374 protein-coding genes, 7 tRNA genes, 8 pseudogenes and 2 riboswitches (2 of these 391 only partly in view) are annotated in these 461373 nt (G+C 49.1%); of the genes and pseudogenes, 174 read left to right on the forward strand and 215 right to left on the reverse strand.

Going from position 1 to position 461373, the window contains the following annotated elements; all coding sequences use genetic code 11:
* On the forward strand, nucleotides 1-784 hold the 3' portion of the coding sequence (locus FCL45_RS07225; protein WP_176360005.1) for an IS1595 family transposase. Its footprint begins 164 nt before the window's first position; only the last 784 of its 948 coding nucleotides appear in the window; its start codon lies off the left edge, out of view; it ends in the stop codon at nucleotides 782-784.
* Nucleotides 785-990: 206 nt separating this feature from the next.
* Here FCL45_RS07225 and FCL45_RS07230 read toward each other — a convergent pair whose 3' ends face one another.
* From FCL45_RS07230 to pyk, 3 genes are all read right to left on the reverse strand, one after another.
* On the reverse strand, nucleotides 991-2541 hold the full coding sequence (locus FCL45_RS07230; protein ID WP_176360008.1) for a transposase: 1551 nt from the start codon (nucleotides 2539-2541) through the stop codon (nucleotides 991-993).
* 158 nt (nucleotides 2542-2699) lie between these two features.
* Nucleotides 2700-3050 (reverse strand): hypothetical protein, encoded by a 351-nt coding sequence (locus FCL45_RS07235; RefSeq protein WP_136799617.1) that lies wholly within the window; start codon nucleotides 3048-3050, stop codon nucleotides 2700-2702.
* Nucleotides 3051-4178: 1128 nt separating this feature from the next.
* Nucleotides 4179-5594: a pyruvate kinase gene (gene pyk, locus FCL45_RS07240; RefSeq protein ID WP_136799616.1), complete on the reverse strand. Its 1416-nt coding sequence runs from the start codon at nucleotides 5592-5594 to the stop codon at nucleotides 4179-4181.
* Between the two features lie 975 nt (nucleotides 5595-6569).
* On the opposite strand from pyk, the gene FCL45_RS07245 reads away from it, so the two are divergent.
* Both FCL45_RS07245 and FCL45_RS07250 read left to right on the forward strand, forming a co-directional pair.
* The gene (locus tag FCL45_RS07245) at nucleotides 6570-7619 is read left to right on the forward strand and encodes a glycosyltransferase family 4 protein (RefSeq protein ID WP_136799615.1); all 1050 of its coding nucleotides are present in this window, start codon (nucleotides 6570-6572) and stop codon (nucleotides 7617-7619) included.
* A 23-nt stretch (nucleotides 7620-7642) separates the two neighbouring features.
* A complete protein-coding gene (locus FCL45_RS07250; RefSeq protein ID WP_136799614.1) occupies nucleotides 7643-9820 on the forward strand; it encodes an amylo-alpha-1,6-glucosidase in 2178 nt (725 codons plus the stop codon).
* Nucleotides 9821-10123: 303 nt separating this feature from the next.
* On the opposite strand, the gene FCL45_RS07255 is transcribed toward FCL45_RS07250, so the two are convergent.
* The 3 genes from FCL45_RS07255 to FCL45_RS07265 all read right to left on the reverse strand — a co-directional run bounded on the left by FCL45_RS07255 (nucleotide 10124) and on the right by FCL45_RS07265 (nucleotide 14358).
* Nucleotides 10124-11332, reverse strand: coding sequence for a mechanosensitive ion channel domain-containing protein (locus FCL45_RS07255; protein ID WP_167495904.1), 1209 nt, complete (start codon nucleotides 11330-11332; stop codon nucleotides 10124-10126).
* Nucleotides 11333-11841: 509 nt separating this feature from the next.
* The gene (locus tag FCL45_RS07260; RefSeq protein ID WP_136799612.1) at nucleotides 11842-13224 is read right to left on the reverse strand and encodes a trimethylamine methyltransferase family protein; all 1383 of its coding nucleotides are present in this window, start codon (nucleotides 13222-13224) and stop codon (nucleotides 11842-11844) included.
* 177 nt (nucleotides 13225-13401) lie between these two features.
* A complete protein-coding gene (locus FCL45_RS07265) occupies nucleotides 13402-14358 on the reverse strand; it encodes a hypothetical protein (RefSeq protein WP_136799611.1) in 957 nt (318 codons plus the stop codon).
* Between the two features lie 182 nt (nucleotides 14359-14540).
* Here FCL45_RS07265 and FCL45_RS07270 point away from each other — a divergent pair, with 182 nt between their 5' ends.
* Entirely contained in the window at nucleotides 14541-15062 is a 522-nt protein-coding gene (locus FCL45_RS07270; protein ID WP_136799610.1) for a type 1 glutamine amidotransferase domain-containing protein, read from the forward strand.
* Between the two features lie 118 nt (nucleotides 15063-15180).
* Here the strand turns inward: FCL45_RS07270 and allE are convergent, their stop codons facing one another.
* From allE to FCL45_RS07305, 7 genes are all read right to left on the reverse strand, one after another.
* Nucleotides 15181-15960 (reverse strand): (S)-ureidoglycine aminohydrolase, encoded by a 780-nt coding sequence (gene allE / locus FCL45_RS07275; RefSeq protein ID WP_136799609.1) that lies wholly within the window; start codon nucleotides 15958-15960, stop codon nucleotides 15181-15183.
* Between the two features lie 16 nt (nucleotides 15961-15976).
* The gene (gene ilvC / locus FCL45_RS07280; protein WP_136799608.1) at nucleotides 15977-16972 is read right to left on the reverse strand and encodes a ketol-acid reductoisomerase; all 996 of its coding nucleotides are present in this window, start codon (nucleotides 16970-16972) and stop codon (nucleotides 15977-15979) included.
* 132 nt (nucleotides 16973-17104) lie between these two features.
* Entirely contained in the window at nucleotides 17105-18343 is a 1239-nt protein-coding gene (locus FCL45_RS07285; RefSeq protein WP_136799607.1) for a Zn-dependent hydrolase, read from the reverse strand.
* Between the two features lie 76 nt (nucleotides 18344-18419).
* Entirely contained in the window at nucleotides 18420-19148 is a 729-nt protein-coding gene (locus FCL45_RS07290; protein ID WP_136799606.1) for an amino acid ABC transporter ATP-binding protein, read from the reverse strand.
* Entirely contained in the window at nucleotides 19139-19783 is a 645-nt protein-coding gene (locus tag FCL45_RS07295; protein ID WP_136799619.1) for an amino acid ABC transporter permease, read from the reverse strand. The genes FCL45_RS07290 and FCL45_RS07295 overlap by 10 nt, the downstream gene beginning before the upstream one ends.
* Complete coding sequence (locus tag FCL45_RS07300) at nucleotides 19783-20451, reverse strand: amino acid ABC transporter permease (protein WP_136799605.1); 669 nt, start codon at nucleotides 20449-20451, stop codon at nucleotides 19783-19785. Before FCL45_RS07300 ends, FCL45_RS07295 begins: the two co-directional genes overlap by 1 nt.
* A gap of 58 nt (nucleotides 20452-20509) precedes the next feature.
* Complete coding sequence (locus tag FCL45_RS07305; protein WP_136799604.1) at nucleotides 20510-21310, reverse strand: transporter substrate-binding domain-containing protein; 801 nt, start codon at nucleotides 21308-21310, stop codon at nucleotides 20510-20512.
* 500 nt (nucleotides 21311-21810) lie between these two features.
* Here FCL45_RS07305 and FCL45_RS07310 point away from each other — a divergent pair, with 500 nt between their 5' ends.
* Entirely contained in the window at nucleotides 21811-22554 is a 744-nt protein-coding gene (locus tag FCL45_RS07310) for a FadR/GntR family transcriptional regulator (protein WP_167495902.1), read from the forward strand.
* Between the two features lie 164 nt (nucleotides 22555-22718).
* Here the strand turns inward: FCL45_RS07310 and FCL45_RS07315 are convergent, their stop codons facing one another.
* Nucleotides 22719-24080, reverse strand: coding sequence for a DNA recombination protein RmuC (locus tag FCL45_RS07315; protein WP_136799602.1), 1362 nt, complete (start codon nucleotides 24078-24080; stop codon nucleotides 22719-22721).
* Between the two features lie 325 nt (nucleotides 24081-24405).
* On the opposite strand from FCL45_RS07315, the gene FCL45_RS07320 reads away from it, so the two are divergent.
* On the forward strand, nucleotides 24406-25041 hold the full coding sequence (locus FCL45_RS07320) for an arylesterase (protein WP_136799601.1): 636 nt from the start codon (nucleotides 24406-24408) through the stop codon (nucleotides 25039-25041).
* A 263-nt stretch (nucleotides 25042-25304) separates the two neighbouring features.
* Nucleotides 25305-25745, forward strand: a complete 441-nt coding sequence (locus FCL45_RS07325) for a hypothetical protein (RefSeq protein WP_136799600.1) — start codon at nucleotides 25305-25307, stop codon at nucleotides 25743-25745.
* Between the two features lie 343 nt (nucleotides 25746-26088).
* Here FCL45_RS07325 and FCL45_RS07330 read toward each other — a convergent pair whose 3' ends face one another.
* Both FCL45_RS07330 and FCL45_RS07335 read right to left on the reverse strand, forming a co-directional pair.
* The gene (locus FCL45_RS07330) at nucleotides 26089-26415 is read right to left on the reverse strand and encodes a hypothetical protein (protein ID WP_136799599.1); all 327 of its coding nucleotides are present in this window, start codon (nucleotides 26413-26415) and stop codon (nucleotides 26089-26091) included.
* Between the two features lie 154 nt (nucleotides 26416-26569).
* Nucleotides 26570-26776 carry a hypothetical protein gene (locus FCL45_RS07335; protein ID WP_136799598.1) on the reverse strand — a complete coding sequence of 69 codons (207 nt, stop codon included), beginning with the start codon at nucleotides 26774-26776 and terminating at the stop codon, nucleotides 26570-26572.
* 392 nt (nucleotides 26777-27168) lie between these two features.
* On the opposite strand from FCL45_RS07335, the gene FCL45_RS24810 reads away from it, so the two are divergent.
* Nucleotides 27169-27294 (forward strand): hypothetical protein, encoded by a 126-nt coding sequence (locus tag FCL45_RS24810; RefSeq protein ID WP_267314011.1) that lies wholly within the window; start codon nucleotides 27169-27171, stop codon nucleotides 27292-27294.
* Nucleotides 27295-27457: 163 nt separating this feature from the next.
* Here FCL45_RS24810 and FCL45_RS07340 read toward each other — a convergent pair whose 3' ends face one another.
* The 5 genes from FCL45_RS07340 to FCL45_RS07360 all read right to left on the reverse strand — a co-directional run bounded on the left by FCL45_RS07340 (nucleotide 27458) and on the right by FCL45_RS07360 (nucleotide 31706).
* Entirely contained in the window at nucleotides 27458-27775 is a 318-nt protein-coding gene (locus FCL45_RS07340; RefSeq protein ID WP_136799597.1) for a DUF190 domain-containing protein, read from the reverse strand.
* Between the two features lie 133 nt (nucleotides 27776-27908).
* Entirely contained in the window at nucleotides 27909-28391 is a 483-nt protein-coding gene (locus FCL45_RS07345; protein WP_167495901.1) for a MarR family winged helix-turn-helix transcriptional regulator, read from the reverse strand.
* A 508-nt stretch (nucleotides 28392-28899) separates the two neighbouring features.
* Nucleotides 28900-30183, reverse strand: a complete 1284-nt coding sequence (locus FCL45_RS07350; protein WP_136799595.1) for a TRAP transporter large permease — start codon at nucleotides 30181-30183, stop codon at nucleotides 28900-28902.
* Nucleotides 30183-30656, reverse strand: coding sequence for a TRAP transporter small permease (locus tag FCL45_RS07355; protein ID WP_136799594.1), 474 nt, complete (start codon nucleotides 30654-30656; stop codon nucleotides 30183-30185). The genes FCL45_RS07350 and FCL45_RS07355 overlap by 1 nt, the downstream gene beginning before the upstream one ends.
* A gap of 24 nt (nucleotides 30657-30680) precedes the next feature.
* Nucleotides 30681-31706: a DctP family TRAP transporter solute-binding subunit gene (locus FCL45_RS07360; protein WP_136799593.1), complete on the reverse strand. Its 1026-nt coding sequence runs from the start codon at nucleotides 31704-31706 to the stop codon at nucleotides 30681-30683.
* A 290-nt stretch (nucleotides 31707-31996) separates the two neighbouring features.
* A riboswitch (FMN riboswitch) is annotated at nucleotides 31997-32143 on the forward strand.
* A gap of 114 nt (nucleotides 32144-32257) precedes the next feature.
* On the opposite strand from FCL45_RS07360, the gene ribB reads away from it, so the two are divergent.
* Nucleotides 32258-32908: a 3,4-dihydroxy-2-butanone-4-phosphate synthase gene (gene ribB / locus FCL45_RS07365; RefSeq protein ID WP_167495900.1), complete on the forward strand. Its 651-nt coding sequence runs from the start codon at nucleotides 32258-32260 to the stop codon at nucleotides 32906-32908.
* Between the two features lie 457 nt (nucleotides 32909-33365).
* On the opposite strand, the gene FCL45_RS07370 is transcribed toward ribB, so the two are convergent.
* The 4 genes from FCL45_RS07370 to clpS all read right to left on the reverse strand — a co-directional run bounded on the left by FCL45_RS07370 (nucleotide 33366) and on the right by clpS (nucleotide 38747).
* Nucleotides 33366-33710 (reverse strand): histidine triad nucleotide-binding protein, encoded by a 345-nt coding sequence (locus FCL45_RS07370; protein ID WP_136799592.1) that lies wholly within the window; start codon nucleotides 33708-33710, stop codon nucleotides 33366-33368.
* The gene (locus FCL45_RS07375) at nucleotides 33707-35947 is read right to left on the reverse strand and encodes a cation:proton antiporter (protein ID WP_136799591.1); all 2241 of its coding nucleotides are present in this window, start codon (nucleotides 35945-35947) and stop codon (nucleotides 33707-33709) included. Before FCL45_RS07375 ends, FCL45_RS07370 begins: the two co-directional genes overlap by 4 nt.
* Nucleotides 35948-36130: 183 nt before the next feature.
* Nucleotides 36131-38392 carry an ATP-dependent Clp protease ATP-binding subunit ClpA gene (clpA, locus tag FCL45_RS07380; protein WP_136799590.1) on the reverse strand — a complete coding sequence of 754 codons (2262 nt, stop codon included), beginning with the start codon at nucleotides 38390-38392 and terminating at the stop codon, nucleotides 36131-36133.
* A gap of 40 nt (nucleotides 38393-38432) precedes the next feature.
* Nucleotides 38433-38747, reverse strand: a complete 315-nt coding sequence (clpS, locus tag FCL45_RS07385; RefSeq protein ID WP_136799589.1) for an ATP-dependent Clp protease adapter ClpS — start codon at nucleotides 38745-38747, stop codon at nucleotides 38433-38435.
* A gap of 518 nt (nucleotides 38748-39265) precedes the next feature.
* Between clpS and FCL45_RS07390 the strand changes: the two genes are divergently transcribed.
* Entirely contained in the window at nucleotides 39266-40150 is an 885-nt protein-coding gene (locus tag FCL45_RS07390; protein ID WP_136799588.1) for a DUF2971 domain-containing protein, read from the forward strand.
* Between the two features lie 179 nt (nucleotides 40151-40329).
* Here FCL45_RS07390 and holA read toward each other — a convergent pair whose 3' ends face one another.
* Nucleotides 40330-41694: a DNA polymerase III subunit delta gene (holA, locus tag FCL45_RS07395; RefSeq protein WP_136799587.1), complete on the reverse strand. Its 1365-nt coding sequence runs from the start codon at nucleotides 41692-41694 to the stop codon at nucleotides 40330-40332.
* Nucleotides 41695-42072: 378 nt separating this feature from the next.
* Here holA and corA point away from each other — a divergent pair, with 378 nt between their 5' ends.
* Nucleotides 42073-43137, forward strand: a complete 1065-nt coding sequence (gene corA / locus FCL45_RS07400; protein WP_136799586.1) for a magnesium/cobalt transporter CorA — start codon at nucleotides 42073-42075, stop codon at nucleotides 43135-43137.
* Between the two features lie 154 nt (nucleotides 43138-43291).
* On the opposite strand, the gene FCL45_RS24815 is transcribed toward corA, so the two are convergent.
* From FCL45_RS24815 to ilvD, 10 genes are all read right to left on the reverse strand, one after another.
* On the reverse strand, nucleotides 43292-43468 hold the full coding sequence (locus tag FCL45_RS24815; RefSeq protein WP_338031724.1) for a hypothetical protein: 177 nt from the start codon (nucleotides 43466-43468) through the stop codon (nucleotides 43292-43294).
* A 9-nt stretch (nucleotides 43469-43477) separates the two neighbouring features.
* Nucleotides 43478-44932, reverse strand: a complete 1455-nt coding sequence (locus FCL45_RS07405) for an IS4 family transposase (RefSeq protein ID WP_217907577.1) — start codon at nucleotides 44930-44932, stop codon at nucleotides 43478-43480.
* Nucleotides 44933-45016: 84 nt separating this feature from the next.
* Nucleotides 45017-47176 (reverse strand): mechanosensitive ion channel family protein, encoded by a 2160-nt coding sequence (locus FCL45_RS07410; protein ID WP_136797441.1) that lies wholly within the window; start codon nucleotides 47174-47176, stop codon nucleotides 45017-45019.
* A 292-nt stretch (nucleotides 47177-47468) separates the two neighbouring features.
* Nucleotides 47469-48218 carry a rhodanese-like domain-containing protein gene (locus FCL45_RS07415; protein WP_136797439.1) on the reverse strand — a complete coding sequence of 250 codons (750 nt, stop codon included), beginning with the start codon at nucleotides 48216-48218 and terminating at the stop codon, nucleotides 47469-47471.
* A 3-nt stretch (nucleotides 48219-48221) separates the two neighbouring features.
* Nucleotides 48222-48794, reverse strand: a complete 573-nt coding sequence (locus tag FCL45_RS07420) for a rhodanese-like domain-containing protein (RefSeq protein ID WP_136797438.1) — start codon at nucleotides 48792-48794, stop codon at nucleotides 48222-48224.
* A gap of 163 nt (nucleotides 48795-48957) precedes the next feature.
* Nucleotides 48958-49548: a manganese efflux pump MntP gene (locus tag FCL45_RS07425; RefSeq protein ID WP_136797436.1), complete on the reverse strand. Its 591-nt coding sequence runs from the start codon at nucleotides 49546-49548 to the stop codon at nucleotides 48958-48960.
* A gap of 28 nt (nucleotides 49549-49576) precedes the next feature.
* The gene (locus FCL45_RS07430) at nucleotides 49577-50629 is read right to left on the reverse strand and encodes a 2-oxoacid:ferredoxin oxidoreductase subunit beta (protein WP_136797435.1); all 1053 of its coding nucleotides are present in this window, start codon (nucleotides 50627-50629) and stop codon (nucleotides 49577-49579) included.
* On the reverse strand, nucleotides 50626-52503 hold the full coding sequence (locus tag FCL45_RS07435; protein WP_136797433.1) for a 2-oxoacid:acceptor oxidoreductase subunit alpha: 1878 nt from the start codon (nucleotides 52501-52503) through the stop codon (nucleotides 50626-50628). The genes FCL45_RS07430 and FCL45_RS07435 overlap by 4 nt, the downstream gene beginning before the upstream one ends.
* Before the next feature lie 16 nt (nucleotides 52504-52519).
* Entirely contained in the window at nucleotides 52520-54292 is a 1773-nt protein-coding gene (locus tag FCL45_RS07440) for an FAD-dependent oxidoreductase (RefSeq protein WP_136797432.1), read from the reverse strand.
* A 283-nt stretch (nucleotides 54293-54575) separates the two neighbouring features.
* On the reverse strand, nucleotides 54576-56414 hold the full coding sequence (gene ilvD / locus FCL45_RS07445; protein ID WP_136797430.1) for a dihydroxy-acid dehydratase: 1839 nt from the start codon (nucleotides 56412-56414) through the stop codon (nucleotides 54576-54578).
* 146 nt (nucleotides 56415-56560) lie between these two features.
* Between ilvD and FCL45_RS07450 the strand changes: the two genes are divergently transcribed.
* The 6 genes from FCL45_RS07450 to FCL45_RS07475 all read left to right on the forward strand — a co-directional run bounded on the left by FCL45_RS07450 (nucleotide 56561) and on the right by FCL45_RS07475 (nucleotide 63710).
* Nucleotides 56561-57736, forward strand: a complete 1176-nt coding sequence (locus tag FCL45_RS07450) for a type IV pilus twitching motility protein PilT (protein ID WP_136797428.1) — start codon at nucleotides 56561-56563, stop codon at nucleotides 57734-57736.
* An 80-nt stretch (nucleotides 57737-57816) separates the two neighbouring features.
* A complete protein-coding gene (locus FCL45_RS07455) occupies nucleotides 57817-58521 on the forward strand; it encodes a zinc ribbon domain-containing protein (RefSeq protein WP_136797426.1) in 705 nt (234 codons plus the stop codon).
* Between the two features lie 353 nt (nucleotides 58522-58874).
* Nucleotides 58875-60503 carry a DEAD/DEAH box helicase gene (locus FCL45_RS07460; RefSeq protein ID WP_228721453.1) on the forward strand — a complete coding sequence of 543 codons (1629 nt, stop codon included), beginning with the start codon at nucleotides 58875-58877 and terminating at the stop codon, nucleotides 60501-60503.
* A 29-nt stretch (nucleotides 60504-60532) separates the two neighbouring features.
* Nucleotides 60533-61063, forward strand: a complete 531-nt coding sequence (locus tag FCL45_RS07465; protein ID WP_136797424.1) for a rhodanese-like domain-containing protein — start codon at nucleotides 60533-60535, stop codon at nucleotides 61061-61063.
* Nucleotides 61064-61548: 485 nt separating this feature from the next.
* Nucleotides 61549-63285: a 30S ribosomal protein S1 gene (locus FCL45_RS07470; protein WP_136797423.1), complete on the forward strand. Its 1737-nt coding sequence runs from the start codon at nucleotides 61549-61551 to the stop codon at nucleotides 63283-63285.
* 140 nt (nucleotides 63286-63425) lie between these two features.
* Nucleotides 63426-63710, forward strand: coding sequence for an HU family DNA-binding protein (locus FCL45_RS07475; RefSeq protein ID WP_136797421.1), 285 nt, complete (start codon nucleotides 63426-63428; stop codon nucleotides 63708-63710).
* Here the strand turns inward: FCL45_RS07475 and FCL45_RS07480 are convergent.
* Nucleotides 63691-64302: an L-threonylcarbamoyladenylate synthase gene (locus FCL45_RS07480; protein ID WP_136797419.1), complete on the reverse strand. Its 612-nt coding sequence runs from the start codon at nucleotides 64300-64302 to the stop codon at nucleotides 63691-63693. The two genes, FCL45_RS07475 and FCL45_RS07480, sit on opposite strands and share 20 nt — an antisense overlap.
* A gap of 270 nt (nucleotides 64303-64572) precedes the next feature.
* Here FCL45_RS07480 and guaB point away from each other — a divergent pair, with 270 nt between their 5' ends.
* The 14 genes from guaB to FCL45_RS07550 all read left to right on the forward strand — a co-directional run bounded on the left by guaB (nucleotide 64573) and on the right by FCL45_RS07550 (nucleotide 79087).
* Complete coding sequence (gene guaB, locus FCL45_RS07485; protein ID WP_136797418.1) at nucleotides 64573-66036, forward strand: IMP dehydrogenase; 1464 nt, start codon at nucleotides 64573-64575, stop codon at nucleotides 66034-66036.
* A gap of 59 nt (nucleotides 66037-66095) precedes the next feature.
* On the forward strand, nucleotides 66096-67646 hold the full coding sequence (gene guaA / locus FCL45_RS07490) for a glutamine-hydrolyzing GMP synthase (RefSeq protein WP_136797416.1): 1551 nt from the start codon (nucleotides 66096-66098) through the stop codon (nucleotides 67644-67646).
* Nucleotides 67647-67677: 31 nt separating this feature from the next.
* Nucleotides 67678-68442 (forward strand): LabA-like NYN domain-containing protein, encoded by a 765-nt coding sequence (locus FCL45_RS07495; protein ID WP_136797414.1) that lies wholly within the window; start codon nucleotides 67678-67680, stop codon nucleotides 68440-68442.
* 151 nt (nucleotides 68443-68593) lie between these two features.
* Nucleotides 68594-69424 (forward strand): mechanosensitive ion channel family protein, encoded by an 831-nt coding sequence (locus FCL45_RS07500; RefSeq protein WP_136797412.1) that lies wholly within the window; start codon nucleotides 68594-68596, stop codon nucleotides 69422-69424.
* Between the two features lie 59 nt (nucleotides 69425-69483).
* Entirely contained in the window at nucleotides 69484-70500 is a 1017-nt protein-coding gene (gene glk / locus FCL45_RS07505) for a glucokinase (protein WP_228721493.1), read from the forward strand.
* 16 nt (nucleotides 70501-70516) lie between these two features.
* Nucleotides 70517-71593, forward strand: coding sequence for a phosphotransferase enzyme family protein (locus FCL45_RS07510; RefSeq protein ID WP_136797409.1), 1077 nt, complete (start codon nucleotides 70517-70519; stop codon nucleotides 71591-71593).
* A gap of 378 nt (nucleotides 71594-71971) precedes the next feature.
* Complete coding sequence (locus FCL45_RS07515) at nucleotides 71972-73441, forward strand: M28 family peptidase (protein ID WP_136797408.1); 1470 nt, start codon at nucleotides 71972-71974, stop codon at nucleotides 73439-73441.
* Nucleotides 73442-73823: 382 nt separating this feature from the next.
* On the forward strand, nucleotides 73824-74942 hold the full coding sequence (gene tgt / locus FCL45_RS07520) for a tRNA guanosine(34) transglycosylase Tgt (protein WP_136797406.1): 1119 nt from the start codon (nucleotides 73824-73826) through the stop codon (nucleotides 74940-74942).
* Between the two features lie 118 nt (nucleotides 74943-75060).
* Complete coding sequence (gene yajC, locus FCL45_RS07525; RefSeq protein WP_136797404.1) at nucleotides 75061-75426, forward strand: preprotein translocase subunit YajC; 366 nt, start codon at nucleotides 75061-75063, stop codon at nucleotides 75424-75426.
* A gap of 149 nt (nucleotides 75427-75575) precedes the next feature.
* The gene (gene sixA, locus FCL45_RS07530; protein ID WP_136797402.1) at nucleotides 75576-76037 is read left to right on the forward strand and encodes a phosphohistidine phosphatase SixA; all 462 of its coding nucleotides are present in this window, start codon (nucleotides 75576-75578) and stop codon (nucleotides 76035-76037) included.
* A gap of 179 nt (nucleotides 76038-76216) precedes the next feature.
* Nucleotides 76217-76936, forward strand: a complete 720-nt coding sequence (rnhA, locus tag FCL45_RS07535) for a ribonuclease HI (protein ID WP_136797400.1) — start codon at nucleotides 76217-76219, stop codon at nucleotides 76934-76936.
* A gap of 33 nt (nucleotides 76937-76969) precedes the next feature.
* Nucleotides 76970-77254 carry a transcriptional regulator gene (locus tag FCL45_RS07540; RefSeq protein WP_136797399.1) on the forward strand — a complete coding sequence of 95 codons (285 nt, stop codon included), beginning with the start codon at nucleotides 76970-76972 and terminating at the stop codon, nucleotides 77252-77254.
* Between the two features lie 276 nt (nucleotides 77255-77530).
* A complete protein-coding gene (locus FCL45_RS07545; RefSeq protein WP_136797397.1) occupies nucleotides 77531-77950 on the forward strand; it encodes a VOC family protein in 420 nt (139 codons plus the stop codon).
* 234 nt (nucleotides 77951-78184) lie between these two features.
* Nucleotides 78185-79087, forward strand: coding sequence for a DMT family transporter (locus tag FCL45_RS07550; protein ID WP_136797396.1), 903 nt, complete (start codon nucleotides 78185-78187; stop codon nucleotides 79085-79087).
* Nucleotides 79088-79179: 92 nt separating this feature from the next.
* On the opposite strand, the gene FCL45_RS07555 is transcribed toward FCL45_RS07550, so the two are convergent.
* Both FCL45_RS07555 and FCL45_RS07560 read right to left on the reverse strand, forming a co-directional pair.
* On the reverse strand, nucleotides 79180-79485 hold the full coding sequence (locus FCL45_RS07555) for an AzlD family protein (protein WP_136797394.1): 306 nt from the start codon (nucleotides 79483-79485) through the stop codon (nucleotides 79180-79182).
* Nucleotides 79478-80242, reverse strand: a complete 765-nt coding sequence (locus tag FCL45_RS07560) for an AzlC family ABC transporter permease (protein ID WP_136797392.1) — start codon at nucleotides 80240-80242, stop codon at nucleotides 79478-79480. Before FCL45_RS07560 ends, FCL45_RS07555 begins: the two co-directional genes overlap by 8 nt.
* A 131-nt stretch (nucleotides 80243-80373) precedes the next feature.
* Between FCL45_RS07560 and FCL45_RS07565 the strand changes: the two genes are divergently transcribed.
* Nucleotides 80374-81453, forward strand: coding sequence for an MBL fold metallo-hydrolase (locus tag FCL45_RS07565; RefSeq protein WP_136797390.1), 1080 nt, complete (start codon nucleotides 80374-80376; stop codon nucleotides 81451-81453).
* 369 nt (nucleotides 81454-81822) lie between these two features.
* Complete coding sequence (locus FCL45_RS07570) at nucleotides 81823-82089, forward strand: VF530 family protein (RefSeq protein ID WP_136797389.1); 267 nt, start codon at nucleotides 81823-81825, stop codon at nucleotides 82087-82089.
* Nucleotides 82090-82125: 36 nt separating this feature from the next.
* Here FCL45_RS07570 and dbpA read toward each other — a convergent pair whose 3' ends face one another.
* Complete coding sequence (gene dbpA, locus FCL45_RS07575) at nucleotides 82126-83565, reverse strand: ATP-dependent RNA helicase DbpA (RefSeq protein WP_136797387.1); 1440 nt, start codon at nucleotides 83563-83565, stop codon at nucleotides 82126-82128.
* Nucleotides 83566-84286: 721 nt separating this feature from the next.
* Here dbpA and FCL45_RS07580 point away from each other — a divergent pair.
* Nucleotides 84287-85423 carry an ABC transporter substrate-binding protein gene (locus FCL45_RS07580; RefSeq protein ID WP_228721454.1) on the forward strand — a complete coding sequence of 379 codons (1137 nt, stop codon included), beginning with the start codon at nucleotides 84287-84289 and terminating at the stop codon, nucleotides 85421-85423.
* A gap of 4 nt (nucleotides 85424-85427) precedes the next feature.
* Nucleotides 85428-87575, forward strand: coding sequence for a hybrid sensor histidine kinase/response regulator (locus tag FCL45_RS07585; protein WP_136797383.1), 2148 nt, complete (start codon nucleotides 85428-85430; stop codon nucleotides 87573-87575).
* 6 nt (nucleotides 87576-87581) lie between these two features.
* On the opposite strand, the gene FCL45_RS07590 is transcribed toward FCL45_RS07585, so the two are convergent.
* Nucleotides 87582-88523, reverse strand: coding sequence for a LysR family transcriptional regulator (locus tag FCL45_RS07590; protein ID WP_136797381.1), 942 nt, complete (start codon nucleotides 88521-88523; stop codon nucleotides 87582-87584).
* A gap of 130 nt (nucleotides 88524-88653) precedes the next feature.
* Here FCL45_RS07590 and FCL45_RS07595 point away from each other — a divergent pair, with 130 nt between their 5' ends.
* On the forward strand, nucleotides 88654-89352 hold the full coding sequence (locus FCL45_RS07595) for a 5'-methylthioadenosine/adenosylhomocysteine nucleosidase (protein WP_136797379.1): 699 nt from the start codon (nucleotides 88654-88656) through the stop codon (nucleotides 89350-89352).
* An 8-nt stretch (nucleotides 89353-89360) separates the two neighbouring features.
* Nucleotides 89361-89840, forward strand: a complete 480-nt coding sequence (locus FCL45_RS07600; RefSeq protein ID WP_136797378.1) for an S-ribosylhomocysteine lyase — start codon at nucleotides 89361-89363, stop codon at nucleotides 89838-89840.
* 80 nt (nucleotides 89841-89920) lie between these two features.
* Here FCL45_RS07600 and FCL45_RS07605 read toward each other — a convergent pair whose 3' ends face one another.
* The 6 genes from FCL45_RS07605 to FCL45_RS07630 form a co-directional block, all read right to left on the reverse strand.
* Entirely contained in the window at nucleotides 89921-91429 is a 1509-nt protein-coding gene (locus FCL45_RS07605) for a tripartite tricarboxylate transporter permease (RefSeq protein ID WP_136797376.1), read from the reverse strand.
* A gap of 45 nt (nucleotides 91430-91474) precedes the next feature.
* Nucleotides 91475-91894: a tripartite tricarboxylate transporter TctB family protein gene (locus tag FCL45_RS07610; RefSeq protein ID WP_136797374.1), complete on the reverse strand. Its 420-nt coding sequence runs from the start codon at nucleotides 91892-91894 to the stop codon at nucleotides 91475-91477.
* A 110-nt stretch (nucleotides 91895-92004) separates the two neighbouring features.
* On the reverse strand, nucleotides 92005-92964 hold the full coding sequence (locus FCL45_RS07615; RefSeq protein ID WP_136797372.1) for a tripartite tricarboxylate transporter substrate binding protein: 960 nt from the start codon (nucleotides 92962-92964) through the stop codon (nucleotides 92005-92007).
* Nucleotides 92965-93042: 78 nt separating this feature from the next.
* Entirely contained in the window at nucleotides 93043-94479 is a 1437-nt protein-coding gene (locus FCL45_RS07620) for an aryl-sulfate sulfotransferase (protein WP_136797371.1), read from the reverse strand.
* Between the two features lie 39 nt (nucleotides 94480-94518).
* Nucleotides 94519-95241, reverse strand: a complete 723-nt coding sequence (locus FCL45_RS07625; RefSeq protein ID WP_136797369.1) for a FadR/GntR family transcriptional regulator — start codon at nucleotides 95239-95241, stop codon at nucleotides 94519-94521.
* Between the two features lie 207 nt (nucleotides 95242-95448).
* Nucleotides 95449-96360, reverse strand: a complete 912-nt coding sequence (locus tag FCL45_RS07630) for a DMT family transporter (protein WP_136797367.1) — start codon at nucleotides 96358-96360, stop codon at nucleotides 95449-95451.
* Nucleotides 96361-96920: 560 nt separating this feature from the next.
* Here FCL45_RS07630 and FCL45_RS07635 point away from each other — a divergent pair.
* The 8 genes from FCL45_RS07635 to hydG all read left to right on the forward strand — a co-directional run bounded on the left by FCL45_RS07635 (nucleotide 96921) and on the right by hydG (nucleotide 106975).
* On the forward strand, nucleotides 96921-97229 hold the full coding sequence (locus FCL45_RS07635; protein ID WP_136797365.1) for a hypothetical protein: 309 nt from the start codon (nucleotides 96921-96923) through the stop codon (nucleotides 97227-97229).
* Nucleotides 97230-97679: 450 nt separating this feature from the next.
* The gene (locus FCL45_RS07640) at nucleotides 97680-99038 is read left to right on the forward strand and encodes a rhamnogalacturonan lyase family protein (RefSeq protein ID WP_136797364.1); all 1359 of its coding nucleotides are present in this window, start codon (nucleotides 97680-97682) and stop codon (nucleotides 99036-99038) included.
* 383 nt (nucleotides 99039-99421) lie between these two features.
* Complete coding sequence (gene fdhF / locus FCL45_RS07645) at nucleotides 99422-101482, forward strand: formate dehydrogenase subunit alpha (RefSeq protein WP_136797362.1); 2061 nt, start codon at nucleotides 99422-99424, stop codon at nucleotides 101480-101482.
* 19 nt (nucleotides 101483-101501) lie between these two features.
* Nucleotides 101502-102110 (forward strand): 4Fe-4S dicluster domain-containing protein, encoded by a 609-nt coding sequence (locus tag FCL45_RS07650; RefSeq protein ID WP_136797360.1) that lies wholly within the window; start codon nucleotides 101502-101504, stop codon nucleotides 102108-102110.
* An 80-nt stretch (nucleotides 102111-102190) separates the two neighbouring features.
* Nucleotides 102191-103570, forward strand: coding sequence for a [FeFe] hydrogenase, group A (locus tag FCL45_RS07655; RefSeq protein WP_136797358.1), 1380 nt, complete (start codon nucleotides 102191-102193; stop codon nucleotides 103568-103570).
* Nucleotides 103567-104148 carry a 4Fe-4S dicluster domain-containing protein gene (locus tag FCL45_RS07660; RefSeq protein ID WP_136797356.1) on the forward strand — a complete coding sequence of 194 codons (582 nt, stop codon included), beginning with the start codon at nucleotides 103567-103569 and terminating at the stop codon, nucleotides 104146-104148. The genes FCL45_RS07655 and FCL45_RS07660 overlap by 4 nt, the downstream gene beginning before the upstream one ends.
* 9 nt (nucleotides 104149-104157) lie before the next feature.
* Nucleotides 104158-105540 (forward strand): sigma-54 interaction domain-containing protein, encoded by a 1383-nt coding sequence (locus tag FCL45_RS07665; RefSeq protein ID WP_136797354.1) that lies wholly within the window; start codon nucleotides 104158-104160, stop codon nucleotides 105538-105540.
* Between the two features lie 25 nt (nucleotides 105541-105565).
* Complete coding sequence (hydG, locus tag FCL45_RS07670) at nucleotides 105566-106975, forward strand: [FeFe] hydrogenase H-cluster radical SAM maturase HydG (protein ID WP_136797352.1); 1410 nt, start codon at nucleotides 105566-105568, stop codon at nucleotides 106973-106975.
* A gap of 94 nt (nucleotides 106976-107069) precedes the next feature.
* Here the strand turns inward: hydG and hydF are convergent, their stop codons facing one another.
* Genes hydF through hydE form a run of 3 tightly spaced genes read right to left on the reverse strand, consistent with a single transcriptional unit; the run spans nucleotide 107070 to nucleotide 110738 of the window.
* Nucleotides 107070-108290, reverse strand: coding sequence for a [FeFe] hydrogenase H-cluster maturation GTPase HydF (gene hydF, locus FCL45_RS07675; protein WP_136797350.1), 1221 nt, complete (start codon nucleotides 108288-108290; stop codon nucleotides 107070-107072).
* Nucleotides 108290-109645 carry a lyase family protein gene (locus FCL45_RS07680; RefSeq protein WP_136797349.1) on the reverse strand — a complete coding sequence of 452 codons (1356 nt, stop codon included), beginning with the start codon at nucleotides 109643-109645 and terminating at the stop codon, nucleotides 108290-108292. Before FCL45_RS07680 ends, hydF begins: the two co-directional genes overlap by 1 nt.
* Nucleotides 109646-109700: 55 nt before the next feature.
* Complete coding sequence (gene hydE, locus FCL45_RS07685) at nucleotides 109701-110738, reverse strand: [FeFe] hydrogenase H-cluster radical SAM maturase HydE (RefSeq protein WP_136797347.1); 1038 nt, start codon at nucleotides 110736-110738, stop codon at nucleotides 109701-109703.
* Nucleotides 110739-111304: 566 nt separating this feature from the next.
* Between hydE and FCL45_RS07690 the strand changes: the two genes are divergently transcribed.
* Nucleotides 111305-113320 carry an FAD-dependent oxidoreductase gene (locus FCL45_RS07690; protein WP_136797346.1) on the forward strand — a complete coding sequence of 672 codons (2016 nt, stop codon included), beginning with the start codon at nucleotides 111305-111307 and terminating at the stop codon, nucleotides 113318-113320.
* 17 nt (nucleotides 113321-113337) lie between these two features.
* Nucleotides 113338-115140, forward strand: coding sequence for a 2Fe-2S iron-sulfur cluster binding domain-containing protein (locus FCL45_RS07695; protein ID WP_136797344.1), 1803 nt, complete (start codon nucleotides 113338-113340; stop codon nucleotides 115138-115140).
* Nucleotides 115141-115283: 143 nt separating this feature from the next.
* Here FCL45_RS07695 and FCL45_RS07700 read toward each other — a convergent pair whose 3' ends face one another.
* Genes FCL45_RS07700 through FCL45_RS07710 form a run of 3 tightly spaced genes read right to left on the reverse strand, consistent with a single transcriptional unit; the run spans nucleotide 115284 to nucleotide 118422 of the window.
* The gene (locus tag FCL45_RS07700; RefSeq protein WP_136797342.1) at nucleotides 115284-116777 is read right to left on the reverse strand and encodes a PhnE/PtxC family ABC transporter permease; all 1494 of its coding nucleotides are present in this window, start codon (nucleotides 116775-116777) and stop codon (nucleotides 115284-115286) included.
* 2 nt (nucleotides 116778-116779) lie between these two features.
* A complete protein-coding gene (locus FCL45_RS07705) occupies nucleotides 116780-117478 on the reverse strand; it encodes a phosphonate ABC transporter ATP-binding protein (RefSeq protein WP_136797340.1) in 699 nt (232 codons plus the stop codon).
* A 59-nt stretch (nucleotides 117479-117537) separates the two neighbouring features.
* Nucleotides 117538-118422, reverse strand: a complete 885-nt coding sequence (locus FCL45_RS07710; RefSeq protein WP_136797339.1) for a putative selenate ABC transporter substrate-binding protein — start codon at nucleotides 118420-118422, stop codon at nucleotides 117538-117540.
* A 315-nt stretch (nucleotides 118423-118737) separates the two neighbouring features.
* Here FCL45_RS07710 and FCL45_RS07715 point away from each other — a divergent pair, with 315 nt between their 5' ends.
* The gene (locus tag FCL45_RS07715) at nucleotides 118738-118986 is read left to right on the forward strand and encodes a hypothetical protein (RefSeq protein ID WP_153305548.1); all 249 of its coding nucleotides are present in this window, start codon (nucleotides 118738-118740) and stop codon (nucleotides 118984-118986) included.
* 787 nt (nucleotides 118987-119773) lie between these two features.
* Nucleotides 119774-121057, forward strand: a complete 1284-nt coding sequence (locus FCL45_RS07720) for a cytochrome-c peroxidase (RefSeq protein WP_136797335.1) — start codon at nucleotides 119774-119776, stop codon at nucleotides 121055-121057.
* A 226-nt stretch (nucleotides 121058-121283) separates the two neighbouring features.
* Here the strand turns inward: FCL45_RS07720 and FCL45_RS07725 are convergent, their stop codons facing one another.
* Nucleotides 121284-121784 (reverse strand): Lrp/AsnC family transcriptional regulator, encoded by a 501-nt coding sequence (locus FCL45_RS07725; protein WP_136797333.1) that lies wholly within the window; start codon nucleotides 121782-121784, stop codon nucleotides 121284-121286.
* Between the two features lie 125 nt (nucleotides 121785-121909).
* Here FCL45_RS07725 and FCL45_RS07730 point away from each other — a divergent pair, with 125 nt between their 5' ends.
* Nucleotides 121910-122551, forward strand: coding sequence for a LysE family translocator (locus tag FCL45_RS07730; RefSeq protein ID WP_167495757.1), 642 nt, complete (start codon nucleotides 121910-121912; stop codon nucleotides 122549-122551).
* A 182-nt stretch (nucleotides 122552-122733) separates the two neighbouring features.
* Here FCL45_RS07730 and FCL45_RS07735 read toward each other — a convergent pair whose 3' ends face one another.
* Both FCL45_RS07735 and FCL45_RS07740 read right to left on the reverse strand, forming a co-directional pair.
* Nucleotides 122734-123264, reverse strand: coding sequence for a GNAT family N-acetyltransferase (locus FCL45_RS07735; protein WP_217907689.1), 531 nt, complete (start codon nucleotides 123262-123264; stop codon nucleotides 122734-122736).
* A gap of 242 nt (nucleotides 123265-123506) precedes the next feature.
* Nucleotides 123507-124100: a nicotinamide mononucleotide transporter gene (locus FCL45_RS07740; protein WP_136797330.1), complete on the reverse strand. Its 594-nt coding sequence runs from the start codon at nucleotides 124098-124100 to the stop codon at nucleotides 123507-123509.
* Between the two features lie 285 nt (nucleotides 124101-124385).
* Here FCL45_RS07740 and FCL45_RS07745 point away from each other — a divergent pair, with 285 nt between their 5' ends.
* Nucleotides 124386-124976 (forward strand): uracil-DNA glycosylase, encoded by a 591-nt coding sequence (locus FCL45_RS07745; protein ID WP_167495756.1) that lies wholly within the window; start codon nucleotides 124386-124388, stop codon nucleotides 124974-124976.
* On the opposite strand, the gene FCL45_RS07750 is transcribed toward FCL45_RS07745, so the two are convergent.
* The 6 genes from FCL45_RS07750 to FCL45_RS07775 form a co-directional block, all read right to left on the reverse strand.
* Nucleotides 124973-125611 (reverse strand): transglutaminase-like domain-containing protein, encoded by a 639-nt coding sequence (locus FCL45_RS07750; RefSeq protein ID WP_136797326.1) that lies wholly within the window; start codon nucleotides 125609-125611, stop codon nucleotides 124973-124975. The two genes, FCL45_RS07745 and FCL45_RS07750, sit on opposite strands and share 4 nt — an antisense overlap.
* Nucleotides 125608-126444 (reverse strand): M48 family metallopeptidase, encoded by an 837-nt coding sequence (locus tag FCL45_RS07755; RefSeq protein WP_136797324.1) that lies wholly within the window; start codon nucleotides 126442-126444, stop codon nucleotides 125608-125610. Before FCL45_RS07755 ends, FCL45_RS07750 begins: the two co-directional genes overlap by 4 nt.
* The gene (locus FCL45_RS07760; protein WP_136797322.1) at nucleotides 126441-126917 is read right to left on the reverse strand and encodes a YbjQ family protein; all 477 of its coding nucleotides are present in this window, start codon (nucleotides 126915-126917) and stop codon (nucleotides 126441-126443) included. The genes FCL45_RS07755 and FCL45_RS07760 overlap by 4 nt, the downstream gene beginning before the upstream one ends.
* 36 nt (nucleotides 126918-126953) lie before the next feature.
* On the reverse strand, nucleotides 126954-127268 hold the full coding sequence (locus FCL45_RS07765) for a YbjQ family protein (protein WP_136797320.1): 315 nt from the start codon (nucleotides 127266-127268) through the stop codon (nucleotides 126954-126956).
* A gap of 276 nt (nucleotides 127269-127544) precedes the next feature.
* Nucleotides 127545-128102, reverse strand: a complete 558-nt coding sequence (locus FCL45_RS07770; protein WP_136797318.1) for a hypothetical protein — start codon at nucleotides 128100-128102, stop codon at nucleotides 127545-127547.
* Between the two features lie 88 nt (nucleotides 128103-128190).
* Entirely contained in the window at nucleotides 128191-128769 is a 579-nt protein-coding gene (locus FCL45_RS07775) for a hypothetical protein (RefSeq protein ID WP_136797317.1), read from the reverse strand.
* A gap of 412 nt (nucleotides 128770-129181) precedes the next feature.
* On the opposite strand from FCL45_RS07775, the gene FCL45_RS25235 reads away from it, so the two are divergent.
* Nucleotides 129182-129274, forward strand: coding sequence for a PEP-CTERM sorting domain-containing protein (locus FCL45_RS25235; protein ID WP_136797450.1), 93 nt, complete (start codon nucleotides 129182-129184; stop codon nucleotides 129272-129274).
* Nucleotides 129275-129343: 69 nt separating this feature from the next.
* On the opposite strand, the gene FCL45_RS07785 is transcribed toward FCL45_RS25235, so the two are convergent.
* From FCL45_RS07785 to FCL45_RS07800, 4 genes are all read right to left on the reverse strand, one after another.
* A complete protein-coding gene (locus FCL45_RS07785; RefSeq protein ID WP_136797315.1) occupies nucleotides 129344-129988 on the reverse strand; it encodes a DNA-3-methyladenine glycosylase family protein in 645 nt (214 codons plus the stop codon).
* An 8-nt stretch (nucleotides 129989-129996) separates the two neighbouring features.
* Nucleotides 129997-130794 carry an alpha/beta hydrolase gene (locus FCL45_RS07790; protein ID WP_136797313.1) on the reverse strand — a complete coding sequence of 266 codons (798 nt, stop codon included), beginning with the start codon at nucleotides 130792-130794 and terminating at the stop codon, nucleotides 129997-129999.
* A gap of 287 nt (nucleotides 130795-131081) precedes the next feature.
* Complete coding sequence (locus FCL45_RS07795) at nucleotides 131082-131906, reverse strand: AraC family transcriptional regulator (protein ID WP_136797311.1); 825 nt, start codon at nucleotides 131904-131906, stop codon at nucleotides 131082-131084.
* Nucleotides 131907-132008: 102 nt separating this feature from the next.
* On the reverse strand, nucleotides 132009-132392 hold the full coding sequence (locus FCL45_RS07800; RefSeq protein ID WP_228721455.1) for a hypothetical protein: 384 nt from the start codon (nucleotides 132390-132392) through the stop codon (nucleotides 132009-132011).
* Between the two features lie 228 nt (nucleotides 132393-132620).
* Between FCL45_RS07800 and FCL45_RS07805 the strand changes: the two genes are divergently transcribed.
* Both FCL45_RS07805 and FCL45_RS07810 read left to right on the forward strand, forming a co-directional pair.
* A complete protein-coding gene (locus tag FCL45_RS07805) occupies nucleotides 132621-133178 on the forward strand; it encodes a hypothetical protein (protein WP_136797309.1) in 558 nt (185 codons plus the stop codon).
* A 223-nt stretch (nucleotides 133179-133401) separates the two neighbouring features.
* Entirely contained in the window at nucleotides 133402-134664 is a 1263-nt protein-coding gene (locus FCL45_RS07810) for an amidohydrolase family protein (RefSeq protein WP_136797307.1), read from the forward strand.
* A 172-nt stretch (nucleotides 134665-134836) separates the two neighbouring features.
* Here the strand turns inward: FCL45_RS07810 and FCL45_RS07815 are convergent, their stop codons facing one another.
* The gene (locus tag FCL45_RS07815) at nucleotides 134837-135451 is read right to left on the reverse strand and encodes an outer membrane protein (RefSeq protein WP_338031722.1); all 615 of its coding nucleotides are present in this window, start codon (nucleotides 135449-135451) and stop codon (nucleotides 134837-134839) included.
* Between the two features lie 411 nt (nucleotides 135452-135862).
* Here FCL45_RS07815 and FCL45_RS07820 point away from each other — a divergent pair, with 411 nt between their 5' ends.
* From FCL45_RS07820 to nrfA, 7 genes are all read left to right on the forward strand, one after another.
* On the forward strand, nucleotides 135863-138670 hold the full coding sequence (locus FCL45_RS07820) for a molybdopterin-containing oxidoreductase family protein (RefSeq protein WP_136797304.1): 2808 nt from the start codon (nucleotides 135863-135865) through the stop codon (nucleotides 138668-138670).
* A gap of 15 nt (nucleotides 138671-138685) precedes the next feature.
* Complete coding sequence (locus FCL45_RS07825) at nucleotides 138686-139297, forward strand: 4Fe-4S dicluster domain-containing protein (protein WP_136797303.1); 612 nt, start codon at nucleotides 138686-138688, stop codon at nucleotides 139295-139297.
* Between the two features lie 151 nt (nucleotides 139298-139448).
* Complete coding sequence (locus tag FCL45_RS07830; RefSeq protein WP_136797301.1) at nucleotides 139449-140840, forward strand: radical SAM protein; 1392 nt, start codon at nucleotides 139449-139451, stop codon at nucleotides 140838-140840.
* Between the two features lie 42 nt (nucleotides 140841-140882).
* Nucleotides 140883-141557 (forward strand): TorD/DmsD family molecular chaperone, encoded by a 675-nt coding sequence (locus tag FCL45_RS07835; protein WP_136797299.1) that lies wholly within the window; start codon nucleotides 140883-140885, stop codon nucleotides 141555-141557.
* Nucleotides 141558-141734 carry a hypothetical protein gene (locus FCL45_RS07840; RefSeq protein WP_217907690.1) on the forward strand — a complete coding sequence of 59 codons (177 nt, stop codon included), beginning with the start codon at nucleotides 141558-141560 and terminating at the stop codon, nucleotides 141732-141734.
* Nucleotides 141734-142582: a 4Fe-4S binding protein gene (locus FCL45_RS24335; RefSeq protein ID WP_217907691.1), complete on the forward strand. Its 849-nt coding sequence runs from the start codon at nucleotides 141734-141736 to the stop codon at nucleotides 142580-142582. The genes FCL45_RS07840 and FCL45_RS24335 overlap by 1 nt, the downstream gene beginning before the upstream one ends.
* A gap of 512 nt (nucleotides 142583-143094) precedes the next feature.
* Nucleotides 143095-144570: an ammonia-forming cytochrome c nitrite reductase gene (nrfA, locus tag FCL45_RS07845; RefSeq protein WP_228721456.1), complete on the forward strand. Its 1476-nt coding sequence runs from the start codon at nucleotides 143095-143097 to the stop codon at nucleotides 144568-144570.
* A gap of 112 nt (nucleotides 144571-144682) precedes the next feature.
* On the opposite strand, the gene FCL45_RS07850 is transcribed toward nrfA, so the two are convergent.
* Entirely contained in the window at nucleotides 144683-146059 is a 1377-nt protein-coding gene (locus FCL45_RS07850; RefSeq protein WP_176360009.1) for a sigma-54-dependent transcriptional regulator, read from the reverse strand.
* A gap of 112 nt (nucleotides 146060-146171) precedes the next feature.
* On the reverse strand, nucleotides 146172-147800 hold the full coding sequence (locus tag FCL45_RS07855; protein WP_136797293.1) for a gamma-glutamyltransferase family protein: 1629 nt from the start codon (nucleotides 147798-147800) through the stop codon (nucleotides 146172-146174).
* 597 nt (nucleotides 147801-148397) lie between these two features.
* Between FCL45_RS07855 and FCL45_RS07860 the strand changes: the two genes are divergently transcribed.
* From FCL45_RS07860 to FCL45_RS07890, 7 genes are all read left to right on the forward strand, one after another.
* Nucleotides 148398-150026 (forward strand): gamma-glutamyltransferase, encoded by a 1629-nt coding sequence (locus tag FCL45_RS07860; RefSeq protein ID WP_136797291.1) that lies wholly within the window; start codon nucleotides 148398-148400, stop codon nucleotides 150024-150026.
* Nucleotides 150027-150050: 24 nt separating this feature from the next.
* Nucleotides 150051-151592 (forward strand): ABC transporter substrate-binding protein, encoded by a 1542-nt coding sequence (locus FCL45_RS07865; RefSeq protein WP_136797290.1) that lies wholly within the window; start codon nucleotides 150051-150053, stop codon nucleotides 151590-151592.
* 2 nt (nucleotides 151593-151594) lie between these two features.
* A complete protein-coding gene (locus FCL45_RS07870) occupies nucleotides 151595-152539 on the forward strand; it encodes an ABC transporter permease (protein ID WP_136797288.1) in 945 nt (314 codons plus the stop codon).
* Between the two features lies 1 nt (nucleotide 152540).
* Nucleotides 152541-153398 (forward strand): ABC transporter permease, encoded by an 858-nt coding sequence (locus FCL45_RS07875; protein WP_136797286.1) that lies wholly within the window; start codon nucleotides 152541-152543, stop codon nucleotides 153396-153398.
* A 2-nt stretch (nucleotides 153399-153400) separates the two neighbouring features.
* A complete protein-coding gene (locus FCL45_RS07880; protein WP_136797285.1) occupies nucleotides 153401-154402 on the forward strand; it encodes an ABC transporter ATP-binding protein in 1002 nt (333 codons plus the stop codon).
* Nucleotides 154389-155399 carry an ABC transporter ATP-binding protein gene (locus FCL45_RS07885; RefSeq protein WP_136797283.1) on the forward strand — a complete coding sequence of 337 codons (1011 nt, stop codon included), beginning with the start codon at nucleotides 154389-154391 and terminating at the stop codon, nucleotides 155397-155399. Before FCL45_RS07880 ends, FCL45_RS07885 begins: the two co-directional genes overlap by 14 nt.
* A 124-nt stretch (nucleotides 155400-155523) precedes the next feature.
* Nucleotides 155524-157104 carry a KamA family radical SAM protein gene (locus FCL45_RS07890; protein WP_136797281.1) on the forward strand — a complete coding sequence of 527 codons (1581 nt, stop codon included), beginning with the start codon at nucleotides 155524-155526 and terminating at the stop codon, nucleotides 157102-157104.
* Between the two features lie 255 nt (nucleotides 157105-157359).
* On the opposite strand, the gene FCL45_RS07895 is transcribed toward FCL45_RS07890, so the two are convergent.
* The gene (locus FCL45_RS07895; RefSeq protein ID WP_136797279.1) at nucleotides 157360-157992 is read right to left on the reverse strand and encodes a class I SAM-dependent methyltransferase; all 633 of its coding nucleotides are present in this window, start codon (nucleotides 157990-157992) and stop codon (nucleotides 157360-157362) included.
* Nucleotides 157993-158520: 528 nt separating this feature from the next.
* Here FCL45_RS07895 and FCL45_RS07900 point away from each other — a divergent pair.
* Together FCL45_RS07900 and FCL45_RS07905 are read left to right on the forward strand one after the other, a co-directional pair.
* Nucleotides 158521-159213 (forward strand): outer membrane protein, encoded by a 693-nt coding sequence (locus FCL45_RS07900; protein ID WP_228721494.1) that lies wholly within the window; start codon nucleotides 158521-158523, stop codon nucleotides 159211-159213.
* A gap of 463 nt (nucleotides 159214-159676) precedes the next feature.
* On the forward strand, nucleotides 159677-160366 hold the full coding sequence (locus FCL45_RS07905) for a class I SAM-dependent methyltransferase (RefSeq protein ID WP_136797276.1): 690 nt from the start codon (nucleotides 159677-159679) through the stop codon (nucleotides 160364-160366).
* Nucleotides 160367-160497: 131 nt separating this feature from the next.
* On the opposite strand, the gene FCL45_RS07910 is transcribed toward FCL45_RS07905, so the two are convergent.
* The gene (locus FCL45_RS07910) at nucleotides 160498-161403 is read right to left on the reverse strand and encodes a transferrin-binding protein-like solute binding protein (protein ID WP_136797274.1); all 906 of its coding nucleotides are present in this window, start codon (nucleotides 161401-161403) and stop codon (nucleotides 160498-160500) included.
* Between the two features lie 644 nt (nucleotides 161404-162047).
* On the opposite strand from FCL45_RS07910, the gene FCL45_RS07915 reads away from it, so the two are divergent.
* Both FCL45_RS07915 and FCL45_RS07920 read left to right on the forward strand, forming a co-directional pair.
* Nucleotides 162048-163133 (forward strand): esterase/lipase family protein, encoded by a 1086-nt coding sequence (locus FCL45_RS07915; RefSeq protein WP_136797272.1) that lies wholly within the window; start codon nucleotides 162048-162050, stop codon nucleotides 163131-163133.
* A gap of 230 nt (nucleotides 163134-163363) precedes the next feature.
* Nucleotides 163364-164482: a hypothetical protein gene (locus FCL45_RS07920; RefSeq protein WP_136797270.1), complete on the forward strand. Its 1119-nt coding sequence runs from the start codon at nucleotides 163364-163366 to the stop codon at nucleotides 164480-164482.
* Nucleotides 164483-164567: 85 nt separating this feature from the next.
* Here the strand turns inward: FCL45_RS07920 and FCL45_RS07925 are convergent, their stop codons facing one another.
* From FCL45_RS07925 to FCL45_RS07935, 3 genes are all read right to left on the reverse strand, one after another.
* Entirely contained in the window at nucleotides 164568-166352 is a 1785-nt protein-coding gene (locus FCL45_RS07925; RefSeq protein ID WP_136797268.1) for an AMP-dependent synthetase/ligase, read from the reverse strand.
* Between the two features lie 539 nt (nucleotides 166353-166891).
* Nucleotides 166892-167911 (reverse strand): acyltransferase, encoded by a 1020-nt coding sequence (locus FCL45_RS07930; RefSeq protein WP_136797267.1) that lies wholly within the window; start codon nucleotides 167909-167911, stop codon nucleotides 166892-166894.
* Nucleotides 167908-168723 carry a MerR family transcriptional regulator gene (locus tag FCL45_RS07935; RefSeq protein WP_136797265.1) on the reverse strand — a complete coding sequence of 272 codons (816 nt, stop codon included), beginning with the start codon at nucleotides 168721-168723 and terminating at the stop codon, nucleotides 167908-167910. The genes FCL45_RS07930 and FCL45_RS07935 overlap by 4 nt, the downstream gene beginning before the upstream one ends.
* A 92-nt stretch (nucleotides 168724-168815) precedes the next feature.
* Here FCL45_RS07935 and FCL45_RS07940 point away from each other — a divergent pair, with 92 nt between their 5' ends.
* Nucleotides 168816-170195 carry an MATE family efflux transporter gene (locus FCL45_RS07940; protein ID WP_136797263.1) on the forward strand — a complete coding sequence of 460 codons (1380 nt, stop codon included), beginning with the start codon at nucleotides 168816-168818 and terminating at the stop codon, nucleotides 170193-170195.
* 179 nt (nucleotides 170196-170374) lie between these two features.
* Here FCL45_RS07940 and FCL45_RS07945 read toward each other — a convergent pair whose 3' ends face one another.
* A complete protein-coding gene (locus FCL45_RS07945) occupies nucleotides 170375-171799 on the reverse strand; it encodes a phosphatidylserine decarboxylase (protein ID WP_136797261.1) in 1425 nt (474 codons plus the stop codon).
* A 381-nt stretch (nucleotides 171800-172180) separates the two neighbouring features.
* On the opposite strand from FCL45_RS07945, the gene FCL45_RS07950 reads away from it, so the two are divergent.
* Nucleotides 172181-173092 carry a DMT family transporter gene (locus FCL45_RS07950; protein ID WP_136797259.1) on the forward strand — a complete coding sequence of 304 codons (912 nt, stop codon included), beginning with the start codon at nucleotides 172181-172183 and terminating at the stop codon, nucleotides 173090-173092.
* A 122-nt stretch (nucleotides 173093-173214) separates the two neighbouring features.
* Here the strand turns inward: FCL45_RS07950 and FCL45_RS07955 are convergent, their stop codons facing one another.
* From FCL45_RS07955 to FCL45_RS07995, 9 genes are all read right to left on the reverse strand, one after another.
* Nucleotides 173215-173991 (reverse strand): alpha/beta fold hydrolase, encoded by a 777-nt coding sequence (locus FCL45_RS07955; protein WP_136797258.1) that lies wholly within the window; start codon nucleotides 173989-173991, stop codon nucleotides 173215-173217.
* Between the two features lie 65 nt (nucleotides 173992-174056).
* The gene (locus FCL45_RS07960; protein ID WP_217907693.1) at nucleotides 174057-174911 is read right to left on the reverse strand and encodes an epoxyqueuosine reductase; all 855 of its coding nucleotides are present in this window, start codon (nucleotides 174909-174911) and stop codon (nucleotides 174057-174059) included.
* The gene (locus FCL45_RS07965; protein ID WP_136797256.1) at nucleotides 174911-176524 is read right to left on the reverse strand and encodes an acyl CoA:acetate/3-ketoacid CoA transferase; all 1614 of its coding nucleotides are present in this window, start codon (nucleotides 176522-176524) and stop codon (nucleotides 174911-174913) included. The genes FCL45_RS07960 and FCL45_RS07965 overlap by 1 nt, the downstream gene beginning before the upstream one ends.
* A 46-nt stretch (nucleotides 176525-176570) precedes the next feature.
* On the reverse strand, nucleotides 176571-177311 hold the full coding sequence (gene fabG, locus FCL45_RS07970) for a 3-oxoacyl-ACP reductase FabG (RefSeq protein ID WP_136797254.1): 741 nt from the start codon (nucleotides 177309-177311) through the stop codon (nucleotides 176571-176573).
* A 28-nt stretch (nucleotides 177312-177339) separates the two neighbouring features.
* On the reverse strand, nucleotides 177340-178662 hold the full coding sequence (locus FCL45_RS07975; protein WP_136797252.1) for a thiolase family protein: 1323 nt from the start codon (nucleotides 178660-178662) through the stop codon (nucleotides 177340-177342).
* A 182-nt stretch (nucleotides 178663-178844) separates the two neighbouring features.
* Nucleotides 178845-180398, reverse strand: coding sequence for a BCCT family transporter (locus FCL45_RS07980; RefSeq protein WP_136797250.1), 1554 nt, complete (start codon nucleotides 180396-180398; stop codon nucleotides 178845-178847).
* Between the two features lie 599 nt (nucleotides 180399-180997).
* Nucleotides 180998-181666: a response regulator gene (locus tag FCL45_RS07985; protein WP_136797248.1), complete on the reverse strand. Its 669-nt coding sequence runs from the start codon at nucleotides 181664-181666 to the stop codon at nucleotides 180998-181000.
* A 7-nt stretch (nucleotides 181667-181673) separates the two neighbouring features.
* Entirely contained in the window at nucleotides 181674-183161 is a 1488-nt protein-coding gene (locus FCL45_RS07990) for a PAS domain-containing sensor histidine kinase (protein ID WP_136797246.1), read from the reverse strand.
* 404 nt (nucleotides 183162-183565) lie between these two features.
* Nucleotides 183566-183967 (reverse strand): hypothetical protein, encoded by a 402-nt coding sequence (locus FCL45_RS07995; RefSeq protein WP_136797245.1) that lies wholly within the window; start codon nucleotides 183965-183967, stop codon nucleotides 183566-183568.
* A gap of 430 nt (nucleotides 183968-184397) precedes the next feature.
* Between FCL45_RS07995 and FCL45_RS08000 the strand changes: the two genes are divergently transcribed.
* Nucleotides 184398-185201, forward strand: coding sequence for a J domain-containing protein (locus FCL45_RS08000; RefSeq protein WP_136797243.1), 804 nt, complete (start codon nucleotides 184398-184400; stop codon nucleotides 185199-185201).
* A gap of 305 nt (nucleotides 185202-185506) precedes the next feature.
* On the opposite strand, the gene galU is transcribed toward FCL45_RS08000, so the two are convergent.
* Nucleotides 185507-186367 carry a UTP--glucose-1-phosphate uridylyltransferase GalU gene (gene galU / locus FCL45_RS08005; protein WP_136797241.1) on the reverse strand — a complete coding sequence of 287 codons (861 nt, stop codon included), beginning with the start codon at nucleotides 186365-186367 and terminating at the stop codon, nucleotides 185507-185509.
* A 448-nt stretch (nucleotides 186368-186815) separates the two neighbouring features.
* On the opposite strand from galU, the gene FCL45_RS08010 reads away from it, so the two are divergent.
* From FCL45_RS08010 to FCL45_RS08035, 6 genes are all read left to right on the forward strand, one after another.
* A complete protein-coding gene (locus FCL45_RS08010) occupies nucleotides 186816-188801 on the forward strand; it encodes a ferrous iron transporter B (protein ID WP_136797239.1) in 1986 nt (661 codons plus the stop codon).
* A 32-nt stretch (nucleotides 188802-188833) separates the two neighbouring features.
* Nucleotides 188834-189496, forward strand: coding sequence for a metal-dependent transcriptional regulator (locus FCL45_RS08015; protein WP_136797237.1), 663 nt, complete (start codon nucleotides 188834-188836; stop codon nucleotides 189494-189496).
* A 581-nt stretch (nucleotides 189497-190077) separates the two neighbouring features.
* A complete protein-coding gene (locus tag FCL45_RS08020; RefSeq protein WP_136797236.1) occupies nucleotides 190078-191292 on the forward strand; it encodes an NADP-dependent isocitrate dehydrogenase in 1215 nt (404 codons plus the stop codon).
* Nucleotides 191293-191485: 193 nt separating this feature from the next.
* Nucleotides 191486-193936, forward strand: a complete 2451-nt coding sequence (locus FCL45_RS08025) for a bifunctional aconitate hydratase 2/2-methylisocitrate dehydratase (protein ID WP_136797234.1) — start codon at nucleotides 191486-191488, stop codon at nucleotides 193934-193936.
* A gap of 307 nt (nucleotides 193937-194243) precedes the next feature.
* Nucleotides 194244-194405, forward strand: coding sequence for a hypothetical protein (locus tag FCL45_RS08030; protein ID WP_153305547.1), 162 nt, complete (start codon nucleotides 194244-194246; stop codon nucleotides 194403-194405).
* Nucleotides 194374-195945, forward strand: a complete 1572-nt coding sequence (locus tag FCL45_RS08035) for a BCCT family transporter (protein WP_136797232.1) — start codon at nucleotides 194374-194376, stop codon at nucleotides 195943-195945. Before FCL45_RS08030 ends, FCL45_RS08035 begins: the two co-directional genes overlap by 32 nt.
* 490 nt (nucleotides 195946-196435) lie before the next feature.
* On the opposite strand, the gene FCL45_RS08040 is transcribed toward FCL45_RS08035, so the two are convergent.
* The 11 genes from FCL45_RS08040 to FCL45_RS08090 form a co-directional block, all read right to left on the reverse strand.
* A complete protein-coding gene (locus FCL45_RS08040) occupies nucleotides 196436-197161 on the reverse strand; it encodes a 3'-5' exonuclease (RefSeq protein WP_136799977.1) in 726 nt (241 codons plus the stop codon).
* Between the two features lie 11 nt (nucleotides 197162-197172).
* Nucleotides 197173-199065 (reverse strand): DUF294 nucleotidyltransferase-like domain-containing protein, encoded by a 1893-nt coding sequence (locus tag FCL45_RS08045; protein WP_136799976.1) that lies wholly within the window; start codon nucleotides 199063-199065, stop codon nucleotides 197173-197175.
* A gap of 130 nt (nucleotides 199066-199195) precedes the next feature.
* Nucleotides 199196-201079 (reverse strand): alginate O-acetyltransferase AlgX-related protein, encoded by a 1884-nt coding sequence (locus FCL45_RS08050; protein WP_136799975.1) that lies wholly within the window; start codon nucleotides 201077-201079, stop codon nucleotides 199196-199198.
* Nucleotides 201080-201090: 11 nt separating this feature from the next.
* Complete coding sequence (locus tag FCL45_RS08055) at nucleotides 201091-202545, reverse strand: MBOAT family O-acyltransferase (protein WP_136799974.1); 1455 nt, start codon at nucleotides 202543-202545, stop codon at nucleotides 201091-201093.
* Between the two features lie 486 nt (nucleotides 202546-203031).
* On the reverse strand, nucleotides 203032-204486 hold the full coding sequence (locus FCL45_RS08060) for an IS4 family transposase (RefSeq protein ID WP_217907577.1): 1455 nt from the start codon (nucleotides 204484-204486) through the stop codon (nucleotides 203032-203034).
* Nucleotides 204487-204565: 79 nt separating this feature from the next.
* Nucleotides 204566-205408: a glycosyltransferase family 9 protein gene (locus FCL45_RS08065; protein ID WP_136799869.1), complete on the reverse strand. Its 843-nt coding sequence runs from the start codon at nucleotides 205406-205408 to the stop codon at nucleotides 204566-204568.
* On the reverse strand, nucleotides 205401-205796 hold the full coding sequence (locus tag FCL45_RS08070) for a DUF6165 family protein (RefSeq protein ID WP_136799870.1): 396 nt from the start codon (nucleotides 205794-205796) through the stop codon (nucleotides 205401-205403). Before FCL45_RS08070 ends, FCL45_RS08065 begins: the two co-directional genes overlap by 8 nt.
* Nucleotides 205797-206139: 343 nt before the next feature.
* Nucleotides 206140-207243, reverse strand: coding sequence for an OmpA family protein (locus FCL45_RS08075; protein WP_136799871.1), 1104 nt, complete (start codon nucleotides 207241-207243; stop codon nucleotides 206140-206142).
* 857 nt (nucleotides 207244-208100) lie between these two features.
* Nucleotides 208101-208589, reverse strand: a complete 489-nt coding sequence (locus FCL45_RS08080) for a hypothetical protein (RefSeq protein WP_136799872.1) — start codon at nucleotides 208587-208589, stop codon at nucleotides 208101-208103.
* Between the two features lie 169 nt (nucleotides 208590-208758).
* Nucleotides 208759-209193 carry a peptidoglycan-binding protein LysM gene (lysM, locus tag FCL45_RS08085; protein WP_136799873.1) on the reverse strand — a complete coding sequence of 145 codons (435 nt, stop codon included), beginning with the start codon at nucleotides 209191-209193 and terminating at the stop codon, nucleotides 208759-208761.
* Between the two features lie 68 nt (nucleotides 209194-209261).
* The gene (locus tag FCL45_RS08090) at nucleotides 209262-209969 is read right to left on the reverse strand and encodes a tellurite resistance TerB family protein (protein ID WP_217907694.1); all 708 of its coding nucleotides are present in this window, start codon (nucleotides 209967-209969) and stop codon (nucleotides 209262-209264) included.
* A gap of 782 nt (nucleotides 209970-210751) precedes the next feature.
* Between FCL45_RS08090 and FCL45_RS08095 the strand changes: the two genes are divergently transcribed.
* A complete protein-coding gene (locus FCL45_RS08095; protein ID WP_136799874.1) occupies nucleotides 210752-212041 on the forward strand; it encodes an alginate export family protein in 1290 nt (429 codons plus the stop codon).
* A gap of 128 nt (nucleotides 212042-212169) precedes the next feature.
* Here FCL45_RS08095 and FCL45_RS08100 read toward each other — a convergent pair whose 3' ends face one another.
* Both FCL45_RS08100 and FCL45_RS08105 read right to left on the reverse strand, forming a co-directional pair.
* A complete protein-coding gene (locus tag FCL45_RS08100; RefSeq protein ID WP_136799875.1) occupies nucleotides 212170-213330 on the reverse strand; it encodes an ABC transporter substrate-binding protein in 1161 nt (386 codons plus the stop codon).
* A 240-nt stretch (nucleotides 213331-213570) separates the two neighbouring features.
* Nucleotides 213571-215412 carry a sulfatase-like hydrolase/transferase gene (locus FCL45_RS08105; RefSeq protein ID WP_136799876.1) on the reverse strand — a complete coding sequence of 614 codons (1842 nt, stop codon included), beginning with the start codon at nucleotides 215410-215412 and terminating at the stop codon, nucleotides 213571-213573.
* 362 nt (nucleotides 215413-215774) lie between these two features.
* Here FCL45_RS08105 and FCL45_RS08110 point away from each other — a divergent pair, with 362 nt between their 5' ends.
* The 3 genes from FCL45_RS08110 to FCL45_RS08120 are packed head-to-tail and all read left to right on the forward strand — an operon-like array spanning nucleotide 215775 to nucleotide 219319.
* Entirely contained in the window at nucleotides 215775-216956 is a 1182-nt protein-coding gene (locus FCL45_RS08110) for a cell surface protein (protein WP_136799877.1), read from the forward strand.
* Nucleotides 216953-217858 carry a DUF6384 family protein gene (locus FCL45_RS08115; protein WP_136799878.1) on the forward strand — a complete coding sequence of 302 codons (906 nt, stop codon included), beginning with the start codon at nucleotides 216953-216955 and terminating at the stop codon, nucleotides 217856-217858. The genes FCL45_RS08110 and FCL45_RS08115 overlap by 4 nt, the downstream gene beginning before the upstream one ends.
* A 9-nt stretch (nucleotides 217859-217867) precedes the next feature.
* A complete protein-coding gene (locus FCL45_RS08120) occupies nucleotides 217868-219319 on the forward strand; it encodes a coiled-coil domain-containing protein (RefSeq protein ID WP_136799879.1) in 1452 nt (483 codons plus the stop codon).
* A gap of 75 nt (nucleotides 219320-219394) precedes the next feature.
* Here FCL45_RS08120 and FCL45_RS08125 read toward each other — a convergent pair.
* The 7 genes from FCL45_RS08125 to FCL45_RS08155 form a co-directional block, all read right to left on the reverse strand.
* Nucleotides 219395-219471: transfer RNA gene (locus tag FCL45_RS08125), tRNA-Met, on the reverse strand.
* 213 nt (nucleotides 219472-219684) lie between these two features.
* Entirely contained in the window at nucleotides 219685-220023 is a 339-nt protein-coding gene (locus FCL45_RS08130; RefSeq protein ID WP_136799880.1) for a TetR/AcrR family transcriptional regulator, read from the reverse strand.
* A 332-nt stretch (nucleotides 220024-220355) separates the two neighbouring features.
* Nucleotides 220356-220432, reverse strand: a tRNA-Met gene (locus tag FCL45_RS08135).
* Nucleotides 220433-221021: 589 nt separating this feature from the next.
* A tRNA-Met gene (locus FCL45_RS08140) sits at nucleotides 221022-221098 on the reverse strand.
* 64 nt (nucleotides 221099-221162) lie between these two features.
* Entirely contained in the window at nucleotides 221163-221609 is a 447-nt protein-coding gene (locus FCL45_RS08145) for an acyl-CoA thioesterase (RefSeq protein ID WP_136799881.1), read from the reverse strand.
* Nucleotides 221610-221615: 6 nt separating this feature from the next.
* Complete coding sequence (locus FCL45_RS08150) at nucleotides 221616-222833, reverse strand: cofactor-independent phosphoglycerate mutase (protein WP_136799882.1); 1218 nt, start codon at nucleotides 222831-222833, stop codon at nucleotides 221616-221618.
* 12 nt (nucleotides 222834-222845) lie between these two features.
* Nucleotides 222846-224150 carry a homoserine dehydrogenase gene (locus tag FCL45_RS08155; protein WP_136799883.1) on the reverse strand — a complete coding sequence of 435 codons (1305 nt, stop codon included), beginning with the start codon at nucleotides 224148-224150 and terminating at the stop codon, nucleotides 222846-222848.
* A gap of 390 nt (nucleotides 224151-224540) precedes the next feature.
* Here FCL45_RS08155 and FCL45_RS08160 point away from each other — a divergent pair, with 390 nt between their 5' ends.
* The 5 genes from FCL45_RS08160 (at nucleotide 224541) to FCL45_RS08180 (ending at nucleotide 231382) form a co-directional block, all read left to right on the forward strand.
* On the forward strand, nucleotides 224541-225221 hold the full coding sequence (locus FCL45_RS08160; protein ID WP_136799884.1) for an adenylate kinase: 681 nt from the start codon (nucleotides 224541-224543) through the stop codon (nucleotides 225219-225221).
* A gap of 282 nt (nucleotides 225222-225503) precedes the next feature.
* Nucleotides 225504-227063, forward strand: a complete 1560-nt coding sequence (gene cobA / locus FCL45_RS08165; RefSeq protein ID WP_136799885.1) for a uroporphyrinogen-III C-methyltransferase — start codon at nucleotides 225504-225506, stop codon at nucleotides 227061-227063.
* Between the two features lie 111 nt (nucleotides 227064-227174).
* On the forward strand, nucleotides 227175-227639 hold the full coding sequence (locus FCL45_RS08170; RefSeq protein ID WP_136799886.1) for a cereblon family protein: 465 nt from the start codon (nucleotides 227175-227177) through the stop codon (nucleotides 227637-227639).
* A 713-nt stretch (nucleotides 227640-228352) separates the two neighbouring features.
* On the forward strand, nucleotides 228353-229807 hold the full coding sequence (locus tag FCL45_RS08175; RefSeq protein ID WP_217907577.1) for an IS4 family transposase: 1455 nt from the start codon (nucleotides 228353-228355) through the stop codon (nucleotides 229805-229807).
* Between the two features lie 120 nt (nucleotides 229808-229927).
* The gene (locus FCL45_RS08180; RefSeq protein ID WP_217907577.1) at nucleotides 229928-231382 is read left to right on the forward strand and encodes an IS4 family transposase; all 1455 of its coding nucleotides are present in this window, start codon (nucleotides 229928-229930) and stop codon (nucleotides 231380-231382) included.
* A gap of 104 nt (nucleotides 231383-231486) precedes the next feature.
* Here FCL45_RS08180 and FCL45_RS08185 read toward each other — a convergent pair.
* The 4 genes and pseudogenes from FCL45_RS08185 to FCL45_RS08200 form a co-directional block, all read right to left on the reverse strand.
* A pseudogene (locus tag FCL45_RS08185) lies at nucleotides 231487-232492 on the reverse strand (IS110 family RNA-guided transposase).
* 159 nt (nucleotides 232493-232651) lie between these two features.
* On the reverse strand, nucleotides 232652-232927 hold the full coding sequence (locus tag FCL45_RS08190; protein ID WP_136799676.1) for a DDE-type integrase/transposase/recombinase: 276 nt from the start codon (nucleotides 232925-232927) through the stop codon (nucleotides 232652-232654).
* Complete coding sequence (locus tag FCL45_RS25240; RefSeq protein ID WP_136799675.1) at nucleotides 232890-233183, reverse strand: IS3 family transposase; 294 nt, start codon at nucleotides 233181-233183, stop codon at nucleotides 232890-232892. The genes FCL45_RS08190 and FCL45_RS25240 overlap by 38 nt, the downstream gene beginning before the upstream one ends.
* Nucleotides 233184-233423: 240 nt before the next feature.
* Entirely contained in the window at nucleotides 233424-233600 is a 177-nt protein-coding gene (locus tag FCL45_RS08200) for a transposase (RefSeq protein ID WP_136799674.1), read from the reverse strand.
* Between the two features lie 900 nt (nucleotides 233601-234500).
* Here FCL45_RS08200 and FCL45_RS08205 point away from each other — a divergent pair.
* Complete coding sequence (locus FCL45_RS08205) at nucleotides 234501-236153, forward strand: hypothetical protein (RefSeq protein WP_136799673.1); 1653 nt, start codon at nucleotides 234501-234503, stop codon at nucleotides 236151-236153.
* Between the two features lie 135 nt (nucleotides 236154-236288).
* Here FCL45_RS08205 and FCL45_RS08210 read toward each other — a convergent pair whose 3' ends face one another.
* Complete coding sequence (locus FCL45_RS08210) at nucleotides 236289-240458, reverse strand: DEAD/DEAH box helicase (protein WP_136799672.1); 4170 nt, start codon at nucleotides 240456-240458, stop codon at nucleotides 236289-236291.
* A gap of 362 nt (nucleotides 240459-240820) precedes the next feature.
* On the reverse strand, nucleotides 240821-242716 hold the full coding sequence (locus tag FCL45_RS08215) for a peptidylprolyl isomerase (protein WP_136799671.1): 1896 nt from the start codon (nucleotides 242714-242716) through the stop codon (nucleotides 240821-240823).
* Between the two features lie 547 nt (nucleotides 242717-243263).
* Here FCL45_RS08215 and FCL45_RS08220 point away from each other — a divergent pair.
* Entirely contained in the window at nucleotides 243264-243584 is a 321-nt protein-coding gene (locus FCL45_RS08220) for a TusE/DsrC/DsvC family sulfur relay protein (protein WP_136799670.1), read from the forward strand.
* A 202-nt stretch (nucleotides 243585-243786) separates the two neighbouring features.
* Here FCL45_RS08220 and FCL45_RS08225 read toward each other — a convergent pair whose 3' ends face one another.
* A complete protein-coding gene (locus tag FCL45_RS08225) occupies nucleotides 243787-244572 on the reverse strand; it encodes an ATP-grasp domain-containing protein (RefSeq protein ID WP_136799669.1) in 786 nt (261 codons plus the stop codon).
* A gap of 23 nt (nucleotides 244573-244595) precedes the next feature.
* Here FCL45_RS08225 and FCL45_RS08230 point away from each other — a divergent pair, with 23 nt between their 5' ends.
* The gene (locus FCL45_RS08230) at nucleotides 244596-244826 is read left to right on the forward strand and encodes a hypothetical protein (protein WP_176360011.1); all 231 of its coding nucleotides are present in this window, start codon (nucleotides 244596-244598) and stop codon (nucleotides 244824-244826) included.
* Between the two features lie 47 nt (nucleotides 244827-244873).
* Here FCL45_RS08230 and FCL45_RS08235 read toward each other — a convergent pair whose 3' ends face one another.
* A complete protein-coding gene (locus FCL45_RS08235) occupies nucleotides 244874-245290 on the reverse strand; it encodes a bactofilin family protein (protein ID WP_228721457.1) in 417 nt (138 codons plus the stop codon).
* 71 nt (nucleotides 245291-245361) lie between these two features.
* A complete protein-coding gene (locus FCL45_RS08240; protein WP_167495912.1) occupies nucleotides 245362-246360 on the reverse strand; it encodes a peptidoglycan DD-metalloendopeptidase family protein in 999 nt (332 codons plus the stop codon).
* 318 nt (nucleotides 246361-246678) lie between these two features.
* Between FCL45_RS08240 and FCL45_RS08245 the strand changes: the two genes are divergently transcribed.
* The 12 genes from FCL45_RS08245 (at nucleotide 246679) to FCL45_RS08300 (ending at nucleotide 262432) form a co-directional block, all read left to right on the forward strand.
* The gene (locus tag FCL45_RS08245) at nucleotides 246679-248517 is read left to right on the forward strand and encodes an ABC-F family ATP-binding cassette domain-containing protein (protein WP_136799665.1); all 1839 of its coding nucleotides are present in this window, start codon (nucleotides 246679-246681) and stop codon (nucleotides 248515-248517) included.
* Nucleotides 248518-249255 (forward strand): metallophosphoesterase family protein, encoded by a 738-nt coding sequence (locus FCL45_RS08250; protein WP_136799664.1) that lies wholly within the window; start codon nucleotides 248518-248520, stop codon nucleotides 249253-249255.
* Nucleotides 249256-249264: 9 nt separating this feature from the next.
* Nucleotides 249265-250623, forward strand: a complete 1359-nt coding sequence (locus FCL45_RS08255) for a protein kinase domain-containing protein (RefSeq protein ID WP_136799663.1) — start codon at nucleotides 249265-249267, stop codon at nucleotides 250621-250623.
* A 188-nt stretch (nucleotides 250624-250811) separates the two neighbouring features.
* Nucleotides 250812-252602 (forward strand): ATP-binding protein, encoded by a 1791-nt coding sequence (locus tag FCL45_RS08260; RefSeq protein WP_136799662.1) that lies wholly within the window; start codon nucleotides 250812-250814, stop codon nucleotides 252600-252602.
* A complete protein-coding gene (locus FCL45_RS08265) occupies nucleotides 252580-253992 on the forward strand; it encodes a sigma-54-dependent transcriptional regulator (protein ID WP_136799661.1) in 1413 nt (470 codons plus the stop codon). Before FCL45_RS08260 ends, FCL45_RS08265 begins: the two co-directional genes overlap by 23 nt.
* A gap of 456 nt (nucleotides 253993-254448) precedes the next feature.
* The gene (locus FCL45_RS08270; protein ID WP_136799660.1) at nucleotides 254449-255498 is read left to right on the forward strand and encodes a TRAP transporter substrate-binding protein; all 1050 of its coding nucleotides are present in this window, start codon (nucleotides 254449-254451) and stop codon (nucleotides 255496-255498) included.
* Nucleotides 255499-255624: 126 nt separating this feature from the next.
* Entirely contained in the window at nucleotides 255625-256029 is a 405-nt protein-coding gene (locus tag FCL45_RS08275) for a TRAP transporter small permease subunit (RefSeq protein WP_167495910.1), read from the forward strand.
* Nucleotides 256030-256095: 66 nt separating this feature from the next.
* Nucleotides 256096-257406 (forward strand): TRAP transporter large permease, encoded by a 1311-nt coding sequence (locus FCL45_RS08280; RefSeq protein WP_136799658.1) that lies wholly within the window; start codon nucleotides 256096-256098, stop codon nucleotides 257404-257406.
* A 339-nt stretch (nucleotides 257407-257745) separates the two neighbouring features.
* On the forward strand, nucleotides 257746-258993 hold the full coding sequence (gene dcuC, locus FCL45_RS08285; RefSeq protein ID WP_136799679.1) for a C4-dicarboxylate transporter DcuC: 1248 nt from the start codon (nucleotides 257746-257748) through the stop codon (nucleotides 258991-258993).
* Nucleotides 258994-259093: 100 nt separating this feature from the next.
* A complete protein-coding gene (locus FCL45_RS08290; protein WP_136799657.1) occupies nucleotides 259094-260398 on the forward strand; it encodes an amidohydrolase in 1305 nt (434 codons plus the stop codon).
* 40 nt (nucleotides 260399-260438) lie between these two features.
* Nucleotides 260439-261743, forward strand: a complete 1305-nt coding sequence (locus FCL45_RS08295) for a Zn-dependent hydrolase (RefSeq protein WP_136799656.1) — start codon at nucleotides 260439-260441, stop codon at nucleotides 261741-261743.
* The gene (locus FCL45_RS08300; RefSeq protein ID WP_136799655.1) at nucleotides 261740-262432 is read left to right on the forward strand and encodes an orotate phosphoribosyltransferase; all 693 of its coding nucleotides are present in this window, start codon (nucleotides 261740-261742) and stop codon (nucleotides 262430-262432) included. The genes FCL45_RS08295 and FCL45_RS08300 overlap by 4 nt, the downstream gene beginning before the upstream one ends.
* A gap of 135 nt (nucleotides 262433-262567) precedes the next feature.
* Here FCL45_RS08300 and ltaE read toward each other — a convergent pair whose 3' ends face one another.
* On the reverse strand, nucleotides 262568-263590 hold the full coding sequence (ltaE, locus tag FCL45_RS08305; protein WP_176360012.1) for a low-specificity L-threonine aldolase: 1023 nt from the start codon (nucleotides 263588-263590) through the stop codon (nucleotides 262568-262570).
* 98 nt (nucleotides 263591-263688) lie between these two features.
* Between ltaE and FCL45_RS08310 the strand changes: the two genes are divergently transcribed.
* Both FCL45_RS08310 and FCL45_RS08315 read left to right on the forward strand, forming a co-directional pair.
* Complete coding sequence (locus FCL45_RS08310) at nucleotides 263689-264636, forward strand: radical SAM protein (RefSeq protein ID WP_136799654.1); 948 nt, start codon at nucleotides 263689-263691, stop codon at nucleotides 264634-264636.
* Between the two features lie 777 nt (nucleotides 264637-265413).
* On the forward strand, nucleotides 265414-266322 hold the full coding sequence (locus tag FCL45_RS08315) for a DMT family transporter (RefSeq protein ID WP_228721458.1): 909 nt from the start codon (nucleotides 265414-265416) through the stop codon (nucleotides 266320-266322).
* A 295-nt stretch (nucleotides 266323-266617) separates the two neighbouring features.
* Here FCL45_RS08315 and FCL45_RS08320 read toward each other — a convergent pair whose 3' ends face one another.
* Nucleotides 266618-267070 (reverse strand): hypothetical protein, encoded by a 453-nt coding sequence (locus FCL45_RS08320; protein WP_136799653.1) that lies wholly within the window; start codon nucleotides 267068-267070, stop codon nucleotides 266618-266620.
* A 386-nt stretch (nucleotides 267071-267456) separates the two neighbouring features.
* Complete coding sequence (locus tag FCL45_RS08325; protein ID WP_167495909.1) at nucleotides 267457-268134, reverse strand: glycosyltransferase family 2 protein; 678 nt, start codon at nucleotides 268132-268134, stop codon at nucleotides 267457-267459.
* A 391-nt stretch (nucleotides 268135-268525) separates the two neighbouring features.
* Between FCL45_RS08325 and FCL45_RS08330 the strand changes: the two genes are divergently transcribed.
* Nucleotides 268526-269662 carry an IS4 family transposase gene (locus FCL45_RS08330; protein WP_176359988.1) on the forward strand — a complete coding sequence of 379 codons (1137 nt, stop codon included), beginning with the start codon at nucleotides 268526-268528 and terminating at the stop codon, nucleotides 269660-269662.
* Between the two features lie 617 nt (nucleotides 269663-270279).
* Entirely contained in the window at nucleotides 270280-271296 is a 1017-nt protein-coding gene (locus tag FCL45_RS08335) for a glycosyltransferase (protein WP_167495928.1), read from the forward strand.
* A gap of 116 nt (nucleotides 271297-271412) precedes the next feature.
* On the opposite strand, the gene FCL45_RS08340 is transcribed toward FCL45_RS08335, so the two are convergent.
* From FCL45_RS08340 to FCL45_RS08360, 5 genes are all read right to left on the reverse strand, one after another.
* Nucleotides 271413-272228: a glycosyltransferase family 32 protein gene (locus FCL45_RS08340; protein ID WP_136799904.1), complete on the reverse strand. Its 816-nt coding sequence runs from the start codon at nucleotides 272226-272228 to the stop codon at nucleotides 271413-271415.
* A 54-nt stretch (nucleotides 272229-272282) separates the two neighbouring features.
* Nucleotides 272283-273284: a glycosyltransferase family 2 protein gene (locus tag FCL45_RS08345; RefSeq protein WP_167495927.1), complete on the reverse strand. Its 1002-nt coding sequence runs from the start codon at nucleotides 273282-273284 to the stop codon at nucleotides 272283-272285.
* Between the two features lie 468 nt (nucleotides 273285-273752).
* On the reverse strand, nucleotides 273753-274130 hold the full coding sequence (locus FCL45_RS08350; protein WP_136799908.1) for an MGMT family protein: 378 nt from the start codon (nucleotides 274128-274130) through the stop codon (nucleotides 273753-273755).
* A gap of 77 nt (nucleotides 274131-274207) precedes the next feature.
* Nucleotides 274208-276217 (reverse strand): NAD-dependent DNA ligase LigA, encoded by a 2010-nt coding sequence (ligA, locus tag FCL45_RS08355; RefSeq protein WP_136799902.1) that lies wholly within the window; start codon nucleotides 276215-276217, stop codon nucleotides 274208-274210.
* A gap of 5 nt (nucleotides 276218-276222) precedes the next feature.
* Nucleotides 276223-276411 (reverse strand): tautomerase family protein, encoded by a 189-nt coding sequence (locus FCL45_RS08360; RefSeq protein WP_136799901.1) that lies wholly within the window; start codon nucleotides 276409-276411, stop codon nucleotides 276223-276225.
* 291 nt (nucleotides 276412-276702) lie between these two features.
* On the opposite strand from FCL45_RS08360, the gene galE reads away from it, so the two are divergent.
* The 9 genes from galE (at nucleotide 276703) to hypD (ending at nucleotide 288248) form a co-directional block, all read left to right on the forward strand.
* Complete coding sequence (gene galE, locus FCL45_RS08365; RefSeq protein ID WP_136799900.1) at nucleotides 276703-277716, forward strand: UDP-glucose 4-epimerase GalE; 1014 nt, start codon at nucleotides 276703-276705, stop codon at nucleotides 277714-277716.
* A gap of 819 nt (nucleotides 277717-278535) precedes the next feature.
* Nucleotides 278536-279003, forward strand: a complete 468-nt coding sequence (locus tag FCL45_RS08370) for a hydrogenase maturation protease (RefSeq protein ID WP_228721496.1) — start codon at nucleotides 278536-278538, stop codon at nucleotides 279001-279003.
* An 18-nt stretch (nucleotides 279004-279021) separates the two neighbouring features.
* Nucleotides 279022-280470, forward strand: coding sequence for a 4Fe-4S dicluster domain-containing protein (locus FCL45_RS24825; RefSeq protein WP_275942958.1), 1449 nt, complete (start codon nucleotides 279022-279024; stop codon nucleotides 280468-280470).
* 98 nt (nucleotides 280471-280568) lie between these two features.
* Nucleotides 280569-283616 (forward strand): FAD-dependent oxidoreductase, encoded by a 3048-nt coding sequence (locus FCL45_RS08380; RefSeq protein WP_153305575.1) that lies wholly within the window; start codon nucleotides 280569-280571, stop codon nucleotides 283614-283616.
* A 55-nt stretch (nucleotides 283617-283671) separates the two neighbouring features.
* Entirely contained in the window at nucleotides 283672-284091 is a 420-nt protein-coding gene (locus FCL45_RS08385; protein ID WP_153305574.1) for a hydrogenase iron-sulfur subunit, read from the forward strand.
* Between the two features lie 10 nt (nucleotides 284092-284101).
* On the forward strand, nucleotides 284102-285049 hold the full coding sequence (locus tag FCL45_RS08390) for an NADH-quinone oxidoreductase subunit B family protein (protein ID WP_136799897.1): 948 nt from the start codon (nucleotides 284102-284104) through the stop codon (nucleotides 285047-285049).
* A 1-nt stretch (nucleotide 285050) separates the two neighbouring features.
* Nucleotides 285051-286403 (forward strand): Ni/Fe hydrogenase subunit alpha, encoded by a 1353-nt coding sequence (locus tag FCL45_RS08395; protein WP_136799896.1) that lies wholly within the window; start codon nucleotides 285051-285053, stop codon nucleotides 286401-286403.
* Between the two features lie 348 nt (nucleotides 286404-286751).
* Nucleotides 286752-287009, forward strand: a complete 258-nt coding sequence (locus FCL45_RS08400) for a hypothetical protein (protein WP_136799894.1) — start codon at nucleotides 286752-286754, stop codon at nucleotides 287007-287009.
* 183 nt (nucleotides 287010-287192) lie between these two features.
* Complete coding sequence (gene hypD, locus FCL45_RS08405; protein ID WP_136799893.1) at nucleotides 287193-288248, forward strand: hydrogenase formation protein HypD; 1056 nt, start codon at nucleotides 287193-287195, stop codon at nucleotides 288246-288248.
* 150 nt (nucleotides 288249-288398) lie between these two features.
* Here hypD and FCL45_RS08410 read toward each other — a convergent pair whose 3' ends face one another.
* Nucleotides 288399-288728: a helix-turn-helix domain-containing protein gene (locus FCL45_RS08410; RefSeq protein ID WP_136799892.1), complete on the reverse strand. Its 330-nt coding sequence runs from the start codon at nucleotides 288726-288728 to the stop codon at nucleotides 288399-288401.
* A 646-nt stretch (nucleotides 288729-289374) separates the two neighbouring features.
* Here FCL45_RS08410 and FCL45_RS08415 point away from each other — a divergent pair.
* From FCL45_RS08415 to FCL45_RS08440, 6 genes are all read left to right on the forward strand, one after another.
* Nucleotides 289375-289836 carry a MauE/DoxX family redox-associated membrane protein gene (locus tag FCL45_RS08415; protein ID WP_136799891.1) on the forward strand — a complete coding sequence of 154 codons (462 nt, stop codon included), beginning with the start codon at nucleotides 289375-289377 and terminating at the stop codon, nucleotides 289834-289836.
* A complete protein-coding gene (locus FCL45_RS08420; RefSeq protein WP_136799890.1) occupies nucleotides 289833-290357 on the forward strand; it encodes a rhodanese-like domain-containing protein in 525 nt (174 codons plus the stop codon). The genes FCL45_RS08415 and FCL45_RS08420 overlap by 4 nt, the downstream gene beginning before the upstream one ends.
* A gap of 1558 nt (nucleotides 290358-291915) precedes the next feature.
* Nucleotides 291916-292782, forward strand: coding sequence for a DUF6159 family protein (locus FCL45_RS08425; protein ID WP_136799889.1), 867 nt, complete (start codon nucleotides 291916-291918; stop codon nucleotides 292780-292782).
* A 251-nt stretch (nucleotides 292783-293033) separates the two neighbouring features.
* Nucleotides 293034-294584, forward strand: a complete 1551-nt coding sequence (locus FCL45_RS08430; protein WP_176360014.1) for a transposase — start codon at nucleotides 293034-293036, stop codon at nucleotides 294582-294584.
* Nucleotides 294585-295274: 690 nt separating this feature from the next.
* Nucleotides 295275-296825 carry a transposase gene (locus FCL45_RS08435; protein ID WP_176360014.1) on the forward strand — a complete coding sequence of 517 codons (1551 nt, stop codon included), beginning with the start codon at nucleotides 295275-295277 and terminating at the stop codon, nucleotides 296823-296825.
* A gap of 214 nt (nucleotides 296826-297039) precedes the next feature.
* A complete protein-coding gene (locus FCL45_RS08440) occupies nucleotides 297040-297354 on the forward strand; it encodes a hypothetical protein (RefSeq protein WP_136800078.1) in 315 nt (104 codons plus the stop codon).
* Between the two features lie 249 nt (nucleotides 297355-297603).
* Here the strand turns inward: FCL45_RS08440 and FCL45_RS08445 are convergent, their stop codons facing one another.
* Both FCL45_RS08445 and FCL45_RS25070 read right to left on the reverse strand, forming a co-directional pair.
* On the reverse strand, nucleotides 297604-298656 hold the full coding sequence (locus tag FCL45_RS08445; protein WP_176360015.1) for an IS91 family transposase: 1053 nt from the start codon (nucleotides 298654-298656) through the stop codon (nucleotides 297604-297606).
* Nucleotides 298646-299562 (reverse strand): annotated as a pseudogene (locus FCL45_RS25070) (tyrosine-type recombinase/integrase). Before FCL45_RS25070 ends, FCL45_RS08445 begins: the two are co-directional and overlap by 11 nt.
* A 184-nt stretch (nucleotides 299563-299746) precedes the next feature.
* On the opposite strand from FCL45_RS25070, the gene FCL45_RS08460 reads away from it, so the two are divergent.
* From FCL45_RS08460 to FCL45_RS08495, 8 genes and pseudogenes are all read left to right on the forward strand, one after another.
* Nucleotides 299747-300100 (forward strand): hypothetical protein, encoded by a 354-nt coding sequence (locus FCL45_RS08460; RefSeq protein WP_136800072.1) that lies wholly within the window; start codon nucleotides 299747-299749, stop codon nucleotides 300098-300100.
* Between the two features lie 165 nt (nucleotides 300101-300265).
* Nucleotides 300266-301816 carry a transposase gene (locus FCL45_RS08465; RefSeq protein WP_176360014.1) on the forward strand — a complete coding sequence of 517 codons (1551 nt, stop codon included), beginning with the start codon at nucleotides 300266-300268 and terminating at the stop codon, nucleotides 301814-301816.
* A gap of 213 nt (nucleotides 301817-302029) precedes the next feature.
* Entirely contained in the window at nucleotides 302030-302461 is a 432-nt protein-coding gene (locus FCL45_RS08470) for a hypothetical protein (protein ID WP_136798145.1), read from the forward strand.
* A 468-nt stretch (nucleotides 302462-302929) separates the two neighbouring features.
* Entirely contained in the window at nucleotides 302930-303094 is a 165-nt protein-coding gene (locus FCL45_RS08475) for a YqaE/Pmp3 family membrane protein (protein WP_136798146.1), read from the forward strand.
* 178 nt (nucleotides 303095-303272) lie between these two features.
* Nucleotides 303273-303440, forward strand: a pseudogene (locus tag FCL45_RS25245) (YciI family protein); the annotation flags it as partial.
* 248 nt (nucleotides 303441-303688) lie between these two features.
* Nucleotides 303689-304126 carry a ribose 5-phosphate isomerase B gene (gene rpiB / locus FCL45_RS08485; protein ID WP_136798147.1) on the forward strand — a complete coding sequence of 146 codons (438 nt, stop codon included), beginning with the start codon at nucleotides 303689-303691 and terminating at the stop codon, nucleotides 304124-304126.
* Between the two features lie 493 nt (nucleotides 304127-304619).
* Complete coding sequence (locus FCL45_RS08490) at nucleotides 304620-305222, forward strand: glutathione S-transferase family protein (protein WP_136798148.1); 603 nt, start codon at nucleotides 304620-304622, stop codon at nucleotides 305220-305222.
* Between the two features lie 309 nt (nucleotides 305223-305531).
* A complete protein-coding gene (locus tag FCL45_RS08495; protein ID WP_136798149.1) occupies nucleotides 305532-305873 on the forward strand; it encodes an IscA/HesB family protein in 342 nt (113 codons plus the stop codon).
* A 129-nt stretch (nucleotides 305874-306002) separates the two neighbouring features.
* On the opposite strand, the gene FCL45_RS08500 is transcribed toward FCL45_RS08495, so the two are convergent.
* The 5 genes from FCL45_RS08500 to FCL45_RS08520 all read right to left on the reverse strand — a co-directional run bounded on the left by FCL45_RS08500 (nucleotide 306003) and on the right by FCL45_RS08520 (nucleotide 311486).
* Entirely contained in the window at nucleotides 306003-307070 is a 1068-nt protein-coding gene (locus tag FCL45_RS08500; protein WP_217907696.1) for an ion transporter, read from the reverse strand.
* Between the two features lie 73 nt (nucleotides 307071-307143).
* Nucleotides 307144-308208, reverse strand: a complete 1065-nt coding sequence (locus FCL45_RS08505) for an ABC transporter ATP-binding protein (protein ID WP_136798151.1) — start codon at nucleotides 308206-308208, stop codon at nucleotides 307144-307146.
* Between the two features lie 2 nt (nucleotides 308209-308210).
* Complete coding sequence (locus tag FCL45_RS08510) at nucleotides 308211-309851, reverse strand: ABC transporter permease (protein ID WP_136798152.1); 1641 nt, start codon at nucleotides 309849-309851, stop codon at nucleotides 308211-308213.
* Between the two features lie 11 nt (nucleotides 309852-309862).
* On the reverse strand, nucleotides 309863-310867 hold the full coding sequence (locus FCL45_RS08515) for an extracellular solute-binding protein (RefSeq protein WP_136798153.1): 1005 nt from the start codon (nucleotides 310865-310867) through the stop codon (nucleotides 309863-309865).
* Nucleotides 310868-311075: 208 nt separating this feature from the next.
* Entirely contained in the window at nucleotides 311076-311486 is a 411-nt protein-coding gene (locus tag FCL45_RS08520) for a DUF4345 domain-containing protein (protein WP_136798154.1), read from the reverse strand.
* Between the two features lie 254 nt (nucleotides 311487-311740).
* Here FCL45_RS08520 and FCL45_RS08525 point away from each other — a divergent pair, with 254 nt between their 5' ends.
* Complete coding sequence (locus tag FCL45_RS08525) at nucleotides 311741-312769, forward strand: threonine aldolase family protein (protein WP_136798155.1); 1029 nt, start codon at nucleotides 311741-311743, stop codon at nucleotides 312767-312769.
* Nucleotides 312770-312901: 132 nt separating this feature from the next.
* Nucleotides 312902-313357 (forward strand): MarR family winged helix-turn-helix transcriptional regulator, encoded by a 456-nt coding sequence (locus FCL45_RS08530; protein WP_217907698.1) that lies wholly within the window; start codon nucleotides 312902-312904, stop codon nucleotides 313355-313357.
* Nucleotides 313358-313549: 192 nt separating this feature from the next.
* Here the strand turns inward: FCL45_RS08530 and FCL45_RS08535 are convergent, their stop codons facing one another.
* Together FCL45_RS08535 and FCL45_RS08540 are read right to left on the reverse strand one after the other, a co-directional pair.
* Entirely contained in the window at nucleotides 313550-314014 is a 465-nt protein-coding gene (locus FCL45_RS08535) for a YbaK/EbsC family protein (RefSeq protein WP_136798156.1), read from the reverse strand.
* A 232-nt stretch (nucleotides 314015-314246) separates the two neighbouring features.
* On the reverse strand, nucleotides 314247-314966 hold the full coding sequence (locus FCL45_RS08540; protein WP_136798157.1) for a hypothetical protein: 720 nt from the start codon (nucleotides 314964-314966) through the stop codon (nucleotides 314247-314249).
* A gap of 184 nt (nucleotides 314967-315150) precedes the next feature.
* Here FCL45_RS08540 and FCL45_RS08545 point away from each other — a divergent pair, with 184 nt between their 5' ends.
* A complete protein-coding gene (locus FCL45_RS08545) occupies nucleotides 315151-315777 on the forward strand; it encodes an FmdE family protein (RefSeq protein WP_136798158.1) in 627 nt (208 codons plus the stop codon).
* A gap of 113 nt (nucleotides 315778-315890) precedes the next feature.
* Here the strand turns inward: FCL45_RS08545 and FCL45_RS08550 are convergent, their stop codons facing one another.
* The 3 genes from FCL45_RS08550 to aroC form a co-directional block, all read right to left on the reverse strand.
* Nucleotides 315891-317990: a chloride channel protein gene (locus FCL45_RS08550; protein ID WP_136798159.1), complete on the reverse strand. Its 2100-nt coding sequence runs from the start codon at nucleotides 317988-317990 to the stop codon at nucleotides 315891-315893.
* Complete coding sequence (locus tag FCL45_RS08555) at nucleotides 317987-318166, reverse strand: hypothetical protein (RefSeq protein WP_136798160.1); 180 nt, start codon at nucleotides 318164-318166, stop codon at nucleotides 317987-317989. The genes FCL45_RS08550 and FCL45_RS08555 overlap by 4 nt, the downstream gene beginning before the upstream one ends.
* Before the next feature lie 151 nt (nucleotides 318167-318317).
* Nucleotides 318318-319409 (reverse strand): chorismate synthase, encoded by a 1092-nt coding sequence (aroC, locus tag FCL45_RS08560; protein WP_136798161.1) that lies wholly within the window; start codon nucleotides 319407-319409, stop codon nucleotides 318318-318320.
* A gap of 406 nt (nucleotides 319410-319815) precedes the next feature.
* Here aroC and FCL45_RS08565 point away from each other — a divergent pair, with 406 nt between their 5' ends.
* The gene (locus FCL45_RS08565; RefSeq protein WP_136798162.1) at nucleotides 319816-320745 is read left to right on the forward strand and encodes a glucosaminidase domain-containing protein; all 930 of its coding nucleotides are present in this window, start codon (nucleotides 319816-319818) and stop codon (nucleotides 320743-320745) included.
* A 4-nt stretch (nucleotides 320746-320749) separates the two neighbouring features.
* Here FCL45_RS08565 and nudC read toward each other — a convergent pair whose 3' ends face one another.
* The 6 genes from nudC to FCL45_RS08595 all read right to left on the reverse strand — a co-directional run bounded on the left by nudC (nucleotide 320750) and on the right by FCL45_RS08595 (nucleotide 328843).
* The gene (gene nudC, locus FCL45_RS08570; RefSeq protein ID WP_228721461.1) at nucleotides 320750-321592 is read right to left on the reverse strand and encodes an NAD(+) diphosphatase; all 843 of its coding nucleotides are present in this window, start codon (nucleotides 321590-321592) and stop codon (nucleotides 320750-320752) included.
* 80 nt (nucleotides 321593-321672) lie between these two features.
* Nucleotides 321673-322527, reverse strand: a complete 855-nt coding sequence (locus FCL45_RS08575; protein ID WP_136798164.1) for a histidinol-phosphatase — start codon at nucleotides 322525-322527, stop codon at nucleotides 321673-321675.
* Between the two features lie 234 nt (nucleotides 322528-322761).
* Nucleotides 322762-323520 carry a phosphonate metabolism protein PhnP gene (phnP, locus tag FCL45_RS08580; protein WP_136798165.1) on the reverse strand — a complete coding sequence of 253 codons (759 nt, stop codon included), beginning with the start codon at nucleotides 323518-323520 and terminating at the stop codon, nucleotides 322762-322764.
* A gap of 74 nt (nucleotides 323521-323594) precedes the next feature.
* Nucleotides 323595-324932: a tetratricopeptide repeat protein gene (locus tag FCL45_RS08585; protein WP_136798166.1), complete on the reverse strand. Its 1338-nt coding sequence runs from the start codon at nucleotides 324930-324932 to the stop codon at nucleotides 323595-323597.
* A gap of 208 nt (nucleotides 324933-325140) precedes the next feature.
* A complete protein-coding gene (locus FCL45_RS08590; RefSeq protein ID WP_136798167.1) occupies nucleotides 325141-327414 on the reverse strand; it encodes a carboxyl transferase domain-containing protein in 2274 nt (757 codons plus the stop codon).
* A gap of 25 nt (nucleotides 327415-327439) precedes the next feature.
* Nucleotides 327440-328843 carry an ATP-binding protein gene (locus FCL45_RS08595; protein WP_136798168.1) on the reverse strand — a complete coding sequence of 468 codons (1404 nt, stop codon included), beginning with the start codon at nucleotides 328841-328843 and terminating at the stop codon, nucleotides 327440-327442.
* Nucleotides 328844-329269: 426 nt separating this feature from the next.
* Here FCL45_RS08595 and FCL45_RS08600 point away from each other — a divergent pair, with 426 nt between their 5' ends.
* The 4 genes from FCL45_RS08600 (at nucleotide 329270) to FCL45_RS08615 (ending at nucleotide 334415) form a co-directional block, all read left to right on the forward strand.
* Nucleotides 329270-330151 (forward strand): hemolysin family protein, encoded by an 882-nt coding sequence (locus FCL45_RS08600; protein ID WP_136798169.1) that lies wholly within the window; start codon nucleotides 329270-329272, stop codon nucleotides 330149-330151.
* Nucleotides 330148-331749, forward strand: coding sequence for an apolipoprotein N-acyltransferase (gene lnt, locus FCL45_RS08605; protein WP_136798170.1), 1602 nt, complete (start codon nucleotides 330148-330150; stop codon nucleotides 331747-331749). Before FCL45_RS08600 ends, lnt begins: the two co-directional genes overlap by 4 nt.
* 92 nt (nucleotides 331750-331841) lie before the next feature.
* Nucleotides 331842-332952 (forward strand): peptide chain release factor 2 gene (gene prfB, locus FCL45_RS08610; protein ID WP_136798171.1). Its coding sequence is split into 2 segments (ribosomal slippage): nucleotides 331842-331925 and nucleotides 331927-332952, totalling 1110 coding nucleotides; the frame shifts between segments, so codons are not numbered across the junction.
* A gap of 155 nt (nucleotides 332953-333107) precedes the next feature.
* Entirely contained in the window at nucleotides 333108-334415 is a 1308-nt protein-coding gene (locus FCL45_RS08615; protein WP_136798172.1) for a (Fe-S)-binding protein, read from the forward strand.
* Between the two features lie 180 nt (nucleotides 334416-334595).
* On the opposite strand, the gene FCL45_RS08620 is transcribed toward FCL45_RS08615, so the two are convergent.
* From FCL45_RS08620 to FCL45_RS08670, 11 genes are all read right to left on the reverse strand, one after another.
* Nucleotides 334596-334790, reverse strand: coding sequence for a hypothetical protein (locus FCL45_RS08620; RefSeq protein ID WP_136798173.1), 195 nt, complete (start codon nucleotides 334788-334790; stop codon nucleotides 334596-334598).
* A gap of 338 nt (nucleotides 334791-335128) precedes the next feature.
* Nucleotides 335129-336244, reverse strand: coding sequence for an alanine dehydrogenase (gene ald, locus FCL45_RS08625; RefSeq protein WP_136798174.1), 1116 nt, complete (start codon nucleotides 336242-336244; stop codon nucleotides 335129-335131).
* A 104-nt stretch (nucleotides 336245-336348) separates the two neighbouring features.
* Complete coding sequence (locus FCL45_RS08630; RefSeq protein ID WP_136798175.1) at nucleotides 336349-336792, reverse strand: Lrp/AsnC family transcriptional regulator; 444 nt, start codon at nucleotides 336790-336792, stop codon at nucleotides 336349-336351.
* A gap of 324 nt (nucleotides 336793-337116) precedes the next feature.
* Nucleotides 337117-337332, reverse strand: a complete 216-nt coding sequence (locus FCL45_RS08635) for a hypothetical protein (RefSeq protein WP_136798176.1) — start codon at nucleotides 337330-337332, stop codon at nucleotides 337117-337119.
* A 22-nt stretch (nucleotides 337333-337354) separates the two neighbouring features.
* Nucleotides 337355-338578: an NADH:ubiquinone reductase (Na(+)-transporting) subunit F gene (nqrF, locus tag FCL45_RS08640; RefSeq protein ID WP_136798177.1), complete on the reverse strand. Its 1224-nt coding sequence runs from the start codon at nucleotides 338576-338578 to the stop codon at nucleotides 337355-337357.
* A 134-nt stretch (nucleotides 338579-338712) separates the two neighbouring features.
* Nucleotides 338713-339324: an NADH:ubiquinone reductase (Na(+)-transporting) subunit E gene (nqrE, locus tag FCL45_RS08645; RefSeq protein ID WP_419176225.1), complete on the reverse strand. Its 612-nt coding sequence runs from the start codon at nucleotides 339322-339324 to the stop codon at nucleotides 338713-338715.
* Nucleotides 339321-339944, reverse strand: coding sequence for an NADH:ubiquinone reductase (Na(+)-transporting) subunit D (locus tag FCL45_RS08650; RefSeq protein WP_136798179.1), 624 nt, complete (start codon nucleotides 339942-339944; stop codon nucleotides 339321-339323). The genes nqrE and FCL45_RS08650 overlap by 4 nt, the downstream gene beginning before the upstream one ends.
* Nucleotides 339937-340719, reverse strand: coding sequence for a Na(+)-translocating NADH-quinone reductase subunit C (locus FCL45_RS08655; protein ID WP_136798180.1), 783 nt, complete (start codon nucleotides 340717-340719; stop codon nucleotides 339937-339939). The genes FCL45_RS08650 and FCL45_RS08655 overlap by 8 nt, the downstream gene beginning before the upstream one ends.
* Nucleotides 340712-341920: an NADH:ubiquinone reductase (Na(+)-transporting) subunit B gene (locus FCL45_RS08660; protein ID WP_136798181.1), complete on the reverse strand. Its 1209-nt coding sequence runs from the start codon at nucleotides 341918-341920 to the stop codon at nucleotides 340712-340714. The genes FCL45_RS08655 and FCL45_RS08660 overlap by 8 nt, the downstream gene beginning before the upstream one ends.
* Before the next feature lie 28 nt (nucleotides 341921-341948).
* The gene (locus FCL45_RS08665) at nucleotides 341949-343298 is read right to left on the reverse strand and encodes a Na(+)-translocating NADH-quinone reductase subunit A (RefSeq protein ID WP_136798182.1); all 1350 of its coding nucleotides are present in this window, start codon (nucleotides 343296-343298) and stop codon (nucleotides 341949-341951) included.
* 1 nt (nucleotide 343299) lies between these two features.
* Entirely contained in the window at nucleotides 343300-344304 is a 1005-nt protein-coding gene (locus FCL45_RS08670) for an FAD:protein FMN transferase (RefSeq protein ID WP_136798183.1), read from the reverse strand.
* Between the two features lie 379 nt (nucleotides 344305-344683).
* Between FCL45_RS08670 and FCL45_RS08675 the strand changes: the two genes are divergently transcribed.
* A complete protein-coding gene (locus FCL45_RS08675; RefSeq protein ID WP_136798184.1) occupies nucleotides 344684-347155 on the forward strand; it encodes an ATP-binding protein in 2472 nt (823 codons plus the stop codon).
* 343 nt (nucleotides 347156-347498) lie between these two features.
* On the forward strand, nucleotides 347499-347831 hold the full coding sequence (locus FCL45_RS08680) for a carboxymuconolactone decarboxylase family protein (RefSeq protein ID WP_136798185.1): 333 nt from the start codon (nucleotides 347499-347501) through the stop codon (nucleotides 347829-347831).
* A gap of 127 nt (nucleotides 347832-347958) precedes the next feature.
* Here FCL45_RS08680 and FCL45_RS08685 read toward each other — a convergent pair whose 3' ends face one another.
* From FCL45_RS08685 to FCL45_RS08695, 3 genes are read right to left on the reverse strand one after another with little or no spacing between them, the layout of a single operon-like run.
* Complete coding sequence (locus tag FCL45_RS08685) at nucleotides 347959-348609, reverse strand: TPM domain-containing protein (RefSeq protein WP_136798186.1); 651 nt, start codon at nucleotides 348607-348609, stop codon at nucleotides 347959-347961.
* Nucleotide 348610: 1 nt separating this feature from the next.
* Nucleotides 348611-349546 carry a TPM domain-containing protein gene (locus FCL45_RS08690; protein ID WP_228721462.1) on the reverse strand — a complete coding sequence of 312 codons (936 nt, stop codon included), beginning with the start codon at nucleotides 349544-349546 and terminating at the stop codon, nucleotides 348611-348613.
* Between the two features lie 25 nt (nucleotides 349547-349571).
* Nucleotides 349572-350183, reverse strand: a complete 612-nt coding sequence (locus tag FCL45_RS08695) for a LemA family protein (RefSeq protein ID WP_136798187.1) — start codon at nucleotides 350181-350183, stop codon at nucleotides 349572-349574.
* Nucleotides 350184-350388: 205 nt separating this feature from the next.
* Between FCL45_RS08695 and FCL45_RS08700 the strand changes: the two genes are divergently transcribed.
* From FCL45_RS08700 to FCL45_RS08725, 6 genes are all read left to right on the forward strand, one after another.
* Nucleotides 350389-350838, forward strand: coding sequence for a MarR family winged helix-turn-helix transcriptional regulator (locus tag FCL45_RS08700; RefSeq protein ID WP_136798188.1), 450 nt, complete (start codon nucleotides 350389-350391; stop codon nucleotides 350836-350838).
* On the forward strand, nucleotides 350835-351917 hold the full coding sequence (locus tag FCL45_RS08705; RefSeq protein WP_136798189.1) for an efflux RND transporter periplasmic adaptor subunit: 1083 nt from the start codon (nucleotides 350835-350837) through the stop codon (nucleotides 351915-351917). Before FCL45_RS08700 ends, FCL45_RS08705 begins: the two co-directional genes overlap by 4 nt.
* Nucleotides 351917-355030 (forward strand): efflux RND transporter permease subunit, encoded by a 3114-nt coding sequence (locus tag FCL45_RS08710; protein ID WP_136798190.1) that lies wholly within the window; start codon nucleotides 351917-351919, stop codon nucleotides 355028-355030. The genes FCL45_RS08705 and FCL45_RS08710 overlap by 1 nt, the downstream gene beginning before the upstream one ends.
* Complete coding sequence (locus FCL45_RS08715; RefSeq protein ID WP_136798191.1) at nucleotides 355017-356279, forward strand: TolC family protein; 1263 nt, start codon at nucleotides 355017-355019, stop codon at nucleotides 356277-356279. The genes FCL45_RS08710 and FCL45_RS08715 overlap by 14 nt, the downstream gene beginning before the upstream one ends.
* A gap of 376 nt (nucleotides 356280-356655) precedes the next feature.
* Entirely contained in the window at nucleotides 356656-357855 is a 1200-nt protein-coding gene (locus tag FCL45_RS08720; protein WP_136798192.1) for an MFS transporter, read from the forward strand.
* 336 nt (nucleotides 357856-358191) lie between these two features.
* Complete coding sequence (locus tag FCL45_RS08725) at nucleotides 358192-358689, forward strand: DUF2059 domain-containing protein (protein ID WP_136798193.1); 498 nt, start codon at nucleotides 358192-358194, stop codon at nucleotides 358687-358689.
* Between the two features lie 26 nt (nucleotides 358690-358715).
* Here the strand turns inward: FCL45_RS08725 and FCL45_RS08730 are convergent, their stop codons facing one another.
* On the reverse strand, nucleotides 358716-359975 hold the full coding sequence (locus tag FCL45_RS08730; protein ID WP_136798194.1) for an HD domain-containing phosphohydrolase: 1260 nt from the start codon (nucleotides 359973-359975) through the stop codon (nucleotides 358716-358718).
* Nucleotides 359976-360411: 436 nt separating this feature from the next.
* On the opposite strand from FCL45_RS08730, the gene FCL45_RS08735 reads away from it, so the two are divergent.
* Nucleotides 360412-361026 (forward strand): hypothetical protein, encoded by a 615-nt coding sequence (locus FCL45_RS08735; RefSeq protein ID WP_136798195.1) that lies wholly within the window; start codon nucleotides 360412-360414, stop codon nucleotides 361024-361026.
* 49 nt (nucleotides 361027-361075) lie between these two features.
* Here FCL45_RS08735 and FCL45_RS08740 read toward each other — a convergent pair whose 3' ends face one another.
* The 28 genes from FCL45_RS08740 to FCL45_RS08875 form a co-directional block, all read right to left on the reverse strand.
* The gene (locus tag FCL45_RS08740) at nucleotides 361076-361633 is read right to left on the reverse strand and encodes a DsbA family protein (protein ID WP_136798196.1); all 558 of its coding nucleotides are present in this window, start codon (nucleotides 361631-361633) and stop codon (nucleotides 361076-361078) included.
* Nucleotides 361634-361729: 96 nt separating this feature from the next.
* Nucleotides 361730-362050: a hypothetical protein gene (locus FCL45_RS08745; protein WP_136798197.1), complete on the reverse strand. Its 321-nt coding sequence runs from the start codon at nucleotides 362048-362050 to the stop codon at nucleotides 361730-361732.
* Between the two features lie 284 nt (nucleotides 362051-362334).
* A complete protein-coding gene (locus FCL45_RS08750) occupies nucleotides 362335-362511 on the reverse strand; it encodes an ankyrin (protein ID WP_136798198.1) in 177 nt (58 codons plus the stop codon).
* A 119-nt stretch (nucleotides 362512-362630) separates the two neighbouring features.
* A complete protein-coding gene (locus FCL45_RS08755; protein WP_136798199.1) occupies nucleotides 362631-362813 on the reverse strand; it encodes a hypothetical protein in 183 nt (60 codons plus the stop codon).
* A gap of 200 nt (nucleotides 362814-363013) precedes the next feature.
* A complete protein-coding gene (gene tsaA / locus FCL45_RS08760; RefSeq protein ID WP_228721463.1) occupies nucleotides 363014-363565 on the reverse strand; it encodes a tRNA (N6-threonylcarbamoyladenosine(37)-N6)-methyltransferase TrmO in 552 nt (183 codons plus the stop codon).
* Nucleotides 363566-363685: 120 nt separating this feature from the next.
* Nucleotides 363686-364960: a phosphopyruvate hydratase gene (gene eno / locus FCL45_RS08765; protein WP_136798200.1), complete on the reverse strand. Its 1275-nt coding sequence runs from the start codon at nucleotides 364958-364960 to the stop codon at nucleotides 363686-363688.
* Between the two features lie 339 nt (nucleotides 364961-365299).
* Complete coding sequence (locus FCL45_RS08770; RefSeq protein ID WP_136798201.1) at nucleotides 365300-366472, reverse strand: polysaccharide pyruvyl transferase family protein; 1173 nt, start codon at nucleotides 366470-366472, stop codon at nucleotides 365300-365302.
* Nucleotides 366473-366529: 57 nt separating this feature from the next.
* Nucleotides 366530-367510, reverse strand: a complete 981-nt coding sequence (locus tag FCL45_RS08775; protein WP_167495804.1) for an NAD-dependent epimerase/dehydratase family protein — start codon at nucleotides 367508-367510, stop codon at nucleotides 366530-366532.
* A gap of 62 nt (nucleotides 367511-367572) precedes the next feature.
* Nucleotides 367573-368745, reverse strand: a complete 1173-nt coding sequence (locus FCL45_RS08780; protein ID WP_136798203.1) for a glycosyltransferase family 4 protein — start codon at nucleotides 368743-368745, stop codon at nucleotides 367573-367575.
* Complete coding sequence (locus FCL45_RS08785; RefSeq protein ID WP_136798204.1) at nucleotides 368742-370400, reverse strand: glycerol-3-phosphate dehydrogenase/oxidase; 1659 nt, start codon at nucleotides 370398-370400, stop codon at nucleotides 368742-368744. The genes FCL45_RS08780 and FCL45_RS08785 overlap by 4 nt, the downstream gene beginning before the upstream one ends.
* Nucleotides 370401-370415: 15 nt before the next feature.
* Nucleotides 370416-371264 (reverse strand): hypothetical protein, encoded by an 849-nt coding sequence (locus tag FCL45_RS08790; RefSeq protein ID WP_136798205.1) that lies wholly within the window; start codon nucleotides 371262-371264, stop codon nucleotides 370416-370418.
* A 416-nt stretch (nucleotides 371265-371680) separates the two neighbouring features.
* Nucleotides 371681-373297, reverse strand: coding sequence for an N-acyl-D-amino-acid deacylase family protein (locus tag FCL45_RS08795; protein WP_136798206.1), 1617 nt, complete (start codon nucleotides 373295-373297; stop codon nucleotides 371681-371683).
* 31 nt (nucleotides 373298-373328) lie between these two features.
* Nucleotides 373329-374513: a YgeY family selenium metabolism-linked hydrolase gene (locus FCL45_RS08800; RefSeq protein WP_217907699.1), complete on the reverse strand. Its 1185-nt coding sequence runs from the start codon at nucleotides 374511-374513 to the stop codon at nucleotides 373329-373331.
* 11 nt (nucleotides 374514-374524) lie between these two features.
* Entirely contained in the window at nucleotides 374525-375994 is a 1470-nt protein-coding gene (locus FCL45_RS08805) for a pyridoxal-phosphate dependent enzyme (protein WP_136798208.1), read from the reverse strand.
* Nucleotides 375995-376016: 22 nt separating this feature from the next.
* Nucleotides 376017-377297: a threonine synthase gene (gene thrC, locus FCL45_RS08810; RefSeq protein ID WP_136798209.1), complete on the reverse strand. Its 1281-nt coding sequence runs from the start codon at nucleotides 377295-377297 to the stop codon at nucleotides 376017-376019.
* Between the two features lie 60 nt (nucleotides 377298-377357).
* Nucleotides 377358-377939 carry a GNAT family N-acetyltransferase gene (locus tag FCL45_RS08815; protein ID WP_217907700.1) on the reverse strand — a complete coding sequence of 194 codons (582 nt, stop codon included), beginning with the start codon at nucleotides 377937-377939 and terminating at the stop codon, nucleotides 377358-377360.
* A 62-nt stretch (nucleotides 377940-378001) separates the two neighbouring features.
* Complete coding sequence (locus FCL45_RS08820; protein WP_136798210.1) at nucleotides 378002-379033, reverse strand: TRAP transporter substrate-binding protein; 1032 nt, start codon at nucleotides 379031-379033, stop codon at nucleotides 378002-378004.
* Nucleotides 379034-379060: 27 nt separating this feature from the next.
* On the reverse strand, nucleotides 379061-380344 hold the full coding sequence (locus FCL45_RS08825) for a TRAP transporter large permease (RefSeq protein ID WP_136798211.1): 1284 nt from the start codon (nucleotides 380342-380344) through the stop codon (nucleotides 379061-379063).
* Nucleotides 380341-380883 (reverse strand): TRAP transporter small permease, encoded by a 543-nt coding sequence (locus FCL45_RS08830; RefSeq protein WP_136798212.1) that lies wholly within the window; start codon nucleotides 380881-380883, stop codon nucleotides 380341-380343. The genes FCL45_RS08825 and FCL45_RS08830 overlap by 4 nt, the downstream gene beginning before the upstream one ends.
* A 50-nt stretch (nucleotides 380884-380933) precedes the next feature.
* Nucleotides 380934-381629: a GntR family transcriptional regulator gene (locus FCL45_RS08835; protein ID WP_136798213.1), complete on the reverse strand. Its 696-nt coding sequence runs from the start codon at nucleotides 381627-381629 to the stop codon at nucleotides 380934-380936.
* Nucleotides 381630-382008: 379 nt separating this feature from the next.
* Nucleotides 382009-382614 carry a class I SAM-dependent methyltransferase gene (locus FCL45_RS08840; protein ID WP_136798214.1) on the reverse strand — a complete coding sequence of 202 codons (606 nt, stop codon included), beginning with the start codon at nucleotides 382612-382614 and terminating at the stop codon, nucleotides 382009-382011.
* 508 nt (nucleotides 382615-383122) lie between these two features.
* The gene (locus FCL45_RS08845) at nucleotides 383123-383794 is read right to left on the reverse strand and encodes a GntR family transcriptional regulator (RefSeq protein ID WP_136798215.1); all 672 of its coding nucleotides are present in this window, start codon (nucleotides 383792-383794) and stop codon (nucleotides 383123-383125) included.
* A 407-nt stretch (nucleotides 383795-384201) separates the two neighbouring features.
* Nucleotides 384202-385470, reverse strand: coding sequence for a dicarboxylate/amino acid:cation symporter (locus tag FCL45_RS08850; RefSeq protein WP_136798216.1), 1269 nt, complete (start codon nucleotides 385468-385470; stop codon nucleotides 384202-384204).
* A 153-nt stretch (nucleotides 385471-385623) separates the two neighbouring features.
* The gene (cuyA, locus tag FCL45_RS08855; protein WP_136798217.1) at nucleotides 385624-386622 is read right to left on the reverse strand and encodes a D-cysteate sulfo-lyase; all 999 of its coding nucleotides are present in this window, start codon (nucleotides 386620-386622) and stop codon (nucleotides 385624-385626) included.
* A gap of 27 nt (nucleotides 386623-386649) precedes the next feature.
* Nucleotides 386650-387033: a RidA family protein gene (locus tag FCL45_RS08860; protein ID WP_136798218.1), complete on the reverse strand. Its 384-nt coding sequence runs from the start codon at nucleotides 387031-387033 to the stop codon at nucleotides 386650-386652.
* Between the two features lie 768 nt (nucleotides 387034-387801).
* Nucleotides 387802-388410, reverse strand: a complete 609-nt coding sequence (locus tag FCL45_RS08865; RefSeq protein WP_136798219.1) for a universal stress protein — start codon at nucleotides 388408-388410, stop codon at nucleotides 387802-387804.
* Between the two features lie 164 nt (nucleotides 388411-388574).
* Nucleotides 388575-389960: a sigma-54 interaction domain-containing protein gene (locus FCL45_RS08870; RefSeq protein WP_167495805.1), complete on the reverse strand. Its 1386-nt coding sequence runs from the start codon at nucleotides 389958-389960 to the stop codon at nucleotides 388575-388577.
* 731 nt (nucleotides 389961-390691) lie between these two features.
* The gene (locus FCL45_RS08875) at nucleotides 390692-391399 is read right to left on the reverse strand and encodes a hypothetical protein (RefSeq protein WP_136798221.1); all 708 of its coding nucleotides are present in this window, start codon (nucleotides 391397-391399) and stop codon (nucleotides 390692-390694) included.
* A 1149-nt stretch (nucleotides 391400-392548) separates the two neighbouring features.
* Here FCL45_RS08875 and FCL45_RS08880 point away from each other — a divergent pair.
* Nucleotides 392549-394513 (forward strand): Clp1/GlmU family protein, encoded by a 1965-nt coding sequence (locus tag FCL45_RS08880; RefSeq protein ID WP_136798222.1) that lies wholly within the window; start codon nucleotides 392549-392551, stop codon nucleotides 394511-394513.
* A gap of 357 nt (nucleotides 394514-394870) precedes the next feature.
* Here the strand turns inward: FCL45_RS08880 and FCL45_RS08885 are convergent, their stop codons facing one another.
* From FCL45_RS08885 to FCL45_RS25250, 5 genes and pseudogenes are all read right to left on the reverse strand, one after another.
* On the reverse strand, nucleotides 394871-395116 hold the full coding sequence (locus tag FCL45_RS08885) for a hypothetical protein (protein ID WP_136798223.1): 246 nt from the start codon (nucleotides 395114-395116) through the stop codon (nucleotides 394871-394873).
* Between the two features lie 323 nt (nucleotides 395117-395439).
* Entirely contained in the window at nucleotides 395440-396837 is a 1398-nt protein-coding gene (pntB, locus tag FCL45_RS08890) for a Re/Si-specific NAD(P)(+) transhydrogenase subunit beta (protein WP_136798224.1), read from the reverse strand.
* Between the two features lie 10 nt (nucleotides 396838-396847).
* Nucleotides 396848-398401, reverse strand: coding sequence for a Re/Si-specific NAD(P)(+) transhydrogenase subunit alpha (locus FCL45_RS08895; RefSeq protein WP_136798225.1), 1554 nt, complete (start codon nucleotides 398399-398401; stop codon nucleotides 396848-396850).
* Between the two features lie 358 nt (nucleotides 398402-398759).
* On the reverse strand, nucleotides 398760-399917 hold the full coding sequence (gene cfa / locus FCL45_RS08900; RefSeq protein WP_136798226.1) for a cyclopropane fatty acyl phospholipid synthase: 1158 nt from the start codon (nucleotides 399915-399917) through the stop codon (nucleotides 398760-398762).
* Between the two features lie 423 nt (nucleotides 399918-400340).
* A pseudogene (locus tag FCL45_RS25250) lies at nucleotides 400341-400455 on the reverse strand (hypothetical protein); the annotation flags it as partial.
* A 464-nt stretch (nucleotides 400456-400919) separates the two neighbouring features.
* A riboswitch (cyclic di-GMP riboswitch) is annotated at nucleotides 400920-400993 on the forward strand.
* Nucleotides 400994-401238: 245 nt separating this feature from the next.
* On the opposite strand from FCL45_RS25250, the gene FCL45_RS08910 reads away from it, so the two are divergent.
* Both FCL45_RS08910 and FCL45_RS08915 read left to right on the forward strand, forming a co-directional pair.
* Nucleotides 401239-402885 carry a hypothetical protein gene (locus tag FCL45_RS08910; RefSeq protein WP_136798227.1) on the forward strand — a complete coding sequence of 549 codons (1647 nt, stop codon included), beginning with the start codon at nucleotides 401239-401241 and terminating at the stop codon, nucleotides 402883-402885.
* A gap of 668 nt (nucleotides 402886-403553) precedes the next feature.
* A complete protein-coding gene (locus tag FCL45_RS08915; protein ID WP_136798228.1) occupies nucleotides 403554-405725 on the forward strand; it encodes an aryl-sulfate sulfotransferase in 2172 nt (723 codons plus the stop codon).
* 841 nt (nucleotides 405726-406566) lie between these two features.
* On the opposite strand, the gene FCL45_RS24835 is transcribed toward FCL45_RS08915, so the two are convergent.
* The 4 genes from FCL45_RS24835 to FCL45_RS08935 form a co-directional block, all read right to left on the reverse strand.
* On the reverse strand, nucleotides 406567-407121 hold the full coding sequence (locus FCL45_RS24835) for a glycosyl hydrolase family 8 (protein WP_136798229.1): 555 nt from the start codon (nucleotides 407119-407121) through the stop codon (nucleotides 406567-406569).
* A complete protein-coding gene (locus FCL45_RS24840) occupies nucleotides 407121-407915 on the reverse strand; it encodes a glycosyl hydrolase family 8 (RefSeq protein ID WP_136798230.1) in 795 nt (264 codons plus the stop codon). The genes FCL45_RS24835 and FCL45_RS24840 overlap by 1 nt, the downstream gene beginning before the upstream one ends.
* Nucleotides 407916-408075: 160 nt before the next feature.
* Nucleotides 408076-411099, reverse strand: a complete 3024-nt coding sequence (locus FCL45_RS08930; protein ID WP_136798231.1) for a glycosyltransferase — start codon at nucleotides 411097-411099, stop codon at nucleotides 408076-408078.
* Nucleotides 411065-411385, reverse strand: coding sequence for a hypothetical protein (locus FCL45_RS08935; RefSeq protein ID WP_167495807.1), 321 nt, complete (start codon nucleotides 411383-411385; stop codon nucleotides 411065-411067). Before FCL45_RS08935 ends, FCL45_RS08930 begins: the two co-directional genes overlap by 35 nt.
* A 1074-nt stretch (nucleotides 411386-412459) precedes the next feature.
* On the opposite strand from FCL45_RS08935, the gene FCL45_RS08940 reads away from it, so the two are divergent.
* Entirely contained in the window at nucleotides 412460-413593 is a 1134-nt protein-coding gene (locus tag FCL45_RS08940) for a pyruvate flavodoxin/ferredoxin oxidoreductase (RefSeq protein WP_136798232.1), read from the forward strand.
* Nucleotides 413574-414887 carry a thiamine pyrophosphate-dependent enzyme gene (locus FCL45_RS08945; protein WP_136798233.1) on the forward strand — a complete coding sequence of 438 codons (1314 nt, stop codon included), beginning with the start codon at nucleotides 413574-413576 and terminating at the stop codon, nucleotides 414885-414887. Before FCL45_RS08940 ends, FCL45_RS08945 begins: the two co-directional genes overlap by 20 nt.
* A 22-nt stretch (nucleotides 414888-414909) precedes the next feature.
* Here FCL45_RS08945 and FCL45_RS08950 read toward each other — a convergent pair whose 3' ends face one another.
* From FCL45_RS08950 to FCL45_RS08965, 4 genes are all read right to left on the reverse strand, one after another.
* Nucleotides 414910-415929 (reverse strand): type I glyceraldehyde-3-phosphate dehydrogenase, encoded by a 1020-nt coding sequence (locus FCL45_RS08950; RefSeq protein ID WP_136798234.1) that lies wholly within the window; start codon nucleotides 415927-415929, stop codon nucleotides 414910-414912.
* A 255-nt stretch (nucleotides 415930-416184) separates the two neighbouring features.
* Nucleotides 416185-416685 carry a thiol peroxidase gene (gene tpx, locus FCL45_RS08955; protein ID WP_136798235.1) on the reverse strand — a complete coding sequence of 167 codons (501 nt, stop codon included), beginning with the start codon at nucleotides 416683-416685 and terminating at the stop codon, nucleotides 416185-416187.
* Nucleotides 416686-416881: 196 nt separating this feature from the next.
* A complete protein-coding gene (locus tag FCL45_RS08960; RefSeq protein ID WP_136798236.1) occupies nucleotides 416882-417814 on the reverse strand; it encodes a rhodanese-like domain-containing protein in 933 nt (310 codons plus the stop codon).
* Between the two features lie 144 nt (nucleotides 417815-417958).
* Entirely contained in the window at nucleotides 417959-418444 is a 486-nt protein-coding gene (locus tag FCL45_RS08965) for a DUF3465 domain-containing protein (protein ID WP_217907701.1), read from the reverse strand.
* A gap of 397 nt (nucleotides 418445-418841) precedes the next feature.
* Between FCL45_RS08965 and FCL45_RS08970 the strand changes: the two genes are divergently transcribed.
* The 5 genes from FCL45_RS08970 to FCL45_RS08990 all read left to right on the forward strand — a co-directional run bounded on the left by FCL45_RS08970 (nucleotide 418842) and on the right by FCL45_RS08990 (nucleotide 425147).
* Nucleotides 418842-419936, forward strand: a complete 1095-nt coding sequence (locus tag FCL45_RS08970) for a deoxyguanosinetriphosphate triphosphohydrolase (RefSeq protein WP_136798237.1) — start codon at nucleotides 418842-418844, stop codon at nucleotides 419934-419936.
* Between the two features lie 507 nt (nucleotides 419937-420443).
* Entirely contained in the window at nucleotides 420444-423113 is a 2670-nt protein-coding gene (locus tag FCL45_RS08975; protein ID WP_136798238.1) for a valine--tRNA ligase, read from the forward strand.
* A gap of 17 nt (nucleotides 423114-423130) precedes the next feature.
* Nucleotides 423131-423964 (forward strand): carboxylating nicotinate-nucleotide diphosphorylase, encoded by an 834-nt coding sequence (nadC, locus tag FCL45_RS08980; protein WP_136798239.1) that lies wholly within the window; start codon nucleotides 423131-423133, stop codon nucleotides 423962-423964.
* 165 nt (nucleotides 423965-424129) lie between these two features.
* Nucleotides 424130-424972: a hypothetical protein gene (locus FCL45_RS08985; protein WP_136798240.1), complete on the forward strand. Its 843-nt coding sequence runs from the start codon at nucleotides 424130-424132 to the stop codon at nucleotides 424970-424972.
* Between the two features lie 99 nt (nucleotides 424973-425071).
* Nucleotides 425072-425147, forward strand: a tRNA-Phe gene (locus tag FCL45_RS08990).
* A gap of 151 nt (nucleotides 425148-425298) precedes the next feature.
* Here the strand turns inward: FCL45_RS08990 and FCL45_RS08995 are convergent.
* From FCL45_RS08995 to FCL45_RS09010, 4 genes and pseudogenes are all read right to left on the reverse strand, one after another.
* Entirely contained in the window at nucleotides 425299-426474 is a 1176-nt protein-coding gene (locus FCL45_RS08995) for an ISL3 family transposase (protein WP_176360016.1), read from the reverse strand.
* A 676-nt stretch (nucleotides 426475-427150) separates the two neighbouring features.
* Nucleotides 427151-427708, reverse strand: coding sequence for a hypothetical protein (locus tag FCL45_RS09000; protein ID WP_136799471.1), 558 nt, complete (start codon nucleotides 427706-427708; stop codon nucleotides 427151-427153).
* 236 nt (nucleotides 427709-427944) lie between these two features.
* Nucleotides 427945-428640 (reverse strand): hypothetical protein, encoded by a 696-nt coding sequence (locus tag FCL45_RS09005; RefSeq protein ID WP_136799472.1) that lies wholly within the window; start codon nucleotides 428638-428640, stop codon nucleotides 427945-427947.
* A 96-nt stretch (nucleotides 428641-428736) separates the two neighbouring features.
* Nucleotides 428737-429666 (reverse strand): annotated as a pseudogene (locus FCL45_RS09010) (IS30 family transposase).
* A gap of 1301 nt (nucleotides 429667-430967) precedes the next feature.
* Between FCL45_RS09010 and FCL45_RS09015 the strand changes: the two are divergent.
* Together FCL45_RS09015 and FCL45_RS09020 are read left to right on the forward strand one after the other, a co-directional pair.
* Nucleotides 430968-431043: transfer RNA gene (locus FCL45_RS09015), tRNA-Phe, on the forward strand.
* Between the two features lie 1456 nt (nucleotides 431044-432499).
* A complete protein-coding gene (locus tag FCL45_RS09020; protein ID WP_167495890.1) occupies nucleotides 432500-435889 on the forward strand; it encodes a PAS domain S-box protein in 3390 nt (1129 codons plus the stop codon).
* 223 nt (nucleotides 435890-436112) lie between these two features.
* On the opposite strand, the gene FCL45_RS09025 is transcribed toward FCL45_RS09020, so the two are convergent.
* On the reverse strand, nucleotides 436113-436349 hold the full coding sequence (locus FCL45_RS09025; protein ID WP_136799474.1) for a hypothetical protein: 237 nt from the start codon (nucleotides 436347-436349) through the stop codon (nucleotides 436113-436115).
* Nucleotides 436350-436453: 104 nt separating this feature from the next.
* Between FCL45_RS09025 and FCL45_RS09030 the strand changes: the two genes are divergently transcribed.
* The 9 genes and pseudogenes from FCL45_RS09030 to FCL45_RS09070 all read left to right on the forward strand — a co-directional run bounded on the left by FCL45_RS09030 (nucleotide 436454) and on the right by FCL45_RS09070 (nucleotide 444389).
* Nucleotides 436454-436534: transfer RNA gene (locus FCL45_RS09030), tRNA-Ser, on the forward strand.
* 597 nt (nucleotides 436535-437131) lie between these two features.
* A pseudogene (locus FCL45_RS09035) lies at nucleotides 437132-437509 on the forward strand (RidA family protein); the annotation flags it as partial.
* Between the two features lie 63 nt (nucleotides 437510-437572).
* Complete coding sequence (gene cuyA / locus FCL45_RS09040) at nucleotides 437573-438571, forward strand: D-cysteate sulfo-lyase (RefSeq protein ID WP_136799475.1); 999 nt, start codon at nucleotides 437573-437575, stop codon at nucleotides 438569-438571.
* A gap of 139 nt (nucleotides 438572-438710) precedes the next feature.
* A complete protein-coding gene (locus tag FCL45_RS09045; protein WP_136799476.1) occupies nucleotides 438711-439706 on the forward strand; it encodes a TRAP transporter substrate-binding protein in 996 nt (331 codons plus the stop codon).
* 64 nt (nucleotides 439707-439770) lie between these two features.
* The gene (locus tag FCL45_RS09050; protein WP_136799477.1) at nucleotides 439771-440271 is read left to right on the forward strand and encodes a TRAP transporter small permease; all 501 of its coding nucleotides are present in this window, start codon (nucleotides 439771-439773) and stop codon (nucleotides 440269-440271) included.
* A gap of 13 nt (nucleotides 440272-440284) precedes the next feature.
* Nucleotides 440285-441568: a TRAP transporter large permease gene (locus tag FCL45_RS09055; RefSeq protein ID WP_136799478.1), complete on the forward strand. Its 1284-nt coding sequence runs from the start codon at nucleotides 440285-440287 to the stop codon at nucleotides 441566-441568.
* 76 nt (nucleotides 441569-441644) lie between these two features.
* Entirely contained in the window at nucleotides 441645-442892 is a 1248-nt protein-coding gene (locus tag FCL45_RS09060) for a hypothetical protein (protein ID WP_136799509.1), read from the forward strand.
* Between the two features lie 637 nt (nucleotides 442893-443529).
* Nucleotides 443530-444210: a GntR family transcriptional regulator gene (locus FCL45_RS09065; RefSeq protein ID WP_136799479.1), complete on the forward strand. Its 681-nt coding sequence runs from the start codon at nucleotides 443530-443532 to the stop codon at nucleotides 444208-444210.
* A 103-nt stretch (nucleotides 444211-444313) separates the two neighbouring features.
* Nucleotides 444314-444389: transfer RNA gene (locus tag FCL45_RS09070), tRNA-Phe, on the forward strand.
* Between the two features lie 208 nt (nucleotides 444390-444597).
* Here the strand turns inward: FCL45_RS09070 and FCL45_RS09075 are convergent.
* Nucleotides 444598-445638 (reverse strand): M20/M25/M40 family metallo-hydrolase, encoded by a 1041-nt coding sequence (locus FCL45_RS09075; RefSeq protein ID WP_136799480.1) that lies wholly within the window; start codon nucleotides 445636-445638, stop codon nucleotides 444598-444600.
* 800 nt (nucleotides 445639-446438) lie between these two features.
* Between FCL45_RS09075 and FCL45_RS09080 the strand changes: the two genes are divergently transcribed.
* Complete coding sequence (locus tag FCL45_RS09080) at nucleotides 446439-446597, forward strand: rubredoxin (protein ID WP_136799481.1); 159 nt, start codon at nucleotides 446439-446441, stop codon at nucleotides 446595-446597.
* A gap of 42 nt (nucleotides 446598-446639) precedes the next feature.
* Here the strand turns inward: FCL45_RS09080 and FCL45_RS09085 are convergent, their stop codons facing one another.
* Complete coding sequence (locus tag FCL45_RS09085) at nucleotides 446640-447683, reverse strand: sulfite oxidase (protein WP_136799482.1); 1044 nt, start codon at nucleotides 447681-447683, stop codon at nucleotides 446640-446642.
* Nucleotides 447684-447924: 241 nt separating this feature from the next.
* Nucleotides 447925-448824, reverse strand: a pseudogene (locus tag FCL45_RS09090) (IS3 family transposase); the annotation flags it as partial.
* Nucleotides 448825-448886: 62 nt separating this feature from the next.
* Between FCL45_RS09090 and FCL45_RS09095 the strand changes: the two are divergent.
* Nucleotides 448887-450047: an IS30 family transposase gene (locus tag FCL45_RS09095; RefSeq protein WP_136799483.1), complete on the forward strand. Its 1161-nt coding sequence runs from the start codon at nucleotides 448887-448889 to the stop codon at nucleotides 450045-450047.
* A gap of 12 nt (nucleotides 450048-450059) precedes the next feature.
* Here FCL45_RS09095 and FCL45_RS09100 read toward each other — a convergent pair.
* The 9 genes and pseudogenes from FCL45_RS09100 to ftsH all read right to left on the reverse strand — a co-directional run.
* Nucleotides 450060-450329 (reverse strand): annotated as a pseudogene (locus FCL45_RS09100) (transposase); the annotation flags it as partial.
* A gap of 117 nt (nucleotides 450330-450446) precedes the next feature.
* Nucleotides 450447-450893 carry a universal stress protein gene (locus FCL45_RS09105; RefSeq protein ID WP_136799485.1) on the reverse strand — a complete coding sequence of 149 codons (447 nt, stop codon included), beginning with the start codon at nucleotides 450891-450893 and terminating at the stop codon, nucleotides 450447-450449.
* 51 nt (nucleotides 450894-450944) lie between these two features.
* Nucleotides 450945-451907, reverse strand: a complete 963-nt coding sequence (gene hflC, locus FCL45_RS09110) for a protease modulator HflC (protein ID WP_136799486.1) — start codon at nucleotides 451905-451907, stop codon at nucleotides 450945-450947.
* A gap of 2 nt (nucleotides 451908-451909) precedes the next feature.
* A complete protein-coding gene (gene hflK / locus FCL45_RS09115) occupies nucleotides 451910-452950 on the reverse strand; it encodes an FtsH protease activity modulator HflK (RefSeq protein ID WP_136799487.1) in 1041 nt (346 codons plus the stop codon).
* A gap of 150 nt (nucleotides 452951-453100) precedes the next feature.
* A complete protein-coding gene (locus tag FCL45_RS09120) occupies nucleotides 453101-453430 on the reverse strand; it encodes a putative quinol monooxygenase (protein WP_228721465.1) in 330 nt (109 codons plus the stop codon).
* A gap of 50 nt (nucleotides 453431-453480) precedes the next feature.
* Entirely contained in the window at nucleotides 453481-453777 is a 297-nt protein-coding gene (locus FCL45_RS09125) for a sll1863 family stress response protein (RefSeq protein WP_136799489.1), read from the reverse strand.
* 590 nt (nucleotides 453778-454367) lie between these two features.
* Nucleotides 454368-454682 carry a chaperone modulator CbpM gene (locus FCL45_RS09130; RefSeq protein WP_136799490.1) on the reverse strand — a complete coding sequence of 105 codons (315 nt, stop codon included), beginning with the start codon at nucleotides 454680-454682 and terminating at the stop codon, nucleotides 454368-454370.
* Nucleotides 454669-455682, reverse strand: coding sequence for a DnaJ C-terminal domain-containing protein (locus FCL45_RS09135; RefSeq protein WP_136799491.1), 1014 nt, complete (start codon nucleotides 455680-455682; stop codon nucleotides 454669-454671). Before FCL45_RS09135 ends, FCL45_RS09130 begins: the two co-directional genes overlap by 14 nt.
* Nucleotides 455683-455876: 194 nt before the next feature.
* Nucleotides 455877-457778, reverse strand: a complete 1902-nt coding sequence (ftsH, locus tag FCL45_RS09140) for an ATP-dependent zinc metalloprotease FtsH (protein WP_136799492.1) — start codon at nucleotides 457776-457778, stop codon at nucleotides 455877-455879.
* Between the two features lie 597 nt (nucleotides 457779-458375).
* Here ftsH and clsB point away from each other — a divergent pair.
* Both clsB and FCL45_RS09150 read left to right on the forward strand, forming a co-directional pair.
* Nucleotides 458376-459563 carry a cardiolipin synthase ClsB gene (clsB, locus tag FCL45_RS09145; RefSeq protein ID WP_136799493.1) on the forward strand — a complete coding sequence of 396 codons (1188 nt, stop codon included), beginning with the start codon at nucleotides 458376-458378 and terminating at the stop codon, nucleotides 459561-459563.
* Between the two features lie 543 nt (nucleotides 459564-460106).
* On the forward strand, nucleotides 460107-460385 hold the full coding sequence (locus FCL45_RS09150; protein ID WP_136799494.1) for a hypothetical protein: 279 nt from the start codon (nucleotides 460107-460109) through the stop codon (nucleotides 460383-460385).
* 153 nt (nucleotides 460386-460538) lie between these two features.
* Here FCL45_RS09150 and FCL45_RS09155 read toward each other — a convergent pair whose 3' ends face one another.
* Nucleotides 460539-461373, reverse strand: partial view of a sigma-54 interaction domain-containing protein gene (locus tag FCL45_RS09155; RefSeq protein ID WP_136799495.1) — the 3' portion only. 647 nt of this gene lie beyond the right edge of the window; only the last 835 of its 1482 coding nucleotides appear in the window; the start codon falls outside the window, past its right edge; its stop codon occupies nucleotides 460539-460541.

A 461373-nucleotide genomic window follows, 5' to 3' on the forward strand; every position in this document is an offset into this window, starting at 1 on the left:
TCGGAATCTCTATCAGTGTCGCAACTGTCGTTTCCAATGCTCACTTACAAGCGACACTATATTTGCCTCCTCAAAACTGCCTCTTACTACTTGGTTCCTCGGGATTTTCTTTGTTACCCAATCGAAAGAGGGTATGTCAGCGCTCAATCTGCGACGATTACTTGGTATTTCAATCAATGCTGCTATGAAAATGAAGCACAAGCTCCAGCACGTTATGAAAGCAGCCGATGACAGTCTTGCCCTCAATGGCCTAGTTGAACTTGATGACGCATATTGGGGTGGTAAAAGATCCGGTGGTAAGCGTGGCCGGGGAGCCCCTGGCAAAACCCCATTTCTTGCTGCCATAGCCCGCAACGAAAAAGGCCATCCGATTCATATGAGAATGAGTAAAGTGAACTCCTTTTCCTCCCAGGAAGTTCGCAAGTGGTCGTTGAAGCATATCCACCACGAAAGCGTTGTAATTTCGGATGAGTTCGGCCCGTTACGAGGAGTTGCTGACAGCGTTGCTTTCCACGGCGCTATCAATACAAGTGAAATTTATCACAATCCCGACAACAAGATTTTCCATTGGATCAACACCATGATCGGCAATGTCAAAAGGGCCATACATGGTACATATCATGCTGTGAGTTCAAAGCATTTGCCAAGGTATTTGGCTGAATTCTGTTTTCGTTTCAACAACCGTTTTTATATGGGAGCCATGGTCGGCTCACTTATTCGATATTCCACAGTTACTAAGCCAATGCCTCAGCGTATTTTAAAGTTTGCTGAGGATGAGGGGTAATCAGATAATATTTTTGTCAAACATAACGAGCCTGTAGAAAAATGCAGTTCAAAATCCCGAAGATTCCCTCAACCGATTTCAGGAGGGTTCCAAAAATCTACTTTCCTAGCCGCCTATTTCGATTCCACTTGTTCTTTACCCTGCTCTATTTGCCCTCAGTCCATTTGTGAACCTTCTTGGGACTATTCTCCTCTACGATCTACCTGTCAGCTGCCTACTACCGCTCCATACGAGTGGATCTTTTTCAGGTTATGGACCATGCAGAACAGGTTCCACTGCGCATTCACTTTTCGTTTTCCTCGAAGACTGAATCGATCAAGTTTCATGGTTGACCGTATATGGCCAAAGGGTGGCTCACCAACAGCGAGTCGCATGCCATAGATTGCTCGACCAATGGTTGAATCAATCTTTCGTTTCATCTTCTCTGTGAATCGCTCATTACCGTTACGCTTTTTCCCCGGAAAGTAAGCTAGCTGGCGGGCCTCGGTTTTCTCTGGCTTGCGTAAACACTCACGTCGCAATTGACATGGGAGGCAGTCTCGCTTAGCTCCTTTGAACTTGTAGGCCTGATAATCTTTCACCTTGGCGTTGCAGCCATTGCGGTAGAGTTTCTTGCCGGCCGGACAAATAGCGTGGCTCAAATCATCAGCGAAAGTAAAATGTTCAGGCCGAAAGAGTCGCTTTCCACCGGCCCTGGTCGCAAAGTGATAAGCGGGGAGATCTTTATAGCGCTCCGCTGTGGCAAAGCGAGGATCTCGTTTGCGGAAACGAGTATCCGCAACATACCCATCTATATTCTCTGTATAGAGGTACTCGAGATTCTTCTCGGAATGATAACCGCTATCCGCTACAACTTTGGCCTTACCAAATACATCTTGGTCGCCTATCTGTTCCAAGTTAGACTGTATCGACTTCAGCGAAGGTACAAGGAGATTGGACTCACTGCCCTGCCCATAGGCTTCTGCTCCAACAATGACTTGGTGCTTCTTGTCCACTGAGGCAACACCGACATACCCCTGTATTACCCCTTTCGATGTGGCCATCTTGGCAGAGTCATTATCGGTAATGTTTGATTTAACCGGTTTGCCGCCACTGCCACGTCGGTCATCATGGTCTTTCAGCCAATCCCTTATCTTGGCAGCACTTTTTTGTAGTTTCTTCTTATATTTCTCTTCATGATCCCGAACTTCCGGCTCTATCTTCTCAAGATCCATGGACTTGTGACGGATGATCATTCTGTGCAGAGCTCGCTCTATCTTTTCAACCTTTTTGGTCAAATCGGCTTTGGTGCCACTCCATTCCTTAGAGGCATTGCTTGGGAGTTTGCAGCCATCAATAGCAAACATCTCTCGGCCAATAAGGTTCTGCTGGTCACAGATCAGCAGTACTTGAAGAAAGAGAGAGACAACCTCTTTGTCCATACTGGAGACGAAACTGGCAATTGTTGTGAAGTGGGGTCTGGTATTGGCTGAAAGGGCCATGAAAAGGATGTATTTCTCACAGCACTCGGAAATTGCACGACTAGAAGTAATACCTCGTGAATAGGCAAACAGGATAATCTTCAGCAAAATCCGTGGGTCATAGGCTGGGGCACCAGTTTCGTCGTTGGTGAACCTGGCATCAAAGATGGAAAGGTCGAGTTCGTGATCGACCAGATAGTTCAGGGTGTACTCGAAAGTCCCTTTTTGTATCTGCTCATTGAAGAATACTGGTATGAACATCCCCTGAGCGTATGAATACGGCTTGTATTTGGCCATGGCTTCCGACTTTCGGCAGGGTTAAGGGGTTGATTACCATCGAATGAAGCCAAATATAACTCTAAATGCCTGATTTTGCTATGACCAACACCTTTTTCTACAGGTTCAACGTGAAGTTCAGGGGCGCGCGCCTTTTGCGCGTCCCTTGAAACGGCTGGTTATGTGTATTTTTTTATTATTTTCACTATAACAACCAGTGCTGCCAATGACGTAATTTGCACTAACGGAACAAAGAAATATATAATTCCATCGTATTTATCTGGAACCTTGAAATATGCGAAATAATAGTATATTGGTACGGTAACGAACGCCACAACTACCCCTACCTGGCCTACAAGATCACTTGCAAGACCTCCATACAACTTCAATGCGCTACATACTGCTGGGATTATTAATGGAGCAACTACAATAGCAATAAAGAAGAAATTTACTCCTACATTTTCGATTACAACCCCAACGCTTAATGCTATGGCTATGGCTAGCAATATGATGGTTGTGTATTTCATCATTCATATTTCCAAATAACATATATAATTGAAGACACAACAAGTAATATATATATTGCCGTGGTTCTCTTAATTAATGATTTTGCATTATCTTTAATTTCAGAAATTGTTCTTTTTCCATATGCAACTTCGCTAATCAATGTCATTATTACCACTACAGGGTAAAGAATTATCAGAAATGCAATATATTTAATAATGAGAATCATATAATTAATATTAGATTATCCGTAATTTTATTTTATACACATTTCCAATACTCTAAGTACAGCATAAAATACATTCATTTACATAACGTGTAATATAGGACTACTCCCTTTTTGGGGATTTCTTCCTCATTTTCAATGAATACGACTACCACAACGGGTAGCTACCCGTTGTGGTATATTTCTTTTCAAATTGTGCGACAAACTGCTTATCTTGCTAAAATGTCACATTTTTATTGCATAGTAGGCGATTGATTTTCAAGTTGCAAGCGTTAATCAGGCAACTCCTGGGAGTTCCTATAATACGTAAATATCCGTGATATAGGAGTATGGGTATATTACGCAACTCCAATATTCGTTAGATGTGCCTAACCTTACATGTTGTGTACTACGATATCGTACAACTGCATTTAGTTGGTTTGTCAAATCGCCAGGGACATCAATTAGTGTTATGTCGAATAGTATGCAAAAAAAGATAAGTAAATTGGGTTTTGTCAGATTTTATAGACTAGGAGTTCCAATACGTTCAACAATGTCGCAAGAAGATTAGTTCTCGATAGTGAAACAGTATTGTTGAGCTGGAATTGAATTTTTCTTTTGAGGGCAGAAAGAGTCAGCATGCCCTTTTGCCACGCAAAACAGTACGCAGCGTAGCACGAGTTCTTTTTCTTTGACTCTCTCTCAATTCATCAGCATGTATTCTCTAAAATATTTGCCGATTCCTTCTAAAGCTCAGCTTCACGAATCAAGGCGTGAGAAGCAAGGAATTAGGGGGATGAGTAACAGCCTAAACCTAAAGAAGTGTTCCCTGAAACTCGATAAGATGAATCGATTTCAGGGGGGATTTGCCAATCTGCTACGCCTTACCTCACACCGTACCCCTCACTTTTTCAAGTCTAAGCTGAGGGGGGAATCAGAACCAATATTGTCAGCGGCATTTAAGTTTGAAGTTCGCGGCCGAGCTGATCTCGATATAGGTCGCTCCCTGGCGGGGACCGAAACTGCCGGCGAGGATGACGATCAGGTCGTCGTCGTGAAATCGGTTTTCCGCTATAAGGCGGCAGATTGACGACTGCAAGACATTGCCGTTGCCAAGATCCATGTGAATATAATCTGCATAGACCCCAAAGGATAAGGAGAGGCGGCGCATGACCCGCTGGTCGTAGACCTGGGCGTGGATGACGTTGGCCCCGCGATAGGCGGCAAGGGCGCGGATCGAGGTGCCGGTGAGAGAATCTGCCACAATCGCCTTGGTGTTGAGGCGAATAGCCGCCTTTACTGCCGATTTTGCCAGATACGCAGCGACTTTGTTCTGCTCGGTGTACCCCGCATCGATATAGCCCTTCCTCTTGCTCTCAACCTCGACTGCGATCTTGGCCATGGTGCGTACGGCCAGCTCGGGATATTTGCCGTTGGCGGTCTCGCCGGAGAGCATTAAGGCATCTGTATGGTCAAGGCAGGCGTTGGCTACATCCGAGACCTCTGCCCTGGTGGGACGGGGCGAATCGATCATGGAGTGCAGCATCTGTGTGGCGACGATAACCGGTTTGCGGCGCTCTATGCAGTCCAGGATTATGCCTTTTTGAATCAGCGGGATTTGCTCGGTCGGGATTTCAACGGCCAGGTCACCGCGGGCAATCATGACCCCATAGCAATGGTCGAGAATCTCGCAGAGGTTGTTGACACCTTCAGCGTTTTCAATTTTGGAAATTATTTTGATAGGAGAGTTGGTCTCATCGAGAATCTCCTGGACGGCCAGCACATCCTCTTTGTTGCGCACGAAGGAATGGGCGATGAAGTCGAGATCATTCTCTGCGGCAAAACGGATAAAACCCTTATCCTTTTCACTGAGGGCAGGAAGCTTTACATGTACTGCCGGTATATTGATACTTTTGCGCTCGCTGATTGTACCGTCATTCTCCACCGAGCAGTAGAGGTACTGGTCATCCTTTTCGAGCACAGCAAGGGCTATATGGCCATCATCGATAAGAATGGAACTGCCGACCGGGACATCTTTGACGAAGTTGTCGTACGAGACACAGATGATGTCGCCTGAGGATTTTTTATCCGGTGCCCCGGTAATGCGAACAGCATCACCGTACTTGACCGTTAGCGGCTCCTCGGCAAGGCAGGTTCTGATTTCAGGGCCTTTAGTGTCAAGCAGGATGCCGATTTTGTCGGAGACGGCCCTGGTATTTTTGATGACCTCTAGTGCATCCTCATGGCTCATGTGAGCCGTGTTGAGACGTACGACATTGATGCCGGCCTTGTAGAGGCCTTCGATAAAAGCGACGGAACAGTTGAGTGATGAGATGGTGGCTACAATCTTGGTGAGTCTGGGCATGGGGATCTCGCTGAATTAAAGATGTAAGAGAATGCACCGAGGGCCTGGGGCCAACAGCAGCCTACAGAGTTTGCCCAAAGTATCTTCGATTGCACCAAGGTTCAAGTAAAAGATCAGGGTGGTAAGAAAAATATTCAGATTTTCGATGGTTTAATAGATGTCTCGTTCTGTGGGGATGATGAGGTCACGATGAGCGCAACACTTCAGGGGAGAGCTGAAGCATGGAACATTATGATCTTCTTGATAATTAATCCATCCTGTGGAATTGCTGAAGATGTTGTGCACACATAGGCTGAAAGATTTTTTCTTGGATGCTCTGCGTGCCTGGTCACTGAAAATAGTCTGGGAAACTCAACTCTGCTACATTTTGACACATAGTTGCCGGTAACGGAACTGTGTCATGGCACATGCCACTCCTTTGGTCATTTCAATGCAGTAAATGCCATTCATCTGAAGTAACAATCTGAATAGGTATGGGAAATATGTTGAATTACATATTTGTGCCGGGCTGAATCGCCAGTGGCATATTGCTTGCTTAGAAAACTCTGGTAACCGAAAACACCAGAATTGAATTTGGTTAAGTAAGGGCGGGGGGAGAGGTTGGGATTTTGCGGCAAAGTCAAACCTCTTTATTGCAGCAAAATTCCGATTTTTCATCAGTTTAGTCGGTGTCAGGTTCAGGTCTTTGGATGCTAAATGAATCGTGGGTTATTTTGGTAACCAAAATACTCAAGAAGGTGACATCGCATGAGCTGTTCCCCGAGAGTATTCGAAGTCAGTGCTTATTTCTTTCAGGGCACATTGGTGGGCAACTTCCCAAATCATTACTCTTCCCATTACTCTCAATGAATTATTAACAGAAACTTCCCTGTGTTTCTGCAAAATGCGGCCGAGAAACGCGGACTGGATGTTGGATATGATAATGGTGTCTGTGTCCTTATTGCAGAATGAGTTGTAACCAGTGAGGGCCCAGCTATGAAAATTGCCCAGGTTGCTCCAATAACAGAAAGTGTGCCGCCGAAGCTCTACGGTGGAACAGAGCGGATAGTTTCATTTCTCACTGAAGAACTGGTACGACGAGGTCACGATGTAACTCTATTTGCCAGTGGCGATTCCCAGACCAAGGCACGCCTTTGCAGTTACCCAGACAAGGCCTGGAGGATTCAGCCCTGCTGCAGTGATGCCCTGGCCGTACAGATACTACAGCTTGAAAGAGTTTTTCGGGAGCTAGACCTGTATGACATTGTACATTTTCATACAGATTATTTGCAGTTTCCGTTTTTGAGGCGGCTCCCCGTAAACCATGTAACCACACTGCATGGGCGGCTGGATCTTCCGGAACATACCATGATTTTTAATGAATACAGGGAGGCACCTGTCGTATCAATCTCCAATAATCAGCGTAAAGCCCTGCCGATGGCAAACTGGCAGAAAACCGTTTACAACGGCATCGACGATTCCCTGCTGAACTTTAACCCGGAGTCTGGTTGCTATCTTGCATTTCTGGGCAGAATTACAGCGGACAAGGGTGTTGTCGAAGCTATTGAGATAGCAATGCGCAGCGGTGTGGAGCTAAAAATAGCGGCTAAGGTCGATCCAACGGATCAAGCATATTTCCACGAAAAAGTTCTTCCTCTCTTAGATCACCCTCTAATTAATTTCATAGGTGAAATTAACGAAATCGAAAAGTCAGATTTCCTTGGCAATGCAGCGGCTCTTCTCTTTCCTATAAAGTGGCCGGAGCCTTTTGGACTTGTCATGATAGAGGCACTTGCCTGCGGAACACCTGTGGTGGCTTTTAACCGCGGCTCTGTTCCGGAGATTTTGCAGAATTTTGTTACTGGATTCATCGTCAATTCTATTGAAGAGGCCATTGCCTCTGTTGGCAGGTTGCACCTTATCAGCAGATATCAGTGCCGTGATGTTTTTGAGAGGCGATTTCGTGCTACGGCCATGACAGATGAATATCTTGATGTATATCATCAACTCATTTCATCCCATGATGGTGCCTGTAATGCGGGTTAATCTCCAACAAAATACTGATAGCCATGGAAAAAAATATCGGGGAAGTTATTCAAATTAACGACAGCTGGTATGTCAAGGCGGGATCTTCAAGAACGGATCTGCAGACCAGGGTACTTAAGAATGGTGAATCTTTCGCGATTTTTGATCGATTCGGCGACATCCACCGCATAGGAGTAGGAGAGAAGGGTATCTTTCATCAAGGGACCCGGTACCTGTCTGCCCTTGAAATGCTGTTGAACCGACGGCGACCTATGCTTTTGAATTCTTCCGTTTCACATGACAACACACTGCTTTCCATTGACCTTACTACCCCTGATATGTACAGCGATGGCCAACTGTATCTGGGTAAAGGGAAATTGCATGTTTTCCGTTCGAAACTGCTTTGGAACGAGCAGTACTACGAACATATCCGTGTCATGAATTATGATGCACAGATGTGTTCTGTTGATCTCAGCTTTTCCGTTGGTGCTGACTATGCCGATATTTTTGAGATAAGGGGAATGAAGAGAGCGGCAAAAGGGGAGATCCAGCGCCCTGTGTGGGATGAGAGTATGATTAAACTCAGCTATATCGGGCTTGACCATGTTTTCTATCAGACACGAATACAGTTTGATCCAAAGCCCCAGGGCATCAGCGCAAGTAACACATTCTATTCCTTTAACCTGCATCCCTTCGAATCAGAAAGTATATATTTGCGGATATCATGCAGCAGAGAAAACAGTACCTTTCCTGGGTTCACTTTTTCACGGGCATATCAAGAGTGCAGGGAGAAAAGTCTGGCATCCCGTGCCGCTTTCGTGAGTGTTTATTCTTCAAATGAGCAGTGTAACGAGTGGGTCGAGAGGTCTTCTGCTGACCTTCGGCTTCTGATAACGGAAACAGGCCAGGGGCTTTACCCCTATGCAGGTGTCCCCTGGTTTTGTACGCCTTTCGGTAGAGACGGCCTGATTACCGCTCTTCAGTGCCTTTGGGTGTATCCGGAGCTGGCCAGGGGCGTATTGCAATACCTCGCTCAAAACCAAGCCACAGACTATTCACCTGAAAACGATGCGGAGCCGGGCAAGATATTGCATGAAAGCCGAAAGGGAGAGATGGCGGCTATGGGAGAAATCCCTTTTGCCCGTTACTATGGGAGTGTTGATTCAACACCTCTGTTTTTACTTCTGGCCGTCTACTATTATGACCGAACCGGTGACAGGGACTTTATGCTGGAGCTTTGGCCTCATCTTCTTGCTGCACTGGACTGGATCAGGGACTCTGGAGATATCGATGGTGACGGGTTTGTAGAATACCAGCGAAAAAGCGAACAGGGAATTCTTCAGCAGGGGTGGAAGGATTCCAATGATTCAATTTTCCATGAGGATGGTACTGATGTAACCGGGCCCATAGCGCTTTGCGAGGTGCAGGGTTATGTCTACGAGGCAAAGTTGAAGTTATCGGGCTTAGCTGCGGTCTTAGGGCAATCAGCGTTAGCTGAAAGCCTGCTCGATGAAGCGGTGCACTTAAAAAAGAAGTTTAATGAGAGTTTTTGGCTGGAAGATCTGAAGACATATGCCATTGCACTGGATGGCGATAAGAGGCCTTGCAGGGTGCGTTCCTCAAATGCCGGTCATGCCCTGTACAATGCGATCGCGGATGAGAAAAGTGCAGGCGCGCTGGTGGAAACCCTCTTGTCCCCGAACTCATTCAGCAACTGGGGGGTGCGAACCCTGGCTATGGGGGAAGCACGTTATAATCCGATGTCCTACCATAATGGATCTGTATGGCCCCATGACAATGCGCTTATCGCCATGGGGATGGCACGGTACGGCTTTAAAACAGAGGCATCGAAAATTTTCACAGCCATGTTCAATACCGCAATGTCCGTCGATCTGTTCCGTTTGCCGGAACTTTTTTGCGGATTTCATAGACGACATGGGCAAAATCCGACCTTATATCCCGTAGCCTGTTCACCACAGGCGTGGGCGAGTGGGGCTGTGTTCATGTTGCTGCAGGCCACCCTCGGACTCACATTTTTTCATGAGAAACCGCAGATACGATTTACCCGTCCCTTTTTACCTGACTCTCTCGATTCAGTTCACCTGTCGAACCTGAAGGTTTGTAATGGGGAAGTGGACCTTGTGATACGGCGAAACTATAACGAGGCCGGAATTCATGTAATACGGAAGACAGGTGACATTGAGATTGCAGTTATAATGTGAATATTTCAAAGTGCCAAACCCCGCATAGCAGGCTGGTGTCTGCTATTTGCGGCAGGCATCAGCCGGTTATCGGCTGTGTTATGGGATCTGATTACCCTTAATCTTCAGCTTGAAAAAAGGTTAGGTGATAGACCTGAGGTGCCAGGCGTGACCGATTGGCAAGCGACCAATCCCTGGAATAATTGTGAAATTGGCTTGTGGAGAAAAGCTTTTTAGCTTTAGGTTGTTACTCCTATCACCTTTCTCCTCACGCTCCTCTCCTTGAAGCTGAGCTGTAGTGGTAATCAGATTACAGAGACATGATTATTTCCCTCTTTTGATGATTTGCCGGATATAACGTTTTATTTCCCGAAGGCTTGAAGGCGTTGGCTCCGTACTATTCTGCAGGCGAAGGTACTCTGCTTCGTCTTGGCGCTGTTTGACTACAACGGCAATGCGATCAGCTACATCAGGGTATTTCTGCACCAGTTCTTTCATTATGTCGAAATTAATACGTATGAGGGTAACATCGGTCTGCGCTGTCCAATGGGTCGGGATAGGTTGGTCGGTGAACATGGATACCAGGCCGTAACTTTCTCCCGGGCCCAATTCCCCTATGATTATTTTTTTGTTGTTTACGAGCCTGGTGGAGACCTCTACCACCCCGCTGATAAGAACATCAAAGGCATCTACTTCGCCCTCGTCATATTGTATGACCGATCCCGTATCGTAATGTTTCTGATGGCTTACCACTGCTATTTTCTCTATTTCGTCATCCTCAAGGTTGGAGAAAATCGGCTGACTTTTAAGAGCCAGTTGAACAGTTGGAGGCTCTGCTACCGGAATTTCAGATTTCCTGATACGCATTTCGCTGGTTATGGTTGAGGGAGATATTCCCGCCTGCTGGAGGACATAATGTATCTCCCGGTACAGTTCCTCGCGCCCCCTGAACATGGATGGGTAGTTGGGGAATGATATCCAGCACATATACGTGTAGGGGACGGATGAGGCGTCTGTGAGTCGGACAACCGGTGCCGGATGCTTCAAGACATGTTTGCAGCGATAAAGTCCCTCAAGCAACAGTTGTTTGGCAAAACGGGGGTCAAGTTCCGCAGGAAGGTTGATAGTATACCATGGCCGGTATCGATGAAATTCATTGCCGCAGTTGGTAAACCCCTGTTTGGCCATCTTTGAATTCGGAATCACATTTGTTGTGTTATCCCAGCCTCTAAGCCAGGTGGCCCTCCAATTGATATCAACAACCATTCCTTCAGTACCGTCATTGAGCCGAATCCAGTCTCCAATGCGAAAGGCCCCTTCCACCCCCAAGGCAATACCGGAGAATAAATCCCCCAGTGTTTGTTGCAGGGCGAATCCCAGCAGTGCTGTTGCCAAACCGGTCGAAACCCATACACTGGTAAAGGAATATCCCTGCTGCCAGGAAAAAACTCCCAGGGTTACGAAAATTGAAGAACCGAAAATGACGCCACGCAGCAACCCTGATACCGTACTGGTCGTTTTTCCCTTGCTCATATATTTTTTCACAACGAAGGCATGAACAACAGCAGCAAGCTGCACGCCAACGATAAGAAAAAAGATAATAGTAAAAAATAAAGACGGCCATCTATCCTGAGCGAGCCCTGCAAACTTCGTAAACAAATGGTAGAAAAACGTATGGGCAATTAAAAAAGCCAGGGGTATGCAAAAAAAGTTGATAACCGGAACGAGAACAGGAAAAGAATCTTTAACAGGTTGTATGGGTGGGAATTTGATAACTGCTAAATAGCATAGTGTCAATACCGCCAGGATGATTGTCGTAATTGGTGCATATTCATAAAAGTGTAGCAGTATGGTAGTGGTGTTTTCCAGCATAGGATTAACCTTCTTTTCCCTGGAGTAAATGTGATAGGCAGAACAAAATGTAGGGTCGGATGGTGGATTTGAATAGAGCTAAAAGTGATGTAAACACCTCAGGGAACCATTTCTTCACCGCGTATTGCCTGAATAACTGTATCGTTCGGCTGCGGTTGGTAAAGCTTTTTTCAAGCAGCGCTGTTTATTGCATTTTGCCACAGACAGAATGAATCTACATTCTTTAAGGTGTGATCCGCAAGCCTGGGGTTGCCTTTTTCAGCAATCTCACGGATACCGGCAAGCGCATTGTCGTCAGCGGGAAAGTACAGAGGAAGAACTCCTGTGTTTTGGGGTCGTGCTTCAAAGAGCTTCCTGGAATAGCGTTCACGCTCACAGTCTTCCAGGAATTTTTCCTTACTGAAAAAGTTCAGGCTGCCTAGAGCACCCATGGCGTGTCGTACGATATGCACCCCATATTTGCGTAACGAATTGCGGCTCATTTCAGACTCGAAAATAGCCAGGGAAGACACTTCCGTCAAGCTGGTGCTGCCTCCGGTCTGGGCTGAGGGGTACCCGGTAATCCAGAGGTTGAGCCGTGCCAGAGCCGCATTGATGAGAGGCTGACAGGGAGAGCTGTAAGAAAGATTGCCACCTGTCTCCGTCACACTGGGGAGGCCTCCGTGAATGCACAAGACACCCGGGTTAACAGTCTGGGCGATAATCATCATAAAGAGCACCTGGGCATGAATCTGCGTCAGCAACGACTCCGGACTGCAGGCGCCGGATACGCCGGCAATAGTCTGGTCTATCAGCAGCAGGTTGTTGCCGGAGCGGGCACTGCGCAAAAATGGGTCCACCATGCTATTCATGGGCGCCAGGGAGGAAAGCAGGCTAGTGCCGTCGATCCAGTGTTCCTTGCCCGATAAAAATTGCACCTCGTCAGCGTTCATCGTGTTGGTGGTGATCATTTTCAGCCCTTGATAGTCTCGCTCCATCAACCGGGCTACCTCAAAAAGGGATATGCTCTTGTCGCAGGCAACCGGCAGGCTGAAAATGTTCACAATATCCTGCTGTTCAGCCACCAGGCGGGTGATCTGGTCGTACTCTTTGCGAGTGGCCGGGCGGAGTTCTTCGTCGGTGCTCCGTTTGAGAAAGGGTGATGTCGAACCTGTGCCAAAAGAGTTTCGACCAGGGTCTCCGGGCATTTCTCGGGGGACCAGCTCCAGGCAACGGTCGATGTAACTCCGTTTTATGGGGATAAACAGCGCTGTTTCATTTTCGAAATCAATGGCATCCGCTTCCAGGAGAATATCCATAAGAGTCTGGTTCCCTGAAATATTCATGCCGATTTCCGTCAAGACCTGTTTGGCGTTTTCGTCGATACGCTGATAGATCCTCTTCTCGGCTATCAGGTCGTCAATATCCTCCAGCCGTAATCGGGCTGATTCGAGAATTGTTTCATCGGTGACATGCTGCAGCATCTCCTGATAGAGGGCTTTTGCTTTGCTGAAATGAGTTTCCTGTTCCAGGACAATCCCTTTCGCCAGGATAGATTCCCCGTGTGGGCCCATGGTAATGCTCCTCAAGCCGAGGTGATGGTGCACCGGCTAGAGAGCTGGTCAGCGCTGGTCTGTTGCTGTAGTGCACTGAGAGAAGTTCTCCGCAATTGAAACGTTATTCGACTCATACCAGAATATACCCTCTGATGTCTGAGGGGAAATCAGGCTGGGTAGATAATCTGTACGCAACTATATCTGTTTTTCATACTGTAGGGGCAGCAGGCGAAGCAGCAGTGTGCCGAAGCGCATGATGGCCCATAAAAAAATGAGTGGCAGGAGTATGGTGTTCAAGACAAAAACCACGATAAGATCGACAATCTGGTCTATCAATTCCAGCGACATCTTCTTGAGCAGTTCGATCTTGTTTTTGGCTTCCAGCATGCGCTGCCCCTGACTCATGGTCTGGTTGACCAGCTCTTTGGTTTTGCTCCAGATTCCCTTTTCATCCTGCGGGCTTTCCCCTTCAGTCTCTTCTTGCTGCCCGCCCTCAGTGGGACCGAGCAGGTTATCGAGTTGCTGTGACTCAAGGTCGGCCACGGTACGGCCCAGCACTTCAACCGAGAGATCATGCTTTTCCTGCAAAAAGGTAACATAGACCTGTTCGTTGATATAGGCCATGGCTGGCACAGCGAAACGCAGCACCACTGCGGTGACCACCAGCACCACACCACTTCTGGTAAGCTGTGGCCTGTATTTCAATGGCAACCAGAGGCCCAGGAGCAGCACGATCAAAGCCAGTGCCAGAATGATCTGGACAGAGACAAAAGGTGTAATTTCAATAAGGAACTTCTGGGACCCAAGAGAGGTGAGGCTGACCAGCATCACCCAGGAGAAACGTTCAATGAGGTCGTTGATCGGGTCCAGGGCGGCGCCGAGGGCGAGTGAGACACCAACTCCGCCCGGTTCGAGCTGGAGCGTGCTCTCCTGAAAAACTGAGATCACCCCGTTAAAAGTGCGGGCCATGGCAAAGGAGGCGGCGGCACGCAGCAGGGCCTGATCCACATAATCGGTGGCAACACTGTCTACAGTCGTGAAGGCTCTGTTTTCAAAGAGGTAGCTGCGGGGCATCTCAAAGCAGGAACCTATCAAAACAAGCACCAGTAAGGCGGTCATCACAACTTTTCGATGCTTCGAAAGCGAGGCCATGGAACACTCCTTGATGGGGTATTGTAGCTGTTTTTATCGCATATGGCTAAATCTGCATTAGTATATCGAATTATGAAAGAATGTACAGTGCTTGCACCTTTTGAATAAGTACAGATACAGCCCCGGTTACAGTTCAGGATTGGTACATAGGTCGTCAAAACTCACAATAACAGGAGGCGGATATGGAGCTTAGCACAAAGAAGGTGGCGATATTGATTGAGGATATGTTCAATATCTACGAGTTCTGGTACCCGTATTACCGGCTGAAAGAGGCGGGAGTTGAGGTTGTTGTGGTTGGTTCCGGCAGAAAGAAGAGCTTTACCGGTAAGCCTGCCACGGAGATAAAAGCTGATGTGGCGGCGGTCGATGTCTCGGCTGATGAGTTTGACGGAGTGGTCATCCCGGGTGGTTATGCACCGGACATGATGCGGCGTTATCCTGCCATGGTGAAGCTGGTGGCAGATGCGGTCAATGCAGACAAGATGGTGGCCTCTATCTGTCATGCGGGCTGGATGCTCTGTTCGGCGAAGGTCCTGCAGGGCAGAAAGGTCACCTCGTATTTCGCCATTAAAGACGATATGATCCACGCCGGCGCCGATTGGGTGGATGAGGCGGTAGTTATTGATGGCAAACTGGTCACCAGCAGAACGCCGGATGACCTGCCGGTTTTTCTGCCGGCCATACTGGAGGTTCTGGGCCGATAACTTCTGGAGTTTTAGATTCTTTCTGTTGGTGTGAGCTGGGAGTGGGCCGACTTATCTTTTCCGAACACGCCGGCTGTCAGTATTCTGTCAGCCGGCGTGGTGCATGAAAAGGCCCGTATCAGAGGCTTTCGTCTCTGTTGCAATCTTTGGAATAGATGTATTCCATGCGATCAAGGCCGGTGCCGTAGCAGGCCTGTTTGCAAAACGGGGCAAACCAGATGAAGTCTTCTGCCTGGACGGGTATCCAGGTCTCATCGAGAAGATAGAGGCCCTGGCCGGTGTAGATATAGGCCCCGTGTTCCTGTACGTGGGTTTCTACGAAAGGATGGCATCCGCCGGGCAAAAATGCCAGGGTGTGGAAGTTCATATCGAAGCTTTCACCGGTCGGCAGCAGATCGCGCACCAGGACGTTTTCCATATCGTCATAATTGCTTTCATTGATCCTGTGGATGTTGCCTGTCACCGTCCAGGGGAGTTTCACTTCCGGGTCCGGATGGGGGGTGAAGCGCTGCTTGTAGAGCAGAATACGAACCTCGCCGTCACCTTTTGACTTAAAGTGAATCCCTGCTCCCGGAGGGGAGTAAATGTATCCGCCTGCGGTGAGGGTCTCGGTGGTGTCGCCCGATTTTACTTCAAGGCCGCCCATGCCATCGAGCACGAAGAGCAGGGTCTCGAGGCCTTCTTCAGCCCCGTAGGCCATGGTCGTCTCGCCTGTGGTGCTGACCGTGCCGATCATCTGTACGAAGCTTGCGCCAAGTTTTGGCGAAGCGAGTATGGTCATCTGGCAGTCCCTGATTCCGGGAATGACGTTGATTACTCGGCCTTCGGGGCTAATGACAGCGTACTTGCCCGGCTCCAGAACCGATCTGTTTTTTAGTAATCCCTTAGGGTATCCCATTTATTTTCTCCAAAAATCACTTACCGAATTTCTCGCGCCATATTTCGCCTGTCTGCTCCATGTCTGATTCTGCACAGGTGCGGCGCATTCTGTGCAGTGTCGGCATGCCGAGGGAGAATTCCTGCAGCCAGTTTCTGGCGAAAATACCATTTTCGGTTTCCTCGAAGATTTTCTCCATCTCTTCTTCATTAATAACCCGGGGGCCACTGTGACGCACGGCAAATTCACAGGTTCTGCTGGCGCGTGAGGTGAGGTAGGGCTCGATGCCTACCTCGTCGATATCATCGATGATAGAGCGAATGGAGCGGATGGCTTTGGCATAGGCAAAGGAGCGCGGGTAACCGTTCTTGACCATGATATTGTACATGGTGCGCATCAGGTGGATGGTGCCGCCGTAGAGTACCTGCTCTTCATAGTTGTCGCCTTCCGTTTCATTCTGGAAGGTCATAACCACTACTCCGACCCTGGTGGAGCCAACCGCCTTGGCGATGGCAAGGGCGGTTTCCTGGGCCTGGCCGCTGATGTTCTGGTCGACAGCGACACAGCCCCAGATGCCTGAGCCGTCTTTGTACTTCTGGCGGGTGACCGGGCCAGGACCATTTGGGACAAAGAGTACTACGTCCACATCCTTGGGTGGCTTGATTGTGCCGTAAAGTACCGCAAAACCGTGGGCGAAACTGAGGGTCTGGCCAGGGCGAAGGTGGGCGTGAATGGATTCGTAATAGACTGATGGCTGGGCCGGGTCTTGTAGCAGGATGTGTACCACGTCGGCTTTTTGAACTGCCTCTTCGATGGAGTAGACTTCAAAGCCATCGGCTTCAGCTTTGTCCCAGCTTGAATGGCGATGGCGATCTCCAGCACCGACGATTACCTTGATACCGCTTTCACGCATATTCATGCTCTGGGCGCGCCCCTGACTGCCGTAGCCGATAACGGCCACAACCTTGTCGGTAAGCAGTTCAAGGTTCACATCTTCATCACGATATATTTTTTCAAAATTTGTAGCGTTCATATCAACCTCATTTTTTATGCTTTTTGTGCTGTTGTGTTGATGGAGTCAACCTGCATCCATGTTGCTCCAGTATGGATGCCGGTGAGTGTAGTCGTGGAACAGGTTCCACAGGTTCTCGTGCTCATTGGTGTTTTAAGCGATCTCTTCTGTGGAGTTGCCGGTTTGCACAATCGCAGCCAGCAGTACATCGGTGCCTGCAGCGCAATCCTGCCATGAGGTGTTCTCAATCTCGGCATGGCTTCTGCCGTCAATAGAAGGAACAAATATCATGGCACTGGGCGTTTGCTGGTTGATGTAAATCGTGTCGTGGGAGGCGCCGGAAACCATATCGAGGGATTCCAGGCCGAGTTTGGCGGCGCTGTCATGGACGAGTTTGACCAGTTCAGGGTGAAACGGGGCCCGCTCAACTTCCCACAATTTGTTGATGGTAACTGTGCATCCGGCACTTTCGGCAATTTCGGCAAGGGCAGTTTCAACCTCGGTACATACCCGGTCGGTCTCATCTTCTTCCCAGCCCCGGATGTCGATGGTGAAATGTACTTTTCCGGCAATGACGTTTCGGGAGTTGGGGATGGGATGTACTTCGCCAACGGAGGCGACAACTTCATCGGCGTTACGACCGGCTTCGAAAATTCTGGCGTTCATCAGGGCGAAACAGTAGAGGGCGTCCTGTCGTGAGTCCATCGGGGTTGGGCCGACATGGTTGGTGACACCAGTTACTTCGATATCGTACCAGCGCAGGCAGACGATGCCTTTGGGAACTCCGATGGAGATACCTTTTTGCTCCAGCACCGGGCCCTGTTCGATATGGCATTCAAAATTGGCATGGATCGGACCGGGCTCAAAAGGTTCGGTACCTTTGTAGCCAATGCGCTCCAGTTCGTCACCAAGTCGCTTGCCTTCAAGGTCGGTGAGATCGTGCATTCTGGCAAGTGGCAGTTTGCCTGCGAAATATCCTGAGCCTGTGGTGCCGGGGGTGAATCTGCTGCCTTCCTCGTTGGTCCAGTTCACAACGATCAGGTCACGCTCAAGCTGGATACCGGCGTCTTTTAAGGCGCACATTACCTCGAGGCCGGCAATGATGCCGAGAATACCGTCGAAGCGTCCGCCCTGGGGTTGAGAGTCGCAATGGGAGCCGGTCATAATCGGCGGCAGTGAGCGCTGCTTGCCTGCCAGAGTGAAGAACATGTTACCCATCGGGTCGATATGTGTGGCAGCACCGGCCGCTTCAAACCACTGTTTGAGCTGGTTTCGGGCATCACGATCCTCGTCAGTGAGCGCGAGTCGCGTCACTCCGCCTCTGTCAGTTGCACCGAAGCGGGCGATTTCTGTCATGAATTGTTCTAAACGTGTTGGATTGCAGCGTATCATACTCTTTCGTCTGGTTAATTTTTGAGGGGTTTGAAAATTGTTACGGTGAGTCGGCGTGTATAAAATCCGCCGCCGCTCAGCTCACGGCACCGATAAAGGCGGCCAGCTCAGGGGTGGCCGGGCTGTTGAACAGTTCCTTGGGCGGACCGGCCTCGTGGACCCGTCCTTCATGCATGAAGATGAGCTTGTCGCCAACTTCGCGGGCAAAACGCATTTCATGGGTAACCATGATCAGTGTCATGCCGTCGCTGGCAAGTTTTCGTACGACCTCAAGCACTTCGCCGACCAGTTCCGGGTCGAGTGCTGAAGTGATTTCGTCGCAGAGCAGGACTTTGGGCTGCATGGCCAGCGATCTGGCTATCGCCACGCGCTGCTGCTGACCGCCTGAGAGTTGATCAGGGTAGGAATGGAATTTCTCAGCAAGACCAACCCGGTCCAGCATCTCTTCAGCTAGCGTTACTGCCTGCCTTGGATCAATTTTTTTTACCTGTACCGGTGAGAGCATGATGTTTTCTCCCACGGTGAGGTGGGGGAAGAGGTTGAATTGCTGAAAAACCATGCCCACCTTGAGGCGCAACGGCCGCAGGTCTTTTTCCAGGCCTGTGATGAGTTGGCCATCAACAAAGAGAGCCCCGCCATCGAGTTCTTCAAGGCCGTTCAAAATACGGAGGAAGGTGCTTTTTCCCGACCCGCTTCTACCGATAATAGCGACGACCTCGCCTTCGTTGACAGTAAGATCAACACCTTTGAGTACTTCCAGGTCGCCAAAATTTTTATGTATATCTTTGCTGATGATTAACGACATCCGATGCTCCTTTCGATATGTCTGGAATACACGGAAAGTGGAAAACAGAGCATGAAATAGCCCACGGCCACCAGTGAATAGACCAGTAGGGGCTGGAAGGTGGCGTTGGCGATCATGGAACCTGTTTTGGTGATTTCCATAAAGCCGATGATTGAAGTGACAGCGGTTCCTTTAACCACCTGCACGGAAAAACCGACAGTGGGCGGAATGGAAATGCGTAAGGCCTGGGGCAGAATGACAAACCGCATCTGCTGGTATCTCGACATGGCCAGGCTGTCGGCTGCTTCCCATTGCCCTGTTGTGATTGATTCAACAGAGCCTCTCCATATTTCGGCAAGATAGGCACTGGTAAAAAGGGTCAGCCCGATGGTTGCCGCCAGCAGGGGGGAGATGTCTGAGCCGAGCAGGCCAATACCGAAAAAGATGAGAAAGAGCTGCATGAGCAGCGGTGTTCCCTGGAAAAACTCAATATAGGCCTTGGACAAAATGCGAAGAAATTTGTTGTCTGAGATCCGTGCAAGCAGGGTGAGGAGCCCGACTATTCCACCAAGAACAAAGGCGATGAGAGAGAGCCCTGCCGTCCAGCCGAGACCGAGTAGCAGATGTTTGACAATGAGTGTTATTGGGAAATCAATCACGCTGGCCTCCGGTCAATGAAGGTGTTACCTATGAAATGTAAGAATTTTCGGATCAATATGGCCAGAATCAGGTACATGATGGTGCTGCAGAGGTAAATCTCAAAGGCCCGGAAGGTCATGGACTGAAGGAGGTTGGCGGAATAGGTGAGTTCCATTGCAGCAACCTGCGAACAGACCGATGAACCAAGCATGACGATGATGATCTGACTGCACAGTGCCGGCCAGACCGTTTTGAGCGCCGGTTTGAGCACGATAAAGCGAAAGGTCTGGTATTTACTGAGGGCAAGCGCTTTGGCGGCCTCTATCTGGCCGCTTGGGATAGCAAGGATTCCGGAACGTATGATTTCTGTTGAGTAGGCTCCGAGGTTAAGAGCCATGGCTATAAATGACGCTTCCCAGCCGCTGAGTTTAATGCCGAGTGCTGGCAGTCCGAAAAAGATGAAGTAGAGCTGAACGAGAAACGGGGTGTTACGGATGGATTCTACATAGATGGAGAAAATATGCTGAAGCAGGGGGAGTTTCCAGCCCCTTGAAACTGCCCCGAGAATACCGGTAGCCACGCCGACCAGTGATCCGAGAAAAGTGAGCAGCAAGGTCATTCCGGCTCCCTGGAGCAGCGGAAGCCAATTGGTGAAAACGGGCTCGAATGAAAATTGATAGGTCATGGTCGTCGTCCTGAATGGGGGGAGAGACCGGCCGGGCTACAGCCGGTCTCAATTCGTTTTACAGATCCGTAGGGAGTTCGTTATGGAGCCATTTCTCGGAGATAACATTCAGGGAACCGTCAGTTTTGGCAGCAGCAATGATGCCGTTAACTGCGGCCATGAGGCTTGGCTGCTCTTTGCCAATGCCCACATAGCACGGAGAATTTTTCATGACGAATTTGGTTACCAGCATTTTGGCAGGGTTCTTCTCGTTAAGAGAAGCGGCGACGACATTGCCGGTAGCTGTCAGATCTACCTGACCCATCTTGTAAGCGGCAATGGTAGAGGCATTGTCTTCAAAGCGTTTTATCTCAAGTGAAGCTGGTGCGACTTTGGTCAGTTCGAGATCTTCGATGGACCCGCGGGTTACAGCGATTACTTTTCCGGCTAAGTCCTCAGGGCCGCTGACATCCAGAGATTTGAGACCGAACACACCGTTAAAAAATGGAGCGTAAGCGTCTGAGAAATCGATAACCTTCGCACGATCCGGATTTTTGCCAAGAGAAGAGATAATTATGTCGACCTTGCCGGTTGTGAGATATGGGATGCGGTTGGTGCTGGTTACCGGTACGAGTTTAATATCTACACCAAGTTTTTCGGCGATGAGTCTGGCGGTGTCGATATCATAGCCCGCCGGTTTCATGTCTGAACCAACCGAACCAAATGGTGGAAAATCCTGTGGTACTGCTACTTTAAGTACTCCGGCAGCCTTGATCGCAGTGAGTTTGTCGTCGCTTGCCAGGGCAGGGCTGGTGATGAGAACGGCTGTGATAAATAGGGTGAGCAGGGTGAGAACGCCAGGCTTAATGCAGGTTTTCATGGAAGACTCCGATTGTGTGAGGTTTTGTGGTTGATGGCTGTGTTTTGTGTGGTGTGAATCTGGTCGGTCCGGACTGGTAGGGCCGGTTGGTCTGTTATGCACAAAATGGTGTAAAAAAAAGAAACTGTCAAGGAGATAATTTCCAATTATGTTGTAAAAATATATTGTTACAAAAACGTAAGCATATGAGCTTGTGCGTTAAGTGGCTGATTATGTGGGGCTCGAGGTGTGTGGAGAGGAGAGCGCTTGAGTAAGGCCAGAAAATACTATTACAAAAATGGAAAAAATAAAAGTGGACAGGATGTTGTGACTGTGTTTTTATGGGTCAATGTGGTCAGACCGGTTTGTGTTTTGTGTGTATTTTTGTTAGATATATTTCTTGAGTTGTGGTGAATGGTTTTTGTGAGTTGGTCGGGATACGTTGTCTGGGTGTTGGGTCTGTTGATCGGTCTGTGCTAGTGGGTCTGTGTGGTGAGATGCAGTGGGTGAAAGGAAGCACAATGAAGAGAAATACCAATCAGCGTGATGAAATGCAAAAATCAAAAAGCCATAAAGCAGTTGAAGCAATCCGTGAAATGATAGCCAGCCATGGTTGGTCGGAGGGGACAAAATTGCCGTCCCAGCGCGATCTTTCATTGGCGTTGGGATTCAGTCGTTCGACGATCCGTGAAGCGATAGCCACCATGGAGGCTGGCGGGCAACTGATTATAGAGCCGTCCAGAGGGGTGTTTCTGAGCAGGCGTGATCAGATAAAAATGGTTCAATCTCCTAAAGCGGAGTCGCTGCCGAAAGCGCAGTGGCTCGGGTTGGCAGGTCGGGAAACGCAGATGTACCAGTTCCGGCTCATGGTGGAACCTTCAGTGGCAGGATTGGTAGCGCAAAATGCCACCGATGTACAGTTGCGTGATTTACAGATCATGGTTGAGTCGATGGCCAAGGCTATGCAAGAGGGAAAGCTGGAGCAGTTCTCAGGGCTGGACTTCAATTTCCACGGGCAGATGCTCGAGGCCGCAAATAACTGTTTTTTTAATCTTTCGATCTCGCCGTTTCTCGATCTTTTCCATGAAAGCCAGAAGCTTCCTTTTCGTGCCAGTGAAGATCTTGGCGAAACCCTTGTGGAGCATGAGCGGATCATGGATGCGCTCTGGCGGCGGAGCCCGGAGGATGCATCTATCGCTATGCGGCAGCACGTAGAAGGGGTTGCGGCCAGAGCTGGTGTTGTGATACCGGGTAATAGTCGTTAAACGGTAGGATTCAGCTTAAGGTTTATGAGGGGTTGAGGAGAAAGGAGGGAGGGGCGAAACTACATCATGGCCGGTTTTCCCATTGCAGATTGATCTCAATGCTTATCCGTACAGCCCTGGTTTCCGCAAGGAGCGGCGGCAGTCACAAGTGGTGCTGGCTTTTCCTAATTTTTAACGGTTTCCTCCATTGCTGAAGCTGACAGTTCTGTTATAGAACGGGGCAATTCCTTTTTGACCTTCACACCCATTTCGGTCAGTTGCTGTGCCTGACTGACCAGGTTGCCGCGGCCCTGACAGAGCTTGTTCATGGCGCTGTCATGGGTATGGCGGCAGCTGTCCAGTTGTTTGCCGATTTTTTCCATATCTTCCACAAAGCCACGGAACTTATCGTAGAGGCTGCCGGCTTTTCTGGCGATCTCCTGTGAATTTCGGTTCTGGTGTTCATAGCGCCAGATGTTTTCTATGGTACGCAAAGTGGCCAGGAGAGTAGTGGGAGTGACAATGATGATCTTCTGCTTAAACGCCTCGGTGTAGAGGTTGTCATCGTGCTGGAAGGCGGCCACATAGGCGGCCTCCACCGGCATGAACATCAGTACGAAATCGAGAGAGCGCACTCCTTTAAGCTCTTCATACTTTTTACTGCCAAGCGTCTGGATATGGTTGCGAATGGCAACCGCCAGCTCTGCCATGGCGGTGGTCTGCTCGCTGCTGTCTTCCGAGGCGCAGTAGCGCTCCCAGGCCGAGAGGGAAACCTTGGAGTCGACGATGATATCCTTCTCATCCGGCAGATGGATGATCACATCCGGCTTGAACAGTTTGTTGCCCTCGTCCCGATAGCCGCGCTGAGTCTCGTACTCCACACCACGCCTGAGGCCGGACTGTTCCAGCACCCGCTCCAGAATCAGCTCTCCCCAGTTGCCCTGCAGCTTTTTATCACCTTTCAGGGCGCGGGTGAGATTGGTGGTCTCCTCGCTCATCTGTCTGTTCAGCTCCTGCAGTTGCTGCAGTTCTGTTTTAAGCGTGGCCCGCTCACGGGTATCGTTTAAATAGGTCTTCTGAATTTCACTTTTGAGTGAATCGAGCTGCAGATGGAAGGGCTTGAGCATCGACTCCAGCCGCTCTTTCGACTGGCTGGTAAAGGTGGAGTTTTTCTCTTCGAAAATCTCCTGGGCCAGCGAGGCAAACTGCAGCCGTAACTCTTTGCGGGCATCTTCGAGCAATGTCAGTTTTTCTGAAGAATTTCTTCGTTCGTTCCGAATGAGCGCGATCATCCGCGCTTCACGGATTTTTTGTCTGGTGGTGAGCTTTTCTAATTCCTCAACATGGGTGTTTGTTTCGTGGAGTTTTTTCTGGGTGCTGAAATATTTATCACGCAGATACCTGGCATTGTTTCGTGAGAGGATAAGCACCACCAAAAGTACCAGGGCCGGAATGAGAATAAGCAGAATCAGGATGAGAACCAACAGCGGAGCACTGGCAAGTAGCTGAGAAAGTTCTTGAAGTTGGGACGAAAGGGATTGAGTCATTGAGCTTGTGAGTATGGTTGGTTAATGCGAGTCGACAGGAGAAGGTATACAATTACCGGAAAACGAATGGAGATGTAACCTGTCATTTTTGATAAGCTTTTGCATAACAGGAACATAAAGGTTCAGGTATGGCAAGCAGGAAGTGGTTGCAGAAACGTGTTCTAATGAAGAAACGCATGGGACGGGCAAGAGAGCGGATAGATGCTTGATTATTTGAAATAACAACTGTTTTTCGTTATATCTCTATGCTCTTTCTGAATATATCAGCGCTCTATTCAGCATAGGCGCAAGCGGCGAAATCCAATGAAAGGTTCAGGGAATTTCCATGAAGAAAGGCATACTGGCAATCGTTCTGGTAATGGCCGGTTGGCTCGGCTACATCTTTATCGGCGGAGATGATGACTATAAAATTGTAAATATACCCGTTTCCGTATCCCGCATTGTCTGCTTTGGCGATAGTTTGACCGCCGGAGTCGGTGCTTCAAAAGGTCGTGATTATCCTGCCCGCCTGGCAGAGATGACCGGGATTGAAGTGATTAATTCCGGAGTGCCGGGGGATACAACGGCGGATGGTCTTGCTCGCCTGCAGCACGATGTGCTGGATTTAGAACCCAGTGTGGTGCTGATCACCCTGGGTGGCAATGATCTGAGAAAGCGGGTCGATATCGTCACAGTTGAAGCACATCTGACCTCTATTGTTGAGGAGATTCAAGGCACTGGGGCAATGGTGGTTCTTGGTGGGTTGCAGATACCACTCTACGGCAGAGAGTTTTCGACGATGTACGAATCCGTCGCCAGAAAGACCGGCGCGGTGCTCATCCCCAATATCTTCAAAGGAATTTTCAGTGATAGAAATCTGATGAGCGACTCGATTCATCCTAATGATGGCGGTTACGAGATTATGACCGGCTATTTTTATGAGGCGTTGCAGCCGTATCTTGACTTCGGCGGGGAATTTTGAATTGCCATGAATTGAGACAGGGGAGGGGGGGCGTACCTGATTTGAGGCTTCGGAAATAGAGCATGCCTGACGATAGCTCTACCGCATGAAATGCTGATGAGGATGAAAGCGATGGAGATGCTTGATGCCATTATTGGGTCGATCGGCAAAGGCTAACTGGTATGCAGAAAGAAGCAAGCTGACCGTAAACCGCGTTGGAAAGCGTACAGCAAAGGTCTTGAAAGACAGGTTGAAATACAACAAAACAGATGAGTTATTCCGTGATGAAGAAAATTATATTTTTCGTCTTACTGGCGGTTTCTCCGGTATATGCCGACGGATATGAGGTGCTACCGGAATCTGAGGCACACATAATACTCAATCAATGCTCCAGGGAAGTGCCGGTGATTGAAGGAACCTGGATGCCGCCATTGTCGGTAATAGAGGAGCTTGAGGCAAACCTCTACAAACTACAGGAATTGGAAGCTGTTGCTTGTTGCGGATATGGCAGGCTGGAGAAAAATCTGAACGAGTATTTTCGTCAATATACGGGAATAATCACGGGCGGTGAACGGTTGGTCTATATAAATGGCATGCCGGCCGACAGACAAAAGTCAAAACCGGTTACCGTAACAGTCTGTGACGGCGGGAAAAATTATTGGGGCGCGGTGTATGACCCGAAGATGAAAGAGTTTGACAAGCTTGCCTTCAATGGAGAAATCTAAGATTTTGTTGGAGCAGTGCATTTTTTGTCACAAAATAAGGTATTGAGAGAAAATTAAGCGGAGCCATATGGTTACTATCGAAGTCTCACAAGGTTCGCTTATCTGCATGCATTAATTTTCTTATGAGCGTCGAGCTTGGGGAAAAAGGCATAGTCCAGCCAGAACAGCCTCTGCAGATGCAATGCCTTCATAGTCATGGCGTGTTGAATCGACTGTATAGATTGCCTATGTGACACGGTATGAATGGTGATAATGCGAGGGATTATTTTTCCGGGTTGTTGCTGCCGTACTTTGGTTCAACTGGGGGATGTTGAGGTGGCTCTCTTGCCAATAGTTTCCGGTGCTAAAGGGATTGAAACGGCATCAGCCGCATCAGGCCGGCGAAAATGAACAGGGCTGAGGCGAGAACGAGTATTATACCGGCCAGGCATGGTCGTCGTTTGCGTACAAGGGTATTATCGGTTTCAAGAGTTGCAGCATGATTTTCCTGCTGAACCAAAGGGTGGTTGATGTATTCACCGAAGCCGTATGAAAAGATACCGGTGGCGATAAGGAGTGCGGCGCTGCGTATCTCTGCTGTCAACACCAGAACGAATGACTCAATGACGATCATAATGGCGATGGTCATTGCCACGACGGCAAGGTAGTAAAGTGGTGGATTCCGTTTCATGTTGTCCCCCAGCTTTTGTTGGCTTTCCTTAACAGGAACAAAAAGTACGGGTTATGGCAAGCAGTAAGTTATTCGTATAGCAGAATGAAATAGAGGTGCTGAGCGCTTTTGTTTGGAGGCATTCTTTGTTGTCCGACCTCGTTCAGACGGCATGTCACCAGGCCGATCCGGTTGATTCATCAAGTTTTGCAATAATTACTGTCATATCATCGATGAAGCTCATTGTGTTTGTGAAGTGTGAGTGGGGTTCAAAAACAGCATTCAGGATTCCCTGGAAGAGCAGGCTGCTTTTCACGAATAAGGGTTTTGACGCGACTGTTCCGGAACAATTCTCCTTCAATACTATGTCGGCAAATTCCATTGCCCGACCTCTCAATTCGTAGATATCGAAACCAAATTGCTCGATTCCTGATGATACAGAGTCAATGCTGATTTTTGCCGAGCTGTTATATCAAGAGCAAGGAAAACCAGCCTATTACTGTTTGCTGCTTTAGAACTTTCAATGTTGTCGATCACACCTTCAGCCAGATGTAAAACTGCGATTACTGCAAGAAGAGTACTGTGCGTCGTGGGAGAGAAGCATCTTGTGCGTATCCAGAGATGATTTCCCCATACCTGTGGCTTATAAAAAAAGGCGATTATAAAACGTGACTTTCCAGCAGGGGTAGAGTCGTTACCTGAGCCAATCCAGCTTGGCTTCCCGGTAGCGACAATGTTTTTCCGATTGGAATGAAGAACCACTGGGGCGAGCAATTGGACTTTTACGATCATGGCAACACCAAGCCCAAGGGCGGCGCAGCCGAAGGTCATTGGCATGTGGGCTTTGAAATTGTGACTGAGCCTGGGGCCGAGAATCGCGCCTATGACACTTCATGTTAATAATGCTACACCGTTGATATAAGGACCTATCATTACTTTTCCTAAAGTGAGACCATGCGTGCACTGACACACGGAGAAGAGAATGTGTCATGACTGACCGGAGCAGACCATGACAGCTTGAGCAATTAAGAGGAACAGTAATGTGGGAACAACCTGTGATGAATCAGATATCTAAGGTGTTGCCAAACTCTGCAGGGGTTTTTCGATAAAAAATGGAGAGCTGTTTTTTTCTTATAGCTGTGAACAGAAGTTCGCTTTCTTCGGGTGTGAGCACCAGATCGACCTGTATGGGGCGATCCTCCAGATCGAAAAAATTTTCGGAGTGATAGCGGCCATCACGTCCGAAACCTTCATGTCCGGATGAGAGGGTGGCACCGCGGATGCCGAGCTCTTTAGCTTTATCGATAATCCAGTGAGCCACCGATACCCCATCAAGCCCGCGACTCTGTTGGGTAAAAAATGTAACTATATATCCTTCCATAAAAACCATCCTGTGTGTGTAGAAGTGAATGAGATGTTGAGAAAACAACACGATTGCCTCAGAGCTAAAATCATTTCCCAGAGGTGACGGCTGTTCATTAACCTGACCCGGTATCGTCAGAACTCTGCAAGGATCAGGTGTGAGGGGAACGTATTTTTTGCAGGATGACGGTGTTGAGCTGCTGCATGACTGAGTACCATTGCTCGAAGGTTTCTTCGCCCAGGTCTTCGATCAAAGATGCAAACCAGTTGGCCAGTTCCGCACGTACGAAAACAACGTGTTCTTCGAAGTCAGGGCTGACCGACAGGAGGATTTCCCGCCGATTGTGGGGGTTGGGCTGGCGCACCACCAGGCTGTTTTCAACCATTCGCTCCACCAGCGCTGAGGCTGCGGACTTCGACAGGCGCATGAGTGCGGCAAAATCCTTCAATGCACAGGGGGCTATTGCCTTGAGCAACAGTGCAGCATGGATATGATTGCTATTGAGACTGGTAAATCTGTTGTCGCTGATGCGGGACTTGATGTCTTTGATAACCACCGAGGTGATGTAATGTCTCAGTAAACCGTCTGTTTCAACAATAACGGACACTTTGTCCATGAATTCTTCATTATGCATTTGTGCTGTCCTGATTGTTATCACCTTGAATGAAAACAGTTGCACCCATAATAAAGTTCTATTCATGGATAGTCAAACATTAAAACAGTCAAACATGTTAACTTTGTGTGGTGGCTATGCCGGTGGACATGTTGAGACGCCACAGGTTCACTCCGCCGTTAATACCAACCACGAGTTTTGGATTCGTCGCGAAGATGGAACTTAGAAGAGTATCCAGCTTTCCAGGCTGCGATATTCCTTCGCGTGCGGGGCATAAGATAACTGTGGTGTCGGCAGGAATCGTTGTGAAAAATGTTGGGTATTGAACACAAAGCATCAATCACGATGCCGGGGAGTATCGATTTCATCGAAAAAGCAGATTCTTTGAACCGGGTTCTAAAGGTAGACCAGTTCACCGGCAAATCAATGTGATTGGCAAGTCGTTTTTGAGGTAACTCTTGAGGTAACTACTGGAAAGATAGCAGCAGGTGGTGCAGCATCAAAAAAATGTGCTGACCACCTGTGTATTTTAGATTAATCCCAAAATTGTGGGAATAAACAGCGACAGCTGTGGGAACATAATAACCACCACCAGTGCGATGAGCATGGCAACAACCATCGGCCATACCGCCTTAAATGTCTCCTCAAGCCGGATATTGGCAAGTTGGGTGGTGACATACAGGTTTACGGCAACCGGTGGAGTGAACTGGCCGATAGCAAGGTTTAAGGTCATCACTACGCCGAACCAGACCGGGTCCCAGCCGAAGTGGGACATGATCGGCAGGAAGATCGGCATGAAGATATAGAAGATCGAGATCGCATCGATCAGCATACCACCGATGAAGATCAGCAATTGAATTGCGATCAACACCACCCACTCATTGTCGCTGACACCCATCAGCATGTTGGCCAAGCTATCGAGAATACCGATGGTGGAACCGGCCCAGGAGAAGAGTCCGGCAAAGGCGACGATCAGCATGACGATGGCGGAAGCCTGGCTGGCATCCACCAGAATCTGGTAGGCCGACTTTAAACTCAGGCTGCGATAGATGACAAAACCGAGCAGCAGACTATAAAACACCGCCACAACTGCAGCCTCGGTGGGGGTGAAGATACCGCCGTAGAGTCCGCCCAGAATAATCACCGGGGCGAGCAGACCCCAGAATGATTCCTTGAATGCCTGCCAGATTGATTCGTCCGTATCATCTCCCTCCTGTTCAGAGCCATACCCTTTTTTCCTGGCTATCCAGATGGCGGGGATCAGGAGAGATAGACCTGCGATGAATCCGGGAATCGCCCCGGCTGCAAAGAGAGCAGGTACTGAGGTGTTGGTGATGGCACCATAGATAATGAGCGCGATACTCGGTGGTACGATGATAGCTGTCGAGCCAGCCGAGGCAATGAGGGCCGCGCTGTAGCCTTTACTATATCCTTGCGCGTACATTGCCGGAATAAGGATGGCACCGATTGCTGCGGCATCGGCCGGGCCGGAGCCTGAAACACCGCCGAAGAAGACGCAGACACCGATCGCAACTATTGCCAGTCCACCTCTGCGCCTGCCGACCAGCAGATTGGCAAAGCGGATGATGCGCAGGGAGATGCCGCAACGTTCTAATATGAAACCTGCGAGGATAAAGAGCGGAATTGCCAGGAGCGGAAATTTGGCGATACCGGCAAAGAAGTTGGGAGCAATGACCGGGGTGCCCAGTTCTGCGGCCCAGATCACCAGAAAGGTCGGTACACCAATGGCAATTGCGATTGGTGCACCGAGCAGCAATAAGGCGAAAAAGCCTAGGAAAAGTAGTACGCCCATTACGCTGCCCTCCCACCTGTTTTGATTGTGGCCTCAATGATTCGCACCACGATCAGCACGCAACCTATCGGAATGCAGACAGTGTACATCCACTGGGGCAGACCGAGGGATTCCGAGGTGATCTCCAGCAGCCTCTCATCCAGCAGCTGCATATAGCCGAGATAGCCAAGGCTGGTGAATAACCCGATACCCAATGCAGCCATGAGCAGGTTGAGCGCTTTCTGCACAATCGGCGGAAATTTATCGAGGAAAAAGAGCATCCGCAGATGACTGCCTCGCCTGAACGCGGCGGAAGTGCCGAACAGGGTAAGCCACACCAGTGCGTTTACCTCAATCTCTTCGGTGAAAGCAAGGGGATAGTGGAAGACATAGCGGGTGACCACATTGGCGAAGGCCAGGCAGGCCATACAACAGAGAAGGGATGCGCCGAGCACCTCCTCGAGGTGCGCGGCGATCCAGCGAAACTTCAGCACAGCAAATTCTCCTTAATGGGTTGTCTATTCTGCAGCTTTGATAGCAGCTTCAGCTTTGACAACGAGATCTTCACCGATAACTTCGGTCCACTTCTCGTAGACTGCTGCTGTTTTGGCTCTGAACTGGTTGCGGGTGGCCGCGTCAAGCTCGGTGACTTCCATGCCGTTGGAACGAAGAGTCTCGAGTGCGCTCAGGTCCGGTGCGATTAGTCCTTTACGTACAATTCCACGCTGCTTCTCAGCCGCCTCGATTGCTGCCTGGCGGATGGTCTCCTGATCTTCCGGGGTAAAGCTGGCCATAACCTTGTTGTTCACGGTCAGCATGAGAGGGTCGATAACATAGCGCCAGATAGTGGCATACTGGTGAAACTGCCAGATTTTCACAGGGATTTCGATTGCTACAACCGGGTTTTCCTGACCATCGACCACGCCCTGCTGAAAAGCGACCTGGGCATCACCCCAGTTCATGTTGACCGGGTTTGCGCCCAACGCTTTCATGGTATCGATGAAGATGGGGGTGCCCACCACGCGGATTTTCATGCCTTCCATATCTTCCGGCTTGGTGATGGCATGCTTGGAGTTGGTGATTTCCCTGAAGCCGTTTTCACCCCAGGCCAATACACTAACACCTTTTTTGTGCAGCATCCCCTCAAGCTCGGCACCGACTTCACCCTGGGTGATAGCGTCGAGTGCGGCATAGTCAGGGAAAAAGAATGGCAGGTTAAAGAGGTTGAGCGGCTTAATGGTGGTGGACCAGTTGATGGTTGATGCGAAGCAGAAATCGGCCACACCCTGGCGGTGGAGCAGGAACTCGTTGGTCTGCTTGCCCGCCATCAGTGAAGATGAGGTATAGACCTTGATATTGATACGGCCATCGGTACGCTCACGGACGAGGTCGGCAAAGTGTGTGGCGCCCTCACCCCATGGCAGTTTGGGGCCCACGACCACGCTCATCTTGTACTCTTTTTTGTAAGAATCAGTGAACCCGAGAGTGGGCAGCAGCAGAGCAAGAATGGCAACGGTCAGAATGACAGGAATGCGCTTAAGCATGTTACCTCCGGTAATTTGTTAAGTATTAATAATCAAATAGTGAACAAAATATGGTAAAAACGATGACAGATCATCATAGATTAAAACTTGATTATGGTCAATATTTAGAGTGATTACAGCTAATGGTGCCACGCTGTGGCGCCTGGAGGCTTTGAATGTACTCTGTTGCTTGACTTTTTTTCCAAGTTGGGACAGTATGTGCTGGCCTGTTTTGAGTCGATGTTTAAGTAATTTCTTGATTACAGGTGGAAAATGGCGTGCATTGCATATGGTAAAAAAGGCAATGCGCAATCTATTCTCAGGGCGGGGTGAAATTCCCCACCGGCGGTAATTCCAGTCAGGAAGAGCCCGCGAGCGCCTGTGCTTCATTCACAGGGTCAGCAGATCTGGTGAGAATCCAGAGCCGACGGTTACAGTCCGGATGGGAGAGGATAGTGCAACAGTAAGTCCCGTGGCCTGGTAAGCAGGGGAGGTGCTGTTGTTTCGGTTATGTGTCCATGTAACCGCTCTGTACTCTTGTGTGCCCAGTTATTGGAAAAAGGAGAGTTATAATGAGTGATTCTTTGTTATCACAGTTCGGAAATTCGCATGAGCGGGTCGAGAAAGCGCTTGCAGCTTTACAGGCAGGTGAGGGTGTTCTGGTTGTCGACGATGAGGATCGGGAAAACGAGGGCGATCTGATCTATTCTGTAGAGAATCTGACCAACGAGCAGATGGCACTGATGATCCGTGAGTGCAGTGGTATTGTCTGTCTTTGTCTAACAGATGAAAAGATTCAGTCCCTGAATTTGTCGCCCATGGTTGTTTCTAACACCAGCGCAAATCAGACAGCGTTTACCGTTTCAATTGAGGCTAAAGAAGGTGTGACCACCGGTGTGTCCGCCGCTGACCGTGTGACCACCATCAAGACCGCCGCCGCAGTCGATGCCAAGCCGGAGGATCTCTGTCATCCCGGTCATGTCTTTCCGCTCAGGGCCCAGCCGGATGGTGTTCTGGCCCGCCGCGGCCATACCGAGGGAACCGTCGATCTGATGAAACTGGCGGGTCTGCAGCCAGCTGGCATTCTTTGCGAAGTGACCAATGTGGACGGCACCATGGCGCGACTACCGGAGATTGTAGAGTTTGGCAAGAAGCAGGATATGGTGGTGTTGACCATTGAAGATATAGTGGCGTTTAGGCAGCAACTGGCAAAAGCAGCCTAGTTCATCAGGTCATACGGCGCCATCTTCTTCAGTATTTTGGTATTGCGCATGGAAAAGCTATCGGAGTCTTCGCTTACCTGCGCAATACCAGAAACTTCGAATATGACGACGTTTGACCAGATGTCGAATCGTTTACTAGGGTTTTCTTTAGACTCAGTTTTAGAGCATGAGATAATCTACCGAAAGTCGTGAGCCAGAAAAATTAGCCGCCTTGGCCTGCTCCTGTGGAGCTGGTTTAGGCGGCTCTTTTAATTTTGAGGGTAGTGAATCGATAAAGCGAAATTGATGCCTATCGATTCAAATCTAAATAATTCGTCCAGGATCGGGACGTGGCAAAATTAGAGAATTCATTCAAGGTCGAGGCGCGTAAATAATTTTACCGGAGGCATACGTATTTGTATGTCGAGGATAAAATTAGTTACGCAACGCTGAGATTGAATGAATTATCAATTTTTGCTTATTTGGAGACTAGTGGACCTAACGGGGCACCGCCAAGAATATGCATATGCAGGTGGAAAACTTCCTGACCTGCAGGGGCGCCGTTGTTGATAATGGTGCGGTAACCGTCACCGATGCTTTCATCGGCGGCGATCTTCGCTGCAGTCCGCATCATCTTGCCAATCAGCGCATCCTCGGTCTCGCTCAGATCCGAGAGATTGATGATATGTTTCCTGGGCACGATCAGGATGTGTTGCGGAGCTTGAGGGGCGATATCCCGGAAGGCGACCATGTCATCATCTTCATAGATCTTATCTGCGGGAATATCTCCGGCGATAATTTTGCAAAACAGGCAGTCACTCATTTCTGGTCCTCCTGAGTGGATTGGGTTAGCGGGTTTCTGTTCACGTTAGTTGTACCCCCATTGTGCACCACGATCAAGGTCTTCTGTACCCGCGCAGCGACAGAATCCACCAATGATCCGAGAAACATACGCCGAAGCCCACTCCGTTCTTTGGCACTCATTACTACCAGGTCCGCATCTTCAGCGGCTTTGGCGATGACTTCGATTCGTGAATCGGTGGGAACTGCCTGAACCATGGCATTGATGGGTGGACTCTGCTCATTGAGCCAGCTCAATATACATTCCTCCATTGTCAGAATCTCTTTATCCTCTACGTCGGGAGGGAGCATGTACAACAGGTGCAGCCGGTTCGCTTCAGGCCATCGCTTTTTACCGGTTCCGGCCAGAGATTTAATAAAATGGTGGAGCAAGTCAAGCTCATCGAGGTCAGCCAGGGGGATGAGGGTCCTGGTCACTTTCAGCTCGCCGTAAAAGCGGACTACAGCCAGGGGGCAATCGACCTTTGGCACAATGAAGTCGAGCAGTTCGTGGAACTCATCCTGCATTGGCTGTGGAGTGGTGTCGAGAGGGTAGGCGAGCAGCAACGAGTGGGTAGGGTTGTATTGAACTCCGGCAATGATGCCTGCCGCCCGATCGGGACTGGGAACCAACTCAGAGGTTAACGGGTACCCCATGCTTTCCACCTCTTTTTCTTCTGTAATCAGCAACTCGTCATGAATCGGTTCATCTTCCGGGCTGACCCGTATCGACATGGGGAGTGCGTCGTGCTGATGGGCAAAAAGGGTGGCAATTCTTGCGAGGGCTCTACCTGTTGCCTGCTCTGTACTGTGAAAGAGTATGAAGCCTTTATGTTTTTCAGGGGGAATCAACTTGAATTCCCCCTGAATTCCCCAGATTGGAATACGTATTGTTTGTCCGAGGGCGCAGATTTTGCCATCTACTTCGCCAATAGCAGCCTTTTCGTGTGCTCTTGGAGAGACCCTGTCGATTCTGGCTTCCCCGGCCCTGGTCAGGGCAAAGCGTGAAGTTACCGGGCCTATCATCTCTGAGATGAATACACCGGTAAGAACTATCGGCGTGATTATTGCTGAATACGGCAGGAGGAGTTGATCGGAACTTAGCAGAAAGATCAGGCCGATCGCGACTCCGGCCTGGGGAAACATGGTAAGACCGAGATAACGGCGAACCGTTTCGGGGGCGTCAGAGATTACACCGCCGATATAGACGCCTGTGATCTTGCCGGTGACTGTGGCGAGAAAGTAGGTGATGCCCAGAATGCCAGCGGTTCGCAGTGAGTCAAAGTCAAGGTGAGTACCTGCCAGGGTGAAAAAGATTACGTATATCGGCGGTTCAAAGCGGTTGAGGGCACGGAAAACGCGGACATCGCGCTCGGCTTTATTGACCAGCAGGCAACCCGCCGACATACCGGCAAGCAGTGGTGAGAGGTGGAGCATCAGCGCGATCTCACCGCAGAGCAGGAGCACTGCAAGGCCGGCTGTAACCAGTTCACCGCCATCACGCATACGGTTCAGTATCAGCAGCAGCACAGTGCCGGAGAGGATGCCGAGTACCATGGAACCCAGGATCTCAACCAGGCTGGCAATAAATGAGGCCAGGATGGTTGTGTCAGCCTGACCAAGTACCTGATGGGCGATGGAAACCACCAACCCGAAAATAATAATGGCCAGTCCGTCATCGATGGCGACGATGGCCATAAGTGTCGAAGTGACCGGCCCCCGTGCCTTGATTTCCCGGATAACCATCAGGGTCGCGGCGGGTGCCGTGGCAACACCGATGGAGCCGAGCAGCAATGAAAGAATTATATAGTCGCGGGGAACCCAGCCTGCGATGGTGAAGCCGGTTAGTTGGATAGCTGAGTAGATAAACAGGCTCACCACGGTGAATGCAGCCAATGCTTCACAGATGCTGATCCACTTCAGGGAGCGGGTGAATTGCCTGATCGTTCTGAATTCAATATGCTCGCCGATACCGAAGGCGATCAGCATCAGGGCTATCTGGGTAAAATGCGAGAGGTCGTCACCTGTGGTGTCACTGGTGACCAGGTTGAAACCGGTGGGACCGAGTATGAGTCCGGCAATGATATAGCCGGTTACTGATGGCAGATGAAATCGCTGACACACCTTGCTGGCAGCCAAGCCCGAGGCAAGTAGGACCGCGAAGCAGAAGGTGACGGTGATCATAGGCAATATGCCCTGGCTGATATCCTTTTTCTTCACTCACTTTTAAAGTGGAGAATAGGGATGATTATTTCAGGAGTAGTATCAGTATGGGGAGGATAAGCCATACTGTCAACAGGTCGGTTACAACCGGAAGCTTAAAAAAGAAAACCCGTCGAATTCTGGGAAAAATGGAAGTCGACGGGTTTAAGAGAACATCACGCGGCATTTACTGCGGATGGTTTATTTTGTGTAGTGAAAAGTGAGTTTTTCATCTTTTAAATCGACGCTGGCCTCACCACCTCTGGAGAGCTGACCAAAGAGAATTTCCTCGGTGAGGACATCACCGATCTCTTTCATGATCAGGCGGCGCAACGGTCTGGCACCGAAGTTGGGGTCATATCCCTTCTTGGCCAGCCAGGTGCGGGCGCTGTCGCTTAAACGGATGCTCACTTTCTTTTCAGCAAGCTGCTCGCTGAGTTCTGCCATCAGTTTGTCGACAACCTTCTCGACCACTTCGTCGCCAAGCTTGGAGAAGCTGACGATGGAATCAAGCCTGTTTCGGAACTCCGGTGCGAAGAGGCGGTTTATTACTGTCGTGTCTTTGCCTCCTTCGCTGGTGACGAAACCGATGGACTTGGTTGCCATTTCACGGGCACCCGCATTGGTGGTCATAATGATTATCACATTCCTGAAATCCGCCTTTCTGCCGGAGTTGTCGGTGAGTGTGGAGTGATCCATCACCTGTAGCAGAATGGAGTAGATATCGGGGTGGGCTTTTTCGATCTCATCAAGCAGCAGCACCGAGTAGGGGTGCTTGCGAATGGCCTCGGTGAGCAGGCCGCCCTGGTCGAATCCGACATAGCCCGGAGGCGAGCCGATCAATCGTGCTACGGCATGCTTTTCCATGTACTCACTCATGTCGAAGCGCTCGAAATGTACGTTCAGCACCTGGGCGAGTTGTCTGGCCACCTCGGTCTTACCAACACCCGTGGGGCCGGCAAAGAGGAAGCTGCCGGTGGGTGAGTCCGGGTTGCCGAGACCGGCCCGGGAGCGTTTCACCGCTGCAACCACAGCCTCGATGGCTTCGTCCTGGCCGAAGATAACCTGACGAAGCTGTGGGGCGAGCTCTTTCAGGGAGCTGTAGTCGGAACTGGAGCCGCTCTTGGCCGGGATTCTGGCGATACGCGAGACTACCTTCTCGACATCGCCAACCTTGACCATGGAGTTCAGGCGGCCCTCAAGGCGGAACAGGGAGCCAACCTCATCCATGACGTCAATGGCCTTGTCCGGCAGGAAGCGCTCGTTGATGTAACGTTTGCTCAGCTCGGCCATGGACTTGATGGAGTTCTTCGAATACCTGATCTGGTGGTGCTTCTCATACTTACTCTGCAGACCGCGCAGAATAAGGATGGTGTCTTCAACAGATGGTTCCTCGATATCTATTTTCTGGAAGCGTCTGGAGAGAGCACGATCTTTTTCGATCTGATTCTTGTACTCCTCGTAGGTGGTGGAACCTATGCAACGCAGAATTCCAGCCTGCAGTGCAGGTTTCAGCAGGTTGGAGGCATCCATGGAGCCGCCGGAGGTGGCTCCGGCACCGACGATGGTGTGCATCTCATCGATAAAGAGAATGGCGTTTTGCTTATTCTCAATGGCAGAGACCACGCTTTTCAACCGTTTCTCGAAGTCACCACGATACTTGGTGCCGGCCACCAGGGTACCCATATCGAGCAGGTGAATCTCAACATCCTGCAGCAGGTCGGGAACCGCACCTTCTTTGCCTTCCTGCCTGGCAACCTTATCCTCATAGATGCGCAGTGCCAACCCCTCAGCCATGGCGGTTTTACCAACACCGGGTTCACCGACCAGGAGAGGGTTGTTCTTTTTGCGGCGGCAGAGCACCTGCATGATACGGCTGACCTCCATGTCGCGGCCGATCAGAGGATCAAGACGCCCCTCTTCTGCATAGCGGGCGAGATTGATGGTATATTCCTTGAGCGCTTTGTCTTCCTTGACGGCTTCCTTGGGCTCGTTACCCTCGGGGACGTGGGGGAGCGGCTCCTGCTGCAGACCGTCCGGAATTTCGTGGGAGATGAAGTTCACTACGGCCATGCGACCGACTCCCACTGAACTCAGGAAGAACACCGCGTGGGATTCTGCTTCAGAGAAGATGGAGACCAGCACATCGCCACTGTCCACCTCTTTTTTGCCGCAACTCTGTACATGAGCCACAGCCCTTTGCAGCACGCGGTTGAAAGCAAGAGTCTGGGTGGGCTCCTGCTGGCTTGACTGGGAAAGCGTTGGCACATCTCCCTGAAAGAATTTCTCAAGTCGTTCTTTCAGGGTGTCGATGGAACCACCGCATTCGTTGATTATATAACTAGCCAAATCATCATAAAGCAGACCGTAGAGCAGATGCTCCACAGTGACATATTCATGATGATGATTCTTTGCTTCACGTATGGAGCGAATCAATGATTTTTCTAATGTCTTACTCAGCATATCGTTCTTCTCTGTCCTGGGGGTTGGAACCCCTTATCCGTTACGCCTTTTCCATGGAGCAACGTAAGGGGAACTCGTTTTTTCGAGCCAGTTCATGGACGATGGCTATCTTGGTTTCACAGATTTCTCGGGTATAGATTCCTGCTATTCCGATGCCTTTCTCATGCACATTCAACATAATACGAGTGGCTTCTTCCTGGGACTTGTGAAAAATATTCTCCAAGATGGAAATCACAAACTCCATGGAGGTATAATCATCATTATGCAGTAATGCTTTGTAGAGTGGTGGCTCCGTTATTTCGATTCTGTCCTTGGTAACCACAGAACTCTGGCGGTCGTCGTTTCTTTCAGGCATGATTGCGGTTGGTGTTATGTTAGATATTTTATATTGTTACTAGGTAGCTCGTCCCTTCTTCACAATTACAGTAATTCATAACCGGACATTTTCAATGTACAGAGCAGCTGGTTTGTTTCAACCTCTGCCCCGGTAGAGAAATCCTTGTTTCGAGAACATTTTTGTCATGTTTCGCATTGCAAACTAGGCAGCTTGTGCAAAGAAAATCGGCATTTTCCTAATAGGTGATGATGAACATTTTGCTGGTGTTGACCAATTGGATCGATACTTCTTAATTTTACGTCATTTTTCTAAATGATTACAGTAAAATTAGCTGCCTGTGAAGAGTTCTGTCTGGTTTATTTTGCATCCCTTCGTCAAGGAGAACTAAAATGAACATAATATTGGTACAGTATTTGGCTGGTTGATACTGCTTAACCGTTTTGTATCAATATGTTGGAAGATGTGTCTGATGGCGGCTTCTTAAACGCCCAAAGGCCGGGAGAAATGTGTAATCAGTAAAGACGAGTGAAATTGATATGATACATAATATAACTTCCAAGTTGTATGCCGACGTACCTCAGGAAAGGCTTTACCATTATACCAGTTTCAGCGGATTACTGGGGATTGTCAAAAGCAGGTCACTTTGGACCAGTGATATCAGGTATATGAATGACTCTGCCGAGCTGAAGCACACGGCGGATCTGCTCAAGACCGAGGTTTCTCGTAGAATCACAGCCGGTCACGCTATGCCTGACCTGTTGAATCAGTTTCTCGACTGGGTCACCCACCGGATAACCAACGGCCATATGCTCTTTGCCGCTTCTTTTCGTTCCAACGGTAATCTTCTCAGCCAGTGGCGAGGATACAGCAGGCACGGCAAAGGGGTGAGTCTGGGTTTTAATCCGGAATACATTATGCGGTGTGCAGACCAGCAGGCGTTTCAGATCGGCAAGTGCATTTACAGTTGCGAGCAGCAGGAACTGTTGATCTGCCAGGTTGTTGATGCGGTGGAAGAACTGGCCGAAGAGCATGATGGCCGGTTGACCGAGCGGGATAGTGGAGGTAACCGCGTCTACAATCAAATTTTTGAGATGATCGAAAGTGACTTGTTACGGATTGCGGCAATTCTCAAGCATCCTTCATTTCGTGAAGAGGAAGAGTGGCGGATCGTGTCACCGGTGATAACCAATTATCACCAGGCGGCGGTCCAGTTTCGGGAAGGGGTCTCCATGCTGGTGCCCTACATCGAGTTCAGGCTGAGTTCAATGGGTAATGGTCCCATTGACCTGGAGCATCTCTTTCTCGGGCCAACCCCGAATATCGGCATCTCCATGAACTCCCTCACCATGTTTCTCTCCCAGAACGGTATTCAGCCGCAAAAGGGAATCTCATATTGCCAGATCCCTTTCAGGGGGAAGTAGTCTCAGCGGGGGCGCAATTCAATACCACCCACCTTATCCGGCACCGGTATTCTGGATATCAAGGTAGCGGTAGCAGTACTCTATGCGGGTGGAATACTCGGTGACTTGGCAGTTATATGCAGGGCAGGCGTTATCGACCCGGCAGGTCAGGAGGAAAGCTGAGAACGCGAATTGCTGAGTTAACCTCTTCTCTGTAACTTCAGCATAGTCAGAAGCATCTCTTCCAGCACAATATGTTGAGGGATCGGTGAGCCCTTGAGCCGGAACTCCGCCTCAAGCAGCAGGCTCAGCCACTGTTTTAGCTGGCCGCAGGAGAATTCCCCCGCTTTGGTGAAACTCATGAACAGCGCATAGGGGTGGCCGCCAAGCATATCGCTCCATTCGCCTTGTTCTTTTAAGGCAGGCAGGTAACTGCCCTGGAACTGTTTAGCGTTCATGCCGGAGTGCCAGGCTGGAGTAGGCTGGAGTTGCAGTGAGCGAAAGATAAGAAGTTTCCGTATATAGTTTCTGAGAGTAGCCAGGATGGCTAAACCGTGGGTACCGTTTTCCTGCAGGCGGTTAAGTATGGTGAGTGCTCGGCCGATCTGGCGCTTGCCAAAGGCGTCTGTGAGTTCGAAAAGAGCATCTTCCCGACTTCTGCCTACCATCTCTTCCAGGTCCTGGGCGACGATCTGCGGTCTGTCACCGACATAATGGGCGAGCTTTTCCATTTCGGTGACAGCGGCGACGGGGTGAAAGCCGACCCGCTCAAAAAAGATTTCCAAAGCCCGTGGCTCGATGGATTTGTTGAAATCGGCCAGGGTCTTGTTCATCATCTCCCGAATTACGTCTTTCTGTGCATCCTGGGCAGCTTTACTGGCCCCTGTGGCCACGGAGCAATCGATTACCAGACCTTCTTTCTTGATGAAAGTGTAGAACCGTTGACGTTTGTCGACTGTTTCAGCGCTGAGGATCAGCACGTTCTGATCAGGGATGCCCTTTGTGAAGGTGTCGATGTATCTCTCAGTTATGTTGCCGCCACCCTTTGGAAGTTTGCCGGTGCCCACAGCCTGCACGAGCAGAGAGTCAGCCCAGCCGAGATCTCCGGGTTTGGAGAAGCCAAACATCTTCTCCCATTGTGAGCCTGAAATTTCGGAAAACGGTTTCTGGCTTTCGAGATCTATGGAACCAAGACGGGCAAAGGCTCCAATATGTCGCATAGCTGGTGCGGTTTTTCCGGCATCACTATTCTGCTGAGCCTTATCCCAGATGGTGGAGGCGACTGTTTTACTGTGGAAAATCCGGGAATCGGAAACCCGGTAAACCTGACGCCCGGGAAGCAGGCTGAAACTGAGCAATTTGGCAAGTGTCTGTCCCTGATCCTCATGATCCCCATCGATTGGATGCACCGCTCCTCTGCCGTCTGCAGTCAGTGCTTCCTGTAACTGGTCCGCTGCTTCCTTGCAGAGATAGCGCTCGCCAAAGAGCAGGACAACAGAAAGTTCTGCGAGTTTACCCTCATCCTTGAGCAGGGCGGGAATTTCGTTACGTTTGATCAGGGGCATAACAGCATTGGTGAGCAGTGAAAATCGAACTTTTGAATTGTGGTTGTCGCTTAAGGCGAAATTGACCGGTTTGCAGCAAAATACCAGAGATGAAGGATTTGGTCACTCAAAGAGTGTTGAGTGAGAGAGGCGACCGATAGTTTGTGTCGGTTGAGCCTGGTGTTGCATGGGCATTGAGTATGGGGAAACAATAAATTGTGGATGTCGATGAAAATATACTATATTAATCGACAGAAAGAGGGTGATATGGCAGTGGCCAGTTGTTAAAGTCGCTTGCCTCGCGGCTTGGTAAACTCAGGTCTGCAAGCTCGATGAATCTAGGCATACTGAGATAACGTACTTCCTCTTTTTTTGAGAATAATCTTTGGGGAGAGAGCTATGGCCCGGTTTCTGAAAAGCAGAGACAAAGTGCTGGGGAAATCCCTGGACGATGTGGTGTTTATCGGCTCACAAAAGGTCGACAAACCGTTTATAAGTGTTGTCAGCTACTCCGCGCAGGAATTGACCGAGGCTGAATGCCATTCACCTCTCGATTGCGCAGCATACCTCGATTCAGACCATGTCACATGGATAAGCGTGTATGGCCTGCACGATACCTCCTTTATTCAGCAGTTTGCACGAGGGCTTAATCTCCACCCGCTGGTGCTTGAGGATGTTGTGAATACCGGTCAGCACCCCAAGATGGACGATTATGACGATACGATCTATCTGGTTCTCAAATCCCTCAGATTCAATCCGGAAACAGAGTCTGTATTAAGTGATCAGTACTCGATGATCATCGGTGCCAATGTTCTGGTAACCTTTCACGAACAGCCGATGGAGATGTTTAAGCCGATACGGGAACGGTTGCGAAAAGGCAAGGGGCGGACACGAAAGCGAGGGACTGATTACCTGGCGTATGTGCTGCTGGATACCATTGTCGATAACTATATTGTCACGATCGAAAACCTCGGCAGCCGAATTGAGGAGATCGATGATTCGATTTTCAAGGATTTCGATCAGGAAGTAGTAAGCACCATTACCAGATATAAGCGGGAAGTGAGTTACCTCCGTAAGACTATCAGGCCGGTGAAGGACCTTATTGGTCAGTTGATCAAGGTGGATTCCAATTTGATCAGCGAAGAGACGATGCCGTTTTTTAAGGATCTGCACGGCCTGACGATCCAGGCCGTTGAAGTTCTGGAAACCTATCGGGAGATGCTCAGCGATAGCCTGAATACCTACAATACCATCGTCAGCAACAGACTTAATGAGATCATGAAGGTTCTGACCATTTTCGCGGCTATCTTTATCCCCTTAACCTTCATAGCGGGGATTTACGGTACAAATTTCGAATACCTGCCTGAACTTCGGTATAAATACAGTTATTTTGTATTCTGGGGAGTTCTGGTGGCAGTTGCTGCATTAATGCTGCGATTCTTCAAGAAGAAAGGGTGGTTGTAAAAGGCGGGAGTATCTCTTTTTACCCGCGGGGGGTCACCACTGGCATAGCCGCCACCATGGGAGGCGGTTCTGTCAGTGTCTTCGCTGTTCCAAATCTGCAAGCAAATCAAAAAACAATCACCGCTTTCAACGGGCATCAGACGAACCGGGGTAATTAGATAGGGGTGGAACCGGTTTTGATATGCACATCCCGTTGTGGGAATGGGATCTCAATACCGTTTTCCTTAAATGATTTATCAATCGCCATATGAAGCTCGCTCCTGACATGTATTTTCATGTCAATATCTTTCAGGTGACAGAGCAGATCGAAATTCAGGGAACTGTCCCGAATGGCGCTAGTTTAAGCCTTTTTTTCATATCTGCTCCGATGCTGTATTTCGACCATTTCACTTCTAGGTTTGTTGAGTAACTGATAAGGTTTTGGTCTTCGCTTAAGACACCGCGGATCGCTTCGTCCAGGCCTGTCGAAAACTTTGCAACGAGCCACGACAAAGGATAAATCTGAGAGCATGTTTTGTCTTTCATTTGTGCTCAACCTAGAGGACCCCAACCGTGGTTCCCAACTTCTAATAGCCTGTAGACTTCCTTTGAAACTGATAGACCGGATATCAATGTCTACCAGCTGTGTCGCTTGTAACATTATGCGCCGGATGCAGTTGTACGCTATGAAGTACATTAAAATTTCTTTCTTTATCATTTCAGGCGATTGGCACCGGAGGATATCAAATCCCATCGTTGTCTTGATATCACGAAAGAAAAGTTCGACATCCCAACGCTTAAGGTATAACGCTGCAATTTCGTCTTTCAGGTACTGATCTTGATCGATTAGCGTGGTAACAATATGAAATTCTTTTGTTCTAAACCCTGATTGAGTCACCTTTACTTTGATTTGTCTCATAACGAGTTTGTCGGGAAGGTCCTCCCAGGTTTTCCGCGAATACGACACCATTTCCCTGTATACTGGTTTTTTCCATTCAATCAGTAGATCATCAGGAGCGAATTCTTTAATGCAGTTTTTCCTACCGACTGGTTTTCTACGAGCAAGTGTTATCACACTATCAACACAGCGTTTTTTCAGCTCGGCTAAATCGAAGTAACTACAAAAACCTTTATCACCAAGAAAGATATCACCAGCCTCAAAGGTGGACCACTGCTTACGGAACAATGGAAGTTCGTTACTCTTTTTATTACCGATGGCATAGCTGAGCATTGTTCCGGTTTGCAATGAAAAGTATGCGCATATTCGTGCTGAGGGGAAGCCGCATCCTGGTTTCTGGTTCGATGACTGTGGCCAAAGCTCTTGATTTTCTGCTGTATCCGCCATTGTAACACCTGTCCCATCAACAACAATTACCTGGCGATCATTTAATGAATGAGATGCACGTCGTGCTCCGGACCATTTAGCAGTATGTTGAAACACCTCAACAAGCAGATTTTCATCTAATTTCTTACGTGCACAGCAATATGAAGCGGTAGATGATGATGGAAGCCGAAGGCCGTGGTTAGATGCATATGATTGCAACTTTTTTACAGCTTCTCTACATCCACCGTCTGCATCAAGGACTTGGCCTAAGAAGGACCAAAAAGTGTTTTCCTTGGTAAACAAACGTCGTCTGCTCATCTTTCCCGAAGGATCCTGTTTGAGCAATTTCGTGGGAATGAATTGCCCAAAAATCTCTCCTATCTGTTTAAAAGAGTTCTGTCTGAGGGAAGTGATTTTTCGAGCAAATTTTTGTTGTTGGCTATGAGGTTTTCTACCTCGTTTGGGAAGGTGAAAACCGGGCAACATTGGCATGATTTGGTGTTGGTTTCGCATAGCAAATTATACCAATTTTTGCCAATATATTCAGTTGCTTTTCACCTATAAAACACGCTTAAACTAGCGCCATTCGGAACTGTCCCCGAATGCCTGGAACCAGGCTTTGGGGACAGGAGTTGAACCATCGGTTATAACCTGTGGATGTTTGTGCGCGATTTGCAGCAATAGTTTTTGCACCAACTCCGTGTCACTGCCATATGCGACGCCGACCGAGACCCTGAGCCTGCCCCGGTGATCATCAAACATCATATTTGTTACCTGGTTGGAGATAAGCTCCGAGTTCGGCACAATGACATCAGATCTGTCAAAAGTCTGGACGATTGTTGAGCGTATACTGATTTTTTTCACGTAACCTTCTGTAGAGCCTACCAGTATCCAGTCCCCTTTTTTTATAGGCTTTTCAAACATGAGGATCAGCCCTGAGATAAAATTGTTGACGATGTTTTGTAATCCAAAACCTATTCCAACCGAAAGGGCACCTACTACCACCGTAAGACCGGTTAACTTCACACCGGCTACTCCCAGCATGAGCAGGATAAGTGCGCCATAACAGATGTAACCTGTGATTGTGAGAATGGTATCCCGTGAGCTTTCAGAAAAATCTCCCGATTTCAAAAGCCTGTTCTCTGTCCTTGCCTTGATGTAGTCAATTGAAGGCCAGAAAAGAAGCAGGATCAGGAGAGCAATTGTCACGCGCAGGGGGGAGATCTGTATACCGGTCAGCTGGAAGCCATGAACAAAAATTTCCCGGAGCCGCTCGCTGTCGACATTGGTGATTCCCCATTGGTGCAGGGTGAGTATGGCGGCTCCAATAATGACATATATTTTCAGACCGATACTCAAAACCGTGCTGGTTTGTGTCTTTGGCGCGCTCCCTTTTTCTTCTCTGCCTTGGGAAGTACGAAAAAACACTCTCTGCCTGTTGAGGAACAGTATGAGAATATCGATTGAATCATATAAGATGAGCGAAAAGGCAAAAACGGCAAAAGTGGCACCCAGTATATAGGCGATATGGATAACAAGATTCTTGAATCCAAATACTTCCAGCACAAGGAGAATAAGAATAGCTGAATAGACCAGGTATTTTCCCTGCTGCCATATCCCGGGGAAAAGCTCTTTGCCAATTGCTTTGGTCTGTAATGATAAGGCGATCAACCAGAGGATGAAAATGCAGGATGATATCAGGTTGATGTTCGGAAGCTGCAGTTGACCGGCGGGATAGCTCGAAGAAAAGAGTGTCAGGAGTCCTGTGGCAACACCGAAGAACAATACGATGAGAGAGAACGAGCGATTGTCCGGGCCCTCGGAAACAGGAGTGTCCTGCTGTCGGAAACGGGCGTGTATGGCGTGAAACAGTGAATAGATGACAGAGGAGCAAAACACCAAGGTTATTGGCAGCGTCAGGTATGCATATACCAGAGAAGAAGGCTGAAAGCGGGAAAAGAGTATCACCGAGAGGCAAATGGCCAGATAGAGTACCCGGATAACGACACTATGCCGAACGTGAGCCTGGACGAGCAGACGCACCATGTTGTCCGGTTTACACTGCGTTGTTATAAAACTCCGTGCCTTCAGGATAAGTGCCGAAAGTAAAAAAAACGTTATGATTATGGCAGTATAAGCAAGTGAAAGATCCACCTTTTGTGGAACGATAGACGATCGCATTTCCGACTGAACCGCATCCGGAGTCATGCCGGAGGCCTGCAGCCAAAGAGGGTCATTACGGGTGTAGAGGTTTTGGCTCTGCTGCTCCCCGATATATTTGTCGAGTTGCTCGAGAGTTTTCTGGGTATTGAGCAGGGAAAAACGAAGTTGCGCCAGTTCGAGCTGCTTGTTCTGCTTGAGAACCTCAACCTCGGGTAGTGAATTGGCTGATGACGTGGAACCGCCGCCATTTTCCCCACCAAGCCCACCCAGAACTGAGTTGAGTTGGTTGATTTCGGATTCGGCATATTTGATCTGGTTTTTCAGGTTCGATACATAACCCCGCAATTGCTGTTTCTTTGCCAAAGTCCATTCAAGATGCGGACGGTTTGCAAGGATCTGGAGAATGGCCTGGATCTCATGGGTTCTTTCAATTTCCGCTTGCAGCGATGGGGTGATCGCGTTCTCAGCCCGGAGGTCGGATATGGTGAAGACAAGTGTGGATATGCTGCATAGAAAGAACAGAACGCTTAAGAACATGTAGTTTTCAAAATTCCGGTTTGTTATGGATTTCATATTCCGCAGCTATTAAAGTTTGAACAGGAACTCGGCGATTGTGCCGACCACAGTATGGCAGAGCGAAGCCTGATTGTATATTTTTTTGTTCAGCTCATTATTGCTGCTATGCCGATAAGTTTTAGGTAGCCGATGTGAACAAAAATTCCTACAGATACTTCTCTGTGCGAGTTTTTCATTCTACTGGAATAGTCGATTTTACGAGAAGCGAGAAACGAGAAGCGAAGGGTAAGGCTGCCCGGACGGAATGAGGGTTCCGTCCGGGCGAAAGGAGATAGCGATTCTGCTGAGGTTACGGCTTGATTATTTCGCAATCACAGGCCGGGTCTGTGATGTCGAGCAGCAGAAACTTGACATCATAGCCATGATTTTTCAGCTCCTCGTAGGCAAGGTCGGCTCTGGCGCCGGTGGAGCAATGAATAAATACTCTCTTGTCCTTGGGGATTGAGGCGAGTTTTTTGGGTATTTCATCCAGGGGGATGTTCACGGTGTTTTTGAATATTCCGAACTCGGCTATTTCTTCTTCGGTCCGGGCATCGATCACGAAGGTGTCGGGCAGCTTGCCGTCAACCGCCTGCTTGAATTCGGCAACGGATACTTCACCTTTACCAAGTTTGCGCACCCAGCTGATCTCGTTGGAGAAGATAGGCCCGGATTCGACTTCACCGCCTGCATCCACCCAGCCCTCATAGTTGCCTTTGACCATAGAAACATGCTTGAAGCCCTCATCTTTGAGATCTTCATAGGCATCCATGGCACTCTCTTCGCTGTCGCTGTAAAGAACCACCGGTGCGTTGCGGGGGATATCATCGATGCGTGATTCAAGTTCTTCATACGGAACGGTTACAGCCCTGGGGATTCGTCCATCGGCCGGGCTGCCGTCTTCGCGCAGATCGAGCAGGACGATATTGCCAGTTTTTACGAACTCATTTGATGCATAGAGCGGATACCCTTCCTCAGACCAGGCAGGTTCACCATCAAGGAATACTCGAATATTGTTGTAACCAAGTTTTTTCGCCAGACCGGCGTTTGCGGTGGACATGCCTCAGGTGGGGCCTCCGCAATAGAAAACCAGCAGTTTATCCTTGTCATCAGGGAGCACTTCCGCTTTTTTCTCTTTCAGTTTGGCGACGGGAATTGAAATTGCTCCAGGTATGTGGGCCTGGTGATAACGGGAGAGTGGACGGGCATCAACCAGGGTGAGAGGCGTCGCACTTGCCAGCAGCTCATGGATTTCATCGACCTTTATTTCGGTGACACCCTCAGGGAGTTTGGCAAGTTTGGGCTTGATAAGGGTCGCGAATTTATCTTCTCCCCGCTGTTCCCAGGTGATGATGGCCGCTTCACCCTTTTTCGCGAACTCGATTCCTTTGGTCTGGTCATCGAATCGCACCATCATGGTTTTGGCAGCGTCCCCCTTGCCAACCTGGATGGAAATAGTCTTCGCTTTATTCGATTTACCAACCACCGGTCCCTTGTAAACGTTCTGGGCCTGCTGTTGGGCTGCAGCAGGTTGCTTGGCACTGTCCGCAAAACTATTTGTCGGGCTAAGCCCAGACGAAACAAGTGCCAGTACAAATGCAGCTGCAACGAGCTTTGTGCTGATTGAGCTTCTCATTACTGTTCCTCCGAAAGGTTAATGTGCTGTTTATGCTGCCTTGTTTGGTGGAGATCAATAGCTATAAAAGAATATAATTAATTGATTAAGTAATGCAATGGGATAATGCCATAAAAAATCGGAATTTCGAAGGACTACCACGTTTGGATAAGGGAAATTATGGTCAGGAGAAGAGGAACGTTTCAAAAACACCTTGTTGGTGCAGGATGTTTAAGCCAATTCCCCAAAGTACGGCACCACCAAGGATCTCAGCCAGAACGCTTAATTTTTTAAAAGAAGCAACCTTTTTGCCAAGGTGCATGCCGGTTATGGTAAAAGCTGCAGCCACAATGCCGATGATGATTGCAGGGGTAACGATGTCTATCTCCAGCATGGACATGCTGAAGCCGACCGCCAGAGCGTCAATACTTGTTGCCACCGAAAGCATGACCATGGTTAGTCCGCGGGTGGAATCTTTTTTTTCTGCTTCGGTGTCTTTTTCGAAGTCGAATGCTTCGCGAAGCATATTGGTGCCCACTGCGGCAAGAAGACCGAAAGCTATCCAATGGGCCCAACTTTCCACGAAGTTGTGGATGGCGCTGCCGAGGGCCCAGCCGATAATCGGCATCATGGCCTGAAAGAGGCCAAAATGCCAGGAGAGTCGAAAAGTCTGTCTGGCGCTGATTGTTTTCAGACTGATACCGACAGCAATAGCCACCGCGAAGGCGTCCATGGCCAGGGCGATGGCTATTCCCAAAATACTTATTAATGACATGATATAAAATCTAAATTTTGCCCGGGCGTTATCTCAGGCTGTTATTAATTTTTTCTAATGCATCATTGCCGGGGCAGAGATCTTCCCTGGTGAGGCTGTTGAGCGGACGCGGGGTTGTCTCGATTATGTCGTGGGTATCCTTGCTCGCCGGATTGACATAAATGACTCCGGTAAGCACCCGACCACGTTCTTTTGCTTCTTCGAGCTTGTCTACAGAGCGGCGCTGGTCAGTAACATCGAACTCCTGTTCGAGCTTTTCAAGAAGCAGGGTAGAGCCGTCATGCATCACCACTGTCTGGGTGGCGCCCTCATCGTAACGGGTCAGGATTTCCCTCTGGAGCGGGATGAAATCAAAAGTACCTGTTGCCTCACTATGCTCACGAACATACTGATAGCTTTTGGTGGAGCGGTCAGTATTGTTGAATGTAACACAAGGGGAGATCACGTCAAGAAATGCCAGACCATTGTGGCTGATGGCCGCTTTAATCAGCGGTACAAGCTGTTGCTTGTCGCCGGAGAAGCTACGGGCGACAAAACTTGCGCCAAGCTGGATGGCAATTTCACACAGGTCTATTGATTCAAAGGGATTCGGTTTGCCTTTTTTTCCGGCGCTGCCCTTATCTGCGGTGGCTGAATCCTGGCCTTTGGTGAGACCGTAACAACCGTTGTTCATGCAGATATAGTTCATGTTCAGGTTACGCCTGAGGGCGTGGGCGAATTGACCCATGCCGATGGAGGCGGTGTCGCCGTCACCGGAAACACCTATATACAGTAAATCCCGGTTGGCCATATTGGCTCCGGTGGCAATGGAGGGCATGCGGCCGTGGACTGAGTTGAAGCCGTGTGACTTGCCAAGAAAATAGGCCGGAGTCTTTGAAGAACATCCTATACCGGAAAGCTTCGCCACCCTGTGCGGCTCTATGGCCATCTCGAAACAGGCCTGCACAATAGCGCTGGAAATAGAGTCATGACCGCAGCCTGCACAGAGAGTGGAAATCGCACCTTCATAGTCCCGCCGGTGATACCCTTTGCTGTTTTTCTGTTGCTCAGGGTGGCGAAAGGTCGGTCGGGTATAGCTCATACATTACCTCCGGTGGCGAGATGGGGAGAACTGTCTGTGCCGGTTCTGCCAGCCAGTTTTGCTTTCAGGCTTTCGGTTATAAAATCGGCAGTGATCGGCTTGCCGTCAAAGTTGAGAATAGAGACGAGCTTGTCCGGATGAAAGCCATATTCGGCGATGAGTAAAGTTCGCATCTGGGCGTCGCGGTTTTGTTCGATGACGAAAACGATTTCATGCTGGTCAATAAAATCCACAGCAGGCTGAGGGCAGGGGAATGATCGAAGACGCATGGTGTCGATGATGATCCTCTCTTCTGCCAGCCTGTCTATTGCCTCGTAGGCGGAATGGGTGGTGGTGCCGAAAAAAAGTGCACCGAGAGGGTTCCCCGCCTGGGCAGACGTGCTCCGAAACTTGATATGGGGCTCGGGCATCATGGTTTTTGCTGTCTGCCACTTTTTATCGAGCCTCAACATGGCGCGCTGATAGGCACCACTGTCTTCGGTATATGCCGCATACTCATCGTGGGAGGAGCCCCTGGTGAAGTATGATCCCCTGGTGGGGTGGGCGCCGGGGATGGTGCGATAGCAGATGCCGTCCCCATCAACGTCGAGGTAGCGTCCCCATCTCTCTCTGTTTCGTTCAAACTCATCCAGCTCTTCACCTGTTAAGGTTTTGCCACGGTCATACTCCCGGTTGTCATCCCAGACAAAAGGCCTGCTGATATGGTCGTTCATGCCCAGATCAAGATCACTCATGACAAGTACCGGAGTCTGCAGTCGCTCGGCAAGATCGAACGCATCGGCGGTAAGTTCAAAACACTCCGCCGGGTCGCAGGGAATGAGCAGCACGTTCTTGGTATCGCCATGAGAGGCGTAGGCGGTGGCGATAAAATCAGACTGCTGGGTTCTGGTCGGCATGCCGGTGCTCGGCCCTGTTCTCTGTACGTTCACTACCACTGCAGGTACCTCGGCAAAATAGGCCAGGCCGAGAAATTCAGCCATGAGTGATATGCCGGGGCCGGATGTGGCGGTGAAGGCCCGTGATCCGTTCCATGAGGCGCCGATAACCATGCCAAGAGCTGAGAGTTCATCTTCGGCCTGGAGAATGGCAACCTTTTTGCTGCCGTCCTCTTCGAGCCGGTGAATGTTGGAGAATCGCTCAAACGCCTCTATCACGGAGGTGGATGGGGTAATGGGATACCAACCGGCAACGGTGGCTCCGCCATAGAGTGCGCCGAGGGCGGCGGCGCTGTTGCCGTCTACCAGAATTGAGTCCTGCAGGATGTTTTCCCTGCGGGAAAGAGATAGTCGGCAGCTCTCGTTAAAATGCTTTTTCGCATAATCCCTGCCGATTTCAAGTGCCTGGATATTGGGCTCAGCCAGTTTCGGTTTCTTCCTGAACTGCTGGCCGATGGCGTCGGTGAGAACGGTGAATTCAATGTCGAGCAGGTGGGAGAGGGCACCTACATAGACAATGTTCTTCAGGAGTTGGCGCAGTTTTGGGTTGGTAAAGGCATCGTTAGTAAGCTGCGTGAGCGGAATGCCGATCTCGACGATGTCGTCTCTGTCGCACTCATCGAACAGCGGTCTGGTTGAATCATAGAAAAAGTATCCACCGGGCAGCAACTCGTTATAGTCCTGAACCAGAGTCTGGCCGTTGGTGGCCACCATCATGTCGACACCGCCGCGTCTGCCAAGGTTCCCCTTGTCGTTGACCCGCACTTCATACCAGGTGGGTAATCCCTGGATATTAGATGGGAAAATGTTTTTGGGGCTGACCGGAATGCCCATCCTGAAGATTGCCTTGGCAAAGAGGTTGTTGGCGCTTGCCGAACCGGAGCCGTTGACATTGGCGAAGCGGATTACGAAGTCATTAGTACTTTGTATTGGTTCCATAGATTTGAGATCTCTTTTATTCCGCCATTGGGGCCTGATAGACAAATTTAATCATCTCCCAGGATGATGTTGGGCAGCGTTCAGCACACAGGCCGCAGTGCAGGCAGACATTTTCGTCCTTGACCATCACCCGCCCGGTGGGCAGCTCAGAAGATACGTAAAGATCAGTTGTGCGGTTATTGGCCGGCACCAGCAGCCGCTGACGAAGATCATCTTCATCACCGTTTTCAATGAAGTTGATGCAGGTGACCGGGCATATATCGACACAGGCGTCGCATTCGATACAGGTCTCGGCATCGAAGACAGTCTGCACATCACAGTTGAGGCAGCGTTTGGCTTCCCTTTGGCCAAGATCATAGTCATAACCAAGTTCAACTTCGATCAGCCGGTCCTGTATCGATTTGACCTTCTCCACCATCGGAACGACCTGACGCTCGTCATCGGTGACGTGGCTTTCATAGAGCCAGTCATGGATACCCATCTTCTGGCCGACAAGGTTCACCTTGGGATGGGGACGGTCGAGCAGATTTGCTCCCTGACAGAAGAGATGAATGGATATCGCAGCCTCATGGCCGTGGGCCACAGCGGTGATGACATTTTGTGGGCCGAATGCTGCGTCGCCACCAAAGAACACTTGGGGCAGGGTGGATTGCATGGTGTGCTTATTGAGCACCGGCAATCCCCATTTGTCGAAGTCGATACCGATATCGCGCTCTATAAATGGAAAGGCGTTCTGCTGACCAACAGCGAGGATCACCTCATCGCACCCGATGAAAACCGGCTCATTGCCAATGGAGACCAGGCTTCTTTTACCGACTTCATCATATACTGGTTCAACCCGGTCGAAACGCATGCCGATTAATTTGCCATCTTCAACAACAAACTCCAGAGGTGAATGGTTCTCGATGATTTCCACATCTTCATGCTCGGCGTCTTCGACCTCCCATGGAGATGCCTTCATCTCATTCTTGGGGCTGCGGACAATGACTTTTACATCAGTGCCGCCGAGACGTCTGGCGGTACGACAACAGTCCATTGCTGTATTGCCACCGCCCAGCACAAGTACTTTGGGGCCTGCACTGGTAACATGGCGATAGAGCACAGAGGCAAGCCATTCGATGCCGAGGTGAATGGACTGATCTCCCTCGGCGCGGCCGGGCAGGTCGGGCAGGTCACGGCCGCGGGGGGCACCGGTGCCAATAAAGATGGCGTCATAATCTTTATCGAGAATCTCCTGGAGGTTGTCGATATATTGGTTGAAGAAGGTGTTCACTCCATAATCGAGGATGTAGTTGATTTCCTCATCAAGCACCTGCTCCGGCAATCTGAATGAGGGCACCTGGGTGCGGATAAATCCCCCGGCTTTAGCCTGATCATCATAGAGATCGATGGTATAGCCCAGCAGGATAAGGTCACGGGCTACGGTGAGCGAGGCGGGACCTGCACCAATCAAGGCAATCTTTTTGCCGTTTTTTTCTTCAGGGACTTTCGGAAGTCTATCGATAATGGCTCTTTTGTTATCGGCACAGACCCGTTTCAAACGGCAGATAGCCACGGGTTCCCCGTCCAACCTGCCGCGACGGCAGGCCGGTTCGCATGGACGATCGCAGACCCGGCCAAGAATTCCGGGGAATACGTTTGAGACCCAGTTCACCATATAGGCGTCCTCATAACGCTCGAAATCGATCAGTCGGATATATTCGGCACAGGCGGTATGGGCCGGACAGGCGTACTGGCAATCTATGACTTTATGAAAATACTCAGGATCTTGTAGATTTGTAGGCTTCACAATTGTTCCTCTGATATTTTGTGAGCGGTTCGGCATAGTAGGGGTGTGAATAATCCACCCATATCTATCCTATTATATTTGTTCGATGAGATCTAAAGAAAAGATAAGGTGTTGGAAGAGAACGGTTATTTTTATCATTTAGAGGTGGGACGTTGGACGTTGGACGTTGGACGTTGGATATGGGATGTGAGGAGTGAGGTTGGATGTGGGATGTGGTGAGGGGGAACGGCAGGCGCACTCAGGTGGCCTGCCGTTGTGAGTAATAGGAAAAGAGGAGTGTTTATTATTCGCCGGGGAGCTGGCGAACCGCCCCCTTGTCGGCCGAGGATGCGAGCATTGCATAGGCCCTCAAAGCCTTGGAGACAACGCGGTCACGCTTGCCCGGGCTAAACCCTGCGTCACCCTTGGCCTCTTCTTTGGCGCGGCGCTCAGCCAGAACATCGTCGGAGACATCCACATTGATTGTGCGGTTGGGGATGTCGATCTCGATGGTGTCGCCATCTTCAATCAGGGCGATGGTGCCACCTGCAGCGGCTTCCGGGCTGACATGACCGATGGAGAGGCCGGAGGTGCCGCCGGAGAAACGGCCGTCGGTGATCAGGGCACACTCAGCTCCGAGGTGAACCGATTTCAGGTAGGAGGTCGGGTAGAGCATCTCCTGCATGCCCGGCCCGCCCTTGGGGCCTTCATAGCGAATGATGACAGCATCTCCAGCCTTGATCCGACCGTCGAGAATTGCCTCGCAGGATTCGTCCTGGGACGCGAAAACCCTTGCAGTGCCTGTGAATTTGAGGATTGACTCATCAACGCCTGCCGTTTTGACGATGCAGCCGTTTTCAGCCATGTTGCCGAACAGCACGGCGAGTCCGCCATCCTTGCTGTGACAATTTTCAAGGTCTCTGATACAGCCGGCTGAACGATCGGTATCCGCTTCCTGGTACATGGTGGATTGGGACCCCATGACCAGATTCAGGCCAATCTGGGCCGGGGCAGCCTTGTACAGCTCTTTGGCTTCGTCGCTTACGGTTTCGCGCATCAGGTCGTGACTGTCGAGAATTGCTGACAGGCTCGGGCTGTCTATCCGGCTGACGCTGGTGTCGATGAGACCTGCCCGGTCGAGTTCACCAAGGATGGACATGATACCGCCCGCTCTGTGCACGTCCTCGATGTGATAGGAAGAAGACGGTGCAACCTTGGAAAGTACTGGTACTTTTCTGGAAAGTTTGTCTATGTCCTGCATGGTGAAGTCGACACCGGCCTCGTTGGCAATGGCCAGGAGGTGCAGGACAGTGTTGGTGGAACCACCCATGGCGATATCAAGGGCCATGGAATTCATAAAAGCGGCCTTGGAGGCGATTGAGCGTGGCAGCACAGATGCATCCTCGCGGTCGTACCAGGCATATGCCATCTCAACAATACGGTGTGCTGCCCTGGTAAAGAGGGTTTTACGTTTGGCGTGGGTGGCAACCACGGTGCCGTTGCCCGGCAGGGCCAGCCCCAGTGCTTCGTTGAGGCAGTTCATGGAGTTGGCGGTAAACATACCGGAGCAGGAACCGCAGGTAGGGCAGGCGCTGCGCTCCACCCGCTCGACATCGGCATCGCTTACGGTCTGGTCGGCAGCCATTACCATGGCATCCACCAGATCGTAGCGTTTGTCGCCGTCCACACCGGCTTCCATTGGTCCGCCGGAAACGAAGATGGCAGGGATGTTCAGACGCATGGCGGCCATCAGCATACCCGGGGTGATCTTGTCGCAGTTGCTGATGCAGACCAGGGCATCCACGGTGTGGGCGTTGCTCATGTACTCGACACTGTCGGCAATAAGATCGCGTGAGGGCAGGGAGTAGAGCATGCCGTCGTGGCCCATGGCAATACCGTCATCAATGGCAATGGTATTGAATTCGGCAGCAAAACAACCCTGATCCGCTATGATTTTTTTCATCTGCTGGCCAATCTCGTGCAGATGCACATGGCCCGGAACGAATTGGGTAAATGAATTGACGATGCCAATGATCGGTTTGCCGAAATGTTCTTCTTTCATGCCGTTGGCACGCCAGAGGCTTCTGGCACCTGCCATTCTACGGCCATGGGTTGTCGTCGCACTACGCAGTGGAATTGCCATTGGTTACACCTTCATTGTCCTGAGAAAGAAGCTGGAGTAGACCGCTTCGTTGGATAGTATTGGAAAAAATTGTTGAAATTCTTGTTACTTTGGACACAATATACTATGAAAATAGGGGCCATTGCACATTTTTTCAGGAGACAGTTATGAAAAAGACAGAAATCGATTATTGGATTACAGCGATGCTGGAATCCCACCCCAATGTCTCCGACTTGAACGTCACAGTCGGAAAAACATTGCAGGTTGAATCTGCCGGTAAACTGGTGCCTGTATCCGTGCAGCCCCCGGTAACAGAGTTAACTCCATTCCAGACGGAAACATTCGCCCTGAACCTGATCGGCAACAACCGTCGTTTGTTGCGGGATTTGCTGGAAAACGGTTCTTGCGATATGTCCTATTCCCTGGGGGATAGGGCTCGCTTCAGGGTGAACATCTTCACACAGAAGGGCTACTATACAACAATTCTTCGTAAATTGGAAACCCGGGTACCATCGATCGAGTCGATGCAGTTTCCGGATGCCTTCGGCAAAATGGCAGCAGAGTTAAACGGGCTGGTGCTCTTTACAGGTGCCACCGGTTCCGGTAAGACAACCTCGCTGGCCGCCCTGCTCGATCGAATCAACAATACCCGGCCTGTACATGTAGTTACTCTCGAAGACCCGATAGAATATGTGCATAGGCAGCGCAACGCTACCTTCAACCAGCGTGAACTCGGAAACGATTTCAGTACCTTCGCGACAGGAATGCGGGCGGCGCTTCGTCAGGCGCCGAAGGTCATCCTGGTTGGTGAGATGCGAGACAGGGACACCATGGAGATCGGCCTCACCGCAGCAGAGACAGGCCATCTGGTGTTCTCCACCCTGCATACCATCGATGCGGGTCAGACAATCAACCGTATCCTTGGTATGTTTGAACAGGAGGAGCAGCCACAGATTCGTCATCGACTGGTTGATACCATCCGCTGGGTTGTTGGTCAGCGTCTGCTTCCCAAGGTTGGTGGTGGCCGGGTTGCGGCCATGGAAATCCTCCGGACCAGCCTCCGTATAAAAGACCTGATTTTAAATGGCGCGTCAGAAGAGAAGACCTTTTACAACATTATCAAAGAAGGTGCCACGCTCGATATGCGTACTTTCGACCAGGATATCCTGGAGTTGTACAGCCGTGGCCTGATTACCGAAGAAACAGCCCTGACCTACTGCTCGCAGCGCAATGAGGTTACCCGCGGTCTCGACCGTCTGAAGGCGGAACGGGGTGAATCCACTTCTACCCTGGGTGGCTTGAAAATGGAAGAAGAGGAAGAAGAGCAAGGATTCTTCCGTTGATACTTTTCGGGACTGCTGTCTGCATTTTAAGATAATGTGAGAACTGAAATTCCTTGTAAAACAGATCGTGAGAGGGTGTCATGAATGTGAGCTGTCCCCATTGTGGAACACAACTGAAATTTAGCGATAAATTCCGGGCCAGCCTGGAAAAGCTGAAGCCGGAGCAGAAAGCACGTATCAAGTGCTCTCAGTGCGAGAAACCTTTCTCCATTGACCGATCCATCCTGGGAGCCCCAGCCGCGTCAAAGCAGGTAAGGCGAGGGCAACCCGGTACAGGTGGCAATGTAAAACCACCTGTACCGCCGGATGTGTCTTGGCTGCAGGATGGTGTGTTTGAGGAACAGGAGGTGGTTGAGGAGATTCCGCTGGCTCTCATCCTGATTCCCGAAGATGCGGGTCGGGATGTTGTCGTGAAGTCTGTGGAGGGGCTGGGATACCGGGCAGAAATCGTTACATCGGTTGACTTGGCCATGGAAAAGATGCAATTTGTTAACTACTCGAGTGTTCTTTTGCACACCGAGTTTGAGCCGCAGGGCTTACACGGCGGAACTTTCCATAAGTTCATGGCCAGGATGAGCATGCCCAAGAGGCGGTATATCTTTTATGCCCTGATTGGCAAGGATTTGAATACCCTGTACGATCTTGAAGCGCTTGCCTACTCAGCGAATATTGTCGTGAATGAACGGGATATTGAACATTTCGGTGTTATTCTCAGGAAAACCATACCGGAATATGAGATGCTGTTTGGGCCGATCATGGAAGAAACACGACTGGTTGGGCATTAAGGAGAGTTGACCAATCCCGGGGAATGCTGTAAAGACCATGCTGGTTGCAACCTGCCTGAATTATCGTTGTAATCGAAAAAAAATGGCTGCACTGCAGGAGAGCCTGTCACTACGTTGGCAGGAATCTCAGGCAGTAGTGGCGGGCTTAAAGAAACCGCCGGTGTTAAAGCCGCAATACACTAATTGACTCTGTTGCCGACTTTCCAGACGCTTATAAACAGAACTGAAGAGTTCTGATTTGCCCAACATCAGCTGTCTGCTCGAAAATACGCGCCAAGTCCATCACACTCAGATGACCTATTGAGTGGCTGACCCGAATCTCAGCAATTCCTATCGGGCGTGAGACAAATTTTATGCTAAGAGAATTTATGGCCCGTACCGGGCAGCGGTTACAGAAACTTGCCCGTGGCGGCTTTCTGGGCAGAAAAAAACAGAAGAAGGCTGAGGCTGCGACCGGCAAAAAGGAGACTCAGATATCAGTATCGCCGGATGCGGCTGCCACTCCGGTAGTGACAAACAGGGTTGAAAAAAACAATCCAGGCGGGCAGCCTGCTGGTTCCAAAAATGTTTCAGCCGAAGCTCAGAAACGACCGGCCAGAAAGCCAAAGCCGCGCTGGACACTCGATGAATTTGAAGTGCCCCCCGCGGAAGGCCTGTCCCGCTTCCATGATTTCAAGCTGCCGTTATCGGTGATGCACGGCATTGCCGACCAGAAGTTCGAGTACTGCACACCTATTCAGGCTAAGGCGCTGCCGAATGTGTTGGAAGGTAAGGACCTGATTGGTAAAGCCAACACCGGCACCGGCAAGAGTGCGGTATTCCTGATTGCGGTGTTCAGCCGCCTGCTGAAAGACAACAATCGTAAAAAGAAAAAAGGCACCCCGAGAGCGCTGGTCATTGCCCCGACCCGTGAGCTGGTGGTGCAGATCACCAAAGACGGCAGGAAACTCGGTCAATATACCGGTCTTCGTATCCATGCGGTTTACGGCGGTACCAATTATGCAGCCCAGATGGACACCCTGCGCGACAAGACGGTCGATGTCGTCGTTGCAACTCCGGGGCGTCTGCTCGATTTTGCCAACAAGAATGTCATCTCTCTTAAAGAGTGCAATATAATGGTGATCGATGAGGCGGACCGTATGCTGGATATGGGATTTATTCCCGATGTGCGCCGCATCATAGGTCGGATCCCCGCCAAGGAGGAGCGACAGACGCTGCTGTTTTCAGCGACTGTTTCCGATGATGTGCGCCGCCTTGCCTACCAGTGGTGCGTCAAGCCCGAGTATGTTGAGGCAGAGCAGGACCAGGTGAGCGTTGACAGCATCAGTCAGCGGGTTTACCTGTCGACCACCGAAGAGAAGTACATCATTCTGTATAATCTCATCAAGCAGAGACCGGATGACCGTATCATGGTTTTTGCCAATATGAAGAGCCAGGTGCGTAAACTGAGCGAGAGATTGCAGCGTGACGGTGTTGACTGTGTGGTTCTTTCCGGGGATGTTCCGCAGAATAAGCGCGAGAGCAGGCTGGAACGTTTTCGCGCCGGTAAAAGTAAAGTGCTGGTGGCCACAGATGTAGCAGGCAGGGGAATTCATATTGAAGGAATCAGTTACGTCGTGAATTTCACTCTGCCTTACGAACCTGAGGATTACGTACACCGCATTGGACGCACCGGCCGTGCCGGAGCTGAAGGGGTCGCCGTCAGTTTCGCATGTGAGGAGGGCGCATTTGTCCTGCCGGAAATTGAAGAGTATATCGAGCGGAGCCTCGAGTGCCAGGTGCCCCCGGAGGAGCTTCTGGTCCCTGTTCCTGCGAGGGCTGCGACAAGCAACGAAAGCAAAACTGGTAGCAAAACCGGTAGCAAAACTGGTGGCAAAACTGGTGGCAAAACTGGTAGCAGGAATGGTAGTCCTGGCGGACAAAGGCGCAGGCGTCCACAGAAAAAGAGGCTGCAGCATTCCGTTAAGCCGTCAGCACAATAAGTATATTATAAAGAGCAGGTTTGCAGTTTATGTTGGAATTACCAGGAGAAAAGAAGAAATCCCCACTGCCGAAAGTGTTATTTGTCCTCATGGTGGCAATACTGGTGGGGACTGTATGGTACTTTGCCGGTGGCGACGAGGCAACTGAAGAAGCAGTTGAGGAAGGTCAGCAGTTTTTTGTGCCCAGTGAGCCGGAATTTCTCTCCCTATTGCCAGCAGAGGCGTATGAGCTGATCCAGGAACGAAAGGCGGTAATTGTTGATGTCCGTTCCGAGGCTGAGCGAGCAGAGGTGAGTATTCCAGGGTCGATCTCGGTACCGCTTACCAAGTTGGCGGCCGGGGAGTTTGACCTGCCCAAAGAGCAGGCCCTGTTACTGGTGTGTTCTGTAGGGGGCCGCAGTTATGGTGCAGGACTTTATCTGATGCAGCAGGGATACCTGCAGGTGTATAACCTGCGGGGTGGAATCAATGCCTGGTCGAGGGAGGGACTCCCCCTGGTGACAAACATCGCTGACGGTGAGCCGGAAGTCGCTGAAAAAGAGCAACCTTCAGATAAATAGGTCGATTCGTTCAGGTGTCAGTTTGTGCATTGGGCCCTTGCGAATTCGATACCAGGTATTATCAGTTATGCAATGCCTTGAGAACAAAGATGTGAAATTGCGTGCGTACTGCGAACTCGCTCTAAGAGAGCCTGGTTGGGAAAAATAAAAAAAATGTTCCAGATTTTCTTAATCTTCTGAAACGCATAGCACATCTTCGCCGGAAATCGATCTTTTCCACTATTCACAGGCATTGCCGATATTTCGTATACTAGAATATCGCCTATTCGGGACTACCGGAAAAAGCACCGGGCAGGCCATTTTTTTTCCGCCCTGCAAGGAAGTGCTTGTGGTAAGGTAGATTTGTTGGTATAAAGTAGGGTTCAGGGTTAGAAGAGGTTGCCTTGCCCGAGGCGACTTAACTCATTAACGTGGCGATGAAAACGTCCCACACAACCACCTTAAACGCGTAGCCTTTTTTGGTCTACTGCAACGAGCAAATCCAAATGACAGAAGAATTGAAACAAGCAAACCAGGACAGTGGCGAAGAGTTAAGCTTTGCAGAACTCTTTGAGATGGAAGAAAACAGCACAGTTGTTGCTGTTGGTGATGTTGCCATTGGTACCATCATTGGTACCGAGGATGACTACTTTCTTGTCGACGTGGGTGACAAGGCAGAGAGCTACATCGCAAAGTCTGAGTTCCGCCTGGAAGAAGATCAGGAAGTAACCGTAGGCGACACCTTCGAGGTGTTTGTCGAGCGTCGTAAAGATGAAGGCGGTCTCCTGCTCTCCCGTGAAAAGGCTATTGCTATTAAGGTTTGGGAAGACATCGCCAAGATCCAGGAAGATGACGGAACCATCGAAGGTAAGATCGAGAGCCGTGTTAAGGGCGGTATGTCGGTCGATATCGGCGTTCCAGCCTTCCTGCCATACTCTCAGATTGATCTCCGTCCGGTCAAAGATCTGGATGCACTGATTGGAGAGTCTTACGAGTTTAAGATCCTCAAGTTTAACAAGAAGAGAAACAACGTTGTTATTTCTCGTCGTGCGATCCTTGAAGAAGAGCGTAACAAGTTGCGTGAAGAGATGCGTTCCAAGCTCGAGGAAGGCCAGATCATTTCCGGTGCGATCACCAATATCACCGATTACGGTCTGTTCATCGACATGGGCGGTATGGACGGTCTCTGTCACATCACCGACCTTTCCTGGGGCCGCGTTTCCCACCCAGCCAAGATGTACAAGGTTGGTCAGGAAGTTGAAGTTAAAGTACTCAAGTACGATAAAGATAACGATCGTGTATCCCTCGGTATCAAGCAGCTTCGCGAAGATCCGTGGGCTACCGTTGTGGACCGCTATCCGCTTCAGGAGAAAACCACCGGTAAAGTTGTATCCATTACCGATTACGGTGTCTTCGTCGAGTTGGAAGAAGGCGTTGAGGGTCTGATCCACGTTTCCGAGATGACCTGGTCCAAGAAGCCGCGTCACCCATCCAAGATGGTTTCTGTTGGCGACGAGGTAGAGGTAATGGTACTCAACATCGAGCCTGAGACCAAGCGTATCTCCCTCGGCATGAAGCAGCTCCAGCCGAACCCATGGGATCTGGTAACCGAGAACTACCCGGTTGGTTCCATCATCGAAGGAAAGATCAAGAACATCACCGACTTTGGTGTGTTCATCGGCATCGAGGAAGGCATCGACGGTCTTATCCACGTTTCCGACCTTTCCTGGACCGAGCGCATCAAGCATCCTTCCGAGAAGTATGCCAAGGGCGAGACCATTCAGGCAGTTGTTCTGAAGATCGATCGCGAGAACGAGAGATTCTCCCTCGGTGTTAAGCAACTGGTTCCTGATCCGTGGCAGGCAGCCTACAACAACTACCCATCCGGTACTGTTGTAGAAGGTGAGATCACCAACGTGACCGACTTCGGCGTATTCGTAAAACTCGAAGAAGGAATCGAGGGTCTGGTTCACGTATCCGAGCTGAGCAAGGATAAAGTGAAGACTCCGGTAGGTATGTATCAGGTTGGCGACACCCTGAAAGCTATCGTAATCAATGTTTCCTCTAAGGATCGTAAAATCGGTCTGTCCGTTAAGACCCTCGAGGGTGACGGAGAGAAAGCAGCAACTGAGTCTTATAGCAACAAAGCCGAGACTACCGGTGGCGATGCTGCACCGTCAACCTTCGGTGATCTTCTGAAGGCAGCTGCAGAGAGCGGTGGTACTGGAACTGAAGAAGAATAATCGTTCCGGTACGTTATATATCTCTTGTTGTACCAAGGTTGTTTTGCCGGGAACATTCCGGCAAAACAGCCTTTTTTTATACGCAATCAAAACCGGTACCTCCCATGGGGCGGTGACGGCTTACCATTGAAGATGGAAAGATGTTAAAAAAAGATATAGTCAATAAAGTGAGTGATCAGCTCACCATGCAGAAGCAGGACGTGGGCGTAGCTGTTGATATAATTCTCGAAACCATGGCTGAGGCGCTGCAGGACGAGCGTCGTATCGAGCTACGTGGTTATGGCAGCTTCTCTGTACGCCAGCGCAAGCCGCGCTGCACAAAGAACCCGCGCACCGGAAAGATGATGGACATTCCGGAGCGCAATACCCTGCATTTCACGATGAGCAAATCTCTCAAGGAAGCGCTCATCGAAGAAAAGGAGTAACGTCTCCTTTTCCTTCACGGAGGACCTCCGGAACCTCACCGGTCAGATCGATGACTGATGAGGGATCGGTATAGACAAGTCCTCCGTCTATCACCAGGTCGACCCTGTTGCCCAGCAGCAGGTCAATGTCATACGGGTCTGATAGTGGGGATTTTTCCCCGTCCGGCAGACTCGTATTGACGATGGGATTGCCGAGAGCCTGGATAAGCATTTGGCTTATCTGGTTGTCCGGAACACGTATACCTACAGTTTTCTGCTTGGTCACCATTACTTTTGGTACCACTTTCGTCCCGGGCAGAACAAACGTATATGGTCCAGGCAGACGTTTCTTCAGCAGTCTGTAGGCGGTATTCGACACATGGGCATAATTGCTGATATGTGTCAGGTCTGAACACATGAATGAGAATGGTTTTTGTTTCGGACGCTGTTTTATCTGCGCGACGCGTTTAATCGCCTTCTGATTAAAAATGTCGCAACCGATACCGTAGCCGGTGTCGGTGGGATAGCATACCACGGCACCGCTCTTAAGCTGTTCAACGACCCGGTTTATAAGCCTGGGTTGTGGGTTAAACGGGTTGATTTCAAGTAGCATATCAAATGTTCCTTTACTGGGTGCAGGAGTCTATACCCTGGTCACCCCCGGTCGCATGCCGGAGTATCTCCGGTGCAGTACACGAAAATTTACATGTTCTCTGCATAATGACTTATTATTACTCAGCAGAATGTTTTACCATTATATTCTAAAACACTGGGCAAAAAAAAGTCAGAGACGCAGGGAATGACGGGAAATTGTATCTTCCCGCAGAGCCTGAATACGTTTATGTTCTTTTTTTTATGTCACAAATCCTGACAAGGAGGGGCTATGTTACCAGATAATATTGAAACAGCACTCACATTCGATGATTTACTTCTTGTACCGTCTGCATCAGAGGTCCTTCCTAATGAAGTGTCGCTTGCGACACAACTCACAGATTCAATTAAATTGAATACACCGCTGGTCAGTTCCGCTATGGATACTGTAACCGAGCACCGCACTGCCATTGCAATGGCGCGGGAGGGTGGCATTGGTATCATCCATAAAAACATGAGCATCGAACAGCAGGTGCTTGAAGTCGAGCGGGTGAAAAAATCAGAGTCCGGCATGATCATCGATCCGATCACCGTCAATAAGAACCAGTCAGTACAGGAAGTTCAGGAGATCATGTCAATGTACAAGATTTCCGGTCTGCCTGTTCTGCACGAAGGCAAGTTGGTGGGAATCGTCACCAACCGCGACCTCCGCTTCGTCTCCGATGGCGACCTGAGAGTCTCTGATGTTATGACCAGCAAAAACCTGGTTACAGCCAAAGCCGGTATCACTCTTGAACATTCCAAGGCCTTGCTCCATGAGCATCGCATTGAAAAGCTGCTGGTTGTTGACGACGCAGGTGCCTTGAAAGGCCTGATCACCATCAAGGATCTTGAGAAGATCAAGAAATATCCGAACGCAGCCAAAGACAGCTACGGCAGACTTCTTGCCGGCGCGGCGCTTGGTGTGGGCGATAATATCGAGGCCCACGCAGAGGCCTTGATGAAGGTCGGTATCGATGTTGTGGTAATCGATTCAGCCCACGGTCACTCCAAAGGTGTCATTCGCGCTGTTGAGCGGGTACGCGGTACGTTCCCGAATCTCTCTATCATTGCCGGTAACGTGGCTACTGAAGAGGCCACTGCGGATTTGATCAAGGCTGGTGTAAACGCGGTAAAAGTAGGTGTTGGTCCTGGCTCCATCTGTACTACCCGCATCGTGGCCGGTATCGGTGTGCCGCAGATGACGGCTATCAGAAACTGTGTAAAAGCGGGCAGCAAACATGGCATTCCGATTATTGCCGATGGTGGCATCAAGCATTCAGGTGAGTTGGCCAAGGCTATTGGTGCCGGTGCAAGCAGTATTATGATCGGCTCCCTCTTTGCCGGTACCGATGAGACCCCGGGTGAAACTTTCCTCTATCAGGGCAGAACCTACAAAGGATATCGCGGTATGGGCTCTCTGGGCGCAATGAGTCAGGGCTCTTCCGACAGGTACTTCCAGTCTGAAGTAAGTTCCACGTCAAAGCTGGTTCCTGAAGGTATTGAAGGTAAAGTGCCGTATCGTGGCCCGATCATCTCGGTTATTTATCAGCTTCTCGGCGGTCTCCGTTCCGGCATGGGCTATGTCGGTGCAGCGACCATTAATGACCTGCAAACCAAAGCGAAATTTGTTCGTATCTCACCGGCTGGTCTGCGCGAGTCCCATGTTCATGATGTAATTATCACCAAGGAAGCGCCTAACTACCGCACCGCATAATACCGGGGGACGGCTTTTCCCGTCCTCCGGCAAAATTGTATCTGACTAAAGAGCATATTATGGATATCCACAGCGAAAAAATACTCATTCTGGACTTCGGTTCACAAACCACTCAGCTCATCGCCAGGCGGATCAGGGAGCAGAAGGTATACAGTGAGATTCACCCTTTCAATATCTCCATCGACAAAATACGTGAGCTGAAACCCACCGGTATTGTTCTGTCTGGTGGACCGTGCTCCGTATACGACGAAGACGCTCCGCACTGCGATTCCGAGGTGTTTGAGCTTGGTGTACCGATACTCGGTATCTGCTACGGGGCCCAGCTGATGGTTCAGCAGAACGGCGGTAAGGTCGAAAAGGCTGAAAAACGTGAGTTCGGTAAGGCCGATCTGCACGTAAGCTTCACTGAGGGGCTTTTCGCGGGTCTTGAGACCGGTGATTTCCCACATCAGGTCTGGATGAGCCATGGTGACCGCATCGAAGTGCTGCCTGAGGTTTTCGAAGTAACAGCTACCAGCGAGCATTCGCCCTATGCGGCAATCAGGCACACCCAGAAACCTTTCGTGGCTGTCCAGTTCCACCCTGAGGTGGCGCACACCCTGATCGGTAACGACGTACTGCGGAACTTTATCTTCGGTATCTGTGGTTGCTCCCCAAACTGGACCATGCACTCTTTCATCGAGGCCAATGTGGAGGCCATTCGCGAGAAGGTCGGTGATGGCCATGTCATCTGCGCTCTCTCCGGTGGTGTTGACTCTTCCGTTGTAGCGGCAATTATCCATAAGGCCATCGGTGATCAGCTGACCTGTATTTACGTCAATAACGGTCTGATGCGTACCGGTGAGTCTGAGTCCATCCTCAGATTTTTCAGGGAGAAGACCAAACTCAACGTAATCCAGGTTGATGCCACCGAGTTCTTCCTCAGCGAGCTGGATGGGGTACTCGATCCGGAGATCAAGCGTAAGCGCATCGGTCTCGGTTTTATAAAGATTTTCGAAGAAGAGGCCCATAAGATTGGTGAGGTACAGTATCTCGCCCAGGGAACGCTCTACCCTGATGTAATTGAGTCCGTTTCCTTCCGTGGTGAGGCTCCGATCAAGTCCCATCATAATGTTGGCGGCCTGCCGGATATCATGAAGCTTGACCTGATCGAACCACTCCGCGAACTGTTCAAGGACGAGGTTCGTGAACTCGGGCTTGAGCTTGGTCTGCCGGAAGAGGCGATTTATCGTCAGCCGTTCCCGGGGCCGGGCCTCGGTATCAGGATTATGGGTGAAGTTACCGGTGAGCGCCTGGACATTCTGCGTCAGGCTGATGTAATTGTGCTTGAGGAGATGCGCAAAGCTGGGCTGTACCGCAAGGTATGGCAGTCTTTTGCGGTACTGCTGCCGATTCAGACTGTCGGCGTTATGGGTGACGGTCGCACCTACGAGAACGTTGTTGCAATACGTGCCGTGGATTCCCGCGATGCCATGACCGCGGATTGGTCCAGATTACCGTACGATGTGCTGGGAGTAATTTCAAGCCGCATCATTAACGAGGTGCGCGGTGTGAACAGGGTATGTTACGATATCTCTTCGAAGCCTCCCGCCACTATCGAGTGGGAGTAATCAACACATCATTATCGTTGGGAAATAAAGAATGCTAAAAACTGGTATCTATGTCGATGCCGAGAATATCCGGCTCTGCGGCGGATACGGCATGCGCTACGATGTGCTTGTCGATCTCGCCCAGGCTGGTAATTCCGAATTGCTCAGGGCAAATTCCTACCTGGCTGAAGATGGTGAAAGAACTAAAGACGATCCTGAGTATCGTCAAAAGCTCTATCGCTATCATGATGTCATCAGGCAATGTGGATTCAAGGTCATCAAAAAATTCGTGAAGCACTTTGTGGATGATGAGGGCATTATCACCACCAAGGCCAATGCGGATATGGACCTCGCAATCGATGCTCTGTTGCAGGCAAGAAACCTCGACCGAATTATCCTGCTCACTGGTGATAGTGACTTCATCCGCCTGGTACTGGCCCTGCAGAATATGGGCTGTCGGGTGGAGGTGATAGGTTTCAAGTATGTCAGTCATGAGCTGAAAGAGGCCGCGGATTCATTTCTGTCTGGTTTTCTGGTGCCGGGGTTGCTGCCGATTCTAAACGGTGGGGCGGAAGAACGGCAGCGCGGTTTTCCCATGAACTATAATCCGGATCGTGGTTTTGGTTTCATGCGTTTTTACACCCTCACCGAAGAGGGTCTGATACCTGAGTCTGTATTTTTTCATTGTTCAAAAGCACCTGAGGTCAATGATAATCTCTTTATGGATTCTTCCAATATCTTCGAGTTTACAGTTGTGACCAATACTGATAACGGGGGCAGAACCGAAGCCTGGGATATTCGTCTTGCGGAAAGCTAAACAGCTTTTCTTTCCACAGATGTGGAGCAGTAAGCCAAAAGATAGAGCAAGCTGACAATTCAATTAGTCGTAAAGCAATTCATTGTATCTTGACGTTCCACCCCATTGCCGTGACCGGTTTTGGGGTGGCCCGTAACTAAAGGAGGATAGTATGGCTTTTGACTGGAGTTCGATTGATTTGGTTGCACTTGAGAAGCTCGCATTGAGCTGGGGAGGAAGAATCCTCTCTGCACTGGTGGTGCTGCTCATTGGTATGTGGCTGGCCAGAAAATTTGCCAACACTTTTGCCAGAGTTCTTGAAAGCCGGAAAATAGATATCACCCTCACCAAGTTTCTCAGCACCATCCTTTATTACATCATTCTGGTAGCGGTCATCATCGCTGCAGCTGCTCAAGTCGGTATAAATACCGCATCATTTCTGACCGTTGTCGGTGCCGCCTCCCTGGCAGTCGGTCTCGCCCTGAAAGATTCCCTGGGTAACTTCGCCTCCGGGGTAATGCTTATTCTCTTTCGACCATTCAGGGTGGGAGACTATGTAACAGTTGGCGGCGAGAGTGGAACTGTTGAAGAAATACATATATTTAACACCATTCTAAATACTCCGGACAACCAGAAAAAGATTATCCCCAATTCTCTGGTGAGCAGCAATACCATCACCAACGTTACCGCCAATTCAACCCGCCGAATAGATCTGCTGGTGGGAATCGGCTATGATGATGATATTAAGAAAGCCAAGGAAACTTTAGAGTCGATCCTGGCAGAAACTTCCGGTGTGTTGCCGGAACCGGAGCCGGTGGTGGCTGTTGCTGATCTTGGTGAATCATCTGTGGACCTCGTGGTGCGGCCATGGGTGAAGACTGATGAGTATTGGCGGGTTCGCTTCGAGATAACCGAAAAAATCAAACAGAGGTTTGATGAGCAGAACATCAGTATTCCGTATCCACAGAGGGATGTGCACATGCACGGGGTTGCGGAGGCCTGAGTAAAAAAATCGGTTGGTGTGCTGTACTGATTGTCGTAAAGGAGTTCGTTGTGACGGAGATGCTATTAGCTGTTGATATTGGTGGTACCAAATGTGAACTGGCTCTTTTCCCTTCAGGAAGCAGCCTCACGCCGGTCGCCCGAAAACGCTTTGCCAGTGCAGACTACCCGGATCTTGAAGAGATAGTCGCAGAGTTCCTGTCTGAAACAGGGGAGAAGCCAACCCATGCCTGTGTTGGTGTGGCCGGAGTGGTCAGTGATGGCTGCGGCAGAGTGACCAACCTCCCCTGGATAGTACATGAAGAAACTATACAGCAGCGTTTTGGTTTTCAAGCTGTTCAACTTATCAATGATCTCACCTCCGTCTGTGCGTCCCTGCCGATACTGGAAGGGGCCGATCTCATGGAGATTCAGGCTGGCCAACCGCAAGCTGGCCAGTTGATAGGAGTGGTTGCCCCGGGGACCGGCCTCGGTGAAGGGCTGCTGGTGCAAAAAGATGGTTTGTTCTTTCCCAGGGGATGTGAAGGTGGTCATGCCGACTTCGCCCCGGTGGATGAATTGCAGACTGAGCTGATGAAGTGGATGCTCGGCAGACGTCAAAGGGTCAGCTATGAGAGCCTCATCGCCGGGCCGGGAATACCAAACCTCTACGATTTTCTGCATGAGCAGCAAGGGATTCCCGAGCTGGCCGAGGTTCGGCAAGAGTTTGACTCCACCACAGATCGTACCCCGGTCATATTTCACCATGCCTTCAGTGAGCATCCCTGTCTGCTCTGCCGACAGACCATAGACCTCTTTTTAGAGATTCTGGGAGCTGAAGCCGGCAACCTGGCCTTGAAGCTCTATGCACGCGGTGGAATCTATATCGGTGGGGGAATTGTGCCGAGGATAGCTGACAAGGTATCTTTTGACGGTTTTCGCCAGGCATTTCAGGCCAAGGGGAAAATGGCCGAACTCATGGAAACGTTTCCGGTACAACTGATCCTGCGTAAGGATGCGGCACTGCTTGGGGTCGCTAAATATGGTCGTGAGATTATGATTGGTACACCAGTAAGAACCACCAGGCATTTTCATTAAGTTTTTCTCTAATAGTATGGCCTTAAAGCAAACATTTATCCCTGTTGAAGTATTGAACTCTTATGGTCTGGCCGATCGGGAAACGGTGGTCGTTCCATTGGGTAAGGGGAATATTAATGATACCTACCTCGTCTCTTTTTCAAGCGGAAAAGTTGTATTTCAACGAATTAACGCTGCCGTTTTCCCAGCTCCTGCAGCTATTGCCGCCAATTTCCAGTTTGTCTCAGGTCACATTCAAAAACAGATAAGAACAGCTCCTTTTGAGTATCAATGTGCAGAACTGATTCCCACTCTGGAAGGGGAGGGATGGTACATTGACCAAAAAGGGGAATGCTGGCGAGCACAGAATTATATTGAGCATGCCGTTCCGGAAAGCCGGCACCTGAATTATGGCAGTGCTGTGCAATTGGGCCAGGTGCTCGCTCGTTTTCATCTGCTCACAGAAGGACTGGATGTGACGGAACTTCACGAACCGATTCCTGGTTTTCACCGTACTCTTCGTTATCTCGAGAGTTTCGATACTGCCCTTGCTGAAGCGCAACCGGCTGATAGCGCCGCGCTTTCTGCATGTAGAGCATATGTAGAGCGATTTCGGAAGAGAGTTACGGTCCTGGAGCGAGAGCGTGCTTCAGGAAGGTTACCGATCAGGGTCATGCACGGTGATCCGAAGCTCGATAACGTCATCTGGAGAGAATCAGAACAGGCGAAAGGCCTTTTCGATCTGGATACTGTCGGCCCGGGACTGAGATTGTACGATCTCGGGGATTGCCTGAGATCCAGCTGCAATCTTATCGGTGAAGAAGCGTGTCAGCATGAGGTAACATTTTCTGCAGAAATTTTTCAGGCTGTGCTTGAGGGATACTTCAGTGCCGGAGACAACTTTTTAGGCGCTAACGAAAGAGAACTGATTGTTGATGCTGCACTCACGATCACTGTGGAACTGGGTGTTCGATTCCTGACAGATTATATTAGTGGTAATGTTTATTTCAAAACGACCAGAGATGGGCAAAACCTTGAGCGAGCGTTGGTGCAATTCAAACTGGCCGACTCCATGGAATCGCAGGAGAAGGAGCTTCGACGCATGATAGCCTGAGGATGCGTCCAGCGCAACATCCGCCCATCACAACCACCCCAGACATTAATCCAGATCAGTGCAACTCCATATAGAAACATATTTTGACCAGATAATTAGCCTAGCTAATACGTCAGTTATTTGTTAGGCTGCACCCTGTTATTCGTTTCGCATTCGCGAAACTTGAAGACGTGTTCACGTAATCCAGAAAATCCGTAGACTATCGTTCCGTAGACATTCTTAATCAGCAGGGGTTATTGGCTTTCCAGGTTCTGTGTTCTGTATTGTGCCCTGATTGTAGTAGGTGAATCGTGAGTTGGCTGATGTTCAAGGTATGTCGGTAGTGGAATGGAGCCGACATGAAACTCAACAAAGTTGGCATGGAAAAAGGAGAGAGTTATGCGTAAAAAGATGTATAAAGCTGTCCTGTTCGGAGCATTGATAACCTGTTGTGCTACGGCGCAGACTTCAAGTGCAGCAGTGGGTGTAGATTCGACTGATCTGCGTGAGCTGATAGAATCAACACAAATTATGGCGACCTTGTCTGACCTCAGTATAATAGGAGAGAGGTTGCCGGGAACAGCAGGTTACGATTCGGCCGCAGATTATATTGAAAATACCTTGTTGAGCTACGGCTATTCAGTGACCCAGCAGCCATTTACCTTTCAGTTCTGGGAAGAGTTGGCAGACCCGGTTTTGGAGAAAACTGCACCAACCGTAGTTAGCTATACCCCGTATGAAACCGATGGATTCGCAACCATGGAATACTCCGGAAGTGGTAATGTTGTAGAGCAGACGGTGATAAAAGCTGAGGTCTTTGGTTGTAATCCGGCGGATTTCGATTCAGCAGACTTTAATGGCAGCATCGCTTTGATCGAGCGCGGAGAGTGCACTTTTTTCCAGAAAGCGGCAAATGCTGAAGCGGCTGGGGCGGTAGCTGTGATTGTTTATAACGACGAAGCGCGCCAGGAAGCCTTTCTCGGTACTTTAGGTGGAGAGGGGATAACTGTTCCTGTGGTTGGAGCTGCCTACAGTGCCGGTCTGGAGTTACAGGAAGGAGGGACATTAGCATCGATTTACGTGGATGCAACTGTGACCAGTGTCGAAACATACAACATTATTGCTGAGACCCAGAGCGGACGTGATGATCGGGTGGTCGTGGTCGGCGCCCATCTCGATGGTGTCGCCGGGACTACTGCCATGAACGACAACGGGTCCGGCTCAGCTACAATTCTGGAAATCGCCAAGCAGATGAGTGCGCTCGGGGTCGAGCCGGTGAACAAAGTACGTTTCGCTTTCTGGAGCGCTGAAGAATCAGGCCTTATCGGTTCTACCTATTATGTCGACCACCTGACTGAGCGTGGCATTAAAGATATCGCCTTGAACCTCAACTTCGATATGCTGGCTTCACCGAACTATGTCAGGTTCGTCTATGATGGAGATGGTTCGGCAACTGAATTGGCTGGCCCGAACGGTTCTGCCAATATCGAAGCAGTGTTTGCAGACTATTTTGACTCCCAGCAAATCCCTTTTGAAGAGACTGCGTTTGATGGTCGATCAGATTATGGGCCGTTTATCGAAGCAGGAATACCGGCTGGTGGTCTCTTCACCGGTGCTGATGAAATCAAAACTGTGGAGCAGGCGGCAATTTATGATGGTGTTGCAGGTGAAATGCTCGATGCCAATTACCATACCCCGGCTGACAATTATGCCCAGCTCAATGAGGAAGTGTTAGATGTTATGGCAGATGCTGCGGCCCACACTGTGTTAACTTTCGCAATGACAAAATCCTCGGTAAATGGTACCGCGAAAGGTTCACCAGTAGCCAAGGAGAAGCTTACGTATAAAGGTCCCAAGGCCCAGAGATAATACCGATCCTGACACTCGTCATGTCTGAAAAACCAGGCCGGATTACACTGTGTAACCCGGCCTGGTTCATTCCCTGCTCGCATCAATTCCCCAAAAGTTCAGTTTTGCGTTAACTCGACATAGCCTTTAATCGTGATGATTGTGGTGTGCATAGGAATTTCAGGATGACCATCTCAGCAGATGGAGAGCTGGCAACTATCCCTTTCCAACAGGAAAAAGGTTTACGGCTACGATTCACTCCTGTATTATCAGGGGCTGTTTTGCGCCCGTCAGATGATATGAATTTTTATGAAAGTTCTCCCAGTTATCCCGTTTAGCCCGATGAATAATGCTGGCTAGCAGGTAATTTTAGCAATAAAAGCAGATTAGACGATATATAACCATGCAGACCCAGACTCCATTCACCCTGCACAACACCTCCAGTGAATGTGCAGCCCGCCGTGGCCACGTCACTACCAGACAGGGTACTATCCAAACTCCGGTTTTCATGCCGGTAGGCACCCAGGCCACAGTTAAGGCTGTCACCCCGGAAAACCTCTATGAAATGAATGCCGAGATTATCCTGGGCAATACCTATCATCTCTTTATCAGGCCGGGACATGAACTCATCGAACGGTTCGGTGGGTTGCATGGTTTTATGAACTGGAAAGGCTCGATCCTCACCGACAGCGGTGGTTTCCAGATATTCAGCTTGAAAGACCTGGCCACAATAACCGAAGAGGGTGCGTCTTTTCGTTCCCATCTTGACGGTTCAAAGCTGTTTCTCAGCCCGGAGGATGCAGTTCAGGTCCAGCAGAGTCTCGGTTCTGATATCATGATGTGCCTCGACACCTGCATTCCTTATCCGGCGACGAAGCAGGAAGTAATAGATTCCACGGCGCTCACCACCCGTTGGGCCGAACGGTGCCGCAAAGCGCATACCAAGCGTGAGCAGTTGCTGTTTGGCATCATTCAGGGTGGTATGCATGAAGAGTTGCGTAAAATGCACACCGAGCAGTTGATGGAAATAGGTTTCGACGGCTATGCTATCGGCGGCCTGAGTGTTGGTGAGGAACCGCAGGTGATGTACGACATCACTGAGGCCACCACCCCGCACATGCCCGACAATTATGCCCGTTATCTGATGGGGGTAGGTACCCCGAAAGATCTGGTTGAAGGTGTTTGGCGCGGCGTCGATATGTTCGACTGCGTTATGCCAACCAGAAATGCCAGGAATGGATATCTCTTTACCTCGACCGGCAGGGTCGTGATCAAGAATTCGCGATATCGTGATGATATGCGACCATTGGATGAGGCGTGTACGTGTTATACCTGCCGCAATTATTCCCGCGCATATCTCCGTCACCTGTTTGTCAGCCGGGAAATTTTAAGTTATCATTTGAATACCATTCATAATCTCCACTATTACCTCAACCTGATGGCCGGTATCCGAAAGTCGATTGAGGAGGACAACTTTGCCGCATTCCGCAAAGATTTTTATGGCAGGCTTGAGAGTGAATGAGTAGATTATTATAGTTTTTTTTAACAGAAGTATCCGGTATGTCTTGCGGTGTTCCCTTGATGAATACCAGCCGGATAACAATCATATTTCCTAATTCGATTCTCTGGAGGAAAGTATTATGACCAGTGTAGCATATGCGTCGGCTGCCGGCGGTGGAGCGGCTGGAGGTTTTGCCTCATTCATTCCGCTCATCCTTATATTTGTAGTTTTCTACTTTTTGCTTATCAGGCCACAGCAGAAACAGGCCAAGCAGCATCAGCAGTTCCTCTCTGATCTGAAAAAGAATAGCCGTGTCATGACCAAGGGTGGCATTCATGGCATTATCACAGATCTGAGCGACAATGTCATTACCCTGGAGATTGCCAGGGATGTGACCATCAAAGTTTCCCGCGATGCAATTGCAGGCGCGATCAACAAGGATGGTACCGCTGTGGCAAAAGATCCTAAAAAGAGCGGCAAAGAAGCTCCCAAATCCGGGGGCTGAGGCATCAGAGGCTGCTAAGGCTCTACAGGCTGTAGAATACGGTAGTAAAAACCGTTTTGTTCTTTATGAACAAAACGGTTTTTTTGTGTGAATATGATAGAATAAGGAACATAGGGGGTGTTTTTAACATTCTATTTTAAGGAGGCTCTATGGCCATTTACCTGGTGCAGCATGGTTTAGCTCTTTCCCAAGAAGAAGACCCGCAACGGGGGCTTGCCCAGGAGGGCATCGAGAAGGTGAGGCTTATAGCCGACGTGGCGGCGAACTACTCGGTGAAAGTCGATACAATATTTCATAGTGGCAAAGCAAGAGCGGAGCAGACTGCCCGGTTGATGGCAGCGGCTCTTGAACCATCAGGGGGCATTGTAGCACGAGCTGGACTTGCCCCAATGGACGACGTGGCGACGTTGGCCATGGAACTTGATCCGGCAAGCAATATTATGCTGGTGGGGCATTTGCCTTTTATGGAGCGTTTAACCTCATTGCTGACGACTGGTTCGGCAGCGTTTCGGGTGTTTAAGTTTCAGAATGGAGGCATTGTTTGCCTGGATCGGGACGCTGAGAATGAGAAGTGGTATGTCAAGTGGGCGTTGATGCCCAACGTAGGATAGACTCATCAGCCCAGGCGGGCCATCTTCTTCAGTATTTTGACCGTGGATATAGGTTGACTATTATCCACGGTCAAAAACTTCGAATATGTCGCCGCCTGAACAGATGAGTAATGGCAAACTTCTAACGTGAATTAATTATCGAAAATATATGGCCTTCACAAGGTCTGTTAAAATTATAAATGGCTAAACAGAAATTTTATGCAGTTGCGGTGGGCGGGAAGAAAACTATCTATACCGACTGGGCAACAACTGAAAAGCAGGTGAAAGGTGTTGGTGGGGCGAAGTATAAGAGTTTTCCCACCAGGCAGGAAGCAGAGGCTTGGTTAAAGAACCCGGTCTATGCGTCAAAAGGGAAAAGCGCTGCAAAGAATAATGGTGGCAAGCCAAGTGGAAAAGCGAAAACGTTGGTGCCCAAGAATATTCCTGCTAATGCAATAGTCATTTACACGGATGGTGGTGCGATCAACAATCCCGGCCCAGGCGGCTATGGTATCGTGATAACTGACGGTGACGCATGCAGGGAAATCTCTGGCGGTTATCGTTTGACCACCAACAATCGTATGGAGATGACTGCCTGCATTGTCGCCTTAAAAGAGGTGATTGGTGAGGGGCGGCCGATCGTGCTCTATTCCGACTCCAGCTATCTGGTTAATGGAATCGAAAAAGGCTGGGCCCGTGGTTGGAAACGGCGTGGCTGGAAGAAATCAGATGGCGCACCTGCCTTAAACCCCGATCTCTGGGCGGAGTTGCTCGATCTGCTCGATCAGGGCAAAGTTGAGTTGCGCTGGGTCAAAGGCCATGCGGGGAACGAACTGAACGAGCGTTGCGATCAACTGGCGGTTGCCGCGGCCCGTGGGACTGACCATCGTGTCGATAGAGGCTACGAACAGAGCATATAATGGTATTGGGAAGAGTCTGTAGGAGAGAATACTATGGGGGCCACATTACGGAAAAAAATAATCGAGTTGCTCGAAGAGGAGGAACTCGATGCTCTGGAATTGAGCGGTATACTTTCCATCCGTGAAAAGGAGGTGTATGAGCACCTCCCCCACATTGCTAAATCCCTGGCTGCATCTGGCAGAAAACTAGTAATCAGCCCCTATATATGCCTGGTGTGTAATTACTCCTTTGGTAAGCGGGATCGTTTCGACCGGCCGGGACGCTGCCCCAGATGCAAGGAAGGTCATATCCGGATGGCCACCTATTCTATAAAATGATCCCCGCTTAATGCTGAGCGATCTTCTTCTGTGTCTAATCGTATGCCATGATTCACTATCGGAGCCTGAGCTCTGGGCGTAGTATTTCCCCGTTAAGATCTGGAACCTGATAGCATCTGCACGCTATTTCCGGTAAACTCCCAGGCTTTTCTTGTAGGGAAGCCTGGACATTATTTTTGCGGCGCTACAGATCAATGGCAATACTATACAGACACCGGCTCCACAGAGGGCTACGCTTCATCCCCTGAATTACATATAAACAAAGGATTATGATTGATGAAATTTCTACACACAATGGTTCGGGTAAAAGACCTTGAGCAGTCAATTGACTTTTTTACCAATATACTTGGCTTGGTAGAAACCAAGAGAATGGATTTTGAAGAAGGACGTTTTACTCTTTTATATCTGGCAACCGCACCTGGTGAACCTGAAGTTGAGCTAACCTATAACTGGGATCAGGAAGAAACATACAGTGTGGGCAACAATTTCGGACACATAGCCTTCAGTGTTGAAAATATTTATGAATACTGTCAAATGCTGATGGACAAAGGTGTAACAATCCTCCGTCCACCACGGGATGGTCATATGGCCTTTATTCGTACCCCTGATCAGATTTCAATAGAGTTTCTGCAGGAGGGAGAGAAACTTCCTGTTCAGGAACCATGGGCATCCATGGAGAACCAGGGCAGTTGGTAGTTTCGATTTGAGCGCCTCGTCCATAAAGCATTTCGACACGGTGTTTCCGGTTGCCATGGGTGAATCTGAAACACCCTCTGAAATTCTATTCTTTATTTTCTGCTCAGTCCGAGTCGGGTGAACACCACTTTCCGGTCTGTTATCACGGGCTGTTCCTGGGGAATTCCGGGACGTTCGTCAACTTAAAAAGATCCTTGACCGACCTCTTTCCAGTGTAAATATTGGCAAAATATTATGTCGTCTTTTCTCGCCATTCCCGTCAGTGTACGGTTCATGCTCTGTTCCGCGCTCTTTTTTGCCCTTATGGGCGGTTGTGTAAAAGGAGCCAGTTTGAAAGGCATCCCGGTTCTGGAGATACTCGCCGCCCGGGCACTGATCTCTTCAGCCTTGAGCTATATCGATATTCGTCGAAAAAGGATCAGCCCCTGGGGAATCAACAAGCCCTTGCTCATCGCCAGAGGTGTGGTTGGAACCATGGCCCTGGTCTGTGTGTTTTATGCGGTAACAACGCTTCCCCTGGCTGAGGCTACACTGCTGCAATACCTTTATCCGGTATTTACCTCACTGCTTGCCTTTTTCTTTTTGAAAGAAAAAATTCTGAGATCCACCATAGTGTGTATACTTCTCAGCCTCACCGGGCTGTTGGTGATGGTTCAGCCGGGGTTTTCGTTGTTTGCGTCTTCAGTTGCTTCTGTAGCACTAAACCCCGCTGGAGTATCTGCAGCCATTCTTGGCTCTCTTGGTACGGGTATAGCCTACGTGTTGGTGCGAAAGCTCAGCAGCATAGAAGATCCTTCGGTTATCATTTTCTACTTTCCGTTTATCGCTCTGCCCGTTTCTTTTTTGCTGCTCGGCAATAACTTTGTCATGCCGCCTGATGCTGCAACATGGGCTCTCCTGCTACTGGTGGGAGTCTTTACCCAGATCGCACAGTACTGTCTGACCATGGCCATAAAAGGTGAGAAAGCTGCCAAAGCTACGGCATACTCCTATGCCCAGGTAATTTTCTCAGCACTGATCGGTTGGGCTTTTTTTATGGAGGTTCCGACCATCACCACTTTGCTTGGTGCTCTGTTTATTATTGGCGGTGCTCTGGTGAACCTTTGGGCGCCCTTGGACCGGGCGCCAAAGCTCTGATTGGGAGATACAAAAAACTGGGGAAGTGTGTTTGAAATGGTCAGAGGAAAATTGAAAGTGCGACTATTTTACTCCTGCCCCCTCACTGGCAGTTACGTTCCGAAATAGCGACTCACAGCCACAATCGTCACCCCAATCACCATCGAGGCAAAGATATTGCCTGTGCGCAGGCTGCAAAGAGCGGTGCAGGCGGTAGCTATCCAACCCCAGAAGCCTGCGGCGAATGCTGCGGGAACAATAAGGGAGAGCAGGATTGTGCCAGGCAGGGCGTCCATAAATCTTCTGAATTTTCCGGTTTTCGGTAAGCGTCCGGCCAGGAGCAAACCGCCCAGACGAAGACTGTAGGTCGCCACTGCTGCGGCCGCTATTACCGCATAGATCATAGCTGAATCAACCATTGTTCTTTTCTCCCTGGCTTTTCTGCTGGTGGCTGACAGGCATAATCGCGGTAAGCAAGGCTCCACCAATTCCACCAACCAGAATGTACCATTTACCGGGGATCAGCTTTTCGGCAATAAAGGCCAGCAACGCTGTTACAATCCAAGGCCAAAGATCCTGACGTCCGCGCCAAAAGCTGAAAACCAACGCGGTGAAAACTGCGACAAAGGCAAAGTCCAGGCCGAACTGTTCCGGGTTACTGATGACAGTTCCGAGCCTATGCCCGGCCATGGTTCCAGCGCACCATGCTCCCTGAACACAGATTCCACCACCCAGCAGGAACCAGACGGTTGTTAGTTCCTTTCTGCGGAATCTGGCCATGGTCATGGCCCAGTTTTCATCGGCGACTAGATGGATGAACACCATCTTCTCTTTGAGTGTTTTTTCTGCAAAGAGCGGTTCCAGCGAGGCGCCAACTAGCAGGTAGCGCATGTTAATTACCAGCACCGCCAGGGTGATCTCTGCGATAGGTAATGGCGGCAGCCACATATCGACCATCACGAACTGGGCCGATCCGGCGAATACCGAGAGGTTCATAACCAGAAGCTCAACCCAGCTTAATCCCTTTTTAGCTGCGATCAGGCCAAGCACACTTCCGTAGGCAGCAACGCTGGCCGCAACCACAAGGTTGGCGATAAATCCGGCCTTGAGCTGGGACGACAGGCTATCAGCCGCCTCTACCTGTTCTGTAATTGAAATATCAGTTGTTGTTTTCATGACTGTAACCATAACAAAGTAACTGCTTCCTAGTCTTGCACGATATTGCTCTTTTTACCCTCGATGGCTATCGTACGTAAAACCAACTCATTGCCGGCAATTGAAAATTATCGGAAACGAGAAATAGAATTATGATTAACTGGAAGGGCATTGCTGTTGTTGTTGCAACGCTGATTCTGCTTTCCGCCTGCCTGCTTGACCCCAGGCCATTTGACGAAGGTGCCTGGCGACAAAGCGTTGCCGGGATGCAGGTTGAGGATCTTTACAGCGAACACCAGCGTGATGGTGTGTTCTTTAACCCCTGGCTGGGAAGTACCCGGGGATTTGGTGGATTAATCCGTTGGCAGCTCTCAACGAAAGAAGAATATACCGATGAGGCGGAAGAGTACCTGCCAGAGTTGATACCGGAACTGCTTGACCGCATTGAACAACTTAAAGCTGATAAGGATTTTTTAGTCTGGATAGGACACGGCACGTTTCTCATCCGAATCGACTCCATCTACTTTCTCACCGATCCCATTCTCTCCGACAGGGCCTTGCTCCCTAAACGTAAAACCCGGCCTGCCATGAATATGGAAGAACTTGCCGGTCTGGATCTTCCCCTGCAGGTTATTATTTCCCATAATCACTACGACCATCTGGATGTCGGGACCATAAAGGCATTACCTGAACAGTCCCGTATTCACGTTCCCCTTGGCCTGCGGAGTTATGTGCAGAAATATCACAAGGGCGAAGTGGTTGAATATGACTGGTGGGATGAAAAGAAGTTCAACGGCTGGAGACTTACCAGCCTGCCAGCTCAGCACTGGTCAAGGCGAATAGGCCAGGGGCGTGATACGACTCTCTGGGCCAGTTTTATGATCGAGGCGGGCGGCAAGGTGATCTATTTGGGGGGTGATAGCGGCTATTTTATCGGTTTCCAGGAGTTCGGCAGGCTGTATCCAAAGATCGATTACGCCCTGATGCCGACCACCGCCTACCATCCCCGTTGGTTTATGCATTATCCCCATATGAATGTCGAAGAGGCGGTGGAAGCGTTTGAGGATCTTGGTGCAGACTATTTCATTCCGACCCAGTGGGGCACCTTCAGACTGGGGGATGAGCCACCGGGGCTGGCCATACAGGATCTACAGGACTTGATTGAAGAACGTAAGCTTGATGAAGCGCAATATCTTGTACCGAAGCTGGGGGAGATTGTGGAGCTGGAGTAACCGGGATTTTTCAGTTGCCAGAGGGACATTATGAAAAGTGATGTCTCAGGACCTACTCCGGCAGGTTGATGGTTTTTCGGCTCGAGTTTCCAGCTCAGCATGTATTTCATGGAGTTATCTTCTTAGGTAGTCATGATGCAGGATTATTATCTCGCATTGAGGGATGCAATCTCTCTGATTGAAGAAAGGGGGCAAACAATTCAATAGTCCGCTAATGGCTCTTCATCAGGGATGGATTTTCTCCCCAAAAGAAAGGTAGTGTTCAGAGCACGCCAAAGGCAATATTCCCTTGCTATATTGTCTCAGACACACTACAGGTCTGCTTTGCTATCAAGCTGATTCATCCTTTATCTCAAGTGGTACCCATAAATGACTGACAGACAAACGAAAGATCTCCTGCACGGAGTCACCCTGGAGCAGATTCTCAATGCCCTGGTGGCTGATTACGGTTGGGAAAAATTAGGAAAGTATATAAAGATCAAGTGCTTTACCACCAATCCTACGGTGAAATCAAGCCTCAAACTCCTGAGAAGAACTCCCTGGGCCCGGACCAAAGTTGAAAATCTTTACATATCCATGAAGAAGCGTGAAATACGTAAGAGTGGTGATGTGTGGAAAAGCGCGAAACACAACTGATCTGCCGGTTTTCACAGATCAGTTGTGATCAGATAGCTACATCTTTTTTGAGTTGAGTGCTATCGTTTCCCAGACATTGACTGGATTTACCTGTGTCGATTCTCCAAATACCCAGACGGGGAATGTCCGCCCTTTGATCCTGCCATGTTTGAGCAGTTTATGCGCTTTATCGATCACGCTGCTGTCAATTGCCACGTAACTCTGGCGGTCGTAGACATCTATTTTCCCCACATATTTTCCTGCTATTCCCTTTTGGCCGGTGAGTGCACCGAGGATATCGCCGGGCCGCATTTTGTGTTTTTTCCCCGCCTCTATGACAAGGGTGGAATTGGGTGGGGTGAGAGTGAAATTCTCGACTTCGGCCAATGAATCCACAGCCTCAAATCGGCGCACTTCGTGGCGGTACTCCTCTTCCACTTCACGCGCTTCACTATCTGTGAACAGGGTAACAGCAATACCTTCCTTGCCTGCACGACCTGTTCGGCCGATGCGATGGGTGTAGACCGCTCTGGTGAGGGGGACATCGTAATTGATCACCATCTCCAGCTCCTTGATATCAATACCTCGCGCCGCCACATCGGTGGCCACAAGAACTGAACAACTGTTATTGGCAAACTGGACCAGTACATCAGTTCGCTCAATCTGCTCCAGATCTCCGTGTAATGGCTGGGCATCAATGCCAGCATCATGGAGTTCTTCAGCGACATTCTGCGCTTCGATTTTGGTATTACAAAAAACCAGAGTATTGCCAGGATTGTGGTGAGCGATTGTCTTTATCAGTACAGAAAGCTTTTCGCTTTTGGGTACCTGGTAAAAGTATTCTGTAATCTTGTTCGCAGGTTCTGCTGAAACGGTTTGAATGCTGACCGCCTCATTCTGGATTGTGGCGCTCAGGTTCAAAATCTTCTTCGGATAGGTCGCTGAAAAGAGGAGTGTTTGTCTCTCTTCCGGCATTTTGGAGATAATCTCATCTATGTCGTCGATAAAACCCATGTCAAGCATACGGTCTGCTTCATCGAGTACCAGCGTATCCAGATCCTTGAGGGAAAGATTCTTTTTGCCGAGATGTTTCAATATCCGCCCCGGAGTTCCGACAATTATATGGGCCCCGTGCAGCAGTGAACCATACTGGGGACCAAAAGGGACACCTCCACATAAAGTGAGAATTTTCACATTATGGGTTGCACGTGCCAGCCGACGCAACTCTTTGGCAACCTGATCTGCAAGTTCCCGGGTTGGGCATAACACCAGAGACTGAACTCTGAATTTTGTAACGTCCAGTTTACTTATCAAGCCGATACCGAACGCAGCGGTTTTGCCACTGCCGGTCTTTGCCTGGGCAATTACATCGAGGTTATCGAGGATATGCGGGAGGCTTTCTGCCTGGACAGGTGTCATGGAATTAAAGCCAAGTTCCTGAAGGTTGTGGAGCATTGCAGCTGAAAGCGGCAAATGCGAAAAATCTGAGTCACTCATAGCAGTATTTTTTCCTAATACCTTAAAACGTTATGGTTGCGTTTCTGGCGAACTCTTACGAAACCCGTCGGAGAAAGCCACTGTGGCAAATCGTGCTGTATTGAGAACTAATGGTCTCGGACACGTAAACGAAAGGTAGTGCTGGTGTCATTTTGTATCTGCATCTCACCTACTCTAAATGATCAGAACCAGTATATAGTCCTGATGTTCCGGCACACTTTGAAGAGGCGCAACAGGTACGAGTGGTGAAGGCAGGCAGGATAGATATAGTATTCGGCCAATTACAGGGGCAAGCGTCGTAGCGCATGCGGCAGGATACCACTTAAACAGTCCCCTTAGTATAGTGATGTCTGAGAGATTTGTCCTGATCAAATTAGCATCAGGCCGTTATAAAACGTATGAATGGCATTTGGGAGCAGACGGGAATGTGTATAGAGGCCTGAAGTTCTGGTTTATAAAGTAGACCGGGAATGTGAAGCTGAAGGAGGGCATTGCATCAGTAAATCCTGCTTTTAGCAAAAAAAAGGTAATAAGAATTGGTTCTATGTAACTGTTTTCTTTAGTTAAACAAAAAAGCTGCAATTGTGGGTGAGAAGAATGTTTGATTTTTGTCAGGCTATATAGTTGATTACATTTAATCATTATCTCATAAGGATGCGGAAAATTGAAGCGAAGGGGTGCTCAGGGTATGCGGCAAGCCAGTACACCGGAACCGGTTTGCTTGATTGTATCAGCTGGGTTGTGGTCCATTGCCGGACGATGGACCATTCTCGTTTTGGTGTTGTGTATTCTGGCGGGCGGTTGTCGGGATGAGACACCAATAAAGGTGGGTTTTATCGCAGGGACCTCCGGGAAAGTTGCGGATCTTGGCATTTCAGGTCGTGACGCAGTTCAGATGCTGGTTGAAGAGTACAACCGTAACGGTGGTATAAACGGCCAGCGGCTGGATCTTGTCATCAAAGATGATCAGCAGGAACCTGAAATTGCAAGGAAATCGGTGCAGGAGTTGATCGATGAAGGAGTTGTGGCAATAATCGGGCCCATGACCAGCGATATGGCCATGGCGATTACCCCGGTACTGGATAAGCATCAAATCCCCGCAGTCAGCCCGACTGCTACCACCCAACACCTTTCAGGCCAGATCGACTACTTTTACAGAGTGAGCTCAACCACCCGGGAGTATGCAACCAAGAGTGCCGCCTATCACATACGTGCGACAGAGATACGGAAAATTGCCGTTGTTTTCGACAAGGATAATAGCTCGTTCACTGAAAACTGGTTGAATATTTTCAAACAGTACTTTGTTTCAAACGGTGGTGAAATAGTAGCTGAAATAGGTTTTGAAAAGCAACAGAAGAGATCGTTTATAGAAATTGCGCTTGAACTGCTGAGCCATAAAGCAGATGGAATTCTCATTATAGCCAATTCCATGGATTCTGCCTTGTTTTGCCAGCAGATCAGAAAAGTAGATACTGATATTCCGATATCGCTCTCTGATTGGGGAGCGACTGAACGACTACTCGAGCTGGGTGGTCGTGCCATCGAGGGGACACTGGTTGTTCAGACGTTCGATAGAATGTATTCGGGAGAGAAGTATCAGGCTTTCAGAAAAGAGTATTTCAACACCTTCAAAAGGGAGCCCGGCTTCCCCGGAGTATATGCGTATGACGCAGCCCAGGTGGTGTTTACTGCTCTCGAAAAACAGAAGAAGAACCATAGACTGAAAGAGACTCTTGATTCTATTGGGCAGTTTCCCGGGTTGCAAGGCGATATTCGTTTTGATGAGTTTGGAGACGTACAAAGATCAAAAGCTAACATCAGTGTAGTTCGGAACCGAAAATTTATCGTCTTGGATTGATTGCTTGAAAACTGTCACACCTCTCCACAAACATCTTTCGTTGAAGTTTGCAGTAGTTGCAATTCTACCTATTCTCATTACCAGCTGGCTTGTCCTGAACTTCCTCGTTCCAGAGATGAAGAGACAGATTGCTGGTCAGCATGAAAGCATGGCCCGTTCGGTAGCCAGTCAAATATCTGCCCATCTGCAGGGAGGTGAAAGGCAACTTCTTGCTCTCGCCGATTTCTTTGAAGAAAAAGATGAGTGGCACTCTCCGGATGTAACGCTTTTACTCGATTCCCAGTGCGGAAGCGGTGATCTTTTCGAAACCACGTATATTACATCAAACCCGGAGCAGACTATCTGCTACGTAGGGTTGGCTGACAAATCACCGGATATACGCCGATTAAAGAGAGATGATCTGCTGGGGATTGACCTTTCAGGGAGACAATTTGTTTTTAAAGAGGATGCGGCGAATAATCTGTTCTGGTCGGAAACATTCCTGTCGACGGTGAGTAACAGCCTGGCGGTGGCCCTGAAAGTCCCTTTCTCAGGACATTCCATCACAGGTGAAATCAGCTTGCTCAGATTTTCAGAATTGATCAGTAATCTGTCGGGGACCGGGGATACCGTAACCATTGTGCTTGATGGGAACGGTCGAATTGTTGCAGATTCAAACAAGGAGTCCTGGGGGCAACAGTTTGATCTCAGCAAGTTGCCTCAAGCCGGATCAGCTGGCAGTTCAAAATCTTCCATGTCATTTGAACTGCATGGTACACAGATGCTCGGAACCATGGTCAAGGTTCACCATTTAGAATGGAACGTTTTAGTATATCAGCCTCTGGCGAGTGCCCACAGTCCATTGATAACAGCGTATTTCGCGGTGGCCCTGGCTCTGGGATTTGCCCTGGCATTGGCGCTGGCCGTGGCCTATTTTCAGGCCATGGCGTTATCAAATACCTTTACGCAGTACGCTGAAGAAAAACAGAAAATTTTAGATGATCTGTTGCAGGCAAAGCAGGAGGCAGAGGCAGCCAGTGTTGCCAAATCTGAGTTTCTCGCAAATATGAGTCACGATCTGCGGACTCCGCTCAACGGTATTATGGGTATGCTTCAACTGATTGACCAGACCAATTTAACCCGTGAGCAGCATGAGTATATTCAGATTGCTTTAAAATCATCCAATCGTTTGACGGGGTTGCTGTCCGATATCCTGGATTTATCGCGGGTGGAAGCGGGTAAAATGCCTCTGAACCAGAAACCATTCGATCTGGCGCAGAGTGTCGGGCAGGTATGTGATCTTTTTCAGATCACCTTCAAGCAGATGGAGGTCGAACTTGCCAATTCGTTCCATCCGTCGATACCCCAGATGGTTCTTGGTGATGGTTCACGCCTCCAGCAAGTTCTCAATAATCTGTTGAGTAATGCCGCAAAATTCACGACAAGAGGCAGTGTGAAGCTGGAGGTCTATCCGTTGCCGTCTCATCAGCCAGGGCAGAGCCGGGTGCTGTTTACGGTTATTGATACCGGCATTGGTGTTGCCTCGGAAGAGATAGACCTCCTCTTCGAACCATTTCATCAGGGCGATGTTGACCGTATACGAAAATTTGGGGCAGGGCTGGGACTTGCCATCTGTAAACGGCTGGTAAAGTTGATGGGGGGAGACATCTTTTTCGAAAGTGAGCCAGGGGTAGGAACCACTGTCAGCTTCTGTGTAACATTTGGGGAATGTTTGTACCGGCAAAAGCCGTTGGCTGAACCGGAGGTCGATGTTCAGCACAGCCCTGTCTGTCTGGATATTCTTGTAGCGGAAGATGACCCCATCAACGCTACAACCGTGAAGTGGCTGCTGGAGAGGGACGGTTGCAAGGTTACCAGTGTGGAAAACGGCGTTGAGGCACTACAGGCTTTGGCTCACAACAGATTTGATGGTGTACTGCTGGACATCCAGAAGCCGGTTATGGATGGACTCGAAACCGTTCAGGCTATCCGCCAGGGTAAAGCAGGACATGAGAATAGAGGTATACCGGTAATTGCTCTCACCGCGTATGCCATGAAGGGAAATCAGGAGACTTTTCTCGATAAAGGGATGGACAGATACCTATCCAAGCCTGTTGATATTAAAAAATTACAGTCTGTCCTGCAGTGGGTGGCACATCGCAACCGGAACTGATCTACACTATTTGAGGCACTTCAGGCCGTTAAGATTGGTCAGCTTTTCTCGAAAATAGTCCTGGAAACACCGCTCGGTCAAGCTCAATTCCTTATTCTTCAGTCCGACGCAGGCTATGGTGTTGGTGAGTTTTTTTTTGGTGGGCCTTATCTGGACTATCGAACCCGTCTCCAACTGTTCGCTGACCAAATGACTGACGATGATACCCGCGCCCATACCTTCTTCTATGGCAGAAATGATGGTTCGGGCGCTGTCGGCGACAAGTATCAGTTTCAGTGCAGCTGGTTCACTTCCGTAGTGCAGATTGAACCAGCTGCGAAACAAGGCCAGGTCGGTTCTGTAACTGATAAAGCTCAGTTGGGTCAATTTTTCATATTTGCCATCGGCTACATTCTCTTCATAATATTCCTTTGAGCAGGCCAGGATGAACTCTTCATCGAGCAGAGGTTCTATTCTGTAGGTCTTCATTCTATCTGCGGTATCGAGAAAGATGGGCAGGATGTCTATATAGGCAAAACCCAGGTCACCGGTCGAGACCATCTTAAACAATGTTTGCGGGTCTGCCAGTTCCAGCTGAAAAGAAACCTCTTCATATTCCCTGCTAAAGGCAGCCAGGATTGTTGGGAAATAGGTCGTACCAAATTCCGATGGGGCACCGATTCGCAGCAAGCCGGAGGGGGTATCTTTTGATTTATCGAAATGCTTCACACCATTTTCAAGGGAAACCATGAAGCTCTTCACTATCTCATACAATTCACAGCCAGCAGTGGTCGGCACCAGTCGACGGTTTACCCGGGTAAAGAGTCTGGTCTGCAGTTCATCCTCGAGCTTTTTCAGGTGCTGGCTCACTCCCGACTGGGTGATGTTCAGGATTTTTGCCGCAGCTGTACTGCTCTGTTCGTTAAAGATGTGATAGAAAACTTTGAGTCTATTCAAGTCTGGCAGCATATGTGGTTTTCGGTAAGTTTGAGTGATCGAAACGGTAACAAAGATTAATTTTACTTACCACTCGTGGTTGGATTATGCTAGCACCGTTCTTTTTATCGTTGAGTAAAGTTATTAAAAAACAAGGTTGCAGATGAAAATAGGAATCGTGGCGGCAATGGAAGAGGAAGTAGCCTTATTGTCTGAAAAACTCAAAAAATCCTCTGAAATCAATATAGGGCGATTCAATTTCTGGAAGGGAGAGCTACAAGGAGTTGAAGTTGGAGTGACCCTTTGTGGAATCGGCAAGGTGAACGCGGCGGTGGGCACCACAATGCTGCTTGAAAAATTTATGCCTGATTATTTAATTAACATTGGAGTAGCCGGCGGATTCGCCAGCGAGCTTGAAATTGGTGATATTGTCATCTCCACAGAAGTTCGTCACTACGATGCGGATGCCACAGCCTTTGCATATGAAATGGGGCAGATTCCGAGAATGCCTTCGGCGTACAAGGCTGACAACAGGTTGATCGATCTGGCCAGCCAGGCCTGCAATACACTAGCTGATGTGGCTGTACATCACGGTTCGATTCTCTCTGGAGATAGCTTTATACATACTTCTGAGCAGATTGCGGAGATATCGACAAAGTTTCCTGGTGCAATGGCTGTGGAGATGGAAGGTGCAGCGGTGGCGCAAACGGGATTTCTGTTTGGTATCCCCTTTGTTCTTATCCGTTCTATTTCAGATAAGGTTCACGCCGACAACAACCCCTGCGCCTATTCGCAATCCATGCAGAGTGTTGCCGGCAACTCCGTTAACACCGTGCTCCATATGATCGAAAATATTCACTGATACGAGCAATGAAAAAGATAGAAAGTTTTAAGATAGATCACACCCGGCTGAAAAGAGGAATTTACGTCTCCCGAAGGGACCATGTGGGAAGTGAGGTGATTGCTACCTTTGACCTGCGCCTGAAAGAGCCGAATAACGAACCGGCACTTGAAGCGGCTGCCGCACACACCATAGAACATATCGGTGCCACGTTTTTACGAAACCATCCGGAATTTGCGGCCAGGATAATCTATTTCGGACCTATGGGATGTCTGACAGGGTTTTACCTGTTGCTCAGAGGGAACTACGCGTCACCGGATATCGTGCCGCTTATGACAGAACTCTTCAAAGCGATTGCAGAATTCGATGATGCCATTCCCGGGGCTACCCCGATAGAGTGTGGAAATTATCGACTGATGGATCTGGAGGGAGCCAGACGGGAAGGAAAGAAGTATCTCGAAGAGGTGCTTGAGCGGATCGGTGAGGAGAATCTGGTGTACCCGGCCTGACCTGCATGAGCAGATTTGAGATGCAGGGGAGCTGATCTCTGGCCCGGATTTCTTATGAGAAATCCGGGATAGTTTTAGAATTATGCTTCGGTCGCTTCACTTGGTCTTGTTCGCAGGCCAAACCAGAAAATAGAAAACAGTGCCAGCCCCAGGAATAGAAGGGCTACCGGATGTTCCAGCAGTACCCGGTAATTGCCGTCTATGATATTCAGTGATTGTGAGAGAGAAAGTTCGAATCGTTCACCAAGAAAAAAGGCGATTACGAAGACAATCACGGAAAAGCCCAGACTACCCATCAGAAAGCCGAGAACTGCAAAAATAAACATGACGGCAACACCAAACAATCCGCCGGTTGCCAGATAAACCCCGACCGTACAGAGCAGCAAGGCTGCAGGAAATATGATCGATTCCGGGGCCTTGATAACTCGTACCCAGAGCCTTAAACCGAATAGCCCGGAAATGAGATTGAGCACATTGGCCATAAGCAGAATACCGAACAGCCCATAGATGAGTTGGCCCTGCTCTTCGAAGAGCAAAGGACCAGGTTGTACACCATGTATCATCAACGCGCTGATGATGAGGGCTGCGGCGATATTGCCTGGTATTCCCAGGGTGAGCAGGGGGATCAGGTTGGCACCGGCCACTGCGCTGTTCGCGGATTCGGTTGCGGCTATGCCGTGAATGTTGCCTTTGCCAAAGCTCTCCGGTTCTTTCGAGGTTTGCTTTGCCGTGGCATAACTCATAAATGATGCTGCGGATGAATCCAGCCCGGGAATTGCCCCCAGCACGGTACCAATTATCGACCCCCGAAAAATTGTATAACGGCAGGCCCAGAATTCGCGCCAACTGACTCTCTTGTCTTCAGCTTTTTGCGATTTGGGGATGGTTATGGCGGAGCCGATCTTGCCCTGTATCATGGCAAGCCTGCGGAAAATTTCTGCCACAGCCAGCATACCGAGGGCGACAGATACCAGAGGCAGGCCGTCATATAACTCGAAATGGCCGAAGATAAATCGGGGAGTACTGTTCTCCGGGTCCAACCCGACTGTGGCGCAGAACAGCCCCAGAGCTGCGGCGGCGATGCCCTTGGCCATGGAATCGCCTACCAGCCCGGCGATAATCGAAAAGGCGAAAATCATCAGGGCGCACACTTCAATCGGGCCCATTTTCAAGGCGAGTGTGGCAATGATCGGTGCTACGGTAATGAGGACTATATCGCTGAAGGCATCACCGGTCACAGAAGAGTAGAGCGCCATCTTTGTTGCCTTTTCCGGCTTTCCCTGCTGGGTCATGGGGTAGCCGTCCAGGGTGGTGGCCGCTGCATCGGCGGTGCCCGGGGTGTTAATCAATATGGCAGGAATGGCTCCGCCAACCAGACCGCCCTTGCTGATGCCCATCAGGATTCCGATTGCGGCCAGGGGGTCGAGCACAAAGGTGAAGGGAATCGCAATCGCCATGGCCATAACAGGCCCGACACCGGGAATAGCGCCAACCAGTTGGCCGATTATGATTCCCAGCCAGACAAAACAGAAATTCTGCAGGGTAAGTGCATCGGCAAACCCTGCGAGTATAGTGCTAATATCAATCATTGATGGCCCGTATTTTTCATAGCATGTGATGGATAATGGTGGTTGTTACGGGAGCGGTCTCTTCAGTAAAAAATCTACGCAAAACCAAGTTAAAGAGGGAAGCACAATGATACCGATTGCAAGCCAGTGGTATCGGCGTTCCCCGGTAACGAGCATCAGCACAAGCATCAAAACAGGCGCACCAATAACAAATCCCAGCCGCGACATCAGCCAGAGCCCCAGAACGCCTATTCCGAGAAAGAGAAGTACCCGGGTCGTAATGCGCCAATCAATTTCAGCTTTTCCTTTAGGGAAAATGAGATGAATACAACCAGATACGACAATAATGATTGCAGCAATATTGGGCAGAGTTGCTGGCCGCAGCCAACCATAATCCGTGGTTTCGGTATGGTTGGGGATGACCCAGAAGAGCAGAGCAAGGCCGAGCAGGGCGGTCAAAATCCCGGATAATCGATTGAGCGTCATGGTGTTTCACTGTGTTGTGTCGGTGGAAAAATCAGTGAAGCGCGCTACTGGCAATATGCCGGAACTCTACACTGATTTTTCACCTGGAGTGAGCTGATGAGAAATGCAGGCTATTCCTTTTCTTTGTCTTTATTCACCAGGGCGAGAATATCGATTTCACCCTGCTGCAACATTTCCAGGGTTCCTTCAGGGCCGAGATTTCTGGCGGTGGCAGTCAAGGTGTTGAACAGGGCCTCCTTGACGCTGTCTGAGTTGACTGCGTCATCCAGCGCCTTGGCCAAAGCGTCTTTTATTTCAGTGGGCAATCCCTTGGGAGCTGCGATATAAAAATATGGTTCCAGGCTAAAGTTGTAGCCGCTTTCAATAAGGGTCTTTGCATCTGGCGCATATGAGTGCCGATCTTTACTGAGAGAAGCGATCATTTTTAAATCACCGCTCTTCACATATTTGATGTGGCCACCAGCGGGCAGGGCGATGGTGGTGTGTCCGCCCAGAACTGACTGGATCTGCTCGGCGCCGCTCTTATGGGTAACAAACTTGAATTTTACTCCAGCCTGTTCCGCTACGGGTTCCATTACCATCTGTTGTGGCTTGGCATCAAAAGCAACAGTGATGCCATCTTTTGACTCGGCTGCAAAGCTCAGCAGCTCTTCAAGGTTATTAAACGGGGCATCGCTTCGGGCCACCATGGCGATTTCGCCCCTCAGGATGGTGCCGATATAATCAAAGCTATCGATTTTGAATGGCAATTTGTCACCGCGATGAGCAAGGTTCAGCAGGACTGGCATGTTAACACCCAGGCCAATGGTCTGCCCGTCAGGCTTCTGCCGCATCAAAGTGGAAAGCATGGCGATTCCGCCACCACCGGGCTTATTTTCAACAACAACGTTCCAGCCGGTATTTTCCTCAATTTTGGCGGCAATCAGGCGCCCCATGATATCGGTTGAACCACCTGCGCCAAAACCAATTTGCAGTTTTACCGGATGCTTGGGGGACCACTCTTGGGCCTGTGCCATCAGGGGCATGAGCATCAAACAGGCGAGAGTGAAAAATGTCAGTGCTTTTTTCATGGTGTTCTCCTTAATTCGAGTAGGGGGAAGTTGTATATTTGGTTTCGCTCAATTCGAAAGAAATTGTAGAACCCGGGTCTACTCTGGGTCAGAGTCAGAGAGGACACAGAGCGCTGGTGAAGTCTGGTAGGGAACAACTCCGTCAACGCTGGTCTCAGATTTCGCTCCTCTCGGGCTCGCCCCTTTCAACCTGAAATCTTTCACATCCACAGGGACTATCTCCACCTGTTCAGGTACCTCGACCTGGGGAATGTAGTCGTAGGGGTAACGATAGGCCCTGTAGACCATGTTCATGTTGAAGCTTTTGCCCCAGTAGGGCGAAATATATTCCCAGACCAGTTCATGATCGGCGGTGATTTCGATCAACCGGCCGCCGCTCCCCTCGGTAATAAGGGTGTTGCCATTGGGAAGGCGCTGGGCTGAGCTGATAAAGGGGCTGTACAGGCGATTACTGTCGGTGGGATGAACCAGACTTGCTTCCTGGGGTGTATACTGCCAGACGATCTTCAAAGTGATCGGGTCAAATTCCAGAACCCGTGAGTAATCTCTCAGAACATTTTTGGTCCCGGTCGGGCTTGCCGGATGGCAGCTGCCATATCCGGCCCAGCCGCCATTATCATAGACGAGGATATTGCCTTCGCCCGGCAACCCTTTGGGGATCATGTGGGCGTGGTGCTGGCCGATAATCCATTCCAGGTCTTTCTCCGGGGTATGGTCATAGTAGGGGCCTACCTTCCAGACCACTTTGCCAGTCTCTTTACTGATGATGAAAATCAGGTTGGTTTCACGCCCATCGACAATGATATTGTCCGGGTGAAAACGTGTATCACCTGCTTCATACCATTTATTCGGTCCGAGCTGTGACATGGAGTTGAGATGCATCCAGTCACCCATGCCACCACCGCAGGGCCGCATGTTCGGATCGCGGGCCAGGGCATTTTTCGCATCTTCCCGAAAGCCGAATTCCTCGAAATGTTCGCTGCAGACCCACTCCCAGAGAATTTCTCCATCCCAGGAGATTTCATAGATGGTGTCATCAAGCAGGTTTTTGTCGCTTATGTTTTTGCAGACCAGGTTCTTGTGTCCAAGAATGAGGGTGTTGCCACCATCAACCTGGGCATCCATCTCCGGCACGTAGTAGCCGACTGGATTACCCTGGCGCTGGTAATCGTGATGCACCCTTGCCATCCACTGGGGTTGCTCGCCCGGGTCCTCGATATATTCGTACTCGTTGAACTTCCAGACCACGTTTCCGTCCCAGTCCACCTGGATCAGGTCGCGGTAATCCTGCATACCAAAGAGCGTGGAGCGTTCACCGGTGTGGCCAAGCATCTGGCCACCTTTCAGGAGTTTGTTGGGAAAACCGTGCAACCCTCTCCAGAGTTTTATTTCCCCGCCGTTCATGTCGATGACCAGGGCGCCAAGCTCTTTGGCTTGAAAGACGGTGTAGCCGTTAAAGCATTTATCGGGGTTATAGATGGTGGCACCGGTGGGGTATATACTTGGGTATGTCATTATGAAGCGGACTCCTTGCTTTATCTGTTACTGCAGATTCTATTGTTTCTTAACTGATTCCGTTTTGGTGATGAGCTCTTCGAGTGTGTCGAAATGTTGAACCATTACTGCCTCTGCTTTCTCACCGTCCCTGTTCTTGATATGTTCGAAGAATAACTGATTGTATTCGATATCAATTTTGGCAGTTTCAAGATCAGGTACTTTGCCGAGTACTTTCTGGAACACTTCGACCAGCGCTTCCATCAGACTGCTGATAAAGGGATTGTGACAGGCGTTGGCAATAAGGCGATGAAAGCGAATGGCCTTGGTCTGATCGGGGCAGCCTCGCTCGATGGAGACTCTGATATCCCTGATGCATTTTTCCATCTCTTCAAGATCTTTATCGGTTCGTTTTTCGGCGGCAAGTTTGGCGAGAACCGGCTCGAGAATTCTTCTGAATTCTGCAAGATCACGGGCTGTTATGCCTCCAAACTGGTACGAGTTGATGACTACATCAACCATTTTTTCCGATCCGGGCTCGGCAACAAAGCTGCCTCCAAATGCGCCACGTTTCTTGACAATCAGTCCTTCAGCTTCCATCTCACGTAAGGCTTCTCTGGCTGAGACCTTGCTCACGCTGTACTGCTGGGCAATTTCGGCCTCGGGTGGGAGCTTATCTCCGGGTTTGAAGTGACCATCCAGAATGGACTGTTTCAGAATGGCTTTGATCTGGTCGGAGACCCGCTCTTTGTGTATTTCAGCGCTTTGCAGTTTTTTGGCCATAGTGACCTCGATAGAAAAAACAAAAGTTAGTTTTTTAAAAGTTAGTTTTTTGTCAAAAGCTGAAATTTCCAGAGATTGAGTGTTTTGTCAAGCTGGAAAAAAATGATATTGGCACGCCTGAACCCAAGTTCGTTGCCAGTTCAGGCGAGATAGGATCCCCAGGAAAATTCAAATTCGCCAAGACTTGCCGGTTGAATCCTGTTTTGCCTAGCCTGGAGTAGGTATGGTGGCACTGCCTGGCTCAGATGAATCAACCGGCTGTTTATCTCTGCCGAGGTAAACAGACCAGATTCCTCCGGAGACAATAAGCAGCGCGCCGACCAGGGCAGAGGCGGCGGGAAGCTGCCCCCAGAAGAGCCAGCCCAAAAGGCCCGTGAACAGAACTCCGCTATAGCTGATTGGCGAGATAACCGTTGCCTTGGCGTAGCTGTAAGCGCGGGTGTAAAACCACATGGTCAGCCAGATAGAAATACCGATGCCGGCCATGAGTGGGATGGTGAACAGGGGCATGGGTTGCCAGTTAGTGATGGCCAGCGGCAGGCTGCAGAGGGCGGAGAAGGCAAAATAGTAGAACATGATCCTGCTGGTGGGCTCTGTGAGTGCAAGAGTCCGCGTCGTTACGATGGAGCCGGCCAGGGTTATTCCGGATAGCAGCCCGATAAGGTGCCAGAAACTTATCAGAGAACCTTGAGGTTTCAAAACAACGGCAATTCCGATAAAGCCCATAATCACGGGCAGCCAGCGCAGCAAAGGTAATCGAATCCCTTTCCAGATTAAAAAGATCACCGGAACACATACAGGGGCTGTATTTCGGAGCAGGCTGGCATCAACCAGGGGAATTTTCTCCAGCGCCAGATAATAGGTGTAAAAGCAGAGCCATCCGGCTGCGCCTCTTATCAGATGCAGCCAGGGGTGATCAGTCCTGAAGGTCTGAGTGCCTCTTCGCAATAAAAATGGCAGCATTACGATAGAACAAAACAGGTATTGAATAAAGACGATCTGCTCTACGGTTACGAATTCAGCGGTGTATTTGGTAGCTGCAGTTGCCAGACTGACAGTCATGGCTGTGGCGAGTGCCAGAAAGGCACCAAGAAACAAATGTAGTGTCGATTGCTGCATATAACAGGTACCTCAATAAAGAGAGCCGAAGAGTGTTGTTGACGGGGAAGCCGTTAATCAGGTATTTCCCTCGATAACAGTATCTTTGTAAAACCTTGCAGAAGCTTGTTACTCTGCTCTTCTGGCGGGATAGCGCATGAACCTCTTACCTTGGAAGTATGACTGATTATCGTGGATTATACTCTTAAACTATTATTTTCGTTTGAGATCAAGGTCTAGGAAAAATAATACATGTGCCCCTGCGACCTGCATCCTGGAGATATATCCTGAATACAAAAAGATACGAGGTGATAAGGGCATTTGAGAAGAAAAAAATCGTTATCGATCCCCGGTATTTCTGCATTGATGATATTTGTTGGTTCAAATACCATTGCAAATGTATATCTCTGTATTTCTAAATTCTTCCTTGACAGTAAGCATCCCCGGAGACTAACACTAAATAGTAGTGGGCATATGTCTGTTATGTTACGCGGTCGTAGTTTCTTTCGAAAGATTTCTGGTGAAACTTTTTAGCTGGGTATATGAGATCCCGGTTAACTCAGAAAACGGAGGTCGTGCAAATGTGGAAGCGTATCTGGCCACACAAACGAGCATTGGCTATGAGCATTGTTGCGATGTTAGTATTTCCAGCACTATCTGTGGGGGACGATGATCTGGGACAGGACTGGTACTGTTCGGAGCCGGAGGCACATACTACTGCCTACAAGGAACATCTTGGTATGCACCTGGAGAGGGGGGCAGAAGCCATTACTGATGACCTTGACAAGATATACAGTGACGACAGTCTTACAGCCGATGAGAAAAAAGTGAGAGCCATCAAGGTAATAATGAAACACCTCACACAAATTAAATCCGGTATGGGAGATTGATGAAAAAATAGGTGCTGCGCACAGTCGGCAGGATCACCAGAATTTAGGTACTGCCGGGAGATGGATGACAGCTCTTCACCGTTCGTCCCGGCAGCAGCTGCATGCGTATCGGTGAAAAGGTTTCTTGCAGATGTTTTGCGGGAAAACACCTCATACCCCGCTTCATTGAACATGTTCACAGCCGGGAGTTGCTGACCATTGAGCTGGTTGTGCTCCGTCCGGAGTAATAGCTTTTCTTACATGTTTCCTCCAACGACAACAATAGCCCAATAGTATCGATCATCACGAGTGAAAATCGAAAGGAACAATTATCTGAATTTCAATCGGGTAATTAATGCTGCAGCCCCGGGCAATGGAGGGTGTATAATTACAGGTAAAATGGACTTGCTACGAGGTGCGGGTCTGCTCTGTATTGAGGCAAATTGAAGATGACTGCAAGATGAGGTGTGTATGTACCGGCTATTGATAGTTGTACTTCTTTTAATGAGCAATAAGGCAATGTGTAAGGAATTTGCCGCCAGCATGTCGGTTATTCCCCTGGAAATCGCCGCTCCTGAGAACACCGCTGGAGGGATGATAGCGGCAGATGTCAACGATGATGGCGCCTATGACCTGATAGTGACAGCTCCGGGATATGTAGGCGCTTATGCAACTGATGGAAGGAGGCTGTGGTCAAAACGCGTTGACATACGCGTGGGGGGACGTGCCGAGTCGGAAGGCCTGCCAGGTCACCATGCACCGGGCATTCAGGCTGGAGATATCAATGGTGATGGCGAAACCGAGGTCCTGTTTTTCGATCAGAAGAGTACCCTGCACGTGTTGCGCGGTGATAATGGAAGGGAGTTATGGTCGATCAAACTGGAGCCGCCGAAGGGCGCCAGGCGCTGGGAGCATGTGGTGATCGCCAATTTTCGCGGCAAAGGTGATCGGGACCTGCTGTTGCAGACAACACACGGCAGTGCACGCCACCGGCTCGGTAAATATCTTGCCGCCCATACGGTGCGTGATCTGCAAATGGGAAAGATCGCGCCGCTCTGGCAACGGGATGACTTTCTACCCTGTGGTCACAGTGGTGTCCGCGTAGCGGACCTTGATGGTGACGGGCGTGATGAAGTTCTGGGCGGAACCATCTTGGCTCCTGACGGCAGGCAACTGGTCGCGCTCGAGGTCGTTGGACATATCGACTCATTGTTTGTAGCTGATATTCGCCCGGATCTGCCAGGTCTTGAAGTGGTGATACTGGAAGAAGGGCGGCGTAACCGTATCTTTTTAGTTGGCCCGTCCGGCTTAATCTGGGAAACGGACCATAAGGGCCAGGAACCACAGAATGCCGTTATCGGCCGATTCTTGCCAGGACGCACTGATATGCAGATATGGTGTCGCAGCAGATACAACGAGCACCAGGTACCATTCGTGTTCGATGCGTTCGGCAGACTGCACTCAGAATACCGAATGGATGATGTCGCCCCAAAAGGCTGGACTATACGCGGGGTTGAGGTGATCCACAGTATCCAGTGGACCGGTCGCAAGCAATGGTATGCAGTTGCCAAGGAGCGTCATAAGCCGGGGGATGTGGCACTATTCGATCCTGTCACTGGCCGCTTTTTACTGTACTTGCCGGAACAGGCGAATCGCCTCTATGTGGCAGATGTTATCGGTGATAGGCGCGAGGAGATTATTGTTTGGAGTGATGACGAGCTCCATATTTATGCCAATCAACAGCTCAACCCACGCCCGGATGAGCCGCGACTGTGGACACTTCCATATTATCGTCGGAGCAAGATGACCTGGAATTATTATAGTCCGTAACTTCTCACCCTCCCGAAAAAAAGCAGCAGATTAATTTCCCTGAAAAAAATCGCCTCTGATTCAAGCGAACTCTGCAGTGCATTTTACCCTTGAGTATTACAATCCCGTCTCATTCTTCTCATTGAGTTGATAAAACTCTGTGCAATTTGCGGTTGCATGATTGTTGTATTGTGCATGCATAGTGCGCGGTTCATGCATGCAACACCTGGCCGCCTCTTCACTGGTGTAATCTCCTATCTGGCTAAATAAACGTGCAAGTTATACCTCGGTGTTTTTGGCACGTGATGTGCTTATATCACACCGTCGTGCAGTTGTGTGCAATGCGGCAATAAGTGCTTGTGTCCGTAAAATTGGTGTCCCCGTTATGCAATGAAGAGAAGACTATGAAGAAAACACTGACAACGTGCCCGTACTGTGGTTCGGGTTGCACGTTTTTTTTGGAAGTTGAAGCTGGTACCATTTCAGGCGTGACCCCGAATTGCAATGGCTCGGTAAATAATGGGGCGCTCTGCTCCAAGGGTCATTTTGGTACGGATTTTGTGCAAAGCAGGGACCGGTTGACAACGCCCCTTATCAGGAAAAACGGTGTCCTCACTCCTGTCGGCTGGCGGGAGGCGTATAGCTATACGGCGGAACGATTTTTAGATGTTGTAAATAAGCACGGCGGCAAAAGTGTTGCAGGCTTCAGTTCGGCCAGGTGTACAAATGAGGAAAACTATCTTTTCCAGAAAATGTTGAGAGCCGCGCTGGGAACCAACTCGGTTGACCATTGTGCCCGCCTCTGACACGCTCCCACAGTGGTCGGTCTGACCACGACTCTGGGCAGCGGCGCCATGACCAATTCCATTGCAGAACTCGATGAGATGGGACCCGGTGACACCATTTTCGCCATCGGCACCAACACCACGGAATGTCATCCTGTAATCGGCGTTGCCATGCTGCGTGCGGTGAGGCGCGGCACCCGCCTGGTGGTGGCGGACCCGCGGGCGACGACGCTGGCGCAAAAAGCCGATGTCTGGCTCCGCCTGGAGCCGGGCACCGATGTCGCGTTGCTGAACGGGATCGGCCAGATCATTGTCGAGGAAGGGCTTGAAAACGCCCAATTCATTTCCAGCCAGACTGAAAACTTTCAAGGGTACAGGGAGCATCTGCAACAGGTCAGTATCTCCGAGGTGGAGTCGATAACCGGAGTGGCAAAAGAACTGGTGGCGGCCGCGGCAAGAATCATAGGGGAATCTGCCAATGTCGCGACCTACTATACCATGGGGGTGACCCAGCATACCTCCGGGGTAGATAATGTGCTGGCGGTATCGAACCTTGCGCTATTGACCGGCAATATCGGCAGGCCCAAGACCGGGGTAAACCCGCTGCGCGGTCAGAACAATGTGCAGGGGGCCTGTGACATGGGGGCCTTGCCCGATGTTCTGCCCGGTTACCAGAAGATCACTGACCGCGCGGTTCGTGAAAGGTTTGCCGATGCCTGGGGGGGGGGACTCCCTGAACATGAGGGGCTGACCATACCTTCGGTCTTTTCGGCAATCGAGTGCGGCGAGGTGAAAGCGCTCTATATCTTCGGGGAGAACCCCATGCGGAGTGATCCCGATATCAATCATGTTCGCCACTGTCTTGAAAAAGCAGACTTTCTGGTAGTGCAGGATATCTTTTTAACGGAAACGGCCCAGCTTGCCGACGTGGTATTGCCGGGAGCCTCATTTGCCGAAAAAGACGGCACATTCACCAGCACCGAGCGAAGGGTGCAGCGGGTCCGCAAGGCGATTGAACCGGTTGGTACCAGCAAGGCGGACTGGCAGATATTCAGCGAGCTTATGCAGGCACTTGGCCATAAAGCGGCGTATACGCATCCCGAGGAGATTTTTGATGAGATGCGAAGCCTTACGCCGGGATATAGAGGGATAAGCTATCAACGGCTGGAAAACGAATCGCTGCAGTGGCCCTGTCTGGATGAAGATCATCCGGGCACACCGATTTTACACGTGGGAGGAGCCATTCGCGGCACGGCCCGGTTTGAACCGACACGTTACCGGCCACCGGCGGAACTGCCGGATAAAGACTACCCCCTGAAGCTGACCACCGGCCGAGTGGTGGCGCATTATCACACCGGCACCATGACCCGTCGCTGCTGGGGGCTGGAAGGGGTGGCTCCCCACGAGCAGGTGGAGATACATCCCGGGGACGCCCTGTCCCTTGATATCGTTGACGGAGATCCTGTGCGGGTGGAGTCCCGGCGGGGTACGGTGGAAGCGGTGGCCAGGGTGACAGATGTCGTCGGTAAAGGCCTGGTATTCATGACATTCCATTATAGCGAGAGTTCAGCCAATATGCTGACCAACAGCGCAGCCGATCCGGTAACACAGACCCCGGAGCTGAAAATCTGTGCGGTAAAGGTAACAAAATTGACCAATGAACTGCATGTTTGCAGTTGAAGGAACCTGAAGAGTTACGATGAAGAACTACAGTTTAAACAGTTTTGTGGTGGCTGATCCGGATAAATGTATCGGCTGCCGGGTGTGCCAGATAGCCTGTTCGGCGGCACATGCAGATGGAGATCGTGCGCTCACGGTGGGCAGTATGAAAAATCCTTTCCAGCCGCGTTTACACCTTATGCGCCATCGCTACGGTTATGCCCCGGTGCAGTGTCGCCACTGTGAGGGTGCTCCATGCGCCAACAGCTGTCAGGTTGCCGCCATAATCCAGAAAGAGGGTGTCATCCTGGTGGATGAAGATAAATGCATGGGCTGCAAGACCTGCCTGATTGCCTGCCCCTTCGGCGCCTTGGAAATGGCTCCTGTCTACAGAGACGGCAAAGCGGTGGAACAAAATTTTTATCTGGACCGGGAGGGAACCGTTCAGGCCGCTGGAGCAGAGCACGCCAAGCATCGCTATGTGGCAACGAAATGTGATCTCTGCCGCGACAGCGACCGGCAGCCCGCCTGCGTGGCGAATTGCCCGCAGCAGGCTCTGGGGTTGATAGATCCCGGTCAGCACCGGGCACAGCGCATGAGTGCAGCGGCAACAGGACTGGCGAAAATGAGCACGCATCGTAACAGATGAGCTGTGCAGGCCGGACGATTACAGGCGGTTATGCCGCTTTAGTGAAAGAACACAGTACGAATTTTCAATGAGATACAGTTATGACTGAATCAATTGTTTCAATCGATAGCGAGTTGTGTACCGGCTGCGGCAGATGCAAGGATATCTGCCCGGTCGGTGCCATCAGCGGTGAGCCGGCTGAGCCTCACCGAATAGCCGCATCCAGTTGTATAGTGTGCGGTCAATGTGTGCAGGTGTGCAGCGGTTTCGATTCCTCCCTTAAGGAGTATCCCACCGGCAGGCAGCAGCGTCTCCGGCAAAGAGGCATGCTCGACTCGGTGTCAGAGCCCCTTTTTGCCGCGCATTACCGGGGGGATATCCACGCCCTGCTTGCAGCCCTTGAAGATGGCAGCACCTCAACCTTCGTGCAATGTGCGCCAGCGGTGCGCGTCGCCCTGGGTGAGGAGTTCGGCATGGGCTATGGCGCGCTTACTCCGGGCAAACTGGCCGCAGCCCTTCGCGCGCTGGGGTTTGACCGGGTCTATGATACAACTTTTGCCGCGGATCTCACCATCATGGAAGAAGGGGCGGAACTTATAGAACGCATCCAGGGCAAGGGGCGGCTGCCGATGTTTACCTCATGCTGTCCCGGCTGGGTGAAGTTTATCGAAGACCAGCACCCCGATCTGCTAGAGAATATGTCCAGCTGCAAGTCGCCGCAGCAAATGGCGGGTACCCTGTTCAAAACCTATGGTGCCGGGGTGGATAAGGTTGATCCCGCCTCGATCTTCAGTGTGGCGGTCATGCCCTGTACCGCCAAGAAATTTGAATGTGCCAGGCCCGAGATGGATGCCAGCGGCCACCGTGACGTCGATCTGGTCATAACCACCAGGGAGCTGGCCCAGCTTATCAAACATAAGGGTTTGGATTTTCTCGGTCTGGACGATGAACCGTTCGACAACCCGCTGGGCTGTTATTCCGGGGCCGGTAATATTTTCGGCACCACCGGCGGAGTGATGGAAGCGGCTCTGCGGAGCGCCTGCGAGGTGCTTACCGGGGTTCCCCTGGGGGAGATCGAGCTGGAATATGTGCGGGGTGGTGAAGGTCTGCGCTATGCGGATATCGTCCACCAGGATCTTGAGTTGCGGGTCGCTATTGTGGCAGGTCTGGCCAACGTTCGTCGTTTGCTGGATGAGGTGCGGCGCGGTGAGGCGGATGTGCATTTTGTTGAGGTGATGTGCTGTCCCATGGGTTGTGTGAGTGGTGGCGGCCAACCCAAGCCGTTGTTGCCGGCTCAGCATCTCGAAGCCCATGCAGGGCGCAAGTCCGGCCTGTATTGTCATGACAAGAAGCTTGCCGTGCGCAAATCCCATGACAACCCTCAGGTGAAAAAGCTGTATGCGGATTTTCTGGGTGAACCGCTGGGCCATGAGTCGCACAGGCTGCTGCATACCGATCATACCAGCAGGAGGCGGGCATGAACGCATTTGTTGTCGCTGATGCAGGGTTGTGTATAGGTTGCCAGGCCTGCATGATCGCCTGTGCCAAAGCGCATAGCCCTGCAGGAAGCCCTGAAAGTGGCCAGACAACAGGAGCAATGGCGGCTGGCCGTGTATTTCAATCCAGAATCACCCTGGTGCGTACCGCAGAGGTTACTGTACCCGTGCAATGCAGGCATTGTGAGAATTCCCCTTGCGCCAATGTCTGCCCGGTGGATGCCATCGTGCAGAAAGACGCGTGCATAGATATTGTCGAAAAGAGCTGTGTAGGTTGTAAAAGCTGTATGCTGGCCTGTCCGTACGGGGCCATTCAGGTAGTTGCGGATGATACCGTCTGTGGAAAACAAGCGGTTGTAGAATTTCGGGAAAAAACCGGTCAGGACACTCTTCATGTTGTGGTTAAATGCGATCTCTGTTTTGATCATGGTTCTCCGGCCTGTGTCAAGATCTGCCCGGCGGGGGCGCTGAGGCTGGTGGAAGGACGTCAGCTCAGTGAGAGTATCGTGTCGAAACGCAGGGCCGCCGCGGGCAGGATGGGGCGGATAGGTAGTCAGCATTAAGGAAGAAGAATGTCGCAGAACAGAGATATATCCCGTCAGGATTCAGCGCAAAAAGGAGAACTCGTCAGGGTGTTTCTCGCCGATGGCACTATCACCTACGTGAACAGTGTCTGCTGTGATTTTTACGAGAAAACGATGGATGAGATGATAGGCAGCAACCTGGCGGCCTATCTCTCCGAAGACGAGCGGGAAGATATTATCGCGGCCATTTTTTCCATGAGCCAGGACAACCCTGAGGTTATAACCCGACCGCGATTTACCGGCAAAGACGGCAAATCCCGCTATCTCGAATATCGCAACCGGGGAATATTCCAGGCCGACGGCACCATAGTGGCGTACCAGTCGGTGGGAGTGGTCCTCGCCGAAGAACAACGGCTGGTGCCTGTTCCCGGGACCATGGAAGTGCCATCGAAGGTGGCGGGCAGTCCCCATACCTCCGGAAGAAGCCGGGAAAATGCACCCGGCTTTTTTTCCGAGCAGATGCGTGAGATCAGGCGTCAGGCCGAGATGTATCACCACGACCGTTCGATTCCGGTGTTGATCGAAGGGGAGACCGGGGTGGGTAAGGAAATCATAGCCAAACTCATCCATTTCGGGGGCACCACCTCACTGCGCCCATTTGTCGATATCAACTGTACCGCCATCACCCCATCACTTTTTGAGAGTGAGCTGTTTGGGTATGATTCCGGAGCGTTTACCGGCGCGGATGGCCGTGGAAAACAGGGCAAGCTCGATTGCGCCAGGGGCGGCACGCTCTTTCTGGATGAGGTGGCGGAGATTCCTACTGAACTCCAGGCTAAACTTCTCAGGGTGCTGGAGGAGAAAGCCTTTTACCGGGTGGGTGGCCTGCGCCGCATACATACCGATATCCGGGTGGTTGCGGCCACCAATGTCGACTTAGACAGTCGTGTCGCAGCCGAGACCTTTCGTCGGGATCTGTACTATCGCCTGCGTGTCGGCCATATCCGCATTCCGGCCTTGCGGGAACGGCGGGAGGATATCCTGCCCCTGGCCGGGCTTCTGCTGAACCAGTCTGCCCGAAAGCGTAATAAGAGGTTTGCGGATATCAATGACGGGGCCGCCCGCCTGCTGCTCGATCACCCGTGGCCCGGGAACATTCGTGAATTGAAAAACCTCATGGAATGGGTCACGTTCATGTTTGATGCCCGGCACCTTGCTGCTGAACATATCGCCGATCGTCTGACCGTTCCCGCCCATTACCAGCCCGCTGTACCGGCTCTTTTGCCGTCAGGCAGAGGCCGGAGTTCAGTCCGGATCGAAATTTCGAAAGCTGAGGTGCTGGCAGCCATTGATCAATGCCGGGGCAATAAGACCCAAGCTGCCCGCAGGCTGGGGATTTCCATTCGTACCCTCTATAACCGACTGATGTAATGTTCTTGATATGTAAAGGAATTTTATGATAGTGCATGCCGATCCATCCTACAATTTTATCGACCCTGAGCAGATCTCACGCATTATTGACGCAGCTCGACAACCGGCTCCGTCACAGGTGCGTGAGATCATCGCCAGGGGGCTTGAGAAAAAAGGCCTCTCTTTATCAGATGTTGCTGTCTTGCTGCAAAGTGACGATACCGAACTGGATGCGGAGATTTTTGCGGCCGCCAGACGGATAAAGCAGGAAATCTATGGCAACCGGATAGTGCTGTTCGCCCCTCTGTATGTGAGCAACGAATGTGCCAATCAATGCAGTTACTGCGGCTTCAACGCGAAAAACAGCGAACTGGTACGAAAAACCCTGACCAGCGAAGAGATTGCCGGAGAAGTACGCGCTCTGGAAGACTGCGGGCAAAAACGATTGCTGCTCGTTTATGGCGAGCACCCGAAGATTACAGCGCAGTGGATCGCCGATAGCGTTGCCACGGTATACGAGACGCTCTCATACAAAAGCGGCGCCATCAGACGGGTGAATATCAACTGTGCGCCGCTGGACGTTGCCAGCTTCAAGTTCCTGCATCAGGCGGGAATAGGCACCTACCAGTGTTTTCAGGAGACCTACCATCAGCCGACCTATGAGAAGATGCACCTGGCCGGGAACAAGACCGATTACCTGTGGCGTCTGCAGGCCATGGACCGGGCGCAGCAGGCAGGCATCGATGACGTGGGCATCGGCGTGCTGTTTGGCCTGTATGACCATCGTTTCGAGTTGCTGGCCATGCTGAGGCATGCTGAGGAGCTGGAGAGTCGTTGGGGTGCGGGGCCGCATACCATCTCTTTCCCGCGTATGGAACCCGCCCTGGGTTCCGAGCTTTCCCAGGCTCCCCCGTACCTGATCTCCGACCATACGTTCAAGAAAATTGTGGCTATTACCAGGCTGGCGGTGCCGTATACCGGAATAATCATGAGTACCCGCGAGAGTGCCACGATGCGAACCGAATTACTGCAGCTCGGGGTATCCCAGATGAGCGCTGGCTCAAGCACCTCGCCGGGCGGATACAGTGACGGTTCTTTGGACGAGGTTACCAGTCAGCAGTTCTCTTTGGGGGATCATCGCCAGCTGGATGATATTGTATTAGATCTGGTGCGGCAGGGGTTTACCCCGTCCTGGTGCACGGCCTGTTACCGAACGGGCCGGACCGGCGAGCATTTCATGACTCTGGCCAAAGAGGGCTTCATCCAGAATTTTTGCCACCCCAATGCCTTGCTCACCCTCAAGGAATACCTCAATGATTATGGCGGAACCGCGACTGTCGAGGCGGGCAAACACCATATCGAGGGCGAGCTGGAAGCGTGTCAGCTGAAAGTCAAACCTCAACTTGAGGCCAAACTTGCCAAAATCGAGGCTGGTGAGCGTGACCTCTATGTGTGAACGGTGAGCAGGGGAAACGAGTATTCCGGCAGCCTTTGCACATGTTCCTGACAGGAGTTGATCAGTACCATGCTTGAAAAGGCTGCGCTGCTCTTCAGCCCGGCTGGTGCAGTTCCCTGTAGAGTGAAATCATCTCGTCAATGGGTTCCAGTGCCCTGGGCATCAGCCCGTTGGCCCAGGCCAGAAACATGCCGAAATTGATCACCGGAATCCCCTGCGCCTCAAATTGTCGCATGCGGTAGAGGATGGCTTTGCGGGAGAGCATACAGCCGCCGCAATGGAGAATGAGATCATAGGAGGCGAGGTCGTCGGGTAGCTTTCTGGTGTGACAGAATTCCACCTGGGAGCCGACCACCTGTCTGAATAACCGTGGAATTTTCACCGTGCCGAGATCATCGGCCTGCCGGTGATGGGAGCATGCCTCCATCACCAGTACCCTGCCGTTTTCCGAGAAATTCTCCAGCACTTTCAAACTCTTGATCAGCCATTTTGGGTCGGCTTTTTTTCTGGCAAAGAGCAGGGAAAATGAGGTGAGCGGCTGGTCCGGCGGCAGATCCGCCGCCACCTTGCTGAACGCCTGACTATCGGTGATGACCAGGGCCGGACGTATGCCGAGGTTGTTATAATAACTGCGCAACTCCCTCTCTTTTACCACCAGCGCCGCACAATCCCGGTCGAGCAGATCACGGATGGTTTCCACCTGGGGAAGTATCAGGCGTCCCCTGGGGGCGGCCAGATCGACAGGCGTGACCAGGAGTACAAGATCCCCTTCCTGTACCAGCCCCTGAACCGGAGTAAGTTCCTGTTCCAGGAGATGCTCCAGCGATTCCATTCTCCTGATCAGCTCCAGCCCGCTATCAAGGCTGTTGTTATTGACGGAAACAGAGTTCGCTCCTTGAAAGAACCTCTCTTTTTCCGGGTGGACGGCCTGATCTGCAAAAGTCATCACCCCCAGCCAGGGGCGGGTATTTGTCCTGAGCCAGTTGAGAAAATCCAGCTCCGCCTGCTCGGGCGGAAGGTTGGCGGGGGTGGCAAAAAGAATCAGGTCTGCCGTCTCCAGTCTCTCGCTGGTTTTACTTACCCGCAATTCCCCGAGATCCCCTTCATCGTCAAAACCTGCGGTATCGGTGACTGCGCACATGCCCAGTTTGCCGAGTTCTATCTTTCTGGTGACCGGGTCGGTGGTGGTGCCCGGCGTGGTGGAGATTATCGCTTCATCCTTCTGGAACAGGTTGTTCAGCAGGCTCGATTTTCCGGCATTTCGTACACCGGCTATTACAATACGGCACAGTTCCGCAAGGGGAGTGGTGGTCATTATCGAAAATCCTTTTTCATGGTGGTAAGTGTCACGGGGGAAGACCAGTTGTCGAGAAAGGCCCTGTCCAGTTCTGTGTGCGCCTCCAGCCAATCGGCCAGTTCCTGCACAGTCGAGATCCTCGCCGCTTTGATTTGCGGCAGCAGCTCTTTCAGTCCATGGTAGCCCAGCGCCGCTCTCAAGGTGTTAATGAGGGCGGGGCTTGAGGTGAGGTTTGCTTCAAGTCGTTCCCTGTCCGGCACCAGGGCCTCCATGAGCGGGCCTGAGGCGGTGGTGAGCGCTTTTTCGAGTCGGCTGGCAAGCCGTATCATCTGCTCGGCAAGAAAGGGCAGGTTGGCGTTAAGCTGAAGCTGACCCGACCTGGCGTAGAGGCCGATGAGGTCAGCGGTGGAGGAACACTCCATGGCGAGGCCGCGTATCAGTTCCAATAGAATCGGGTTGGCCTTGTCCGGCATAATCGTTGACCCGTAGGCAACTTCATGATGGCGGATTTCGCGGCAGAATGACGAGCTGTAGAGGATCAGGTCAGAGGCAATCTTGTACAGATTGTCGGCACAGAGCCCCATGCCGCGGGCGCATTCGGCCAGGTTGTCCACATGGGCCACCTGGTCGCAGAGATTCTGGCTGCGGCAGAGCGGTAGGCCGGTGAGCCGCTGCAGGTGGCGCTCGGCCGCAAAGACATAGGCTCTGGGGGCCGAAAAACCGGTACCGAGCGCGGTGCCGCCCAGGGGGATGGTACGCAAGCGCTCTTTCAGCTTGTGCAGGCGCCAGCGGTCGCGCTCGATTGGTCCTGCCCAGGCACCGAAAACCTGCCCCAGGGTGATGGGCAGGGCGTCCTGCATTTCCGTTCGGCCGCACATCAGCCACTGCTCGTAGAGTTGTTCCCGTTTTACCAGTTGTGCCTGCAGGTGGATGACCTGCTGTTCGATGCGCTCTAGGAAGCGGTAGCTCATCAGGATGACACTGGTGGGGAAAATGTCATTGGTCGATTGGAACCGGGCCAGATGCTCCAGCGGGTCGAGCCGTTCATGCGGCGACTGCCCTGCGCGACACTCTGCGGCCCGGTTGACATAGGAGGCCAGCACTTCGCAGATGTTCATATGCAGGCTGGTCCCCGCTCCGCCCTGGGCCAGGTCGAGGGGGAAATGTTCATTCAGCTCTCCGGAGATGACTTTTGCCGCCGCCTCCTGCAGCAATTCGAAGAGCTCTGCCGGATAGAGACTGCATGTCTCCTGCTGGGCCAGTATGGCGGCAAGTTTGACCTGAGCCAGCGCCTGGATCATCGGCCCGGGTGTCTGGCCGGGGCCGAGATAGCTGAGTGCTTTTGAGGTTTCCGGTCCGTATAAAGATTTCATAATACTGGTATCTCTGTTGTGGGGTAAAGGTTGCCCGGATCAGTCCGCGAACGGCTCAGATTTGCTGGTTACTTGAAGACCATGTCGGGGTGTCACCCCGGGTAAAGCTGAGTTTTTTGCCAAGAGTTGCGAGGGTGGGAACCAGACCCTGAACCGCACCTTCGATATCTGTTTCATCGAGGCAGATCTTGCCGGGATACAAAGCGTAATCTTTACGAAAATCCTTGGTGGTGATATTGGGCATCAGGACATTGGCACCAGCCGCAATCATCTGCTCACGACCATCCGCGGCAAGAGAGCCTGCGGAGGTGGTGGCGGGCAGGTGTGCCTGTGGCAAAGCCAGCCGGAGCAGGGCGGTTGCCCGAATGGTGGCTTCGAGTCCCTGCTGTCTGCTGCTGGCAAGTGGTGTCTGCTGGTGGGGAATAAAGGGGCCGACCCCGACCATGTCGAGTTCGAGTTCCTGGCTGAGCTGAATATTGTTCAACTCTGTTTCAGGCGTCTGGCCGGGAAGGCCGGTCATGAATCCGGAGCCTGTCTGCAGCCCGGCAGCCTGCACGGCTCGCACTGCATCGAGCCGTTCGGCGAGCGATTGCCCGTAATGCAGTCGCGCATATAACTCCGGGTCGGAGGTCTCAAAGCGGATAAGGTATCTGTCGGCACCGGCACTGGCCATAGAGCGGTACTCCGCCGGTGTGCGATTGCCGCAGCTGAGGGTGACGGCTGCGGCCGGTCCGGTAAACGCCTTGATGCGTTCCACAAGCCTGCAGATACGGTCGGTATGCCACTCCGGGTCTTCACCTCCCTGCAGAACAAACGTCGATAATTGCAACTCGCGGCCACGTGCCACCAAGGCCAGGATTTCCTCTTCTGCGAGGCGGTAGCGCCGAATGGCCTGGTTGCCGCGCCTGATTCCGCAGTAGAGACAGTTGCAGTTACAATGATTGGTGAATTCAATCAAGCCGCGAAGCAGTACGCTCTTGCCCATTGTTTGCTGACAGGTTGCAAAACCACGTTGAACCAACTCTTCGGTCGGGGTGGTAAAGAAATGATATCGTATCTGGTGCCGGCTTGCTCCGGGAGAATTGGGCTTCATGAATACATTTCCATCATGCTGAGAAATACCTGCTGAAAGAGGCTTATTCCCGATTTGTTATGATTTTTTGGTCAATCATGGCTGACTGTTGAACAATTGCCCCCCCCGGTCGAGCGGGAATGAAAGACGAAAGTCTTTGGTCTTACCAGTATTCCAATATTCCTTTTTTGTCGACAGGATTAAGCGCTTATCGCAACTTTGTTTTGTGATAAGGGGATCAACTTCAAAAGGATTATTGTAAAAAAAACTAAACAGCGTGTAAAGTGTTTCCTCCTTTGTAAAAAAAGGTCTGCTGATGAGACCATAGCAGGGCTCGCAAAAGATTAATAGATGACGGGCAGCTGATTGATTTTGCAGAATTTACACCAACTACACATGCGAAGAGTCAGGCCGGAGGCATGAATAGCCTCATCGGTTGAATAGTATTACCGCGCTTCTTCCGCCACATTGTATTGGGCTGCTAAACTCAAGATTGGAAAGAACATGGCATGGCAGGCCTGAGCGAGCAGTTCCACAAAATAACTGAACAAAATTTTTGAGAGTTTTTTTGATAGGAGAGGTAGCTGATGGCAAAAGTGATTTTTGGGGCCTGGGATAACCGGGTCATTGACAACCGGGAAAAGAAAATCTTTGAGATTGAGGATTATCCCGAATTCACCAATTTTGATGAATTCAATCCGGGTAATCCCGTCAAGGCGTTTTTTGGTGGTCATGGTTTCTTTATTTTTGAAAAAAACGTCAACCTACTCGACGCGGCGTACCAGCATATGGGGCGGGTAACCGAAGAATCCTGCGGCAAGTGTACTCCATGCAGAGTTGGCACGCAGATCATTACCACCAGACTGAAGCGGCTGATTGATAACGGTTGTGGTAAAGACGGTCGGTTTAGCAAAACCGAAATTACCGAACGGATCGAAGAAATCCGCGAGATTGCCGAGCAGGTTCGCACCACCTCGTTGTGCGGACTGGGGCAGACCGCCACTGTGGCCTTGCTGGCGATGATCCGCTATTTCGAAGAGGAACTGATACGTGAAGCCGCCGAGGGGGTGTGTTCCCTGCCGCAGAAAGGTACGACCTATGTCTCTGCGCCATGTATCGAGGCATGTCCCTCAAGGGTCGATGTGCCCCGCTATATCGATTACGTCAAAGACGGCAAGTTTACCCATTCCCTGGGGGTTATTCTGCAGAAATACCCGATGGCCGCGACCTGCGGCAGGGTGTGTGTGCGGTTCTGTGAAATAGCTTGCCGCAGAACTCAGGTCGATGAAGCCGTGGGCATCAAGATCCTGAAACGTTTTGTCGCAGATCACGAAAAGGATCTTATCAACCAGTGGTTCGACTCCTACAAACCTGTGGAGACGAAAGACCCTGAACTGAAAATTGGCGTAATCGGTGCTGGTCCAGCAGGTATTTCCGCCGCATATCACCTGCTGCTCAGAGGCTACAAAGTCGATATTTTCGAGGCCAAGTCTGTGCCGGGCGGCATGGCCTACACCGGGATTCCCGAATATCGCTTGCCGAAGAGTGTATTGAGTAAAGAGGTATCGATTATCGAGAGCCTCGGTGGCCGGATATTCTATGACCAGAAAATGGGCCGTGATTTTACCATGAGTGACCTGATGTCACGGGGCTATAAGAGTGTATTCCTTGCTGTTGGCGCTCATAAAGGCAAACAGATCGGGGTGAGCGGCGAAGATGTGAACCTTGAAGGCTACGATTTCGGTGTTGATTTTCTACTTCGTCTCAACCGCGACCATATAGATCAGGGATTGCCGTTGAAGATGGGCAAAAAGGTTGTGGTGGTCGGGGGTGGAAACGTGGCCATGGACTGTGCCAGATCCTCACTCCGCCTGGGCGTTGAAGAGGTTCACCTGGTGTATCGCAGGAGCCGGGCGGAAATGCCGGCCGACCATGAAGAGGTGGAAGCTGCGGAAAAAGAGGGTGTCCAATTCCATTATCTGACTAATCCCGTGCAGATCTTCAGTGAAGACGGCAAGGTATGTGGCATGGAGCTTATCAGGATGGAGCTTGGCGAACCGGATGAGAGTGGCAGACGAGGTGTCTCCCCTGTTGCCGGCTCTGAATTTACCCTTGATGTGGATCAGGTAATTCCGGCAATAGGACAGGCTGTGGAGCTTGGTTTCGTAACACCGGAAGAGGATCATATCGAATTCAGCCGCTGGGGCACCATCAAGTGCAATGATGACACCCTCATGACCAGCCGCAAAGGTGTTTTCGGCGGTGGTGATGCGGTCACCGGACCAGCGACCCTTGTTCAGGCCATGGCCCAGGGAGAGCGGGGCGCCAGGAGCATGGCAGACTATTTGACGTTTGGCCGGGTTCATTTCGATCCGATGAGGCGCATGAGCCAGTTGGTGGCGGACGTTCAACCGATGATCTCCACAGGAATCAATATCCCGGTCAAGCATGAGTACCGGGTGAAACTGAGAGAGCTGGACCCGGAAGTTCGCAAGCGCCTTTTTGAAGAGGTTGAAAAGCCTATCTCCGTCGAGGAGGCATACCGGGAAGCGGATCGCTGTATGCGTTGTTACCGGGTTTATTCGGTTATTACAGAGCAATAATGGAGGCCCGGACGAAAATGAAAGCATTCATCAACAGTAAGGAAATCGAGTTCAGGGAAAACGACACCGTATTGGCTGCGGCCAAATCTCACGGTTTTTTTATCCCTTCACTGTGTGAGTTGGCAGACATCTGCCACGCTCCCGGCACCTGCAGGGTCTGCCTGGTGCAGATTCAGCGGCCAGGCAGCGAAATCACCCAGATTGTTACCTCCTGTAATACGCCACTGGAAGAGGGTATGCGGGTGCTGACCAGGACACCGGAACTCCGCAGGATGCAGCGCCTTCAGGTGGAGTTGCTGCTGGCGGATCACAATCAGGACTGCGCGTCCTGTATCCGGCATGGCAATTGCGAGCTTCAGGATGTTGCCCAGTTCGTCGGTCTTGAACTTACCCGGTACAGATACCCCCACTTCTTCAAGCAGAGAACCCAGGACAAGTCGTCAAGCTGTGTTGTCCGGGATATGAGCAAATGTATCCGTTGTTTCAGGTGTCTCAGCGTTTGCCGCGAGATTCAGGGTGTTGACGCGCTGGTCATCAGCAAGAAGGGGCTGGAGACCGAGATAGGGGTGCGCGACAGTCTGCCCCTCAACGCGTCGGACTGTGTCGGTTGCGGACAGTGCACCCTGGTGTGTCCTGTAGGAGCGTTGGCGGAGAAAAACGATATCGAGCAGGTAATAGACTATCTGTATGACCCAGAAATTGTCACGGTATTTCAGGTCGCACCGGCCGTTCGTACCGCCCTTGGCGAAGATTTCGGCTTTGCGGCGGGCGAGAATGTGCAGGGGCAGCTGGTGGGCGCGTTGCAGAAGCTGGGTGCTGACATCATTCAGGATACCAATTTCACCGCTGATCTGGTGATAATGGAAGAGGGCAGTGAGCTGCTGCAGCGGGTGCAGAATGGCGGCACAATGCCGATGTTTACCTCCTGCTGCCCCGGCTGGGTGAACTTTGCGGAGAAGAATCACCCCGAGCTGCTGCCGAACATTTCTTCCGCCAGGTCTTCCCAGCAATGTTTCGGCGTGCTGGCCAAAACCTACATGGCGGAGCAGATGGAAAAAGATCCGGCGAAAATGCGGGTAATATCCATTATGCCCTGTACCGCCAAAAAGGGAGAAGCACAACGGGCTGAATTCAAGGGCGAATATGGGCGAGATGTGGATGTGGTCCTGACCACCAGAGAGTTCAGTCTGCTGCTGAAGAGGGAAGGGATTCATCTGCGGGACGTGACCCCGTCTGAGTTTGACGCCCCGTTGATGTCGTCCTACAGTGGAGCTGCCGCCATTTTTGGTACCACCGGCGGGGTGATGGAGGCCGCGGTGCGCACCGTCTATTATGTGTTGAATCAGCAGGAGTTACCGCAGATTGTCTTCACTCCGTTGCGTGGTATGGAAAACATCCGCGTGGCGACGGTGCAGGTTACGCCGGACCGGGAGCTTACCCTGGCGGTTGCACATAGTTTGAAGGCTGCAGAAACACTGGTTCAGTCGATACAATCCGGAGAGTTGCACTGCGATTTCGTGGAGATCATGGCCTGTCCCGGCGGCTGTATGTGCGGAGGCGGCCAGCCGAGAACCAAGCATTCCTATAACGCCTCAGGGTTGGCCCGACGCAAAGGCTTGTTTGCCATTGACGAGAAAGCGACAGTGCGACAGTCACACAAAAACCAGATGGTGCAATATCTCTATGAACAGTTTATGGGGGAACCGCTTAGCGAAAAATCCCATCACCTGCTGCATACCACCTACAGCGACCGAAAGCTGCAGGGTACGCAGACAATGACCATGGAAGATATCTGGCAGGAGGTGGAAGAGCGCATCTGATGCGCGTTCTGAAAGGCTCGTCTTATGACCATTCCCAACATTTCTTGGGAATGGTCATCTCTGCGGCAATGTTGAATTTCATAATTCCGCCTGGTGGATAGACTCTATTTCGAAAACCACAATGCCTATCCCGCTCATCCCGTCTATCTGGCCTGTTCGAACCTGACTCCACTGATTTTGTATCGTTTCCTGAGCGAGTTTGAGATTCGGTCGATTGCCATGGTCAACAGGGCGGTAACAACTATGATCAGGGCTGCAACATCCAGATGATCATTGCTTATGGCGTTATCCACATAGTAGCCCAGAGTTGTTACCCCAAGTATGCCCAGGATGGCCGATTCCCGCATAATGATCTCCCAACGGTAAAAGAGAAAAGCCAGAAACTGACCGTAGCATCTCGGCAGAACTTCATAGCAGAATCTATCAATCCTTGATATCGGTCCATCGAATGGAATCTCCATCTGGTTACTATTTCGAGCTGTAAGGTACGACAGAATTGCGCCGTTATGCAGAAAGAGGGCAACTATCGCCGGCAGCATGGATGGTCCCCATAAGGTGAGGAAGATGTAGGCGATTATATATTCCGGTGTCGTTCTGCAAACGATGAGCAGGGTATGCATGAACCACGTGGTTCTTCGTCTATAGAAGGCTGTGCTTGCAAAAGGAAAGCTCAAGAGTGCGAACAGGCCGGTGCATACCAGAGCGATCTGTGTGAGTACCAGGGTGTTCCATGCACCTGGCAGAACCTGTGTTTTTAGCACATGCACCGCCCACTGGAATGTTTCGGCTATGGGGAAGGTTATTGCCAGAGTTCCCGCATAATACCCATCCGCCTTCATTGGCCATGGCAGGATGTCATAGGTGAAGAAACGAATAATGTTCTGGCTGGAAAACGTCATGTCCCATGAGGTGTACCAGCAGGCAGCGACTATCAGCACAAAAATGAATCTGGCTCTGGCCCAAAGGTGGATGGAGGCGATCAGCAGGTAAAAGATGTACAGCAGGGCGGTTGCCTGGCTGTATAACCCTTCCCGAAAGGCTGTCTCGAGATGGTAGCCAAGGGTAGGCAAACCAATAAAACCAAGTATGGCACTTGACCGCAGGGCACACTCGAATCTGTACGAGGTGTAATTTTTCAGATCCCGGTAGATGACCGGCAGGGTCGCGAATAAGAAACTGCTCAGGCGTGAGCTATCCGGTGGCAGCGCCTCGTACGGTTGCCGGTCCGATTCCTGTCGTATTTCTGCATAGACTTTGGCAAAAATCCCTGAGTAGGGAATGGCGATGGCCAGAATGCCGCATAGGCTGTTCAAGCCGACAAGCGGCATAAAGATGAAGGCCCAAAACAGTTCATGTATTGAGCGTATAAAAGAGCAGAACAGCCGCACGATCATGAGCTCGTATACCAGGGACAGCAGGGAACCCAGTACTACCGCGATGCTGATGCCAAGCAAGGCAAAACTGATAGTGTTGAGTATTGCCGAGCCGAAATCTGGTAGAGAGAGGAGATCAGTGGTGAGCAGGCCAAGGCCGATCTTACCAAGCTCCCCCCATGGGTCGAGGGTGGTAATGGAGATATCCGCAGCAACCAGTGCCAGCAGCGCGATAAAAATAAACGACAGGCTGATTCGCGCCATTATTAACTGTACAGCTCAGCCAGTTGTCTGTCGGTGAGTTGGCTTACAGTCATATCGAACAGGATGGAGCTGTCTTTAATCCCAATCACACGCTGAAAATAGCGTTTGGCGATCTCCACCGAATGCAGGGTTGTAATGACCGTTTTTCCTGAGCCGGCAATGGCGGCCATGATTTCTTCCCGCTGAAGTTCGTCGAGTGATGAGACCGGTTCATCGGCCATAAGGATGGGACAGTTTCTATACAGTGCCCGGCCGATACCGACACGCTGCTGCTGGCCGCCTGAGAGTTCACCTACCCTCGCGAACAGCTTTTCTTCCAGACCAAGTTTACGGGCTATCGGTTCAATGGCCGCTTTGTATTTCGTGGCAGGGAAGATCAGGTTGCAGATATTGTCCAGTACCGGGTGCTGATCTAGTTTTCCCATGTAAATGTTATGAAAAACAGATAACTGCGGTACCAATGCCTTGTGCTGATGGATAAAGGCGCACAGCCGGGGCTGGGTCAGATATAGTCGTTTCAGGAGCGTGGTTTTGCCAGCACCGCTTCTGCCTATTACGGCAACTTTCTCCCCTTCGTTAATAGCAAGAGTGATATTTTTAAGCGCCACGACATCACCATAGCTGATATCTTCGCCTTGCAGCTCAATGAGCGTCTGGTGAGGTGTTGAAGGGGAGCGGAACGAATCCATAAAAGCGGTCATGAAAAACTCTATGAAGTTGTGTTACCTGGTCCTGTCGAGGACCAGGCTTTCCAGGTTTTTTAGCGGAAGATGCCAATTTCTTTGCCGGTTTCGAGTATTGGTTGATACATCCCGTTATCGGCAGGGATGAAGCTTTTGCGGGGAAAGGCATCAAGCAGTTCCTGATCGGTGATTTCCACCAGCGCTTTCTGGATCTTTTCTATTGTTCCGGCCCCGTAGATGGAATCCACATCACCGCGCACGGTCCAGTTATAGTCGGGGTATTCAGGGGTCTTCCAGATAACGGAAACCTTGCTGCTATCAATAGTGCCCGCCTCAAGCTCTCTCTCCCAGACTTTATAATTCACAGCCCCTAGTTGATAACTGCCGGACTGAACAAGGGCTATGGTCTTGGAGTGGTCACCGCTGAAGCCAACTTTGCTGAAGAGAGCGTCAGGGGCCTGGTTGAACTCTTTACGGAGATAATACTCGGGCATCAGCCTGCCGGAGGTGGAGCCTTTGGAACCGAAAGTGAAGGTCATTCCAGAAATTTCTTTAGGGAGCTTATCCCCACCGTTCAATCCAGTTGAGCTATGAGCGATGAAGTACGAGACGAAATGCTCGTCTTCTTCACCCTGGGCAATAGCCTTGGAGCCGGGTACAGCGAGCCGTGCCTGTACTCCCGAAAGCCCGCCAAACCAGGCCATCTGCACTTCATTGTTTTTAAAAGCCTGCACCGAAGATGAATAGGATTTGACCGGTACATAGGTAACGGTAAAGCCGAGTTGATCGCTCAAATATTGAGCTACCTTGCCAAAACGCTGTTCAAGACGGGTTGTATCCTGATCGGGGATGGCAGTGAACTTGAATTCTTTGGTGTTTTGGTTCGCATTGACCAGAGACGCTGTCACCAACGTGAGCGCTATAGTGGTGATGAGGGGTGCAAAAAATCTATAACCTGCCATGAGTTCTCCTGATTAAATTAACGACAATTACTGGCGACATGATCAGCCAAAAGCTTCTAAGAGTGGAAAATACTATGGTCGTAAAAGCGGAGAGGGTCAAATTGTTACATCTGATAGACGGGAATTTAAAAATCGGAAAAAACTATAAAGATAATTTAAGAAGCGAATGGCAAAAACGGGGGAAGTTTGAGCATAAGCTTCTTGAATATGCTAATTAACTGATTTTGCTGGACACAGCCTGGCTTTGTGCTTGTGTACGAAAGAGGAGATGAACTTGACGTGGTATTTCAAGGCTGGTGTTTGTAGCATATTCTCTTGGCAAAAATTTTACAGATTCAGCTCATAGGCGATATGGTCGAGCCATTCTCCGTTCACGCATTCGGCATTGGCGAGAGTCTCTTGTTCATGCTAACCAAGGCCCTCAGGTGTGGCACGGCTTTTGACATTTTCTACGATACAATTGATGCCGCTGATTTTTTAATCATAATACTCTTTGCCGAGTTGTATAAGCTTTGTCACGGATCTACTCACTATGCCAAGGCGGGTGAACTCTTCTGGGCTTAAACGGCAGCATAATGAGGGTACAGAAGAGGTATTGGATAAATACAATCTGTTCAACAGAGACAAACTCAGCAGTGTATTGAGTGGCTGCGGTGGCCAGGATGACCTCATGGCCATGGCAAGCGCCAGGAAGGCAGCGAGAAGTAAATGAGGAGTCGATTGCTGCATACAGGGATCTATCCCAGGCCAAAAGTGTGGAGAATGTAGCAGAATACGGAATGAATATTTACTACGAAATCTTTTAGGTATCAGCCAGATTGTAGACTTTGCCCGAATCTTACTTTATGGCAGCTGCTCTGGCAGGGGACTCCTTCTTCGCAAAAATCCAGGGAAAGGTCACTGAAAGACATGGACGGATGAAGAAAATAGTAGTGTTGTGGCAGTCTCCAGCTCGCCTCTCTTGACCGGTCGTCAGCGCTTGGCATATACTAAAATTACTCAAAATCGATATGGGACAGAGCCTGAACCTTCATGAGAACTTACATATCCTGGGATGATTCCTGCTCGACAGAGGTTCACCTCGTAATGAACAATTGGTCAGACGGTGTTTACCCAGAAAGATATCTGAACCATAAATCCGGATCAGCATCCCAGAGCGCTTGGGAATATAGCAAGATCGAAAGAACCGCCGCCTTGCAACTATCTGAGTCAATAGAAGTCTTTGGCAAGTTTGGCCACCTGCATCGGGACGGTCGAGCCAGGCGGTGGGGCGGGTGTTATAAATGAGAGAGCTATAGAACTCTTGGAAGCAGCGATCAGCTCAACACAAGTCAATTGAAGAGGAGGTGCAATGAAAATGAATAACAATATGAAAGGAATTGCGTGTTTGACTCTTTGTTCGTTATTTATCTGTTTTGGAACGAGTGCTGCAAAGCCTGACAATCCAAAACTGTCGCCGACAGAGGAGCTTGGTCGTTTTCTGTATTTTGACACTAATCTTTCTGAGCCAGCTGGCCAGTCATGTGCAAGTTGCCATGATCCTGACTTTGGCTTTGTGGATCCTGATTCCAACCTTCCTGTTTCCGAAGGTGTTATACCCGGCTTGTTTGGCGGAAGGAATTCTCCGAGCTCAGCCTATGCCATGTATGCACCAATGCTTTATTTTGACGAGGTTGAAGGGTTATGGATAGGCGGCCAGTTCTGGGATGCAAGGGCTACGGGTGAGGTGCTTGGTGATCCATTAGCGGATCAAGCCTTAGGACCGTTTTTAAATCCTGTTGAAATGGCTAACCCTTCAAAAAAGCATGTTATAGATGATATAAAGATATCTGAATATGCATCACTTTTTGAAGAAGTGTGGGGAGAAGGCAGCTTGGATGACGTTGAAGCAGCTTATGATCAGGTAGCTCTTTCTATTGCGGCCTTTGAACGTACGGCACTCTTTGCCCCCTTTAGCTCGAAATACGATGCTTATTTACAGTCTTGCCTCAAAAAGGGTGGAGCTAAAGACGAGTGCGCAATGGGGATTGGCCCCCAGGCGGCAAATGCTGCCGCGAAAATATTTACAACACAAGAGTGGGATGGGTTACAGCTCTTCATGGGTGATAATAACAATGACGGGATCCTGACCGAGGGGGAAGGAGCTATGTGCGCCGCCTGTCATATTGCAGAGTGGACTGACCCTATACTGCATCCAGAAACTGGCGAAATAAATGTCGTAATTCCGACATGGTCTCCAGACGGTACAGTACCTCCAGTATTCACTGATTTTACTTATGATAATCTGGGAGTGGCGAAGAACACGGAGTATCCTTTACCTCAGACAGGCCCGCCTGATTCAGGACTGGGGCCCATTGTCCATGATCCTAAAGAGAACGGAAAGTTCAAGGTGATGACCCTTCGCAATATAGAATTGACCGGGCCATATGCACACAACGGCCTGTTTAAAAGTTTGAAAGAGATAACCCATTTTTACAATACCCGTGGATTGCAGCCAGATGCCTCGGGAGAGTTTGGTAGCCCGGAATTTCCTGCCACAATGAACACTACAGAGCTTGGCAACCTTGGGTTGAGTGATGCTGATGAAAATGCCCTTGTCGAGTTTATGAAAACACTTACCGATGGTTATAAATAATACGTGGTAATAATTGAGCATGGGCAGAATCGGATTATCGGTTCTGCCTCTTCTTTTTTTAAGTTCCGGTTAACGTATTAGAATCAGGACGTGAGTAAGCTTGAGATTTTCTACTTAACTTGCTACTGAATTACCCTTTGATAAGGCTTGCATGTAAAATATTTGCAGTATGTTGAGCTTTTCAGCTTGGCAATGGCATGAAAGTATTCATCCAGTTTCTGATCCTCTATTTCCTATCCCTCAAATTCTGCACCGGCAACCGTGAGGAGTTTTTTACCTCCCGGAGCGAGATACTTGTCTGGATTGACCTTACCCCGGGCAGTTTGCGCAGCACGGTCCGCAAAAACAGTTCATAGGAGGCCAGATCTCTCGCTACTACCTGCAGCAGGTAATCTGTTTCACCGGTAACGTTGTAGCAAGAGAGGATCTCTGGGATTTTCTGGATTTTCTCTTCAAACAGAACCGGCGCCTCATCTGTGGGGTCAGCAAAGCTTATCTGCACCAGCGCCATAACCCCAAAGCCGAGAAGTTCACGGTTCAGGTTGGCTTGGTAATTCACAATTATGCCTGCCTCTTCAAGACGCTTTCGACGTCTCCAGCATGGCGCTTCACTGAGTGACAACTTCTCCGCTACTTTGGTGTTGGATATCCTACCGTCCTGTTGGACTAGTTCAAGCAACGATAGATCTGTCTCATCTAAATTGATATCTGAATTATTCTTTCTCAAAAAACACCTCCTTTTGCTATTTCTTGCTCGATGATAGTCGATGTCGGCATGAGATAGCAAAAATATTTCGAGTTATCTGCTGTATAATTGTTGAAAATTCAGATGAAAGAAAAGAAGGGATGCTCATGATCGAACTCACTCTGTTACCACTTTATTTAGGCGCCTTGATTGTGGCGTATGTGACTCCTGGGCCTGACATGGCGCTTGTTCTGGCCGTTTCTGCCAGTAGAGGCAAGATGGCTGGTTTCCGCACCGTTAAAGGATTTGCCGTTGGCCGGGCAATTCATGTACTTGGCTCGGGTGCAGGGCTTGCCGTACTGTTTACCAGTTATCCCGGCCTGCAAATGGTGGTTCGTATACTTGGTGCTGTCTATCTGCTGAATTGGGCCTGGAAAATTGCCCGGGCTCCTGTGGGACTTCGACAACCGGACTCGCCAGATTTCAGGCATGGCTCAGATATGTGGCGCGGCTTTCTAACCAGTCTGCTTAATCCCAAGGCGGTTTTGTTCTGCAGTATGCTGCTTCCCCAATTTGTTTCCCCTGCAACTGGTTCACTTTTTACACAGTTTATGGTGCTGGGACTACTCTTAGTCATTGTCGGATTCATATTTGATTGCAGCTACGTCGTGTTATCGGATTGGCTTACAAGGACTTTAAGCCGCAATATCTCTGACGGATCGCAGACAGGGCAATTGGTAGAAAGATGCCGTAATTATCTGATGGTGACTGTATTGGGAGGAGTTGCACTGCTTTTGTTGAAAGCCTGAGATGATTGCGTGGTGGTTTATATGCACATCCCTGAAGATGCCGGTCTGGTCAATGTGGATCTCAAATTGATTATGAAGCAATGGGCTGAAAATGGAGTGGAGCGGTGAAGTGGGGTTGAGCTGGAATCGCCCGCGTACTATAAAGATCAGTGTTTGTTAAACATACTTTTCAGACACAGACCTTACAGATTCAGCTCATAGACGATATGGTCGAGCCATCGTCCGTTCACGCATTCGGCATTGGCGAGAGTCTCTTTTTCATGAAAACCAAGACGTTCAGGTATGGCACGGCTTTTGATATTTTCTACGGCACAACTGATGCGGCAGGTCTTTAAATCATAATACTCTTTGCCGAGTTGTATAATTTCAGTCACAGATTTACTCATTATGCCAAGGCCGGTGAACTCTTCTGCCAGCCAGTAACCAATAACAGCGGTTCCGGTCTGGCTGTCGATGGATTTAAAGGCTACAGTTCCTCCAATCCGCTCATGCACGAAAAGAAGAGTGTATAAGGCTTCACCCCGAGCAAACTTCATTAACTCAGCTGAGATAAAGGTTTTGGTGTCAGCGGGGCTCTGAGTTTCGTCGAGCCACGGCAACCATTGGCCAAGATGGTCCCGGTTCCTGTCTATGAGCCGATAGAGCTCGTCACCATATTGGGGGATTGCCAGGCACATTCGCAAGGTGTCGCCATTAATTTTCCGTGAAAACATCGATACTATCTCTTTTGAATTATAGTTTTGCCGTGTTTTGTTCAAGCGATGTAGTCCGGTTTCTGTTGAGCCGGCTAAGATACGGGATATTGCCTTTTGCCTGCATCGGTTCCCTTCAGTATTTCAAACTCGTATTCGAGTAATCTGTTAAAGTTGGTGGTTGATGATTGTTCCTGTGAACGTAATATAATCACGTCCGGTTACGATTATTTCAGCTTGTCGTTAGTATTGTGTACCTGTTTTCAAGTTGTGGCAGCTATTCGATCACGGACTGTGATTGCGGTAACAAAGCCATAAATAACAACACAGAGCGACACCCCTTGCTGTGCAGCGAGAATATACTTGGCGTTTACGAGCATTAAGGCGGCCATGCTGCTATTCATAAGCATGAAAAAGATCCAGCCGGTGAGCTTGTTTTTAGCGAGCAGGTAACTCCCCAACAGAAACCCGGTGGCGGCAATTATTTCAAGGAACTGGGAGAGCGAGGTGAGCCCACCGTAGTCGTAAATGCTATAACAGGTACCAAAAATTAAGAAAAAATAGGTGGAAAAGGCTGCGAACCGATCAAAGAGAACCGGGGCATTCCGGCATTTACTCCAGACACAATACAGCCCGAGAAACATGGCGGGCACCCCACCCAGTTCAAGGGAGGCTGCGATCCAGTTCTGTTTTGCCAGCAGAATAATGATCCAGGCGGGAACTCCAAGGAGGTAGACCGACCAGCCGATAATTTTGAGTTGCCGCTTACGAGCCGGGTCTTTGCCTTCGGCGAGGGCAAAAAAGACTTTATTCGAGAGGTAAAATAGCCCTCCCCACATTTGCAAAGCAAAATCCATGGAATCCTCTGGGAGTGTCTGGGACTGTGGGTGAATGATGCGAGTATACTTCGGAATGACGACTGAATTTTCATTACTACTCTACATGGCCAAGCAAACTCAATAGAAAATATTGATATAATAAGCACTCGACAGGTTGGCGTATTTGTAATTTAAGCCCCTGGTAGATACGGCACCACGGCGGAAAACAGGCTATTGTGTTGGAGATGATGCACAGCAGCAGGAGTTGTTCATAACCTTGAAATAACATTGCGTGTCGGTGAGATGACGGATATTGAGAGATTTTTGAGCCGCTTGCGAAGGGTTAAAAACAGTGACCGGGTATATAACCCCTATCGCAAAAAGGATCTGCTCAACAATTTGCGGATTTATCTGAATAGCATAATGGACTATTCGGTTGAACGAGTTTTGCTGGTTGGGGAGGCGCCAGGTTATAAAGGATGCAGAATTACGGGTATTCCGTTTACCTCCAGTGAGCAGATCATCAACTCTGCCCACCCATTTTTTTTAGCAATCAGGTCTGAACTGGTATTTGAAAAACTTGAGTCGGAAAACAGCGCCACAATTGTCTGGGACTTCCTGCAGAGCAGGGAAACAGTTCCGCTTTGCTGGAATTCCTTTCCTTTTCACCCGTTCAAGGCGGGCGACCCAAATTCCAACCGCGCTCCAAGCAGGGAAGAGTTAACGATTGGTCTGGAATATCTTCAAGAGTTGATTACTCTTTTCAAGCCAGACAGAGTCGCGGGCATCGGCCGCAAGGGTGAGGGGGCGATACGAACTTTATCGCCAGAAGATGACCTTTTCTATATTCGGCATCCATCCCATGGCGGCAAAAATGATTTCATCCGTGGTATGGAGAGGCTGATTCCAAATTAATGACTGTGACGTTCTGCCACACCTTGTGGACTCCATTCTGAAGGGGCAGAGTCGGGCAGGTTCCGGGCAAAATCCTTATAGGTTTGATATTTGTGCAGGCAATCGATCACACTCTTTACAGGCTCTGCAAATATGCCGGGCAAATCTGCTTCGCCTTCGGAAATTATTGAGAAGGCAAGTTTCTCTCCAGGAGGGCAAAAATCAGCTGTAACACCCTCTTTATTCCCTCTGGGGTCTATCCTGTACCAGCCAAAATCATCAAGATATACAGCTACCAATCCGTGGATACAGAATGGTGGCACGTCTCCCTCGATGGTAAGACGCTGGTAGCAGAGCCCGGCCGGGATCGAGTTTGCCCTGAGCAGGGCTACCAGCAGATGGCTCTTGGCATAGCACCACCCGTGGGATGACCGTAGCACCTCAGAGGCTTTACATGTGGTAGGGCTAAGTTGCCAATCGCCTGAATGTTTGATCTCATCCCGCACAAAGAGATAACATCCATGGGCGATATCCCGGTTGCTGGAGTAACAGGAGGCAAGTCGAGCGGCCTTGCTCTTGATTTCCGGATGTTGCCAGTCAATATATTCACTGGCAGCAAGGAACGGCTGTAGATCAGTTATCGCCGTGTGTGTCATTGAAAGTTTTCTTTTAAGAGGATGCCTTTGGCCAGTTGAGTCGTTGCTTCAACAGGATAACCGTTTTCTTTTATCAGATTGTTTATGGCATCTATCCTGTCCCGAGGATGCGGGTGCGAGGCGAGAAGGTATTTAAGATGACTGGTTTTGTTGGAATTTTCTTTGGCTAGTCGGTCGAAAAAAACGGTTGCGCCGCCCACATGACCATAATGATTGGCCAGTTGTTCAAGGGCAAAGCCGTCGGCGGCGCTTTCCTGATCCTGGGTGTAGTTGGCCTGGAAGCTGAGCAGGGTTTTTGCCACCAGATCGGCGGCGCCGCTGTCATTGCCGAAGAGCAGGGCGGAGCCTACAGCCAGACCGAGTCCGCGTCCCAGGCCGCGAAGATGGTCACGATGTGCAAAGTGCCCAAGCTCGTGATAGAGCACCATAGCCAATTCGTTTTCAGATTCCACGCGGTCGACAAGCCCTCGATAAACAGCGATTTTGCCGCCGGGAATGGCAAAGGCGTTGACGATATCGCTGTCGACCAGATCAATAGTGAATTCATATTCCCGTAACGGTGAATCTTCGGGCAAGGTGGTGAGCAAGTCATCGAACCTTCGTTGCAGAGCGGGATTAGCCTCGCCTTTCATATCGAAGGACAGATGTGTACCAAGCCAGTTCTCAATTTTGGGTGAAGTACGGGACACGGCCAGGTCGGTGAGGAGGCCGAGGGTAAGGAAGACAATCCCCACCACAAGCAGCAGCCCGCCGGCCAGCCAGAAAAACTCAACCAGCGGGTGGGTTTTGGAAACGTTGACGTTTTCTTCTATTTCTTTTGGCGTGAATTTCATTGCTTGATTAACGAAACGGCAGTGCCATAGGCGACCGCCTCAACGCTGCCAACCTGTCGTTTTTTATTGGCACTCTGCCCGATGGCTGATGTCTCAAGGCGCAAGTTGATAATGATATCGGCGCCCTTTTCTTTCGCCTTTTCTTTCATGCGCAGGATTGCTTCTCTACGTGCCCGATCGATAAGGGACTCGTATGATTTGACATTACCCCCGAATATATTACGCAGGATGGCCAGAAGTCTTTTGAAGTAGTCGATTGAGACCACAACCGATCCCGTTACCAACGTACTCTTTTCAGCTTCCCCTATAATATAACTTTCCCTGCCGGTTACCACAGGCAGATGTGCGAATTCTTTTTCACGTTTGGTGATAGATGTGTAGTGGCGTCTCTCGGCCCAACTTCCCACACCGTAACCGAGGCACAGCAGAATGAAGAAAAGTACCAAATCAGCATGTTGTAACAGGATTTCCATACATGCACCATGTAGTTCAACGATTTATAAATGTGATTACTCGACGCGTACAGCAGTGCCGTAAACAAAGAGTTCTGCGGCTCCCTGGGCTACTGATGAAGTGGCGAAGCGAATGTTGACCACAGCGTTGGCACCCATCTGGCGGGCTTGCTCACCCATGCGATGCGTAGCTTCTTCACGCGAATCCTGAAGCAGCTCGGTATAGCCTTTCAGTTCGCCGCCGACAATGTTTTTCAGGCTGGCCATAAGGTCGCGGCCCAGATGTTTTGCTCTTACCGTAGAGCCCTGCACGATACCGAAATGCTCGACAATCCTCCTGCCGGGAATGGTTTCGACGTTGGTGTAAATCATGAGATTCTCCGGAGTAAAGTGTTGTGAAATTGATATGTTATGGGGCAAATTTTGATTTGAGGAACTGTTATCTTTAGCACTGTGGATAGAAGGTGTCAATTTGAAAATCTGCCAGGGTTTTTTATAGGTTTTTGGAGGGGTAAGCTAAATTTTGTGCGAAGGGAGTGAGGATTGATTCTGAGCTCTTAGTGGTAATCAGCGTCCCACCTGGCTCGCCTTGTTAAATTGGATGGTTATCAGAATTGTTATGAAAAGAGAGAAGTACAACGTTGTTATTCAGAAGAATTTATTAGTTGCGTATATTTTATGAACCAGGCTTTCATCAATTGTATCAAAGTCGTCTTCATAATAGTCCCTGGCCCATTTTATATACTCTTCCGGGGTAACCGGGATTTCATCCAACAGCCATTTCGAGCCATCATTTATGCCATTAGCGAAGATGACAGGGCCTTGCTGCCAGGACTGGTCAGCTTCAGTTTTCCAGAAGCAGAAGGTTACATCCTGGTAGGTTGGATCTGCTTTTTTGAGTTGCTGAAAGAGAGTATCGGGAAGGTTATCATAGATGCCGGGCCAGATAGCATGATCGTCTCTTGCATAAGGGTTTACCTGGGACTCGTGGTCGAAACCTTTTATAACTGCTGAGTTACCTGCGAAAACGACTACAAAATTATCGCCGGAACCGTTGTCGTAAAAACCAACAGCAGTATCATTTCCCTCATTTTCACTGAAGGCGAAGCATCTCAGCCATTCTTCGTCGGAAAGGATTTCATCAAGTTCGGCCGATGATTGTAAAGCTACCTTAATATCTTTGATGCTGAGACTTTTTATCTTCAAATCGATTTTTGATGTATAGATGACTGCTCACTTGCTGGTATGTGGGGAAGAGTGAATAGCTCTGTTTAAAATTCAATTTTGCCCCCAGTTACTTACCAAATAACCTGGTCAAAAAGCTTTTGTGCATGGTGGGGTGTGTTAAAACAGTGAATTGTCCGTTGGAAATATGCGGGCATTCTTCATCATGCCTGAAGTCTACGAATACTTGAGCTACCTTGAGCGGAACTTCGAAAAGATAATCGACCACGGCAGAATCGCCCCCCTCTGCCTGTTGCAATTTCTCCATTTCGAGCTTTATTGCCGTGAAACACTCCGGTATCTCTCCGGCAGTATAGATCCCCATCGGGCCATTTTCGCCTTGATGGGAGATCAGCCATTTACGCTCACCTCCCGACCAGAATTGGGCTGAGCTGGCCATTACATGCTCTTCGATAAGACAGAGATAAACATCGTGGTCATGGGAGATATCAGCCAATATTTTTTCAGTGATTAACGGGCTATTGTATCGATTGCACCAGATAACCTGCCAGCCAGTATCAAGTTGTGCCATTGATACTGCGGACTCGGGAAATTCTTCTGTTTTGCCTGTTGGTGATAATTCGAAGGTCTCCAGTATCTTTTGCTCATTTGCTGTGCGAACTGCACACCATGTTATAGAAAATCCCATTTATTATTCATCTCCTTAAGGACGGTTGTCAATGGCAGACACCGAAGGATTTTGACAATGTGAGTTGGCGCGACGTTTCGTAAACAGAATCGCCTTATCCAGCAGCAAGTTTTAAGGGCCCATTACGAAACCCTTTCGAGTATCGGCTATTTATTTGGTTGCTCATCCGGACAGCTTCATTTCATGGGATAATTAACATTGGAGGCCCCTTTATTCAACTTGGATCAGTCTCTAACTCTTTAATGTGTAGTGGTTTGTTTTGGCTAAAAAAATTATGCGTTAGGCCTTGACTGTCCTTCATCCTTTACACACAGACTGATCTTTATCCAGGGGATGCCTGGGCAGGGGATAGTGTTTGGGGGTGGAACAACTTCTGGAAACTATCAGATTACCTTATTTACGGGGATAAGCTATTCGGAAGGAGCCCGTACCTGAACCGGCAACTCTGATACTTTTTGCTTCCGGTTTGGCAGCACTAGCAGCATATAGAAAAGCTAAAAAGTAATCTGCAGTTTTACCAGTCTTACTGCGAGGCTATGAATTATGGTCTCGCTTTTTTTGTAGAGACGATCAATTATATCAATTGCGCAGCTCCTCGGCTGGAAAGGTAGTAATGCCAGAGCAGTGTTGCGGCGACGGAACGGTATGGCTTCCAGGGCTCACTGAACTTCTCCATCTCATCGTTGCCGGGTCGGCCATCAATAGCTGTGAGTTGCTGGTACGCCGTAGCCAGGGCGATATCGCCTTTTGGCCAGACGTCGGGGCGCTGCATGGCCATCAACAGGTAGATGTTTGCAGTCCAGATACCTATTCCCTTGATTTTGGTCAATTCTCCTCTAACCTGGTCGTCATCGAGCCTGGTTAATCCCTCAAGGTCGAGATCATTGTCATTTATAGCCTGGGCAAGATAGCGACCATAGCTGGTTTTTTGCCTGCTGAAACCGATGGTGTTCAGTTCTTCGTCGGAAAATTCCAGAAAACGGGGTGGCGTTAGTTCACCGCTGGCAGCAAGCAGCTTGTCGAATGCGGCTTTGGCTGAAGCAAGACTGACCTGTTGTTCTAAGATGATGCGGATGAGGGAGGGAAAGCCCTCAGGACGTTGCCAAAGCGGAGGTGGCCCGTAGAGATCGACAATCTTGCCAAAGACCGGCTCAGCCTTGATAAGCTGGTCAATGGCCTGTTGCTGGCTTTCTTGAATTGCTGAGTGGGAAGCGTTCATGTAAGCAATCAGCTATCAACTGGTTCGGGCTTTTCACCTGTGGTGAAAAAGGTGAACAACTCCCTGTCGTAACTTGGGGATTCGCAGATAGAGTTATGATCGACTCCGTCAATAGTAATTACCCTGGTGTGGTCCGGGTTGAGCGCTTCGGCCAGTTTCTCGCTGTGTCCGGTAGGGATGAGTTCATCATTGGCGGCGATCAACAGTAAGGTGTTCGCTGAAAGCAGACCAGCGCGGGCATGGGAGTCGAAGCGATCTTTCAGCAATCGCCTGACCGGCAGGTAGGGATACTGGCCCGCTGCCACATTGGTAATTGAGTCGTACGGAGTAACCAGGGCGAGGTTCTCCACCTTTCTCTCACTGGCAAGATAGACGGCCACGCCGGTGCCGAGGCTTCTGCCGATCACATTGATGAAGCCGTGCCTTTCGGCGATATGATCGTAAAGCGCCAGGGCGTCTGCAAACAAACCTTCTTCAGTCGGCTTGCCTTCACTGCCGCCGTAACCCCTGTAGTTATGCAGATAAACGGTGTGATTCGGGAAAAGATCTCTGTATTTCGAGATGTTGGTGCTCACGTCTTCGTTGTTTCCACCGAAATAAATAAGTGCCTTGTCGCTCGTCTTGGCAGTTGCCCAGACTTTCAGTGACAGGCCCTCATTGAACAGGCGAAAGGCTTGGGCTTCATCGGTTTGTACTTCCGGGGTAGGGAAATAGATCAAGGATCTCTGCAGAGCGTACATCATGCTGCAGACCACGGCATATGCGCCGCTGGTAAAAAGGAGTATGGTTAATGTCAGTTTTAGCATATCTTGGTATCGGTAGTGGTATTACCAGTAAAAACAAATTCTCTGGTAAAAAAAGTATACACTGATTAGTGGTGGGCAAGGAAGAAATAACGAGTCTGGAGACAAGGGTAATGTGTAATTACATGCAGACTTTAGGGAGTTACATATGAAAAAAGATGAATGTTGCCCGAGATCGGTTTGTGGTCTGCTTTGTTCCACAAACTTACAAGGCCTGACGAAGTTTTTTGCTTCGTTTACCGGAGGATAAAAAACAGGTCATGGCAAACATGTGGAGCCGGAATAAAATTTCAACTCAGATATGCCTGGCGGTACTGGCCGGGGGTGATGCCATAGGTGGCTTTGAAGCGGCGGCTCATATGACTTTGATCGGAAAAGCCCGCATCCAGTGCGGCATCTGTGAGAGATGTTCCGAGACGAATACTTGTGCGTGCCAGTTGCAGCCTTTTATGCAGTAGATACGACCAGGGTGATATTCCCTTTTCATCACGGAAGAGTCTGAGAAAATGGTAACGGGAGAGCCCTGCTGCGGCTGCGATATCGTCGAGACTAATCTCTTCTTTCACCATATCATCGATGAAGGTGCATGCCTTTTGTATCGGAGTGTGGATGGCGTTGCCTGTGATCAGCGTCCTGCGCTCGGTGCCATGCCGCTCAAGCATCAAGGCCAGCAGACCAAAGAGCAGTGTCTGCATTTCCAGAAGGTCCGTGCTCTCTCCCTCCAGTAATGCAAAGAGTGAGGTCAGGCCTGCTGCGACTTCCGGGTCATTGGTTACCGGATTTTTAAAGGTGTGAAAACTGCGCGGTGCAACCATTTCGTTACCGATATTCTGCAGCAGCTCAACCGGCAAATAAATAACTTTATAATGAAACTCACTCTGGTCTGCTGACATGCCATCATGAATTTCATCCGGGTTGACGGAGATCAGGCTGCCCGGGGTGGCAAACCGTGCTTCGCCACGACAGTAAAATTTCTGTACACCATGTTCCATTATGCCGAGCGCAAAGTCCTCGTGGGTATGGCGTCCAAATTTGAACCGTTGATACCTGGCCTGAAAAACCAGAAGGTTTTCAAGTTTTTCTGCCCGGTATATGGTTGCCTGTTCTTTGTCCATCAGCGGTAGAGTTCAGTAAACAGAATGTTTCGGGAATATGTGACGAATTTATACGGTCTTCTCATTGAGAAGACCGTATTGTCTCACCCCTTTCAAGCCGATCTAAATGGAGAAAGACTGGGCTTGTATAACCTCAATGGCCATCTGCGAGCGTGCCTCGCTATTCAAGGGCAGATTCTTTTCCTTGCACCACTGTGGAAAGGTTTCTGGATCGATATGAACTTTCACCACGGTATCTCCGGTACCTTCCACCTGGGATTTCATGGCTTCGGCCCGTTGCAACCAATCTTCATATTGTACTGGCAACAGGTGGCTGTCCACAAACAGCTCTCTTAAAGTATCCCAATGCTCTTTTTTATACCAGACCAGCGCCTGTATTGACGGTTGGTGGTTCGGGTCCGGCTGAGGGGCTGCTGTGGGCTGATTTGTTTTGTTCGTTTTTTGTTGGGCACGTTGAAACTTTCTTTGTGACATGAATTTCTCCAATCTCTGAAACTGCAAAAAATAAATACTATTTAGAAGCTGAAAACGCGAATTTTCATTAATGTGATATCAAGAGAACCACTATACATGAAGTAGCTTGAACCTTCAAAGGCTTGTTTCACCGGTATTTCGGCTGCCAACGCCCGGCTGGTAATAGGAACCGCTGTGCTTATACTATAACCAGTTCAGCGAATTTGCCATTTTCAATTTATTCAATAATTCAGAATAGACATGAGAGATTATCCGAAACGTTTGGCTTTTGGTTCCGAGCGGCAGATCAGGCAAGTAAGTGATGATTATTGCCCGGAATGTGGTTGTGCTGTGGGGACCATGCATCATGGGGGGTGCGCCGGTGAGGAGTGCCCGGTCTGTGGCAAGGCTGTTATAGGGTGTTGTTGCGAAAAGCTTTCACCATATGATGGTGAAAAGATTATACAGGGGTTGTATAACCAGTTTCGCGATTTGGAAAGTGCCATAAAAGCTGCAGGGGAAGAACGTTGTCCGCTTGGATCCGGCTCATCGTATCTCCAGCATGCCGTAATGCGATTCATTTTCGACAACGTGCCCGAAGAGGCGCGGGCAGAGGTTGCCAGGGCATTTCATCTGCGCTTCCCCGGCCTGGTTCCGCAAATGCAGGATGAGGACGGCCGCAACTACTACACCGCCGAGCAACTTTCAGAGGCGCTGGATATCCCGGTAAGCGAAGTGAATGAGCGTATCGAGGCCATGGTCAAGGCCGGCAAGACTATCCATTTTGGCAATGGCAGGAAACTGCGGAAGGTCCACTAGGGTTCTGTCCGACAATGGCTTTTTCCCAAACTCTTCGGAATTGCCCAAAAAAAATACTCGCAGATAAGTGAACGAAGTGAGACTTCGATATCAGATGCATGACTGTGCTTATTTTTTGAAAATGTCTCGATTTTGACCAAAAGCCCTATTTTCGGACAGCCTCCTAGGGTTCTGTCAGAGTAGGGGCAGTGTCGATTTTATTTATAGAAAGGAAGAACGAAGTTTGAACTCCGTCAGCGTTATTAAGGGCCATATTGTCTTCACCGATTCGGCGAGTGAATTTACCATAATTGAGAACGGATACATCGTTTCAGAGAACGGCAGCATTATCGATGTGTGTGACTCCTTACCCGAAAAGTATCATGGTATAGACGTTACCGATTACGGTGACAGCCTGATCATTCCTGGGTTTTACGATCTGCACAACCATGCCGGGCAGTATCTGCAATGCGGCACCGGCATGAATAAAGAGTTGCTGGACTGGCTGCAGGATTACACTTACAAGCTGGAGAAGGACCTGGCCGACCCCGAATATGCACATCGGGTATACAGCAGGTACGTTGAAGATCTCTGCAAATACGGAACACTGGGGGCCTGTGCTTTTGCCACCTCCTCGACGGTCGGCACCGAATGCCTGTTCGAAGAGTTCAAAAAAGTTGGGATTCGCGGTTTTGTGGGGAAGGTCAACATGGACTGCAACGCGCCTGATTTTATTATTGAAGAGGCGCAGAAGTCGCTTGAGGGAACCCGTTATCTGGTCGAGAAATATAAGGATGAGCCGCTGGTTAGGCCGATAATCACACCTCGGTTTGCCCCCACCAGCACAAGAGAAGCTCTCAAGATGCTTGGTGAGATGGCTGTAGCCAACGGATTGCCGGTTCAATCTCACTTGAGTGAGAATCGGGCCGAGATCGAATGGGTAAGAGAGCTGTTCCCTGAATATGCCAATTATGCTTCGGTATATGCAGGCTACCAACTTTTTGGCGAGACCCCGACGCTCATGGCGCACGGCGTGTATCTCACGGAAGAAGAGGTCGAGATGTGCCGGAATGGGAATGTCTACCTGGTGCATTGCCCCGATTCGAACATCAACGTACGTAGCGGCATTGCCCCGGTTAAAGAATTTCTGAACCGTGGCCTGAAAGTTGGTCTGGGCAGTGATATTGCCGGTGGACACAAGATTCAGATGAACGAGGCGATCGTCCGGGCTGTACAGTCTTCCAAAATCCTGGCCGTGGACAAACCAGATGCACAACTGAGCCTTTCGGAAGCTTTTTATATGGCGACCGTGACCGGCGGCGGTTTTTTCGGCAGGATGGGGAAACTAAAGAGAGATTACCAACTTGATGCTCTGGTGATAGATGATGATCCCCTCTACAAGGAACGGTATTCGCTGGAGGACAGGCTGGAGAAGTTTCTCTATATTGGTGACGACAGGTGGATTGCAGCCCGTTATGTAGGTGGAAGGCTACTTAAACCAGAGTAATATCAGCATCGGAGAGGCATGGAATGCCGGGTTGGTTGAACAGGAAAAGCATACTGTGTCTCTGCTGCTCTCTGACATATTTGCTGATGATTTTCTTCTACCAGTGAGCAGGAATATTGAAAAGAAAAGGCCCCGTCGGTTTTCACCAGCGGGGCCTTTTTTTCGACCACACTTAGAACTGGTACCTCAGCCCCATAAACAACTCCTTTGAGTTGAGGCGCGGGTTGAAGCTGCCTGCGTCTGTCCCACCGTTGAGAGCACTTTTGAGCGCTATATCTACCTTGCCGAGGTCGACGAAGCGTAGGCCTCCATAAAGCGAGAAGTTGTCGGTGAGCAGGTACTCGACGCCCGTCTCAATCTTCCAGGCGAAGTTGGTAGTGGAGTCAGAGCCATCAAGCCAAGTGGTACTATCACCATTTATGTCCGTTTCTTGAACTGTTGCGTCGAGTAAAGCAATACCGATACCGCCACCAATGAAAAAACTGGTTTTCTCGAACTGCAGATAATCGTAATTCATGGAGAGAAAGACGGCTTCTGTTTCGAAGTCTGTATGGATAAAATAAGGCGAACTGTCAGCAGTTGGTGTTACAAAACTGCTATCACCATATTTGGTATATCCCAGGTCCACTCGCAGGTTGTCATTTACCTCGGCACCAATTTTTATGGTGCCAAAATTTACTCCGTCTGAATCGTGGCCGTCAAAAGGAAGGTAGATGGTGGCGCCACCATAGTTTGTAGTTCCACCAGCCTTCAGCTTGGTGTCACTCCAGCCGCCCTCGGTTGCCATATAAACCCTGAAACTACGGCTACTCTTGGCGTTTGCCGTCTGAACACCTGCAGAGCCGCTACAGCTGCCAGAGTTAAAAGTATTACTGCTTTTTTCATTCCTCAAATCCCCTTTCTGAAATTAACACCACAACGTAGTAGGTCGTCGTTGGATGGTAATGTGTAATACTATGAAAATAAACAGTAAAATGACATTCTCTTTGGCGGGTGTTTGTCAGTGCGGAAGTGATTTTGCGAAAGTGGTTGAGTTCTTAGCCTCTTCATTGAATTTGACTCCTTCCATGCGCTATAATTTTGAAAGTCATTTGTTGTGCGATTTTTTCCGGAAGAACAGATTTCCAGGCAATTACGGCATAAGTAACCTTTTATCTTATGCCATCTCTGAAACTACGGCAGTTGAGAGGAAAGGTTGATGGAAAAGGGAAATACCACCACAAAGTCCTTGGAGCCGAATGTCTCAAGAAGAACAGTCCTGAAAGGTATGGGTGCGGCAACGTTGGCAACTGCCATGAATCTGGGTGGTGAAAAAGCCGGAGCGGCAAAGGCGCAATTCGAGGCAAGTCAACAGACCAATGGTCCTCCACCGATAAAAGGCGAAGTGGTCATGGGCGCAACTCCACATAATTGTGGTGGGCGTTGTGTAAGTAAATATTACATAGAAGAAGGTGTCGTGAAGCGGATCGTCACCGATGAGCGCCCGGATAAGGGGTTGAAAGACGGCAACGATCCCCAGTTACGCTCATGTGTGCGCTGCCGTTCCAGGCGTGAGTGGTTTTACCGCGCAGACCGGCTTCAGCACCCATTGAAGCAGACCGGTAAGCGGGGTGATATGAACGGTTTCGTCAGAATTTCCTGGGAACAGGCCTTTAAGGAGATTGGTACCGGGTTGCAGGGGATATATGACAAATATGGCGGTGAACGGGTTTTTGCTTCATACAGTTCCGGGGATTCAACCGGTTGGGCCAGGGATTCTGCCAAACATCTCCTCAATACTGTCTATTCCGGCTTTGCGGGATATCGGGATGATTACAGTTGGGGGGCCATAGATCATATGGCTTCTTTTTTTGAGGGTGCCGGTTACACCCCTGCCTGTAACTATCGGGACGATGCGATCAACGCAGAGCAACTGGTGGTCTGGAGCCTGAATAACCTGGAGTCGATCTGGGGAACCCAGAGCGGTTGGCTGCTCACCCAGATTCGGGAAGCAGGCGTGCCGATAACTGCGGTGGATGGACGGGTCTCCATGACCGTTGACACCGTGGCTGATGATTTTATTGCCGTTATGCCCGGCACCGACGCAGCTCTCATTACTGGTATGCTGCACCATCTGCTTACCAAACGGTTGAAGGACCTGGATATTGGTTTCATCAAATCGCATGTGCATGGTTTTTTTGATGATCCGGAGGCTGCATCGTACCATGGTGATGTAGATGGGTATACCGTGCCGGTCGGCGCTTCGCTGAGTGCATTCATTATGGGGAATGATGATTCCCTGGTAAAGGCGGGTCTCAACAAGGCGACGTCGGTTTATCCTGAGACTATCGGTTATTGCGTCAATAAGGAAGATGAACTCTTCGGTAAACGGGCGCCGATTTACGGTCAGCTGCCGAAAACCCCGGAATGGGCCTCCGAGATATGCGGTGTGCCTGCAGAGAAAATACGCAAATTTGCCGACCTCTATCTCGACAGCAAGGTCACCACCTGGATGGGCACCGGCCTGCAGCGAAACTCCGAGGCGGAGCAGGGCGTCTGGTTGGGCAGGATTCTTTCGACTATAACCGGGAATATCGGTCACCCCGGCGCAGCCTGGGGCATGCCGAGCTGGAGTTATGTGAAAGCGCCTGGTCATGGTATGAACACCGGGGATTTAAAACTCTCTTTTTACGATTACGACGAACTGTCTGTGCCAAAAGAGTATCTTAAGAATGGCACGGATAAGGATCTCGCCGCTTTTGTCTGGCTGGACAATGTTGAAAATGATGTAGGTGCCTCCCGCTGGAACGATGGCCAGGTCAGGAAGATGGCATCATATAAAGCATTGTTGAACTTCGGCGGTAATGTCCTGTTGAACCAGAATGGTGACGTCAATTTGGGGATTGAGATCATTGAAGACCGCAGCAAGGCCGAGCTGATTGTTACCTGCGATCACTTCATGACCACCAGCGCTAAATACTCAGATTATGTTCTGCCCGGTGCCATGCAGATGGAAAAGCCGGGCGCTACCACAGGCTGGTTCGGCAATGAAGTTGTTGGGGTGAATCAGGCCATTGCTCCCCCGGGGGAGGCGATGACCGAGTATGATATCTGTGCCGGAATAGCTGAAGCCATGGGTAAAAAGGAGGTTTTTACCGAAGGCAAAACCATGGAAGAGCGCCTCAGCGAAGGCTGGCAAAAACTGCAGGCTGAGGGGTACTACGATATTTCCTGGGAGGAGTTCAAGAAGGAAGGTGTCTGGAAGGCTCCGACCCCGCCGCTTGTGGTTTATGGCGAGTTTTTTACCAACCCCGTTGCCAACCCGCTGGCCACACCATCGGGTAAGATAGAAGCCTACTCTAAACTGTTGATGGAGGATTTTCAGGCACGCTTCCACGACAACTACGATCCTGATGACAGATTAGTCGGCGGGCTGATCATGGATGCCAAAAATCCCCAGGGCTCAGACTCCGCCAGATTTGTTTATCCTATCCCGATGTATATTCCGCTTGTGGAGGGCAGACATCCGGATGGCAGTAAATATCCGCATCCGGATCTGACCGAATCGACCCCAAAAGGATATACCTACAACTTGCACACCTGGCACCTGATGCAGCGCTCCCACTCCACCCTGAACAAGGTTGCCTGGCTTAATCAGCAGTATAAGAAAGATGCTGACGGCAACCCGGCGTTTATCAGCAACAAATCGACCAGCCTCAATGTCTGGGAAGAGGGGGTGTATGAATCGGTGATCGTCAACTCAGATCATGAAAAAGAGCTGGGAATGAAGACAGGCGACAAGGTCAAGATCAGTAATGACCGTGGCGCGATTTATGCCTCTGTCATCTTCAGTCAGCTGGTACCAAAAGGCTATATCATGATCGGCCAGGGGAGTTGGACCGAGCTCGATGCAGACGGAGTGGACATAGGAGGCAACGCTAACTGCCTGATCAGTCTGCGACCGTCGAGGATTGCCAAGGCTATGACCCTGGCAAACGACTGTCGGGTGGCAATAGTCAAAGCTTAGGGATAGGAGGTCGATGTGAGCCCACAACATGGATTTTATTACGATCAGACCAGATGTTCCGGCTGCAAGGCCTGTATAGTTGCCTGCCAGGACTGGAACAGTGTTGCCCCCGGCCCTGCCGTGTGGCGTAAGGTCACCCATATAGAGCAGGGGAAATTTCCGGACGCCCGAAGTTTTAACCTCTCCATGGCCTGCAATCATTGCGCGGACCCGGCCTGTTTGCCGGTGTGCCCGGTGGATGCCATATATAAACGAGATGAAGACGGGGTGGTGCTTGTCGATCGGACGATCTGTATCGAGTGTCACGAATGTGAACGGGCCTGTCCCTTTGGTGCACCGCAATTCGGGAATGATGACAGCGAACCGGTATCAGGTGAAGACTGGGAAGAGGCGCACCCCATGCAGAAGTGTACCAGCTGCTGGGATAGGAGGGAGGTGGGGCTGGCCCCTGCCTGTGTCGGTGCCTGTCTCCAGCGCGCCCTTGATTTCGGGCCGCTGGAGGAACTGGAGAAAAAGTATGAAAAGACAGTGAAAACGGTTCTGGGGCTGCCCGCCGATAATGTTTCTATGGAAGGGGAAAAAATCGACCCCACGGTGCCGTCGTTTATTTTTAGGCAAAAGACCTGACCAGGAGCCTGTCGGACAATAGGGGCTTTGGTCAAAATCGAGATATTTTCAAAAAATAAGCACAGCCATATGCCTGATATCGACATCTCATTTCGTTCGCTTATCTGCGAGCATTGTTTTTTGAAAATTCCGAAGAGTTTGGGGGAAGCCATTGTCCGACAGACTCCTGGACGGTGGGCAGACAATGCTCTGCCCACCAGTATATCAACTCAGCACTATTCATGAGGGGGCGATTATCGACTCACATAGTTTTGTCGACCCACGTTATCAAGCGTATTGTCAGCCAATTGAGAACAAGTTAAGACGATTGCGCGAAGCGGTGCACCGGCTAGGACTTGAGTTCGGCCCGAATAGATTTGAAGAGATCTCGGCGCTGAAACGGCAGTTTACCGCTTTCGATCTCAAACAAAGAAATAATGCGCATAGCCTGTTTTTAAACCGTCTCTCGCCAGCCTGTAAATATTGTAATAGAGCAGAGGGTTCCACGACTTTTATCCTTACCCTTGCCTGTAACAGGGACTGTTTTTTCTGTACCAATCGTAATCAGCATAACTATGAACAGTTGAGCAGGACAACCAATGATGTAATCAGCCAATTCGACAATTTTGCCCAAAGGCAAAAGACAGTCCAGGCAGTGGCGTTGACTGGTGGAGAGCCATTGCTCCATCCTGATATGTGCAGGGATTTCTTTCATCATGTGAAAGCACACGATGCCAGAATTCATACCCGTCTGTACAGCAATGGAGACCTGGTAACAGACGATATGCTGTCGAGTCTGTCGCCCTGGCTAAACGAGATTCGGCTGGGTCTCAAGCCCGATATGTATGGTGAGTTTTTGCTACAGCCAATCGGGGATGTGCTCAGTTGCTGTGCAAGACATATCTCCCAAGTCACTGTTGAAGTACCGGTTATGCCGAACAGTTTCGCCAATATGGTGGCGCTTCTCGAGCTTTGTAATACGCTTGATATTTTCAGTGTTAACCTGCTGGAATTTCTTTTTCCCTGGCACCATGCCGATTGGTACCAAAAGCAGGGCTACCGCATCAAAAAGAGGCCGTACAAGGTCCTTTACAATTACGATTATGCAGGGGGCCTGCCTATCGACGGCAGTGAAACGGAAGCTTTGCGTTGCCTGTTGCATGCGAGCAGGCATGAATTTCGGGTCGGTGTACACTACTGCAGCCTTGAGAATAAGCTAACATCTCAGATTTACCAGCAAAACAAGGCAGTTCATCCCGCCCCTACCGAGCTGGCCTCGCAAGAGGATCATTTTCTGAAATCGGTGCGTTTTCTGGGAACGGATGCTGACAAAGCGTATCGAATTTTGCGTAATTGCGGGGTTCGACGACTTATCAGGGATATTGAACAGAGGACTCTTGAATGTCATCCTGAAGACCTGCTTCATCTCAAAACCAGCGATATACGTGAAGCCGTGTTGACATACGCTGTTGCTGAAAATGAAAAAGCGGAGGGACTCACTGTTGTCCGTGAGGTGCATATGGAACAGATAGATCCACAGACATTTGATCCATTCGGCCTGTAGTGAGGGCGATAACCAAGTGTTACCAGACGAGAGGAGATCGATATGAGCGAGATGATAAACGGTAAAATCCTGCATCGGATAAGATCTCAGTTGGCGAGCCTGTTCTCGGATATATTTTTTAATTATCCCAAGTCAGTGCAGTTTGAGTCTCTGCTCTATTTGCTGGATCGGTATTACGAACATGAGCTGGATGCAAATGGCTTATACGCCAGAGGGCTGGTCGAGTTTGAAGAGTGGCAGGCCGGGGTGGGAAATCTCACCGAAGCAGAACAGCAACTCATGATGGAGAAAAACTACACCGGCCTGTTTTGTCTGGGACGAGGTGTTGTTACCACAGCCTCAGCTGTTTTGTCATCTCAAAGGGTGCATAAGAGGGAACCGTGGCGCAAAGTCCGGCGCTTCTATTACGAACATGGTTTGCGACTCGTTGAAGGCTCACCGCTTTATGAAGACAGTATCGTCACTGAGATGGCCTTCTATTCGCTGCTGATAGACCAGCTTGATGATTTTGCCGGTGAGAAACGAAGAGAGGCGTTTAACGCTCAGCAGCGCTTTCTGCAGAAGCATCTGTTGATCTGGCTACCGCAATTTTGTGAAGAGTTGCATGAAGTTGCAGGCAGGGGAAGTGTTTACAGTTCCATCGCCAGCTTGCTGAGTGGCTACATCCAGGCTGAACCGCGATTGCTGGATCGATTTCTTCAGGTCGAGATGGCTTGAATGGTATGTGGTCAGTACCTTCGTTCCTGGCAAAGCTTTGTGAGTTACGGACAGGGCAACCTGCTATTCATCCTCGGCGTTGCATACGCCTCTACCACAAAAGGGCAGGGTGCCGCAACTGCCTTGATGTTTGCCCCACCAGTGCTGTTTGTATCGGTAAACCAGGCACATCCGTAATGATTGGTGATAAATGCGTGCAGTGTGAGAGGTGTGTCGCGGCCTGCCCGGTTGATGTGTTTCAACGCGAATCCGGAACAGAAGAACAGTGGCTGGAAACATTGCTCACGGTTGTCGTGCATGGAGAGCTTACTCTCTATTGCGGCAATCTTAACGAAAAGAGCAGAAAGGAAAGTGGTGTCCTGCTGCCATGTCTTGCCAGTCTCCATGCCGGAGCGATTGTGTTTTTAGGTACCCATGGCGTATGCCGGCTGGAGCTGAGCTTCGGGAACTGTAACTCCTGCCTTTATGGTGGTGGCTGGGAGCATGTGGAAATTTGTCTGAACAGCCTGCAGAGAACACTGTATTTAAACGGGCTCCCTCTTGTCGATATCCGGAAACAGGAGTCCGTTATTACCTGTTCGATGCATCATGATTCAGGTGATCCAGGTAATGTGAATAATGCATTGGGGAATAACATCCGTGAGCCGGATCGCAGAACCCTCCTGAAACAGGTAGCAGCACTGAGCGGACGGATTGTTGAAACGACGATCCGTGGCGGTTCGGCGGAAAGAGACGCCCCACGACCCTTTGACCCTGAACAGGCCAAGCACAGGTTATACCTCCGGGAGCTCAGGAGGTATCGTGATCTGACCGGCGGAAAAGGTGAAGTCAGGATCTCCCCCCATAGTCGTATCATTGATCACGAACTGTGCAACGGCTGCGGTCTTTGTTCAAAGATGTGCCGTAATTCAGCCCTGGTTTGTTCAACTGAAGGCGATGTCCCAATATTTGATGTATCCCGCTGCAGTGATTGCGGGCTTTGTGAGACTGCTTGCCGGAGAGCGGCGATCAGGAGTGAAATTTAGAACAGATTAAAGATTATTACACCTCGATTTTTTGACATCGCAAGCTCGCTAAGTATAACTATAGAAAGAGTATTTGTTTGTCATGACAATGATCATTTCGTTCGTGCTTTAAAGAGAGTTAATCCCTGCATGAGAGGTGGTAAACCTTCCGGAATTCAGTTGAAACCTATCCAGATAATACTCTCTGTGAATACAAAGGCAGCGTTTGGCAGGAGTAAACGTCAGGGACACGGTCTCCTTTCAAACGAGTGCAGGTTGTGTTCATGAAAACCCTGTAATTGTCCTGGGGCGACAGTCGTCAGGACGATTGCAGATATTGGCAAAGTCGCCAGTCCCGTTTGGTATCGAACGTAACAATATACGAGAAATGTCAGCACGAAGTTTTACGAGGACCAGTGGATAGAGAGCAGTTGCTTGAGTGACACCATGCAGTACCGCATGGTTGGGAGAGAAACCGGCTTAATGCTCACTCTAATCTGGGTGTACGAGAATTCTAATGTGTGGAGGAAACCGTGAAAAAATATGCGCTGTTACTTGGAGTTTCACTGATTGCTTTGATGGCATTGGGGATGTTCTCTTCTGCCATTGGCGACAGTCATGGGGGGACGAAAGGGAAATCGGCTGTCAAAGCCAAGAACGAAGACTGGAAAGCGGAGTTTCCAGACTATTACGAGTCCTGGAGGGGAACAAGCAAAAGTGATGAAATCGTAGATATGCTCAAGAAAAACCCGCAGATGGTCATTCTTTGGGCTGGCTATGGTTTTGCTAAAGACTATAACAAGGCTCGTGGGCATATGTATGGTCTGGTCAGCAATGTCAATTCGCTACGTACCGGAGCACCGACAGGCCCCACAGACGGCCCGATGCCAACGGCCTGCTGGACCTGTAAGTCACCTGATGTTCAGCGCGTAATTGACGAAGATGGTGAAAATGAATATTTCACCGGCAAGTGGGCCCGACTGGGGGATCAGATCGTTAATACAATTGGTTGTGCCGATTGTCATGACAGCGAGTCCTACGAATTGACAATATCCAGAGATTATCTGGCGCGCGGATTGGAGGCAAGCCCGGTAGATTATAGCAAAGTTGATGATACCCAGATGCACTCTCTGGTCTGTGCCGGATGCCATGTCGAATACTACTTTAAGGCAACTGAGTATAAAGACACGGCGGGAGCGGATCAGAAAGCGATGGTTGTTACCTTGCCGTGGTCAGAAGGATTCCTCGCCGAAGAGGCGGAGGCGTACTACGATGGCATTGACTTTGCCGACTGGACCCACAGTATCAGCAAGGCCCCGATGCTGAAAGCACAACATCCCGATTATGAGCTCTATACCACCGGCCTTCATTTTAAGCGCGGGGTGTCCTGTGCTGATTGTCATATGCCTGAGACGGCTGATGGCGAAGCTGATCATGCGGTGAGTAACCCCATGACAAATATTAAAAACAGCTGCCTGAATTGCCACGATGCGACCGAAGAAGAGCTCAAGGCGACACTTGAGATAAAGTACAATCGCAGAGAGCAGTTGAATCAGATGGCAATGAACACCCTGGCTACGGCTCATCTGGAAGCAGGAAAAGCCTGGGAAGCCGGGGCAACCGAGGCCGAGATGGCAGAGGTGCTGCAACTGCTCCGCTCCGGTCAGTGGTTCTGGGATTACGCCATCGCCAGTCATGGCGGGTATATCCATGCCCCGGAAGAGTCATTGAGGGTCCTTGGGGTGGCTATTAATAAAGGTTCAGATGCGCGAATCAAGCTTGCCGGAATCCTGGCCAAGCATGGTGTCATGAACTACGAGGCCCCGGATTACTCAACCAAGGAGAAAGCACAGGCCCTTGCCGGTGTTGATCTGGAAAAAGAGATCAAAGCGAAAATCCAGTTCCGTAATACGCTTTTTAAAGAGTGGACTGAATCGGCAATCAAGAACGGATATCTCGATCCTGATGCAAGAAAAGGCATGACGGATAATACTTCATATCCGAAGTAATACTTTTTAAAGGCTATACAATCTGGATAAAAAAGAATCCCCCTGCCGATCTATACAATAACAGATCGGTCAGGGGGATTCTTTTGTTTGCAAGCACAGTAACAAATGCGAGCTATTGATGACTGTCCTCCGCCACTTTATGCGCTTTGTTCTTGAATAATTCTTTCTTGATATTGTGCTTTGTCAGAAGTTTGTGAATTTGCCGGCGACTTACACCAGCAGTTTTAGCAGTGGCCTCGATTTTACCATTATGCATTGAGAGTAGGGTGCAGAGGTACTCTTTTTCTGACTTTCTGACTGCTTCATCCCGTATTTCGGCCAGTCTCTTAATTGATGTGTGTGATGTGTTGTTTTTGCAGGTCAGCGGATTAATTTGAGAGGGTCTCAATTTGAACAGGTCTGTCGGGAAGAGAGTGGCGTCCAGATAGGAATTCTGTGCAAGAATGTATGCTCGTTCGAGCAGATTTTCCAGCTCTCGAATGTTTCCAGGCCACTCATACTGCTGAAAACATTCGAGAACCTCATCGGTCAGGTCAAAAATCATTTTTCCGTGCTTTGCATTGAACTGACAGAGGAAATAGTCGATGAACAGGCTGATATCTTCTTTTCTCATCCGAAGCGGTGGGACTTCTACCGGGAAAATATTTAAGCGATAGAAAAGATCGGTTCTGAACTCCCCTTGCTGTGCCATTTTACCGAGATCATTATTTGAGGCAGCAATGATCCTCACATCGGTGGATTGGGTTCGGTTGCTGCCGATAGGCTGGAATGTCCTGTCCTGAATAACTTGCAGGAGTTTGATCTGGGTTGCGGCAGTGATTGTGCCGATTTCGTCGAGGAAGATGGTTCCCTTTGATGCTTGTTCGAATTTGCCTTTTTTGGTTTTGATTGCCCCAGTGAAAGAACCTTTTGCATGGCCAAACAGTTCACTCTCGATAAGCGATTCGGGAATTGCCCCGCAATGAACGCTCATCATCGATTCTCCGCTCCTTTGGGAGCTGTCATGGATCAATCGGGCAATGACTCCTTTACCAGTTCCTGTTTCCCCAGTAAGTAGCACTGTTGTTTCAGTCTTGCTTACGAGAGCAACTTTTTCCAGCATTTGGTGCATCACTCTCGATTTGGTCTTGATCATTGTCGGATACCCTGTTCCGACATCGGGTGCGAGAAATGATATTGGATTGAATGCCGGGTCTGGCTGGTTGATAACCGAATGGACAGCCGTGATAATCTGGTCGTGGGTTGTTGGCAAGGTAAGGCATGGGGTGCCATTGTTGCTCAGTCTTACTGCTTTGCTGCTGGTCGCTGTGGAAGTAAGAATAACGATTTTTGCTTCAGGGGCAACTTTCCGAAGTGTGGCATAAAATTCCATATACCCATTTTTTCCGGTTTCCGGGATGGTATCTATATCAAAAATCAATGCATCCGGCTGTTGTTCTATCAGGATATTTGTTGCCTTTTGCATGATGCCGGTTTGATGTTTGCTCAAAAGGTTACGTAGTGAGCTTGGGAACAAAGAATCCTGGGCTGGCCTATCAGTTATAATGAGTATGCTGGCTACCATGGCAGTGTTGTCTCTTTATCGCTCGTGATTGTTAGAATTAATTCGGGCCCAGGACTTTACCTTCCCTTCTTACCTCGGCAATCCCCTGAAATTCGTTTTTTGTCTGGCAACGCATGGCGGCATAGATTGCGCCTAGATAAAAGGAATATGGTTCCCGCTTAACGAGCTGATAGCCTGTCTTTTTTAACGAGCGGATAACTTTTTTGTCAAATCTGTCGAGTTCCAGGCTTAGTTCCCCCCCGGGGCTGCAGTGCAATCTTGGTTGTTCCATAGCCTCGTATAACGTTTTGTTGCCGTCAATGAGGTTGATGATGAATTGGGCCATGGTTGAAAAAATTCGGTCGCTACCTGGGCTGCCAAGGGTTAACCAGGGTTTTTCGTTCATAAACATGATAGTTGGCGCAAGTGAAGACCAGGGCGTTGCGTTTGGCCTGAGGTAATATGGGTGGCTCGGGTCTTTGACTTCAAGAGTGTTGATGTAGTTATTATATAGAAATCCGAGGCCTTCGGCTGCTGCTCTGCAACCATATAATGATTCGATAGACTGACTTATGCCAACAGCATTACCTTCTTTGTCCATCACTGAGAGATGTGTGGTGTCGTTCCCGGTATTGAGGTAATTGCGCATAGTGGTCTCAGGCCCGGTCTTCGAGAGGATGGAGTTGTAAAGATCGGCAGCGAAAGAGGGGGAGGCCATGGTGTGGTCGTTTTCCTGTCTGTACATCTCTGGACGAATAGGATGCTGCTGCCGTTGGAGTAAAGCATGGCGTAGGGTCTCGGCAAGAATGCGGGCACTTTGCGGCGTCATTGTGCTGATGAAGTCGGGCTCCGCATTATTGAGCATCTGCAGGACGAGAAGAAGATCTCTCCCTGCAGCCGGCGGGGGGACAGTGAAGATTTTCACATTTCGATAATGGCCCAGGATTGGCTTACGTACCACCGGCCACGGTATGAAGGCAAGATCGTCCCGACGGATGAGTCCGCCATGGGCTCGCATGTCTTCCTCAATCTGTTGAGCAATCTTGCCGAGGTAAAAGGATCGTGGTCCTTCCTTGGCCAGAATAGAGAGAACGCCTGCAAGATCCTTTTGCACAAATAGATCGCCGACATTATATGGTTCGATACCATTTTTCAGGAAATACTTAGCACCGGAAAGGGTTTCACTGCGGAGGAATGAATCAAGCAGATTAACCTGATGAGTGTGTTGCAATTCAGAAATAGCATATCCGGTTGATGCCAGTTCTATGGCAGGCTGAAGCATCTCATCCCAATCAAGTTTTCCATATTCCAGATGTAAGTAGCCGATCAGTGCCGGAATAGAGGGAATAGTGGCGGATTTATAACCGAAAGAGCGTTCACCTTTTTGAATGCGTTGGTTGTGGGCCAGTGATGGTACCCTGCTTGAGCCGTCCAGAGCGAAGGTTTGTCCGTTGATATGGATCATACCGATACCCTGACCGCCTAGTCCGCTTGATTGAGGTTCGCAGACGCATAAAGCCATTGAGGCAGCACAGGCAGCATCAACTGCATTCCCACCTTTTTCAAGCATGCTCACGCCCGCCTTAGTGGCTTCATGAAATGCGGTCACGACTATCCCATGTTGGGAACGGCCGAAATGTCCTCCGCAGTCATCTCTTTCATGCTTTTCGATTTTTTGAAAATCCATTCTGGCCCTCGGCCTTAGCGCATATATCCCACTTTTGTGGGAATAGTTGGAAGGATGGTAACGGGATTAACCATGCAACCATTGCTTCCTGCATTGTGTAAAATGGGAACTTGAGGTTCCCGGTTGATGGCTTTTTGATGTGATGCGTGATGCCCTGTCTGGCATAACTACGAATTTGTGACGCAACTGTCAAGGGAGAGGTGGCTGAAATTGTCTTTATATAGATGAAAGTATAACAAAAAAGGTGTTTTCGCATTCCAGGCGCCAGCATGGGAACTGAGGGTTCTCGTTTGCTTGAATTGAGAACTGTTTAGTCCCAAATATGGAGTCTGGAGATTGTCGATTTGAGTAGTTGTTTAAGTTGAATGACCTAATAACAGTCAGATAGTGTTTTGGCGCGTTATTTGCAACAAGTGTCAGTGGTGGATGTTTAACTTTGAGAAAATACAGGGTAATCCGCCAGTGAGAATGACAGAATCAATAAAAAAATATTGTGTAGTCCAGTTCTGCTAGTGTGCCGTAGAACCTGCCGGTTCTCGGTTTTGACTTGAATGGAGCCGATACCGGTGGGCTGGTCGATCCAAAGAAGAATTAATTATGAACAAACGAAGTCAAATCGAAAAACTCTTTCAGTCGACAGACGATAATGTCTGCTCTGAGGGTGCTGGAGGTATGGTGGCAGCAGCCCACCCTGCTGCTACCCAGGCTGGCGTGTCGATGCTGGAAAAAGGAGGCAATGCTGCCGATGCAGCAGTAGCTACTGCTCTTGCCCTTTGTGTTTGTGAACCACAAGCATGTAGTCTTGGCGGGCAATCGTATGGGTTGCTGAATATGTGCGGGCGCTCAATTTTTCTTGATGGGTCAGGGCGGATTCCCCAGCATCTTAATGCCTCAACTCTTACAAGATCCGATGTCCTGTATGGGTACAAGGGGACATCTGTACCAACGACTCCAGTGGTATTGGCTTGCATGCAAAAAAGATTTGGCAGATTGACCTGGGAAGAGGTTATTGAACCTGCCATCGAGTTAGCCGAGGATGGGTATGAAATCACACAACTTCAGCATGACCTGCAAAAGCGGGAGTTGGAATTTTTTCTGTCAATACCGGGAAGAAGCGGTTCCCGATATTTCCTCAAAGATGGTGCTGAACCCTTCGACGTAGGAGATACATTTGTGCAGCCCGATCTGGCACGGTTGCTCAAGCGTCTTGCAGAAAATGGTGTGGAAGAATTCTATATAGGAAAAACTGGCCGTAGGATTGCGGAAGATATCGCAGGAAATGGCGGATTTTTGTCTAGAGAAGACCTTGCAGTGATTCCGTGGCCACATCAGCGACCAGCAATCGAGCAGCAGGTCTTTGGCTGTAAAATGCTCACTACTCCGCCTCCAACGCAGGGTAGACTGCTGGCATATATTCTGTTGGTGGCAGAAAACATGGCCACCCGTGGAATTGACATTCTTTCTGAGGAAGCGCTAGATTTCTTCGCCGACCTTTTTTACAGCGCCTATCGCATACGGATGGAGCAAACACCTCATCCAGACCTTTATAACTATCTAAATGACGACATCTTATCGCAGGAATCAATTGATAAGACTGTAGAACAAATCCTTAACTCATTGGTACAGGATGTCAATCATCCAGGGCTTGAAGGGGGTGAAACAACGCATCTTTCGGTTATGGACGGAGAGGGGAATTGTGTTGGTATTACCCAGTCGGTAAATATGGTCTATGGTTCAAAGGCGGCTGCGGATGGTCTTGGATTCATGTACAATAATTATCTTATCGATTCCTTTGCTTTGCCCAATTATCATCCTCATGCACTGATTCCTGGAAGGACTGCTCCGTGTTCTGTTGCCCCGTTTATCATGATGGCCAATGATGGAACTCCATGGTTGACAGGTGGCAGTCCCGGCTCGCAGAGAATTGTTACTGCCCTGTCCCTTTTCCTGATCCGCGTTCTTCATGCAGGAATGCCAATGGATCAGGCAATGAGGCTACCTCGATTTCATTGTCAGGAGTACAAGAAGGTACTTGTGGAATTGGATAGATTCCCACAAGAATATTCCAAATTGTTAGAGCAGAGAGGGTATCTGGTGGATCACTATCCACCTTTCTATTTCGGCGCAGTTCATGCCACATTGAGAATGCAGGATACCTCTAAATATCAAGGCGTTGCAGAAATTCGTAGAGATGGGAGTGCATCAGGAGTTCGTTTGTCAAACTAGAACTACAAAAAAGGAGGAGCATTTATGAAAGGTAAAATGAGGTCGATAATTGCGATGGTTTTTATGATGCTGGTGGCGGTAATGCCCCTGCATGCGTCACAAGAACCAGTCAGCGGTGGTGTCTTGAAGGTTGCTATCGATTCCGACCCGCCGACTCTCGATATTCATGCAACCAGAGCCACCCTTTCAGTATTTGTTGGTGGGAACGTGTATGAAGGCTTGTATGCGTTTACAAAGAAAGGTGAGATCAAGCCAATGCTGGCACTAGACATGCCAACGGTAACTGATGATAAGCTCACCTATACCATCTCCTTACGGCAGGATATAACGTTCCACAATAATAAGCCGATGACGTCTGCTGATGTCGTGGCCTCGTTAAACCGCTGGGGAACAATTGCATCCTATGGCAAGCAGCTCTTTAAACATGTTGAGTCGGTGACAGCCAAGGACCAGTTTACTGTTGTTATTCAACTCAAGGAGCAGTGGGGAACTTTAATGAACTCCCTGGCAATGCTGCTCGGCGGACCGGTCATTATACCCGAAGAGATTGCTCTCAAGTATCCGAGCAAACCTGCTGCGGAGTATGTCGGTACCGGGCCATATATGTTTGTTGAGTGGCGTCCAAACGACCATATCACCCTGAAACGTTTTGACGGTTATAAAGCCCTCACAACCCCAAGCGATGGATATACCGGTGAGAAGAATGCGTATCTGGATGAGATTGTTTTCTATGGAATATCGGAAGAACCAGTACGTGTAAATGGTGTTGAAGGTGGTGAATATGATTTCGCTGACTTCGTGCCAACCGATGAATATGATCGACTCAAAGACGCTAAAAATCTTACAACATATATCTCCCCAGCCAGAGCATGGTTTGTTTTTGTTTTGAACACCAAGTTCGGTCCTACGAAGAACAAGAAAGTTCGCCAGGCAATGTTAGCTACCATGGATGTCAATGGTGATATGGCGGCAGGTTACGGCGACAGTGTCTTCTGGCGTGTTGACCCTAGTCTGGCATTACAAGAACAGGTCTGGCATTCCACTGCAGGTGAAGAGTCATATAACCAGAATAATATTGAAAAAGCGAAAAAACTGCTGAAAGAGGCCGGTTATAACGGTGAGAAAATATCCTGGATGGCCGGGCCGTTAGAGTATAACCTTTCTGCTGCCGCTAAGGTTAACATGATTAAAGCCGGGCTGAATATCGACCTGGAAAGTATGGAGTGGGCAACGTTACTGTCCAGAAGAAAGAATCCTGAATTATGGAGCATGTTCAGTTCGGGTTTTACCGGCAAGGCCGATCCTTCCCTTACCACAGCAATGAACCTCAAATATGGTGCGGGTTGGGACAATATTGAAGCTGAAAAACTCTTCGCAAGCTTTTGTCAGGAAACAGCATTCGACAAGCGCTATGAACTGTTGGAGCAGTTTCAGGACCTGGTTTATGATGAGGTGCCGTACATCAAGGTTGGTGATTACAAAAATCTTCGTATAAGCAACAATAAGGTCCATGGGTTTGCCAATGAGCTTTACTTGTATTTCTTTAACGTCTGGAAGGAAAAATAAGAATGCGTAATTTTTTAATTAAACGCATTTTCTCTATGGTCCTGGTGTTGCTGGTTGTCAGTGTGATGGTATTTGTCATTATGCACATGTTACCTGGCAACCCAGCGGCCATAATCCTGGGGCCCGAGGCGACCAATGAGGAAGTTGCGGCTCTTGCTGCAGAAATGGGGCTCGACCAGCCGGTGTGGGTCCAGTTCGTTGAGTGGGTTGGGCGCCTTGTGCAGGGCGATATGGGGGAATCGATCTTTTTCCAGAACAAACCTGTACCCGAGGTGATTGCTGATCATCTGGAAGCAACGATCCTTCTGACTATCCTCTCGCTCGGAATGGCGGTTGTGGTTGGCATTGTAAGCGGAGTATTGGCAGCAGCTGTCCATGAGACATTCTGGGACAGAGGATTTATGTTTATAACCTCGTTAGCGGTCGCGATACCGAACTTCTGGCTCGGTTTGATGCTGGCGCTGGTGTTTTCCATCATGATTCCTCTTTTCCCTCCCGCCGGGTATTCGCCTTTAAGCGACGGTTTTTGGAAGTGTCTCTCCTATCTGATCCTGCCGTCAATCACTTTGGCGGCAGGGGCAGTGGCCCTTATTGCCCGGATGACGCGCGCCTGCATGCTCGATGTATTACGAAACGAATATATCAGAACTGCGAAAGCTAAGGGAGTGCGTCAGAGCATGGTCATTTTCAAGCATGGCCTGAGAAATGCGATAATTCCCGTGGTGACGGTTATAGGTATGACGTTCGCTAATCTGATGGGCGGCGCGGTTGTAACCGAATCAATCTTCAACATCCCCGGGGTGGGAAGGCTCTTGATAAAGTCGGTGTTTACAAGGGATTATCCTGTTATTGAAGGTGTCGTTATTTATATTGCTATTGCCTGGACTGTTATCAATCTCCTGGTTGATATCATTTATACGTTTATTGATCCTCGGCTTGAGTATTGACATGAGTGAAAAAGAGATATCGAGTGGAAAACGCCTTCTGAGGAAGTTCTTGAAAAATCCGACTGCGGTTTTCGGAGTGATAGTACTTGTTCTAATGATTTTCATGGCAATCTTCGCCAATCAGATTGCACCTTATGATCCGCTGGAGATAAAGCCGGGAGATCGATTACTTGCTCCCAGTGCTGATCATCTGTTTGGTACCGACAGGATGGGAAGGGATGTCTTTTCCCGTGTTGTTTTCGGGTCCCATATCTCCCTTGTAGTGGGCCTTGGTGTTGTTGCGTTGACTACTGTTTTTGGAACAATGTTAGGGTTGCTTGCTGGCTATTACAAGCGTCTTGACGATGTACTTATGCGAATATTAGACGGTATGATGGCATTTCCCGGCCTTATTCTGATGATCATGATTATGGCGGTAATGGGAAGAAGCCTGACGAACGTTGTGATTGCTCTCACCATAGTCTATGTGCCGAGGATGGCCCGTGTAGTCAGAGGTGCGGTGATGGTTCAGAAAGAGCAGACATATGTCGAAGCAGCACGAGCCACCGGTGCAAGTGATATGCGCATACTATTGTTACATATTCCCCGCAACTGTATTGCACCGATCATTATTCAAGGCACGATGATATTTGCCTATGCGGTGCTTGCAGAGTCTGCACTCAGCTTTCTTGGTGTCGGGGTTCCGCCAGAAATACCAAGTTGGGGTAATGTGATCAGTTCCGGTAAAGTGTTTTTACGTCGTGCACCCTGGATCTGTTTCTTTTCAGGAGTTTCCGTTTCACTTTGTGTATTGGCGTTGAACTCTATAGGGGATGGTCTCCGTGATGTTTTGGACCCTCGACTGAACAACAAAGGTTAATAATGGAAACACCTCTACTTAATATCCAGGAACTCTGTCTTGATGTCCAGCTTGATGATGGCATCGGTAGAGCCCTCGACAGAGTTACCTTGCAGGTAAAACAGGGCGAAAGTCTGGGGATTGTCGGAGAGTCCGGTTGCGGTAAAAGCCTGACAGCCCTTTCCGTGATGAGCCTTCTTGAGAGCAATCTGCAAATCGCTTCGGGTTCCATCACCTTCGAAGGTCGGGATATGTCGAAACTCAAGCGTGATGCCATTCGGAAGATGCGTGGTGATGAAATAGCCATGATATTTCAGGAGCCGATGACATCTCTCAATCCTGTATTTACTATCGGTCATCAACTTATTGAAGCAATTACCCTCCACCGTGACATTAACAGCAAGGAGGCACGCAAACTTGCCATCCAGGTTCTGGATGAGGTGGGAATCCCCTCTCCCGAAAGCAGGTTAAAGCAATATCCGCATAACCTGTCTGGAGGTATGAGGCAGAGGGTGATGATAGCCATGGCTTTGTCCTGCAGGCCCAAACTGCTGATTGCCGATGAACCTACTACAGCGTTGGACGTCACTATCCAGGCGCAGATCTTGCGTTTGATGCGAAATCTTCAACAAAAAAGAAAGATGGGGATGATGTTTATTACCCATGATCTTGGTGTGGTCGCTGCAATGTGTGAACGGGTTGTCGTGATGTATGGTGGCCAGGTGGTTGAAAATGCTCAGGTTCGAACGATTTTCAAGGAGCCTCTGCATCCTTATACCAAGGGATTGATTGCGTCGATTCCGCTGGTAGACGGAACGATCCCTGAGAATCTTCCTACTATCCGGGGTCGTGTCCCGTCTCTTTTAAATATGCAGAAAGGATGCCGGTTTGAACCTCGATGTGACCGGGCAATGGAGATCTGCAAAACGAAGAAACCACCCGTTTTCCCGGGAGGTTCGAAAGAGCATGAGGTTGCCTGCTGGTTATACGGAAATAAGGGTGGGGTTGCAAATGACGACGAGTAAGACACTGCTTGAAGTACGGGACTTAAGAAAGTGGTTTAAAATTGGCAAGGGACTGTTTACCCAACCGAAGTATGTCAAGGCAGTCGATGGTGTGAGCTTTTCCCTTGAAAAGGGTGAAACCTTAGGGATAGTCGGTGAATCTGGTTGCGGGAAAAGTACCCTGGCCAGGCTCATCATGCGCTTGATAGAGGCAGATTCTGGAAAAGTTCTCAGTAAAGGCAAAGATGTCACCCATGTAAAGGGGAAAGAACTCAAGAATGTGCGAAAAAACATGCAGATGATTTTCCAGGATTCCTATGCTTCTCTTAATCCAAGAATGCGTATCGGGAAAATCATTGGGGAACCGCTGATTATTCATGGCGAAGGTACGGCCAGGGAGAGGCGCAGCCGGGTTGAGGAGGTGCTGGAACTGGTGGGACTTTCCCGGAAAAGTTATGACAAATTTCCACATCAGTTTTCCGGTGGGCAGCGTCAACGTCTTGATATCGCTCGCGCTTTGGTTTGTAATCCGGAGATTATCATCTGTGATGAGGCTGTCTCCGCACTTGATGTATCAGTGCAGTCGCAGATTTTGAATCTGTTAAAAGATCTGCAGAAAAAACTCAACCTTTCGTACCTCTTTATTAGTCACGACCTGAGTGTAGTTCGGCATATCAGCGATACCGTCCTCGTCATGTACCTGGGGCAAACAGTGGAAGTCGCAGGGAAGTACGATTTTTTTGAACAGCCTCTACACCCCTATTCACAGGCACTTATCAGCGCTGCTCCGCGTCCTGATCCCGATGCAGTCTCCCAGCAAATTGTTCTTTCAGGAGAAGTTCCCAATCCAATGAATCCTCCTTATGGCTGTTTTTTTCATCCTCGCTGTCCACTTGCCGATGAGAAATGCAGAACTGAAGCACAGAAATTGATAGAGGTGTCTCCCGACAGGTTTGCTGCCTGCTGGAAACTCAATGATGGAAGCAGGCCTCGGTTGAGCCCTCCGGATTCAGCGTAACACAACCGGTTGATTGATCTGTCAAGAAGGTCTGCATCCGGGGAATTTTGTAAATATTGAGGAAGAAATGCGTCAGGATGTTGGCTTTATCGAACAAACAATAGAAAAGGCGTAACAGAAAGCTATGAAAGTAACCAGCGAAAATAGCACGGAAACGAAACCGGTACTCGACAATTATACTAATGAACTGCTCGACGAGATTTGTGCTCCTGTGCAGAATCCAAGATCTCCAGCAGATGAGATAAAAAGCGAGATCAACCAGCTCTTAGTAGAAGCCAAACAGGGTGAACTGACTAACTCAATTGTCATGCTTTTTTCCCGTCTCCTTGAGTTGCGAAAGATGTCAATATGTCACGAAAATCTCGATATCTCAAGGGAGGATCTCGAGAAGCTTGCACTCAAACATCAGCAGATTGATGAACATATGGTGACGGTGGGAGGTCGTGTCTCACAGGCCCTGCCCATAGCAAATACCGCTAACAGCAGAGTTGAAGAATATTTGCAGAAAAAGGATAAAGAGGCGTCCAGTGGTATCGAGTTGTGGGACCAGGTCCAGGAAAATATAGCCAGGATCAAGAGGACACTGAAGATGAGTGACGACGATTGGAACTCTTTTTCGGGACAGATCCGTCACGCGGTTGATTCCGTGGAGACTCTCGGCAAGCTGATAGATCTCCCGGCAGACGTGTTACAGAAAGTGGCCAATGTTACCAAATCGTACCGGATACGACTTACCCCCTATTATACGAGCCTGATCATGCCCGGGCAGTTGAACGACCCAATTATGCTTCAGTCGGTTCCTACGGGAGAGATGATTGAAAACGCAGGGATCGAGATACCACCTGTCGCCGCAGACCACTCGCCTGCCAGGCTGGTTGACCAGTTTTACCCCCGGGTAGTGACGATCAAAGCTACCAATATGTGTGCAATGTACTGTACCCACTGCCTGCGGTTGGCTCATATTGGCAGAAAGGACAAGGTGTATTCCAAAGAGGCATACGGAGAGGCCTTGCACTATATCCGTAACAATAAACAGGTTCGTGATGTTTTAATCACTGGCGGTGATGCTTTTGTATTACCGAATTCATTACTGGAATGGTTACTCGGTGAATTAGATCAAATTGAACATCTCAAGACGAAGCGTTTGGGTACACGAATCCCGGTTACTGCGCCAATGCGGGTCGACAATGAATTGCTTGATATTTTAGAAGCAAGTAACGACAAAAAACCAGTGCGGGTTGTAACCCAGATTAATACACCTCAAGAGATTACTCCGGTTTCAATGGATACCTTCAGGCAGATATCCAAGCGGACATTTACAGTCCTGAACCAGGCTGTATTGCTGAAAGGCATCAACGACACCAGAGTAAAGATGTGGAAGCTTTGTGAGACGGTTCAGGAGGCCTATGTCCGACCGTATTACCTGTTCAATTGCAGCTACAGGAATCCGCAGTTCAAACACTTTCGGGTACCGATCGATGTCGGTCAGGACCTGGTGGAATCTATGTACGGCAACATTTCCGGTGATGCAATTCCACGTTATATTGCCACAGCCGGAGGCAAAATCCCCCTGCATCGTTCCAACGTGGTGAAGATTGAAAATGGTGACATTACACTCCGAAAGCCATGGAGCGGGGAAGAGGTAACCTATCCAGACGCAGATCAGGCTATCTATGAAAATGAAAGTTATGCTTTCAAGGGCTGATTTTCACAATTATTAAAAGAGTCAGAGCCTATTACGCTGAAAATGAATGGGACCAGTTCCGCTCTAAGCTGGAGCTGGTTTTGCCCTCAATATACTCCTATACCAGGAGGGATGTTGATATGGCGGGTGTGATGTATGTTAATGCCGTGTCAATATTTCTTCGGTGAAATGTTGCCGGTTTTGTTCTATTTGTTCTTTCATTGTTTGAGCTATCAACTCAAACAATGAAAGAACAAAGCTGTCAGAAAACGTCTGTTATGACTTTGCCGCATAAACAAATACATCCGTAGTAACTGAGCCGTCCGGCTCCGGATAGTCCTCAGTTTGTAATTCCATCAAGTTCAGGCCATTTGTTTTCAACAGATGCTCAATGTCGATTCGGTTGTAATAATTAAAGAATATCTCTTCATCAGAAAAGCTGGTGGTCTCAAAGCCGGAGCCAGCTCCCTCCATAAAGCTCAGATACAGTGTGCCGTTGGCAACCAGGCTGTCGGCGATGAACTTGATGAGGTTTTCAGTCTCTTCATTGTTTAGGTGGACTATGCAGAAAGAGGCGAGAATGACGTCGTATTTTCGCTCTGCCTCCAGCTCGCAGATGTTGGCCTGGACAAAGGTCGCAGTCGGGTTGTACTGCCTGGCAATTTTTACGAACTCCTCCGACAGATCGATACCGGTGGCGCGGATTGATTGATCACGCGCTGTGATGGCTTTGATATTTTGTCCCGGCCCGCAGCCCAGATCAAGAAGGGTTGCACTTTGATGAATATGCTTTTTCTGAAAATCGAGAATCGTATTTTTATAGACTGAGTAGTCTGTAAATTTTGCGTCATACTTTTTCGCATTCAGGTTATACGCTTTGATTGTTTGTTCGGTTCTGGAGTTGTTCATGATGGTTTGTTGTCGGTTTAAGGTATTTCAGGGCAGACAATGACACCACATTATGTGGTCTGAAGGTGTCGATTGTAGACGTGATATTGAGGTTGATAGAAATTGTTGTAACATGAAAATACTGTATTTTCGAGTTTATATCATTGATCTGGCAGCCTTTTGTCTATTGCAGTTTCTGCCTCTTTCACCAGTGAGGCAATGTCGTCGAGTATGTGTAGCCCTTTGTTACGCTCTATAAATTTACTTATGGTGGTCGTCGGCCTGCTGCGGACTATTCCTGCATAAGGAATGATTGTACAGAAGTGAAATTAATTCCTCGGAATAACAACGAAATAAGTTAAGAGGAATGCACTGTGTTGTATTACAGGGTCTTTAGCAGGCAGCCTAGCAATATAGTAGAGTTTGTTGGGATATGTATCATGGTATCAATGGTTTACAAAGAAGTCGTAACGATTTAGTATCCCTGAAATGTTAGAGGACGAAGTGTGTTGAAATACTATGCAAGGATAGGGGACTATGAGAACTTTTATGTTAGCGGCAGGGATAGTAGCATTTACGGCAATCGGCAGTCAGGCGGCGGGGTTGGAAAAGAGTAACGGACGATTTTATGTCGCTGCCGAGGGGGGCTACGGAAAGGTTGAGAACTCAACAGGTGGATATGCCGGAGAGATAGTATACGATGGTGCGCCTTGGCTAAATACAGGCAGTGACGATGACAATGGAGGCTCTATAGGGGTGAAGGTGGGTATGCACCTTGGTGAGCGCTTCAGGATGGATCTGGGCTATGCGTATTACGGCGAGAATGATTTTACGACCAAGAGTGACCCTCTAGAAGGTGGGTATCTCTGGCAAAGTGAGGCTGAGATACATACGGTAATGCTTGCAGCATATTATGATTATGCTCAATTCAAAAAGGTTAATTTATATATTGGGGCCGGGATTGGAGCCTCATTCGTTGATTTTGATGCTTTGGAATATTGGACAGGTTCTGGTGAACCCTCTGGCTGGTATAGTTCTGAATCTGATACTCTTTTTTCTTGGCAGGTCGAAACCGGAATTGAGTATCTGCTGGCACAAAACATAACACTGTATGGCGGCTTTCGGTATATTGACCTTGGCGAGATAGATTCTGTTGTTGTTAATGTAAGAGGCCCAGACGGCAACCTCACGGCAGATCTCGATGTTCAGGAGATATTTGTTGGTTTGAGATATCGATTTTAAGCTCTACTGCCACCGGCACACTGGTAGGTATTCCTTGTGCCGGTAGCCTCTGTTACGCTCATTGATTGAATCCAAAGGACTGTCGGGCTAGACCCTTCCCCTCCCATATCTTCGCTGTTGGCAGGAAATTGATGCTCGCAATATTAACGATATGGCTCCGCTTGCTTTCCTGGCAATCCCTCGATTTGACCTAAAATGTCTCAACCCCGACAGCCTCCTAGTCATTTTTGTGTTATGAGTATTTTCAAAACATAATTATTCTGAATGATTATAGATTTTAATCTATCTTTCGTTTTCTACGATCCGATATTCAGGCTTTCACCTTTTAGTTAATATTTTGATGTGATTGCAGAGTATAGAGTAGCTTGTACGAGCGAAGTGGAAAATGTACCGATTTTCTTTGCTGAGATCGCACATGTTGATGATGTGTAATGCTGGTGAAGATTAATAGAGAAAAAATATTATGTCCGTCCAATCTGTTTTTAACAAGTACGCCGGCCAGTATGACCAGTCCCGGAAGAAGCTTATCCCCTGTTTTGACGACTACTATCAGACCATGCTCGAAGTGATTCCGTTTGGGCAGGACAGTGCTCTGGAGGTGCTCGATCTAGGTGCGGGCACCGGGCTTGTCGCAGGGCTGGTGGCAGATAATTACCCTGTAGCAAGGATTACCCTTGTCGATATTGCCGGTGAGATGTTGGCCAAGGCAAGAAATGCGTTGGCCGGCTATGATAATGATTTTGAATTTGTAACTGCAGATTATGTTGCCGGTGAGAGCTTTGGGCCTGTAGAGAGAGAGTTTGATCTGATTATCTCCTCACTTTCCATCCATCACCTGGAAGATGAGCCCAAACGCAACCTGTTCAGAAAGATTTTTGCCAACCTGAAGCCGGGCGGAGTTTTTGTCAACGCCGATCAGGCCCTGGGTGAGACAGAAGCCATCGAGAAGGTGAACCACAACAAATGGCTGGAGCAGGCCAGGGCGCTCGGCGCGACCGAACAGGAGCTGGCAGCATCGCTGGAGCGTATGCGAGAGGACAGGATGGCACCCCTTGATGACCAATTACAATGGCTCAGGGAGGCTGGATTCGCAGAGGTTACCTGCTGGTACAAGAATTATAGCTTTATAGTGTACAGCGGTATGAAACGGTAGGTGTGGTTACGTGTTTGTTGTTTTTTTTGTAATTGGCGTATTGAGACCGGGTCCTGATCAGCAATGATATGTTTCTGCTCCCGAGAGTGGATATTACCCGGAAGCAGTGGTGAGGATGTGTTTATATTGAATTACATGCCGCTTACCGCGCCAAATGAACCGGTATATTGTGCTTCACCTGGGCCAGAGAGGGCGAACACTCCACCCAACTCCTCGGCGTTTGGCCCATAAAAAGTGCCGGAGGCTGTTCCTGACATTTCATTAGCGGTGGATACATCTCCTGTGAACGCATTGTTACCGGAGTCGTAGCTCAGGGTTCCCTTCATATCCAGCTCGGGGGCCAGACCATTTTCAGTGAGAGACAGCATGTTGAACTTCTCTGTGTCGTAGCTGGCAAACCATAAAGATCTGTCGCTGAAGTCTGCTTCAACGTAGAGGCCACTTATTGTCAGGTAGAGGCGTGAACCGTCTTCATCGACATAGGTACCTGCAGTTAAACCATAGAACTCAGCGAGACCGGTTGTGGGTACGGCGCTGTCTGGGGTCTGTTTCCCGAAAGAGATTGCGCCGCCGGGTCCTTGATAGGGGTCCAGCCCGGTTTGCCATACGCCAAACGTTTGATATCCGAAGTCTATATCCACATTTAGCGGATCGATAAAAATGCAGAAGTCTGAATCACTATTTCCTATAGCTACCAGCGAATCATGATAAATCTCACCGTTACCGGCAGACCATGAGGCACTGGAATATGGAGTTGTAACTGCAATGGATGTTATCTTTCCCTGGGAATCATAATTGAGAGTTGCGGATGAGTTGGTGGAGTTTTGCGCGATGATATCCGTAGTGTGGCCGTATTCATCTAAACTCCAGTCGGTATTTATTGATTGACCGCTAGCGGTGATTGTCGTTCCGTTGGCCTCCATTTGAAAGGGAGCTAAAGCATTGACCGTGCCACTGCTCGAGCCTCCCCCGCAACCGGAAATTGAAACCAAAGTCATACAACATAGCAACACAGAACCTGATCTTGCAAAGCTCATAGTATTCTCCGTTGGTTTGACGTGTCGGTGTTTTAAACTCTGAGACGGTAATGATGAGTTCGTACTGGATTTGCTGAACGTCGGTATGTTCTGGAGCGTGTATATCATTTAATGAAGCATAGACACACCACAACAGACGCAAATGATTGATATACAGTACTGGATATTGGGTAGGTGGTCGAATAAAAAATGTGCGATCATAGCAAAGTCAAAAACGTTATTACTCCCCTGTTAAGCGAAAACGCTAAGGGTTCAATGGAGTGTTAGGGTGATGATTGTAGGTTTTCGAAATCTATTGTGGAAGTCGCAGCTCGGTTTAGACAGATTATGATGATCTTTTCTCTGTGTACCTTTGTTGTCCTGATGAGTCTGTAAATCAATTTTCTTTTAGTTAAATATTTGTATATCTGATATATTCCTTTTGAAGCGCAAGCCGTTGTCGTTGAAGTTTAGGGGTGGCATGGTTTGCGTGAACTACCGTTATCTCTTTCTTCAATCACAATCGTCCCGGTTGTAGAGTGTCTGTAACCCGGGAGACGTGTACCTGGAACACATCATTTATGTTTTTTTACCTCTTGCAGTTGTTGGCTGTTTTGTAATGAAAGTGCACCAGAAAACCTGGTAATCATCTGGAGGGAAACATTATGAAGAGCTGCAGGCTGGGAATACTTTTTATTGGCATATCGTTGTTTGCGGTTACCGCTGCATATGCTGTTGAGTCGGATCATCCGGTAATTTTTGCCCATGGCATGGCGGGATTCGATGACATTCTCGGCTATGATTACTGGGGCAACGATTACGGGGCTTTTGTCGGCAGCGGCTATACCAATGGTGGTCTCAGTATCTGGCAACAGTCATATGCAGCACAGGTCACCCCTTTTGCGAGCTCAGAAGTGCGCGGTTATCAGTTGGCCAATGAAATAGAGACGTATATGGCGTCGGTCGGGGCAACCTACGTCAATATCATCGGTCACTCCCAGGGCGGCCTCGATGCACGTAAAGCCGCAAAACTGTTACGGGAGAGAAAAGGATACCGGGTCGTCAAGGTACTCTGTTCAATATCCTCACCGCACCGGGGATCGCCTATCGCACAACATGTGCTGGAAATGGGGGCAGGGGTGCAAAGCATCGCCTCTGCCTTGGCTGAGATGTTTGGCAATGTTGTGTATGGCAGCGGCAACGACCTTGAGGCCTCTCTCAAGCAACTGGTGTACGACGATTATGATGCCGCAGATGGGATTGTCACTGGGATGAAAGCCTTTAACATAACGTACCCGGTGAGCAGCAGTTATGCTGAACGATATGTGTCCTTTTTAACGGCACAGGAAGGGATAAGTGTAAACCCGGCGTTGTGGATAGCCCGGGAGCTGTTTTATGACATCGATGGCGATGGGTATTGTGTCGATGACGGTGATGGCGATGGTGCCGGTGGTTGCGGCGATGGCTATTCGGGCGACACCGATGACGATGGTCTGGTCGGCATCAATTCCCAGCAAATGGGCTATCGGCTCGACTATGATGACAATTACCTGCTCTTTTTTGAAGAAGTCTGGACCGATTATGATCGGGGCTATGTTGGGGACCTGAACTCACCATCTTCAATCCAGATGACGTCACACAGTAACGTGATAAACCAGGACCACCTGGATGTCATTGGGGTAGGCCCCGACACCTTCGATGAAATGGATTTTTATGCGGCGCTGATCGATTACATTGATTACTGGGACTAGGAGCCTGTCGGACTAAGCCCTTTTCTGCCAACTCATCGTTATCGAGAGAAAATTAATGCTCGCAGATAAGCGAACGAAGTGAGACTTCGATATTATGTATATAGCTCTGCTTAATTTTCTTTCGATGCCTCGATTTGAGTGAAAATCGCGATAGTCAGACAGCCTCCTGAATCAGACTCCTTACATAAACGATTTTCAGGTGCGTGAACACGTGAGCGAGGGGAGTGTCTATGGATATATTGAAAAATCTCCGCCGGTTTTTTTTCTCACCTGCAACTCTGGGGGCAATGGCATCGTTGCTGATACTGCTGCCTGTCTTGTATATGGTGCTGAAAGGTCCCCAGGAGGGGTGGGATGTGTCTGACTGGTTGATTGTTGGAAATGAAAAACAGTCCGATTCAGGTACCACCGAAGAGATACAGGCCGAAGCCCGGGAGGGTGAGCCGGCAGAAGCTGAAACCGTTGCAATAATAGGCAGGCAGGTTTCTTTCTCAAAACAGATTCCAGATCAGGACGTCCAGCTTATCAGCACACTGCATGATTATTTCGGCGTGGATATTGTCGAATTGGGCAGGCAGGTGGAGATGCTCGATAAGCTGTTCGCCTACCTCAAGCACCAATATCCTGGCGAGAGTTGGGACGCGCTGGAAGCGATAATCCGCTCTGCGTATCCAGCGCAGGCGAAAGAATTGCTGGATCTTGCCAAAAAACTCGGGGAGTACAGGCAGTGGTTTGAAGACCAGCAGGATTTTTCCGGATATACAGGGGCGGAGCGTCGGGAGATTATCTGGCAGATGAGAATGGAGATATTTGGCGTTCAAGCCGCAGAAGAGATCTGGAACCATGAATTGAGAAATGAGACAATAACCGATGCAATGAAGAGGATTGGTCAGTTGGAGGGGACTTCCCTACAGGAAAAAATGGATTATCTACTGGAGTCTATCGATTCGGTCTATGACGAGGGTGTAGATCTGATTGGGGAAGATCTCAGGCTCAGCTTGCTGAATGTGTTTCTAGGCCTTGACGGCGTGCAGGTGGATTTACACGCAGCCAGTGCGGCGGAGCGTGCTGACAGCTTGCTGGAGCTTCGCAGAGCGATAGGGTACGACGATGCGGCGATTTCGCGGTTGACCGAACTTGATGCGATTCGCGATGAGAGGTGGAGTGCAGGGCAGCAGTACCTGCAGGAGCGGCAGAGAATCGTCGCAGATTATCAAGGCGCGGAGCAGACTCAGCAACTGAAACAGCTCGGCCGAGACTATTTTGGTGACGAGGCGGGCACCATTGAAGCCGAGCTGCAGGCAGGTTTTAATCGCTTTGAACAAAAGCGGATCTACGGCAAAAATTGACCCCTTAAATGAAAAGGGGTTACCCAGAATGAGCCATTCTCGGACAGCCTACTCGCCCATGCCGCAGAAGAAAGGCACTGATTACTCAGTACATGGTCTCGATGGTATCTTTGTACGTTTTCAAAATGGAGTTCTTTCGTAGCTTGAAAGTGGGGGTCATCAGCTCGTTGTTGATGGTAAATTCCGGCACTATAGTCACCTTTTTGATGGTCTCAAAAGAAGCCAGTCCCTCGTTCTTCACTGCCACTTCGGCCTCGATGAGCTCCTTGATGGCGGGATGATCTATGAGGTCATCCATGCTGTTGTGGGGGATGTTGTTCTTTTCGGCGTAGTTCCTGATATTGACCTCATCAAGAGTGACCACGGCGGTGAGGTATTTTTTTCTATCACCTATGACGCAGACCTGATTGAGATACAAAGAGGTGGTGAGGAGCCCCTCGATGCGGGCCGGGGCAATGTTCTTGCCACCGGAGGTGATGATGATATTCTTCATCCTGTCGGTTACTTTCAGCACGTTGTTCTCATCGATAACGCCGATATCCCCGGTTTTCAGCCAGCCGTCCTCGGTGAAGGTGGCCGCTGTCTCCTCTGGCATCTTGTAATACTCCTTCATCACATTTCGTCCCTTGAAGAGCACCTCGCCGTTCTCACCTATTTTATGAGTAATTCCAGATCCTGGCGGGCCAACAACGCCAAAGTTGTAGTTTTCATGCCGGTTGACGTTGGAGAATGAGGTGTTTTCGGTCATGCCAAGTCCCTCAAGAATGAGGATGCCCGCTCCATGGAAGAATTCTGCGATCTCGGGAGTTAGCGGTGCGGCCCCGTTGATGCACCACTTCACCCTGCCGCCGAACAGCCGGTGTATCTTGGCGAAGACCAGCTTGCTCGCCAGGGCGTATTTCCCTCTGAGCAACAGTGGGACAGGACGTTTCTGCAGTTTGCAGATGGAAACCTCTGCGCCGACGGTGCAAACCCAATGGAACAGTTTCTGCGCCGCTCCACCCTTGGCCTCGATCCCGGCAAAGATTTGGGTATGGATCTTTTCAAAAACCCTCGGCACGGCGATGAACCAGTGGGGGGAGGCGAGGGCAAAGTCGTCGATGAGCGATTCTATGCTCCGGGCAAAGGATGTGCAATTGCCCACCTTGATGGCGGCATAGCTGCAGGTTCTGGCAAAGACATGTGCCAGGGGCAGAAAGATGAACATATCCTCGCCGCGCTGGAATGTTGCGGAGTTCTGAACCGACTGGCAGGTAAAAGTTATATTGTCGTGCGTCAGTACTGCTCCTTTTGGCAGCCCGGTGGTGCCTGAGGTGTAGACGATTCCTGCCGGGTCGTCCGCCTTGACCAGCGGCAGCCTCATGGAGAGCTCATTCTCGTCCACATTCTTGCCCAGGGCAAGGAACTGATCATAGCTCAACACCCATTCATCCTGAGGAGCCTCCCCCTCGAACAGAATGACCTTCTTGATATGGGGGATTTCCTCTCTGATCTCGATCAGCTTTTCCAGTTGTTCCAGGTTTTGGGCAAAAATCAGTGTGGCATCGGAGTGGTTGATGATGTACTCACAATCCTTCGGCGTGTTTGACTGGTAGATGCCAACTGTGGCGAGGCCCAGACACATGTTGGCGGCATCTGTGAGTACCCATCTGTAGCAGGTGTAGCTCAGGATATTGACCTTGTCGCCCCTGGCCAGGCCCAACTGTATCAGGCTCTTTGCCACGGCCTTCACCTGTTGGTAAAACTGTTGCCAGGAGATGGTGGTTGCCCTGTCTTCCTGGTCAAACCAGCGATAGGCCCGGTCCCCGCCATAGGTGTTGACAGAATCCAGAAGCATCTCGTGAAAATTAACGTAATCTTTGAAATTCATACATCCCCCAGGTGACAAAAGATAGTGTTTGACAATTCCGGCTGTTGTCATTTTATCGATTTCTCGGCAAGACAGATGTGACATTTACGTAAACGTAATAAATACAATGCATCGCCCGTCTTTGCACTGAAAAAAAGGTCAGGTCGTATTTTGTTCTGCATTCGGGGCCTGCCCGCAGACAGGGTTGGTTGCGGCATCAGCAGGGAATCGGAGGCCGGGTCTGCACGAGGTGGTATTTTTATCAATGCCGATCAGGCCCTCCGTGAGACCGCAAACATCGAAAAAAACAATCACAACAGGTGGCTGGAGGAGTCCAGGGCCTGGTGCCAGTGCAGAGGAGCTGGCTGCGTCTCTGGAGAGAATGTGAGAGAACCGGCTATCTTCTCTTGGTGACCAGCTGCAGTGGCTGCGAGAGGCAGGTTGTACGGAAGTGACCTGCTGGTACAAGAATTACAGCGTTGTGGTATTTATGAAGTGATAGGGAATCAATAAAGATGAGCCGATTGAATACCTGTATGTTCACGTTAATCCGCGCATAATTACGGCACCAGCTTGCGTACCACCGGTATTCGTGCAAGCAAAGCAGTACAGGCCCAGGCCAGCAGCAGGATTACGAAGGTAAGCATCGGAATTGCGAAGGCAGGGTGGCCGAAGGTAAACGGTGCTGTTTCAAGCCGGCTTCGGATCGGGATCAAAAGAATAGGGTGCAGCAGGTAGATCCCGAGACTGTATTTTGACAAAGAGATGATGAGAGCTTTCAGTCTGCCGTGAATTTTCCCGCCGTAGTGTTGGGCCAGCACAAAAAGCATAGCTGCGATCAGCACCGTATTGAGCGTTTTGTATCCCATATATTTTGAGCTGTATGCACCTTTTGCTTCAGCAGCCCACCAGCTGCCGACAAGGTTTACGCAAACGGCTGCAACTCCAAGCCCGACCCACATCCAGAGCTGTTTTCTGTCTTTTTGCTGGAAGAGATACCAGCCCAGTACCAGATACCCGGAATAAAGAATGGTGGCCTGCCTCAGCGGCGTCGGGATCTTCAGCAGATGTGCCAGGGTGAGTGTCAACCAGGCAGCGATGAGGATGAGGAGCTGTCGCTCATTTAATTTTGCTATCACCGGTGTCAATAACAACACCACCAGGTAGAGCGGGATAAAGTCATAGAAGAACCACAAATGATACCATACCGGTTCAGTGGGTGATTCGATGAGTGCGGTACGGGCAGCCTCCGGGCCTGCCTGAATGCCGGTTATACCAATGTAGATGAGGCTCCAGGCTACAAAGGGCACAACAACTTTAAGCAGTCGTTTGCTGAAAAACCGGGAGAGGTTGAGCGGCTGGTCTGGCCGAATTAACAGGGCACCGGTAATCATTATAAAGATCGGTACAGCCCAGCGGCTGAGGCTGTTGATGGCCACGGCCGAGTACCAGGCATCGAAAGGAATCTGTTGATACATCTCCCTGAATGGACCAAGTACATGGATCGCTATAACAGCTGTGGCGGCGATGGCCCGCAGCAGGTGGATGTAGAAGATGTCAGGCTTGCTCTTTGTACTCATTGTTTTTTCACCGCTATCTGAAGCTCGACCAGATAATCATCTGATTCCCGTACGGCCATGGCATCGAGATACCATTTTTCCAGTGGTTCACCGGCCACCACATACTCCGAACGCTCAATGTGGTTAAGAAGTTTCCGCCAGGAGTCGCCTATGGAAGGGTATGGTCCCTGATGATTGTAACAGGCGTACCAGCCCTTAGGTATGATTTCGCTGTTTTGGTGTTTATCTGCCCAGGTTTCGGGGAGCGGCAGAGAGACTCTCTCATAGGTAATGATGTTATCGTTGAGCCCGGTGGGAAAACCATACAGAAAAAAGTAGGAGTTTTCCTCGTCTGTGTTTTCCTCACCAAGAAGATGGCGTACTGAAATTTCCAACTGATAGTCGTCGTATGGTGCAGCAACCGCTTCAGTCAGGATGTATCGCTTTTCAAGCTGCTTTATAGACATCTCAAGCGGAAGAACTTCCATACGCTTTTGCAGGCTGGTGATGGTTGCGCTGATCCTGGTTTTATTCTTCTGCAGTTGATTGATTTTTTCCTCCATCATTTTCAGCTGTTGCTGCAGAAGTGAGATGCGATCCTCTGTCTTGGCTTTATCTAGAAATTCACGGATTTCCTTGAGCGGCATGCCAAATTGTTTGAGGATCAGAATAACTTCCAGAATTTGTGTTTGTTCGAGCGCGTAATAACGGTAACCGGTTTCTTCGTCTGTGCTTTCGGGGCGGAAAAGTCCGATCTTGTCGTAGTAGATCAGGGTCTGTTTGTTTATATTATGCAACCTGGCCATTTCCCCGGCCATGATACGAATTTTCATTTTTCACTCCGTTTTTGCTTGACCATATAGCTGCTATATACCCTAGGGTCTTCTCCCGTAATAGCAAAATTTACGGCGCAGGAGGCCGGAGAATGGAAAACGTATTTAATAGAAAGTGGTCGGTAAGTGATTTTGCCAGGTTTGTCACCCCATCAATCCTCAGTATTGTCTCGATTTCACTCTACTATGTAGTTGATTCGATATTTATATCCAGGTTCGCAGGCCATCTGGCCTTGGCGGCGGTCAATATTATTATGCCATTTTTCGGGCTGATGCTCGGGGTAGGGCTCATGGTGGCGGCGGGTGCCAGTGCGTTGATCGGCATAGAACTTGGCGAAGGGAAAAATACGCAGGCGCAGCAGCATTTTACGCTGGTCTTCTTTACGCTGGTAGTTCTCATGCTGTTTATTCTGGCGTTCTGGCAGATATTTGGCATTGAAAAAGTTCCTGGTTTGCTGGGGGCGTCCGAGCTGTTGATCCCTTACTGCATCAGCTATCTTAATGTGCTCATTATCGGTCTTGCGATGATAGGCATGCAGCTGTTTTTTGAATTTTTCATACGTCTGGATGGTAAACCTCTATGGGCGCTGTATCTTGCCCTGCTTGGCGGATCGGTCAATTTGCTGCTCGATTACCTGCTCATTGCCAAACTTGATATGGGGATCATGGGCGCGGGCATTGCGACCACAGCAGGCATCTTTGCCGCGGTAACTGTTGGTTTCTACTATTTTCAGGTAAAGGCGGAGCATCTGAAATTCAGGAAACCCAAACTGGATTGGAAGTTTTTAGGTCGCAGCATGACCAACGGCTCTTCAGAGATGGTGACAGAGTTGTCGGCAGGGGCCAAAGCACTTGCTTTCAATATCGTGTTGCTCAGTTATGTGGGGGAGACCGGAGTGGCTGCGGTGTCGATTCTGCTCTACAGCTACTGGCTCCTCTCTTCTTTCCAGATCGGCCTTAGTATGGGTGTGGCTCCCGTGATCAGTTACTGTTTTGGTGCGCGTGACTTCGCCCGGATTCGTCGAATAGGCTTTTTGACCATCACCACGGCAGGGATTGCCGCATTAAGTTTTTTCAGCCTGGTTTGGTTTGCCGGGCATCATCTCATAGATATTTATGCCAAAGGGCAGGACGAGGTGGTGACGCTCGCCAATACGGGCCTGCAGATTTTTAAGTGGGGATTGCTTCTAAACTGTATCTCTATCCTGGCTTCTGCATTTTTTACAGCGGTAGGTAATGGCAAGATTTCGGCAATGATCTCGTTTCTCAACTCGTTCGTGCTGTCGATAACGTTCATCGTGTTTCTGCCGGAAATTTTCGGGGTCTCAGGTATATGGATGGCGGTACCATTGGCTGAATTAGGTGCATCGGCTGTGGCGATTGCTCTGATGTACAAATATCGCCGGCGCTATTTGTATGTTGAAGACAGCAGGAATGCTTCTTTGGGTAAAACATTGCTAACTGCGCGGTAGTGTGTCGGCGAAATTGTTTTTTTCACCCCATCGTCATCAAACTCAAAAAAAGTTTCCTGTAAGGTTGGCCGGCTGAATCAAGTAAACAGGGGGGAGTTCCCCCCTGAAAAGACGCATTGTATGCACGATCAGCTGTAACAGTACGCCACTCCCCAAAAAAGATCTGTCTCTATTTCAATTCAGTCCAGAGACCAGGGGGATTTGGGTGCTGTTCCGATATTGATTACCCCGATCTGGTTGCCCATCCTGGTTTGTACGGCTGGAGAAATCATTCCCTGTGAAAAAAGAAGGATATTGAGAGAGCCACCGAAATAGAAGTTGCCGAATTTCGTTTTGCCTTTTTGCACCGTTCCGCCCACTTTGAAACAGTTCACATGGTCGGTTTGTTCGCTGTCGCAGGTATTGAGAACCACTGATCCGACGGAGTTCAGCCCGACCGGGATCGAGGCCACATAGCCGGTGAGTTTCTCCGGTGTCTGATTCGGGAGATTGTCATATTCCACCCTGATAATGATAACCCCGCGCTGGAATGCCTGAAACTGACTGTAATCCGTGCCTGGACGTCCCACATTGCCGTCAAGGGGCACCCAATTGGGAAAATCAGGATAGCCGAAAGTTCCGGGTGTCCCAGGAGTGCCTGTTTCGACCACTTCCGCATGGAGGACAGTTCCGTCCACCGGCGAATGGAAATGATGGTAGGTATTCGGCATCAAGACGCAGGTGAGACCGCTTCCGTCAACGAATTCAGCCTTGATGTCGTCAGGAACCGTCCCGAGCAGATCATTTACTGAAATCGGAATGTTCTTGACGTCAAGCACCGTATCAAGTTGGAGCGGATTTTCAATGTAGCGGCGGTCGTAAACACCCGGAGACTGTTCAATCTGCTGCACTAAAGGGTTCATGATGCAGTCAGTGGGGGAGACGATCACATAGTCACGATCCGGCATTGTGACTGGTCGGCTGGGATAGGAGCCGTCCTCGTTACTCTTGAGATTTCTGGCAAAGAAATCGTTCCAGCTTGTGTAGTCTTCTGCCTGAGTTTTTTTGTAGTCATTGATCTCAATGCGCGGATCAGCTACCCACTCCGAGACAAGCTTTGCAGAATTCTCGTGGTTCATATACCCGAGGTACTCTTCATTCCAGCTGGAGAGGAATGCGGTGCATGTCTCTAATGGGGTACCGGGTTGCAAAGGATTTCTTCCCTGAACAAAGTCCCGTCCTGCAGGATTCTTGTAGTATACCCAGGCAAAATACAAAATCGGGTCGAGGGCATTGTCGGAATTTCCGGTGATTTCGGGAAGGGCAGTACACCAGTTCCTGAACATCTCGATCATCATCTGGTACATTCCCTTACCGCTGCCGGCAGCCTTCCAGGGATTTTCTGTGGAACCGTTGTACGAATAACCCGCCGGGAGGTCTGTCAGACCGCCATAGACCGTATCGAAAGCCTCTCTGGTTGCCTGGTCTGAATAATATCGCGTTTGCAGGTAGAGCAGTGATGCCGCGCAGGGGGACTCTTCCGCCATGAGCTGACCAGAAAAGCAGAGCGAAAGGGTGAATGCCCAGCTGATTATGACTTGAAACGCTCCTTTTTTGATATTCATGACGGCTTGCTCTCCTTTTTGATAGCATTGGGACCCAAATTAGGCCAAAACGAATCGACGCAACTGTCGAATATCACGATCGGTCAGTTGGAGATACTGAAGCATAGAAAGGAATGCCCCCGTAATAGAGGGTTCTTCACTGATTGTGCTTCCAGAATCATGGCAAAGTCAATAGCCGCCACATGTTCTGACATTGATGCCGATAACACGATATGAATTGACAATTGCCGTGGTTTTGCCCATGTTCGCTCTCGGTATAGAACATGCCAGAGTATCCAGTCGGTTAATTGGGGGCAGTGCGGGGGCTCTCCCTTCATTCTGTATAATCTCTATCTTTTAGAGTTATACGGTACTTTTTTCGATCTTGTTCCGAGTGTATCCATGCCATTTTTTGGAGAGACGATTGCCATCGTCACCGTACTTTGCTGGACTATCAGCGTGCAATGCTTCGGCATCGCCTCAAAAGAGGTGGGAGCCACAGCGGTCAATATCGTTCGCATTACAGTTGCGTTGCTGATCTTCTCGGTCTTTTTGACCATTCGTGACGGTTCTCCGATCCCTACCCACTTTCCACCCGAAGCGTGGAACTATCTTTTACTTTCCGGAGTGGTCGGTTTTTTCATAGGCGACTACTGCCTGTTTAAGGCCCTGGCCATGATGGGCCCCCGAATTGCCATGCTGCTGCAAAGCCTCAGTGCCCCGGCCGCAGCGATTATCGGCTGGATGTTTTTGAGCGAGAATTACAATCTGCAGCAGTGGGCAGGTATTCTGGTGACGCTTGCCGGTGTAGCCATTGTCATATTAGAGCGGCAGCCTGCCCAGAGTCCGGCTACTGTGAAAGGCAACCAGGTAACGGCCAAGGCCCTGATGTTCAGCCTTGGCGGGTTGCTGGGGCAGGCGGGTGGATTTGTGCTCAGCAAGGCGGGGATGCAGACAGCGGACGGTTATCTCGATGCCTTTTCTGCAACCCAGATCCGGGCGATTGCGGCCTTCTTCTGCTTTATCCTGTTATTTACCATAAGAGGCAAATGGCGTGGCTTCGGTTCAGTACTGAAAAACAGGCGGGTGATGGCGATTATTGTCGGCGGTACCTTTGTCGGCCCGTTTCTGGGAGTGTCATTGTCACTGTTAACGTTGCATTACCTGTCAACCGGTGTGGCGTCGACCCTGTTGTCACTGGTGCCGGTTACCATTATTCCTTTCGCAATTTTCCTGCATAAAGAAAAGGTTTCGTTCAGAGCTATCGGGGGCGCTATGGTAGCAGTGGCCGGTGTTGGCCTGTTGATGTGGTGAGTGCATTGAGTGATGGTTTACGCAAGGGCATGGAATGTGCTGCCCTTGCGGTTATCGTTGAAGCATTTGGTACATGTTTTCGATTGGCATGAAGCCATGGGAGTTGGACGCCGGGCTACACCTTACTGAGAGTGCAGAAAATGCACCCATATTGGATTTACCAGATCAGCCCTGGCCAGCGGGGCCATATGCCCTCCTTCCACCCAGTGAAAGCTCGTCTGGGGTAGGGTGGAAAACAGGTCCTGGGCAATCTTTTGAGTGGCGGTTCTGCTGGATTTCCCTGCGATAATACACAAAGGGAGGGCAATGGAACTGTAGTCCTTCAACCCCAGCGGCTCGTTCATTATGGCCTGAAAGTCGAGGCTCACCTTTTCGATGACACTGTCGAACGCGGCTTGCCTGTCCCCGTTCAGCTTGGCATAGGTGCCGTTGCCGCTCCAGAAGTCAACGAAATGCTCCGTGGCAGCTGAAAGATTTCCGTTTTTAAGTTCCCTGTCAACACATTCAGCAATGTCCCTGACCGGCCCATAGGATGGGTGGCTCGAATCCAGAAGGTGGAAAGCCACAGGCTCGTATACTGAGAGGCTTAGCAACCGCTCCTGCTCCGCGTAGGCGAATCGCAAAGCGGTTGCACCGCCATAGGAATGACCGATAAGGTGAAACTGTTGTTCCCCGATGAGTGAAGAGACAATGTGTGAAAAACGGTTGGCTTCATCTACAAGCGAGAAGGAGGCGGGGTTTGGTGGGTATTCACTAGCCCCATATCCATACAGGTCAATGGCGATAACCTGAAAATCAGCTTTGAGAAGATTGAAAAGCTTGAGCCACTGTTCCTTGCTGCTCATGGAACTGTGCAGCAAAACAACTGGTTTCCCTTGCCCGGCAATTATCGTTTTCAATTCTGGCCTCAACAGTGTGTAGAGTAATACAACATGATTACCTGCCCGGTATCAGATTCTCTTTACTATGCACCCACCGGACAGGAGAATTCGCATTCTCTGCAAAATCTTGCCATTTTACCAGGTTCTTCCTGTCCTTCAATCTCAATCGGTTCGAAATTTTCACAGGCTTCGTCCTGGACAACACTACACACCGGTCTGCTGTAGACTCCCGTACGGCCCGGTAGCTCGCTGAAGCCATATTCCTCGGGGCTGTAGAGTTGCTGGTCAAAGGCGCCCACAGGGCAGGCGGTGCGGCATGGAGCATCGCAGTCCGAACATGGATCGAATTCAGCAGATCCGGTGGAGGGCAACTCCCGGTCAATGATTATCGCCCGCAGTCGCTGACGGGGGCCGAACTCCGGGGTGACGAGGAGGTTATTCTTGCCGATGCAACCAAGGCCGCTGAGTACCGCGGCATCTTTCATGTATATACCGCCGAGCTCGATGTGATACGGCACGGGGAAACATTTGACGTTCTGACTTTCCAGCCACAGCCTGAGTTCCTTCGTTATGGACATCAGCATTTTGTTGCCCGGGGTGTTGCCCGCCTTTGATTTTCCGCCGAGAATCCACCAGTCAAGCTCGGGCTTATCCTCCGGGTGGGAAAGGGCGATCAAGACCACTGATTTTCCACCTTCGGGCCAGTCCACCTGACCTTTTTCTCGCCCTTCTACATGTTTTGCCGCCACATTGTCAAAGTCGGGCATCTTGTCACTGATGAGATGGGAGGGAGAAGTTTGCAGTTCTCCGACGCTGGCAATGCCTGCCAGATCAGCTCCCAGTTCTTTTGCCTTGGCAATGATGATTTCTGCTATAGCAGAGGGGGTATAATCAGACATCTTGTCGCCTTGAAATAGAGTAGTGCTATCACAATCCATTACTGGTCCGTCTCCTCGGTGGTATCCTGTTTCAGCCCCATGGGAGGGGACTGAAAAATTCTGCTGTCCATAAGTCTGAGTTGTTCATCGACTATTGGTTTAAACTCCATCTGATCGATGATATCACGCTGTAAGTCAACGCCTGGGGCGATTTCAGTTAATACCAGTCCCTCTTTGGCCAGGCGGAAAACACATCGTTCGGTGATAAAGAGCACCTGCTGATTGTTTTCGATGGCATATCGACCACTGAAAGTGACCTGCTCTACCTGGTCAACAAACTTCTGCACCTTTCCCTCTTGCACGATGGAAATTTTGCCATCTTCCACTTCGACCTTAAGGCCGCCTGCGGTAAAGGTGCCGGCAAATACTACTTTTTGCGTATTCTGCGAGATGTCAATAAAACCACCAGGGCCAACAAGTTTGGGCCCGAATTTGCTGACGTTGAGGTTGCCGTGCTTGTCTGCCTGAGCAAGGCCCAGAAAAGTGGCATCAAGGCCACCACCCTGGTAAAAATCGAACTGCGGGGGCTGATCGATTATAGCCTGCGGATTGTAACTCGCTCCGAAACTGAGACCGCTTGCCGGCATACCTCCAATAATCCCAGGTTCAGCTGTCAGGGTGAGTTCTTCCAGGATGCCTTCTTCGTTGGCAATGTTGGCTATCCCTTCAGGTACCCCGATCCCGAGATTAATGAAATCGCCCGGGGTTAGCTCGAAGGCGGCTCGGCGGGCGACGATTTTCCTGGCACTCATTTTCAGGCGTGGTACCAGCGCCATCGGGATCCTGGCTTCACCGCTGAAGGAAGGATTGTAGCCTTGGTCATAGGTCTGGAGGTGGTTGGACATGTCCTTGGCAACCACCACCGCATCAACCATTACCCCTGGAATTTTAACATTTTTGGGATTGAGGCTGCCCCGCTGAACTATTCGTTCGACCTGGACGATGACCAGACCACCGGAATTCTTGGCGGCCATGGCCTGGGCCTGGGTGTCGAGGGTCAGGGCCTCACGTTCCATCGAGATATTACCGTCCTCGTCGGCAGTAGTACCACGTAAAATTGCAATATCTATAGGGAAAGTTTTGTAAGCGAGGTACTCCTCGTCATCAAACCTGATCACCTCGACAAGGGATTCGTCACAGAGGTGATTGACCTTGCCTCCCTCCAGCCGCGGATCGACAAAGGTGTGCAGACCAACTTTGGTAATCGTTCGTGGCTTGTTGGCTGCGATATCCCTGAAAAGGTGGGACATAACGCCTTGTGGCAGACTGTATGCAGGAATCTTTTTCTCATTAACGAACCGGGTTAGATTGGGGGAGGCTCCGAAGTGGGATGCAACGATCTTGCCGATCAACCCCTCCACCCCCAGTACGCCCAGGCCTCTGGTATTGAAATCCCCTATGCCGGCGCCATACACCATGGTCAAATTGTTAGGCTTGCCAGTCTGGAGGTAGATGTCCCGCAGGTGTACTGCAATATCTTCGGCGAAGCATGAGCCGCAGAAGCCGCTGGCGGTAACCGTGGCCCCGTTCGGGATGAGGCTGATCGCCTCCTCGGCGGTCATGATTTTGGAGACCCTATCGGCAGGGGGTTTTCCTGATTCTGTTTTAGACATAAACACTTACCTGTAACGTTACATGAAAACAGCTAACGGCTTCGGGTTACATATACATGCCGCCATTGGAGGCGACAACCTGGCCTGTTATATACGATGAAAGATCCGAAGCCAGGAAGAGGACCGCATGGGCGATATCTTCAGGTGAGCCGGCACGACCAAGCGGAATCTGTCTTTTCAGGTGGTCCTTGACTTTGTCCGGGACGGTCTCGGTCATAGGGGTCTCGATAAAACCTGGGGCTACCGCGTTAACATTGATGTTGTAGCGCGCCAGCTCTTTTGCCAGGGTCTTGGTGATGGAGATGACGCCACCCTTGCTGGCTGCGTAGTTCACCTGGCCTATATTGCCCATTTGCCCGGAAGCAGATGATATATTGATTATTTTGCCGTATCCCGTTTCAGACATCAGTGCTGCAGCGGAGCGGCAGCAGTTGAAGACGCCCTTCAGGTTAACGTCCATCACCAAGTCCCACTCCTGGTCCGTCATCTTCAGCAGGAAATTGTCCCGGGTGACCCCGGCATTATTGACGACAATGTCGACCTTGCCGAATTTCTCCTTCGCCAGCTCAAACATCTCCTGTACTTCTGTTCGGGAAGCAACGTTGGCACAGCACAGCACTGCGGACCTGCCAAGATTCTCTATCTCTTCCACAGTGGCTTTGGCGTGCTCCTGGGACACATCATTGACCACGATATCAGCCCCTCGCGCTGCAAGCTGAAGGGCGATTGTTTTTCCAATTCCGCTGCCCGAGCCGGTGACTAAGGCTGTTTTGCCGGTAAAATCCATATGTTCACCTACATCTTTTTGATATTGATTACAGTACTTCGATGGCACAGGCCATGGACACGCCGCCACCGCCGCAGAGGGTGGCCAAACCGAGCGTCTTGTTCTGCTTTTTCAACGCGTGCAAAAGGGAAACCATGATACGGGCGCCGGTTGCGCCCACCGGATGCCCCAGGCCAATTCCTGAGCCGTTGACATTGGTCTTCTCCCCATCAAGGCCGAGCTCTTTCTCGCAGGCTATATATTGGCCGGCAAACGCTTCATTGACCTCGACCAGATCAAAATCATCAATCTGCAAGCCAGATGATTTTAAAAGTTTTTCGACAGCAGGCACCGGGGAGAGGCCCATGATGGAGGGGTGGCATCCACCTGTGCCGGTGGCTCTGATCTTGGCCAGCGGCTTGAGCTGGAGTTCTCTGGCTTTTCTGCCGGACATAATGACAAGGGCCGCGGCGCCGTCATTGAGCCCGCTCGAGTTCCCGGCTGTTACTTTGCCGGTTTTCGGCACAAAGACCGGGGGCAGTTTTTCAAGCTGGTCTATTGTTAACCCAGGGCGGAAATGCTCGTCGGTAGCAAAGATTATGGGGGGCTTTTTTCTTTGGGGAATTTCCATCGGCACGATCTCGTCCTTGAAGCTACCGTCACTGGTTGCCCGCTCGGCATTGAGGTTGCTTCTCAGCGCGACTTCGTCCATTTCTTCCCGGGAGATTTTTTTATACTGGGCGATAAACTCCGCAGTGTGGCCCATGATGTAGGGTTTGCCTACAAAGTAACTGAGCGGCGGCTCCTTTTCATTGACAGGGCCGTCCTCGGGGTTGGGCAGGTAATATGAACCGCAATGCAGGGCGTGGATCATGGAGTCTGCGAAAACCTGATCCTGCAGCCGACAGCCCCAGCGCGCGTTGGGAACGATATAGGGTACGCTGGACATATGTTCGACACCACCGGCGAGGATAACATCAGCCATACCCGCCTTGATCATTGCCGCACCGGTGATGACTGCTTCCATGCCGGAGATGCAGACCCTATTGACCGTCGCCGCCGGGGTTGTATCCGGTATCCCGGCTACTAGCGCGGCAACCCTGGCGATGTTGCAGGCATCTGCCGGCTCCATGCAGCAGCCCATCCTGACATCGTCGATAATCTCTGGCTTGATCCCGGCACGGGCGACAGCCTCTTTGATTACGGTGCTGGCCAATGCGACGGCATTACTGTCTTTCAGGGTTCCGCCGAAAGTACCGATGGCTGTACGGCAACCGGAGACAATTACTACCTCGTTGTCGAGGCTGTCGTCATCATGCGTATGCCAGAAATGATCCAGTGCGTCCTTCGCGTCATTTGAAATACTGCTCATACTTCACCTTTACATGCCCATCAGAAAACGACGGGTTCGGTTTGTTGATAATGTGTAGTTTGTTATTAAGGGGTCGGTCGGTACCTACAAGTCTGCAAGATGTTTCTAGGTGCTGGGCGAGTTTGGTAACCTGAAGTAAGATGCCGCAATCGACAGGGCGATTGCGGCATCGTTGTTAGCTGTTACATTTCGCCTTTATGGGCGCGATCCAGCATTTTGAATACTGAAATAATGTAACCGATCATGACGAAGGTGAATGGTGCGCCGCAGACGATGAACAGGGTCTTGACGCCTTCAAAGTCGCCGATTATCAGGAATATAAGCGAGATTGCGCCAACGAAGCAGCCCAATGCTACCCGGATGCTCGTTTTGGGGGTCAAGTCACCTTTGGCAAACTGCATGGAGATGTAATAGGTAGCAGAATCATAGGTGGTAATGCCGTACATGGTTGAACTTAAGAAGACAACAAACATGGTGAGCGCAGTAAGCGGCAGGAACTTCAGGAGCTCGAAGACCACGCCGCCCATATCGTTTTGTACCATGGCGTAGACATCAAACAAGCCGGTGATCTGGGCATGGGCGGAGAGCGACCCCCATGCGCCCCAGAAGAACAGAATCAGCAGGGAAGGCATGATGATGGTGCCGAACAGGTACTCGCGCACGGTACGTCCCTTGGAGATACGGGCAAAGAAACCGCCGACAAAGGGGACCATGGCGATCCACCAGAGGATGTAGAAGACCAGCCACCAGTTCTGCCAGCCGCGGGGCGCATAGGCGCCATCCTTGAAATTTCCGGTATCTGCCCACAGGGAGAAATCAAAGAAGTAGGACATGTATCTGCCCAGGGATTCTATCATGGTGTTCATGATGTAGTTGGTTGGGCCTAACACAATGATAAACAGGGTGATGCCGAGGCTGAGCCAGATGTTGATAAGGCTGAGCTTCTTGATGCCTTTGTCGATTCCTGAGGCGGCTGAGAAGACAAAACCAGCGGTGAGCAGAACGACGATTAGGAAGCGGCCGGCTGTGCCCAGTTCCAGGTCAAAGATCACCTTTAGTCCCGTCACCAGGGTCATGGAACCAAGGCCGATGGCGCCGACGTTCGCGCCGATACCGGCAATGGCGCCGAGGATATCTGTGATCCGTGACCAGCCACTGTTATAGGAGCGTTCGCCGAGGATTCCGTAGAGGCCAACGCCAAGATTCATGGGCTTGCCAAGTCGGTATGCAGGCAGCGCCAAGGCCAGACCGCCCATGGAAAACAGTACCCAGCCGTGAATGCCATTGTCCATGAGCACACTCTGCATGGCCATGGCAACTCCCTTTGGGTCCCCTTTAAAACCTGCGTCGATGATGAAATCTGATCCGTACCAGTGCCAGATGATCTCGGTAGTGCTCAGCAGCCACATGGTAAGACCGAACCCGGAGGAAAACAGCATTGCCAGCCAGGCGAAGTTGGAATATTCGGGTGTGTCCTCGTCCTTGCCGAGTTTGATGCTTCCCCACTTGGAAACGGCAATTCCGAGAGCCAGCAGAACTACGACAAGGTTGAACAGCTGAAATCCCCAGTTGACATTGAAGATCAACCAGTTACGTATTCCCTTGAAAAAACCGTTGAATGTCTCGGCATCGACGGCGATAAAGCCTACGCAAAAAATGTATACGCCGATGACCGACAACGTGACAATTGGATCCAGATCATTCCAAAAAACCTTTGCACTCTTCTCCCTCTCCATACAACACTCCTTTTGTAAGTCGAAATGATAGTACTGCTGTTTCTGATCTGTCCATATGCTCAGCCATATGGTCTTTTATTTCAATCTGCCTCCAGGTTAAAGGTCGGTCGCATGGCGTCTTGTGTTCATGCGGAAGAACCCATATGTAATTAGTCTGCAAGCAGGTCATACCTCACCCGATTTCATGTCTGTGCCGCGCATAATACTTTTACCGGTCAAGGAAGAGTATGGGGAGTTCTCCCTATTTTCACGGGAAGTCCTCCCCATTTGGAGCAGACAAAGTGCGATTCCTGTTCTGATGAATCCTGTATTCCTTTGAGTGTTATTCCTGTATGTGTTTGAAAATGTATGAAAAGAAATTGTTGCAGGAGTTGCGGGCATTATTGGAGAGGTGGAAGGCGAGGTGAATGTACAGCTTGGTACAAGCTGCTTCAAATGACGATACAAACAAAAAATATCTTTCATACAACCATCGACAGTTCAATTCCTGAAGGAGTAAAGTCCGGGAAACGCAAATGGGGCTGACTGCAGGGAATTGAAAATAATCATTTGCAAACCAATTTATATCAAAATGTTAGATCCGTACTGCATGACAGTGACTACTCCTCCCAGAGGTCAGGGTCGACCACGCCGATACGGATGGCATACTTCAGGAGTTCAAGGCGACCATGTACTCCGAGCTTTGTCGTGACGCTTGTTCTGTGTTTTTCTATCGTTTTACCGCTCACGCAGAGAAGATCGGCAATTTCTTTGGTCGTATTGCCTTCAACAACCATCCTGAACACCTGTTGTTCGCGTTCGGTGAGAAGGTCGTACCCCCTGACTGCGGGAGTGCTTTGTTTTGACTGCAGGTAGGCATCAATGACCCCCGCCCGTATTTTGGAACTAAGAAAATATTCATTTTTCCCTGCTGCTCTGATGGCGTTAAGAATATCAGTGCTGGGGGAAGCCTTGAGTACATAACCGAGCGCACCGGCGCTCAGGGCCTGATGCACGTAGCTCTCTTTGGAATGCATGGAGAGTATGACAATCTTGATGTCGGGATTGGCATTTTTTATCAGGCCGATGGTTTCCAGGCCCGTCATGCCGGGCATGGCAATGTCGAGCAGAACCACATCGGGGGTGATCGCCCTGACCTGCCTGAGTGCTTCGGGGCCGTCATACGCCTCACCAACAAGCTTCATATCCTGCTGGGAAGCTATCAACTGACGCATACCGTCACGTACAATGGCGTGATCATCAACAATAAGGATCGTAATCGGTTCCATGTATCCGCTAGTCACTCATTGGAATTTTAACCCGTAATACCGTACCTTTTCCTGGAGCAGAACGTATCGAAAACGATCCGGAGAGTGCTGCGACACGCTCTTTCATACTGAGCAGGCCGATACCGTTTCTCGGGTCATTTTCGGAGACACCTTCTTTGCCTATATGAAAGCCGCAACCGTTGTCCTTGATAATTAGTATTATGTCGGGATGACTGTAAGTTAGCTGTATATCCACAAGGGATGCATTAGCATGTTTCGCTATATTGTTCAAGCCTTCCTGAAATACACGATAAAGTACAAGTTCCACTTCGCTTGGCAGGCGTTTTTTCAGGCCGACGGCCTGAAACGAGACGGTCTGCTCGGGTCGTGCTTGGGAAATGTCGTTCAAATACCAGTTCAGTGTCGGCTCCAGACCAAGATGATCCAACAGGTCCGGCCTGAGTTTTGAGGTGGTATCGCGAACCTTTTCAGCCAGATTCTGGATCTGTTCGGTTACTTTGTTGCAGATGATCGCAGCGTTTTCCCGATCTGTCGGGATGGCGTTTTTCAGCGACTCTATTTCAAACTGCAGTGAGGTGAGAGATTGACCGAATTCGTCATGGATGTCATTGGCGAGTGAGCGCCTCTCCTCCTCAATCCCCTCGATGAGTTGCCGGGTAAGCAGCCGGACTTGCTCTTCTGCTCGAACCTCTTTGGTGATATCGATAAAATTGCCCACCGCTGCCGGTTTCCCGAGAGAGGAGGCATGGGCGGCACGCATGTCCACCCATATCTCCTCGCCATCTTTTTTCAGCATCTTGTATTTGTAGCGGCGGGGGTAGATTTCATTGTGTTCTCGCTCCAATCCTCGCAGCCGTACCATTTCACGGTCATCGTCGGCTATGACCTCCCAAAAAGGCTTGCCGATGAGTTCGTCCGCCGAATCATAGCCCAGCACCTTGACCATCCGCGGGTTGACATAGCTGAAATACCCTCCGTCCTGGAACATGTATATGGCAGCAAGAGAGTTGTCCAGAACAGTTCTGTAGCGTGTCTCGGATGTGGCAAGTCGGTTTTCGGTAAGTTTCTGTTTTGTAATATCAATTGCGAATCCCTCGTACCCTGTGACTTTGCCAAGCAGAGATGTTCTTGTCGTGGAGGATAATTGTACCGACAATTGATGGCCATCCCGCCGTTCAAGTATGGCTTCCGTTTCTTTCATGTCAGAAATCTTTCCGAGAATATTCGGAGATGATTCTAATTCTTTGTCATTGAATGAAAAGAAGTCCTTGAACGTTCTGCCTAGTACCTCTTCGGGGGAGGTAAAGCCCAGGAGCTCAGCACCGGCTTGGTTGATGTGAGAAAACTGCCCCTTTTTGCCAGTTGCATAGATCATGGCGGTGCTTTTCTCAAAGAAATGTCTGTAATTTTTATTGGATATCTCTGTTGTAGAAAATCTTTCCCGTAATTCTGCCAGTTGCTCGCGCAACCGTCTGGTCTCACGCGTATCGTCCATTTGCCTGCCATTTAGTTCAATTGAAAAGGTTAGGGTGTGCCCCGGGGCTATAATATTTTTAAGAAATTACTCAGCCACCACCTTTTTACATTTACTCTGACCTCAAGGTATCAATCGATAGCATCGCTGGGGGCAGGTGTCTATATATTTGGGGGGCTAAATGGATTTTAGTCTGTGTTTATGGCTTGCCTTGAGAGGAATTTCAGGCCACTGATGTTGCCACTCAGCGTGGTGGGTTGGTGGGAAAACGGTTTGCACACCTGCAAGCAATACTGTGGCCAAAGAAAGTAGCGGAGTGAGGGCAGTGAGATCAGGAATGGTGAGACAAAAGGTGGCAACGAATAGTTCGAGGTGTTGACGTCGAGGGGAAAGGCTTGACTCTTACTCTTGACGGTCAAGTCTGGTTATGAGACATCGCCCGTATTCTTTTTGAACTGTTTTTCCAACTCACTGAACATTTTCTTCTTCTTTGCATCCAGCTCGGCCTGAATGGTTTCAACCTTTTTATCCATATCCTTTTTCTTAGACATGAATTGATCAAGCTCTGCCGCCAGTGTATTGCCGGCTTCTTTTTTAGGGAGATTTTCAATTTCCAGATGATTCGCCACAGACACTTTAACAGTGAAAGGATCTTCAAAAAGCTCAACAATGCCCTTTTGTTCAAGTTTTCTGCACAGAGAATGACCGGCTTCAACCGAGATACCAATCAGTTCGCAGATATCCTCAATTGCCGGGGCACATCGTTTCTGGTGGGCAAGGATACGGGTGGCGGCGATAAAAAGATGTGCTTCATCATAAGGAGTCATAATATTACCTTTAATTCGTGCTAGGAGTCTGTCGGACTAGGCCCTTTTCAACCAACTAATCGTTATCGAAAGAAAAATAATGCTCGCAGATAAGCGAATGAAGTGAGACTTCGATATCAATCATATGGCTCCGCCTATTTTTCCTTCGATGCCTCGATTTGAGTGAAAATCGCAATAGTCCGCCAGGCTCCTGGTGCGTTTGTTGCCAAACGATGGTGTACAATAAATAAAAAAAACTGGGTTGAGCATTTTTATAATAAGAATAATTGGTGGCCCGGTTGTCAAAGGAATTTTGTCGAAGCGTGTCGCCACCGTATCTGGTGTACGCTTTTGCTATACAAAATAGAGTGAAGGGCATATTATACGAGGCTGAGTTTTACAATTACGGCCTGGCAGGTGATTCTCCTGTCGTCCCCAACTAACTGAAGATATGAAAGATTACTACCAGATACTTGAGGTCACACCCGAGTTTACGGACGATGAAATTCGTAAACGTTACCGGAAGCTGGCCATGCAATATCACCCGGATCGCAATCCGAACAACCCGGGTGCCGAAGAACGGTTTAAGGAAGTAGCCGAGGCCTATGGGGTGTTGACAGACCCGGCTAAGCGCAAGCAGTATGATATGGCCCGTAAGATGGGCGGAACTTTCTCTCCAAATGGTAACGGACAGGCGGGTGGTTTCAATTACTCCCAGGAAGATATCTTGCGCGACCTGTTCAAGGACCCTCGTTTTCAACAGATGTTCAATGGTCTCTTGCAGGAGTTTGCCCGCAAAGGTTTTCGTTCCAACCAGCAATTCGTCAATAAATCGTTTTTTGGCGGTCGGGGCGGGATGTTTATCGGAGGAATTTTCATGATCGGCTCTATTGCGGGGCCTGCAATCATGCGGGAGGCGAAAAAAAAGCTGCCTACGAAAAAGTCCATTATGAGATCCATTGGCCATGCGGTGGGTTCTCTGCTTGGCGGTTCTAAACAGAAAGCGAAGGAGCCCGAGCAGGTTTCGCATCATCCCCCGCAGTTGGATATGACCTATACCGTGAACCTGAGTTCCGCCGAATTACGGGATGGCAAGACTCTGGATATGATTACGATGGGGCCGAATGGTCAGGAGAAGTTGCGTATCAAGGTGCCCGCCGGCAGTAAAGCCGGCCAGAAACTTCGTATCAGAGGGAAAGGTTTTGCCGATTCCGGGGGCAGGGGGGATTTGTTTGTGAAGCTGGCAGAACGTTAACCCGGATTTCCCATGAGCAATAAATAGAAATAGAGAAGAAATATCTTATATGCAGGTGTAGCAATATTTTGAATATACTGAATTATTTGGCAAAAAATGTCTGTCGAAGGTCAAATCCTTTAGCGCCATCCTCTTCAGTATTTCGAGAGTAGGCATAGATTGCTGTGGCTTACTCCCGAAAACTTCGAACCTGACCCTGCCTGCCCTGATCAGAAATCGGGGGTAGAATAGTCTCTGCCGAAACTCGAAAAGCCCTGTTTGTGAAATCACAACCAGGGCTTTTTGCTATGTAGGCACAGAACTCTCTACAGGGTTTTGATATACTCTTTCATGGTCGGTCCTAACTCCGGGTGGTCGAGGGCGAAGGCCAGATTTGCCATCTGAAAACCTGCCTTGTCACCACAATCAAAACGCGTGCCCTTGAACCGATAGCCAAAAATGGGTTGTTCTTCAAGCAAGGTTACCATGGAGTCGGTGAGCTGTATTTCTCCGCCCGCACCTTTCTTATGGGCACCGAGAAAATCGAAGATTCTCGGGGTGAAAATATAGCGGCCGATCGCTGCCAGGTTGGAAGGGGCGTCTTCCGGATTAGGTTTTTCGACCATCGATTTGACGCGAACGGTGCCATTATGCTCATCTTCCGCCTCTAAGATACCGTATTTGGAGGTGTCTTCTGTGGGTACTTCTATGACAGCCACCATCGAGGCCCGTAATCTGTCAAACTCCTTGATCATCTGGTGGAGTGCAGGTACTTCACTTTGAATAAGGTCATCCGCCAGCAGCACAGCAAAAGGTTCATCGCCAACGATGTGGCGCGCGCACCAGATGGCATGTCCGAGACCGAGGGGTTCACTCTGCCTGGTATAGACGATGGTGCCGGAAGGCGGTACCAGTGATTCGATGGTCTGCAGCAGATCATCTTTACCGCGTTTTCTCAAGGTGTCTTCCAGCTCATAGCTTCGATCGAAGTGGTTTTCAAGGGGAGTCTTGCCGGCTCCGGTTACAAAGATCAATTGCTCAATACCGGAGGCCAGAGCTTCTTCGACAGCGTACTGGATGATGGGTTTGTCTACCACAGGCAGCATCTCTTTCGGCATAGCCTTGGTGGCGGGGAGAAATCGTGTGCCAAGTCCTGCAACGGGGAATATCGCTTTTGTAATTTTCATAGGCAGATCAGTGTTTTATTGTTTTGATACGTGAATTCGCAATGAATGTCGTGTAACTGTCTTGAATGTATAAGCTTCTTTTGGGCTCTGAAAATTGTTCCCGAAAAGAGAAGGCAGTATAGAGAGCCTGCTGCCGGATGTAAATAGGTACCTCTCCCTATTAGGGAAAATCTAATCAGTCATTAATTTTGCACGACGATCTGTTCCTGGCAGATAAAGTGGCTGCTCCTTATTATCATTGCCGTATGTGCCTGAAATGTCAAACTTGCTTATAGATTTTCTTTATTTGAGCAGATTCTCGTTGAACATGGTGGGAAAAAAGTGCAAATGTCACCGGGGAAGGCTAAGGACAAATTGCATTTCCTGGAAAATGTGCTAATGATGACGAAGAATTTTTAGCAATGTTTAACATATTACGGCTATTCAACTTTCATCTGTATCAGTTTTTATGAAAGACGCTGCACAACCAGTTGTTGGCTCAGAGAACAGACCTGATAGATATAATTATGCCCTGATAGGGAATATGAATGTCGGGAAGACTGTTATCTTTTCAAAGCTCTCAACAAAGAAAGTCAAATCGATCAATCTGCCTGGTTCAACGGTTTCCATTCAGGGTGCACCCATACGCGGAGCCCGGGGATGCCTCTATGATACTCCGGGCAACGTCTCCATTTTCTCAGACAATGAAGATGAGAGCGCAGTACGTGAGATACTGCTTTCCAGTAAATATACCGGTGAGATAAACGGCATTGTGTTGATTGCTGATGCTAAAAATCTCTCCAGATCTCTGGCGATTGCCCTGCAGTACAGCGAGTTCGGTCTGCCGATGATTCTCAACATCAATATGATGGATGAGGCGGTCTCGCGCGGTATTGAAATAGATACCAGAAAGCTCTCGGAGATACTGGGAATCGAGGTGACTACCAGTATTGCCCCGGAAGGGATGGGTCTTCGCGATCTGGTTGGCAAATTTTCACAATTGCGACCTGCGAACTTCGGTATCAGCTACACTCCTGCCATGGATGAGTTGCTGACGGATATCGACGAACTGCTCGGCGAAAGCCGGGTTTCAGCCAGGGCAATAGGACTGCTATTGATCCATGATGACCTGGACGCCAGGAAATATGTTCGTGAGCTCAAAGGTGAGGAGGTATTGACTTCGATTCTTCATCTTGTCGAGCGTTTCAGGAGAAACAACCCCACCCATAATCGTGACATACTTGTTGATCATTATAATGGTCTTGCCCGTAATGTGGCAGATGACGTGCAACGAAGGGAACCTGTCTCAGGTAACTCACGTCTGGCGACCTTTGGTGATATGTGTACCTCGTACCTCACGGGGATTCCCATCGCCATGCTGGTGCTCACCCTTATGTATTTCTTTATCGGTGCATTTGGGGCTACCTATCTTGTAGATACCCTCAACGTTACTTTTTTTCAGGGTATTCTTCTTCCTGCGGTGGGGCAGGTGACGGACCGGCTCTCCAACGAGTTCCTGCGTGATATGATCATGGACCCGGATTTCGGTATTCTGCCCACCGGTGTTTTTTTGGCCATGGGCTTGGTTTTGCCGGTAATATTCTGTTTTTATATAGCTTTTGGAGTGTTGGAGGATTCTGGGTATCTGCCGAGAATTTCCATATTGCTCGACAAGATCTTCCAGAAGCTTGGCCTGAACGGCAAGGGTGTCATTCCATTGGTAATGGGCTTTTCCTGTGTGACCATGGCGCTTTTGACCACCAGGGTACTGAATACGGAAAAAGAGAAAATCATTGCTTCCTTTCTGCTCTATCTGTGCCTGCCATGCGCACCGCTTATTGCAGTGATGCTTGTTATTCTCGACAAAATGCCATTTTCTGCGACTTTGACTGTTTTCGGGGTGCTTGGCAGCCAGATCCTGATTGCCGGTTATCTGCTCAATAAACTTCTGCCGGGCCAGCGCTCACCGTTGTTTCTGGAAATCCCTCCCATGAGGTTGCCGAAGCCACTTGCCGTAATCAAAATGGCTCTGGCCAAGACCTGGTTCTTCATGCTTGAGGCATTGCCGGTATTTATCATTGCTTCCATGGCGGTGTTCCTTTTTGAGCGGGCGGGGGGACTCCGGTTACTGGAACATACCTTAGGCCCCATGATCCACCACCTGATGGGGTTGCCGGAAAAAAGTGTGCAGGTTTTCATTAAGACCATGATTCGCCGTGAGAGCGGTGCTGCGGAGCTGGAGCATCTGCATATGATCTACACCAACCTGCAACTGGTGGTGAACCTTCTGGTGATGACCTTTGTGGCTCCTTGTATCAACTCATTTATCGTGCTGTTCAAGGAGCGGGGATTAAAGACCGGGATGGGGATAAATGTTGCGGTGTTTCTTTATGCGATACTGCTGGGAAGTATTGTGAATTATCTGTGTCTCACCTTTGGTGTAACCTTTACCTGAAAGCAGAACCTGCTTTTTACCGGTGAAACGATATGCTCAATGAACGACTTGAGGAAATTTTAGAGGCGATATGGGTCGCCAGGGAAAAGAAGCAGAGTTCTCTCGCTGCTATACGTGAGAACTGTGCAATACAGTTCTCAGGGTCTGAGCTTAAGGCGTTAGAACGAAACAAAATGGTGTTGTTGAATGGCGATGAGGTGCATTTCACCCACGAGGGCGAAAAACTCGGTAAGGTTATAATCAGGCGGCATCGCCTGGCCGAGGTGCTGGTTACTTCCATTCTGAAAGTAAAGAAGCATAAAATGCACGAGATAGCCTGTGAGTTCGAGCATTCCCTGCAGGCGGAGGTTGAAGAGTCGATTTGTACTCTTTTAGGGCATCCTGAGGTGTGTCCTGACGGTAAGTCGATTCCTCCCGGTGTGTGCTGTAAAAACAATTCCACCAGGGTTGAAAACACGGTTACCAGCTTAATTGAACTTTCGCCGGGAGAACAGGGACGCATAACCTATATAAAACCCGGCAGTCACTCCAACCTGCATCAATTACTTTCATTCGGTCTCAGCCCGGGGGTGACGGTAACTGTGCATCGAACATCGCCCGCCTTTTGTGTAAAGTTTGAAAACACTGAACTGGCGCTTGACCCTGAAATTGCAAAAAATATCTTTGTCTGGAAAACAAGCTGCCTGCTGAAATAGTTTCTGTCGTACTGAGCCAATCCTCGCAGATTGATGGAATTGCGAGTGGTGCTACTACATTGTCGCTATGGTGAAAATGCACTGTAGTGCGCTACAATATTGTAATAGCGGGTTTCTTCGGAAGGGGGTGGCCAGGAAAATAATTCATGTAGCGTCGCCATTTCTTGGCTGATTTGATTTTTTTGGTATAATGTCTCCTCTAACCCGAATTTTCCATGAGCTTTTTGCAAGCCTTCAGATGTTTTGGGCAGCAATTTTCCCCTTGAAAGCTCGGGTCAGTCCAGATGTTGCCTGAGACCCGGCAGCGGATGGTGACAGGAGCATCCTGCCAACGTGGTCGGGTATCGCCAGTTGAGTTTTCCCGGATGTCTGTACATAGGGGTTGAGTCCCTTCCTTCCTCTGGGTGTACGTTACAATCACGCCCTGATTATGCAGATGATTTGAACAGCAGATCGTCTCGTGTACCTATCCTGTCTACTACCGGTAGATATCTTTTGATCATTCGTCGTTTTATACTCTCATTTTTGTTGTTCGATTTTAGAGATATCGGTGTTAAAGAAACTGAAAATGGAGGTCGTAGATGCAGAAAATTAAGGTGAAAAATCCGGTCGTTGAACTCGATGGTGATGAGATGACCCGGATCATATGGGAGTTTATTAAAAGTAAACTTATCCTGCCATATCTGGATATTGATCTGAAGTATTACGATCTTTCCATGGAAAATCGCGATCAGACAGATGACCAGGTTACTGTCGAGGCGGCCAATGCCATCAAGGAGTTTGGTGTGGGCGTGAAGTGTGCCACCATCACCCCGGACGAGGCCCGTGTCGAGGAGTTTGGTTTAAAGAAGATGTGGAAATCCCCCAACGGTACTATCCGCAACATTATAGGTGGCACCGTTTTTCGTCAGCCGATCATCTGTGAAAATATCCCCCGCCTGGTGCCGGGTTGGAAAAGACCTATCGTCATTGGCCGTCACGCATTCGGTGACCAGTACCGTGCGACGGATTTTCTGGTACCCGGAGCAGGGAAACTGACCATGAAATTCGAGCCTGCAGACGGTGGCGAGCCCATCGAATACGAGGTGTTCGATTTTCCTGCTAGTGGCTGTGCAATGGGTATGTATAACCTCGATGAGTCGATTCGCGGTTTTGCCCGATCATGCATGAATTACGGGTTGAATCTCGGTTGGCCGGTGTATCTCTCCACCAAAAATACCATCCTGAAAAAATATGATGGCCGCTTCAAGGACATCTTTCAGGAGGTATACGAGAATGAATTTACAGAAAAATTCAAGGCGGCCGGCATTACCTATGAGCATCGTCTGATCGATGATATGGTTGCCGCCGCACTCAAGTGGGATGGCGGTTTTGTCTGGGCCTGCAAGAACTACGACGGCGATGTACAATCCGATACCGTTGCCCAGGGCTTCGGCTCACTCGGTCTGATGACTTCGGTGCTTATGACCGAGGATGGCAAAACCATTGAAGCAGAGGCGGCCCATGGTACCGTAACCCGCCACTATCGCGAGCACCAGAAGGGCAACAAGACCTCGACCAACCCTATAGCTTCTATCTTTGCCTGGACCAGGGGCCTGGCCTATCGTGGCAAATTTGACGAGACTCCAGAGGTTGTGAAGTTTGCAGAAACTCTGGAAAATGTCTGTGTCGAGACCGTTGAATCGGGTTTTATGACCAAGGACCTGGCACTTCTGGTAGGTGAAGGTCAGACCTTTCTGACCACCGAAGAGTTTTTGGCCAAGCTGGACGAAAATCTGCAAAAAGCTCTTGCCTGATCGGATCAGTCCATCATAACGCAACCGGGGCGGGAAAAGCCGTATTGAACCTGCCCCGGTTGTCGTCTTTTATCATTTCTCCCCTCAATTATCCCATATGAGTAAAGGATTGAGATGCGCTGTCAGCCAGAGAGTCTTGTGATAACAGGCAATCTCATATCTTATCAATATGTTTGCGAATAAGGATTGAATAATGCTTGCTGAATATCAAAAACATGTCGAGGAGAGGCAGGCCGCGGGCTTGCCGCCGCTGCCCCTCACAGCAGGTCAGACCCGTGATCTGGTATGTCTGCTCGAACAGGAGGAGAAGACCGGTCTGCTTGTCGAACTCCTGGGTGAACGCGTGGAGCCCGGTGTGGGCAAAGCCGCAAAGGTGAAAGCTGAGTGGTTACTGAAGGTTGCCGAAGGCAGAGTGGAAGTCGAGGGGTTCACCCCTGATTCTGCCATAGGCCAGCTATCCCGTATGGGTGGCGGCTACAATGTCGAAGCCCTGATACGTTTACTGAGTGTCGAGGCGGTCGCAGGCACTGCAGCCGAGGGTCTCAAGAAGCTGATCAAGGTGTATGAGGCCTTTGACAGGGTAAAGGAACTGGCCGTGGACAATGAACATGCCAGAGGGGTGCTTGAGTCATGGGCAAAGGCGGAATGGTTTTATAACAGTCCGGAAATACCTGCGTCGGTGGAACTGACCATTTACAAGGTGGAAGGTGAGATCAACACCGATGATTTCTCTCCTGGCAACCAGGCCCAGTCCCGTGCTGACATACCTCTGCACGCCACACATTTTGGAACCAAACGTTTTCCCGGTGGCGTGGAGGCAATCCGTAATTTTCGTAAAGCCGGAAAATCTATCGGTTTTGCAGGTGATGTGGTGGGCACAGGTTCTTCCAGAAAATCTGCCATCAACTCACTGGTCTGGCATGTGGGCGAAGATATTCCGGGAGTGCCCAATAAGCGCTGTGGCGGCGTGGTTGTTGGCTCCATCATTGCACCGATTTTTTATGCGACCGCCAGAGATGCGGGAGTTTTGCCTATCCAGGCGGATGTGAGTTCTCTTGCCATCGGTGAGCAGGTCACATTGAACCTGAAAACCTGGACAATGACGCGTGAAAATGGTGAGTCAGTTGAACTGGTGCCACCTCCGGCGACTTTGCTTGATGAATATCGTGCCGGGGGGAGGCTGAACCTGATTATCGGTCGCAACCTGACCCGGGCAGCCTGTGATGCACTGGGGATTGAGTATCCTGAATTCAGGAAGGTGGATAACCCTAAGCCTGCAGCAGACCAGGGCTACACTCTGGCCCAGAAGATGGTCGGGCGTGCCTGTGGCTTAGAAGGTGTGTTGCCCGGTACAGTCTGTGAGCCGAAGATCACTACGGTTGGCTCCCAGGATACAACCGGGCCGATGACTATGCAGGAGATCGCTGAGCTGGCTTGTCTCCGTTTCAAAGCTGATCTCTTTATGCAGTCATTTTGCCATACAGCCGCATATCCCAAGGCTTCGGACCCGGTGCGTTGGCAGATTATGAAAGAAACCACCGAGAGTTGCGGCGGAGTTGTGTTGAAACCCGGAGATGGAGTCATCCATTCCTGGCTGAACAGAATGCTTGTGCCTGATACCGTTGGCACCGGTGGCGACTCCCATACCCGTTTTCCTCTGGGTATTTCCTTTCCGGCAGGTTCCGGTCTTGTTGCATTTGCCGGAGCGTTGGGTTTTATGCCACTGGAGATGCCGCAGTCGGTACTGGTCCGGTTTAAGGGGCAGCGACAGCCGGGAATCACCGTACGCGATATGGTTAACGCCATCCCGTACCAGGCGATTAAAAAGGGCTTGTTGACTGTGGACAAGAAAGGCAAAAAGAACATCTTCGCCGGCACTGTCCTGGAAATAGAGGGTATTGAAGATCTGAGCGTTGAAGAGGCATTCGAGTTGAGCGATGCTTCTGCAGAACGTAGCGCCGCGGCAGCTACCCTGAAATTACCCTTGGAAGCTGTGATAGAAAATGTACGCGGGAATGTCGCGCTGCTGAAATCAATGGTGGCAGATGGTTACTCTGATAAAGAGTGCATCGAAAGGCGCATCGCCACACTTGAAGGCTGGCTTGCTGACCCGTCTCTACTCGAAGCGGATGCGACTGCTGAGTATCTCACTGTGATCGAGATCGATCTCAATGAGTTGAAGGAACCTTTACTGGCTTGTCCAAATGATCCCGACGACGTACGACCACTGAGTGAAGTTGCGGGTACTGTTATAGATGAAGCGTTTATCGGCTCCTGCATGGTGCATATCGGTCATTTGCGAACCGCCTCCAGGCTGGTGGCAGGTAAGGAGTACTCGAAAGGGCAGCTCTGGGTTGCACCGCCAACCCGTATGGCCAGGGATACCCTGCTGGCAGAAGGCAGCCTGAGCAATTTTTCCCAGGTTGGCGCCAGGGTGGAAATACCTGGCTGCAGTCTCTGTATGGGCAACCAGGCCAGAGTGCGACCGGGTGTGACGGTAATGTCTACCTCCACCCGCAATTTCGACAACCGCCTTGGCGATAATACTAAGGTTTTCCTTGGCTCTACCGAACTGACTGTTTATGCGGCTCTCTATGGCCAGTTGCCAACGGCCGAAGAGTACATAGAGTTTGTTAAAGAATAAGTTTCGCAATACCTGGCCGGTGGTTAAGAGGGGTTCTTGACCACCGGCATTCTTTCTCCGCCATTTCGTGATGGTGGTGCCCGGTTGAATTCAAGTGTGATTATCTTGAATTATCAGTGTAGATCAGTTGTGAGTGTGGTGAGTTACGTCCTTTGCTCAGCCATTTCCAGCTATCGCCCGACACGTCTGTATTTCGAGATTGTATAAATAATGCTGATGAATCGTTTCAGCGAAATTTGATTGTGGTTTGCAGGTGAGTTGTTATGTTCATCCGGTATTTCTTAATAGAAGATGAATTGGCAGGCTGATGAAATCGTTGGTTGGAACGGGCTTTAAAAGTTATGTGCATGATGATGTGGCAGTGCTGCTTCAGGGTGTGGCTATTTTAGGGCAGATGATTGACAGTAACGGGAGCTTGCCCAAAAAAGAGGATTTTAATGAAGAACAACCCAGACAAGTACAGCATTGATAATACCGATTACACGGTGGGACAGGATAATATCCAGAAATGGGGATTTGACGTCCATAACCCTGTATTTGGTACAAGCGCCGGGCTGATCGGTCTGTTTCTTTTGGCGACCCTGCTATCGGATGCACATTCAGCCAAAGCCATGCTTGACGGCTTAAAATGGAATATCATTGGTGCTTTCGATTCACTTTTTATCTGGACTGGCAACATCATGGTGCTGTTTTGCCTGGCCCTGATCGTTTCGCCATACGGTAAGATTCGGTTGGGAGGCAAAGATGCAGTTGCGGAGCACTCGATGCTCAGCTGGCTGGCAATGCTTTTTGCAGCAGGTATGGGTATCGGGTTGATGTTCTGGAGTGTGGCGGAACCGGTGGCCTACTATACCGGTTGGTATGAAACCCCGCTGGGCGTTACTCCCAATACTCCGGAAGCAGCGCGAATGGCCATGGGCGCAACAATGTATCACTGGGGATTACATCCCTGGGCTATGTATGGTGTAGTAGCGCTTTCACTGGCATTTTTTGCGTACAACAAGGGGCTGCCGCTTTCTATCCGTTCCATATTTTATCCGATTCTTGGTGATCGTGCCTGGGGCTGGGCTGGTCACATTGTCGATATCCTCGCAGTTCTCGCAACGCTGTTTGGTCTGGCAACGTCATTGGGACTTGGCGCCCAGCAGGCAGCGAGCGGTATAAATCATGTTTTTGGTCTAAACGGCGGTGTCGGTCTTCAGATTGGCGTGATTGCAGGCGTTACGGCACTGGCTGTTCTTTCTGTTGTGCGCGGTATTGAGCGCGGCGTAAAGGTGCTCAGTAATATCAACATGGTTGTGGCTTTTGCCCTGCTCATTTTTGTTGGTTTTCTCGGTATTGCCGTTGCAATGGGTACTATTCCCACAACCATCGGTGCCTACGTCGAGAACTTTATTCCGCTTTCCAATCCCCACGGACGTGAGGATGAGGCATGGTTCCAGGGTTGGACTGTGTTTTATTGGGCATGGTGGATTTCGTGGTCCCCTTTTGTTGGTATGTTTATCGCCAGGGTTTCCAAAGGTCGTACCATCAGGCAGTTTATCACTGCGGTACTGATCGTTCCCACCCTGGTTACCGTGGTCTGGATGTCCGTGTTTGGCGGCCTTGCTATTGATCAGGTAACCAAGAAAGTTGGTGTGTTGGGAGAGAAAGGGCTGACTGAAGTGCCGCTGGCGATGTTTCAGATGTTTGAGGCGCTTCCCTTTGCAACTGTGCTCTCTGTGATCGCGGTCATATTGGTCCTGGTATTTTTCATCACCTCTTCAGATTCCGGCTCGTTGGTCATTGATTCAATTACTGCGGGTGGAAAGCTGGACGCTCCGGTTCCCCAGCGTGTGTTCTGGGCGACCATCGAGGGTGCGATTGCCGCAGCCCTGCTTTACATCGGTGGCACTGAGGCGATCCAGGCCCTGCAGGCCGGAGCAATTTCCACCGCTCTGCCGTTTACTGTGGTCCTTCTGGCAATGTGTGTGAGTTTGTTGCTGGGCTTGAGGACTGAGAAACAGTAGGACGTAACAGCAGGATGGACGTTGGAAGTTGGACGTTGGACGTGAACTGCAGGTGTAACAGTAGGATGGACGTTGGAAGTTGGACGTTGGACGTGAACTGCGGGTGTAATAGCAGGGTGGACGTTGGAAGTTGGATGTTGGACGTGAACTGCGGGTGTAACAGCAGGATGGACGTTGGAAGTTGGATGTTGGACGTGAACTGCGGGTGTAACAGCAGGGTTGAAGTTGGAAGTTTGAAGTTGGACGTGAACTGCAGGTAGGTGGAAGGCCGATGCTCTTGGATCGGCCTTTTGCTTTATGGCTTAAATGCTTATAAAAAAAGGGAAAAGTACATTTTTTTGGTCGATTTTTATTGACAGGAAATCTGCACTCAATCATCTTTATACGTCCCACGTCCCACGTCCCACGTCCCACGTCCCACGTCCCACGTCCCACGTCCCACGTCCCACGTCCCACGTCCCACGTCCCACGTCCCACGTCCCACGTTAGTTCACACCCACAACTCCCCCAACCTCGTCTCCGGCGAATAATGATAGGCTATCTGTGCCTGAAAAAGCTCGGCGGTCGCCATGGCGTCACTCAGGGCATGGTGCATCTGGTAGGGGGGCAGACCGTAGCGGTTGCGGCTCTCAGCCAGGCGGATTGAGAGTGGATGTCGGCCTCGCAGGCGATTGAGAATGCCGCCATTTTCCCTTTCCTGGATTTTTGCCTCAATCTCCATGGTGTCGATTATAGGAAAACGGATTCCCTCGCCGATTCTGGCTTTAAGCGCGTTATCGAAAAATTCGCGTTCAATACGGTGAAAGTGGGCAATGGTTATCTTACCTGCCATCGCCTCCAGCACATCATCGAGTATGCGTTTAAGATCCGGGGCTTCGTCTATATCCGAGTGGGTTATCCCATGGATAACAACCGATTCTTCCCCCAGTGGTTTACGTGGTTGAACCAACCAATATCCCGCATTGCGGCAGAAGATGCGCCTGAGAGTAAACGGGATCAGCCCAATGCTGACGATATCGTGTTTTTTGGGATTGAGGCCTGTTGTTTCGAAGTCGAGGGCAACAAAGGTGACCTGGCTAAGAGGGATATCAGGATCGATTATGCTGAGCTGGTAAAAAGCGCGAAGGCGATCATCTCGTGCAATATCGAGACGATTGCTGATGATTTTAGACCAGCTGAGTTGAGAACGTTGAGATTTTCGAAGAGGAAACATCATTTGTCCAGGGATCAGGCGAATTGATTGGCCTGGTAGCGGTATTTCAGGAAATTCTGGGCATTGCTCAGTATCTGAAAGGCTTCTTTGAGGTGGCGCCGCTCAAATTCAGACATATTCTCCGGTTCTACGTTGTTATCCGGCTCGACGTTTTCTTCTACATCTTTAGCCTGGTGCCTGATACGAACCAGAGAGATAAACTCCATGGCATCACGCAGGTCGGGTCCTCGTCCCTGGGGAAGAATGCCGGCTTCAATGATATCGTCTAAGCGTTCAAAAGAGTTCTGGGAGCGGGAACCGACAGCAAGGGCATGCACCCTGATGATATCGGCAAGCGGAGCGGTACCTCTTCTTTTAAGATTGAGGGAATTGCGGTGACGTCCGTCCTTTTCCATGACAAAGTTTTTGAAAAAGCCCAGTGGCGGCGTGCGGTTCAGAGCATTTCTGGCGAGACAGGCGAGGAAGCGGATGTTACGACGTGCCCTGCGGTTGATAAAACTGTTGAGTTGTTCGGCCCATTTGATCCGGCCATGAACTCCATCAAGGTCGAAAAAAATACAGCTGTTGAGGAGCGCCCGTGGTTTGGGGTTGTCGATCCAGTCAGCAAAGCATTCCTCCCATTCTCTCCTGGTTTTACGCCATTCAGGATTAGTTGCCATAATGCCACCTTCACAATTGGCGTATCCACATGCATCAAGCCCGTCACAGATGAATTTGCTGAAGTTGGCAAAGTATTCGTCATGTTCGGCAGCATCGTAGCTTTCATCAAGGATCAAGGCATTATCCTGATCTGTTACAATCAGTTGTTCGTCCCGTGCCATGGAACCCAGGGTGATGAAGCAGTAGGGAACCGGTGGGGGACCATATTGTTCTTCTGCGAGTTCAGCCAGTCTCTGAATGAAACTGCGTCCGATAACAGACATGGCACTGCCGATCATATGTGAGTTGGCATCTTCGTTGACCATGCGTACAAAACAGTCGCGAACATCGTTGCCGAGTGTGATTAACTCCTCGCAGGTGGACTGCTGAAAAATACTGCTTACCAGCAGTAGGCTGTTTTGCGATTCGTAGCGCACGATATCAGCCATCTCAAGTATACCTACTGGATATTTCTTTTTCAATACAGGAAGATGTGCGACATTATTCCTGAGCATCAAGAGCATTGCCTCATAAACGTAGGCATTGTTATCAAGTGAGATCAGCTCCGTGGACATCACCTCGCTGACAGGGATATCAAAGGAGAGGCCATTGGCCAGCACCTTGGTGCAGAGATCGCGGTCGGTGAGAATACCGACAAAGTGGGCCTGATCCTCATCGTCTTCTGTAGCTGCGGCAGATTCAGGATCAGTAATCAGCACTGCGGTAACATTCTCCTCAGTCATGGTCCGGGCGGCTGTCTGGATGGTCTCATCCTTGGTGAGCATCAAAGGTTCACGGTAGAGGAGGGATTTGACTTTGGAGGTTGTGAGGTCATTGGCATCCACCCGGGTGGAGAGTGCCTGGTGGAGGCGGGCTGTATCTTCTGTTTCAACAAAATCCGAAAAACCTTCGTCCAGCTGGCAAAGTTCATTGAAAACATCTTCCGGCAGGCAGTAAATGAGGGAGTCCTCGATCGCTTTGGCGGGAAAACGAACTTTATTGTTCATTAATAAGCCCATCTGGCCGAAAATGTCTCCGTCATCGAGCCGGTTGTAGAGTGCGCCGTTTCGTCGGTATACCTCCACCGCGCCACTGCGAATGATATGCAGATCGTATATCGGATCGCCATAGCTGTGAATCATTGCCCCAGAGCGAAAATAAGATATTTCGATGCCTTGTGAGGCTTTGGTCAGCAGCTCATCCGAAAGTGTTTTGAAGGGTCGGTGTAGGGATAGAAAATCCCGTATTTCTCGTAATTCTGCCTGCATATTGGATTCGGGTGCGAAATGGGCTGAAGGGAACCTGTAAAGACAACAAACAATAAAAATACTCTATGCACTAAAAGGAGGAAAGAGTACCAGAATAAAGGTCTTGTTGTACAGCAAATTGGCTCAGCCCTTAGGGTATCAGGCGATGTTGCGCTATACCCCGTATCGGCAGGTCGCTGCGTAACTCGAAATTTCTGGGTATTATACTGGCTGCTGAACCATACTCGGTGCAGCTGAGCTTGCTGATAATGCCAGTGGGAAGCTCTAAATAAAGGTCGTTGTGGCCTCTATCCACTTTGAGCAACATGGTTTTGATAACACTGCTATCCTGATCGAAAAATTGAAATTGAACCTGTCCTTTCTGTTGGGTCTCGATCCCGACTTTGGCTATCTGAACTTCCTGGGGACCAACTCGGTTTGCATGGGAGAAAAGGATCTCATAAAAACGCTGTCTGTTCCTGAAGTGAACCCTGAAATCTTCACCGCTTCTGCGTGTCACTACGTTGTTGCCATTTTCGTAAAACTTACCTCTCATGTAACTTTTCTGAAACTCAGCAGGATTCTCTGGTGGCGGCCTGAGCAGGTACATGTTCAACAATCCCTGAACAACTATATCGGGCTGTTCAAATTTGAAAATATAAGCTGGGAAATTAATAATTGTTCGATAGTTCAAGACACGCTTCGCGTTGCCGCTGAAATAGAGAACGCACATTTCAAGAAAAGAATCACCCAGTATCAGGATTGAATCTATCGGTGCGTTCGGGTTTTGAACAAGTCGTATCTGCATGGTATCCCCATCATCCGCTTTCAAGGTATATTTTTGGGGGTAAACATCCTTGATACCATCCCTGGGAATATGCTTTGCATCGTCATATGAACCGCCCTTTTTGGGTTTCATGACTACGTAATGCTCATTTTTGTGGAGCTGAACGGGAAGCCCAAGCAGGTCCATGAATTTTCTGTGGGCCCATCCTTTTCTCACCGATAGTTCAAAATCAGAGAGGTCGGGGGAGGTAAGTTCGTGGTGGGGCAGCATGTCTCTCAGTTCACCGATGATGGTCTGGTAGGCAATGAATGCGCCATAGTAGTTCCAGTGCCAGTCTGTTTTGTAATAGAGCAGCGGATATTTTCTTTCCCGTTTGGCCTCAAGGAGAGGTGGCAGGGTATCTATAAAGTGAATATCGGCGTATTCCTGCAAATATGCTGAGAGTTGCATATACCTGTTACGCTTGCTGTCAGTCATCTGTAACGGAGTGGGCAGGTACTCCTGATACACCAGGGCTTTCGATGGGGCAAGGACAAAGGCGTAGTCAACTCCTCTTTCCTTCAACCAGTATTTACGCTCTTCAAGAATACGCTTCCATTGGCGCAGATCAGCCTCTGTAAAAGGTATTTGGCCCATATAATCAGCAATATTGTCGAAATGCTCCCGGATGTTTCGTTCAACCTTCCTTTCTGCTGATCCTTCGAAGTAAAAACCGTTTTTGCCGAGAGCGATCATGTCATTTGGCGAGACACCAAGGCCATAAATTTTCACATAGGAGTTGAGGTGAATAAGCAGGTTGTTCAACTGTGAATCATTAGAGATGTAGTCTTTATATCTGTCAGGAAATTCTTTGAGAACAGTGCCGACAGTAGTTGGGAGATCTTTGTTGCAGGAATAGAAGATCGCTTTTGTAATGTCGAAAGCACCTTTCTGGAGATGGGAAGTTTGTGATATCAGTGGGAAGAAGAGTACCGAGAAGAAGAGCAGAGATACAAAAAATCTGCCGTAACTTTGTGGAGCATAAGGTTTACCATGTTGCTGGTCGAACAGGGATTTTAGCCTGAATGCAACGATAGTCGAGACAACGAGAATAATCCCTACCCTGGTAACAATTGACTGCCAGTCTGAGTCAGCAAAATCGGACCTGAGTTTCGAGTGGATACCGATCAGGCAGAAGGCCGTGATCAGCAGGGCAAGGCCGATTACTCGTTTCAATACTTCGGGTGATGATCTGGTGTGCTTTTTCATAATTCACCTGGTCAGAACCTGAAATAGAGAAAGGGGTTATAATCGCCTCCGATGATGGAAGCGATGGCGTAAAGAAAGGTGCAGCTTAGAAAGCCGGCAGTGCAGACAGAGGAGATCGAGCGGATGATGGTTTTGCCGGTCTGCGGCTCGTTTTCCAGCTGAGTCAGCATGTGCCGGAGTTTTGAGATAACCGGTGTCGAGGCGACAATAGCGATAGTCAGCGCCAGATAAAACTCATTGTTGAGAAACATGTACAGTTGCGAGTCGAAATACGCAGGAGTTGTAAAGGTGATCATTGCCAGCAGAAAGTTTCCTGCATGGGGCAGGGACTCTGCCCTGAAAAGCACCCAGCCGCAAAGAACGACCGTCAGCACGTAAAGATGTTGCAGAGGCCGGGGTAACCTCCCCAGCACCAGTGAGATGAAAAAATTTCTCTCTAATACTAAAAACACCCCGTGGTAAAGCCCCCAGGCGATAAAAGTCCAGCTGGCTCCATGCCAGAGACCGCAGAGAAGAAAAACGATGACGAGATTGCGATATGTTGTCAGTGCCCCTCTTTTACTGCCCCCCAGGGGAATATAAAGATAATCCCTGAACCAGGTGGAAAGTGAAATATGCCAACGTTGCCAGAATTCGCGAATGGAGACTGCGGAATATGGCAGATTGAAATTTTCCGCAAAGCGAAAGCCAAACATCAGGCCAAGACCTATGGCCATATCTGAGTATCCTGAAAAATCAAAATATATTTGTAGCATATAACTGACAGCTCCGAGCCAGGCAAGATCTGCAGAAAGTGCATCGGCAGGAAGGGAAAATATATGATCCGCAGTACGGCCAAGTACATTGGCGAGCAACACTTTTTTGGCAAGCCCTATGATGAACCTCTGGATGCCGTTAACGAGGTGGTCGAGTTTGATAGCGCGGTTTGCGATTTGGCCGGCGATGTCTTTGTACCGAATGATGGGGCCGGCAATAAGCTGTGGAAAGAGTGAAATATAAAGCGCAATTTGAATGAGGTTTTTCTGGGGCTTCGCTTCAAGCCGATAGACGTCGACCAGATACGATATAGCTTGAAATGTGAAAAAAGAGATGCCGATCGGCAAGTGTACTTCTTCCAGCTCAATGGGTGCCAACTGAAATTTCAGCAGGAGCGGATTGAGGTTGGCGATGAAGAAATTGGCATATTTGAACAGACCAAGCAGGCCGAGATTTGCACCTACACCAAAAAAGAGCGGTAACCTGCCTGAATTGCCATTATTCCTGAATACGCCGATAAGTAGGCCAAAAAGCCAGTTGACCACAATCGAGCCGAGCATGAGGAACACAAAAATATGCTCGCCCCAGGCATAGAAAAATAAACTTGATACAAGTAGGGTTATATTGCGCAGGCGGGGGCCTGCTACCATATAGACGGCAAGCACAACAGGCAGAAAAATGAAGAGGAATATCGATGTGCTAAAGACCATGTCTTCAGTAATTTATTCTCTTATTTTATAGGCGATTGCGCCGTTTTCCCGAGCAGGTAAGATGGGAAGTGAATCTAGAGCCTAACATTTTGAAGATGTTGGCACAAGTCCTTTCTGTTAAAGAGAATACTCCTGTGTAGCAGAGCTGAAAAGAGTGACGGCGTACTCCGGTTTGAGCGAATTATTACAATAATACGTTCAAATGCGCTGATACTATTTGGCAGTATAACGAAAACGTTGTCCTGGGAGCTGGCAGTGTTGGAGTTCGGTAGGTATTGGCTGTGTAAGTGTGGTCGTTTTTTCAGAAATTGAAGGTGAATTGCAGATCTTAAAGATTCAGATTTGCTTTCACGGAGTTCATGACCGTTTCCACAGAAAGATCTTCCAGGGAGTCTGCCTCCAGCCAATTGAATAGTGTGTGTTGAATGCCGGTTTGGGCGGGCGGGACATGGTCGCTGAAGAGGGCCAGACCCGAATGGCGCTAGTTTAAGCCTTTTTTTCATATCTGCTCCGATGCTGTATTTCGACCATTTCACTTCTAGGTTTGTTGAGTAACTGATAAGGTTTTGGTCTTCGCTTAAGACACCGCGGATCGCTTCGTCCAGGCCTGTCGAAAACTTTGCAACGAGCCACGACAAAGGATAAATCTGAGAGCATGTTTTGTCTTTCATTTGTGCTCAACCTAGAGGACCCCAACCGTGGTTCCCAACTTCTAATAGCCTGTAGACTTCCTTTGAAACTGATAGACCGGATATCAATGTCTACCAGCTGTGTCGCTTGTAACATTATGCGCCGGATGCAGTTGTACGCTATGAAGTACATTAAAATTTCTTTCTTTATCATTTCAGGCGATTGGCACCGGAGGATATCAAATCCCATCGTTGTCTTGATATCACGAAAGAAAAGTTCGACATCCCAACGCTTAAGGTATAACGCTGCAATTTCGTCTTTCAGGTACTGATCTTGATCGATTAGCGTGGTAACAATATGAAATTCTTTTGTTCTAAACCCTGATTGAGTCACCTTTACTTTGATTTGTCTCATAACGAGTTTGTCGGGAAGGTCCTCCCAGGTTTTCCGCGAATACGACACCATTTCCCTGTATACTGGTTTTTTCCATTCAATCAGTAGATCATCAGGAGCGAATTCTTTAATGCAGTTTTTCCTACCGACTGGTTTTCTACGAGCAAGTGTTATCACACTATCAACACAGCGTTTTTTCAGCTCGGCTAAATCGAAGTAACTACAAAAACCTTTATCACCAAGAAAGATATCACCAGCCTCAAAGGTGGACCACTGCTTACGGAACAATGGAAGTTCGTTACTCTTTTTATTACCGATGGCATAGCTGAGCATTGTTCCGGTTTGCAATGAAAAGTATGCGCATATTCGTGCTGAGGGGAAGCCGCATCCTGGTTTCTGGTTCGATGACTGTGGCCAAAGCTCTTGATTTTCTGCTGTATCCGCCATTGTAACACCTGTCCCATCAACAACAATTACCTGGCGATCATTTAATGAATGAGATGCACGTCGTGCTCCGGACCATTTAGCAGTATGTTGAAACACCTCAACAAGCAGATTTTCATCTAATTTCTTACGTGCACAGCAATATGAAGCGGTAGATGATGATGGAAGCCGAAGGCCGTGGTTAGATGCATATGATTGCAACTTTTTTACAGCTTCTCTACATCCACCGTCTGCATCAAGGACTTGGCCTAAGAAGGACCAAAAAGTGTTTTCCTTGGTAAACAAACGTCGTCTGCTCATCTTTCCCGAAGGATCCTGTTTGAGCAATTTCGTGGGAATGAATTGCCCAAAAATCTCTCCTATCTGTTTAAAAGAGTTCTGTCTGAGGGAAGTGATTTTTCGAGCAAATTTTTGTTGTTGGCTATGAGGTTTTCTACCTCGTTTGGGAAGGTGAAAACCGGGCAACATTGGCATGATTTGGTGTTGGTTTCGCATAGCAAATTATACCAATTTTTGCCAATATATTCAGTTGCTTTTCACCTATAAAACACGCTTAAACTAGCGCCATTCGGGCCAGACCCCGTTTTCTGAGATGGGCACCAATGTGGGTTGGTCCAGTGTCGTTGCCGATAATATATGCCGCTTGCTGCAAGACACCGGCGAGTTTGAAATAGTCGAGAAATTTGTCTTGATAGAGGAGCATATCACCTGGGATCGATTGGCAAAGCTCAACCTCATCGGGACCAGGGGCTGTGACAACGCGCAAGCCCAGGGCGATGAGGTGATCGGCCAGTTCTGCATAATGGGGCCATCTTTTTTGTGGGTGGCCCGCCGAGCAGCCAGGAATAAGTACCACGTATTCCTGATTCTTGAGGTTGTAGCTGCTGAGTATGCCGTCAACTTCATCGACCATCCAGTCTACGTTACTCTGCAACGCATACGCAGTTTGAACGCCGGCATTTCGCAGGGACAGGGCGAGGGTGTCCATAGCCGCGGCACCAGGAATTCGTTCAGTGTGGTATTGGCAGCCTTTGGCTTTGCCGACCCAGGGGACTGATCGTCCCCAGACCCAGGTGTAGTAAAAACTGGTGCGGCCAGCCCGTTGCAGATCATAGACGAAATCGTAGTTGTATTTTCTAAGCCTGTTTCGCAGGGTGATCATTTGGTCAAGCCGGTACCGTGGCTCTCGCGGATCGATGATAACGTCATTCACCCATGGGCAGCGGCTGAACATTTTCTGGTATGGCAGGGTGGTCATTACAGAAATTTTCGCATCAGTATGGTGCAGGCGTATATCATGTATCGCACCCTCAGCCATAACTATATCGCCCAGGGACCCGAGTTTGATAATAAGGATGTTGCCAGGTTTGTTGCCGGACTGCTGAGAACTACTCATCTCTGCTATAATCCTCGTAGGATTTTTCTTCGATAATTTCAGAGCCGAGTAGCATGTTGATTTTGTATTTTAAACCAGCTCTTTTGTCGTTGGTCTTGTAGACAGCTCTGGCAAGTTCGATGAATTGCAAACCAAAGTCTGCGTTCTTTTCACAGATGCGAATATCGTCCTCAATTTCCCAGAGCTTTTGGTTAACCTGTTTCAATTCCCGCTCATACTGCAGAAGTTGATCCGATTCCTCCGCTTTGGCTCGACATTGCTCCAGTAGTGTTAGCTCATGGTCTATATTGATCAGTTTGCTCTGGTCTGTGATCTTTTCCATCTTGATTCTCAGAATGGACATTTTGTCTGAAAGTTCTCCCCAGCTCACCGGAATTTGTAGAGTCATGAATATATCTCCCTGGAGCATCTGGCCCACATATGAAAAAGATACAGATAGTGGATAGGGTATATTGGAAATGCTAAGAAGTTAAGCTATAGGAGGGGGAAAACAACGGCTGTTGTGGTGGGGCTGGCAGGCCGAAGGCCTGAATGATCAGATTTTCTGAATGAATTGGATATATTGCAGGTCATCCGGGTCGGTTGGTGTTTTTTTGAGGATGACAGACCGGCAGAGCTTTATGCGGCAAAAAAAAGAAAGCCTTCAGCAATTGAGACATTGCTGAAGGCTTTTTAACTGTAACCGGACAGGCCATGTGTTGCTGGTGGCCTGTTGGCACGTGTTGTGGAGCTTAGATACCGGTGATAATTCCCTGTACGCGCCTGTTCAGGGCACGACCTGTCTCGGTGTCGTTGGAAGCAACAGGGGCACTGAATCCAAAGCCGCTCAGGGTGATGCGGGCAGGGTCAATTCCCTCATCACGTATCAGGTAGTCACGAACTGCGGCAGCACGCTTGTGGGAAAGCTTCATGTTGTAATCGCGGGAACCGACATTGTCGGTATGACCCTCGAGAACGATGCGGGTATCAGGGTTATTTCGCAGGAACTCGCCAGCTTCCTGCAATGAGTCACGGAACTCTCGCCTGATTGTGGCTTTATCGAAATCAAACAGTGTGTTGTCCCAGACGTATCCCCTGATTGCATCTTCACCGAACGGATTGTCCATTTCGGTGCTTTCACTTGATTCAACTTCCACCACATCAAAAAGGGCATTGGTCATCCACTCCGGGTTTCCGAGCAGGTTTTCAAACGGCACTTTGTACGAGCACTCAGATGCGGAAGCGAGCGCGTCGATTGTTGCAATTTCATCTGCGTTGGCGCCGGTATCCATGACCACGAAACAGGCGTCATGGCTGGAGGTTATTTTTCTGGCCAGAGCTTTCGGGCTGGCCAGGGTCCCTTTTGAGGTGTATTGGCCATCGGTGAATAGGAAGATTACTGTCTTACCGGTCAGCGTCGCCAGAATTTTGTCCAGTTCCATAAGTCCTGGCTGCAGCATGGTTGATCCTGCAGGTTCAAGTGGCATCTTGATCAGGCGCCAGCTGAACATTTTTTTGTCATACTGTTGCATCGGGTAATGTTCAACCAGATTAGTCAACTGTGTATCCGGGGTGAACGAGTAGATGCCAGCCTGCCAGTCCATGTCCGGGAGAGTGGCATTTTTTTCCAGGAGAATCTTACGTTCGGCCTGAATCTTGGTCATGATGGTGTCGGCGTACTTTTCCGCCATTGAGCCGGATCTATCGTAAAGAACAATAAAGTTATCCGCCTTTCTTACCAGATACACCTGCTTACCACCTGTGGTCCATCTGACCGTATTGGCGTTTGCGCTTGCACAAAAGACAGTGAGCAGGATGATTCCCAGTAGGGCGAGTGTAAATTTTTGATTACGCATGCTATTCTCCTAGATGGCGTGCTGTTTTACACGGGTGTCATATATGTACAAGCCCCCCTGATTACCCCGTGAAGCTCAGAAAGATTTGACCCGTTCAACACCCTTCCATGGAGGTGCTTCTACTCAACCAGAAGGAGTGGTCAGGGTCTGACTTACTGTAAATACTGGGTAATTTTACAGGAAAAGATAGAGTTGGCAAACGCAATAAGTAAAAAAAGAGGATTTTTTCCACAAGTTTCATCACCAGTTGGCGCGAGTTGCTGATAATTACTCGTGATTTCAGGTAGTGGGAGCGAATCAATTAGGGGGAGATAGTCACCTGTTTTTAATTTTTAAAAATATTGAAAACAATAGCTTAAGTATGTTTTACGCTGCTGCGGAACGTTGTTGCCAGACCTGCTCTAATGCAGACAGTCCCTGCATGCTTTTGACCGGTAGCATGTCTGTTTTTTTTTTACACCAGCTTAGCTTCGGTCATGAATCTCTTCACTTTCTGCATTGAGACAATACTTGAAGTTATAGGCACGTATGAAAGCAGATCCTTGCAGGGGTTGTTTAAGGAGTGGTATAGCATGGAGGTGAAGTGCACCCAAAGTGTGATCAGGGCCATTTTGCCCGAAGATAACGATTCGAAGAATCTGGGATTTTGAAAAAATCCCAGATTCTGGAGCGGAAGGGTGTCAATATAGGAGTTGAGATGGGACAACCTGTCAAGTTTGGGGCAACACGTTTTTAAAGGTTGTCTACGAAGTTGTCGGCGCACCCCTGCTATCAGAACGAGTAACGGAGCCGAGATCCTTTAGCTTTTGGTCAGGTGACTGTTGCCGGAAGCACCATTTTTTTCGTCCGCTATAGTTTCAAGCTGTTATACCAAGGCAGCGGGAAATTTCCTGTAATGCGATTGTTTCATTTTCTGTAACCCTGGTTCCCCCAAAGCCAAGAAAACCACCTTCTTTTGCTGCATTGGCTGTTTTTACGCTGAGATCGTATAACCAGTTTTTTATTTCCTCGCATTCTTCTGGGGTTGCCTTCAGATTCAGGAGCCGGGTAGCGTCGTCCAGGGAGTCTGTTATCTTTTTTTTCATTGCGGCGATATCTTTTTGCTCAAACTTGATCTGGGCCTGCTTGATCGTCTCCGTTTGTTGCAAGTCAACAAGAAGCGATGATAAGAGTTCGCTGTTGTTGTCCTTGGCCTTTTTCAGGATACCGGAGGAAAGGGCAAATGCTTCTTTCATGCTGCCGATCACAAAGCTTGGGTCGGCAATTATGATGTACATACCTGCTGCAAAGGGAGCCTGCAGTAATTGCGCCCACTCTTGATCTGAGAACATGCTTTTTGTTGTCATATGCGTACCTCAAGAAGTCAATTAGCTGGGGCGGCCAGTAGTCTGTCGGACTGAGCCCTTTCGGGTGGAATCTGGCCATGCTCGCGTGCTTGATCTGAGGCAAAATGGCTCGCCTCCGGCAGACTCCTGGTCGCAGATCAGGCGACTGAATCATCTGGTCCGGCGGTTATCAGGACACAAGAGGTATGCGTATTTTCTGGCCAACATAAATTTTATCCGGGTCTTTGATCACTTCCCGATTTGCCTCAAAAATCTGCATATATTTTGAGGCGTCGCCATAGTGCTTTTTGGCAATGCCGGAAAGCGTATCGCCGGAAACAATCTCGTAATATTCAACCTTAACTGCGGGATCTGGTCCTTTGACCTCTTCATAATGAACCTCGCTCACACCCTCGACATTGCCAGCCATCAACACTGCTTTTTCAAGGGCTTCCTGGGAAGAGGGGGTACCCTTTAGCGTGACAACTCCATTATCAAATCCTACCTCCAGATTACTGATACCCGGATTGTCCTCTTCGATGTGTGATGATATTTTAGCCGGTGCTTCCTCAGGTTTGGAAAAGAGTTTGCTTCCAATGTTTTTTGCAAAAGATAACAGTCCCATAGCTCCTCCTTTGCCGCATTTTCTGAAGTTATGTTTTGCGGGCTAATCATTTTAGTTTGTTGACACCGCTACATCCCAAGTGAATTTTCAATATGGGCTGTAACCTGTTGTCCTAAACCCAATCCTGCTGCCAACTGCTGCATGTATCGCTCTTCGGCCGGTGTATCCACTTCAATGGCAAGAAGGGATGCCGCATATATCTGTGCTGCCATTTGAGGTTGACCATCAGCGGAAGCGACAACCTCAGTAATATTCATCGGTTTTCGAGCCTCTTGCACAAAGAGCTCCCTTTCCTCTTCGGTTAAGCCGTCCTGGGCGAGTTTGCCGAGGATTCTCTGAATTTCAGCCTCATCAATCTCGCCATCGGCCTTGGCTGCGTTAATCATGGCCTTGACAATAATCTCCGCTTCCTGCTCAAGGGCGGACTGTTCCCCGGTGGTTTGAGCTTCCAGTAAGGCACGGGGAGTCTCTTGCGGAGATTGTCCGGATTTTTGCAGAGCTGACATGGCAAGAGATGCCAGCATCGCCAGCCCACCTCCTCCTACCGCGCCCTTGGCAGAACTTTTCCCTCCCCCAAGCAGTGCCCCGGCCAGGGCGCCCAAACCGCCAAGAGCTGCCTTGTTGTTGGCAAGACTGCTGAGTATGTCACCCAGCCCACCGCCTCCTCCAGTCTGTGGATACTGTCTGGTCTGGGTGCCACCGAGCATCTGGTTTAGGCCATTCATGATATCGTTCAGGGATCCTCCTGATGTTCCTGCACCTAATCCGTTTGACATGCGGGAACCGCTTGATGTTGACATTCCTTGTTGTAGCATTGATCCAAGGATATCCATAAAACCAGCCATGTCTGCCTCCCTTGTGTGCGGGTAGCACCTTGTCTGTCTGAATTACGCTTTATTCGAAGCCAATCCCGGCAAGCATAATCAGTATCCATCACAGCTTATCTGCTGTTTGCTCTCGTATCTTTCAGATCTCTCTGCGTTGCTGGTTTGGTCATAGTGCAATGTTGTCAGTGATGCATTTAGGCTCAATATCTCTGTCGAAAGTGAAGTTATGGAAAAGCTCTTCTTGTGACCGACGCTGTTACCGCTTGAGGCAGATCCGGTAACGTCTATACTGATTGCTGTTGGCACGGTTCCCTTGACTGGAATTGCCATACGTCATGCAATATGTTGATATTCTGCTGTATCACAGGAAATTGACTTCATGGTCAGGAGACACCTGCCTATGCAGAATGTATTAGAAAAGAAAGGGCGTTCAGCCCGCTGCGAAAAAAATATTTATTAACTGGCCGGGTGTCAATCTGGCAAAAAAAGATTGGTTTGGCAGCACTGAACAGGGGTAAGATAAGTGATAGGCCTAAGGGGTTCAGACTATGTCAATTTATGCAGCAACAGAATAGAGAAGAAAAAAACTGGCGACCAGGGGCTTGTGTTTTCTGTTTTCCGGTGGGAGTGGACCGGCATTGTTGATGTGATGCAGTGTTGATGTTTTTCCTTGTCTGGCAGGAAAGGAGGAAGCAGGTAGGCTTGTTCAATTCACAGTTGGGGGAGAAGAGATGAAGAAATGTCCAACCAGAGGTGCTGAGGGCTCAAGGTCCATGGCAAGGATAGTGTGTTGGGGAACACTGTTGGCTTTACTCATTGCCATGGAAACCGCTTCTGCTGCAGGACCTATCAGCAGCGAATCAATTCAGGATGCCTTAAAAGGTGACTGGGGCCAGGTCACGTTCGACCTGCGGTATCGTTTTGAGCATGTTGAACAGGATGGCATCCAGTCAACAAGTGGCGATCCAATTCGCCTGCGTCTCGGCTATCTTACGCCGGTGTGGTACAGTTTACAGGCCTTCGCCGAGTTTGAAGGCAATACCCCGGTATTTGAGGATGATTACAATGACACGACCAACGGTAAAACTGAGTACGCTGTAATCGCCGATCCGTCTGAGGGAGAACTCAACCAGGGCTGGCTCGCCCTCACGGCCATACCTGACACGGTTATCAAGGGGGGACGCCAGAGAATAAACCTCGATAACCAGCGTTTCATTGGCGCCGTCGGCTGGAGGCAGATGGAGCAGACCTTTGATGCGGTCAATCTGCTCAGCACTTCGCTCGAAAATTTTTCGGCCAATGCCAGTTTTGTTTGGAATGTCCGTACAATTGCCAGCAAAGACGTGAATATGTTGTCGCCCCTCCTGAACCTGGCCTATGTATTTGAAGATATTGGAACCCTCACCGGGTACGGGTACTTGCTGGACTACGATGATCCCGATGACTCAGGCCCATTTGAATACGCCTTTTCCACCCAGACTTACGGCCTGCGTTTCAACGGCAGCAGAGCGGTGAGGGAAGAGTCACTGGCTCTGCTCTATACAGCCGAATATGCCTATCAGAGCGATTACCAGGACAATCCGGAAGACTACTCTGCCGACTATTTCCACTTCATCGGTGGCCTGTCTGCTCCAAACAGCGATTCGTTCCTGACCAATATCAGCGGCAAGATCGGCTATGAACTCCTGGGCTCCGACAGTGGCGTTTCCCTCAAGACTCCCCTAGGCACCAATCACGGCTTCAACGGCTGGGCGGACCAGTTCCTGACTGTGCCGCCGGAAGGCCTGCAGGATTTTTATGGCATGCTGGGAGCGACCATCGCCGGCATCAAGGTCGATCTGATCTACCACGATTTCGAGTCCGATGCCGGCAGCAGTGACTACGGGAGCGAATTTGATGCGATGCTGACCAAGAAATTCGGTAAGAACTATACCTTGCTGGCTAAATATGCAAACTATGATGCCGATGAGTTCAAAGCCGATGTCGAGAAATTCTGGATTCAGTTCACCGTGGCCTACTAAAGAACGGGTGCACTCCGATTGCTGCTTGAACAGGATGAATCCGGCCAGCTTGATAGATTCAGATGCGTTCTCCTTCGGCAGAGGTGGCGTCGGGATTGTCTCCGTCACCTCTGCCGGGATCAGGTGGGTTATGATTCTGTCAATTCAATGCTGCCTGGTGCAAAGATTTCCTCAATTTGTAGATTTCTGCTGCACAGCCCTTGTTCATGGGAGTAACGAAAGAGGGTTTCAAGAGGTTTGCGATTGGGCGTGATCCCATAAGAATAAAAATTATCCCCCATCAGCTTTTTTGTCTCCTCGAACTCCTGACCAATCCAGGGCAGGGAGTCCATCAAGGGCGCAAGTTTGGCAAGGTAGTCATAGGCGACGTGCTTGGCCTGTGAATAGGCAGCAAACACAGCCCTGATAATCTCCGGGTTGCTTTCCACCAGAGTCCTCTTAATTGCCACAGCGTGCATGATAGGAAAAATGCCGGTCTTGGCGAAGTACCTTTGCTCCACCGACCTGTAGTCTGGGAAAAGGCGACGGATGTTCGGGTGGCCCTGACGGTAGGCCCGTGGCTCGGCGGCGTGAAAGCAGGCATCAACCTCCCCGGATTCGAGCAGATCCGACTCATCCCTGCCTTCCGGTCCCATGCTGATGGCAACGCCCTCGGGAAGGATATTTTCCTGTCTGGAGATCTTTCCCGCTTCCTTGGCTGAAGAGTCTTTTCCGGAAATGACCCACTCTATTTCATCGGGGGCTACCCCATATTCATCCTTGAAGATCCCCCTGATCCAAGTCAGGGAGGTGGAGGAATAGCCTGCGGTGGCGACTCTCTTGCCCCGTAGATCCTGTGGTTTTGCTATCCCGCGGTCGTTGCGGATGAATACACTCTTGTGTCTGAATGTCCTCAGTGGAAAGACAGGCAGCAGAGCGTACTGCCGGAAACCCTCATTGGCAAATGCCAGCATGTATGGATGCAGGCCAATTTCGGTAACGTCAAGTGTCTGGGGCCCGCTGAATACGTGGGTATTGAGGTCGCCAATCCCCGATTCTTCAAATTGAACATTATATCCGGCAATCTCTATACTGCCATCGACCAGCGCTGCTGTCCTGTCGAATTTGTAGCCGCCTATAAGCAGGCGAGTCTCGCCGTCCCCCTTTTTCGTGCCACCAAATGATGGCGATGGCTTACCGCCAAGAAGAGCCAGCGCTGTGGCCGTGCCCGCGGTGATCACTGTCGCCTTCAGTAAGCGTCGGCGGGAGAGATCGAGACTACAGGTTGAATTTCCTCTGTTATGTTTCATTCTCTTTTCCACTGTGCAGAGGTGGGGGCGATGGGCACCAGTTGAGAATGGACGTGCTACCTGTACCTCTATCGGGGCAGCACCCCTCCGTACTTCAGCAAAACATCATAGCCGTCCGCCGACCGGCTGGCTTGGCTACTGCCAGCAGATCTATCCTCTCTCATGAAGTAGCTGGGAGAGGATAGGTCTGCGCGCAATTGTGACTGCTTCCAGGATGACTCCGTTGGAGAACAGCTGGGGTTACAGATCACTCGTCGAGAAGGGCAGGGGCTGTCCGCTGACCTCTTCAGGATCGAAGGGAAGCTTTTCAACATCAACCGGTATGGTATAGATCTGCCTGGTTTCGGGGCGTTCATTTTCTATACCTGTCAAGGCCGGACCAGGGGTTGCATCTGGCCGGTTGGGGTATTTCTCTATCCATAACTCATGGCGCTGGCGCTGACGGTTGAACATGCTCTTGACATGGAACTGCTCGATCATCTCCCCTGTTCGCTCTCTCGGGTCGGTATATAGATCATAAAACTCGTTCTTTGACAGGCCTGGAGTGGCATTTTTCCAGTCTCGTTTGAAGCGGCCTTTGACCCCGGCCGCCAGATTGGGACCCTGGTAGATCATAACGTAATCGCGTCGGCTAAAGCCGTCGCCGTTGAGAAACAGAGAAGTCTGATCGACACCGTCGATGACCCGTTCCGTGGGGATGAACTCCATCGCTCCGCCTATCCGGGCAAAGGTGGTGAACAGGTCCGAGACATGCAGGATATCGCCAACGATCTGCTGCGGCTCTATTGTCCCGGGCCAGGTGGCAAGGCAGGGAACCCTGACACCTCCCTCGGTAAAATCGCCTTTACCGCCCGAATAGAGGGTTTCCACCATACCGCGCGGACCGTAATGAATGAACGGACCGTTATCGGCCATGACCATGACCAGGGTGTTTTCAGCGATACCTTTTTCTTCCAGATGCTTATAGAGTTTTCCAACGAATGCATCGATTTTTACCAACCCCTCAGCGAGACCGTTCTTGTTGGCGGTTTTCTTGACCGGATCTCTCGGGTCCGGGATAAAGGAGAGCAGTATCGGCTGATAGGCAATGAAGAACGGCTTGTTGGCGGCAACACTCTTATCAATAAAGGCCAGGGTTCTCTTCTGTGCCTCTGTCTCGATATCCCAGTAATTGGTCACTTTAGGAGGGGGACCCCATTCATTGGTCTTGCCACCCTTGGTACCTTCCAGAGTCCATACCGAGCCACGGGGCTGCCAGGAGTTATCAATGTCATACTTATCTGTTGCGTACATTTCCGGGTAAAGCCCGGTAATGACATTGGCCGATTCAGCTTCTTTCACCCACATGCTCGGAACCTGGTTGTACGGCGTGAAAAAGGCCTCGTCGTATCCCTGGTTATGAGCATAGCTGAATTCGGTGTCGCCAAGGTGCCATTTTCCGTAAAAGGCGGTCGCGTAACCGGCCTGGCCCAATACTTCGGCAATTGTGACTTCTTCAGCATCCATTCCCGAGTATTCTACGGGAAAGGAGACCGTGTGCATACCGCTACGAACGGCGTAGCGGCCAGTCTGGAAGGCGGCGCGGGTGGGAGTACAGGCCGGTTCTGTGTACATGCGCATGAAATTGATACCCTCTTCGGCCATCCTGTTCATGTTTGGTGTCTCAAAGCCACGTACTGCCTGTATTTCCGGGATGCCAACTTCTCCCAGGGCGGTGTCGTCCCACATGATGTGGATGATGTTGGGGGGGGTTCCAAATTTTTTCCTGAGTTCCGCAAGCCGTTCATCGAGTTCGGTATCTTCTGTGGCCCACTTCTCACCGTGCTGGGCCTCAAGGATATAATGCTCAGCGTCGTGGATAATTCCTTCCGGCGGGGTGGCCGCAAAACCACTGCCGGCAAGTAAAAGCACCACAGCCATAAGGCAGGGGGCGAATGCTCGATCCAGTTTACGCATGGTCTTCTCCTCCAGGATGGGTTGGGCGAAATTGCCCGTAAGTGAATGCTGATTCATCAATTGAAAGGTGCGAAGTACTTCCGCCTCTGCTCTTGCCAGCAGTGAGCTAGAGGACATGATATTCATAACGATAACCTCGCTTCGTTAGGAGGCAACTTGCGAGCCTGAAGAAATCTGCTGGCATGATTTAGGTTCGCATGTTTGTCAGGTGTTCAAGCTGCTCTTATCAATTCCCGGAGTTCTGCAAACCAGCTCCCCTCCCTTTGCCGTTCTTTTTGGATTTTGGGATACCTCTTCTTTTCAGTGAAGTTAAAGCATTAGCGTTTCTGCACTCTTCGTCCGAATAATTGGAGTTGAAATAGGGTTTATCCGGGGGTTAGGATTAGGTATCTCTTTTCTCCCTACAGCAAGCGATGCAAACCACGTCGCTGGAGTTCCTGCACCCGAGAAGATTCTGATCAGCCATCTACAAATAGAGGGGAAAAATCATGAATGTAACACCGATGCAATATCTGGATAAGGCTATGAGTACCGTCCGCGATATGGGGCTGTTGCCCGAAGAACCGTCAACCAGGGACGACCCAATGGTGGCACTGCTCAACCAGATAGCCACCATCGACGAGGAAAGGGTTATCGCCATTACACGGACATTGAGCCAGGCTTCTGTTTTCAATGAAATTGTCAGAGAGCAGGTGCAGGCCATGGAAATAGGCGATCGTTACGAAGAAATAACTGAATCGTTTAACTCCATCAGAGACGATGCCAAAAACATGGTGGACCAACTGGCAGACGGTAAGGTTTCAACCTTTGAACGCGTCAACAATATCTGGATGAAGGCGACCAGGGGCGATATCGCCACGCGATTTGACAAGATCAAGGATGTGTACCTGAGCGTATCGGAATCAACCAATGAGCAGATACAGCGCGAACACCTCATACTCAATGCCTATCAGGATTTTCGGGTGGCAGTCAAGCAGAGCGAGATAATGGCGCTGGAGATACTCAATAAGGCGGAAGGGTTGCTGCAGGCGGCTAAAGAGGAGGTTGACAAAGCCATGGGTGCGGTTGTCGCCTATGATGGAGGGGATGCCGCAGAGCAGGCCAGATTGGAAATGACCAGGGATGAGAAGATGAGGAGCCTGCAGGATGTGGACAAACGGTATCAACTCGCCAAGGACCTCTCCGATAACCTGACAGTAAGCTACAACACCTCGGAGGTGATCATGGCCAGACTGCACCAGACCAACCATGCCAAGGAGCGGCTCTACTCCCAGGCAGTAACCTTCTTTAGTACCAATGAAACCGTTCTTACGGCCCTTACTGCAAGCTTTACCGGCATGTTCGGTCTGAGCGAGAGTACGCGCACGGTTGAGGCGATGAAGGAGGGGGTAAGCCAATCTCTTGAGGTGCTTGCTGATGTGGGAGGCGAGATTCAGGAGGCTGCAATCAAGACAGGCTATGGGCCGACCATCCGGGCGGATGCAGTGAAGAAACTCGTTGACTCTGTGGTGAATTTCCAGGTGAAGAGCCAGTCTATCATTGAAGAGATGCGCAAGAAAAGTACGGAAAATGCGAACGAGATACGAGAGGCTGTGGAGGATGGTAAGCGCAGAATGGCACAGCTTGCCGAGGAGGGCAAGGGGCTGGTCGTTCCTGCAGCTGCGCCATGAGTGAGCAGCAGACTGTATCTGAACCCCTTGACGAGGTGATGCTGGCAATGGACGTTGTCGACACCCTTCGTTACCGCTCTCGTCTCATCGAGCGGGAGCTGAATGCTGATGTTCGTGATGAGGAACTGAAGCAGAGACTTCGAAAGATCTATAAGGCCCAGGGAATTGAAGTCTCGGACGAGGCCCTCGATGAGGGAGTCAAGGCCCTTCGCGATGACCGATTCAGCTATCAGCCTCCGACAAAGAGTTTCCAGACCAAGCTGGCAACACTATACGTAAACCGGCACAGGTGGGGAAAAGCTGTTCTTGGTGCCCTTACTGTGGTGGGCGTGATACTGGCTTGTTACTACTATCTGGTCGTCGCTCCTGGTATGGGACTGCCAACCAAGCTGGATTCCGTCTATAAAGACATCAAACAGTCGGCAAAAGTTGACGAGAAGGAGGGGCGGAGGAAGGCTGAGGAACTGTACCAGAGCGCGAAAACCGCCCTGGAAGCAGGGGACAAGCAGCGAGCCGAACAACTGGTTGAGTCCATGGACGTGATGAACAGCCGCCTCCAGAGCATCTATACCCTACAGATAGTGAATAAACCGGGCGAGAAAACGGGGGTATGGCGCGTGCCGGATGCGAACACGTCGGCCCTTAATTACTACATCCTGGTCGAAGCCATCGGGCCAGACGGTTCGCCGGTGCCGGTGGCGGTGCAGAGTGAGGAAACCGGTCGAACCGAGACGGTGACGACCTGGGGGGTGAGGGTTGATAAGGAGGTGTTTGATTATGTTGCCCGGGATAAGCTGGACGATGGCATTATCCAGGACAACGTGTTCGGCGTCAAACGGCGCGGCTATCTTGAACCTGAGTACAGGATGAAGACGACAGGTGCAGCCATAACTTCATGGTAGGGAAACCCTATGATCAGTGGGCGAGAGACATTGGCGTCGATTGAAAAGGCATTGGTAAGCGAGCGGGACAATGCCCTGAGGCTTGATCGACAGAATTCAGAATTGACGGAAAAAAAACTCAAGCTTGAACAAGAGGACCTGGAAGACTACCGGCAGCTTGCACGGTTGCGCGTGGATTTGATCAACAGGGAGCTGGTGGACAGCAAGCTGGACAGAGCCGAACAGTTAGTAGCCGGTGTTCTTGAAAAGCGTGAGCTGGTAATTGCTGAGATAGACACGGCGCTTGCGGCTGTTGCCGACCAGCTGCTCCAGAAAACTGGAGAACGCGAGATGCAGGAAGCGGCCGTTGATACACTTGCAGAGAAAATAGATCAGGCTGAAAAAAAGACCCAGGCAAGATTGCACACCGACCCGGACTATGCGAAGCAGCATTCACAGGCCATCGAAGCAGAGCGTATTGCTGTTCACGCCGAGACCAAGGCAAGCCAGAGCGAAGAGGAGTTGGAAAGCAAGGGGCAGCCGTACCGTGATGACCAACTGTTCATGTATCTTTGGCAAAAAGGGTATGGCATGGCTGACTACAAGGCCGGCAGGATTGTCCGGGCACTCGATGGCTGGGTCGCCCGTTTGATTGGCTACAGTGAGGCAAGAGCCAACTACTTTCGGCTTCAGGAGATCCCCGGTCGCCTGCGCAATCATGCAGATACCTTACGTGACGTGGCTGAAAAAGAGTATGAGATACTCCACGATATGGATAAAAAAGCACGTGAGGAAGATGGCATAACGGTATTGGATGACGAATTAGAGAAAGGGCGTAAAATTCTGGAAGATATAGACAAAGAGAGTGAGAGCATCCTGCAGCGGAGGGAGCAGCTGGAGCAGCGCAAGGCTGAGTTTGCCTCCGGAGACGATGAGCAGTATCGCAATGCAGTTGAGTATATGAGTGGCGAATTGCGGGCCAAGGAGCTGGGGCATTTGCATCTGGCAGCTCTTTCGACACCTTATCCGGAAGATGATGAAGTCGTGGCCAGACTATTGCAAAGGGATCGAGATAGGGACGAGCTGTCGGACACCATAGTCGAGATGAAAGAGCTGCGAAAGAGACATGAGTCAAGGCTGGCTGAGCTGGAACAGGTGAGACGTGAATTCAAACGGCAGCGTTATGATAGTGCTGGTTCCGGTTTTGCGAGTAGCGAGGTGATTGGGCTGGCTTTGAATGAGTTTCTTCGCGGTATGGCCAGTCGCGATTCTTTCTGGAGAATTCTTGAGCAGCAGCGACGGTACCAGAAGAGGCAGGCCAACCCACGCTTTGGTTCAGGGGGGTTTGGTCGCGGTACGGTCTGGGGTGGGGGCTGTGGTATGCCGGGGGGCGGTATGCGCTTTCCCAATTCCGGCAGAGGTAGACGGGCAGTGAGGCCCCGACCATCAGCAGGTGGATTCCGTACCGGTGGCGGGTTTTAGCCTGCACTTTTCAAGAAAGTAACGAGAAAATAAAAAAGGGTTGCCTCCTGATGGAGACAACCCTTTTTATCATTTTGGTAGCGGGGGCAGGATTTGAACCTACGACCTTCGGGTTATGAGCCCGACGAGCTACCAGACTGCTCCACCCCGCGTTGGAAGGGTGCACTATACACTCATTAGATTTCCTGTCAAGCGTTATGGCGAGAAAGATACTTTTATTGTGCTTTTCCTTTTTCGAAGCCAGAACAGAAGCCTATTGTTCATGGGCGAGGATATAAAATTTCAGTGGCCCTTTGTACTGATCTACGGCAAGTGATGCTGCCTTGTCATTACAGTGCAGGGCAAGAGCAAAACCATGGAGATAATCAGCGAGCAGGCACAGCGAGTTGTCGGGAAGGGGCGGGGAGAGTTGCAATGGGGGTGATGATCTTCATAAACCTCTTGGTGAAGACCTGGGCTGGGCCATCATCTGTCATGGCCAGCATTGTTTCCAGTATTCCGCTATGGGCATATAGGAAATTGAGGTAGCTTTTGCAGAGGAGAAGACATTCTTCCTGCCATGATTTCTGGCCGCACGGCATATATATCGATTGCATCAACTCAGCTGTTACGGCATTGAGCAGGGCGGATTTGTTTGGGAAGTAGTAATAGATTGCCATGGGGTCGACGCCAAGAGTCATTGCGACCTTGCGTATGCTCGGCACTTTTCCCTGTTCTTGCAATAAATATGCGACTGACTCGCATATTATGGCTGACTTTGGTTTTGCAAAATTTATGGTAGGAATAGATGCCCTTCTAATAGGAAAATAGCCTATGAAACTGTGCTCGGCTTCGGTGGTGAATGGTCATATTCAAAGCCGGTTTTGTATGACTTTGGGGCAGGGGGGACTATTCGGGCGAAAGTCGGCTCTCCCTCAAAGAAGGGGGATGAAAGTTTTCGGCAGGGCAGGCAGGGAGACTTGCACCTGGTGTTGCTTACAAATTTCCCAATAAAAAAAGCGCTTATGGCAGATTGCCATAAGCGCTTTTCAAATTTTGGTAGCGGGGGCAGGATTTGAACCTACGACCTTCGGGTTATGAGCCCGACGAGCTACCAGACTGCTCCACCCCGCGTTGGAAGGGTGCACTATACACCCATTGGATTTCCTGTCAATCGTAATTGTGAAGGTAAAGAGTATTTATTATTCTTCTGATCTCATAAGTGGCTAAACAAGGGTGATAATGAGGGGGGAAATAAATATACTCCTGCATCACATTCAGCAGGCAGCACACGCGCCACTGAACAGGCAGAAGCGAAACAGCAGGGCTGGTCGGGGCAAATAGCTATGGCAAGTCCAGGAGAGTCGACTGTGGCCGGCCGAGAGTGCTGTCGGTCAACCGCGCTGGGTTATACGCCGGGTCAGAAACAACTTTTATCTGTGTCTTTAAAACAGTCTGACTTTATCGTGAAAATTTGCACAATCATGCAACTCTGTCTCTGTCGTTTTGGTGTGGCGCATATCGTTTAAGACGAGGACCGTAATGTGCTTCTGGTATGGTGTCTGGCTGGGCGAGCTGTTGGGAGGGGGAAAGGTTTTCGGGCAGGCACTTAGGTCTGTAGATGGCAGGTTATTCAACTTTTAGGGCTCTCCCTCAAAGAAGGGGGATGAAGCAATAAAAAAAGGCTTACGATCAGAAGATCGTAAGCCTTTCCCATTGGCATTGGTAGCGGGGGAGGGATTTGAACCCCCGACCTTCGGGTTATGAGCCCGACGAGCTACCAAACTGCTCCACCCCGCGTTGCAAAAAAATAATATAACTAATGTAACATTTGTGTCAATCCAAAACTGTGAAAACGATATTTCTAATATTCGTCATCATCCGGTTTCGCCGGGGCAAAGGGCGAAATCTTATTTATGATATCGGGCGGAAGTCTGGTCAGTTTGCCGGTCCTGTCCACTGCCACATGCACAGTGTACCCTTTTACCAACAGTCTGCGTTTTCCATTATCTCCGCCACGATATATACGGTAGTTGAAGGCGCACTTCAGCCTGGTCAGCTCGCGGATTTCAGTTTCAATAGTCAGCAGGTCGTCATAGAGGGCCGGGGCCTTGAACCGGGTCCAGCATTCGGTCACCGGCAGTACAAAGCCCATTTTCTCTATGTCACTGTAGGCACAGACCCAATCCCGCATCAACTCGGTACGGCCATATTCGAAGTATCGGAGGTAGTTGGCGTTGTACACTACTCCCCCGGCGTCGGTATCGCCATACAGAACCCTGACGCTGCTGCTGTGGATATGCTCATTCATAATAGGTTATTGTTCAAGCAGTTTTTCGATCATTGTATGACCAGCCTCAATGCCATTGCCAAGTTCGCGGTCGATGGCGATTGCTTCTTTTTCGTTGAAGGCGCGGCCGCAGCCGGGAGTAGGGCGACGGGAGTCATAGATGATGGTTGGTACCGGATCCGTAGTGTGGGTCCGTATGGCGAGCGGTGTAAAGTGATCCATGGTGACTACCATTCTGAACTCTTCCTCCGCCTCCACCAGATAGTCGAGAATCGGCTTGACGATGCGGGAGTCGAAATCCTCGATAGCCTGCATCTTATCCTCAAGGCTGCCCTTGTGCCCAGCTTCATCAGGGCCTTCGAGGTGGACAAAGGTGAAATCCTGCACCTTAAGACTCTCAATAGCTGCCTGGGCCTTGCCCTCATAGTTGGTATCGATGTAGCCGGTCGCACCTTCGATATCCAGGATGGAAAGCCCGCCTACCACACCAAGGCCTTTCAACAGATCAACGGCGCTGATCATGGAACCGCTGATGTCAAAACGTGACGTTAAGGGCGGGGCGCTGGGCATCTTTCCTTCTCCCCAGAGCCAGACCATGTTGGCAGGGGCTTTGCCCGCTGCAATCCGTGTCTGGTTGACAGGATGGTCTGCAAGAGTTTTCTCTATTTTTTCAATAAGTTCTTTCCAGGTGGAATCCTGCAGGTACCGGTTGAAAAACTCACTGACATTCTGCTCGATATAATCGTGCGGAGGCACAGTCTCAAAACCGGGATGGGCACCTTTCAATACCATCAGATGGCGATAGCTCACCCCTGGGTGAAAAGTGAACATCTCATTGGCGCATTCATTATTCAGGGCAGTGATCAACTGATGGGATTCTTCGTTGCTGATGTGGCCGGCGCTGAAGTCAACCATTTGCACACTGCCGTCGGAGCCGCGCTCAAGGGTAACCATATTACAACGAAAGGCGGTCTCGTCATCGGCAAGTTCAACTCCCATTGCAGCGGCTTCAAGGGGTGATCTGCCTGTATAGTAGAGGGCCGGCGCATAACCGAGCAGGGACATGTTGGCCACGTCGCTGCCTGGTGGAAAACCCTCCGGAACGGTTCGGTTCAAAAAGAGCTCTCCATTTTTGCAGAGCTCGTCAATGGTCGGGATCTGGGCAGCTTCGAGCGGTGTTTTATCGCCGAGCTGGGCGACGGGATAGTCTCCCATACCGTCGCCAACAAGGATGACATATTTCATAGGGGCTTGCTGTTATTCCGGGTTAAGCATGCGAATTTTAACGGTAGGAGTGGTGCAGAATTCCAGAGCGTCGATCTCCTGGATTGCCTGTTCAACAGCTCCCTCGGTGGCCCTGTGGGTCCTGAATACGATATCAACGGGGCCGTTGGCGTCACGATCGGGTTGGATCATAGAGCGAATGGAAATTCCGTACTTGCCGAAAATGCCGGTGATGGTGGAGAGAACGCCGGGCTTGTCGAGTACGGTGACACGGAAATAGAATGGGCAGACAAGCTCGCTCATCGGAGTGATGGTCGGCTGGCCGATGTGTTCAGGCAAATACGAGAGCGCCGGTACACGATTGATAGACCCTGCGATGATGTTACGGCTGATATCTGCTACATCAGCGGCAACTGCGCTGCCGGTGGGCATCATACCTGCGCCCTGGCCGTAGAGCAGTACGTCGCCTACGGTATCGCCGTTAACGAGAATGCCGTTGAATGCTCCGCCGATGGTGGCCAGCATATGATCTTCCGGTACCATGGTCGGATGCACGCGGGCCTCGACATTGTCGATGTGGTTACGGCTGATTGCCAGCAACTTGATGCGGCAGCCGATCTTTCTGGCATACTCGATATCGATCGGTTCAATTTTAGAGATACCTTCGACGCTGATGTGGTCGAGTTTCACATCGAGTCCATAGGCTATGGTCATCAGGATCGCCAGCTTATGAGCGGTGTCGATACCTTCCACATCATATGTTGGGTCCGCCTCGGCGAATCCAAGCTCCTGAGCGGTTTTCAGTACTTCCTCAAAGGCCATGCCGTGGTCAGTCATCTGGCTGAGGATGTAGTTTGCGGTGCCGTTCATGATGCCCTTGATGGAGTTGATCCGGTTGGCGACCAAACCTTCTTTCATCGACTTTATGATAGGGATACCGCCGCCGACACTGGCCTCAAAACCCACCTCTACGTTCTGCTTGACGGCGGCATCAAAGATCTCTTTGCCGTGAATAGAAAGCAATGCCTTGTTGGCGGTAACGACATGTTTGCCTTTGGCGATAGCCTCCAGCATAAATGTTCTGGCAGGTTCCATGCCGCCGATCAGCTCAACTACGATGTCGATCTGGGGATCGTTGAAGATATCGTTTGCGTCTTTGGTCAGCGTGACGTCGGTGAACGGCTCGCCGAGTTCGGTGATACCGATGTCTGCAACACGGGTCAGCACTACATCTGCGCCCATTTTTTGCTGGAGTCTCTCTCTCTGGTCGTGCAGTGCCTGCGCAAGGCCGCGGCCGACGGTACCAAAACCAATAAGACCTACTTGGATCTGTTTCATAATCTGTAGCTAAAATGTAGAAGTTTGCTTGTGACTTGGTGCAAAAGCAGGGGAGTGCACAATCTGAAGGGGATGTTGGATCGGAGCCCCCTGACGAACTCCGAGGATCATTTATTGGGCAAAAAATACCCGCTTTAAGGATGAAAGTCAAAATGTTCAGCCAGATATTTTTCTGGCCTCTGAGATGAAATTAGGCTATATTTACGCCTTGCTTTGATTCGGGTGGGATAATAATCTGTAGTATATTGTGATTATTGACTTTCACCCGTCTGATTCCTCCGTCGAAGTCCTGGCGGGGTGTGGTCGAATGGAAGGATATTCTATCGATGTTTCACTGGGCGCAATAAGCGAACAGTTTTTATTTTTATATATCTTATAAGGAGAGAAGCAATGGGTAAAAACATCCTGGTTTTCGGACCGAATGGAAGCGGTAAAGGCACTCAGGGCGCAATCGTTCAGAAAAAATACGATATCCCTCATATCGAGTCCGGTGCGATTTTCAGAGAGCACATTGGTGGTGGAACCGAGCTTGGCAAGAAAGCCAAAGAATTCATCGAGCGCGGTGACCTGGTTCCTGATGAGATCACTATCCCGATGATGATTGCCCGTCTGCAGAAAGATGATTGTAAAGCAGGTTGGATTCTTGACGGTTTCCCACGTTCCAAGGATCAGGCAGTTACTCTGGCCGAGACTCTTGAAAAAGAAGGACTGGCACTCGATTATGTAATCGAGATCGTTCTCGATCGTGACATCGCCAAAGAGCGTATCATGGGTCGTCGTCTCTGCGTAAACGACAATAACCATCCGAATCACATCGCTTTCGACGCTATTAAGCCGGTGGAAAAAGATGGTAAGCTTGTTTGTCGTGTTTGCGGTGGCGATCTGAATACCCGTGCTGACGATCAGGACGAAGACGCTATCGATAAGCGCCACGGCATCTATTACGACGAAGAGACCGGTACCATGGCAGCTGTAAATTACTTCAAGAACGGCAGCGGCCCGAAAGTAATTTCCGTAGATGGCTCCAAGTCCATCGGTGAAGTGACCGAGTCCATTATGAGCGAGCTGTAGAAAGCCGCTTGGGAATCCTGATAGAATTGATGGATTTCATGTTTATAGTTCAAACAAGGGCATACCCGCAGGTTTAAGGTGTGCCCTTATTTTTTGCCTTACTGCTGAGGCGTTATATAACATCGAACCCCAAACGGGGAGACAGGTCATAGGGTGTCGGATGTACCGGAAGTGTCCCGATGGCCTTTTATGGTATATGGGCCAAGTGCCCAACAATATTACAGGTCGCTCAAACGACCATAGATAGATTCCGCGATGTAAGGAGTTTATCGGTATTTCATTATGGAAGAACAGACGAAGAACAACAGAGTTGGAAAAGTATATCTCGTAGGTGCTGGACCTGGTGATCCCGGACTCATTACAGTGCGAGGAAAATACCTGCTTGAGAAGGCAGAGGTCTTGGTCTATGACTATCTGGCGAGCAAGAAATTGCTCAAGCACGTCTCTAAGACCACCAAGCTGGTTTATGCCGGCAAGCGTGGCGGTGTAAAGCATACCCATACCCAGGAAGAGATCAACCAGATGCTGGTCGATTACGCCAAGGAAGGCAAGGTAGTAGTTCGCCTCAAAGGTGGAGACCCATTCATCTTTGGTCGAGGCGGTGAAGAGGTACAGGAACTCTTCAAGGCAGGGGTTCCTTTCGAGGTTGTACCAGGTGTAACTTCCGCAACTGCGGCAGCTACTTATGCAGGTATTCCGATAACCCATCGCGACTACACTGCCTCTGTAGCATTTTTGACCGGCCACGAAGATCCAACCAAGAAGAACTCCAATATCGACTGGGCTAAATTGGCCACCGGCGTTGGTACCCTGGTAATTTATATGGGTATCAAGAACCTGCCAACCATTGTCGAGAATCTGGTCAAGAATGGTCGTGACCCCAAGACTCCGGTCGCAGTGGTACGCTGGGCATCCACCCCGGAACAGCGTTCTGTTGTGGGCAATCTGGAGACCATTACGGATATTGTTCGCGATGCTGGTATTACCCCACCATCTTTGATTATCGTAGGCGACGTGGTCAAGCTGAAAGAGGTCACTGACTGGTATGAGAAACGGCCGTTGTTCGGCAAGAAAATTATCGTTACCAGGACCAGGGAGCAGGCCAGCGAACTGATGGTAGGTTTAGAGGAAGCCGGGGCAAACTGTCTTGAGTACTCAACCATCAACATCGAGCCTGTTGAGAACTACGATGTGCTTGACGGTGAACTGGAGCGTTTGAATGAGTACCACTGGATTCTCTTTACCTCGCTCAACGGTGTGAAATATTTCTTCGATCGTCTCTTTGAGCGCGGCCTGGATGCGCGTGACCTGAAAGGCCCGGATATCGGTGTGGTTGGCAAGTCGACCGCAGATTACCTCATGCAGTACGGTCTGAACGCTGATCTTATCCCCAGTGTCTTCACCGGAGAGGGACTCGCCGAGAGTCTGCTCGACCAGGGTGTCGAGGGGCGTAACATTCTCATTCCCAGAGCAGTACAGGCCCGGGAAATTCTGCCCGAGACTCTGCGGGGAGCTGGTGCCCAGGTGACTGTAACACCGGTTTACCAGAATATACCGCCCCAGGGACGAAAGGATGCTCTGCGTGAGGACCTTGAAGCCGGTGATGTTGATATGATAACATTTACCAGCTCTTCAACCGTACGTAACTTCCTGACCATGGTTGAAGCTAAAGACAGTGAAGAATTGCAGCAGCTGCTGGCTGGTGTGAAGATTGCGGCCATAGGCCCGATTACCGCCAAGACCGTTACCGACAACGGCTTGAAGGTAGATATTCAGCCGCAAGAATACACCATTCAGGCGTTGGTGGATGCAATCACCAACTTCTTTACCGAGCAGAACTAGTATAGTCTAAAACCACAGGGGCTGATTTTATCAGCCCCTGTGTCGAAGCTTTCTGCATATTGTCCATTATCGCCGGTTGTCCACCAACACAGGTTGTAACATGGAGCCTATATGTCAGTAACACCTCATCAAATTCTGTCTGCAGAGACGAACCTGTCGCTTGCAGAACCCTTTCCTTTTCCCGAACATATCCGGTATCTTCGTGACACCCCCGAAGGGGCGGAACAACGTGTGGTCGAGGTTGATGACCAGGACCAAGAAGAGAGTGAGGAGCACCGTGTCCTGCTCTGCCGGGTTTGCAGTTATACGATTACTTCAGAAAAACAAAGTATCGAGATGAATGGTTCCCATCGCCATACATTTTTCAATCCTGCCGGAATTGTTTTTGAGCTTGGTTGCTTTGCTGAGGCGAGCGGAGTGGCGCTGTTTGGAGACGCCAGTTCTGATTTTTCATGGTTTTCCGGTTATGCCTGGCGGGTTGCGGTTTGTGCCAGATGCGGCACGCATCTGGGCTGGCAATTTTCAGGCGCACGCACTTTCTATGGTTTAATTTTGAAGCATCTGGCACAGGGGTAGGCTTTCCTCTGTTGCTCGCAGTAGGCCTCATCTGGTGTCTGATCTGATAGGATTTCATGTGGCCTTATGGTGTTATCTCTCTCGATATAGCTAACACTTAGAAGGCCTCAGTATGTCAAGGGCCAAAGAAATCTATTAACAGGAAAGGGGCAATTCCCTCTTGTTTTTTTTCAAAGTGATTCAATTCATTGGACAATAGTTCCAGCTTGGGTTTCATATTCGGTTGCAGGCAGGTCCTACACCAAACACTTATTGAGGTTCCGACCTTTGTCGAATCATTTGCAGTTACCGACCAGGTAGCAACCTGGCAGATTAAATAGCCCGCAATCCCACTTCACTTAAAATGAATCGACTCCAGTTGCAGGGTGGTTTATTTCCCTGCGACCTAGAAACAATTATGTACCCTTGTGCCGTCCCATTCAAAACAACTAGGTAGTCCATACAGGCCCTCCTTAGTTATGTGCGAGCTCGGGGAAGGGGTAGAACCAATTCCAAGAAATTCAATCTCCTTGCATGTACGAGGAGCAGAACAGGTGACCAATCAAAACTTGTGGTTGCCGTAGTGTCAGGTCATATAATTTTCACCGGGATGTGATGCTGCATATGGGGTCGGTCCTGAATGGCGCTAGTTTAAGCGTGTTTTATAGGTGAAAAGCAACTGAATATATTGGCAAAAATTGGTATAATTTGCTATGCGAAACCAACACCAAATCATGCCAATGTTGCCCGGTTTTCACCTTCCCAAACGAGGTAGAAAACCTCATAGCCAACAACAAAAATTTGCTCGAAAAATCACTTCCCTCAGACAGAACTCTTTTAAACAGATAGGAGAGATTTTTGGGCAATTCATTCCCACGAAATTGCTCAAACAGGATCCTTCGGGAAAGATGAGCAGACGACGTTTGTTTACCAAGGAAAACACTTTTTGGTCCTTCTTAGGCCAAGTCCTTGATGCAGACGGTGGATGTAGAGAAGCTGTAAAAAAGTTGCAATCATATGCATCTAACCACGGCCTTCGGCTTCCATCATCATCTACCGCTTCATATTGCTGTGCACGTAAGAAATTAGATGAAAATCTGCTTGTTGAGGTGTTTCAACATACTGCTAAATGGTCCGGAGCACGACGTGCATCTCATTCATTAAATGATCGCCAGGTAATTGTTGTTGATGGGACAGGTGTTACAATGGCGGATACAGCAGAAAATCAAGAGCTTTGGCCACAGTCATCGAACCAGAAACCAGGATGCGGCTTCCCCTCAGCACGAATATGCGCATACTTTTCATTGCAAACCGGAACAATGCTCAGCTATGCCATCGGTAATAAAAAGAGTAACGAACTTCCATTGTTCCGTAAGCAGTGGTCCACCTTTGAGGCTGGTGATATCTTTCTTGGTGATAAAGGTTTTTGTAGTTACTTCGATTTAGCCGAGCTGAAAAAACGCTGTGTTGATAGTGTGATAACACTTGCTCGTAGAAAACCAGTCGGTAGGAAAAACTGCATTAAAGAATTCGCTCCTGATGATCTACTGATTGAATGGAAAAAACCAGTATACAGGGAAATGGTGTCGTATTCGCGGAAAACCTGGGAGGACCTTCCCGACAAACTCGTTATGAGACAAATCAAAGTAAAGGTGACTCAATCAGGGTTTAGAACAAAAGAATTTCATATTGTTACCACGCTAATCGATCAAGATCAGTACCTGAAAGACGAAATTGCAGCGTTATACCTTAAGCGTTGGGATGTCGAACTTTTCTTTCGTGATATCAAGACAACGATGGGATTTGATATCCTCCGGTGCCAATCGCCTGAAATGATAAAGAAAGAAATTTTAATGTACTTCATAGCGTACAACTGCATCCGGCGCATAATGTTACAAGCGACACAGCTGGTAGACATTGATATCCGGTCTATCAGTTTCAAAGGAAGTCTACAGGCTATTAGAAGTTGGGAACCACGGTTGGGGTCCTCTAGGTTGAGCACAAATGAAAGACAAAACATGCTCTCAGATTTATCCTTTGTCGTGGCTCGTTGCAAAGTTTTCGACAGGCCTGGACGAAGCGATCCGCGGTGTCTTAAGCGAAGACCAAAACCTTATCAGTTACTCAACAAACCTAGAAGTGAAATGGTCGAAATACAGCATCGGAGCAGATATGAAAAAAAGGCTTAAACTAGCGCCATTCGGGTCGGTCCTGAATGGCGCTAGTTTAAGCGTGTTTTATAGGTGAAAAGCAACTGAATATATTGGCAAAAATTGGTATAATTTGCTATGCGAAACCAACACCAAATCATGCCAATGTTGCCCGGTTTTCACCTTCCCAAACGAGGTAGAAAACCTCATAGCCAACAACAAAAATTTGCTCGAAAAATCACTTCCCTCAGACAGAACTCTTTTAAACAGATAGGAGAGATTTTTGGGCAATTCATTCCCACGAAATTGCTCAAACAGGATCCTTCGGGAAAGATGAGCAGACGACGTTTGTTTACCAAGGAAAACACTTTTTGGTCCTTCTTAGGCCAAGTCCTTGATGCAGACGGTGGATGTAGAGAAGCTGTAAAAAAGTTGCAATCATATGCATCTAACCACGGCCTTCGGCTTCCATCATCATCTACCGCTTCATATTGCTGTGCACGTAAGAAATTAGATGAAAATCTGCTTGTTGAGGTGTTTCAACATACTGCTAAATGGTCCGGAGCACGACGTGCATCTCATTCATTAAATGATCGCCAGGTAATTGTTGTTGATGGGACAGGTGTTACAATGGCGGATACAGCAGAAAATCAAGAGCTTTGGCCACAGTCATCGAACCAGAAACCAGGATGCGGCTTCCCCTCAGCACGAATATGCGCATACTTTTCATTGCAAACCGGAACAATGCTCAGCTATGCCATCGGTAATAAAAAGAGTAACGAACTTCCATTGTTCCGTAAGCAGTGGTCCACCTTTGAGGCTGGTGATATCTTTCTTGGTGATAAAGGTTTTTGTAGTTACTTCGATTTAGCCGAGCTGAAAAAACGCTGTGTTGATAGTGTGATAACACTTGCTCGTAGAAAACCAGTCGGTAGGAAAAACTGCATTAAAGAATTCGCTCCTGATGATCTACTGATTGAATGGAAAAAACCAGTATACAGGGAAATGGTGTCGTATTCGCGGAAAACCTGGGAGGACCTTCCCGACAAACTCGTTATGAGACAAATCAAAGTAAAGGTGACTCAATCAGGGTTTAGAACAAAAGAATTTCATATTGTTACCACGCTAATCGATCAAGATCAGTACCTGAAAGACGAAATTGCAGCGTTATACCTTAAGCGTTGGGATGTCGAACTTTTCTTTCGTGATATCAAGACAACGATGGGATTTGATATCCTCCGGTGCCAATCGCCTGAAATGATAAAGAAAGAAATTTTAATGTACTTCATAGCGTACAACTGCATCCGGCGCATAATGTTACAAGCGACACAGCTGGTAGACATTGATATCCGGTCTATCAGTTTCAAAGGAAGTCTACAGGCTATTAGAAGTTGGGAACCACGGTTGGGGTCCTCTAGGTTGAGCACAAATGAAAGACAAAACATGCTCTCAGATTTATCCTTTGTCGTGGCTCGTTGCAAAGTTTTCGACAGGCCTGGACGAAGCGATCCGCGGTGTCTTAAGCGAAGACCAAAACCTTATCAGTTACTCAACAAACCTAGGAGTGAAATGGTCGAAATACAGCATCGGAGCAGATATGAAAAAAAGGCTTAAACTAGCGCCATTCGGGTCGGTCCTCCGTTACGATGAAAATTTCGCGCCTGATCTACTATTCAGGTAGCCCCAGTTAGCTTTCGGGTTCACCTGTTCCCTCCAATCTATGTTGAGAGAAATTTCTCCATATCAAAAGGTTTCTGGTTTTTGAGCATGAAATAGACAGCTCTGCCAAGTTTATGGGCCAAAATTGACATGGCCTTGCTCTTATTATGCTTTCGTACCAGCTTCTCGTGATACTTTTTTTCCTGCTCATTGCGTTTAAGAAAGAGTTGCGCAGCTTGTGAAAATGCCCAGCGCAGATGTGCATTGCCGATCTTCTTTCCGGATGAGCCTGAGAGTTTACCGTTTGATTGTTTTGCGCATTTGACCAGCCGACTATAGGACGAAAAATCCTGAACCCTGGGGAACCGATAAATATTTTCTATCTCATAAAGGATGTCCAAGGCAATGATCTTGCCAACTCCAGGGATTGTTTGCAGCAATGCATAGGCGACCGGGTCATGATGTTGAGCACATATGACAATGTCTTGCTCCAAAGAATGTATGATCTCGTCGTATGCTGCCACCATTTGCATATTGGCTTCTATGCTTTTTCGTACAATGGGGTCGTCAAATCGTTCAGCAACCCCGTCTCTATTGTGAGGCTTGGCGATTTTGCCAAGCGGTTCCTGCAGGTTGTACTGAGTAGCAGTGTTTTGGGTGTGGGCAAAGAGTTCTGCGCGTTTTCTCATGAAGTGATTACGTCGGCGCAAGAGGTCACGTGCGGCCCTCATTTCTTTAGGGTAGACATATGCCATGGGAATCAATCTTGTCGTTTTTGCTTTTTCCTCCGTGGCTTGCTCGCATATAGAGGGCATGCCCAAGGATAAAGGGAATCCCCTCTTCATGACACAGATCGGCGAGCCAGTACCAGGCAAACATGCATTCTGCGGCAACAACTAAATTTTGTCTATAAGGTCGAACTGCCTGAAGAAATGCATCCGGATTTGTGTTAATATTCCGGTGAAATACAATTTCTCCTTGGGCATTGATGATGCACAGGTACATTTTGTTGGTGTGAAGATCTATGCCGCAGGAAAATTGGTGTTGTTTTGTGAAAAATCTCATGTGAAGGTCTCCTTTGTTTGAGTTTGCCTTGGAACAACCTCAATCGTACCGAAATAGGTTCGGAGCGAAAGGGAGGCCTTCACTGTTATCAATACCTTTAGCGGGCGCTCTTGGGGTCTCATACGATTTCAGAAAGATATCTTCGTATTTGATCGACCTCTAGAAGCGTTCGATTATCGCATTGTCAATCCAGCGACCTTTACCATTCATGCTGATGGCAACTCCATACTCTTTCAACTGGGACGCCCACTTCTCTGAGGTGAATTGGCAACCCTGGTCTGTGTTGAATATTTCCGGTACTCCTTGTTTGATTACCGCTCGCTTGAGACAACGTGGACAAAATTCCGTACCCAGTGTTGTGGATAATTCCCAATCGATTATCTTTCGCGAATACCAGTCAATTATGGCAAAGAGATACACAAAACCTTTTCTCATTGGCACCTAGGTGATATCTTCGGCCCATACCTGGTTGGGCCGTACTATCGACAAGCTTCCTATGAGATATGGGGTATATGTAAGATGATTTGCCTGGAATAGTTGCCTGTCTACGAGGGTAAATCGCCTCAATACCCATGAGACGCAGTACCCGCTTCCGACCTATTCTGATACCCGTTACCCGGCGAAAGTACTTGCTCATCCGCTTGGGTCCTATTGTAGGATCCGCAAGGTGAATCCTGTCAATCAGCCTCATAAGCCGCTCGTTGACAGCTGACTCATTCCTGGGCTGATAATACAGTCTTGATCAATGAATTTTGAGTAACTCACATTGGCGACGGATACTCAGTTGAGAATTCCAGTCTATTTGTCTCGCCCTTTCAAAGGAATCCCCAACTGCTCGTACTTCTTTTTCGCGAAATTCCAACTCCATGGTCAATGGGTCGGCTTTGCGCTCTAGCGAAACTTTGTCTTTGGCTTGCGCATCGTTATCGGGTTAGTTGGGAAACAGTTCCGGCATACGCTCAAACAACTCGTTCCTCCATTTCCCGACAATTACCGGGTGGATCTCGAAATCTTTGGCAATCTCACTCTGGTTTTTTAGCCCTTGGATGGCTTCAAGGGCAACCTTGGCCTTAAACTCTGCTGTATGTTTTCGTCTTTTCCTTTTCATAGACCCTCAATGCAGCATGTTGAGGAATTGCTGGCATGTAAACTTAAGGGTGTTCCGAATACATGGGACCGTCTCTGTGGGTGGGACCAGAAGCCAGGTGGGAAGTGCCTGGCTGGCGGGCTGAGGTGGCGTTGTCGCACCATCCGTAAAAAGGCGTTCAACCGCTGATACCCATGAGCGGTCAATGACAAGCATTCAGCCCTGGCGGCTGTAAATAATCCTCAAGTGGGAGCTATCTCCTCAAAGTATGGAGCCTAACTGTCTCTGAGCCTGTATTCCTTCCCAATTTTTATACGTATACCATTCACTTTTTAGCTGGTGGATTATGCATGGTGTCAGCCGGTCTATCGGCCTGCATCAATTATCTTTTCTGTCTCGATCAAGAGCAGTGAAATCGGCTGAAGTGCCACGTATTACACATTTTATGCTCAAAAAAAGGATGTATTTTGGTAACCCCTTTCGATAAAATACTTCAAAGGGACGACCATGGTGGCGTAAGAAAGAACAGCACCTATCCAATGAGTGACCTTTTCGGGTTTCCATGTCATCCCCTTTTCGTTGTCAGGCGAGACCAAGAACTCAACCGCCCAGGAGTTCCTGGAGCTTTGAGGTGAATGCGTATACACAACGCTTAAATTCAACAACCCCACATTCTGGCCTAATTGGCTTTGCACACGATGTGTTGCCGTGCGCTGAGAACGGGGGATTACCGCCTTTTGATATTGAAACATGGCATAACGATACTGCTGTACTCTCGAACGAGGAAGCTGGGTTGATAACCGTCGGGTTCAACGAACAGGTTGCCGCTTCCCCGTTGGTTGAATACGGGGGCAGAGGGTTGATAGATTGGTACGACGCTGTCTCTTTTACGTATTATCAAATGTAATATGGAGGTACATCATGAGCAAACGAAACTGCTACATTGTAGTGATTATCCTAACCATTGCTATGATTTTATCTGGAGGTGTTTCCGTCATGTCTGCACCCGGTGGTGGCGGCGGTGGTGGTGGTGGCGGCGGTGGTAATGATGATGTGCCGGACTATGGTGATCAGGTTGTTCTCTACCGGGATCTTAATGGAGTTCCCATTAAAAATACAGAGGAAACTTGTATTGAATATAACAGTGATGGGGTCTGTATGACATATGGGGAAAGTTGGTGCCTCCAACCTATCGCTTCAGAGGATTGTGATGACTGTGAAGAGCCCGAGGAGGGCGTTTATCTCGTGCCCCTGGATCTCTACACCTGTACAGCGAAACCAGAGTATGAACATCTGCAGATGGAGGTTGAGTTTGGTCGGATTAACCTAATGCGCTCCCCGATTGATGTGCTGGAGGAGCAGTTGGAGGAGGCCCTGTATAGCCTGACCACGGCAGGCTGCCTCTTCAGGGATGCTGCAGGCAGGTTTGTGTACAGCACCCTGGTAAGCGATGGCGAGGTGACGAGTAATGACACTTCACCTGCACACAGCACAGGCAAGCTCGTGTACACCGATGCCACCCTGCTCAGCGATGGTGTGGTGGAGACTCATGCCATAGACTCACCTCTCCAGAATCTGGCAATATACTGGAAGATAATGAAAGACGGAAAGCTGGACGACAATATAGACATTGGCTCGACAGCTCAGGAGAAAGCCATGACGGCGGCGCGCGGCCTTGGCGCGTCCTCGGATAAAGAGGGCGAGCTCACCGTGGACATGCTCTGGTACATAAATCAAATTTTTGGTCTCACTGCAGATGGCGGTAGTGCTCTTTTTGAGAATGATTTTATCACGGTGCGGCAGGAAGTTAAGGGGGTAATGACAGAAGTTGACAAGTATTATTTAATGTTTGATTCCTTTTGGGAGGACGGTGGTACTTTTTCATATGACAGGGCGAATAACTTTACTTATCTACCTTCTCCTGCGTATATCCCTGCAGCAGCGCCCGAAGATGGTGTTTTCGAGTATCTCGCGCCAAACAGCACGGGGGGCCTTGATGTGGTTCAAGGGCAAATTCTGGGGGCAGTGCCTGAGCTAGTTGCTGATCCGGGTCTAGAAGCTAGCGGCATAAACGGCTTTGTCCAGGCCGCTGATGACACCCGCGCGACCATCGAGTTCGTCCACACCTGGGAGGTTCCTGAGACCATGGCGACACCGATGGTATGTGAGGTCGAGGCAGAAGACTGGTTTGATCTCAGTATCAGCGAATATTCCGGGCTGCAGGTTCCGAAACGCATGATCACACTTGCTGAGGATCGGGAGGTCATCGTAACGGTCCATAATGCCGGCCCGGCTGCGGCAAGCGGTTGTGTATCGGTGGTGGCGCTTGAAGTGGGTGAGGAGGAAGAATTTTACAATGAAAAGTACTGCTTTGGTGAAGCTGAAGAACTAGCGGCTCTTCCGGCTGGCTACAACTATACCTGGGCTGACTTTGTCCCAGCTGTGGAGGTTCCCTGTATCATCGAATGGAAAGCGACAATCATTGATACCGCAGGTATGGATGTGAATTCGTCAAACGATGAGGTAGAGGAAACAACAAAGGTCGTCTCCTCCGGCGGCGGTGGTGGCCATTAAGGTAAGAATACGAAGGAAAAGACAGGAGGACTCAATTCATTCGTTGGAGGTGAGAAATTGAACAAACAAAGGCCGGGAGATCTGCGATGATCTTCCGGCCTTTGCTATTGGTGATACGGGCTAAGGAGCGGTTGTTTAGGTCTCCTTGATGAGATCGATCAGTTCCTCAGAACTCATCTTGGCGCTAATGTCACTGCCTTCCAGTAAACTCCCTGCGAGATCGCGCTTTTCCTGATGGAGCCTGACGATTTTTTCCTCAATGGTATTTTTGCAGACCAGACGGTAAATGGTAACCGGTCGAGTCTGGCCGATTCTGTGAGCCCTGTCTGAGGCCTGGTCCTCGATCGCAGGGTTCCACCACGGATCCATATGTATAACGTAGTCCGCCGCAGTGAGGTTCAAGCCGAGTCCGCCAGCCTTGAGGCTGATCAGGAACACATCACCCTGGCCTGCCTGGAAGGCTTCAACCCGATCTTTTCGAAGCTTGGAGTTGGTGGCACCATCCAGGTACTGGTAGGAAATACCTTTTTCTTCGAGATACTCGCGAATAATCTTCAGGTGGCCGATGAACTGGCTGAATACCAGGACTTTGTGACGGCTTTCGATGAGTTCTTCAACAACAGAAGAGAACACCTTGAGCTTGGCGCTGGAGATCGTAGTGTCAGCATCAAGCAGGCGCGGATTACAGCAGGCCTGACGGAGCTTCATGATCTCCGTCAGGATCTGCAGGTGACGGCCTTTCTTTTCTTTGTTGTTTTCCAGAATATCGATGGCGTTCTGGCGCAGCGCCTCGTAAAAATGCGACTCTTCGGGGCTCATCTCCACGTTGAGAGTAACCTCGGTTCGTGATGGCAGCTCGTCGAGAACCTGCGATTTGATACGGCGCAGAATAAATGGGCGAATCAGTTTTTTGAGTTTCAGGCGTGCTTCCCGATCCTGGAACCGCTCGATGGGGATGGCAAAACGTTCATTAAAGCTATTGAGCGAGCCAAGCAGGCCGGGGTTGATAAAGTGGAACAGGTTCCACAATTCGCCCAGATGGTTTTCAATCGGGGTGCCGGTGGTGATGAGGCGGAACTTGGCCTGCAACGACATTGCAGCACGGCTGCGCTTGGTTGCAGCGTTTTTGATTGCCTGTGCTTCATCGAGAATGACTGTCTGCCACTGGACTTCTCTCAACAGATCCTCTTCCTGCTGAAGCAGGGTATAGGTGGTGATGAGCAGATCAAACGGGCCGAGCCCCTCGATAATCGATTTGCGGTCCTTGCCTGCCAGGGTTTTGATAGTGAGGGTTGGAGTAAATTTAACCACCTCACTCATCCAGTTGGTGGAAACCGAGGTGGGCGCTACGACGAGCGAAGGTCCCTTAGTGGCGTTTTTCAGGATGATAGCCAGGGACTGGATGGTTTTGCCCAGGCCCATATCGTCGGCAAGGCAGCCGCCCACACCCCATTCGGCCAGGCGCGCCAGCCATGCGAAACCCTCGAACTGGTAATCGCGAAGCTCCGCCTGCAATGTCGATGGCACCTTGGGCAGAAAATTCTGGGCGTCACGTATTCTATCAAGCTGTTGATTCCAGCCCTTGTCGGCGTGTGTATTCGCTCTTAGAGCGAGCTTTTCCAGAGGCATTGCAGCCAGTGGGTGGATGAGGATCTCATTTTCGTCATCATCGCTCATCCCTTCAGAGTAGATGTTCATCTCATCGAGGCGACGTATGAACTCCTGGGTAAGAGCGAGGAACTGGCCATCACCTAGCTCGATGAAACGACCGGATGAGTTTTTCATCTTGGTGAGCAGGTCTTTGAGGTCGATGACCGTATCCTGGTCAAGTTGCAGTTGACCGCTCATGGCGAACCAGTTGTGCCGATTGGTGCGGATCTTCAGGTTCAGGTTTTCCATGGAAGCCTGGTGGGTGATGTTCAGTTTTTCACCCTCGGGCCATTCGATTACTACCTTGTCACGGATAGCCTGAAGTTCGTGAAGAGCCTGGAGGCAGTCATCCGGGTCCTGTAAATGCCATTCCCTGTCGTTTTCCTGCTCGAGATCCATGGCTAAATCAAGGATGGGGCACAACTCTTCAATATCACGTGCCTTTTCTTCTTCAAGGGCGAGGTTTCTGCGAGTCTGAAGACGCTTGCCGTTTACCTCTGCCATGATATTTTCTACACCTTGTCCAGGCTTGAGGTAATGTCCTCCCTCGGTGAATGGCTTGACAAACATCTCGAGCCTGAAGCCGGTGCCGTAGGGCAGCAGGTGCATATAGATGGTTGAATCAGCCTCGACAAAGGTGATGTCATTACGCTCGTTGCTCAGCCGGTCTGTAGCTATGGCAGAGTGAACTGTCATAAAAGAGGAGATGTTCCCGATGGCGGTCAGCACATGTTCGCTGGCAGATTTGGGGACGGTAAGACCATCTTTGCCGGTAATCTGTGCGATCCGGCGATGATTGTCGCTGATCCTGATCACTTTGATCCGGGTGGGAGTCTCTTTGTACAGCGCAATATTATCTGCGGTGATGGGTTGGGCGAAACAGATATGCAAAAGGTCGCCGCGCTCTTCGACCAACAGTTCCGGTTCACCGGAGATCAGTTCAACCGGGGTGGTCGGCGAGTGGCCAAGAAAGAGCAGAGGGTGGCCGATCATTGCCAGCAGTGCTTTGTCTATATCAAAGTTGTAGTTGACCCCCTGGGTCTCTGCGTTCTGGATTTTTTTGATTGCGTTGCAGATCTTTCGGTCCTGTGGGGTGAGAAAGGTCAGCTTGCTGCTCTGGTAAAGCCGCGAGAGTGAAACAGGACGACCTTTGGACCAGTTCCCGGTCGGCAACAGTTTCTGTTCCCTTGGGCTGAGCTGGGCGGTGTTGCCATTTACGTCGATCAGCCAGATAAGACGGACTGTCTTCTGGGGCTCTTCCTTTGCGGTGGTGGTGGCATGGATAAGTGCCTCAAGACTTCTTTTCCATGGCTCCTCCGGCTCCAGGATGGAAAGCAGCGGGATGATGCCGAGTTCCTGCTCTATACGAGCGCGGGCCTCTTGGTATTCATCCGACGCGTGCAGGGTTTTGGCAAGTAATTCAGTGAAGATACTGGCAAAGAGCTGGTAACCGTTTTCTTTGGCCCTGGTGTAGGAGTCGACTATGAAGTTCTCAAGCTCCGGGTCTATGGCACTGTTGAGCCAATACTGACAGAGGCCGGCAAAGACGGCAGAGAGACTGGAGAGCTGGGTGACATCGTCGATAGCCGGTTCTTCATCGGGTGCAACCGCATTCAGATGCGAGCTCATCACAAAAGCGAGGTGCTCATAGGCCTCAGTCTCTGTGGAGTTTTGGAAAAGAGTCAGGGTGTTGCTGATCTGGTCTGCAATAGCGCTATACGCCTCTTTCTCGGCACCTTTGAGCAGGGCGAGAATATAGAACAGACCGGTTGGACCGAAAAATGCTACACGTTCAGAGCCTGTGAGTTCCTGCAGAAATGCTTTGTCCGCATCAAATGCGGCGATCCCGTTATCGTCGGCGCCAAGCAGAAACTGAACCGTGCCGAGTGCGCCTGTGCCATGGAAGGAATCAGGCGAATTATCGATGAGCTCTCCGGCTTTGGCAAGCTCTCCGCGAAAGAGCAGTTGATTGAAAAGCAGTCGGCGGAAAGGGATGATTTCATCATCGGTAAGATGTTTGAATTCATTCTCATCCGAAAGGAAATTAAAGATGTCGGTTGCCGGCTTGAGGTGCGCCTGGCTATGTTGCAAGACACTGCTGAAAAGGTAGAACTGGAACGATGTTGGCAGGCTGCGAATCCATTCTGCGTCAAATGGGCTGGTTGCAACCTGAACAGTGGGTGGCATATCGCCTACCAATTCGCTGCATTGGGTGCTTAAAAATTCTGCAGCCTCTTCGATCAGATCAAAATCCTGAGTGTATATGCCAATGCGCATTTCCCGAACGGCACGCCAACACCTGGTAGACCACTTTCCGTAATAGTAGGAGACAGGAGCCTCTTTGCGGATGGCATTTGCGTATGTGGCAAAGGTTCCCTCTTTCACAGCATTCTTGCTTAACACCTCGACGAGTTCGGGGATAACCTGACGCTCGGCGTTTAACAGCCCAAGTTGTTCGAACTTGGAGAAATAGTGGTTGAGATTCGCTGCAGTAGGGCGGTTTCCTCTTGGATTTTTAAAATCGAGTTTACGCAGGCAATTAACCAGCAAGGTAGTATGGGCAGGCTCGTAAACAATTGATAAAAACTGAAGGAGGGACTGCTCAAAAAAAGGAAGTTTATCTAACTGTTCAAGAGGAGGGGTGTCGGTTGGCATGATTATTATGATTGAATTGATACTCCTGATTATAGCTTCTGTTTTCCCCGAAAATGGAGGGGGAGAAGCATTGCACTATATCATCCCCGCCGATGCAAGAGAACCAAAAAAAGGGTAAATTCCCTATTTAATCGGTAGAGCCGTAGCTATTATCAGGTATTACAACCTGCTCGACAGTACGAAACTAAAAAGGTTCGGGAGATATGAACTACAAGGGTGTGTATGCTTATAAGTACATATTCTTTATCAAGCAAACAAAATGTCCCTGCTACCACAATAAGTAACAGGGACGGGAATGAAACATGTTCGGGCAGCCGGAGCTGCAATATTTAATGATATTTCAGTTTATACGCCGAGATTTATTAGATGTTTTTGTTGACCGAGACCACGGCGTCTTTTTCAAGGTTGTCAATAAATGCTGTCAGCAGTTCCTGTTGCTTGCTGCGAAGAAGCGCCTGACGGTAAGGTTCAAGATCTTCTTCACCGGAAACTTCGGGAGACTGACGTTCTTTTAAGGACATGATGTAGTAAGCACTTCCGACTAGCTCAGGTTCCTCACTGTAGGGTTCAACTTTAGTGAGTTTAAATGCCTGCTGAGTGAGAGTGGCCGGGAAATTGCTGTTTTCCTGTTCCTGCGCTCTGCGTTGAAGCAGACCGGAGTTGAGTATGGATATGCCCATTTCTTTGGCAACCTCTTCAAAAGAAGCTTCAGAGGCAAGTTTTACGGTAAAATCCGCCGCGGCCTGGCCGGCCATTTCTGCAGCTTTTTCGGCAACAAAATTCTCAGTGGCGCGGTCTCGAACTGCCTCAAGCGTTGGAGTCTCGGGTTCCTTGATATCGTCGGCAAAGACGATAGCGTAGCCGTTGTCAGTCTTAATTAATGAACTGAGTTCACCTTTTTTAAGGGTAAAGGCTTTGGCAAGGGCCTGGGCATCGAGGGTCACATCTGCTGGTGGAGCGCTCTCGGCGAAGAAGTCAGACTCTTTCAGGGTTTGGGTTGGATTGTTTTCCGCATACGCCTGAATGGAGCCTGCGCCGATAATGCCCTCATAGGCTCCGTTTGCCATCTGGAAGGCCATTGACTGCGCTTCTTTATTTTGCAGGGTCGCTACGATTTCCGGGCGGGCGTCATCAAGAGTTTTGGTAACCGCAGGCTGAATCTCCTCCAGTTTAATAATATGGTAACCGAAGGCGGTTTTCACAACCTCGCTGACTTCACCGGGTTGCATGGCAAAAACAGCATCACCAAATTCCGGAACCATCTGCTCCTGACTGAAGAATCCAAGATCTCCGCCTTGAGGGCCGCTGGGGCCTTCTGAATACTGGCGGGCGAGTTCCGCGAAATCGTCACTTGCCGCGGCAAGTTCTGCAATCTCTTTGGCCCTCTGAGATTTCTCCTGGTGCAGTTCCTCGTTGTCCTGAGCGTTTGCTGTCAGCAGAATGTGTCGTGCGTGGCGCTTTTCGGGGGTGGTGAACTGGCCAATATTATTGCTGTAGTATTCTTCAACGCGGGCGTTGTCGATATTGATTTTCTTGCCGACTTCAGAGAAAGAAAAGTCGAAGTATCTGAGTTTCATCATTGGCTTGCTGCGGTAGTTGTCACGGACCTCAGCGAACCATGTGGCAAGTTCTTCCTCGTCTACCTTAACGGAGTCGGTGAACTGATCAGGGGTAATGCGAACGTAATCTACAGCCACCTTTTCGTTTTCCAGACGGTACAGCTGCTGGACTTCGTATTCACTGGTCAATGCGGCGAACTTACTGATCTCCCTGATTGTTTTCTCAGCGAGCATATCAAAGCGCAGGTTGCTCTCGAACTTGACCGGAGTGAGTCCGTTTGCGGCAAGAAGAGACTCGTATCTTTCAATATTGAACAAGCCATTTTCCTGAAACTGCGGCATGCTCTTGACTGTTTCCTGAATTTCTTCACCGCTGACGACGATACCCATATCAGCTGCTCCCTGGCGGAGCAAAGCACCCTGAACGAGTTGGCTAATAACCTGTTCCTTGACACCAAGAGATTCAGCAAGTCCTTTTGGCAGGGTGCCGCCGAATTGTGCAGCGAGATTCTGATGTGCCCTGTCGTAGGCCATCTGAAAATCCTGGAAGGAGATTTCCTCGTCATTTACGGTGATAGCCGATTCACGACTTCCATCCAGATTGGAACCAACACCCCAAAAGATAAAAACGAGTGCTATGATGACGACAATCGCCTGAATAACGATTGATTGGGCTTTATTACGAAGTATCTGCAGCATGAGATTTTTCAGTTAGGCTTGGATTATGTGTGATGTACCGGGCCATACGCCGGACACATCTCGTAGAATTCATTGAGTAACAAAATAAATGTTGGATTTACTCTTTCTTTTTCTTATTCGCAAGGAAAAATCAGAAAGGCTACTGTACCATTGTAAGAGAGAAAATGTCAGTAATGTAACCTTTTGGTGCTGGAAAAAGGTGATAAAAAAAATCTTGAGTGATACCTTAAAAAAGTTGTGGACATATGCCAGATAGGCAGTAAAATCGTCTATTGATATTCCGCAACACGGACGTGTTAGTTTATCACCCGTATATTCGATTCAATTCAAGGTTATCGGAATCGATGAATCTGCACGTGTTGGATTTTACGCCAATTGTCGATTAGCATCAATATTTCGCATGGTTGAAGAAGAGTAAAAATGGGTGTCAGAAATGATCCGTCATTCACTTGACAAACCCTTTTCGCTATAGTAATAAGCCATATTAGTTTTCAGCAGAGCCTAATAACGGTGTAAGCCATAACATAAAATTTCAAGGAGGTTTGAAATGCCAACAATCGAACATAATGGAAGTAGCTTCACAGTAGACGAGGACGGCTTCCTGCTCAAAGGTATGGATGAGTGGAATGACAACTGGGTAGATTATGTAAAAGGTGCTGAGGGTATCAGCGACCTGACCGATGAGCATCAGAAAGTAATTGACGCTCTTCAGGAGTACTACAAGAAGAACGGTATCGCTCCTATGGTACGTATTCTCTCCAAGACCACTGGTTTCCCACTGAAGAGAATCTACGAGCTGTTCCCGTCAGGACCAGGTAAGGGAGCTTGTAAAATGGCTGGCCTTCCTAAGCCTACCGGTTGTGTCTAATTCGTAAGAATTTAGATCGCGATTTGAAAGGGGGTGCCTTAAGCGGTACCCCCTTTTTTTTGCCCTTTTTTTGAGGCTATGGTCAGGTACGCGAGTTTTTTGCGACCATTGCGCCGGAATTTTAAGGGATCAGTTCACTATTGCCGGTTGGCAAAATCTTTGCGGCACTATTTTCTGGCCTGAAGGGAAATCGAGGCCCATCTTAAGAGTTCAGGTATTCTCTGACCAGTCGGTCATGTACTGACCTGGTAAGGCTCTGGTAGTCAGGTGTGCTTATCCTGGCCCCTCTAAGTCCACCACGAAGGTTGATTTCGGTGAGATAGATTGTTTTTCCGTTCAACTCTTCATCAAAGAGCATCAAATCTATATGGGCGTATGGGAAATCTCCACGCTCCATCACGTCCCTGCAAAATCCTCTGATCTCGTCGGTTATTTCAACAGGTGCGGCTGAACCGCCACAATGGAGATTGCGGCGAAAATTACCGTTGTTTATTCGCTCGTACGCTTCCGTGTATTCTCCGAGCAGGATCACGCGAATGTCACGAAAGCCACGGGCCAGGGGTTGAATGACGAAGGGGAACTCGATATCGCAGAATGTGGCCAGGTTGTAAACATCTTCAATGTTTGAGAACCTGTGAATGCCTATGCCGCTGTTTTTGCGATCTCTTTTGAGGACTACTTCCGTAACAGAATGACTGGTAAATAGAGATGTTGCTTCCAATAAGCTGTTTGCATCATAAACTGCTACAGTATTGGGCAACATGAAGTCGCTGTAAATGCGGGCCTGGTGAACTTTTGAACGACTGGTGATCTGCGCGGATGCCGAAGGAATCAGCGTTATACCGCGTTTGAGGAGGTCAATCAGCAGATGTTCTTCACCCGGGATGAGGCGGAGCCGGCAATTGACTATGTGCCAGGAGGTGAGTGATTGATAGTTTTGAAATAAAAATTCATTATTGTCGATGACTCTGACTGATTGATCGGTCAAAAGATCATCTCCGAGAACCGCTGATGATAGGAGGTGAGATCTTCATCGCAGTTTCCGCAAAAGAGTTTGATATCTCCCATGGATTGGGAATTCCGGTCTTCAATGGTGAAGCTGCCATCCGGGTTCTGTACATAATGTGTTGTGGTAATGACATCGTCAGTGATCTCAAAGAAATCCTTGTCATTACCACAAATCGGACATTTAAACCGATTCGCTACTTTGGTTTGAGAAAAAGGCATAGGGCTGAAGAATAAATTTCTTTCTCAATTGCCCGTTACTTCACGAATCTGGAAATACCGGGTCAGTTTTTCTTGGCCGGAACCTCAACTGCCGGGGTGGTCGCTTTGGCAGCAGGCGTCGGTTTTTTACCAATAGTCTCGGAAAGCTCTTTGGTAGCTGCTTTAATTTCACCATCGATACTTGCGCCAGGCTCAACAGTAAGGCTGCCTGCTTCAAGTCTGCCGTGAATAGAGCAGTTTTTACGAGCGGTGATCAGGCCGGCTTGAACGTTGCCTTCAAGGGTGCCGAAGCAGTTGAAAGAACTGGCTACAATGTCACCAGTTACCTTGCCAGTCTCACTCAATACGAGATGCTCTCCATTGACGTCACCGATAATGGCTCCATCAATTCGGGTTTTCCCCCGGAAGGAGATCTGACCGGTAATAGTCATGGTCTTATCGATAATCGAGGCTATAGCTTCGCTTTCTGCCTTTTGCATTTCTTCCTGGGGATTATTTTTTTTTGAAAACATGGCAATGCTATTTGGTTTTATCTATTGACGCAAGAAAATTATTTTATGACTATTTTGCTCTTGGTGGCTTTAACCAGTGGCCGCTTGGCCTCTATTGGTTTGAGCAAATTAGCAATTTGAATATACTTTATCGGGTTAACCGGTTTCCCTCTGTATTTGACCTCATAGTGCAGGTGGGGGCCTGTTGAGCGTCCGGTATTGCCTACCAGGCCGATGAGCTGTCCGCGCTGAACGCGATCGCCTTTACGCACAACGAAACTGTGCATATGGGCAAAAGATGTAGTGTAGCCATTCAGATGATCTATTTCGACGTATTTGCCGTAACTGCCGTTGGTGAATGCACGCTTGATGACACCATTTGCTGTGGCGTATATCTTATCTCCGGTCTTGCCTCTGAAATCCAGACCTTCATGGACGCTGCGCTTGCCGTTGAAAGGGTCCTGTCGCGCACCGAAGCGAGAAGTGATCGGGCCGGTTCCGGGACTGCCGAGGGGGATCTGCTTGATAAGTTTGGTGTATTTGTCTGCCTTATAAAGAAGCTCATCCTGTATGCCCGGGTTGGCCTCGATAAAGGGACCACCGCTATTTTGTGAACCTTTGGATGATTTTGGGGCCGGGACCTTTACACCGATGTTGTGCATGATCGTTTCTATCAGGACACTGCGTTCTTCGAGCTCACTCACTGCTGTTGAAATAAGAAGCTCTTTCTCCTCTTTGAAGGCCGCCTGCTGTTCGGCTTTATCCATTCTGAGGGAGGCAATCTGCAGATTGAGTTCGTTGAGTTCGGTGGTGGCTTTTTGTTGAATTTCGCTTATAACTTCATCGCTGCTGTCTACCTTGGATTGAAGCTCGGCGAGCTTTTTATCCAAGGAGCGATTATTGGTAAAGAGGGAGTAGGAAAAAAGGGAGGATGTTACGAGAATGACTATTGCTACTGAGGCGGAGATAAGGTAGGTGATGAGCCGTTTAGTCTCCAGGGGGAGTTTGAGCATTTTCCCCTTTTCATCCATTATAATAATATGCAGCCGTTCGTTCATTGTAACTTCTGTTAAAAAGGTTGTACATTGATGAGCCATTGTTACAATATCAACTACATATATCGTGCAAATGACTTGAAATTGCCACAAAACCTATATAGCTATACCCAGCAAAGTACAATTTATCAAGCCCAAAAAAGCTCTAAAAAACCATAATGTGCCATGAAGTATTATTATTTTTACTTTTTTAGTGGGATTTTTTCCATTTCCACAAAGCGTTAATCATTTTAGGTTGTTCGGACTTTGATGAACTTCTAGCGAAGTTGAATTTTCTGAGTCAAGTATTTTATTCTTTAACAAATATTCAAACAGAGTGTTATGAGTCATCTGCTCAGCTGCAGCTCGATCAGTAAATCTTTTGGTGCCCAGCAGCTTTTTCGAAACATAAGTTTCACCCTTCATGAAGGCGACCGTGTTGGTCTGATTGGCCCTAACGGCTCAGGAAAATCCACATTACTGAGAATAGTTTGCGGCCTGGAAGAGCCGGACAATGGGCAAATTCAATATCAGAAACATGTACGTTTTTCCTATCTTGCCCAGTCTGATCTTTTTGAAGATGATTTGAGCGCTGCCGAAAACCTCATCAAGGCGATGGAAGGCAGCGAATTTGATGAGACGGAGCGCTTACATCGAGCCCACGCACTGCTCAGCCGTGCCGAGTTTGCCGACAGTGATATTGCCGTGGGGCAGCTTTCCGGTGGTTGGCGCAAACGCCTATCCATATGCCGTTCGCTGCTGCTCAGCCCGGATGTACTGGTGATGGATGAGCCTACCAACCATCTTGATATTGAGGGTATCCTCTGGCTTGAAAAACTTCTCGGTGGCGGCCTGCTCGAAGGCCCGAAAGCCTGGTTACTGGTAAGTCATGACCGGCGCTTTCTCGAGAACTGCACCAACCGAATTGTGGAGCTTTCAGCTGTGTATCCTGAAGGTTCTTTTCAGATTGATGGCAGATATTCAGATTTTATCGAAGCGCGGGCTGCTTTTCTTGAAGGCCAACAAGAGGAGGAGGTACGTCTGGCCAACAAGGTGCGCCGTGAGACCGAATGGCTGCAAAGAGGCCCGAAGGCCAGAACCACTAAGGCCAAATACAGAATTGACGAAGCCCACAAATTGCAGGGTGAGTTGGCCAAGGTCAAGTCACGTAATCGTGCCTCCGGTGCTGTGCAGATAGACTTCGATGCCACCGGCAGGAAAACCAAAAAGCTTCTGGAAGGAAAGGGCCTGACCAAAGGGTATGATGGGCGTACCCTGTTTTCCGATCTCGATATACTCCTCTCACCCGGCAGCCGTCTTGGACTCCTCGGTCGTAATGGTTGCGGCAAGTCTACGCTCATGCAGCTCATGGCCGCCGCAGCGGACGAGAACGGTTTCAAGCCGGACAGTGGCTATCTGAAGCTTGCCGACAATGTAAAGATTGTAAGTTTTGACCAGAGGCGGGAGAGTATCGATCCCGATGTTACCCTGCGGAGGGCACTGGCCCCAGAAGGGGATTCCATTGTTTTTCAAGGCCGGTCACTGCATGTGGTTTCCTGGGCCAAGAAGTTTCTGTTTCGCACGGATCAGCTGGAAACGCCGGTTGGTCAACTTTCCGGCGGCGAGCAGGCACGAATTCTGATTGCCGATCTCATGCGTAAACCAGCAGATATCCTGTTGCTTGATGAGCCAACCAATGATCTCGATATCCCTTCTCTTGATGTGTTGGAGGAGAGCCTTACTGAATTTAAGGGAGCGCTGGTGCTGGTGACCCATGACCGGTTCCTGCTCGACAGGGTCTGTGACAGGTTGCTTGGTTTTGATGGTAAAGGAGGTGTCGCCTATTATGCCGAGTATGGTCAGTGGATAAGTGATATTACAGGTACCGCAAAAAAGAGCACCGCACCGAACACTTCCGACAAAAAGAAAAAGTCTGTCCAGAAGAAAAAGGGCAAATTGTCGTATATGGATCAGCGTGAATATGATCAGATGGAAGAGTTGATCATGAACGCGGAAATGGAAGTGGAAGAACTGCAGCAGCGTATGGCGCTGCCGGAAGTTTCTTCTCACCCCAGTGAGGCTGCGGAGTGCTGGGCGAAACTTGAAAAAGTTCAGATGGAAGTGGAACGACTCTATGGACGCTGGGATGAACTGGAAGAGAAAAGGAACGCAGAGGAATAGATGAAGATCGCCTTCTTATCAGATATCCATGCCAATATGGAGGCATTACAGGCAGTGCTGGCTGATCTCAAAGAGCGTTGTGCCATAACTGTGCTGGATCGCGTTGTCTGTCTCGGAGATTTGGTCGGTTACGGACCAGAGCCTCAGGAGGTGGTTGATCTTGTCAGAAAACAGGGCTTTGAAGTGCTGGCCGGCAACCACGAAGCTGCGCTGGCCAATAAAAAAGAGAGACGGTGGATGAATTTCCAGGCCCGGGAGAATAATATCTCCACTGAGGCCCTTCTCAGCAGGGACAGCCTCGAGTATTGCTGCGTTCTGCCCAGGACTTTAAGCTTCGGTACCGCCCTTTGTGTACATGGTTGTCCACCTGATTCGGTGAATGGTTATCTCTACTCAATGAGCAGTGAGGATGTGATAAAACTTTTCAAGGAGTCTGATTTTACCCGTTTCTTTGTAGGTCACACTCATGAACTGCAGCTGGTTTTTGAGGCTCGGGAAGCGGTTGAGCGTGTTGTGCCTGAGCCGGGTGAACATCGACTTGAGGCGGATAAAAAATATATAATCAATTGTGGCTCCGTGGGACAGCCGCGGAATGGTGATAATCGCGCAAAATACGTGATCTGGGACAGTGAAAGCGATATCCTTGAAATTTGCGCGGTGGAATATGATATTGATTCGACCGTGGTGAAAATTATTAACCGTGGATTTCCAACGGCATATGCCCAGCGACTGAAGTAGGGGAGAGAGATGAACCGTGCTGGCAGGTATGAGATTATCGGGCGTCTGGGTCGTGGTGGAATGTCAACGGTGTACAAGGCGCGTGCGCCGATCACCGGCAGGATAGTTGCTTTAAAAATTCTGCGGCCTCGTGATGAAATTTTTGTCGATCTGGTGGGTGAGCAGAGGCTTCGGGAGATTTTTGTAGAAGAAGCGCGGATCATGGGGGAGATTTCCCACGATCATATCGCTAAAATTATCGACTGTGATGAGGATAACGGCATACCTTTCATTGTGCTCGAATACTACTCCCACTCCATCGGTGATCTAATCGGAGAGGCATATGAAGTCGAATATGACTCCCGTGAGGTAAGTATTGCTCGCACTGTGCACTACACGCGACAGGCTTTGCAGGGGTTGGAACGTTTGCATTTTGCCGGTATCATTCATCGCGATATCAAGCCATTCAACCTGATGCTCACCGACGATGATCGGGTGAAAATTATTGACTTTGGCCTGTCCCGGGTTCGTGGTGAAGAGAAAATGTCCATACCCGGCATGCAGGTCGGTTCACCGTATTATGCCGCGCCGGAGCAGGAGCGTGACCCTGCGAAAGCTGATGCCCGTGCTGACCTCTACGCCGTAGGTGTGTTGCTCTATCGCATGTTGACCGGTCGGTTGGTCGATATGAGCGCGGAGATAGCGGTTCCCAGCAACCTGAATAGTGAACTGGACGAAGCCTGGGATCAATTTTTGCTGAAGAGTATTGCAAAAGATCCGGAGCAGAGGTTTCAAAGTGCGCTTGAGATGCGTGTGGCACTGGAACAGCTTTTTAGCAATTGGCAGGTTGGTTCAGAGGATCGATGTGCATTGCTATCGAAGAGTAACGGGGCGGCAGCGAGACCAATCCCGGCCGAGCCACTGATAGAGATACCTTCACGGATAATGTACAAGGATATGCGGCAGCGTTGCGGCCTGGATGATCTGTTTCGGCCAATACAGTGGTTCGACCACCCGCTGGAGACGATAAATCCACATTTACTGCAGGACCCTGTAACCGGTCTTTGGTGGCAGCGGTGCGGGAGTGGATTTGCTCTTGATTGGCAACAGGCGCATGAATATGTAGAACATTTGAACTTGAATAACTTTCAGGCTAAGAGCAACTGGCGTTTACCAACGGTGGAAGAGCTGGTATCAATTTTGAGAGCCCCGACCGCCTACAGGGAGTTTTGTCTGCCCCCTCAGTTTGAACCTGGATTACACTGGCTCTGGTCGGCAGATCATTGCACCCAAAAGGCCGCCTGGATGGCCGATATAATGGAAAGTTATATCGGCAGGCTTGATAAAGACGGGACTGCGACAGTGTGTGCCGTCTCCTGTGACAGGTGATTTCTGTAGCGGTAGGTTTCCCTGGATAAAATTAGAGAATCGTCTTGAGCACTGAGTCATGCTTTGACTTTTTGTTGGCTGTGGTATGTTTTGCTTTCGGTTGCTCTTCAGTCAGGGCCGTGGCGATGTTGTCAGCTTTTGGGAAAATTTAATTGAGTTTTTGTGGTGAAAATAGAAGTGTGAAGGGTATGCAGGCAGTGGATTCACAGGGGCGTGGGACCTTTCTGGAATTGGGGGTTTCCATTCCGGCCTTTTTCTTGTTGCTGCTTGCTATTCAACTCTTATTTACGCCAGGCCTTTTGCGCCAGGGCGCCCATCTTTACGTTCCATATAAAAAGATAGTCGTTGGAGGAAGCATGGGTAATCCTCCTTATCAATATCTCGACGAAAACAATCAACCGGCAGGATATAATATCGACCTTACCAAAGCGGTAGCTGCGGAAATGAAGGTTGAAGTTGAAATCGTTTTAGGTGATCCGATTGAGCTTGAAAGGGAGTTTCTGGCTGGTCATATCGATTTGTTGCAGGGGGTAACCAGGGCGGATAGCGGTGTCACCAGCTATCCCTTTTTCCGTCATAGCGCATACAGTCAAAAGCTTTTTGCCAACGTTGAGTATCCTGAACGAGTTCAGTCACTGAATCAATTGAAAAGCGGTAGGGTCTATCTCAGTCGGAAGACACCTCTTCTGGAGCAGATAATCGAAGATTATCGCCATCTGGAATTTATTCCTGTCTCTTCACACGCGGAGGCTCTCAAGCAATTGAGCAATGGTGCAGCTGACTTTGTGTTGATTACTCACTTGCCAGGTGTGCAGCTAAGCAAGCAGTTGGAATTTTTTGAGCAGGAACTGCCCAACGCAAGGATCGTGCAGGTCGGTGAATTACGTTCAGAGCTGGGTTATGGCTATTCATCCCGCAAGGATAATGTTGAGCTTTTGGAGCATGTCCGAGAAAGTTTCACGAATCTTGAACTCAGCGGCAGACAAAAAGAGATCAAGGAGCAGTGGCTCGGGAAAATGGACAACTCCGAACCGAGCAGACGAGAAAAAAGCGTCCAATTAGGGGGGCTTATTTTCAGCCCCCTGCTGTTGGTGGTCTGTATGGCATTCTATTGGAATCATTCATTGAAGAGGGAAGTTGGACGTAGGAGCAGGGAGTTGGCAATACAGCACCACCAGCTTATCCAGGCCGACAAGATGACGTCTCTTGGCATTCTGGTAGCCGGCGTAGCCCATGAAATAAATAACCCTGCGGCACTTGTGCTCCACAATCTTTCTACCTTAAAGAGAATCTCCGAGGCTTCAAGCGAGGTTCTGGAGGAGCGATACGCTAAAGAGGGAGATTTTTTCATCGGCGGTCTTCCATATTCCATGTTGCGGCAGGAGAATGCACAGATTTATGGCGAGATGGAGGACGGTATGGGGAGAATTGTTCAGATTGTCAACGATCTGAAGGATTTTGCCAGAAAGGATTCGATAGATTTGAGTGAATCGACCTCTTTGAATAGGGTGGTCAAAGCTGCACTTAGACTGCTTGAGAGTTCACTGCGTAAACGCTTTGCCACCATCCAGGTTAAGTTGGCCGAAAATCTCCCAGATTTTTCCGGCAACAGTTCCAGGGTTCAGCAGGTTGTTATTAATCTGGTGATGAACGCTGTGCAGGCTGGTGGAGAGCGAGAGTTGGATATCATCGTGATGACTTCTTATGACCAGACGGGGGGCGAATTGGTGCTGCGGGTTAAGGATAACGGTGTAGGCATAAGCAATGAACAGCTCGTATACCTTTGTGATCCGTTTTACACAACGAAAAGAGAGCAGGGGGGAACCGGCCTTGGGCTCTCCATATCAGAACAAATAATTAAAGAGCATCGTGGGCGACTTCAATTTGATTCTGAAGTTGGTCGTGGCACGACTGTATCCATGTATCTCCCTGTTATGAAAGGCCAGAGTATTGCAGATGAAAAAGACTCTTTATCCTGATTTTGGTGTGTTGCTCGTCGATGACGAAAGCAGCTGGTTGAGAACCATCTCCATGACCTTAGCCATTGAGGCGGGTGTAACCAATGTTTATCGCTGTTCAGATAGCCGTGAGGTACGAGGTATTTTATCACAGAATGATATCGGTCTGGTGCTTCTCGACCTGAATATGCCTCACATATCGGGTATGGATCTGCTTGCCATGGTTGTCGAGGAGTTCCCGCAGGTAAGTGTCATTGTTGTCAGCGGGATGAATCAGGTGGATACCGCGGTAAAAAGCATGAAAAAGGGTGCGCTCGATTTCTTCGTCAAAACAGATGATGTCGACAGGCTGATAAAAGGGGTCCAGCGAGCCTTGAGGTCGACCGAACTGGAGCGGGAAAACCGGCAGATGCGTAGCCGCTTTTTTACAGGAGCTCTGGAGAACCCTGAACTCTTTGAGGAGCTGGTTACGAGAAGCTCCACGATGTTTTCAGTTTTTCAGTATATTGAGGCTATTGCGGTAAGCTCTCGTCCGGTTTTGATAACCGGGGAGAGTGGGGTTGGCAAAGAGTTGGTTGCCAGGGCGATACACAAGGCGAGTCGTCGCAGCGGTCCTCTGGTTTCTGTGAATGTGGCCGGTCTTGATGATAATATTTTCTCCAGCACACTTTTCGGGCACAAGCGAGGGGCTTATACCGGGGCGGAGGAAAGTCGGGGTGGAATGGTGGAACAAGCAGCATATGGGACACTTTTTCTCGATGAAATCGGAGATTTGAGTATCGCCTCACAGGTGAAGCTTCTCCGTCTGTTACAGGAGGGGGAGTATTTTCCTCTGGGCAGTGATGTTGTGAAAAGAATGAATGCCAGGGTCATCGTAGCTACACATCAGGATTTGGCAGCCAGTCAGGCAGAGGGCCGACTCCGTAAAGATCTCTATTACAGGCTTTGTGGACACCATGTTCATATTCCTCCATTGAGGGAACGTAAAGAGGATATTGCTCTTCTGCTTGATTTGTTTTTAGCGCAGGCCGCTAAGGAATTTGGCAAAAAGATGCCGTCTTACCCGAAAGAATTGATACCGCTTCTTGAAAACTATTCATTTCCCGGAAATATCCGTGAGTTTAAGGGCATGGTCTTTGATGCAATGACTCTGCACAAAAGCAGAATGCTTTCCATGGACGCCTTTAAGCGAGTCATCGACGGTCACGCCCCTGTACATGACAGAGCGACTCTTCAAACCAATTCGGTTTTCAATGATGAGATTCAGCTTCCATCACTGAAAGAGGTGGCTTCGCTTCTTGTTGTGGAAGCCATGAAAAGAAGTAGAGGCAACCAGTCTCTTGCAGCACGGTTGCTTGGTATTTCCCAGCCAGCCCTCAGTAAAAGGCTGAAAAAGCTGAGTGAAGAGTGATTTTGTCTATCTCTGGCAGCACATATTTTTCGCGGGGTGGTCCTGTGGTCGCCCCGCCTCCATTTTTAGATATCCAGAAAGTGTATTCACAACTCCTTAACGGCAAACCCTTATAACTTTTCGAATAGCTATAACCTCCTGTCTTTGCAGTTAACCCACCTTTATTCCGTTCTTGTTGCATTTTCGTGATTGTTTTTCATGGCGCGCGTTATACCTCTTTGCTGTTTACTAAAGTGTGACAAAAATGTAAAAACAGCGCTATATCAAGGGTATGGCTGGTCTTTCTCTCAATGGCATGAAAATTGCCAAGTGAAACCCGTAGATTATTTTCGCCGTTGATCGATAAACTGCGATCAGAATTTCCACCTGTTCTGATGGGAATCGCTATGTGACCAAGACTGTACACAGTTCTGGAGTTTTTCGGGAAGTGGCCTATTCACTTAAAGGAGAAAGAGAATGAAACGTCGTATTTTAATGAGTTGTCTGACTGCTTTTTGCATCGCAGCAACCAGCGCGAGCATGGCCTATGCAAAGAAATACACATTTACTTTTGCAACCAATGCGCCTGAAAATACCATGCGAGGCGTTGCAGAAAAGCAGTTTATCGAAGAGCTTGAAAGCCTCAGTGATGGTAAAATCAAGGTTGTGCCATACTGGGCAGAATCCCTTGTTAAGGGTAAGGAGATCCTGAAAAGCGTACAGGATGGAGTGGTTGATTTTGGTTTTATCAACATCAACTATTACCCTAACCGTCTGTTGCTGAATGGTGCGACAGGTATGCTCGAAGAGGGCCCGACTCAGTATGAAAATATGATTGGTGTGTATGAAGATATCTACGCAACCATTCCAGAGCTGAACGAAGAATTCCTGAAATACAAACAGCGTCCTGTCTACATCTATTCCGCGCTTCCATACTCCTTCAGTTCCAGAGAGCCGATTAGCAGCTTTAAAGATCTCAAAGGTATGAAAGCCCGTTCTTCCAGTCGCTGGAAACTTGCTGATCTTGGTTCCATCGGTGCTGTTCCTACCTCCGTTGCCTTCAGTGAGTGTTATATGTCACTGCAGACTGGCGTGATCGATACTGTTCTCACCAATGTGGATGCCCAGAGTAGAGCAAAGCTTTACGAAGTTGCTCCTAATATCATGGTTGCTCCACAGATGTGGCTCGCCTTGCCTTTCATGATCACCATGAATGAGAAGAAATATCAAGCGCTTCCTGACGAACTGAAGCAAGTTGTTGCACAAGCTCGCGAGAATGCAGTTCAGCGTTTTACCGAATACTATCCCCAGACCCTCGAAGACGAAATCAAAGGCATGGAAGCGAAAGGTGCGAAGTTCACCTATGCTTCCGCTGAAGACATGAAAGCGTGGATGTCTTTGCCTACCATTGAAGAAAACCTCAACACCTGGAGTAAAGAGGTTACGGCTCTTGGTGCGAAATCACCTGAGAAGATTCTTGAGACCGTATTTGAAATCAACAACGGCTATCTCGCTAAAGAACAGTGATATCAAGCGGCAATGTGACGAACAGAACATTGCCGCTATCTTTTGAGGATTAGAGAATTGGATAGAATAATTCGAACAATCAATAAGATATGTGCGGAAATGTGTGGTTGGATGATGAGTGTGGTGATGATTCTTCTGATCACTGATGTCCTTTTCCGAACATTTTCCACCCCGCTGATGGGAGTGGCGGAACTGGCCATGTTTGTGATGGTTGGGACAGTCTACGCTGGTCTGGGCAATTGTGAAATGGAGCGTGGTCATGTCCGTGTCGGTTCTGTGGTGGAGATGCTTTCTCCCCAAAATCAGAAAAAGGCCATGATTATGACCTATACGCTTGCCACTGTGACCATCGCGATAGCCACATTTGCCATGTGTGAGAATGCCTGGGCTTCGTTTGTGGATAAGGAAGGTATTGCCGGTGCGATAACCTACAAGCTTTACCCAGTCAAATTTGTAATGGCAATCGGCATGATAGTGTACACCCTTCAGCTCATGATCAACCTTTACGAAGAAATACGAAAACCGGTATAGCGTCAGTTTTCATCCGTGGAAAAGGAGAGAACAAGTGATGCATTCCGGAACGGAGAATTGATTTACATGGATTTTACGATAATAGGAACACTGGGAATTCTGGTTCTGCTTTTGCTGCTCTTCTGCGGGTTGCACATGGGTGTGGATTTTATCCTGGTCGGATTGATTGGTCTGACCGTGATGATCAATTTCAATGCTGCATTATCGCTGCTTGGCGAAACCCTGTACAACGCAATTGCCTCACCAACGTTTTGTGTTTTGCCACTGTTTATCTTGATGGGTGCCTTTGCCTCAAGGGGAGGCTTTGCTGAACTGGCTTATTCAAACGTACATAAAATATTTGCTAAGATACCGGGAGCACTGGCAATTGCTACTTCCATTGGCTGTGCAGTATTCGCTTCAATATGTGGTTCTACCATTGCCACTGCAACAATTTTCGGCAGGTTAGCCTATCCGGAAATGAAACGGTACAAGTACAATGCCAGTTATTCACTTGGAGCTATTGCGTGCTCTGGTAGTTTTGCCTGTATGATACCGCCCAGCGGTATGTTTATTCTTTTTGCAATATTTACAGAACAGTCGGTGGGCAAACTCTTTCTTGCCGGAATTATACCAGGAATACTTACTGCTGTAATTTACGCCCTCAACATGTTTATTCGGGCAAAACTGTACCCTCAGCTTGCCCCAATCCATCCTGAAGAACTGAAAATTACCAAAAAGGACAGAGCTAAAGCCTTCGTAGGCCTTTGGCCAATCATGCTGCTCGCATCATTGGTTATCGGCGGAATTTACACTGGTATATTTACCGCCAACGAAGCTGGTGCCGTGGGTGCCATTGGCGCGTTGCTGTTTGGGCTTGTCTATGGAAAACTCCGTAAGATCGAACCGATCAGGGAATCTTTGCGAGAAACTGCCAGAACAACGGCAATGCTCTTTTTTATTATAGTTGCGGCAATGTATTTTAGCCGTTTTCTGGCAATGACCAGGGTACCAACGGATTTGGCAAATTTTCTTGCCTCCTGGGACGTGCATCGGCATATCGTTTTTATCTGTGTCATTGCAGTGTGGTTTCTGCTGGGCACCGTAATATATCAGGCGGCGGTCTTCGCTTTGACTTTGCCGATTATTTTTCCAGTTCTGGTCAATCTTGGTTATGAGCCTATCTGGATCTGTGTTATTGCGATGAAGCTCAATGAAATTGCTGGAATCACGCCACCTGTGGGGGTGAACGCTTTTGCCCTGGCAGGGGTGACGAATTCCAGGGTGGAACAGGTCTTTAAGGGAGTATTACCCTTCATTGCCTGCGATATCATAGTTGTCCTGATGCTTTTCATGTGGCCTCAGATAGCTCTCTGGTTACCGAATAATATGATGTAATTGCAATTGAATATAATGCCTGGTGCCTATGGAACCGGGCTTGCACAATCCTTCCGGTCTTACGGGGAGAGGATGCGTTACCACTCTCCCCGTAGAACCATTTACAACTGCTCTGAATACCTGGGCCAGGAAATGGGATGATGCAGGTTTGAACTTCAGGTTGGAACTTGTAGAAGCAAAAGGTGTAAATCTTCTGTATACCTTATTTCCTGGCGGCTCATGGAGAATATTGGGACTAAAGGCGGGGGAACAATTGTTGCCTCGGTCCAGTTTATCTATCAACGGATACCCGCGATGGTGCCGCTCATCCGGGTGTCCTCTGTGGCAGGAGTGTGGAGGATGAATGTCGTATTAGGTATCCTCATAGTTGTAATAACAATCTATTTTCTGTTTCGGGAATATGAACCGAGACTCTTGTTGATTGCATCGGGCTTACTGATGGCGGGAATTGCCCTGGACCCGCTGACGGTTTTGGACGAGTTTGCCTACAAGATGGCAACAGACAGCCTTATCCAGGCAATTTGCTCATCTCTGGGATTCGGATTTGTTTTGCGGGCCACAGGTTGTGAAAAGCATCTATTTGCGGCTTTTTCATGGATTCGGGGATATGGCCTGTTCATTATTCCTCTGGTTACTCTGACAACCTTCGGGGTAAATGCGATCTTGATGAGCGCAGGCAATACCGCAGCAGCCATTGGCTGCTTTCTCATCCCACTCATGATAAGAGCAGGAATACATCCGGCTGTAGCGGGGGCTGCAATACTCACAGGAACTTTCGGAAGTATGCTCAATCCGCTTTTACCGGTAAACATCTTTGTTGCTGAAATCGCAGGTATTGCTGCTGATACGGTTGTTCAGGCACAAAGCCTGTTTGTACTGTTTGGATTGATTGTCGGGGCGGGCTGGCTGGTTATTTATGCCAGGTGGAAGAATGAACACGCAATTGATCAGGATACCGAAGATAAAGAAAATCAAAGTACTGAAACGATAAACTGGGGATATGTCATTACGCCCTTTATCCCTTTAGTCATATTGGTCTTGGGCTCAAGTGGGTTAGTGCCCGATTTACGTATCGGGGTAGCCCAGGCAATGTGTGTGGGTACCCTCTTTGCCCTATTAATTACAAGGACTTCGCCGAGCAAGGTAACCGAAGAGTTTTTTCAGGGTATGGGCTATGCCTATGCCAATGCAATCGGCTTGATAATCGCTGTAGCGGTTTTTGTTCGAGGTATGAAATCTCTGGAGTTAATGAGCTTTTTTATAAGCTGGATGACCACGACTCCCGGCATTGCGAAAGTCGGTGCTGTTGTCGGTCCTTTTATGATGGGGGTGATGACCGGTTCAGGTGATGCTGCAGCATTTGCTTTTAGTGAAGTAGTCGCTCCACACGCATTTCTTTACGGCATGGAGACCATGAATATGGGGAGTATGGCATCTATTGCCGGCGCAATTGGTAGAACGGTTTCCCCGTTTGCCGGTGCCACAATTGTTTGCGCCTGTATTGCCGGAGTAAATCCGGTTGCGCTGGTGAAACGAAATTTTCCTGGAATAGTTTTGCCACTCTTTTTTATTGGTTTTTTTCTGTGATAAATGAAGGGCAGGTCGTTTGTCATTTTGAAGTAATAGTATCACTCCCAGCCCTGCCAAATCTGAGCTGGAAGTGATGGCCTCAGCTTTTGGAGAGAAAATGAAGAACGACCTGACCCAGCTTGCTGGTGACTTAAAGGATAAACTAGTTGCTTATCGAAGAGACTTTCACCGTTATCCAGAAACAGGCTGGACAGAGTTTCGCACCAGTTCCCAAATAGCAACAATCCTCAATGAACTTGGATACACTGTCCGGATCGGGGCGGATATCATACACCAGGACAGCATGATGGGTGTTCCCCCCCTTGAGGAACTTGATATCCACATGCAACGGGCAATTGAGGAGGGGGGTGATCCTGATCTGGTAAATAGAATGGCTGGCGGCTTGACTGGTGTTGTTGCGGACATGAAGTGTGGACCTGGTCCGATTTTCGCTCTTCGCTTTGATATAGACGCGGTGGATATTTGCGAAGCTGAAGACGAAGCCCATTTTCCTTTCCGGGAAAATTTTCATTCTCTGCATTCTGATGCCATGCATTCCTGTGGTCATGACGGTCATGCCGCAGTCGGGCTGGCGCTGGCGGAAATACTTTGCCATTACAAAGATCAGATAGCCGGAACAGTGCGGCTGATTTTTCAGCCAGCCGAAGAGGGGGTTCGAGGGGCAAAAGCGATGGTAGATGCCGGAGTGCTCGAAGGAGTCGAATATATTCTGGGAATGCATCTGGGCTTTTTGTCGCGAACAAAAGGTCAGCTGATCTGTGGTACGGAAAAATTTCTTGCTACGACAAAGTTCGATATACGTTTTACGGGCAGACCTTCCCACGCGGGTGGTTCACCTGAAGAGGGAGCCAATGCCTTGCTTGCCGCCTCTTCAGCCGCAGTAAATCTGCATGCCATTACCCGACACAGTAAAGGTGCCTCCAGAATCACTGTGGGTAAGCTTGAAGCGGGCCTTGGCAGAAATGTCATTCCCCCCAATGCGCTGATGAAGGTTGAAACACGCGGAGAAAGCTCTGAGGTGGATCAGTTTATGTTCGAAAGTGCAAAGAGGGTCATTGCCGGCGCCGCAACAATGTACGGAGTAGAGTACGAACTCAGCCTGATGGGTGGTACAGGGAGTGGCAGTTCCAGTCGGGCTGCAGTTGAGAGATTAGCTGCTGCTGCCGAAAAAATAGAATATTTCGAAAATGATCTCCAGGTTGATATCGCTACCATGAGCGGTAGCGAGGATTTTGCTCACATGATGAGTGTGGTGCAAAATCAAGGTGGCGAAGGTACCTATTGTGTTGTGGGGACAGAGCTTGCCGCAGGTCATCACGACTTCTATTTCGACTTTGATGAAAGTTGTCTGGTGCCAGCTGTGGAATTGTTGGCAAGCACAGTCATTGAAACACTCTCCTGAGGAAGGTGAGTTAAAGCAGCCTGTTTTGGGGAGAATGTTAATGAATGGCGAAAGAGCTGAAGATAGAGCTCAAACCGAACACAACCTGGAAGAGAAAGTGGATTTTCGATCTGAGGCACAAAAGCTGTTTTCCGATCTAAAGGCCACCTCAACTGCCGGTCCGGGAATAACCAGGGAGCCTTTCGGCCCGGGTGAACAGGCAGCTATGGAGCTTATCTCGACCTATGCCGAGAGGAAGGGGTTGGAATCCTACTATGATGGTGCAGCCAACCTGGTGGTGGTTTTACCCGGAGAAAACAGACAGAAGCCTTGCATCGTATGTGGCTCGCACCTGGACAGTGTACCCCATGGCGGCAATTACGATGGTGCAGCCGGAGTTGTCGCTGCGCTCTTGGCCATTAGCAGGATGAAAGTTGAAGGAATCATCCCCCGGCAGGATATCAGGGTGATGGCGTTTCGTTGTGAGGAGAGTGCCTGGTTTGGTAAACCCTATATTGGCTCAAGTGCGCTCTTCGGGCAACTTTCAGAGCAGGACCTAACCATTGGCAACCGGGCGGGCAATGAAAATCTTGCCCAGGCGATGTTCCGCTGTGGAGCAGAAACTGAGCGTATCAGCAGGGGAGAAGTTTTGCTGGAACCGAACTCAATTGCCGTCTACCTTGAGTTGCACATTGAGCAGGGGCCGGTGATGGTGGCCAGGAAATTGCCTACGGCAATCGTCACTGGCATTCGAGGGGCCATTCGCCATAAAGTCATTACCTGTCGCGGTCAGGCCGGCCATTCCGGTGCTGTTCCGCGGTGGTTGAGGAAGGATGCACTGTTTGCTATGGCTGAACTCATCAACACGCTGGATGAGCATTGGCGGGCATTATTGGAAAGAGGGCTGGATCTTGTGGTCACCTCGGGTATAGTGGCAACCAATGCAGAAGTACATGCGATGACCAGGATTCCGGATGAGGTTTCATTTTGCCTGGAGATTCGTAGCCAGAGTGTGGACGCTTTGGAAGCGTTTTATCATCTTATGCGAACTGAATGTACCAATATCGAGAAGGGCAGAGGAGTCTGTTTTGAATTCGATAGAAAACTCTATACTGCCCCGGCAAAGATCGATGAAGGATGGGTGAACCGACTCAAGGCCAAGTCCGAGCAACTTGGTTTGCCTGCAGAGACGATACCAAGTGGCGCAGGTCATGATGCGGCGGTGTTTTCCAACATGCAAATTCCCACAGCCATGATTTTTGTCCGTAACGAAAACGGTTCGCATAATCCAGACGAGGCCTTGGAACTTGATGATTTTCTGGCAGGACTGGAACTGATGTACCATACTCTCAAGGAGCCGTTATGAAACTGATTTTTCCACCTGAAGATGTGATTGCTGAGTTGACCGCGAAAATGTTACTGGAGATCAACGCAGTCTGTTTCAGATCTGACCAACCGTTCAGATTCACCTCGGGCTGGGCCAGCCCGGTTTATATTGATTGTCGCAAACTCATATCCTATCCAAGGATACGTAACACAATTACAGATTTCTCAGCAGCGACTGTAACCCGGGAGATCGGTTTTGAAACGATCGAGGCGATTTGCGGAGGTGAAACCGCGGGTATACCATTTGCTGCCTGGTTGGCAGACAGGTTGATGTTGCCCATGCATTACGTCAGGAAAAAGCCCAAAGGATTCGGGCCGGCATCCCAGATTGAAGGTGATTTCAGCGAAGGTGCGAGAACCCTGCTCGTCGAAGATCTGACGACCGACGGTCTGAGTAAGCTTAATTTCTGTAAGGCCCTAAGAGGGGCAGGTTTGAGTGTGAACCACGCCTTTGTTGTCTTTCATTACAATATCTTCCCAGAAACGGAAGCGCTGTTGAAAGAAAATGATCTGACAATAATTCAGCTGGCGACCTGGTGGGATGTGCTTGAGCAGTGTAAGAAGACAGGCTATTTCCAGACCAAAGAGATCGATGAGGTGGAACGTTTTCTTCACGATCCAGTGACCTGGTCAACCGAGCACGGCGGAGCCAGCAGTCCTATTTCGTGATTGGTGTAAATCCGGGCGGAATCGAGCCGGAAGTTTCAGGCAGTAAATAGTTCTGTATTTACTGCCTGAAATTATCCGGGCGGGAAGTTCGCATTGACTGATCTTTAAACGTTCCACATCCCACCACGATATTTTTCACCCTTTCTGCTCAAAATAGCCCTTTATAACCTCTATAACTTTCTCTACATCTTCCCTGCTGATATCAAGATGGGTGACCAGTCGGGTTTTGGTCCCCACTGAAGCTATAATGCCATTGGTTTTGAGCATTTCTCCAAGCGGAGCAACATCATCCTTGCCTACTGTGAAAAAGACCATGTTGGTCTGTGTCGGGTCCTGCAAAACATTGATCTGTTCGATTTTACTCAGCCCTTCGTTGAGAATTTGAGCGTTTGCATGGTCATCGGCCAGGCGATCAACATTGTTTTTTAAGGCGTACAATCCAGCTGCGGCAAGGATACCAGCCTGGCGCATACCGCCGCCGGCAACTTTTCTCCAGCGTCGGGCGTTATCGATCAAATCTTTGGAGCCGCAAAGTACTGAGCCGATTGGGGCCCCAAGGCCTTTGGAGAGGCAGATGGAGACCGAGTCGAAGTGGCGGCTGATCTCAGTTACATCGACCTTTTGGGCAACCGCAGCGTTGAAGAGCCTGGCTCCGTCGAGGTGCAGGTTGAGTTGGTGTGTTTCGCAGAAGGCCCTTGCTTTGGTAAAATAATGCAGCGGCAGGGCACGTCCGTTCTGGGTGTTCTCCAGGCAAAGCAGGCTGGTTCTGGCAAAGTGAAAATCATCGGGCTTGATATGGGCTGCGATCAGATCGAGATCAAGGGTTCCGTCATCCGCGAATTCCAGTGGCTGGGGCTGGATGGAGCCCAGTACCGCTGCACCGCCTCCTTCGTATTTGTAAGTGTGGGCCTGCTGACCGACGATGTACTCATCTCCGCGCTGGCAATGGCTCATAATGGCAACGAAATTGGCCTGGGTACCACTGGCGGTAAAGAGCGCTGATTCGAAGCCGAGGAGCTTGGCGGCATATTCCTGCAACGCATTGACGGTGGGATCGTCGCCGTAGACGTCATCGCCAACTTCGGCACTGGCCATGGCCTGGCGCATGACGGTACTCGGCCTGGTAACGGTATCACTTCGTAAGTCTATGATTTTCATATGAGTCTCAACAATTAGTTTAGAAAGTGGTAGGCTTTGGATAATAAGAGAGTAACAGTAGCCGATCAGGTTTGTTTTGTCGATATATGGGGGATGTCATGGAAAGCGGATACCTGAAATTGTATCGAAACGGAGAGCTGGGGGAGCGAATCGGGAAAAGTCATGGGCTGTTGGAGCAGTGTCGGCTCTGCCCGAGGAATTGCGGGGTAAACAGGTTGGAGGATGAGCGTGGTTTCTGCGGTGTTGGCGCACTGGCGGAGGTTGCAAGTTACTCCCCCCACTTTGGTGAGGAATCGGTGCTGGTCGGTACCGGTGGTTCGGGTACAATCTTTTTTTGCGGCTGTAATCTGCGCTGTGTCTTCTGTCAGAATTACGATATCAGCCATCAACATCCGGGCAGTTGTTATGAGATGGATGATGGCCAGCTTGCGGGAGTGATGATCGAGCTGCAACGTCAGGGCTGTCATAACATCAATTTTGTCACTCCGAGCCATCTGGTACCACAGATTCTTGCGGCCCTGCCCATAGCCATCGAACATGGGCTCAACCTTCCCCTGGTTTACAACAGCGGTGGTTATGATTCACCGGAGACGTTGCATCTTCTGGAAGGAATAGTCGATATCTACATGCCTGACTTCAAGTTCTGGCAGCCGGAGACATCGAAGCGGTACATGAAGGCAAAAGATTATCCGGAGGTAGCCCGAAGTGCCCTGATTGAGATGCAGCGTCAGGTGGGTGATCTGCAGGTCGATAGTCGGAGGGTTGCCACCCGCGGCCTGCTTGTTCGTCATCTGCTTATGCCGGGAGGAGAGGCAGAAACTGAGGAAATTTTACGATTCCTGGCCGAGCAGATCTCACAGGACTGCTACTTGAACATTATGGATCAATATCGTCCTTGCGGTAGGGCGGCGGAGTTTGCCGAAATTGCCTCGGGGATCGACCCTGAGCAGTATCGGCATGCAGTGGATATGGCCCAATCGTTCGGTTTGCATCGGCTTGATACCAGAGACCTGGGCGGGTTGTTGAAAATGTTGTTCAGAGAGTAGCAAGAGCCAGAAGGTTATCTGCCCAAGCTGCCAGGTCTATAAAATAAAAACTGTCGCGACGGGTGGGAGAAAAGGTGTAGATATGTCCACATGATCTTGGTTTGTTTCGCATGTGGGCGGGCCTCTACTCAAAAGTCGATCCGCACCTGATGTTGCTGCTTATGCAACGCCTTGGCAAGGAGTATGAATTTGGGATAAGTCGGCCAACATCGAGTGTATTAAAGCCACAGGAAAAGCGGTGCATTCCGTTCTCAGAACCAGCAACGAGGAGTTGGCTGATATGCAGAGTGCACGCTGTCATCCGGAATAACATTATGTAGATCAACTCTGGCCGTCAGATAGCAGGCAGGGTTTGCTGTTCCTGAGGTACACGTGTTTGAAGACTTTGCTGAGCTTTTCACCAGGTGTCAGCAGCAGGAAGAACGCATATTCATGGGTGATTAGAGTTTTCTGAAGATCCTTGAGGAGTTGTCTTCTCCCATTTGTGCTTTGGTTGAATGTGATAGTGGGACAATGACCACGCCAGAAGCAAATTCTTCGCGGAGGTGGAGGATAACAGCGACCGGAAGGGAGGTCCTGGCGGCAGATAAAAACCGGCTGAATCTGTATGATATCGATTGTTGGTTTGGGGGAGTTCGTTTAACTGGAGAAAACCTTTGGTGCTGGAATACGAAAGATCAGTCTGTTACAAAACCCTCACTTGTGTGAGTGGGGTAGCTTTAAAAGAAGCGGCAAGCTGCTTTCAATAAAGATGAATTTACAACAAGCAGGTGTTTTTTGAACTATATTACAAAAGATTTAGATCGAGGCAATTCATCCCTTACGGTTGTCTTCGGTTGGCTTGCAGTTTTCTGTTCTGCATTTTTCTTTTATCTGGCGACAGTGATCATCCGTTGGGCGGAACCGCACACGGATATTGAAACTTCCTACTTCGTTTTTGCCCGATTTCTTCTTGGTTTTATAGTTGTTTGCGTGTTTCTGCTGATCAGAAGAGAGCGTGTTAAGCCCAGGAACTATCATTATCTTGTAGGGAGGACAGTCGCTAACAGTGTTGCCGTGTTCTGCTTTTATAAAGCGGTCGAGGTGGGCACAGTCGCCGAGGCGAATATTCTGAATATGACCTACCCGCTTTTTGTGGCGCTCTTTTCCTGGTTCGTGCTCAAGAAACAGCGTGATTATGTCGCAATGATCGTGGTCGTGATCGCCTTTATAGGTATTTATCTTGTGCTTTCACCGGGAACTGCGGATGGCAGGGTAGGGAGCTGGTGGGGGATGTGCTCGGGGATTACCGCTGCTGCGGCGATGATTTACCTGAATGTGAGTCGCAGGCATCATGATTCACAAACCATACTGTTTTTCATGTTCGGTCTAGGGTCATTATTCATCTTCATCCTTTTCAGGGATGCAATCTTCTGGCCGGATAGGGAGGCGTTGTATTACCTGTTTCTCTGCTCACTCGCAGGTGTATTGGGGCAATATCTCCTGACCTATGGTTTTCTTTTTGTCACAGCCGTTGAGGGTTCGATAGTCTCTTCCAGCCGAGTGCTCATCGCTGCCGTTATGGGGCCTCTGCTTGTGGGGGACCCGTCTCTTACCGGTGCAGGTTGGTTGGGAGCTCTGCTCATTTTTGGTTCCAACAGTTTGGTCGCCCTGCGTAAGCAGCCAGTGAAATCAAACAGGGGCTGATCAGCCTCCCGGTTTATTGTTGTTTTGGGGAGGCTGAATGGCGTTGTTGCGTGTTTGCAGGCCGTCAATAGAGAGGGTGGGCAAAATATTCTTGAGATGGTTCGTCAATCTCCTGTTCAGGCTTTTTACTCGGATAATCTTGGTGATGGCTCTATAGCAGAAAATGGTCAGGGCCATACCGGCACATATAGAGAAATAGCTGTTGTATAAATGCCAGATAGCATCATGCACTAAAGGGTTATCGTTTGTATAGTATGAACCGAAAAAAATCGATCATAAAACGGGAGTGACCAGTCTAGCTGATAGCAAAAAACAGGGCGATGGATATCAGGAGAGATTTGCCGGTGAGTTGGTCAATCTTGAACAGCCCGTTCAGGTTATCTGCACTGTTAATAGTGTGATGGGTATTGGCACTGTGGTTGATCAGAAGCGTAAAATACCCGCTTTTATCATTGATCGGTCCCATCGCGACTACTGTGATTTTATGTCCCTCGCGCAAAGGAATGTCACAATCGGAAAGTTGGATACTTTTTTCCGTGCCATCTTCCTTGCGGATCCAGAACTCGTGCTTGGTGCTTACACTCGAAGAAACCTGAGCGGCCTCCACAACCCCGCCATTGGGGCCAACGTAGCCTTCGCCGCCAGATGAAGAAACGTAGGTTTTAGAATATTTTTTCTGGTCTCCAAGGACGGCGCCTGTATGTTTCCAGAATTTGAACTCTTTTCTTCTGTGTTTGAAATGCTCCACTTCAGTAGTACTTCTGCAACTTCATAAATAGATGGATAAGCATATTTGCCATTACCTTTGTTGATAAGGATAGTCGCTGATAGTTACAACAGCTTTGATGGTCAGGCAATGGAAGAGTTTTGGCGGAATAGCCTGTTATGATATGAAGGCACGCTTTCCATCTGGCGGCGGTACGGGATGTATGACGTGTCTGTAGGAGAGGCCATAATGAAGAGATTTTTCAAAAGGTTATCTTGGCAAATAAATCACATTGAAAACCAGTGAAGTTGTCAGGCATGGCTGTTTGCTGACAGAATGAGGGCAAACATTATTATTTTATTTCAATTTTTAGACGGATGGCTTAGAGCAAAATTAGTCCTTGGTACTGCTGACTGCTGCACATATGGCTATGGCAGAATCACATCCTTGCACTGGGCTGTCTTTTGTGGCCGAGTGGTGTGTTTACAGAGTTCGAACCATTCAGGGTGCTGATCAGTGAGCGACCTGTTCATTACTTCCTTGAAAGGATCCAGTCCCGTTGTTTCAACCCCGTATCCAAACCGTCGAATCAACATCGATAATAGGATATCATCGACATCAAAACAGGGATGTTCTCCTTCTGCCAACGCAGTCCATACGGGTGTTAAGTTCGTATCGGATGCCATCTCCAGGAAAAATGTAAACGGAAAAAGAATACCTGCATATCCGGCTACAGTTGGGAGGTCATTCAGCATCCCTGTATCATTAGCCAATACTGTTCGATCGAGGGTAGGTCTGGAGGGCTGCTTAGTAATCTTTTTAAGTACTCTTTGGAAAACATTGGGATGCAGGATGATGTCGTCATCAGTGATATAAACATGGGTGACATCATCTTTTATCAAAGGCATATAGCTAAGCAGGCCGGTGAACTTTGTTGCCGGCCCCATATCTTCACATCGATGAATATCCAGAGTCTCTTCACCGTACTTTTCCTGTAAAAAGCCGGGGTCTGGATACAGTTCCCCTGTCCGGATGCTGCGGTAAGGTAAAAACAAGATGATTTTAAAAGGACAACTATTTTTTTGCGCTAACAGGGCATCAAGCACTCGGAACAGAAAGTTCGATGTGAGTCGTTCCGGAGTGGTTGTCATACAGATGAGCCAGTTACAGGGTTTGTCGTCCCCCCTGGTTCCAAAAGAGTTGAAACCAATCATTTTTAGTAATTGCTTATACATATCGCTTTAAGCTACATATGCCTTGCGGCTTCCATCGGCTGTAAATGAAAGCATAGATAATATTTGTTGAAAAAAGCAGAAATTGTCATGCGGGCCCTATCTCACTTTTGCTTTGAAGAAAATGGTTAACCTGTTCATCTGTACTGATACTCACTGCTGTCTCACAAATAATAACGTGATTACGGATAAATAAAGGCTCGGAGAGCTTCTTGTGTTATAGTGAATTTGCGAAAAACAATATAATAACAAGGAGATCCGAGCCATGGCTCATTCTAGCACAATCCTAAATCAGATTGCTTCATTTTTCCCAAGACATGATTTTGAGAAACTGGCAAGAAAGCATCATCATGGACAAAAGTTTCGCTCCTTCAACAGATGGAGCCAGTTTCTCGCCATGACTATAGCCCAACTCACTTCCAGAAAGAGCCTTCGTGACTTAGTCAGCAACCTGGCCGTTCAAAAGTCTCGTTTGTATCATTTGGGTATGAGGCCAACTAGTCGGGCCACCTTGGCTCGTGTCAATGAGCAACAGCCTTATGAGACTTTCAAAGCCATGTTCTTTCAGCTTTTGCATAAGTGCCAGGCGAATGCTCCGAAGCATAGGTTCAAGTTCAAGGGTAAAATTTATTTACTCGATGCAACGATGGTCAATCTCTGTCTCTCAGTGTTTCCGTGGGCTAACTACCGCAAAACCAAGGGTGCCATGAAATTGCATTTTGGCCTTGATGCAAGTGGCTATCTTCCAGTCTTCATGGATATGACGGAGGGCAAAAAACATGAAATCGAATGGGCACGATCTCTTAACCTGCCTGCCGGTTCTTGTGTAGTTTTTGACCGAGGGTTCACCGATTACACTTGGTACGAGACCCTCGACAAACGCAAAATAACGTTCGTAACACGGCTTAAAAGTAATGCAAAAGTCTATCGCTACGGCAACCGACGTAAACCCGATTCTCCTGATGTTCTTGAAGACCAAAAGATAAAAATTCCAGGATATCAGTTCACTTTTCGACGGATTATCTATGTTGATCCAGAAACGGGCATTGAGTATCAGTTTGTGACAAATTCGAGGAAACTCAAAGCATCAGAGGTTGCTGCAATTTATAAAGAACGCTGGCAAATCGAACTGTTCTTTAAGTGGATCAAGCAACAACTAAAAGTGAAGACGTTTCTTGGAACATCTGAAAACGCAGTACTTACACAGCTATGGATTGCCCTCTGTGTCTATCTAATGCTGTCGTATTTTAAATTCATGGCCAAATTCAAAGGATCGCTCACGCAACTGCTCAGGCTATTGCAATTGAACATTTTTGAAAGAAGACCGTTGGCTGACTTGTTAAAGCCGCCTGACAAACCAGGAAAAACACAATTTTCGCCACAACTTGCATTGTGGAATTAACTATGAGACAGCAGTGACTGATACTAGGCAGTTACCTTAATCTGCAAAGATAACAAATTTTGAAGCTTTGAACAAAGAGTCTTTGACCAAACGAACTGCGCATTGTGGTTATTTCCCTTGGAGCACTGGCCGTGAGCAAGGGTGGTGTTAAAAGAAAAATGGAATGACTTCATTCTTTAGGGGTGAAATTACGAATTGAAGATATTTGCTGAAAGTCAGGGAATGGGACAAACTTATCCAAGATAAGCGGTCATCTCAAGGTGACGCTCGTGTGGAATTGTGTCGAAGTTGAGGTGTTGATTTACTGAGCGTCAAGGTGCTTGCAACCCAATTCTTGGCATAAAGATTGTGTTAGTGTTTGTAGCGGTCCCAGTTCGAAGTTTTAAAACGGTCACTACTCAATTCCACTCATTTCCTCGAAGAGTTTCATGCTCAAATATAAGAAACTATATTGTCATACAGAACACATATGTAGATTAATTTGTTGTATATCAATTACATACATGTTCGATTGTAGGTGATAGCCTGTTAAAGAATGTATTTAGTGAGAAATGGTTCTCGAGTTGGCAGGTATATCCCGTGACTGGAATTTAGTACATTTGTTGAGAGCGTTGATCATGAAAATTCTGCATGTCGCTAACTTGCATTTGAGTAAATATGGTAGTCACTTCTACTGTACAGATAGGAAGATATCTAACGGACTGATTAGAAATGGGCACTTTGTATATGATTTTTCATATCGTGATGTTGCACGATATGAAAGTACGCTAAGAAGTCAAATGCTTGGCTCCGCCAAAATGAATAGATGCCTTCTTCAACTTTGTGACAACCTGGAACCAGATATCATTCTTCTGGGAAAATCCGAACTTATCCCACCGGAGACACTAAAAAAAATACGCCAAAGATATCCTGAGACCAAAATCGCACTTTGGCATTTCGATGCAATTTATAATGAACAGGAAATTAACTATATTGCTCAACAACTTTATCATATTCATGCTGCTTTTTTTACGACTGGCGGTGTTGACCTTGCGCGGCTTCGTGAGCAACACAAGGATAAAATTTTTTTCTTTCCAAACCCGATAGATACCTCTGTAGAAACACTCAAACACTTTAACTTCGATAATTTTGAATTCGATGTGATATTCTGTGGTCGTGACAAAAAAAGGATCGACAGAAGGCGCTATCTCGAAAGAATGATAAGGATGAATCAGAGGAGGCTATGTTTTTCAATCCATGGAGCACTCGGTCATCCGGTAATAACAGGTAAAGATTACATGATGAATCTTCGGAATTCAGCCATGGCTCTGAATTTAAGCGATAGATTTGACATTGAATACTATTCCTCAGACAGAATAGCGCATCTGACTGGCCATGGTTTGTGCACATTCAGCCCACTTGTGCCTAAATTTCAGAATCTGTATTCGGAGAATGAACTTGTTTATTATGAAAGTCTTGACGACCTTTTTGAAAAACTCTGGTTTTACAAAAACAATCCAGATAGAAGGAAGAACGTAGCAATGGCTGGTTGGCAGAGGGCCCACAATGATTATTCATCAACTCGGGTGACCGATTATTTTATTGATGCATTGTATAATAGAAACCTTGAAAGCTACCACTGGGCCTCGTACTAAAATTATTATTCCAATGGATGATTAGATTTTTACCACAGGCATATGAATGATATTCCGAGGGTAAAAATCTGAGCCGCAACCCTGAGATTTGACGGAAGGGTATTTTAGGATGAAATCTATCTAATTGATTGGAGGAATATCCTTAGTTTGAGGCCTATGTATGGCAGTATTTTTTTCCGGTCACCATTCAGAACGAGGCCACTTCTCAGCTTCGAGTAGTGTCGGCGATATATATGGTGATGTCCAACTCCAGAACCATTTTCAAAAATTGAATATATCAATCCAAGATCATCCGAGGAATCCACCAGTCGATACGGGTACTGGTTTATCACAGGGAGTATAGCTTTGGTATACGCTATGGGCCCTGTTACGTTAAGAACAGCAGCCCTCCCCACCTGATCTCTATACTTATCATAGGAATCAATGTTGTTGCAGATCGCTGTTATCACACAGTGTAAAAACGGGTGCCCCGAAACTCCTGCAATAAACCATTGCTGAAACTCCCCCTTTGCACTGGATAGTTCATTATGTATTCCCCATCCTTCATATGTTTGGCCTAACCCGTTTGGCCAATGAGAGAGATAAAAAATGTCATCATCTCTCAGCACATCACTGAATGGTTTGCTTCCGGAACTCTTTATATCCAGGTAAACGCCCCCTTCACGATACATAACGAGATATCGAAAAAAATCAGCGCGCGCAGCACCGTAAGCGGGAGCAATTCGATTATAATATGTTATCAATCCAGGGAAATGGCTTTTTATATAACTCCCCATCTTGAGGTCATTATAGAAACGGTATTCCCATTGAGGATTCAACTCACGAAGATGTCCTATGTTGTCGGAAATTTTAATAGGTAAGTTGTCATTGCTGTATACTTGGTGGATAATTCTTGGAATAAATGAGCTAATCGGGCGAGGCACGAGTTTCATGTCATTTGAAAAAGCAGGCTATTTATCTGCTGTAGTGAATGCTTCATTGAGTATTCAGAGTTTCCAATTAAAAAGTCTTCCACAAACAAGGATCACTGCAAGACGGCCTTGTCCGATCTTGACAAGCCAACATACCATTCGATATTGGGGACAAAGAGACTTGTAGTCGATTTGTCCCTTATTCGTTACTGAAAGGAGTCTTTCTCGGGCAGAGGCTATTGTCTCTTGGGAAACTAGCGGTTGTGCCCTGAATGGTGTTTTGATGGTCTCACGGTAAAGAACATTAACCGCTTTCTTTTTTAAAGAACGGTGTTCTTCCGCTGTCAATCCTTCTGCATGCTGAGCAAAATCAGCAAATGCACAAGCGAACTTAAATTTGGCATCACTGTTATAATTTTTCGAAAGGGATGATTTTCTATTCCTATAAGAAACAAGTTTGGCAGGGTTGCAGGCTATTTTCTTTGCAGAGCAAAGCACCTGGTAAGTAAACATATCATCCTCGGCACAGGGCAATTCTTCGGAAAAACGATGTTTTTTAACTAAATCAGCCAGGTAAAGCTTATTCCACACGACAACATTGACGAGTTCTCTCTGTCGAAAAAACGATAACAATGGTGACGAACTCGAAAAGGAATTGTGATGTGGGGGGGCTTGAAAAGAGGTGGAAAAATACTTTGCACCTTCAGTAACCGGTTGAAAACCACAACAAGCTATATCCGTATGATGAAGCGTAATGTCATTTTGGAGTTGTTCAAGAAATCTGAAGTATATGAAATCATCACCGTCAATAAACGCGATATACTCCCCTCTTGCTCTGTCGATACCTTCATTCCTCGCAGCACTTACTCCTCTGTTCTGGGTCCGGACTGTACTAAAGCGTGGATCTTTAGTGCAATATTCTTGCAAAATCTTATAGCTGTTGTCCGGTGAGCCATCATCCACACAGATACACTCAAAATTCGTGTATGATTGGTTGGCAATGGACTCCAGGCAACATCGCAGATATTGCTCAACCCCATATACTGGAACAATTACTGAGATAAGTCCTTTCTCCATATATTTTCTCTCAGACTGACTGTAAAGTAGTACCAAATGCAGATTTAGAGCAGTATGAGCAACCTGTTGCATCCAACACTCAAATTATTTTTTAACAACTATTCCAATTGTTTATGTAATCAACAATCAGTTAAATAGCCAATGTTTTATGTATCAGATTTTCTTGCAGAAAGGGGGGCACCATTTGCGGTCTTCCTCCTTTTCGTTTACCGTGATACAAAGCCACATATTGTAGGGTAGAGGGTGGTTGACTTAATGTGCACGTAGTTCACGCTCTGTGTATGGTTATTGCGGACTGGGCCTGTCCAAAAAGAGGGGCTAACTACTCCTGTGAGCGGTTTTTGAAGTCAATGGGGCCGAATCTGCCCTATTATTATTGTGAGTCAGGAACCTTTTAGGTATTGGACTGAAGTAAGGCTCATTGGCAAGGTTCACTTGGGCGGCCTCGGTTTTTGGAGCTGATAGGGATTAGAAATCCTCTTCCTTCGGCCAGAGGATGGAATGTGCAATTGAATCAGCTTCCGGGGTAGTGTCGGGGGGATTCTCTGGCTGCCAGAGGTATTTTTCAAGATCGACACGGCCATTTTTGAAGATGACTCCCTCTTCTTCCAGCAATAGCCTTTGCAGCTTGCCTTGCCCTTCTGGCAGGGCGATTTTACCTACCCTGTTGATTACCCGATGCCATGGGAGGTCGTGTTTTTCTGAGCTTGAATGGAGAATGCGTGCCACCTGCCTGGCGCCGCTGCGGTTACCTGCATAGCTGGCGATACTCCCGTATGTGGCAACTTTTCCTTCCGGAATCCTGCTGATGAGTTCGATAACGCGCTGGGTGAAGAGATTGGCCATAAGTGAGGTGTGCGGAACCTGGGAGGGAGGAAGGTGATACGGCACGATTGTCGCCATGCCGTATCCGGTTTGTGAAACTACTGACGGATCATCTGCAGAAACTCTTCCTCAGTAAGAATAGTCTTATTCATCTCTTGAGCTTTCTTCAGCTTGGAGCCAGCCTTTTCACCCACCACCACATGGGTGGTTTTCTTGGTGACGCCGGTGGCGATGGTGCCGCCGTTGTCTTTGACCAGTTTCTTCGCCTCACTTCTGGAGATAGTCTGCAGGCTGCCGGTGAAAAGAATCACCATGTCAGCCAGTGGTGCTGTGCCGCCTTCACCTGCAACCGGCTGAATAGCAACAGGGCTGACCCCGGCATCCTTCAGGCGTACCAGCATGGCCTGGACCTTTTCATCGCTGAAATATTCTACGATGGATGAGGCAGCCTGTTCGCCGATTCCATCAACTTCCAGCAACTCGTCATGGCTGGCGGCAGCAAGTTTATCCAGCTCCTGAAAATGGTTTTCCAGGCTGGTGGCGCTCACCTCGCCGATGAAACGGATACCGAGCGCGGCCAGAAATTTGCTGAGCGGCGGGTTGCGGCGGCTGTTAATTGCCGCGATGACCTTATCTGCCGATTTCAGGCCCCAGCCATCGAGGCTGGCAAGTTTATGGCGTCTGGAATGCAGGCCGAAAATATCAGGAACATCTTCAATGATCTTCAACTCGAACAGTTGTTCCACATATTTTTTTCCAAGACCTTCTATGTCCAGCCCGGCCTTGGAGGTGAAATGGATCAGGCTGCGCAGTCGCTGGGCGTCACAGTGCGGATTGTGGCAGCGGGTGACAGCTTCGCCTGCAGGTTTTTCCAGCGGGTGCTGGCATACGGGGCAGTTTTCGGGCATCCGAATCGGCTGGGCATCTTCGGCACGTTCCTCGACCACCGCCTTGACGATCTCGGGGATTACATCACCCGCACGCTGGACAAAGACCTTGTCGCCAATATGCAGGTCCTTGCGCTCCATCTCGTCCTGATTGTGCAAGGTGGCCCGACTTACAGTAACGCCGCCTACGACCACCGGCTCAAGAATTGCCACTGGAGTCACGGCACCGGTTCGGCCAACCTGAAACTCGACGCTTCTCAGGAGAGTTGTAGCCTGAATTGCCGGAAACTTGCAGGCAGTTGCCCAGCGCGGTGCCCGGGCTTTATTGCCCAGCCGTTCCTGCAGGCCAAAATCATCTACCTTGACCACCATGCCATCAATCTCATACGGTAGTTGATGGCGGATCTCAAGCATCTGGTGATAGGCTTCAATGACTGCTTCTATTGTTTCGCACTTTCGGACATGCTCATTGACAGGCAACCCGTAAGTCTTCAATGACTGCAGCATATCATACTGGCCATTCCGGCCGGTATCGGCGGGCAGGGAAACACCGTAGGCATAGAAATCCAGTGGCCGTGAGGCTGTGATTTTCGGATTAAGCTGCCTGAGTGAGCCGGCAGCAGCGTTTCTCGGATTCGCAAATGGTTCCCTGCCCATTCGTATCTGGCTGCTATTCAGTCTCTCAAGACCGGCCAGGGCCATAAACACCTCGCCCCGCACCTCAAGAAGGGGCGGCGGGCTACCCAGGAGTCTCAGCGGGATGGATCGTACTGTTTTCAGTTGGGCTGTTATATCTTCACCGACCTTGCCGTCTCCACGGGTGGAGCCTTGAACAAGCAGGCCGTTTTCATAGACCAGTTCAACTGCCAGGCCATCAAGTTTAGGTTCTGCAACATAGGAAAGAGTGAGTCCCTGACTTAGAAAGCGGCGCAGTCGTGCCTCAAACTCCCGCAGGTCGTCATCGTTGAAAGCGTTTTCCAGGCTCAGCATCGGATAGCGATGTTCGACCTGGGAAAATTTGTCGAGGGCTACACCGCCAACCCGTTGGCTTGGAGAGTCGGGGGTAATCAGCTCCGGGTGCGCTTTTTCAAGAGCAAGTAACTCCTGAAAAAGCGCGTCATACTCGCTGTCGGAGATGGTTGGTGCATCGAGCACGTAATATTTGTGCGCGTGCTCTTGCAACAACCGGTGCAACTCCTCAATACGTTTTTGTGGCTGCATAAATCTTACTCGGGTGGGTCAAGCAGGATGCCTTTTTTGGCAATGTTTTGGGGTTCCAACTCATCAATCATGATCAGGATTGCCTCAGGTGGCTTGTTGGCGGCTTTGGAGATAACACTGGTCACGCCTTCGGCGATCTCGGCTTTCTGCTCTTTAGTAAGAGTGCCGGCAACTCTGATGTTTACGTATGGCATGTTGTATCCTTTTAAATTAAGGGAATAGGGGAAGGCCTGAATAGGCCGGGGATGCCTGGCTAATATACTCTTTTTCAGCAGGCGGACAAAGTGTATTCTCAAAGTGTATATTTCTCACCCGGTATGCAACTGTATCCGATGTGTTAAGATTGGCTGAGGTGATGAATTTGCCTTGTTCTAAAGGGCTATTAAGGTACTATATTGCTGACTATAATAGAGATGTTACTGGTAACTGATGTCTTAAAGATGATTCAATGAAGGGATAAAAAAATTAAAGAAAAGGTCACAGCTATGCATGTTCTTGTCACCGGCGGAGCCGGATATATAGGGAGTCATACCTGCCTGGAGTTGCTGGAGGCAGGGCATACCGTTACAGTGGTTGATAATCTCTCAAATTCCAAGGAAGAGTCGCTTAAGCGGGTAGCCGAACTGACCGGGAAAAGTGTGACGTTCCAACACGTTGATCTCCTGGATAAAGCTGCTTTGCAGCGGGTGTTTGCAGGCAGCGAGACTCCATTTGATACGGTAATTCATTTTGCCGGCCTGAAAGCTGTCGGCGAGTCGGTGGAGAAGCCACTCTGGTATTATCATAATAATCTCACAGGTACCCTCGTACTCTGTGAGGTTATGGCTGAATACGGGGTGAAGAGTATAGTCTTCAGTTCTTCGGCAACGGTTTATGGTGACCCTGCATCTGTGCCGATCTTAGAAGGTTTTCCGCTGTCGTGTACCAATCCCTACGGCCGTACTAAATTAATGATTGAAGAGATTCTGCAGGATCTCAACGTGAGCGATGATGAATGGAATGTGGCATTGCTCAGGTATTTCAATCCGGTGGGAGCGCACAAGAGCGGCAGGATAGGCGAAGACCCGAATGGCATCCCCAATAATCTGATGCCGTATGTGTCCCAGGTGGCGGTTGGCAAGCTGGCGCGGGTGACTGTATTCGGTGATGATTACCCGACTCACGATGGAACCGGGGTACGGGACTATATCCATGTGGTTGACCTGGCTTTGGGTCATGTACGTGCAATCGAAAAACTGATGGAGAAGCCGGGTGTCGTCATATACAACCTCGGAACCGGTCAGGGGTATAGCGTTCTCGATATGATCAAGGCCTTCAGCGAGGCCAGTGGCCGTGAGGTGCCCTATGTTATCTCCGGCAGGAGGGCGGGCGATATTGCAGCATGTTATGCAAATCCAGCTAAGGCAAAAAGGGAGTTGAACTGGGTGGCGGAGAGGGGAGTCAAAGAGATGTGTGAGGACACCTGGCGCTGGCAGACAGCAAACCCGAACGGTTACTGATTATGTAGTACTTGCAGGTTATAGCGAATTGCGCTCAGCCGTAACTCACTAAAAGAAAAGAGGTTGCCCGACTTGATCGGGCAGCCTCTTTTCTTTTGGTGTACCTGTTGTCGGAAATGACCTGTTTCCTGCCTCCCGTAATAATTGGAGAGAGCTCATTTAAAAGAGAACGATGAGCAGGCTGTTCCAATTGAGTCATTGTAACTTTATTTACCTGTATCCAGACATAAATGTCGGTTGATGGTTTTTGTGCAAATTGTAACGTCGCAACGATTCGTGGTGGAAAAGGGTGCACTTTTGCTATTTCATTCAATAGCTCGCTGCTTGATGGAAATTAGAAACCTTGGTTTCATAAATTGCACCTTGTGCAATTATCTCCGTAGTGGTGCGGGTTTCAGGAAACCGGACGAGTTTAAAATTGTATACAGATATTGTCTTTAGGCTGTTGTGGGCTGGGATTTCTGATGTTTCATCGTGTTTGGCTGAGATGAGTGGATTGGAAACGTCTATGACACTAATAGGTGAAAATGACAGTAATGCTATTTGAGCAAGACTATCAATGGATTGTAGAGCTTCAAAAGAGTCTGTGGGTTAAGGGGAAAGTTACTCCTCGGGCGGTATCTGCCACGCTGTGACACAATGAGAAACGAGGTTTCTAAAAAAAGAAAAGCAAATAAGACGTAAATACAGTCACTTAGAATGTTTCTTGTGTAAGTGTTCAAAATAACAGCTTGAAAGTGCGTTAAGCGAGTGGTAGTTTGCCCTGAATTTAGTCAACCAGGCACATTTTGCACAATGGGAACAATAATGCGCTCAACAATGATTTTTGGATGTGGAAATGAAATTATGGGTGATGACGGATTTGGTCCGGCTGTCATTGCAGAACTGCATAACAAACACACCCTGCCTGATGGAGTACAAGCCGTTGATGCTGGTACGCAGGTCAGAGAGTATCTCTTCGATTATGTTTTAAGTGAAGAAGAGCGACCGGAATCAATTATAATCATAGATGCGGTTGATTTCGAAGGAAAAACTCCCGGTGATGTTTTTCGTATCCACCCCATCGATATTCCTCCCAAAAAAATCCACGATTTTTCACTTCACCAATTTCCCACAGTAAATCTTCTGCACGAACTCGAACAGCACACTGGTATCCGCGTAGTCATCATAGCGGGCCAGGTTCAATATATACCGGAGGAAATTGCTCCGGGTTTGACCCCAGCGATGTCTGCTGCCGTTCCTGTGGCATGTGAACATATAATTCACATTCTTTCTGAACAAAAGTAATTGAGGTGACCGTTTATGATGTACGAATTTAAAGTCAGTGAGCTGGCCGAGGAATTTGGAGTACATCGGAACACCATAAGAAACTGGATTAACGCCGGAACTCTCTCTGCAAAAGAGGGACCAGGACGCAAGTATCTTATGAGGTTTCAGGACTACCAGGCCCTCTGCGAGAAGTTTGGTCGCGAGCCCCTTGTCCGCCCTACCAGCCATGTTGATTTAAAAGCAGTTAAACCGATTGAAAAGATTGAAAGCGAACAGATCCTGCTCAATGATACCTCAAGCGACTTGGTGCTTGATCCATCATGGGCCGATTCGTGTCTCACCTGTGGATCCTGCTCGTCCGCTTGTCCGATTGCCGGTGTCGACGGACTCGACCCGCGTAAGATCGTCCGTATGGCCAATTTTGGTATGGATAAGGAGCTGGTTGATTCCAGCTGGCCGTGGAAATGCACTATGTGTGGCAAGTGTGAAGAGGCCTGTCCTGCCAACATTCAGATCGTAGCACTGATGCGGAAAATTCGTGGGACCAGGGATAGAAACCAGGTTCCCGGACCTATCCACAAAGGTGTGCAGATGTGCCTCGAGCGCGGAAACAACCTCGGTATCCCCAAAGACGATTTCGTCTTCCTGTTGGAAGATCTTGGCGAAGAACTCGCTGAAGACGAATGTCCTGGGTTCGTGACCCCTGTGGATGTACACGGTGCACGGGTATTGGTAACGGTGAACTCAAAAGAGCCGTTTGCCGAGCCGGATGACATGAAGTGGTGGTGGAAGATTTTCTACGCCGCCGGTGAGTCCTGGACCATCGCCTCTGAACACTGGGAAGGCGTTAACTGGGGCCTGTTCTCCGGTGATGACGAATCGATGAAAATCGTTGTCGGCCGCATCGTCGACAACATGCGTAGGCTGAACTGTAAGGTTCTGCTACTACCCGAATGAGGCCACGCATATTTTGCAACCCGGTCCGGGTTGACCAAATGGTTTCCAGAGGCTCTCAAAGAATTCAAGATTGTCACAGTATTCGATCTCCTGCTCGAGTACATCCGTGAAGGACGTATCGAGCTTGACAAGTCTGTGCACAACGTTCCCCTCGCGTACCATGACCCTTGTAACTACGGGCGTAAATCCCTCAAGGCTTTTGGCCAGGGATACTTTGAGGAAGGACGTGAAGTAGCAAGTGCCTGTGCGGATGACGTACGCGAACTGAATCCAAATAGAAACGGTGCATATTGCTGTGGTGCCGGTGGCGGTGCCTGGGCAATGCCTTACGCCGAAGAGCGTGTATTTTATGGACGTATCAAGGCCCGTCAGATCACAGAGTCAGGTGCTGAGCTTATTGTCGCGCCATGCCATAACTGTCGCGACCAGATCATGAAATCGCTCACTAAGGAATATGATCTGGATATTGAGGTGAAATACCTCTGGGAGCTGGTGGCGGATTCGCTCATCATCCCGAAAAAACAGTAGTGCTCACAAGGCGCAACTGAAATGAGGCAAGAATTTGATGCACAGTTCGGAAGTTCCCGGGCTGTGCAGGCAACATATATTAAGAGGAGACACCTATCATGCTGGACAATAAGATTGGGTCGGTGATGATCGTGGGTGGCGGTGTCACGGGTATGCAGGCTGCCCTGGACCTTGCCGACTCCGGATACTATGTCTACCTGATTGAAAAATCAGGGGCCATCGGCGGTGCCATGGCCCAGTTGGACAAGACCTTCCCTACCAACGATTGCTCGATGTGAATCATCGCGCCAAAATTGGTGGAGTGCGGTCGGCACTTGAATATTAAACTGATGACTTTAAGTGAAATTACCGCCATCAATGGTGAAGCTGGTAATTTTACTGTTACTGTAAAAGAAGAGCCACGTTATGTGGACATGGACAAATGTATCGCCTGTGGAGCATGTACCGATAAATGCCCCAAGAAGGTGGACAGCGAGTATGATGCTGCCACCGGCAAGCGCAAGGCGATCTATGTTAAATATGCTCAGGCAGTACCGCTGAAGTATCAGATCGATCCGCACAATTGTATCAGACTCAAAAAGCCTGGTGCCTGTGGGTTCTGTGAGAAGGTCTGTGATGCCGGTGCGATTAACTTTGATGATACTGAGAAAATTCATGAGGTGAACGTCGGTGCGGTAATCATGGCTCCTGGTTTTGAGGCCTATGATCCGAAAGATGCAGGCGTCTGGGGTTACGGTGATTATCCCAATGTTATTACCTCGCTGCAGCTTGAGCGTTACCTTTCGGCTTCAGGCCCGACCGAGGGTCACCTGATCCGTCCTTCCGACAACAAGCCGGTCAACAAAGTTGCGTTCCTGCAGTGTGTCGGCTCCCGTGACGAGAACCTGTGCGGGAACGGTTACTGCTCTTCCGTATGTTGTATGTACGCCCTGAAAGAGGCGGTGATTGCCAAGGATCACGTTCCCGGCATTTCCACTTCCATTTTCTATATGGATATGCGTACCCACGGTAAAGAATTTGACAGGTACATGGATCGCGCCAAGAACGAGTCCGGCGTCCGCATGGTTCGCTGTAAAGTGAACGGTGTTGAGCCTGCAGGTGATTCCGGTGACCTGAGACTATCTTACGTGAATGAGCAGGGCCGTCAGATCGAGGAATACTATGATCTGGTAGTGCTCTCCGTAGGCCTTCAGACCTCCAAGCAGATGCTGGGCCTTGCAGACGTTGCAGGCATCCAGCTGACCGCCGATAAGTTTGCCGCCACCTCGGATTTTGCGCCTGTTACCACTTCCCGCGAGGGTATTTTTACCTGTGGTGCTTTCGCAGGGCCCAAAGATATTCCCCAGTCGGTTGTTGAAGGCTCTGCAGCGGCAGCAGCCGTTTCCCAGGTCCTGGCCCCAGCCCGCCATGAACTCTCCACAGAGGCAACCTTTCCTGAAGAGCGTGATGTCAGCAAGGAAGACCCACGTCTTGGTGTATTTATCTGCCATTGCGGTTCGAACATTGCCGGCACAGTCGATGTGGCCGCTGTAGAAGAATATGCGGCGACCCTGCCGAATGTTGTTTACGTGGAAAGAAACCTGTTCTCCTGTTCCCAGGATACTCAGGACATGATCGTCAAGAGGATCAAGGAGCAGAATCTGAACAGGATCGTCATTGCGGCCTGTACCCCGCGTACCCACGAGCCGTTGTTCCGCGAGACCTTAAAGGCAGCTGGCCTCAACGAATACCTGGTGGAGATGGCCAATATCAGGAATCACAACTCCTGGGTACACTCCGATACTCCGAAGCTAGCCACCGACAAAGCCAAGGATCTGGTTCGCATGGCGGCGGCAAAAGTCACCTACGGCACTTCATTGAAGCCGTTCAATGTACCAATTACCCAGAAAGGCCTTGTCGTCGGTGGCGGTGTCTCCGGCCTGACCTCCGCCTTGAACCTTGCCGAGCAGGGCTTTGAGGTACATCTGGTTGAGCGTACTGACACTCTCGGTGGTAATGCCCTGCATCTGCAGGACACCTGGAGTGGAGAGCATATCCCGACCAAAGTCGCCAAGCTGGTCGATGCGGTTACCTGGAATGAGAAGATCATCATTCACAAGGGATTTGAGGTGAAAACGGTTGATGGCTTTGTGGGTAACTTCAAGACCACCATCAAGACCAAAGATGGTCTTGCCAAGACCATCGAACATGGTGTCGGCATTATCGCAACCGGTGGCTCAATTTACTCACCCATTGAGTACGGCTATCGCAAGATCAAGAAAGTTGTTACCTCCATCGAATTCGATAAGCTGCACGAGCTGAAAGAGACTCACGTACGAAACGCCAGTACATTTGTCTTCGTTCAGTGTGTCGGTTCCCGCGAAGGTGACGTCAACTACTGCTCAAAAGTCTGCTGTACTCACTCTGTACAGAGCGCGATCGAGCTCAAGAAAGAAGATCCGAAACGTAATGTTTACATCCTGTATCGTGATATGCGTACCTACGGACAGCGTGAAGCGTTGTACCGGCAGGCTCGTAAGATGGGTGTTATCTTCATCAACTACGAGCTGCACGGTAAGCCGGAGGTTGAGGCGCGCGGTGAGAAGATCGACGTCAGTGTCTGGGATCACGTACTCCATCGTCCGCTGAAGATCGAGGCTGACATGGTTATCCTCGCATCTGCCATCCGACCGAAGGAAGATGCCAAGAAACTGGCCCAGATCTTCAAGGTACCAGTGGATGGCGATGGTTTCTTCCTTGAGGCCCATGCGAAGCTGCGACCGGTAGATTTCTCTACCGATGGTATGTTCGTTGCCGGTCTGGCCCATTATCCGAAGCCGATGGAAGAGTCAGTAGCCCAGGCCCTGGCAGCGTCTTCACGTGCTGCGACCCTGCTCTCCAAGCTCGACATCTCCATGGATGCGGTCAAAGCCAATGTTGATGCCGAAAACTGCGACGGCTGTGCCCTCTGTATCGACGTCTGCCCATACCACGCTATCAGCCTGGAAGACGTTGCAGGCACCGAGAAGAAAATCATTTCGGTGAACAAGGCCAAGTGTAAAGGTTGTGGCCTTTGCCAGGGAACATGTCCGAAACGTGGTGTCTTTGTAGGCGGCTTTACCACGAAACAGATTAGCAGTCAGATTCAGGCGGCCCTTGCAGTATAGGGGGCCCCTGGTCGATGCTGAACGTAAACAGTGAATGTAACAAGGAGTAAAGCAAATGAGTTTTGAGCCTAAGATCATTGCATTCTGCTGCAACTGGTGCTCCTATGCCGCTGCTGATCTTGCGGGTATTTCCAGGATGCAGTATCCGCCAAACGTGCGGATTATAAGGGTAATGTGCTCGGGTATGGTTAATCCCGAGCAGGTTCTGGACGCGCTGAATCAAGGTGCGGACGGAGTTATGGTACTCGGCTGACACCTCGGTGAATGTCATTACCTGGATGGTAATTATAAAGCGATGAGTCGATCCGATATGATCAACACCCTGCTTGAGGACTTCGGATTCGAAAGTGAAAGATTTCAGATTGCCTGGGTTTCCTCGGCGGAGCCGGACAAGTTTGTAGCAGCTGTGACTGATATGACCAAACGTGTCAAGCAGTTGGGCCCGATTAACAGTCAAAGTGCCGAGGCGGCATAAGGAGGTTGAGATGGGAGTTACTACTGCTTTAGAGTGGCTGGGGTCCTGTTCCGGCTGTGAGATCGCGATCCTCAATATCGGTGAGGATCTGATCCCCATTATTACCGAGGCGCTGGATATTGTTCATGCCCCGGTCCTGATGGATCATAAATATTTTGGCCAGACGGGTGAGGGCACAGTGCTCACGATCCCCAAGGCCACGGTTGGTATCGTTACCGGTGGTGTAGCAAACCACGAGCATCTCGAGGTGCTCGAAGAGATGCGCGCCAAGTGTGATGTACTGATCGCCCTCGGTTCCTGTGCTACCCACGGAGGTATCCCGGCGCTGATGAACGGCCAGGACCTGAAGGAGAGCTGGGAAGATATTTTCAAAACACCCACCACCGATCCAGGTGCGGAGATCCCCACCATCGAAGTACCCGCACCGTTGGATCGGGTTTACGCCTGTGATGAAAAGGTCAAGATCGACCTGCAGTTACCGGGTTGCCCACCTAACCCGGCCCATATCGCGGAAGTGATCTTTTCTCTTCTTGAGAATCGTGATCCTGTACTGCCCACCAAGTCTGTCTGCGATAGTTGCCCTGCCAAGCGTGAGGGCAAAGGTGAAGTGAAAGAGATCAAGCGCTTCACCAAAAATGCCAAGTTCAACCCTGAGGAACCTATCAGCGAGATGCGTTGTCTGCTCGAGCAGGGCTTCCTCTGTCTTGGACCGGTAACCGCAGCCGGCTGCGCCAAGCGTGGTGCGCCCAGCTGTATTTCCGCGCGCGTTCCCTGCCGCGGTTGTTTCGGCCCCGTACGTAAAGACGGCAATCAGCTGCTTGATATGATGAATGCCCTCGCCAGTAACGGGATTGATTTTAAATCAGTGGAAGACAGACGCTCCATTCTGCGCTTCTCCGGCGCCCATGGATTGCTTAAGCCACTGAAAAAACGTGTAGCAGTAGAGGAGGAGGCGTAGTATGGGAACTGTACTTAACATAGCTCCAGTCTCCCGCATTGAAGGACACGCGAAAATCGCCATCCATCTCGACGATGGTGGCAATGTGGAGGATGCTTTCCTCCACATCCAGTCCCTACGCGGGTTTGAAAAATTTATTGAGGGGCGGCCTGCTGAAGAGGTCCCTCGCATCGTTAACAGGATCTGTGGTATCTGTCCCTGGATGCATCATCTGGCTTCCAATAAAGCGGTTGATGGTGCCTTTGGCGTTACCCCGACCCCGACAGGTCACAAGCTGCGTGAAATGTGCCAGGTAATGGCACATATCAACGACAAGATCCTGCACTTCTTCTTCCTGGCCTCTCCTGACTTCGTGCTTGGCCCGGATGCGGACTATTCGGTTCGAAACGTTATTGGTGTGGCCAAGGCGGCGCCAGAGCTGGCTACCCAGGTTGTTAAAATGCGTCAGCTCGGCCAGATGATGCTGGAGCGTTTTGCCGGCAAGGCTATTCACCCGATCGCCGGTGTGACTGGAGGTTTTGCCAAGCCTCTTCTTGAGAGTGAGCGTCAGGAGTTGTTGAAAGACACACGCACTCTCCTCGACTTCTCCCTCTATTCCCTCGATTTCGCCATCAATAACGTTTTTTCAAAGTATATGGACGTTATCAGCGAGCTTGGGAACATTACCACAGGCTTTCTGGGTACCGTCGACCGTGAAGATGGTTCTCTTCGCATCTATGACGGCAAACAGCGTTTGATGAAGCCTGACGGAAGCTATATTGATTTCGAAGGCGAAGAGTATGCGGATCATCTCGGTGAGCATGTTGAGCCGTGGGCATATTCCAAGATGCCGTATGCCAAGTCCTGGAACGAGGGTTTTGATCTGAATCTGGCGGCGCCTAAAGGTATCTACCGTGCAAATACCCTGGCCAGAATCAACGTTTGTGACAAGATCTCCACCCCGCAGGCCAACGCGGCGCTACAGCAGTTCCGTGAACAGTTCGGCAGACCTGCCCAACAGACTCTGCTCTATCATTATGCCCGTCTGATCGAGATGGTTTACGCCTGTGAGCGCACCATCGAGATTCTCGAGTGGGAAGGCATCACAGATACGAACATCCGTGCCAAGGTAGAGCCGAAAGCGGGACGCGGTGTGGGTATTGTTGAAGCTCCACGCGGTACCCTGATCCATGATTATGTAACCGATAAAAACGGTTGTATTGAGAAAGCGAACCTGATTGTGGGCACCACTCACAATATCGCGCCAATGAATATGAGCGTGAAGCAGGCTGCAACTTCCCTGATCAAGGATGGAAACTACAATGAAGGGTTGCTCAACCAGGTAGAGATGGCCGTCCGGGCCTACGACCCCTGAATGTCTTGTGCCACCCACCGCCTGGATGGCGGTGTACCTGTATCAGTATCCATCATCGACTCCGAAGGTAAGGAAGTTGATTCGTTAACCAACTGATGTTCGAGCTGACCGGGCTTCCTCATGGCAAGAATATCGAGGAAACCCGGTTTTCTGTTTTTAGGCAAATCGCCTGTTTTTTCATGATGGAACAGGTGAAATAATGACCCGTTATCTTGTGCTTGCATATGTTCGTTACACCATTCGCTTAAATGTCAGCTTTTTTTGATGATGATTTGTCGGATCGTGGTATACTAATGGGCCGAATGCAAGCAGTTGAGGTAGCAGTGTCGCTTGAAAAAGGAGACCGTAATGCCACAACGAAGTGAGAGGGGAAAGCGTGTTCAGGTTCGGGCTGAGAATCCTTCAGGAGTCTGCGGCTATGTTGACCATATGACAATCGATGAACTGAAGGCACGTGCTGTTGGAGATGAATTCGATGCAACCTGCCCTGCTTGCGGCATGTTTCATCTCACCAGGGAGGAGATCGCTCTCCTCGAAAAAGAAAAAATCACCAGGTCAAAGAATTATGAAGACCTGAGAAAAGAAGCGGAAGAGGAAACTATCTGATTCCGTCACTTGGTTCCAGACATTGTACGGATAAGTGCTGTTGGAACATAGTAGTTATCTCCTGATATTTCATCAATTCATGGGGTATCAATGGGAGTTATAATACGGGGCCACTTTCGGCCCCGTAGTTTGTCTGGTCTGTTTATTGTTTTGAGATAGATCCTTGAAAGAGAAGGTGATGATTTGAGAGATCCGGGACAGTTGCTCGAAAGGCTGCACGAACTTGTCGATAGACCGATGCGAATCATGGTTGTGTGCGGTTCTCATAATCAGGCGATTATGCGGTATCGACTGCGTGAAAAACTTCCGAAGAAACTGCTATTGGTGTCAGGCCCCGGGTGCTCGGTATGTGTAATGCCGGCAGGCCATATAGATGCTTTTGTAAAAGTTGCACTTAAACGCGATGTAATTACAGCTGCTTGCGAAGATTTATTGCAGGTCCCGGGTAGTCGTGAATCTTTGGCTTCCATCCGGGAGAAGGGTGCCAGGGTAGAAGTCATAACTTCGCCCAGGGAGTGTCTTGAACTCGCCCGCTCAGAGCCTGATAAGACGATTGTTTACCCTGCGGTAGGTTTTGAGGCCACTGCACCATCCGTTGCAGAGACTATTTTAGAGGCAGCCAGCGAGGGGATAGACAATTTCTGCGTTATCCCATCCATCCGTCTGCTTCCACCAACCATAGATACGCTCCTCCGCGACCCTGATCTGGATCTCGATGGTTTGCTCTGCTCTGATCACGTCACCACCATATCCGATACTGAAGCGTATGCAGCGCTCGCCAAAAAGCATGATCTCTCCTGTTGTATCGCAGGATTTGATGAGAGTGACATTATTCGCGGTCTGATCGCCATGGTGACCCAGATTCAACACGGGGTTTCATTGTTTGACAACAGTTCTGCAGTAATCTATTCATCTGAAGAAAATCAGAATGCGCGTCGAATGGTGTCGGAGGTCTTCTTTGCCGTGGATACAGCCTGGCGAGGCCTTGGTACCATCGCTGAAAGTGGATTCATCATTCGTGATGAATTGGCGCTTTATGACGCTACCAGGCGCTTTAATGTACGCTTTTCAGAAGGGCAGGAACGTTGTGCCTGCCACTGTGATATGATCATCTCCGGCCGCGGATTGCCGCCAGACTGCCCATCTTTTGGTATGGCTTGTACTCCGCAGAACCCGATCGGACCATGTATGATCTCCAGTGAGGGGATTTGCGCATCCTATTTTAAATACAATCTGTAACCTGCATTTCCTGCTATTTAAAAGCCTGGATATGATTGCCCTGCCAGGCAGGATATGTCAGCAGGCATTTTAAACGCGGTGATCCAGAGACAATGAAAAACCGGCAGCGGAACTTTCCGTCTGCCGGTTTTTTTTTGAACTCCCATCCGATCAACTCCTGACGTCATCTTCCTCCGGTTCGAGTTGGCTGACGAAGTCGGTCCAGTCCCAGGGGCTGGTCTCTATCTGGGTTCCTATTATCTTGAATTCTCCATTGGTTGATTCCCATTTCTGTGTAACCAGTAGTTTGAAATGGGCGCCTTTGCCTTCAACTATTACCGAGAGGATGTGTGCGTCTCTGTCGAGATGCCTGGATATATGGTTGAGAGATATACCCAGTTGGGAGATATCGGATACTGTGCCGGAAAAAAAACCTTTCCCGTCTGAAATGTCCGCACTCAAGCCTTGAACGGAGATTCGCTGATATCTACGTTTGTCCATAAGTCCACCTGCCAATCAGTTGAGGAAGCCAGGATTCCGACGCGATGGTGTGAAATTCGAGAGCCGGATGCTGGCGGGTACATCTAATCTCCTTCTCTACCACTCTGCGGACTTCCTGATGCCGCATAGTTCCTCCCTCCATTTTAGGCTTTATGGGTTCTGAATGCCAAATGGAAAAATGATCAAAATTGGCTAGCGAGCCTGAAAATTCAGATAAAAATGCATGCCAGTTCGGTGTTGGTTGACCTAAGCGGTTTGTTTAATCCTGGTGGAATATCTGTACTCATCGATTTGGTTACGAATCAGGTACTTTAGGGGTATTAGTGACTTCCCCTTCTATACGGCTTATGGATGAACCGTTAACCGACTTTCTGCATCAATGGGGCATCGTTGGAAACGAAGGGAGTTGATAGGGGCCTGGATGAAAGATATTTGCAGATAACGAAAAAGTAGAGGGGTGCGGTTGCCTCTGAGTTCTATAGAAAAGGCTGATCTTTGATCATGTTAAGATAGGAAAAGACGATTTGACAAATATGTATAAACCTTTGGGATATTGCCATTGAGATCAGGATTAAATGTATGAAAAATTTAGAAAAGTACTTTGTGAAGTATTTCCTGGTGAGTGGGGGAATAGAGCAAAAAAATTATGTCAAAGTATCAGCGAATCAACCGCTGGGTATATAGACTGTCGCGTTGGTTGCTGGCCGGAGTAATGATTTTGGCCGGAGTACCCAAGCTGGCCAATCCTGTTGCGTTTGCAGAGATCATTGGGGCTTATGGCCTGCTTCCGGATTTTCTGCTGCTACCGACAGCTATTATACTTCCTGTTATGGAGTTGGTAGCGGCGTTTCTCCTGGTCAAGGGGGAAAATGCTGGTCTTTGGATAACAGCCCTGCTCATGATTGTGTTTATAGCTGTCCTTACATACGGTATCTGGCTCGGATTGGATATAGATTGCGGTTGTTTTGGCCCGGAAGACGCTGAGCATAAGGCCTTTTCAGGTCTTAGAGTGGCACTGCTCCGCGATCTGCTCCTTTGTGTTCCGATGACCTACTGCTTCTGGCATTCATATCGATTACTTCCTAATTTATTTGGAGAAAGACCATGAAAAAGATTTTATGTGCACTGTTGGTAGTTGTTCCGCTGTGTTTTTGCAGTAACGCATTTGCTTTTGGTACGTCAAAGTTTGCAAAAGAGGTTACCACAGAGGCCTCAGCAGTAAAACTCTCGAGAGAGGTTCAGCGTGGAGGCTACGACGTAATTACCACTGAAGAGCTGCAAAAGGCCATTGAAGCTGATGAAGATTTGCTGATTATAGATACCATGCCGTATGAGGCCAGCTATAAAAAGAATCATATTCCTGGAGCAAAGCAGTTTCTCTTCCCGATTCCGGACATGAACGAATGGGATACTAAAGAAACAGATGGGAAATCGATTGCTGACTATGAAGCACTCCTTGGCCCTGACAAAAATAAGAAGATTGTCGTTTATTGCGGCTTCGTCAAATGCACCAGAAGTCATAATGGCGCAATGTGGGCGGCCAAACTTGGTTATACCAACGTACTTCGTCACCCGGGCGGGATTTTTGCCTGGAAAGGTGCGAAGTATGATGTAGCCAAGGTGCAGTAGGGCTAGGCCTGATTCAGGTTCACTGCGATAAAAGTTGATAAAGCCACATCCCTTGCGGGATGTGGCTTTTTTGTTTGCAGTGAGTCAATATGGGCAACGTGAGATGCTAATTAAAGAATGCTTCCAAAATGGGACAGTTAGAGGAGCCGAAAATACAAGGGAAACTGGAGGATGTCTGGATAGCTGTACATATTAGGACTAGTCCTATATCAAGAGATATAGCGTATTATAAGAAAGCGTTAACTGCCAATTTGCAGGGTTTTCTCACATTCAAAATTGATGAAAATATCAGAATTGCATGATATGGGACTAGTTCTATATCACGGATAGTTACGCATTATAGGACGTTTATGACGTGGCAGGTTTGTTATTGTAACTTTTTGTGTTGTGGCATATGATGAGATTTGCATAGCCATTCCGATTACATAGCGGTTATCGAAGCAGCGAAGTTGCTTGGGGAGGTTATGAGGAAGTCGCAATCTTTGACGATGAAATGAGTCGAACAGAGTGGGGTTCTGCCCCAAAAAGGGACTAGTCCCATATTACACGTTATATTAAAGAAATGACGAAACGTTTCAGCCTAATCTCACTGATATTAATGGTAATTATATGTGGGATATTGAGTAGAATTCTCGTCAATGGCTATTTGTCGTACAACTTTTACAGAGAGAATTACAAAAGTATCGGAGAGTATTTAAAATCAACACTGACTATTGAACATTATTTACTTTGGTGGGATTATATATTTAGCACAAAAGAGAATATATTTATTGTGTCCTTGGTTTTGCTTCCAATTCTCATGCTGTTTGTCTGTTATTTATGTTTAAGCTATCCTGATTTTATTTTATGGTTTAAAAATAATAGACAAATCAACTACGAATCAGATCCATCTGTAAGAAACAAGCGTTCTTTAAAGCATTCCAAAAACGTTAAAAAGCGAAAAAAAAGAAAAAGTAAAAAGAAGAAATATAAAATATAACCAGTCATTTCAAGGGACGCGCAAAAGGCGCGCGCCCCTGAATTTAACGTTAAATGATGAAAAAGGCATTTGAGTATACATGGGATATCGTTCTTGGGATTTCAATAGGAGCAATATTTCTACTTCAAGAAAATGAATTCGTATATTATTTCGTCGTTTTTTTGATATTTTTCAATGTTTATTGGATATTTCAAATATTATTTTCACCATTGATTGAATATTCAAAGCATGGCTTATTGATATCCTTTTATTTATCAAACATTGTAATGGGTATTATTTTATCCTTTACTAAGTTCTGGGTACTAGGAGTGTTCATATCTGTTAAGGTCATACTTGTTCTTATAAAGAATTTATTAGCACTACGTATTTATCGAGATAGAGAAATATACCTAAAACTAAGAAAATAATAAACATTTAACAAGACGTTCAAGAGGGACTGCGTGAGGCTCGGTGTTTAAAAATCCCGTGCCAGACCAAAAAGAAATCTAAGTCTAAAAAGTAAATACTAGAGGCCCCGCAGCCCCTTAACTCTACATTATACATTAAGAACCTGTTTAGATCCTCGATAAGGGAAATGTTTTGAACTCAAAATCTTTACTGAAAACATCTTGGAGCGTTCTAAAAAGAGATAAAGAAATATTTCTATTTCAGATAATTTCAGCATTCTGTTGTGTATCAATCCTGTCATTTTTCATTTTGCCATTGTTCAACCCCTCTGAAAATCTTGTTGAAAGCTTTTTGAACGGTACGTTGTTCGACATCCCTGATAGTGGTGAGACAATAACTGAGAAAATAATCCATTACAGTAAGTTATTCCTTTTGTTTTCAAGCACATATTTTATTAGTATGTTTTTTAATGTTGCAACGGTTCAATGTGCAATTATGAGAATGAACAAGCAAAATCCAACATTTTTTGATGGTATATCTGTGGCCTTCTATCGTTTACCATCTGTACTTTGCTGGAGTTTTTTGTCATCTACAATAGGTTTCCTATTACAGTTTGTTGAAGAGCGGTCCAATTGGGTTGGTAATCTTATGGCCAAGTTTATAGGCTTAACTTGGACATTAGCATCTTGGCTTGTTCTTCCAATAATGGTGTACGAAAAGGTTGGGCCTCTTACATCGCTGAAACGCTCAGCCAAAATAATAAAAGGCACTTGGGTGGTAGCTTTGCTAGAAGAATTCACCTTTGGATTATTGATTTCGGTACTTAGTTCAAAAGCAATATTTTTCCCTTTGTTCGCACTTTTATTCGGCACGTATAAAAGTCTGATTATTGCTGCATTTATCTCAATTTTATATTTGGCAGTTTTATGGTCTTTCTTTTCAGCACTGCTAACTATTTTTCAAGCAGCCTTATTTTTAACTGTAAAAAATAACGAAATACCTGAAGTATTTAATTCTGGTGAGCTTGCACGTTTCCAAGTAAAAGAAAGCTCGACTTAAATTAAAGAAAAATAAAATTTGTATAACAAAGTGTTCAAAGGGACTGCGTGAGCCGCGGTGTTTAAAAAGTACGAGACAGACCAAAAAGAATATCAAATCAATTAAGTAAATACAAGAGGCCCCGCAGTCCCTTAACTTCACGTTGAACCTGTAGAAAAAGGTATTGGTCATAGCAATATCAGGCATTTAGGGTTATATTTAGCTTCATTCGATGGTAATCAACCCCTTAACCCTGCCGAAAGTCGGAAGCCATGGCCAAATACAAGCCGTATTCATACGCTCAGGGGATGTTCATACCAGTATTCTTCAGTGAGCAGATACAAAAAGGGACTTTCGAGTACACCCTGAACTATCTGGTCGATCACGAACTCGACCTTTCCATCTTTGATGCCAGGTTCACCAACGACGAAACTGGTGCCCCAGCCTATGACCCACGGATCTTGCTGAAGATTATCCTGTTTGCCTATTCACGAGGTATTACTTCTAGTCGTGCAATTTCCGAGTGCTGTGAAAAAAACATCCTTTTCATGGCCCTTTCAGCCAATACCAGACCCCACTTCACAACAATTGCCAGTTTCGTTTCCAGTATGGACAAAGAGGTTGTCTCTCTCTTTCTTCAAGTACTGCTGATCTGTGACCAGCAGAACCTTATTGGCCGAGAGATGTTTGCTATTGATGGCTGCAAACTCCCAAGCAATGCCTCTAAGGAATGGAGTGGCACCAAAGCCGATTTGACCAAAAAGGTTGAAAAGATAGAGCGAGCTCTGCACAGAATGATCATCCGTCACAAGTCCATGGATCTTGAGAAGATAGAGCCGGAAGTTCGGGATCATGAAGAGAAATATAAGAAGAAACTACAAAAAAGTGCTGCCAAGATAAGGGATTGGCTGAAAGACCATGATGACCGACGTGGCAGTGGCGGCAAACCGGTTAAATCAAACATTACCGATAATGACTCTGCCAAGATGGCCACATCGAAAGGGGTAATACAGGGGTATGTCGGTGTTGCCTCAGTGGACAAGAAGCACCAAGTCATTGTTGGAGCAGAAGCCTATGGGCAGGGCAGTGAGTCCAATCTCCTTGTACCTTCGCTGAAGTCGATACAGTCTAACTTGGAACAGATAGGCGACCAAGATGTATTTGGTAAGGCCAAAGTTGTAGCGGATAGCGGTTATCATTCCGAGAAGAATCTCGAGTACCTCTATACAGAGAATATAGATGGGTATGTTGCGGATACTCGTTTCCGCAAACGAGATCCTCGCTTTGCCACAGCGGAGCGCTATAAAGATCTCCCCGCTTATCACTTTGCGACCAGGGCCGGTGGAAAGCGACTCTTTCGGCCTGAACATTTTACTTTCGCTGATGATTTGAGCCACGCTATTTGTCCGGCCGGCAAGAAACTCTACCGCAATGGCTGCAACGCCAAGGTGAAAGACTATCAGGCCTACAAGTTTAAAGGAGCTAAGCGAGACTGCCTCCCATGTCAATTGCGACGTGAGTGTTTACGAAAGCCAGAGAAAACCGAGGCCCGTCAGCTAGCTTACTTTCCGGGGAAAAAGCGTAACGGTAATGAGCGATTCACAGAGAAGATGAAACGAAAGATTGATTCAACCATTGGTCGAGCAATCTATGGCATGCGACTCGCTGTTGGTGAGCCACCCTTTGGCCATATACGGTCAACCATGAAACTTGATCGATTCAGTCTTCGAGGAAAACGAAAAGTGAATGCGCAGTGGAACCTGTTCTGCATGGTCCATAACCTGAAAAAGATCCACTCGTATGGAGCGGTAGTAGGCAGCTGACAGGTAGATCGTAGAGGAGAATAGTTCCAAGAATGTTCACAAATGGACTTGAGGGCAAATAGAGCAAGGTAAAGAACAAGTGGAATCGAAATAGGCGGCTAGGAAAGTAGATTTTTGGAACCCTCCTGAAATCGGTTGAGGGAATCTTCGGGATTTTGAACTGCCTTTTTCTACAGGCTCGTTATCTGGAGAAAAAAACACTTCTGCTCTTTACGACATGTCAACTACACTTTTCATCCTATTAATGGGAATAACATTTGTAACAGCATTCCCATGTGGTTTGCTGATTCTTGACAGCATGGTTAAGGATGGTGTTATAAAGAAACAGATGTCATTTAATAGTATCCCTTTAATTGATACCACTATTAAATATTATGAGCATAGAGAGTCTAAATATGGGAACATTGGACAGCTTGGAACTGTATATTATACGTCATTATTTTTATTGTCCATAGAGGGAGCCATTTTATTCTTTTTACTGAGTTTCTAATTTTAACAAAAAGTGAGTGGATATAAAATATAAACCAGATAACAAGTCGTTACAAGGGACGCGCAAAAGCCGCGCGCCCCTGAACTCAACGTTGAACCTGTAGAAAAAGGTATTGGTCATAGCAATATCAGGCATTTAGGGTTATATTTAGCTTCATTCGATGGTAATCAACCCCTTAACCCTGCCGAAAGTCGGAAGCCATGGCCAAATACAAGCCGTATTCATACGCTCAGGGGATGTTCATACCAGTATTCTTCAGTGAGCAGATACAAAAAGGGACTTTCGAGTACACCCTGAACTATCTGGTCGATCACGAACTCGACCTTTCCATCTTTGATGCCAGGTTCACCAACGACGAAACTGGTGCCCCAGCCTATGACCCACGGATCTTGCTGAAGATTATCCTGTTTGCCTATTCACGAGGTATTACTTCTAGTCGTGCAATTTCCGAGTGCTGTGAAAAAAACATCCTTTTCATGGCCCTTTCAGCCAATACCAGACCCCACTTCACAACAATTGCCAGTTTCGTTTCCAGTATGGACAAAGAGGTTGTCTCTCTCTTTCTTCAAGTACTGCTGATCTGTGACCAGCAGAACCTTATTGGCCGAGAGATGTTTGCTATTGATGGCTGCAAACTCCCAAGCAATGCCTCTAAGGAATGGAGTGGCACCAAAGCCGATTTGACCAAAAAGGTTGAAAAGATAGAGCGAGCTCTGCACAGAATGATCATCCGTCACAAGTCCATGGATCTTGAGAAGATAGAGCCGGAAGTTCGGGATCATGAAGAGAAATATAAGAAGAAACTACAAAAAAGTGCTGCCAAGATAAGGGATTGGCTGAAAGACCATGATGACCGACGTGGCAGTGGCGGCAAACCGGTTAAATCAAACATTACCGATAATGACTCTGCCAAGATGGCCACATCGAAAGGGGTAATACAGGGGTATGTCGGTGTTGCCTCAGTGGACAAGAAGCACCAAGTCATTGTTGGAGCAGAAGCCTATGGGCAGGGCAGTGAGTCCAATCTCCTTGTACCTTCGCTGAAGTCGATACAGTCTAACTTGGAACAGATAGGCGACCAAGATGTATTTGGTAAGGCCAAAGTTGTAGCGGATAGCGGTTATCATTCCGAGAAGAATCTCGAGTACCTCTATACAGAGAATATAGATGGGTATGTTGCGGATACTCGTTTCCGCAAACGAGATCCTCGCTTTGCCACAGCGGAGCGCTATAAAGATCTCCCCGCTTATCACTTTGCGACCAGGGCCGGTGGAAAGCGACTCTTTCGGCCTGAACATTTTACTTTCGCTGATGATTTGAGCCACGCTATTTGTCCGGCCGGCAAGAAACTCTACCGCAATGGCTGCAACGCCAAGGTGAAAGACTATCAGGCCTACAAGTTTAAAGGAGCTAAGCGAGACTGCCTCCCATGTCAATTGCGACGTGAGTGTTTACGAAAGCCAGAGAAAACCGAGGCCCGTCAGCTAGCTTACTTTCCGGGGAAAAAGCGTAACGGTAATGAGCGATTCACAGAGAAGATGAAACGAAAGATTGATTCAACCATTGGTCGAGCAATCTATGGCATGCGACTCGCTGTTGGTGAGCCACCCTTTGGCCATATACGGTCAACCATGAAACTTGATCGATTCAGTCTTCGAGGAAAACGAAAAGTGAATGCGCAGTGGAACCTGTTCTGCATGGTCCATAACCTGAAAAAGATCCACTCGTATGGAGCGGTAGTAGGCAGCTGACAGGTAGATCGTAGAGGAGAATAGTTCCAAGAATGTTCACAAATGGACTTGAGGGCAAATAGAGCAAGGTAAAGAACAAGTGGAATCGAAATAGGCGGCTAGGAAAGTAGATTTTTGGAACCCTCCTGAAATCGGTTGAGGGAATCTTCGGGATTTTGAACTGCCTTTTTCTACAGGCTCGTTATGTTTTAAAACTCCAGCCATGAGTAAAAAAATGGAACACTTAATAATACGTATAAAAAACACAAAAAAAGAACTGCTATGGCGCGCCTTAGGACTTTTGATCGGGTTGTTAATATCCCCAGTCGTGCAGCTTCTCTTTCTCCTTTTTCAATCACTCGGCCAAGAAACCACCAGCATAATAAGCACACTGGAAGCCATAATGATAATGGGACTTGTGGTGTATTCATTGTTCCTCTATTTTGAAAATCGTTTCTTATACAAAAGAACCAAAGAACTAGACCCTGGTTACTCAAACGACAACAGGGAATTCGATGAAACTTTTGAGAACATCACTGAAAATAATTAACATAACGAATAAGGATAGATTGTGATCGCAAAGCGATCCACAATCTTATCCGTGGTTGAACAAGCCCGGCTTTTCTCCTAAGGAAATATCTTTTGAAAGTAATTACCCTGGAAGGGGGCCTTGAATTCTAGCTGTAATTATAGAGCATAGTTATCCCTTCACCTGACAAGGTGTGAAAGAAACAGATTGTTTTCATAGACTGCATTACCTCCTGCTGAATTTATGTGAGAGCAGCGTCCAGGCTAATCATTATCCTGATCTGCCGTAGTCGAATCGAAAGCGTATCACCAGCATAGCCGCCTTGCATTTTGGGCAGGAATACTTTGGCCTTTGCCGCTGTTTTGGCACTATTGGGGTAAAGACATGCAGTATAAGCTGAATGAGGGTTCTGATTTTTCTGGCATTGGCGTGCAGAAAACCGTAATCCCGCACGCGTCTGAAGCCTCTCGGCAGGACATGCTTGACCAGGATGTTCAGGAAATCCTCTGCTTTTACTGTGGAATATCTTAGCTCATCAGTCCTACTGTCACGGTACTTGAAAGTGACATTTCCGTTGTGACTTGCCACAATATTTTTCTCGCTGATGACGCCTCGATAGAGATATCTGGCCAGATATTTCAGGGCCGGGAAGCCATTGCCCACGCATTCACAATGGGCAACCCACTTTTCAGGCAGATTTTGAGGCAGGGACAGGCCTGTTGATTTCAGCATGTCGAGGAATTTGCCGCGGAAGGTTTTGGCCAGGGCAAATCCATTGAAGAGATAGTCATTTTTCACCTTTCTCCACTTGCCGAATCGTTTATCTATACCGCCGCCAGGGATGAGTACATGAATGTGGGGGTGAAACGAGAGGTCTCGCGCGTGGGTGTGCAGGATCATGGTCATGCCGATCTCCGCTCCAAGATGTTTTGGGTTCGCAGCAAAGGATCTAAGGACTTCAGCGACGCATTTGAACATCAGGGAATAGACAGTTTTCTGGTGCCCGTATGCCAGGTATCGCAGTTCATATGGTAAGGTAAAGGTGGCCAGGAAGTAGGGGACCGGCATGAGCTTCGCCTGCTGTTTATCAAGCCAGGAACTGGTCTGGTGATTGAGGCAGGTTGGGCAGTGGCGGTTGCCGCACGAGAGGGGGCGCCATTCTCCATGCTGGCAATCAGGGCATCGTGCATAGAGTTCGCCAGATTGAGGGGTTCGACACTGCTGTATGTCCCTCAAAGCCCTCAGTTGCTCTGGGATGGCATTGCCGCCATGACGAATCATGTACAGGTCGAAGTATTTGTTGATGAGTGATTTAATGTCCATGTTGCTTCCTCGTTGGGTTCAGCTCCATGGAATTGATCAGCTCGTTTATGGTGGCAATGCTATCCTTTTCCGCGGTGTAGGTGAGCTGGGCGTAACGGGCAGTGGTTGTGGGGCTTGAATGCCCGAGAAGTTCCTGGATGTGGCGAAGGCTTAAACCCGCTTCGAGGAGGTGGGTGGCAAAGCTGTGTCTGAGGGAGTGGATGGAGACTTTTTTTTAATGTTACAGGCTGCAACCACCGCTTTCATGGCCTGCTGGGTGGAACCGATGTTCATGTGAGAGGTTGCCCTGATGATGGTTTCAGCAGAGCCTCTATAGTTTGGGAAAAGCAGCTTGGGATGGCGATGATCCTGCCAGAGAATGCGTAATGCCTTCAGGGTTCGATCAGGCAGTGGAACCAGACGATCTTTATGTCCTTTGCCTCTGCGGATATGTACCCGTCTGCGATTGGCATCGATATCTCCGATCTGTAAAGAAAGTGCTTCCTGTAAACGCAACCCCATGGAGTAAGTAGTAAAGAGAAAGACCCGGTAACGGAGTTTGCGCGTGTTGTGAACAAGTAAGGCAACTTCTTCTCTAGTAAGGATATCCGGGATTGTTTTCACAGTTGGTGGCTTGACGATATTGAGCCATTGCCAGTCCTGCTCCAGGACGTGCTTCCAGAAGAACATCAGGCCGAGCCTGTCGAGCTTTACCGTACTCCAGGAATAGTTTTCTACCAGACGGGTAAAATAATCTTCGAGCTGCTCCACCGACAGTTGATCTGGGCAACAATCAAAATGTTCGGTAAGACGACGAACAGCCCGGGCATAGGCGCTGATAGTTGCCTGACTCTTGCCTTGAAGCGTAAGCTTTTTCAGGTGCCGATCGTAAAGGATTTCAAAACGTTTGGAATCTTTTGCCTTCATGGTATACTCCTTTTTCTGTAAGTGTCCGGAATTGGACTCTTTACTGAAGTATACTCAAGACCTCTGCCGCGTAGCGGCTTCGTTCAACCAGTCAATCAACCGGACCAGAATAAGGATCTGATTTTTAAGGCCAACTCACTGGCTGGCCGGTTATCTTCACGTTATGCGAATTTAGATAATATATATGCTGATTGGAAATTTAATTGAGAAGTGTAAAGTTACTTCAAATAGCAAGTTCGGTCTATATGTTGAAGTAATTATTGCTATCTTTATAATCATTTTTTATCTAATGATTAAATATGCATTTAATCCAAATTTAACGAATTTTTGGAAAGGGGAGAAAGGATTTGAAATATTCCTATTTTTTGTCACCTTTGGGGCAATGCATATTTTATCAAGACACGTATTGGCATACGCATACAATCTTCAAAAGAAAATATTTTTTGTGGTGCCAACTGTAACACCCCAAATGAATATAATTATTGGCATCGCAAGTTTGGCGTTTGCAACCACCATACTAATTACTAATAAAATATAAAGCATAACAAGGCGTTCCAAGGGACGCGCAAAAGGCGCGCGCCCCTGAACTTCACGTTGAACCTGTAGAAAAAGGTATTGGTCATAGCAATATCAGGCATTTAGGGTTATATTTAGCTTCATTCGATGGTAATCAACCCCTTAACCCTGCCGAAAGTCGGAAGCCATGGCCAAATACAAGCCGTATTCATACGCTCAGGGGATGTTCATACCAGTATTCTTCAGTGAGCAGATACAAAAAGGGACTTTCGAGTACACCCTGAACTATCTGGTCGATCACGAACTCGACCTTTCCATCTTTGATGCCAGGTTCACCAACGACGAAACTGGTGCCCCAGCCTATGACCCACGGATCTTGCTGAAGATTATCCTGTTTGCCTATTCACGAGGTATTACTTCTAGTCGTGCAATTTCCGAGTGCTGTGAAAAAAACATCCTTTTCATGGCCCTTTCAGCCAATACCAGACCCCACTTCACAACAATTGCCAGTTTCGTTTCCAGTATGGACAAAGAGGTTGTCTCTCTCTTTCTTCAAGTACTGCTGATCTGTGACCAGCAGAACCTTATTGGCCGAGAGATGTTTGCTATTGATGGCTGCAAACTCCCAAGCAATGCCTCTAAGGAATGGAGTGGCACCAAAGCCGATTTGACCAAAAAGGTTGAAAAGATAGAGCGAGCTCTGCACAGAATGATCATCCGTCACAAGTCCATGGATCTTGAGAAGATAGAGCCGGAAGTTCGGGATCATGAAGAGAAATATAAGAAGAAACTACAAAAAAGTGCTGCCAAGATAAGGGATTGGCTGAAAGACCATGATGACCGACGTGGCAGTGGCGGCAAACCGGTTAAATCAAACATTACCGATAATGACTCTGCCAAGATGGCCACATCGAAAGGGGTAATACAGGGGTATGTCGGTGTTGCCTCAGTGGACAAGAAGCACCAAGTCATTGTTGGAGCAGAAGCCTATGGGCAGGGCAGTGAGTCCAATCTCCTTGTACCTTCGCTGAAGTCGATACAGTCTAACTTGGAACAGATAGGCGACCAAGATGTATTTGGTAAGGCCAAAGTTGTAGCGGATAGCGGTTATCATTCCGAGAAGAATCTCGAGTACCTCTATACAGAGAATATAGATGGGTATGTTGCGGATACTCGTTTCCGCAAACGAGATCCTCGCTTTGCCACAGCGGAGCGCTATAAAGATCTCCCCGCTTATCACTTTGCGACCAGGGCCGGTGGAAAGCGACTCTTTCGGCCTGAACATTTTACTTTCGCTGATGATTTGAGCCACGCTATTTGTCCGGCCGGCAAGAAACTCTACCGCAATGGCTGCAACGCCAAGGTGAAAGACTATCAGGCCTACAAGTTTAAAGGAGCTAAGCGAGACTGCCTCCCATGTCAATTGCGACGTGAGTGTTTACGAAAGCCAGAGAAAACCGAGGCCCGTCAGCTAGCTTACTTTCCGGGGAAAAAGCGTAACGGTAATGAGCGATTCACAGAGAAGATGAAACGAAAGATTGATTCAACCATTGGTCGAGCAATCTATGGCATGCGACTCGCTGTTGGTGAGCCACCCTTTGGCCATATACGGTCAACCATGAAACTTGATCGATTCAGTCTTCGAGGAAAACGAAAAGTGAATGCGCAGTGGAACCTGTTCTGCATGGTCCATAACCTGAAAAAGATCCACTCGTATGGAGCGGTAGTAGGCAGCTGACAGGTAGATCGTAGAGGAGAATAGTTCCAAGAATGTTCACAAATGGACTTGAGGGCAAATAGAGCAAGGTAAAGAACAAGTGGAATCGAAATAGGCGGCTAGGAAAGTAGATTTTTGGAACCCTCCTGAAATCGGTTGAGGGAATCTTCGGGATTTTGAACTGCCTTTTTCTACAGGCTCGTTAAATATTAACAGCTAATTCAGTTATTCGTTATGAAAAAAGTACTAATTATAATACCTACTCTATTACTTTTGTCTGGTTGTGCAAGCATGTCTCCAATTGAGAAAGCAAATGAAAGTGAGTCTCATTTTAAAAATGTTGTATACAAGGGACAAGATTTCTATCAAAATGAAGATAGTATACCTGGAGAAAAATATAGAATATTTCATCAAGCATCCACTGGGTTTAGCGGGACATCTGGCATTAGGAGGGCAGCAACTGCTAGAGCAAATGAATTTTGTCAAAATATAGACTCTACAAAAAAAATGCTAACCATTTCCGAACACACTGCGAAGCCTCCATATGTAATGGGGAACTTCCCTCGAATCGAAATAATATTTGCATGTGTTGATAAAAATCATTCAAATACAATATCAAATTATTATAAAAATGATAAATACGATGATTTAAAGAAATTAAAATAATTGCTAGACGTTGGGGCTTTAACTAAAAATGAATTCGAAGCAGAAAAAAGAAAAATATTAGAATAAAAATTATTTAACAAATCATTAAACGCGGACAACCTTAAGCTCGGGGTAATGAAACGAATTGGCATAATGAAAGCCTTGGTAGATTCATTGTCCATTATCCTAACGTCGGTTGGCTTAGAGGAAATAGGCAATGGCTTTTGGCGTGTTTACATTCGACAAAACTTTTAGGCTACTTGAACTAAAAAACATATGCTGGGAATGTATGGGTTAGGCTGATTGAAGAGGAACAATGTGTAAATGATGATGTGACGCAGCTGTACATATACGTCCAACAATGGGACTGGTAATGACGCGTAATAATTATATGAAAACATAACGGATATTTCAATGTGCGTTGTCTTTTTTAAGACAGGCACTCAACTAAACCTGACATTATTGTGTGTACATGAAAAGGAGCGAGAAATGAATGAATTGGTAAAAATAATATTTGCTATTATCCTTCCACCTCTTGGAGTATTTTTTCAAGTTGGTATAGGGAAACATTTCTGGGTAAATATACTATTGACTTTGCTTGGATATATTCCGGGTATAGTTCATGCCGTCTGGGTGGTGGCAAAAAATAAATAGCTATATTGTAGAAAAGTCTGAGAATGAAAAAATCACCCATATAACGATTCAAGCGTAGTTCACCCTTCCTGTGGATTGTGAGGGTGAACTATGTGTATCAGTCAACAGAAAGGCACCCGCCATGAGACTGGTATGTATAGGTACTGACACGAACCGAATGTGAGAACATCGAAAGCAGTATGGTCAGGATCACCTTGAGTATCTTGAAAAACATTTACAAGAGATTGTTATTGCTGACGGTCCTCGTGATGATGATGGTGGTAAATATGTTGGTGGTTTGTGGGTGCTTGAAGTCGAGCATTTTGCAAGAGCTCAGGAACTTGTGGAAAATCATCAGTATTATTAAGCAGGATTTCGCTCATATTGCCTGAAGGGGTGGGACAAGGCGTTTGCGGAACCAGTGTACTGTATGATTTGACCCAAAATTGCAATTCTCCGACAGACCCCTCGTCGGTGTTGCCTCTCAAACAAAAGTAGACACAACAATTTGCAGAGGTGACACCGATATAGGCCAAGTTGATCACAGGTAAACCACTTGTATCCCAGGGTTGACCGAGCTCTGTAATCTATCATACACACTTTTTAAAGGTTTCCATGAAAATAGCATTAGGTACAGACCACGCAGGATTTCATTTAAAGGAGACTATAAAGAAATACCTGCTGAACAGCGGATATGAGGTTCATGACTTTGGTGCGCACGATGACAAGTCTTCTGATTATCCGGATTATTGCAGACCTGCAGCGGAGAGTGTGGCCAGATGCCAGTGTGATCTGGGGATAGTCTTTGGTGGCAGTGGCAACGGTGAGGCAATGGTGGCCAATAAAGTTCAGGGCATACGATGTGGGTTGTGTTGGAATGTGGAGAGTGCCAGACTGACCAAGGAACATAATAATGCGAATATGATTTCTATTGGCGCTCGTATGGTGGAAGAGGGCGAAGCTATAGAGATTGTCAGGACCTGGTTGATTTCGCAATTTCAAGGAGGCAGGCATTTGCTGAGAATAAAGAAAATTGAGTCAGTGAGTCAGTGACTCACTGATATCATGATCTCGGAACGGTACCGATATCCGCCAGTCGGGTTGTTGTTCTCAACCTGGGTGGTGTGGCCCATGCTGGATAACAAATCTTTCCTTTTTCAGCCGGGAGACAGATTTGTTTTCACCGGGCTGTGTGAAAAAAAATAGTTCCTTCAGTGCAGAAGTAATTTTTTCCCACGTAACCAAGTATTGAGCCTGGCCGGAGTTCACAGGGGTAAATCGAATATGGCAAAGCCTGTCTTTTTGTTCCTGTAGACAAAACTCTATTGTGCGACCTTGATAAAAGATGCTAGGATTAGTCTCTATCTATTTGAATTCGCATAATATGATGTTGTCATGGCATGAGGTTCAGAGTGTACACTCGCTCCAGTCCCGTGGTTCATAAGGTTCTGCCAGACAGAAATACCATCGTTAGTCCGAAATTTGTACCAGTTCAGACAAACAATACAATGTTTATGGGAAATGCAGGTTGGAGGGTAAAATACCTATGTTCAGGTTGATCTGTGGTACCGAGTCCACCTGGTCATTACGGGCTTGGATGTGTGCACATCTGGTGGGGGTTCAGTTTGAAGAACAGGTAATTCAACTGGGTGCTCCCGGTTATAAGGTCGAGCTACGGAAACATTCTGAGACAGGTTTGGTACCGGTACTTGATACCGTTGAAATACAAATACATGACTCCCTGGCTATTGGTGAGTACCTGAACGAGCTGTCGGGCGGGATATTGTACCCGGTAGACCGTTGGGAAAGGGCCAGAGCCAGAAGCCTATGTGCTGAACTGCACTCCGGATTTCCTGTTCTCAGAGAGGGATGTCCATTTTCTTCCGCAGGTAAGGGGATGATGCGCCAATCAGCAGGGATGGAGCGGGAACTCCTACGACTGGAAGCCATTTTCACCGGGGCCAGATTGCCATTTATGTTTGACAGGGCCGGTATGGTGGATGTGTTTTATGCTATCATGGCCTATCGACTCGAAGGTTATGATATTTCTCTACCTGGGAAGGCTGGGGAATATCAGCAGAGTCTGTTGGGCTGGGACATGCTGAAGGCGGCGATAACCAGGGCAAGAGGCTGGGAAAATATGACCTGACGGTAGCCCGTTGACAGTCAGCTTTGTTGGGCTCAAGAGTCACATTAAAGGCAGATTTTTTCCAACAGCAGGTTGGTGGTGACGTTTTTACCAGGGAACAATCATAAGCCTCTGGTACTATTTATGAATCTGACAAACGGCAAAAGCCAGCGTAACTTTCTATACATCGTATTGGCGATTTTCATATTGTTCATTTAACTTTCTTTAATGTGCTGTTTCGCAGAAAACTCATGATGTTTGTAGTAACAGCCGGTAATGCACCCTGATTAAAAGGGTATGGTCCGAAAACACATTTCCCGGGAGGTACCTATGCTGAACGTTACCGATTTGGCGAGTGAAAAGTTGGTTGAGTATATGCAGGCAAATAATATCAGCTCAAGTTTGCGCGTGTTTATGTCACAGGGCGGTTGTGCAGGACCGGCTTTGGTTCTGGCGCTCGATGAGATGAAAAAGGAAGATCAGATATTTAATCAGGGCGGGCTTGTTTTTCTGGTTGATAGCAGCCTTCTCGATATGTGCGGCACAATTACTGTTGATTACATTACTGCTGCATCTCAATCAGGCTTCAGTGTTCGTTCAACCAATCCATTGCCGGGAGGCGGTGGTGGCTGCAACTCCGGTTCCTGCGGATCTGAAGGGTGTGGTTGTTGATTTTTGAACGTTAGGCGAATGCGGATTAGCAGGACAACATTTCCTGTATTGACCTAGAAGCATCAGGACCACCTTACAGGCTGGTTCTGGTGCTTTTTTTATGGGCTGGCTGAAAGGGTGAGACACATATCACAGAGTGAGGAGCCCGGTAAATCTTTCATTAAGCGGCAACAGTAGTGGATTACCTTGAATTACGTCTTTCGGTGTGATCAGTCCAATGGACAAGAAATAAAAAAAGTGTGGTTGAGTTCGTTCGTCAGGTAAATCTGGTGTCTCGTTCAGCTGGCAAGCAGCGTTTTGCTCATTTTGAGAGCCTGGCTGCCTTCTTTCAAGTTCACGGGCGGATGACAGGGCAGAAGCTATCAGTCCGGTAGGTACCGAAACAATTCCCAGGCCGACCATCAATACGAAAAAGGTAAAGACCTTACCTCCTGCGGTGATCGGGTAAACATCTCCATAGCCAACTGTGGTGAGTGTTGCCACAGCCCACCACAAACTATGAAATACAGAGGCAAACTCCTCCGGCTGCGCTTCGTTCTCGAAATAGTAAATCCCAACAGCAGCGAAAAAAATCGCCATACCAGCTACCACGGAGAAAAGGAGCAGCTCTTCCCTGGCTATTTTCAGGGCACTGTGCAACCGTTGAATAGCCCTGGAGTACCTGAGTAGCTTGAAGGCGCGAAACAGTCGCATCAGTCGCAGGATTCGTATTGCTCTCAGGTCGACTGTCGTAGCAAAGTAAAAAGGCAGAATAGCGAAAAGATCAATTAATCCATAAAAGCTGAAAATGAATCGGAGCTTTTTGTCAGCAACATATATTCTTGCCACATATTCTGCGGTAAAAATGAAAATAGTGAACAGCTCAATAATTTTCAGTAACTCCCTCGTCTCAGGTGTGATATTAGGGAGTGTTGCTACTGCGAATGAGACGAGCGAGAGGACGATGGTGAACTGGATGAACAGATCAAAATTACGACCGTGCCTGGATTCGTTTTCCTCAATAATCTGCTTGAATTTCATGGGGCGGTTTTGGGCTTGCAATGAAAGATGGCGGATGTCCTGGGTGCAGTGTTGGGTAAAGCGCGTCAAAATATAGTGTTGATTGTGAAAATGCAAGTGATTAACCGCTGCGGGAACGACGAACGGGTCGTCAAGGAGGATTGACAGGCTATGCCGCCGATAGAAGGTGGTAGGCAACAGGCCGGTTTTCCTGTCAGGAGTTCTGGCCTGTCGAGGTGTTGATATACGATTTTCTCAGGTTCTTATGCGATTAAAGCTGGCAGGTTTTTGGGAAAACGATCAGGTTGTCAACTTCGGGCTGGATTCCGATCCTTTCTCCAATCCTGTGGTCATGATGGCTGGAAACCAGTGCCTGGCATTTCTCTCCCGACGCGAGTTGCAACAGGTAGACAATGTTGGGGCCACGAAAGGATTTTTTTAAAATCGTAGCTTTAAGGCAATTATCTTCAATATGAAGAATATCCTCAGGGCGGATCAACAGATCAACGCTGCAACCGGGTTCGCAGGGAATAGAGAAATGACCTTCAAGCGGGCCCAATGCTGTTTGAATTTTCCCGGTTGAAGTGACTTTGCCGTCTATAAGCGTTCCTTCCCCTACAAACCTGGCCACCTCAAGGCTTGCCGGTTTGTGATAGATTGAGTGGGCATTATCCCATTGCTGCATGGTCCCGTCAAAGAGTACCCCTATTTTATCGGCCACCGAAAACGCTTCGTGCTGGTTATGGGTGACAAGCAGTGCGGTTGTCCCAAGTTTCTTGAGGATATCACGAACTTCAACTGTTAGCCGTTCTCGAAGTAATGCATCAAGATTTGAGAATGGTTCGTCAAGCAGCAGTAATTCCGGTTGTGGTGCGAGTGCCCGGGCCAGTGCGACGCGCTGTTGCTGGCCGCCAGAGATTTCGTGAGGGTAATTGTTTGCCACCTCTTCGAGTCCGACAAGGGTGAGTAATTCACCGACTCGTTTGTGACGTTCATTCCTTGGCATTTTGTTGATGCCGAAGCCGACATTGTCACTGACAGAGAGATGAGGAAACAGAGCATAATCCTGAAAAACCATACCGATAGAACGATTTTCCGGTGCTTCGTTTCGGGTGCTGCTGGAAACGATTGTGCTGTCAATACAGACAGTACCACTCTGGATTGACTCAAAACCGGCAATCACGCGTAAGAGTGTTGTTTTGCCGCAGCCACTTGGCCCGAGCAAGCAACCGATCTCACCTTTTTGCAATGAAAAGGAGATATTCCTGGCAACCTGCTTGTTTCCGAAAGATTTGCAGACCTGTTCCACCGACAGGAGCGGGTGATTGTTTTTCATAATTACTTCTCCGATTGACGAATGAGCAGTATTACCGGGATGATCGAGGCGAAGATCAGATAAAGTGCGGGAAGAGCCGCGCGTTCCCATTCTGCTTCACTGGTCAGTTCATATATTTTCACAGCCAGAGTGTCCCAGCCGAAAGGTCGGGTCATGAGAGTAATTGGCATCTCCTTGACCACATCGACTATAACCAGAATAAATCCGGTTAGAATTCCTTTTTTCAAGAGGGGGAGATGGACTGATGAGATAAGTTTCAATCCCCTGATGCCGTATATTGAGGCGGCCTCATCCAGGCTTGGGCTGATGGCCTGCATGGAACTGTCTATGGAGCCAAATCCAGGGGCCATAAAGCGTATCATATACGCCAGAAGCATTACCAGCAGGGTACCATGCAGGATAGGGCCTGTTTCAATGGTAAACATCACCTCCATCAGATTTTGCAGATGATTATCCAGCCAGGCGATTGGCAGAAAAATACCCACCGCAAGCACAGTCCCGGGCAGGGCATAGCCTATGGTAGCGAACTTACAGAGTAACATGTTTCCTCTGGTTGGTGATGTCCTCTTTACATAGGAGAGCAGCAATGCCGCACTACAGGTAAGCAGAGCGGCGACTATACCAAGCAGTAGAGTTCGGCTAACCTCAGAGTTGTAATTGGGCAGACTGTTATTACCGGCAGCTTCTATAACCCATATAATCAGTTGCAGAACAGGTAGAATGAAGGCAACGGCAACGATGAAGAAGCAAAAGAGGGTTGCAGCCACAGCTCTTGCTCCGGTGAGCCTGATCCGGGTCTGGGCGCTGCCCCCTCTGGCACTGCCATGGTAGCGCATGCGTGAGCGGTAGAGCGCTTCAACAAGTACCAGCATCATAGCGAACAGGACCAGTATTGAGGCCAGCTGTGCTGCCGCTTGAATGGAAAAGAAACCAAACCAGGCCTTGTAGATTGCGGTGGTAAAGGTGTCGAAGTTGAAGATAGAGACGGCGCCAAAGTCAGCAAGCGTTTCCATCAGCACCAGGGCAAGTCCGCTGGCGATCCAGGGGCGAGCCATGGGCAGGGCGACTCTGAAGAAGGCGGCCCATGGGCTCAGTCCAAGGGTCCTTGCTGCTTCCATCAGCTTATTGCCCTGACTCATAAAGGCGGAGCGGCTGAGCAGGTAGACGTATGGATAGAGGGTGAGGCTCATTACCAGTACGATAAATGGCGTTGTTCGTACTTCGATAATTGTTCGCTCAAAGCCGGGCAGCGTTCTCAGCAGGGTTTGAAAGGGGCCGGTAAAATCCATAACACCCACAAAGATAAAGGCCATGACGTAGGCGGGTATGGCCATGGGCAGGGTGAGCGCCCAGGTAAAAAATGAACGCCCGGGAAATGAGCAGGCACCGGTGAGCCAGCCCAGTGAAACTCCGAGCAGGGTGGTGCAGACCATGACCCCGCTGCAGAGCCAGAAGGTGTTGGTGAGCAGCGAGGCAAGGACAGTCTGGCCCAGATGGGCCCAGATCTCTTTTTCCGGATGCAGGAGTGAGGCAAAAATGACTGCGACCGGAACAGCAACAAGAGCGGCCAGAAGGCAGGCAGCAAGCTGCCAGCCGTCCGGCCGGAAGGTATGGAACGTTAAGAGGAGGTGTGGTTTTGTCATTACGGATGCGACTATTTATATTGAGCTCTATCCATCAATTTGATCGCATCTGCCTGCAATTCGCCGTAGACAGAAATGTTCAGCGGATTACCTTTGAAGCTGCCCCAGCTCTGAACCAGCGGTTCAAGGGCGACAGAATCATTAACAGGATATTCCATGTTCAGGCCGGCAAAATCGGCCTGGGCTTCAGGGCCGGAAAGCCATTCGAGCAGCTTGATTGCCTCGCCCTTGTTTTTGGCATGGGCGGTGAGGCCAGCGCCACTCACATTCATGTGAACGCCATCTGTTTTCTGGTTTGGCCAGAATATCGCCAGCGGAAGTTCAGGTTTCTGCTTCATCAGGCGACCGAGGTAATAGGTGTTTACAATTGTCGCGTCACCGATGCCTGCCGCAACGGCTTCAAGCGCTTTGGTATCGTTGGAAAAAGGTGCAGTAGCCAGGTTGCTTACCCAACCCTCGACAATGGTCTCAGCTTTCTCTTCACCATGGCTTGCGATAAGGGAGGCTACCAGGGACTGGTTGTAAACTTTTTTCGAGGTACGCAACACCAACCTGCCTTTCCAGTTTTCGTCGGCGAGCCCTTCATAACTTTGGAGTTTATCGGCAACATCTGCGTTTGTGTTGTAGACGATGGTTCTGGCACGTACGGACAGTCCGAACCATCTGTTTTCAGGATCGCGCAGATTGGCAGGAACATTACTGTTTAACTCTTCAGACTCCAGAGGCTGGAGTACACCAGAATCTGCAGCCTGCCAGAGGTTGCCGGCATCTACTGTGAGGTAGATATCAGCAGGCGTTCGCGTCCCTTCGGCTTTAAGCTTTTCCAGCAGAACACCAGCGTCGTCGGTGATATATTTCACCTTTACCCCGGTCTTTTCCGTGTACTTTTCAAAAATTGGTTTGATCAGGTGTTCATTGCGGGCGGAGTAGACAACGATTTCATCCTGGGCAAGTGCGTTGGCTGCAGGAAGAACCATGCTCATTGCCAAACCTGCGAGAAGTGCTTTGATTTTCATCTGTAATCCTCTTTGGTAGAAAAATGTACAATATGTTAGAGATAGTCAATTAGCCTCTTAGGCTTACATGTTAAATTTCGGGGAGACTAAAATATTAAGTATGACCTGTCAATGACAATTTTAAGGGGTACCTAAAAACATATGTGAGAAAGGTGGTCACATTTGTTCGTTATTGTAGGCATTCCGAATTGTTACAGGTTGTTCTTTTTTAGTTACGATTTTTGTCTGGAGGTGGGAGCTGGCCATCTTTTTTGAGCAGCCAGATGCAGATCGGTATCAGGGCGAGTTCCATGAAAATATAGAGCACAAACAGTGGTGAGGGGGGGCCATCGATAACTACGCTCAGTATCCTGCCGGCGACGAGTCCCCCACAGAATATTGCCAGAATGACGATCCCGATATCACGGTATCTATCAGAAAAAGCAGCATAGAGCCAAAATAGCCCGAGTGCGATGTAGAGCATCATTACCGCTCGTAAAATATGGGTTTGATCTATACTGGCAGGTTCTGAAGCTGTAGAGAAAGTAGTCAGAAACCAGCTGGGTGAGATGCCGTAGAGCATACCGATGATAAGGATGGTACCAAAAGCCAGAATAAGCAGGGCCTTCTTTAATTGCATGTGTTCCTCATAGGGGAGAGCGAGGGGGGAGCCAGGCAATCCTTTTTGATTTCAAACTTATTATATGCGAGTTCAAATCATTTGCCAAAAAGCCGAACAGAGGCTGGTGTGTTGGGCCTGCTGTTGGCTGCTTGGATGAAGAATGGTGTTGACTATTGGGCTGATTTACCAATAATGTGCTGCTCGTTTGTGATGAATTTGTATATCGAGCAAGAGAAGGGAAAGAGTAACAGACACGAGCAAGGACAGATTCAATGTACAGTTTTAAAAATGATTACAGTGAAGGCGCCCACCCGGAAATTCTCCAAGCTCTGGTCGAGAGCAATCTCAGCCAGGAGGAAGGATATGGGTTGGACTGCCATACAGAGCGGGCGATTGCGCTGTTGAGGAATCAGGTAGCGGATGAAAACGCTGATATTCATCTGCTCTCAGGTGGCACCCAGACGAACCTGATCGCTATCAGCTCATTTCTTCGACCGCATGAGGCGTGTATCTGCGCCAGATCGGGACACATCGCCACCCACGAAACGGGGGCCATTGAGGCGACCGGGCATAAGCTGCTGGCGGTAGACGCACCGAATGGCAAGCTGACCAGACAGATGATCGAGCCGGTACTTTTTGAACACCACTTTGAGCATATGGTGAAACCGCGGCTGGTCTATATCTCTAATCCTACTGAGATTGGCACAATTTACTCAAAAAAAGAACTGGCCGAACTGCAGCGTTTCTGTCTGGAAAATGAACTGCTGCTCTATGTGGATGGTGCCCGTCTGGGTACGGCTCTGGTGGCTGATGGTGGCCTTACCATGGCTGATATGTATCAGTTGACGGACGCCTTTTTTGTAGGTGGCACCAAGACAGGTGCTTTGCTTGGCGAAGCGCTTGTTGTGCGCAATCCTGATCTTCGCCGCGACCTCCGCTACCTGATCAAGCAACGTGGCGGTTTGCTTGCCAAAGGCCGGTTGCTTGGCGTCCAGTTTGAGGAGCTGTTTAAAGATAATCTTTACTTTGAACTATCGGCCCACGCCAATGAGATGGCGCAGCTTATGGTACGGGAGTTGTCTCAGGCTGGTTGCAGGTTCTGGATCGAATCTCCAACCAACCAGATCTTTCCTATTTTCGAGAATAAGGTAATCGACCAGTTGTCCGGGGATTTTGAGTTTTATGTCTGGGCCAGGATAGATGAGGCAAGTTCTGCAGTGCGCCTGGTGACTTCATGGGCAACTCCGAGGGAAGCTGTCGTCAAATTTATTGAGGCGTACAGAGAGGCAGTGGCGAATTGAGGAAGTATGTTATTCAAAGGTTATGCCATGATGGGGTAACCTTCACACTCTACTGATTGCTTTATCTGGCCCGATTCTTGACATCAAGACCCTCCCAAATTAGTTTAATATTTAATTATTACTTTTGGGGGGATGATGAAACACAGGGTGAAAGGTAAAAAAGCAGATCTGCAGACACTAAGCACCTATGTGAAACTGGCCAGAGCCTCGGACACGGTTACCGCCGTCACACACAAACATCTTGCCAGGGAAAATCTTACTATATCGCAGTTTGGCGTGCTGGAAGCTTTGTACCACCTGGGATCAATGTGCCAGAAAGATGTGGCTCGAAAAATCCTGAAGACCACGGCCAATATTACCACTGTTATCGATAATCTGGAAAAACGCGGCTTGGTTGAGAGGGTGCGTAGCACCGAGGATCGCAGATATATCAGCCTGCACATCACTCCCGACGGTGCAGAGTTGGTTGAGAGGATCTTCCCTGTTCACTTGCGGGGAATCGTCGAGAGTTTCAGGGTATTGACAGCAGAGGAGCAGGCCCAGCTGGCAGAACTTTGCAAAAAACTCGGTCTGGCGCAAAAGGTGTAAATCTTCTGTTGCGCTACGGTTCAATGGGATACGGTTGAAATCTTTTCTGGCAAGATAACGTTGTTGCGTTAAAATATTCGGCCTGGGCCTCGCTGTGTGGCTAAGAGTGCCCCGGCACTGAAGAGAGTAAGGCAGTGAACACATTTCCTTTTCAATTACCGCTCCAGCCAGCGTCATCAGGGCGGGCCGAGATCAGGTAACCTCAACCTTTACCCCACCGGTGATCTGCTGCAGATAATCGGGGCTCAGGGGCACGCCGGTGGCATTAGTGCCAGCCGCAGGATAGACAGTTTCATACTTGTCGAGCGATATGTCCAGCAGGATCTCCAGCTCAGCTTCTGCCAGCCCGAACGGGCACACTCCGCCGGGTAGAAATCCCGTAACATCATTTGTTTCATCGGCAGTTGCCATCCTGTGTTTGGCGCCGGTTGCCCGCTTGAGTGCTCCGCTGTTAATCTTCTTGTCGCCAGCAGCCACGACCAGCCTGAAGGTGTTATCTTTCCCTTTGAAAAGGATCGATTTCGCAATCTGGCCAACGGGAACTCCTATCCGTTGGGCAGCCATTTCTGCGGTGGGTGTTGAACCGGGTTCGAATTCGAGTGCGGCAAGATTATGGTTCTCAAGAAATGCACGTACTTTATCTGGGATATTACTCATCGCTACTTTTCGTCCTGTGTCAGTTTGCAGGTAATAATATGAATAATCAAAACTTTAGAGTTTTCAGAGAAGCCCCGGGTCGGCAAGAGAGAAGAGTCTTTGGTCTGAAAGATACTGTTTCTCCCAGGCTGTGAGGGCGGCGCTGGCTACGACATTATCTCATTATCGTTTCTAAACGTCACTAAGCAGAACCAGAGAGGATGCTGGTTCTGTCCCCTCTGGTTGCAACCAATTATTTCACCTTGCTGAGGTGAGCCTTCTGGTTTTCAAGATAGCTGTCGGTAAAGATATAGAAAATCAGAATTGTGGTGACAAAGTTAATGATCAGCTCAATTGCTTTGGTAATAAATTCTGAAGCCTTGTCGGGTGACACACCGGGCTCGAGAGGCTGGAAAAACATGATCTGAAAGAAGCCTGAGACGATAAATGAGAGCATCATCACTATCACAATTTTGTGAACATAGCCTGTGGTATAGCGAAAGCTGGTTGCGATTGCCCCAAGAGTACTTTTGCCATCCAGTACAATGAGGTAGTCGGCAAATGTTGCCTTAATGGCAATATAGAAGAAGATGAAGGTGCTAAATGACAGGGCAAAGGCGTTTTGCGAAGAAAACTGTTCTCCGGCAAAAAGCCACGGCATCAAGGGAATAGACAGCAGGAGGTAGAGAAGCAGTATGGCCGGGGTGTACGCTACTCCGGCCAGTAATGCCTGTTGAACCGAGGTTGGCTGATTATAGCTTCGCGCTGAGATATAGCGGATCAGCGAGGCAGAAATAAAAGCATTGGCCAGAACCTCGGCAAAAAATACCATTAAGGCTCCTGCGGTGCCGGGCAGCATTGAAGATAAGGTGATCAGAGCTGCGAAGATAAGCGCTGGTGGCAGCACCAGTTGTACGAGATCGGAAATGTTCTCGCTTATAAACGTAAAAGATTTTTGAAATATGTCTTTCATGGAATACCGGTTAAAGTCTTGGAGTTAATGTTTCTGGTTGATGGAATATACAGTTATTTGCAGGGACTTCAAACTGTAACCAGGAAATATTGGCTGCAGTTGAAGGTTTACTCAAAAAACTTCGGCCCTGAAGCTACCTTACGGTATGAAAAATCGGGGCGAATAATCAGGAGGCATCGGTATTATGACTATTTTTTCCAAAGAAACCATAGAGGGCCTGATAGCTTTTCATGGCCATTCCTGCCCAGGTTTGGCAATCGGCATTCGGGCAGCGGAATATGCCAAAAGAGAATTGCCCAAGGCGGACTCTGCTTCGCTCATCTGTGTTACAGAAACGGATATGTGCGGTGTCGACGCCATCCAGTTTTTATGTGGCTGCACTTTTGGCAAGGGCAACCTGATCCATCGGGATTATGGAAAAATGGCCTTTACATTCTATGATCGTGAGCAGGGCACGGGCTTTCGTATCGTTTTAACTGGTGGTGTGGCCAGCAGCAAGGATAGCCGAAAGAGCGGGAAAGGAAATGTCAGTGAGCTGATGGCAAAAGATAAAGAGGGTACCATTACTGCCGAGGAAAAAGAGCTTTTAAGCGAGATGCGAGAGATGTCACGGAAGCAGCTGATGGAAGCACCGCTGGATGACCTTTTTACTAAAACAGAGTTGAATGTTCCTCCGCCGAGCCCTGCCAGGGTGCTTGCAGGACTGGTTTGTGAATCCTGCGGGGAAAAGACCATGGAGTCTCGTACCCGACGTTTTGGTGGGCAAACATTGTGTATTCCGTGTTTTGATAAAGTTGAGCAAAAAGTGTGAGGGAAGAATTGCCGGAAGTTGAAATGGTTATGATGGGTGCCGGCTCAAACGCCGCCCTTGAGACAAGATTTCCCATGAGCATTGTGCTGTACAATGCTCATGAGAAATTCGGGTTAGTTGCTGTTGCCGTACTTGCCGGGGAGCGGGCAACTGTTCATTACATCTTTAAGTACCTTGATATCACTGACCTTGCCGTAGACTGTAACCACATCACCAGCTTCCAGGCGGGTTGAACCGCGGGGAATGATAATTTTGCCACCGCGCTTGATGGATACGAGGTTGACCGTATCCGGTATCTGCATCTCTTTCACCATGGCTTTATTGCAGTTGTCGCTATCTGTGAGTACGAACTCGGCAAAGCTGTTATCAGGTGATTTTCTCAGCTCGACCTGATCGTCGATTATCTGGCCTCTTTGCTTACGCATAACACCGACATCATAGGCGCGAAGAATGTCACTTCTGCTGATGAGACCTGCAAGACGCCCGGAGGTGCCGCGGCGAACCACCGGCAGGCGTGCCAGATCCCGTGGTGACATCTTCTGGATGGCGACCCAGATTGGCTCATCGGGAAAAACCGTAATCGGGTCTTCCACGGCTACATCGGCTACCTTCATCTTTGTGGAGGAGAAATCATCTTTCATCTGGGCCCGGTCGATATCCTGAAGAGTGACGATACCCCAGACCTTGCCGCCATCCTTCATTACCGGAAAGCCATGCAGGTTGGTCTCCTGAAACAGAGCCATAAGATCCGACAATGATTGATCTTTGTGGATGGTCACGGGTGTAGTCTTCATGACTTCACTGACCCGCACACCCTGCATGATATCCATATCCCGGCCTTCTGCAAAACGAACACCACGTTTTGCGAGCTTGAGGGTGTATATCGATTCAGGATGCAGCCACTGGGCAAAGAAGGTGGCTGTGACACCTGCAACCATCAGGGGCAGGATCATGAAGTAATCGTTACTCATCTCAAAGACAATGAGCATGGCTGTAAGCGGGGCCCGGGCAGTAGCGGAAAAAAGGGCTGCCATGCCGACCAGGGCAAAAGCGGCGGGGCTGCTGACGATATCCGGGAAATAGTTGTTGAAAAGATGTCCCATGGCTCCACCCAGCATCGCACCAATGAAAAGGGATGGAGCGAAGACACCGCCGGAGTTGCCGGAGCCGAGTGTAAATGAAGTGGCAAGGGGTTTAAGGAAGATGAGCAGTACCAGTACCCAGAGTGTCGCTTTCCCCTGGATAGCGACTTCAATGAAGGGAAAGCCGGAGCCGTACATATGCGGGATAACTGCACCGGAGCCGCCATGTGCTCCACCGGTCATGGGCTCGGCGACACCAGGCAGGTGCATATAGGCAAAACCGAGAATACCGAGAAAGACAGCTCCAACTGCGGGCTTGAGCAGTTGGGGAAAATCCCAGCCATCAAAGACATTCTCACTGAAGTTGAGCATCCTGATGAACATGATGCCGATGACGGCGGCGGAGAGTCCCAGCAGCAGATAGAACACCAACTCAAGTGGTGAGTTCATGGTGTAGATCGGTACCTCGAAGGCGACCCTGTTGCCGAAGAAAAACTGGCTGACGATGGAGGCCGAAACTGCGGCGATTACCACGTTGCCGAAATGGCGTACCTGTAATCCGCACATCAGTACCTCGATGGCGAACGCGACTCCGGCAATGGGCGCATTGAAGGTTGCCGCGATACCGGCAGCAGCACCGCAGGCCACAAGATTTTTGATCCGCTCGTCAGAGAGTCTGAGAATCTGGCCAAGGCTGGAGCCCAGCGCAGAACCGACCTGAACAATAGGCCCTTCTCGGCCGGCTGACCCGCCTGTACCAATGCAGAGTGCGGATGCTGCGATCTTGGCCGCTGCCACTCGAGGCCGTATCCGGCCGCCACGCAGGATGAGCGCCTGCATAACCTCAGGTACGCCATGGCCCTTCGCTTCCTGTGCGAACATTATCAGCGGGCCGACTAACAGGCCGCCAATAATCGGCACCACCAGGTAGACCCACTTCCCGAGAATGGGGATTGCCGAGGAAAGCCCACTGTAGGAAATATACTGGATAAAATGGATGAGTTTAATGAAAAGAACCGCGGCCAAACCGGTACATGCACCGACCAGCACGGAGAGGATAAGCAGCAACAGCCCTTCAGGCGGAGCTAACCTATCGAGATAGGAACTGAGAGGATTACGTTTCGGTGTCATGCAAAGGCCGTACGGCGGTAAAGACTGTCCTGGAGAGTGCGGAAAGCCGGGCTGACACTGCCTGAAGCCGAGTCGATTACCGGTTCGCCGCTATCGGGTCCTGTTGCAACAGCAACAGCGACACCATTACGATGCAATGCCAGGTACAATGCGTCGTCGCGGTATCGCCAGTACATTCTACACAAACAAAAAAACCAGTATCATCTTTCAATGACGTGACATTTTTCTACTTCGTTCACCGCTGAGATTCAAGAATTATTTTGGGTTAGGCCCGGTTATTTCATTATTTACTGTATCACCCAATATGCGGGTATCGAGAAAAATCTCTTAGAATTTAGTAGCAATACGAGCCTCCTGGCGCATGGCCATGTCAAGGATGACCAGCGCCGACATGGATTCGATGATAGCCACTGCCCGTGGAACCACGCATGGGTCGTGACGGCCCTTGGCCTCCAGGGTGGCTGGTTCGCCCTGAAAATTAACGGTGTCCTGGGGGAGGGAAATAGTTGCCGGTGGCTTGAAGGCGATCCTGAAAAAGATCGGCTCTCCGTTGGATATGCCGCCCTGGATACCGCCGGAGTTGTTGGTGGCTGTACCGAGTATATTGCCCTTTTTGATGAACGGGTCATTATGTACCGAGCCGCGCAGTCTGCTGCCGCTGAAACCTGAGCCAATCTCAAAGCCTTTAGTCGCGGGTATGGCGAGCATCGCCTGAGCCAGTTTGGCTTCCAGTTTCTCGTAGGTCGGTTCACCGAGGCCGGCGGGAACGTTACGGATAACGCAGGAGACGGTTCCCCCTATGGAATCACCCGCATCTTTGAGTTCTACGATGAGTTTTTCCATTTCTATAGCAGCATTTTTGTCCGGACAGCGAACCCGTGTTTCATCGACCCACTCACGGCTGATTGTCAGGTGGTCCGGTTCGCGGGAATTGATGTTACCGACACTCCCAACCCAGGCAACAATTTCAATGCCATATTTCAGACGCAGTATTTTATCGGCAACGGCTCCTGCTGCCACGGTACCGATAGTCTCTCTGGCGCTGGAGCGCCCGCCGCCGGAAGAGGCACGAATACCATATTTCATCTGGTAGGTATAATCGGCATGGGATGGACGGGGGATGGCAGCCATCTCTCCATAATCACCTGGCCTCTGGTCGCGATTCGCCACTTGCAGCGCAATAGGAGTACCCAGGGTCTTGCCGTTTTCTGTACCGGAGAGGATTGTCACCCGATCCTGTTCCTGCCTGTCCGTGGAAAGAGAGGACTGGCCGGGACGTCTTCTGTCAAGTTGGGGCTGGATGTCAGCTTCTACCAGGTCCAAGCCCGGAGGGCAACCGTCTATGACCACACCCACGGCTTTACAGTGGGATTCGCCAAAGGTACTGACACGATAAATTGTTCCAAAATTACTCGACATAATATTTGATTAGCCTCTTTTGGTGATGGAGAGTGAAAATTGAATTTGGTAACTGTATGAAATTACTTGCCTGTATTGGATAACAATGACCATACAACACTGATTTGTAAAGACTCCTGCAGGACTTCCCTCGATCAAGGCTGTGTCGCCATTTGCTGAACGGCTTAAATTTTGGTACATATCAGGCCGGTAGCTCCTCTTTAGGAGGTTGGGCATTACTCCCCGATAGCGTTATTTATTATCTGACAGTTCACTGTTCAATGCACAAAGATGGTGATAGGTAACATGGGAGTTTTATGATTTGCGTCAGGTTGTTGATAGGGACGTGTTAATTTTTTTCGTCGGCAGGTGAAGGCTTGGAGTTCCGGCTTATTTCCGCTGCCTCCGGATGTGATAACAGTTTTTTATGAACATGAAAGTAGACCGTTGGTTGTTTTTTCCTCTGTATACGATCTTCTCAGTACTCTTTTGTCTGGTTGTATATCATTGTCTGGTGCCGGAATTACGTGAAGGCGGCAGATTCGATGGGAGTGGGCACACTGTCTTTACCATCGACGGTGCCGAGGGGTTTGCCCTTCTGCTCGATGAGTATGAAAGTAGCTTGCTGGAAGTCCGGGAGAGTGCGGATGTAAAATCCCTTTATCCGGAAAATTTACCCCATGACCTTCATGCATTACCGATACCCGAGAAAACGTCGATCTTCATCTCTCTGGTGTTGCCCAGCGTTTTGCGTGTAAATGCGGAGATCGCCGAAACGCGGAACGAGGTGGTCCGGCTTATTACCAAAAAAGAGAACTTTCAGCGTCTGACAGCTAAAGAGGAGTGGTGGTTGAACAGAGTTGCCCGGTCTTATGGCTGCAGACCGGATGATACAACTCAGCTCATGATGCGTGTGGATGAGGTCCCGCCAGCTTTGGCCCTGGCCCAGGCAATTACCGAATCGGGGTGGGGGACTTCGCGCTTTGCCCGTGAAGGAAATGCCCTTTATGGACTTCATATGCCGAGCAAAAGTGATGGTAACTACATAGTCTCCCGGAAGGGTAATGTGAAAGTGGCGGCATTTGACTCCGTCTACGAGGCGACCAGGAGTTATATGCATAGCCTTAACAGGGTATATGCCTACAGTGAATTTCGCGCCCAGAGGGCGGCTATGAGGGAAAAAGGACAGGCTGTCACGGGTCATGATCTCGCTGTCAATCTCTATTCATACTCGGAGTTGGGCGACAGGTATATCAGGGATTTGCAGTTCCTGATTAAGCAGTATCAGCTTGAAGAGCTGAATAAGACGGTATTGTTACCAGAAAAACGTGAAAACAGGGTCCGCTTTTCCCGGTAGCGGATTATTTTGCCAGAGACTGCAGGAAAAGTTCAATCAGATGTCTTGAAATGCTGATTCTGGAGGGCAGTTGTGGCAGGTTGTCTGGCGTAAACCAGGCGGCGTCTTCAAGTTCATCACCGTCCGGCTGCAGTTCACCGCTGGCGTATCTGGCACTGAAACCTACCATCAGGGAGTGGGGAAAGGGCCAGGACTGGCTGTTAATGTACCGGATGTCGGTTACTTCAATTCTGGTCTCTTCATACACTTCTCTTTTGACAGCTTCCTCCAGGGTTTCACCCGGCTCCACATAACCGGCCAGTACACTATACATGCCATTGGGAAAGTGGGGAGAGCGACCAAGCAGGATTTCATCGCCCCGAACCACCGACATGATCACCGCCGGCGACAAACGCGGGTAGTTGAAATAGCCACAGCCAGGGCACCTGCACAGCAGGTCGTGCTTATCCTCCACCATCTCCGATCCGCATCTGCCGCAGAATCGGTGATCCCGGCGCCAGCGCAGTACCTGGCTGGCTCTGCCGGCGATGGTCCAGTGGTCACTGCCAATGTGGCCGTGGGCAGCTCTCATCGTTACTCCGTTCAAGGGTAAAGAAACAACAGCTGACGGATCAAGCTCGATGACCATGCAGGGGACACCATCATAGACACCAATACACCGGCTATACTTGATTTGCTCGGCATCGACAGGCGGCTCCTGAGCGAAGGGTACAACAGAACCCTGAGAGTTCCCCTCCAGGTAGAGAGTGCCCTTTTGCAAGATAAACCAGAACATTGGCCCGGCAGCAGCAGTCGTTTGCCTGCAATGCGGTTGAAAGGGTTTTTGAAGGGAGAACAGATCAGACACGTGTTTCGTCAGGCCTTGAGGATGATGTGCGATGATTATACCCGCCCGGTTCAGCTAGTGAAAGGTGCCGGGCGATGTTGCTATTCGTAGCTGTAAAGTGTTGGCTTTGGCCAATTGGTAGTGAAACCGAGATCCTGGAGAATTGCTATAGCGCGATCCATATTTACGTGGATGTTGCCAAGACCGTGCGAGTCATCACCCGGCACGACTGATATCCCCATGTCGCGGGCTTTTTGCAGAATTGAGCCGGTTATATATGGTTCTTCAGCTCCCTTGAGCAACGATCTGAGGTTTAAATCCATTATCAGGTCGTGTTTTTTAATCACTTCCAGGTTTCGCTCAACGCGTTCGTTTATTTCCGGTTTAAGCAGACGTGACTTGTAGTCGGCATCAAAAATTCGAATCAGGTCGAAGTGACCCACCACCGCTGGTCGCAATCGCTCGAGCATCTCGTGCTGAATATCGAAATAACGGCAATACATTTTGTCGTAACCGCCTACGGCGTCGGCAGTCTCGTCGTACTGTTCTTTGGAGTAGTCAAAGCCTAGATCGTCAACGAAATGCACTGAACCGACCAGATAATCAGGTTGATATTTTTCTATCAAACTTGGGATGAACGTATCGTAACCGCTGTAGGTTTCGATTTCCATGGCTGCGAAAATCTGCAACTGTCCAGCATACTTTTCCTGAAGCCTTTTGCATTCGCCCATGTAACGGCCGAATCGTTCCAGCAGAAATTCCGGGGTGAGACCAGCGGCTTTCTGGTCTGGATAGAGCAGCTCTTCGGTGCGGCCGGGGACGTGCTCGGTAATGCCAACCCAGGCGAAGCCGTGCTTGATATACGAGGTGATTATTTCTTCCAGGGTGTCTGTCGCGTGGTGGCAAAATTGCCCACTGTGACCGCCATGGACCGATACATACTGCGCTGTACTCATGTCTGATAAACCTTTGGGTGGATAAGCATTGCACACTTTTTTCAAAAACACTGCGAAATACCTTAAACATCTTTTCTCGGCAGGCAGAAAAAAGAGTTGTGCCAATAAAGGGAAAGAATTGGTTTGTTTTTTACCAAAACCGCAAGAAATCCACAAGTAAGCTTTTGGATCGCCTGGGGACGTGCAAAATATCAGGGAGATGTGGTTTGTTAAAAAAGGTAGTTATTTGAGCTTTTATAGCGATAGCGTCATAAAATCCCGGGCTACATGGACATTTTCCGGCAATGCGTCGGGGTTTTTCCTGAGCCAGAGATCCAGAGTGTGATCGATGTGGGCCAGGTAGGTCTGGTAGGGGCCGACATTTTCATGTATGGCTAAAGCCGCGTTGATATCGTTATGGCTTTGATGAGCCTGCTCCAATGGCGGGAAGGTACAGTCTAAGATGATAATTTCAGGCTGGAAGCTCTGCAGGAATTGAACTGTCTCTGTAGGTAAACCGCTTGTGTCCGCTAGCCAGGCGAGGCGGGCGTCGGCTGTGGAAAGGCAAAAGCCGAGGGATGGCCTGGAGTGATTGAGCGCAACAGTGGTAACTTCAAGATCAGCTATCCTGACAGTTTCGAATGGTTGCAAAGTCCGGGAAAAATCAAAGATGCCGTTATGTTTGTGCAGGTCGGCACAGCCGTCGGGATCATCGGGGCCAAGTACCGCTATCTGCTCATCTCTCACCCCCCAGCGCATCGGGAAGAGCCCCATCACGTGGTCGATGTGATAATGACTCAGCAGGATTGCGTCGATTTGGTCGGCCGGGCAGATCTCGCCAAGATAAGGGATGCCGGCGTCGATGAGTATGGTCTGCCCTCCGGTGTTGATGCGGGCGCAGAGCGAGCCCCGTTTCAGTTCCGGGTTGTTGCGGCTGTCGCTGCAGACTTGGCAGTCACACCCATATACGGGTATTCCTGCACAGTTTCCGGTCCCTAGAAAGGCAAGTTGCATGGTGCTGTCTCCTGGTAGCTTTTTCCGGCTGGCATTACTGCGGGTTTAATAAGGAGGCACGCCTTGTGCAATCCTCAAAGTTGTCTCCACCATGAGTCCTGGAATTCGGTAAAAGTCATCCCTGTATTTTCATAGAGGGCCTGCTCGAATTTTTTTCCCCCGGCCATGGAATGCAGGATAGCCCGCAGAGTGACAATTGTATAACGGTCGATCAGGTAATCAGTCGCTGAAAGAGCCAGCCCATAGGCGAGCGCCGCCTGTTTTGAGCCTTTGATCGTTTCGTTGAGTTCCGCCAGCTCCGGAGCAGTTTTTGACCAGTCTCCGGTCTGTTTTTGCCCCCTGATCGCACCAAGTATAACCTGTAATCTCTTTTGACTCGAGAGTGAAAGATATTGAGCAAGCCCCTCATTGAGCCACCAGGGGCAGCGGTAGGCCATGGCGTCGTAAAGCAGGGCGTGGGTATACTCATGGGTGATGATTTCTGCTGTTTGTTCAGGCTCATCGCTCTGGAGCGGCAAGCTGATTCTGCCCTCGTAGACTCCACCAGACCAGGCGGGGACCCCATTTTCAGTTTGGAATGTTTCTGAATTGACCAGATAAACTGTGATTTGCCGCTTGGGATAAAAATCCAATTCAAGGCCGACATGGTACCAGGCGTCTTCGAGCATTCTCCAGATACTGTTGATTTGTTCGCGTGCTATGTCATCTCCGGCGTTTAAACGAAATACCTGGCTTATCTGGGTTACGCCGTTATTTTCAGACTGCTCTTTTGCCTTGAGCTGGGTCAGCCGTAGGGTAAGGTCCCTGCGGTCGGGCTGCAAGGCGATAGCAATTTCGAGATAATCTATAGCATCTTCCAGTGAACCGCTGAGGTAGTGTATCTGGGCCAGGGTCTCGGCATAATGTGGGTTAATGCTATCCAGAGCATAGGCGCGGGAAAATGTCGTTACTGCTTCTTCGTACAGCGACTGCTCGAGATAAATTCTGCCCAACTCTGCATAAAGGGTCGGGTCTTCATCATTGTAAGAGACAGCCTGTTCAAACAGTTCCTGGGCTTCAAGCAGATTGGTGTTTTCAAAAGCATTGCGTCCGAGCTGGCGGAAGGCGTGGGCGATATAATACTGTATACCTGAGCGATCTCCCCGGTCTTCATATTCCGAGATGAGGAGGTTGATTGCACATTGCCAGTCAGCTCTCTTGAGGCAGTCGGCACCTTCATGACTCATGGAGACTGTCGGCAGTTTGGCGGCAGCCCTGGGCAATGCCGGGGAGGAGAGAGTAAACAGCAGGATGGTACAGATAGCCGTGAGACGGTGCGTTGAAAAGGGTGCAGAGGACCACCCGACCTGTGTCAATCGGGTCGGCAGCGAAAAGAGAAATTTCAGTAACTCATGGCGGGTATTGTTGTGCATGTACTTGTCCCTGACTAAGTAATCATGTCACATACGTAGAACAGCTTTGAGAGGATGTAAATGGAAAAATATCTTTTCAGGGTGCTTGTAGAAAGGGGAAATGAGGGAAAATAGAGCAGTTACCCGCAATAAAAAAAACGGGAACCTGGAAAGATCCTGGTTCCCGTTTTTGGTGAAAAAAGAGACTATTGCCCCGGAGGGCGGTTCATCATCTATAGTAAAGATGCGGACTGCCCATGGTTTGCAGTGCCTTGTGCAGATTACGACGGAACTCGCGACGATCCCAGATACCCTGAATGTGGCCGCGGCGCAGCGCGTTTCTGGCCGAGTGGTAATCGGGCGGAATATCGATTCCGGTGGTTTCCCTGATAACCCGCGGGCCGGCAAACCCTACCCGGCTTGAGCGAATTGCGAATTGGTAGGGGGAGCAGCCGAGAAACGATGCAACCGGGCCGGCGTAACTGTTGTTGTCGTAAACAACGATGTACAGGCCACCCGAATCGATGTATTCACGCACTGCCACGGTACACTTCGGCATCTGCACGACACCAAGGGTTCCCTCCTGAATACGGATTCCGCCGGTGGTGTGTACATAGGCAAGCAGTGGTCGTTTCTTACGCTTGGCGATGGCACAGGCCTGCACGAATTTCTCGCCTTCAGCGCTACCCACGGTACCGTTTCTGAAATCGGAGTAGAGCATGGTGGTGACGATTTTGATATCGTTCACCTTGGCGTGAAAGGTGAGGTTTCCTGCCTTGTAGCCGGTCTTCTTCTTACTGGCGTTCAACCTGTCGGCGAAGCCGGTGTAGTCAAGCGGGTTGCCGGAAGCAAGGCCTGAGTTGAAGAAGCGGATGGTGCCTGCATCGAAGATGTTTTTCAGGTACCACTGGTACTCCAGCGGAAAGTGGTGTCCGCAGGTCTCGCAGACACCGCCAAACTCGCCATAAAGATCAGGAATCCAGAGATCCTTGCAACCGTGTTTGTCTGCATTGGGACAACTCACGGTGCGGTCCTCGTTGGCAAGCGGACTGGTGTAGGTATCCGTCAGTTCCAGCGGGTCGCTCAGGGGACGTTCAGCGTCACCGTTGCCGTTGGTTGGAGTATAGGTCAAAAGCCTGGTTGGCTTTTTGCCGGATTTTTTGGAGATGAGGTTTATCATCGTGGAAACCGGTTCGGTCAATCGTTTGAGCATTACCGAACCTTCGCCGGATACGTCCTGAATCACATTGCCAACCTGTTTCTTGTGATTTTTCAGGATGTCGTAACGGATTTTATAGTAGGCTTTTTCCGAAGCAACCCGGGCGAGGGTATATAGGCTGAGGGATGAATCGGGCGAACCTGTATAACCATTTCTGGCCATGGTAAGATACTTTTTTGAGCGCAGCGCAAGAAGACGTTTGGTCTCTTCGCGGTTGAGCTCCCAGTTGACCAGCACCTGGTCTTCAGCATCCTTACCGGTTTTTTTTCGCCTGACTTCCCAGGATCGGAACGCCTTAAAGCTTTTGGTCTCCAGCACGACATGATCGGTAGCTCTGATCATCTCGTTGCGAAGGGTGGCAAAAAAGGCGAAGTCGTCGCGACGTGCGCCAAGCTGCGGTTCCTGAATAACCCTGTCTATAGTGCCTTGTTTTATATTGTCGAAAGCGGTGAGGCGCAAACGATCTGCACACACCTCAATCAGTTCTTTAGGTACTTTGGAGCCTTCGCGAATACGTCCTTCAATGGCCGCGGCACCCTCTGGAGAGATAACCGAGTAGTAGCCGTGACTTGCCATCAGTCGGTAATCGGAGAGGCCGATTGCTTCTGCACCGCCGGAACCACCTTCCGAGATCATGGAGATCACAGGAATGCGGAGCTTGGACATAGCGTAGATATTGCGCGCGATCTGCTGGGCGGCGCCGGGGTATTCCTCTACCGGGTAGGATCCCGGGGTGAAAATGTAGCTATGGATCGGAATACCTTCAGTTTCCGCAACCTTCATGAAACGCATAGCTTTCTCGTTCCCTTCAGGTTTACAGGAGCCACCGTTGCGGAACTCCTCGCCGTGACCGCTCTCCTGGCCGATAACCATGACCGTGGAGGTGTGGGTCTTGTTCTTGATCCGGCGAACGAGGGTTGCCTTGGCGCAAATCATCGCCGGGTCGACGTTGGCGTCTTCTTCACCACCGAGTTCGGTGTAGTCCTCGTAGACATTTTCGAGGATGTCTTTAAGGCTGAAACGCTGGATTGAGCGGACGATGCGCACTCGTTCCATAGGGGTGAGATGTTCCTCGGCCCTTTCCTCAAGAAAACTGATCGACTCGTTGAGCTTGCGAATCTCTCCCAGGAGTTCTTCCTCGGTGTGGTCGTAGAGTGTCTGCTTCAGTTGATCGCAGGTCTCCTTGAACCCCTCCAGGTTCCCCCAGTTATTGTAATCTTTAATCTGGAGCAGGTAATTGACCCGTTCTTCGATTTTCAGAAGTTTTTTTAGTAATTCGTTCATATATGTGTTCCGTCTGTTCTCATCTCTAGAAGGCCAGCAGACGATCCAGGTTGTTTTTCAGGTATTCCAGATTGGTAATGATCGGGCTTCCGCTGGAATCTTCACCCCTGATAACCGTCTCGTCGATGAACTGTGCGGCGCGCGCCTTAGCCTCATCCATATCTTTGCCCCAGACCAGCGCCAGCGCCAGGTTCGGATCAAAATCACTTGGAATTGGGTATGCCCTGTCGGTGGGAACGTGGCTGTATACCACTGACCATTCATGAGCCGGGAAACTGAACTCGTTAATGGTTCCGATCCATGGGGCAAAGCCGCGACGGGTGTCCTCGGCAACGATACGAAGCTCGATTGAAGCACCTTTAAACTCGATGGCGTTCTGCTTGTAGCCGGTTTTCTCACCAAGGGCCAGTCGGATCTGTTCCCGGATAAGATTAGGCTGCTCGCCATTAAGATAGGAAATGCGCGCTGAAATATCGTTTTCTACCTGGATGCGGGTGTTCACCTCCAGCAGGTAGGGCTGACCGGATCTGGTGACAATCCATTCCCAGGTGCCGACGTTGTCATATTTGACGTGGTTGGCCAGTTTAAGAGAATACTCGACGATTTTATCGAGAACTTTCTTTTCGTCAAAATCGTAATCGAAACAGGACTGGCAAAAACCAGGCGCTGCCTCGACGCGTTTCTGACGACCGGTGGACTGGATTGTACAGTTACGGGAGCTGAAGTGGATCCGTTCACCATGACGGGAACAGACAAGTTGCACCTCTAAGTGGTTAAAATCCCTGATACATTGTTCAATCAGTACACCGCCGTCGCCGAACTGACGCTTGGCGTAGTTCTGCAGCTGGCGGTAAACACGACGAAACGTCTCAATTTCTGTAACTTCCTCGATGCCCATGCCGCCACCGCCTGCTGCGGCTTTGACCAGGATCGAAGGAGACTGGATGCCCTGGGCGAGCTGGTCTTCGAGCAGACGCTGGGCTATCTCTTCGGCCTCCATCTCATTATAAATGGGGGCGTCTGTGCCGGGAATGGTGGGGATGCCAAGGCCGTTGGCAACCTTTTTAGTGTTGATCTTGTCACCCAGGTCCTTGATTACATTCCAGTTGGGGCCAATAAAGGTCAGCGCCCGATCACGCTTGGTTGCCCGGCGGGCAAAGCGGTAATCTTCTGAAAAAAATCCATAACCTGGATGGATGGCTGTTGCTCCGCAATAATCTGCCACCGCCAGTATGTCGTTGGGGTCAGTATAACTGGTTATACGCCAGGCATTCTGATCCGGGCCACTGGTGATGTTACGCTGCACATGCTCGGAGTCTTTATCGGCCTCGGTATACACTACTGCATAATCGAGTCCGAGGTCTATGCAGGCGTTCATGATGCGGATGGCGATCTCGCCACGGTTTGCAATGAGTACCTTTCCTTCCAAACTGTATCCTCTGTTTTCCGAATTTATGTTGTGATTGATTGGCGTTAGCCAATGCCGAAGGCGCAGTTCTCCCTACTCTTTTTCTCTCTAAGCGCCTTGGAAATGGAAAATTACAGCAATATAGTAACCTAACTGCGATTAGAAAAGCAAAAATGTTCAATTCTTTGGCGCCACTCATCGAACGAGGCACGTTTAGCGCAGATTTCTCTTTTCTACTTGACAAGAGTTTTGAATCCCCATACAGACTATGAGTGGGAGTCTGTGTATAATAATTACAGCTACCGTTGATTTTTTTACCTTCGTAGCAATCTTCTGTGTATACAGCGCAGTAGGCACTCGTTACCCAGAATTTTGATCGGGGCCTTTTAAGGTTGTTAGACTAGAGGTTGTTTTGGCTTTAAAAGGGAATTTCTTTTACTCAAAATAATGAACACGGAAAACGAATCTGACCAGGAGGAGCCTGAAGAACGAAAAGGCTTTCTCAGACAATTGCTGTCCAAAGTACCTTTCGGGCGGCCGGAAACCACCCAGGATTTAGAAAACGAAATTCTCGAACTGCTGGAAGAGGGCGAGGAACACGGGCTTATATCCAGTCTTGAGGAGAAGATGATTAACTCCATCTTCGACTTTCGAGACACTCTTGCAGCTGAGATTATGACCCCGGCTGCCGAGGTCGTGAGTATTGAGGCATCAATGCCCATGGCCGATATCATCAATTTGGTCATAGAAAATGGTTTTACCCGAATACCCGTGTATCAGGACAATCCGGATCGGGTTGTCGGCGTGCTGCATGCCAAGGATCTGCTGAGGGTTTGCGCACACCTCTCCAATAAGCCGGTGGTGCTGGATGATGTGCTCCGTCCCATCTACTTCGTGACCGAGAACAAACCGATTGTCGACCTTCTCAAAGAATTCCAGATGCGCAAAAATCATATGGCCATGGTCACCGATGAGTTCGGAACTGTGCGTGGCCTGATTACGCTGGAAGATATTCTGGAGGAGATTGTTGGCGAGATCGACGACGAATATGACGAAGAACAGGATGTCATCGAGCGCCTCGAAGATGGTGCAATTGTCGTTCATGCGCGCCTCGATATTGAAAAGATCGAGGAATTTTTCGATGCTGAACTGCCTGAAGGGCCGTTTGAGTCAGTTGGTGGCCTTGTTATTCATCTTCTCGGCAGGCTCGGGAAGACCGGCGACGTAATGACTGTCGGCGGCTTGAAGCTCGAGGTGAAAAGCGCCTCCTCCCGTCACATCAAGATGGTCAGAATTGAACGTATACCCGACGGGGATAAAGACGAATGACAGCTCCCAGGCGGGTCTGGCCGCTATTTTCATCACTGCTTACGCCGGTGTTGCTCTGGTGTGCGTATCCCGGAGGTGGGGAAATCTGGCAGTTGCTCTTCGTTGCCCTGATTCCTTTTCTTCACGCTTTGCCGCTGATGAGTGGCAGGCGTGCTCTCGTTTGTGGCTTTCTGGTAGGGGTGCTGCATTATCTGCTGGTGCTTTACTGGATTACCACGGTGGTTGGCCGTTACGGTGGGCTGCCGCTCCCGATTACCATTCTGGCCTTGGTACTGCTTGCTTCGTTTATGGCCAGTTATACGGCAATATTTGCCGTGCTGGCCAGGGCCATGCTCGTTAGAGCCTCCCTGCTCGCCTCCCTGCTTGTTATTCCCGCAATATGGGTCGGTCTGGATTGGCTCAAGAGCTGGCTTTTCAGTGGCTTTCCCTGGATGGATATAGGGTATGCCCTGGCAGGGGAGCCCTTGTTGATTCAGTCGGCAGATGTGTTCGGCCATAGCGGTCTTTCCTATCTGCTGGTGCTGATCAATGTGTTGCTGGTGCTGGTTATATATAATTTACGGTACCTGCGGGCTGTACTGCCGCTGGTGGTGTTGGTCGGCGTGCTGGCAGGTGGAGCCGGTTTTTATTCCGTAGAGCGTTGGGACGAGGTTTCTGCCCGGCTAACTGATCCGAATACCCCGAAAACAGTCATGGGGATTGTACAGGGCAATATCGATCAAAGTGAAAAGTGGTCGAAGGACAACCAGCAGCGAACAACAGATATTTATATAGAAAACTCTCTTCGGTTGAGAACGGATGAGGGGGCTGCAAAACGTCCCGAGCTGGTGGTCTGGCCGGAGACTGCGCTTCCCTATTATCCTCAGACCTACCAGGATATAGGAACGCTCACAGGTTTCGTAGAGTCCCGGCAGATGGCTGTATTGACCGGTGCCCCCTGGTTCGAACTGAGAGATCGGGCAACCCGTGATATTCGCTACTTTAACAGCGCCCAGCTGGTTCAACCTGGCATAGGGTTTTCCGATTATTATCATAAAAGCCATCTGGTGCCGTTTGGCGAATATGTGCCGATGAAACGTTTTCTGCCGTTTCTGGAACCGCTGGTGGAATCGGTCGGTGATTTCAGCGCAGGCCAGGTGGAAGAGCCAATGGTCTGGAACGAGTCCCGTATCGGGGTGCTGATCTGCTTTGAGTCCATCTTCGCCGATATCGGCAGGGCTTGGGTAAAAAGTGGTGCCAACGTTCTGGTAAATTTGACCAATGACGCCTGGTATGGTAAATCCAGTGCCCCACACCATAGTATGGCGATGACAGTTTTTCGCGCAGTGGAAACCCGTCGTAGCGTTGTTCGGGCGGCAAATACCGGTATATCAGGCTTTATTGATCCCCGGGGCCAGGTTGATGAACCATCAGCTATATTCACCCTTTGGGCCCACGCCGAAGAGGTGGCGCTGCTGGAAGGCGAGACAGTTTTTGTTCGCTGGGGATATTTTTTCGCACCCGTATGTCTGATCCTGGGCGTCCTGATCGGAGGTCTCTATGCAGGATTGCCTTCGGGGAGAATTCGCCAGGGCAGAGATTATGTGATACGCGGTTAACGAACCGCAGAACATTGCGTATAATAAGGATGAACTCTGCGATGTATTGTGCATTGCAGTAATACAATAATTTACACGTTTGGATAGGAAATATGTCTATTGAAACAGGTGCTGGTGTTTCCAAGCAGATCATTACAGATCTCAAAGGCCGTCTCCTGGCCTTGAAGGAGCATCTTTGACTTACCTCGCAAAAGAGAAGAACTGGAAAAGCTGGAACGACTGACCATGGCGCCGGACTTCTGGAATGAGGCTGCTGTAGCCCAGAAAGTCCAGAAAGAGCATGGCCAGCTCCAGGATATTATTAAAGCCTGGGATGATCGCTGGGAGGAGTTGGAAGAAATCGAACTTCTCCTGGAAATGGCCACTGAAGAGGGTGATGCCGAATCGGAAGTTGAGGTCGCTGAAAGGCTCCGCGAAATGCAGGATGAAATTGCTGTTGCGGAGGTGGAGTGTATGTTCAGCGGTGAGCATGATGGCAATAACGCCATAGTTTCCATTCATGCCGGTGCCGGTGGTACTGAGGCACAGGACTGGGTGGATATCATGCTGCGCATGTACCTGCGCTGGGCTGAGGATAAAGGTATCAAAACTGATATTCTCGATTATCTGCCTGGTGATGAAGCTGGCGTGAAGGGTGTGACTATCATGTTCCAAGGGCGCAATGCCTATGGCTATCTGCGCTCTGAACTTGGCATTCACAGGCTGGTGCGGATTTCACCGTTTGACTCCAGCGGCAGGCGCCACACCTCCTTCGCCTCGGTAATGGTCATGCCCGAACTGGATGACAGTGTCGACGTGAATATCGAGGATAAGGATCTGCGCGTTGACACCTACCGGGCAAGCGGTGCCGGAGGTCAGCATGTGAACAAGACCGACTCCGCTATTCGCCTGACCCATTTGCCCACCGGTGTCGTAGTGCAATGCCAGAACGAACGCAGTCAGCATCGCAACAAGGATATGGCCATGAAAATGCTGGCGGCACGGCTTTATGAGCTTGAGAAGCAGAAGCAGGCCGAAGCCCAGGAAGGTTTGAGCGGCGACAAGAAGGATATTGCCTGGGGCAGCCAGATCCGATCCTATGTCCTGCAACCGTACCGGATGATCAAAGATCACAGAACCGAGCATGAAACAGGTAATGTGGACGCGGTTCTCGATGGCAATATTGATCAGTTCATTAAGGCCTATCTGCTCTGGAAGAAGTAGGAGCCGTTTGAGAAATACATTTTAGTCCTAAGCTGTTGAAGTCAAATTGATGCTCGTACTGTTCGTTAAAGGTATTGTTTCGCTTAATTTGTCTTCAGCGGCCCGATCTGAAAGAAAATCATATTTCTCCATCGGTCTCCTGAGTTTTTTGTCATTTGAGGTGTAGCATCAGTACAGGTAACAGCAATAACGCGCAGGCTGGGGAAAAAAGTTCGCGCTGCGCCAGGTGTGGGGCTTGCACCGTAGTTTGCCCCGTTTACAGGGCCAGTGGTGGCAAAGAATATTACTCCGGCCGCGGCAAAAAATATCTGCTCGAAGTAATGGGGGAGGAAACTCCCTCTCCCGTTTTCGAAGATATTTTTTCCAAATGTCTTCTTTGCGGGGCCTGTGTCGCAGCCTGTCCACGTGGGGTGGACGTGGTTGAAGAGGTGCGCGATGCCAGGAGTGACTTCACCAGAGGCTATGGCGAACATGGCTACCAGAAATTTCTGGCGGCTAAGGTGCTCGAAAAGCCTGAACTGCTCGGCGTCGTCCGTAGATTTGGCAGATCCTTTCACTCCCTTCTCAGTACAACTCTCCCCGCCGATAGTGGCTTACGGGTCAAGTTGGCCATGTTTGGCGGCGAACCCGTTTCTTTCGCCAATGAAAAAATAGCATCTTCCGCAGCTCCCATATCGACCAGTACCGGTATCGGTGAGCAACTGATCTATTTTCCCGGTTGCAGTGCAAGGTATCTCGCCCCGGAAGTTCTCGATGCGAGCCGTGAGCTGCTCGGCTCCCTCGGCTTTTCTGTCCATATTCCTGCAGGGCTGGTCTGTTGCGGGTTGGCCATCGATTCTATTGGTGAGCGGGAAAAAGCACGGCAACTGGCTAAAAAAAATATCGAAGCGCTGGAGCAACAGAACGGTAGGATCGTGGTCAGTTGCGGCTCCTGTTACGCTCATTTGCTGAGGTATAAGCAGCTGTTGGCAGGAGATAGCCCCTGGGCAGACCGTGCTGAAGAAGTCGCTGGGCGACTGGTGGAGCTGAGCCGGCTTCTTGACCTGACACTGGCGGAAAAGGGCCTGACATCAGAAAAAGATTCACCCGGACGTGTAGCGTCAAAAAAGAATCTGCGCGTTTTTTATCATGACCCCTGTCATTTGCGAAACGAGCTGGATATCACCCGGGAGCCCCGTAATGTTCTAAAACGCTTCTCAGCCCGGGTTGAACTTCTGGAATTGGCAGACGGGCCTCAGTGCTGTGGACAGGGAGGGTTGTTTCATCTGGGAGCGCCGGAACTCTCTGCGACTATTCGCGATGACCTGACGGTGAAAGTACTGGCCATGGAGCCGGACATCATCACCAGCAGCTGTTCCGGTTGCCTGATGCAGTGGAAATCTGCGCTGGCCGCAGCCTCTGTGGAATTACCGGTGCTGCATCTCTCAGAGCTTGTCTCGATGCTTTCTGGTCAGAAAGCTTGAGCGGCCCGAATATCCCCTGGGCCATATGCGCCATCCCGCTTCAATTTCAATGATCGGAGCGCGCGGGGAGTCTATCCTGATAATTATCTCCATTTAAAAAAAAGAAATACGCAGGCGCCTACTCATCCGGGCCTGCGTATTTGTGCCGGTATTGACCGGCCAACCTGATACTGCTCTGTATTAGTCGCCAACGGCAACTGCCATTTTAGCTCGAGCTAGAGGCGCATCTCCAAAGACTTCATGGGATCTCATGGAGCGCCCTTGTTTAAGGAGTTTAACAATGGGCCAGACGGCAAGAACAGTCAGAGGAAGAATGATTTGTAAGACAACGGGAAGGAACCAGAGTATTACGATGATTTCGGCTGGAAAATTCATACTACACCTCCTGTCAAGCACTTGATCTTGTGCTGAATTGATTGGCTTTGGTATGGGTGATCCGGAATCACAACGGGACTTCTCGTTTCGTATAGGTACAGTGTACGGGGTGCTCCTGACAAAATCCCCCCCACACAGTGGTTATGCAGCCTGTGAAAGTGGTTGAATACTCTGATTGCACAAGCTTACCGTTATGCAAGTATTCGGCAAGATAGTAGATTTTAAAAGTCGCAGTACCTAAAAAAAAAATGCAACCCGAAGGCTGCATTTTTGAAGGAGAGGTGGTTCGAAGATAAGTATCGCCCTGATCTTCGAACCGGCGAAAGGTCTCGTTCGTTTTAACCGAGAATTTCCTCAACTGGGGTGTAGTTGAGATTAAAGGCTTCGGCTACAGCCTTACAGGTGACCTTGCCGCGAACAACGTTGAGGCCTGGAGTGATCTCAGCATTGTCCTTGCAAGCCTGCTTCCAGCCCTTGTTGGCGATCTGAACCGCATAAGGGAGCGTGGCATTGGTGAGTGCGAGGGTGGAGGTTTTGGCGTAGGCACCGGGCATATTGGCTACGCAGTAATGGACGATGCCGTCCACCTCGTAGGTCGGTTCAGCATGGGTTGTTGCTTTTGAGGTCTCGAAACAACCACCCTGATCGATTGCTACATCCACCATTACTGAGCCTTTTTTCATAACCTGGAGCATGTCACGGGTGACCAGTTTGGGAGCCTTGGCGCCGGGAATAAGCACTGCACCGATGACCAGGTCTGCTTCAGCCAGCAGTTCGCGGAGTTTGGGCGTGCTGCTCATTACCGGGATGCAGTTGGCAGGCATGATGTCGCTCAGATAGCGGAGGCGGTCGAGATTGGTATCGAGCAGGTACACTTTTGCTCCAAGACCACAGGCCATCTTGGCTGCGTTGATACCGACAATACCACCGCCGATGACGACAACGGTGGCCGGCTCTACGCCGGGAACACCGCCAAGCAGAACACCGCGACCACCGTTCGGCATGGCAAGATGGTTTGCACCCTGCAGGGTTGCCATACGACCGGCCACTTCACTCATCGGGGTAAGCAGGGGCAGGGAACCGTCGGCTTTCTGAATGGTCTCATAGGCAATGTTGATAGAGTTGGCATTCATGAGCGCATGGGTCTGCTGCTCATCTGCAGCCAGATGCAGGTAGGTAAAGACGATCTGGCCGTCACGAATCAGCTCATACTCGGAGGGCTGAGGTTCCTTGACGTGCATGACCATGTCAGAGCTCTGATAAATTTCTGCGGGGGTGTTGACAATTTTTGCTCCTGCAGCGACATATCTCTCGTTGGGAAAACCGCTTCCGACACCAGCGTTGTTCTCTACGAGAACCTCATGGTTGTTGGCCACCATAACCTCAACGCCTGCCGGAGTCATTGCAACACGATTCTCCAGTACTTTGATTTCCTTTAGAATTCCAACAATCATGGCATTACTCCTTGAAAGTAATAATGAAAAAATGTTCCCGGTATGATCCCGCCCGGAGGAGAGGAGAAAGGGCGAAACCACACCAGGAATCCTGGTACCACTATTTAAAGGATATATGGAACCTTCAGGTTATATCCTTCGTACACGACAAAACTCTCAACAGTCTGAACATCATCTATCTTTGTTACCTGGCTGGTGACGAATTCGAGCAAGTTATATTCTTCATTAAGCAGTACCTGCAGAATGATATCGTATCTGCCTGTAACAATTCCTGCTGAAACCACGCCTTTGAGCTGGCTGAATTCCTGAGCCTTTTTCTGGAGCTCCATGCTTTTGAGTTTTACCCCAAGGTAGAGCAGGTTATGACCGGGCAGGGCGTCTACCCGGATATTGCCGGATATATCGAGGAGACCTTCTTCAATCAGCTTATTGACCCGACTGCGTACGGTATTCTCAGTGATGGAAAGATCAGTAGCGATCAGCTTGAAAGATTTACGGCCATCTTTGAGGTGTCGGATTATCTCGATGTTTGTCGCATCAAGTTTCATGGTGATCGTGTCCTTTATTATTACATTTATTCTGACCGGTATGTGCTTGCGCATCAAAAATCAGATATAGCTCCGATTGAGTATAATGTCAAAATAAAAGATCAATAATTGTAAAAACATAAATTTGGAATTTCCAATATTCGGATTACCTCATGCGTAAAAGGCTCGGGCACGTGTGGGAAAGATCTGGCTTTTCACTGCCCCTATACTATGAGATCAGGTTTTTTAAGGAGTCTATCGGGCGTAATACACCAGACTTTCGTTGAGGAGCAGTTAAGGGGGCACGCGCATTGTACTACGGATACTGCTTTGACCAATCTGTTGTCAGCTGCATTTCTCCTGCCCGGCCGGTCTTTTTACAGCCTCGGACGGCAGCAGTTGGCTGCATGAGCAGGCAGAAGCGGGGTCGCCGGTTTTATGGCATATGGCGGTGAGCGGGTGTTTGCGGGTACCGGCACGTTGCTTGGAAAAATTAATAATCAGTCCGGAGCATATAATAACCGTCAGGCTGATAATAAAAAGCAGAATAAACGTGGTCATAATTCAGATTCCATCATAGCGGTTAGCCGCCGAAATCATCAAATTTAATGTTTTCTCCCTCGACTCCGAGATCTTCAAGCATATTGATCACGGCGGCATTCATCATCGGCGGTCCGCAAATATAGTAGTGTATATCTTCAGGAGCCGGGTGGTCTTTGAGGTACTTTTCGTACAGTACATTGTGGATAAAGCCCACATCACCCTGCCATTTATCTTCGGGCAGCGGGTCGGAGAGCGCAAGGTGAAAGGAAAAATTATCGTTGTTTTTTTCTATCTCATAGAAATCCTCAAGGTAGAAACATTCCTTGAGGCTGCGTCCACCATACCAGTATGAGACTTTGCGATTGGTGTGGTGGGTCTTAAACAGATCGAAGACATGACTGCGGAGAGGGGCCATGCCCGCGCCGCCACCGATAATGATGACTTCTGATTGGGATTCATCCATAAAGAATTCACCAAAAGGACCGGAGATGGTTACCTCGTCACCGGCCTTGAGGTTGAATATATACGAGCTCACCTGACCCGGGGGAATGTCTTTCTTTGCTCCCGGCGGTGGACTGGCAATCCGCACGTTCAGCTTGATAACCCCTCTTTCACCGGGATAGTTGGCCATGGAGTAAGCCCTGGTAACCGGGGTATGGACATGGGACTTGTACTGGAACATCTGAAATTTGGTCCAGTCGCTCAGATATGATTCACCAATATCAAAGCTGGCGTAGGAGAGTGTATGCGGCGGTACTTCGATCTGGATATAGCCTCCGGCCTTGAAATCGACATTTTCGCCGGGGGGCAGTTCCAGTATCAGCTCCTTTATGAAAGTGGCAACGTTCTCATTTGAAACGACTTTACATTGCCATTTCCTGGCATCAAGCATGGAATTCGGCACTTCGATTTTCAAATCACGCTTCACTGGCACCTGGCAGGAGAGGCGCATCCCTTCGCGTTCTTCCCGTCGGTTGATCTTTCCTTTCTCTGTAGGAAGAATGGCGCCACCGCCTTCAGAGATAATGCATCGACACTGACCGCAGGTGCCACCGCCACCACAGGCAGAGGAGAGAATGATGCCGTTGTCGGCCAGGGTTGTGAGCAGTTTTCCTCCGGGTTTACCGGTAACAACCTTGTCCTCGTTTATGATGATGTTGATATCACCGCTGGGCAGCAGGGTTTTCTTGGTAATAACGATAAGCGTCACAAGTACCAGCTGGATGCCGAGAAAACAGAGTACGGCATAAAGAATCTCATTCATATTCTGCCTCCTATACCATGAACATAAGCATCATTTACAAAATGAAATGGCAGAACCGACGAGACATTGCTACTGGCTTTGTGCTGTGAAGGAGAGTCATTTTTGCACATAAATCTGCTCATGAGAAGTTCTGGTTAGAGTTGCATTCCTGCAAGGCCCATAAACGCAATGGCCATCAAACCTGCGGTGATAAAGGTCATCCCAAGGCCTTTCAGACCTGCGGGCGGGTCGGCATACTCACTGCGTTCACGAATTCCTGCCAGTACTACCACCGCCAGAAAAAAACCTGCTCCTGCGCCAATGCCGTAAGCGACGCTTTCACCAAAGGTGTAATCACGTTCGACCATGAAGAGTGAAGCACCGAGAATGGCGCAGTTGACGGTAAGCAGCGGCAGGAAGATGCCAAGGGTGTTGTAGAGTGCCGGTAAAAAACGGTCGAGCACCATTTCTAGTATCTGCACCACTGCGGCGATGATGGCGATGTAGGTGAGTAATCCCAGAAAGGTGAGGTCGATATCGGGTTGTCCGGCCCATGACAGGGCTCCTGGCTTGAGCAGAGTCGAGAGCACCAGGTTATTCAGGGGCACCGTGATGATCTGCAAAAAAAGAACAGCCGACCCGAGACCTATGGCGGTTTTTACCTGCTTGGAGATAGCAAGGAAGGTACACATGCCGAGGAAAAAGCTGAGCGGCAGGTTCTCAAGAAAGACTGAGCGGAAAATTATATCGAGATAGTGGCCCATTATTCAGTCTCCTGTTGATCCGGCAATGCTGTACGCACTGCCCAGATGATCAGTGCGACAAGGAAGAAAGCGCTGGCCGGCAGTACCAGCAGGCCGTTCGGGATATACCAGCCGCCATTGCTCACTGTTCTCATAATCTCGTAGCCGAACACCGAGCCGGACCCAAAAAGCTCGCGTATAAAGGCCACCAAGATCAGGATAAAGCTGTAGCCCAGCCCGTTGCCGACACCGTCCAGGAAAGAGGCCACCGGCGGATTGCTCATGGCGAACCCTTCAGCCCGACCCATGATGATGCAGTTGGTGATGATCAGCCCGACATAGATTGAAAGCTGTTTCGAGAGTTCGAAGACAAACGCTTTCAGGATCTGATCGACCAGTATAACCAGAGTGGCTATAACGGTGATCTGGATGCCGATACGAACCGAGTTCGGGATCTGGAAGCGCACTATGGAGATCGTCAGACTGGAGAAAGCAGTAACAAAGATTACACAGACCGACATCACGAAGGCGGTGGCCATCTGGCCGGTTACCGCCAACGCCGAACAGATACCGAGAATCAGCAGGGCGATAGGGTTACGCTTGAATATGGGAAATACGACCAGTTCGAGTTTTGATTCAGCCATTTGAATTGTCCTTTTTCTTCAGTTGGCTCAAAAATGGTTGGAAACCGTGATCTCCGAACCAGAATTTCAACAGATCCGAAACACCGTTGGAGGTGAGGGTGGCGCCGGAAAGGCCATCGATCTCATAGGCAGCATCGGCTGAAGTCTCGTCGATAGTGCCTTTGATGACTCTGATTGCAACATCTTCATCCTTGTACACCTTTTTCCCACCCCAGCGTTGCTGCCATCGGGGGTTTGAAACTTCGCCGCCCAGTCCCGGCGTCTCACCATGCTCATAGAAGGAGACTCCGCGGATAGTGTTCAGGTCGCTGTCTATGGCCACATAGGCATACATGGTGGACCAGAGCCCCTTACCCCGCACGGGCAACACTATCTGGGAGATGGCGTCGTTGTCCTTTATCACATAGACCAGGGAAATTTTTTCCTGGCGGCCAAGCTTGGCGAGATCTGCGTCGGGCTCAATCGGTCGGCCCAGATCGTTTGAAAGAGCGGCTCTTCGCTGGTTGTAGTTTTTGGGATCAAGCTGGTCTGCTTCAACAAACTCGCCGCTTTCAAGATCGACCAGCCGGGTCTCAACGTTGGCAAAGAGTTGGTCTATCGACTTCCCTTCCTCGAAGAGGCCCGCCGCATAAAGGATGTTTTTCTGGCGATCGAGCTGACGGTTGGCTTCCTGTCTGGGGCGCAACCCCACTGCCGCTCCTGCCACCAGGGCAGAACAGGCGAAGGCCAGGATAAGAACCGAATAAAATGGTTTGGCGGCTCGTATGTCAACCATGGCGGAGCCTCCTCCTCTTGATGTTGGCTTGCAGTACGAAATAATCAAAGAGCGGCGCAAAGACATTGCCCAGGATAATCGCCAGCATTGTCCCCTCTGGGTAGGCAGGGTTGGCAACGCGAATCAGTATGCAGAGGATACCGACCAGCCCGCCATAGAGCCATTGGCCGGTATTGGTGTGGGCCGCAGATACCGGGTCGGTGGCCATAAACACCATGCCGAAGGCGAAACTGCCCATCACCAGATGATAGTAAGGCGGGAGTGAATAGAGGGCATTAGCCGGACTATTATGGAACGAGAGCAGCACCGAGGCGATTATGCCACCGATCAGCATTGAGACAATGATCCTCCATGAAGCCACCCTGGTTACCAGCAGGATAACGGCCCCGAAAAGACAGGCGATGGCAGAGGTCTCACCCATGGAACCCGGAATATTGCCCATGAACATCTGCAGCCAGTCGATACCCATGGCCGAGGCGGGGGTGCCGGGTGCGGCAGCAGCGGCAGCGCCGAGGGGGGTCGCACCGGTGACGCCATCCACGGCGGTCCAGACCGCGTCGCCTGAGATCTGGGCCGGGTAGGCAAAATAGATAAAGGCGCGGGAGGCGAGGGCCGGGTTCATGAAGTTGCGACCCACCCCGCCGAATACCTCTTTGGCAAACACCAGCCCGAAGGTGATGCCTGTGGCCACCTGCCAGAGCGGGATGGTGGGCGGCAGTATCAAGGTGTAGAGCAGGCCGGTAACTAAAAACGCTTCTGAAAATTCATGGCCGCGGATAATGTTGAAGATACCCTCGACAATTGAGCCGACCACCATGGTGACGACATATATGGGCAGGAAGTAAAGAGCGCCATGAGCCAGGTTGGAGAAGGTGCTGGCAGGGTCGCAGCCGATCCCGGCCATCATTGCCCCCCGCCAGCCTTCAGGTGCCGCCAGGCCCAGCGAGGCGATTGCCTGGTTAGCCTGGTATCCTGTGTTCCAGAGCGCCATGATGACGCAGGGAAACAGCGCGACCAGCACCGTGGTCATGATCCTCTTCAGGTCCATTCCGTCCCGGACGTGGGGGGCGTTCCTGGTGGTAGTGTTGCTGCCGAAGAGAAAAGAGTCGAACGCTTCATAGAGCGGATACCAGCGGGCAAAACGTGCGCCCGGCTCGAAGTGTTGTCCCAACTCTTCCATTTTCTTGCTGAGTTTATTCATGTCTGCTCTTTATGATTGTCTGTTGTTCTCAGCCTTCGATTTCAATTGTGGTCAATACCTGGCGGAGGTTGGTACCGAACTCATTTTTTCCGGGACAGACAAAACTACATGGGGCTACGTCCTCCTCGATGAGTTCGAGGCACCCGAGCGCCTTCGACTTTTCTGTATCGCCCACCAGCAGGGCGCGCATCAGATAGGTGGGGATGATGTCCAGGGGCATCACGTCTTCATAAGTGCCTAAAGGATAAATAGCCCTATGGCCACCCCAGACGGCGGTGTTCATGTCTAGCTTCAGCAACTTGTTCATGGCGGAGGTGAAAACGGGTTTGACCGAAAATTTAGTGGCACCCGGCAGTGCCCAGTTGAGCAGGCTTCTGCCGCTGTTATCGGGCAATACGCTTACCTGATTGTGATACCGGCCGAGGTAGGCGTGGTGCTCATTGACGTTGCGGCCGCTGAGCACAGAGCCTGAAATGATGCGCATTGTGTCATTTCTCAATTCTCCGGCGCAGAGATCGTGCAGGTTTGTACCTAACCGTGTGGTTACAAGTGACGGATTCCTCACTCCAGGTCCGGCGAGTGAGATGGTACGTTCCGTCATCAACGTGCCGGTCCGAAACAGGTAGCCGATAGCGATGACATCCTGATAGCCGATGTGCCAGACGGTTTTTTTCTCATGGACCGGATCGATGAAATGGATATGGGTGGAAGCCAGTCCTGCAGGGTGGGGTCCTGTGAAGGTCCAGTAATTGAAGTTTTCTTGCTTTTCACCGATGCCGAGTTCACGGTCTGCTGAGCAGTAGTGAACCGGCACTTCCAACAGCCGGTCGAGCAGATCAAGGCCCATTTTGTAATCCTCGGCATGGGCCGAAATGATGAGTTCCGGTGGTGGTGCCAAAGGCTCGCTATCGATTGCGGTGATAAAAAGGGAAGCGGGCAGGGTATCAATTTCAGGGATTTTGCCGTAGGGCCTGGTACGGAAGGATGCCCAGAGCCCTGATTCGGCAAGAACTTCCCTGATGGCCTCTGCCGAGAGGTTTTCCACGGGCTGGCCAGGGTTATCCATGAACGATATCGCCTCATCGCCCATCAGTTCGATCACCAGGGATTCGAATTTCCTTTTGGCTCCGCGATTTATAGCCACCACTTTGCCGCAGCCGGGTGCTACATACCTTTGTCCCTGTGATTTCTTGTTGGTGAAAAGCAGTTGCCCGGTTTTAACCATGTCGCCGACCTGCACCTCCATGGTCGGCTTCATGCCAACGCTGTCGTCTCCTATCAGGGCAACACGGCGGCTTTCTGCTCCTTTGCGGATTGTGGGCTCCGGGGCACCGCTGATGGGTAGGTTGAGTCCTTTTTTGATGATTATATGTTCCATATCAGCTGAAAAATCCTGAAGAGTGAGAGTTTCTCTGCTGCTTATCGATGAGATATCCTTCACAGCCGTCAAGCGATTCCAGTAGCTCCAGCCCTGTATCACGACCAAGAGCCATGACTGCGGTGGCGAGACCGTCTGCGAGGCCAACCGTCGGGGCCGTGATGGTGCAGCTGGCCAGGTCCGGAGAAGAAAAACCGGTCCGGGGATCTAATATATGATGATTGCGAAAATCAGCGGTGTAGGGTTGGAAGTAATCTCCGGAGGTGGCCACCGCCCGGTTGATCACCTTCACTGAAACGGGCTCCATTGGTTGCTCTATCCTTGGGTTACGTATGCCGATTCTCCAGGGGCTGCCGTCCGGTTTGGCGCCGGCCACCATCAGGTCGCCACCGGCATCTACACAGACATTGTGAAATCCGGCCGCTTTTAAAGCCGCCACCCCCTGATCGACGATATATCCTTTGCCTATGCCATCCAGGGTGATCCCCATGCCGGTTTTCTGGAATTGTACAGATGAGGCGTTTGCTGCCAGGTAGCGATACCCCGTTGCTGTCCTGGCCTGGGTGATGGCTCCGCTACTATCGGCATATTTGCCTGCAAATTCAGAGTGAGCATTCATCACCGGCAGAATCGTCACGTCAAAAGCACCGTCGCTTCGTTCACTGAGGCCAGCCGAGAGGCCAAGCAGTTCGAGCAAATCCTTGTCGGGGCTGTCGAGACGGCCAGTGGAATTCAGGGTAGCCACCTGGCTGGTCGGCATATGCCGGCTCAGTATTGCCTCAAGCCCTTTCATCCTGCTTATGGTCCGATCAATGGCAGCCTCACAGGCATCACGGTCTTTCCCGTAAACGGTCAGGTTGAGATAGGTACCCATGATCGGCTGACTGCGCCTGGCGACCTGGAGCCTGGCATCTCCGGTAAACAGCCCAAGCTGCCAACACCCACCCGCTGCGCCGGCGACGGCGACTATTTGCAGGAAAGTCCGCCTGGTTATCTTTTTTTTCATTCTTCCTCACCTGTTTTTTTCAACATTTTCATGGGCGCAGTGCACAGCTTTGATGAGCGCTGCTATGAATGAAATCAAATGTGTTGAGGGGGTGCCCAATGGTTTGAATGGGCTGACAAAATTTGCTGACTCATCGAAATATTAAAAAAAAATATAATAAACTATAACGGGAATGCGAAAGTGAATCAATCTCATTTGGGAATAAGATTGGTAATCTTTTGTATCTGAAAATCTTTGAGAAAACCCATATCTGCAGTTTAGCATGATTTTACCGCAAAGTTTCAAGAATTATCCGGTGTATAATTTAAGACGTAGGGCAAGAAATGGTTGGGAACGCAGGGGCTGCAGGAGTATCTGACTTTTCGCTGAGGTGATTCCGATGGCTGGAGATATTATTAATTCAGGCAAAGTTTCAGGCAAAAAAAAGAGCTATGAAAAACTGGGACTGTTCTATCTGGGCCGGGAAATTGGTGACAATGGAGAAACAATCGCCCCTATGCTGCTCAGGAGTCGTGACCTTACCACCCATGGCGTGATTATAGGCATGACGGGAAGCGGCAAAACAGGTCTTGGAATTGGATTGATAGAAGAGGCGATAATGGATGGGATTCCCTCTATTATCATTGATCCCAAGGGTGACATGGGAAACCTGTTGCTGACATTTCCTGATTTACAGGCCCAGGATTTTCAGCCGTGGCTGGAACAGTCGGAAGCATCCCGGAAAGGGCTCATCCTTGAACAGTATGCGCAGAAAACCGCTGCACAATGGCGGGACGGTCTTGCAGCATGGGATCAGAAGCCCGATAGAATCCGAACTCTTGCCCGACAAGCAGAGATAACCATATATACCCCTGGTGGAGGTGGTGGCGTGCCGGTTTCTGTGTTGGCAGGCTTTGCCGCACCAGCCCCCGATCCGGCGGCTGATCCCGATACCTTGAACGATCTTGTTACCTCAGCTGTTTCAGGATTGCTGGCACTATTGCAGATTGACGCCGACCCGATGCAGAGCAGGGAACATATCCTGCTCAGTTCGATCTTGCTGCACTACTGGCAGAAGGGGAATGGGGTGGATATGGAGGCATTGATCGGTGCCATAGTCAGCCCGCCGATCGAAAAGATTGGCGCTTTTGCCCTGGAGACATATTACAAACAGTCCGATCGTATGCAGCTTGCCATGCGCCTGAACAGCATCCTGGCAAGCCCCTCTTTTGCAGGTTGGGTGAAAGGAGAGCCGCTGGATATCCAGCGTATTCTTTACACCGATGATGGCAGGCCCAAAACCGCAATATTTTCGATTTCTCACCTGACCGATAGCGAACGGATGTTTTTTGTCACCTTGCTGTTGAACAGGTTTGTCGGCTGGATGAGAATGCAGCGAGGGAGTTCATCTTTGAAAATGTTACTTTACATGGATGAAATTTATGGATTTTTTCCTCCAACCGCTAATCCTCCATCGAAAAAGCCCATGTTGCTTATCCTCAAGCAGGCAAGGGCCTTTGGCTGTGGAGTGGTGCTCTCAACCCAGAACCCGGTAGATCTCGATTATCGGGGGCTCTCGAACATGGGCAGTTGGTTTATCGGCAGGCTGCAGACAGATCAGGATCGGAAAAAAGTTGCGGGTGGCATCGCTGGAGCGAGCGATGGCCGATTCACTGCCAGGGATGTTGAGCTGCTCCTGGCAAAAATGAAGGGTAGGCAGTTCCTGCTGAATTCAGCCAATCTGGATGAGCCAATGGCCTTTGAGACCCGGTGGGTTATGTCCTTTTTAAAAGGCCCGCTTACCTCAAAAGAGATCGAACAGCTGATGGCGGACAAGGTGACGGTGGCTAGAGAACTTCAAGGTAATTCGATCACTTCCGGGGAGGAGGGCATGGCCCGGTCTGCACCAGGACCGGCCATGGCGGAAAGCAGCGCACCGATTCTGGCAGGCCAGATAGAGCAGCGTTATTACCTGCCTGCTGCTCCAGGAGAAAAATGCGTGTTGCAGCCTGCGATTGCAGCACGTTGCAAGGTACGCTTTTTTAACGCCAGCAGAAATATCAATGAGACTAGGCTGGTGCAGCGCTACTATCCACTAGGGGGGACTGCAGAAAATTTCCCAGGTCTGGCTGAGATTACCTGGTCGGAGGCTGAAGAACTTCCTTTCGCACTGGAGGAATGCTTTGTCTCGGCCCCCTCAGGTTACGGATATGCTGCAATACCTGCCGAAATCTGCGCGGTTCAAAATCTGCGAGCTGCAGAAAAAAGTTTTGCCGATGCCCTCTACAGAACCGAACGGCTAGAGCTTTTCAGGGTGAAATCTCTGAAGCTGGAATCGGTACCCCATGAAACACTGACGGATTTTAAAGTCCGGCTTCGCGACCTGTTACGGGAGAACAAGGATGAAGCGGTTGATAAACTGCGGGCAAAATATGACCTCAGGCAGCAGCGTCTGCATAAAAAAATTCAGCAAGCCCATGAACGTCTGCAGCAGGAAGAGGCCGAGGTGCGAACGAAAACGACAGACACTATTCTCTCTTTCGGGGTGGCGGTGGTCGGAGCACTTTTCGGGCGCCGGTCGGCCGGCAGCGGTACCTCGGGGTTTGCGACCGGTATGCGGAAAGCGGGGAGGGTGTTTACAGAAAAAGACGATGCCAGAAGGGTGCGACAGGAACTTGGGCAGCTTCAGAGTGAGTTGGAGCTGTTGGCAGGGGAGCTGGAGCAGGAGATAGACGCACTGGGAAGTTCATTTTCAGTTGAAAATTATCAGATCGAGACGTTTACCATCAATCCGCGAAGAAAAGATATATTTGATGTGAACTGTTTCCTGGTGTGGGAGCTTGCAGAGGTTGGAGACATATTGCCAAGCTAATGACGAAGCAACAAATTGTAGAGACTAGGCAAGAAATGACTTTTTGTCAAAGTGAAAATGAGAAGGAGTTGCTGAAAACAGAATTGTTGAAAAAAGTGCGGATTAGGGTGGAAATTATTAGGTGTTGGTGGTATGCCGATGAGAAGAAGAGCATCCCCATGATTTCAGCATATTACATGGGATGAAGAGAGCACCGGAGTGGAGAGGAAAAGAGCTATGAGAACGAGTAGTTCAGCTGTTTTCAAGCTGACTCTCCTGTCTGGAATTCAGCGTCTGTTCCATTGCCGGAATGGAACGGTCGTCTGCAACAATTAAATGCAGAATGCCAACCACACAGTGAGCCATGAAAGACCCCATCTATCCCGACAGAACACAGTATGAAGTTTCTCAGTGCTATCCAGAGGTTATGTCGGCCTTGAAAGATCTCAGCACCAAAGTCCGCAATTGCGGACCACTGGAAGAGAAGACAACACATCTTATCCAGCTGGCTGCTGCTGCGGCAAATGGATCTGAGGCAACGGTTCATTCACACGCCAGGAGAGCGATGAGAGCAGGCGCAAGCAGTTATGAAATTTACCATGCCTTGATGCTGCTGCTGCCTATCTGTGGTTATCCGATAACCATGGAGGCGATATCCTGGTGTCGTGATATCCTCGAAGGGGAATGCGGCGAGTAATCGCCGCACCGGGACAAACATAAAGTTCTTGTAAGTATTTATTTTTAGCTGCTTCGGTGTCCTGGTTTGTGGTTTGCCGGTTCAAATTGTTTTTTGCGCCTGTCATTTGATATGTGGGGCTGGCCGATTAGCGGATGCTGAGATTGTGGAGTTCGTTGTGGTCATCTCCTTCTATCGGGAAATGGTGTGCAAGTATCTCTCCTACACGTTCGATCGCTCTGCACAGGCTTTCGCAGCGGCAGTTCGTCCTGATGCCGTGAGTCAGTTCTTCTACTATTTCAAGCCATTGGTCGGGGGCAATTTTTTCGTTGATGCCCCTGTCGCCCAAAACCCATACTTTATGCTCAAAAACTGAGATGAATATCAGGATACCGTTCTCAGCCCTGGTGCGATAAAGTCCCTCCTCATAAAAAGATGTTATCGCCGCCTCTGCCACCTCCTCTTCGACCTGGTCACTGTTCAGGAAGAAACGCTTTAGCCACAGGAGGTGGGTAACAAGAGCCCGGGCGGGGAGGTAAAGCACCGCAAAAATTGCCAGAAAAAGGTACATGTTTTCGGGTCCAAGCCAGAGGTAGTTGCCGATAAGAGAGGTTAGCAGTAAAGCCACAGGAAGAGTGATAATGGCGCCGCCTGAAGCACAGGCCAGCGGGTAGTGGTGGCTGGCTGAGACTATCATGGGTACGATCTCACCCGAGGTTTGGAGTTCGGCCGCATGAACTGCCTTGCTGACCAGCTGTTGTTCTTCTGGTGTGAGAAACGATTCGGCAAGATTTTTCATATCACCATCCTCCTGAGGCACCGCCTCCGCCGAAACCGCCCCCTCCGCCGCCAAATCCTCCTCCGAAGCCACCCCCCAAACCTCCGCTGCCGTAACCACCGTAGTGACGGCCGCTCCCGCGGTGAATGGTCCTGGAGTTTAATGAAGAGGCAGCAAAGGCAGAGGCGATCAACCCTCCGACCGCGCCAGCGGGTACCAGGACAGCAAGAAGCAGCCATTTCGCGCCAAGGATGAAATAGCCAAGAACCGGTGCGGCAACTCCGCCGATGGCAGCCGCCAGCGCTTTGTGTTTGCCGAACGCTTTTCCGATAAAGAGCAGAACGGCCATCAGCATAATGGGAAATGTCTCAAGGCCGACCTGATTTTGGCTGGCTTGATTTTCCGGGGCGGAAAACTCACCCCGGACAACATCCATCATGGCATTGACGCCATTAATTACCCCCTGGTCGAAGTCGCCACGCTTGAACAAGGGAGCAATGATCTCCCGGATTATTCTGCCCGAAGTGAGGTCGGTGAGTGTGGGCTCGAGGCCGTACCCAACTTCTATTCTGATTTTTCGATCATTTTGGGCAATGAGCAGGATGGCTCCGTTGTCCAGATCGGCCTGGCCTATCCGCCAGTTTTCTGCAACCCTGATCGAAAAATCCTCCAGCGAATCACCTTCAAGACTCTCTATGGTAAGGACTACCAGTTGGGTCGACTGTTCATCCTCAAATGTTTTCAGGGAATTTTCGAGCTGACTCACAGTGGCAGGATTCAGCATCTTCGCGTAATCATTGATCCTGGCCGTAAGAGGGGGGACTTCGAGGGCCCCCGCTGACGGCGCTTGCAGTCCGAGTACCGCAATGATGGTTATTGACAGAGCCATGCCGGAGGCGGCTCTACAGATACGAAGACCATGAACATATAGAGAATTACAGCAATCGGCAAAAGACATTGCTCTTCTCCCAAAAATGTACCGGTTAAAATTTCACTTCCGGCACCTGTTTTGCTGCTTCGTCCGCTTTGAAGTATTCCTTGCGGTCCAGGTGGAGCAGGATGTTGTTGGTCAGGCTCTGGGGAAACTTGCGAATAGCGGCGTTGAACACCTCCACTGCCTGGTTATAGCGTTGACGAGCAACGTTTATCCGGTTTTCAGTACCTTCCAGCTGATTTTGCAGATCGAGAAAATTCTGGTTGGCTTTAAGATCCGGGTAGCGCTCAACCACCACCATGAGTCTGGAAAGAGCAGAATTGAGTCCTCCCTGTGCCTCCTGGAATTGCTGCATTTTGGCGGCGTCTCCCAGGTCGGAGGTGTTGAGCTGTATGGAAGATGCCTTGGCCCTGGCGTTGACCACCGCTTCCAGTGTCTCTTTCTCATGGGCTGCATAGCCCTTTACTGTTTCAACGAGATTGGGGATCAGATCACCCCTTCGCTGCAGGGTAGCTTCGATATCAGCCCAGGCTTTGAAAACAGATTCCTCCTTTATCTGCAGATCATTATAGCCACAGGAGCTGAGTATAAACGCGGTGAGAGCCAGTGCGCTCAGCCAGTTGAGTTTTTGAAAAAATCTAACTGGGGCAGGGCGGGTCATGGGAACCTCCATAATCGGTATGGATTTGCAAAACACTCAGAGTCTGTATGTTCTTCAAGGTTTGTGCCTGACAAAAAATATCCTATATGGTCTTTGCTCTGTTGTCCATCCCCATCGTGCTGTTTCTCCATAATTAATGAAAGTCGTTGACAAGATAAAGTTTAGCGCCTAGATATTTGCCTAGTTAAATATCTAGAGGAAATTTATGGATAAATTACAAGAGAATGCATTAGGTCGCCTGTTGTACCTGTCTGCCATGTCGTTCAGGAACTATCTCGAAAACCACTTGAAACCATACGACCTGACGGCGGAACAGTTTCATGTGATGAAGTGCCTGATCGAGGAAGATGGCGTAACACAGAGTCGTCTTTGTACTTCGACCTACAAGAGCCCGGCCAATGTGACCAGGATTCTTGACAGGCTGGAGAAAAAGCGATGCCTCGAACGACGGAATAATCCTGGCGACAGACGATCGAGCCTGGTGCATCTTACCGGGCAGGGAGGGCTTCTCATGGCAAAGATCAAGGAGGAGCTTGCCGATTGTGAGGCGAAGGTAACAACTGGTTTGAGCCCTCAGGAGGTGCAGGTAATTAAAGATGGGCTGAAGATCATCCGCTACAATATGGAACAAAGTATGGGGGAACAGGCGAAATGAGAGAGGGGAAAAAGGGCAGTATTCTCGTGTTGTTTGTATTAGGAGTATTTTGCGGAGTTGTATTCTTAAGCGGCATGGTGGCAGCTCAGGGACCACCGCCTGCACGGGTTATTGTCAGCAAGGTCGTGGAAGAAGAGGTCTCCCAGAGTCGCTCGGTGATCGGCATTCTCTACTATGAGCGGACCAGTGACATTTCTACCGAGGTGGCCGGCCTGGTAGAGGTAGTGCGTGTGAACCAGGGTGATCATGTGAATGTGGGGGATGTGCTGGTTGAGCTTAATACCGAGATTCTCGATCAGGAGATAGTCTTGACGAAAACTCGTATCGCCCAGGCGGAACTTCGTATCGTCAACACCAGGAAAAACTTCAATCGCCTGCAGAATCTGTTCGACAACAAGGGGGTCAGCGAGAAGGATTTCGATGATGCGCTTTACGCCTATCAGGACGCCCAGAAAGAAAAGCAAGCCAATCAGGATAACCTGAAAAAACTGCTGATCCAGAAAAAAAGAAGCGTTATCACTGCTCCTTTTGCCGGTATTATTCTCGCCAAAAATGTGGACTCAGGTGCCTGGGTCCAGCAGGGCAAGCAGTTGGTGAGCCTCGGTTCTATAAATGATCTGTATGTACGGGCACCTATCTCGGAAGCGCTGTTGCAATACATCCGAATGGGTGAGGAGGTGCCGGTGATCATAACCGCTTTTGGTGAAGAAAAGAGCGGTAAGGTGGTTGATATTGATCCGGTGGCCGATGTGAAGACCAAAAATGTCTTCTTAAAGATCAAGATCGATCCGTTGCCGCTGGTCGCTCAGAACATGTCTGCTACGGTTCACGTTCCTGCCAGCCCCAAAACGCAACTGCGGATATTGCCGAGAGCGGCGATTATCAAAAATCAGGGCAAAGATTTCATCTTTACCATCAAAGAAGGGAAGGCCTCCATCCTGCCGGTTCATGTCGTTAGTTTTATGGGGGAAAAAGTTGCGGTGGATAACCCGTATATCGTGGTGGGAATGGACGTGGTGGTAGAAGGTAATGAGCGTCTCCGCCCTGATCAGCCGGTTATGATTGCGGGAGAGAGATAATGAACATCGTCGAATACGCTCTGAAAAAACCGGTGAGTGTGGCGGTGGGAGTTATCCTGGTGGCCACCTTTGGCCTGCTCGGTCTGCAAAAGTTGCCGGTACAGCTCACTCCGGATGTTGAGACGCCCCAGATTACTGTACAGACAACCTGGGCCGGCGCGACCCCTTACGAGATTGAGAAGGATATCATCGAGATACAGGAAGAGGCTCTGAAAGGGCTGCAGGGGCTCACGGAGATGGAGAGTTCCAGTTACAATAACTTCGGTGAGATTACTCTCTCGTTCGGAATCGGAACCGAACTGGATGATGCGCTGCTCAGAGTCTCAAACAAAATGAACGAGGTGTCCGGCTATCCCGATTCGGCGGATAAGCCGAAGATCGAGGCTGCCGGTGCTAACAGTTCGCCGGTTATCTGGTCCATGCTCAAGACCCGCGAAGATAACCCTAACCATATCAACACCTATCGCACCTACTTCGAAGACAATGTGCGCCAGCATATCGAGCGTGTGCCGGGAGTTGGTTCGTTGCTGGTTTTTGGCGGTACAGAGGCAGAAATGCATGTCACTCTCGATATGACCGAGATGGCACGGTACAACATCTCCATAAATCAGATCAGCTCTGTTTTGAAAAATGCCAATGCCACCACCTCGGCGGGTGTGCTTGGTATTGGCCGCAAAAACTATCGCATCAGAACCATGGGGCAGTTTCAGTCCCCGGAAGATGTAATGGATGTGGTGGTGTTTGATGATGGTATCAAGCGTGTCTACCTGCGGGATATTGCCAAGGTTGATCCCGGCTATGATGAGGAGACCGGGGCTGTATTCCATAACGGTACCCAGGTTATTGTTATCGGTATCCGCAAGGAACCGGGTGCCAACGTATTGGAGATGACCGAGCGTGTGGAACAGGAAGTGGAGCGGCTTAACAGTGGCCTGCTTGGTGATAAACAACTCTACATCGATATGGTCTATGACCAGCGACCATATATCAACACCGCTATAGATCTGGTGAAGACCAATGTGATGCTCGGTGGCCTTTTGGCTATTCTCGTGCTCCTCACTTTTCTCCGCAGCCTTCGTTCCACCATTACCACCGCGGTGGCTATCCCGGTCTCCGTGGTGGGCAGTTTTATCTTTTTGTGGGTGAGCGGCAGGAGCCTGAACGTGGTGAGTCTGGCCGGTATCTCTTTTGCGGTGGGCATGTTGGTGGATAACTCCATCGTCGTGCTGGAGAATATTGACCGCCACCGAAAGATGGGCAAAGATGCATTTACCGCCGCGCTGGACGGTGCCAATGAGGTGTGGGGTGCGGTTTTCGCTTCCACCGCCACCACGGTGGCGGTGTTTCTGCCGGTGGTATTCATGCAGGAGGAGGCCGGTCAGCTCTTTCGCGATATCGCCATAGCCATCACCTTCTCAATCATGCTGAGTCTGGTGGTGTCTGTTACCGTTATCCCGACCTTGATCAATATTTTCTATAGAAACAGAAAAGAAAAAGAGAAGACCTGGCTGCAGAGATCCACTGTGGGGCCGGTGATAGCTGACGGTTTGATGTGGTTCTCAAACCTCTGTTTAAAAAACGTCTTCACCAGACTTGCATCGGTATTGGTTTTCACCTTGCTTTCCGTGGTGCTGATCGTGAGCCTCAAGCCCAGTGCAGAGTATCTGCCCCTGGGCAATCGTAACCTTATTCTGAATATTCTTATCCCGCCCCCGGGGTACTCGGTCGACAAGCTCAAGGAGATAGGCGGTTACATCTTCGAGAGTTCAGAGCCCTATTTCAAGGAAGACGACCGGGAAGGGTTTCCCCAGATCAAACAGATGTTTTATGTCGGCTCGGACCGTTTCACCCTATTTGGTGGTATCTCGACCCATGAGACCCGTGCAGCTGAGTTGATTCCCCTGTTTTCACGAATCATGAACACAATCCCCGGTTTTTTCGGGGTCTCCCTGCAGGCTGGTATTTTCGAGAGCGGGCTTGGCGAGGGCAGAACGGTTGAGGTCAATATTTCCGGCGAGAACATTGACCAGATAGCGGGCTCCGCCCTGATGCTTTACGGGGCAACCATGCAGACCATACCAGGTTCCCAAGTGCGGCCGGTGCCATCTTTTGAGACCAGCTACCCTGAGATCAGGGTTATTGGTAATAAAGAAAAACTTGCGGCTAACGGGCTTACTGAAAGAGACCTGGGCGTCTATATCGATACCCTGATGGATGGTCGCAAGGTGGATGATTACCGCCCGGAAGGTGTGAAGCAGATCGATCTGGTGGTCAAAGGCAGTGATGAGATTTACGATACACCGGAGCGTATTTTAAGGGCGACCATTGTCAACAGCTATGGCAACCTTATCCACGTCGGCGATGTGGCGAGTCTCGAGTATAGTCAGGGCATGCCCCAGATCAATCATCTGGAGCGTAAGCGAACCATCACCCTGCAGGTGACTCCACCCAAGGATCTGCCCATCCAGACGGCCATGGAGACTATTGAAAACAATCTGATCAAACCGATGCAGGAAGAGGGCAAATTGGCCGGACTGGATATCACCATCGGCGGTAATGCCGATAAATTGCAGGAGACAGGGGAGGCGTTGAAGTGGAACCTGTTGCTGGCTCTGCTGATCACCTACCTGCTGATGGCGGCGTTGTTTGAGAATTTTCTCTATCCACTGATCATCCTGTTCAGTGTGCCCCTGGCAGCAGCGGGTGGGTTTGTCGGGCTTGTTGCCGTAAACGCTTTTGTGGCACCACAGGCCTTTGATATCCTGGCTATGCTTGGATTTATCATCCTTATCGGTACAGTGGTCAATAACGCTATCCTGATTGTTCACCAATCGTTGAACAACGTTCGCTATAACGGTCTGGTCGGCATGGAGGCAGTTTCCGATGCGGTGCGGACCCGTATCCGGCCCATTTTCATGAGTGCCACCACCAGCCTTTTAGCCATGACCCCGCTGGTGCTTTCCACCGGCTCGGGTAGTGAGTTGTACCGCGGCCTGGGTTCCATCCTGTTGGGAGGACTGGCCCTGTCAACGCTGTTCACGCTTTTTGTCATTCCATCACTTCTCATATTCGTCATAGGTTTTGAAAGGAGCAGAGTCAATGAAGAGAGTTAGTCTGGTCACCGCAACGTTTGTCGGTTGTCTCGCGGGCGCAGTTGCTGCGCAGGCGATGGATCTCACGGCAATGCAGAATGCCGCGGTGGATAATCGTGCGGTGGTGCAGCGCTTTATAAGCAATGTGGAGAGCAGCGAGCAGGATGTTGCCCTGGCGAAAGGGCCCTACTATCCGTCTGTGGATCTCTCCTATATCACTAATACGCTCGATGAAGCGAGCGATTTTGAGAATTCTGAGAACAGTGTGGCTGAAGCCACGGTGAGCTGGAATATGTTCTCAGGATTTCGGGATAAATATAACCTGCTTACGGCCCGGCAACTCCAGGAGGTGGAAGAGTACCGCCTGCAAGGCATCAAGCAGGATCTCAGGCTGGTGGTCGCTCTCAGTTATCTCGGGGTTTATGACAGTCTGGCCAACCTGAAGGTGACTGAAGATGCAGTCCGCACCCTTGAGCGGGTCTACCGGGATGGTGAGAATCGATATGAAGTGGGGCTGATCGGTAAAAATGATCTGCTCAAATTCAGGGTCGACTACGATAACGCCGATATTAATATGAAAGCGGCCCGGGCCCGCCTTGATAAGAGTGTCAACTCTCTTGCGCGGGAGATCGGGGTCGGGGTGACTCTGGAAGATTTGCGTTTTGAAGAATTTTCCATATTGCCGAACGAGCTTGATGAGATGGAATACCTGCAGAGGATGCTTGTCTCGCGTAGCGAAATCCTTGCCCTGGAAGGGGTGATAGCCGCCAGTGAGTCCCAGGTGCGGGCAAGTTACGCGGATTATTATCCCAGCGTGGATCTGGTGGGCAGTTACAGTCGCTACGACGACAACTACTTCAACGGCGCCGGTGATGAAGAAGATGACGAGTTGCGCGCCAGTCTGGTTCTCTCCATGAATATTTTTCGTGGCTTTACCAAAGAGGCCCAGACCAGCAAGGCCAAGCTGGAAAAGCGCGGCAATCAGTTTGAGTTGCAGGAGTTGCAGGAGACTCTCACAAATGATCTGCACAATCTCTTCATTGATTACCGGGTAAGCCTGGAGAACGTGGAGGTTGCCAGAAGGTCAATTGAGCAGGCAGAGGAAAACCTGCGAATCACCCAACTGAAATATGATGAGGGACTGGAGCGTGAGTCCGATCTGCTGGATGCCATCGCCAGTCTCTCCCGGGCCCAGGCCAACGAGGTGGCGGTTATCCGCACTGTGTATAGTAATTATTTCCAGATTCAGAGGATGGTCGCCGGCTTTTAACCTGAATATTACCTCGGTCATGCAACGCCATCTTCTCCAGTGTTTTGCCTTGAGCATAGGCTCATTGTAAAAAACGTCGAATATGACGCCGCCTGAACCGATGGGATCTCTGGCAGGATATTGAAGTTCGTCGAGACCTCTGGGATTTGCCTATGTGAGTAGAGTGAATCCCAATCCTCTTTGAATAGCAGCCTGTCTCAATTCATTTTATTATAGTGTATGAATTAGCTGCGCTTTTTGGTAGCTTTTGGGTTGTGCCTTATTCGTTCCCCGTCCTTTGCCATTTAGCAGAGGGCGGGGTTGTTTTTTGGCGGAGAGTATTTCCATTTCGGCTTCCGCTTTGTTTTCCTCTACCAGCCTTTTAAATTGGTACTTTATGGAACGTAGTACACTCATAACCCTGCTTCTCACAATTTTCATCGCTCTACTGGGGATTGGAGTCATCATTCCGGTTATGCCTGTTCTAGCCGAAAGCCTCGGTGCCGGCGGTGTGGCGTTGGGGATGATTATCGCTGCGTTTTCCATCGTACGTGGGCTCGCCCAGCCAGTGGTGGGCAACCTTTCCGACATCCTGGGCAGAAAATGGTTCATGGTAGCCGGGCTCTTTATCTATGGTCTGGTGGGACTCCTGATCCCCCATGCGACAAGTGTCAATGACCTGATCATAATCAGGGGATTTCAGGGACTCGGTTCGGCAATGATCGTACCTATTGCCCTGGCTTATGTGAGTATACTTGCCCCGGCCGGACAAGAGGGGCGTTATATGGGGTATCTCAATATCGCCATGTTCTGCGGCATAGGATGTGGGCCGGTATTTGGCGGGCTGTTCATGGATACGCTGGGATTGGCTTCTGCCTTCTATGCCATGGCAATTCTCTCTTTTGCCGCCTTTGTGCTGGTGGTTTTCAATATGCCGGCCTACCTCCCACGAAAGGGTGTGGAGGCGGCAGGGTTGTTGCCCAGTCTGGTCAGGATGGCCCGTCGCAGGAGAACCGTCGGTATCCTCCTGGCCAGGTACGCCACCATGATCGTCATGGTACCCACCATGGCATTTCTCCCTTTGCTGATGATGCAGTGGGAAAGCCATGTGACGGGAACTCAGGTGGGATTGGTCATTGCCGCGCGGACCCTGGTAAACGCCGTTCTTCAGGTACCGTTCGGCAAGTTGGTTGACACCTGTAACAAAATAACACTGCTTGTTATCGGCACTCTGTCCATGGGTGTCTCTCTAGCTTTTGTCCCGCATGGTTCGAGTGTTATCGAAATGATTATTCTCTATGCAATTCTCGGTATAGGGGAGGCCCTTATCTGGCCGGTTTTGGGAGCATATGCATCGGAGGAGGGCCGAACGCATTTCGGACATGGAACCATGATGGGAGTATACAGCCTGGCCATGAGCGGAGGTGTTTTTACCGGTGCAATGCTGGCTGGCTATTCAACAGATAATATGGGGATGAGTTGGGCCTACTATCTTACTGCGCTTGCGGTTTGTCTGATCACAATCTTTGCTGCTTATATGATATATCTGGGTGAGCAGGCGGACAAAGCCGGAAACGTACAGTCAGACAGGCGATGAGTACGAATCTGATTGTGGTTGCGCATATCAATCTTCATTTGGTTCGAAATGAAAGGGTTGTTGATCTTGATTGTTGAGTCATCCGGTTCACCCTGTTTATCTCATTCTATGCTGAAATTTCAACCGGCCCATGTGATTGACTCTCACATCTGCCTCAGAGCTGGTGGCGCTACCCCAAAAAACGCATAATTATGTCAAAAATTTTCAATGCGTTGGATACTCCCCTGGTGTAAAGTGAGACTTGCCTGACGCATTTCTGGTGCTTTTCTTGCGGGTTGCGCCTAGGGTAGCGGATAGAGCAGAAGAGGAGACAAATAATCCAGTGAGAGGATACTGATGATAAAGCGTGTTCTGGCGGTGCTGGTGGTGCTGATGTTTTCAAGTTGCCCCTGTTGGGCGAGTGATGAGAAGGCAGAAGATATCCTTAAGTTGCTCGTTATTACCGGATCGCTGGAGCAGGCTAAAGATATAGTGATCTATCTGGCCCAAGCTGAACTGGCGGCCGTGAGTGAAAGTGACGATGATATCTCAAAGCAGGCAATTGCCATTATAGAAGAAGAAACAGTCAAAATCCTGACCGGGCAATTTGCTGCCGGTTCAGCGCTTGTGAGCGAATTGGTGAATATATATGCGGAATATTTCAGTCACGATGAGATATTGCAGATCATCGCATTTTATGAATCAGGGGTGGGTTCGAAGATGATTGCCAGCATGCCGCAGATTATGGAAAAATCAATGCTTGCCGGCCAGATGATGGGCAATAGTATTACACCTCTGTTGAGAGATAATATCCTGTCAAGGTTACAGCAGGAAGGTATTGAAGTACCCCGCTAATTATTGCTGTATTGTAGGGTTCCGCCTTAAAAAACGGTGGCGGTTGTCTGGCACTGATTGAGATTTTTCTCGATAATTTTGAACAGCTCCGGATCTATGTTGTGCAGGCTCACCTCCTTTTTAAGGACCATCAGGATATCATAGGGGGCCAGCGGAGGACGATAGGGTCTTCGCTGAGCAAGTGCCTGGTAAATATCAGATATGCAGACAATTCGTGCCTCTATGCTGAGCTCATCGGCGGTTTTTTTGAACGGGTAACCGCTTCCGTTCAGCTTTTCATGATGATCTGCTGCCCAGCTGGTAATTTGATCAAAGCCTTTAATTCTTTTCAGGATCATGAAGGTGACATAGCTGTGCTGGCGCATAACCGAGAGAAATTCACCATCCAGGCCGCCGGGATAGTCAAGAATTTTATCGGGAACCTGGAGTTTACCCAGATCATGCAGCAGACCGGCGATTTCAAGCGAGATGACAGTTTCATCAGGAAGACCGCAGCACTGGCCGATATAGGCAGCAAGTCGGGAGACCCCAAGAGAATGCTCTGCGGTGAAACTACTTTTAGCATCAACAATTTCAGCAAATATTGCAGCCATTTTCCTGAGCTGGTTCTCATCGAGCCAGATATCATCCGGTTCAATAATCTGCTGTGAGAGATAATCGCGAAGATGTTCTATCTCTTGAGTTATCCAGAACGATTCTCTCTCAGAGGCGGCAAGAACCACATCCACAAGCTCCGGCTTGAAGTGTGAACCTCTCAGAAACTTGATATTCTTACAAACCCTGTCGCGACAAGAGAGCTTGTTGGTGAAAGGTTCCATGAAGGAAATAGCATCAATCCTGTCGGTGAGATAAATTAAATTGGCGTAGGTCTTAATATTCTCATCAATGGGTAAGTCTTTCAACTCATCCCATCGGGTGTGGTGATACAGGATGATATCCGCGAATCCCTCCAACGGTTCAAACCGCCTTAACCGTTCGGCACCTATGAGGCAATGGATATTGGCGTTTACCCATTCGAGTTCAGTGACCAGATGGTTGTGGACCTGGCTCGATGATACTCCGCAATCATGGAGCAGGCCGAGGCGATACAGCTTTAAATGTAATTGCGGATCGGAGCTCATCAGTTTGGCACATTCCATGGCCATGAACCCTACCCGCTTCCCATGGTGAAGTTCATCAACACCTACCAGATCTATAGTATCTGAAAGGGCATGGACCAATTGTCCGAAATCTATTCTCATGTTGGGGCCTATTGGTGATATTGATCCGTTACGATCCTGACGCATTAATACATCATGTCTTCCTGGCCAGTTGATGTGTCAGGTCGCTCTAGTATTATAGCATTCTCCAAGTCGAGATTAGCAACATAAAGATGGGGTGAGATCGAGATGAAGACGGAACCCCAATTTGACGCTGAGCATTTTGAATCAGAAGTGCATGTTGTGCAAGTATATGAAACTGCACAACAATATTGGTTTTTATGTGGAAGGTGAGATTTTGTTTTCTATGGTGTTAATCTTCTGTGATTGTACCGTCAAATCTCCGTGAATATTTTAATTGTTATTGCCGGGATGGTGATAACATACTAGATTCACGGCTAAAAGTATGATTACCGTTGTCAGGATATAGTCAGCTCAATCCCTCGTACGCACTGTACTTCGAGCTGGCTGAAAAACGGCCTCATTTCCCATTGGAAAGAAAACGCGAATTTTGGAGGAGACGATGACAAGAGCTGTTGATCTGTCACACGTGGTGTTTATTGACTTACTGCAGAATCTGGTTGATACATCAGGCATCAAGGTGGCTAAAGGCAACCTCATGCGCATTGCCATGAAGGCCGGCCAGCAAGTTGAGCCGAGAGAGTATGAATCATTTGAGAAGTTGGTCGAGGCAATGGAAAATGGTGACACACCATTGTCAGCAATTGAAGGGAATGCAACTTACCTCGGTGATGGGCTGTTTGGGCTGAAGTTGTGCCCTTTCGACAAGCTTGCACAAGATTATAAGAGCTATTTTGATAAGGAACCGGCTGGGTTGAAAGATCTAACCATTGAATTCAACACAGAGAATACCATGGCCAAAGAAATGAAAATAGGCCTGGGAGCGGGTGCAGGTCCTTTCTGTATTTTCCACCAGCCCATGAGGAGTCAGGCTGGGACAAATATCATCGTAGCTGGTAAATCGGTGGAGATCATCCAGCTTGCCTGCAGAAGCAGCAATGGTGAAAAGGCCTTTGCCCAGATCCTTATTTCAGAATATGGGTGTGATAAGGATAAAGTACTGAGCGTAATGGACAGTTACACCTGCTGCTACGGTATTCGTATAAAGGGTTCCTGATTCAACGAACAGGCGGTGCCTGTATTGACCGTTGGCTACTCAGGCGATTCTATCTGCGGAGCACCCCGTGCTGCAGCATGAGTCCCTGCAAGTTGCTATAGGCCTGGGCACCGACAAGTAAGGTGCTACCGAAAGTAAACGTAGGCACCGCAGTTATCTGCTGCTGGCGGGAGGCTTCCCAGTCCTCATCAACGGCGGTTGCGTAGCTTCTTGTGCGCAGTACCTCACTGGCCTCTTCGATGGGCAGATTACATGACTTGGCAAGGTCCAGGAGAACGTGCTGTTTGGCGAGGTTGCGCCCATCTGCAAAATATGCCTTAAAGGCTGCGAGGTGAAACTCCTCGCCCCGCCCGTTTTTCTCAGCCCATAGCCCAAGTTCCTGGGCGAGCCTCGAGTTGTAGGTTTTTGTTCGGTTGCCGAAAGGCAGCCCCAGCTGGTTTGCTGTGAGTCTCAGTTGGGTAACCATGCGATCAATCTGATCACTTCCGGTTTTAAAGAGTTCTTCCAGCAGTATACCTTCATCAGGGGTCTCGGGATGCAGTGGAAAAGCGCGCCAGCGGATTTCGATCTGGTACTCATGTTTCAGTTGCTCAACACTTCCAGTGATGAAGTAGCAGTATGGTCAGACGTAGTCTGAGAATATCTGAAGAAGGGGTGGCATTGTCATGGGGGTCTCTCAGCAATGTTCAGGAACGAAAACGCTTTACTCTTTTTGGGGTTTAACACTTCCCGGCTTGCCATTGACTACACGGCCGCAGCGACTGCAGTTTAGTATCAGCCGGGCATTGGCATAGCCGGCACCATATTCAGCTCCCATGGTACCCACGCTGCCGCATAAGTCACAACGAGCAGGCATGGTGCTATTGTTGATGCGAATACCAATATAACCGCCAATCAGGGCGATGAGTGCAAATCCGGCGAGTGAAACCTTTTCGAATTCGGCCAGGTACAGGATGGCGAGTAAAAGCGCCAGGGCGGCAGCAGCGAGTCGTAACCAATAGAGTCGGATAAGGTTGATATGCATAATTGTATAATCTGTATGAGGATAGCAGGTTAAACCGTTCCTGGAGTGAATCCGGGCTACCTGTGGATCGTCTTTTACCGAGCGGATTATCCTTACACAGACCACTGCATTGTTCAAGATGTAACTTGGAGCATCTGCAATTGCGTTAACTTAGAGTCGGCACCTGGACAGCAAGGCTGGTGTACAGTGAGAAATACCGGGAAATGTCACCGGGGAGTAGAGTACCCCGGTGACATTTTTTTCATCTATCAGAAAACGATGGGTTCAGCATAAAGTTTCTGCCATCAGTCTTCGTATCCTTTCCCTGCACAGGTAGGGCAGTTTTCCTCAGGAGTACAGCGAATATCGTCGGCCTCATCGCCCATCTGGCCTCCACGCCATTCTGAATCCGCTTCACATACTCCCTCTATAACTTTTTTCCCCTGGCAGGTTGGGCATACTTTTCGTGTTTCTTCAGACATGATCTACTCCTTTAGGAAAATAGAGTTCATGGATAATTACCATCTGTTTACGCTTATGGTAATTGCAACTCAATTGACTGCTTTGATTATGGAATCAGCGATCTGTTGAAATCTTCTGACTATTCCTCATCGACAAAATAATCTTTCAACTTCTCAAGCAGAGACTCCGGGAGTTCCTGCCTGTACATAAACGCATCGGCTTCCTCGCCTGTGATCTGCTGCTTGATTTCCAGCGGCAGCGCACGGAGTGCGGCAACACGTTCAGGATCAGGTTTCGTTTTTTTTATTTCAGGGCTCTTCACAACTTCTCTTCCTGGATAGCAATGTGACAGGAATTGGATACTCTTCATCCGGATTATATTACCTGCCACTCTTTAAGTTTTCTTCCGGGCTCATCTTCTGTCAATGGTTAAAGATGACAATACATAGTATTAATAACTATTATCATCGGAAAAGCCAGAAGAAAATTTATCGACGCAGTAAAAAATTGTAAGAGGATCGTTTAGATGAAGCGGTGGTCAGATTTTTTGCGAGCTACATCCTCTTCAGAATGGTTCATCCAGCCGCTTTCAGCATTTTCTACATGATCAAATGCAGGAATGTAGGGTTTGATGTCAATGAGGGGGGTGTTGTCTAAAATATCTACTCCGAGAATATTCAGAAAGTTATTCTGAACGGAAGTCATCTGTACCAGGGATAGTCCAAGGTGATTCGGGCGTAACGGTGAACGGGTTGAGTACACTCCACGTCGGACAGTATCCATAAAAGGGATCACGGAGAGTTCAGTTCGGGTTGCTTTATGGAACAGGTAAATCAGGTAAATGTGGCTGAAGCCTTCCAGGTCGGCAAGGCCACCGGCATATTCATTGAAAATTTCTACCCGTCCTTCTGTTTCGGCCGCACCCTTGGGCTGAATGGGCATATCGGCCAGATTGGTGTATGGGGAGTGAATAGTGCCAATCGGCTTAATGGAAGAAAAATCTGAATTACTATCTGTTTTCATAGCCTTGATATTCCAATAGAAGTGATTCTGCTCCGTTGCTAACGCTGACACCGGAGTCGCCTGACAGAGGGAAAATCCGGTTTTCTCAAAAGAGATTCGGGATGCTCCTGGTAAGATAGCAAAAAGCCCGGTTCTTAACCGGGCTTTTTGTATATATTGATGAAATATTTTCTATTTCCAGTAATACAGGGCACTGTCGCCCAACTCGTGTTCGATTTCCAGCAACCTGTTGTATTTAGCTATTCGCTCACTCCGACTGGCAGAACCGGTTTTCAGCTGGCCTCCATCCATGGCCACGGCAAAATCGGCCAGAAAGGTGTCTTCGGTTTCGCCGGAACGGTGTGAGATGAAGTAGCGCCAACCTGCGTCGCGGCACATGCGCACAGCCTCTATACTCTCAGTGACGGTACCAATCTGGTTCAGCTTGATAAGAACGGAGTTTGCTGTCTTCTCCTCAATACCGCGGGCGATATATTTGGTGTTGGTGACAAAGATATCATCACCGACAATGTCGATTGAGTCACCCACTGCGGCGGTGAAGTTCCTGAAACCTTCCCAGTCATGTTCAGCGAGCGGGTCTTCCCAGGTGACGATGGGGTACTTCTCAACCCATTTTATGGCAAGGGCGACCAGTTCATCACGAGACATTTTACCGCCACCAGACCATTTCAGGTCATATTGGCTGGTCAGGTCGGGAGAAAAGGAACTTGCGGCGCTGTCCAGCGATATGCTGATATCCTTTCCCGGAGTGTAGCCAGCTTCAACAATGGCCTCCATGATAGTGTCCATCACCGCGTCGTTGCTTTCCAGGTTGGGGGCAAAGCCACCCTCATCTCCCACACTGGTGGCCAGGCCTCTTGATTTTAGTATTTTTTTCAGCACATGGAAGGTTTCAGCCACATACCTCAACCCTTCACTGAAGCTTGGTGCGCCCAGTGGAGTTGCCATAAATTCCTGAAAGTCAACGCTGTTGTCAGCGTGCTCTCCACCATTGATAATATTCATGGCAGGCACGGGAATGCGTCTGGCGTTGGTACCACCCAGGTACTTATAAAGTGGCAGGCCGGTGACCATCGCTCCCGCCCGTGCAACTGCCATGGAAACTCCCAGAATAGCGTTGGCACCCAGTTTCGATTTATTCTCGGTGCCGTCCAGCTGCAGCATCAGATTGTCCACATCCGTCTGTCTGGTGGCGCACATACCGATAAGTTCGGGCGCGATAACGTCGTTGACATTGGCTACAGCTTTTAAAACACCTTTGCCGAGATAGCGGGTTTTGTCGCCGTCTCGCATCTCGATGGCTTCATTTTCACCGGTAGAGGCGCCAGATGGTACCGAAGCGCTGGAAATGGTGCCGTCTTCAAGTTCTGTAAAGACGCGTACCGTGGGGTTGCCCCTGGAATCCAAAATCTCCATAGCCTGTACAGCTGTGATTTTATCGGCCATAATATGTTCCTCCTAAACATGAGTGCCTGGTTAATTAACCCTTGGATGCACAAGATTTACGGGTTACGCATCTGACTCGCAATTTCCATTCAGATTCGAATTTCAGGACGATCTTAAAATCAAATGCCGCTTTCGTATTTTGGCAAAATAGTCATGAGAAATGCGAGCGAAAGATTCGAGGTTTGGTGAAACAGATATACTATAACACACATGTGGGGTCGTACCGGAAATATTAACGGACGGCGTCCAGTGAAGCGCGGAAGAGAGTCAAAAACGATATCCAGGGTATTGCCGTAAAGCCAGGACGAACAAGAGATATCGGTTACCGGAGGTGTTGGACTATCCCAGCAGCTCATCGACAAGATGAACAGCTTTACGTGCTTTTTCTTTTTCGATACTGGTTATGGGGATGAGTTCCTCTCTGCGCCTGTTACGGTTACGCCAACTGTCGATGACTTTTTGGGTAATGTAATCCACGTTCAAATCTTCAAACTCTATCATCCAGTCATCCTGGCCGATACTGCGCATAAAACCTGCATTTTTAGGGTATGAGTTGATCGAGATCATAGGCGTATTAACCGCGGCACAAAAGATCAGCGAGTGGGTCCTCAGGCCAATATGGGTGTCTACACCCCGAAGGATGCCGACGATATCGTTGCAGGTGTATTTCCTGTTGGAGATCATCCGAACTTTATACGCGTTTTGGATGTATTGCCGGACTTCTGAGGTGATCTTTTCATCCATCACCTGGGTTACGGTCAAAAGAATATCCACCCCAAGTTCCTCAACCACATTGTCGATGGCGGCAGCCATGATCCGGCAAAATTGTTCGCGGGTCAGCTTTCCGGTGTTACTCCAGTTATCTATATATGAATTGACGTTAAAGCTGATAGTGCCGGCGCTGTCGGAGGCAAAAAGGTTTTCATCGGCAAAGATCTTTTGCAGCCGCTCATCGGGTGAGGGCAGGGTGTTGATTGCTGCATCGGCCAGCAGGTGGATATGCGGTGATCGGAGCTGCAACTTTTCAAAAAGTTCTTTGGTCGAGCTGTCCCTGAGGGTAACGAGCTTTGTGGCGTCGAGAACTGTCTGCATAAGTTCCCGGCCTTTTTCGGTCTCGATCGGCCCGACACTGGCGTTATAAAAGACGATGGGAATATTCTTCTTCTTGCAGGTCGGTGCCATCAAGGCAACGCTGAAAAGGGTGTTTACCAGAGGGTTGTAGAGCTTTCGGTCAAACAGGGCATTATCGGTAATCATTACCATGTCGGTACTGGACATGGAACGATAGGTGGCCAGGCCAAAGGCTTTCAGGGAGAAATGCCAGGGCATCATCCCCATGGGCTTTACATTGTAGTGACCGTAATGGGTAGTGACAAAGCTTGGTTTAAGAGTGGGGATCAGAAACTGTACATCAGAGCGGACTTGGGCAAAGTCATGAAGGATGTTTGCCAGTATGGCGATATCGCCGGCATTGCGTCCGGAAAAGCTGCCTATCAGCGTAATTTTTTTCATGGGGTACCTGTATCTGGATTAGTCGGTTGCGGTCTCTGATTTCACACTGGCGTACTCCTACAGCAGGTTGTGTTCACGGTACCACCCAGCAGTTCGGGCGAGCCCCCGTGTGTAATCGAATTGCGGGTTATAACCAAGCAGGCGCCGTGATTTCTCGATGGAAAATGAGCGTGATTTGGTAAAAAAATCGATTCTGCGCCTATAAATCGGGGGTTCTATCCCAAGCGGTATACATATTTTTTCACACAGGGTTCCCGCGACCTGGAAGGGTTTGACGGGCAGATGCACCTTGCGGCTTGGTTTGCTGAGAATGAAGGAGATCTTGTCGAGAATATCGTTGAGCCGCAGGTTTTCAGGCCCTGCACCGAGAAAAACCTCGCCGACAGCTTCTTCCTTTTGTCCGGCCAGGATGAAAATATCAGCGAGATCTTCTACATAGACCATGTTGTAGAAGACGTTGCCATCTCCGAGTACTGGTGTGATGCTTTTCGAGGCGAGCTTGAAGAGTTTCAGAAGCCGCATATCACCTGCACCGTAAATTGCGCCCGGCCGGATTACTGATACGGGGAAGCCGGTTTTACGATGATACTCGAGAACCTTTTTCTCGGCGGCAAGTTTGGTAATCTGATAGATGTCGCCGGGTGAGAAGCGGTAGGTCTCATCAGCCGGCGGCTCTTCGATGTCGCCATGTACGCCGACGGTGGAGCAGTGTACAAAACGTTTCGCTCCAGCCAGGTGAGCGAGTTGCAGCAGGTTCTCGCTGGCTTTAACGTTGACATCCCAATACTCCTGATCCGGTACTCCTGCCTGACGATAGATGGCCGCAATATGAAAAACGACCTCGATATCCTGGACTGCCCGCTCCAGCTGTTCACGCTGGGTAAGTTCGCTTTCAATAACTTCAAATTTGCCTGCACTGGGGGAGCTTATCCGATTGCGATCACGGACCAGTACGCGCACATGGTGTCCTTGCTGGTAGAGTTTTTCGGCCAGTATGCCTCCGGTAAATCCCGTCGCTCCTGTTACGAGTGCTCTCATGGATACTCCATGGTGATATGATACCGTCCGCTTCGCATTCCCCATATAGAGGGGAGATTTTTTCAGGCGGTAGTTATTGTGTGTTCGATTCGGGCATAAAACGATTTCAGCTTCCTGTTAAACGCTGTACGGGTGTACTCTTCGCTCACCCGTTGCTTTGCCCGTGTGGCCAGCCGGGAACCGAGCTCGCGGTCGTTGACCAAGCGCATGATACCTGCGGCCATCTCCGTGTCGGTTGGTGCTACCAGCATGCTGATGGAATCGTCGAGTACCTGGGTGTGGGTTTCAAGGCGGGTGGCCACCACAGGTTTTCCGGAATCGAGATACGAGTAGATTTTCATCGGGGTGTTATAACCCTTGCATCGTGGTGAGACGACGATATGGGCCTGGTCGAGATAGTAGGCGAGATCTTCCACCGGTTTGGGGCCGGTGAAGATGACTCCGCTGTCAACTCCAAGAAGTGTCGCCTTGTGTTTGTAATGGCTGATGTCGTTTTTGTTGCCGCCAATGACGACCAGTTTCAGCCGGTTGTTTTCGAGATAACAAAGGGAGAACGCTTCGAGTAAGAGGTCTATCCCCTGGTACTTTTCCAGATTGCCAACATACATCAGCACGATATTGTCCTGCTTGAGCCGGAGGAGTGTTTTTTTCTTCCGGTGATTATCAAGCTCTCCCGGCAGCAGGGTGATATCCTCCAGGCACTGTATTATTGGCCCAGAGCTGTAGGATCTGGCTAACTTTTCAAGATACGGGCAGACTGGCAGTACGCCGGTACTGTTTGCAACGGCCCGTCGTTCGAGTGTTCTGAAAACCGGCAGCAGTGGGGTAAGTATGGAAGACTTTTCACAGAGCTGCTGGGGTAGGGATGAGTCCATGTCGTAGACGTATGGGATCTTGAATTTTTTCTGTAATCTGCGTGCCATGAAAACAGCCTCTTCCCCGGCGTGGATCAGGTCAAAACTTTCAGAACTGAGTAGTCTTCTGGCCATTTTCATCATGGCCAGGTCAAGTGCGAGCTTTTTCCAGGAGAAACCCGGGCGTACTCCGGCAGTGAAGGCTACTTTTTTTACCCGTAGCAATCGACATCCGGGGATCACTACCGGTTCTCCTTCCGGGTAGACCAGTGCAGTGAGTTCATGGCCATCTGCCGCCAGGCATTCAAGGAGCATGCGCAGGGCAATGGGGGTACCCCTGTTCTGGTAAAAAGGATGGGGGGCGAGCACCAGGATTTTCATTGCTCCCTCCCGGACCGGTTCTGGTAGTAGGAGTAGAGTTGTTCCACTTCAAGAGCTTGTCTGTTTTCGTTCCAGTCGAGTTCATCGGCCATGAGCGTGGCAATCTTTTCAAGCGCCTGAAGGGAAGGGCAGCCTCCGTTGCCGCAATCTGTCCTGCGGAGCACAACATCGCTCAATTTCATGGCCATCTCTTCCCGAATGGAGTACAGCACCTCAGCTTTCAGGAGTGGTACACCCTCGTTTACCGGCTCTGCGGTATTTGCCTCCTTTTTCATGATATCCAGCAGGGAGGAACTGTAGCTGCCGTAACTGTTTTGAATGCGGGGATAGTCGTTCAGAAATTGCTGAATATCCTGCCCGGTGGGAACGTCTGCAGTAGAACTGCCAACCCCTTTGGTAAGATGAGAGTTCGGAATGATAGCTTTTTTCCGCAGCAGTTTTTCCACCTGCAGGGCAATTGCAGGAGCTGTGGTGTATTTGACGCCTTCGACGGTAAGTAACCCCTCAAGTCCTTCGAGTGCCTGGTGGTCAATGATTTTAGGCTTTTTGAGTAGCTGGGGGGTACTGTTGCGGGAGCTGTTCACGGGCTTATGGGCGGGGATCAGACCGGCGTGACTGTGAATAACGTTGTTCCGGCTGAGTGCTGCACCGGGATAGATGGCGTTGACTTCGCTGATAATCTCTTCGATTTCCCAGTCTTCAATCTTCAATTCATCACATCGGCCGCTGTAATATGAGTAGCTGGTACCGATGATGGTACAATTCTTCCAGGGGACGAAAAAATAGAGACGGTTGGAGCGCTTTACCTTGCTGTCCCTGTCCTTTACTTCGTCGTTGGATTCAAGACCGACGCCATGACCGGCAAAGAGCTGTTTGTCGACGACGATGTTGACAGCCTTGGCAAGGTCTTCTGTGGTGCTGGCCTGATGCGACTCCCTGCGTATTTCGTCAATCCAGGGGCCTGCCGCATTAATCACCATCCGGCCCCTGATCATGAAGGTCCTGCCGCTCAGCCTGTCTGTAACTTCTGTCCCTGAAATGCGGTTTTTGGTGCGAGCGAGCTTACGAACTTTCACGTAATTTGCGGCCACTCCACCGGTAGCGCATCCCGCTTTGACAAAGCTGAGGCACATACGCTCGGTGTTAACGATCAGGTCATCGTACCAGAGGGCTCCGCCGGTGATTTCATCGGTGTTGAGTTGGGGGACAATTTTGAGGAATTGCTCCCTGTTCAAAAGGGTACCCCGGCCTGCCTGATTTCTTTCCGGTGCGTGATCGTTTCTGTCCCAGCTGAGAAAGTCAAAAATTTTCAATGCGGCGGCCATTACAGACTTGCCCTTGATGCCGTTGCCGCTGGTTGGAATAACACAGGGCAGCGGTTGAACAAGGTGGGGGGCAACTTTCATGAAAACCTTCCTGGAATAGACCGAATCACGTATACGCCTGATGTTGAGGTGTTGCAGATATCGCAGACCCCCATGCAGAATTTTTAAGCTGTTGGCCGATGTCCCGGCGCCAAAGTCGTCTTTTTCCACCAGTGCCACCCGGATGCCGGTTTCCGCCAGCTGCCGGAAGAGCACGCTTCCGTGGATGCCGCCGCCGATGATCACCACGTGGAAATCATTGTTTGCCAGGTAGTCGATATCTCTTCGCATAGTGTGGCTGCTTCCTTAGTTACAGTTAAATCGCAGCGCCAGTTGGTCGCGCATAAAGTCCATTGATCGTGTAAGTGCACCAAATGGTCGAGTATCACAGGTTCTTTCCGCGATTGCTTTCAGTAGTGACATAGCCGGTCTTTCCCGGTCGAAACAACAGCTGATCAAGGTACCGAAGTTTGCAGCAACATGGCGACGATTGCTGCAGGGAAGTGGATCTGAACCGGAGATAACCGGAATATTATGTGTTCTGGCCAGATCGAACTGTTTTACCCAACGCCAGAATTGGGGACGTCCACCGTTATCTCCCAGGGCAAAGGGGGCATGAACGGGGTTGTCATTTTCCCTGATCAGTTGGGAGACGAGTTTCCCCCGTCGAAACAGCCACTTTCCCACTCCCCAGGGCAGTATGGGGAAGCCGCCGGCGTCCTCTATCGCCTTCAGCGTTGCGGCAAGCGGCAGGCGATCAGCTATGGATTGTTCGGTGGCAATGGAGAGCACCTCCAGGCGCTCGCGGGTTACGATCTGCTGACCACTTATTAGAAAAATTTCGGCACCATCAGTGTGTGTGGCAATGAGAGAGAGTGGTTCGGCCGTAGAGTGTAACTGCCAGTCCGGCGCCAGGGGAGTTGTACTTTCACTTTCCAGCTGCCGTTTCAGTCTGGCAAAAGTGTCGCGCTCCCTGGGCTCTGTAAAAACCAGTACGACTGCTGATGCCGGGTTGTGGCTATGATGCGCTGTATCCTGCTCTTGATGACAGACTCTGGCGCTATCCAGTATGGGGACCAGATCGCTCCAATGGTAGAGGTGGACATGACTGTCCAGAAGTACTGTTGAAGTATTGCCCTCAGGTGGTTGTGTCATGTACGAGTGAACGTGGAAGTTGAAAACGTAGCAAATTGTTCTGCTACGCGGCCAAAACAGAGATTTTATCTGTCGCCATTGTTTCAACAAAACAGCTTGTAAGCCGAATAACGAACAAACTCAAAGAGCTGCAGCTCCTGATTGGGTCAGGTTGAATGATATTTACGTGACCTGCCGGAACATACAACCTATGTTCCGTAATTAAGGGGAAAAAAGTACTATACAGATAGGGAAATTCTTATTCAAAAGGGGTCGGTCTGTCAAGAAAATTCCAAGGTTTTGCAATATGCAGCACAGTTGGATCATGGGGGGGATTGTTGGTGGAAGGCGATAGTATTGCTCAGTGTGCAGGTTGCTTTCCGGGGTGAGCAAAGCAACTTCTGCACCTGTCCGTTTCTGCCTTTCTCTCTAGGGCATCAGCTGTTCAGTCTCAGAACTTTGCCACACTGCATATCCTGGTTATGGCCGCAAAGGACAGTCTTGTATGGCTCTGCTGTGTAGGCGATGGTTCCGTTTATCATGACAAGCTCGATCCCGGCAGGGTGCTGACACGGGTTGGTATACGTGGCCAGGTCTGAAATAGCAGCGGGATCAAAAACGACGAGATCTGCGAACCAGCCCTCTGCAACCTTGCCTCTCTTGGCTATATTAAACGATTCCGCTGCCTGCAGTGTCATCTTCCTGATGGCTTTTTCAAGTGGCATGAGCTGTTCATCCCGGGCATATTTGCCGAGAAAACGAGGGAACGCACCATATGTTCTCGGATGAGGTGTACCGTGCATCAGCCCATCTGTGCAGAGATTCATCTCCGGTCGCAGCATGAAGCGTCGTACATGTTTCTCAAGCCCGTAAAAGTCCACCATGCTGACCCCATTTTCCTCTTCCAGAATCAGATCCAATGCAGCCTCCACCGGGTCAGTGCCTCTTTCTTCACCAATTTCCAGCAGTGACTTGCCGATAAACTGCGTGTTCTGTGCAGTCTGCACGTTGGTGATCGAGATGCCGTCAACACCGGCAAAGGCAACAAAGTTGTCCCAGGAGCTTGGAGTGGTGCGGATATCATCCAGCATGCGTTTCCGGCATTCTCTGTCTGCAAGGCGGTTGAGGAGTTGGGCGGTACCGCCTGCATGGGCCCACGGAGGCAGGATGGCGCTGAGCATTGTGGAGCCGGCGGTGTACGGGTATTGATCAAATGTTACCCTGAGTCCCTCTTCGCTTGCCCTGTCGAGCAGGTCGATAACTCCGGGCAGCTTGGCGTCGTTGTATGTGCCGCAAATCTTGAAATGGGAGAAGTGGATATGTACTCCGGTTACGCGTGCTATTTCGAGCACCTCACTCATTGACTCAATAATGGCATCGGCTTCACTGCGCTGGTGAATGACCAGGGGGACCGAATTGTCGGCCGCGACCTGGCAGATTGCAACGAGCTCTCTGAAATCGGCGTACGTGCAGGGGGGGTAGATAAGACCGGTGCTTATGCCGTGCGCACCGTTGTTCAGTTCCCGCTGAGTTACCCGGCGCATGGCATCGAGTTCTTCATCGGTGGCCGGGCGCTGATCGAGCCCCAGGACCTCCATGCGGAGGTTGCCGTGGGGAACCAGGTAACAGAGGTTCTGGGCTGAGCCACTCTTTTCGAGCAGGTCGAGATAACCCTTGGTATCTCGATAATCCCAGGAAATTGAATCCGAGGTTCCTGCGAGGCCAGCCAGGTTTTTTCGCCACTGGGCAATATGCTCAGCCGGCAGAGGTGCCATGGCAATACCATCCTGGCCTAAAATCTCGGTGGTGATTCCCTGCCGTATCTTGGCGTCCAGTATCGGAGTCTCGAGAATAACCAGGTCTGAGTGACTGTGTGTATCTATAAAACCAGGGCAGAGGGCCTTGCCCTCCAGGTCAATAATCAGATCTGCAGCGGGCTTGTCAGGGCCGCTGCAGATTGCCTCAATAGAGTCACCAGCAATAACTACGGAAACGATTCCGGGTTTGTCGCCTGTGCCATCATAAAGTACTGCGTTGTCGAATCGTATCCGCATCAGTGATCCTTAAAAAACTGAAGAAAATATATCAGAGTTTGAGTAATGCCCTGAGGATGGCCTGATATCCCAGCACTCCTTTGTGGAGCTGCTCAATCTCAATATACTCGTCTATGGTGTGGGCAAGGTTTTCCTGCGAGGGACCGAAACCAAGGGTGGCAATATCGGCTTCCCCGGCATAATGACTGCCGTTGGTGCAAAACGCATAGTGCGATACAGCAGGTTTCAGTCCGGCTTCCTGCAGCTCTGAAAGTACCGCTGTAACGAATGCCTCTTTTTCATCATAGAGCCAGGCTGGAAAAAACCGGGTCCCCTCAATGGCAGCACCCGTATAACACGGTTGCTCATCGCTGGCAAAATAGACTTGAGCCTCAAAGTCCGGGTCTTCCTGTTTGAGCAGGTCAATGGTTTCGAGAAATGGGGCGAGCACTCTCTCCCGGTCTTCGCCCACCAGCAATCGCCTGTCGTAGGTCACCCGGCAGTTGCTTGGGACCACGGACGCACCGGGGTACGGCGTTGACTTGATATCAGTCAGTACGCAGATGCCTTCTCCTAAAATCGGATGGGATTCCGGTTTCACCTCTTCCATGCGGGTGATGAGTCTGGTCATGGAATGTACAGCATTGACACCTTTTTCCGGGTTGGCAGAGTGGGCTGGAACACCTAAGGTTTCGACCACAATCTCGGCCCGGCCACGCTGGCCGATCTTCAGGTTCAGCTCAGACGCTTCGCCGATTATCACGTAATCGGGCTTGAAACGTTGGGAGATTTCCCGTGCGGCAACACCCTCGAAACATTCTTCATGCACCACCCCGGCAACACAGATCGTACCACCAAAATCACGGTTGGTTGCATCAAGAAAGGAGCTCGCTGCCACAGTCATGGCCGCCACTGCCCCCTTCATGTCTGAAGCGCCGCGGCCATAAACGCGGCCCTCTTTGATTTCAGCAGCAAAGGGCGGCACGCTCCAGGCAGATTCATCCGGTACGGGCACGGTGTCGATATGGCCATCGAGCAGAACGCAGGGGCCAGGACGGTTTCCTTTAATCACCCCGATAATATTACCATATTTGTCCTGGTGAACTTCATCGAAGCCCAGCGTCTCCATGGCTTTTTTCAAGGTGTCTGCAACCGCAGCTTCTTCACCTGAAACACTGGGACAGCGGATCAGTTGACGGGTGAGTTCGGTTGCGGTATCAACATAACTTTCAACCATCTTCGTCTCCATTACAACTGCGCCAGCAGGCCGGTGCGGGCGTTGAATTCGTTGATGTGCTTATCGATTTCAGGTGCCAGGGCCGGGATGGAACTCCAGTAGCTGCTCTCCTGCCACTGTGCCTGGATTTCCTCATAGGTTTTGCCCTGCTGCTCGACCCAGGTGTAATACTTCAGGTTGTGGATGCGTTTACGGCCGTAGTAGCTGAGTTCTTCCATGGTGTCGATGCCGGTGGTGTGCAGGCGGCCCATGGCGTATGCTGCGTTCAGTGCAGAGAATTCACCTTTCTCCTCTGTCAGTTCGGTGAGGCGGCTGCCGTACATTTCCATGGAGTCCGTGGCCATGGTGAGCACCACATCTTCCTCGCCCAGTTCGTAATACTTGGCGAATTTTATTGCGGCCAGGGTGTTGGCGACAGAAGAGATGCCGAGCTGATCAAGGCCGTCAACCACAGCACTGTCTATACCCTGCTGCACCAGAAATTCCTTGCCTGCTTCTTCGTTGAACAGGCGGATAAGGTTCATGGGGATCTCGTCGTCGATGGCGATGACCATATCGGTATTTTTGGCGTTATGAACCCATGGGATATGTTTGTCGCCGATGCCCTCGATTCTATGATCGCCAAAACCGTTATTCAGCAGTGTCGGGCATTGCAGAGCCTCGCTTGCCGCAATTTTGGAAGTTGGGTAGAGACTTTTGAGATAGTCACCGCTGGCAAGTGTGCCACCGGAGCCGGTGGAAAGCACCACACCCTTGAAATTCGTTTCAGGGGTCGGGCAGAGTCCGGCTATCAGCTCGGCCATGGCGTGGCCGGTGACATGGTAGTGCCAGAGATAGTTGCCCATGTCGTCAAACTGGTTGAAGATCATCAGCTTGTCGCCGGATTGACGCAGCTCCCAGCACTTGTCGAAGATCTCCTTGACGTTACTTTCAGAGCCTGGGGTCTTGATGGTTTCGCCGGCAACTTTAGCCAGCCAGTCGAAGCGTTCCTTGCTCATGCCTTGAGGCAGGATGGCGATGGATTCACAGCCGAGCAGGTTGGAATCGTAGGCACCGCCGCGGCAGTAATTGCCGGTGGACGGCCAGACAGCTTTCTGCTCGGTGGGGTCGAACTGGCCGGTCACCAGACGGGGAACCAGGCAGCCGAAGGCGGCTCCGACCTTGTGGGCGCCGGTGGGGAACCATTTGCCGAGCATCAGCACGATCCGGGCTTTTACGCCTGTGAGTGAGGAAGGCAGTTCGATATAATTCACTCCTCCATAGCCGCCGCCCTGGGCTACCGGTTCGTTCTTCCAGCTGATACGAAACAGGTTGGTCGGGTCCAGGTCCCAGAGGCCGAGATTGCCGAGCTTGTTGCGAATCGGTTCCGGAATCAGGGACGGATTGCGCATCTGCTCAAAAGTAGGGATGATGATGTTTTTTTCACGGGCCCTTTGTACGGCCCGCTCCAGTCCTTTCTGGTTTATGGTCAGATCGAGCATGTGCTTCTCTCTCAGTAAAAAATTAACAGTTGTTTTTCAGATCGGCTGGCAGGTTCTTGCCAACCTCGTCAATATCAGGGGCTATGGTGCAGGCTTTGCTGCCAGCAACCGAGCACGCTTTGATGGTGGCACCCGGGTCTTTCAAACCGTTACCGGTTACCAGGAGCACCGAATTTTCTTTGTTGGTGATAAGGCCGGCTTTCACTGCCTCTTTCAGCCCGGCAAGGGAAGCCGCCGCCGCGGGTTCGGCAAAAATCCCGGTGGATGAGGCCAGGGCAGGTATTGCGGCGAGGATATTCTCATCAGCCACCCGTAGCCAGGCTCCACCTGTTTCAGAAACTGCTCTTGCGGCTTTTATCCTGTCTCTCGGTAAACCAGCAGAGATGGAATCGGCAACAGTGTTGGCAGAGATGGCGGGGAAGGTGAGTACATCCGCATTCTTTTCGCTGGCCTGCCACATAAAGTCGCTGCCGGCAGACTGTACCCCCATAAGGCGCGGTATTTTCTCTATCCAGCCCAATTCCAGCAGATCTTTGAACCCTTTGTGCAGACCGCTGATTATGCAGCCGTCACCAACGCTTACAAATACCGAGTCGGGAACCCGCCAGTCGAGCTGTTCACAAATTTCAAAGGCGGCGGTCTTCTTTCCTTCAGCCATATACGGGTTGTAACCGGTATTCCGGTTATACCAGCCGAACTTGCTGCTGGCCTGAAGGCAAAGCTCGAATGCGTCATCATAGGTTCCTTGAACCAGGAAAATAGTGGCGCCATAAGCCATTAACTGGGCGATTTTTCCTTCAGGTGCCGACGCCGGGACAAAGATAACGCACTCCATCTGCACCGAGGCACAGATGCCGGCCAGTGCGGCCGCGGCGTTACCGGTGCTGGCGGTGGTGATCACTCTGGCTCCTGCTTCTTTGGCTTTCATAACCGCAAGCGCTGAGGCGCGGTCTTTGAGCGAGCCTGTTGGCTGGCGGGAGTCATCTTTAATAGTGAGCGAGCCAATGCCGACTGATTCAGCCAGCAATGGAGCCGGTACCAGCGGTGTCCAGCCTACGGTGAGCGGTGGCACAGGAGTGTCGGGCAGAACCGGCAGCAGGGGGCGGTATCTCCACTGGGAGAAATCGCCAGACTTGGCCAGATGTTCCCTGGTAAACGTTGTGCCGATCTGCTGATAGTCATACTCGACTTCGAGGATGCCCTCATTATCGTGATCGGGGCAAACGAGTAAGCCGGAGTCAGGTGCGTGGAGAGTGTTGCAGATAGTGCAGCGCAGGCCTGTTATATGTTGTGGAATTTGCATAAGTTATAAATGTAAACTGTGGACTTGATAGAATTGTTTAAAATTTCACAGGTAAAATATTTAATTATAATTTTGGTAACTTGGAAGTTTTTGTGAAGTATCGTATGCCAGTTCGTAATAGACGTTACAGTTGAATTGGAACTCATGGAGGGTTGTCATGTGTAATTTACGTGTATGAGCTTCATAAGACCTCGGATTTTGTTTGTTTATGAAGGTTATCATTATCGGGAAACGCTTTGACATCGCATCTCGTGCAAAATCGAAGATATCTTCAAGTACGCCGGTTCCCCGAAATTTCTTATGAATGCAAATAGGGCCATACTGGCACGAGTTCCCTATAGAGAGTGTTTCAGTCTTAAAGGTGTGTTGTGGCAATTCGTTGATCATGAACTGGAACATAGGCCACTCTGACCAGTAGTGCCAAGATGCCGACATAGCGTAGGCAATTACAGTTGACTCATCTTTAGCGACAAACAGGCCTTTCTCTTGAAGGATGAGGCGTTGCAATTGGTCGGCTGTAAAGGGAGTTGTAACAAAGCCATCAGTTTTGTCTTCTTCAGAGATGTTATCGAGTTGATATCTGCCCTGAAGTTCAAGTACAGCGTTAATATCGTTGAGTTCTGCCAGGCTATATTGGATCATCTGTCTTGTATCCTTTCCTCACCAACCGACCCGGGGAACCGGGCCGATTGGAGTACAGGCTATCAGGAAGCTGACTGGACAGCTGCCAGGAATGCCTCAAGCATCTCTTTACCTTCAGCACCGAAAGTCTTTTCGATATGCTCCTGAACTACCGGCAGGGTCGCTGCGCGGAATTTCACTTTTTCTGCTTCCGGAAGCGAGTATACCTCAAGTTTCTCGTTCAGAAATGGCAGACCGCGATCAGAGGCCTCAATGGAGTTAGCGATACCGCGGCTGGTCACGATGGCAGCTTTAGCGGCAGACTCTACCACCTTCTGCTCAGCAGGGGTAAGGCTGTTGTAGAAATCCTTGTTCATCATCCATACATGGGGTGCGAACAGGTGATTGGAGAGGGTGAGGTACTTCTGAACCTCATAGAGTTTAGCGAACTCTACAATCGGTACCGGGTTCATCTGGCCATCAGCAACACCGGTCTGCAGCGCGGTGTATACCTCAGACCAGGCGATTGCTGCAGGCTGGCCGCCGAGTCCGGAGATCAGCTTCTTGTGGGTATCCAGACCCATGGTGCGGATTTTGAGCCCCTTCATGTCTTCGAGGGTCTTGATAGGGTGCTTGGAGTTGGTGAACTGGAAGAATCCGCCTGAATCACTGAATCCCAGGGTTTTCATACCGGTTTTAGCCTCAATGTCCGCTCCCAGCTTTTTACCGAACTCTCCGTCAAGCACCTCATAGGTGGAAGCGATATTAGGAAAGGCAAATGGAATATCGAGAACTGAGATCATTGGGTATACACTGGCTACACCGCCTACAGAGTGTACACCAAGCTGGATGATACCGGATTTCACCTGCTGAACCACATCAGCATCTTTGCCGAGCTGACCGCTTGGGAAGATCTGTACCTGCACCTCTCCATTGGTCCCGGCCTCGACCAGGTTCTTGAAAACGACTGCCGCAGCACCGGAAGGATTATCGAAGGCACCGTTCTTGTTCAGGTGGTGCATCTTGATAGTCTTGGTTGCCAGGGCTGACTGTGCTACCAGCATGAACAGAGCGCATGCCGCGAGCATGAAGGAAATTTTACGTACGGTTTGCATCGAACACCTCATAAAGAGAATTGCCTGCTAGAGATCCAGCAGAAGTTTTGGAAAAAACATTGCCAGGTCAGTCCAGTAGGTGATGAGGACCAGCACGGAGACTTCGGCAATGATAAACGGCCACAGAGCGGCGCTGATCTTTTCAATCTTTTCCCCGGTTACGGAGGAGAGAACAAAGATACAGGCCCCGACCGGCGGGGTCATAAGGGAAATATTGAGGGTGAGAATAATCATCACGCCGGCATGAACGGGGTGCATGCCGATGGCGGTGGTGAGTGTCCCCAGCATGGGAGTGAGGATGATAAGGGCAGCATTGATATCCATGAACATGCCGATAGCAAGTAAGAAAGTCAGTATCAGCGCTTTGATCACCAGCGGATTGTCGGAAAGGGAAAGGAAAAATGCAGCAAGTTGCTGGGGGATCTGCATGAACGTCATCCACCAGCTGAGAATTGAGGCGGAAGCGATGATCAGAAAGACCACGCCGGTGATCCGGGAGGTACGGATCAGCATCTGGAAAATATCATTGACCGTGATGGTACGCTCAATGATCAGGCCAACAAAAAGGGCGTAGGCAACAGCGATTGCTGCGGCTTCTGTTGGTGTGACTATTCCGCCCAGAATGCCGCCAAGGATGATAAGGGGCATAAGCAGGGCGAGAAAACTTCCCTTGAATGCTTTGATAATTTCAGTGAGCTTTGGGCCGCCTTCAGCCTTGGGCAACCCGAGCCTACGACCCAGGGCCACAATGAGTGCCATGCAGGTGAGACAGATCAGAATACCTGGCAGGATTCCCGCAGCAAAAAGGCCCGCAATTGACACCCCGGCCAAAGAGCCGTAAATGACCATCAGGTTAGAAGGGGGAATGGTTGGCCCGATGATGGAACCGGCAGCGGTGACTGCGCAGGCGAACGGCCTGCTGTACCCCTGTTTGGTCATTGCCGGGACCAGGGTGTTGCCAAAGGCTGCGGCATCGGAGACCGCGGCGCCGGTCATACCGGCAAAGAGCACGGAAGCCAGCATGTTGGAGTGGGCGAGTCCGCCCCGCATGTAACCAACCAGAGAGTCGGCAAAGTTAGCGAGTTTCATGGTCATACCCGCCCGGTTCATGATTTCACCGGCCAGGATGAAAAAGGGCATGGCCATAAAGGTAAAAAGATTGAGCCCGTCAAAAAACCGTTTTGGGGCCATCATCATGAAGTTGTCGCCGCCAATCATGAACAGGCCGATGGCACCGGCGATACCGAGTACGAAGCCGATGGGTACCCCGACAAGGAGAAGGGTGAAGAATGTTGCTGCGACGATAATCATCTGACCTGCTCCTTGAGTTTGTAGATAGGTTCGATCTGATACGCTTCCCGGACCATGCAGACAGATATCTGAATTATGGTCAGTCCGCTCGCTAAGGGGACCGAAAGGTAGGGAATGGTCATATTCATCCCGAAAATGGTTGCGAATTGTGTGGTTCCGGCCTTGGTCATCATGATGCCGTAATAGAAAAGAAAGGCAAAAAAGATGAGGCCGATCAAGTCGAGAAGAAGACGGAACTTCACCTGATGCCGGGAAGGGAGTTTGGCAAAAAGGAGATTCAGGCCAATATGCTCCCTGCGGTGAGTGCAGCAGGGGATGGCCAGCAGGGCCGCCCAAATCATGATGTATCGGGCAAGTTCTTCGGTCCAGGTGCCACCGAGAGCGAGGAAATATCTGTCGATAATACCAAACCAGACCACGCCGATCATGGCTGCGACCAGCAGTCCGCAGAGACGTTCGGTGAGGTAGTTAATGGAGTAGCCAATCTTTTCTATGGATTCCAGCTGGCCGGAAACGGCTTTATTCAATGCTCTAGTCATTCTTTATCTCTTCAGGGAAAACATAAACGTGAAATCTTAAGGCAGATGGGTCAGCTTTCGTCGTCTTCCTTCTGGTCCTGATCGAGATCAAGAGCCTGAAGTCTTTTGAGGCTGTTTTGCCAGTTCGTCCGAATAAGGTGCTGGGTCTCAGCGAGGTTGCTATTTCTAAGTGCCCCCAGAATCTGGTTGTGTTCCATGAACGATTCATCGGATGACTTTGTGCCGTCGAAATAGCACACCTCGATGCGCCGAAACTTGATCTTCAGATCACGCAGAATCGAAATCAGGTAATCATTGGCGGATTTGGCGATATATACCTGATGAAATTCAACGTCAGCCCACGATGCCTTTACCGGGTCATTGTTTTTGGTGGCTTTGTTGATCGAACGGTTAATCGCTTCCATCTGGTGAAAATCTTCATCATCAAGAAGATCGATACATTCAGAAACTGCCAACTCTTCCAAAGTCCAGATGATCGGATAGAATTTCTCAGGTTCTTTCAGCGAAATTCTGGCAACCCGTGTCCATCGGTTGGCAGCAGACTCTATTAATTCTTTGTCTTCGAGTCGTCGGAGTGCTTCACGTACGGGAGTTCTGCTCACACCAAGGCGTTCTGCCAGATCTTTGTCGAGGATCTTCTCTCCGGGCCGGAGAACACCCTCCATGATCCATTTCAACAAGGTGTTGTACACCTCTTCACGCATGCTGAAGCGGTTGATTTGCTGAGGGTTGTGCGGTACGGGCATTGAATGTGTCCTCCAGTGGGGAAACAGGTTTGTGTGTCATATTGGATGTGATATATCACCTAAAATCATAATCGTCAAGAAAAGAAAATCTGTTACGAAAATGTAATTCAACTATCGGTGGTTGTGAAAATGATGTTGGAAATGTGATGTTTGAGCTGAGGAGGGTATTGAGATAAACTGCATAATATCAAACTATAAGAATGGATAACATGGTTTGTGTTCGTGGAGGGGCGATTGTCTGAAGTGGCAGAAGGCTATTATTGGTGTCAGTAGAGAAGGAAAAAAACACCCGGCAAGAATGGTGGAGGCATCGGGCCTGTAAGGTGAGGGGCCTTGATGGTCTCTCCGGTGTGAGACCGGAGAGGAAAGAACTGGTGGTTCAGCTTTTTTCACCAATAAACTGAACCACTGCCCCGGTGCCGGTGTGCAGGGTTCCTTCAAGAATCTCGCGGGTAGTTTCGAGAAGGTGGATCTGGTTGAGATCACGAAAATCATCTTGAACTATGGTGAGGGTCATCATCAATTCTTTCACTGGGGGGCCACCTGTACCCTGGTGAAGTTGCTCAGGGGTGTACCCCTCGAGTATCAGGGTGCCGCCAATCTTCAAGCCATCAATAACCTGTCGATGGAGGCGGCTGCGAACAGCTGGTGGCAGATGACAGAAAATTGAGATAACCCCATCAAAGGAACTGTCTGCAATAGTAAATTCAGCCAGATCTGCCACGATCGTAGTTATCTGCACACCATTTTCGTCGGCAAGCTTTTGAGCTTTTCGCAAACCCACTGTCGAAGAATCTACCGCAACAACATTAAAACCGTGCCGGGCCAGAAATACAGCATTGCGACCTTCCCCCTCAGCTAAACAGAGTATACGTCCCCCGGCGGGCAGATGCTGAATGCTTTCCCGCAAGAAATCATTTGGTTCGGTGCCATAAGCGAAATCATCTGTGGCGTATCGTTCATCCCATTTATTTACTTCCGACATGGTGCCTCTCTATATTTGACAGTTCTCTAATCGTTTCGGGGGGGAATGGTCGTGGCAGATTATCATCTTGCAATCACTTACTATGTATATGCATTTTTCAATTTTTAGCAAATGGTGAAACGGGTATTGAATACGTCTTCTTGACCAGCAGGAGATGAGTTGCGGTTTAGAGAACTTTATGTGCAGAAATCAAGAGCGGATCTGATGAGTACGAGTCTTAAGGTAGCTGATGTCTCAAGCTTACAAATGGTAATTTCCTTTTAAAGGAAGGCTTTATTGAGCCACTAGCTAATCCGGGAGAAGGTTAATGGAAGGTATCTGCAGCTATCACTGAGAGCGGGAAATGAAACCTAAAAGCATTGGCAGTGACCAATTCGCCAAGGAGTCTGTCGGATTGAAGCAGTCTCTACTCAGAGGTCAACATAGAATTTCTAATCACTAACGTTTCACGCAACACCTTTGAGAGGCTGCCTGGCCAAACAACTCTGGCCACTTTGTGTTTCTGCCATTACGCTACTTCCGCGTCAGCCTTTTCCTTCACTTGAGTTATCCGCTCCCCTATGTCGATGTAGTGAGCCCGGATGACCTTCTCGAGTTTATCTGCGTTCCGCTCCTTCAATGCATCAACGATCTTTTTGTGGCGCACGTACACTTCGTCTGGGGTAAATATCGCTATCCAGTATTTATAGAGCAGGAACTTCGAAATTCCCTGACATGATCTTTTGCAGAACTCTTTTAAAAGATCATTGTCGATTTTTGACAACAGAATCTTGTGAAACTTGTCATCCAAGGCTGCAAATGCTTCGAAACTATTTTTACTTTCAGTTACTTCAAGCATTTTCTCATTGATGGCCTCCAACCGTTTGTAATCTCGATCAGTATACAGGTCCACTGCTTGAGCAACTGCAGCGCCTTCCAGGATACCACCAGTGAAATAGCTGTTTCGAATTTGTTCAGAATTGAGTTTGGTTATGAATTTCCCTTTTTGTGGTATCCAGATAACCAGACCTTCCTGGATGAGAACCTGGAGCGCTTCCCGAACAGGAGCGCGACTTATGGAGAGCTCTTGGGCAATGGTCAATTCCTTGACTTTGTTGCCAGGTTTATAGGTACCATTCAAAATGCACTCTTTAATGTAATTTACTACTCGTTCTGTATAAGTGTGCTTTTCGAAACCCAAAGTGTTACTCCATCTGATAGTAGTGCGTTGTTGTATAGTTGTTGAAACACAAGGCCAAACATCCCTTTATACTGCAATTGTTTGTTTAGCACAAGATGCGTTTCGATGGCAGATGCTGCTTACCAGGGGAAATCCAGAAGAACAGCCCAAGGTTTGTATAATTCTCTGCATCCGATTTTCATTTCTTTCTGCACTTCTCCATATGCCTCCCATAAGGTGCTGAGTCGGGAGAGCTGCCGCTGGGTGTTCCGTGCATTGTGATGCCGAGGAGTATAGAGCTGCAAGTGCGCCCGCAGGTTGAAAACATAGTTGAAATTATAGGGCAGCAGCAATAAAAAAAGGCCTCCTTGTTGAAGGAGGCCTCTACGTGGCATTGAGGGTAATGCTCTGTCGCAAGTACAACTTTGTTAGGTCAGATCATCAACGATGTGACCGTCTTTATCAACATGAACACTGCTTCCACGTTCCAGCTCATCAAGTGGGGTTTCAGCAACTTCACGGTCCAGCTCACCGTTTAAAGAAGCCACAACAACACCGGCAGAGTTATCACCAAAAATATTGGTGGTTGTTCTGAACATATCAAGAATTCGATCGATTCCTGCCACGATGGCGATTCCCTCAAGCGGCAGGCCGACTGACTGGAGGACCATAGTGAGCATAATTAAACCGCCACCAGGAATACTCGCGGTGCCAACCGAAGCCAGAACCGCAGTGGCCACGATGGTCCCCTGCTGGGTCAGTGTCAGGTCAATACCATAGGCATTGGCGATAAACGTGGCTGCAACTGCCTGGTACAGGGCTGTGCCGTCCATGTTGATTGTCAGTGCCATTGGCAGGGTAAAACCAGAAACCTTGGGCGATACACCCAGTTGCTTCTGGGCACGCATGGAAAACGGAAAGGCAGCGGCAGCACTGCAAGTAGACAGGCCAACCAGCGCGGGTTCAAGGGTCTTTTTCAGGAAGGCAAGAGGAGATATGCGGCCAACTGTTGCGACCAGCAGCGTATAAGATGCAAAAATATGAATAAGGCTGGCGATCAGTGCTGCGATGATCAGCTTACCCATTGGCAGGAGTATGTCGAGACCGAATTTACCGGTTGTCCACGCGATAAGAGCAAATACGCCATATGGTGCAAAGCTGATGACGATATCGGAAACCTTGAACATGACCTGCGCCAGGCTTTGGAAAAACCTGCTGACAGGTTTACCTGCGTCGCCCGCCATGGAGAGTCCTGCGCCGAAAAGTAACGCAAAAATAATTATTTGGAGAACGTTGCCTTTAGCAAGAGCTTCCATCGGGTTCATCGGAAACATGTTGACAATCATCTTGGCCGGGCCTACAGATTCCGGAGCATTGAAAGTCTTCATCTCGCCCAGGGTAAGTCCTGTGCCTGGCTGAAGGATGTTAGCGACTACCAGGCCAATCACCACCGCCAAGGTGGTAGTTGCCATAAAGTAAACAAGGGTGGTGATCCCGGTCTTTCCTAAATTTCTGATGTTTCCGGTGCTGACGACACCTGTAATCAAGGTGGAAAGGATCAGTGGAACGACGATCAGGCGCAGACAGCGAATGAAAATGTCACCGACAGGCTTTAAATATGCAGCTTTTTCTCCGAGTATCAGGCCGGCAACGACGCCAAGCACCAGCCCGATCATTATCTTATGATAAAGTTTCATAGTGTTTTCCTCTCACAGAACACTTTAGATTTGGAGAACAGGCAGTTCCCTCCCTCAACGGGTAATTCCCTATTCTCTATAGGGTAAAGCACCGAACTAGCATTTGCTCCGGTGCTTTACTTTTAAGCCGGATTTCTCAGTACATGCTTCTATCTATTTGAAGGTATCAAGATAAGCGTAGAGGGCCGGCGAGCCTCCAGTGTGGAGAAAAAGAACGTTCGAGCCTGCAGGGAAATGATCTTTTCTGACAAGATCAATGAGGCCCGCCATCGCTTTGCCGGAGTATACCGGGTCCAGCAGGATTGATTCTGTCTGTGCGAGCAGGGTAACCGCTTCTTTCATGGAGTCTGTAGGCAGGGAATAACCAGGGCCGACATACTGATCAAAACAGGTAACCTCATCTGCACTGAGCTCACCACGCATACCAGCGAGTGCCGCAGTCTCCTGGGCGAGATTGAAGACAATACCTTCCTGTACATCTTTAGGGCGACTCACGTTGACACCCGAAACAGGGATATTGGCACTGGTTCCTGCCATACCGACAACGATACCGGCGTGGGTGCCTGCACTGCCGCTGGGTACAACCATGTGGTCGATATGCAGACCGGTTTCAAAAAGCTGCTGGACGATCTCCTGCGCACAGCCGACATAACCCAGCGCTCCGATGGCATTTGAGGCCCCGCCTGGAATGATGTACGGTTTCTTGCCTGCAGCTTTTAACTCCTCAGCCAATGTCTCCATTTCGCCAAGCATATCTGAGCCGCCCGGCACAACCTTGGTAGAAGCGACTCCCAGGAGGTTGAACAGGAAATTGTTACCTGAGGCATCTGGCTTGTAGCTTCCTTTAACACGCTCTTCTAAAATGAAATGACAATCCAAACCTTCTTTCACTGCCCAGGAAAGGGTCAGGCGGCAATGATTTGATTGCACTGCGCCACAGGTGATGATGGTGTCGGCACCTTTTTCAAGCGCGTCAGCAATGCAGAAATCGAGTTTTCTGGTCTTGTTGCCACCAGAACAACCCGGCAACAGGTCATCACGTTTGATGAAGACATTAACTTTGCCACCGAGCGCTTTGGAGAATGCCGGTGCTGCTTCGATGGGGGTTGGTCCCTGCAGATAATTTCGCCTGGGGAATTGAGTAAGGTCCATGATCTCTCCGGTAAAAATATAATATTATTAAATACTTGCTACAGCTTCTATTTCGATATCTGAACCAAGCGGCAGTTTGGCTACCTGGACAGCGCTTCTGGCTGGAAATGGCATCTTGAAGTATTGCGCGTAAACTTCGTTCACTTCCTGAAAGTCGTTCATGTCTGCTAGAAAAACCGTGGTTTTGACCACATCGTCGAGTGTGGCTCCTGCAGCATCAAGCACCGCAGCCAGGTTTTTCAATACTTGGTGGGTGCGATTTGCAATGGGCCCTTCGGGGAATTTTCCGGTTGCCGGATCGATTGGCAGTGCTCCGGAAGTAAAAATCAATCCATCTATTTTCACGGCTTGGGAATATGGACCAATGGCTCCCGGGGCGTTTGGGGTTTCAATTGCAACATTTTCTGACATGTTTAGTCCTCTGCGTCTGGTTTGTGCTGACGTCGTTGATTCGTCAGTCCGTCATTCCAGTCTACTCACCGAGTAAACGTAATTAATACAGTTAAGAAGTGGCGAATGTCGACACTTTATGCTTAAGGTAAATCTCAAAAAATTTGGCGGTTGTCAATGTTTATTTTACAGTTAGTGATGAAATGTCGACATTTCGTGTAAGATAAGTATAGCTATTACATATACCTATACGGTTTGCGGAAGAAAATATTCATGAATAAAAATTGTATAAGGGGTAAATGCAGGCCACGCAGCTGGGGGCTTGCTATAGATATTCCGACGGAAAAAGCAGATGCTTCTTCCTCGGCAAATTGCCCTGGCACAGGGCACGGTCATAATGGGGTGGATAAGAAGCGGAATAAAAGTGAAAACAGGGAACGCGCCACATTTTCGATTAGTCGGCTGTTGAGCTTTGCGGGATGATCTAAGCCATAAAAAAAACATATCATTACAGTGTATTCCTAATGTAAAGCTCAGGAATACACTGGTCCAAGCAACCCTTTCAACCACCCACCGGTAACCCAAACCTTTCAGGAAGTGTGTAATCCTTAGATTTGTTTAAATGGGAAATATTGCCAATAAGAGTATCTTCCTTTTGGGTGGCGGGTGTCTAGAGTGGGGATTTAAAGAATGCGTGGTTGAAATGGGTAAACAAAAAAGGCTCCATTTCACGGTTGCAATCGTAAGATGGAGCCAAAACAGCAGAAGTTTAATCCGCTTTTTTTAATATTACTTATACCGACCAGCGGAAAAATGTGGCAAAAAAGATGGCAGAAAACCAGTTGACTGCTCTTTCCTTTCACCTGGAATAGGCACGACAGTAACGGGTACTTTTGATCTTTTCATTACTCGTTTAGAGAGGGTTGTCGTAAAGGTGAAAAAAGGTTTCTCGTGTGCACCCATGACAACGAGGTCGCAGTTGGAGTTTACTGAATGTTTTAAAATCTGCTCTTCGACATCGCCGTACACTACTTTATCGATAATTGTTAAGCCGAGCTGTTCTGGATAAAGCCCATCATCCATGCCGAACTGTTGACAAATAAAAGCCTGGCGATTTCTATGTGCCATCTCCTCAAGTGCTTTGTTGTGTTCACGAATGAGTATTTCCTGTCTAACCTCTTTGGTGAGGTAAGACATAGCAAAATTCATGATTGCAGATTGGTTATCTATGACATGTAAGCATACGATTTCAGCGTTAAACTGCTTGGCAAGATAGAGTGCATACTGGTACACTTTAGGTGCGGATTTAGTCAGGTCCGTTGCGTATAGGATCCTTTTGATTTGGTTTTTGTTGGTCAACATGTCCTTAGGTATTTGCTTGGTATTGTTTTGGCTCATGGGGTGGTTCCTTGGTTGTGATAAATAATGGTTATGCGTTCTGATAACTTTACACTAGCAAAGAGCGTGCCTAAAATAAAAACATAGCAAATACAGGTTGTTACAGGTTGAGTCGTTGGCAAGAAGAATGCGTTTATGCAACTCAAATGCATTCTTGCATAAAACTAGAGTTTTCTGGAGAGGGTTGACTGATGGACGCCTAAAATTTTTGCAGCTTCAACCTGACTCCCACACTTCTCTATTGTTTGTTGGATAATATCTTTTTCAAACTGAGAAACCTGTTGGCTGAGAGTACCGTCATAGTGTGGTAACTGCTTTGGCGTGCTTTTTGTTATTGTGGTTGCCCACTCGTGAACCTGCTCCACTGTGATTTCTCCTCCTCCAGTGACTATGAGTAGACGCTGAATAAGGTGGGAAAGCTCCCGTACATTACCTTTCAAAGGCAGTTGCGTAAGCTCGTTCAGGGCCTCAGGTGTAAGAGAAGCCTCAATCCCAAATCTGGTTGAGTACTGTTCAAGAAAAAAATGAGCCAGGGGGGGTATCTCTTCTCTACGCTTTCGCAGAGGTGGGAGTTCGATCGGCATACCGTTGAGGCGAAAATAGAGATCATCTCGAAATATTTTATTAGCCATCATGGATGCCAAATTTCTATTTGTGGCCGCAATAACAGTACAGTCAACAGGGATCGGACTTGTCCCACCCACAGGGTAAATCTGACTTGTCTCAAGAAACTGGAGAAGTTTGACCTGGAGGACATAAGGAAGTTCACTAATTTCATCAAGGAATAATGTCCCACCATCTGCGGCTTGTATGCGACCTTTTTTCCCCCCAGCTGTGGCACCGGTAAAGGCACCCCCTGTATGTCCAAAAAGTTCTGATTCCACAAGTTGATCCGGAATAGCCCCACAGTTTATGGCAATAAAAGGGCCTTCTCTTCTAGGGGACTGGTCATGAATAAAGCGGGCAAACATTGTTTTTCCAACCCCCGATTCGCCGGTAAGAAGTACAGGTACGGGGAACTTGGCGACCTGCAGTGCGAGGTTGAGCTGCTTTTTCATTATATTACTTGTTACAACGATCCCGTTTAATGTGTACTGCTGAGTTTCTGCGACGAGGTGTTCGTCTTTGGCTGCAGCGTGAATGGCCAGTTCAACAGATTCAGTGGAATCGTTTTCAAGAACCGACTGTAACGACATATCCCTGTCATTAAAAAGTACATAGAGGAGTTCACCTACATCATCAAAAATTGGGGTACCTGTGGCGAGGATTGACCTACCACTTCGGGTGGTCTGCATGATGGAGAGCGTTTTTTTCTTTTGTACTACGCGCTGGAAGAGGTTTGGCGACCATGCTCCCTGCTTAACAAGGTCTAATACGTTGGATCCAAGCACCTCTGAGGCTGGGATTTGAAAAAGTTTGCTAAACCGCTTGTTTATGGCAATTACAAGGCCTGTAGAATCGGTGAGTAATATTCCATCGGTACTATAATTTAACAACAGCGTTGCGAAATCGGTTACATCAATATCAGGTAATATATTAAGCGGTGGCATCGAAGACCCGTGTGGTGTGTGGATGGAATGGGTGGAATATTCCATGTAGAGTGCACGGCCTTACTCATTTTGTCAATCAGTGATACTGAGGAAACAAGGCTCAGCAACCCAAGTACGATAATTCGAACAATATGTTGGGCAACACATCCAAGACATAATCCTTTTGAAAAAGGGGACTCAGGTCTTCAGAGGATACCATCAAGTTGGAAAGAGGCAGGAAGGGATGAACAAAAGACCAATAATCCCCGGCCCCAAAAACGACCTGTTTAAAGCCTGATGGGAAGAGCTGGTTCATCGACAGGAGATAATACGGTTCTTCAGGAACATGGAGTTTGGGAGATTTAAATCTCTAGCTGCCATCCGTAATAAAGACAGCCACTTACCAAACTGATTGGTAAGTGGCTGTTGTCGTATGGAAGGTTTTTATACCACTGTGGTGGCTCTTTTTTCACTCAGGTCACTTCCAGTACCAATGTACACTCAGCCTGCCTCACCTACTACAACTCTTCAAACCAACCTCCATGGAACTGAGGCCAGCCCAGAAGAACGACCCTGCAAGAGTCCTTTTGCCAGCCCTTCCGTAACGGAGGAAGGCCCTGGAGCAGCAGCAATATTTGAAATTACTGGCGCGACAATACTGATATTTCCACCTGATTATGATAAAAAAAACAGGTGAATGGTAGCTTGGGGCATTATTTGTGAACAGATCGCTTTTTCAGAAGCAGATTTTCCTAGTCAACTTCTGCAAGCTCATCCTTGACCAGTCTGACGCTTTCAACCGTGACGGAACCTTTTCCCAGGTATGCTCTTGTAGGGATGTAGTCAGCTATTTCTGAAATATCCAATCCATCTGAGGTATTATAACCAACATCTGCCCATACAACTACCTCATGATCTCCTGCCTCCAGATTACCAAACACAAAGTTAAAGGAATTGGCAGTCATTGTATCGAGGACCAGGGCTACCATCTCTTCCGTCAGGCAAGTTTCATCTATTGTTGTGATACCAGTTAATTCATCAGTCACGTAGCACTCTTCAACGGTCACGCCCGATGGTACTTCAAGAGAGCCTGCGAATTCGGCTATCAATGCCTGGTACCTTCTGGCAAAAGTCACAACTCCTGGCTCTGCCTCTTCACCATCAACCTCTACCCAGACTTTTACATAGGCTTCGGCCTCTGCAATATCTCTTGCAAGAGCCTTGCTCATAACCTTGGTATTAGTCGTAAGACCACACTCAAGGGAAACATCGATGAAAAGGTCTTTCTGTGAGGCCGAGTGGATGATTTGTGAAAAAATAGGTGCAGCGCTTTTGAACTCAACTGTGGAAACATCACCCGCTGCACAGGTTGCCTTAGCAGTAGCCGAAAAAGCACTGCCAACTCCGAAGAACATCATCAAAGCGACAGCGAAACAGACAACAGATAATCTTTTACCCATTATTTTATCTCCATTAACGTTCATGTTTTTACCTTCTGTGAAATCCTGAAATGCTCAACCCCTTCAATGATTCATTGAGTGTCGGATCACCTCCTTCTGCATATGCAGTGACGTTTTTAAGATGAGTTCTTAGCGGGTCATGTGATTATCCGCTCAGAAATTGATCCCCCCGATAGAGAACCCAATTGGTCCCAATCAATCTTTATGCTCTTTGCTTCCTGTTGAAATAGGGAAGTCAACTGCACCAATAAGCCAACAGGCTATCTATATTTCGTTAAATGACGGATCAGCTGTTTCCCCGTGCCTTTTCCGGTATCTGCTCTACAACACCAACATTTTTCGCGATCACTTGGAATGAATTGTCGAGCCTGTAGCCACCATATGGCCTTTGACCAATTTTAGAGGGTACGTCAATTAAAGGTCAGGGTTTTGTCTGGAGCAGATGCTATACTTATCGCTTTTAGACTCGGCTTTTAGGGTGTAATATCCAGTTGTTGCACGACATATCCTAGATGTTTGGAGTACTCACTTTCACAATGAATGCAAGTGCGTCACAGGCACAAGAGCGTTCCAGTTACAGCCTTAGCTTTCCATCACTTTCCCCTGAACAGCGGCAAGCAAGGTACGAGACTTGGAGATATCATCTATATGGCTGCGGTAAATAATCGATTTGCGCCTCGATCTTGAATAAAAGGCCGAGTTTTAATATGAAAACTAATTAACAGAACTTGGCTTTCAGTCTATTACTACGCGCTATGATATTGTAATGCTGAATAATCTTGGTTAGATAAAAAGTTGCCCTGAAACCTAGCACACAATAGGTTTAAAAACAACAGGAAAACATATGCTCCAACTAATTAACAAGCTTTAAAAAAATGATGCTCCACAATGTTTTTACGGCTGCATGAGCGAAATGAACTGCAATTCTGATAATTGTGAAGACCACATCTGAACCTCCTGAAACGCTTTAAGAATCGCTTAACATAGGAAGTTGTTTTTTAGGTGAGCACCTTAAATTGCTTGTCTTACGCGCCTATTCAACCTTTCGTTAGTGGTCGAAGCCTCCTGTCCGTCCTAATTTTTCCTCTTGCTGTGCATTTCAGGAGGAAAGGATTACTATTTTAGCAGAGCAACCGGGGTGATGAAACTATGTCAACGGACCGACCAGTTACGTTCTGTGGAGAAAGCGAGGATCTTTTAGCACCGCTCATTACAGGGTATCGCCGCATTCTCGTCTGGGGCGATATGGGAGCCGGGAAGTCCACCCTCGCCCTGAAGCTACTGAGCTCCCTCACCACTTCGTTGAAATCCTGTCAGATTCTGGAACTTGATCCCGGGAGCCCTCCCTTTGGCATCCCGGGAGCTGTATGCCGGGGCTGGTTGGAGAATGATGAGATCCGTTTTGGGAATTCCGCTGCGCTCTGCTCCCTCGATGCCAGCCGTTTTCGACTGCCGCTCAGTCTTCTGGCCCGCTCCCTGGTCCGTCAGGTCGATGAGGAAAAAAAGGACACGATACTGCTCATTGACCCGCCAGGGGTGGTTAAAGGTGTTGGTGGGGCTGAACTGCTCCTTGAGCTCACCGAATCCCTTGAAATCGACATGGTCCTCGTTCTCTTCTGGAAAGCGGCTCCACTCCCCCTCGCCCAGGAACTGGCCGCGCTCCATGCCGAAAAACTCTATATCCCTGCTTCTGCGCTGGCCAAACGGCCAAGCAGGTTTCAACGGATCAAACACCGCACACGGTTGTGGGACAATTTTCTGAAACAGGGTGCGGAAGAGACGGTGCAACTTGATCGGTTGCACCTTTTAGGGACGGTGCCGCCCCTGGAAGCTGTCAAAGCATGGAAAGGAAGACAGGCCGCATTGCTGGACAGCCGGGGAAGGACGGTTCGGCTCGGTGAAGTGGCAGAACTGCACGGCAAAAAGCTTACACTGAAGATGGTTAGATGCAATAATGGCAATGTGTCCTCACTGCTAATCAGGGATGCCGGAAGAGATGGTGCAGGGAGACTCGCGACCATCCTTCCCGTTACCCGGATACCGGCGGTGGGCAACCAACCTGCGGAAATGACGCCTCCCGTTCTCCCCCCGAATGCGGGATATCTTCCCATCTCCAGCCATCTCGGTCCCGCCTGGGCAACCCTGGTGGGTGGTGCTCTCGGCGACCCCCTTCTGCATGTGAGGCTGAAAGATCTGAAAAAGAGTCTGCTCTTTGATCTTGGTGATCCGGCCCGTTTGGCGGCCAAGGTCGCCCATCAGGTCAGTGCGGTGTTTTTAAGCCATGCCCATCTTGACCATATAGGAGGCTTTGTCTGGTTCCTCCGTTTGCGCATCGGCCTGCTCGAACCGTGCAAGATATTTGGTCCGGTGGGAACGATCGATCACATAGAGCATTTTATACAGGGGGTCACCTGGGATCGGATCAAGGAAAAGGGACCTGTCTTTGAAGTGGGGGAAATAGGGCAGGCGACCATCAGGCGCGCCAGGCTGCAGGCTGGTAAAGAGCGCATCAACCTGCCGGAGACGACCATCAACAATGGCGTCATCCTCACTGACGAACATTTTATTATCAAGGCTGCCATATGTGACCACCGTACCCCATCCATAGCCTACGCGCTTGTATTTGGCAGGGAAATAAAGGTAAGAAAAGAACGTTTGAAAGCCAAGGGAGTGGCTCCGGGGCCCTGGCTTGGTCGGCTGAAATATTGCATAGCCAATGAATCACCTCAAATATTGATCGAACTTCCCAACGGTATGAAGCAACCAGCCGGTGAACTTGCCGAAGAACTGACCCTCATTGTACCGGGCAAGAAAATGGTATATGCCGCCGATATGGCGGATAGCCCGGATAACAGAATAAAGCTCACCGAGCTGGCTCGCTCAGCACACACCTTGTTTTGTGAGGCGGCATTTACCATGGAGGATCAGGCCAGGGCCGATGCCAATCAACACCTCACGACCTTTGCCGCCGCGACAATCGCCGGAGATGCAGGGGTGGAGCGATTAGTTCCGTTTCATTTTTCCAAGAGGTATGCGCCCGACTACCAAGTTCTCTATGATGAAATTCTGGCAAACGCTGGCCGTGTTCAGGTCCTGGGCCACTTTTCCAGGTGAGTGGCAATCACCTTTTCCTGTACCTGACAACGATTATAACGTATGGGTGGCGGCTTCCCGGCAGAGCACAAGATCATTCGACACGCAGTGCAACGAACATTTCCCGTTTCAGGAATCAATGATTGACTTGCGTTTGCAGAAGGGAAAATGACAATGGCAAACGCATCGGTGTTGGCTGTAAAAATTGGAAAAGAGGCTGTCTGTCTGGTCACTGTAGCTGATGTGATGTGCGGTCTCTCCAACGAAAAGAGTGGGTTGGAGACGAATAACTCCAGTCTCGCACCCATCACGCCATTTCCCCCCTCCTGCTGCGCAGCAAGGTGTTGGGTAGGGCAAGGGCTTCTTGCCCTACCCAGGCTATCCCTGATTATCGATCTTATCGCGAAGGTTGCGCAGACAGAATGACAGGAATTCCGACTCCGGTGCCCGTACACCTGTCCAGTCGACACTCTGCCTGAATTCATCCACTACCCCTTGCCAGTACTCATCGTATTCACCGTCTTCCATAAAGATAGCCTTGGCGGCGGAATCCGTTACCTTATTACCTGTTTCAAAAAAGCTGATCAGCATATCCAGCACTTTCAGGGGCTCAGTTGTTTTCATGATAAAGATCTCGTCTGTAGATTTTACGTCCAGGGTAATATTCTAATACCCCTCCAGACTGAGTCGGGCAGTGGACCGACCCTCCCCATAATTGCTGTTGTTCGAGTTGATGGAAGGCGATCGGTATCCCATCAAAATTACTGATGATCTGATGAATGCAATGCGCAGAGCCTATACTGGAAAAAACCATGCAGTGAAAGATGATGTCAGGCAGTGCATTCGATGGCTGAACCATGATCTTTTCACGGAACCTCCCGGAGGAGACGGAGAATACCACCTTGTCTTCTTACGCAACAACTTACTGACCTATTATCAGGGACACGCTATTCCAGATGTTTCAACACAGCATCCAGGCTTTCACGGGCATCGCCGAACAGCATTCTGGTATTTTCTTTATAAAAAAGCGGATTGGCAACACCTGCATAGCCGGTGGCCATAGAACGTTTCAGGACAATGGTCACTTTCCCTTTCCAGCACTCCAGCACGGGCATACCAGCAATAGGGCTGTCCGGTACCTCCTGGGCGGCGGGATTGACAATGTCGTTGGCGCCAATTACCACGGAGACATCGATCTGGGGAAAATCTTCATTGATCTCATCCAATTCGAAGACGATGTCATAGGGCACATTGGCCTCGGCGAGGAGCACGTTCATATGGCCCGGCATGCGGCCGGCAACCGGATGGATGCCAAAGCGGATATTGGTGTTATTCTCGCGTAACTTGCGTGTGATTTCATAAACAATGTGCTGTGCCTGGGCAACAGCCATCCCATATCCCGGAATTATCATCACCTCTTTGGCATTGAGCAGCAGTTCCGCCGCCTCCACCGCTTCGATAGCAACGACTGCGCCAGCTTCATCCTCGGCATCTGCTCCTGCTGTGCCCGCTGAGGTGCCGAAGCCTCCTGCGATAACGGCCAGAAATCGGCGATTCATGGCGCGGCACATGATATAGCTCAAGATTGCACCACTGCTGCCGACCAGGGCGCCAACCACGATCAGCAGGTCATTGTTCAACATGAAGCCGGTTGCCGCAGCCGCCCAACCTGAATAGCTGTTCAGCATGGAGACCACCACCGGCATATCGGCTCCGCCAATGGCCATGACCATGTGCACCCCGAAAAGAAGAGCGATGACGGTCATCAGGACAAGGGGAACAGTACCGCCGCCAATAGCCGAATATTTGATGAACTGCCCACCCAGCACTACCGTTCCCAAGAGCATCGCCAGATTGAGCCAGTGACGAGCTGGCAGCAGCAGAGGTTTGCCGCTGATCCTGGCGCTCAATTTTAAAAAGGCAATTACCGAACCGGAAAACGTCAGGGCGCCGATCAGTATGCCCAGATATGTTTCCGAATCGTGAATGGTCTTTTCGATACCGACAAGCATCCGTTGATGATCCATGAAATTGGCATAACCGACAAGGACCGCCGCCAGCCCTACCAGGCTGTGCAGGATCGCCACCAGTTCGGGCATCTGGGTCATCTGCACCCTTCTCGCAAGGATCAGGCCTATGGAACCACCGATGACAACTGCCAGGAACAGGATGAAATAATTGGCAGTGACAATACCGATGACGGTGGCTAACAGAGCTATCGCCATGCCAATCATGCCGGAATAATTCCCACGTCGCGAGGTCTCCTGCCGACTAAGGCCGCCAAGTGCCAGGATAAACAGGATGGTTGCGCCGATATATGCTACGGTTACAATACCATATGACATGTTTGCCCTCCTATTTCCTGAACATGCTCAACATTCGATGGGTGACCGCAAAACCGCCGAAGATGTTGATGCTGGTGATCAGGACAGCAATCCCCGCCAGAAAGACGATCAGTAAGCGATCGGATGAGATCTGCAGCAGCGCGCCGATGACAATGATACTGCTGATCGCATTGGTGACACTCATCAGAGGCGTATGCAGAGATGGCGTGACATTCCAGACCACCATATAGCCTACGAAACAGGCCAGCACAAAAACGGTCAAATGTGACATGAACTCAGGTGGGGCAACACTCCCCAGAGCCAGCGAGCCGATAGCGAGTATGGCAGCTGCCAGAATGAGGCGCAAGGGACTTCTTTTCTTTCCGGGCTGTGGTTCCACTTTTGCCGGAGCCGGCCGCTTTTTCGGGGCAGCAGAGATTTTTGGGGCCGGTGGTGGCCAGGTAATTTCACCTGCCTTAATGACGGTTGCCCCGCGTATGATTTCATCGTCCATATTGAGGACGACCACGCCGTCTTTTGCTGGAGTTAATTCCGAGAGCAGGTGGCGAAGATTGGTGGAGTACAATTGACTGGCCTGCGTTGGCAGACGCGAGGGCAGGTTGGTATACCCTATTATGGTCACTCCATGTTTCACCACAACCTTATCCGCTTCAGTAAGTTTACAGTTACCTCCCATTTCGGCAGCGAGATCGACAATGACACTGCCTTCCCGCATGACCTTCACCATGGCTTCGGTGATCAACTCCGGGGCGGGTTTACCTGGAATGAGCGCAGTGGTAATGATGATATCGACCTCCTTTGCCTGATCGGCAAAGAGTTCCATCTCGGCCTGAATGAATTCTTCGCTCATCGCCTTGGCGTAGCCGCCTTCACCGGAGCCGTCTTCGTCGGCAAAATCGAGCATCAGGAACTCACCGTCCATGCTCTCGACCTGTTCCTTGACCTCGGGTCTGGTATCAAAAGCCCTGACTATTGCTCCCATGCCCCTGGCTGCGCCAATCGCCGAAAGGCCAGCCACACCCGCGCCTATCACCAGCACCTTTGCCGGAGGAATCTTGCCGGCGGCAGTTATCTGCCCGGTAAAAAAACGGCCGAAGTGTTGAGCTGCCTCAACAACAGCCCGATATCCAGCTATATTGGCCATGGAGCTGAGCGCATCCATCCTCTGGGCCCGTGAAATGCGGGGAATGGAGTCCATGGCCAGCACGTTGATCTTTTTTGAGGCAAGCTTCTCTAAAAGCGCCTGATTTTGACCGGGATGGATGAAACTGATAAGTGTCTGGCCTTCCCGTAACAGTTCCAGCTCGTTTATACCGCGTTCGGGGGGATTCTCCGGCGGGCGGAGCTTGAGGATGATGTCGGCATCGCGATAGAGTGTCTGTACATCCTGCTCGACCCTCACGCCAGCGTCACTATAGGCGTCATCAGTAAATTTTGCTGCAGCACCTGCACCGGCTTCAATGACTATGTCGAAACCGAGTTTTTTGATTATCTTTGCTACTTCCGGTGTCGTTGCAACCCGTTTTTCATTTTCATGTCTCTCTCTTGGAACACCTATCCGCATACTGTACCTCCTCTTGCTGTAGGAAGTTTTAGCTCTACTCGGGTAGACGATAAGTAATTGCTTAATGTAGCGCCTTAAAGAAATTGGCCTGACAGGTCCATGGACGCCAAGCCACTATCTTTTACCTGACACGCCAAAGCCATCGAAACATTTTTTTTCTCTTCATTCAGTGTGATTACCCTGCTGAATCACCAGAGGTGTGTACCGTTTGAGTATTTGCCAAGATGATTTTAGTGTTTTGCTATCAGGTGCACAGGGCTTGTCTGGGAGAGGTGAGAGGCATGAGGCGTTCGCTGATAGGTTAGAGCTGACAGACCGTTCTGCCGATGTGACTGCAGAGAATGGCTCCAAGCCCCTTTTACTTAGATGAGTCGGAGCATCTCGGACAGCGAATCGACGTGTAGCCTCCGTTCCTGCCGAGTTGGGAAAGTACTATCTGCCATACCTGCATGTATCTGGCACGGAAGCCACCGGCCATGGAGAGCAGGTAGTAATTCCACACCCGATAAAATTTTTCGCTGTACCGTTTTTTCAACGTCGGCCAATTGCGTTCGAAATTATCATGCCAGGCCAGAAGGGTCTTGTCGTAATCAGTGCCGAAATTGTCCCAGTCCTCGAGAATAAACAACTTTTCGATAGCGGTGGTCAGCTGTTTGGCGGACGGCAGCATGCCGTTTGGAAAAATATACTTGTCGAACCAGGGATCTCCGGTATGTGTGGTCCTGTTGGAACCGATGGTATGCAGCAAAAACAGGCCGTTATGGGCAAGGCATCGAGCGACGACCTTCATAAAGGTCTCATAGTTTTTATAGCCGACATGTTCGAACATACCCACCGAGACTATGGCGTCGAATTGGTCATTGACTTCCCGGTAGTCCTGCAACCGGATCTCCACCGGCAATCCTGCACATCGTTCTCGAGCGAATTTGAGCTGTTCCCTGGAGATGGTAATACCCACCGCTTCTACCCCATATTGACGGGCAGCGAATTCCACCAGGCCCCCCCAGCCGCAACCAATATCGAGCAGCCGCATGTTCTGTGTGAGCTGGAGCTTACGACAGATCAGGTCCAGCTTAATCTCCTGCGCCTGGTCAAGGGTGTCGGCCCCCTGCCAGAAGCCGCAGCTGTAAATCATGTGGCGGTCAAGCATCAGCTCGAACAGATCGTTGCCGGCGTCGTAGTGGCGTTCCCCCACCTGGGGAGCGCGGTGCCGGCTTTGACGGTTGCTGAGCCTGGCCTTGAGAATATTGAAGAGAAGCGTAGGGTTGAGCCGTACACAACGGTCCAGCCGGTGACGCAGAATCCGGTGGATAAATTCATCCAACATTTCGCATTCCCACCAACCGTCAATGTAGGATTCCCCCAGGGCAAGCGAGCCCTTGGTCAGGATATTCTCAAAAAAAGCATTATTTTTGACCTGGATGTCCCAGGGCCGAGTGCCGTTAACGGTTACATCAGCCTGAGTCAGGAGGTTGGTGAGATAAAGGCGCGGAGATGTCAGCAAGGATCGATTCATGGAAATATCTTACCTCCCATCGTTGTTTGCTGATGAACAAGACAGCCTGGCGTCGTCCGGGGAATCCTGTGCCCTTTGCTGCGGGATTGGTACCACTGGCGAAGGTGAAGAGTAATCGCTCCATCAGGTGGCCCTGGGGGTTGGAGCTGTCCGGCACATAGCTGTCATTTCACTACTCTGATCCTAACATAGATGGAGCTGTCTAAACAATTTTTTCTCACTGAATGTGTCGGGTGCACATGTAAGGGCACTGGCAAAAACGGTTATAAGAAGACGGGTTTTTAGAAAATATAAAAAGCATCGGATAGATCCACCGGGAAAATCAAACGTTCCTTACATAGCGATGACCTATCACCTGTCACCCTGCCTCGAAGGGAAAAGGGGGGGAGGAGATGAAACTTTCCGCTTATCTGCCCCGTGTACCCCCTTGGTCTTGGGTAGTGTGCGAAACTGGCGATGCACCATGCACCGCCTCAATGGTATTTGTGGTGTAGATGATCCGCCATATCTGTGCCGGGTACTGGAAATATTGCCCCAGTCTTTCCCAATTGTTGCGCAATCCCTGAATGTTAGCTTAGTCTTGCTGGGGGATGGTTATAAGTATCTGAAATGTTGTATAAAAAAATAGACGATACCGGCGCCATTCCACCTTGGTCCATTTAGCTCGTTCATATTCCTTTGGACGAGAGACTTAACGGTTGAAGGCTAATTAGCTCTTCATTTCACTCAATGTCGAGCGAGAAATTTTTGTCTGTACAGATATATATACGATATCGGAGTTATGATGTGGCCAGATTTAATTAGAGATACCTGGATCCGGCTTCAGAGTGTTTATGATAATCAGCTTTGATTTGATATATATCAATGATGTTGGAATCGTAATGTAAATAAGAAATTAGATTGATGTATTGACAATGTTATAATAAAAACTTTGCTTTGCTGAATTGCTTTTGCTAATATTTTACTAGCGAAAAATGACAAAATATAATTGTTATAGTTAATGCAAGATAAAGCCAAACCCGCCGCAAGACGTGGACGGAAAGTTGCGGGTCTCAAGAGATCGCCGGACTACCTCGGAAATAGGTTGTCCGGTTTTTGCGTTTTTAATAATTGAACAACTATAAAATTAGCTGAAATTGGTGTCGGTGTGCTTGGATTCCTTTATTTATTTCAAGCTGACAAGTATTCATGATGAAGGCTATCAAGTATTTAAAAGTGTTTATTGAAAACTGTTTATTTTGTCATCTTTAATTTAACTGCCTTTTCATGATCCTTGTTGGCAATATCGGAAAACAATTGTCTAAAATTTAAAGGAGGAAACATGAATAAGAAAATCATGGCATTATTACTGTTGATGATCTTTTCACTTCTCAGTCCTTTCAAAATATGGGCACTGGGTGAAGGACAACTCAAACGAATCGCAACCGGAGGATTCGGTGATTCAGCAAACAGCTATACCTGGGGGCTGACCGAGTTTAATGGTGATGTGTACGCTTCAACAGTTCGTCATCATTTGTGGAGCATAATGCAGGCAATGCCTGGTCTTCTTCCTGATGGTGACTTTCCGATTGATCCAACTACGGCCATTGAAGGTCCAGCTGACCCGGTGTGGGGCAGTCCTGGCTATGCCGCCGAGATGAGAGGGCAAATTTGGCGATTAAAAGATGGCATATGGGAAAAAGTGTACCAGTCCATGACATTCGAGCTTCCATATCCGATAATTGTTCCAGATTATGGGTTGACGATACCAGCCGGTACGTATCCTGTGGCCTATGGATATCGGACGCTTGGTACCTTCAACGGTCATATATATGCCCTGGGGGTGGGAACCTGGATGCCGCCCATGCCTTTTAGCAGTATCGTTCGCTCAGCTACCGGTAATGAGGGTGATTGGCAGGATGTCAGCGGACCTTTAGCAAATACCACTAATGTCAGGGGATTTGTTGAGTGGCAGGGAAAAGTTTATGTTTCAGCTTCAAAGCCCGGAACAGATCTGGGATCAGCCGGCGGCTGTGTAGTCTTTAGCTCTCCAGATGGCGAAAACTGGTCTGAGATGAGCGAGATCGGGTTTGGCAACCAGGACAATGTGGAAATCTACTATCTGTCAGTATTTGATGATCATTTGTATGCTTCCACAGTCAATTACGTGACCGGCTTCGAAGTTTGGAAAACCGACGGCACAGAGGAAGACGGCAAATTAGTTTGGACCCCCGTGGTCGTCGATGGCTTCGGAGACACCTGGAACCAATACGGCATGACCATGCAGCCTTTTGGCGAGTACCTCTACATAGGCAGCGCAGTTGGAATTGGCATGGTGATGAAAGATGGCGAACCGGTCGGAACCCGGCCGATCGATATCATAAGAGTTGATAAAGATGACAAGGCCGAGTTGATGGTCGGCGCCTATTTCCCGAGCGATCCCCCTCCCGGCTGGCCAACATTCAGAATCCCTAAAAGTTATATCCCCGCTGGATTCGGTAACCCATTCAATGGCTATGCTTGGCATATGGCCGTTTATAAGGGCGAGTTGGTTGTCGGCACGCTGGATATGAGTGGGACGATACTTAGAAATCTCAAAGAATTATTAATTGAAGATCCTCAGGCAGCGGCGGATTTAGTACAAAATATTACCGATACATCTTCACCTTCCACCATGTTCCCGCTTCAGATCCTAAACCAAATTGACTTCCAAGATGGCGACCAGGTTGCCGTTGCATTAAAGCTTATTGATTACTTGATCAAAAAATTTGGCGGTGCAGATCTATGGAAGACTAAAAATGGAATAGATTGGGAGCCTGTGACCTTGAGTGGCTTTAAAAATTCGCTCAATTACGGAATAAGAAGAACAGTTCCGATTGTCGACGAAAAAGGGAGAGAGCATTTGTACATAGGTACAGCCAACCCATTTACAGGCTATCCGAATGGAGGATGTGAGGTGTTGGCAACACCACCTGTAAAGATAAAGTAAATAACAGATAGTAAGCCTGGTAAATATTCTCACAAACCACAAAGGACAGAGGTTTTTTTAGCCCTGTCCTTTGTGGAATGGCAATAAATGCTGAAGGGAGAATAAACTAAACCAGAAGTAAATGATCGAACTGTGAAATACAGGTTAGGTTTATCTGCAGTAATTGAGCTTCAGATAACTGAATCGTTTAAAAATCGCTGATATCTTCCATATCTTATTACTCGATAACCACTCAGACTCAGCAAGATTGAGCAAGAAGGGAGGTATGAGGAGTAAGGTGTAAAGCTTCTTTCTACTTTCATCACTCATTTGAAACTAGAAATAGCTCAAAAGTTATGGATAATTTTGTCATAACGTCCAGCTCTGTAAATACGGTGCTCCTTATAACACCCACACCCAAATCCTTACAAACATTAGGCTGATAATTAGTGAAATTCAGAAAGTCTTTCAGCCAAACGAAATCATTGCCATTGGCCCCGCTTTTAAAGCAATAACAGGCATTTCAATATTTTGGTATAGATACGGGATTAGCGTGAATAGAGGTTGCCGCGGATTTTTTTTAAGAGTCAACAATTGCGCTCATGTCCCAGTTTTATTCATTTATTGAGTGACTTGAGGGGTGCGGGCCTCTGCTTGAACCCATCTGTAAAAAGTGAGGAGGTGTATGAATGAAACGAAAGGGTATTAAACAATTTAGGACCTTCCTTTGCACCGCTGCCTTGGTTAGCGCGTTTTTTGCAGTCATCACCATTGAAAGCGCCATAGCGGCTGTCACACTTTCCCCCAGTTTGCCCTCAGGAGCACCGGTGGGATCAAATATCACCTGGACCGCCTCCACCGATTCCGAACCGACTGCCATGCATTACCGGTTCAAGGTTCATCGGAATGGCGGCCCTAATCTTATCGTCCGCGACTTTGATATTTACAGCTCATTTGATTGGACACCGCTGGAAGAAGGTATGTATAAAATCTCCGTGGTAGCCAGAGATATTAGCGGGGAGCTGCAGGAAACCAAAACACGCTATTTGGTCAGTTCCCGGGTGGCGGAAGGTGATCCAGTTATCACGGCGACCCAGCATCCACTGGTTGCACTCTATAGCGTGCCCATTACCGTCTCCGGTGCAGAGGTTCGCGTCCAGTTCCGCGTCCAAGGCGATGAAACCTGGAAATCAACGCCCTACAAGCGCTGCAAGGCACACCGCAGTACCAACTTCCTCGTTGCCGGCATGATGCCGGAGACAGATTACGAGATGCGCCATGAAATCACGGTTGGCAATCATATTCAACAGGTTTCCGGAATTTCTGTTTTCACCACAGGTGCTTCAGAGATCCCGGATTGGGGTTTTAGTGTCACTTACGGTCCCGATCCCGACACCAGCCTGTCCGATGATGTGATCGTTCATGCGGTGCTTTTCGGCGGAGAAGGAGAGAACGTGGGACTCGGTTGCCCTGTGGCAACTGATCTGAATGGAAACTTGCTCTGGTACTTCAAGAAGCCGTTGGATTTTATGCAATACGCAGGTTCGTTCTTGATGTCTTTTCCACCATCGATGTCTGGAACATTCCTTATTCCCATGTCCAGACCGACCATTCCTGACGTTATCCCCGGGCCGATTCGGGGGCAGCTTCTGAGGGAAATCGATCTGGCGGGAAATACGATTCGTGAAACTAATGTGGAACGAATAAACGAGCAACTCATTGCGATGGGATATGACCCCATTTATTATTTCCACCATGACGCCAGGCGTCTGCCGAACGGGCATACCCTGGTGATGGCCGGAGTCGAGAGAATCCTCGAAGATGTTCAGGGCAGTGGACTCGTGGACGTGGTGGGCGATGCTATCATTGATCTGGACAAAAACTTTCAAGTAGTGTGGGCCTGGAACACTTTCGATCATGACGAGTTGCCAGTGACCCGTCGGGCGCTCCGTGATGAAGAGTGCACCGGTGCACCGGGGGTAGGCAACGTTTGCGGACCCCTGCGCCTGCTCGGCGATGGTCCGGACCAGGCCCCTGTGGCACATGATTGGACCCACGGCAATACAGTTACCTACGCGCCGGCGGACGGAAGCATTATTGTCTCCTTCCGCCATCAGGATTGGCTTATCAAGATCGACTACGGTGACGGCAAGGGTGCGGGAAATATTCTCTGGAGACTTGGCAACGAGGGAGATTTTGATATCGAACAAGCGTATGCAGGTCTCTTGGACTCTCACCCATGGTTTTCCGGTCAACACCAGCCTATGGTCTACGCTCAAAATGAGATAGTGATCTACGACAACTCCAATGCCCGGAATGAAAATGGTGATGATTCCGTTGCCAACAGCAGGGGGCAGGTATACATCTTAAATGAAAAGGGTGGAACAGCGACTTTGGTGACCAACGCCGATCTCGGCGTCTATGCGTCTTTTCTCGGAAGCGCTCAGAAGCTCTCTAATGGTAACTACCATTTCCTGTCCGGCGGGATCGCCGGCGATCAACCGTCTCCGGTTCCCGGTTTTCCAGCTGGCCTCAGTGAATCCACCGAGACCTCTCCCGATGGCGAAATTACCTATACGCTCCAGGCGCCGCATCACACCACCTACCGTTCGTTTAGGATGAAAGGCATGTACCGGCCCGCGGGAATTCCTGGAGATGTCGATGGTGACAGCGATGTAGACAGGTTTGACCTGATTCTGATCAAATCCAAGATAAACCAACAGGTCGATGACCCCGACGATCCCTGCGACCTGAATGGTGACGGCTCGATCACCTTTGAAGATATGATAGAGGCGAAAAGTCAGTGCACTCTGCCATCTTGTAAGCCGTTGAACTGGGTGGATACTGTGAAAGGCTACTAAGCGCCTGAACAAGCCCAGCTCAGGATTCATTTACATTGGCAGCGCTCACCTTTACCGCAACTGTTGAGGGTAAAAACCAGCCTGACTTTGCGTTTGTCAAATTCAAAAGGTTTTATCATTAAAAAACGGGGCCGTTATAGTCGGCCCCGTTTTTTAAAAGGAACTTTCTTTTCGCTGTAATCCTGTCGACTCGAAGCTTTGTGCGAAGTCTGACCTGTGACAAGTCCGACTGATGTTCTCTATAATATCAGATGCATAGAAAACCTGGCGCAATACATCCTCCCAACACTTGCTCGCTTGCTAAGTTGAGCTATGGCGACAGTACCGGAACGGTTATCTACCGTTTTAAGATGAGTCATGGCACCAACAAGAAGATCTTGGATTGTACGAGGAAGACAAGTCGAAGTGGAATAGGGCGACCTGCTTCCCCGGATTTTGTTGAGAGCATTATCTGGCCGTATGAGGATGGATGTGCCGATTATGAGCAGCCTTTTGTTGATGTGCAAACACTGTGAGATTGGATGAGCGGGGATGCTGTTGCCATAGAAGGGGTTGGCTGGAAGTCGCCGCATATTAGGTATTTGATGTCAGTGCAGGGTTGGTTTGATCCAATGAGTCTGAGTGAAAGAATCGGTGTGAACCTGTGGTGGAGGAGACAGCCGGAGGGGTTGACACGCAGTTGAGGTTTAGGAGGAGAAAAACTCACAAGATCGGGGTGAAACGGCCACGATGGTAGTCGTAATCGTGAAGGTTTTATCAGGAAACCGGTTTGGGGGACAGTCGTAAAAGGCAAGTACGCATCACCCACTTACCTGAAATGAAGATTCCAGTACAAACAAAGTCAGAATTCAGGTGCCCACCAGTTGCCTGAGAGGATGATCAAAGTGAGCATTTTCAAGGTGTTTTCATAGTATCTTTTGGGGCCCACCTTGAATCCTTTTTCTCTCAACAGGAATGCCCACAAATGGTCGAGCCATAGCTGGTTATTCTCGTCAACCATGGCGCTGACCGCTAGGGGACCCGTAAATGCCGCTGAAGAATAATCGCTGCCAGGCACCATTTCTCCGTTGAGATAATATCCCGCCTTAATCCGCTCGGGCTCACCATTCGTGGATAGCATGACCCAACTGTTGATGCTATCCAGTGCCTCTTTGGCTCTGATGTCACCGTAAATCAGGTAATCGGTCGCTAGACGCCACGGAGTACGGCAGGCGTTTTTGTAATAACTGCCGTCATAGTCGGATTCAAGAAAATGCTGGCTGGCAGGGGCGGGTATGACGTTGGTATTCTGGATGAAATCGGGTAACAGGCCTGTTTGCGGGCTGTATTTCTTCTGCATGCGCTCAACCAGGTAATAAACTCGGTCAATGACCAAACGCCATTTTTTATCGGCCATTACTTTTTCGAATGCCTAAAGTGGTTGACGATAAAATCGGAGGTGCGGGTGTCGAAAAAGAAAGGATCAGACGGTGAAATCCAGTTCCCCAGATTCGGGGTCCAGGTATCGGAGTTGACCTCATAACGCATGATATCCCGAATGAGTTTTTTTGCTTCGCCGAGATAATTTATCATGCCATTACTGCCCCATTGGTTATGGGCAAGCAACAGTGCGTAGGCGATATCAATATCGGCGTCGGTAGAGGAATAGTTCCCGTCGCCAGTATTCGTTTTTGGAGCATTGCGACATCCGGCGACCTGATTCCATGCCATCAGCGAGCTACCGCCCTTGTTACTTATATGTGCTCTGTAAAAGTTATACAGTCCATCGAAGATTTTTTTTGCATCAGAATCATGCCCTGCCATATAGGCAACAATGATCATGCCGTACCCTTGGCCCTCAGAAACCGAAATTGAGTCCAGGGAAGCGTTGCCACTATCAAAGGCGGAATCAAACCAGACATATATTTGGTCTGAACCGCAATCATCTTTCAGATAACGAGCCTTCCACGCCTCATAGAACACCTCGGTGGCTTTATCCATTCTTTCCTGGTCGACGTTCGGCTTGATGGTGCCAGGCGTATAGGAAACATGCTGTGGAAAAGGTCTTTTGGCCTTCCCGAGCCATTGGCCGAAAACATAGCCACCAGTGAATACGCTCGCTTTGTCTGGTCTGTTTATTACAATGTAGCTGACAATCAGTATGAGAAGTAAGGGGATCAGTAATTTAGTCACGTTTTTGTAACGAATCATCTGTTAACCTCTTCGATTTTCAGGGCACCTTTAACAGATTCCGCTTTTTCGGCCGAGCCCCCCAGGGCCCTCAGTCGCCGAGCAGGGAGTGGTCTGAAAAGCACTTGCGGGAATCCGCCCGGGCTGTTTCAAGTCTGGGTATTTTCATGAAATATTCGAGCTAGGCTGCTTCAACGGTTCCCGCTCGATCGAGTTTGTTCCACCCGACGAGCTGGCCCCTCAGGGAAGCGATAATAGACTTGATCGCTACGTAATAAAGCAGTTGGCGATAAAAAAAGTGTTGGGGAACAACCCAGAGCAATAACCGTTTATCCTCTTCTCGCTCCATGAAAAAAGCGATGGTGGCCGACAGAAGATCCGCCGCCAGAAATATGGAATAAAAACAGAAAATTCTTAGCAGCGTGTCGGGGGAAAATTCAGCGGCATGCTGCCAGCGATTTAGAGCCGCCGACAGCAGTGACAGCAGCAGAACAAGATCCATTACGGGGGATATCAGGGGGAAAAATATCTGGTGCAGGAGGAGATTGGGCAGGGAGAAAAAACCAAGAAATCCATTCTTTGGGCGGAACAAAGCGTCCTTATGCTTCCAGGCCACCTGGAACGTGCCGAACATCCAGCGAAAGCGCTGACGTAAAAAGCCTTTGATATCTGCCGGGGCTTCGGTCGAGGCGATGGCCTTCTCTTCATAGCAGACCTTGTATCCCTGCTTGATGATCTGGACAGTCAGGTCGGAGTCCTCGGCGAGGGTATCGGCACTGAAACCGCCGGTCTGCTTGAGAGCTTCCCGACGCCATGCGCCGATCGCCCCGGGGACAACCGTTATACCGTTCAGCACATCAAGGGCGCGGCGGTCCATATTCTGGCATGTTATATATTCGAGCGCCTGCCAACGGGTTAAGAGGTTAATCCGGTTGCCGACTTTGGCGTTGCCGGCGACGGCCCCTATGGCAGAGTCAGAAAAGCGCTTTGCGAGGAGCACCAGGGCATCTTTAGCGATGACTGTGTCGGCGTCAAAGGTGACGATTATTTCTCCCAGAGCGTGCTCGATGCCAAAATTGGGTGCCTGATGTTTGCCCCCGTTTGGAATCGAAAACATCCTGATTCTTGGATCCTCGCTGTAGGCTTCCTGCACAATTTTGTAGGTGGCGTCCGTCGATCCGTCATCAATGATTAGAATTTCAAAGGACTCGGGATGCCGGGCAATTAACAACGAATCGATGGTTTTTCGGATGACCTTTTCTTCGTTGTAAGCCGGAATGAGAACGCTCACGAAAAATTCTTTTTCGGGTAGGTGAGCAGAACCATTTTTCCGGACCATTCCCAAAAGCGCGATTCCCATGATGAACAACGTTCTGCTTAACCCCAGAATGATTCCAGTTACGAACAGGACCGAAAGCACATCCTGTCCTAAATTTATAATATTGAAACCAAGATTCCGCCCCCATTCGCTCCAGGTACTTTGTTTTGAAGTCTCGGGCATGACCTCAGCCCTGGTCTTCCCGGTAAGCTGCGAAACAGTGACGAACTCATACCCTTTCTGCCTGAAGGCATGAATGATGCCGGGCAGCGCCTTGACGCTTTGCGAGCGATCCCCCCCCGCATCGTGCATCAGTAGGATATTACCCCCGTATGCCGCCTCTTCCTCTAGGGCTTTCTTGACCATTTCCCCGGCACTCAGTTCTTGCCAGTCATGGGTATCGATCTTCAGCCCGACTTCCTCGTAACCAAGACTGCTGATCAATTCCAAAGGTCGCAGCTCCTTTGCGGTCACGGGTTCCGAATCGGTGTTATAGGGGGCTCTGAAAAGGCGCGTGCCTCGCCCGATCACTTTCTCCAACAGCAGTTCCGTTGCTTTTATCTCGGCCCTCAACCGCAACCAGGAAATCTTTGAGATATTGGGGTGGGTGAAGGTATGGTTGCCTATCTCATGGCCTTCGGCGAATACCCTTTTCAGCAGAGAAGGATATTTCAGGCCGTTATATCCGGTGATGAAAAAGGTAGCCGGTACCTGCGCCTTTTTGAGCGCATCAAGGATCAAAGGGGTGTAGCTCGGGTTAGGGCCGTCGTCAAAGGACAGGGCGACTTTGCGGTCCGCGGCACCGGAGAGAGAAATCAGACTCGGGAAGGGAAAGACGGTGTATTGATCGGTTATAATCAGACCGGTGTTTTTATCAAAATCGATCTCTCTTTTCCCCGAGGTGGCTTTCCGGACCATGCTCATTACTTCACCGTCGCCTTGGTAGTCGGAGGAGTAATCATAATCAATGGACCCCAGTGCACCTGCAGTCCGGCCGTTGAAATCAGGTGTATCTCCCAGTACCTCCCAGACCATCGGATCTTCACTGCCCAGACGCCACAGGGCAATTCCGAACGGTTCCAACGGCTTGGCCATGGCCATCTGGTTGAAAAGTGTGATGGCGTCAAGCATCCAGACCTGGTGTGTATTGTTGTTTTTATCCTCGTACTGAAACATTGGGTTCAGGGAAAATGGATCCATTGCGATTTCCCCTTTGGACCAGGTGGCGGTAAACACGACGTCCTTAAAGGTTCTAACCTCGGCCGGGCCCTTGGCCGCAGGCAATCCATCCTCTCCGGCTTGTTCGCTCATCTCCCAGTCATAACTGTAGTTTCCCAACGTCAGGATCATCTTTTCAGATGGAACATCTCCCTGCAGTCTCCTCATAGCGGATGAAAACCAATCCATGCTCGCAATCGGCCCGGGAGAACCCGTTGACCAATGTTCGTCATAGGCCATCACAACCACATAGTCGGCCAGTTCAGAGATTTTCCGGTAATCATAGTCATCGTTATCGGCTGGAACGGCTACCAAAATAGCCAGATCCGATGCATGAAGTGCGGAGCGAAACTCGTCAAGGAATCGATAGTAGACTGGCAGGCTCTTTTCAGTAATAGCTTCAAAGTCGATGCAGATCCCGGCGAGCTGGTGGGTTTGTGTATACTGAAGCAGTTGCAGGATTGCCCTCTTTCTGGCTTGGGGCTGGGCCAACATCTGGGATAGGGACTCGGAATCCCATTCGAATTCGGAAAAATTAGACACCAAGCCGATCACTTTCGTATCCGGCTTGTGTGAATGGATGAAATCCAAGACCTGTTTCCGGTCAGCTGAGTTATCTTCAGTCAAAGACCCATCACCGGACGCAAGATGCATCCCCAATGACCACATCCAGTTTTTCTATGTGGGCCTTTAAGGACCTGTAACTGTTTCTATCCCAATGAACATGGAATCCCACTGTTATGGGTGACCACCCTGGGCTGAGCCTCTTCACCGTTTGCGTCAGCCAGAGAGGCCGTTGCAGAGGTTTGAATTGCGGGTAGAGAAACAGGTTCATCAGAAAAAGGGTAAGCACCAACGTCAAAAAGACGGCTAACAGGGTGACAACACCTTTTACACGTGGCCAACGTTTATTTCTGGGGTCAAAAAAAACGGGTTCATCTCGCTTCTTAACCATGAAAACCACCTCTACAGCCCTATGAAACTCGCCTTGCGAAATCAGGACCACGCTGGCACTGTCATTAGATATCAGCGATTATTTAGACCTAATTCCTTTAATAAGAACAGTTTCAGCGGCCATTGCAGACTCTCCTGCCTGATTTCAAAGCCGATCAGCCGACACAAGGTTAATTGTCCCGAACAGTCTTGCCGCTGACTACTGCAGAGACAGAAGACAGGAGTTCAACCGAAGTCAGACCAACATAACCACACTCTCAAAATGCTGCCTGTGAGACAATGAAAACTCTACCTGCCGAAAATTCTTGGCATTATCAAACGGCAACATAAATGAGCATTGGGTGCGCCAGGATGAAATCAAAATAAACTTTACAGTTGAGCCATATTTTTATTTTTTGTCTGATACTTACAATCTAATCTCAGCCTATTACCATACCGAAAAATTGAGAATTATTTGTATCGCTCAAAATGAACATGTGCTCTGATAGTTAATAAATATTAGGCAGTTGTTATTGGCCTTGCCTGAGCTGGAAGCTTGACAGGCATAAATGATGAGGAGGTATTTATTACCCGCATTGTTCCGGTATCCTAAAATAGGAAATCAGTGGTGCCAATGCACAATCCTAGCACGTGGATACTCTGCTTATCCAATTATTTTGGGCAGGTTTTTTTTGAGTTGAAATTCATTTTTATGTTAGGATATTGGTATGTTCAGGACAGAAGTGATTGGAAGATTTTGTTTTTTCTTGCCCTATCGGTCTAGTCCTCGGTCCCGGTTTTTTTAAAAAAAGCTACTACGCAGTATCATTCCGTTTTTTTCCTGGTTAATGGATGAATAACCTAACCTCAGACCTAGGCTGGCGGTGTCGGGGGGAACCACTCACGGAGCCTTCATTCGGCACGATGATTGCCATCCAATATTGGGCTCCCACATTAAATTGACACCAGGCTTTATGATGTTTCAGATCGGATCTGGAATTCTGCAGCTATCTTTGGGGCAATCTTGTGCAATGGTCGAAGTTATGACAAAATATCGGAAATGTAGGACGCTCAGGAAAAATCCGGAGGTGTTTACATGTCCCCATATTTTATCGATGGAAATGAGGCCATTGCCAGGGCAGCTGTAGAGGCTGGTTGTACGTTCTTTGCCGGTTACCCGATCACGCCCGCCACCACTATCTTCAATCACATGCTGAAACTGTTACCTCCTGCTGGCGGTATTTGTCTGCAGGGGGAAGATGAGATCGCCTCAATCGGTTTCTGCCTTGGTGCCTCCATGGCTGGGCGAAAGGTAATGACCGCCACTTCCGGGCCAGGTTTGAGCCTCATGAGTGAGCACATCTCTTTTGCGATTGGCAGTGAGATTCCCATTGTCATTGTCAATGTCCAGCGGCTTGGGCCGTCCACAGGATCGGCGACCAAAGGAGCTGATGGAGATATCCAGTTCATGCGTTGGGGCAATAGCGGCGGCCTGCCGGTGATTGTTTTGGCTCCGGTGGATGCCGGTGACTGTTACCGGCTCACCCATGAGGCGTTTAATCTGGCTGAGCAATATCGCTGCCCGGTCTTTATCGCTTCTAACAAAGAAATTGGACTGACACGGGAGAGCGTTGACCTGGGCTCGCTGGAGCTGGGCGAGAAGATTCAGCGGAAATGTGCACAGCCTTTTCAGGATTACCTGCCGTTTCATACTGCTGATAATGAAATGGTGCCGGATTTTTTGCCGATCGGTGGTGATGCATTGGTGCGGCAGACTTCATCGTCCCATGGTCCGGATGGGTATTTGACTGTTGACCGCCAGCTGATAAATAGTTCCATGGATCGCCTGCTGGCGAAACTGAGAGATGGGGGGGCGAGCTTATCATTGCATGAACTTGATAATGAGTCAGGGGCGCAGCGGCTGATCATTACTTACGGGGTCACCGGGAGGGCAGCCAAAGAGGCTGTGGAAAGGCTCAGGGCAAAGGGTGTGGCTGTATCGCTGCTGGTGCTGAAGACTCTCTACCCCGTACCGGAGGAGCTCCTTAGAAATATTATCGCCTGGTTCAGGCTGGTCATCGTCATAGAGATGAATATGGGACAGTATGTCCGTGAAATAGAGCGCATCGCCGGTAATGTTCCGGTATTGAACTATGGCCGTATGGATGGGGTGCTGATCAGCCCGGAAACTATTGTACAGGTGGTGGGCGATGAAGACCTTGCTCAATGACAGGCGGCCTCTGGTTTATTGTCCCGGCTGTGACCATGCCAATGTCGTCCAGGCCCTGAACAGGGCTTTGATGCAGTTGAAACTGAGTGGCAATCAGGTTGTTATTGTAACCGATATCGGCTGCTCCGGTCTCTTCGATACTTTTTACAATACCCATGCCCTGCACGGGCTGCATGGGCGGCCACTGACCTACGCCACCGGATTGAAGCTCGCCAGGCCGGAGTTGACGGTCATTGCGGTTATGGGTGATGGAGGCATGGGGATAGGTGGAGCGCATGTGATTGCAAGCTGCCGCAGGAACCTCGATATTAACCTGTTGGTGCTGAATAACTTCAATTATGGCATGACCGGCGGACAATGTTCTGTGTCGACGCCACAACAGGCGATAACCAGTTCGGGCTTTTTGAATCAATTGGAGCAGCCTCTGGATTTCTGCAAGCTGGCTGAAACTGCTGGTGCGAGTTGGGTCGGACGGTTTCTGCCGGAGGAAAAAGAGCTGGCTGCAGGCATATCGGAGGCTGTCTGCCATCATGGTTTTTCCGTTCTGGAGGTGGAGAATGTCTGCACAGGCCGTTATGCCAGGGGCAACCCGCGTGCTTTGCGGGAGAAAAAGGAACACGAGCATAATCCGCTGTTTTCAGGAGTGGTGTCGCGAAACGAAAGATTGGAATATGGTGATGGGTATCGAAGGCTTGCTGCAGAACAACCGGCAGAGGAACCGTTTACTGAAATTGCAGTGGAGCAGACTGCGGCCATTGATGACAGGTGTGAAATCATGTTGCTCGGTGCCGCCGGGCAGCGAATGAATACTGCGGGTGAAATACTCTGTTTTGCGGCAATGGCTGCGGGGCTGCAGGTGACCAGAAAAAGTGATTATCCGATAACGGTGTTGCGTGGTCATTCCGTTTGTGAAGTGGTCTGTTCGCCACAGCCGATTCGCTATACCGGTATTGCCAGACCGGATGTCATTCTGGCACTCGCCCCGGAAGGAGTTGAGAGAAAAAGGTCTGTTTTTGAGAGCGTAAAGAGTGATTGCCTTATCATCAAAGCGGCGGACGTCGAGATTCCACCCAGTCAATGCCGGATTATCGAAATTGACTTTCAGCAGCAGTGCGGCATTACTTTCATTAATAGAGGTGTCGCTGCCCTGGCGGTGTTGTCGTGTGTACACCCAGTGCTAAACGCTAATATGTTCCGGTCCGGTCTCTTTTATCGTCTCAAAAGCAGGCAACTGGAGATGGCCCTGGTGACAGCAGGGAGGATATCCAGCTGGTTCAAGGAAAATCCGCAATGAGTTGTACGCTGTTCGCGGATTCCTATTCCGCCAGTTGCAGCCAGGTGTGACCAACCTCAATCATCCTGTTGGCAAAACCCCATTCATTATCAAACCAGCATATTAGCTTGACCAGAGTCTCACCACTCACGCGGGTCTGGGTGGCATCGAGAATACCGGAGTGTGGATCGGTATTGAAATCCACCGAGGCGTGGGGTTCCTGGGTGTAGCCAAGCAGTCCGTTCAGGTAGCCCTCGGCTGCCTGCTGCAGGATTTTATTCACATCTTCCGCACTGGTAGGTGTGGAGACGTTCACCGAAAGATCCATTAGCGAGACGTTAATGGTGGGCACACGCAGGTGCAGGCATTGGAAGCGGTCCTGCATATCCGGGAGGATGCGCTGGATGCCTTTGCTCAGACCGGTATCCACCGGGATAATGGAGTGCAGTGCACTGCGGGTCAACCTGAGGTCAGTGCGATGGTAGCTATCGATCACCGGCTGATCATTCATCGAGGAGTGGATGGTGGTGATAACGCCATGTTCGATGCCAAGGTGGTTGTCGAGCAGATCGATTATCGGCACGATACAGTTGGTGGTGCAGGAGGCGTTGGAGACGATTTCATGTTCCGGTTTAAGCTGGTCGTCGTTTACACCAAAGACTATGGTCGCATCGAGGTCCGGGTTGCCGGGATGGGAAATTAAAATGCGTTTCGCACCGGACTCAAGGTGCAGGCTGGCGGTGTCGCGATCGCTGAACGAGCCGGAGCATTCAAACACCAGATCTATGTCGAGTTCTGCCCATGGCAGGTTCTTGGGGTTTTGTTCCCGAAGAATGCGGATCTTGTCGGGGCCTATATGAAGATAGCCCTGGTCGTTATGAACCGGCAGGGGGAAACGCCCGTGGGTGGTGTCATAGCGGGTCAGGTAGGCTAAGGTCTCGATATCAGCCAGTTCATTAATTGCCACTACGGTGAACTGGTCCCGTAAGGGGCTGGTATAGATGGCCCGAAGTACACATTGGCCTATTCGGCCATATCCGTTGATCGCAACTCTGTAACTCATAATATTGCAGCTTAGTCTGGTACGTGAAAGGTTCCGGCGCTCTGCCGGTAAGTTTGTGCGGCTGAGTTACGTAATATAAAAAGCAGCAGAAGTTTACAATGATTTTTTCAGACTGAAGGAACGATTAATTTGAAAGAGGGAGGGTGGTCTGGTCGGAAGGGCAGGGAACTCCACACCGATGAATATCGGTGTGGAGTACAGTGGATGAGAGCTCTGTAATCTGCAGAGATCACAGTAATCGGCTCGGGCTTGCCATCAATTCAGTTGTGCCAGTGCAGCATCATAATCAGGCTCCTGGGTAATTTCAGGTACCTGTTCGGTGTATTTGACAGTCCCATCAGGGCCGATCACTACGATGGCCCGGGAAAGCAGCCCGGCAATTGGTCCGTCGTTGATGGTTACACCATAATCCTTGCCGAAATTCGCAGCCCTAAAGACGGAGCAGGGGACGACGTCGTTCAAGCCGTCTGCCCCGCAGAATCGGGCATGAGCAAAGGGCAGGTCTGCAGAAACACAGAGCACGACGCTATTGTCCATGGTGCTGGCGGCTTCGTTGAATTTTCTCACTGAAGTTGCGCAGACATCGGTGTCAACGCTGGGGAAAATATTAAGTACCACGTTCTTGCCGGCAAAATCAGCAAGGGAGCAATCGGAGAGGTCGGTTTTGGTAAGTTTGAAATCTGGTGCTTTTTGACCTGTGGCAGGCAATTCTCCGACAGTGGTGATTGCATTTCCTTTGAGGGTAATATTCGCCATGGATAACTCCTGAAGGTTATATGTTCTTTAAGAATCGACAAATAGCAATATGCTGATATTTTGATAATGATTATCATTAACGACAGATGCTGTCAAGAAGTAACCAGTATTTTATGCTCAACATTCAGAAAAAATCAGTTGCCGGCAAGGGACCAATATCTTTCCTTTAAGCGTCCCACGTCCCACGTCCCACGTCTCAACTCTTCTCAGCAATAACCAGCAGTTCTATTGAAATGTGATCGAACACTGTATGCATTCCAAGGTGTTCATAATATTTACCGGAGCCGTAGATTATGCCCCAGAGGGTTCTGTCCAGCTCGAAATGGGAAGAGAGGTGCAGTTTGCCATCCCCGCCTTGAACCACAGTGGCTTCAATGTTCAGGTGATTCTGTCTGCCGCGCAGATCGAGCATGCCGCTCAGTTCACAATTAGGCACGGTGGGAAAGGCCTGATTATTGAGTCGGCCACTGGGAATATCGAATCGGGCTCCGGGGTAGACATCGACATAGAAAAAATCATCTGACTTCAAGTGAGTGATCAGAACCTGCTCAAGCTCATCTCCTTTCAGGTTGATATTTTCTATGGATTCCATATCCACCAGCAGGCTTCCCTGGATTGACGAGCCATGCAGGGTGAAGTTGCCTCCCGAGAACAGCACTGTTCCGTAGTGACTGGAGTTAGGGTTTCTGCCGATCCAGAATATTCTGCTCTCAGGAACTGAGACCTTGTAACTGCCATCTTCCAGCAGGTATTGGTCTGTCAGGCTGGCAGCGGTTTCGGTGTCGCCTTCCAGTGGCAACCCGGACTGTCGCCAGTGATCGATGCCGCCCTCGAGTACGGAGATGTTTGAATAGCCGTCGGCAATAAGCTTTTCTGCGGCGGTCCTGGAATCAAGGGAGTTACTGCTCGAGCCATAAAGCACGATGGCGGCCCCGCTGTCCCGACAGAGCGTATTTATCTGATTGACAAAGGTCATGTCATATACGCAGGCGTTGACAGCTCCGGGGAGGTGTATCGCATTGAAGTGTTCTGCCGGCAGGGTGTCTATGAGTAAAAGTGCGGGTTGCTGTTGCAGCATGGTCTGTAATTCTTCCGGGCTGATTATCTTGAATGACTGCCAATGTCTCATAATAGCCTCCGTAGAGGGAGATTTCAGGGGTGTTGGAGAATGGGTGTCGCTACAGCTATTTTAGCCGTTACTGGAGAAATTAACAGGGAGGCAGCACTGTTTAGCCTGAATTATGCTCTTTAGGGCATTGTCTTACGTCCGGTCCTATTGGAACTTCCGGCCATTGTGGCTGAGCCAGCCACTGGGATGTGTTCCGTTGGGGTCACGGTGTGTCCAGTGTACGATGCCGCCTCTGTCGTTATAAACATAGCTGCCACGAAAACTGATTGAATCGCCTCTGGCAATATTCGGGATACGCGGTGCAATATCTATATTGTGAGCGATCAAAAGTGTCTGGCCATCCGCAATTTTGACGATAAATCGCTGGTGCCGTGAGCCTTTGGTGTCGTCGGGGAGCACTTTCACAACAGTGCCGCTCCCTTCAACCATCACTTCCTGAAGCTGCTCCTGAAAAGCCACTGAAGCGGAGAGATAGCTGCCGGTCTGCTGCTGGATAGCTCCTCTGTTGTCACTGTTGATTTCGGTGCCGGGATTGTTAATTCCGGTCAATCTGCCAATGAGCAGGGCCATGATGGTGAGCAGAACGAGAATGGCGGCGCGTCTGAACCGGGATCGTTTTCCTGCTGACATTAGTAGTTCCCCAGGTGTGCTGTATTTTAAGTTTTGAGTGGCAGTATCGGGTTTTGATTTTCTGACAAACCCGCCAGGCTCCAATGGAGAATAAAAAAACTCGGCTGTAATTGACACGTTGTGTTCGAATCTTTCTTTGAAAAGGGTAAACCTGAAATATTTCCGGGCTGTTCCAGGTAACATTACGTGATTCTGCCTTTTACGGTTGTGACTTTGAGTGCGCTATGCCACCGGCAGGGTGGAGCAACTCGGCATTTTTTGTGCTGAATCCATTGGTAAATACGTGGACTTTCATTGTACTGAAAACGTTTCCTGCTTGCGCTCACGGTTAGGGAGGTGTAAACACAGATAATTGAGACTCGATACGTGAATTTGGAAATCAGTTTAAAAGATCAAAATGGCATTTGTACCCAAAATCGGCACTTCAATCAAGCGACAGCTTGAAGAGCATGAGGCAGAGTGTCTCTCTCCCTACGCGGCCCTGAATAAACAATCGCGCGGCCGTCAGATTGAGGAGAAAGAGGATATCTCGGATATTCGTCTGCCGTTTCAAAGGGATCGGGATCGCATTGTCCATTCCAAGACGTTTCGCAGGCTTAAACATAAAACCCAGGTTTTCCTTGCGCCCACCGGCGACCACTACCGCACTCGCTTAACTCACGTTCTTGAAGTTTCCCAGATTGCCAGAACGATCGGTGCCGCCCTCTGTTTAAACGAGCCGCTCACCGAAGCGATAGCCCTTGGTCATGATCTCGGGCATACCCCGTTTGGCCATGCCGGCGAGGCAACCTTGAACGAACTGCATCCCGGTGGTTTTCGTCACTACGTGCACAGCCTGCGGGTGGTGGATAGACTGGAAAGTGGTGGCAAGGGACTCAATCTGACCTTTGAGGTGAGAAACGGTATCGTCCGCCACTCGAAAGGGAATTCAGATATTATCCCGAAAAACAAGGGGCACCTGGCGGCCACGTTGGAAGGTCAGGTGGTGCGGCTGGCGGATATCATCGCCTACGTAAATCACGATCTCGATGACGCCTTGCGCGCCGGTCTGCTCCGCGAGGGAGATCTGCCGGATGGCATCAAAAAAGTTGTTGGCGAGCGTCATTCCCAGCGAATCGGCACCATGGTCCGTGATCTGATTGTCGAAACCCTGCAGGCGGATGATGGCCAGTTGCATATTAGTGATGCTATGCTCGGGGCGATAAGCGATCTGCGCGCCTTTTTGTACCAGAACGTCTACCGCTATTACCGTGTCCATAACGAGTTTGAAAAGGCCCAGAGGATTATTCGTGACCTTTATGGGTATTTCCTTGAAAACGGGCTGGTGCGCAGGCGTGGCCGGGAGTGGATAGCGGACGGTAAAAACGTGCTGTGGGAAGATGAACAACGGGCCCACAGGCAGGTCTGCGATTTTATCGCCGGCATGACGGATCGCTACGCACTCGACCTCTACGAGCACCTCTTTCTTCCCAAACCGTGGTCAATGAGGTAGTCTGGCAATGGCCGAAAGCGATGATCAGCGTCAGATTCTCCATAGACGTTTTTTGAGGCTGGCAGCTGCAAGGTAAACAGATGTTATGAAACGGCTGGTTCCCAACGGGTGGAACCAGCCGTTTTTTCATGAAAGCATACATAAAAACTGTTGAACTAAAGAGCGTTCATAGTTAGTTTCTGGAGCATTCGGTTAACCGAACCTCTGGATATTTCTTTTAATTGTCAGGTGAGTGCGGCGCTGTTGCCAGTATATCCATACATTTATGGTATGGCTGTGCCTCTGTCGTAATGAAGTGCCCTGACAGACCCGGAGAACAATCGTACACTAATCTGTATTTCTCATCGGTTCAGGCGGTGTCAGTTTTAAACCTTTGGCAGGAGCACGTAGCAGGTTATTTGAGGCTATGTCCATTACTAAAATATCGAACTGGCGTTGCAGAAGCTGATTTCCCCCAGGAAATGCAGGTTTTAAACATCAATTATACCCCGTAGAGCGTCACGAATTATGGCACAGAAAGAAGACAAGCTGTTGAGCAAGGGATACGAATTTTCCAGCGTTGAAGAAAAATGGCTGCAGAAATGGACCGAAGAGGGCTGTTTCGATGCCAAAATGGAGGATGGAAAGCCATCGTTTTCTGTGGTTATCCCGCCGCCTAACGTGACCGGTGTACTGCATGTTGGTCATGCCCTGAACAATACTCTGCAGGACATTCTGGTTCGTTACCACCGCATGTGTGGTGATAACACCGTCTGGGTACCGGGAACCGATCACGCGGGGATTGCCACCCAAAACGTGGTTGAGCGTCAGCTGGCCACAGAAGGTAAAGGACGTCATGATCTCGGCCGCGACGCGTTTATCGAGAAAGTATGGGAGTGGCGCAAAGAGAAGGGCGGCACCATCGTCAACCAGCTCAAGAAGCTTGGCGCCTCCTGTGACTGGGAGCGAGAGCGGTTCACCATGGATGAGGGTCTCTCTGATGCTGTGCGTGAGGTTTTTGTCCGCCTGTATAAAGAGGGGCTGATCTACAAGGGCGACTATATCGTCAACTGGTGTCCGCGCTGTCACACCGCGCTGGCCGATGACGAGGTTGAACACGAAGATACCAAGGGCAAACTCTACCATGTCCGCTACCCGTATGCCGATGGCTCAGGCTCAGTAGTTGTGGCCACCACCCGCCCTGAAACCATGCTGGGCGATACCGCGGTTGCTGTGCATCCGGATGATGAGCGCTACGCCCATCTGGGTGACATTGGTATCAGGTTGCCGCTTACTGACCGCGTCATTCCGGTGGTGTATGACCACCATGCCCAGATGGAGTTTGGTACCGGTGCCCTGAAAGTCACTCCTTCCCACGACCGCGACGACTACGAAATCGGCCTGCGCCATGATCTGCCGCTGCTGAAGGTGATGGATGACAAAGGCGTGATGAACGAGGAAGCGGGAGAATATGCAGGTCTTGATCGTTTTGAGTGCCGCAAGAAGATTGTGGCAGACCTCGAAGCACAGGGGTTTCTGGTGGAGATCGAGGATTATGACCATGCTGTCGGTCACTGTTACCGCTGTAAGACCGTAATTGAGCCGACCACCTCCCTGCAGTGGTTCGTTTCCGTTCGTCCGCTGGCAGATAAAGCGGTTGCCGCGGTGCGGGACGGCGATATCAATATTTACCCTAAGACCTGGTACAACACCTTTTACAGCTGGATGGACAATATCCGCGACTGGTGTATCTCCCGCCAGATCTGGTGGGGACACCGTATCCCGGCCTGGACCTGTGAAGATTGCGGTGAGCTGATCGTTGAATCAACCGACCCGACCAGCTGCCCGAAATGTTCTTCGACCAAGTTGGTTCAGGAAAATGACGTACTCGACACCTGGTTCTCTTCTGCGCTCTGGCCATTCTCCACCATGGGCTGGCCGGAAAACACCAAGGAATTGCAGACATTCTATCCCACCTCGGTGCTGATCACCAGCTTCGACATCCTGTTCTTCTGGGTGGCGCGCATGATGATGATGGGCATCCATTTCATGGATGAGATTCCATTCAAGGATGTTTACCTGCATGCCCTGGTTCGCGATAAGCATGGCAAGAAGATGTCCAAGTCCACCGGCAATGTAATTGACCCGTTGGAAGTAATGGCTCAGTACGGAACAGACGCCATGCGTTTTACCCTCACCGCTTTTGCTGCCCAGGGCCGCGAGATCAAGCTGGATGAGGACCGCATCGAAGGCTACCGCCACTTCATCAACAAGATCTGGAACGCGGCGCGTTTCGCGCTGATGCACGTGGGTGAATGTGACAATTCTGTTAAGAAGGTGGTGGAGAACCCGAAAGAGTTGCCGCTGGTTCACCAGTGGATTCTCTCCCGCACTGCCACCACCATCGAATCGGTGCGCCGGGGGCTTGACGAGTATCACTTTAACGAGGTGGCTTCTGCGAACTACCAGTTTATCTGGGGTGAGTTTTGCGACTGGTATCTGGAGTGGATCAAGGCGGATCTGTTCAGCGATGATCCCAAGGCCAAGGAACAGGCCCAGGGCGTACTGCTCACCGTGCTTGAGACCATCCTGAAACTTATCCACCCGGTTACTCCGTTTGTTACCGAAGAGATCTGGAGTGCACTGCCAGGCGAGCGTAGCCCGCTGATGACCAGCGAGTTTCCGGAATTGCAGGAGGGCTGGAAGAATCCTGAAGCCGAAACTCAGATGGAGCTTTTGATGGGCGTGATCACCGGTATCCGCAATATTCGTAGTGAGGCTGAGGTGCATCCTTCCAACAAGATCGACGCCTTTGTCAATTGTCCGGATGAGACCCAGCGCACAACTATCGCCAACTTTGCTGCGGCCGTCTCCGACATGACCCGCCTCAGCTCGTTTACGGTGCAGGAGAGCGGTGAAAAACCTGATGATGCCGGAACCTATATTTACAATGATATAGAGATATTCGTACCACTGGCCGGTCTGGTTGATGTGGCTGCCGAGCTTGAAAAACTGGCCCGTGAACGTAAGAAAGTCGAGGGCAAGCTGAAGCAGGTGAATGGCAAGTTGGGCAACGGGAAATTCCTGGCCAATGCACCGGATGCGGTGGTTGCCAAGGTCAAAGAAGAAAAAGAACAGCTCGACGCGAAACTGGCCAAAATTGGTGAAGCTGAAGAGCGTTATAAAAAGATCGGCTGATTAGATTAGGAGAGAAAATGGATAAGAACCTCCTGCGTAGTCAGATAGCAGCTTTTCTGACCGAGGATATCGGTAGAGGCGATCTGACCAGTGAGTCGATATTTGGCGCAAACGAGATGGGCAGCGCCCGTCTCGTTGCCCGTGAGGAGTTCGTGGTTGCCGGTATTGGGGTGGCGAAAGAAGTATTCGCCCTGCAAAACAGTGATATCGTCTGTAATGAGACTGTGGCCGAGGCTACAAAGGTCGCAGCAGGTGATGTTGTGCTTGAGGTCTCCGGACCGGTGGTCGATCTGCTGAAGGCAGAGCGAGTTGCTTTGAACCTGTTGCAACGCATGTGCGGCATTGCCACGCTCACTTCCCGTTTTGTAGAGGCTGTCGCGGGGCTGCCGGTACGCATTACCGACACCCGCAAGACCACGCCTGGGCTGAGAATGATGGAGAAACACGCCGTGCAGGTGGGTGGCGGCTCCAATCATCGCTTCAACCTTACCGACGGAGTGCTGATCAAGGATAATCATATTGCCGCTTGCGGTTCTATTACCGAGGCTGTGAAAAGAGTCCGGGAGAAGGCCCCGCATACCATTAAAATTGAAGTGGAAACAGATACCCTCGATCAGGTCGAAGAATGTCTGGTTTGTGGTGCGGATATTATCATGCTCGATAACATGAGCCCGAAAATGATGGCAGAGGCGGTGGGCAAAATTGACGGCAGGGCGCTGGTTGAGGCGTCAGGCGGTGTCAATCTTGAAACCGTGCGGGCCATAGCCGAAAGTGGTGTTGATATTGTCTCGGTGGGAGCCCTGACGCATTCGGCTCCCTCGTGTGATATTGGTATGGATTGGTTGGATTGATCGGTTGTTGTCTAGTATTTCTGGTGTATTCAGTGTATCTATCTGAGAATATTACTTGATTAAAATCAGATTTATATGCGATAGTAGGAAAAAATCCCGATACTTATAAGAGCTACAGGTTTTGTGGGATAATTCTGAGACCGAGAAAAGAAGAGGAAAGTCACGATGCGTTGTCCTAAATGCGGCTACATATCATTCGATCATCTGGAAACTTGTTTAAAGTGCAATAAGAAAATCAAGGGTATTTCCAAAGACCTGTCTGGTTCTGTTCACAAAGTTGCTGTGCCGGTTTTTTTAAGCTTTGGTGCTGGTTCTGAGGACGCGGATGATTCGTTTGATGCTTCCGGAACATTTGTCGATACCGAGGATATGCTTCTAGATGATGAGATCAGCGATCCGGATCTCGATATCCTGCTGGACGAGGATGATCGACAGGACGAAGAGATCGCTTTCGAGCTCTCCGACGATGAAGAGGACAGTTCTGATGAAATCACGCTCGACCTTGGCCATGATTTTGACCTGGGCTTGCCTGGTGATGATTCCAAGGCCTTGGAGGACGAAGAGGAAGGCGGCATTTCACTTGATTTCGGCGATTTCGAGTTTGAGAGTGATGAGTTATCCATTGATGAGGGTACAGACGACGAGCTGCCGGCACCCGCCCCTCTAAAAGAATTGCCATCAGAATTGAGTGACATTTCCGACCTCAAAAAGCCAACACCTGCAGAGGTCGTGGAAGACGAGGACGATCTTGAGCTGAGCCTGGACCTTGATTTTGGCCTCGACGAAAAAGAGGACGTAGTAGATGAATCTCCAGGGCAAAAAAAATCACCTGCTGAACCGGATGAAGAAGAAAGTGAATTGGAAAAACTTTCTCTGGACGATCTTGACCTGAGCCTGGACCATGATGACCCGGAATCACAGAAAAAACCTGCAGACGATGAGATAGAGGAAGACGAGGAACTCAATTTTGATCTCGATCTGGGTGATCTGGATCTTGATCTTAAGTAGGGTTTTTGCATAAACTAAAAAGGCAGACAAAAAGCGGTTGACACCCTTTCTGATTCTGTGTAAATAAGCCTCTCCAAAACGCGATAGCGATTTTGCGGTGCCGAGATAGCTCAGTCGGTAGAGCAACGGACTGAAAATCCGTGTGTCCCTGGTTCGATTCCTGGTCTCGGCACCATTTAGATAGAAAGCCCTTTCAGCAACATGCTGGAAGGGCTTTTTTCGTTCCTGTCTCTGTCTGGTCGTGTTTGAGACGTTTTGGGTCTACACCAAAGAAGGGGGATGGTCCTTCCATTCTCAGATCAGATTGATCGAATTTCCAAAGTAGTCTAACCGCACAAAAGTCGTACTCTTAACCGATAATTACCAAAATTCCTAAACCCATATGCTCTTCTTTGAATAAGTTTCATCTTTCGATGAAAACCCTCGAGAATACCATTGCTTCTATAATATCTGAACATTCTTGCGATTGGCTCCAGCCAACTTGTAATCGTTTTTCCAAGAGTTCGCATAGGTTTTAAAGGACTCGCCTTCAGCATTTCAACTCGTTCCAGCAGTTCGGGGATAAGTTTTTTACAAGTTGTATGGTTTTTACCCTTATTTCTGCATAATTCAGCCAAATCCTGAGTAAATTTCCAGAGACTTTCGATCGCCGGTTGCTGTTTAAAGTATTGTTCGAGTTTCTCGCGTTTCAGAGGTGTAAGATTCTGCTTCCTGGTGCACAACATACGAATCAAGCCACCTCGTCCCCAGGCGAGATTCTCCTCATCTATGAGTTTGCAAGCTTTGGCGAAGTGGTGATTTATTAGTTTGATAACGTGAAATCTATCTGTAACTATTTTTGCGTTAGGGAACCACTTTCTGACCATCTTTCGGTAGGGGGCGTGCATATCCATGCAAACAACCCGTACTCGTTCACGTCCACGAAGAGTCTTGAGAAATGACTCCAATTCAGCTTCACTACGCCCTGGCGCTACGTCAAAGACACTGTGTTTTTCAAGATTACAAAATGTAGTAACGAACCCCATGCGCTTGGTGAAACGATGTTCGTCCAGACCAAGATATCTGGGACAAAGCCGTTCGGATCGGTGACTGATGTTCTGCAGGACCATCTGGTGATAAAACCGCTCTACAGTGGCGACGCTGATTCCACTCTCATAGGCCGCGTCCTTATTGGAATAGCCGCGATTGCATTTATAATACACGCTGCTTTTGAGTGGTTCTGTGGATCTATTCCATTTTTTGATACCGTCCATACGGCTATTAAAGTATCTACCGCACTGTTTACAGTGGAATTTGTGGCAGCGAATGTGGAGGGTGACAGGGTGTCCCTGTTGTGGAACACTTTTGATCTCTCGCCAGAAGCTTGCCTTGATCCTTTTGTTTGAGCTGTTGCACTTGGGGCATAGCGTGTCTTTCTTATAAACAACCTCAAGGCGGGCTGGACGGTAACTGAGCACCTTTTTGATTGAAAATCCTGCCAGCCCGATTAATAATTTCTCCATAAATTGATCTCCTTTCTTTGGTCGGAAATTTGATCAATTTATGAGGCATACCATAATAGTTTGGTATGCCTTTTTTATCTCTGAGGATTTTTTATCCCCCTTCTTTGAGGGAGAGCCGACGTTTTTAAATTGCCTGCAGTTATCGTGTGTCGTTCATTAAGTAGGATAATCCTCTGTTCCAATGTTGGTGGAGATTCGTTCACGTGTTGGCGCATCTGCTTTTATTGCGTAAGAGTATATCTCTACTCAGTCCGAGCTTTGAAGATCCTATAACCTACCACAGTTGAAATGATTTAATATCGGAGGAATGAACGACACTGTCGTGGTATGTTGCAAGCTACCTAACAACCTCGTGGCAAGTTGAAAGCTTTCCCCGGCAAAGGTTTTTAGGAGTTGGGTCAACCTGCCGAAATCCCGGGCAGTACCAACTTTATCAGGAAGAAGGTTCATATTTGTAACGTGAGTTCTGAATGAGGTTAAAAAAAACGGTGGCTATATCCAATTCCACACATTTTGTTGAAGAGCTGGATTTAGTCCAATGCGCTTGTTGAAAACAAAATGGCCAGTTAGTCCTAAGATCAGCCTACTCATTTGAAAGATGTTCAATCTTGTTGAAAAAATTAACGTAATCTAAATTGTGTTAAAGAAAAGGGAGTAGGTCATGATGAGGGAAATTTTATTTAATATAGGTTCTAAACCCAATATCCCAATCGGACTGGGCACCAAACCCTCCCAACCAACTATTATCACTTGTCCCTTCCATGTATCTGGTAAAGGTTCTGCCTCCTGCGTATTGGTTTCCAGTGTTTCCATTAAATTTAGCTCTTGCGTAATGGTCACAGCGTAACACCAAGGCTAAGACATCGCCTTTGGCTACAGGTATTCCATGTTTTCCCAAATCAATCCAAATATAGCCAGATTCGACTGAGGTTAATAAGTTATCCCACGGTATTTTTTTGTGGAACAATACTTTGTCCCAGTCGTTGGTCTCTAGCGGTACACCATTCTCATTAGTTGGCCTTATATCGAATAAGAAAGTACCTGTTCGGTCAAGTAATTGCACATCTATATGCACTTCTTTCAATGATCCATTCATGTTGACTGAAAATGTTTGCGCAAGGTCAATTTTGGGATTTATATCTTCAACCGTCCCACTGGCTAAAGACCCATCATGCTTAGTATTATGAAACTGGTCGAGCTTCAAAGTGTAGTTTTTATCTTTTTCATGTTCCATCGTTTTCCCTCATAGTATTTTGTTAACTTTGCAAATTGATTACTTGTTGATTTATTAGCTGCCAAGGGTGCTGCCTTGACGGCCAAGAGTGCGACAAATTATAAGCAATCTGCGGTGGGAGACCTTTTTTGCCCTGTAAAAATATTTATTTTAGAAGCCGAACACTCCTCGCCTTTAGCCTGAGTTGTTTGCGATGCAGTTCCAACCTTTCTACTTGATTAAAATAAAATTATTTCTCATTTAGAAATTTCGTTCAGTCGAGTAAGGATACGGCACGGATCGTTTAATATCGACCATTTGGATTTCGCTTCTTCCACACTTAGTCCTTTAGCGTCAGGAGAAAAAACTATTGGACAAATCACTGCGTTTATGCCGGGGGCATTTGCTTCTCCAATCCAATAACCTATATAATCCCCTGCCTCGCTTTCTAAAAAAGCAACTCCATCATCATGTAGAATCTTTAAAAAATATTTGTTTTTATTTCCAAATGCTAGATATTCAAAGTCATCTGATTTTTTATCAATTATTAATTCACCAATAATTTTTCCTTCTATACTCATGTTTTCTGTATCAATTGGTTTTTCTGAATATAAAAATCTGCTGGTGTTACACAATTGATGGTTCTGTGCATCAACCGAATACACAAAGTAATTGTATAAGATGCTATCCCTCTTTGAATTGAAAGAAGAGAATGCCGAAGGAGATGATTGTCTTCCTATGTCTACACCAATTGTTTGAGATATAATCCCTATGACACAAAGCACGACCGAAAAGGACATAAAGAAATATATAGATTTTAGAATATCAGGTCTAGGAGTTTCGTGCTTTTGCTCCTTGGTAAGCAAGTGGTATGCAAGGGCAGCAAGAAGGAATCCAAGACCAATAACCCCAATCTGCAAAATCTTCAACACGTCCATATTCGTCCATTCCATTATGGAATCTCCAAGTCTAGTGTTCCATTATATAACATCCCAAAACCTAAGCTGGAGTCACGTAATAAGTGCAACACGTTGACCAGTAAAAGCTTCCTAAGGTGTTAAGCCATCCAATACTTTTCTTGGCGGGAGGTTCAGAAGGAAAACCCTTCCTGAATATCCCCATTAGACAGTGTAGTGAGATCAATTTTCTTTGGCCGCAAACGGCGGAGACGACCGTTTGTGTTTTCATTGGTTCCACGCTGCCAACTTGCATATGGTTTGGCAAAGTACGTAGCCGCTCCAGTCTCCTTTGAAACTCGATCATGGTCGGTAAATTCACCGCCATTATACAGTGTTACTGTCAGTGCTGAGTGCACTTTGCCGAGCATGCTAATTAGTGCATCAGCCACAGCTTCTTTGCTTTTACGAATCATACGTTGAGCTAAGGTAAAGCGACTTATCCGGTCAACCAATGTAACCAGGCTTGCATTGACGGCATGAACAAAATCACCTTCCCAATCCCCAAGGCGCGATCTTTGTTCGACAACATCTGGCCTTGAACTGATGTCTACTCGATTGGGAATAGCTGCTAAATCAGCCTTTCTGTAACGTTTGCCACCCTGCCAGCGCTTTTTCCCATACCGTGGCAAGCGGGTATGGAGCAGGCCACCTTGCAGGCGATCCTCACTGATACGCCTGTAGATTGTCGTGTAACTGGGTCTGTTTGCCCCTGAGCATTCAACATCCATACGGGCACTGATAGCAGCTGGTGACCAGCCAAGGGCCAGGGTCTCTCGTATGATTGTATCTGTTTCAGGATCACGTTTATCTGCTTTGACTGCATACCGTTTACGGTCATCGCTGAATACTTGGGCAACTTGGGGATCATAACCCTCTTCGATACTGTTTCTTTTCAGTTCACGACTGATGGTGCTGCTGCTGACTCCCACTTCTTTGGCTCATGGCAGCTTTACGCAGGCCGTAAATCTGGTATCTTTGCTGTTGGGTGAGTTGGTGATAGTGCTTGTTGTGATTGTTCATGACAGACCGTGGTTAAGTGTGAGAGCTGAAACCATATCGTCAACTCATTCACTTTTCAAACTTCAGTCTGTTGCACTTATTGTATTACTCCAGCGCTCCTCGACGTTTCAAGTGGATTTCAAAATTGAACCTGCCGGGCTGGCAATCAATGGAGCATGTGGTTCTGAAATCATTGGACTAAGAGGAGTATCATCGACCGAAGAATGATCATCATTTCTACGACATTAGGATTCGCAATTCCGGAAATTATCGTGAAACTAGGCGGTTAGAGTTCTACGTACATCTTTCTGTTTTTGCTAAAAGTAAGAAGGGACAATGAAAAAAGAGAAAACAAATAGTATACGATAAGTGTTTCGTAGGGAGAATAATCTGTCAATGCCACAGAGTGGTGTAAAGAGAGGGCATGGCTTTTTGGGGCTCTTTCGAGGCAACTTCGAAAACGAAGTTAGGAACATTGTAATGCGGAATTGCTGGCTACTCTAATTGTCAAAAAAGACAGGATCCTCGACGTTTTGAGTGGAAAGGCGCTAAAACAGTGACATGGCGTCGCCTCATAGCCCAAACATCTCGAATACAGCCAGTTACCAGCACAAAGCACGAATCTTCTTCCAGGCTGGCTAGAACCTTTTAGCGTAAGTTAGTAAATTCGCAACACCCCGTGCCCTCACATGTTTTACTCTCTCAATCAACCCTTTTGCCAGATTGAGAAAGGATTGATTGAGAGAGTAAAACATGCCTTAATCCACAGGAAATGTCGAAGAACCCAAAAACAATATGTTCTAAGTTCAGCAAATGTTTCATTCAGAAAGTTGAATAAGAAAACATTTTGGAATTTTACAGGATAGGTCTAAGTGGCCCCGCTTTTAGGGTCACTTAGATCAGAATAGATAAGGTGGATCATCTACACCACGAATACCATTGACGTGGTGTATTGCCAGTTTCGTATGCTGACCAACCAAGGGCGAGTTCTCGAACTAGGACATCCTGTTCAGGCTCCTGTATCTAGGCATCCAGAACACCCAAAAGAAGTTGACCATGCACATTCGTAACTGGTCGCTGGCCCGTTTTCAATAGGGTATATTCTTTAAGGGGCGATTCGATAAGGAACTAGGGATATAAGAATATGGAGACTTTAAGTATCAGTATTAAGGTGTTGATCCGTTCCACCGCAAAACTGCCTCTCGGAGGAGCATTAGTGAGGGGCCCATTCTCAACCATGGCTTTCACCTCCATGCACTGATGGGGTGGCAATAGGGCCGTTGTGGAAGATGATACAAAATTTTGAATATTACCAACGTGGTGCCAAGATAGCTCAGTCGGTAGAGCAACGGACTGAAAATCCGTGTGTCCCTGGTTCGATTCCTGGTCTCGGCACCATTTAGATATAAGCCCCCACAACAAGTTAGTTGTGGGGGCTTTTTTTTGTTTGCTGTCTTTGTCTGGTCGGTCTTAAAGGTGAAAAGCTAGCCTGGATATTTCACGAGTTGAGACGGTCTGCTAGCCGAGGAGACTTGAGATTCACAATAGTTATGCATGTGATTTTCAAAAGCGACGCTGGATAGCGGCCTGTATCGACTTGCCCCGAAAGTGTGAAAATCTCAGTACCTATTCTCGATTGACTGGTTGCAAATTGTATCCTTCAAAACTGCCTACAAAATGCCCTCAACGTATTCATTCTTATAGTTAATTTTCTATCTATCCGCAATTTTCATGAAATATTCGGGCTAGGAGGCGTGGGGGATACAGATGAGATCTTCTGGCTGGCCGGAATACAAGGAGCCGGCGGTTGACGGCAAATCGCTGCAAAGCCGGTTTTGGGGGAGGTTCGTTCGGAAAATGTCAAAAAAACGAGTGATTATTTAGTAAGCCCACTCCCGCTGCAACTCTACATGGCAACCACGGAGTGGGAAAGAAAAAAGTTGTCTACAGCGGTACTGATGGGGAAGGAGAGTAGCTATTGCCTGGGTGCCATGGGTAGGACAGGCTCATTTTTCAGGGTTGCTTGAAAAAACGATTACGTATCACCTCACCTTCGAAACGCTGTTTTGTCCGGATCGTTGTCATTGCATGAATGGACAATCCCGATTAGCGCCGTTCCAGTTTCCGGTTTGTGCAGAAATACAGATAGAGCAGTCAACCTCTAATATGGCAGGAGAGGTGTTTGATTTCTATTCAGGAAAATCGCGCAGAGTGTCATTTTTTCGGCAGTCTGCCAGGAGCTGTTAGAGAATAATCATTTTTTCTCAGATCAAGGCGTCTTACAAATATAAGCACTGTTATGAAACTGATATTGCGAGCATTATTTTTCTAAAACAACGAAGAGCTGGAAAAAGGGTATTCTCGGATAGCATGCTCATGATTTTTTCCTATCCATTATGCAAATATGTACCGTGAATTGCAGAAAATTTACATCTCACGGAAAACTACCTCCAACCGGGCAGGTTAGAATATGTTAGGAATAAAGAAGTTCATCAGTTACATTTTATGCTAACAAACGTACTGCGTTCATATGATGATGAAGGTGGAATCACAATATATGAGGTACTTTGTTTTATCTGTTTCGTAAGTTGTTGAATACATGAGTGTATTCAATTTTGGTGAGTAATAAATATTAATAACCATCACATTGAACACAGAATATATTCAAATGATATCCCGTCATCGGTTGCACCGCAACAAGAGAAGCCCGCAGGTTGTTTGGTCGGTTTTGTTGCTTTTGTTGTTAGTTGTTTTTGCGTTGCCAGTGCAGGCTCGGACTCAACCTGAGAAGAAGGTGCTTCTCCTGAACTCATACAGTTACAGTCATAAGTGGACACGAAATATTACTGAAGCTGTGAGTAAATCTTATGCCAATGACTCAGGTGTGGACCTGGTGATTGAGTTCATGGATACGAAGCGGTATCAATTCCCTCAACATTTTGAAAGCCTATTTAAGCTATATAAAAGCAAATATAAAGATACTGTATTTGATGTAATCATCACTTCAGACGATAACGCTGTCAATTTTGCTCTGGAATACCGGCAGGCGCTATTTCCTGAGGTTCCGATCATATTTTGCGGCGTCAATAATATCGCACTGCCGGAGAGGCCTGATTTTGTAAATATTACCGGAATGTTGGAAGTAGTGGGTATAGGCGAGACATTAGAGCTGATCTCCAGGCTTCATCCTGATTTGACAGGATTATACATAGTGAATGAGCCCAATACTGTCTCTGGTAAGGTAGCACATGGAAGTTTTGACCATCATCTTGCTGGGTTCAGCAACCAATTTACATCGTTCTGGCTTGAAAATTTATCAGATGAGGAACTGAAGCAAACTCTGGTCGATTTAGACCCAAACAGTGCTGTCCTGCTGCTATCATTTTTCCCTGACGAAGAAAATAAGACGTTCACCATCGAAGAGGGAGCTCGCTTCATTTCCGCAGCATCACCAAGGCCCATTTATTCGATGTGGGAGTATTTTCTGGGCGAAGGTATTGTCGGGGGAATGCTTACCTCTGGCACCTATCAAGGTTTTGCGGCCGCAGAAATGGCTATGGATTTGCTTTCCGGCAAGAAAGCGGACACTATCCCTGTTGTTTCATCCTCTGTAAATCAATTCATGTTTGATTATACTCAACTCAAACGTTTCGGCATCAACATCGATGAATTGCCCCAAGAGAGCATAATCATAAACAAACCTTCAACTACCTTGATGAAATATCGATACCAGTTGCTGATTGCAACTGTCATCATCGCGATGCTGGTTTGTATCTGTTTTGTGCTGGTGATGAATATCAAGGCCAGACAAGTGGCGGAGGCAAAGCTGAAGAACGTCAATCTACAGCTTCAAAACCTGCTGACTACACGGGAAGAAGAGCTCGATCAGATCAAGCATACAGAGCAGGCTCTTAAGGATTCCCAGCAGGCGACGGAAGAGGCAAATAAGGCGATGCGGTTGAATATGGCCCATCTGCGCACCCTGGTTGAAACAATACCGGATCTTGTCTGGCTCAAGGACAAGGATGGGGTATTCCTTTTGTGTAATCAGCGATTTGGGCGTTTATTTGGTGCTTCGGAAGCGGAGATCGTAGGAAAAACAGACTTCGATTTCGTTGACAAGGACCTGGCCCAGTTTTTCAGAGAAAATGACAATGCAGCGATAGCGGCGGGTAGATCTGTCGTCAATGAAGAGACTGTAACGTATAAAGATGACTGTCATATTGAGGAACTTGAGACTATTAAAACACCTATGTACGATGATCAGGGAAACCTTATTGGTGTTTTAGGAGTAGCGCGCGATATTACGAAAAGAAATCGCATTGCTGAAGAGCTGAAGGAAAGTGAAATGAGGTTCAAGGCTCTTCATAATGCATCGTTTAGCGGAATACTTATTCATGACCAAGGAGAGATTATTGACTGCAATCAGGGGTTTGCAGATATTTCAGGATACACGATACAGGAACTTGTCGGTACGAATGCATTGCAGCTCATTGATATCCCATTCCGGGATACAGTCATCAGTCACATGCAAACAAGTCACGAAAAACCCTATGAAGCTATGGGTATTCGAAAGAATGGCGAAAAATTTCCTATACGGCTGGAAGCGAGAAATATACCCTACCGTGGAAAGACTGCAAGGGTTGTTGAGATACGTGATATTTCCCTTTATAAAAAGGCTGAAGAGCAGCTTCGAGACAGTGAGCTCAGACATAGGGTGATATTTGAAAATTCTCCATTAGCAATGGTTCGTTTCAGTGCTGAAGGAAGGATCCTGGACTGCAATGACCATTTCGTTGAGTTGATGGGGAGTTCCAGAGCGAAGTTGATTGATTTTGATATGGTTGGCAGAACCAACAAAATTATGCGTGATTCCCTGGTAAAAGCTCTTCAAGGAACACCGTCTTCCTATGAAGACTACTATACTTCGATCACAGGCAATAAAAAGACCTACCTGCATGTGCAGTTCAATCCTGTGAATATTGACCAGTCGCCGACAGAGGTTATTGCAACGTTGGAGGATTTCAGTGATCGTAAAGAAGCACAGGACAAGCTGCGCCAGGCCAAAGAACAGGCCGAAGTGGCAAGCCATGCAAAATCCGAGTTTCTGGCGAATATGAGTCATGAAATTCGTACACCACTTAATGGTATCGTCGGCATGTTAAAGCTACTCCACACCACCGATGTCGATGAGGAACAGCGTGAATATCTCGACAAGGCTGAAAAATCGTCCAGGCGCTTAACGCAATTACTGTCGAATATTCTCGATCTCTCCCGTATAGAAGCGGAGAAACTTCAAATAGAGGAAAATGAGTTCAGAATTCAGGATCAAAGGGAGGCGGTACTGGAGACTTTCGGGGGGCTGGCCTGCGAGAAGGGACTGAGTTTGAAATTTGAAATTGACGATAATATGCCATCTGTTCTGGTGGGGGATGGCATTCGGTTAGGGCAGATTTTCTTTAATTTAGTGGGAAATGCCTTGAAGTTTACAGAAAGTGGGGGAGTAACGGTTAACGCGTATCAACTGCCTGGTGGAACCGAAGATTCAATTCGTGCCCTGTTTACGATATCTGATACGGGAATAGGGCTTTCCGATGAGAATATCAAGACGATATTTGAGTCATTCGAACAAGTCGAAGGGCAGTATGCGCGGCAGTACCAAGGCGCAGGATTAGGCCTTGCCATCGTCAAGAAACTGGTAGCTTTGATGCAGGGCACCATTGCGATTAGTGATGTTGAGGGTGGCGGCACTTGTTTTTACGTTTCTTTACCATTTCGCTTGTCTTCAGCTAAGGGGCATAAAATTTCTGAGTCATCATATGATTGGTCATGGGACGTTGACGGAAATCGTAAAATTCTGGTGGCCGAGGATGATGAGATAAGCCTGTTGGTGATGAAGAGAATCCTGGAAAAGATTGGCTATCAGGTGGCAACTGCAAGCAATGGTGAACAAGCCCTCAAGCATCTTAAAGAACATATAACTGATCTGGTAATCATGGATGTGCAGATGCCGGTCCTGGATGGCATAGAGGCAACCCGGGCTATACGATCCGGCAAGGTGGGGGAGAAAAACAAGAATGTGCCAATAGTCACATTAACTGCCTATGCGATGAACGGAGATGGACAAAAATTTATGGACGCTGGAATAGACGGATATCTAACCAAACCCGTTGAGGTCGATCAACTCAGTGTGATGCTCAAAAGGCTTATTGACAAAGAAGAGGCGATGGGGATAGGGGGCTAACCCCGATAAACGGGACTCTTTTTAGTCCCCCCTCGAGGGGGGTAGGTACCTTAGGTGTATCCCTTAATATATTTGTTTGAAAAACAATTTCAGTATTTTTTTCTTTTGGTAGTGAACATAGATATCTATCGGAGTTAGAACGCCAATCGAGGATTGGCAGCATCAACCAGAACATGGTGGTGTCGTGGCTGACGCGGAACAAGGATAAGGGCACCAGCTTCGCCTACACCTTCACCATGCCGAACATTTGCTCCGGTGCCGTCTCCTTGAAACGTGACCAGCGCAGATGATCTTGTTTTGGGCCTAAGATAGGCTCCTCGATCTGGTCCCCGGTTCGGGCGACCATGGGACCGTGTAGCGTATGCCAGTCAAGGCCCTCCTCCTTCACCTTGCCGTCTGATCTGTAGCGGATGAAAAAGTAACGATCGAAGCCGACACCATGCTCGCAGGTGCTATGCAAACGATATCTCGTCCCACATTCTCTGTGTTAAGTGAGATGAATTTCAGAGAAGATATATACAGATAGTTATCTATTACTGCTGTGGGATAATGGAGGGTTGAGGAGGCGGGATGAAGTATTATGAGAGTAGAAAAAACGGACTGAAAATCCGTGTGTCCCTGGTTCGATTCCTGGTCTCGGCACCATTTAGATAGAAAGCCCTTTCAGCAACATGCTGGAAGGGCTTTTTTTATGCCCCTACCTTTTTATTCCCATTCCCACCGATTCTCTCACTGTTGGTATTTTCATCTCCTAAAGAAATATATGTGCTACCAGCTAACCAGAGCGCCCATTCGTTCAGATTGGGGCAGGTTTAAAGTTTTTGCATTACATCGCAGTGGCTTATCTTTCCCACGAAAAAAGTGGAAAGGATTGTGTTTCATCGACACACTCTCCCCCAATGGTTTATTGCTGATAATTGTCAGTTGCCTCGAAAAATAGCGGGCACGTGTGTTACAAACGTACCGCAACAAGTTGTTAGATATCATGAATTTGTCGAGATGGCGGAGTGGCCTAGTAGCGTTGTACTTGAGCTTTGGTCTTTTTTTGAGAATTGGAAACTAAAAACCTAACCGGATGTTATTTTTGACTTGACAACCAGGCTGGCTTGTGAGAAAGAAAAGAGGAATTGCTAAAGTGTCGACATTCGGCATTATGAAGTTAAGGTCGGGTTTGAGATGTGGTGTCTGAAAGCCGACGGTAAAATAGTCCATGGTGGATATATGAGCGCCTAAGGAGTTGAAAAGAAAGTAGTTGAAACAAGCAAAGCACCGGGAGCAGTTGGCCAGTATTCACAGGCTGTACAGGCTGGAAATCTTCTGTTCACATCGGGTCAGTTGCCAATTGATCCGGCATCTGGATTGTTTCCCGAGGGGCCGATTGCTTTGCGGGCGCATCAGGTTCTGAAAAACCTTAAAGCCGTTGTGCAGGCAGCTGGAGCAAGCTTGAACGATGTGATTAAAACTACCGTATTCCTTTCTGATATCTCAGATTTTAAAGAAGTGAACGAGGTGTACGCGCAGTACTTCAATGAACCATTTCCGGCACGCAGTGCTGTGCAGGTGGCAGCGCTTCCTCTGGGAGCGGATATAGAAATTGAAGCGGTTGTTCTTGTTAAGTGAGCAACCATACATATAATTATTTTTGTTAGGTAACCACCCAACCATACATATACGAGGTGTCAGATGAATCTCACCAAATTCCCTAAAAGAAATTACGTTATTGAGCCAACCCCAATCGAAGCTTTACCAGCCTTTTCAAGGGCACTTGGCGGTAAAGTGAATGTTTTTATTAAGCGCGATGACTTGCTGCCCGGTTGCAGTGGTGGCAATAAAACCAGAAAACTCGACTTCTGCATTGCAGACGCTATTGCCAATGGAGCGGACACCATTATTACCTGTGGTGCAGTACAATCCAATCACTGTCGTCTTACCCTATCCTGGGCAGTAAAAGAAGAAATGGATTGTCATCTCATTCTCGAAGAGCGTGTTCCCGGTAGTTATAAGGAAGCTGGGTCTGGTAATAACTTTCTTTTCCAGCTCATGGGTGTAAAGAGCACTACCGTTGTGCCCGGTGGTTCCAATATGCCCGGCGAGATGGAAAAACTTGCTGAAAAACTGAAAGCTGAGGGCAAAAAGCCGTATATCATCCCGGGCGGTGCATCCAATGCGATCGGTGCCACCGGCTATGTCGCTTGTGCTCAGGAAATTCAGCAGCAGCTTTTCGAGCAGGATTTAAACATTGACCACATTGTCGTGCCGAGTGGCAGTGCTGGTACACACGCCGGAATGGTGGTTGGTTTCTATGGCACAAACTCTGGTATACCCGTGACCGGTATCAATGTCAGCCGCCCTAAATCTGTTCAGGAAGAGATTGTTCATAAGCTGGCCGTTGAAACTGCGGAGCGGCTTGGTGTTCGTGGAGAGCTGCCAGCAAGTGAGATCTCCTGCTTTGATAACTATGTTGGCCCAGGCTACTCCCTGCCAACCGATGGTATGATTGAGGCTGTGAAGCTTCTCGCTCGGACGGAAGCGATCCTGCTCGATCCGGTTTATTCAGGTAAAGCAATGGCTGGGCTTATAGATCTGGTACGAAATGACCATTTTGCTTCCGGTTCGAACGTGATGTTTCTACATACCGGCGGCTCTCCAGCACTCTATGCATACCTCGATACGTTTATGTAAACCGCGATACCCTGCCTTGGTGGTACCTTTTCTCTATGGCAGGGTATGGCTTATAGAAAGTGTGTAATTCAGGCTTACACACATGATCCGAAAGCATTCGGAGTTGTTTTCGGAACAATAAAATCTTCAGGAGGAGAACATGAAAACCTTAAAGTCCATTTTTACCGCAGTAACGCTCTGTCTGTGCATGGGAGTGACTTCCGCTCTTGCAGGACCGACAGTTATCAAACTCGCCCACCCTAACGTGCCGCAACATCCAATGGGCCAGGCGTTTATCAAATTCAAAGAGTTGATAGAAGAAAGAAGTAATGGTGCATTCCGGGTTGATATTTTTGACAGCTCAAAGTTTGGTAACTTTGACAGTGTTGTCCAGGGACTTCAGCTGAATATGCTGCAAATGGGTTCTGCTTCAACGCCAAACCTTTCACCATTTTCGAATGAATTCCTTATCTTTGATCTGCCGTTTCTCTTTCCTGATTATCCTTCAACAGATAAAATCACCGATGGTCCCATTGGTATGAATGCCACAAAAGCGCTGGAAAGTAGTGGTATTATCGGACTGGGATATATTGAAATCGGCTTTCGTAATCTCTGGAACAACAATAGAGCAATTACGACCCTCGAGGACGCAAAAGGGTTAAAGATCCGTTCAACACCCTCCAAGGCACATATCGCCACACTCAAAGCTCTTGGAATCAACCCTACCCCAATTTCCTGGGGTGAAGTCTATACCGCGATGCAGCAAAAGACCGTTGATGGAATTGACATCGATCTGAACCTCGCCTGGCACAATAACTTTCCGGAAGTGAACAATCATGTGACCATCGTCAACAGTCTCTTCAGTCCGCACCTTGTGATGATTTCGAAACGATTCCTTGACAGCCAGTCGCCTGAGGACCAAGAGCTTATCATTACCACTTTTGAAGAGGTGAAGCTCTATGAGCGCAAGCTCATTCGTGACGGTGAAAAGGAAATCATGAAAAAACTTGCCGACCAAGGTGTAACCGTTACTGTTCTCTCTCCTGAAGAGCGACAGCGCTGGGCTGATGCAACTGCTGGGGTCTACGCTCAATTTGAAGAGAAAATTGGGAAAGAACTGATCGAAAAAGCCAAAGCTACCATTGCCGGTGAATAAGCGCATTTGATATACCGGATGGTGAAATGCCATCCGGTATTACGAGACAATGGAGAGTTTGACCATGAAGAATAAGCCAAAATCGATGCTTCCCAGTGTCGAGATGATTATTGCATCTGTATCACTGGTAATGATGACAGGCATAACCGCAGTCCAAGTATTTAACCGATACGTTCTTCAAAGTTCCCTTGACTGGTCTGAAGAACTTGCCCGCTATCTTTTCATCTGGTCCGTATATGTCGGATGCAGCTACGCGACACAAATGGACAGACATTTGGAAGTAACCATATTACGAACTGCCTTCAAGGGGAAATTTGCTCGACCGATAACCATTCTCGCTTCAATTTTCACCTGCATATTTTGTTTCTTTACCACCGTTCTCGGGGTGAAATTTATCATCTTCCTGGCCGGTACCGGACAAAAAACTCCGGCTCTTGAAGTAAGTGCCTACTGGGTATTCCTCTGTCTGCCTCTTGGCCTTGGATTTATGGGACTCAGGACATTAGAGAGATTGTATTGGTTATTAACAGGAAAGATCAATCCTGCAGAAATAGAGATTAATTAAGGAGTAGTTGACAATGGACTTAGCCATCATATTGACCTTTATTGCCTTGGCAACATTTCTCCTCTTAAGCGTCCCCATAGGCGTCGCTATTGGCTTAAGTGTTGTTGTCGGAATGACTTTCAGCGACATGCTGCCGTATGAATTTCTTATACAGAAAATGATTACATCCCTGGATGTATTCCCTCTTATGGCTGTGCCATTTTTTATCATGGCAGGTGAAATAATGCAGAAGGGGAGCATGGCTCAAAGGCTCCTTGCAGTATCCCGCTCCCTGGTCGGCCACTTAACTGGCGGCATGGCTCATATTTCTGTTTTAACAAGCTTGTTTTACGGATCCCTGTCAGGTTCTGCACCCGCCACAGTGGCAGCAGTCGGCGGCATTATGATTCCTGCCATGGAAAAAGAGAAATATTCGAGGTCTTTTGCCACTGCCGTGAATACCGCGGCAGGATGCCTTGGAGTTATCATTCCTCCGAGTGTACCACTCATCATTTACGGAACCACTGCCGGAGTTTCGGTTGGCGATCTCTTCATCGCCGGTATAATTCCAGGGCTTTTTATCGGTTTTTGCCTCATGGTTTGCAGCTATTTCCTGGCGAAAAAATATGGCTTTACCGGTACTGGAAAACGAGCCCCTCTAAAAGAGGTTGTTACCACTTTCCGTGATGCACTTCCTGCTCTTATGGTTCCGATTATTGTTCTTGGAGGGATCTATGGCGGGCTGACCACCCCGACAGAAGCCGGTGTTATTGCTGTGGTCTATTCTTTGATTGTGGAAGGTCTTTTCTTACGTACACTTAGTTGGCAGAAAGTCATTGATGTTTTTAAGGGAACCGCGTTGACAACTTCGTCTATTTTTCTCGTCGTTGCGACAGCCACCGCCCTCGGCCAGATTCTGCTCTTTTACAACCTCCCGAATATGCTGGTGGAGATCCTCGTAAGCATCTCTGACAATAAATACATCTTATTGCCGATAATCCTCATATTCCTGCTTGTCATGGGAACATTTATGGATGCCTTGGCAAACATCCTGATCCTGACACCACTGCTCCTGCCAGTAGTTAAAGTGCTTGGTGTTGATCCGATCCATTTTGGTATCGTCATGATCATCTGCTCATCAATGGGTTTTTTAACACCGCCTGTAGGAGTGAATCTCTTTGTCGGTTGCAGTATTGCAAATATATCAATCGAGAAGCTGAGTGCTGCAGTAATGCCATTTCTGGCAACCATGGTCATGGCGTTGCTGATCCTCACCTTTATTCCAGAGATTACCCTGTGGTTGCCGGGCCTGAAGTAGTAGCCTGTGCGATTGCTACGTGCGAGATTCAGTTACGCTCGCTGTTGTACGAAAGACGAAATGTAAGGGATAAATGATGGATGTGAAGAGAAGCAAGAAAAAAGTAGGAATTATTGGGGTTATGGGTCACGCGGGGGCTGGTCATGTGCATAGTCATGCAGGCTTTGTACAGGACGATACGGCCGGTTTCGCTGTTGCCTCATGTCTTCTTCGCCGGGCTTTTCCTGTATGCACAACCATCTCCTCGGTAGTGGCAGACATCGACACCGGTACAATAATCGTCAGGACTCAGGATGGTGGTACCGGTGTTGCCCATGCTCGTCGAGGTATCACTCCTTACGAAGAGACGCTATCGCGCCGGGCTCTCGGCTTTGATGCGGTCTACAGTCAGAATGCTGCCTTTGCTGCTTTTGGCAGGATTTATGGTCAGGGCTGTATGGAGTTGCCGGTTGCCTTGCAGACGGCAACGTGCCTTGCGGTAATTGATACCTTTGAAAAGCGCTATCCCGGACATTTTGTGACAGCTGATGAAGACATGCCCGGAAAAGTCGGAAAATGTATTGGAGCTGTTGTTGATATAGATGGTATTCCGGTTTCAGTTATGGCAACCCTGAACGCTAATGATGGTGGTCTTGGCCCGGATGAGGATCTAGAAGGGAATATCATGCTTGGCGAGAAAGGCCGGGCTATGAAAGAACTCGGGCTTGATCAGCTGCCTACCATAGTGCTGGAGGCCAAAGCGTATGCACCCCCGGTATGTAAAGGGGCTACTGAAAACAGGTTGTGGATACGCATAAATGAAGAGGTTGATAACCGGGTGGTGTTTAATGCCTTGTCCGACGGTGTGAAAGCAGCATCTATTCCGCACATATGTAGTGATAAGGCTTATGGGCGCGGTCAGCAGGAAATGGCCAGGACCACAAGATTGCTTGGAGAGAAAATTGCCCAACTTGGCCAGGAACTGGCTGCAGCTGAAAAGGCACATGACAAAGTTCGAATTGTTGGTGAACTTGCTGTGCTGATAAGTCAGGATGCCGGTGGTGTAACGTTCATGTCATCGGCGCTACATGATGTGGTCGGTGGTGGTGGCCTTATTCCTGGCGGGACAGCTGTACTTTCAATGGTGATTTCGGAGTCGGCTTTTCATATATGGAAAATCCCTGCTTTTACTGCGCAGGATTCAGATCTGTACCTTGCGGCATTACAAAAATCCCTGCCTATCCTGGCTGCAAATATTGATGAAGCCAGAAAAGAACTGCAGGGTAGGCGTAATTTTTTAGAGCAGGATTATGAAAATCTGTTTACTCACCATAGCTCAGTCTAGAATGTGTTGATTCGCTATAATTATTTATAACCTGGTGGTTCCAGGAGGCGATGCGGTCTGTTAACCTGAAGGCTTGCAGTTCACAATATATGGGCATGTGAACTGCTCGACCGATATTGGATAACGGACCGTCGGTGTTTATAGTCGCCGTATGTGAGTGTGGAAGGGCAACCACTTATAAGATACAGCAGATCTGGGGCAATTATGCAGGCGGCTTTAAAAGAAGCTTTTCAGATATTAAATTTTCCAAACAATCATATGCTGTTACCATCACCTAATCTTGTTTGTTTTCAGTGTGGTTCTTGCAATTAGAAACTGTTTACGTGGCAAGCTGGTGACAATGCATGTATCAATAGTGTGTAGTTCACTTTGCCTTGCCAGCAGTGGCATCAAAAAGACAATCTGATTCTCCCTAATCTTCAGTTTGCAAAGGTGAGGAGAGAGGTGTGAGGCGTGGCAGATTGGCAAATGGCCCTCCCGGAATCGATGTATTATATCGAGTTGTTGTGAATATTTCTTTAGGTTTAGGCTATTACTCCTCCCCCCTAACTCTTTGCCTCTCACGCCTCGATTCGTAAAGCTGAGCTTGAGGAATAATCAGAAAAGACAAAGTAATAAGGGGAAGTAGGCAACTATTTTGGATTTTGAAAAAGAAACGTATACTAATCGTGTCGAAAGTTACATAAAACAATCAATTCTCGATGGCACATATAAACCCGGGCAGAAGGTCAAGGAACTGACTATTGCCCAAAAACTCTCAATCAGTCGGGCACCGGTTAGGGAAGCGCTACAGGTTTTGATCAAGGAAGGCCTGGTAGTATGGATCCCGCAGAAAGGGAAGTTCATAAAAGAACTGAGCCCCAAGCAGATCAGAGATAGCTATTTTACCGGCGGGGTGCTTGAGGCTGCTGCTGTCTGTTCGGTCATTGATGAGTATACCGAAGATGATATTCGCAGGCTTAAAGAGATTGCAGAGCAGATGCAGGTTGTTGCTGGAGGCGCAGAGCAACCTGCACAACTTGCCGAGTTGGATGATAAGTTTCACAAGATTCTGGCCGCAAGGGTCGACAATGAATTGTTGTTTGAATTTTTTCGCAGGTCATGCCAGGGGCTCTCAAAGTTTTTGTTGCATCAGTACTGGATAAATCTTTACCCGCCGGAAGATGTTTATTTACGGCATATGAGTATCATTTATGCTTTAGAAATTGGCCAGGTAACTGAATTGGAATGTTGTATCAGGGAGCATTACTGCGATTCAGGTAAAAGGATATCGATTGCCTGTCAGGCGGAAGAGGACAAAAAAAATAGAAGTCGTTGAAAGACTGTGCAAAGGGCGACCGCCTGAAAATAAATGAAAAACAACCCTTGCATTTCTCAGACAATCTTTGTAAATAGTCTCCCACACAACGCGCTAACGCGGTGCCGAGATAGCTCAGTCGGTAGAGCAACGGACTGAAAATCCGTGTGTCCCTGGTTCGATTCCTGGTCTCGGCACCATTTAGATATAAAGCCCTTTCAGCAACATGCTGGAAGGGCTTTTTTCGTTTCCTGTCCTGTTCTTGTATTGTAGCAAAGCAGAGCTGCAAAATTCAGATCACCAGCGCAGTGGTTTCAGGGTAGATCTCCACTTTCAGGGGACCTATAAGTGTCTTTGTGGTTACCCAACAAGTGTCAAGATCAGGAGACACAATCAATAATCATGCTGCTAGTCCGGTTGATTGTTTCTCTTCTGAATACGAACATATTTTTTACCTTGAGCGACCTTGCCTTTTACAGCCTTAGGCAGTTTTGTTTTGCTGAGCTCAAATACCAGGCTGCCAACAACATCGGCTGTCAATTCAAGCTTTTCGATGCTGGCATAATCAATGTTGTCACGGCAGGTATGCATGATCCACCCAAATTCTTCGGTCTCAACACCACCATCCGGTTCTATATCCCAGTTCATCCATTCAAAATATGCTATGGGGATGCCAAGAAGCCTGAAAGGGACATGATCACTCCAGTCTCCAGTAGTGCCATATTCGAAATAGTCTGAACCTGGACTTGTCCTCAAATCGTAGCCAATTCGATTACCTATGCTGAGGGCCAAATCTCTAACCCAGCCTGGATTATCATCCACCCCTGAGTAAACATAGAAGTAGTCTCCTGAACTCACCGAATCCAGATTGATCATAGCGGCAGTATTCTCGATTTCCTCTTCTGTCATCTGATTTGCATAATATTGTGATCCGTGAAGCCCCATTTCCTCGCCACCAAATGCAATGAATCTGATGGTACCTAGGGTTTTGTACTCCGTAAGGGTCTCGGCAACTTCTAGCATTACACCAACACCTGATGCATTGTCTCCAGCACCGGTAGATATTTCACCGGTATCACAAATCCTCTCAGAAACTGAATCGTAGTGCGCACCAAGAATGACAGCCTGATCGAACTTTCCTTCTCTGGTTGCAACGATATTAGCCGATTCGTAGGTTTCCCCTCCTCGCTCATAAGTGAAAGGTTGAACTTCAACGTCATAGCCCATGCTCTCAAACTCCATAATCACATAGAATCTTGCTTCCAGTTCTGCAGGTGTACCCGTAACCCTGGCTCCTAGCCCTTCAGCGAGGTTCTGGACATGTCTATATGCCGACTCACCTGTAATCTGTACCGGAATTTCAAGGCCGGATTGGTTTGCAGATAATGGTGAGCTAATGCTAAATATTGCTAACGAAACTGCCAGAATTCCCCAAACGGTTTTTCTCATGTTTGCTCTCCTTTCAGATGTAATGGGTTGTAAATTGTGTATTTAGAATGCAATTGGCTGTCTTTTAGAACAAGTGAGTGGCGGCATTCTAAGAGCAAGTGCGAGGTGTTAGATTGTTAGGATCCAAACATGATTCTTCAATATTGTAAAGAGATACATTGTTACTATCAGATATAACCCATCGGAACTTGATAAAGCAGAGACAGCCGATAGGGTATTGGAGCAAAAATCCGTGTGTCGCTGGTTCGATTCCTGGTCTCGGCACCATTTAGATAGAAAGCCCTTTCAGCAACATGCTGGAAGGGCTTTTTTCGTTTCTGCCTCTGTCTGGTCGTGTTTGCAGACCTTTTTCAATTGCCTGCAGTTATTCTGTGTCGCTCATTAGGTAGGATAATCCTTTGCGCCAATGATGGTGGAGATTCGCTCATGTGTTGGTACATCTGCTTTTATTGCGTCAGAGTATATCTCTACTCGGTACGAACTTTGAAGATCCCATACTCTACCCCGGTTGAGATGATTTATTGTTAGAGGAGGAATGAACGATACTGCCGTGATATTTTGCGAGTTGCCTAACACTCTCGCTAAACATAATCTGGAATCATCTCGCAAGGCAGTGAGTCAAATTGTGATAGGCATTCAACCACTGGCTAGTAATAACCAGTTTCATCCCGAACGGGACTCCCAAGGTTGTGGATTTAGCTCGGTGCGACCGGAGTTATCTGGCTAAAATAATATCAAAAGATGTATATCTATTGTGATGGTTAATCAGTGAGGTGTGAAAACGACTAAGGAGAAAAATAATGGATAAATGGGTGTGTGCAATTTGCGGTTACGTCTATGATCTGACTGAAGGAGACCCCGATAAAGGCGTAGATCCCGGCACAGTTTGGGAAGATGTGCCGAATGACTGGGTATGCCCGATTTGTGGGGCCTCCAAGGGCGATTTTGAAAAAGAATAAAGATTGTGACGACGGTAATTATTAGTGTTGCGACATAAAGGGCTATTGAACCCGAAATGTTATGCCGTGCTCTCTTATACCGTTATTACCGTAGCCCAACTTATTCCAGGTAGCTTGCATTGGCTGTTTTTCACCATTGCGATCTGTTGCTCGGGACAAAATCGTATAGCTTCCCGGTTGGGAAATGCTATACACATATTGCCATTGCCTCCATGCGAATGGTTCATCTGGACCTATGAAAGTTGCAAGTTGCCAGGTATTTCCGTTGTCCGTTGAAATCTCAACTTTATCTACGTCTGTTTCACCTGCATAAGCAGCACCCAAAATCGTGACTGTACCAATTGGTAAAATTTCATCTATTTCCGGCTGAGTAATTATGGATTTTATGGTGATTGCGTCTACGGTGCTCCCGGTTTTCGGGTTTTGTCCCTTGTCATGTATGCGGTAGACATCATCCATGTAGAACCCCCTGAAAGGTTCGCTCAGAAGAGTTATTCTTCTCAACCATTTGACGCAGTTGGCACCAGTCCATCCAAGAGCCAACGCGCGAAGAGGAAAGCCATGTTTAAGTGGAAGTGGATCTCCATTCATTTCGTATGCAAGTAATGTGGAGGACATAGCTTTTTTCAGTGGAATGCTGCGGATAAACTTGATCTGAGCTTTGCCCAATGGCTTATCGAATCCTTCGAATGCGACATGATGGGCATTTGACGCGACACCTGCTTTTTCTAAAAGATCTTTCAACCAGACACCACCCCATACAGCGTTCCCTACACCGCCTATTGTCCATGGATTGCCTGAAGCTTTTTGCGTAAGCAGGGATCGGCTGTTGCCCGAACATTCCATCGTATTTGCTGCAATTGCTTTTGGCATACGCAACAGAGTTTCGAAATCGATAGTCAGAGGCGCTTCAACATCCCCATCAATGGTGAGTCTCCATTCAGACAGTTCAATCGCCTTTTCAGGTATTTGGCCCTGATTTCTGTCAAAGAACACATTATTTGCGGTTATCCAAGATTTCAAATAATGTCTAGGTGTCTCAGCATTTAAAGGTCTTTCACTCATTACACGCATTGATTTGTTCATCTTAGAACCTCCGCTGAGTTTGACAAATGAAGACTGTTTCAAATTATCTGTTTTTTAGAGGATATGTTGTTCTCGTATCGCAATCAAGGGGTGTCAACCTAAAGACCACAGGACTGGTTCTCAAAATTTCCGATAAATCACCAGTGAAAAGATAATTCGAGATTATCAATCGAGAGGAATGCTCTATTCTTCCAACATCGAACTGCTGTGAGGCCGGTCGGCAATAGCGGACACCAAAATATTACGCTGTATTTTGCTCTTTGAAAAATTGTTGTTCATAAGCGGCAGGTGAAAGGTAATCCAATCTCTTCTGACGCCTTTGGCGGTTATAGAAAATTTCGATGTACTCCGTGATTTCCTTTATCGCTTCATTTCTGGTGACGTAGCGACGATGGTGGACCAACTCATTTTTCAATACTCCCCAGAAGCTTTCGATGGGTGCGTTATCATAACAGTTACCGCGACGACTCATAGAAGCGCGCATACCGAATTGGTCGAGCAATCTTCGATACTCCAGAGCACAATACTGACTGCCTCGGTCCGAATGATGGATCAAGCCTTCGGGTGGGCGCTTGGAAGCAACAGCACGAAAAAGTGACTGGCTGACCAAGTTCTTTGTCATTCGCTCACCCATTGCATAGCCGACGATCTCCCCTGTGAACAGATCTTTATGACCAGCGAGATACAACCAGCCTTCGGCAGTGGAAATGTACGTCAGATCAGTAACCCAGACCTGGTTGGGGGCCTTGGCTTCAAACTTCTGTTCAAGAACATTCTCGGCAATCGGCAAGCGATGATTTGAGTTTGTAGTTGCCTTGAACTTTTTCACCTGTTTGCAGCGAATACCGTGTTCCTTGCGGATGCGTTTGATCCTATGCACTCCTACATGAACACCATGCTCGGCCAGGTCACTCTGCAAGCGTTCAGGGCCATACGTTTCTCTATTTCTTTTGTGAGCCGCTTTGATCTCGATGACAAGCCGTGTCTCTTCTTGCCGTCGTGGTGATTCCGGGCGTTTCAGCCAAGCATAATAGCCGCTTGAAGAAACAGCTAGAACCTGGCAGAGCAAAGGCACTGCATACTCAGGTCGAAGCTCTGTAATTATCGCGTACTGTGCAGCGACTCCTTGGCAAAGTACGCGGTTGTAGATTCAATAGGTCAATGCAACACTCTATAATGAGATTTTATAGGGAGGTGGTTGTGATGACCCAAAAGAGACGAAACGAATTCTCATCGATAGAAATGGATGAAGTCTGGAGAAGATGGCGTAAAGGAGAGTCTTTCAGTGAGATTGGACGAGCTGTAGGCAGGGCCCCCGGTACAATCCATGGTATGCTTCAGCTGCATGGTGGAATCTCACCACCAAAAAGAAAGCGATCCATGCATGTCCTTACCTTATTCGAGCGGGAGGAGATATCTCGTGGAATAGCTGCTAGCCATTCCATTAGGTGTATTGCTCGTCACCTAGGGCGACCTGCTTCAACGGTGAGCAGAGAAATTAAACGGCATGGAGGATCTCAGGCATATCGAGCTGTCAACGCTGATAAAAATGCATGGGACAGTGCTCGGCGTCCGAAACCATGTAAGCTTGGGCAATCTCCAACATTGCTCGAGGTTATTACTGATAAAATCTTACTTCAGTGGTCACCAGAACAGATATCTGGCTGGTTAAAAAAGACGTATCCAGCTGATGATTCGATGCAAATTTCTCATGAAACCATCTATCGGAGTTTATTCATTCAGGCGCGTGGAGTGTTGAAAAAAGAGTTGCTCAAGCACCTTCGAACGGGTCGAAAGATGCGCCAATCAAAGCAATTCAATACAAAAGGAGTCACCCGTGGTCAAATCATTGATGGACTCTCCATCCGTGAACGTCCAAAGGAAGTTGAAGATAGATCCGTGCCTGGCCATTGGGAAGGTGATTTAATAGCTGGCTCCCATAACACTCATATCGCAACATTAGTTGAACGTCAGAGTAGATTTACAATGCTTGTGAAGGTGTTTGGTAAAGATACCCTGTCTGTCACTAATGCAATACGCAAGCAGATACTACATTTGCCTGAAAATCTCAGGAAAACAATCACCTGGGATCGAGGAATGGAATTGGCATATCACAAGAAATTCACGGTGGCTACTGGTGTTAAAGTCTATTTTTGCGACCCTCAAAGCCCCTGGCAGCGTGGCACAAATGAGAATACGAATAGTTTAATAAGACAATATTTACCTAAAAAGACAGATTTATCTGTGTATTCTCAAACAGAGTTAAATGAGTTAGCATTACGTTTAAATCAACGACCACGAAAAACGCTAGGTTACTTGACACCGGCTGATATGTTTTGGGGGAGTGTTGCATTGACCTATTGAATCCAGAGTTGCTTTTTTTAGGATGTCGCGCTCCTGCTTGACCTGAGCCAGCTCTCGTTTAACACGATTGAGTTCTAACTCGATTTCGGTTAATGGCTGTTGGTGGCCACCTATATTGCCTAGTTTACCGGCCCTGAATGCTCTTACCCAATTCTCCAGGGTAGATTTTGGCAATTTGAGCTGACGTGATGCCTCGTAGGCAGAAAGACCGCCTTCAACCACTAATTTTGCGGCTTCATCACGAAATTCTTTTGAGTAGCGGCCGTTAGTTCGTTTGCTCATTAGGACACCTCCATGTCGTGGGCTTTATTAACATTGGTGTCCGATTTATTCAACTTACCCCACCTCGAGTCAGTTGATATGCCCCTGTTTTCATACCATAGTCATTCAAAGCGCTGGTTATGGATTGATAACCATCACAGGGCATTGGGCCTTCCTGAGAACTTGTTCAGAAATACTGCCGAGAACAATTTTTTTCTGTGTCTGTTTGCCATGGGTCCCCATAATTATCAAGTCACCCTTGTTGGTCTCTGCGCAAGCCATAATTTCACTGACAATATCACCAGCTACCACACTAATCTGATAATTCTGGCATTCACTGGCAGCATCTTTGATGAAATTTTGAATAGCCTGTTCTGCATGAAGGATTTTCTTTGCCATGTAATCTTCATACGAAAATTTCATTATTGCCATCTCCCACATGGATGCGGACTCGACAAATTCAACACAATGGAAAAAGCAGATTTCGCTTTCATGTCTGTTCGCCATGAATATTGCGAGGTCAACGATATTTCTCGTATGTTCGACAAGATCAACCGGAACAATGATATGTTTGATTTCTTTCATATGCCCTCCTGCGACACCATCTCAAGCCCCTGGTTTTCGGATGGAAACCATCTACGGCACTTTCTCAGGGTTGGCCTTTTTGATGTACTGATAAAAATCACTCTCTGTAGTGAGGATGAGTACGGAGTTTTGGTTCGGTTTCTCCCTGTAGCTTTCAAGGGTCTGCAGGAAACCATAGAAATCCGGATTGTTATTATAAGCCGTACCATATATTGCAGTGGCACGCGCATCGGCGGCTCCCTGAATTTCCTGAACCCGGCGATAGGCCGTTGAGCGGATCTGACGCAGCTCTTTTTCCATCTCACCGAGAATCTCGGCACTTCGCCCCTCACCTTCCGAACGAAACTGGGCGGCGATGCGTTTACGTTCTGAGATCATCCGCTCGTACACTTTCTCCCGAACACTTTCCACATAGTCGAGACGCTTTATCCGCACATCAACCAGCTCAATACCATATTGCGGGATGATCCTTCGTGCCTCGGTCAGTATCGTTCGGGTTATTTCCTCCCTTCCTCGTGCGATTTCCCTTTTAAGTTCCTCTTCTCTCTCCTTGGGAATATCCTGCAGATCCTCCTGCTCCGGGAGCTCCCACGAAGCTGAACGGACAAGCTCAACGAGTTCGCTGCTTGACACCTGATCCCGCACTACGGAGTCGAGGATATCGTTTAGACGGGACTGGGCACCTTCCTCACTGGCGACATTCTCCAGAAACTTTCTGGCATCCGCTATCCGCCATCGGGCAGTAGTGTCAACCCAGATGAATTCCCGTCCCTTGGTAGGAATCTGGTTCGGATCACCATCCCAGATGAGCAATCGTTTTTCAAACCGCCGGACCTCCTGCACAAAGGGGAGTTTCATATGCAGACCAGCCTCTGTTATCGGCTCGCCCACCGGTCGACCAAACTGCACGACAATTGCCTGCTGCCCCTCCTGAAGAGTATAGAAGACTCCGGATAGACCGAAAAATGCCAGCAATACGACTACAACAGCAATTACTCGTAATTGAATGTTCATGGTTACTCTCCTCCGGCTGTTGCACCATCGACAGACTTCAGCGGAAGCCAGGGAACCATCGCCTTCTGATCTGTGTCGACGATATAGAGCCCTTTCATCTCTGCCAGAAAGTCGGTCATTGTTTCGAGATAGAGTCGTCTGCGCGTAACCTGTGGTGCTTTCTGATATTCGGCCAGTATTGCAGTAAATCGGGTTGCCTCACCTTCTGCCCGGTTGATCCGCTCAAGAGCATAGCCCTCTGCTTCACTGATACTCTGGGTTGCAACACCCCGAGCTTTCGGGATTTCGCGATTGGCCCGCTCCTGAGCGATATTGATAGTCCGTTCCTTGTCCTGTCGTGATTCGTTCACTTCATTGAAGGCTGGTTTCACTCTGTCAGGGGGAGTTACATCCTGCAGTTCGACGGTAACCAGGCGTACACCGCTCTGGTAGCTTGTCAGGACTTTTTGAATCTCCACTTTGGCTTCACTGGCGACGGCGACACGACCGGTCGTCAGAACATCACTGCCAAGGCGATTGCCTACAGCCCTTCGCATTATTGCCTCGGTGGTATCACGAATGGTCTTTGCTGTATTACGTACTTTGAACAGATAGAGTATTGGATCTTCAATGCGATACTGGATAATCCATTGCACATCTATCACATTGAGATCGCCGGTCAGCATCAGCGATTCCTCTACATGTGTCCCGCTTGGTGCATAGCGGGTTTTCATACCCGGCAAAGAGGACATTGTTCTGAAACCGAACTCCTCCTTCAAGACACGGGCTGTCGGCAATCGCCGGACCGTTTCAATGCTAAGCGGAAATTTAAAATGCAACCCAGGACTGGCCGTACGTACAACCTTGCCAAACCGCTGCACAATTCCCGTCTCTTCCGGCTGCACTGTAAACCAGGAAGAGCCAAGAAGCACTACCACGAGGAGAACTGCGATAAACAGAAGGCTCTCTTTAGGTTTGAAATTACCCAGCTTCAATTTAAAATTTTCCAGCACATCAAGGGCAGGTTTCAATGATTTTCGAATGTTATCTTCCTGTTCAGACATGGTCTGCTCCTTTTGTCTCCTGGTAGATCATTGCGCACATCCAGAGACTGTGTACGGAATCGACGTGTTGCCTCTCCGCTAGTGAACACTTTGCGCTTCGCGGCCGACTGGATGAGAATACCATCAGCCGTTCAACAACAGTTCCCATAGCTACCCCTTCGCTTTCCGGGCCGCATAGACGGCCTCGATGCCCTCAATGCTGGAAACATTAAGGATCTGGATTTCTATTGGCTTTAGCAGCAGGCTTTGTGTGCCAAGCAATACACTGAACGTATCAGAATTCAGATGATCGTTCATATGACCACGGGTTTCCCACTCAGAAATCAGATTGAAAATATTGTTATTTCCGATATCTGTGTATATTCCGTAGCTGAGCAGCCCATTGTCGTTTGCAGGTGCTTCAACCATCGCAAGGAGCGTTTGTAAAACTTCTCTTTTCTTCTCTGGTAAAGTGTTCAGTATAGTCCTTATGATGATCATAACTTGGGCACCTCGCATCCAGGTAAATCATGGAAAGTCATCCAGGTAGGTTACTGTTCCCCTTCGAAGGTTGAGACGGCATCCTGAAGCGAATCCTGCAGTGCACTCCAGGAATCCTCCACCCCTTTAACGATTTGCTCCGGTACACTGCCCTGACTCAGATTCAATTCGTGCAACCGCTGCTTGGCCTCTTCAATTCTCTGTTCAAGCACCTCGATATGGATGCTATCTGTGGCCCGAACGGCAATGGCTTTGCTTTCAATCTTCGCTTTGAGCTCAGCAAGTTTGATTTGTGCCAGCTCCACGTCCTTTTCCAGCTTTGTCTGTAAAAGTTTTTTATCACTCATTGACTCCTCCTGAATTGTAGTGAAAGGCCTGGCTACTCCAATAAGTCAGATGTAGCCCACACTCTTATTTAAGCAATCCCCATGCCACGGCCCCACAACCGGTCAACAAGGTTTCATGGTCATGATTTTATGTAAATTGTTCCCATCATGTATGTTCTCAACAGGTGTCTCAACCCACAGTCGCGCGGTCATATATGGCCAAGTGGTCAAATACGACCTGTGCATAGCCGGTTTGTATTCGCGCAGCTCTAACTTGAGAGGATGTTCTCGTCTTTTTCGTGCGATGAATCAGGAAAGAATTATGGAAGAATAGACAGATACGCAGAGAAAGTGGTTTTATGACAAGATGAATTGCGAAACAATGGAGAATATCGAGAAGTGGAATGCTTAACCGGGTCTTGGTGAAGAGGATTACAAGCATTTGAAGATGTGTTCTCGGACAACCTCCTAGGAGGCTGTCCGAGAATAGGAAATTTGCTCAAACTCGAGAAGTTTTCAGAAAATAAGCACAGCCATATATTTAATATTGCGAGCATTATTTTCTGAAAAATCCGAAGATTTTGGGTAAAGAGCCATCCTCGGACAACCTCCTAGCGCCTCTCTTTTCGAATGTGTTGCAGCTGCGCCTCTAAATCAGATATCTGTTCAAGAAGGTCCATCACAAGACCGCATCCCATCAGATTGAGTCCCAGATCGTTTTTCAATCTCTCAATTTTTTGAACCCTTGCGACAATAGTATCCTCAAAAAGCGGTTCAGGGCTTTCAACCGCTGGATCAATCAGTCCATAGACGATATATCTTCTTAATACTGCAGGATGCTTTCCAACCAGCCGGCCAAGTTCATCTAATGTTATAAGTCTCGTTTCGAGGTGTTGCGCATATATTATTAGATCATGTCTTTTCATACGGTTTCGCCCTTTGCGTCTTTTCCTCTCTCGGGTCAAAGTCGGAAATATTCAACAGTTCCTCAAACAACTGCTTTTCTTTGTCAGTCAGAGATCGGGGTATTCGAATATCTATTTCAACGATGATATTTCCGGCGGAAGCTCCTTTCTTTGGTATGCCAAATCCTTTTAACCGAAATTGTTTTCCATTTTGAGTACCGGCCGGCAAGGAGAGCATTACTGTACCATTGACAGTCTTTACAGGTATTTTCGCACCAAGAGCAGCCTCCCATGGAGACACCGAAACCGATGTATGCAGATTATGACCGACAACATGGAACCTCTGGTCTGGAGAGATGGATATCCTGAGCAGCAAATCGCCGTCTTTACCACTTCCGATCCCTTTTTCTCCCTGACCGGCCAGCCGAATAATGGAACCGTTTGTTACCCCTTTAGGTATTTTGACCTGGAGTTTTTTTTCCTTGGGTATCACCTTCCCATCAACACTTGCCTCGAAAACCTGAAATGTAATGATACGTGTTGCGCCGGAAAACACCTCAGGTAATTCAACTTCTATTTCAGCCTCATGAGAGCTTCCCGCAGCACTGAAGAAATTTTCATACCTCCCCCCTGACGATTCACGGGTAGCACGATCGCCGAAAAGATTGTTGAAGAACTCGCTAAAATCGTCAGTTCCTTGAAAACCATTCGCATTGTTTGAATGCTGATACGATTGGTAACGGAATTTTCCGTCATTTGCTGCTCCCCTGTTCCATCCTGGTGGAGGCTGCTGACCTGCTTTCTCCGAATCTTTGCCATACATGTCATAGAGTTTTCGCTTCTCAGGGTCGTTTAACACCTCTTTTGCTTCATTAATCTCTCTGAATTTTAATTCAGCATCATGGTCTTTACTGACATCAGGATGGTATTTACGGGCAAGCTTCCTGTAGGCTCGGTGTATGTCATCTTTCCCCGCGTCCTTGGAAACACCAAGAATTTTATAATAATCTTTGTATTTCATAAACGTATCATGATCTGTTGTTGCCCGTGACTTTTGGTCCTCTATAGGGCCGAACCTGTTTCTTTCAATATCTCCAATAGATTATGTTTTCGTAACACGTCAGCTCCATGGCTCGGATGTACTCAGGAAAGAGCCTGATATACGAGGCGAAGTGTCTTTAGCTGCACTCTATTCCAATTGTCAGTAAGTGTTGCTTATACACTCGATTCGTCTTTTGTTTTTTGTTGTTTCAGTATCCTTCTGAGTTCATCTCCTGATATGCTTTCTTTTACTGAGAGGAGTTCAGCCAGTTCATCCAGAACGTCTCGTCGTTCCGAGAGAATTGCCTGTACCCTCTTGTGAGCTTCATCGATCAATTTACTAATTTCACTATCAATTTCGGCACTTTTGGCTTCACTGTAGTTTTTTGCAGACGGAAATCCTTCTGGCATAAACATTACCTGCCGTGGCTGTTCATAGCAGACCAATCCAAGACGATCACTCATGCCATACTGAGTGACCATGGTGCGGGCAATATCTGAGGCCCGCTGTAAATCATTCTGGGCACCGGTCGATATTTCGTTAAAAACAAGCTCTTCTGCTACTCTGCCGCCAAGGAGAATAGCAAGGCGATCAAGCAACTCAGAACGGGTCATGAGATAACGGTCTTCGGTTGGCTGCTGCTGGGTGTATCCAAGGGCCGATATTCCACGCGGAATAATGGAAATCTTATGCACCGGGTCAGCATGTTCAACAGATTCCGCGACTATCGCGTGTCCTGACTCATGGTAGGTGACAATCTCCTTCTCCTGGGCACTCATAACCCGGTTCTTCTTTTGCAGACCGGCGACGACCCGTTCGATTGCTTCATCAAAATCAATCAATTCCACCGTTTCTTTCTCATTCCGGGCTGCAAGCAGCGCAGCTTCATTGATGATGTTGGCCAGATCCGCGCCAACAAATCCGGGAGTTCGTCCTGCGAGCTTGCCAAGGTCTACATCTGGGCTCAGCACCACATTCTTTGTATGAATTTCCAGAATAGCCTTGCGACCGTTAATATCTGGTCGGTCAACCAATACCTGACGGTCAAAACGGCCAGGTCGCAGCAGGGCGGGGTCAAGAATCTCGGGACGGTTGGTAGCAGCCATGATGATGACGCCCTTGTTGGTCTCAAACCCATCCATCTCAACCAGTAGTTGATTGAGTGTCTGTTCCCGCTCGTCATGTCCGCCCATGGTATTCACACCACGGGCTTTGCCAATTGCATCGAGTTCATCAATAAAAATAATGCAGGGAGCCTGAGAAGCTGCCTGGGAGAAAAGATCGCGAACGCGAGCCGCACCTACGCCAACAAACATCTCAACAAATTCAGAACCGCTGATGCTAAAAAAAGGCACTTTCGCTTCCCCGGCCACAGCCCGGGCCAGGAGTGTTTTCCCTGTGCCCGGCGGACCGACCAGAAGCACACCTTTAGGTATCCTGCCGCCTAGTTTTTGTGATTTTTCCGGAGAGCTTAAGAACTCAACAACTTCTTCAAGCTCTTCCTGCGCTTCATCAATCCCTGCCACATCAGCAAAGGATACATTGGTATCACTCTCTGCAAAAATCTTGGCCTTATTCTTGGAAAAAGACATAACCCCAGCCCCAGGCCCCATCTTTTTCATGGCGTAGAAATAGAAGAGAAAAAAAATGCCGAGCGGCAGCAGCCAGGAAAGGATAGTGCTCAGCAATCTATTCTGGTATTTACCGGAATAGCTGACTTTGCTGTCAGCGAGTTCCTTCACTAATCCTGGATCATCAACCCGAATGGTGGAAATCTGTCGATCCGGGACTCCTTTAAGCGTCGCCGTAATATATTCAGGACCGATGATCAAGTTGTCCAGCGTGCCTTCAGTAAGATGCTGCTTGAACTGACTGTAAGGAATTGTCTCAACTTTATCGGAAAAGAAAAATGGCTGCAGATAAGAGAATAGTAATATGGCGATAAACACATACCAGATATTCAATCGTTGCTTTGGGAATTTACCATTCTCGTCTTTGGGGGAGTGGTTAAGTCCTAACATTGAGCGAAGCCTGTCTCCTGAGTTCTCATTTTCGTTTTTGTTTGAATCGGACATCTTTCCACCACCTCTTCTATCGGGCTTACTCCTGGCCCGGATTTCTCATCAATTCAGGCGGTGTAAGGTTCGAAGTTTATGGCATTGAACAGGGAGCACTATCCACATGATGCAGAGCAGGTGTACCTGCAATCTCATTTAAGCAATCCCTGTGCCAGGATCCTTTTACCTGCTATCGACGCGTCTTATCCTCCTGCCTTGATTCAGAATATCCACTCATGCAGGTTGTCTTAAGTACATTCAAATATTCACAACGGTAAAGTCCTGAGGTCATATATGACCAAGTGGTCATATACGACCTCCACATAGCCGGTTTGCTTATTGCCTGGTCTTATGCCAAAAACAGTTTTTGTCTCTTTGGTGCGCTGTATTGAAAAATAGTGTTCAGGCACATAGGGTATGGATAGGCATCTGCAAAAAATTTCTCACCGAAAAGTCGTTCTGTGAGAGGCTGATTTGTGAGACAATAGAGAACATCAGGAAATGTTCAACTTTGCCGGATTTTTATGAAGGGAAAGACAGGTTTTTGATAATGAGAACCCATCCGCAGAAGATATATGTGGGCAATACCCTATTGATGTTCATGATAATCCAGCCATGAAAGAAATATATTCACAGAACCACATAACACTGCTGCACAACGGCGAAGCCCTTTTTACTTCCATCGAAGCTTCACTGGATGAAGCGGTGCATGAAATTTATATCCTGAGTTATATTTTTAAAAATGATCACATTGGACGACGCATTGCGGAAGCCCTCAGGAGGGCGGCTTTACGCGGGGTAAGAACGCATCTCCTGATCGATGGATTCGGCTCGAAGAATTTGCCGCACACCATGATTGACTACATGAAAGCTGGAGGGATCATGGTGCGAAAGTTCCGACCTAAGATATCACCCTGGACTTTTCGGCGTAGAAGACTTCGGCGCCTGCACAGGAAAATAGTGGTGGTTGATCTAAAAATTGCCTTTGTCGGGGGCATGAATATTCAAGACCAGAAGATAACGTCTGATCAGGCTGAATCTTTTTATGACTTTGCCGTGAGCGTAGAGGGGCCGCTGGTTAGATCAATTTACTCGTCATGCGTACAGGTCTGGACGCATGTAACCAGAAACCGTTTACGTTTTGCCCTGAGTCGGAAGAGGAAAAGTGACCTTCCAAGACCGCAATCACCTGGCACTATGCGCGTAGCGTTTCTCGAAAGGGATAACTTCCACCATCGTCGTGACATTGAAAACGCCTACCTGCAGGCAATTAATCAAGCCGACACCGAAATCATCATAGCCAATGCCTATTTTTTACCTGGTATGAATTTTCGTCATGCCCTCTGTGCTGCTGCCAGGCGTGGTGTCCGCGTGGTTTTACTGTTGCAGGGAAAGATGGATCATCGTTTGTTTCATTTCGCAGCAGAGGCGCTCTATGGAAGTTTTCTTGATGCGGGAATTGAGATCTATGAGCACCACAAAGCTTTTCTGCATGCCAAAGTCGCTGTGATCGATTCATATTGGGCGACCTTCGGATCCTCAAATCTTGATCCTTTCAGTCTGCTGCTTTCCCTTGAAGCGAATGTCGTTGTTCTGAACCACACCTTTGCCACAGCATTGAAGGCCAGTCTGGACCAGGCTATCAGCAATGAAGCACGACGGATATGGGGAAATGCATGGAAATTACAGCCACTAGCGTTGCGGTTGGTGAGCTGGTTCAGTTACGGGTTGGTCAGGTTTATGGTCGGTATAGCAGGGTATGCCCCCAATAACTGGCCTGAGAGGATTGCCCGGAGATTGTAGAACTGCCCCCAATCAAACAGCCTGTCTCTACCTGACAAAAAAAAGAATAATAGCGCTCAAAGCTACCATCCCCGTTAGAATGTAACTGTTAAGGATAACTGCAAATTTTTCCGGACTGGTTTGTAAGAATCTACAGAGGCCGACCAACAATTTTCGTATAACGGTCGAATACGTCATCAAGTTCTCGCCGTGGATCCCATTTTGCTAATGTCATACTACACCTCACTTGGAGTGATTGAATTAATCTTGCCCCAATGGTTTCAAATTCAGATCACCATTGGGCCTTGCCCTGCACACCATCTCCTGATGTTACCTGAACCGATGAACATCCCGGATCAATACTGCTTCCCGGCAATATTTTTTAATCAACTGATCAATATCAAGGGGAATTGAGACGCATTAAGCAACAACCTGACCGGCCGTAGAAGGCGCCACGAAACAAGTCTGAACCTCAATTGTTGGCGAGAAAAAAAATACAATAATTCTAAATACTTTTTAATCGTGCTTATAGTTTGATCTGTATCCTTAGCAAAGGAGTAAATTATGCAAAAAGGTGACAGTGTTATGACTGACCACCCCGATAGCAGATCAAGGGAGTTTGTTCGATCTTACGGAATCGTACACGAAATCACAAAAGCGGGTGGTGTAATCATCCAAATGGCAGATGGTTCAATGATCAAGCGGGAGTTCAACTCGGTTGCGGTATACACCCATCCACCATCAAACTGGGATGAATTATTCAAGCAACAAACGATCGCATTTTCCCAGCCAAATAAGCAGATGATGAATCGCAGATCATCTCAGAAGAAACGACAGATTTGATAGCGCACAAAACAAACCTATAACCATTTTGACGGGTTACTATTCACGATTTTTCCAGTACTCTTATTGATCTGTACGTTTGAAGTAGTATTTGTGACAAGGCGGATTGAACATATCCATTTAGCAAAGTACGTTTCACGACGTGTTCTGTAGCTACACTTTACGGATATTGAGCTTACGCATTCGGGCGCGCAAGGTACTGCGTTCAAGTCCAAGAATCTCGGCTGCACTGTTTTTTCCGCTTACTTTCCAGTGGGTCTGTTCGAGCACCCGCGTAATATAGTCTCGTTCGACCGCTGCAAGTGTCTGCAATTCATCCGAACCATGTCGTGAAGCATGCTTAAGCTCATCAAAGATGTTTAGCTTGGATCCGGAAGAGCTGATCACCGCCCGCTCAAGAACATTTTCAAGTTCACGGACGTTTCCCGGCCAGGGATAGTTCTGCAGACTGGTCATGACGGTGGTCGGTATTATATCGATAGCCTTGCCTAATCGTTTGGAAATTTTCTGAACGAAGTATTTCACCAGAAGTGGAATGTCATCCAGGCGATCTCTAAGCGGAGGCATCGTTATGGGGAAAATATTCAATCTATACCAGAGATCTTCCCTGAATCGCCCTTCTTCAACCTCTTTTTCGAGATTACGATTAGTAGCGGCAATAATTCTGACATCAACACTCTGGGTTTGAGAACTGCCCAACCTCTCAAATCTGCCACTCTCTATCACCTGCAACAGTTTTGATTGTAACTCCAAAGGCAATTCTCCAATTTCATCAAGAAAGAGGGTCGTGCCGTTGGCAAGCTCAAATCGTCCTATCCTTCTAGCGTTGGCTCCCGTGAATGCACCTTTTTCATGTCCGAACAACTCACTCTCAACCAGGTTTGCAGGGAGAGCTGCACAATTCATCTTAACCATTGCGCGCCCCTTACGTTGACTCAAGTCGTGTATAGCCCGGGCAACAAGCTCTTTACCTGTCCCCGTTTCCCCC

The organism is Desulfosediminicola ganghwensis (genome assembly GCF_005116675.2).
Lineage (GTDB): Bacteria > Desulfobacterota > Desulfobulbia > Desulfobulbales > Desulfocapsaceae > Desulfopila > Desulfopila ganghwensis.

Bases quoted from the DNA above. Each gene is read 5' to 3' on its own strand.
- cuyA (WP_136799475.1), top strand. From the start codon at position 437,573: ATGAATCTCACCAAATTCCCTAAAAGAAATTACGTTATTGAGCCAACC.
- FCL45_RS08865 (WP_136798219.1), bottom strand. From the start codon at position 388,410: ATGAGCCAAAACAATACCAAGCAAATACCTAAGGACATGTTGACCAAC.
- FCL45_RS07230 (WP_176360008.1), bottom strand. From the start codon at position 2,541: ATGGCCAAATACAAGCCGTATTCATACGCTCAGGGGATGTTCATACCA.
- FCL45_RS08630 (WP_136798175.1), bottom strand. From the start codon at position 336,792: ATGAAACTTGATGCGACAAACATCGAGATAATCCGACACCTCAAAGAT.
- FCL45_RS08105 (WP_136799876.1), bottom strand. From the start codon at position 215,412: ATGAATATCATGTCCTCTAGCTCACTGCTGGCAAGAGCAGAGGCGGAA.
- FCL45_RS07700 (WP_136797342.1), bottom strand. From the start codon at position 116,777: ATGGCGCGAATCAGCCTGTCGTTTATTTTTATCGCGCTGCTGGCACTG.
- FCL45_RS08300 (WP_136799655.1), top strand. From the start codon at position 261,740: ATGAAACTGATTTTTCCACCTGAAGATGTGATTGCTGAGTTGACCGCG.
- fabG (WP_136797254.1), bottom strand. From the start codon at position 177,311: ATGGATTTTACCGGCAAAACAGCCTTAGTCACCGGCTCGGGCAGCGGA.
- cobA (WP_136799885.1), top strand. From the start codon at position 225,504: ATGGAAGAACAGACGAAGAACAACAGAGTTGGAAAAGTATATCTCGTA.
- FCL45_RS09095 (WP_136799483.1), top strand. From the start codon at position 448,887: ATGACCCAAAAGAGACGAAACGAATTCTCATCGATAGAAATGGATGAA.
- FCL45_RS08265 (WP_136799661.1), top strand. From the start codon at position 252,580: ATGAAAAAGACTCTTTATCCTGATTTTGGTGTGTTGCTCGTCGATGAC.
- FCL45_RS08245 (WP_136799665.1), top strand. From the start codon at position 246,679: ATGAGTCATCTGCTCAGCTGCAGCTCGATCAGTAAATCTTTTGGTGCC.
- FCL45_RS07790 (WP_136797313.1), bottom strand. From the start codon at position 130,794: ATGCTAAAACTGACATTAACCATACTCCTTTTTACCAGCGGCGCATAT.
- FCL45_RS08970 (WP_136798237.1), top strand. From the start codon at position 418,842: ATGGCATTTGTACCCAAAATCGGCACTTCAATCAAGCGACAGCTTGAA.
- FCL45_RS09060 (WP_136799509.1), top strand. From the start codon at position 441,645: ATGGATGTGAAGAGAAGCAAGAAAAAAGTAGGAATTATTGGGGTTATG.
- tpx (WP_136798235.1), bottom strand. From the start codon at position 416,685: ATGGCGAATATTACCCTCAAAGGAAATGCAATCACCACTGTCGGAGAA.
- FCL45_RS08415 (WP_136799891.1), top strand. From the start codon at position 289,375: ATGTCAAAGTATCAGCGAATCAACCGCTGGGTATATAGACTGTCGCGT.
- FCL45_RS07930 (WP_136797267.1), bottom strand. From the start codon at position 167,911: ATGAGTACAAAGAGCAAGCCTGACATCTTCTACATCCACCTGCTGCGG.
- FCL45_RS24335 (WP_217907691.1), top strand. From the start codon at position 141,734: ATGATTGGTGATAAATGCGTGCAGTGTGAGAGGTGTGTCGCGGCCTGC.
- FCL45_RS07625 (WP_136797369.1), bottom strand. From the start codon at position 95,241: ATGGCCAAAAAACTGCAAAGCGCTGAAATACACAAAGAGCGGGTCTCC.
- FCL45_RS08020 (WP_136797236.1), top strand. From the start codon at position 190,078: ATGCAGAAAATTAAGGTGAAAAATCCGGTCGTTGAACTCGATGGTGAT.
- FCL45_RS08210 (WP_136799672.1), bottom strand. From the start codon at position 240,458: ATGCCAACCGACACCCCTCCTCTTGAACAGTTAGATAAACTTCCTTTT.
- guaB (WP_136797418.1), top strand. From the start codon at position 64,573: ATGTTACCAGATAATATTGAAACAGCACTCACATTCGATGATTTACTT.
- ilvC (WP_136799608.1), bottom strand. From the start codon at position 16,972: ATGAACGCTACAAATTTTGAAAAAATATATCGTGATGAAGATGTGAAC.
- pntB (WP_136798224.1), bottom strand. From the start codon at position 396,837: ATGTCATATGGTATTGTAACCGTAGCATATATCGGCGCAACCATCCTG.
- FCL45_RS07875 (WP_136797286.1), top strand. From the start codon at position 152,541: ATGAGTGAAAAAGAGATATCGAGTGGAAAACGCCTTCTGAGGAAGTTC.
- FCL45_RS07755 (WP_136797324.1), bottom strand. From the start codon at position 126,444: ATGAAATTCACGCCAAAAGAAATAGAAGAAAACGTCAACGTTTCCAAA.
- FCL45_RS07235 (WP_136799617.1), bottom strand. From the start codon at position 3,050: ATGATGAAATACACAACCATCATATTGCTAGCCATAGCCATAGCATTA.
- FCL45_RS09080 (WP_136799481.1), top strand. From the start codon at position 446,439: ATGGATAAATGGGTGTGTGCAATTTGCGGTTACGTCTATGATCTGACT.
- FCL45_RS07775 (WP_136797317.1), bottom strand. From the start codon at position 128,769: ATGGGATTTTCTATAACATGGTGTGCAGTTCGCACAGCAAATGAGCAA.
- FCL45_RS07975 (WP_136797252.1), bottom strand. From the start codon at position 178,662: ATGAGCAGTATTTCAAATGACGCGAAGGACGCACTGGATCATTTCTGG.
- ltaE (WP_176360012.1), bottom strand. From the start codon at position 263,590: ATGAAAATCATAGACTTACGAAGTGATACCGTTACCAGGCCGAGTACC.
- FCL45_RS07835 (WP_136797299.1), top strand. From the start codon at position 140,883: ATGAGCGAGATGATAAACGGTAAAATCCTGCATCGGATAAGATCTCAG.
- ligA (WP_136799902.1), bottom strand. From the start codon at position 276,217: ATGCAGCCACAAAAACGTATTGAGGAGTTGCACCGGTTGTTGCAAGAG.
- FCL45_RS07410 (WP_136797441.1), bottom strand. From the start codon at position 47,176: ATGAAATCCATAACAAACCGGAATTTTGAAAACTACATGTTCTTAAGC.
- FCL45_RS08400 (WP_136799894.1), top strand. From the start codon at position 286,752: ATGCCACAACGAAGTGAGAGGGGAAAGCGTGTTCAGGTTCGGGCTGAG.
- FCL45_RS08490 (WP_136798148.1), top strand. From the start codon at position 304,620: ATGTTCAGGTTGATCTGTGGTACCGAGTCCACCTGGTCATTACGGGCT.
- FCL45_RS07465 (WP_136797424.1), top strand. From the start codon at position 60,533: ATGTTGGAATTACCAGGAGAAAAGAAGAAATCCCCACTGCCGAAAGTG.
- FCL45_RS07680 (WP_136797349.1), bottom strand. From the start codon at position 109,645: ATGAAATCTTTATACGGACCGGAAACCTCAAAAGCACTCAGCTATCTC.
- FCL45_RS08100 (WP_136799875.1), bottom strand. From the start codon at position 213,330: ATGAAACATAACAGAGGAAATTCAACCTGTAGTCTCGATCTCTCCCGC.
- FCL45_RS07455 (WP_136797426.1), top strand. From the start codon at position 57,817: ATGAATGTGAGCTGTCCCCATTGTGGAACACAACTGAAATTTAGCGAT.
- FCL45_RS08960 (WP_136798236.1), bottom strand. From the start codon at position 417,814: ATGAGACATTGGCAGTCATTCAAGATAATCAGCCCGGAAGAATTACAG.
- FCL45_RS07310 (WP_167495902.1), top strand. From the start codon at position 21,811: ATGAAGAGAAATACCAATCAGCGTGATGAAATGCAAAAATCAAAAAGC.
- FCL45_RS09005 (WP_136799472.1), bottom strand. From the start codon at position 428,640: ATGGAATGGACGAATATGGACGTGTTGAAGATTTTGCAGATTGGGGTT.
- FCL45_RS07750 (WP_136797326.1), bottom strand. From the start codon at position 125,611: ATGACACACACGGCGATAACTGATCTACAGCCGTTCCTTGCTGCCAGT.
- FCL45_RS08840 (WP_136798214.1), bottom strand. From the start codon at position 382,614: ATGTCGGAAGTAAATAAATGGGATGAACGATACGCCACAGATGATTTC.
- ribB (WP_167495900.1), top strand. From the start codon at position 32,258: ATGAGTGATTCTTTGTTATCACAGTTCGGAAATTCGCATGAGCGGGTC.
- FCL45_RS07995 (WP_136797245.1), bottom strand. From the start codon at position 183,967: ATGACTCCTTATGATGAAGCACATCTTTTTATCGCCGCCACCCGTATC.
- FCL45_RS07920 (WP_136797270.1), top strand. From the start codon at position 163,364: ATGGATATATTGAAAAATCTCCGCCGGTTTTTTTTCTCACCTGCAACT.
- FCL45_RS08470 (WP_136798145.1), top strand. From the start codon at position 302,030: ATGAAAAAAGTACTAATTATAATACCTACTCTATTACTTTTGTCTGGT.
- FCL45_RS07640 (WP_136797364.1), top strand. From the start codon at position 97,680: ATGTACCGGCTATTGATAGTTGTACTTCTTTTAATGAGCAATAAGGCA.
- FCL45_RS07330 (WP_136799599.1), bottom strand. From the start codon at position 26,415: ATGAAACGGAATCCACCACTTTACTACCTTGCCGTCGTGGCAATGACC.
- FCL45_RS08475 (WP_136798146.1), top strand. From the start codon at position 302,930: ATGAATGAATTGGTAAAAATAATATTTGCTATTATCCTTCCACCTCTT.
- FCL45_RS07630 (WP_136797367.1), bottom strand. From the start codon at position 96,360: ATGCAGCAATCGACACTACATTTGTTTCTTGGTGCCTTTCTGGCACTC.
- FCL45_RS08015 (WP_136797237.1), top strand. From the start codon at position 188,834: ATGCTCAATGAACGACTTGAGGAAATTTTAGAGGCGATATGGGTCGCC.
- FCL45_RS09045 (WP_136799476.1), top strand. From the start codon at position 438,711: ATGAAAACCTTAAAGTCCATTTTTACCGCAGTAACGCTCTGTCTGTGC.
- FCL45_RS08295 (WP_136799656.1), top strand. From the start codon at position 260,439: ATGAATGGCGAAAGAGCTGAAGATAGAGCTCAAACCGAACACAACCTG.
- FCL45_RS07730 (WP_167495757.1), top strand. From the start codon at position 121,910: ATGATCGAACTCACTCTGTTACCACTTTATTTAGGCGCCTTGATTGTG.
- FCL45_RS07860 (WP_136797291.1), top strand. From the start codon at position 148,398: ATGAACAAACGAAGTCAAATCGAAAAACTCTTTCAGTCGACAGACGAT.
- FCL45_RS08715 (WP_136798191.1), top strand. From the start codon at position 355,017: ATGAAGAGAGTTAGTCTGGTCACCGCAACGTTTGTCGGTTGTCTCGCG.
- FCL45_RS07650 (WP_136797360.1), top strand. From the start codon at position 101,502: ATGAAGAACTACAGTTTAAACAGTTTTGTGGTGGCTGATCCGGATAAA.
- FCL45_RS08090 (WP_217907694.1), bottom strand. From the start codon at position 209,969: ATGTCAAACGGATTAGGTGCAGGAACATCAGGAGGATCCCTGAACGAT.
- FCL45_RS08965 (WP_217907701.1), bottom strand. From the start codon at position 418,444: ATGTCAGCAGGAAAACGATCCCGGTTCAGACGCGCCGCCATTCTCGTT.
- FCL45_RS07660 (WP_136797356.1), top strand. From the start codon at position 103,567: ATGAACGCATTTGTTGTCGCTGATGCAGGGTTGTGTATAGGTTGCCAG.
- FCL45_RS07300 (WP_136799605.1), bottom strand. From the start codon at position 20,451: ATGACCTATCAATTTTCATTCGAGCCCGTTTTCACCAATTGGCTTCCG.
- FCL45_RS07305 (WP_136799604.1), bottom strand. From the start codon at position 21,310: ATGAAAACCTGCATTAAGCCTGGCGTTCTCACCCTGCTCACCCTATTT.
- FCL45_RS07615 (WP_136797372.1), bottom strand. From the start codon at position 92,964: ATGAAAAAAGCACTGACATTTTTCACTCTCGCCTGTTTGATGCTCATG.
- FCL45_RS08145 (WP_136799881.1), bottom strand. From the start codon at position 221,609: ATGAATGAGCATATCCACAGCAGCAGCGTCAGGGTTCTGTATGGCGAT.
- FCL45_RS07720 (WP_136797335.1), top strand. From the start codon at position 119,774: ATGAAAATGAATAACAATATGAAAGGAATTGCGTGTTTGACTCTTTGT.
- FCL45_RS08705 (WP_136798189.1), top strand. From the start codon at position 350,835: ATGAGAGAGGGGAAAAAGGGCAGTATTCTCGTGTTGTTTGTATTAGGA.
- FCL45_RS08440 (WP_136800078.1), top strand. From the start codon at position 297,040: ATGGAACACTTAATAATACGTATAAAAAACACAAAAAAAGAACTGCTA.
- FCL45_RS08735 (WP_136798195.1), top strand. From the start codon at position 360,412: ATGACAAGAGCTGTTGATCTGTCACACGTGGTGTTTATTGACTTACTG.
- FCL45_RS08540 (WP_136798157.1), bottom strand. From the start codon at position 314,966: ATGAAAGACATATTTCAAAAATCTTTTACGTTTATAAGCGAGAACATT.
- FCL45_RS07360 (WP_136799593.1), bottom strand. From the start codon at position 31,706: ATGCTTAAGCGCATTCCTGTCATTCTGACCGTTGCCATTCTTGCTCTG.
- FCL45_RS09120 (WP_228721465.1), bottom strand. From the start codon at position 453,430: ATGATCATCATAAGGACTATACTGAACACTTTACCAGAGAAGAAAAGA.
- FCL45_RS08370 (WP_228721496.1), top strand. From the start codon at position 278,536: ATGATTTTTGGATGTGGAAATGAAATTATGGGTGATGACGGATTTGGT.
- FCL45_RS08310 (WP_136799654.1), top strand. From the start codon at position 263,689: ATGGAAAGCGGATACCTGAAATTGTATCGAAACGGAGAGCTGGGGGAG.
- FCL45_RS08870 (WP_167495805.1), bottom strand. From the start codon at position 389,960: ATGCCACCGCTTAATATATTACCTGATATTGATGTAACCGATTTCGCA.
- FCL45_RS08720 (WP_136798192.1), top strand. From the start codon at position 356,656: ATGGAACGTAGTACACTCATAACCCTGCTTCTCACAATTTTCATCGCT.
- galE (WP_136799900.1), top strand. From the start codon at position 276,703: ATGCATGTTCTTGTCACCGGCGGAGCCGGATATATAGGGAGTCATACC.
- FCL45_RS07605 (WP_136797376.1), bottom strand. From the start codon at position 91,429: ATGATTGATATTAGCACTATACTCGCAGGGTTTGCCGATGCACTTACC.
- FCL45_RS07595 (WP_136797379.1), top strand. From the start codon at position 88,654: ATGAAAATAGGAATCGTGGCGGCAATGGAAGAGGAAGTAGCCTTATTG.
- FCL45_RS07980 (WP_136797250.1), bottom strand. From the start codon at position 180,398: ATGGAGAGGGAGAAGAGTGCAAAGGTTTTTTGGAATGATCTGGATCCA.
- FCL45_RS08110 (WP_136799877.1), top strand. From the start codon at position 215,775: ATGAATGTAACACCGATGCAATATCTGGATAAGGCTATGAGTACCGTC.
- FCL45_RS07340 (WP_136799597.1), bottom strand. From the start codon at position 27,775: ATGGAAGGATATATAGTTACATTTTTTACCCAACAGAGTCGCGGGCTT.
- hflK (WP_136799487.1), bottom strand. From the start codon at position 452,950: ATGTCTGAACAGGAAGATAACATTCGAAAATCATTGAAACCTGCCCTT.
- FCL45_RS07705 (WP_136797340.1), bottom strand. From the start codon at position 117,478: ATGACCGCTTTTATGGATTCGTTCCGCTCCCCTTCAACACCTCACCAG.
- FCL45_RS07665 (WP_136797354.1), top strand. From the start codon at position 104,158: ATGTCGCAGAACAGAGATATATCCCGTCAGGATTCAGCGCAAAAAGGA.
- FCL45_RS07430 (WP_136797435.1), bottom strand. From the start codon at position 50,629: ATGAGCTATACCCGACCGACCTTTCGCCACCCTGAGCAACAGAAAAAC.
- hflC (WP_136799486.1), bottom strand. From the start codon at position 451,907: ATGAACATTCAATTACGAGTAATTGCTGTTGTAGTCGTATTGCTGGCA.
- FCL45_RS08040 (WP_136799977.1), bottom strand. From the start codon at position 197,161: ATGATGTTTCCTCTTCGAAAATCTCAACGTTCTCAACTCAGCTGGTCT.
- FCL45_RS08590 (WP_136798167.1), bottom strand. From the start codon at position 327,414: ATGAACGAATTACTAAAAAAACTTCTGAAAATCGAAGAACGGGTCAAT.
- FCL45_RS09055 (WP_136799478.1), top strand. From the start codon at position 440,285: ATGGACTTAGCCATCATATTGACCTTTATTGCCTTGGCAACATTTCTC.
- FCL45_RS08345 (WP_167495927.1), bottom strand. From the start codon at position 273,284: ATGGAGAAAGGACTTATCTCAGTAATTGTTCCAGTATATGGGGTTGAG.
- FCL45_RS08070 (WP_136799870.1), bottom strand. From the start codon at position 205,796: ATGACTCTACAAATTCCGGTGAGCTGGGGAGAACTTTCAGACAAAATG.
- FCL45_RS07285 (WP_136799607.1), bottom strand. From the start codon at position 18,343: ATGATACGCTGCAATCCAACACGTTTAGAACAATTCATGACAGAAATC.
- FCL45_RS08260 (WP_136799662.1), top strand. From the start codon at position 250,812: ATGCAGGCAGTGGATTCACAGGGGCGTGGGACCTTTCTGGAATTGGGG.
- FCL45_RS07960 (WP_217907693.1), bottom strand. From the start codon at position 174,911: ATGGATTGTGATAGCACTACTCTATTTCAAGGCGACAAGATGTCTGAT.
- FCL45_RS08655 (WP_136798180.1), bottom strand. From the start codon at position 340,719: ATGGTTGACATACGAGCCGCCAAACCATTTTATTCGGTTCTTATCCTG.
- FCL45_RS08435 (WP_176360014.1), top strand. From the start codon at position 295,275: ATGGCCAAATACAAGCCGTATTCATACGCTCAGGGGATGTTCATACCA.
- FCL45_RS07555 (WP_136797394.1), bottom strand. From the start codon at position 79,485: ATGGTTGATTCAGCTATGATCTATGCGGTAATAGCGGCCGCAGCAGTG.
- FCL45_RS08940 (WP_136798232.1), top strand. From the start codon at position 412,460: ATGTCCCCATATTTTATCGATGGAAATGAGGCCATTGCCAGGGCAGCT.
- FCL45_RS08915 (WP_136798228.1), top strand. From the start codon at position 403,554: ATGAAACGAAAGGGTATTAAACAATTTAGGACCTTCCTTTGCACCGCT.
- clpS (WP_136799589.1), bottom strand. From the start codon at position 38,747: ATGCCTGAAAGAAACGACGACCGCCAGAGTTCTGTGGTTACCAAGGAC.
- FCL45_RS08255 (WP_136799663.1), top strand. From the start codon at position 249,265: ATGAACCGTGCTGGCAGGTATGAGATTATCGGGCGTCTGGGTCGTGGT.
- FCL45_RS08600 (WP_136798169.1), top strand. From the start codon at position 329,270: ATGAACACGGAAAACGAATCTGACCAGGAGGAGCCTGAAGAACGAAAA.
- guaA (WP_136797416.1), top strand. From the start codon at position 66,096: ATGGATATCCACAGCGAAAAAATACTCATTCTGGACTTCGGTTCACAA.
- FCL45_RS08330 (WP_176359988.1), top strand. From the start codon at position 268,526: ATGGCTCATTCTAGCACAATCCTAAATCAGATTGCTTCATTTTTCCCA.
- FCL45_RS07815 (WP_338031722.1), bottom strand. From the start codon at position 135,451: ATGGCAACCGAGGGCGGCTGGAGTGACACCAAGCTGAAGGCTGGTGGA.
- FCL45_RS07935 (WP_136797265.1), bottom strand. From the start codon at position 168,723: ATGAAAATTCGTATCATGGCCGGGGAAATGGCCAGGTTGCATAATATA.
- FCL45_RS07925 (WP_136797268.1), bottom strand. From the start codon at position 166,352: ATGAATTTCAAAGATTACGTTAATTTTCACGAGATGCTTCTGGATTCT.
- FCL45_RS07760 (WP_136797322.1), bottom strand. From the start codon at position 126,917: ATGGAAATCCTGTTACAACATGCTGATTTGGTACTTTTCTTCATTCTG.
- aroC (WP_136798161.1), bottom strand. From the start codon at position 319,409: ATGTCGAGTAATTTTGGAACAATTTATCGTGTCAGTACCTTTGGCGAA.
- FCL45_RS07885 (WP_136797283.1), top strand. From the start codon at position 154,389: ATGACGACGAGTAAGACACTGCTTGAAGTACGGGACTTAAGAAAGTGG.
- FCL45_RS08660 (WP_136798181.1), bottom strand. From the start codon at position 341,920: ATGAATAAACTCAGCAAGAAAATGGAAGAGTTGGGACAACACTTCGAG.
- FCL45_RS08220 (WP_136799670.1), top strand. From the start codon at position 243,264: ATGCCAACAATCGAACATAATGGAAGTAGCTTCACAGTAGACGAGGAC.
- FCL45_RS07480 (WP_136797419.1), bottom strand. From the start codon at position 64,302: ATGCTACTTGAAATCAACCCGTTTAACCCACAACCCAGGCTTATAAAC.
- FCL45_RS08230 (WP_176360011.1), top strand. From the start codon at position 244,596: ATGATAGGAGGTGAGATCTTCATCGCAGTTTCCGCAAAAGAGTTTGAT.
- FCL45_RS07470 (WP_136797423.1), top strand. From the start codon at position 61,549: ATGACAGAAGAATTGAAACAAGCAAACCAGGACAGTGGCGAAGAGTTA.
- FCL45_RS08235 (WP_228721457.1), bottom strand. From the start codon at position 245,290: ATGCAAAAGGCAGAAAGCGAAGCTATAGCCTCGATTATCGATAAGACC.
- FCL45_RS07435 (WP_136797433.1), bottom strand. From the start codon at position 52,503: ATGGAACCAATACAAAGTACTAATGACTTCGTAATCCGCTTCGCCAAT.
- FCL45_RS07880 (WP_136797285.1), top strand. From the start codon at position 153,401: ATGGAAACACCTCTACTTAATATCCAGGAACTCTGTCTTGATGTCCAG.
- FCL45_RS08820 (WP_136798210.1), bottom strand. From the start codon at position 379,033: ATGCAAACCGTACGTAAAATTTCCTTCATGCTCGCGGCATGCGCTCTG.
- FCL45_RS08340 (WP_136799904.1), bottom strand. From the start codon at position 272,228: ATGAAACTCGTGCCTCGCCCGATTAGCTCATTTATTCCAAGAATTATC.
- FCL45_RS08670 (WP_136798183.1), bottom strand. From the start codon at position 344,304: ATGAAAAAAAAGATAACCAGGCGGACTTTCCTGCAAATAGTCGCCGTC.
- FCL45_RS08055 (WP_136799974.1), bottom strand. From the start codon at position 202,545: ATGGTCTTTAGCACATCGATATTCCTCTTCATTTTTCTGCCTGTTGTG.
- eno (WP_136798200.1), bottom strand. From the start codon at position 364,960: ATGGCCGATAAAATCACAGCTGTACAGGCTATGGAGATTTTGGATTCC.
- FCL45_RS07785 (WP_136797315.1), bottom strand. From the start codon at position 129,988: ATGAACGCTTCCCACTCAGCAATTCAAGAAAGCCAGCAACAGGCCATT.
- FCL45_RS07965 (WP_136797256.1), bottom strand. From the start codon at position 176,524: ATGTCTAAAACAGAATCAGGAAAACCCCCTGCCGATAGGGTCTCCAAA.
- FCL45_RS24840 (WP_136798230.1), bottom strand. From the start codon at position 407,915: ATGATTCGTTACAAAAACGTGACTAAATTACTGATCCCCTTACTTCTC.
- FCL45_RS09000 (WP_136799471.1), bottom strand. From the start codon at position 427,708: ATGGAACATGAAAAAGATAAAAACTACACTTTGAAGCTCGACCAGTTT.
- FCL45_RS08650 (WP_136798179.1), bottom strand. From the start codon at position 339,944: ATGGCTGAATCAAAACTCGAACTGGTCGTATTTCCCATATTCAAGCGT.
- sixA (WP_136797402.1), top strand. From the start codon at position 75,576: ATGGCCATTTACCTGGTGCAGCATGGTTTAGCTCTTTCCCAAGAAGAA.
- FCL45_RS09075 (WP_136799480.1), bottom strand. From the start codon at position 445,638: ATGAGAAAAACCGTTTGGGGAATTCTGGCAGTTTCGTTAGCAATATTT.
- FCL45_RS07985 (WP_136797248.1), bottom strand. From the start codon at position 181,666: ATGGAACCGATTACGATCCTTATTGTTGATGATCACGCCATTGTACGT.
- FCL45_RS07560 (WP_136797392.1), bottom strand. From the start codon at position 80,242: ATGAAAACAACAACTGATATTTCAATTACAGAACAGGTAGAGGCGGCT.
- FCL45_RS07260 (WP_136799612.1), bottom strand. From the start codon at position 13,224: ATGGGCCCACACGGGGAATCTATCCTGGCGAAAGGGATTGTCCTGGAA.
- FCL45_RS07550 (WP_136797396.1), top strand. From the start codon at position 78,185: ATGTCGTCTTTTCTCGCCATTCCCGTCAGTGTACGGTTCATGCTCTGT.
- FCL45_RS08835 (WP_136798213.1), bottom strand. From the start codon at position 381,629: ATGCCCGTACCGCACAACCCTCAGCAAATCAACCGCTTCAGCATGCGT.
- FCL45_RS07910 (WP_136797274.1), bottom strand. From the start codon at position 161,403: ATGAGCTTTGCAAGATCAGGTTCTGTGTTGCTATGTTGTATGACTTTG.
- FCL45_RS07500 (WP_136797412.1), top strand. From the start codon at position 68,594: ATGGCTTTTGACTGGAGTTCGATTGATTTGGTTGCACTTGAGAAGCTC.
- ald (WP_136798174.1), bottom strand. From the start codon at position 336,244: ATGATTGTTGGAATTCTAAAGGAAATCAAAGTACTGGAGAATCGTGTT.
- FCL45_RS08770 (WP_136798201.1), bottom strand. From the start codon at position 366,472: ATGAAAAAAATTACGCTGATAGGCAGCTTTTCCGGACGCAATGCCGGC.
- FCL45_RS07805 (WP_136797309.1), top strand. From the start codon at position 132,621: ATGAGAGATTATCCGAAACGTTTGGCTTTTGGTTCCGAGCGGCAGATC.
- FCL45_RS07635 (WP_136797365.1), top strand. From the start codon at position 96,921: ATGTGGAAGCGTATCTGGCCACACAAACGAGCATTGGCTATGAGCATT.
- FCL45_RS09125 (WP_136799489.1), bottom strand. From the start codon at position 453,777: ATGAGTGATAAAAAACTTTTACAGACAAAGCTGGAAAAGGACGTGGAG.
- FCL45_RS07460 (WP_228721453.1), top strand. From the start codon at position 58,875: ATGCTAAGAGAATTTATGGCCCGTACCGGGCAGCGGTTACAGAAACTT.
- hydF (WP_136797350.1), bottom strand. From the start codon at position 108,290: ATGACCACCACTCCCCTTGCGGAACTGTGCCGTATTGTAATAGCCGGT.
- FCL45_RS07795 (WP_136797311.1), bottom strand. From the start codon at position 131,906: ATGGACAAAGAACAGGCAACCATATACCGGGCAGAAAAACTTGAAAAC.
- corA (WP_136799586.1), top strand. From the start codon at position 42,073: ATGGCCCGGTTTCTGAAAAGCAGAGACAAAGTGCTGGGGAAATCCCTG.
- FCL45_RS08535 (WP_136798156.1), bottom strand. From the start codon at position 314,014: ATGAGTAATATCCCAGATAAAGTACGTGCATTTCTTGAGAACCATAAT.
- FCL45_RS08050 (WP_136799975.1), bottom strand. From the start codon at position 201,079: ATGAAAAAGCACACCAGATCATCACCCGAAGTATTGAAACGAGTAATC.
- FCL45_RS08725 (WP_136798193.1), top strand. From the start codon at position 358,192: ATGATAAAGCGTGTTCTGGCGGTGCTGGTGGTGCTGATGTTTTCAAGT.
- FCL45_RS07600 (WP_136797378.1), top strand. From the start codon at position 89,361: ATGAAAAAGATAGAAAGTTTTAAGATAGATCACACCCGGCTGAAAAGA.
- FCL45_RS08350 (WP_136799908.1), bottom strand. From the start codon at position 274,130: ATGGCCAATCTCTTCACCCAGCGCGTTATCGAACTCATCAGCAGGATT.
- FCL45_RS09130 (WP_136799490.1), bottom strand. From the start codon at position 454,682: ATGAAAAGACATGATCTAATAATATATGCGCAACACCTCGAAACGAGA.
- lysM (WP_136799873.1), bottom strand. From the start codon at position 209,193: ATGGGACTGTTATCTTTTGCAAAAAACATTGGAAGCAAACTCTTTTCC.
- FCL45_RS07405 (WP_217907577.1), bottom strand. From the start codon at position 44,932: ATGCCAATGTTGCCCGGTTTTCACCTTCCCAAACGAGGTAGAAAACCT.
- clsB (WP_136799493.1), top strand. From the start codon at position 458,376: ATGAAAGAAATATATTCACAGAACCACATAACACTGCTGCACAACGGC.
- FCL45_RS08885 (WP_136798223.1), bottom strand. From the start codon at position 395,116: ATGAAAACAACTGAGCCCCTGAAAGTGCTGGATATGCTGATCAGCTTT.
- FCL45_RS08120 (WP_136799879.1), top strand. From the start codon at position 217,868: ATGATCAGTGGGCGAGAGACATTGGCGTCGATTGAAAAGGCATTGGTA.
- FCL45_RS07655 (WP_136797358.1), top strand. From the start codon at position 102,191: ATGACTGAATCAATTGTTTCAATCGATAGCGAGTTGTGTACCGGCTGC.
- FCL45_RS07250 (WP_136799614.1), top strand. From the start codon at position 7,643: ATGGAAAAAAATATCGGGGAAGTTATTCAAATTAACGACAGCTGGTAT.
- FCL45_RS07735 (WP_217907689.1), bottom strand. From the start codon at position 123,264: ATGTTTTCACGGAAAATTAATGGCGACACCTTGCGAATGTGCCTGGCA.
- FCL45_RS07510 (WP_136797409.1), top strand. From the start codon at position 70,517: ATGGCCTTAAAGCAAACATTTATCCCTGTTGAAGTATTGAACTCTTAT.
- FCL45_RS08995 (WP_176360016.1), bottom strand. From the start codon at position 426,474: ATGGAGAAATTATTAATCGGGCTGGCAGGATTTTCAATCAAAAAGGTG.
- FCL45_RS08545 (WP_136798158.1), top strand. From the start codon at position 315,151: ATGACTATTTTTTCCAAAGAAACCATAGAGGGCCTGATAGCTTTTCAT.
- FCL45_RS08710 (WP_136798190.1), top strand. From the start codon at position 351,917: ATGAACATCGTCGAATACGCTCTGAAAAAACCGGTGAGTGTGGCGGTG.
- FCL45_RS08275 (WP_167495910.1), top strand. From the start codon at position 255,625: ATGATTCTTCTGATCACTGATGTCCTTTTCCGAACATTTTCCACCCCG.
- FCL45_RS08395 (WP_136799896.1), top strand. From the start codon at position 285,051: ATGGGAACTGTACTTAACATAGCTCCAGTCTCCCGCATTGAAGGACAC.
- clpA (WP_136799590.1), bottom strand. From the start codon at position 38,392: ATGCTGAGTAAGACATTAGAAAAATCATTGATTCGCTCCATACGTGAA.
- FCL45_RS08745 (WP_136798197.1), bottom strand. From the start codon at position 362,050: ATGCATATCAACCTTATCCGACTCTATTGGTTACGACTCGCTGCTGCC.
- FCL45_RS08045 (WP_136799976.1), bottom strand. From the start codon at position 199,065: ATGCAGGCAGAATTACGAGAAATACGGGATTTTCTATCCCTACACCGA.
- FCL45_RS07290 (WP_136799606.1), bottom strand. From the start codon at position 19,148: ATGTCGTTAATCATCAGCAAAGATATACATAAAAATTTTGGCGACCTG.
- hydE (WP_136797347.1), bottom strand. From the start codon at position 110,738: ATGAAGCCCAATTCTCCCGGAGCAAGCCGGCACCAGATACGATATCAT.
- FCL45_RS08775 (WP_167495804.1), bottom strand. From the start codon at position 367,510: ATGAGAGCACTCGTAACAGGAGCGACGGGATTTACCGGAGGCATACTG.
- FCL45_RS08170 (WP_136799886.1), top strand. From the start codon at position 227,175: ATGTCAGTAACACCTCATCAAATTCTGTCTGCAGAGACGAACCTGTCG.
- FCL45_RS07895 (WP_136797279.1), bottom strand. From the start codon at position 157,992: ATGAACAACTCCAGAACCGAACAAACAATCAAAGCGTATAACCTGAAT.
- FCL45_RS08390 (WP_136799897.1), top strand. From the start codon at position 284,102: ATGGGAGTTACTACTGCTTTAGAGTGGCTGGGGTCCTGTTCCGGCTGT.
- FCL45_RS07540 (WP_136797399.1), top strand. From the start codon at position 76,970: ATGGGGGCCACATTACGGAAAAAAATAATCGAGTTGCTCGAAGAGGAG.
- FCL45_RS07495 (WP_136797414.1), top strand. From the start codon at position 67,678: ATGCTAAAAACTGGTATCTATGTCGATGCCGAGAATATCCGGCTCTGC.
- FCL45_RS08150 (WP_136799882.1), bottom strand. From the start codon at position 222,833: ATGAAATATGTCATCCTTGTTGGCGACGGTATGGGAGACTATCCCGTC.
- FCL45_RS08680 (WP_136798185.1), top strand. From the start codon at position 347,499: ATGAAAGACCCCATCTATCCCGACAGAACACAGTATGAAGTTTCTCAG.
- FCL45_RS08620 (WP_136798173.1), bottom strand. From the start codon at position 334,790: ATGAATTTTCCAGCCGAAATCATCGTAATACTCTGGTTCCTTCCCGTT.
- FCL45_RS07695 (WP_136797344.1), top strand. From the start codon at position 113,338: ATGAAAGCATTCATCAACAGTAAGGAAATCGAGTTCAGGGAAAACGAC.
- FCL45_RS08035 (WP_136797232.1), top strand. From the start codon at position 194,374: ATGAAGAACAACCCAGACAAGTACAGCATTGATAATACCGATTACACG.
- FCL45_RS07855 (WP_136797293.1), bottom strand. From the start codon at position 147,800: ATGGATTTTCAAAAAATCGAAAAGCATGAAAGAGATGACTGCGGAGGA.
- FCL45_RS08075 (WP_136799871.1), bottom strand. From the start codon at position 207,243: ATGCGTAATCAAAAATTTACACTCGCCCTACTGGGAATCATCCTGCTC.
- FCL45_RS08665 (WP_136798182.1), bottom strand. From the start codon at position 343,298: ATGGAACATATAATCATCAAAAAAGGACTCAACCTACCCATCAGCGGT.
- FCL45_RS07390 (WP_136799588.1), top strand. From the start codon at position 39,266: ATGATACATAATATAACTTCCAAGTTGTATGCCGACGTACCTCAGGAA.
- FCL45_RS08160 (WP_136799884.1), top strand. From the start codon at position 224,541: ATGGGTAAAAACATCCTGGTTTTCGGACCGAATGGAAGCGGTAAAGGC.
- thrC (WP_136798209.1), bottom strand. From the start codon at position 377,297: ATGCAAATTCCACAACATATAACAGGCCTGCGCTGCACTATCTGCAAC.
- FCL45_RS08190 (WP_136799676.1), bottom strand. From the start codon at position 232,927: ATGAGAAAAGGTTTTGTGTATCTCTTTGCCATAATTGACTGGTATTCG.
- FCL45_RS07865 (WP_136797290.1), top strand. From the start codon at position 150,051: ATGAAAGGTAAAATGAGGTCGATAATTGCGATGGTTTTTATGATGCTG.
- FCL45_RS08205 (WP_136799673.1), top strand. From the start codon at position 234,501: ATGAGCAAACGAAACTGCTACATTGTAGTGATTATCCTAACCATTGCT.
- FCL45_RS08095 (WP_136799874.1), top strand. From the start codon at position 210,752: ATGAAGAAATGTCCAACCAGAGGTGCTGAGGGCTCAAGGTCCATGGCA.
- FCL45_RS07565 (WP_136797390.1), top strand. From the start codon at position 80,374: ATGATTAACTGGAAGGGCATTGCTGTTGTTGTTGCAACGCTGATTCTG.
- FCL45_RS08780 (WP_136798203.1), bottom strand. From the start codon at position 368,745: ATGAAAATCCTGGTGCTCGCCCCCCATCCTTTTTACCAGAACAGGGGT.
- FCL45_RS08860 (WP_136798218.1), bottom strand. From the start codon at position 387,033: ATGTCAGAAAATGTTGCAATTGAAACCCCAAACGCCCCGGGAGCCATT.
- FCL45_RS07265 (WP_136799611.1), bottom strand. From the start codon at position 14,358: ATGGCCTCGCTTTCGAAGCATCGAAAAGTTGTGATGACCGCCTTACTG.
- dbpA (WP_136797387.1), bottom strand. From the start codon at position 83,565: ATGAGTGACTCAGATTTTTCGCATTTGCCGCTTTCAGCTGCAATGCTC.
- FCL45_RS08030 (WP_153305547.1), top strand. From the start codon at position 194,244: ATGAAATCGTTGGTTGGAACGGGCTTTAAAAGTTATGTGCATGATGAT.
- FCL45_RS07545 (WP_136797397.1), top strand. From the start codon at position 77,531: ATGAAATTTCTACACACAATGGTTCGGGTAAAAGACCTTGAGCAGTCA.
- pyk (WP_136799616.1), bottom strand. From the start codon at position 5,594: ATGCCCAGACTCACCAAGATTGTAGCCACCATCTCATCACTCAACTGT.
- FCL45_RS07820 (WP_136797304.1), top strand. From the start codon at position 135,863: ATGGAAAAGGGAAATACCACCACAAAGTCCTTGGAGCCGAATGTCTCA.
- FCL45_RS08410 (WP_136799892.1), bottom strand. From the start codon at position 288,728: ATGGACAAACGTAGATATCAGCGAATCTCCGTTCAAGGCTTGAGTGCG.
- FCL45_RS07245 (WP_136799615.1), top strand. From the start codon at position 6,570: ATGAAAATTGCCCAGGTTGCTCCAATAACAGAAAGTGTGCCGCCGAAG.
- FCL45_RS07475 (WP_136797421.1), top strand. From the start codon at position 63,426: ATGTTAAAAAAAGATATAGTCAATAAAGTGAGTGATCAGCTCACCATG.
- FCL45_RS08465 (WP_176360014.1), top strand. From the start codon at position 300,266: ATGGCCAAATACAAGCCGTATTCATACGCTCAGGGGATGTTCATACCA.
- allE (WP_136799609.1), bottom strand. From the start codon at position 15,960: ATGGGATACCCTAAGGGATTACTAAAAAACAGATCGGTTCTGGAGCCG.
- nadC (WP_136798239.1), top strand. From the start codon at position 423,131: ATGGATAAGAACCTCCTGCGTAGTCAGATAGCAGCTTTTCTGACCGAG.
- FCL45_RS08695 (WP_136798187.1), bottom strand. From the start codon at position 350,183: ATGACCCGCCCTGCCCCAGTTAGATTTTTTCAAAAACTCAACTGGCTG.
- FCL45_RS08825 (WP_136798211.1), bottom strand. From the start codon at position 380,344: ATGATTATCGTCGCAGCAACATTCTTCACCCTTCTCCTTGTCGGGGTA.
- FCL45_RS08180 (WP_217907577.1), top strand. From the start codon at position 229,928: ATGCCAATGTTGCCCGGTTTTCACCTTCCCAAACGAGGTAGAAAACCT.
- FCL45_RS08175 (WP_217907577.1), top strand. From the start codon at position 228,353: ATGCCAATGTTGCCCGGTTTTCACCTTCCCAAACGAGGTAGAAAACCT.
- FCL45_RS08910 (WP_136798227.1), top strand. From the start codon at position 401,239: ATGAATAAGAAAATCATGGCATTATTACTGTTGATGATCTTTTCACTT.
- FCL45_RS07890 (WP_136797281.1), top strand. From the start codon at position 155,524: ATGAAAGTAACCAGCGAAAATAGCACGGAAACGAAACCGGTACTCGAC.
- FCL45_RS08790 (WP_136798205.1), bottom strand. From the start codon at position 371,264: ATGACACAACCACCTGAGGGCAATACTTCAACAGTACTTCTGGACAGT.
- FCL45_RS08555 (WP_136798160.1), bottom strand. From the start codon at position 318,166: ATGTACTGGCGATACCGCGACGACGCATTGTACCTGGCATTGCATCGT.
- FCL45_RS08850 (WP_136798216.1), bottom strand. From the start codon at position 385,470: ATGAAACTTTATCATAAGATAATGATCGGGCTGGTGCTTGGCGTCGTT.
- holA (WP_136799587.1), bottom strand. From the start codon at position 41,694: ATGCCCCTGATCAAACGTAACGAAATTCCCGCCCTGCTCAAGGATGAG.
- FCL45_RS08460 (WP_136800072.1), top strand. From the start codon at position 299,747: ATGCTGATTGGAAATTTAATTGAGAAGTGTAAAGTTACTTCAAATAGC.
- FCL45_RS08750 (WP_136798198.1), bottom strand. From the start codon at position 362,511: ATGTCTGAAGAAACACGAAAAGTATGCCCAACCTGCCAGGGGAAAAAA.
- yajC (WP_136797404.1), top strand. From the start codon at position 75,061: ATGACCAGTGTAGCATATGCGTCGGCTGCCGGCGGTGGAGCGGCTGGA.
- FCL45_RS07270 (WP_136799610.1), top strand. From the start codon at position 14,541: ATGGAGCTTAGCACAAAGAAGGTGGCGATATTGATTGAGGATATGTTC.
- FCL45_RS07945 (WP_136797261.1), bottom strand. From the start codon at position 171,799: ATGAATATCAAAAAAGGAGCGTTTCAAGTCATAATCAGCTGGGCATTC.
- FCL45_RS08795 (WP_136798206.1), bottom strand. From the start codon at position 373,297: ATGCGGATACGATTCGACAACGCAGTACTTTATGATGGCACAGGCGAC.
- FCL45_RS07325 (WP_136799600.1), top strand. From the start codon at position 25,305: ATGAAGAAAATTATATTTTTCGTCTTACTGGCGGTTTCTCCGGTATAT.
- FCL45_RS08935 (WP_167495807.1), bottom strand. From the start codon at position 411,385: ATGGTTAAGAAGCGAGATGAACCCGTTTTTTTTGACCCCAGAAATAAA.
- galU (WP_136797241.1), bottom strand. From the start codon at position 186,367: ATGAAAATTACAAAAGCGATATTCCCCGTTGCAGGACTTGGCACACGA.
- FCL45_RS07990 (WP_136797246.1), bottom strand. From the start codon at position 183,161: ATGGACGATACGCGTGAGACCAGACGGTTGCGCGAGCAACTGGCAGAA.
- FCL45_RS08240 (WP_167495912.1), bottom strand. From the start codon at position 246,360: ATGAACGAACGGCTGCATATTATTATAATGGATGAAAAGGGGAAAATG.
- FCL45_RS09050 (WP_136799477.1), top strand. From the start codon at position 439,771: ATGAAGAATAAGCCAAAATCGATGCTTCCCAGTGTCGAGATGATTATT.
- FCL45_RS08830 (WP_136798212.1), bottom strand. From the start codon at position 380,883: ATGACTAGAGCATTGAATAAAGCCGTTTCCGGCCAGCTGGAATCCATA.
- FCL45_RS08510 (WP_136798152.1), bottom strand. From the start codon at position 309,851: ATGACAAAACCACACCTCCTCTTAACGTTCCATACCTTCCGGCCGGAC.
- FCL45_RS08080 (WP_136799872.1), bottom strand. From the start codon at position 208,589: ATGACAACAAAAAGCATGTTCTCAGATCAAGAGTGGGCGCAATTACTG.
- FCL45_RS09085 (WP_136799482.1), bottom strand. From the start codon at position 447,683: ATGAACAAATCAATGCGTGTAATGAGTGAAAGACCTTTAAATGCTGAG.
- FCL45_RS07900 (WP_228721494.1), top strand. From the start codon at position 158,521: ATGTTAGCGGCAGGGATAGTAGCATTTACGGCAATCGGCAGTCAGGCG.
- phnP (WP_136798165.1), bottom strand. From the start codon at position 323,520: ATGCAACTTGCCTTTCTAGGGACCGGAAACTGTGCAGGAATACCCGTA.
- FCL45_RS08025 (WP_136797234.1), top strand. From the start codon at position 191,486: ATGCTTGCTGAATATCAAAAACATGTCGAGGAGAGGCAGGCCGCGGGC.
- glk (WP_228721493.1), top strand. From the start codon at position 69,484: ATGCTATTAGCTGTTGATATTGGTGGTACCAAATGTGAACTGGCTCTT.
- FCL45_RS24835 (WP_136798229.1), bottom strand. From the start codon at position 407,121: ATGGCCGATAAAAAATGGCGTTTGGTCATTGACCGAGTTTATTACCTG.
- FCL45_RS08585 (WP_136798166.1), bottom strand. From the start codon at position 324,932: ATGCACAACAATACCCGCCATGAGTTACTGAAATTTCTCTTTTCGCTG.
- FCL45_RS08280 (WP_136799658.1), top strand. From the start codon at position 256,096: ATGGATTTTACGATAATAGGAACACTGGGAATTCTGGTTCTGCTTTTG.
- FCL45_RS07590 (WP_136797381.1), bottom strand. From the start codon at position 88,523: ATGCTGCCAGACTTGAATAGACTCAAAGTTTTCTATCACATCTTTAAC.
- cfa (WP_136798226.1), bottom strand. From the start codon at position 399,917: ATGAATCGATCCTTGCTGACATCTCCGCGCCTTTATCTCACCAACCTC.
- FCL45_RS08985 (WP_136798240.1), top strand. From the start codon at position 424,130: ATGCGTTGTCCTAAATGCGGCTACATATCATTCGATCATCTGGAAACT.
- rpiB (WP_136798147.1), top strand. From the start codon at position 303,689: ATGAAAATAGCATTAGGTACAGACCACGCAGGATTTCATTTAAAGGAG.
- FCL45_RS07370 (WP_136799592.1), bottom strand. From the start codon at position 33,710: ATGAGTGACTGCCTGTTTTGCAAAATTATCGCCGGAGATATTCCCGCA.
- FCL45_RS07320 (WP_136799601.1), top strand. From the start codon at position 24,406: ATGAAGAAAGGCATACTGGCAATCGTTCTGGTAATGGCCGGTTGGCTC.
- FCL45_RS07620 (WP_136797371.1), bottom strand. From the start codon at position 94,479: ATGACATACCCAAGTATATACCCCACCGGTGCCACCATCTATAACCCC.
- FCL45_RS08895 (WP_136798225.1), bottom strand. From the start codon at position 398,401: ATGCGGATAGGTGTTCCAAGAGAGAGACATGAAAATGAAAAACGGGTT.
- FCL45_RS07515 (WP_136797408.1), top strand. From the start codon at position 71,972: ATGCGTAAAAAGATGTATAAAGCTGTCCTGTTCGGAGCATTGATAACC.
- FCL45_RS07710 (WP_136797339.1), bottom strand. From the start codon at position 118,422: ATGGCAGGTTATAGATTTTTTGCACCCCTCATCACCACTATAGCGCTC.
- FCL45_RS08430 (WP_176360014.1), top strand. From the start codon at position 293,034: ATGGCCAAATACAAGCCGTATTCATACGCTCAGGGGATGTTCATACCA.
- FCL45_RS08445 (WP_176360015.1), bottom strand. From the start codon at position 298,656: ATGGACATTAAATCACTCATCAACAAATACTTCGACCTGTACATGATT.
- FCL45_RS08065 (WP_136799869.1), bottom strand. From the start codon at position 205,408: ATGAGTAGTTCTCAGCAGTCCGGCAACAAACCTGGCAACATCCTTATT.
- FCL45_RS25240 (WP_136799675.1), bottom strand. From the start codon at position 233,183: ATGAGGCTGATTGACAGGATTCACCTTGCGGATCCTACAATAGGACCC.
- FCL45_RS08635 (WP_136798176.1), bottom strand. From the start codon at position 337,332: ATGACCACGTTTATTCTGCTTTTTATTATCAGCCTGACGGTTATTATA.
- FCL45_RS07255 (WP_167495904.1), bottom strand. From the start codon at position 11,332: ATGAGCAAGGGAAAAACGACCAGTACGGTATCAGGGTTGCTGCGTGGC.
- FCL45_RS07940 (WP_136797263.1), top strand. From the start codon at position 168,816: ATGGAAAACGTATTTAATAGAAAGTGGTCGGTAAGTGATTTTGCCAGG.
- FCL45_RS08805 (WP_136798208.1), bottom strand. From the start codon at position 375,994: ATGCTCGATCTGACCATAAACCAGAAAGGACTGGAGCGGGCCGTACAA.
- ilvD (WP_136797430.1), bottom strand. From the start codon at position 56,414: ATGGCAATTCCACTGCGTAGTGCGACGACAACCCATGGCCGTAGAATG.
- nqrF (WP_136798177.1), bottom strand. From the start codon at position 338,578: ATGAATGAGATTCTTTATGCCGTACTCTGTTTTCTCGGCATCCAGCTG.
- tgt (WP_136797406.1), top strand. From the start codon at position 73,824: ATGCAGACCCAGACTCCATTCACCCTGCACAACACCTCCAGTGAATGT.
- FCL45_RS07570 (WP_136797389.1), top strand. From the start codon at position 81,823: ATGACTGACAGACAAACGAAAGATCTCCTGCACGGAGTCACCCTGGAG.
- FCL45_RS08420 (WP_136799890.1), top strand. From the start codon at position 289,833: ATGAAAAAGATTTTATGTGCACTGTTGGTAGTTGTTCCGCTGTGTTTT.
- FCL45_RS08360 (WP_136799901.1), bottom strand. From the start codon at position 276,411: ATGCCATACGTAAACATCAGAGTTGCCGGCACTCTTACTAAAGAGCAG.
- FCL45_RS07450 (WP_136797428.1), top strand. From the start codon at position 56,561: ATGAAAAAGACAGAAATCGATTATTGGATTACAGCGATGCTGGAATCC.
- FCL45_RS08685 (WP_136798186.1), bottom strand. From the start codon at position 348,609: ATGAAAAATCTTGCCGAATCGTTTCTCACACCAGAAGAACAACAGCTG.
- FCL45_RS07415 (WP_136797439.1), bottom strand. From the start codon at position 48,218: ATGTCCACCGCAAACGCCGGTCTGGCGAAAAAACTTGGTTACAACAAT.
- FCL45_RS08730 (WP_136798194.1), bottom strand. From the start codon at position 359,975: ATGCGTCAGGATCGTAACGGATCAATATCACCAATAGGCCCCAACATG.
- FCL45_RS08975 (WP_136798238.1), top strand. From the start codon at position 420,444: ATGGCACAGAAAGAAGACAAGCTGTTGAGCAAGGGATACGAATTTTCC.
- FCL45_RS08880 (WP_136798222.1), top strand. From the start codon at position 392,549: ATGTCAACGGACCGACCAGTTACGTTCTGTGGAGAAAGCGAGGATCTT.
- FCL45_RS09150 (WP_136799494.1), top strand. From the start codon at position 460,107: ATGCAAAAAGGTGACAGTGTTATGACTGACCACCCCGATAGCAGATCA.
- ftsH (WP_136799492.1), bottom strand. From the start codon at position 457,778: ATGTCCGATTCAAACAAAAACGAAAATGAGAACTCAGGAGACAGGCTT.
- FCL45_RS08335 (WP_167495928.1), top strand. From the start codon at position 270,280: ATGAAAATTCTGCATGTCGCTAACTTGCATTTGAGTAAATATGGTAGT.
- FCL45_RS08950 (WP_136798234.1), bottom strand. From the start codon at position 415,929: ATGAGTTACAGAGTTGCGATCAACGGATATGGCCGAATAGGCCAATGT.
- FCL45_RS08290 (WP_136799657.1), top strand. From the start codon at position 259,094: ATGAAGAACGACCTGACCCAGCTTGCTGGTGACTTAAAGGATAAACTA.
- FCL45_RS07690 (WP_136797346.1), top strand. From the start codon at position 111,305: ATGGCAAAAGTGATTTTTGGGGCCTGGGATAACCGGGTCATTGACAAC.
- FCL45_RS07425 (WP_136797436.1), bottom strand. From the start codon at position 49,548: ATGTCATTAATAAGTATTTTGGGAATAGCCATCGCCCTGGCCATGGAC.
- FCL45_RS08215 (WP_136799671.1), bottom strand. From the start codon at position 242,716: ATGCTGCAGATACTTCGTAATAAAGCCCAATCAATCGTTATTCAGGCG.
- FCL45_RS08505 (WP_136798151.1), bottom strand. From the start codon at position 308,208: ATGAAAAACAATCACCCGCTCCTGTCGGTGGAACAGGTCTGCAAATCT.
- FCL45_RS08875 (WP_136798221.1), bottom strand. From the start codon at position 391,399: ATGGGTAAAAGATTATCTGTTGTCTGTTTCGCTGTCGCTTTGATGATG.
- FCL45_RS07610 (WP_136797374.1), bottom strand. From the start codon at position 91,894: ATGACGCTCAATCGATTATCCGGGATTTTGACCGCCCTGCTCGGCCTT.
- FCL45_RS08495 (WP_136798149.1), top strand. From the start codon at position 305,532: ATGCTGAACGTTACCGATTTGGCGAGTGAAAAGTTGGTTGAGTATATG.
- FCL45_RS08200 (WP_136799674.1), bottom strand. From the start codon at position 233,600: ATGAAAAGGAAAAGACGAAAACATACAGCAGAGTTTAAGGCCAAGGTT.
- FCL45_RS08675 (WP_136798184.1), top strand. From the start codon at position 344,684: ATGGCTGGAGATATTATTAATTCAGGCAAAGTTTCAGGCAAAAAAAAG.
- FCL45_RS08575 (WP_136798164.1), bottom strand. From the start codon at position 322,527: ATGAGTACAGCGCAGTATGTATCGGTCCATGGCGGTCACAGTGGGCAA.
- FCL45_RS09135 (WP_136799491.1), bottom strand. From the start codon at position 455,682: ATGAAATACAAAGATTATTATAAAATTCTTGGTGTTTCCAAGGACGCG.
- FCL45_RS08700 (WP_136798188.1), top strand. From the start codon at position 350,389: ATGGATAAATTACAAGAGAATGCATTAGGTCGCCTGTTGTACCTGTCT.
- FCL45_RS07420 (WP_136797438.1), bottom strand. From the start codon at position 48,794: ATGAGAAGCTCAATCAGCACAAAGCTCGTTGCAGCTGCATTTGTACTG.
- FCL45_RS07870 (WP_136797288.1), top strand. From the start codon at position 151,595: ATGCGTAATTTTTTAATTAAACGCATTTTCTCTATGGTCCTGGTGTTG.
- FCL45_RS07345 (WP_167495901.1), bottom strand. From the start codon at position 28,391: ATGCATAATGAAGAATTCATGGACAAAGTGTCCGTTATTGTTGAAACA.
- FCL45_RS08520 (WP_136798154.1), bottom strand. From the start codon at position 311,486: ATGCAATTAAAGAAGGCCCTGCTTATTCTGGCTTTTGGTACCATCCTT.
- FCL45_RS07950 (WP_136797259.1), top strand. From the start codon at position 172,181: ATGCCATTTTTTGGAGAGACGATTGCCATCGTCACCGTACTTTGCTGG.
- hydG (WP_136797352.1), top strand. From the start codon at position 105,566: ATGATAGTGCATGCCGATCCATCCTACAATTTTATCGACCCTGAGCAG.
- FCL45_RS08785 (WP_136798204.1), bottom strand. From the start codon at position 370,400: ATGCGAAGAGATATCGACTACCTGGCAAACAATGATTTCCACGTGGTG.
- FCL45_RS08945 (WP_136798233.1), top strand. From the start codon at position 413,574: ATGAAGACCTTGCTCAATGACAGGCGGCCTCTGGTTTATTGTCCCGGC.
- lnt (WP_136798170.1), top strand. From the start codon at position 330,148: ATGACAGCTCCCAGGCGGGTCTGGCCGCTATTTTCATCACTGCTTACG.
- FCL45_RS08115 (WP_136799878.1), top strand. From the start codon at position 216,953: ATGAGTGAGCAGCAGACTGTATCTGAACCCCTTGACGAGGTGATGCTG.
- dcuC (WP_136799679.1), top strand. From the start codon at position 257,746: ATGAATGTCGTATTAGGTATCCTCATAGTTGTAATAACAATCTATTTT.
- FCL45_RS08060 (WP_217907577.1), bottom strand. From the start codon at position 204,486: ATGCCAATGTTGCCCGGTTTTCACCTTCCCAAACGAGGTAGAAAACCT.
- FCL45_RS08800 (WP_217907699.1), bottom strand. From the start codon at position 374,513: ATGGTTGAAAGTTATGTTGATACCGCAACCGAACTCACCCGTCAACTG.
- FCL45_RS07905 (WP_136797276.1), top strand. From the start codon at position 159,677: ATGTCCGTCCAATCTGTTTTTAACAAGTACGCCGGCCAGTATGACCAG.
- FCL45_RS08155 (WP_136799883.1), bottom strand. From the start codon at position 224,150: ATGAAACAGATCCAAGTAGGTCTTATTGGTTTTGGTACCGTCGGCCGC.
- FCL45_RS08815 (WP_217907700.1), bottom strand. From the start codon at position 377,939: ATGATCCAATATAGCCTGGCAGAACTCAACGATATTAACGCTGTACTT.
- FCL45_RS08530 (WP_217907698.1), top strand. From the start codon at position 312,902: ATGATGAAACACAGGGTGAAAGGTAAAAAAGCAGATCTGCAGACACTA.
- rnhA (WP_136797400.1), top strand. From the start codon at position 76,217: ATGGCTAAACAGAAATTTTATGCAGTTGCGGTGGGCGGGAAGAAAACT.
- cuyA (WP_136798217.1), bottom strand. From the start codon at position 386,622: ATGGACCTTACTCAATTCCCCAGGCGAAATTATCTGCAGGGACCAACC.
- FCL45_RS08515 (WP_136798153.1), bottom strand. From the start codon at position 310,867: ATGAAAATCAAAGCACTTCTCGCAGGTTTGGCAATGAGCATGGTTCTT.
- FCL45_RS07765 (WP_136797320.1), bottom strand. From the start codon at position 127,268: ATGATTTACACCAACGTCGAAACCATTCCCGGCAGGAGGATTGTCGAG.
- FCL45_RS08930 (WP_136798231.1), bottom strand. From the start codon at position 411,099: ATGTGGTCATTGGGGATGCATCTTGCGTCCGGTGATGGGTCTTTGACT.
- FCL45_RS08010 (WP_136797239.1), top strand. From the start codon at position 186,816: ATGAAAGACGCTGCACAACCAGTTGTTGGCTCAGAGAACAGACCTGAT.
- FCL45_RS08000 (WP_136797243.1), top strand. From the start codon at position 184,398: ATGAAAGATTACTACCAGATACTTGAGGTCACACCCGAGTTTACGGAC.
- FCL45_RS08550 (WP_136798159.1), bottom strand. From the start codon at position 317,990: ATGACACCGAAACGTAATCCTCTCAGTTCCTATCTCGATAGGTTAGCT.
- FCL45_RS08250 (WP_136799664.1), top strand. From the start codon at position 248,518: ATGAAGATCGCCTTCTTATCAGATATCCATGCCAATATGGAGGCATTA.
- FCL45_RS08525 (WP_136798155.1), top strand. From the start codon at position 311,741: ATGTACAGTTTTAAAAATGATTACAGTGAAGGCGCCCACCCGGAAATT.
- FCL45_RS07915 (WP_136797272.1), top strand. From the start codon at position 162,048: ATGAAGAGCTGCAGGCTGGGAATACTTTTTATTGGCATATCGTTGTTT.
- FCL45_RS07350 (WP_136799595.1), bottom strand. From the start codon at position 30,183: ATGGGCGTACTACTTTTCCTAGGCTTTTTCGCCTTATTGCTGCTCGGT.
- FCL45_RS07315 (WP_136799602.1), bottom strand. From the start codon at position 24,080: ATGACTCAATCCCTTTCGTCCCAACTTCAAGAACTTTCTCAGCTACTT.
- FCL45_RS08565 (WP_136798162.1), top strand. From the start codon at position 319,816: ATGAACATGAAAGTAGACCGTTGGTTGTTTTTTCCTCTGTATACGATC.
- FCL45_RS07335 (WP_136799598.1), bottom strand. From the start codon at position 26,776: ATGGAATTTGCCGACATAGTATTGAAGGAGAATTGTTCCGGAACAGTC.
- FCL45_RS07740 (WP_136797330.1), bottom strand. From the start codon at position 124,100: ATGGATTTTGCTTTGCAAATGTGGGGAGGGCTATTTTACCTCTCGAAT.
- FCL45_RS08270 (WP_136799660.1), top strand. From the start codon at position 254,449: ATGAAACGTCGTATTTTAATGAGTTGTCTGACTGCTTTTTGCATCGCA.
- FCL45_RS09105 (WP_136799485.1), bottom strand. From the start codon at position 450,893: ATGAAAGAAATCAAACATATCATTGTTCCGGTTGATCTTGTCGAACAT.
- FCL45_RS08690 (WP_228721462.1), bottom strand. From the start codon at position 349,546: ATGTCTTTTGCCGATTGCTGTAATTCTCTATATGTTCATGGTCTTCGT.
- FCL45_RS07840 (WP_217907690.1), top strand. From the start codon at position 141,558: ATGGTATGTGGTCAGTACCTTCGTTCCTGGCAAAGCTTTGTGAGTTAC.